Annotated in this window: 422 protein-coding genes, 11 tRNA genes, 3 rRNA genes and 3 pseudogenes (2 of these 439 running past the window's edge); 210 read left to right on the top strand and 229 right to left on the bottom strand. The window is 43.0% G+C overall.

Annotated elements, in window-relative coordinates:
* The 3 genes in view from H1R16_RS11275 to H1R16_RS11265 are tightly spaced (at most 28 nt apart) and all read left to right on the top strand, a layout consistent with a single transcriptional unit that may run on beyond the window.
* Window positions 1-184 carry the 3' end of a 1-acyl-sn-glycerol-3-phosphate acyltransferase gene (locus tag H1R16_RS11275; RefSeq protein WP_181886448.1) on the top strand. Its footprint begins 389 nt before the window's first position, so only the last 184 of its 573 coding nucleotides appear in the window; the start codon falls outside the window, past its left edge; the stop codon is at window positions 182-184.
* Window positions 185-212: 28 nt separating this feature from the next.
* Window positions 213-647: a PaaI family thioesterase gene (locus tag H1R16_RS11270; RefSeq protein WP_181886449.1), complete on the top strand. Its 435-nt coding sequence runs from the start codon at window positions 213-215 to the stop codon at window positions 645-647.
* The gene (locus H1R16_RS11265) at window positions 647-1642 is read left to right on the top strand and encodes a chorismate-binding protein (RefSeq protein WP_181886450.1); all 996 of its coding nucleotides are present in this window, start codon (window positions 647-649) and stop codon (window positions 1640-1642) included. Before H1R16_RS11270 ends, H1R16_RS11265 begins: the two co-directional genes overlap by 1 nt.
* Here H1R16_RS11265 and H1R16_RS11260 read toward each other — a convergent pair.
* From H1R16_RS11260 to H1R16_RS11220, 9 genes are all read right to left on the bottom strand, one after another.
* Window positions 1626-1820 carry a hypothetical protein gene (locus tag H1R16_RS11260; protein ID WP_181886451.1) on the bottom strand — a complete coding sequence of 65 codons (195 nt, stop codon included), beginning with the start codon at window positions 1818-1820 and terminating at the stop codon, window positions 1626-1628. The genes H1R16_RS11265 and H1R16_RS11260 overlap by 17 nt on opposite strands.
* A gap of 9 nt (window positions 1821-1829) precedes the next feature.
* A complete protein-coding gene (locus H1R16_RS11255) occupies window positions 1830-2426 on the bottom strand; it encodes a MarC family protein (RefSeq protein ID WP_181886452.1) in 597 nt (198 codons plus the stop codon).
* A 45-nt stretch (window positions 2427-2471) separates the two neighbouring features.
* Window positions 2472-4193 (bottom strand): BatD family protein, encoded by a 1722-nt coding sequence (locus H1R16_RS11250; RefSeq protein WP_181886453.1) that lies wholly within the window; start codon window positions 4191-4193, stop codon window positions 2472-2474.
* Window positions 4193-4924 carry a tetratricopeptide repeat protein gene (locus H1R16_RS11245; RefSeq protein WP_181886454.1) on the bottom strand — a complete coding sequence of 244 codons (732 nt, stop codon included), beginning with the start codon at window positions 4922-4924 and terminating at the stop codon, window positions 4193-4195. Before H1R16_RS11245 ends, H1R16_RS11250 begins: the two co-directional genes overlap by 1 nt.
* Before the next feature lie 97 nt (window positions 4925-5021).
* Complete coding sequence (locus H1R16_RS11240; protein WP_181886455.1) at window positions 5022-6038, bottom strand: VWA domain-containing protein; 1017 nt, start codon at window positions 6036-6038, stop codon at window positions 5022-5024.
* Window positions 6035-7045 carry a VWA domain-containing protein gene (locus tag H1R16_RS11235; RefSeq protein WP_181886456.1) on the bottom strand — a complete coding sequence of 337 codons (1011 nt, stop codon included), beginning with the start codon at window positions 7043-7045 and terminating at the stop codon, window positions 6035-6037. Before H1R16_RS11235 ends, H1R16_RS11240 begins: the two co-directional genes overlap by 4 nt.
* 8 nt (window positions 7046-7053) lie before the next feature.
* Window positions 7054-7956, bottom strand: coding sequence for a BatD family protein (locus H1R16_RS11230; protein WP_181886457.1), 903 nt, complete (start codon window positions 7954-7956; stop codon window positions 7054-7056).
* Window positions 7957-7974: 18 nt separating this feature from the next.
* Window positions 7975-8838: a DUF58 domain-containing protein gene (locus H1R16_RS11225; RefSeq protein ID WP_181886458.1), complete on the bottom strand. Its 864-nt coding sequence runs from the start codon at window positions 8836-8838 to the stop codon at window positions 7975-7977.
* 23 nt (window positions 8839-8861) lie between these two features.
* Window positions 8862-9866, bottom strand: coding sequence for an AAA family ATPase (locus H1R16_RS11220; protein WP_181886459.1), 1005 nt, complete (start codon window positions 9864-9866; stop codon window positions 8862-8864).
* A gap of 225 nt (window positions 9867-10091) precedes the next feature.
* On the opposite strand from H1R16_RS11220, the gene H1R16_RS11215 reads away from it, so the two are divergent.
* From H1R16_RS11215 to H1R16_RS11185, 7 genes are read left to right on the top strand one after another with little or no spacing between them, the layout of a single operon-like run.
* Entirely contained in the window at window positions 10092-10562 is a 471-nt protein-coding gene (locus H1R16_RS11215; RefSeq protein WP_181886460.1) for a DinB family protein, read from the top strand.
* A gap of 2 nt (window positions 10563-10564) precedes the next feature.
* Entirely contained in the window at window positions 10565-11317 is a 753-nt protein-coding gene (rlmB, locus tag H1R16_RS11210) for a 23S rRNA (guanosine(2251)-2'-O)-methyltransferase RlmB (RefSeq protein ID WP_181886461.1), read from the top strand.
* A gap of 37 nt (window positions 11318-11354) precedes the next feature.
* The gene (locus tag H1R16_RS11205) at window positions 11355-11942 is read left to right on the top strand and encodes a hypothetical protein (protein WP_181886462.1); all 588 of its coding nucleotides are present in this window, start codon (window positions 11355-11357) and stop codon (window positions 11940-11942) included.
* A 14-nt stretch (window positions 11943-11956) separates the two neighbouring features.
* The gene (locus H1R16_RS11200; protein ID WP_181886463.1) at window positions 11957-13012 is read left to right on the top strand and encodes a DUF6263 family protein; all 1056 of its coding nucleotides are present in this window, start codon (window positions 11957-11959) and stop codon (window positions 13010-13012) included.
* A 6-nt stretch (window positions 13013-13018) separates the two neighbouring features.
* The gene (locus H1R16_RS11195; RefSeq protein WP_181886464.1) at window positions 13019-13231 is read left to right on the top strand and encodes a hypothetical protein; all 213 of its coding nucleotides are present in this window, start codon (window positions 13019-13021) and stop codon (window positions 13229-13231) included.
* Window positions 13232-13252: 21 nt separating this feature from the next.
* The gene (locus H1R16_RS11190) at window positions 13253-15805 is read left to right on the top strand and encodes a glycosyltransferase family protein (RefSeq protein WP_187350423.1); all 2553 of its coding nucleotides are present in this window, start codon (window positions 13253-13255) and stop codon (window positions 15803-15805) included.
* 3 nt (window positions 15806-15808) lie between these two features.
* Window positions 15809-17107: a glycosyltransferase family protein gene (locus H1R16_RS11185; RefSeq protein WP_181886465.1), complete on the top strand. Its 1299-nt coding sequence runs from the start codon at window positions 15809-15811 to the stop codon at window positions 17105-17107.
* A 4-nt stretch (window positions 17108-17111) separates the two neighbouring features.
* Here H1R16_RS11185 and H1R16_RS11180 read toward each other — a convergent pair whose 3' ends face one another.
* The 3 genes from H1R16_RS11180 to H1R16_RS11170 form a co-directional block, all read right to left on the bottom strand.
* Window positions 17112-17765 carry a hypothetical protein gene (locus tag H1R16_RS11180; RefSeq protein WP_181886466.1) on the bottom strand — a complete coding sequence of 218 codons (654 nt, stop codon included), beginning with the start codon at window positions 17763-17765 and terminating at the stop codon, window positions 17112-17114.
* 28 nt (window positions 17766-17793) lie between these two features.
* Complete coding sequence (locus tag H1R16_RS11175) at window positions 17794-19824, bottom strand: TonB-dependent receptor (RefSeq protein ID WP_181886467.1); 2031 nt, start codon at window positions 19822-19824, stop codon at window positions 17794-17796.
* A 244-nt stretch (window positions 19825-20068) separates the two neighbouring features.
* Entirely contained in the window at window positions 20069-21742 is a 1674-nt protein-coding gene (locus H1R16_RS11170; RefSeq protein WP_181886468.1) for a glutamine--tRNA ligase/YqeY domain fusion protein, read from the bottom strand.
* A gap of 216 nt (window positions 21743-21958) precedes the next feature.
* Between H1R16_RS11170 and H1R16_RS11165 the strand changes: the two genes are divergently transcribed.
* From H1R16_RS11165 to H1R16_RS11115, 11 genes are all read left to right on the top strand, one after another.
* A complete protein-coding gene (locus H1R16_RS11165) occupies window positions 21959-22948 on the top strand; it encodes an NAD-dependent epimerase/dehydratase family protein (RefSeq protein ID WP_181886469.1) in 990 nt (329 codons plus the stop codon).
* A complete protein-coding gene (locus H1R16_RS11160; RefSeq protein WP_181886470.1) occupies window positions 22914-23735 on the top strand; it encodes an SDR family NAD(P)-dependent oxidoreductase in 822 nt (273 codons plus the stop codon). Before H1R16_RS11165 ends, H1R16_RS11160 begins: the two co-directional genes overlap by 35 nt.
* Before the next feature lie 71 nt (window positions 23736-23806).
* Window positions 23807-24676, top strand: coding sequence for an AraC family transcriptional regulator (locus H1R16_RS11155; protein ID WP_181886471.1), 870 nt, complete (start codon window positions 23807-23809; stop codon window positions 24674-24676).
* A 172-nt stretch (window positions 24677-24848) separates the two neighbouring features.
* On the top strand, window positions 24849-25973 hold the full coding sequence (locus H1R16_RS11150) for a muconate/chloromuconate family cycloisomerase (RefSeq protein ID WP_181886472.1): 1125 nt from the start codon (window positions 24849-24851) through the stop codon (window positions 25971-25973).
* A 2-nt stretch (window positions 25974-25975) separates the two neighbouring features.
* Window positions 25976-26266 (top strand): muconolactone Delta-isomerase, encoded by a 291-nt coding sequence (catC, locus tag H1R16_RS11145; RefSeq protein ID WP_181886473.1) that lies wholly within the window; start codon window positions 25976-25978, stop codon window positions 26264-26266.
* A gap of 26 nt (window positions 26267-26292) precedes the next feature.
* Window positions 26293-27228: a dioxygenase family protein gene (locus H1R16_RS11140; RefSeq protein WP_228451046.1), complete on the top strand. Its 936-nt coding sequence runs from the start codon at window positions 26293-26295 to the stop codon at window positions 27226-27228.
* A 73-nt stretch (window positions 27229-27301) separates the two neighbouring features.
* Window positions 27302-28084 (top strand): 3-oxoadipate enol-lactonase, encoded by a 783-nt coding sequence (gene pcaD, locus H1R16_RS11135; protein ID WP_181886474.1) that lies wholly within the window; start codon window positions 27302-27304, stop codon window positions 28082-28084.
* Window positions 28085-28103: 19 nt separating this feature from the next.
* Window positions 28104-29453, top strand: coding sequence for a 3-oxoacid CoA-transferase (locus tag H1R16_RS11130; protein WP_181886475.1), 1350 nt, complete (start codon window positions 28104-28106; stop codon window positions 29451-29453).
* Entirely contained in the window at window positions 29450-29974 is a 525-nt protein-coding gene (locus H1R16_RS11125) for an FUSC family protein (protein WP_181886476.1), read from the top strand. The genes H1R16_RS11130 and H1R16_RS11125 overlap by 4 nt, the downstream gene beginning before the upstream one ends.
* A 72-nt stretch (window positions 29975-30046) precedes the next feature.
* A complete protein-coding gene (pcaF, locus tag H1R16_RS11120) occupies window positions 30047-31264 on the top strand; it encodes a 3-oxoadipyl-CoA thiolase (protein WP_181886477.1) in 1218 nt (405 codons plus the stop codon).
* A 254-nt stretch (window positions 31265-31518) separates the two neighbouring features.
* A complete protein-coding gene (locus H1R16_RS11115) occupies window positions 31519-31845 on the top strand; it encodes a winged helix-turn-helix transcriptional regulator (protein WP_181886478.1) in 327 nt (108 codons plus the stop codon).
* A gap of 71 nt (window positions 31846-31916) precedes the next feature.
* Here the strand turns inward: H1R16_RS11115 and sucD are convergent, their stop codons facing one another.
* The 8 genes from sucD to H1R16_RS11075 form a co-directional block, all read right to left on the bottom strand.
* Complete coding sequence (gene sucD, locus H1R16_RS11110) at window positions 31917-32789, bottom strand: succinate--CoA ligase subunit alpha (protein WP_181886479.1); 873 nt, start codon at window positions 32787-32789, stop codon at window positions 31917-31919.
* Between the two features lie 123 nt (window positions 32790-32912).
* Complete coding sequence (locus H1R16_RS11105) at window positions 32913-33812, bottom strand: LpxD N-terminal domain-containing protein (RefSeq protein WP_181886480.1); 900 nt, start codon at window positions 33810-33812, stop codon at window positions 32913-32915.
* A 50-nt stretch (window positions 33813-33862) separates the two neighbouring features.
* Window positions 33863-34426, bottom strand: coding sequence for an elongation factor P (gene efp, locus H1R16_RS11100; protein WP_181886481.1), 564 nt, complete (start codon window positions 34424-34426; stop codon window positions 33863-33865).
* A gap of 49 nt (window positions 34427-34475) precedes the next feature.
* Window positions 34476-34829: a hypothetical protein gene (locus tag H1R16_RS11095; RefSeq protein ID WP_181886482.1), complete on the bottom strand. Its 354-nt coding sequence runs from the start codon at window positions 34827-34829 to the stop codon at window positions 34476-34478.
* Between the two features lie 11 nt (window positions 34830-34840).
* The gene (lpxA, locus tag H1R16_RS11090) at window positions 34841-35629 is read right to left on the bottom strand and encodes an acyl-ACP--UDP-N-acetylglucosamine O-acyltransferase (RefSeq protein ID WP_181886483.1); all 789 of its coding nucleotides are present in this window, start codon (window positions 35627-35629) and stop codon (window positions 34841-34843) included.
* The gene (locus H1R16_RS11085) at window positions 35630-37027 is read right to left on the bottom strand and encodes a bifunctional UDP-3-O-[3-hydroxymyristoyl] N-acetylglucosamine deacetylase/3-hydroxyacyl-ACP dehydratase (protein WP_181886484.1); all 1398 of its coding nucleotides are present in this window, start codon (window positions 37025-37027) and stop codon (window positions 35630-35632) included.
* Window positions 37020-38051, bottom strand: coding sequence for a UDP-3-O-(3-hydroxymyristoyl)glucosamine N-acyltransferase (gene lpxD, locus H1R16_RS11080; RefSeq protein WP_181886485.1), 1032 nt, complete (start codon window positions 38049-38051; stop codon window positions 37020-37022). The genes H1R16_RS11085 and lpxD overlap by 8 nt, the downstream gene beginning before the upstream one ends.
* A gap of 59 nt (window positions 38052-38110) precedes the next feature.
* Window positions 38111-39322, bottom strand: coding sequence for an HD domain-containing protein (locus H1R16_RS11075; RefSeq protein ID WP_181886486.1), 1212 nt, complete (start codon window positions 39320-39322; stop codon window positions 38111-38113).
* 211 nt (window positions 39323-39533) lie between these two features.
* On the opposite strand from H1R16_RS11075, the gene porX reads away from it, so the two are divergent.
* The 5 genes from porX (at window position 39534) to H1R16_RS11050 (ending at window position 43545) form a co-directional block, all read left to right on the top strand.
* Window positions 39534-41078, top strand: coding sequence for a T9SS response regulator signal transducer PorX (porX, locus tag H1R16_RS11070; protein ID WP_181886487.1), 1545 nt, complete (start codon window positions 39534-39536; stop codon window positions 41076-41078).
* Between the two features lie 217 nt (window positions 41079-41295).
* On the top strand, window positions 41296-42093 hold the full coding sequence (locus H1R16_RS11065; protein ID WP_181886488.1) for a helix-turn-helix domain-containing protein: 798 nt from the start codon (window positions 41296-41298) through the stop codon (window positions 42091-42093).
* A 295-nt stretch (window positions 42094-42388) separates the two neighbouring features.
* Entirely contained in the window at window positions 42389-42736 is a 348-nt protein-coding gene (locus H1R16_RS11060; RefSeq protein WP_181886489.1) for a type II toxin-antitoxin system RelE/ParE family toxin, read from the top strand.
* On the top strand, window positions 42723-43013 hold the full coding sequence (locus H1R16_RS11055; protein ID WP_181886490.1) for a helix-turn-helix domain-containing protein: 291 nt from the start codon (window positions 42723-42725) through the stop codon (window positions 43011-43013). Before H1R16_RS11060 ends, H1R16_RS11055 begins: the two co-directional genes overlap by 14 nt.
* A gap of 295 nt (window positions 43014-43308) precedes the next feature.
* Window positions 43309-43545: a hypothetical protein gene (locus tag H1R16_RS11050; protein WP_182035765.1), complete on the top strand. Its 237-nt coding sequence runs from the start codon at window positions 43309-43311 to the stop codon at window positions 43543-43545.
* 138 nt (window positions 43546-43683) lie between these two features.
* On the opposite strand, the gene H1R16_RS11045 is transcribed toward H1R16_RS11050, so the two are convergent.
* Complete coding sequence (locus tag H1R16_RS11045) at window positions 43684-44184, bottom strand: GreA/GreB family elongation factor (protein ID WP_181886492.1); 501 nt, start codon at window positions 44182-44184, stop codon at window positions 43684-43686.
* A 17-nt stretch (window positions 44185-44201) separates the two neighbouring features.
* Complete coding sequence (locus tag H1R16_RS11040) at window positions 44202-44486, bottom strand: hypothetical protein (RefSeq protein ID WP_181886493.1); 285 nt, start codon at window positions 44484-44486, stop codon at window positions 44202-44204.
* Between the two features lie 955 nt (window positions 44487-45441).
* On the opposite strand from H1R16_RS11040, the gene H1R16_RS11035 reads away from it, so the two are divergent.
* Window positions 45442-46104 carry an alpha/beta hydrolase gene (locus H1R16_RS11035; protein ID WP_181886494.1) on the top strand — a complete coding sequence of 221 codons (663 nt, stop codon included), beginning with the start codon at window positions 45442-45444 and terminating at the stop codon, window positions 46102-46104.
* 61 nt (window positions 46105-46165) lie between these two features.
* Here H1R16_RS11035 and H1R16_RS11030 read toward each other — a convergent pair whose 3' ends face one another.
* A complete protein-coding gene (locus H1R16_RS11030; protein ID WP_228451047.1) occupies window positions 46166-47281 on the bottom strand; it encodes a pseudouridine synthase in 1116 nt (371 codons plus the stop codon).
* Window positions 47282-48120: 839 nt separating this feature from the next.
* Between H1R16_RS11030 and aroB the strand changes: the two genes are divergently transcribed.
* Entirely contained in the window at window positions 48121-49161 is a 1041-nt protein-coding gene (gene aroB / locus H1R16_RS11025; RefSeq protein ID WP_181886495.1) for a 3-dehydroquinate synthase, read from the top strand.
* 327 nt (window positions 49162-49488) lie between these two features.
* On the top strand, window positions 49489-50112 hold the full coding sequence (locus H1R16_RS11020; RefSeq protein ID WP_181886496.1) for a porin family protein: 624 nt from the start codon (window positions 49489-49491) through the stop codon (window positions 50110-50112).
* Between the two features lie 51 nt (window positions 50113-50163).
* Here the strand turns inward: H1R16_RS11020 and purF are convergent, their stop codons facing one another.
* The 11 genes from purF to gpmI all read right to left on the bottom strand — a co-directional run bounded on the left by purF (window position 50164) and on the right by gpmI (window position 60030).
* Complete coding sequence (purF, locus tag H1R16_RS11015; RefSeq protein WP_181886497.1) at window positions 50164-51654, bottom strand: amidophosphoribosyltransferase; 1491 nt, start codon at window positions 51652-51654, stop codon at window positions 50164-50166.
* An 18-nt stretch (window positions 51655-51672) separates the two neighbouring features.
* Window positions 51673-52392 (bottom strand): phosphoribosylaminoimidazolesuccinocarboxamide synthase, encoded by a 720-nt coding sequence (gene purC / locus H1R16_RS11010; protein ID WP_181886498.1) that lies wholly within the window; start codon window positions 52390-52392, stop codon window positions 51673-51675.
* Between the two features lie 40 nt (window positions 52393-52432).
* Window positions 52433-53131, bottom strand: a complete 699-nt coding sequence (locus H1R16_RS11005) for a DUF3307 domain-containing protein (RefSeq protein WP_181886499.1) — start codon at window positions 53129-53131, stop codon at window positions 52433-52435.
* A complete protein-coding gene (locus tag H1R16_RS11000; protein ID WP_181886500.1) occupies window positions 53128-53736 on the bottom strand; it encodes a SatD family protein in 609 nt (202 codons plus the stop codon). Before H1R16_RS11000 ends, H1R16_RS11005 begins: the two co-directional genes overlap by 4 nt.
* A 106-nt stretch (window positions 53737-53842) precedes the next feature.
* Window positions 53843-54271 (bottom strand): DoxX family protein, encoded by a 429-nt coding sequence (locus H1R16_RS10995; protein WP_181886501.1) that lies wholly within the window; start codon window positions 54269-54271, stop codon window positions 53843-53845.
* A gap of 55 nt (window positions 54272-54326) precedes the next feature.
* The gene (gene era / locus H1R16_RS10990) at window positions 54327-55202 is read right to left on the bottom strand and encodes a GTPase Era (RefSeq protein WP_181886502.1); all 876 of its coding nucleotides are present in this window, start codon (window positions 55200-55202) and stop codon (window positions 54327-54329) included.
* Window positions 55203-55269: 67 nt separating this feature from the next.
* Complete coding sequence (locus H1R16_RS10985; RefSeq protein WP_181886503.1) at window positions 55270-56037, bottom strand: class I SAM-dependent methyltransferase; 768 nt, start codon at window positions 56035-56037, stop codon at window positions 55270-55272.
* Window positions 56037-56846, bottom strand: coding sequence for a type I methionyl aminopeptidase (gene map, locus H1R16_RS10980; protein WP_181886504.1), 810 nt, complete (start codon window positions 56844-56846; stop codon window positions 56037-56039). Before map ends, H1R16_RS10985 begins: the two co-directional genes overlap by 1 nt.
* Before the next feature lie 4 nt (window positions 56847-56850).
* Window positions 56851-57282, bottom strand: a complete 432-nt coding sequence (locus H1R16_RS10975; RefSeq protein WP_181886505.1) for a BT0820 family HAD-type phosphatase — start codon at window positions 57280-57282, stop codon at window positions 56851-56853.
* A gap of 81 nt (window positions 57283-57363) precedes the next feature.
* Entirely contained in the window at window positions 57364-58341 is a 978-nt protein-coding gene (locus H1R16_RS10970) for an acyl-ACP desaturase (RefSeq protein WP_181886506.1), read from the bottom strand.
* Between the two features lie 159 nt (window positions 58342-58500).
* Window positions 58501-60030 (bottom strand): 2,3-bisphosphoglycerate-independent phosphoglycerate mutase, encoded by a 1530-nt coding sequence (gpmI, locus tag H1R16_RS10965; protein ID WP_181886507.1) that lies wholly within the window; start codon window positions 60028-60030, stop codon window positions 58501-58503.
* Between the two features lie 100 nt (window positions 60031-60130).
* Between gpmI and H1R16_RS10960 the strand changes: the two genes are divergently transcribed.
* Together H1R16_RS10960 and H1R16_RS10955 are read left to right on the top strand one after the other, a co-directional pair.
* Entirely contained in the window at window positions 60131-60454 is a 324-nt protein-coding gene (locus H1R16_RS10960) for a translation initiation factor (RefSeq protein WP_181886508.1), read from the top strand.
* Between the two features lie 52 nt (window positions 60455-60506).
* Window positions 60507-61361 carry a nucleoside phosphorylase gene (locus tag H1R16_RS10955; RefSeq protein ID WP_181886509.1) on the top strand — a complete coding sequence of 285 codons (855 nt, stop codon included), beginning with the start codon at window positions 60507-60509 and terminating at the stop codon, window positions 61359-61361.
* A 34-nt stretch (window positions 61362-61395) separates the two neighbouring features.
* Here the strand turns inward: H1R16_RS10955 and H1R16_RS10950 are convergent, their stop codons facing one another.
* Both H1R16_RS10950 and H1R16_RS10945 read right to left on the bottom strand, forming a co-directional pair.
* Entirely contained in the window at window positions 61396-62205 is an 810-nt protein-coding gene (locus H1R16_RS10950; RefSeq protein ID WP_181886510.1) for a hypothetical protein, read from the bottom strand.
* A 50-nt stretch (window positions 62206-62255) separates the two neighbouring features.
* Window positions 62256-62813 carry a DNA-3-methyladenine glycosylase I gene (locus H1R16_RS10945; protein ID WP_181886511.1) on the bottom strand — a complete coding sequence of 186 codons (558 nt, stop codon included), beginning with the start codon at window positions 62811-62813 and terminating at the stop codon, window positions 62256-62258.
* 233 nt (window positions 62814-63046) lie between these two features.
* Between H1R16_RS10945 and H1R16_RS10940 the strand changes: the two genes are divergently transcribed.
* Window positions 63047-63358, top strand: coding sequence for a hypothetical protein (locus H1R16_RS10940; RefSeq protein WP_181886512.1), 312 nt, complete (start codon window positions 63047-63049; stop codon window positions 63356-63358).
* Between the two features lie 90 nt (window positions 63359-63448).
* On the top strand, window positions 63449-64270 hold the full coding sequence (locus H1R16_RS10935) for an enoyl-ACP reductase FabI (RefSeq protein WP_181886513.1): 822 nt from the start codon (window positions 63449-63451) through the stop codon (window positions 64268-64270).
* Between the two features lie 49 nt (window positions 64271-64319).
* Here the strand turns inward: H1R16_RS10935 and H1R16_RS10930 are convergent, their stop codons facing one another.
* Entirely contained in the window at window positions 64320-65501 is a 1182-nt protein-coding gene (locus H1R16_RS10930) for a M28 family metallopeptidase (RefSeq protein WP_318028038.1), read from the bottom strand.
* Window positions 65502-65851: 350 nt separating this feature from the next.
* Here H1R16_RS10930 and H1R16_RS10925 point away from each other — a divergent pair, with 350 nt between their 5' ends.
* Window positions 65852-67033 (top strand): acyl-CoA dehydrogenase family protein, encoded by a 1182-nt coding sequence (locus tag H1R16_RS10925; protein ID WP_181886515.1) that lies wholly within the window; start codon window positions 65852-65854, stop codon window positions 67031-67033.
* Window positions 67034-67182: 149 nt separating this feature from the next.
* On the opposite strand, the gene ccsA is transcribed toward H1R16_RS10925, so the two are convergent.
* Window positions 67183-70482: a cytochrome c biogenesis protein gene (gene ccsA / locus H1R16_RS10920; protein ID WP_181886516.1), complete on the bottom strand. Its 3300-nt coding sequence runs from the start codon at window positions 70480-70482 to the stop codon at window positions 67183-67185.
* 273 nt (window positions 70483-70755) lie between these two features.
* Between ccsA and H1R16_RS10915 the strand changes: the two genes are divergently transcribed.
* From H1R16_RS10915 to H1R16_RS10905, 3 genes are all read left to right on the top strand, one after another.
* Window positions 70756-73254, top strand: coding sequence for an FtsK/SpoIIIE family DNA translocase (locus tag H1R16_RS10915; protein ID WP_181886517.1), 2499 nt, complete (start codon window positions 70756-70758; stop codon window positions 73252-73254).
* Between the two features lie 85 nt (window positions 73255-73339).
* Complete coding sequence (locus H1R16_RS10910) at window positions 73340-73987, top strand: LolA family protein (RefSeq protein ID WP_181886518.1); 648 nt, start codon at window positions 73340-73342, stop codon at window positions 73985-73987.
* 67 nt (window positions 73988-74054) lie between these two features.
* A complete protein-coding gene (locus H1R16_RS10905; protein WP_181886519.1) occupies window positions 74055-75515 on the top strand; it encodes an LptF/LptG family permease in 1461 nt (486 codons plus the stop codon).
* A 61-nt stretch (window positions 75516-75576) separates the two neighbouring features.
* Here H1R16_RS10905 and frr read toward each other — a convergent pair whose 3' ends face one another.
* Together frr and pyrH are read right to left on the bottom strand one after the other, a co-directional pair.
* Entirely contained in the window at window positions 75577-76131 is a 555-nt protein-coding gene (gene frr / locus H1R16_RS10900) for a ribosome recycling factor (RefSeq protein ID WP_181886520.1), read from the bottom strand.
* 24 nt (window positions 76132-76155) lie between these two features.
* Entirely contained in the window at window positions 76156-76863 is a 708-nt protein-coding gene (gene pyrH / locus H1R16_RS10895; RefSeq protein ID WP_181886521.1) for a UMP kinase, read from the bottom strand.
* A gap of 162 nt (window positions 76864-77025) precedes the next feature.
* On the opposite strand from pyrH, the gene porQ reads away from it, so the two are divergent.
* The 5 genes from porQ (at window position 77026) to H1R16_RS10870 (ending at window position 80107) form a co-directional block, all read left to right on the top strand.
* Window positions 77026-78015: a type IX secretion system protein PorQ gene (gene porQ, locus H1R16_RS10890; RefSeq protein ID WP_181886522.1), complete on the top strand. Its 990-nt coding sequence runs from the start codon at window positions 77026-77028 to the stop codon at window positions 78013-78015.
* A 68-nt stretch (window positions 78016-78083) separates the two neighbouring features.
* A complete protein-coding gene (cmk, locus tag H1R16_RS10885; protein WP_181886523.1) occupies window positions 78084-78755 on the top strand; it encodes a (d)CMP kinase in 672 nt (223 codons plus the stop codon).
* A 93-nt stretch (window positions 78756-78848) separates the two neighbouring features.
* The gene (locus H1R16_RS10880; protein WP_181886524.1) at window positions 78849-79229 is read left to right on the top strand and encodes a YtxH domain-containing protein; all 381 of its coding nucleotides are present in this window, start codon (window positions 78849-78851) and stop codon (window positions 79227-79229) included.
* A gap of 66 nt (window positions 79230-79295) precedes the next feature.
* Entirely contained in the window at window positions 79296-79610 is a 315-nt protein-coding gene (locus H1R16_RS10875; protein WP_181886525.1) for a phage holin family protein, read from the top strand.
* The gene (locus tag H1R16_RS10870) at window positions 79610-80107 is read left to right on the top strand and encodes a phosphoribosyl-ATP pyrophosphatase (protein ID WP_181886526.1); all 498 of its coding nucleotides are present in this window, start codon (window positions 79610-79612) and stop codon (window positions 80105-80107) included. The genes H1R16_RS10875 and H1R16_RS10870 overlap by 1 nt, the downstream gene beginning before the upstream one ends.
* Before the next feature lie 60 nt (window positions 80108-80167).
* Here the strand turns inward: H1R16_RS10870 and H1R16_RS10865 are convergent, their stop codons facing one another.
* Entirely contained in the window at window positions 80168-80722 is a 555-nt protein-coding gene (locus H1R16_RS10865; protein ID WP_181886527.1) for a thioredoxin family protein, read from the bottom strand.
* An 80-nt stretch (window positions 80723-80802) separates the two neighbouring features.
* Between H1R16_RS10865 and H1R16_RS10860 the strand changes: the two genes are divergently transcribed.
* From H1R16_RS10860 to H1R16_RS10835, 6 genes are all read left to right on the top strand, one after another.
* Entirely contained in the window at window positions 80803-81705 is a 903-nt protein-coding gene (locus tag H1R16_RS10860; protein ID WP_181886528.1) for a lysophospholipid acyltransferase family protein, read from the top strand.
* Entirely contained in the window at window positions 81702-82676 is a 975-nt protein-coding gene (locus H1R16_RS10855; RefSeq protein ID WP_181886529.1) for a glycosyltransferase family 2 protein, read from the top strand. The genes H1R16_RS10860 and H1R16_RS10855 overlap by 4 nt, the downstream gene beginning before the upstream one ends.
* A 66-nt stretch (window positions 82677-82742) precedes the next feature.
* Complete coding sequence (locus tag H1R16_RS10850; protein ID WP_181886530.1) at window positions 82743-83603, top strand: alpha/beta hydrolase; 861 nt, start codon at window positions 82743-82745, stop codon at window positions 83601-83603.
* Window positions 83604-83653: 50 nt separating this feature from the next.
* Window positions 83654-84928 carry a hemolysin family protein gene (locus H1R16_RS10845; RefSeq protein WP_181886531.1) on the top strand — a complete coding sequence of 425 codons (1275 nt, stop codon included), beginning with the start codon at window positions 83654-83656 and terminating at the stop codon, window positions 84926-84928.
* Window positions 84929-84940: 12 nt separating this feature from the next.
* The gene (locus H1R16_RS10840; RefSeq protein WP_181886532.1) at window positions 84941-85717 is read left to right on the top strand and encodes an alpha/beta hydrolase; all 777 of its coding nucleotides are present in this window, start codon (window positions 84941-84943) and stop codon (window positions 85715-85717) included.
* A gap of 25 nt (window positions 85718-85742) precedes the next feature.
* Window positions 85743-86300: a 3'-5' exonuclease gene (locus H1R16_RS10835; RefSeq protein WP_187350424.1), complete on the top strand. Its 558-nt coding sequence runs from the start codon at window positions 85743-85745 to the stop codon at window positions 86298-86300.
* A 12-nt stretch (window positions 86301-86312) separates the two neighbouring features.
* Here H1R16_RS10835 and apaG read toward each other — a convergent pair whose 3' ends face one another.
* The 7 genes from apaG to glgB form a co-directional block, all read right to left on the bottom strand.
* Window positions 86313-86699 carry a Co2+/Mg2+ efflux protein ApaG gene (gene apaG, locus H1R16_RS10830; protein WP_181886533.1) on the bottom strand — a complete coding sequence of 129 codons (387 nt, stop codon included), beginning with the start codon at window positions 86697-86699 and terminating at the stop codon, window positions 86313-86315.
* An 80-nt stretch (window positions 86700-86779) separates the two neighbouring features.
* Entirely contained in the window at window positions 86780-88033 is a 1254-nt protein-coding gene (gene odhB / locus H1R16_RS10825) for a 2-oxoglutarate dehydrogenase complex dihydrolipoyllysine-residue succinyltransferase (RefSeq protein WP_181886534.1), read from the bottom strand.
* A gap of 30 nt (window positions 88034-88063) precedes the next feature.
* Window positions 88064-90865 carry a 2-oxoglutarate dehydrogenase E1 component gene (locus H1R16_RS10820; protein WP_181886535.1) on the bottom strand — a complete coding sequence of 934 codons (2802 nt, stop codon included), beginning with the start codon at window positions 90863-90865 and terminating at the stop codon, window positions 88064-88066.
* Between the two features lie 121 nt (window positions 90866-90986).
* Window positions 90987-92027, bottom strand: a complete 1041-nt coding sequence (locus H1R16_RS10815) for an SRPBCC family protein (protein ID WP_181886536.1) — start codon at window positions 92025-92027, stop codon at window positions 90987-90989.
* 133 nt (window positions 92028-92160) lie between these two features.
* A complete protein-coding gene (locus H1R16_RS10810; protein ID WP_181886537.1) occupies window positions 92161-93429 on the bottom strand; it encodes a glucose-1-phosphate adenylyltransferase in 1269 nt (422 codons plus the stop codon).
* 52 nt (window positions 93430-93481) lie between these two features.
* Window positions 93482-94891 carry a glycogen synthase gene (locus H1R16_RS10805; RefSeq protein ID WP_181886538.1) on the bottom strand — a complete coding sequence of 470 codons (1410 nt, stop codon included), beginning with the start codon at window positions 94889-94891 and terminating at the stop codon, window positions 93482-93484.
* A 67-nt stretch (window positions 94892-94958) separates the two neighbouring features.
* Window positions 94959-97289 (bottom strand): 1,4-alpha-glucan branching protein GlgB, encoded by a 2331-nt coding sequence (gene glgB, locus H1R16_RS10800; RefSeq protein ID WP_181886539.1) that lies wholly within the window; start codon window positions 97287-97289, stop codon window positions 94959-94961.
* 176 nt (window positions 97290-97465) lie between these two features.
* Between glgB and H1R16_RS10795 the strand changes: the two genes are divergently transcribed.
* The 13 genes from H1R16_RS10795 (at window position 97466) to H1R16_RS10735 (ending at window position 111225) form a co-directional block, all read left to right on the top strand.
* Entirely contained in the window at window positions 97466-98602 is a 1137-nt protein-coding gene (locus H1R16_RS10795) for an alpha/beta hydrolase-fold protein (RefSeq protein ID WP_181886540.1), read from the top strand.
* A 56-nt stretch (window positions 98603-98658) separates the two neighbouring features.
* On the top strand, window positions 98659-100077 hold the full coding sequence (locus H1R16_RS10790; RefSeq protein ID WP_181886541.1) for a leucyl aminopeptidase family protein: 1419 nt from the start codon (window positions 98659-98661) through the stop codon (window positions 100075-100077).
* 141 nt (window positions 100078-100218) lie between these two features.
* Window positions 100219-101430, top strand: a complete 1212-nt coding sequence (locus H1R16_RS10785) for an ATP-grasp domain-containing protein (protein WP_181886542.1) — start codon at window positions 100219-100221, stop codon at window positions 101428-101430.
* A gap of 80 nt (window positions 101431-101510) precedes the next feature.
* Entirely contained in the window at window positions 101511-102224 is a 714-nt protein-coding gene (locus tag H1R16_RS10780; RefSeq protein WP_181886543.1) for an alpha/beta hydrolase-fold protein, read from the top strand.
* 116 nt (window positions 102225-102340) lie between these two features.
* The gene (locus H1R16_RS10775; RefSeq protein WP_181886544.1) at window positions 102341-103300 is read left to right on the top strand and encodes an ATP-grasp domain-containing protein; all 960 of its coding nucleotides are present in this window, start codon (window positions 102341-102343) and stop codon (window positions 103298-103300) included.
* 58 nt (window positions 103301-103358) lie between these two features.
* The gene (locus H1R16_RS10770) at window positions 103359-104486 is read left to right on the top strand and encodes a carboxylate-amine ligase (RefSeq protein ID WP_181886545.1); all 1128 of its coding nucleotides are present in this window, start codon (window positions 103359-103361) and stop codon (window positions 104484-104486) included.
* A 34-nt stretch (window positions 104487-104520) separates the two neighbouring features.
* Window positions 104521-105351 carry a type 1 glutamine amidotransferase gene (locus H1R16_RS10765; protein WP_181886546.1) on the top strand — a complete coding sequence of 277 codons (831 nt, stop codon included), beginning with the start codon at window positions 104521-104523 and terminating at the stop codon, window positions 105349-105351.
* A gap of 87 nt (window positions 105352-105438) precedes the next feature.
* Window positions 105439-106623, top strand: coding sequence for an ATP-grasp domain-containing protein (locus tag H1R16_RS10760; protein ID WP_181886547.1), 1185 nt, complete (start codon window positions 105439-105441; stop codon window positions 106621-106623).
* 306 nt (window positions 106624-106929) lie between these two features.
* Complete coding sequence (locus H1R16_RS10755) at window positions 106930-107349, top strand: hypothetical protein (RefSeq protein WP_181886548.1); 420 nt, start codon at window positions 106930-106932, stop codon at window positions 107347-107349.
* 368 nt (window positions 107350-107717) lie between these two features.
* A complete protein-coding gene (locus H1R16_RS10750; RefSeq protein WP_181886549.1) occupies window positions 107718-108383 on the top strand; it encodes a hypothetical protein in 666 nt (221 codons plus the stop codon).
* Between the two features lie 563 nt (window positions 108384-108946).
* Window positions 108947-109645, top strand: coding sequence for a hypothetical protein (locus H1R16_RS10745; RefSeq protein WP_181886550.1), 699 nt, complete (start codon window positions 108947-108949; stop codon window positions 109643-109645).
* Between the two features lie 244 nt (window positions 109646-109889).
* A complete protein-coding gene (locus tag H1R16_RS10740; RefSeq protein ID WP_181886551.1) occupies window positions 109890-110750 on the top strand; it encodes an amidohydrolase family protein in 861 nt (286 codons plus the stop codon).
* 43 nt (window positions 110751-110793) lie between these two features.
* Window positions 110794-111225: a DUF1801 domain-containing protein gene (locus H1R16_RS10735; RefSeq protein WP_181886552.1), complete on the top strand. Its 432-nt coding sequence runs from the start codon at window positions 110794-110796 to the stop codon at window positions 111223-111225.
* A gap of 87 nt (window positions 111226-111312) precedes the next feature.
* Here the strand turns inward: H1R16_RS10735 and H1R16_RS10730 are convergent, their stop codons facing one another.
* Complete coding sequence (locus H1R16_RS10730; protein ID WP_181886553.1) at window positions 111313-112725, bottom strand: T9SS type A sorting domain-containing protein; 1413 nt, start codon at window positions 112723-112725, stop codon at window positions 111313-111315.
* Window positions 112726-112971: 246 nt separating this feature from the next.
* Between H1R16_RS10730 and H1R16_RS10725 the strand changes: the two genes are divergently transcribed.
* Both H1R16_RS10725 and H1R16_RS10720 read left to right on the top strand, forming a co-directional pair.
* On the top strand, window positions 112972-113568 hold the full coding sequence (locus tag H1R16_RS10725) for a Crp/Fnr family transcriptional regulator (protein ID WP_181886554.1): 597 nt from the start codon (window positions 112972-112974) through the stop codon (window positions 113566-113568).
* Window positions 113568-114782 carry a hypothetical protein gene (locus H1R16_RS10720; RefSeq protein ID WP_181886555.1) on the top strand — a complete coding sequence of 405 codons (1215 nt, stop codon included), beginning with the start codon at window positions 113568-113570 and terminating at the stop codon, window positions 114780-114782. Before H1R16_RS10725 ends, H1R16_RS10720 begins: the two co-directional genes overlap by 1 nt.
* A gap of 73 nt (window positions 114783-114855) precedes the next feature.
* On the opposite strand, the gene H1R16_RS10715 is transcribed toward H1R16_RS10720, so the two are convergent.
* The 8 genes from H1R16_RS10715 to H1R16_RS10680 all read right to left on the bottom strand — a co-directional run bounded on the left by H1R16_RS10715 (window position 114856) and on the right by H1R16_RS10680 (window position 121853).
* Entirely contained in the window at window positions 114856-115410 is a 555-nt protein-coding gene (locus H1R16_RS10715) for a fasciclin domain-containing protein (RefSeq protein WP_181886556.1), read from the bottom strand.
* Window positions 115411-115521: 111 nt separating this feature from the next.
* Window positions 115522-116289: an ABC transporter permease subunit gene (locus tag H1R16_RS10710; protein WP_181886557.1), complete on the bottom strand. Its 768-nt coding sequence runs from the start codon at window positions 116287-116289 to the stop codon at window positions 115522-115524.
* Window positions 116286-116999, bottom strand: a complete 714-nt coding sequence (locus tag H1R16_RS10705; RefSeq protein WP_181886558.1) for an ABC transporter ATP-binding protein — start codon at window positions 116997-116999, stop codon at window positions 116286-116288. Before H1R16_RS10705 ends, H1R16_RS10710 begins: the two co-directional genes overlap by 4 nt.
* A gap of 33 nt (window positions 117000-117032) precedes the next feature.
* Entirely contained in the window at window positions 117033-118259 is a 1227-nt protein-coding gene (locus tag H1R16_RS10700; protein WP_181886559.1) for a nitrous oxide reductase family maturation protein NosD, read from the bottom strand.
* 8 nt (window positions 118260-118267) lie between these two features.
* Window positions 118268-118678, bottom strand: coding sequence for a nitrous oxide reductase accessory protein NosL (locus tag H1R16_RS10695; RefSeq protein WP_181886560.1), 411 nt, complete (start codon window positions 118676-118678; stop codon window positions 118268-118270).
* Window positions 118679-118706: 28 nt separating this feature from the next.
* Window positions 118707-119297 carry a hypothetical protein gene (locus H1R16_RS10690; RefSeq protein ID WP_181886561.1) on the bottom strand — a complete coding sequence of 197 codons (591 nt, stop codon included), beginning with the start codon at window positions 119295-119297 and terminating at the stop codon, window positions 118707-118709.
* Between the two features lie 47 nt (window positions 119298-119344).
* Window positions 119345-121342, bottom strand: coding sequence for a Sec-dependent nitrous-oxide reductase (nosZ, locus tag H1R16_RS10685; protein ID WP_181886562.1), 1998 nt, complete (start codon window positions 121340-121342; stop codon window positions 119345-119347).
* Window positions 121343-121373: 31 nt separating this feature from the next.
* The gene (locus tag H1R16_RS10680) at window positions 121374-121853 is read right to left on the bottom strand and encodes a c-type cytochrome (protein ID WP_181886563.1); all 480 of its coding nucleotides are present in this window, start codon (window positions 121851-121853) and stop codon (window positions 121374-121376) included.
* 143 nt (window positions 121854-121996) lie between these two features.
* Between H1R16_RS10680 and H1R16_RS10675 the strand changes: the two genes are divergently transcribed.
* From H1R16_RS10675 to dnaK, 3 genes are all read left to right on the top strand, one after another.
* The gene (locus H1R16_RS10675) at window positions 121997-122383 is read left to right on the top strand and encodes a c-type cytochrome (RefSeq protein ID WP_181886564.1); all 387 of its coding nucleotides are present in this window, start codon (window positions 121997-121999) and stop codon (window positions 122381-122383) included.
* Between the two features lie 33 nt (window positions 122384-122416).
* A complete protein-coding gene (locus tag H1R16_RS10670; protein ID WP_181886565.1) occupies window positions 122417-122764 on the top strand; it encodes a hypothetical protein in 348 nt (115 codons plus the stop codon).
* Window positions 122765-122948: 184 nt separating this feature from the next.
* Window positions 122949-124847, top strand: coding sequence for a molecular chaperone DnaK (gene dnaK / locus H1R16_RS10665; RefSeq protein ID WP_181886566.1), 1899 nt, complete (start codon window positions 122949-122951; stop codon window positions 124845-124847).
* A 78-nt stretch (window positions 124848-124925) separates the two neighbouring features.
* Here dnaK and H1R16_RS10660 read toward each other — a convergent pair whose 3' ends face one another.
* Window positions 124926-125318, bottom strand: a complete 393-nt coding sequence (locus tag H1R16_RS10660) for an SRPBCC family protein (RefSeq protein ID WP_181886567.1) — start codon at window positions 125316-125318, stop codon at window positions 124926-124928.
* A 32-nt stretch (window positions 125319-125350) separates the two neighbouring features.
* On the opposite strand from H1R16_RS10660, the gene H1R16_RS10655 reads away from it, so the two are divergent.
* Window positions 125351-125959 carry an NUDIX hydrolase gene (locus H1R16_RS10655; protein ID WP_181886568.1) on the top strand — a complete coding sequence of 203 codons (609 nt, stop codon included), beginning with the start codon at window positions 125351-125353 and terminating at the stop codon, window positions 125957-125959.
* On the opposite strand, the gene H1R16_RS10650 is transcribed toward H1R16_RS10655, so the two are convergent.
* Entirely contained in the window at window positions 125956-127227 is a 1272-nt protein-coding gene (locus tag H1R16_RS10650; RefSeq protein ID WP_181886569.1) for a UDP-N-acetylmuramoyl-tripeptide--D-alanyl-D-alanine ligase, read from the bottom strand. The two genes, H1R16_RS10655 and H1R16_RS10650, sit on opposite strands and share 4 nt — an antisense overlap.
* A 66-nt stretch (window positions 127228-127293) precedes the next feature.
* A complete protein-coding gene (gene gldJ / locus H1R16_RS10645) occupies window positions 127294-128901 on the bottom strand; it encodes a gliding motility lipoprotein GldJ (RefSeq protein ID WP_181886570.1) in 1608 nt (535 codons plus the stop codon).
* Window positions 128902-129064: 163 nt separating this feature from the next.
* On the opposite strand from gldJ, the gene porU reads away from it, so the two are divergent.
* The 3 genes from porU (at window position 129065) to H1R16_RS10630 (ending at window position 136485) form a co-directional block, all read left to right on the top strand.
* Window positions 129065-132937: a type IX secretion system sortase PorU gene (porU, locus tag H1R16_RS10640; protein ID WP_181886571.1), complete on the top strand. Its 3873-nt coding sequence runs from the start codon at window positions 129065-129067 to the stop codon at window positions 132935-132937.
* Window positions 132938-132981: 44 nt separating this feature from the next.
* Window positions 132982-134151 (top strand): type IX secretion system outer membrane channel protein PorV, encoded by a 1170-nt coding sequence (gene porV / locus H1R16_RS10635; RefSeq protein WP_181886572.1) that lies wholly within the window; start codon window positions 132982-132984, stop codon window positions 134149-134151.
* Window positions 134152-134232: 81 nt separating this feature from the next.
* Window positions 134233-136485 (top strand): FUSC family protein, encoded by a 2253-nt coding sequence (locus H1R16_RS10630; protein ID WP_181886573.1) that lies wholly within the window; start codon window positions 134233-134235, stop codon window positions 136483-136485.
* A 19-nt stretch (window positions 136486-136504) separates the two neighbouring features.
* Here the strand turns inward: H1R16_RS10630 and H1R16_RS10625 are convergent, their stop codons facing one another.
* Window positions 136505-137164 (bottom strand): 4'-phosphopantetheinyl transferase family protein, encoded by a 660-nt coding sequence (locus tag H1R16_RS10625; protein WP_181886574.1) that lies wholly within the window; start codon window positions 137162-137164, stop codon window positions 136505-136507.
* A gap of 52 nt (window positions 137165-137216) precedes the next feature.
* On the opposite strand from H1R16_RS10625, the gene ahcY reads away from it, so the two are divergent.
* From ahcY to H1R16_RS10605, 4 genes are all read left to right on the top strand, one after another.
* Complete coding sequence (gene ahcY, locus H1R16_RS10620) at window positions 137217-138530, top strand: adenosylhomocysteinase (protein WP_181886575.1); 1314 nt, start codon at window positions 137217-137219, stop codon at window positions 138528-138530.
* A 236-nt stretch (window positions 138531-138766) separates the two neighbouring features.
* Window positions 138767-140158, top strand: coding sequence for a BspA family leucine-rich repeat surface protein (locus H1R16_RS10615; RefSeq protein WP_181886576.1), 1392 nt, complete (start codon window positions 138767-138769; stop codon window positions 140156-140158).
* 128 nt (window positions 140159-140286) lie between these two features.
* Entirely contained in the window at window positions 140287-141624 is a 1338-nt protein-coding gene (locus H1R16_RS10610) for a PDZ domain-containing protein (protein WP_181886577.1), read from the top strand.
* Complete coding sequence (locus tag H1R16_RS10605; protein WP_181886578.1) at window positions 141621-142160, top strand: hypothetical protein; 540 nt, start codon at window positions 141621-141623, stop codon at window positions 142158-142160. The genes H1R16_RS10610 and H1R16_RS10605 overlap by 4 nt, the downstream gene beginning before the upstream one ends.
* On the opposite strand, the gene H1R16_RS10600 is transcribed toward H1R16_RS10605, so the two are convergent.
* Entirely contained in the window at window positions 142144-143118 is a 975-nt protein-coding gene (locus H1R16_RS10600) for a L,D-transpeptidase (protein ID WP_181886579.1), read from the bottom strand. The genes H1R16_RS10605 and H1R16_RS10600 overlap by 17 nt on opposite strands.
* A gap of 148 nt (window positions 143119-143266) precedes the next feature.
* Between H1R16_RS10600 and H1R16_RS10595 the strand changes: the two genes are divergently transcribed.
* Window positions 143267-144295, top strand: a complete 1029-nt coding sequence (locus tag H1R16_RS10595; protein ID WP_181886580.1) for an asparaginase — start codon at window positions 143267-143269, stop codon at window positions 144293-144295.
* A 217-nt stretch (window positions 144296-144512) separates the two neighbouring features.
* Window positions 144513-145052 carry a hypothetical protein gene (locus H1R16_RS10590; RefSeq protein ID WP_181886581.1) on the top strand — a complete coding sequence of 180 codons (540 nt, stop codon included), beginning with the start codon at window positions 144513-144515 and terminating at the stop codon, window positions 145050-145052.
* 134 nt (window positions 145053-145186) lie between these two features.
* Here the strand turns inward: H1R16_RS10590 and H1R16_RS10585 are convergent.
* The 9 genes from H1R16_RS10585 to H1R16_RS10545 all read right to left on the bottom strand — a co-directional run bounded on the left by H1R16_RS10585 (window position 145187) and on the right by H1R16_RS10545 (window position 155439).
* Window positions 145187-145273 (bottom strand) — tRNA-Ser (locus H1R16_RS10585).
* Window positions 145274-145315: 42 nt separating this feature from the next.
* On the bottom strand, window positions 145316-146356 hold the full coding sequence (locus H1R16_RS10580) for an NAD(P)/FAD-dependent oxidoreductase (RefSeq protein WP_181886582.1): 1041 nt from the start codon (window positions 146354-146356) through the stop codon (window positions 145316-145318).
* Window positions 146357-146409: 53 nt separating this feature from the next.
* Complete coding sequence (gene porN / locus H1R16_RS10575) at window positions 146410-147345, bottom strand: type IX secretion system ring subunit PorN/GldN (protein WP_181886583.1); 936 nt, start codon at window positions 147343-147345, stop codon at window positions 146410-146412.
* Window positions 147346-147374: 29 nt separating this feature from the next.
* Window positions 147375-148964, bottom strand: a complete 1590-nt coding sequence (porM, locus tag H1R16_RS10570; RefSeq protein ID WP_181886584.1) for a type IX secretion system motor protein PorM/GldM — start codon at window positions 148962-148964, stop codon at window positions 147375-147377.
* A gap of 43 nt (window positions 148965-149007) precedes the next feature.
* Complete coding sequence (gene porL / locus H1R16_RS10565) at window positions 149008-149712, bottom strand: type IX secretion system motor protein PorL/GldL (RefSeq protein WP_181886585.1); 705 nt, start codon at window positions 149710-149712, stop codon at window positions 149008-149010.
* 36 nt (window positions 149713-149748) lie between these two features.
* Entirely contained in the window at window positions 149749-151173 is a 1425-nt protein-coding gene (gene porK / locus H1R16_RS10560) for a T9SS ring complex lipoprotein PorK/GldK (protein ID WP_181886586.1), read from the bottom strand.
* A 105-nt stretch (window positions 151174-151278) separates the two neighbouring features.
* Window positions 151279-153129 carry a glutamine--fructose-6-phosphate transaminase (isomerizing) gene (glmS, locus tag H1R16_RS10555; RefSeq protein ID WP_181886587.1) on the bottom strand — a complete coding sequence of 617 codons (1851 nt, stop codon included), beginning with the start codon at window positions 153127-153129 and terminating at the stop codon, window positions 151279-151281.
* A gap of 19 nt (window positions 153130-153148) precedes the next feature.
* On the bottom strand, window positions 153149-154657 hold the full coding sequence (locus H1R16_RS10550; protein ID WP_181886588.1) for a DUF4270 family protein: 1509 nt from the start codon (window positions 154655-154657) through the stop codon (window positions 153149-153151).
* Window positions 154658-154668: 11 nt separating this feature from the next.
* Window positions 154669-155439 carry a glycogen/starch synthase gene (locus H1R16_RS10545; RefSeq protein WP_181886589.1) on the bottom strand — a complete coding sequence of 257 codons (771 nt, stop codon included), beginning with the start codon at window positions 155437-155439 and terminating at the stop codon, window positions 154669-154671.
* A gap of 195 nt (window positions 155440-155634) precedes the next feature.
* On the opposite strand from H1R16_RS10545, the gene panC reads away from it, so the two are divergent.
* On the top strand, window positions 155635-156483 hold the full coding sequence (panC, locus tag H1R16_RS10540) for a pantoate--beta-alanine ligase (protein ID WP_181886590.1): 849 nt from the start codon (window positions 155635-155637) through the stop codon (window positions 156481-156483).
* A gap of 98 nt (window positions 156484-156581) precedes the next feature.
* Here the strand turns inward: panC and H1R16_RS10535 are convergent.
* The 3 genes from H1R16_RS10535 to H1R16_RS10525 form a co-directional block, all read right to left on the bottom strand.
* Window positions 156582-156654, bottom strand: a tRNA-Lys gene (locus tag H1R16_RS10535).
* Window positions 156655-156691: 37 nt separating this feature from the next.
* A tRNA-Leu gene (locus tag H1R16_RS10530) sits at window positions 156692-156774 on the bottom strand.
* 35 nt (window positions 156775-156809) lie between these two features.
* Window positions 156810-156882 (bottom strand) — tRNA-Lys (locus H1R16_RS10525).
* Between the two features lie 101 nt (window positions 156883-156983).
* Here H1R16_RS10525 and H1R16_RS10520 point away from each other — a divergent pair.
* On the top strand, window positions 156984-157496 hold the full coding sequence (locus tag H1R16_RS10520; protein ID WP_181886591.1) for a shikimate kinase: 513 nt from the start codon (window positions 156984-156986) through the stop codon (window positions 157494-157496).
* On the opposite strand, the gene H1R16_RS10515 is transcribed toward H1R16_RS10520, so the two are convergent.
* The gene (locus H1R16_RS10515) at window positions 157493-157927 is read right to left on the bottom strand and encodes an RNA-binding S4 domain-containing protein (protein WP_181886592.1); all 435 of its coding nucleotides are present in this window, start codon (window positions 157925-157927) and stop codon (window positions 157493-157495) included. The two genes, H1R16_RS10520 and H1R16_RS10515, sit on opposite strands and share 4 nt — an antisense overlap.
* A 55-nt stretch (window positions 157928-157982) precedes the next feature.
* Between H1R16_RS10515 and H1R16_RS10510 the strand changes: the two genes are divergently transcribed.
* On the top strand, window positions 157983-158714 hold the full coding sequence (locus H1R16_RS10510) for a hypothetical protein (protein ID WP_181886593.1): 732 nt from the start codon (window positions 157983-157985) through the stop codon (window positions 158712-158714).
* Window positions 158715-158770: 56 nt separating this feature from the next.
* Here the strand turns inward: H1R16_RS10510 and H1R16_RS10505 are convergent, their stop codons facing one another.
* The 3 genes from H1R16_RS10505 to H1R16_RS10495 all read right to left on the bottom strand — a co-directional run bounded on the left by H1R16_RS10505 (window position 158771) and on the right by H1R16_RS10495 (window position 162445).
* A complete protein-coding gene (locus tag H1R16_RS10505) occupies window positions 158771-160285 on the bottom strand; it encodes an FMN-binding glutamate synthase family protein (RefSeq protein ID WP_181886594.1) in 1515 nt (504 codons plus the stop codon).
* Between the two features lie 118 nt (window positions 160286-160403).
* Window positions 160404-161753: a tRNA (N(6)-L-threonylcarbamoyladenosine(37)-C(2))-methylthiotransferase MtaB gene (mtaB, locus tag H1R16_RS10500; RefSeq protein WP_396652414.1), complete on the bottom strand. Its 1350-nt coding sequence runs from the start codon at window positions 161751-161753 to the stop codon at window positions 160404-160406.
* A 101-nt stretch (window positions 161754-161854) separates the two neighbouring features.
* Entirely contained in the window at window positions 161855-162445 is a 591-nt protein-coding gene (locus H1R16_RS10495; RefSeq protein ID WP_181886596.1) for a cupin domain-containing protein, read from the bottom strand.
* 273 nt (window positions 162446-162718) lie between these two features.
* On the opposite strand from H1R16_RS10495, the gene H1R16_RS10490 reads away from it, so the two are divergent.
* The 3 genes from H1R16_RS10490 to H1R16_RS10480 all read left to right on the top strand — a co-directional run bounded on the left by H1R16_RS10490 (window position 162719) and on the right by H1R16_RS10480 (window position 166016).
* Window positions 162719-163558: a DUF3667 domain-containing protein gene (locus tag H1R16_RS10490; protein WP_181886597.1), complete on the top strand. Its 840-nt coding sequence runs from the start codon at window positions 162719-162721 to the stop codon at window positions 163556-163558.
* 51 nt (window positions 163559-163609) lie between these two features.
* Window positions 163610-165295, top strand: a complete 1686-nt coding sequence (gene glgP, locus H1R16_RS10485; RefSeq protein ID WP_228451048.1) for an alpha-glucan family phosphorylase — start codon at window positions 163610-163612, stop codon at window positions 165293-165295.
* A gap of 70 nt (window positions 165296-165365) precedes the next feature.
* Window positions 165366-166016 (top strand): HPP family protein, encoded by a 651-nt coding sequence (locus H1R16_RS10480; RefSeq protein ID WP_181886598.1) that lies wholly within the window; start codon window positions 165366-165368, stop codon window positions 166014-166016.
* Here H1R16_RS10480 and H1R16_RS10475 read toward each other — a convergent pair whose 3' ends face one another.
* Window positions 166017-166484, bottom strand: a complete 468-nt coding sequence (locus H1R16_RS10475; RefSeq protein ID WP_181886599.1) for a hypothetical protein — start codon at window positions 166482-166484, stop codon at window positions 166017-166019.
* A 122-nt stretch (window positions 166485-166606) separates the two neighbouring features.
* On the opposite strand from H1R16_RS10475, the gene H1R16_RS10470 reads away from it, so the two are divergent.
* The gene (locus H1R16_RS10470; RefSeq protein ID WP_181886600.1) at window positions 166607-168733 is read left to right on the top strand and encodes a S9 family peptidase; all 2127 of its coding nucleotides are present in this window, start codon (window positions 166607-166609) and stop codon (window positions 168731-168733) included.
* A gap of 17 nt (window positions 168734-168750) precedes the next feature.
* Window positions 168751-170415, top strand: a complete 1665-nt coding sequence (locus H1R16_RS10465; protein ID WP_181886601.1) for a peptide MFS transporter — start codon at window positions 168751-168753, stop codon at window positions 170413-170415.
* A gap of 119 nt (window positions 170416-170534) precedes the next feature.
* Here H1R16_RS10465 and H1R16_RS10460 read toward each other — a convergent pair whose 3' ends face one another.
* Window positions 170535-170825 (bottom strand): hypothetical protein, encoded by a 291-nt coding sequence (locus H1R16_RS10460; RefSeq protein WP_181886602.1) that lies wholly within the window; start codon window positions 170823-170825, stop codon window positions 170535-170537.
* Between the two features lie 169 nt (window positions 170826-170994).
* Here H1R16_RS10460 and H1R16_RS10455 point away from each other — a divergent pair, with 169 nt between their 5' ends.
* Entirely contained in the window at window positions 170995-173067 is a 2073-nt protein-coding gene (locus H1R16_RS10455) for an alpha-ketoacid dehydrogenase subunit alpha/beta (protein WP_181886603.1), read from the top strand.
* Window positions 173068-173225: 158 nt separating this feature from the next.
* Here the strand turns inward: H1R16_RS10455 and H1R16_RS10450 are convergent.
* From H1R16_RS10450 to H1R16_RS10400, 11 genes and pseudogenes are all read right to left on the bottom strand, one after another.
* Window positions 173226-173486, bottom strand: a pseudogene (locus H1R16_RS10450) (transposase); the annotation flags it as partial.
* 39 nt (window positions 173487-173525) lie between these two features.
* A complete protein-coding gene (locus H1R16_RS10445; RefSeq protein ID WP_228451049.1) occupies window positions 173526-173735 on the bottom strand; it encodes a hypothetical protein in 210 nt (69 codons plus the stop codon).
* 446 nt (window positions 173736-174181) lie between these two features.
* Window positions 174182-174517 (bottom strand): hypothetical protein, encoded by a 336-nt coding sequence (locus tag H1R16_RS10440; RefSeq protein WP_181886605.1) that lies wholly within the window; start codon window positions 174515-174517, stop codon window positions 174182-174184.
* The gene (locus tag H1R16_RS12415; RefSeq protein ID WP_396652413.1) at window positions 174507-175721 is read right to left on the bottom strand and encodes an RHS repeat-associated core domain-containing protein; all 1215 of its coding nucleotides are present in this window, start codon (window positions 175719-175721) and stop codon (window positions 174507-174509) included. Before H1R16_RS12415 ends, H1R16_RS10440 begins: the two co-directional genes overlap by 11 nt.
* A 175-nt stretch (window positions 175722-175896) precedes the next feature.
* Window positions 175897-176085, bottom strand: a complete 189-nt coding sequence (locus tag H1R16_RS10430) for a hypothetical protein (protein WP_181886606.1) — start codon at window positions 176083-176085, stop codon at window positions 175897-175899.
* Between the two features lie 53 nt (window positions 176086-176138).
* Window positions 176139-176543 carry a hypothetical protein gene (locus tag H1R16_RS10425; RefSeq protein WP_181886607.1) on the bottom strand — a complete coding sequence of 135 codons (405 nt, stop codon included), beginning with the start codon at window positions 176541-176543 and terminating at the stop codon, window positions 176139-176141.
* Between the two features lie 19 nt (window positions 176544-176562).
* Window positions 176563-180126, bottom strand: a complete 3564-nt coding sequence (locus H1R16_RS10420) for a DUF6443 domain-containing protein (RefSeq protein WP_181886608.1) — start codon at window positions 180124-180126, stop codon at window positions 176563-176565.
* Window positions 180127-180131: 5 nt separating this feature from the next.
* Window positions 180132-182723, bottom strand: a complete 2592-nt coding sequence (locus H1R16_RS10415) for a hypothetical protein (protein ID WP_181886609.1) — start codon at window positions 182721-182723, stop codon at window positions 180132-180134.
* A 229-nt stretch (window positions 182724-182952) separates the two neighbouring features.
* Window positions 182953-184716 (bottom strand): T9SS type A sorting domain-containing protein, encoded by a 1764-nt coding sequence (locus H1R16_RS10410; RefSeq protein WP_181886610.1) that lies wholly within the window; start codon window positions 184714-184716, stop codon window positions 182953-182955.
* A 393-nt stretch (window positions 184717-185109) separates the two neighbouring features.
* Window positions 185110-186120: a glycosyltransferase gene (locus H1R16_RS10405; RefSeq protein WP_181886794.1), complete on the bottom strand. Its 1011-nt coding sequence runs from the start codon at window positions 186118-186120 to the stop codon at window positions 185110-185112.
* Window positions 186121-186131: 11 nt separating this feature from the next.
* Window positions 186132-187304, bottom strand: coding sequence for a THUMP domain-containing class I SAM-dependent RNA methyltransferase (locus H1R16_RS10400; protein ID WP_181886611.1), 1173 nt, complete (start codon window positions 187302-187304; stop codon window positions 186132-186134).
* Window positions 187305-187421: 117 nt separating this feature from the next.
* On the opposite strand from H1R16_RS10400, the gene H1R16_RS10395 reads away from it, so the two are divergent.
* Together H1R16_RS10395 and H1R16_RS10390 are read left to right on the top strand one after the other, a co-directional pair.
* Entirely contained in the window at window positions 187422-188192 is a 771-nt protein-coding gene (locus tag H1R16_RS10395; protein WP_181886612.1) for an SAM-dependent methyltransferase, read from the top strand.
* A 4-nt stretch (window positions 188193-188196) separates the two neighbouring features.
* Window positions 188197-188889 (top strand): ZIP family metal transporter, encoded by a 693-nt coding sequence (locus tag H1R16_RS10390; RefSeq protein WP_187350425.1) that lies wholly within the window; start codon window positions 188197-188199, stop codon window positions 188887-188889.
* A 57-nt stretch (window positions 188890-188946) separates the two neighbouring features.
* Here H1R16_RS10390 and H1R16_RS10385 read toward each other — a convergent pair whose 3' ends face one another.
* On the bottom strand, window positions 188947-190392 hold the full coding sequence (locus tag H1R16_RS10385; protein ID WP_181886613.1) for an OmpP1/FadL family transporter: 1446 nt from the start codon (window positions 190390-190392) through the stop codon (window positions 188947-188949).
* A gap of 25 nt (window positions 190393-190417) precedes the next feature.
* Window positions 190418-191377 carry a prolyl-tRNA synthetase gene (locus H1R16_RS10380; protein ID WP_181886614.1) on the bottom strand — a complete coding sequence of 320 codons (960 nt, stop codon included), beginning with the start codon at window positions 191375-191377 and terminating at the stop codon, window positions 190418-190420.
* A gap of 141 nt (window positions 191378-191518) precedes the next feature.
* Between H1R16_RS10380 and proS the strand changes: the two genes are divergently transcribed.
* The 6 genes from proS to recG all read left to right on the top strand — a co-directional run bounded on the left by proS (window position 191519) and on the right by recG (window position 200521).
* A complete protein-coding gene (proS, locus tag H1R16_RS10375; protein ID WP_181886615.1) occupies window positions 191519-192994 on the top strand; it encodes a proline--tRNA ligase in 1476 nt (491 codons plus the stop codon).
* A 106-nt stretch (window positions 192995-193100) separates the two neighbouring features.
* Window positions 193101-194381: an OmpA family protein gene (locus H1R16_RS10370; protein ID WP_181886616.1), complete on the top strand. Its 1281-nt coding sequence runs from the start codon at window positions 193101-193103 to the stop codon at window positions 194379-194381.
* Window positions 194382-194673: 292 nt separating this feature from the next.
* Window positions 194674-196170 carry a peptide MFS transporter gene (locus H1R16_RS10365; protein ID WP_181886617.1) on the top strand — a complete coding sequence of 499 codons (1497 nt, stop codon included), beginning with the start codon at window positions 194674-194676 and terminating at the stop codon, window positions 196168-196170.
* Between the two features lie 75 nt (window positions 196171-196245).
* On the top strand, window positions 196246-197757 hold the full coding sequence (locus H1R16_RS10360) for a peptide MFS transporter (protein ID WP_181886618.1): 1512 nt from the start codon (window positions 196246-196248) through the stop codon (window positions 197755-197757).
* A gap of 39 nt (window positions 197758-197796) precedes the next feature.
* The gene (locus H1R16_RS10355; RefSeq protein ID WP_181886619.1) at window positions 197797-198330 is read left to right on the top strand and encodes a thioredoxin family protein; all 534 of its coding nucleotides are present in this window, start codon (window positions 197797-197799) and stop codon (window positions 198328-198330) included.
* A gap of 106 nt (window positions 198331-198436) precedes the next feature.
* Entirely contained in the window at window positions 198437-200521 is a 2085-nt protein-coding gene (recG, locus tag H1R16_RS10350) for an ATP-dependent DNA helicase RecG (RefSeq protein ID WP_181886796.1), read from the top strand.
* 114 nt (window positions 200522-200635) lie between these two features.
* On the opposite strand, the gene H1R16_RS10345 is transcribed toward recG, so the two are convergent.
* The 9 genes from H1R16_RS10345 to dapA form a co-directional block, all read right to left on the bottom strand.
* The gene (locus tag H1R16_RS10345) at window positions 200636-200872 is read right to left on the bottom strand and encodes a hypothetical protein (RefSeq protein ID WP_181886620.1); all 237 of its coding nucleotides are present in this window, start codon (window positions 200870-200872) and stop codon (window positions 200636-200638) included.
* A 29-nt stretch (window positions 200873-200901) separates the two neighbouring features.
* Window positions 200902-201057, bottom strand: a complete 156-nt coding sequence (locus H1R16_RS10340) for a lmo0937 family membrane protein (protein ID WP_181886621.1) — start codon at window positions 201055-201057, stop codon at window positions 200902-200904.
* 194 nt (window positions 201058-201251) lie between these two features.
* Window positions 201252-203459, bottom strand: a complete 2208-nt coding sequence (locus H1R16_RS10335) for a PAS domain-containing protein (RefSeq protein WP_181886622.1) — start codon at window positions 203457-203459, stop codon at window positions 201252-201254.
* A 2-nt stretch (window positions 203460-203461) separates the two neighbouring features.
* Complete coding sequence (locus H1R16_RS10330; protein WP_181886623.1) at window positions 203462-203908, bottom strand: response regulator; 447 nt, start codon at window positions 203906-203908, stop codon at window positions 203462-203464.
* A gap of 17 nt (window positions 203909-203925) precedes the next feature.
* The gene (locus H1R16_RS10325) at window positions 203926-204483 is read right to left on the bottom strand and encodes a helix-turn-helix domain-containing protein (RefSeq protein ID WP_181886624.1); all 558 of its coding nucleotides are present in this window, start codon (window positions 204481-204483) and stop codon (window positions 203926-203928) included.
* A 154-nt stretch (window positions 204484-204637) separates the two neighbouring features.
* Entirely contained in the window at window positions 204638-204895 is a 258-nt protein-coding gene (locus tag H1R16_RS10320) for a hypothetical protein (RefSeq protein ID WP_181886625.1), read from the bottom strand.
* Between the two features lie 86 nt (window positions 204896-204981).
* On the bottom strand, window positions 204982-205653 hold the full coding sequence (locus H1R16_RS10315) for a hypothetical protein (RefSeq protein ID WP_181886626.1): 672 nt from the start codon (window positions 205651-205653) through the stop codon (window positions 204982-204984).
* A gap of 9 nt (window positions 205654-205662) precedes the next feature.
* Window positions 205663-206154: a GNAT family N-acetyltransferase gene (locus H1R16_RS10310; protein WP_181886627.1), complete on the bottom strand. Its 492-nt coding sequence runs from the start codon at window positions 206152-206154 to the stop codon at window positions 205663-205665.
* A 44-nt stretch (window positions 206155-206198) separates the two neighbouring features.
* Window positions 206199-207071: a 4-hydroxy-tetrahydrodipicolinate synthase gene (gene dapA / locus H1R16_RS10305; RefSeq protein WP_181886628.1), complete on the bottom strand. Its 873-nt coding sequence runs from the start codon at window positions 207069-207071 to the stop codon at window positions 206199-206201.
* A 111-nt stretch (window positions 207072-207182) separates the two neighbouring features.
* Between dapA and H1R16_RS10300 the strand changes: the two genes are divergently transcribed.
* From H1R16_RS10300 to recO, 4 genes and pseudogenes are all read left to right on the top strand, one after another.
* Window positions 207183-207953 carry a 5'-nucleotidase C-terminal domain-containing protein gene (locus H1R16_RS10300; protein ID WP_181886629.1) on the top strand — a complete coding sequence of 257 codons (771 nt, stop codon included), beginning with the start codon at window positions 207183-207185 and terminating at the stop codon, window positions 207951-207953.
* A pseudogene (locus H1R16_RS10295) lies at window positions 207946-208896 on the top strand (bifunctional metallophosphatase/5'-nucleotidase). The gene H1R16_RS10300 and the pseudogene H1R16_RS10295 overlap by 8 nt, the downstream one beginning before the upstream one ends.
* Before the next feature lie 10 nt (window positions 208897-208906).
* Entirely contained in the window at window positions 208907-211180 is a 2274-nt protein-coding gene (porZ, locus tag H1R16_RS10290; protein WP_181886631.1) for a type IX secretion system anionic LPS delivery protein PorZ, read from the top strand.
* 2 nt (window positions 211181-211182) lie between these two features.
* On the top strand, window positions 211183-211884 hold the full coding sequence (gene recO, locus H1R16_RS10285; protein WP_181886632.1) for a DNA repair protein RecO: 702 nt from the start codon (window positions 211183-211185) through the stop codon (window positions 211882-211884).
* 177 nt (window positions 211885-212061) lie between these two features.
* Here recO and H1R16_RS10280 read toward each other — a convergent pair whose 3' ends face one another.
* Genes H1R16_RS10280 through H1R16_RS10265 form a run of 4 tightly spaced genes read right to left on the bottom strand, consistent with a single transcriptional unit; the run spans window position 212062 to window position 215259 of the window.
* Entirely contained in the window at window positions 212062-213099 is a 1038-nt protein-coding gene (locus H1R16_RS10280) for a glycosyltransferase family 39 protein (RefSeq protein ID WP_181886633.1), read from the bottom strand.
* Window positions 213100-213115: 16 nt separating this feature from the next.
* Window positions 213116-213733 carry a DUF1684 domain-containing protein gene (locus tag H1R16_RS10275; protein WP_181886634.1) on the bottom strand — a complete coding sequence of 206 codons (618 nt, stop codon included), beginning with the start codon at window positions 213731-213733 and terminating at the stop codon, window positions 213116-213118.
* 40 nt (window positions 213734-213773) lie between these two features.
* Window positions 213774-214178, bottom strand: coding sequence for a hypothetical protein (locus H1R16_RS10270; RefSeq protein ID WP_181886635.1), 405 nt, complete (start codon window positions 214176-214178; stop codon window positions 213774-213776).
* Window positions 214179-214212: 34 nt separating this feature from the next.
* Entirely contained in the window at window positions 214213-215259 is a 1047-nt protein-coding gene (locus H1R16_RS10265; protein ID WP_181886636.1) for an NAD(P)H-dependent glycerol-3-phosphate dehydrogenase, read from the bottom strand.
* Window positions 215260-215470: 211 nt separating this feature from the next.
* Here H1R16_RS10265 and H1R16_RS10260 point away from each other — a divergent pair, with 211 nt between their 5' ends.
* The 3 genes from H1R16_RS10260 (at window position 215471) to H1R16_RS10250 (ending at window position 218640) form a co-directional block, all read left to right on the top strand.
* Entirely contained in the window at window positions 215471-216496 is a 1026-nt protein-coding gene (locus tag H1R16_RS10260) for a M23 family metallopeptidase (RefSeq protein WP_181886637.1), read from the top strand.
* A 103-nt stretch (window positions 216497-216599) separates the two neighbouring features.
* Complete coding sequence (locus tag H1R16_RS10255) at window positions 216600-217526, top strand: DUF389 domain-containing protein (RefSeq protein ID WP_181886638.1); 927 nt, start codon at window positions 216600-216602, stop codon at window positions 217524-217526.
* A gap of 151 nt (window positions 217527-217677) precedes the next feature.
* Window positions 217678-218640 (top strand): SPFH domain-containing protein, encoded by a 963-nt coding sequence (locus tag H1R16_RS10250; RefSeq protein WP_181886639.1) that lies wholly within the window; start codon window positions 217678-217680, stop codon window positions 218638-218640.
* 72 nt (window positions 218641-218712) lie between these two features.
* On the opposite strand, the gene H1R16_RS10245 is transcribed toward H1R16_RS10250, so the two are convergent.
* A complete protein-coding gene (locus tag H1R16_RS10245; RefSeq protein ID WP_181886640.1) occupies window positions 218713-219381 on the bottom strand; it encodes a TrmH family RNA methyltransferase in 669 nt (222 codons plus the stop codon).
* A 292-nt stretch (window positions 219382-219673) separates the two neighbouring features.
* On the opposite strand from H1R16_RS10245, the gene H1R16_RS10240 reads away from it, so the two are divergent.
* From H1R16_RS10240 to H1R16_RS10225, 4 genes are all read left to right on the top strand, one after another.
* Window positions 219674-220303: a hypothetical protein gene (locus tag H1R16_RS10240; protein WP_181886641.1), complete on the top strand. Its 630-nt coding sequence runs from the start codon at window positions 219674-219676 to the stop codon at window positions 220301-220303.
* A 389-nt stretch (window positions 220304-220692) separates the two neighbouring features.
* Window positions 220693-221325, top strand: a complete 633-nt coding sequence (locus tag H1R16_RS10235) for a hypothetical protein (RefSeq protein WP_181886642.1) — start codon at window positions 220693-220695, stop codon at window positions 221323-221325.
* Window positions 221326-221762: 437 nt separating this feature from the next.
* Complete coding sequence (locus H1R16_RS10230; protein WP_181886643.1) at window positions 221763-222104, top strand: hypothetical protein; 342 nt, start codon at window positions 221763-221765, stop codon at window positions 222102-222104.
* A gap of 48 nt (window positions 222105-222152) precedes the next feature.
* Window positions 222153-222737, top strand: a complete 585-nt coding sequence (locus tag H1R16_RS10225; protein WP_181886644.1) for a DUF7010 family protein — start codon at window positions 222153-222155, stop codon at window positions 222735-222737.
* A 207-nt stretch (window positions 222738-222944) separates the two neighbouring features.
* On the opposite strand, the gene H1R16_RS10220 is transcribed toward H1R16_RS10225, so the two are convergent.
* Window positions 222945-223490: a hypothetical protein gene (locus H1R16_RS10220; protein WP_181886645.1), complete on the bottom strand. Its 546-nt coding sequence runs from the start codon at window positions 223488-223490 to the stop codon at window positions 222945-222947.
* Between the two features lie 827 nt (window positions 223491-224317).
* Here H1R16_RS10220 and H1R16_RS10215 point away from each other — a divergent pair.
* On the top strand, window positions 224318-225130 hold the full coding sequence (locus H1R16_RS10215) for a T9SS type A sorting domain-containing protein (RefSeq protein ID WP_181886646.1): 813 nt from the start codon (window positions 224318-224320) through the stop codon (window positions 225128-225130).
* A 164-nt stretch (window positions 225131-225294) separates the two neighbouring features.
* Here H1R16_RS10215 and H1R16_RS10210 read toward each other — a convergent pair whose 3' ends face one another.
* The gene (locus tag H1R16_RS10210) at window positions 225295-225615 is read right to left on the bottom strand and encodes a hypothetical protein (protein WP_158063482.1); all 321 of its coding nucleotides are present in this window, start codon (window positions 225613-225615) and stop codon (window positions 225295-225297) included.
* A 251-nt stretch (window positions 225616-225866) separates the two neighbouring features.
* Between H1R16_RS10210 and H1R16_RS10205 the strand changes: the two genes are divergently transcribed.
* The 3 genes from H1R16_RS10205 to H1R16_RS10195 all read left to right on the top strand — a co-directional run bounded on the left by H1R16_RS10205 (window position 225867) and on the right by H1R16_RS10195 (window position 230035).
* The gene (locus H1R16_RS10205) at window positions 225867-227990 is read left to right on the top strand and encodes a Tex family protein (RefSeq protein WP_181886647.1); all 2124 of its coding nucleotides are present in this window, start codon (window positions 225867-225869) and stop codon (window positions 227988-227990) included.
* Between the two features lie 161 nt (window positions 227991-228151).
* A complete protein-coding gene (locus H1R16_RS10200) occupies window positions 228152-229147 on the top strand; it encodes a T9SS type A sorting domain-containing protein (protein WP_181886648.1) in 996 nt (331 codons plus the stop codon).
* A 186-nt stretch (window positions 229148-229333) separates the two neighbouring features.
* A complete protein-coding gene (locus H1R16_RS10195; protein ID WP_181886649.1) occupies window positions 229334-230035 on the top strand; it encodes a DUF421 domain-containing protein in 702 nt (233 codons plus the stop codon).
* Window positions 230036-230065: 30 nt separating this feature from the next.
* Here the strand turns inward: H1R16_RS10195 and H1R16_RS10190 are convergent, their stop codons facing one another.
* From H1R16_RS10190 to mce, 4 genes are all read right to left on the bottom strand, one after another.
* Window positions 230066-230509 (bottom strand): SRPBCC domain-containing protein, encoded by a 444-nt coding sequence (locus H1R16_RS10190; RefSeq protein ID WP_181886650.1) that lies wholly within the window; start codon window positions 230507-230509, stop codon window positions 230066-230068.
* A 342-nt stretch (window positions 230510-230851) separates the two neighbouring features.
* On the bottom strand, window positions 230852-231055 hold the full coding sequence (locus tag H1R16_RS10185; protein ID WP_228451383.1) for a GIY-YIG nuclease family protein: 204 nt from the start codon (window positions 231053-231055) through the stop codon (window positions 230852-230854).
* Between the two features lie 42 nt (window positions 231056-231097).
* Window positions 231098-231171 (bottom strand) — tRNA-Ile (locus tag H1R16_RS10180).
* Window positions 231172-231241: 70 nt separating this feature from the next.
* Complete coding sequence (gene mce, locus H1R16_RS10175) at window positions 231242-231646, bottom strand: methylmalonyl-CoA epimerase (protein WP_181886651.1); 405 nt, start codon at window positions 231644-231646, stop codon at window positions 231242-231244.
* Window positions 231647-231838: 192 nt separating this feature from the next.
* Here mce and rbfA point away from each other — a divergent pair, with 192 nt between their 5' ends.
* From rbfA to H1R16_RS10135, 8 genes are all read left to right on the top strand, one after another.
* The gene (rbfA, locus tag H1R16_RS10170) at window positions 231839-232201 is read left to right on the top strand and encodes a 30S ribosome-binding factor RbfA (protein WP_181886652.1); all 363 of its coding nucleotides are present in this window, start codon (window positions 231839-231841) and stop codon (window positions 232199-232201) included.
* Window positions 232202-232209: 8 nt separating this feature from the next.
* Window positions 232210-233421: an ABC transporter permease gene (locus tag H1R16_RS10165; RefSeq protein ID WP_181886653.1), complete on the top strand. Its 1212-nt coding sequence runs from the start codon at window positions 232210-232212 to the stop codon at window positions 233419-233421.
* Window positions 233422-233481: 60 nt separating this feature from the next.
* Window positions 233482-235254, top strand: coding sequence for an endonuclease (locus tag H1R16_RS10160; protein WP_181886654.1), 1773 nt, complete (start codon window positions 233482-233484; stop codon window positions 235252-235254).
* A gap of 64 nt (window positions 235255-235318) precedes the next feature.
* Window positions 235319-236062: a shikimate dehydrogenase family protein gene (locus H1R16_RS10155; protein WP_181886655.1), complete on the top strand. Its 744-nt coding sequence runs from the start codon at window positions 235319-235321 to the stop codon at window positions 236060-236062.
* Window positions 236063-236197: 135 nt separating this feature from the next.
* Window positions 236198-238243 (top strand): DUF349 domain-containing protein, encoded by a 2046-nt coding sequence (locus tag H1R16_RS10150; protein WP_228451051.1) that lies wholly within the window; start codon window positions 236198-236200, stop codon window positions 238241-238243.
* A gap of 12 nt (window positions 238244-238255) precedes the next feature.
* Entirely contained in the window at window positions 238256-238606 is a 351-nt protein-coding gene (locus H1R16_RS10145) for a hypothetical protein (protein WP_182035762.1), read from the top strand.
* A 261-nt stretch (window positions 238607-238867) separates the two neighbouring features.
* Window positions 238868-239857, top strand: coding sequence for a bifunctional diaminohydroxyphosphoribosylaminopyrimidine deaminase/5-amino-6-(5-phosphoribosylamino)uracil reductase RibD (gene ribD, locus H1R16_RS10140; protein WP_182035760.1), 990 nt, complete (start codon window positions 238868-238870; stop codon window positions 239855-239857).
* The gene (locus tag H1R16_RS10135; RefSeq protein ID WP_181886658.1) at window positions 239857-240462 is read left to right on the top strand and encodes an IMPACT family protein; all 606 of its coding nucleotides are present in this window, start codon (window positions 239857-239859) and stop codon (window positions 240460-240462) included. Before ribD ends, H1R16_RS10135 begins: the two co-directional genes overlap by 1 nt.
* On the opposite strand, the gene H1R16_RS10130 is transcribed toward H1R16_RS10135, so the two are convergent.
* The gene (locus H1R16_RS10130; protein WP_181886798.1) at window positions 240459-241151 is read right to left on the bottom strand and encodes a zinc metallopeptidase; all 693 of its coding nucleotides are present in this window, start codon (window positions 241149-241151) and stop codon (window positions 240459-240461) included. The two genes, H1R16_RS10135 and H1R16_RS10130, sit on opposite strands and share 4 nt — an antisense overlap.
* A 121-nt stretch (window positions 241152-241272) precedes the next feature.
* Between H1R16_RS10130 and H1R16_RS10125 the strand changes: the two genes are divergently transcribed.
* The 19 genes from H1R16_RS10125 to H1R16_RS10035 all read left to right on the top strand — a co-directional run bounded on the left by H1R16_RS10125 (window position 241273) and on the right by H1R16_RS10035 (window position 259208).
* A complete protein-coding gene (locus tag H1R16_RS10125) occupies window positions 241273-242397 on the top strand; it encodes a GNAT family N-acetyltransferase (RefSeq protein WP_181886659.1) in 1125 nt (374 codons plus the stop codon).
* A gap of 380 nt (window positions 242398-242777) precedes the next feature.
* Window positions 242778-243149 (top strand): NADH-quinone oxidoreductase subunit A, encoded by a 372-nt coding sequence (locus H1R16_RS10120; protein ID WP_181886660.1) that lies wholly within the window; start codon window positions 242778-242780, stop codon window positions 243147-243149.
* Between the two features lie 65 nt (window positions 243150-243214).
* Window positions 243215-243772: an NADH-quinone oxidoreductase subunit B gene (locus H1R16_RS10115; protein WP_181886661.1), complete on the top strand. Its 558-nt coding sequence runs from the start codon at window positions 243215-243217 to the stop codon at window positions 243770-243772.
* Between the two features lie 38 nt (window positions 243773-243810).
* Window positions 243811-244305, top strand: a complete 495-nt coding sequence (locus H1R16_RS10110; protein WP_181886662.1) for an NADH-quinone oxidoreductase subunit C — start codon at window positions 243811-243813, stop codon at window positions 244303-244305.
* A 25-nt stretch (window positions 244306-244330) separates the two neighbouring features.
* Entirely contained in the window at window positions 244331-245554 is a 1224-nt protein-coding gene (locus H1R16_RS10105) for an NADH-quinone oxidoreductase subunit D (RefSeq protein ID WP_181886663.1), read from the top strand.
* A 94-nt stretch (window positions 245555-245648) separates the two neighbouring features.
* Window positions 245649-246158 carry an NADH-quinone oxidoreductase subunit NuoE family protein gene (locus tag H1R16_RS10100; RefSeq protein ID WP_181886664.1) on the top strand — a complete coding sequence of 170 codons (510 nt, stop codon included), beginning with the start codon at window positions 245649-245651 and terminating at the stop codon, window positions 246156-246158.
* A 72-nt stretch (window positions 246159-246230) separates the two neighbouring features.
* A complete protein-coding gene (gene nuoF / locus H1R16_RS10095) occupies window positions 246231-247589 on the top strand; it encodes an NADH-quinone oxidoreductase subunit NuoF (protein WP_181886665.1) in 1359 nt (452 codons plus the stop codon).
* Window positions 247590-247679: 90 nt separating this feature from the next.
* Window positions 247680-248690 (top strand): 2Fe-2S iron-sulfur cluster-binding protein, encoded by a 1011-nt coding sequence (locus tag H1R16_RS10090; protein WP_181886666.1) that lies wholly within the window; start codon window positions 247680-247682, stop codon window positions 248688-248690.
* 50 nt (window positions 248691-248740) lie between these two features.
* On the top strand, window positions 248741-249802 hold the full coding sequence (gene nuoH, locus H1R16_RS10085; protein WP_181886667.1) for an NADH-quinone oxidoreductase subunit NuoH: 1062 nt from the start codon (window positions 248741-248743) through the stop codon (window positions 249800-249802).
* Window positions 249803-249849: 47 nt separating this feature from the next.
* On the top strand, window positions 249850-250398 hold the full coding sequence (locus tag H1R16_RS10080) for a NuoI/complex I 23 kDa subunit family protein (RefSeq protein WP_181886668.1): 549 nt from the start codon (window positions 249850-249852) through the stop codon (window positions 250396-250398).
* 1 nt (window position 250399) lies between these two features.
* Window positions 250400-250897: an NADH-quinone oxidoreductase subunit J family protein gene (locus H1R16_RS10075; RefSeq protein ID WP_181886669.1), complete on the top strand. Its 498-nt coding sequence runs from the start codon at window positions 250400-250402 to the stop codon at window positions 250895-250897.
* A gap of 4 nt (window positions 250898-250901) precedes the next feature.
* Complete coding sequence (nuoK, locus tag H1R16_RS10070) at window positions 250902-251231, top strand: NADH-quinone oxidoreductase subunit NuoK (RefSeq protein ID WP_181886670.1); 330 nt, start codon at window positions 250902-250904, stop codon at window positions 251229-251231.
* A 6-nt stretch (window positions 251232-251237) separates the two neighbouring features.
* Window positions 251238-253151: an NADH-quinone oxidoreductase subunit L gene (nuoL, locus tag H1R16_RS10065; protein ID WP_181886799.1), complete on the top strand. Its 1914-nt coding sequence runs from the start codon at window positions 251238-251240 to the stop codon at window positions 253149-253151.
* 2 nt (window positions 253152-253153) lie between these two features.
* Window positions 253154-254647 carry a complex I subunit 4 family protein gene (locus tag H1R16_RS10060; protein WP_181886671.1) on the top strand — a complete coding sequence of 498 codons (1494 nt, stop codon included), beginning with the start codon at window positions 253154-253156 and terminating at the stop codon, window positions 254645-254647.
* A 14-nt stretch (window positions 254648-254661) separates the two neighbouring features.
* Complete coding sequence (locus H1R16_RS10055; RefSeq protein WP_181886672.1) at window positions 254662-256041, top strand: NADH-quinone oxidoreductase subunit N; 1380 nt, start codon at window positions 254662-254664, stop codon at window positions 256039-256041.
* 134 nt (window positions 256042-256175) lie between these two features.
* A complete protein-coding gene (locus tag H1R16_RS10050; RefSeq protein WP_228451053.1) occupies window positions 256176-256544 on the top strand; it encodes a hypothetical protein in 369 nt (122 codons plus the stop codon).
* The gene (locus H1R16_RS10045) at window positions 256541-257041 is read left to right on the top strand and encodes a hypothetical protein (RefSeq protein WP_181886673.1); all 501 of its coding nucleotides are present in this window, start codon (window positions 256541-256543) and stop codon (window positions 257039-257041) included. Before H1R16_RS10050 ends, H1R16_RS10045 begins: the two co-directional genes overlap by 4 nt.
* A gap of 168 nt (window positions 257042-257209) precedes the next feature.
* A complete protein-coding gene (locus H1R16_RS10040) occupies window positions 257210-258718 on the top strand; it encodes an aldehyde dehydrogenase family protein (RefSeq protein ID WP_181886674.1) in 1509 nt (502 codons plus the stop codon).
* A 70-nt stretch (window positions 258719-258788) separates the two neighbouring features.
* Window positions 258789-259208, top strand: a complete 420-nt coding sequence (locus H1R16_RS10035; protein WP_181886675.1) for a DUF779 domain-containing protein — start codon at window positions 258789-258791, stop codon at window positions 259206-259208.
* Window positions 259209-259283: 75 nt separating this feature from the next.
* Here H1R16_RS10035 and mazG read toward each other — a convergent pair whose 3' ends face one another.
* Window positions 259284-260063 (bottom strand): nucleoside triphosphate pyrophosphohydrolase, encoded by a 780-nt coding sequence (gene mazG / locus H1R16_RS10030; RefSeq protein ID WP_181886676.1) that lies wholly within the window; start codon window positions 260061-260063, stop codon window positions 259284-259286.
* Between the two features lie 13 nt (window positions 260064-260076).
* Complete coding sequence (gene ribB / locus H1R16_RS10025; RefSeq protein ID WP_181886677.1) at window positions 260077-261201, bottom strand: 3,4-dihydroxy-2-butanone-4-phosphate synthase; 1125 nt, start codon at window positions 261199-261201, stop codon at window positions 260077-260079.
* A gap of 265 nt (window positions 261202-261466) precedes the next feature.
* Here ribB and H1R16_RS10020 point away from each other — a divergent pair, with 265 nt between their 5' ends.
* The gene (locus H1R16_RS10020; protein ID WP_181886678.1) at window positions 261467-262951 is read left to right on the top strand and encodes a lipopolysaccharide biosynthesis protein; all 1485 of its coding nucleotides are present in this window, start codon (window positions 261467-261469) and stop codon (window positions 262949-262951) included.
* 3 nt (window positions 262952-262954) lie between these two features.
* Here H1R16_RS10020 and H1R16_RS10015 read toward each other — a convergent pair whose 3' ends face one another.
* From H1R16_RS10015 to H1R16_RS09990, 5 genes are all read right to left on the bottom strand, one after another.
* Window positions 262955-263992 (bottom strand): hypothetical protein, encoded by a 1038-nt coding sequence (locus H1R16_RS10015; RefSeq protein ID WP_181886679.1) that lies wholly within the window; start codon window positions 263990-263992, stop codon window positions 262955-262957.
* A gap of 101 nt (window positions 263993-264093) precedes the next feature.
* Window positions 264094-266289 (bottom strand): amidohydrolase family protein, encoded by a 2196-nt coding sequence (locus tag H1R16_RS10010; RefSeq protein WP_228451054.1) that lies wholly within the window; start codon window positions 266287-266289, stop codon window positions 264094-264096.
* Window positions 266290-266356: 67 nt separating this feature from the next.
* Complete coding sequence (locus H1R16_RS10000) at window positions 266357-267244, bottom strand: glycosyltransferase family 2 protein (protein WP_181886680.1); 888 nt, start codon at window positions 267242-267244, stop codon at window positions 266357-266359.
* A 9-nt stretch (window positions 267245-267253) separates the two neighbouring features.
* Window positions 267254-268651 (bottom strand): aspartate ammonia-lyase, encoded by a 1398-nt coding sequence (gene aspA, locus H1R16_RS09995; RefSeq protein WP_181886681.1) that lies wholly within the window; start codon window positions 268649-268651, stop codon window positions 267254-267256.
* Between the two features lie 90 nt (window positions 268652-268741).
* On the bottom strand, window positions 268742-269770 hold the full coding sequence (locus tag H1R16_RS09990; RefSeq protein WP_181886682.1) for an N-acetylmuramoyl-L-alanine amidase: 1029 nt from the start codon (window positions 269768-269770) through the stop codon (window positions 268742-268744).
* Window positions 269771-269904: 134 nt separating this feature from the next.
* On the opposite strand from H1R16_RS09990, the gene H1R16_RS09985 reads away from it, so the two are divergent.
* The 4 genes from H1R16_RS09985 (at window position 269905) to H1R16_RS09970 (ending at window position 271477) form a co-directional block, all read left to right on the top strand.
* Window positions 269905-269989 (top strand) — tRNA-Ser (locus H1R16_RS09985).
* 20 nt (window positions 269990-270009) lie between these two features.
* Window positions 270010-270084 (top strand) — tRNA-Pro (locus H1R16_RS09980).
* Window positions 270085-270131: 47 nt separating this feature from the next.
* Window positions 270132-270205: transfer RNA gene (locus H1R16_RS09975), tRNA-Arg, on the top strand.
* A 48-nt stretch (window positions 270206-270253) separates the two neighbouring features.
* Window positions 270254-271477 carry a glycosyltransferase family 4 protein gene (locus H1R16_RS09970; protein WP_181886683.1) on the top strand — a complete coding sequence of 408 codons (1224 nt, stop codon included), beginning with the start codon at window positions 270254-270256 and terminating at the stop codon, window positions 271475-271477.
* Between the two features lie 4 nt (window positions 271478-271481).
* Here the strand turns inward: H1R16_RS09970 and prmA are convergent, their stop codons facing one another.
* Entirely contained in the window at window positions 271482-272312 is an 831-nt protein-coding gene (gene prmA / locus H1R16_RS09965) for a 50S ribosomal protein L11 methyltransferase (protein WP_181886684.1), read from the bottom strand.
* A gap of 136 nt (window positions 272313-272448) precedes the next feature.
* Between prmA and ligA the strand changes: the two are divergent.
* Both ligA and H1R16_RS09955 read left to right on the top strand, forming a co-directional pair.
* Window positions 272449-274453, top strand: a pseudogene (ligA, locus tag H1R16_RS09960) (NAD-dependent DNA ligase LigA).
* 48 nt (window positions 274454-274501) lie between these two features.
* Window positions 274502-277030, top strand: coding sequence for a T9SS type A sorting domain-containing protein (locus H1R16_RS09955; protein WP_181886686.1), 2529 nt, complete (start codon window positions 274502-274504; stop codon window positions 277028-277030).
* 124 nt (window positions 277031-277154) lie between these two features.
* Here the strand turns inward: H1R16_RS09955 and H1R16_RS09950 are convergent, their stop codons facing one another.
* Window positions 277155-277613 (bottom strand): hypothetical protein, encoded by a 459-nt coding sequence (locus H1R16_RS09950; RefSeq protein ID WP_181886687.1) that lies wholly within the window; start codon window positions 277611-277613, stop codon window positions 277155-277157.
* A 39-nt stretch (window positions 277614-277652) separates the two neighbouring features.
* A complete protein-coding gene (locus H1R16_RS09945) occupies window positions 277653-278033 on the bottom strand; it encodes a hypothetical protein (protein ID WP_228451382.1) in 381 nt (126 codons plus the stop codon).
* A gap of 127 nt (window positions 278034-278160) precedes the next feature.
* Between H1R16_RS09945 and H1R16_RS09940 the strand changes: the two genes are divergently transcribed.
* The 6 genes from H1R16_RS09940 to H1R16_RS09915 all read left to right on the top strand — a co-directional run bounded on the left by H1R16_RS09940 (window position 278161) and on the right by H1R16_RS09915 (window position 284918).
* Window positions 278161-280143, top strand: a complete 1983-nt coding sequence (locus tag H1R16_RS09940; RefSeq protein WP_181886689.1) for a heavy metal translocating P-type ATPase — start codon at window positions 278161-278163, stop codon at window positions 280141-280143.
* An 8-nt stretch (window positions 280144-280151) separates the two neighbouring features.
* Window positions 280152-280478 (top strand): hypothetical protein, encoded by a 327-nt coding sequence (locus H1R16_RS09935; protein ID WP_181886690.1) that lies wholly within the window; start codon window positions 280152-280154, stop codon window positions 280476-280478.
* Between the two features lie 121 nt (window positions 280479-280599).
* Window positions 280600-282744, top strand: a complete 2145-nt coding sequence (locus H1R16_RS09930; protein WP_181886691.1) for a S46 family peptidase — start codon at window positions 280600-280602, stop codon at window positions 282742-282744.
* 65 nt (window positions 282745-282809) lie between these two features.
* Window positions 282810-283340, top strand: a complete 531-nt coding sequence (locus H1R16_RS09925) for an O-acetyl-ADP-ribose deacetylase (protein ID WP_181886692.1) — start codon at window positions 282810-282812, stop codon at window positions 283338-283340.
* A gap of 61 nt (window positions 283341-283401) precedes the next feature.
* Window positions 283402-283890, top strand: coding sequence for a hypothetical protein (locus H1R16_RS09920; protein WP_181886693.1), 489 nt, complete (start codon window positions 283402-283404; stop codon window positions 283888-283890).
* A 26-nt stretch (window positions 283891-283916) separates the two neighbouring features.
* Window positions 283917-284918 carry a polysaccharide deacetylase family protein gene (locus H1R16_RS09915; protein ID WP_181886694.1) on the top strand — a complete coding sequence of 334 codons (1002 nt, stop codon included), beginning with the start codon at window positions 283917-283919 and terminating at the stop codon, window positions 284916-284918.
* Window positions 284919-284945: 27 nt separating this feature from the next.
* Here H1R16_RS09915 and H1R16_RS09910 read toward each other — a convergent pair whose 3' ends face one another.
* The 3 genes from H1R16_RS09910 to H1R16_RS09900 all read right to left on the bottom strand — a co-directional run bounded on the left by H1R16_RS09910 (window position 284946) and on the right by H1R16_RS09900 (window position 291390).
* A complete protein-coding gene (locus H1R16_RS09910) occupies window positions 284946-287813 on the bottom strand; it encodes a M16 family metallopeptidase (RefSeq protein ID WP_228451396.1) in 2868 nt (955 codons plus the stop codon).
* A 176-nt stretch (window positions 287814-287989) separates the two neighbouring features.
* The gene (polA, locus tag H1R16_RS09905) at window positions 287990-290836 is read right to left on the bottom strand and encodes a DNA polymerase I (protein ID WP_181886696.1); all 2847 of its coding nucleotides are present in this window, start codon (window positions 290834-290836) and stop codon (window positions 287990-287992) included.
* 137 nt (window positions 290837-290973) lie between these two features.
* Window positions 290974-291390 carry a hypothetical protein gene (locus tag H1R16_RS09900; protein WP_181886697.1) on the bottom strand — a complete coding sequence of 139 codons (417 nt, stop codon included), beginning with the start codon at window positions 291388-291390 and terminating at the stop codon, window positions 290974-290976.
* A gap of 673 nt (window positions 291391-292063) precedes the next feature.
* Between H1R16_RS09900 and H1R16_RS09895 the strand changes: the two genes are divergently transcribed.
* The 3 genes from H1R16_RS09895 to H1R16_RS09885 all read left to right on the top strand — a co-directional run bounded on the left by H1R16_RS09895 (window position 292064) and on the right by H1R16_RS09885 (window position 295039).
* Window positions 292064-293725, top strand: coding sequence for an ABC1 kinase family protein (locus H1R16_RS09895; protein ID WP_181886698.1), 1662 nt, complete (start codon window positions 292064-292066; stop codon window positions 293723-293725).
* Between the two features lie 164 nt (window positions 293726-293889).
* Window positions 293890-294669 (top strand): HipA family kinase, encoded by a 780-nt coding sequence (locus H1R16_RS09890; protein ID WP_181886699.1) that lies wholly within the window; start codon window positions 293890-293892, stop codon window positions 294667-294669.
* Window positions 294656-295039: a DUF3037 domain-containing protein gene (locus tag H1R16_RS09885; protein ID WP_181886700.1), complete on the top strand. Its 384-nt coding sequence runs from the start codon at window positions 294656-294658 to the stop codon at window positions 295037-295039. Before H1R16_RS09890 ends, H1R16_RS09885 begins: the two co-directional genes overlap by 14 nt.
* Window positions 295040-295186: 147 nt before the next feature.
* Here H1R16_RS09885 and H1R16_RS09880 read toward each other — a convergent pair whose 3' ends face one another.
* The 7 genes from H1R16_RS09880 to uvrC form a co-directional block, all read right to left on the bottom strand.
* Window positions 295187-295981, bottom strand: coding sequence for a hypothetical protein (locus H1R16_RS09880; RefSeq protein WP_181886701.1), 795 nt, complete (start codon window positions 295979-295981; stop codon window positions 295187-295189).
* Window positions 295982-296306: 325 nt separating this feature from the next.
* Window positions 296307-298634: an ATP-dependent helicase gene (locus tag H1R16_RS09875; protein WP_181886702.1), complete on the bottom strand. Its 2328-nt coding sequence runs from the start codon at window positions 298632-298634 to the stop codon at window positions 296307-296309.
* Window positions 298635-298778: 144 nt separating this feature from the next.
* Window positions 298779-299366 (bottom strand): TlpA family protein disulfide reductase, encoded by a 588-nt coding sequence (locus H1R16_RS09870; protein WP_181886703.1) that lies wholly within the window; start codon window positions 299364-299366, stop codon window positions 298779-298781.
* A gap of 11 nt (window positions 299367-299377) precedes the next feature.
* On the bottom strand, window positions 299378-299959 hold the full coding sequence (locus tag H1R16_RS09865; protein WP_181886704.1) for a TlpA family protein disulfide reductase: 582 nt from the start codon (window positions 299957-299959) through the stop codon (window positions 299378-299380).
* A gap of 248 nt (window positions 299960-300207) precedes the next feature.
* Window positions 300208-300399, bottom strand: a complete 192-nt coding sequence (locus H1R16_RS09860; RefSeq protein ID WP_181886705.1) for a cold-shock protein — start codon at window positions 300397-300399, stop codon at window positions 300208-300210.
* Window positions 300400-300427: 28 nt separating this feature from the next.
* On the bottom strand, window positions 300428-300862 hold the full coding sequence (locus H1R16_RS09855; protein WP_181886706.1) for a cold shock domain-containing protein: 435 nt from the start codon (window positions 300860-300862) through the stop codon (window positions 300428-300430).
* Between the two features lie 364 nt (window positions 300863-301226).
* The gene (gene uvrC, locus H1R16_RS09850) at window positions 301227-303035 is read right to left on the bottom strand and encodes an excinuclease ABC subunit UvrC (RefSeq protein WP_181886707.1); all 1809 of its coding nucleotides are present in this window, start codon (window positions 303033-303035) and stop codon (window positions 301227-301229) included.
* Between the two features lie 79 nt (window positions 303036-303114).
* On the opposite strand from uvrC, the gene hutH reads away from it, so the two are divergent.
* The 4 genes from hutH to secG all read left to right on the top strand — a co-directional run bounded on the left by hutH (window position 303115) and on the right by secG (window position 308561).
* Window positions 303115-304602 carry a histidine ammonia-lyase gene (gene hutH / locus H1R16_RS09845; RefSeq protein ID WP_181886708.1) on the top strand — a complete coding sequence of 496 codons (1488 nt, stop codon included), beginning with the start codon at window positions 303115-303117 and terminating at the stop codon, window positions 304600-304602.
* Between the two features lie 75 nt (window positions 304603-304677).
* Window positions 304678-305991, top strand: coding sequence for a M16 family metallopeptidase (locus H1R16_RS09840; protein WP_181886709.1), 1314 nt, complete (start codon window positions 304678-304680; stop codon window positions 305989-305991).
* A gap of 44 nt (window positions 305992-306035) precedes the next feature.
* Window positions 306036-308069, top strand: coding sequence for a M16 family metallopeptidase (locus H1R16_RS09835; RefSeq protein ID WP_181886710.1), 2034 nt, complete (start codon window positions 306036-306038; stop codon window positions 308067-308069).
* A gap of 153 nt (window positions 308070-308222) precedes the next feature.
* Window positions 308223-308561, top strand: a complete 339-nt coding sequence (gene secG, locus H1R16_RS09830) for a preprotein translocase subunit SecG (protein ID WP_181886711.1) — start codon at window positions 308223-308225, stop codon at window positions 308559-308561.
* 39 nt (window positions 308562-308600) lie between these two features.
* On the opposite strand, the gene H1R16_RS09825 is transcribed toward secG, so the two are convergent.
* The 3 genes from H1R16_RS09825 to recR are packed head-to-tail and all read right to left on the bottom strand — an operon-like array spanning window position 308601 to window position 310921.
* Complete coding sequence (locus H1R16_RS09825) at window positions 308601-309446, bottom strand: glycosyltransferase family 2 protein (RefSeq protein WP_181886712.1); 846 nt, start codon at window positions 309444-309446, stop codon at window positions 308601-308603.
* A gap of 18 nt (window positions 309447-309464) precedes the next feature.
* The gene (locus tag H1R16_RS09820) at window positions 309465-310271 is read right to left on the bottom strand and encodes a glycosyltransferase family 2 protein (protein WP_181886713.1); all 807 of its coding nucleotides are present in this window, start codon (window positions 310269-310271) and stop codon (window positions 309465-309467) included.
* A 38-nt stretch (window positions 310272-310309) separates the two neighbouring features.
* Window positions 310310-310921: a recombination mediator RecR gene (gene recR / locus H1R16_RS09815; protein WP_181886714.1), complete on the bottom strand. Its 612-nt coding sequence runs from the start codon at window positions 310919-310921 to the stop codon at window positions 310310-310312.
* A 74-nt stretch (window positions 310922-310995) separates the two neighbouring features.
* On the opposite strand from recR, the gene H1R16_RS09810 reads away from it, so the two are divergent.
* Window positions 310996-311598, top strand: a complete 603-nt coding sequence (locus tag H1R16_RS09810) for an LURP-one-related/scramblase family protein (protein ID WP_181886715.1) — start codon at window positions 310996-310998, stop codon at window positions 311596-311598.
* A gap of 38 nt (window positions 311599-311636) precedes the next feature.
* Here the strand turns inward: H1R16_RS09810 and H1R16_RS09805 are convergent, their stop codons facing one another.
* Together H1R16_RS09805 and H1R16_RS09800 are read right to left on the bottom strand one after the other, a co-directional pair.
* A complete protein-coding gene (locus H1R16_RS09805) occupies window positions 311637-312797 on the bottom strand; it encodes a M20 aminoacylase family protein (RefSeq protein WP_181886716.1) in 1161 nt (386 codons plus the stop codon).
* Window positions 312794-314257, bottom strand: coding sequence for an MFS transporter (locus tag H1R16_RS09800; RefSeq protein WP_228451056.1), 1464 nt, complete (start codon window positions 314255-314257; stop codon window positions 312794-312796). Before H1R16_RS09800 ends, H1R16_RS09805 begins: the two co-directional genes overlap by 4 nt.
* A gap of 207 nt (window positions 314258-314464) precedes the next feature.
* Between H1R16_RS09800 and H1R16_RS09795 the strand changes: the two genes are divergently transcribed.
* The 3 genes from H1R16_RS09795 (at window position 314465) to H1R16_RS09785 (ending at window position 317215) form a co-directional block, all read left to right on the top strand.
* Entirely contained in the window at window positions 314465-314962 is a 498-nt protein-coding gene (locus tag H1R16_RS09795) for a hypothetical protein (RefSeq protein WP_181886718.1), read from the top strand.
* 66 nt (window positions 314963-315028) lie between these two features.
* Window positions 315029-316471, top strand: a complete 1443-nt coding sequence (locus H1R16_RS09790) for an aminoacyl-histidine dipeptidase (protein ID WP_181886719.1) — start codon at window positions 315029-315031, stop codon at window positions 316469-316471.
* Between the two features lie 207 nt (window positions 316472-316678).
* Window positions 316679-317215 (top strand): DUF4256 domain-containing protein, encoded by a 537-nt coding sequence (locus tag H1R16_RS09785; protein WP_181886720.1) that lies wholly within the window; start codon window positions 316679-316681, stop codon window positions 317213-317215.
* 54 nt (window positions 317216-317269) lie between these two features.
* On the opposite strand, the gene H1R16_RS09780 is transcribed toward H1R16_RS09785, so the two are convergent.
* From H1R16_RS09780 to H1R16_RS09770, 3 genes are all read right to left on the bottom strand, one after another.
* Window positions 317270-318508: a hypothetical protein gene (locus tag H1R16_RS09780; RefSeq protein ID WP_181886721.1), complete on the bottom strand. Its 1239-nt coding sequence runs from the start codon at window positions 318506-318508 to the stop codon at window positions 317270-317272.
* 21 nt (window positions 318509-318529) lie between these two features.
* A complete protein-coding gene (locus H1R16_RS09775; RefSeq protein ID WP_181886722.1) occupies window positions 318530-319411 on the bottom strand; it encodes a hypothetical protein in 882 nt (293 codons plus the stop codon).
* Between the two features lie 103 nt (window positions 319412-319514).
* A complete protein-coding gene (locus tag H1R16_RS09770; protein WP_318028035.1) occupies window positions 319515-320327 on the bottom strand; it encodes a helix-turn-helix domain-containing protein in 813 nt (270 codons plus the stop codon).
* Between the two features lie 142 nt (window positions 320328-320469).
* Here H1R16_RS09770 and H1R16_RS09765 point away from each other — a divergent pair, with 142 nt between their 5' ends.
* The 3 genes from H1R16_RS09765 to H1R16_RS09755 all read left to right on the top strand — a co-directional run bounded on the left by H1R16_RS09765 (window position 320470) and on the right by H1R16_RS09755 (window position 324761).
* On the top strand, window positions 320470-321171 hold the full coding sequence (locus H1R16_RS09765; RefSeq protein ID WP_181886724.1) for a DsbA family oxidoreductase: 702 nt from the start codon (window positions 320470-320472) through the stop codon (window positions 321169-321171).
* 80 nt (window positions 321172-321251) lie between these two features.
* A complete protein-coding gene (locus H1R16_RS09760; protein ID WP_181886725.1) occupies window positions 321252-321827 on the top strand; it encodes a YceI family protein in 576 nt (191 codons plus the stop codon).
* Window positions 321828-321941: 114 nt separating this feature from the next.
* Complete coding sequence (locus H1R16_RS09755; protein WP_187350426.1) at window positions 321942-324761, top strand: gluzincin family metallopeptidase; 2820 nt, start codon at window positions 321942-321944, stop codon at window positions 324759-324761.
* 181 nt (window positions 324762-324942) lie between these two features.
* Here the strand turns inward: H1R16_RS09755 and H1R16_RS09750 are convergent, their stop codons facing one another.
* Window positions 324943-325719: a T9SS type A sorting domain-containing protein gene (locus H1R16_RS09750; RefSeq protein WP_181886726.1), complete on the bottom strand. Its 777-nt coding sequence runs from the start codon at window positions 325717-325719 to the stop codon at window positions 324943-324945.
* A gap of 154 nt (window positions 325720-325873) precedes the next feature.
* Here H1R16_RS09750 and H1R16_RS09745 point away from each other — a divergent pair, with 154 nt between their 5' ends.
* From H1R16_RS09745 to dusB, 3 genes are all read left to right on the top strand, one after another.
* Window positions 325874-329107 (top strand): hypothetical protein, encoded by a 3234-nt coding sequence (locus H1R16_RS09745; RefSeq protein WP_228451057.1) that lies wholly within the window; start codon window positions 325874-325876, stop codon window positions 329105-329107.
* Between the two features lie 194 nt (window positions 329108-329301).
* Window positions 329302-329658 carry a four helix bundle protein gene (locus H1R16_RS09740; RefSeq protein ID WP_181886727.1) on the top strand — a complete coding sequence of 119 codons (357 nt, stop codon included), beginning with the start codon at window positions 329302-329304 and terminating at the stop codon, window positions 329656-329658.
* Window positions 329659-329928: 270 nt separating this feature from the next.
* Entirely contained in the window at window positions 329929-330921 is a 993-nt protein-coding gene (gene dusB, locus H1R16_RS09735; protein WP_181886728.1) for a tRNA dihydrouridine synthase DusB, read from the top strand.
* 58 nt (window positions 330922-330979) lie between these two features.
* Here the strand turns inward: dusB and deoC are convergent, their stop codons facing one another.
* The 5 genes from deoC to H1R16_RS09710 form a co-directional block, all read right to left on the bottom strand.
* On the bottom strand, window positions 330980-331720 hold the full coding sequence (deoC, locus tag H1R16_RS09730; RefSeq protein WP_181886729.1) for a deoxyribose-phosphate aldolase: 741 nt from the start codon (window positions 331718-331720) through the stop codon (window positions 330980-330982).
* Between the two features lie 27 nt (window positions 331721-331747).
* Window positions 331748-332218, bottom strand: a complete 471-nt coding sequence (locus tag H1R16_RS09725; RefSeq protein ID WP_158063402.1) for an Lrp/AsnC family transcriptional regulator — start codon at window positions 332216-332218, stop codon at window positions 331748-331750.
* Between the two features lie 21 nt (window positions 332219-332239).
* Complete coding sequence (locus H1R16_RS09720) at window positions 332240-333202, bottom strand: endonuclease/exonuclease/phosphatase family protein (protein WP_181886730.1); 963 nt, start codon at window positions 333200-333202, stop codon at window positions 332240-332242.
* A gap of 202 nt (window positions 333203-333404) precedes the next feature.
* A complete protein-coding gene (locus H1R16_RS09715) occupies window positions 333405-333737 on the bottom strand; it encodes a 2Fe-2S iron-sulfur cluster-binding family protein (protein WP_181886731.1) in 333 nt (110 codons plus the stop codon).
* Window positions 333738-333764: 27 nt separating this feature from the next.
* Window positions 333765-334820, bottom strand: coding sequence for an NAD(P)/FAD-dependent oxidoreductase (locus tag H1R16_RS09710; protein ID WP_181886732.1), 1056 nt, complete (start codon window positions 334818-334820; stop codon window positions 333765-333767).
* 162 nt (window positions 334821-334982) lie between these two features.
* Between H1R16_RS09710 and H1R16_RS09705 the strand changes: the two genes are divergently transcribed.
* On the top strand, window positions 334983-335756 hold the full coding sequence (locus tag H1R16_RS09705) for a DUF3108 domain-containing protein (RefSeq protein ID WP_181886733.1): 774 nt from the start codon (window positions 334983-334985) through the stop codon (window positions 335754-335756).
* A 31-nt stretch (window positions 335757-335787) separates the two neighbouring features.
* Here H1R16_RS09705 and pheS read toward each other — a convergent pair whose 3' ends face one another.
* The gene (gene pheS, locus H1R16_RS09700) at window positions 335788-336798 is read right to left on the bottom strand and encodes a phenylalanine--tRNA ligase subunit alpha (RefSeq protein WP_181886734.1); all 1011 of its coding nucleotides are present in this window, start codon (window positions 336796-336798) and stop codon (window positions 335788-335790) included.
* 101 nt (window positions 336799-336899) lie between these two features.
* On the bottom strand, window positions 336900-337559 hold the full coding sequence (locus H1R16_RS09695; protein WP_181886735.1) for a YceI family protein: 660 nt from the start codon (window positions 337557-337559) through the stop codon (window positions 336900-336902).
* Window positions 337560-337638: 79 nt separating this feature from the next.
* Between H1R16_RS09695 and H1R16_RS09690 the strand changes: the two genes are divergently transcribed.
* Window positions 337639-338592, top strand: coding sequence for an ABC transporter ATP-binding protein (locus tag H1R16_RS09690; RefSeq protein ID WP_181886736.1), 954 nt, complete (start codon window positions 337639-337641; stop codon window positions 338590-338592).
* A gap of 54 nt (window positions 338593-338646) precedes the next feature.
* On the opposite strand, the gene pyrF is transcribed toward H1R16_RS09690, so the two are convergent.
* Complete coding sequence (pyrF, locus tag H1R16_RS09685) at window positions 338647-340005, bottom strand: orotidine-5'-phosphate decarboxylase (protein WP_181886737.1); 1359 nt, start codon at window positions 340003-340005, stop codon at window positions 338647-338649.
* Window positions 340006-340199: 194 nt separating this feature from the next.
* Between pyrF and H1R16_RS09680 the strand changes: the two genes are divergently transcribed.
* Window positions 340200-341747 (top strand): serine hydrolase, encoded by a 1548-nt coding sequence (locus H1R16_RS09680; RefSeq protein ID WP_181886738.1) that lies wholly within the window; start codon window positions 340200-340202, stop codon window positions 341745-341747.
* A 60-nt stretch (window positions 341748-341807) separates the two neighbouring features.
* On the opposite strand, the gene murI is transcribed toward H1R16_RS09680, so the two are convergent.
* The 5 genes from murI to H1R16_RS09655 all read right to left on the bottom strand — a co-directional run bounded on the left by murI (window position 341808) and on the right by H1R16_RS09655 (window position 347062).
* Window positions 341808-342638 carry a glutamate racemase gene (gene murI / locus H1R16_RS09675; protein WP_181886739.1) on the bottom strand — a complete coding sequence of 277 codons (831 nt, stop codon included), beginning with the start codon at window positions 342636-342638 and terminating at the stop codon, window positions 341808-341810.
* 75 nt (window positions 342639-342713) lie between these two features.
* Window positions 342714-343838: a radical SAM family heme chaperone HemW gene (gene hemW, locus H1R16_RS09670; protein ID WP_181886740.1), complete on the bottom strand. Its 1125-nt coding sequence runs from the start codon at window positions 343836-343838 to the stop codon at window positions 342714-342716.
* Window positions 343839-343888: 50 nt separating this feature from the next.
* Window positions 343889-344836, bottom strand: coding sequence for a PorP/SprF family type IX secretion system membrane protein (locus H1R16_RS09665; protein WP_181886741.1), 948 nt, complete (start codon window positions 344834-344836; stop codon window positions 343889-343891).
* A 51-nt stretch (window positions 344837-344887) separates the two neighbouring features.
* Window positions 344888-345946, bottom strand: coding sequence for an RluA family pseudouridine synthase (locus tag H1R16_RS09660; RefSeq protein WP_181886742.1), 1059 nt, complete (start codon window positions 345944-345946; stop codon window positions 344888-344890).
* Between the two features lie 51 nt (window positions 345947-345997).
* Window positions 345998-347062, bottom strand: a complete 1065-nt coding sequence (locus H1R16_RS09655) for a PASTA domain-containing protein (RefSeq protein WP_181886743.1) — start codon at window positions 347060-347062, stop codon at window positions 345998-346000.
* Between the two features lie 173 nt (window positions 347063-347235).
* Here H1R16_RS09655 and H1R16_RS09650 point away from each other — a divergent pair, with 173 nt between their 5' ends.
* From H1R16_RS09650 to H1R16_RS09635, 4 genes are all read left to right on the top strand, one after another.
* Entirely contained in the window at window positions 347236-348228 is a 993-nt protein-coding gene (locus H1R16_RS09650) for a D-alanine--D-alanine ligase (protein ID WP_181886744.1), read from the top strand.
* Window positions 348229-348230: 2 nt separating this feature from the next.
* Window positions 348231-348692: a pantetheine-phosphate adenylyltransferase gene (gene coaD, locus H1R16_RS09645; protein WP_181886745.1), complete on the top strand. Its 462-nt coding sequence runs from the start codon at window positions 348231-348233 to the stop codon at window positions 348690-348692.
* A 23-nt stretch (window positions 348693-348715) separates the two neighbouring features.
* Window positions 348716-349348, top strand: a complete 633-nt coding sequence (locus H1R16_RS09640) for a trimeric intracellular cation channel family protein (protein ID WP_181886804.1) — start codon at window positions 348716-348718, stop codon at window positions 349346-349348.
* Between the two features lie 271 nt (window positions 349349-349619).
* The gene (locus H1R16_RS09635; RefSeq protein ID WP_181886746.1) at window positions 349620-351248 is read left to right on the top strand and encodes an acyl-CoA carboxylase subunit beta; all 1629 of its coding nucleotides are present in this window, start codon (window positions 349620-349622) and stop codon (window positions 351246-351248) included.
* A 458-nt stretch (window positions 351249-351706) separates the two neighbouring features.
* Here H1R16_RS09635 and rrf read toward each other — a convergent pair.
* The 10 genes from rrf to greA form a co-directional block, all read right to left on the bottom strand.
* A 5S ribosomal RNA gene (gene rrf / locus H1R16_RS09630) occupies window positions 351707-351814 on the bottom strand.
* A gap of 184 nt (window positions 351815-351998) precedes the next feature.
* A 23S ribosomal RNA gene (locus H1R16_RS09625) occupies window positions 351999-354767 on the bottom strand.
* A 208-nt stretch (window positions 354768-354975) separates the two neighbouring features.
* Window positions 354976-355049, bottom strand: a tRNA-Ala gene (locus tag H1R16_RS09620).
* 89 nt (window positions 355050-355138) lie between these two features.
* Window positions 355139-355212 (bottom strand) — tRNA-Ile (locus H1R16_RS09615).
* A gap of 232 nt (window positions 355213-355444) precedes the next feature.
* Window positions 355445-356961 (bottom strand): 16S ribosomal RNA (locus H1R16_RS09610).
* The 16S, 23S and 5S rRNA genes sit together here with 2 tRNA genes alongside, the layout of an rRNA operon.
* A 1095-nt stretch (window positions 356962-358056) precedes the next feature.
* Window positions 358057-358130 (bottom strand) — tRNA-Met (locus H1R16_RS09605).
* Window positions 358131-358174: 44 nt separating this feature from the next.
* Window positions 358175-359458 (bottom strand): TlpA family protein disulfide reductase, encoded by a 1284-nt coding sequence (locus H1R16_RS09600; protein ID WP_181886805.1) that lies wholly within the window; start codon window positions 359456-359458, stop codon window positions 358175-358177.
* A 100-nt stretch (window positions 359459-359558) separates the two neighbouring features.
* Entirely contained in the window at window positions 359559-360746 is a 1188-nt protein-coding gene (gene clpX / locus H1R16_RS09595; RefSeq protein WP_181886806.1) for an ATP-dependent Clp protease ATP-binding subunit ClpX, read from the bottom strand.
* A gap of 89 nt (window positions 360747-360835) precedes the next feature.
* Window positions 360836-361225 (bottom strand): HIT family protein, encoded by a 390-nt coding sequence (locus tag H1R16_RS09590; protein ID WP_181886807.1) that lies wholly within the window; start codon window positions 361223-361225, stop codon window positions 360836-360838.
* A gap of 39 nt (window positions 361226-361264) precedes the next feature.
* A complete protein-coding gene (gene greA / locus H1R16_RS09585; RefSeq protein ID WP_181886808.1) occupies window positions 361265-361735 on the bottom strand; it encodes a transcription elongation factor GreA in 471 nt (156 codons plus the stop codon).
* Window positions 361736-361839: 104 nt separating this feature from the next.
* Between greA and H1R16_RS09580 the strand changes: the two genes are divergently transcribed.
* Both H1R16_RS09580 and dtd read left to right on the top strand, forming a co-directional pair.
* Window positions 361840-362289: a hypothetical protein gene (locus H1R16_RS09580; RefSeq protein WP_181886809.1), complete on the top strand. Its 450-nt coding sequence runs from the start codon at window positions 361840-361842 to the stop codon at window positions 362287-362289.
* Window positions 362290-362297: 8 nt separating this feature from the next.
* On the top strand, window positions 362298-362741 hold the full coding sequence (gene dtd / locus H1R16_RS09575) for a D-aminoacyl-tRNA deacylase (RefSeq protein WP_181886810.1): 444 nt from the start codon (window positions 362298-362300) through the stop codon (window positions 362739-362741).
* Between the two features lie 63 nt (window positions 362742-362804).
* Here dtd and H1R16_RS09570 read toward each other — a convergent pair whose 3' ends face one another.
* The 5 genes from H1R16_RS09570 to H1R16_RS09550 form a co-directional block, all read right to left on the bottom strand.
* Window positions 362805-363317: a hypothetical protein gene (locus tag H1R16_RS09570; protein WP_181886811.1), complete on the bottom strand. Its 513-nt coding sequence runs from the start codon at window positions 363315-363317 to the stop codon at window positions 362805-362807.
* Between the two features lie 72 nt (window positions 363318-363389).
* Window positions 363390-363914, bottom strand: coding sequence for a hypothetical protein (locus H1R16_RS09565; RefSeq protein ID WP_181886812.1), 525 nt, complete (start codon window positions 363912-363914; stop codon window positions 363390-363392).
* Complete coding sequence (locus tag H1R16_RS09560; protein ID WP_181886813.1) at window positions 363911-365278, bottom strand: DUF4153 domain-containing protein; 1368 nt, start codon at window positions 365276-365278, stop codon at window positions 363911-363913. Before H1R16_RS09560 ends, H1R16_RS09565 begins: the two co-directional genes overlap by 4 nt.
* A gap of 372 nt (window positions 365279-365650) precedes the next feature.
* Complete coding sequence (locus tag H1R16_RS09555; protein WP_181886814.1) at window positions 365651-365935, bottom strand: winged helix-turn-helix domain-containing protein; 285 nt, start codon at window positions 365933-365935, stop codon at window positions 365651-365653.
* 315 nt (window positions 365936-366250) lie between these two features.
* A complete protein-coding gene (locus tag H1R16_RS09550) occupies window positions 366251-366868 on the bottom strand; it encodes a hypothetical protein (RefSeq protein WP_181886815.1) in 618 nt (205 codons plus the stop codon).
* Window positions 366869-367033: 165 nt separating this feature from the next.
* Here H1R16_RS09550 and H1R16_RS09545 point away from each other — a divergent pair, with 165 nt between their 5' ends.
* Window positions 367034-368635: a class I SAM-dependent methyltransferase gene (locus H1R16_RS09545; RefSeq protein ID WP_181887364.1), complete on the top strand. Its 1602-nt coding sequence runs from the start codon at window positions 367034-367036 to the stop codon at window positions 368633-368635.
* A 59-nt stretch (window positions 368636-368694) separates the two neighbouring features.
* Here H1R16_RS09545 and H1R16_RS09540 read toward each other — a convergent pair whose 3' ends face one another.
* The 19 genes from H1R16_RS09540 to H1R16_RS09475 form a co-directional block, all read right to left on the bottom strand.
* Entirely contained in the window at window positions 368695-369462 is a 768-nt protein-coding gene (locus H1R16_RS09540) for an enoyl-CoA hydratase/isomerase family protein (protein WP_181886816.1), read from the bottom strand.
* Window positions 369462-370151 carry an SMUG2 DNA glycosylase family protein gene (locus H1R16_RS09535; RefSeq protein ID WP_181886817.1) on the bottom strand — a complete coding sequence of 230 codons (690 nt, stop codon included), beginning with the start codon at window positions 370149-370151 and terminating at the stop codon, window positions 369462-369464. Before H1R16_RS09535 ends, H1R16_RS09540 begins: the two co-directional genes overlap by 1 nt.
* Before the next feature lie 88 nt (window positions 370152-370239).
* On the bottom strand, window positions 370240-370362 hold the full coding sequence (locus H1R16_RS12330) for a hypothetical protein (protein WP_259370311.1): 123 nt from the start codon (window positions 370360-370362) through the stop codon (window positions 370240-370242).
* 88 nt (window positions 370363-370450) lie between these two features.
* The gene (locus tag H1R16_RS12325) at window positions 370451-370573 is read right to left on the bottom strand and encodes a hypothetical protein (protein ID WP_259370312.1); all 123 of its coding nucleotides are present in this window, start codon (window positions 370571-370573) and stop codon (window positions 370451-370453) included.
* Between the two features lie 87 nt (window positions 370574-370660).
* Window positions 370661-370783, bottom strand: coding sequence for a hypothetical protein (locus H1R16_RS12320; RefSeq protein WP_259370313.1), 123 nt, complete (start codon window positions 370781-370783; stop codon window positions 370661-370663).
* An 88-nt stretch (window positions 370784-370871) separates the two neighbouring features.
* Complete coding sequence (locus tag H1R16_RS12315; protein WP_259370312.1) at window positions 370872-370994, bottom strand: hypothetical protein; 123 nt, start codon at window positions 370992-370994, stop codon at window positions 370872-370874.
* A gap of 88 nt (window positions 370995-371082) precedes the next feature.
* The gene (locus tag H1R16_RS12310) at window positions 371083-371205 is read right to left on the bottom strand and encodes a hypothetical protein (protein ID WP_259373842.1); all 123 of its coding nucleotides are present in this window, start codon (window positions 371203-371205) and stop codon (window positions 371083-371085) included.
* Window positions 371206-371293: 88 nt separating this feature from the next.
* Entirely contained in the window at window positions 371294-371674 is a 381-nt protein-coding gene (locus H1R16_RS09530; RefSeq protein ID WP_181886818.1) for a GxxExxY protein, read from the bottom strand.
* A gap of 70 nt (window positions 371675-371744) precedes the next feature.
* Window positions 371745-374237: a phenylacetic acid degradation bifunctional protein PaaZ gene (gene paaZ, locus H1R16_RS09525; protein ID WP_181887365.1), complete on the bottom strand. Its 2493-nt coding sequence runs from the start codon at window positions 374235-374237 to the stop codon at window positions 371745-371747.
* A 490-nt stretch (window positions 374238-374727) separates the two neighbouring features.
* A complete protein-coding gene (locus tag H1R16_RS09520; protein WP_181886819.1) occupies window positions 374728-375141 on the bottom strand; it encodes a PaaI family thioesterase in 414 nt (137 codons plus the stop codon).
* 46 nt (window positions 375142-375187) lie between these two features.
* Window positions 375188-375430: a hypothetical protein gene (locus H1R16_RS09515; protein ID WP_181886820.1), complete on the bottom strand. Its 243-nt coding sequence runs from the start codon at window positions 375428-375430 to the stop codon at window positions 375188-375190.
* Between the two features lie 4 nt (window positions 375431-375434).
* Window positions 375435-376568: a 3-hydroxyacyl-CoA dehydrogenase NAD-binding domain-containing protein gene (locus H1R16_RS09510; protein ID WP_181886821.1), complete on the bottom strand. Its 1134-nt coding sequence runs from the start codon at window positions 376566-376568 to the stop codon at window positions 375435-375437.
* Window positions 376569-376634: 66 nt separating this feature from the next.
* Entirely contained in the window at window positions 376635-377441 is an 807-nt protein-coding gene (locus tag H1R16_RS09505; RefSeq protein ID WP_181886822.1) for an enoyl-CoA hydratase/isomerase family protein, read from the bottom strand.
* Window positions 377442-377477: 36 nt separating this feature from the next.
* Window positions 377478-377942 carry a 1,2-phenylacetyl-CoA epoxidase subunit PaaD gene (gene paaD / locus H1R16_RS09500; protein ID WP_181886823.1) on the bottom strand — a complete coding sequence of 155 codons (465 nt, stop codon included), beginning with the start codon at window positions 377940-377942 and terminating at the stop codon, window positions 377478-377480.
* A 37-nt stretch (window positions 377943-377979) separates the two neighbouring features.
* Complete coding sequence (paaC, locus tag H1R16_RS09495) at window positions 377980-378729, bottom strand: 1,2-phenylacetyl-CoA epoxidase subunit PaaC (protein ID WP_181886824.1); 750 nt, start codon at window positions 378727-378729, stop codon at window positions 377980-377982.
* A gap of 100 nt (window positions 378730-378829) precedes the next feature.
* Entirely contained in the window at window positions 378830-379111 is a 282-nt protein-coding gene (paaB, locus tag H1R16_RS09490; protein ID WP_181886825.1) for a 1,2-phenylacetyl-CoA epoxidase subunit PaaB, read from the bottom strand.
* A 40-nt stretch (window positions 379112-379151) separates the two neighbouring features.
* A complete protein-coding gene (paaA, locus tag H1R16_RS09485; RefSeq protein WP_181886826.1) occupies window positions 379152-380093 on the bottom strand; it encodes a 1,2-phenylacetyl-CoA epoxidase subunit PaaA in 942 nt (313 codons plus the stop codon).
* 37 nt (window positions 380094-380130) lie between these two features.
* Window positions 380131-380388, bottom strand: a complete 258-nt coding sequence (locus H1R16_RS09480) for a hypothetical protein (RefSeq protein ID WP_181886827.1) — start codon at window positions 380386-380388, stop codon at window positions 380131-380133.
* A gap of 45 nt (window positions 380389-380433) precedes the next feature.
* On the bottom strand, window positions 380434-381522 hold the full coding sequence (locus H1R16_RS09475; protein WP_181886828.1) for an FAD-binding oxidoreductase: 1089 nt from the start codon (window positions 381520-381522) through the stop codon (window positions 380434-380436).
* Between the two features lie 321 nt (window positions 381523-381843).
* On the opposite strand from H1R16_RS09475, the gene clpB reads away from it, so the two are divergent.
* Window positions 381844-384438, top strand: coding sequence for an ATP-dependent chaperone ClpB (gene clpB / locus H1R16_RS09470; protein WP_181886829.1), 2595 nt, complete (start codon window positions 381844-381846; stop codon window positions 384436-384438).
* 151 nt (window positions 384439-384589) lie between these two features.
* On the opposite strand, the gene H1R16_RS09465 is transcribed toward clpB, so the two are convergent.
* From H1R16_RS09465 to H1R16_RS09440, 6 genes are all read right to left on the bottom strand, one after another.
* Window positions 384590-384799, bottom strand: coding sequence for a hypothetical protein (locus H1R16_RS09465; RefSeq protein WP_181886830.1), 210 nt, complete (start codon window positions 384797-384799; stop codon window positions 384590-384592).
* 4 nt (window positions 384800-384803) lie between these two features.
* Window positions 384804-386063, bottom strand: coding sequence for a S8 family serine peptidase (locus H1R16_RS09460; protein ID WP_181886831.1), 1260 nt, complete (start codon window positions 386061-386063; stop codon window positions 384804-384806).
* Between the two features lie 8 nt (window positions 386064-386071).
* Window positions 386072-386650: a hypothetical protein gene (locus H1R16_RS09455; RefSeq protein WP_181886832.1), complete on the bottom strand. Its 579-nt coding sequence runs from the start codon at window positions 386648-386650 to the stop codon at window positions 386072-386074.
* Window positions 386650-387342 carry a hypothetical protein gene (locus H1R16_RS09450; RefSeq protein WP_181886833.1) on the bottom strand — a complete coding sequence of 231 codons (693 nt, stop codon included), beginning with the start codon at window positions 387340-387342 and terminating at the stop codon, window positions 386650-386652. Before H1R16_RS09450 ends, H1R16_RS09455 begins: the two co-directional genes overlap by 1 nt.
* An 11-nt stretch (window positions 387343-387353) precedes the next feature.
* Window positions 387354-388247 (bottom strand): DUF2589 domain-containing protein, encoded by an 894-nt coding sequence (locus H1R16_RS09445; protein ID WP_181886834.1) that lies wholly within the window; start codon window positions 388245-388247, stop codon window positions 387354-387356.
* A 189-nt stretch (window positions 388248-388436) separates the two neighbouring features.
* On the bottom strand, window positions 388437-389315 hold the full coding sequence (locus tag H1R16_RS09440; RefSeq protein ID WP_181886835.1) for an SDR family oxidoreductase: 879 nt from the start codon (window positions 389313-389315) through the stop codon (window positions 388437-388439).
* Window positions 389316-389765: 450 nt separating this feature from the next.
* On the opposite strand from H1R16_RS09440, the gene H1R16_RS09435 reads away from it, so the two are divergent.
* From H1R16_RS09435 to H1R16_RS09415, 5 genes are all read left to right on the top strand, one after another.
* Window positions 389766-390530, top strand: coding sequence for a response regulator transcription factor (locus H1R16_RS09435; protein WP_181886836.1), 765 nt, complete (start codon window positions 389766-389768; stop codon window positions 390528-390530).
* A 709-nt stretch (window positions 390531-391239) separates the two neighbouring features.
* Window positions 391240-391962: a hypothetical protein gene (locus tag H1R16_RS09430; RefSeq protein ID WP_181886837.1), complete on the top strand. Its 723-nt coding sequence runs from the start codon at window positions 391240-391242 to the stop codon at window positions 391960-391962.
* 1 nt (window position 391963) lies between these two features.
* Entirely contained in the window at window positions 391964-392299 is a 336-nt protein-coding gene (locus H1R16_RS09425) for a hypothetical protein (RefSeq protein WP_181886838.1), read from the top strand.
* A 19-nt stretch (window positions 392300-392318) separates the two neighbouring features.
* Window positions 392319-392609 (top strand): hypothetical protein, encoded by a 291-nt coding sequence (locus H1R16_RS09420; RefSeq protein ID WP_181886839.1) that lies wholly within the window; start codon window positions 392319-392321, stop codon window positions 392607-392609.
* Between the two features lie 172 nt (window positions 392610-392781).
* Window positions 392782-393519: a hypothetical protein gene (locus H1R16_RS09415; RefSeq protein WP_181886840.1), complete on the top strand. Its 738-nt coding sequence runs from the start codon at window positions 392782-392784 to the stop codon at window positions 393517-393519.
* A gap of 235 nt (window positions 393520-393754) precedes the next feature.
* On the opposite strand, the gene H1R16_RS09410 is transcribed toward H1R16_RS09415, so the two are convergent.
* Together H1R16_RS09410 and H1R16_RS09405 are read right to left on the bottom strand one after the other, a co-directional pair.
* A complete protein-coding gene (locus tag H1R16_RS09410) occupies window positions 393755-396679 on the bottom strand; it encodes a M16 family metallopeptidase (RefSeq protein WP_187350445.1) in 2925 nt (974 codons plus the stop codon).
* Between the two features lie 108 nt (window positions 396680-396787).
* A complete protein-coding gene (locus tag H1R16_RS09405; protein WP_181886841.1) occupies window positions 396788-398122 on the bottom strand; it encodes a dihydroorotase in 1335 nt (444 codons plus the stop codon).
* Between the two features lie 121 nt (window positions 398123-398243).
* Here H1R16_RS09405 and H1R16_RS09400 point away from each other — a divergent pair, with 121 nt between their 5' ends.
* The 9 genes from H1R16_RS09400 to ribA all read left to right on the top strand — a co-directional run bounded on the left by H1R16_RS09400 (window position 398244) and on the right by ribA (window position 405569).
* Window positions 398244-399662: a lipopolysaccharide biosynthesis protein gene (locus H1R16_RS09400; RefSeq protein WP_181886842.1), complete on the top strand. Its 1419-nt coding sequence runs from the start codon at window positions 398244-398246 to the stop codon at window positions 399660-399662.
* Window position 399663: 1 nt separating this feature from the next.
* Window positions 399664-400098, top strand: coding sequence for a dUTP diphosphatase (dut, locus tag H1R16_RS09395; protein ID WP_181886843.1), 435 nt, complete (start codon window positions 399664-399666; stop codon window positions 400096-400098).
* 52 nt (window positions 400099-400150) lie between these two features.
* A complete protein-coding gene (locus H1R16_RS09390) occupies window positions 400151-401170 on the top strand; it encodes a sugar phosphate nucleotidyltransferase (RefSeq protein ID WP_181886844.1) in 1020 nt (339 codons plus the stop codon).
* Between the two features lie 101 nt (window positions 401171-401271).
* Window positions 401272-402108, top strand: a complete 837-nt coding sequence (locus tag H1R16_RS09385) for a DUF4292 domain-containing protein (protein WP_181886845.1) — start codon at window positions 401272-401274, stop codon at window positions 402106-402108.
* The gene (locus tag H1R16_RS09380) at window positions 402105-403655 is read left to right on the top strand and encodes a M23 family metallopeptidase (RefSeq protein WP_181886846.1); all 1551 of its coding nucleotides are present in this window, start codon (window positions 402105-402107) and stop codon (window positions 403653-403655) included. Before H1R16_RS09385 ends, H1R16_RS09380 begins: the two co-directional genes overlap by 4 nt.
* Before the next feature lie 33 nt (window positions 403656-403688).
* Window positions 403689-403880, top strand: coding sequence for a twin-arginine translocase TatA/TatE family subunit (locus H1R16_RS09375; protein WP_181886847.1), 192 nt, complete (start codon window positions 403689-403691; stop codon window positions 403878-403880).
* A gap of 11 nt (window positions 403881-403891) precedes the next feature.
* Window positions 403892-404500 carry a DUF4254 domain-containing protein gene (locus H1R16_RS09370; RefSeq protein WP_181886848.1) on the top strand — a complete coding sequence of 203 codons (609 nt, stop codon included), beginning with the start codon at window positions 403892-403894 and terminating at the stop codon, window positions 404498-404500.
* Window positions 404500-404952: a hypothetical protein gene (locus tag H1R16_RS09365; protein WP_181886849.1), complete on the top strand. Its 453-nt coding sequence runs from the start codon at window positions 404500-404502 to the stop codon at window positions 404950-404952. The genes H1R16_RS09370 and H1R16_RS09365 overlap by 1 nt, the downstream gene beginning before the upstream one ends.
* Window positions 404953-404966: 14 nt before the next feature.
* The gene (ribA, locus tag H1R16_RS09360) at window positions 404967-405569 is read left to right on the top strand and encodes a GTP cyclohydrolase II (RefSeq protein WP_181886850.1); all 603 of its coding nucleotides are present in this window, start codon (window positions 404967-404969) and stop codon (window positions 405567-405569) included.
* A gap of 1 nt (window position 405570) precedes the next feature.
* On the opposite strand, the gene deoD is transcribed toward ribA, so the two are convergent.
* Complete coding sequence (gene deoD, locus H1R16_RS09355) at window positions 405571-406278, bottom strand: purine-nucleoside phosphorylase (protein WP_181886851.1); 708 nt, start codon at window positions 406276-406278, stop codon at window positions 405571-405573.
* Between the two features lie 108 nt (window positions 406279-406386).
* Window positions 406387-406896: a hypothetical protein gene (locus tag H1R16_RS09350; RefSeq protein WP_181886852.1), complete on the bottom strand. Its 510-nt coding sequence runs from the start codon at window positions 406894-406896 to the stop codon at window positions 406387-406389.
* Between the two features lie 107 nt (window positions 406897-407003).
* Between H1R16_RS09350 and H1R16_RS09345 the strand changes: the two genes are divergently transcribed.
* The 5 genes from H1R16_RS09345 to H1R16_RS09325 all read left to right on the top strand — a co-directional run bounded on the left by H1R16_RS09345 (window position 407004) and on the right by H1R16_RS09325 (window position 412084).
* Window positions 407004-408740, top strand: coding sequence for a glycoside hydrolase family 3 protein (locus H1R16_RS09345; RefSeq protein WP_181886853.1), 1737 nt, complete (start codon window positions 407004-407006; stop codon window positions 408738-408740).
* 21 nt (window positions 408741-408761) lie between these two features.
* Window positions 408762-409913: an N-acetyl-alpha-D-glucosaminyl L-malate synthase BshA gene (bshA, locus tag H1R16_RS09340; RefSeq protein WP_181886854.1), complete on the top strand. Its 1152-nt coding sequence runs from the start codon at window positions 408762-408764 to the stop codon at window positions 409911-409913.
* A 62-nt stretch (window positions 409914-409975) separates the two neighbouring features.
* Window positions 409976-411241, top strand: coding sequence for a DUF2851 family protein (locus tag H1R16_RS09335; protein ID WP_181886855.1), 1266 nt, complete (start codon window positions 409976-409978; stop codon window positions 411239-411241).
* 9 nt (window positions 411242-411250) lie between these two features.
* A complete protein-coding gene (locus tag H1R16_RS09330) occupies window positions 411251-411487 on the top strand; it encodes a PspC family transcriptional regulator (RefSeq protein ID WP_181886856.1) in 237 nt (78 codons plus the stop codon).
* Between the two features lie 84 nt (window positions 411488-411571).
* Entirely contained in the window at window positions 411572-412084 is a 513-nt protein-coding gene (locus tag H1R16_RS09325) for a GNAT family N-acetyltransferase (protein WP_181886857.1), read from the top strand.
* A gap of 25 nt (window positions 412085-412109) precedes the next feature.
* Here the strand turns inward: H1R16_RS09325 and H1R16_RS09320 are convergent, their stop codons facing one another.
* On the bottom strand, window positions 412110-412841 hold the full coding sequence (locus H1R16_RS09320) for an SIMPL domain-containing protein (protein WP_181886858.1): 732 nt from the start codon (window positions 412839-412841) through the stop codon (window positions 412110-412112).
* A gap of 32 nt (window positions 412842-412873) precedes the next feature.
* Entirely contained in the window at window positions 412874-413629 is a 756-nt protein-coding gene (locus H1R16_RS09315; RefSeq protein ID WP_181886859.1) for a carboxypeptidase-like regulatory domain-containing protein, read from the bottom strand.
* Between the two features lie 174 nt (window positions 413630-413803).
* On the opposite strand from H1R16_RS09315, the gene H1R16_RS09310 reads away from it, so the two are divergent.
* Window positions 413804-416929, top strand: a complete 3126-nt coding sequence (locus H1R16_RS09310) for a UvrD-helicase domain-containing protein (RefSeq protein WP_181886860.1) — start codon at window positions 413804-413806, stop codon at window positions 416927-416929.
* A 51-nt stretch (window positions 416930-416980) separates the two neighbouring features.
* Here H1R16_RS09310 and H1R16_RS09305 read toward each other — a convergent pair whose 3' ends face one another.
* The 9 genes from H1R16_RS09305 to folE form a co-directional block, all read right to left on the bottom strand.
* Window positions 416981-418909 (bottom strand): DUF3857 domain-containing protein, encoded by a 1929-nt coding sequence (locus H1R16_RS09305; RefSeq protein WP_181886861.1) that lies wholly within the window; start codon window positions 418907-418909, stop codon window positions 416981-416983.
* A complete protein-coding gene (locus tag H1R16_RS09300) occupies window positions 418906-420795 on the bottom strand; it encodes a DUF3857 domain-containing protein (protein WP_181886862.1) in 1890 nt (629 codons plus the stop codon). Before H1R16_RS09300 ends, H1R16_RS09305 begins: the two co-directional genes overlap by 4 nt.
* Window positions 420796-420810: 15 nt before the next feature.
* Entirely contained in the window at window positions 420811-421320 is a 510-nt protein-coding gene (locus tag H1R16_RS09295; protein WP_181886863.1) for a ferritin, read from the bottom strand.
* 133 nt (window positions 421321-421453) lie between these two features.
* Window positions 421454-421927 (bottom strand): hypothetical protein, encoded by a 474-nt coding sequence (locus H1R16_RS09290; protein WP_181886864.1) that lies wholly within the window; start codon window positions 421925-421927, stop codon window positions 421454-421456.
* Window positions 421928-422076: 149 nt separating this feature from the next.
* Window positions 422077-423099: a hypothetical protein gene (locus H1R16_RS09285; RefSeq protein ID WP_181886865.1), complete on the bottom strand. Its 1023-nt coding sequence runs from the start codon at window positions 423097-423099 to the stop codon at window positions 422077-422079.
* Between the two features lie 199 nt (window positions 423100-423298).
* Entirely contained in the window at window positions 423299-425947 is a 2649-nt protein-coding gene (locus H1R16_RS09280) for a 4-alpha-glucanotransferase (protein WP_181886866.1), read from the bottom strand.
* Window positions 425948-426158: 211 nt separating this feature from the next.
* Window positions 426159-427319: a T9SS type A sorting domain-containing protein gene (locus H1R16_RS09275; RefSeq protein ID WP_181886867.1), complete on the bottom strand. Its 1161-nt coding sequence runs from the start codon at window positions 427317-427319 to the stop codon at window positions 426159-426161.
* Between the two features lie 192 nt (window positions 427320-427511).
* A complete protein-coding gene (gene cysS, locus H1R16_RS09270) occupies window positions 427512-428978 on the bottom strand; it encodes a cysteine--tRNA ligase (protein ID WP_181886868.1) in 1467 nt (488 codons plus the stop codon).
* A 32-nt stretch (window positions 428979-429010) separates the two neighbouring features.
* Window positions 429011-429676 carry a GTP cyclohydrolase I FolE gene (folE, locus tag H1R16_RS09265; protein ID WP_181886869.1) on the bottom strand — a complete coding sequence of 222 codons (666 nt, stop codon included), beginning with the start codon at window positions 429674-429676 and terminating at the stop codon, window positions 429011-429013.
* 96 nt (window positions 429677-429772) lie between these two features.
* On the opposite strand from folE, the gene H1R16_RS09260 reads away from it, so the two are divergent.
* The 3 genes from H1R16_RS09260 (at window position 429773) to H1R16_RS12355 (ending at window position 433629) form a co-directional block, all read left to right on the top strand.
* Entirely contained in the window at window positions 429773-430927 is a 1155-nt protein-coding gene (locus H1R16_RS09260) for a hypothetical protein (protein ID WP_181886870.1), read from the top strand.
* Window positions 430928-430997: 70 nt separating this feature from the next.
* The gene (locus H1R16_RS12360) at window positions 430998-432389 is read left to right on the top strand and encodes a hypothetical protein (protein ID WP_318028034.1); all 1392 of its coding nucleotides are present in this window, start codon (window positions 430998-431000) and stop codon (window positions 432387-432389) included.
* Complete coding sequence (locus H1R16_RS12355) at window positions 432370-433629, top strand: trehalase domain-containing protein (RefSeq protein WP_318028033.1); 1260 nt, start codon at window positions 432370-432372, stop codon at window positions 433627-433629. The genes H1R16_RS12360 and H1R16_RS12355 overlap by 20 nt, the downstream gene beginning before the upstream one ends.
* Before the next feature lie 12 nt (window positions 433630-433641).
* Here H1R16_RS12355 and H1R16_RS09250 read toward each other — a convergent pair whose 3' ends face one another.
* Genes H1R16_RS09250 through H1R16_RS09220 form a run of 7 tightly spaced genes read right to left on the bottom strand, consistent with a single transcriptional unit; the run spans window position 433642 to window position 440383 of the window.
* A complete protein-coding gene (locus H1R16_RS09250; protein WP_181886872.1) occupies window positions 433642-434061 on the bottom strand; it encodes an OsmC family protein in 420 nt (139 codons plus the stop codon).
* A gap of 14 nt (window positions 434062-434075) precedes the next feature.
* Window positions 434076-435398, bottom strand: a complete 1323-nt coding sequence (locus H1R16_RS09245) for a DUF58 domain-containing protein (protein WP_181886873.1) — start codon at window positions 435396-435398, stop codon at window positions 434076-434078.
* Between the two features lie 45 nt (window positions 435399-435443).
* Window positions 435444-436451, bottom strand: coding sequence for an AAA family ATPase (locus tag H1R16_RS09240; RefSeq protein WP_181886874.1), 1008 nt, complete (start codon window positions 436449-436451; stop codon window positions 435444-435446).
* Window positions 436452-436495: 44 nt separating this feature from the next.
* Window positions 436496-437650, bottom strand: coding sequence for a hypothetical protein (locus H1R16_RS09235; RefSeq protein WP_181886875.1), 1155 nt, complete (start codon window positions 437648-437650; stop codon window positions 436496-436498).
* A gap of 22 nt (window positions 437651-437672) precedes the next feature.
* Window positions 437673-438455, bottom strand: coding sequence for a DUF4129 domain-containing protein (locus H1R16_RS09230; RefSeq protein ID WP_181886876.1), 783 nt, complete (start codon window positions 438453-438455; stop codon window positions 437673-437675).
* On the bottom strand, window positions 438445-439416 hold the full coding sequence (locus H1R16_RS09225; protein WP_181886877.1) for a DUF4013 domain-containing protein: 972 nt from the start codon (window positions 439414-439416) through the stop codon (window positions 438445-438447). The genes H1R16_RS09230 and H1R16_RS09225 overlap by 11 nt, the downstream gene beginning before the upstream one ends.
* Entirely contained in the window at window positions 439403-440383 is a 981-nt protein-coding gene (locus H1R16_RS09220) for a stage II sporulation protein M (protein WP_181886878.1), read from the bottom strand. Before H1R16_RS09220 ends, H1R16_RS09225 begins: the two co-directional genes overlap by 14 nt.
* Window positions 440384-440406: 23 nt before the next feature.
* Between H1R16_RS09220 and H1R16_RS09215 the strand changes: the two genes are divergently transcribed.
* Window positions 440407-441159 (top strand): RDD family protein, encoded by a 753-nt coding sequence (locus H1R16_RS09215; protein WP_181886879.1) that lies wholly within the window; start codon window positions 440407-440409, stop codon window positions 441157-441159.
* Window positions 441160-441199: 40 nt separating this feature from the next.
* Entirely contained in the window at window positions 441200-441490 is a 291-nt protein-coding gene (locus H1R16_RS09210) for a GNAT family N-acetyltransferase (protein WP_181886880.1), read from the top strand.
* 58 nt (window positions 441491-441548) lie between these two features.
* Here H1R16_RS09210 and H1R16_RS09205 read toward each other — a convergent pair whose 3' ends face one another.
* From H1R16_RS09205 to smpB, 3 genes are all read right to left on the bottom strand, one after another.
* Window positions 441549-442289, bottom strand: a complete 741-nt coding sequence (locus H1R16_RS09205) for a YebC/PmpR family DNA-binding transcriptional regulator (protein WP_181886881.1) — start codon at window positions 442287-442289, stop codon at window positions 441549-441551.
* 98 nt (window positions 442290-442387) lie between these two features.
* On the bottom strand, window positions 442388-443800 hold the full coding sequence (locus tag H1R16_RS09200) for an OmpA family protein (RefSeq protein ID WP_181886882.1): 1413 nt from the start codon (window positions 443798-443800) through the stop codon (window positions 442388-442390).
* Between the two features lie 77 nt (window positions 443801-443877).
* Entirely contained in the window at window positions 443878-444336 is a 459-nt protein-coding gene (gene smpB, locus H1R16_RS09195) for an SsrA-binding protein SmpB (RefSeq protein WP_181886883.1), read from the bottom strand.
* Window positions 444337-444524: 188 nt separating this feature from the next.
* On the opposite strand from smpB, the gene H1R16_RS09190 reads away from it, so the two are divergent.
* From H1R16_RS09190 to H1R16_RS09170, 5 genes are all read left to right on the top strand, one after another.
* Complete coding sequence (locus H1R16_RS09190; protein WP_181886884.1) at window positions 444525-446147, top strand: ABC-F family ATP-binding cassette domain-containing protein; 1623 nt, start codon at window positions 444525-444527, stop codon at window positions 446145-446147.
* Window positions 446148-446263: 116 nt separating this feature from the next.
* Window positions 446264-448024 (top strand): single-stranded-DNA-specific exonuclease RecJ, encoded by a 1761-nt coding sequence (gene recJ, locus H1R16_RS09185; RefSeq protein WP_181886885.1) that lies wholly within the window; start codon window positions 446264-446266, stop codon window positions 448022-448024.
* Window positions 448021-448605 (top strand): nicotinate (nicotinamide) nucleotide adenylyltransferase, encoded by a 585-nt coding sequence (gene nadD / locus H1R16_RS09180; protein ID WP_181886886.1) that lies wholly within the window; start codon window positions 448021-448023, stop codon window positions 448603-448605. The genes recJ and nadD overlap by 4 nt, the downstream gene beginning before the upstream one ends.
* 32 nt (window positions 448606-448637) lie before the next feature.
* Window positions 448638-448976: a DUF3817 domain-containing protein gene (locus tag H1R16_RS09175; RefSeq protein ID WP_181886887.1), complete on the top strand. Its 339-nt coding sequence runs from the start codon at window positions 448638-448640 to the stop codon at window positions 448974-448976.
* A 289-nt stretch (window positions 448977-449265) separates the two neighbouring features.
* On the top strand, window positions 449266-451461 hold the full coding sequence (locus H1R16_RS09170; protein WP_181886888.1) for an outer membrane beta-barrel family protein: 2196 nt from the start codon (window positions 449266-449268) through the stop codon (window positions 451459-451461).
* Between the two features lie 68 nt (window positions 451462-451529).
* Here H1R16_RS09170 and ctlX read toward each other — a convergent pair whose 3' ends face one another.
* Window positions 451530-452453 (bottom strand): citrulline utilization hydrolase CtlX, encoded by a 924-nt coding sequence (gene ctlX, locus H1R16_RS09165; RefSeq protein ID WP_181886889.1) that lies wholly within the window; start codon window positions 452451-452453, stop codon window positions 451530-451532.
* Between the two features lie 172 nt (window positions 452454-452625).
* Between ctlX and H1R16_RS09160 the strand changes: the two genes are divergently transcribed.
* Window positions 452626-453297: a copper homeostasis protein CutC gene (locus H1R16_RS09160; protein ID WP_181886890.1), complete on the top strand. Its 672-nt coding sequence runs from the start codon at window positions 452626-452628 to the stop codon at window positions 453295-453297.
* Between the two features lie 16 nt (window positions 453298-453313).
* Here the strand turns inward: H1R16_RS09160 and H1R16_RS09155 are convergent, their stop codons facing one another.
* Complete coding sequence (locus H1R16_RS09155; RefSeq protein ID WP_181886891.1) at window positions 453314-454228, bottom strand: dimethylarginine dimethylaminohydrolase family protein; 915 nt, start codon at window positions 454226-454228, stop codon at window positions 453314-453316.
* An 86-nt stretch (window positions 454229-454314) separates the two neighbouring features.
* Here H1R16_RS09155 and H1R16_RS09150 point away from each other — a divergent pair, with 86 nt between their 5' ends.
* Together H1R16_RS09150 and H1R16_RS09145 are read left to right on the top strand one after the other, a co-directional pair.
* Window positions 454315-454767: a hypothetical protein gene (locus tag H1R16_RS09150; RefSeq protein WP_181886892.1), complete on the top strand. Its 453-nt coding sequence runs from the start codon at window positions 454315-454317 to the stop codon at window positions 454765-454767.
* Between the two features lie 26 nt (window positions 454768-454793).
* A complete protein-coding gene (locus H1R16_RS09145; RefSeq protein WP_181886893.1) occupies window positions 454794-455156 on the top strand; it encodes a DUF2200 domain-containing protein in 363 nt (120 codons plus the stop codon).
* Window positions 455157-455403: 247 nt separating this feature from the next.
* Here the strand turns inward: H1R16_RS09145 and H1R16_RS09140 are convergent, their stop codons facing one another.
* A complete protein-coding gene (locus H1R16_RS09140; RefSeq protein WP_181886894.1) occupies window positions 455404-456690 on the bottom strand; it encodes a citrate synthase in 1287 nt (428 codons plus the stop codon).
* Between the two features lie 80 nt (window positions 456691-456770).
* Window positions 456771-458063: a phosphopyruvate hydratase gene (gene eno / locus H1R16_RS09135; protein ID WP_181886895.1), complete on the bottom strand. Its 1293-nt coding sequence runs from the start codon at window positions 458061-458063 to the stop codon at window positions 456771-456773.
* A gap of 167 nt (window positions 458064-458230) precedes the next feature.
* Here eno and H1R16_RS09130 point away from each other — a divergent pair, with 167 nt between their 5' ends.
* Window positions 458231-458593 carry a hypothetical protein gene (locus H1R16_RS09130; protein WP_181886896.1) on the top strand — a complete coding sequence of 121 codons (363 nt, stop codon included), beginning with the start codon at window positions 458231-458233 and terminating at the stop codon, window positions 458591-458593.
* Window positions 458594-458631: 38 nt separating this feature from the next.
* On the opposite strand, the gene H1R16_RS09125 is transcribed toward H1R16_RS09130, so the two are convergent.
* From H1R16_RS09125 to rpsD, 4 genes are all read right to left on the bottom strand, one after another.
* Entirely contained in the window at window positions 458632-459402 is a 771-nt protein-coding gene (locus tag H1R16_RS09125) for a DUF3575 domain-containing protein (protein WP_181886897.1), read from the bottom strand.
* Between the two features lie 153 nt (window positions 459403-459555).
* Window positions 459556-460089 (bottom strand): 50S ribosomal protein L17, encoded by a 534-nt coding sequence (gene rplQ / locus H1R16_RS09120; protein WP_181886898.1) that lies wholly within the window; start codon window positions 460087-460089, stop codon window positions 459556-459558.
* A 6-nt stretch (window positions 460090-460095) separates the two neighbouring features.
* Window positions 460096-461091, bottom strand: coding sequence for a DNA-directed RNA polymerase subunit alpha (locus tag H1R16_RS09115; RefSeq protein ID WP_181886899.1), 996 nt, complete (start codon window positions 461089-461091; stop codon window positions 460096-460098).
* A 33-nt stretch (window positions 461092-461124) separates the two neighbouring features.
* Window positions 461125-461373 carry the 3' end of a 30S ribosomal protein S4 gene (gene rpsD, locus H1R16_RS09110; RefSeq protein ID WP_181886900.1) on the bottom strand. 360 nt of this gene lie beyond the right edge of the window, so 249 of the gene's 609 nt are visible here — the last part of the coding sequence; its start codon lies beyond the right edge, outside the window — the gene reads right to left on this strand; its stop codon occupies window positions 461125-461127.

Below are 461373 nucleotides of genomic sequence, written 5' to 3'. Positions count from 1 at the left end.
ATTGCCAATTGTTTTAGGAGCAGGTGATTTTAAACGCAACACGGTTTATCTGGGCCACACCATACCTTATGAACAACTCTCAAAAATGAGCTATGAGGAAGTCCTGCAACATATTTCAAACTATTACAGAGAGCATGATATTACTCCAAAAATTGCTGAAAACTGGAACCCGGACATCGTCTGATTTTGTGTGAAAACACTTCAAATTCATTATGGAAGAGAGCAAAAGAAAAGAAATCCTGGACAGGCTGAACAACTGGAGCCAGGACAACCTTGGGAAAACCCTGAATATAAAATTTACTGATGTTGATGATGAATCACTAACCGCTGAAATGCCTGTTGAGCCACGTGTTCATCAGCCTTACGGCATCCTTCACGGTGGCGCCAGCGTAGCGTTGGCAGAGACACTTGGATCCTGTCTGTCTGTACTGCATGTAGATATGGAGAAGGTGGCTCCGGTGGGTACAAACATCAACTCCAACCATTTACGGGCTATCCGTACAGGCACAGTAACGGGCAAAGCAACTTTTATAAGGAAAGGAAATACGGTGCATGTTTCCCAGATTGAAATCCGTGATGCGAAAGGCCATCTGATTAATCACACAACCATGACCAATAATATCATTCCGCACAGCAAGCTTTCGTAATGATCTTTTTCAAATTCCCTTTTAAACCTGAAATTTTCTCCGTACAGGGCCCGGCAAAAGAGATTCCTGTACGTTTTGTTTCTTTTGATGAAAAGGAAACCGTAACGTTCAGCGGCATGCTCACTGAAATCTCGGAAGATGACTTTCTAAGGATGGAATTAACAATGGCTGATGAAAAATCCAATGGATATCTTCAGTTTCGGGAAGAAAGCAAAGAGGAATATCAGGGAAAGATTGAGCAGGTCATTACCTTCGTAAAGGAGAATAATATCCCAAAACTGGTGCTTTCCAGGCAAAAATATATGCCTTACCGCAGCCTTTCGGGAAGTGGGGAAATTGATTTCACTAAAAGTTTTCTGAAGCTCTGCTCAAGTTATCCCAATGCATTCGCCTATATCTTTAAGGATGGGGGCAAGAGTTGGATGGGCGCTTTCTCCGAACTACTGGGGCGCTTTAACAAAAATACGTCAGCATTTGAGACTATGAGTCTGGCCGGAACACTGCCGCTGAATGATGAATGGACCGAAAAGGAAATCGAGGAACAAAAGCCGGTTTCGCTTTACATCGCCGATATCCTGAAAAAATACAGTAACACTATCCATATTTCGGAGACTTATGATCATCATTCCGGAAACATAAAGCACCTAAGGACCGATTATAAGGCAATTATAAAGAAAAATGACCTGGATCAGATCATCGCGGACCTTCATCCAACACCTGCAGTGTGCGGCATCCCAAAAGAGTTTTGCCAAAAAGCCATCGCAACATTCGAAAAACATCCGAGGTCCTTATATGCAGGCTATATACGGATTGAAACTGATGAGGAGATACAGTATTTTGTAAACCTGCGCTGCGCCAGTTTCACGGAAAGTGGCGCCCACCTGTATGTAGGTGGCGGAATTAACGCGAAAAGCAATGCGGAAAAAGAATGGCAGGAAACCGAACTGAAAGCCGCCGCCATCCTAAAAAATCTTATAACTACGGACGTGATTTAAGCTTGCTCCAGGTATGCAGCACAAATACCAGCAGAAGTCCTACGATACCGGCAGAAAGCGAGAATACATATTTAAGATTCTCTTCATTCATCAGACCTATTCTCCAGTCAACCGCATAGAGGTTAAAGGCGATAAAAATAGCGAACAGAATCAGGAATATCTTATAATATAGCTGCATGATTATTTATTAAAAATGAACGTAGGTTTGAAATAGCTGTGCAAAGTTAGCGGTAAATAATTTAATGGAGATCGCCAGCAGGATAATTCCGAAAACTTTTTCGACAACCTTAAGCGTTCCGGTTCCTAACTTTCGCTCTATCCAGTTTGCAGATTTCAAAACAACATAGACAAATATTGTGTTGAGTACAATGCCGAAAATAATATTTATATCATGATATTCGGCTTTCAGCGACAGTGTGGTAGTCAGTGTACCCGCTCCTGCAATAAGCGGAAAGGCTATAGGCACAATAGAAGCAGAGGTGGCCTCAGTATTTCGCTGTATCTGCACACCTAAAATCATTTCCAGGGCGATAATGAAAATAACAAAAGCACCTGCGATTGCAAACGAGTTTACATCAACCCCAATGAAATTAAGGATCTTGTTTCCTACAAACAGAAACACAATCATCAGTAAACCCGCGACAATAGCTGCCTTTTCAGCCTCTATCCGGCCAAATTTCTTCTTCAGGCTTACAATGATTGGAATCGATCCGATGATATCAATTACGGCAAAAAGAACCATCGAACAGGTTAGAATCTCTTTCCAGGAAAAATGCTCAAACATTATAAGTGCTTTTAATAATTTCGCAAAAATATGAATAATTTTTATTTATTTCTTAATTTGCGAATATAAATTAACTGCTTCGTCCAATAGTTCACTTATATACTCGTGTGTATGTACAGGCGCATACTTTTCAATCTGTATGCGTTGCCGCATACTTCGGTAGTTTTCAGCAAGTTGCCGACCCCGGGTTTTCTCGAGCATAGTCTTAAATTCTTCATTCGATGCGGCTCCGTAATCCTTACGTAAAGCGGCGTCCATTTCTTCGATGGTCTGGAAGAACCGGTCGTATTGTCCGTCCTCGTTTAGTTGACGGAGATAAGGTTCATATACACCTATATCCGTCAGTTGCCTGGCGCGTATCTCGCTTTCAGTTTCGGCTATGGTTCCCAAATCTTTCCTGCGGTTATTTTCTGAAGCAGCCGCTGCCCTGCGCATCTTTCGGAACAGCAGGAAGCCCAACACTATGGTCAGCATAAGTCCTAAATTAATCCAGACCGTATTCCAGTTCAGCGTTTTTCTTTCTTCAACCCGCAGATTTGTAGTTTTCAGAACGGGACTGTCTACCGTTTCCAAAACAGTATTTGTATAATCATTCACCTTTTCAAGCGGTGTACGGGCGGCCAAAATTTCGTTATGCGTAAGTGCCTCCAACAGCACCTCCCGACTGCCCAAATCAACATACTTTCCTGTTTGGGGATTAAAATATGAAAATGGATCGGTAAGCACCTTTATAGGACCTGCTTTCTGAGGAATTATCAGATAGTCGGCAGTTACTTCACCTGTAACTCCTGCTCGTGAGGCTTTGGTATTGGTTATGACCTTTGGCGTATAAAACCGGTAGTCTACAGATTCCTTAATCCGCGGAAAGGTCATATTATCAAAGTTGCCCTCGCCACGCACTTTAAGGGAAACTTTAACAGGCTTATCCACCTCGGCTTTTTCGCCGGGGTGCGACAGCAATACCTCAAAATTACCTACCGCATCTTTAAAACCTGCGGGCGCACTGGCAGGCAGACTTTTCACCTTGATTTTGGATTTATTGGAGAGTATCTTACTTTTTTCAGACGAGAGGTTTGCGGTCACAGGCTTGATATCCAGCCTGCCTGATTCGGAAGGATAAACCAGAAAGACAGCCAAAACCTGACTGGATATATTACCCGCAGGTTCAATTTCAGACCTTGCCGAGCTGATCTGCCGCACGGTCAGATTATCCTGGTCCGGAAATGATATATTACGGACTTTACGGAAACTGTTCAGGTTCCTGGAATACGCACGCAGTACAGCAACGGTAGGCTGATTTTTGTATACCTCATTGCCTTCAAATTCTACATTCAGATAAATATCACTGAAGGTTTTATCGGCAATCACCTTCTTTTCGGTTTCACTTACAAAAATATCGAAAGGCTCAGTGTGGTAAAGTTTATCATTAACGATCACAGAAGCCGATCCGATCTTGAGTTTTCCGGATTTCTTAGGTTTAAGGACATACTGATAAAGTGTCCGGTTTACGCGGAAACCCGTTTTGGAGTCAATTAAAGTATTCTGTTCGGACCCGCTGGCTACCACTTCGAACCTGGAGGTATCGAACATCCGCAGCGGAGTCTGCTGTATCATATCCTTACCGGCAACTTCCAGCAGAATATTCACTACTATTGGATCGTCATCGCGAAAATCCCGGTCGTTTTTATCTGTTGTAACCACCAGGTTAACCTGCGCATAGGAAAATGCGGCTGCTAAAATAAAAAGTATGGGATATAATCTACTCATTACCAATCCTTCTCGTTGCTCTCGGGCATCGAGTACGAATCCTTATTCAGAATTTTCTTCGCAGTTTCTCTTTCTTTTTCTGAAACCCGGTTAAGGATGGCATCCTGCATGCCCTTGGGCAACGCACCATTATTATTATCTTTATTCTGGTTAGGGTTGCTTCCGCTTTTGTCATTACCCTCATTGTCCGGACCGCTTCCGGAGCCCTGCTGTCCATCCTTCTTTTCATTGCCCTGGCCGGACTGATCCTGCTTTTTATTACCTTCACCACCGCCACCCTGGTTCTGCTTATTCTCCTGCTCTTTCAGTTTGGCTATTTCATAGTTTTTACGGGTCTGTTCGTTGCGCGGTTCCTGCTTCAGTGACTGTTTATAGAACTCTGCTGCCTTTTCAGGTTTATTTAACTGCATATAAGCGTTTCCGATGTTGTGAAGAGCAGCTGCCTTGTCCGGTAAGTTCTGTGAAAGTTCGCTGGCCTTAGTATATTGGGTGATAGCCTCTTCATATTTCTTACTGCGGTAAAGAGCATTACCCAAATTATAATAACCTGTATAATCCTTACTGTCAGTTTTTATAGCTTCCAGATAGGAAGATGCAGCAACTTCATACTTATTCTGTTCATACAGCCGGTTCCCTTCATGCACCAAAGCATTATAACTTTTCTGGGCAGAAACCAAGGTTCCGCAGAAAAGAAGAGTAAACATGGTGATAATGAAGGTACTGGATTGCATTCTACAAAAATATCCCTTTATCTGTTAATAAATTGCCCCGCTTGCGTTAAAGTTAGGTTAAAAGGGCTTTCAGGGCTGTTTTTAACAAAATCCGGACCTAAATATTGAGATCGCGCTTAGGGTTAAGCAGAAAAATTAAACAGAAGAAAAAAAGGCTGATTGCAAGGAAATATTGATAGTAAAGGACTGAGTTCTGTGACCGAACCATGGTGGCGGAGCTGGAACCACTTCTGCTCAGCGCATCAATAATCTGTTCTGAGGCGTCTTCCAGATTATTGCCGTCTATAAAAGTACCACCGGTGCCTGAAGCTATTTTTTCCAATGCGCGGGTCTGACGCTGCGAAAGTACGGCCTGACCGTTGCGGTCGGTCTTATACCCCATCAGCTGTCCGAAGATATACTCGGGCACAGGTGCGCCCTGCTCAGTTCCAATGCCTACTGAAATTATAGTGATACCTTCATTTTTTGCCAACCTGATAGCTCGTTCTTCATTACCCTCATTATCTTCACCATCGCTTATAAGAATTGCTTTGCGGGAGCCCTTTGGAATGTTTTTGAACTTGCGGGCCGTCTCCTGAACAGCTTTCAGAAAATCGGTACCCTGAATCTTCATCATTCCTGTTTCGATACCGCCTATATACGTTTCTGCTGCCGAATAATCCGTGGTCAGCGGCATAATTGAAGTAGCCTCACCTGCGAAAACCACGATGCCCACCCGGTCATTCGTCATTTTCTCCATACTTCGGATCATTATATTCCGGGCCAGTACAAGCCTGTTAGGCAAAACATCTTCCGCATTCATGGAATTGGAAACATCCAGGAGAAACATTACGTTGTTCAAATTCTGTTTGGTTTCTACCTCTTCACTGCCGCCGCGTACATCTATAGCCGCTAACAAAAGGAACGTCACGGCTGCAATATAAAAAGCAGGGAAAAACCGCCTGAAACCTGAAGAGGATTGAAAAAGAGTTTCATGAAAGCGCGATTCTGCAAAACGTTGCTTAGCCCGATGCCTCCATTTCATAAAGCCAAAAAGCATAAGCAGCAACACCGGCAACAGCAGCAGCCAGACTAAATACCAATAGTTCCCTATACTAAGGTCCGTTAAATTCATGCCTGATTAAACATTTTATATTGCCACCAGCGTAGCATTGCGTCCACCAGAAGTAAACCAAGGGCAAACCACAGGAAATATATGTAGAACTCCGTATAATTATACAGTTTAGCAGCCTGATTTTCAGATTTCTCCAACTGGTTGATCTCATTATATACATTTTTCAGGGATTCGGTGGATGTAGCCCTGAAATATTTGCCGCCGGTAGCTACCGCAACCTCACGAAGCATTTCTTCATCAATCCTTACCTCTGTTTCTGTAAACACCAGGTCCCCAAAAATATCGGTCCCTGTTGGCATGAGTGCAAAACCATTCGTTCCTATTCCTACGGAATACACCTTGATTCCTGCTCCTTTTGCCAACTGCGCGGCGAGCAGCGGGTTCATTGCATTTGGAATGGTATTCACGCCGTCCGTCATCAGGATGATTACTTTACTTTTAGCCCGGCTGTCCTTCAGGTGATTTACTGCAACCGACAGACCTTCACCAATTGCCGTTCCGGGTTCCAGTTCCAGCGGGTTTAGTACTGACAGTTCATCGATGACCACCTGATGATCGCTGGTAACAGGCACTTTAGTAAATGCCTCACCGGAATAGGTCACGAGGCCCAGCCGGTCATTTGGACGTTGCCCTACAAACTGGATGGCGATTTTCTGAAGCGCGGTAAGGCGGTCGGGCTCCAGGTCCCGGGCCAACATACTCAGTGACACATCTACGGAGAGCATGATATCAATTCCCTTGGTTTCATCGCGGTCCTGCGAAACCGTGAAAGTGCGTGGACGTGCAAGTGCAATAATAATCGCAGAAAGGATTAGGTATTTAAAGAACTTCAGCAGGAAAAACACAAATTTATGTCCACCGGTTTCTTGCATCCGAACAGTAGAGGGCACGGCGGTTCCCTGTTTTGGGCCCGAACGAATATCCCGGATGATCAGCGGGATAAAGATCAGAAACAGCAGGAAAAAGTAAGGGCTGTAAAATTCGAAATTAAAAAAGTTGAAGTCCATAGTAATTATCAAACTCCCGATCTTAACTGTTCTGTTTCCAGGTCCCGGGTAGACCTCTTCACAAACTCGCGGATATCATTAAAATCCTTTTCCATCACTTCTCTGTCGGGGAATGTTTTGGCAAATTTCACCAGGTCACCACGTAAAAATACATCTTCAACAACCGCCTCATTCTCCGGAGAAATGCTGTTCGTTCGTTTCATCACCTCAATAAGGTCGTCTGTAAGAAGCACATCTGCGGGAATTGAATATTGCCTGCTGATGAAGTTACGGGTAATGTCAATAAGTTCAACATAGTAAGACCTGTAATCGCCTTTCTCTATAAATTTCTTTTTCCTTAAATCATCCAGTTCGCGCATGGCCCTGTTCGTCCTTACCTGGGGTGAATTTTTCCTGGCCGCGGCATATCTCCTGAGAACGATAATCATAATAAGCAGTGCGAGAAAGACAAGTATCCCGATAATATACCATTTGTACATTGCCCAATAGTCCAGAGCATCCAGCCTGACTTCTTTATTATTTCTGATATCGTTAATTACATCCCCTTTCTGGGCTGTATTTACGACCTTAATTTCGTAGGGAACCGTTTTCTGTACACTTCCGTCAATATTGAATTCCAATGCAGGAACCGTATATGTTCCCTCCTCAAACACAGTAAACTGTATAATCCTTTCATACTGCTCCGCTGAGACGGCTATGGAATCTGAAATTTCTTCGAAATGAAAGGGCAACAGTTCATTTTTTGGAGCCGATTTCACAACTTTACCCTGCAGCCCGGATATATAAACCGTATAAGTTCCGATTTCGCCAAGAGCAAGGGTTTCCTTATCCACCTTAGAACCTAAGGTCTGCGAATGCATGGTTGCACCCAGGATAAGAAGTATAAAGAAAAAAGCTTTGTTAAAAATCATATTCAGAAAATGAATCTACTATTTATTTCGGAAATATTGGTAAAGGTGTTTGGAGTAATCTTCACCCGTATTCATGTTAATGAATCCTGCAGAGGCATTTATAAAGTCCTGCTGGACCTGCCGCTGCCATTGCTGCTGTGATTCGGCAAACTCATATCTCCACCTTTTACTGGAAGTGTTGCCCCAAACCTGGCGCCCGCTTTCAGCATCACGAAAGAGGGCGTAGCCAACATCAGGGATTTCTATATCCTTATCATCGTAAACCCGTATACCCAGCATCTGATGTTTCCGCGCCGCAATCTTAAGCGTCCTGGAATCGTAACCGTCATTGAAATCAGAAAAAAGGAAAACGAGTGATTTTCTTTTGAAAATACCCAGCATATACTGCAGGGCACTGTTCAAATCTGATGCTGCGGGTACATAATCAGCAGTAAGAATATTGGAGATTATTGCTAAAATATGCTTCCGCCCTTTCTGAGGCGGAATAACTTTATAAACCTTGTCGGCAAAGAGTATCAGCCCAACCTTGTCATTATTGCCAGCTGCCGAAAACCCCAAACTGGCCGCAATTTCGGCAACAAATTCTTTTTTTAGCTGAGTTTTAGTGCCATAATTCATTGATGCCGAAATATCCACAAGCAGCATCATAGTAAGCTCACGTTCTTCCTCCATCACCTTTACGAAAGGCTCACGAAAACGCGCTGTTTTGTTCCAGTCTATTCTTCGGATCTCATCGCCGTACTGATATGGCCTTACCTCCGAAAAAGTCATTCCCTGACCTTTAAATGCGCTGTGATACTGGCCCATAAGCGTAGCTTCAGACTTTTTCCGCGTCCGTATTTCAATCTGCTTTACCTTTCGTATGATATCTCTTATCTGCACGATTTAGAACAAATATTTCAGAATTAGGGAGCCTGAATTCTGGCTAAAATGCGGTCCACCACTTCATCCGCAGTTACCTCTTCTGCTTCAGCCTCAAAGCTGAGACCGATCCTGTGACGCAAAATATCCTTAGCCACATCCTTAACATCTTCAGGAATTACAAAGGCCCGGTTTTTCAGGAATGCCATGGCACGCGAAGCAATGGCCAGGTTAATGGAAGCACGCGGTGATGCCCCAAAACTGATAAAATTCTTTAGATCAGCCAGACCGTATTTTTCCGGATAACGTGTTGCAAAGACCATATCCAGAATATATTTTTCAATTTTTTCGTCCAGATAAATCTGGTTAATCAGGTTTTTGGCCTCAACAATAGTATTCAGTGAAATTACAGGCCGGATCACAGGCTGATGCGAAGAGGCTACCATTTTCATAATAAGCCTTTCATCTTCCAACGATGGATAGTCTATTCGGCATTTCAGCATAAAACGGTCGCTTTGTGCTTCGGGCAGGATGTAAGTACCTTCCTGGTCAATAGGATTCTGGGTGGCTAGCACTAAAAAAGGTTTTGGCAATGGCATCGTTTCGTCACCGATGGTGACCTGCTTTTCCTGCATGGCTTCCAGCAAAGCCGACTGCACCTTGGATGGTGCACGGTTAATCTCATCAGCCAGAACAAAATTAGCAAATATGGGCCCCCGTTTAATCGAGAAGTCATTTTCCTTAATATTGTAGATTTGAGTACCGATTACATCGGCCGGAAGTAGATCCGGAGTAAACTGAATCCTGGAGAATTCGCCCTGAACAGCATCGGCAAGGGTTTTAATCGCCAGGGTTTTGGCTAAACCGGGAACGCCTTCCAGCAGCACATGACCATTGCCCAGCAAGCCGATCAGCAGACGGTCTACCATATACTCCTGCCCTATAATAGCCTTATTGATTTCCTGTTTCAATAATGAGAAAAAGTAATTCTGTTCCCTTACTCGTTCAGTTAATTGCTTTATATCCTCTGCCTGATGTAATTCTGACATGTTTATTTAATATTTGACGGTAAATTTCAGATAATTCCCCACACCAATCAACACAATCAATGCCAGCTACAAGTTAAAGTTTGTTAATCTTTAGAGGCTTGCGGTCCTACTGCTTCAATTCCAAGCGGTTTGATGTTTGGAAGCCTGCAAAATAACGATTGCAAGCATCAATACAATTGTGATTTCACTTTAATACACTATTTTTGACAATTAAAGTAAACGCAGATGAACTATCACTTTCAGGCTCACCGCCAGGTACGGAACAACCTGCTTGTAATCCTGCAGGAAACCTCTGTACAGGACCTCACACTGATTCCGGATGGATTTAACAATAACATCTACTGGAATATTGCGCACACGGTGGCGACCCAGCAGTTATTATGCTACTATCTGAGTGGAAATCCATTTAGGATTGATAAATACTGGATTGAAAACTACAAAAAGGGAACCCTTCCTAATATGGATGTCCAGCAATCCGAGGTGGAAGATTTGGCATTCCTTCTCACAGAGACTTCCAGGATTATGATGAAGGACTATGATGCAGATTTTTTCTCGGATTACACACCTTATACAACGAGTTTTGGTCTGGATCTAAAAAACATTCAGGATGCCATTATCTTTAATAATATGCACGAAAGTCTCCACTACGGTTACATTATGGCCCAGAAGCGCGCCATTTTAGGAGAAAAATTTTAGTTATGACAGATAAGAAAGACGATTTTATATTTGGCCTGAGGCCCGTTATTGAGGCCATTGAAGCCGGTAAAACCATAGATAAGATATTTATGCAGAACGCGCTTCAGGGCGAAATTTACCACGAACTGAAGCAGTTGCTGGCCAAGCACAAAATCAGGCCGAACTATGTTCCTGTAGAAAAACTGAACCGTTTTACACGGAAGAACCACCAGGGCGTGGTGGCATTTATCTCTGATGTGCCCTTTGAAACAATTCAAGATGTTCTGCCACAGCTTTTTGAGGAGGGCAAGACTCCTTTCCTGCTGATCCTGGACCGACTTACAGATGTCCGTAACTTTGGAGCCATCTGCCGCACCGCAGAATGTGTAGGTATTGATGCCATCATTCTTCCTGAAAAAGGTGCGGCGCCAATTAATTCAGACGCCATAAAGACCTCTGCAGGAGCCATTTACAATATCAGGATTTGTAAGGAGAAAAACCTGGCTCATGCAGTAGATTTCCTGCAGCAATCCGGGGTAATGGTATATGCAGCAACAGAAAAAGCTGAAAAACTGGTATACGAGGCAGACTTTTCTGTGCCTTGCGCCGTTGTAATGGGTAACGAAGAAACCGGTATTTCCAAAGAAGTGCTTCATCATTCGGATGAAAAAATTAAATTGCCCATCGGGGGTAAGACGCAATCGCTGAATGTTTCTGTAGCCTGTGGTGCCATCCTGTATGAGGCAGTAAGGCAGAAACTGGTTTCAGAAATCTGATAAGCAATAACTGTCAACCCGGACTAATTAAATAACAATGAGAAACCACCTAAAATTACTCTTAACTGCAGGCTTGTTTACTGTTAGCTTTCTGTGTACGGCGCAGATGAGCACCGGGGAGGATCCAACAAAAATAAAAAGCAGAGGATATTCGAAAACGGCGAATCCCTTCACACATTATCTTTATAATAATGGTTTCCGCGATTATTCTGTTACAAAAATTGAAACCAAAACTGAGACGGAAACCAAAAGTTATAATGAGCTTCGCTTCCACAGTGTTTATTCTCAAAACTATACCAAAATACTGATGTTTAACGGTTTTGGACAGTGGGACCGTGCAATGGAGTCCACCGGTAACAATTACACTTTGGTATGGCGCGACGTGAAACTTTTGCTTGGTTCAGCAGAAAAATTTACCGTATTTACGAACGGTGTACGCAGTTTCCGGTATATGTATGCAGCAGTAAATGTTTTTGATTCCGAAAACCGCGATTGCCTGGCAGAAGGACATCCAATGCGAGAAAAACTGATAAAGCACTTTTCAGAAAAGATCTGGACGCTGGGCGACGGCAAGGCATTTGATGAGGCCTGGAGCCGCTACCTGCTTGCACAAAAAGACAATTAAATACTATCAATTATATGAAAAACATCGTAACCCTTGCGCTTATAACTGCAGCGCTGGTTGCCTGTAAAAAGGAAAGCAAAACAATCACTAAAATAGACCCCACAACAGGCGACACTGTCCGCATTGAGGTAAATGCCGAGGACTCTGCGAAAGTGGCCAAAGAGATGGCAGCCATGGCAGCGATCAAGGACTCAGCTGGTGTCTACAGTCAGACCCTGAAACTGGAGCAGGGTAAAACCTATCCCTTCATCACCCAGCAAAAAGACGTAGCTACTTCCACTATGCCTGATGGTAAATCACAAAGCATGACCCGTGAAAATACGGACGAGATAAGCTTTACGGTAAACAGCCTAAAGGACAAGGTATATGACCTGACCATCAATTTCGTTTCCAAGAAGACATCACAATCCGCGCAGGGTCAGACACAGACAGTAGATACCAAGGCTGCCGCTCCGAAAGATGAAGCGCTGAAAAACAGATGGGTTATTGATAAGGCCATGACCGGCAACAAACTCAATATGAAGATTGATGAAAGGGGTAAGATTTTATCAATTACAGGTTTCGAACCTATATACGCAAAGTTCTCGACCACGGTTAACGGACTTACTAAAGACGCCAATGAAAGAAAGGCAATCCTGGAACAGCTTAAAGCTTCCTTCAATGAAGAGGTCCTGAGAGACCAGTTCTCCAAAAACATCTTCATCATGCCTAAAAAAGGCGCAAAAATAGGAGAAAGATGGACTGTTTCAGAAAATGCTTCACCAGACGGTAAAGTTAAGATCGTTTCCAACTACACTCTGAAAAGCGTGAAAGACGGCGTGGCTGAAATTACAGTTTCCGGCGGAATACCAAAGCAGCAGCAGAAGGAAACACAGGGCGGAATCACCCAGTCTCTGAGCTCCGAGCTTTCACAAAACGGTAACTACCGGTTCGATGTGAACTCAGGCTGGATCCTTGGACAGAACATCAATGTGAAGACCGCGCAGAGCCAAACTTTCAGCGACGGTAAAAAATCGGAGACCATGAAAAACACGACCAATTCCAACGTAATTGTAAATCCGGGTAAATAAGAGTTCATGAAATTCATTCTTTTAACGATATTAAGCACCATTATCATCTTTTTTGTGTGGAACATCATGAAGAAGATTTTTTTCACCAAATTTTACGGCAACCTTCCACCACGACCTGATGCTTCTACTGCCAAAAGAGGAAAAGTGGAGCAAAAAGTGAAGTGGGATGCGGAAACTGTGGATTATGAAGAGGTGAAGGATAAGGAATCAAACAACTGATTTATTTGATAATTAGAGATAATGGCCAAGAATAAAAACATCATTTACATTGCAGCCTGTCTGGTGCTTTTCATCATATTGGGACTTCTGTATGCCAATCCTGTACTTTCGGGCAAGCAGCTTTTCCAGCATGATATCGTACAGTACAAAGGTGGCGCAAAGGAACTTCTGGACCACCGTGATCAGCATGGCGAAGAGACGTACTGGAGCGACAGTATGTTCGGCGGCATGCCTACCTATCAGATGGGATCGCAGTTCCGCGGCGATATCATCAAACAGGTGGACAATATTCTGATGTTCCTGCCCAAGCCGGTTAATTATCTCTTCCTCCTTTTTTCCGGGTTTTTCCTTCTCGGAATGGTAACTGTCCGGAACTGGAAATACGCGCTTCTTGGCTCACTGTTCTTTGGCCTTTCAACTTATTTCTACATTATCATCGCTGCCGGACACAACGGTAAGGTGCATACAATTGCTTATTTTGCGCCGTTACTGGCCGGAATCTTACTGGTTTACATCCGAAGGAAATACATAATAGGCTTTATTGTAACTGCCCTGTTTATGGGACTTCAGATGGCTGCCAACCATCCGCAGATGACGTATTACCTCTTTATCGCGCTGGGCTTCCTGTTTCTTTCTGAACTAATCCGTGCTGCGATGGGCAAAACTGACTGGAAACATTTCGGTATTTCTACCGGCGTTCTTGCACTGGCATTTGGGTTAGGTGTGGGAATGAACTCACAGCGAATCATGGCCAATGCTGAATACGTAACCGAAACCGTAAGAGGAAAGCAAATCCTTACCCACGAAACTCATTCTGCGGACAAGTCCGGAATGGATAAGGAAAGTATGCTGATGTGGAGTTACGGCAAACTGGAAACTTTCAACCTCTTCATTCCGAGGCTGATGGGCGGAGGAAGCAATGAACAGGAAGGCGAAAAAATGATGGGCGAAATCCAGCAACTCGTGCAGGACAATGCCCGCTCGCAGGCCGAGGTAGATAATATTGTTAAAGGACTAACTAGTGCCACCTATTGGGGCGAGCAGCCCGGTACTTCCGGACCGGCTTATCAGGGTGCTATCGTGATTTTTCTGGCTGTACTCGGATTTTTCTTTGCCTGGAAGAAATACCGTTACTGGATATTTGGTGCTTCGGTACTTACCATTATGCTGGCCTGGGGCAGCAATTTCATGATTCTTTCGGATCTTTTTATAGACCTGGTTCCGTTCTATAATAAATTCAGGGCGCCGTCTTCAATCCTTGTGGTAGTGGAACTTTTGTTCCCACTTATTGCTATCATTGGATTATACCGATTTTTTAAAGATGAAGAACTGGATGAAGAGTACAAAAAGAAAATCCTTACAACTGTAAGCGGCGTGGTACTGGGAAGTCTTGCTTTGCTGTTGGTGTTCGGAAAATCCGTTTTAGGTTTCCATACAGCTACTGAGAAAACATACCTTCCACCCTATCTGCTGGATTATCTGGTTGATGAAAGATTCAAAATGTTCCGTGCCGACGCTCTGAAAGCACTTTTATACGTGGGCATTTGCGCCGGCGTGCTGTTCCTTTCATTAAAGAAAAAACTCAGACAGAATATCGCGCTGATTGTTATCGGAGCCGTAAGTATGCTGGATCTGTGGAGTGTGAATACGCGCTACCTGAACAGTGAGAATTTTGTTGATGCGGCTTTCGCCGAAAATCCTTTCCAGACAGAAGTTTCTGAACTTATGGTTGAAAAAGTGGGCGATAACCGTGAGCTTCAGTCCTTGCTTATGAATGCGAACGTTAACAAAACTTTGGAAACCATCGCCGAAAGAGACAAGGGACATTACCGAATTTACAACCAGACCATCAATCCCTTTGGCGAGACCAATACTTCTTACTTCAAAGCGTCCGTGGGAGGATATCATGCCGTAAAACTCCGCCGTTATGATGATCTTATCGGTGAATATTTCAGCAAAATGGATACGGTAAGAATCCCCAGGATCCTGAATATGCTGAACACCAAGTATATGATCTTTGGCGACACCCAGAATCCGGAAGCAGTTCCAAATCCGCAGGCCAACGGGAATGCCTGGTTTGTATCTGATGTAAAATTTGTGAATACACCCAACGAGGAGATCAAGCTTATTGGTGAAGTAAATACCAAACATACCGCTGTTATTGCAGCTGCAGACCGTAAGTACTTTGACGGAAAACCTTTAGCGGCCGACAGTACCGGAATTCTTAAACTCACAGGTTACCGTGCCGATGCTCTGGAGTTCCGAACCGAGAGCAAGACGCCACAACTGGCCGTTTTCTCCGAGATCTATTATCCGAAAGGCTGGAAAATGTTTATCGATGAAAAAGAGGTTCCATACATCAAAGCCAATTACCTGCTGAGGGCGGTTTACGTTCCCGCTGGAGTTCATACAGTACGTATGGTTTTTGAACCGGAGGTTATCCAAACTGGTAAAATCGTTTCAATGATATGTTTTGGACTGTTCCTCCTGTTAAGTATTGGCGGAATATACTTTCTTTACAGAAATAAGAGCGCTGGAGAAATTGTAGATGATGAAAAAACTGTAAATCAGTAAATTTTGGACGACAAAAAAGTTCTCATAATCACCTATTACTGGCCACCCGCCGGTGGTCCGGGTGTGCAGCGCTGGCTAAAGTTCGCAAAATACTTACCTGAAAACGGCTGGACACCTACTGTTTTTACGCCTGAAAATCCCAGCTATCCGATTATTGACGACACACTGGCAGATGAAGTTTCTAAGGATCTGGAGATAATAAGAACCAAAATCTGGGAACCTTACCAGCTGGCAGAGATCTTCGGTAAGGACAATAAAAAATTTAAAGCCGGCCAGTTCGACGTGGGCAAAAACCAGAACTGGAAGTCCAAACTCTCCATCTGGGTCAGAGGAAATTTCTTTATTCCGGATGCACGTGTTTTCTGGGTAAAACCTTCGGTAAAATACCTGAAGAAATATCTGAAAGAAAATCATTTTGACGCAATAGTTACCACCGGACCACCCCACTCACTGCACCTGATTGGACTCGAGCTGAAAAAAACATTTCCGAAACTGACATGGATTGCGGATTTCCGCGACCCCTGGACCGAAATTTCCTATTATAAACATCTTAAACTTACCGAAGCAGCAGATAAAAAGCACAGCAAACTTGAAAAACAGGTTTTTGAAGGTGCTGACCTCACCTTGGCTACCAGCTATACCGATGCTGAGAATTTCAGAAAAAACGGCGCCAACGCATTCTGTATCACCAATGGTTTTGATGGGATGGCAAAGGGTAATAGAGCACGAAACCAGAATTTCACACTGAGTTATATCGGTGTTTTGGAGCAGTTGAGGAATCCTGAAATACTTTGGGATGTTTTGGAAGATCTTGTGAAATCTGATTCCGAATTCAGATCCAATTTTGAACTGAAATTTGTAGGCCGAATTGATGATAAGATACTCTCAAACATCGCCACTCTGGAACTCAATAAATATGTACGGAACTTTGGCTATATTAATCACGCTGCCTCGCAGCAGGAAATGCAGACCTCACACTTGCTGCTTATCACCAATTTTCCGAACGATCAGTCACAGGGAATTATTCCGGGAAAAATATTTGAATATCTGGCCACAGGAAACAGCATACTTTCTTTTGGACCAAAAGAAAGCGATGTAAGAAGCATACTGACTGAAACCGGCGCCGGCAGCCATTTTTCTTATGATGTTACACATGAGGAAATTAAAACTTTTGTCCTGACTGAGTTCTCAAAATGGAAGAACGGAGAAGTATCTGTTATAAACCGTGATGTATCTAAATTCTCCAGAAAAAATCTCACAACCAAGTTGGCTGAGTTACTGAAGAACGAAACTCAAAAGTAAAAAGTCAGATGGTCCATTCATCGTTAATTACGGCCACCAGATAATATCTGCCGTTGAACTCCTCGAAAACTAGCCGCAGTGCATTCCAGTCCATGCCGCCGTATTTTTGTGAACCCTCAATATAATTTTCAGTAAAATTAAGAGCCGGATAAATTTCCTTCAGGTTATTAAGTGAGTTCCCAGTTCCGCGGAATGTATTTTCGTAATACGTGCCAGTTGCGAAATCTCGTTTATAAACCCATTTATCAAGATAAGTCTTGAGCGTAGCTACATATAGGTCACCGCTCCCGTCTTTTTCGCCAAAAGTAAATTTCACTTCAGTATTGATGTACCTGCGGTAATCGGCTAAACTGAAAACTTTGTCTTTATCAGGTCTCACATAAGCATACATTGTAAACCGGACCCCTTTCTCGGGATGAATATATGAGCCGAGTTCCCAATAATCTTTCTGTTGAAGAATATTCAAGATCCTGTCATTCGCACTCTTAATGGAACTGGCTGACTGAATTTCAGCAGTTTCATTCTCGCGCAGGTTTAAGGTGTCTGATTTTGCAATCGCTGGGTCACCAACTGTTTGCACAGTTCCGGATGCTGCAGCTTCTTTTTCGCAGCTGATCAGCATGAATACGCCAATTATAGGCATTAACAGCTTTTTCATAGGGTTAGGTATGCAAAAACTGTGGCAATCAGAAACGGAAGCGGATGCCGGCTGAAATATTCCTCTTTGCAGCAGGATTATAAAAACGGCTGCCAAAAGCATTGATATCGTGCCCTAAACTGTACTCACTGTTATATAAGTTCATAACAGTAAAGTTAAGATCTGCCTTGAAAAAGGATGTACTCCACGGAAAACTAAGAGTGATATTTGATACCAGAGAGGGTTCGGAAACAACCGTATTACTGTCATTCAGTGCAATTTCAGAAGTGTAGTAGTGTGCCCAGTCGATTCCTATATAATGCCATAATTTTAATGAAACAAGGCTTTGGACAGTTTGCATGGGAACACCGGTAAGTCTGTTCCCGGAATAATCATTTTCATTCTGTTTGAAATCCTTAAATCTGAAATCATAGAAACTGCCGGACAGCCAAAACTTAACGGACTTTAAAAGTTGAGTATCCAGTTGAAACGGTTTCGTCTCCAACACCGTTTCCAGCCCCTGCTGAACGGTGGATCCCGCGTTTAGGAAATATTCCTGCCCACCGTCGGTCTGGCGGCGGACAATGGCATCTTTCAGGCGGAAATCAAAAAGACTTACTTCCAGGAAGAGACTGTTACCAAACTGCTTCCGAATTCCAAGCTCACGGTTCCAGCCGTATTCTGCTGCCAAATCCGTGTTAAACCGTTGTGTGGATGACCGTAACTCTTCTATTGTCGGTGCAGAGTTGCCTTTACTGATCTTAGCCCGAACGGACCAGCCGGGCATCAGAACGTAAGAAATTCCGAGACTTGGCAGAACTTCTGTATCCAGTTGTCTCACGGCGGAAATATGGTTTGGAAAGATTCCTTCCCAACGGTATCTGGTTATGTTGAGACTAACAGAAGCGTCCAAAAAAAGTCGGTCAGAAAATTCAGCCTTCTGACTTAGATAGATAAAACCGCTTTCGGCGGAGATATCATCAAAGTTTTGAGGAGCACCGGGAATTCCGGCATCATTATCAAAATTCCGGATTACTGATCTGTTGCTACCACCTTCTGCACCTACACGTGTCTGAAAAAAACTGTTTGAAGTGGCTGTTTCAAAATTAAAATGGGTCCGGAAGGCCAGATTACGTTCGTAACGCTGCTCATAATTGGTGATGAAAGGATTCCTGAAGTCAGTATAGCTGCCCTGAACCGATATGAAATGGCTGAAGGCTGGCGTAATTCTGTAACGGTGCGAGATGCCCCCTAAAACCATTCTATTATAGATTCCGGCCTGCTGAGACAATGCTCCGGGCATAACGGCGGTACCGGGTCTGGCCTGCCGCCGGTTTGCCTGCTTCTGTTCAAATGTAAGCCCACCTGGAGTTTCGTAATGAAGATCTGAGTTAAGGAACATGAACCCTAAATTTCCTTTGTCTGAATACTGAAACCGGTCCGTAAGATAAACTATCCTTCTTTCCAGTGCCGACTGCTCGCGGTAGGACTGAGTGCTCTGGTAGCCGGTAAAAAGCTGATACGTATGTTTCCCGGCTTCATCAGCAAGCCTCAGACTGCCTTTATAATTTTGAAATTCACCACCGGAAAAGGCCACACTTTTACCGCTTGCTCTCTGTGTACTCAACTGAACTGTGCCACCAGTGACCGAACCAAATTCACCACCTTCAGGGCCTTTATAGACTTCAATTTTGCTGATTATTTCTGGATCAAGAAGATTAAGATAGGTATTGCCGCCGGCATCTGTAAGCAGAAAATCGTCCAGATAGATCTTTACGTTGCGTACACCAAAAGGAGACCTCAAAGCGCTTCCACGGACAGCAAAACGGTAACTTCCGGGTGATCGTTCTTCCATGCGTGCTCCCGGAAGCAGATTAACCGACTCCAACAGTCTGTCCGGTGGATTTTGATTTAATAAAGCCGGTCCGGCAACTGAGACAGATTTTGTTGATGCAATAAGAGACACAGGTTTACGGTGTGCCTCAATCTTAACTTCTGATATTAATTGTGCAGAATCGCTTATCTGGGCGCATGAAAAGAGGGGTAGCAAAGTAAGCGTAAGGCGGAAAATTTTTATCATAGAAATGAGTTAAAATTCAGGATTATTCTATTAACATTATGTTATTATAAATTTAAAATAATACAATTTGCAGTATAATTAGAAATCACTATCTTTATACGACAAAAACATACAATTATGAAAACTTCACTTTACACTAAAATCCGCGTTGGCTACAGGCTGATGTTCAGAAAATTACGACAACAGCTCTTCGTGAGAGGTACCGTTTAATAAAAGAACTCCGGTTAATTCCGGAGTTCTTTTATTATGCTGGTTTATAACCGTCTTTCAGAGTAACGGTTCTGTTAAAGACCAGCTTTTCCGAAGTTGAATCTTTGTCTTTGGTGAAATATCCGATTCTCTGAAACTGGTAAGGGTGCCCTATCGCCGCGTCCTGCAGACTTGGCTCCGCAAAACCTTCTACAATTTTAAGACTGTCCGGATTTATGAATTCCATAAAATCAGTCTCTTTTTCAGCATCGGGTTGCTGAGTCGTGAAGAGACGGTCGAAGATGCGTACTTCAATGGGTAATGCGTGCTTTGCCGACACCCAGTGCAGCGTCCCTTTTACTTTTCTCAGGCTTTCCTCGGTGCCGCTTCCGGACTTGCTTTTTGCATCGTAAGTAGCGTAAATGGTAATGATTTCACCATTTTCGTCCTTATCCACGCGCTCAGCTTTAATTATATAGGCCGATTTTAGCCGAACTTCACCACCAAGTTTGAGCCTGAAGAACTTTTTATTAGCCTCTTCCTGAAAATCTTCACGCTCAATATAAAGTTCTCTGGCGAAAGGAACTTCACGGATGCCCGCGTCTTCCTGCTCAGGATTATTCTCCGTTTCCAACCACTCTTCACCATCTTCGGGATAATTCTCAATAACGAGTTTCACAGGATCTACCACTGCCATCACTCTCGTTGCTACTTTGTTAAGATCCTCGCGAACGGAGAATTCAAGTAACTGGATATCTATAAGGTTCTCTCTTTTTGCCACACCTACCCTTTCAATAAAATTCCTGATTGAAGTGGGTGTATATCCAAGCCTGCGCATGCCGGAAATGGTGGGCATACGGGCGTCATCCCAACCTGTAACCACATTTTCAGCTACCAGGCGCTGAAGTTTCCTCTTGGAAGTTATCATATAGGATACATTCATTCTGGCAAACTCGCGCTGCTTGTTACGAACCGTATTGTCCTCATAAACCTGATCCAGATACCAGTCATAGAGCGGACGGTGGTTTTCAAACTCCAGGGAGCAAAGTGAATGGGAAATCTGTTCTATATAATCAGACTCACCATGTGCCCAGTCGTACATAGGATAGATCTTCCATTTCTCACCTGTTCTGTGGTGCGGACGCTTCAGAATCCTATACATAACGGGGTCACGCATATTCATATTTGGCGATTTCATATCGATCTTTGCCCGTAAAGACATGGCGCCTTCTTCAAACTCACCGTTTTTCATCCGCTCAAAAAGATCAAGACTCTCTTCCGCAGGGCGGTTCCGGTACGGAGATTCAACACCGTCTTCAAAAGGATTTTTACGCTGTGCCGTGATATCCTCAGAAGGCTGCTCGTCAACGTACGCCTTACCGTCTTTTATCATTTGAACTGCCCAGTCGTAAAGCTTATCAAAATAATCTGAAGCGTACAGTTCCTTATCGTATTTGAATCCCAGCCAGTCTATATCAGCCTTTATAGCATCTACAAACTCCTGCTCTTCTTTTTCCGGATTGGTATCGTCGAACCTTAGGTTTACCGGGGCGCTATATTTTTCGCCAAGGCCAAAATTTATGCAAATGGCTTTGGTATGTCCAACATGCAGATAACCGTTTGGTTCCGGCGGAAAGCGGAACCTCAGCTTTTCTTTCGGCAGTCCGTTAGCAAGATCCTCTTCTATAATTTGCTCAATAAAGTTGAGTGGTTTTTTTTCTTCGTCCATGGATATTGATTGTTCCTACAAATTTAGGTAAATAAAAGAGTTTATAAAATAGCAGAACCACCTTAACTGACGCCTGAGGCTGTACGGCCTTCATGTTCCGATATCTCCTACAGGAAGAAGACCATTTGAAAACGGAACACAATAATAATGCGTTAAATCTTATGCCTAAGGCCTAATTTTTGCGTATTTTGAGCCTGCAAAAACCAAAATAAGCCAATGAAAATATTCATGACTGGTGCTACGGGCTATATCGGTTCATATGTTAAAGCCATGCTGCTGGATAAGGGCGAAACCGTGCATGCACTTTGCCGGAATCCAGATGATCTGGAAGACCACATTAATCTGGTAAAATTTAAAGGCGACATTACCGATTCAGATGCAGTTGCTGCTGCGATGCTGGGTTGCGAACAAGTTTATCATCTGGCTGCTTATGCAAAACCCTGGGCAAAAAACCCGGATACCTACTATCAGATTAATTTGCGTGCTGTGCAGAATATCCTGGATATTGCACACCGTCTTGGAATTCAGAAAACACTTTTCACATCTACCGCCGGTGTATTGGGACCTTCAGTCAGCAGACCGGTGAAGGAGGACGACGAGCGGATTGGTGAGATAATGAACGAGTATGAAGATTCCAAAACGCAGGCTGAAGAACTTTGTCTTCAGTATGTAAAAGAGAAAAACATGGATATTGTAATCGTGAATCCCCCGCGGATCTATGGTCCGGGAGTAGATCAGGAAAGCAATTCCATTACACGGATGCTTAAACTTTACGATGCTGGAAAATGGCGGGTTATTCCGGGTGACGGCAAAGGAATCGGCAGCTATGTCCATGTAGAAGATGTGGCCGCAGGTCATCTTTTGGCAATGGAGCACGGACGGCCCGGCCAGCGTTATATCCTGTCTGGAGAAAATCTTTCTTACAATGAATTCTTTGGCATCATGAAGAAAATCACCGGCAAAAACTACCGGCTTTTCCATGCTCCGCTACCAATAATGTTATTGGGGGGGCATCTTATGGTTTTAAGGGAGAAAATAACAGGAACACCACCGCCGATCACTCCCAAATGGATAAAGAAATACAGCTATAATTACGCATTGGACGCTTCAAAAGCACAGAACGAACTGGGGTACAGATACCGTAACTTTGAAGAAGGCCTAAAACAAACCTATGACAGCATTACAGACAATGAATACCGACAGTAAATTTGCACTGATTACAGCAGGAAGCTCGGGAATCGGCGCAGCCTTTGCTGAAGAGTTGGCATCACGTGGACATAACCTTTTGATCGTTGCACTGCCGGATGAAATACTGCATTCCTATTCTGAAAAAATTCAGGAACGTCATGGCGTGATCTGCCACACACTGGGTCTGGATCTTTCTGAGGAAAATGCACCCGCTGAAATTGAAAAATGGGTCACCACAAACGGATTCAGCATCAATATCCTGATCAATAATGCAGGTATAGGTTCCAAAGAAATATTTGAAAACCTGCCACCGGAATTTTACAGAAAGCAACTTATGGTCAATGTGGTAAATACTACAATTATCACCAGAGTACTGCTCGGCAATCTTAAGAAAAGCGGCCCATCCTATATTCTGAATATGGGCAGCCTGGGAGGCTTTTTCTGCATTCCGGAAAAAGTAAGTTACGTTGCCTCAAAAGCATTTATCCATTCTTTCAGCAATTCCTTACGGTGCGAATTGAAAGGATCAGGTATAAAAGTCGTTTTGGTTTGCCCTGGTGGCGTTACGAGTAATCCTAATTCAACACAAATAATTTCAGAAATGAAAGGTCTGGCCCGTAAATCTGTTCTTAATCCTGAAAAACTTGCAAGAGTAACAATAGACCGTATGTTCCGAAACGAAACAACAATAATTCCCGGATTACTGAATCAGTCCTTCTTACATGCAAGCCGCTTTGTTCCGCCATTTCTGAAATCACTTGTCATTAACCGTCAGTTTGAACGGAAAAGCCGTTACGGCGCATAAATACCTATTTTATAATTCTTACTGATTAAAAATAAGCGTAGCCATTCAACATAAATCTGTAATTTTAAATAATGAAGGTTTACTACAATGGGATTTTTGGTCAGCAGGACATAAAGCTGGTTCGCGACATCATCAATATCGTGTCACTGGACGAAATGTTCTCACTGATTGGTTATTCTATTTCATCCCACGCGCACAGAAATCTGTTTCAGATCTTCGTAATTGAGGAGGGAACAGTAAGACTCACGGCCAATAATGAACATTTTTATGTGAATAAACCTTCCATAATTACAATACCGCAATCGGTAGTTCACGGACTGGAGTTTGAAAGCGGGTCCAAAGGCCATTTGGTTTCACTTTCGGCAAATGCAGTTGAAAAAATGCTTCGCTACGATGTGGAGGTGATCTATGAACTGGACACCATAAGCATTACAGAGACAGCACAGGACATTTCTGTGGTCAATGATGCCTACGCTACCCTGCAGAAATGCATACTGGAATACCAAAGTAATCTGGCAGGCAAAGACCTGGCACTGCAATACCTTGTTGGGATGCTCTTGCTGAGACTTTACAGAATCAACCATTCCCATCAAACGGTGATTCATACGTTAAATCAGAATGAGCGCAGTATTTTCAGAAATTTCAGAAAGCTCGTGCAGGAAAACAGTTCTATAAAGAAGCGGATTGAAGATTATGCTCAGGATCTGGGCATCACGGTGGCGTTACTAAGTCAGATTTGTAAAGCCATAGCGGGCAAATCCCCAAAAGAAGTTATTCTGGACTTCTTAATCCTGAATATTAAAGCTGCGCTTAAAAATCATGACCTGAGCATTTCTGAGGTCTCTTACAGGTTTGACATCGATGATCCCAGCTATTTCTCGCGCCTGTTCAAGCAGAAAACCGGTTTAACGCCGAAGGAATACCGTTCCGGATTACGCTGAATAACACTTCAAACATTACATTATTGCCTTTTTTTGAATATAAAATTCAGCAGTTTTATAAAAAGTCCTATTAATCGCTGAATAAATCCTATTCTCCCACCGGCAAAGTTGGTAATTTCGGGTAATGAATTGTTTATCAGACTAAACGGTCTGTGCAAATTACCTTACTTATATGCTGAATTATCCTACCATAACCGCGGTCGAGACGTTTATCGTTGACCTTCCTACGATCCGTCCGCACAAACTTTCCATGGCCACCATGATGCACCAAACCATGGTCGTTATCAAAATACGCTCATCTGACGGCGTGGTTGGCTGGGGCGAATCTACAACAATTGGCGGCATGTCCTACGGACCCGAATCGCCTGAATCCATCCAGTTGACCATTGACCGTTATATAGCTCCGCTAATCATTGGAAAAGAGGCTGCCAACATTAACAGTGTTATGAAAACCATTAATAAGAATGTGCAGGGAAACACCTTTGCCAAAGCCGGGATTGAAACAGCACTCCTGGACGCACAGGGTAAAAGGCTCGGCGTGTCCGTTGCGGAACTTCTTGGAGGATCAGTTAATGAAAAACTGCCGGTTTTGTGGACGCTGGCAAGTGGTGATACCGACAAGGATATTGAAGAAGCCCAACATCTGACAACCATCAACCGGCACAATACTTTTAAACTGAAGATAGGCAGTAACGAACCGAAAAAGGATGTGGCTCATGTGGTGGCAATAAAAAAGGCCCTGGGATCGGATATACGGATCACTGTAGATATTAATCAGGCATGGAGCGAATCTACTGCCAGGACGTGGATCACGGAATTACAGGAAAACGGCATTGATCTGATAGAACAGCCGATCGTGAAGACCAACTTTGACGGTTTGGCAAGACTTACGGATTTCTTTCATGTGCCAATCATGGCAGATGAAGCGGTAGCGACTACCGGGGACGCAATGAAACTCTGCAAAATAAGAGGTGGAAGCGTGTTCGCTGTTAAAATTATGAAGAGTGGCGGCCTCTACAACGCTGGCAATATTGCTGCAATGGCAGACGCATCTGATGTCAGTCTCTACGGCGGAACCATGTTGGAGGGAACCATCGGGTCGGTAGCGGCAGCACATGTATTCAGCACATTCCCTAACCTGGAATGGGGAACTGAACTTTTCGGACCGATGCTGCTAACCGACGATATCGTGGTCAATCCTATTATTTATAAGGATTGCGCACTTGAAGTTCCTAAGGGTCCCGGCTTGGGGATCGAAATTGATGAAGATAAACTTAACCACTTTAAAAGAAAATAAAAATGATATACGTAGTTGAAATGGATGTTCGCCTTCCGGATACCTGGGACGAAGACAAAGTGAAATCCTTTATGGAAAGAGAGAGGGAAACCTCGCAAAAATGGCAAAAAACCGGCAAATGGAAATACCTCTGGCGGGTTGCAGGACGGTATTCCAACATCAGCGTACTTGACGTAGAGAGTCCGGACGAGCTGCATGAGATATTAAGTTCGCTGCCGCTTTTCCCATACATGGATATTAAAGTGACCGGCATCTGCAGACATCCCAATGCGATAAACGAAAATTTACTTTAAAATATTAACACTAAAACAAAATAATTATGATGACAAGAGAACAGATAGATGAGGTTTTGACAAAAATAATCTCCAAAGAAAAAGAAGGCGAAGGGAACCCACGCGTAAAGGAAATTACCAACAGACTGCTTAAAGATCTTTTCTATGCCATGGTAGACCTGAATATTACCTCTGAGGAAATGTGGCATGCAGCAGATTTCCTTCGGGAAATTGGTGAGACCAACCAGTGGGGACTTATTTTCGCCGGCACCGGAATTGAGCATTTCATTGATGTGATGGAAGACCATGCCGATCAGGAGGCGGGCATCCAGGGGGTCACTCCGCGCACAATTGAAGGACCGTTATATGTGGCAGGTGCGCCGGAAACAGATACCTACGCAGAGCTTGAAAATAATACTGAAGAGAACCGGCACCTGGAAAGATTTTATATGGAAGGCGAAGTGAAGGATATTGATGGTAATCCTGTGGAAGCCGCCCTGCTGGAAGTGTGGCACTGTAACGGAAACGGAATGTATTCCTACTTTGACACCAGCCAGACTGCGTTTAATCTCCGACGAGCTATTAGAATTGGCGCTGACGGAAAATACAGATTTAAAACTGTACTGCCGCCTGGGTATGCCTGCCCTCCGGGAAGCCCCTCGGAGCGTTTGATGACTATGCTGGGAAGGCATGGCGCCAGACCTGCACACATTCACTTTTTTGTAAGCCATCCGGAATACAGAAAACTGACTACACAAATAAATATTGAAGGTGACCCATTGACTTATGACGATTTCGCCTTCGCTACCCGTGAAGAATTGGTGCCGCATATTACCAGACATACTGCCGAAGAAGCAGAAGCTAAAGGCTATGAAAAGGAGCCATACGCACAGGCCACCTTTAACTTTTCGGTCATTAAAGAAAAGGTTGCACCTGATAATGGTGAAAATCACCGTAAGAGGGCAGCCTACCAAACCGCTTGATCTATGAACTGACACGTTCCAAACTCTTCATTTCAGGATGTGGAGTTTTGGCGTTTAATCCATAAATTTCATCATGCCCAAAATTACCGTCAACAACGCAGAGATTAACTACAAACTGATTAACAGTGGAAAACCCGAAACATTGGTTTTCTCCAATTCACTGGGCACACAGTTCAGCATGTGGGCCGGCCAGGAAGAAGCGCTGTCGGCACATTTTAACCTGCTTTTTTATGATACCCGCGGGCACGGACATAGTGAGGCTACTAGTGGGGATTATTCTGCAGAACTTCTCGGAAACGACATTTTGCAGCTTACGATAAAGCTGGGAATTGATAAATTTCATTTTTGCGGACTGTCCATGGGTGGACTTATCGGTCAGTGGCTGGCCATTAATGGCGGAAGCAAGGTGGAAAAGGTTATCCTGTGCAACACATCACCTAAAATCGGTGACGAAAAAAGCTGGAACGACCGTATCGACCTGGTTGGTCGCGAAGGTCTGAAACCTGTGGCAGATGGAACTGCAATCAAATGGTTTACTGATGATTTTATTCAAACTGAAAAGGAGGAAGTTTCAGAAATATTATCTCGTTTCATGGATAATTCTCCTGCCGGCTACCAATCCAACTGTGCGATGGTACGGGATACTGACTTCCGGGAGAATCTTAAAGAAATTGACCAACCTGTGTTAATCGTGGCTGGCAGTGGGGATCCGGTAACCACAACAGAGGATGCCCGAAATATGCACAGTCAAATAAAAAATTCACAGCTGGTAATCCTGAATGCACGGCATCTGTCCGCATTTGAAAGACCAAAGGAGTTTAATGAAGCAGTGCTTCGGTTCCTTGGTAGAGGCTGAATGTAAATATATAATTTTTATGAAAAATGTACCCCAAATAACGGCGCAGGAGGCTGCAGCATTTGTGAAGAACGGTGACACTTTATTACAGGGTGGTTTCGGAATGACCGGAAATCCTGTGCACCTGATGCATGCCCTGGCTGAAACTACAACAAAAGATTTGACCTTCATCGGAAACAATGTAGGTGAACCCGGACTGGGCGGAGGCAGACTGCTTCGGAACGGGCAGATCCGCAAAATGACAGGCTCCTTTTTCACCTCAAATCCTGAAGCAGTAAAAGCTGCTCAGGATGGAAAGGTAGAGTATGAACTTATCCCTCAGGGAACTCTGGCCGAGGCGGTGCGTGCCGGCGGCGCAGGTATTGGCGGCTTCTATACCGTAACTTCTGCGGGGACTGATATTGCCAAAGGCAAAGAAACCAAGGTAATTAACGGCCAGGAGATGGTCTTTGTACCCGCAATACGCGGAAACGTAGCTTTTATACGGGCCTGGCGTGCCGATACGGCCGGTAATCTGCAGTACCGCATGACAGAACAGAACTTTAACCGCGCTTTTGCAACCGCGGCCGACCTTGTAATTGCTGAGGTGGAAGAAATAGTGCCGGTAGGCGGAATAGCGGCCGAAAACATTCACACCCAGGGTTGCTATATTGACTATCTGGTAGAAGCACATACCACTTTAGAGGAACTCGGAAGCTCAGGTTCCGTAAGCAAATCCAAAGTGGTTTCAGAAAAAAGAATGAACATGGCCCGCCGCGCCTTAGCTGAACTGCAGAAAGGCGATGTTGTAAATTTAGGCATCGGTATTCCGACCTTGGTTGCCGACCTGATCTCGCCCGAACATGAAGTAATTCTGCACACGGAGAACGGAATGCTGGGCGTTGGTCCCGCACCGGCTGATGGTGGCGGTGCGATGGATTATCCTGTAAACGCAGGAAAAATACCGGTTACGGCACTGCCGGGAACATCTTACTTTGACAGTACTGATTCCTTCGCTATGATTCGTGGTGGACATGTGGATACCGCGGTGATGGGTGGCCTGCAGGTTGATACTGCCGGTAACCTGGCAAACTGGGCCGTGCCCGGCGAACCTCTGCTGGGTGTGGGAGGAGCTATGGACCTGGCTTCAGGCGCGAAGAAACTGATCATTACAATGATGCATACAGAAAAAGACGGCACCTCTAAAATCGTACAGGACTGCGATTTACCTTTAACAGCTTTAAATGCTGTTGATGTGCTGATTACCGACCTCGCTGTTTTCCGGTTTATTGAGGGGCAACTTACTTTAACTGAAATAATGCCCGGATCTACACTGGAGGAAGTCCGGCGAAAGACGGCTGCAATTTTTAAGGAAGACATATCTGGATGATTACATTTAGGAGCGTACGGAAAGCGGCATTTTCGCCGACTGTCATTTATATCCTGCGGTGCATCATCGGTTTCTCCGCAGGTTACTTTCTTATGCTTACATTTCCGCGTTTTGATCTCTTTTGGGCGCTCCTTTCTATTGTACTTGTTATTTCGCCGGAAGGTAAAGATTCCAAGAGGCTGTCAATGGAACGGGTGAAAGCCAACCTTATTGGTGCTTTCTCGGGTTTTCTTCCTATTTACCTGCCACTCGGCACATATTATAAAGTGCTGGCAGGAATTACTCTTGCGGCAATACTGTGTCGACTTTTCAATCTGCTCACCGTTGCCAGGACTGCCGTTGTTGCCATGATCATTATCCTGATTGAGAAGCCAAATGATGGCTTCATGGCACCAGTTGACCGTTTTCTCAGCGTACTTGCAGGTTGCCTGATTGGACTGCTGATCACGCTGATAACAGCCTATATCATTAAGTTTGCGTACAAACGCGTTCTTATGTTTGAATATAAACTCTTAAAATAGCGGCGGTTATATGGTTGCAGGAGAAAAATTAAAAGTTCGTATCTTTTTGACCTTAAAAAATGATCTATTAAAATGAATAAAGAAGCATATATTATTGACGGTACCCGAAGCCCAATCGGAAACTTTAAAGGGAGCCTGGCGGCGGTAAGGACCGACGATTTGATGGCCACCGTAATCAAAGGATTGATGGATAAAAATCCAGGCTTACCTCAGGACAAAATTGATGATGTAATCATAGGCTGCGCCAATCAGGCCGGCGAAGACAACCGGAATATCGCAAGGATGTCACTGCTTTTAGCAGGCCTGCCGGTAACAGTTCCCGGCGAAACTGTGAACAGACTTTGTGCTTCCGGAATGAGTGCCGTGGTACAGGCAATGAGAGCCATACGCGCCGGCGAGGGCGATGTATTTATTGCTGGCGGAGTAGAAGGTATGTCCCGTGCGCCCTTTGTGCTGTCCAAAGCGGAAGGTTCCTTTGCCACCGACCAGAAAATGTACGATTCCAGTTTTGGCTGGAGATTCATCAACCCGGAAATGGCAAAGATATTCGGAACCGAAGCAATGGGTAAGACCGCTGAAAATCTGGCAGAAATGTATGGCATCTCCAGAGAAGAGCAGGATCAGTTTGCGCTAAATTCTCAGATGAAAGCCACTAAGGCCCGCGAAAGCGGAAGATTTGCTGAGGAAATTACAGATATCGTTATTCCACAACGTAAGGGTGAACCCAAAACTGTAAACACAGACGAATTTATAAAACCCGCTACTTCCATGGAAGTTCTTGCAAAACTGAAGCCTGCCTTCGTGAAGGAAAACGGATCGGTGACTGCCGGAAATGCTTCCGGACTGAATGATGGTGCAGCTGCGGTACTCATCGCTTCCGGCGAGGCGACCAGAAATTACGGTCTAAATCCACTGGCGCGAATTGTAAGCTCCGCGGTTGTTGGTGTGGAACCCCGCATTATGGGAATCGGTCCGGTAGAAGCTAGTAAGCTGGCATTAAAACGTGCCAGACTTACACTGGAAGATATTGACCTTATTGAACTTAACGAAGCCTTTGCTGCACAGAGCATTGCCTGCCTGAAGGAACTGGGAATTGCCAGCGATGATGCGCGGGTGAACGTGAACGGAGGCGCCATCGCCCTGGGCCATCCGCTCGGCATGAGCGGAGCCAGGATTACCTATTCCGCGGCACTGGAATTAAACAAGACCCGTAAGAAATATGCACTGGCTACCATGTGCGTGGGCGTGGGACAGGGCTATGCCGTGATCCTGGAAAATGTGAACGTGTAGAAACACTTGGTTTTCAAGCAAAGATCTGGGTGCGGAATTTATTTCTGCACCTTTTTTTTGGAAGAAGTTTATGGCGCATTAATAAAATGAAAACAAAAATTTCAGATTTAAAGCTCCAAATCCTAAAACAGGATTATTGAAACGATTAATGTTCTGATTTCAGTTATTGAATCCACACACATCCGTCATAATTAGTATGCATATTTAGTTATTCAGGGCAAATTTTCATAACTTTACTATACAATCAGTTTACTATGCAGAATTACCGCTCGTTTTGCCCCCTGGCCCGGGGTCTTGATGTTTTTGGAGATAAATGGACACTGCTCATCCTGCGCGACATTGCATTTTACGGTAAGACGACTTTTGGTGAACTCTCCAAAATGGAGGAAGGAATTGCGACCAACACGCTGGCACAAAGACTGGAGAAACTGGTGAACCAGAAACTGCTGACAAAAACGAACAGCGAAACAAATAAACTGATTTACCATTACCGAATTACAGACAAGGGCCGCGACCTTATACCGGTGCTTCAGAATATCCTTCAGTGGAGTGAAAAGCATCTTTTCGAAAAAGTGAATTAACCCTGCCTGATTTTTTAACAAAAAAAGACTGCTCCCAAAGGAACAGTCTTTATATTTATAAGTAAGGTTTCTTAACCTAACACCTTAGCTACTGTAACACCGATATCTGCAGGAGAATCTACTACGTTAATACCGTTCTCACGCATAATGGCCATTTTTGCCTGCGCAGTATCTTCGTCGCCACCAACAATCGCACCTGCGTGACCCATTGTTCTACCTTTAGGAGCAGTTTGACCTGCGATGAAACCAACAACCGGCTTAGTAGAACCGCTGGCTTTGTACCATCTTGCAGCTTCAGCTTCAAGGTTACCGCCAATTTCACCGATCATTACAACCGCTTCAGTTTCCGGGTCGTTAATGAAAAGTTCCAAAGCTTCTCTTGTAGTTGTACCAATGATTGGGTCACCTCCGATACCAATCGCAGTAGAAACACCGTAACCGGCTTTCACCACCTGGTCAGCAGCCTCGTAAGTAAGGGTTCCTGACTTGGAAACGATTCCTACTTTTCCTTTCTTGAAAACGAAACCTGGCATAATTCCGATCTTAGCTTCATCTGAAGTGATGATTCCAGGACAGTTAGGCCCGATCAAACGGCAGTCCTTATCAGCAAGGTAAGATTTCACTTTCACCATATCAGCAACAGGAATACCTTCAGTAATACAAACGATCACCTTGATACCTGCTTCAGCAGCTTCCATAATCGCATCAGCAGCAAACGCCGGCGGTACAAAGATAATGGATACATCAGCACCTGCTTTCTCTACAGTTTCGGCAACGGTATTAAAAACCGGTTTTCCCAAATGCTCAGAACCACCTTTACCTGGAGTTACACCGCCAACCACGTTGGTTCCGTACTCAATCATCTGTTGTGCATGGAAAGTCCCTTCATTCCCTGTAAAACCCTGTACGATTACTTTAGAATCTTTGTTTACTAATACTGACATGTTATATTGTTTAATTAATTACTTATTTTTTTGGACACACAAAATTAGTCAATAATATTGGATTTTTTGTCGTCTTCTGTACTATTTTGCCTGAGGAAAAATTAGTTGATCACCAATAGGCTTTTATAAATTCTTAATCTTAACCTCCTTTCTTAAATACTGCCTGAACTCTTCGGCCAGCGGTCCGAAGTAAGTTCCTTTCGGCAGGTCGCGGTTCACACCGGATTTCGCAAGCAGAACTGTTCCGGAGGCTACACGTACGCCGGAAGCCATACCTACCTGACCCCAAACAGTTACATCGTCCTCAATGATACAGCAACCGGCGATTCCGGTTTGTGAGGCAATAAGAACTCTCTTTCCAATCACCGTATCATGCCCGATTTGGATCTGATTGTCCAGCATCGAACCTTCACCTATGATGGTTGAATCTGTAACACCGCGGTCAATGCTGCAGTTATTGCCGATTTCAACGCGGTCTTCTATTACCACATTACCAACTGAAATCAGCCTGTCATAGTTACTGTTCAGTTTTCTGTAATAAAAAGCATCACCACCCAAAACCGTATTGGCCTGGATGATCACATTGTCGCCGATCACAGTTCTGTCGCCAATGACCACATTGGGATAAATAATGCAGTTTTTACCGATCCTGATCTCATTTCCGAGGACTGCCGATGGATGAATACGACTACCCTCTCCTACCTCTATATCATGAAGTTCCTCCTGAAAGTTAGAGATTTTCGTGAAGTGAGTGTTGATAAGGTTGAAATCCCGGAAAGGATCATCTGAAATCAAAAGAACCTTCCCAGCCGGACAATCCACTTCTTTATCAATCAGGATGACTGTTGCGGGCGAGTTAAGTGCAGCATCATAATATTTGGGATGGTTCACGAATACGATCTCGCCGTTTTTCACGCGGTGGATCTCGTTCGTTCCGTACACAGCAAAGTCTGCATCGCCAACCATAGTGGCGCCTGTTAACTGAGCAATATCTCCGAGAGTCTGAGGTTTGTTAAATGTCATTGATCAATTTTGGATTGGAATACGGTAGTTATTACACCTCCGAAGCTGAATTACTTAACGCGCTCCAGGTAGCTGCCGTCTTCGGTATTCACTTTAATCTTGTCACCAGCTTCAATGAAAAGCGGAACCATAATACGAGCGCCGGTTTCAACTATGGCATTTTTCAAGGCGTTTGTTGCTGTATTACCTTTTACACCAGGATCAGCTTCAACCACATCAAGAAACACAGTTGGTGGAATCTCTGCAGAAAGTGGAGTTTCATCAGAATCTTTAAGGATGATGGTTACCTCCTCTCCTGCTTTCATGAACTGAGCATTCTCGATCATCTCCTTGTCCAGATAAATCTGGGCAAAATCGTCGTTGTTCATAAAGTGGAAACCGTTATCGTCTTCGTACAGATACTGGAATTTACGGGTGATCACTTTTACTTCGTCGATCTTATGACCTGCAGAAAAAGTATTTTCAAGAACTTTACCGTTGGTTACGGACTTCATTTTAGTCCTTACGAAAGCGGGTCCTTTTCCTGGTTTAACGTGCAGAAATTCAATGATCTTGAAAATATCATTACTGAACTCAATACACATTCCTTTTTTAATATCGTTGCTTGTTGCCATTAATTATTTAGTTTGTAAATTATTGTACATTTTGTGTGTGGTGGACTGACTATTTGTCCAAAATCTGTATTTGGAGGAGCTGTCGTGCGGCTGGCACGTGTTCAACCGTTGCTCTGTTAGGGAAAGCCGGCATAAAGTTTTCGATATGCTCGCCAACAAACAGACTGCGGTTCAGGGTGTTAAAGTTGTAGGTATTTCGGTTAAGTTCTGAAACATTTAAAGCGGTTTCGGACACATAATATGAACTGAAACTGCTTTCTATAAAGTTTTTTTTTGCGAAGTGTAAAACAGTATTGACATTTTTTTTCGCCAGTGAATCGTTTGCCGCTTGCGTCATTAAAGATAACTGCTGCGAAAAAGCGAAAACCGGTAAAAAGAATAAAATGAATGCTGTTTTTTTCATTGGTATACCACTTATTCTTTTCCCGTTCCGTAACCCTTTACGATTCCGCGGGGCGAATTTTTAATGAACTCCAGGATTTCGTCACGCTCCACGGTGGGCAACATTTCCTTCTCAATAAGACTTACGGCCTGTGACACGTTCATCTTCATCTGGTAGAGGTAGCGGTAAATCCTCTGAATTTCAAAAATCTTCTCATTGGTGAATCCCCGTCTTCTGAGGCCAACAGAGTTGATACCGGCGTAGGACATGGGCTCGCGCGCCACTTTGATATACGAAGGGATATCCTTACGCACCAAAGTACCACCCGAAATCATGACATGCTTCCCTACTTTTCCGAACTGGTGAATGGCTGAAAGTCCGCCAACTACCGTATGATCACCAATTTCCACATGGCCGGCAATACCGCAGCCATTAACAATGATAACGTTATTGCCTATTATGCAGTCGTGCGCAATATGGGAAGTTGCCATAATCAGACAGTCTTTTCCCAGCTTAGTATAGCCGAGTGCTTTAGTACCTCGGTTGATGGTCACCGATTCGCGGATGGTAGTACCGTCGCCAATGATTACCTGAGTATCTTCGCCATCAAACTTAAGATCCTGCGGAACAGCAGAAATTACAGTTCCGGGAAAAATGCGGCAGTTCTTTCCAATGCGTGCGCCATCCATGATGGTCACGTTGGGTCCGATCCAGGTACCTTCACCAATTTCTACGTCACCCGCGATTGTTGTGAAAGGTTCAACAATCACATTTTTCTTTATTCTTGCCCGCTTATCTACGGCTGCTAACTGGTGAATCATCTATGTGGGTGTATTTTTAGCTACCTGAGCCATTAACTCTGCTTCCACCACAATACTGTCGCCCACATAACCGAAGCCCTGCATATGCACGATGCCGCGTCTTATCGGCGAGATCAGGTCAATCTTGAAGATAATAGTATCTCCGGGAATAACTTTCTTCTTGAATTTCACCTTATCTATCTTGATGAAGTAGGTGGAATAGTTTTCCGGATCGGGTACGCTGGCCAGGACCAGGATACCACCGGTCTGGGCCAGAGCCTCTACCTGAAGTACACCCGGCATCACCGGTTCCTTGGGGAAATGTCCTACAAAAAAATGTTCGTTAAAGGTTACATTCTTTAATCCTACAACATGCGTATCCGAAAGCTCCAGAACCTTGTCGATCAGCAGGAATGGGTAACGGTGTGGCATCAGCTTCATGATACCGTTAATATCAAAAACAGGTGGTTTATGGATGTCGAAATCCGGCACGTTTTTCTTGCGCTGCAGTTTCCACTGACGGTTCAGTTTCTTGGCAAACTGCGTATTTACAAAATGTCCGGGCTTATTGGCAATAACTTTTCCCTTAAGTTTTACACCAACCAGAGCCAAATCACCGATCACGTCCAGCAGTTTATGTCTGGCCGCCTCATTGGGATGATTCAGGGTCAGGTTATCCAGAATGCCGTTTGGCCTTATGGCAATATCGTCTTTATTGAATGCTTTCTTAAGTTTTTCGGCAGTATCTGAGGTAAGCTCTTTATCAACATACACTATGGCATTGGAAATATCGCCGCCTTTAATAAGTCCGGCATCCAAAAGCATTTCCAGCTCATGGAGGAAACTAAAGGTACGGCTTGAAGCTATTTCTTCCTTGAAATCGGAAATATCCTTCAGGGTAGCATTTTGTGTTCCCAAAACTTTGGTACCGAAATCCACCATAGTGGTGACTTCGTAATTATCCGACGGGATCATCGTAATTTCGGAGCCTGTAGCAGAATCTACATAGGAGATCACTTCTTTAATCACCAGATATTCGCGGGCAGTTCCCTGCTCCTCGATACCTGCATTTTCAATAGCTTCTACAAAAAATTTAGAAGAACCATCCATAATAGGCGGTTCGGCACTGTTCATTTCCAGGACAGCATTATCTATATCGCAACCTACCAATGCTGCCAGAACATGCTCGCAGGTATGGATACGCACTCCCAGTTTCTCCAGCGTGGTACCGCGGTCGGTAGTAGTCACATGATTCACATCTGCCTCTACGTGCGGGTGGCCTTCCAGGTCTGTACGTACAAAAACAAAACCGGTATTTTCCTTTGCCGGTTTAATGGTTAGTGTAACTTCCTTGCCTGTATGTAATCCCTTGCCGGACAGAGAAACCTCCTCTTTCAGGGTTTTTTGCATATCACTCATTGGATTGTTCTTTTGAGTTATTTTCAAGATTATTAATTCGTTTTATGATATCGGTGAAGTTGCGGAAGTGCACGTAATTGCGACGGTAATCCCCGGCGTTGATAGCTGGCGAGCCATAAAGGACTTCACCGTCCTTCGCATTGGAGTTCACACCGCTCTGTGCCTGCACTCTCACTTTATTTCCGATATTGATATGGCCTACAATTCCCACCTGGCCACCAATCATATTCCAGTCACCAATAGTTGTAGAGCCTGCAATTCCGGCCTGCGCCGCAATCACATTATTTTTTCCGATGTTCACATTATGAGCAATCTGGATCAGGTTATCGATCTTCGTACCGCGTCCGATGATGGTAGAACCGATGGTACCACGGTCTATGGAGCAGTTGGAGCCAATTTCAACATCGTCTTCAATAACCACATTACCCAATTGGGGAATCTTGGAATAACCGTCAGCAGAAGGCTGGAAACCAAAACCGTCGCTTCCGACCACTGTATTTGCATGAATGGTGCAGTTATCGCCCACCACTGAATAATCGTAAATACGGACACCACTGTCTATGCGGCAGTTTTCGCCGATCTTCACATTTTTACCGATATAGACCTGCGGATGAATCTGAGAACCCTTCCCGATCCGGGCTTTTTCTGAGATATAGGTAAAGGAACCGATGTAGACATCCTCGCCGATGACAGCTGTTTCATGGATATTGGAGCCCTGCTCAATGCCGGACTTCCTACCGCGCATCTGCTCATAAATATTCATCAGCACCTGAAAGGACAGGTAAGCATCCTCCACCGCAATGATTGTAGGAGCATAGTTTTTGTCTGAAAGAAGCCGTTCTGTAACGACAAGGACCGAACAGGCGGTAGTTTCCAGATAGGGTGCAAACCTTTCCTGCGCTACAAAGGACAAATGGCCTTTTTCACCGCGTTCTATGGGAGAAACACCGGAAATCAGCGCATTCTCGTCGCCGATTATTTTTCCGTCAATAAAACCCGCAATCTGGGAGGCTGTAAATTCCATATCGTGCAAAGATAATAAAATCCCGAAAAGGCTACTGTTCCGGAACTAATTTATTTACCTTATAAGCCCCGCGGGAAGGAGAGGATATAGCGCGTGGTAGGTTCTGCTATGAATGAGGAAAGAATCTGGCCCTCAAATTCATTCAGCAGCATTCTGCCACCGGTTTTACCAAGTAAGAAGATAGGCTGCTTTACCGGATTGTAGGGCAAAAGACTGCGTGAGATCTGATGGACCAACTTATCGCCGCAATCGATACCCAGACTGTAGTTTGCGGCCTGAACTTTTTCATCAATAAATTCCTGCGAAAAGGGTGTGGAAGATATTATAGTCTTTGGAAACTTACGCTTCATAAGCGCGGTACAGTAATACGACAGTACAAAATCATCGGCATCCTGCCAGAGTTTCATGGCAGCAACGAGATCGGTATCATCCAGTTCGGTGAAACGGCTGATATCTTCCTCAGTCGCACTCTCGAACTGGTTTTTATAGAGGAAATAAGCAAGATTTCCGGACGCAGGCAGCTTCACCCCTTCCAGCACCAGCTGTTTTGCACGCTGCATGATTTTCACCAGAAGGAATTCGGCCAGCGCCGCGGTTTTATGGTAATACACCTGCCAGTACATAAACATGCGGGCGGTAAGATAGTTCTCAACCGAATAAATACCCTTATCATCAATCACCAGTTCATCACCAGACACGTTCATCATGGAGATGATTCGCTGCGTGTTCACATTACCTTCAGACACGCCCGTATAAAAACTATCGCGTTTCAGATAGTCCAGCCTGTCCACATCCAGCTGCGAGGAGATCAACTGATTAAAGAACCGGCGGTGGTAATTGCCTTTAAACATTTCAATTGCTGTATCCAGCTGCCCGCCAAGTTCAGTATTCAGTTTTTCCATCAGCAGCAGCGAGAGTTTCTCGTGATGCCAGTTATCCATCAGCATACTTTCCAGGGCGTGCGAAAAAGGTCCATGCCCAATGTCGTGCATCAGAATTGCGGCCATAGCCGACTGCTCCTCCTCCTTTGAAATTTGTACTCCTTTTAATTTCAGGGTTTCCAGGGCTGTAAACATCAGATGCATAGCACCAATGGCGTGGTGAAAACGCGTGTGGGTAGCTCCTGGAAATATCAGGTTCAGGAGTCCGGTTTGCGAAATCCGCCGCAGGCGCTGCAGGTAAGGATGTTCAATGATATCGAACAGGAGTTCGTAGGGAATTTTTATAAATCCGTGTACCGGATCGTTGATGATTTTAAGTTTGTTCTGCATGAAGCCTGAAATGTAAAGCCCAAAGTTAGGGATTTGTACTGAGAGCTGCCGGAACTGGAATATCCGCTTAATCACCATAAGTTACATTAACTGAACTTTAACGTTCCAGCCAAAAAATTTGGGCAAAACTTATGAAGCTTTGGTCGTATTTTTGAAGCTTGTAAACAATACTAATGCCGGCATCCGGCTATAAATAAATCTACCCAATTTTATGTCAGGAAAAATACTATGGATTGATGATGAAGTGGACTTACTGAAACCTCATATTGTCTTTTTAGAGAATAAAGGTTACAGCGTTACTCCTGTAAACAACGTGAATGATGCCCTGGAGCTCATTGACAATGAAAATTTTGCACTTACTTTTTTAGATGAAAATATGCCGGGAATTTCCGGTTTGGAGGCTATACCCATGATCAAACAGCGGGATAACGCGATTAAGATCGTTATGGTAACCAAAAGTGAGGAAGAGCATATTATGGAAGAAGCCATTGGCTCGCAGATCGCAGATTACATCCTGAAACCTGTGAACCCCAGTCAGATCCTGCTTTCACTGAAGAAAAACCTGCAGGAAGACGAATTGGTAGAGCAGCGCACGATCCAAAGCTATCAGCAGGATTTCCGCCAGCTGTCGATGGAACTTTCCTACGTAAGGACCTATGAAGAATGGGCCGAATATTACAAGAAAATCCTGAACTGGGAAATCCGGTTCGACAAGGTGGCCGATAATGAATTTGCCGACCTGCTGCAGAGCCAGAAAGAGGAAGCCAATATCCAGTTCGGCAAGTTTATCGAGAACAATTATGAAGAATGGCTGCACGGTGCCGACAAGCCCATGATGAGCCACACCGTTTTCAAGGAAAAAGTAAAGGCAGAGGTGGAAAAGGACAAAGTCCTGCTGCTGATGATCGATAACCTGCGCTACGACCAGTGGAAAATGATCGAGCCGCTCTTCACCAAGTTCTATAACAAAACCTCCGAGGATTACTATTACAGCATCTTGCCCACCGCTACCCAATACGCGCGGAATTCATTTTTTGCGGGTCAGCTTCCTTCGGAAATTGAAAAACGCTTCCCGGACAAGTGGTTTAACGATAATGAAGACGGCAACAAGAACGAGCATGAACGCGAATTCCTGGAAGACCAGATGAAACGTCTGGGCCTTTCATCAAAATCAATGAAATACCTGAAGATCCTGAACTCGGATTTTGAGAAAAAGGTTCTGGAGGAATTCAATCAGCATAAGAACAACGACCTTTTGGTGATCGTTTACAACTTCATCGATATCCTGAGCCATGCCAAAACCGACAACCACATCATCAACCAGCTGATACGTGACGATAAGACTTTCCGTTCGCTTACCTATAACTGGTTTGAGAACTCATCCTTACTGAAGATTGTTAAACTGGCGGCAGAAAGCGGATTTAAACTGGTGATCACGACCGACCACGGAACCATTTATGTGAAGAAACCCAGCAAGGTGGTGGGTGACAGGGAAACATCAACCAATATCCGATACAAGACCGGGAAAAGCCTGACGTATGAAGACAATGACGTTTGGGCCATAAGCAATCCGGAGAAACTGTTCCTGCCTAAGGGAAACCTGAGCTCCAAGTATATTTTCGCAAAGAACAATATGTTCCTGGCTTATCCGAAGAACTACAACCATTATGTAAACTATTATAAAGATACGTACCAGCACGGCGGCATTTCACTGGAAGAGTGTATCGTACCGTTCAGCATATTGGAGCCCAAATAATTTTTTTTTCATAGTTTATTTGATTTTTGGGCTCTTGGGCGGAGGAAGTTTTTACTTCTTCCGCCTTTTTTTGTTTTCAACAGGAAATGCAGCGCGGTGAAGTAATTATATTATATTTGGTAAAATAAAGTATAATGATGCAACATTAACCGGTTGGATTTGTATGCTTTTGGTGTGCCTATAAGTAAGTGATGAGCGATTTTAAAGTAAGAACAATATGAACAAAAAAGTATTTATGGTAATGCCTTTTTCAAACAAAGTTGCAAAAGATGCTTACGACTACTCAGTTAAGAAAATATGTGACAAACATAATTTAGAGATAAGAAGAGCGGATGATATCTTCTCAACTAAGCCAATTTATGACGACATTGTTAAAGAAATAAAGGATGCATCAATAATCATCGTTGATATTTCAGACAATAATCCAAATGTGTACTATGAATTAGGGATGGCGCATACATTAAAACAAAATCAAACAATCATAATTACACAAGGAGAATATAATAAGACACCATTTGATATTGCACACTTTAGAATTATTAAATATGAAAACTCAATTGAAGGAAAAGAAAGTTTAGAAAGACAACTTGATCTTACATTAAAAACATTATTGACTGATTACAAAGCCATAAATAGAAAAACGTATGAATTAATTTTCAGTGTTTTAGTGGCAGGTAAACGACAAGACCATTTAGCGACAATTTTGGGGATTAGAGATTTCAAAGGAGTTGTAAAGTCAACTGACCGTTTAGATATGGAATATGGCGATGCTGAAAAATTGAGTACACAAAGGACATCGGTACAAAACAATATAAGCACACTGCATAAATTAGGTTATTTATCAGTTGATAATGAAATTGTAAATTTAACAGAAGAAGGTAAAGCATTTGCTGAGATAGTAGAAGTAAATGGAATTAAATGCTATAGTTTTAACGGACAAACATTTGAAGAAAACTATATTTCATTTGCTGAAAAATGGAAAAAACAAGATGCTGATAAGGAAAACCGCTTATAATAAGCAAGCTTTCGTTAGGCTTGAAAAGCCAACAATGAAAGCCCGTTAGATCCTTCGCTGCGCTCTGGACAGGCTCACCTTCGGAAGCTTTTCAGCGGAATTTCAGCAGTCTATGGAGTATTTGTTTTTACATTTTGGAAACCATCGTTGCATTCACACGATGTTTTTCCAACTGCCGCCTTTGACACATTCCGTTTCGGAGCAAAATAATATCGGCCCAATATACACTTCGTCAGAACTTAAAAAGCCTCATAAATATTTGGAATAAAGTAAACTAATTAGTTAACTTTGTTATGTGGCAAGAGAAATTATTTTCTTCGGGGACAATGTAATTGACTTTTATAAATCTCAGGATTCAAAAGTTCAGTTAAAAATTGAATATGTTTTGGATCTGGTTCGCTTTGAAAGGCAGATTCCAATCAAGTTCTTTAAGAAACTGGAAAGTACGGATGGAATTTATGAAGTTAGAATAATTACATCACAGAAAAGCATTCGAATCCTATGCGTCCAGGATGAAGGAACATTGGTGATTTTGACAAATGCTTTCGTTAAGAAAACCCAAAAAACTCCTAAAAATGAGATCAATCTTGCAGAGAATTTGAAAACGGAATATTTAAAACAGAAAAAAGATGAAAGACGTTAAAACTTTTGATGAACTCCTTGACGAGAAATACGGTAAAAAAGGAAATAATGAAAGAGATCAGTTTGATGCGGATTCTCTTGCATTCAGATTAGGCGTTATGTTGAAAGAAGCGCGGATTGAAGCGAACTTAACTCAGGAAGAACTTGCCGAAAAAACAGGGACGAAAAAAAGTTATATTTCCAGAATAGAACGTGGACTAAGTGATATCCAAATTTCTACCTATTATAAATTGATTGAACTTGGATTAGGGAAACATCTTAATATTTCAATTGGATAAAAGGCATAAACCGATGGAAGCGCCAGTTCAGGATCTATTTCGAGAAGCGGGGGGGAAAGCTGGGCGGTCATTATGAGCAATTAACATGAAAATAGGTGACGTTTTTAAAATAAAGACTAACATAGGTTTCGGATACTTACAGTATGTGGAAACAGATAAATTAGGAATTGATCTTGTACGGGTTCTGGAACCGATATCAGCAAATGGAGAAATAACCTAAGCTGGCGTGGATCAAACTGAAAGATGGAATATTGGATTCCCTTTGAAGACAGCCGTAAGGAGAAAAATTGTGGAAATGGTTGATAATTTTGAAATTCCTAAAACATTTATCAACTCTGAATTTGCTCGCAGTGAATACAATATCCGAGGAGAATTTCTTGGATGGCATATTGTACATAAATCAACTCTTAAGAGAGAACTAAAGTCAGACCTGGATGAGAAGAACTTAAAACTATCACCACACGGAATAATGAATGACAGGTTGATGGTCGAACGACTGGAACAGAACTGGAGATTAGAAAACTGGAAATAACTGCTCCTAATAATACTTAAGCTTCACTCCATTCCGCTCCCCCTGGGCCCGTTTTGTCTGAAACACACGAATCCGAAGGTGAGGCAAACCGAAGATTTCACAGAGATTCACAGTTTGAACTTACGGTAACTTTCTACGTTAATACGTCACCTCCACAATCTTAAACTCCTTCTCCCCTTTTTCAAGTTTCAGTTTTGCAGTTTCGCCCACTTTTCGGTCCATAAATATCTTCGCAATGGGCGAGGTAAATGCAATTTTTCCTTTGGCAATATTGGCCTCGTCTACACCTACGATCTGATAGTGCTGAATTTTTGGATCTGAATCTTTCGTAAAGAACACCTCCGCGCCGAAACGTACTTTGTTTTTTGGCTGCTTTGAAAGGTCTACCACTTTCGCGCTGGAGATGCGGTCATTGAGCAAGTCTAATTTGGCATTGATGAAATTAACGGTGATGCGCTTTTCGTTTTCATCTGAAACTGCAAGTGTGTCGCGCTCATGAATTAGCTGATCGCGTTCTGCAAGTAACTCTGCGTAACCTACCTCAGTAACGTAATTCACCATGCCGGCGGGTAAGTCGGCACGCGGCGGAACCATTGGCAAATCTTCCTGATCGCTTTCCTTTACAAAACCTCTGCTCATAATACATTCTTTTAAATTCAAATTGATTTCCATCTTCGCACTAAAATATAAAGTGCGGCAACGGCCCAAACCATGGTGAGCGTCACAATGAAAACCGTGTAGATATTGCTTAAGGAATAGTCGTCAACAAAAAATATACCTGTTACAAATAGGATCAGTCCTGAGATTAACATACGTGCAATAAACTTCTTCTCTGTAGTTCCGACCGCTCGTTGAAGCTGGTTTTTTGACTTTAACAGATACGACAGGGTGAAGATTCCAAGAATTAGTTGAATCCAGTAGAAGTATTGTGGCAGTTCCATGGTGACTGATTACAGTTATGTTACCTGCTAAGTTAAAAATATATGTCTAAGATCCTAACTTTTTCGTAATATCGCTCAGGACTCTGCCCTAAAAAAAGAAAAATAGTAACGGAAAATTTAATATCTACGAGTACCCGGGCAGCAATGAAATGGCTGCAGAATATCTTCAGGCCGTTTTGGACGGGTGAATGAGAAGCGAGTTACCGCAGCCAATGGGAATCCTAGATTGAAAATAGGACATAAATAAACAGATGAAAGAAATATATTCAAACAGGATTTTCAACTATATAGTCTTGTTAATATCTGTCTTAGGTATTATTGATACCTATATTAGCTCAAAAAGTGAAGTTGACTCCTTAAACATCGCTTTACTCAATATTGTTCTGATAGTTTTGCCGGGCTTGTCTGCTTTATCATTTTTTGTAAAAAGACTGAATACTGAGATTTACTCAAGGCTATTTATAGTCGGCAGCATAATTATGTTACCACTTTCAATTTATTACACTTTCCTTTCTGATTTAATTTTATATTCTTTTAGCAGAACATATCTAATATCAAACCCCATAATTCTAGCGAACTTACTAATTGGCATCATACTCTTCTATTATTCACTAAAGTTTTCTAAGCTTGCTAAAGTGCAAAGGGAAAGTGAATATGGAGCAATAATAATGATTTTAGGAATTTTTCTGTTGTTACTAATCATATCAAAATCTTTAGATCAAGAGCCGATCCAGGTAGTACAGTATATTATCGGATTACTACTGAGTGCAGGAATTACTTTTATAGGAAACAGATTGAGGCTCAAAAAGCTTAGATTGAAAACTGCAGTCATCACCACAATTTTAATAACTTTAATAATTGTCGAAGTGACTTGATATGCAAATGCAGTTAAATATCCTAAACTTCACAATCTATTTTAAAAAATAATTCTGTTAAACTTAAATCTAAAGGAATTTTGACAAAAGAAATATATCTGTTCAGCGGATTGGGTGCAGATGAAAGAGTTTTCCAAAAGCTGGACTTTTCGGGTTTCCACATAACGCATATAAAATGGATCGATCCACAAGGGCCGGAAACAATTGAAAGCTATGCATCCAGGATTATTCTGCAAATAAAAACAGTTAAACCAATTCTGATCGGACTGTCCTTCGGGGGAATGATGGCTGTGGAAGTGGCAAAACAAATCGACACCGAAAAAGTTATCTTAATCGCATCTGCAAAAACAGGAACGGAAATACCATTTTACTTCCGCATAGCCGGACAACTCAGGCTGCATAAACTCCTATCTGAAAAACTTTTAAAAAGGCCTAGCTTTTTCATAAACTGGATGTTCGGAGCAAATTCGGAGTCTGAAAAAAGACTTTTAAAACAAATCCTTGCAGACACCGACGGGACTTTTCTAAAATGGGCAATTGACAGTATCACCCGATGGAAAAATTATACATCCACAAAAAATGTGTTTCATATTCATGGAACACACGATAAAATATTACCTGATTGGTTTGTTAAATGTGACGCAAGAGTGAAAGATGGTGGGCACCTGATGACGCTTAATAAAGCTGAAGAAATAAACAGCATACTACATCAGCAACTGAAAAATTTCAGGGGAGCGCCATAATTCCTTCAACCAAAAAAAATCCGCCTAAAAGACGGATTTTATTATTTCTACAAAAAGTGTTTTACAGCATTTTAAGGTTATTCACCTCCAGGTCTGTAAGGATGCGCCAGTGACCACGTTTGATGTTTTTCTTGGTCAAGCCTGCAAACATGACACGGTCCAGCAACTCTACTTCGTATCCGAGTTTATGGAAAATACGTCTTACAACGCGGTTCCAGCCAATGTGCAGCTCGATGCCAATCTCATTCTTCGGCTTACCTTCAATATAGGAAATGCTGTCTATTTCGGCTATGCCTTCTTCCAGACGGATTCCTTCAGCAATGGCGTTAAGGTCCGCACGGTCCAGTTTTCTGTCCAGCGTAACGTGGTAGATTTTCTTGGCATTGAATGAAGGGTGCGTAAGTTTCTTCGTCATGTGCCCATCGTTAGTAAGGAGGATTACCCCTGTTGTTGAACGGTCCAGTCGGCCCACTGGATGTACTTTGTAGGGCGAAGCATTGGCCACGAGGTCCATTACGGTTTTCCTGGCCTTCTCGTCCTTGGTGGTGGAGATGTATCCTTTAGGCTTGTTCAGCAGTACATAAACCGGTTTTTCCGGCGTAATACCCTGGCCGTCAAAGACTACTTTATCGGTTTTCTGCACCTGGTAGCCCATTTCGGTCACTACCTGGCCGTTCACCTGCACAAGTCCCTGCTCAATCAGTTCGTCGGCTTCCCTGCGGCTGCAGATTCCACTGTTGGCGATATATTTATTAAGGCGGATGCTCTCTTTCGGAACTTCCTTGGATATCTTTTCAAGTCTTCTTTTCTGTACAAAGGTGCGGGTTCTTTCGGCATCGTCATTTCTGTTGATGATCTTACGGCCCAACTCTTTACCGGCAGTATTTCCACCTCTTTTGGCGGCCGGCATACGTTCAAAATTGCGGACTTCACCCTGAGTGAAAAGTCGGGGTTCGCGCGGCTGCTCCAGTTTGGAAGTTCTGGATTTACCGGCACGCGGCTGGGATTTGGCTCCCAATGTATCTGCTTTCGGCGTACGGGGTTTGTCGGCGCCTGAAGAAGGTTTTGATGCTCTTGGTTTATCGGACTGGGGCGCGCGAGATTTACCTGCACCGGATGATGATTTGGAACCTCCCGGTCTTTGGGATTTTCCTGAATTGCTGTTATCGCGGCTCATATTACTAAAAAATTTACGCAAAGATACGGTTTTTTGGGTTGAGGTGGTGAGTGGTGAGTGGTGAGTGGTGATTGGTGATTGGTGGATGGTGATTAGTGATTAGTTAATGCGGAGACAGGTGTTACGGGAGCGGGTATAGGTTTGGGTTGAATGTGACAAGCTTTGGTATTCTAAAACTCACTTTTTCCTTTTTCCTTTGTTCTGTCGGTGCGTACTATGCTTTAAGCTTTATGTCTTCTAACTGGGACAAAACCCAGAAAACCCACTTTTTACTTTTTACTTTTGCCTTGAATCTTGGCTCCTGGCTCTCTGCATTCAGCTCTGTGCTCTCAGCTTTCATCTAACCACAAAGTTCACAAAGTCTTTCTCAAGGAACACAAAGAAAGCCGCAAAAAATCTCCACGGCCCTATCTTTTTTCTTTCCTCGTTCTTCTTTCCTCTTTCTTCCAAACTTTTTACTTTTAACTTTTGCCTTGGCTCTTGATTCTTGATTCCTGGCTCTAACCTCCTAACCACTTTTGCCCTTTTTCTTTTTCCTTGGTTCGGGCTGTACGCACCATGCTTAAGCTTTATGTATTCTAACTAGAGAAAACTCATAAAACTCACTTTTTACTTTTGCCTTGGCTCTTGGGCAGGCTATAACCAATACGCTTTAAGCTATACGCCCTGCTGTCAAAGAGCAAACGCCTTAAAGCTCACTTTTTACTTTTGCCTTTTTACTTTTTACTTTTTCCTTGGCTCTTGGCTCTTGGTTCTTGATTCTGAAATCTGACATCTGACATCTGACATCTGAAATCTCCCATCTAAACTCTAATCCCTAAATTTGCCAAAAAAAAACAATGCTCACCTTCGCTGATACCGATTTCTCACAACTTAACTCTACTCTGGAAAAGCTGAAGCCTTCCAAAATCTTTATTTTGGTCGATGAAAATACGCATGAGTATTGCCTGCCTACCCTCCTTGGAAACATGGAAACCACTGTACCTTACGAGATTCTGGAGATAGAACCCGGCGAAGAGATGAAAACGCTGAACACGGCTGCGCAGCTTTGGGAAGTCCTGGCCGAATTTGAAGCCGACCGTAACGCGGTACTCATTAATCTGGGCGGCGGAGTAATCACCGACTTGGGCGGTTTCATAGCTTCAACTTACAAACGCGGCATCCGTTTCATCAACATACCTACTACTCTATTAGGCATGTGCGACGCTTCAATTGGCGGCAAAACAGGTATAGACCACGGCTTTATCAAGAATATCATCGGGACCTTCGCGGAACCTGAGTTGACTTTGATTTTCCCCGACTTTCTAAGGACATTACCTTTCGAGCAATTAAGAAGTGGTTTCGCCGAGATGCTGAAGCACGGACTAATTGCGGACAAACAGCATTGGGAACACTTAATAACTCTGCCAGAATTGAAAGCGGAGCAACTCTATCCGTATATCCGCCGTTCCTGCGAAATAAAATTGGATGTGGTGAAGGCTGATTTTCATGAAAAAAACATCCGAAAAACCCTGAACTTCGGACATACAATAGGCCATGCAGTAGAAAGTCTCTTTCTGGAAACGGGAAAGCCAATTCTACACGGCGAAGCGGTGGCCTTGGGAATGATCTGCGAGACACGGCTTTCACTTTTGCAGGGATTGATCAGCGAAGAAGACGGTGAGGCCATTATCCGGAATATCTGTAAATTTTTCCCACAAATATCTCTTGAAAACATCAGCCACGAGCAGTTGTTAACCCTGATGAAGTCTGATAAAAAGAACTCTCACGGCCAAACCAACTTTTCATTGGTAACTGCTCCCGGCACTTGCAGCTACAACGTATCCGTTAAGGAAGATAACATTTGTAATGCTTTGCATTATTATCAAAATTTGTCCTGATTTTTACGCATTTTGGCAGGCAGTCCATCATTTTAAAGGTGTTAAAATAAAGACTGCCAAAGCAATATATCATTCTGATTTCCAATACTTTATATTTTCTTTTTTTTAAACTATTGTTTAATTTAACACCTCTCCATCTTTATTTGGCACAGCGTTTGTGTACTTGGTATCCGTGAACAACAAATAGGAACTCCAGTAATAGTGCAGGTTTATGAAAATTGTATAAGTTATTTCAGCAATTGTATAACAAACCAGCTTACATAAATTACAAGCATTATAAAATTGGCAAAAATTTAAGAAAAATTAAGACAATTAAAATTAAAAGTTATGAAAAAGTTATTTTTAAGTGCAGCCGTGGTAATGAGTACATTAACATTTGCACAGCAGTTTGGTGTTAAAGCGGGTATGAACGTTTCTTCATTATCTGAGGATTCAAACCTAAGTGACCAGGGATCTAAAATTGGATTCAACGCAGGTGTGTTTGCTAACATTCCAATCGCAGCGAGCTTTTCCGTTCAGCCAGAGTTGATCTATACGCAGTATGGTGAAAAATATGACTACACTGTTCCTTCAACAATTATTACTGACGAAACAAGATATTCCGGCGCAACGCACCTGGACTATGTAGCTCTTCCTGTTATGCTGCAGTACAATGTTACTCCATCTTTCTACCTTGAAGCAGGTCCAGAATTCGGACTGTTGGTTTCAGCTAAAGACAAAGCTAAGAACGAAACTACTGGTGAAACATTAGCAGAGTCAGATAACTACAAAGACAGCCTTAACGGTTTTAACTTTGGAGCTGGTATCGGAGCTGGTTACTTCTTCACACCTAACATCGGTATTACAGCAAGATATGTTGCTGGATTTACAGACATCTATAAAGATGGTCAAAACTCCGGTGATGCAGTTAAGAACAACGTCTTCCAGGCTGGTTTGGCTTACAAATTCTAAGCATACCACTTAAGCAAATAAAGAAAGGTTGAGAAAATTCTCAACCTTTTTTTATTCGTCTGTGTAATCGGAACTCGGTCCGGGCGGTACAGGATATACTTCAGTAAAGCAGCCAAAGCAGTGGTTGCTGCTTCCAAGCAATACTTTAAGGTTATCCATGCTCAGGAATTCAAGTGAATCTACACCTAAATAATCTCGTAATTCGTCCTTAGTCATATTGGCAGAGATCAGATCATCCTTAGACGGCGTATCTATCCCCAGATAGCATGGAGCAATAATTGGCGGCGAAACACTTCTGAAATGGATTTCTTTCACCCCGGCATCTTTCATTATCTTCACCAGTCGCTTGGAAGTGGTCCCACGAACGATGGAGTCGTCAATGATCACTACCCTCTTCCCTTTTATTTCGGAGATGATTGGATTCAGTTTCAGGTTAACGATCCTTTCGCGCATTTCCTGAGTGGGAACAATGAAACTGCGGCCAATATATCGGTTTTTAATCAAAACAGGACGGAAAGGTATTCCGGATGCCTTGGAAAAACCAATTGCCGCCGGTACACCGGAATCCGGCACTCCAATTACGATGTCTGCCTCAACCGGCGCCTGCTCCCAGATTTTCTCACCGGAGCGTTCACGGATCTCATGAACATTGATGTTCTCCAGCAGGGAGTCGGGTCTGGCAAAATAAATATATTCGAAGGCACAGATCCTGTTTTCACAGTTTTCCTTAACAAGGAAAGATTTCAAACCGGTCTCATTCTCACTTGTATATACAATTTCACCCGGCAGGATGTCGCGTAAATACTGTGCACCTACGGCATCAAGTGCCACAGATTCGGAAGCGGCCACGAACGTTTTTTCGTCTATCGCACCCAGAACCAATGGGCGGATTCCGTTAAAGTCGCGGAAAGCGAAGAATTTATTACGTGTCATTCCTACCACGGAGTAGGCACCTTCAATCTTCTCCATGGTTGCCTTTATGGCACCTCGCAGACCCAGATCCAGATTTTTCTGGATAAGCCTCAGGATTACTTCTGAATCCGAAGTAGCACGGAAAACCACCCCTTCGGCCTCCAGTTCCTTCTTAAGAATTGTGGCATTAGTCAGGTTTCCGTTATGTGCGATTGAGAGCACAATCTGGTCATATTCATTTTTGGCGAAGAAAGGTTGGTAATTGTATTTTTTCTTGTCGCCGGCAGTTGTATAGCGGTTATGGCCGATGGCCGAGTTGCCCATAAACATTTCAGGATCGCGGATTTCCTTGTACACATCCAGTACAAGACCTTCGTCCTTAATGTTTACAATCTTGCCATTTTTCATTACGGAGATACCGCAAGCCTCCTGACCTCTGTGCTGCAGGGCAAAAAGCCCAAACTGCGAAAGTGAAAAGGTATCCAGATCGGTATCTGAGTAAATGCCGAAAATTCCACACTCCTCCGATGGGGCATCAAAAGGGTCTTCAGCCTTCAGCAGGTTCCTGCCATAGGTCCTTTCTTTAAACTGCGCTAGGTAATCTTCCTTAAACTGTTGTAATTCTGTCATTTTTATAAGCTGAAATCTCTATTTATCCAGCACTTTTTTCAGTCGTTCATAAATTTCTACGTACGCCTCGGTCACCTCGCCCAAATCACGGCGGAAACGGTCCTTGTCCAGCTTCTTCATTGTATCCTTATCCCACAGTCTGCAGGTATCCGGTGAAATTTCATCAGCCAAGATAATGGTTCCGTCGGCAGTTTTCCCAAGTTCGATCTTAAAATCAACAAGTATGATATTCATTTTGTCAAAAAGTTCAATCAGTATTTCATTGATGCGCGCCGTAAGCGTGTACATATCCTTAAGTTCCTCATAAGTTGCTGCACCCAGAAACACTGCGTGGTGGTCGTTGATAAGCGGATCTCCCAACTCATCTTTCTTGTAGCATATATCGAAGATGGTCACAGGAGACTTAATGCCTTCCTCCACACCTAAGCGCTGCGCCATGCTGCCTGCCGAGTAGTTACGGACCACCATTTCCAGCGGAATGATATCAACCTTCACCACAAGCTGCTCGCGCTCGTCCAGTTTCTTTATGAAATGGGTTTGGATTCCTCTTTCATTCAGATATTCAAAGATCAGCGTGGTAATGGCATTATTCATCTCGCCTTTCAGATCCACATTACCGCGTTTTTGGGCATTGAATGCCGTGGCATCGTCCTTAAAGCGTACAACTACCTGCTCCGGATTGTCGGTAGCAAAAACCTGCTTGGCTTTGCCTTCGTATAACATTGCTCCTTTTGTCATCTTTCTTTTACTCTTTATAATTGAACTTAACTTTTCTTATTTACATTTTAACCAGCACACCGGTCAGTACCGCAATCCCAAAACTCAGTAAGGTTCCTACCAATACATATTCTGTAAGCTTACGCTGTTTGGCTTCTGCCAGATCACTGAACCTGAAAACCGATTTTGCGGCAATCATAAAACCAACGCCTTCCCAATGATTTACTACAATGAAGGTGAAAACTAACAAACGTTCCAGGATACCTATATATTTCCCGGCATTGACCAGGCTGTCCGTCTGCACTTTACCATGTTCCATGGCTACTGGTGTCCAGGCGGAAAGCAGGGTCCTGATCAGGATAGAAACAGGTGTGGTAAGAAATACCGCACCGGTAAGGAATATCAGTGTTTGAGGACTCATGAGAAGCTTCATATCCAACTGGTCCGTAGCTGCACCCACTCCCAGGATGACCATCACATGCAGTGCCTGATCTGTGATGAACCAGCTTTTTTTGGTAGTAGCTTTCTGCAGATGGAGTTTCAGTGCATCTATAATAAAATGGCTTCCTCCCACAAGCACCGCGATCCACCAGAGATCCAGGTCCCAAAGGAAAAGCATACAGAGTCCGGTATGGATCAGCGTATGAAGATAGAGGTATGGACTTGCGGTTTTTTTTGCTTCTTTATGAGCAACCCATTTGGTAGGCTGTAAGATAAAATCTCCGATAAGGTGAGCCAATATGAGTTTAGTGAGTATCATGCCTTTAGTTCCGAAATTCGTTTGCGAAAAATCCTGTCTGTCTGCATAATCAGGTCATAGTTTGCGCGCTTCAGCCGCTGACTGACTGATGACTGGGAAACATTAAGCTGCTGAGCCACTTCTTCCTGATTCAGGTTATTGTCTTTGATGAAGATCTGAACAATCGCGGCCGATACTACAGACCAGCTGTCCAGGCTTGAATTCATCCATTTGAAGGTAATGTTCATCACCTCATCAAAATCCGGAAAGTCTGAGGCAATACTTAGTGTAATTTTCTCGGCTTTAATCTTCTCGAAAGTACGTCCGGAATGTACGAATGCACTACCGGTGGACTGCGTTACTTTTGGCGCCTGGAAATCCTGGTTACCTATCCCTATGGAAAGACGTACATCCAGTCCAGGTATACTTTTGATACGTGATTTTATTTCGATGGCTTTGCTGAAAGAATCTGCAGCATTGTGCAATAGTAATTGAAATTCATCGCCACGGTAGATTTCCCAATTTTCGCTGTTTTCCTGCCCGAAGACGCCGCGCAGCGCATGGTGCCAGGTTTCGGACGGGATACTTTGAGATTTGATGATGTCTCCGGTGATAACCGCTTTCATGATTGCAAAGATACCACAATTAAATCAGCAGGCAAATATAAATTCATTTGCTTATAAACAGGATTATTAGTGATATAGCTTATATCAAGAACAAAAAATATTTTTCTTACCAGGCAGTTTCACGCCGGCGTTCCAGCATACTGTCAATGGAATAGCGGCCGGGTCCGAAAGCAAAAAGCATCAGATATACAGACAGGTAAATAAGACTTGCCTCGCGCTTGGGAAAAGGATCAGCACTGTGTACAATAAGCCCTGCTATCGCCATTGTAATTATAAGCAGAAAAACAGCTGGACGGCTGAAAAGGCCGAGGATAATGAAAATGGAACCTACAAATTCTGCAATCACAGCCAGTATCAGGGAAAAACGTTCGCCAAGACCCAGAAAATTGAAGAACTGAATTTCCTCTCCGGACGTAAGCTGCATCAGTTTGGGGAAACCATGCGAAATCATGGCAAAACCAATAAATATCCGCACCACTAAAAGTACTATATCTGCAATAAGTGGGTTTACTTTAACTGAACTGAAATAATTCATACAAATTAATTTACGTCCAAATGTAACGAAAAAAACCCGTTAAACCTTAGCGCAGTTAGCGGTACCCGAAGTTCTTCAGGTCGCGGTCATTCTTACGCCAGTCCTTTTTCACTTTTACGAAAAGATTAAGATGAATTTTCTTTGAAAAGAATTTTTCCAGATCCAGTCTGGCCTCAGTACCTACTTTCTTGATGGCATCACCCTTATGACCTATAATGATTCCCTTCTGTGTATCGCGTTCCACATAAATAATGGAATCGATGAAAATAATACCTTCCTTTTCCTTGAACATTTCAGTTACAACTTCCACGGAGTAAGGGATTTCCTTTTCATAGTTCAGGAGGATTTTCTCACGAATGGTCTCATTTACAAAGAACCGCTCAGACTTGTCAGTATACTGGTCTTTGTCATAGTAAGGTGGATTTTCCGGAAGCAGGGATTTTAGTTTTGGCAGAATGACATCTGTGTTGAAAGCCTTCAGTGCAGAAATCGGGAGGATTTCAGCCTTTGGGATCCGCTCATGCCACTGCTGCATGATTCTTTCCAGGTCTTCCTGGTTGGACTGGTCTATCTTGTTAATGAGAATAAGTACCGGAACGGGAATTTTGTTGAGTTTCTCTACCAGAAATTCAAACGGCTCCGTTTTATCAAGGATATCTACGATGAAAAGGAAAACGTCGGCGTCCTGAAGGGAATCCTTCACAAAATCCATCATCTTTTCCTGCAGACCGTACTTGGGATCCAACACGCCGGGTGTATCTGAAAATACAATCTGAAGATCCTCTTCATTATAAATTCCAAATATCCTGTGACGCGTAGTTTGCGCTTTCTGAGTAACAATAGAGAGTTTTTCGCCCATCAGCTGGTTAAGCAGCGTGGACTTTCCGGCGTTTGGTTTGCCTACAATATTTACAAATCCTGCTTTATGCATTCAAATAAAATTAAAAAGTTTAACCGGAACAGAACGTCCCGACCACAAAGGTAATGATAACAATTGACTACTTTTTATAAACCACCGGCAGAATTTCATTCTCCATCAGCCCATATTTTTTCCGGTCAGCTTCTGAAAATGTCCTGGAGTAAAAATTGACCTCTACTTCAAATCCTACACTTTCCAACCTTTGGAAATAATCCATTCCGTACCAGCGTACATGGTCATACTGCCCGAAAAGCCGCTGCCTCTCCTTAGGATCCGTAACAGAAAAATCTTCATAGGTTTCCTGCAGCGAGGTCTTCATAGGTACCTGCAGAATTCCCCATCCGCCTTTCCTCATTACGCGGTATAGCTCACTCATTGCTTTGCGGTCATCCTGAATATGTTCCAGAACGTGGTTGCAGAAAACGATATCATACGATTCATCTTCAAAAGGTAAATCCAGAATGTCGGCTTTTACATCTACAATCGGGGAAAACAGATCTGCGGAGGTGTAGTTCAGATTCTTCATCTTTTTAAACCTTCTCAGAAAGTCCTGTTCGGGAGCAATATGAAGAACTTTATAATTTTTACTGAAAAAATCGGTCTCATTCTGCAGGTACAGCCACATCTGACGGTGCCTCTCCAGACTCAGCGTGCCCGGCGAAAGTGCATTTTCACGCTGCCTGCCATAACCGTAGGGCAGGAATTTGCGGTACGACCTTCCGTCGATAGGATCAGTAAAACGGGACCCTTTGAAAAAAAGATAGATGAACGGCCTGAAAAAGACACTCAGATTTATGAGCACCGGCCGCGGAATGCGGTTCAGAAGAATTTTAAAGATTTTCTTCATTAAAAATCCAAAGTAAAACGGTCCTCCTCATCACTTACAATACCAAGCGCTTCGTAAATGTATTTATAGGTCGATAGTAAAACAGGCTTTCCTGCAATAACACACACATCATGCTCAAAATGTGCAGATGGTGACATATCCAGTGAAGTTACCGTCCAGCCGTCATCGTGAAATTTCACTTTCTCCGTACCCATGTTTACCATTGGTTCAATGGCGATTGCAATGCCGTCTTTAATGACTTTTCCGCTGCCTTTGCGTCCGTAGTTGGGAACCTGAGGATCCTCATGCATTTTTCTGCCAAGTCCATGGCCTACAAGTTCGCGCACAACTCCGTAACCGTGCTTTTCGCAGTGCTGCTGTATGGCGTAGGAAATATCGCCGATACGCTTACCGCGAACACACTGTTCAATGCCTTTGTACAGTGATTCTTTGGTCACTTGAAGAAGTTTTTGTACTTCGGGCGCTACCTCGCCTACCTCAAAAGAATAGGCGTGGTCACCATAGAAGCCGTTCATAAACACGCCACAGTCTACAGACAGGATGTCGCCTTCCTTAAGCGGCGTATCATTTGGGATACCGTGTACTACCTCGGCATTAGGAGATATACAGAGGTTCTTGGGGAAACCGTACATTCCAAGGAACGCGGGTTCGCCACCATTGTCGCGGATATATTCGCCGGCAAGTTTATCCAGGTGATTGGTTGTAGCGCCGGGTTTTATTTCTTTTGCCAACAAACCAAGGGTCTTAGAAACCAACTGAGCACTCTCGCGCATCAGCCTCAGTTCGGGAAGGGTTTTCAGATGAATCATAGTATTACCAGAAAAGGCCTTTTTTCTTGTCTTTTTTAATTTTTGAATATGCCAGCACTTCTCCACCATCCACACGGAACTCAATCCGCTGATTGATGATGTTGTAGATTTCGCCCCAACCCGGGAATCCGCCCAGGTTCCTATCATCTATAAACAGGTCTGCATCAATTTTCCGGGAAGCATTTTCACTGTCGAATATCTCACCTTCAAAACTGGAATTAACAGCGTAAAACTCCACGCCGTTCTTTCTGCAGAACTCTACAGCTTCCTCCAGGGATTTACCGTGTCTGTAGGTCCAGAGTATGAGGCGATAACCCTCTGACTGTAGTTTCTTAAGGGTTTCAAAAGCGAAAGTCTTTGGCTTACCGATGCCGGGATAGGCATCATCAACCACGGTACCGTCAAAATCTATCGCAAGTTTTTTATTGTTAAGCATTATAAATCTTAGTTATTTAAGAGTGCAAAGATATAAAAAGAGCCGGGAAAAATCCGGCTCGTATGTCTGTTGCGTTGTAAACTAGCTTTTAACCCACTTGAACTGATACTCCTGATCCGGAGTGGCAAGTCTGTCGGTGATTCTCTGAAGTCTGCCCGGAAGTTTCATAAGATATTCCTGCGCTTTCTGAGCCTGCTCATTAAGGCCGTCTACATGTTCAATTTTCCAGTCGTCCAGCAGTTCGCTGAGGATGTTTATATAATCCTGCCCGGTGTAAACCATCGCTCTTTGTGCAGCATCTGAAAAATGGCCCCAAAGCTCGCCTGCTTTCTGCCCGGACTCACGCATGAGGTGTGCCGGCATCACGATTTTCTTGCGCATCATATCTTCAAAGGCAAGCATCATCTCCGATGGATCCAGTTCAAAGATTCTGGTAACAAAATGCTTATAAGCCTTTGCGTGCCTGGCCTCATCTGCAGCAATCACGCCGCACATTCTGGATAGTTTGGTATTACCGGTCTGCTTGGCCAGAGACCCTACCCTGCGGTGAGAAATATTGGTTGCTGTCTCCTGGAAGCTTGTATAAATGAAGTTTCTATAAGGGTCCATAGATGTTCCCAAATCAAAACCATCCTGTATGAGATAATGAGTGGTAATTTCCATTTCACGCATGTTTACACGACCACAAAGATAAAGGTACTTATTCAGCAGGTCGCCATGACGGTTCTCTTCGGCCGTCCAGCTTCTCACCCACTGCGACCAGCCACTCCGTTCTTCCTGGTCTACACCGTCAATACCCATAATCCATGACTCGTAACTTGGGAGTGCCTCTTCCGTAATACAGTCACCAATCAGTGTAACGAAAAGGTCATAGCCCATCTCACGTGCATAGGTTTGCAGTTCTTCCACATCATATTTGAAACTTTCGGCAGAGGGATCCGGCAAAAAGTCGGTAGGCTGCCAAATTTTTTCAACGGGAGTAAGGTATGAGGCGATAAAATCGTTTACCTCCGTACCCAGATTCTTCATTACTTCCAGTCTAACCAGTTTGTTGTACATTTTTACTATTTTATAGGGTGCAAATATAGGTCAAAATACTGCTATTTATCACATAAGTCCTTTCATTTAAGCGCTGTTTGACGCAAAATACAGTGGAGCATGGATGATGTTAACAGTAAGATATTTAATCCGGATGACCGGACTTATCTTTAGCAATTACTATTCCACCAGGATTTCACCGGTCATGGCTGCGGGTGGCTCAATGCCCATGACCTTCAGTATAGAAGGTGCCACATCACCAAGTTTTCCGGGGGAAAGTTTCCACGTTTTTTCCGGATCCATCACAATAAGCGGTACCAGATTAGTCGAATGCTGGGTATTAGGCGATCCGTCCGGATTGATCATAAAATCTGAATTACCGTGGTCTGCCATGATAAAAACCGCATAACCATTTTCGTAAGCCGCCACAGCTACTTTTTCAATGCATTGATCCACGGTTTCTGCAGCTTTAACCGCTGCTTCGAAGACGCCTGTATGACCCACCATATCTGCATTGGCGAAATTCAGACAGATAAAATCGGCAGTTGCAGCTTCTATTTCAGGTAGTATATTTTCAACAATATCATAAGCCGACATTTCCGGCTTGAAGTCATAGGTCGGCACATCCTTCGGGCTTGGACAGAGAATACGCTTCTCATTTTCAAACGGTTCTTCGCGACCGCCGGAAAAGAAGAAAGTTACGTGAGGATATTTTTCAGTCTCGGCTACACGGATCTGTGATTTTCCGTGTCTTTCCAGAACCTCACCCATCGTTTCCTGAAGTACCTCTTCGTTAAAGACCACCCTGACGCCTTTGAAGTCTTTATCATAGTTGGTCAGCGTTACATAATACAAATCCTGCCTGTGCATCCCAAAATCCGGAAAGTCCTTCTGACAAAGCGCCTCAGTGATCTCCCGTCCGCGGTCGGTACGGAAGTTAAAGCAGATAACCACGTCGCCATTCTCGATCTTAGTCATCGGAAGATGACTTTCTTTAAGGCAAATAAGCGGTTTCAGGAATTCATCCGTTATTCCTGCCTGATACGATTCCCTCATGGTTTGCAGGACGTCGCGGGTACGGATACCAACGCCTTTCACCATAGCATCATAAGCCTGCTTTACCCGTTCCCACCTTTTGTCGCGGTCCATAGCGTAATACCTGCCTGTTACAGAGGCCAGATGGCCACCGGTTACTTTCATATGGTTCAGCAACTCCTCTATGAAACCTACACCCGAATGAGGATCGCAGTCCCGTCCGTCTGTAAACGCATGTACAAAGGTCTTGTCGGCAATGCCGTTTTCAAAGGCTGCGGTAAGCAGACCTTTCAGATGGTTGATATGGGAATGGACGCCTCCGTCTGAGCAAAGTCCTATAAAATGTACGTTTTTGTTATATTCGTTGGCATACTGGAATGCTTCGGTAATTACGTTTTCCTTGCCAAGGGTGGCATTTTCAACTGCCATATTCAGTCTCACCAGATTCTGGTAAACCACCCGGCCGGCGCCAAGATTCATGTGGCCCACTTCTGAATTGCCCATCTGTCCGAAAGGTAATCCTACAGCGATACCGCTGGCTTCCAATGTTGTATTGGGGAAATCACGCAGGCAGCGGTCAATGAAAGGAGTATTTGCCTGAGCCAGTGCCGAAACCGCCGGATCTGTACCTAAACCCCAGCCGTCAAGTATGGCTAACAATGCTTTTTTTGACATTTTTTGATTTTTAATATCTTACAAATCTACTTATTTTATGTAGATTTGACAGTGAAAAAGCAGCGAATTATTGCTTCTGCACCTAAAAAGAGAACCAAAGATGGATATACGGGATCAACTGAAAAATCTCTTCCCAGATCACGATGAGCAGGATTTTACAATGCCTGAGGAAAAGTTTGTACAGCGCGAACCACTCATCTGCAAATTTGAAAAAAAAGGCCGGAACGGAAAACCGGTGACGGTTATTGAAGGTTTTGAAGGTTCAGATTCGGACCTTAAGGTCATTTCAAAAAAAATAAAGACCACATTTGGGATCGGTGGCTCTGAAAAAGACGGAACCATAGTTATACAGGGTGATAACCGTGACAAGATAATGAAAATGCTTCACGATATGGGTTACAAAACAAAACGCGTTGGCGGCTGATCTAGTAAGCGTTCTTCATGCCTAAATCTTATTCAACTTAAATCACAGTATCATGATCAATAAACTAGCGGCTTCGGAACTGGTTCTTAATGCAGACGGAAGTGTATACCACCTGAACCTTTTGCCGGAAGACCTGGCACCAAAAGTGATCCTGGTTGGGGACCCGGACCGGGTACCAAAGGTTTCAAAGTATTTCGATACCATTGAGATTAAAAAAAACAAAAGGGAATTTTACACACATACCGGAACGCTTCGCGGTGAACGGATTACTGTTATGTCCACAGGGATTGGAACAGAGAACATCGATATCGTGATGAACGAGCTTGATGCGCTGGTAAACATTGACCTGAAAGCAAAGGAATTCCGCAGCGAGCATCAGTCGCTGGAGCTTTTCCGTTTGGGAACCTGCGGCAGCGTGAACCCGGACATTGAAGTAGATAATATGCTTGTAACGCAGAATGTGGTAGGTCTGGACGGACTGCTGCATTTTTATCAGGACTACTCCTTTGAAAATGAATTTTCGCGGAACTTCATGGCCAAATTCCCATATGATAAAATAAAACCCATGCTCTACTTCTCTGATTGGGCAGAGGATATTTCTGCATATTATGCAGATGCCAAATACCATGGCAATACGGCTACCTTCCCGGGTTTCTACGCGCCACAGGGCAGGCAGCTGCGTCTGAAAGCACTGGATGACCAGTTCCTGGAAACACTGAATGAACTTGGCGTAAGTAATTTTGAGATGGAAACATCAGCAATCTACGGTCTTTCAAAACTGTTGGGGCATAAGGCAATCACCGTTAACTGCGTTATCGCCAACAGGCGTCGCGGTGAATTCTCTGCAGATCACCAGAAATCGGAAGCCAATATGATAGAATGGGTACTGGAACGGATCATTAAATAAAAAAGAGGATTTCAAAATTGAAATCAATTTTTTATTATGGGCAGGATTTCTCATACTCGTTCAGTATACCGAGAAAAATTTCCATCTGGTGAGCCTGCACGCGGCCGGCAACTTCATCAAAAAGATAACGGGTTTGCTTCATAGCTGCCAGTTCTTTCATGGTTTCCTTAAATATTGACTGATAGTCTTTCTGCAGTTTTTTATCCAGCTGCTGCTCTTTAATCACTGTCTTATCAAAGAAATCCAGGTAGTCATTGAAGGCAGCACACTTGCCTCCTACCATTCTGAATGCATCCACCGTATTTTCAATGGACGAACCTAATTTGAAACTGATCTGACTTTTAGGTTTTACAGCGAGCACAGCATAGGGATCGGCGCTTTTTTTAAGGTAAAAGTTACTGTGCGTATAGTAGCATGACATATCTTCGCACCGGAACACATTGGAACCGTAAAGCTGAATCTTGCCGTCACGAAGCAGGAACTCAAACTCTTCATCGGTTTCAGCGCTTAGTTTAAAGTTATTGGTAACCTGCTTCACCTGAATTTTTTCCTGAACTTTAGCTACATCCCCGCCGTTATAGTAAACGATTCTCTTAACATCACGGGAGTTCAGCCTTTTTCTTTTTTTAGTTTCCATGTCGGCGTACTGAAAGGCAGCAATTCTGTTGCTCAAAATAAAACCTCCCATTGATGTTGAGCGGGTTACTTCTCCTATATAATGACCTCTGAATGTGCTTCCGTCCTCCATGGCGAACTCGGCAATATAGTCCTTCCTGTCAGCATATTGCGAGAAGAGATTTGAGGATAAAAGCAGCATCGAGCTAAGTAGTAAAATTTTCTTCATTCGGTTTTTGTTATTCAGACAAAACTAACAATAAAAAGAAACGGGGCAACCTATTTCTTACAATGGCAGGAAATTAAATGATCGTCCACCATTCCCGTGGCCTGCATGTGTGCGTACATCACTGTAGAACCTAAGAATTTAAATCCACGTTTCTTTAAATCTTTGGCAAGAGCATCCGAAACTGCACTCGTAGCAGGCACATCAGCAAGGGTAATGGGTCTGTTTATGACCGGTGTTCCGTCTACAAATGCCCATATATAATCCGAGAAGCTTCCGGATTCCTGCTGTACTTCCAGAAAACGCTGGGCATTATGTACAGTGGCCAGAATCTTTAGCCTGTTGCGCACAATACCCTGATCCTGCAGCAGTTCAGCAGTTTTAAGTTCATTATATAGAGCAATTTTCCGGTAATCAAAACCATCGAAAGCCTTTCTGAAATTTTCGCGCTTTTTAAGAATTGTGTACCATGAAAGGCCGGCCTGAAAACTTTCGAGCACCAGGAATTCAAAAATTACCGAGTCATCAAAAACCGGCCTTCCCCATTCCTCATCATGATATTTTCGGTAAAGGTCATCCTTCTCACACCATGGGCACCTTATAATTTCCATCTTAATTAATTTATCGGTTAAACACCAGGTTCAAGCTATTACAATTTTTCTTGCTGGATAAAACTATTGATTTTTGTAATGAGTGGCACTGTAGATGAACACTTTTGACAAAAGGAAGCACTAAAGCAAGGTTAAATGAGTTTAACATAACATTAACGAAATTCGGAATATTAATTGTTACCTATGTAATCACAAACACCAAATCACAATTATTAATTTAAAAAATCAAAAAAATGGACAATCAAGATTACAACAAAGCAGAACACGCAGTAAACAATGCAAAGTGGACGGTAAATGATTATGCAGACAGAGCAAAGGATTACATCCGTGAGCAGAAGCGTAATAACAGAGAGGCTACTGCAGAAGGATGGATGGAAAGAGCTAAAGATAATGTAGCAGATGCCTGGGAAGATACAAAAGATGCAGTTTCCAGCGCCTGGGAAAAAACAAAAGACTGGACAGAAGAGGCCTGGGAAGACACAAAAGATGCAGCCGATGACGCTGCAGATACTACCAGAGATACCTGGAATGACACAACAAGATAATAAGTAACCAAAGGGAGCCGAAGTAATTCGGCTCTCTTTTTTATGTCCCGAACAATTAATTTCTTACTTTTGTTAATCAAAAAATAAATTATGTCATACGGATTATTAAAAGGAAAAAAGGGGATTATTTTCGGTGCTCTGAACAACCAGTCGATAGCCTGGAAAGTTGCTGAAAAATGCCATGAGGAAGGTGCTGAATTTATTCTTTCCAATGCTCCAATTGCGCTGCGGATGGGCGAACTTAATGAACTTGCCGAAAAGACCGGTTCTGAAGTCATTGGTGCAGATGCGACTTCAGTAGAGGACCTTGGAAAACTCTTTGATGCAGCCGTTGAAAAATTCGGTAAAATCGACTTTATCCTACATTCCATCGGAATGTCCGTAAATGTAAGAAAAGGCAAGCACTACACGGAAATGAATTATGACTGGCTGGAAAAAGGCTGGGACATTTCTGCCGTTTCCTTCCATAAAGTGATGCGTGTGGCGTGGGAGAAAGACTGTATGAACGATTGGGGAAGCATTTTGGCACTTAGCTATATCGCAGCACAAAGAACCTTCCCGGATTATAATGACATGTCCGATAACAAAGCCTATCTGGAGAGTATTGCCAGAACGTTCGGTTATTATTGGGGCGAAAAATCAAAAGTTCGTGTGAACACCATTTCGCAGTCGCCAACAATGACCACAGCGGGCAGCGGTGTGAAAGGCTTTGGCGGTTTCTTTGGATATGCAGATGATATGTCTCCGCTTGGCAACGCATCTGCTGAGGACTGCGCCAACTATTGTGTATCCATGTTCAGTGACCTAACCAAAATGGTAACGATGCAGAATCTCTTCCACGACGGCGGTTTCAGCAATACGGGAGTTTCGCAGAAAGTAGTAAACAAGTACGATATGAACGCTCCTGAATAGTACATTCAGAACTACTATATAAATCCGTTCCTCACCGAACGGATTTTTTTTATCTGGATACTTTTGGAATTACCGGCAGGCTTACATTTCCTGATTCCGATACGCTTTGAACGGCGAACAGAAAATTGTCCTTCGAAAATAGAAGGGTTGCCGATGTTTCCTTTATAAAAATCTTCTGCGTCCAAACCGGACTGTCGGTTTCCCGTATAAGTACATAATAGCCTTTCACTTTTCCGGATGCAGGCCTTTGCCAGGTGAGTTTTGTGGTATTTGTCAACTCCTTTACATCCATAAAGACATTTTCAGGTTTTGAAGGCGCTTTAGCCAAATTAGCCAGTACCGCAATATTTACTGCAGTATTGGTTTGAAGGTAGCCAAAATCCATAAATTCGATAAGGTCGCCGAACTTCTTTCCTCCCTCCGACCTTACATCCTGATGCTGATGGTCGTAATTTTCATAATAATCTGTTAATCGAACGGCAGTAATACCATGATTTACAAATGGAGTATGATCACCGCCACGCAGAAAGCGGTCGTTACGGTAAATCAGTTTAATGTCTATATCATTCACATACTTCTCTCCGGTTTCTTTAATATACCGTGCGAGCTGTCTTGCATCACCATCATTTTCCAGGCCCAGACCTCTGATGCCGGCGGCACTTTTATCCGTTTCGTAAGCGGATAACCCCTCGCTGAACACACGCAGTTTGGGAACGCCGGAATTTTCAGGGGCATCAAAACTGTTATTGCCAATCATATCATTATTCAGGAGCGCTTCTATCTGCCACTTTTCTGCTACGGCTTTATCTGCCATCATCTGTGCGCCCAAAAGTCCCTGTTCCTCACCGCTGAAAGCCACAAAAAGTACTGAAGTGGGAAATCGGGAAATGCTTAATATTCTGGCGCTTTCAATTACCGCTGCTACTCCACTGCCGTCATCATTGGCACCCGGAGCTGCAATTTTCGCATCCATAACATCTGAGGCTCTTGAATCAAGATGTGCGGAAATAATGAAGATTCTTTTGTCAAGTGGATCTGTACCTTTCAACAAAGCCACCGGATTGCCGAGATTGGTTATTCTCTTGATGCGCTTCCCGTCGGGTTGTAGCTCCCGGTTCTGAAGAAATACTTCCATACGTCCACCGGAATTAGCGGCATAAGTCCTGAACTTGGAGAGCACCCAGTTTCGCGCAGCGCCAATGCCTTTCACCGGATCGGTGATAGAACTCATAGTGTGCCGTGTTTCGAAACTTACCAGTTTAACCACATGAGACTTAAGTGAATCACTACTGACCATTTTTACCAGGCCAGAAATTTCGGGGTCAAGATCGGTGTTCTGTGCGTCAAGGCAAGTTGACAAAAGAAAAAGAAGGAGAACTGCAGTGCGTATCATTTGACGTGATTTTAAAATTTTACTGTTGGAACAGGTATATAAAAGTATGTAAAAATAAAATGCTGGGATTAAACAAGGTCCGGCTATCTACCTGAAGTAGTGTGCCGGCACCTTTAGATCTTTTTTAACCCTTAAATATTTCCTCACGTATGCGAAAAATCTTAATTTTATCAAAATCAAAAAAAACTATGTCATACTACCCGCTTACCACTATTCCGGACTATTTTTTAATGGACAACATGCTCACGGATGAGCATAAGTTAATAAGACAGTCAGTACGTGATTGGGTGGAGAGTTTCATAATGCCTAAGATTGATGATGCGGCACAAAATCATACAGACATCCCCAACCTGATGAAGGAGTTGGGTGCAATAGGCGCTCTGGGGCCTTATATTCCTGAAGAGTACGGAGGCTCCGGTCTGGACCAGATTTCCTATGGCATTATTATGCAGGAACTGGAACGCGGCGATTCGGCAGTCCGTTCCGCCGCATCTGTACAGAGTTCTTTAGTAATGTTTCCTATTAATGAATTCGGTTCTGAGGAACAAAAGAAGAAATTCCTGCCGGGCTTGGCTAAAGGAGATTTAATTGGAGCCTTTGGACTTACAGAACCCAACCACGGTTCCGACCCGGGCTCTATGGAAACGTATTTCAAGGATAACGGTGACCATTATCTGCTGAACGGTGCTAAAATGTGGATTACCAATGCGCCACTTTGTGACCTGGCAGTAGTTTGGGCTAAAAATGAAGAAGGAAAAGTTCAGGGGCTAATCGTTGAAAGAGGCTTTGAAGGATTTACAACACCTGAGACACACAATAAATGGAGTCTGCGGGCCTCTAAAACAGGTGAGCTTGTATTCAATAATGTTAAGGTTCCGAAGGAAAACCTGCTGCCCAAGGTTACAGGTTTAAAAGGACCGCTTTCCTGTCTGAATTCTGCACGTTACGGTATCTCCTGGGGTGTGATTGGTGCCGCAATCGACTGCTACTGTACGGCGCTTCAGTATTCCAAGGAAAGAAAACAGTTCGGAAAACCAATCGGTGGTTTCCAGCTTCAACAAAAGAAATTGGCTGAGTTCCTGACCGAAATTACAAAAGCACAGCTTCTTTGCCTTCAGTTAGGCAATCTGAAAAACGAACATAAAGCGACGCCTGCACAGATATCGATGGCCAAAAGGAATAATGTAAAAATGGCAATTGATATTGCCAGGGAAAGCCGCCAGATTTTGGGAGGTATAGGAATTATGGGTGAGTTCCCGATGATGCGTCACGCGGCAAATCTGGAGTCAGTAATTACGTACGAAGGCACACACGACGTACACCTGCTCATTACCGGGATGGATGTGACGGGGATTAATGCTTTTTCATAACAATTACAGTAAAATATAAAAGCTGTCTCACGCAAGTGATGACAGCTTTTTTTCGTCAAATATCCAACCTGTTTGCTCAATGTCTGAATACTTCGTAATGAAAAAAAGGACCCCAATTTGGAGTCCTTCTGCTAAATAAATTGCTTTAATTATATCTTAGTTTTCTTGCTGAATGTTCTGAATTTCAAATAAGAAACCAATGCCAGTAAGATCATTCCGCCGGAACCTATATATACCCAGGCCGGAACAGGAATCGGATCGCCCGCTGCGTAAGAGTGCAGACCGCTCAGGTAATAATTCACCCCAAAGTACGTCATAACAATACTGGATATAGCCAGCATGGTTGCCACGTGATAGGCCCAACGGCTTCTTAGACCCGGTACCAGACGCATGTGCAGTACAAAGGCGTACACCATTACGGAGATAAATGCCCATGTTTCCTTAGGGTCCCAGCTCCAGTAACGTCCCCAACTTTCATTGGCCCAGATTCCACCCATGAAGGTCCCGATGGTTAGTGCGTACAACCCTATTGTTAATGACATCTCGGAAACGATGGTAAGTTCCTTCAGACTGCGGTCGTTATGAGCTTTAAAATCTTTCTTACGTGCCAGGATATAAAATACCAGACAAATCAACGCTATTACAAATGACAAACCGAAGAAACCGTAGCTGGAGGTGATAATCGCAACGTGAATAATCAGCCAGTAGGATTTAAGAACAGGTACAAGGGGTGTAATTTGAGGATCCAACGCCGATCCACCATGAGCAAAGCCCATCATAATTACAGCAACCGTGAATCCTGCCGCCGGAATGAGCGCATTGGAATTCCTGTACAGCACAAGTCCCGACGTAATACCTACCCATGAAATAAATACGATTGCTTCGTAACCGTTACTCCACGGTGCGTGGCCGGAAATATACCATCTGCCCATAAGTCCGAGTAACTGCAGTACCCAACCGATAAGACCTGTAATAAGTACTATTTTTATAATCTTATCCAGCATGCGGCCTGGGCGGAACAAATGTACAAACCCGAGCACTACAAGGAAAAGCGCAATAAACGTATAGAATATTAGCAGGCGGAAGTTGATATCCACCTTGGTCATGAACACCTCCAGGTCTACCTTTGATTTGGCAGGCACCACGTTTTTACCCCAGTTTTGCTGATAGTCGCTTAGCTTCGTAAGTTCAGCGTCGGCCTGAGACCAGTTCCCGCTTTGCTGTGCAGCAACTACCGCCGCAAAGTAAGGACCCATCACTTTCTGGCTTTCCATATCCGGTTCGAAGTTCTGGTCCAGCCAGGAATGCCATGTGGAGTTGGGATCATTCTTTACCGGAACCATTCTCATAAACTGACCACTGAAGAATTCATTGAAAATCTGTACGCGTTCGTTTACAGAAATTACTTCTTTATCATAATTACTTTGCTCAGCCGGTTTCTTACGAAAGGCGAGGTTATAATCTTCTTCCAGTACATATTTTAGATTCCCGCTTGCATCAGACGGGAACAGGCTCATCAGGCTTGCATAACCCTCATCGTTGGCTTTGGTTTTTCTCTTAAGCTCTTCGCCACCTTTTGTTCCGATTTTAATAAGCGGAACCATGGTCCAGCTTGGAGTGTCTGTATTTACAGAAAGGAACCACTGCTCTGCAGTCAGGTAGTTGTCGCCGGTACCTTTAAACTTATCTTTTTTATAAAGTTTCCGGAGGACGTCGGTAGCCTGTGTGCTCATAGGAACAATACGTCCGTCGTAATTCTGTACCAGCAGATAAGCAAATTTTTCGGCATGTTCCCTGGAAATTCGTGTTTTGGCAATTGCCTCATCAGCGCTAATCATCTTCATTGTGCTGAAGGAGCGCGCTACTGAGTTCTGCGACTGCTGTTCCTGTGCGGGTGCGGGTGTAATCTGTGCATGACCTTCGCCCGGTGCATGATTATGTCCGTCGTCCGCAGAATGCTTTACCTGTACCCTCTCCCGACTACCGTCTGTGGTGCTGTGGGTTTCTATTTTCTGCGCATTTAAACCCAACATCAGAAACAGAGCGATGGCACTTGCTGAACGGGTCTTGTTGATGTTCTTCAGCATCTTATTCAGTTTCCAGAAATGAGTACCCTTCCAGAAGAAAATGACAAACATCGCTGTAAAAAGGAAGAAGTAACCGATATAAGTGATAAGGGTACCCCAGAAATCATGATTTACAGAAAGTACCGTACCCTGTCTGTCCTCATCAAAACTCGCCTGGAAGAAACGGTAACCTTTGTGGTTCAGTACATTATTCATATAAATTTTATAGGGAGTTTCCTTGCCCTCGTCTATAATTGAAACGTGGCTTTCATAAGCACTTGGCGAAGAGCTGCCGGGATAGGTCTCCATAACGAAATCCTCCAGACGCAGGGCGAATGGTGTGGTATAAACCTTTGGCCCAAAGCCAAGCATAATATTCAGACCGTCTATAGAAATCTGCTTAAATAGGTTAGGATTGCCACGTTCTACCACCAGTTCTACCGTTTGTTTGGTCCTGGGACCCTGTACCTCCATTGTAAGCGCGTCCGGCAGAGCCTGGTCCTTCTTCTTATCTCCTTCAAATGCTGTCAGCTTACCTTTTTTAAGACCTTCCGGAACTACGATTCTGATGTCATTAATGGTATAAAGGCTCCTCAGCGCCAGCGGTTCGTAAACATTCTGCTTTACACTGCCGCTGTCCTGTGTTGCCATCACCATATAATCAGCGTCTACCGGCGTCTTGATAAACAGTTTACCGTTTTCGCTTTTAAATTCTATGGCGCCGTCAATAGGGCGGTTATAACTTACCAGTGTACCCCCTAATGATTTGCTTTCACCCGGTTTCAGATAATAGTTTACTCTACCCTTTTCGCCGGCAGAAACGAAATGAAGATATTCCACACCGTTTGCATCGGCAACCAGACTGTCTTTCTTGCGCTGGATAAAATCAACAGTCTTTACAGAAATTTTACTGTCGTGAAAATTATAGGAAGCTTTAAGGTTCTTATTCAGGGGGGACATTAAATAAGAAATATCCTGATAACGAAGTACGTCCCCTTTATCTTCAATCTGAATCTTGAGGAAATGTTTATCCGTTACAATTTCGTTGGAAGTTTCACCCTCACGGATATGCATAATACCCTCGTAGCTTATATAACGGGTAATGGCACCGCCAATGAACAGCAGCACAAATGAAAGGTGGAAGATAAGTACCGGCCATTTTTCACGTCTCCACAACCGGTAGCGGGATATATTCCCGATGAAGTTCAGAATGAGAAGGAACATTACAAGTTCAAACCATTTGGCTTCATATATCAATGCCTTTGCAGTGGGCGTACCATAATCATTCTCAAGAAAGGTAGCGTACCCCATCGCTGCGGCATAGACAATCATAAGGACTGCCATTGTTCGGGTATTGATAAGGATGTTCTGGATCTTTTTCATTGTTATGCAGTTAAATATCAATGCAGAAAAATTCTGAATTGAAAATCTTCAGTGTATCAATCCGCAAAAATACACGCAATATATTAGAAAAGCCAATCCGATAGCTGATATTTATCAAGACCGCTAGTTGTTAACAATAAATTAATGCAGAAGTTAATTATTCAACTGAAAATATCAGTAAAAACGATTCTAATTCATGAACAATGGCATTATTTCGATTCCAGCACCTAAAGAAATACATCCTTTTTTTACTAAATTTGCCGGCACTGACCTATGGAAAAGAACACAAAAAATCCGCCGGCTGCTACGCCAGAAGCGGGCAAAACACTCTCAAAACCGCGTATATTCTTTGGAATAATATTACTGGTACTTTCGCTCGTAATGGCTGGCTCCTTTGCCTCCTATCTTATGAACTGGAAGGCAGACCAGAGTCAGGCAGGCACCATGCTTGACCGCAGTGTTAAGTCTTCCAATCTCTTTGGAAAGGTGGGAGACTGGTTTGGCAAAATATTTATTTTCGACAGCATTGGGGTTGCAGCATTTATAGTGGCTTTTCTATTTTTTGTTGTTGGAATGCTCATTTTAAAGAAAAGATACTTTAAGCCGTGGAAAACTATAGGACACTCACTTTTCTTTATTTGTTGGCTTCCAATCTTTTTTGGTGCAGTTACCCAGGGTGTAGGTACACTAAGTGGCGTTTACGGATATCAAATCGTAGACTTCCTGACTTCCGTAATTGGGCTCGTAGGTCTTTGGGCAGTGATTGCGGTAAGCATAGGTATGTATTTTATCCTTGAGTTTAATATGCGTCCCAGCGCAATTAAGAACCGCCTGAATGATATCAATGATAAAACCGTTGGCAAAATTAAGGGCATGATGCCAAGCTCGGCCGAGGACTTTGAGGCAGATACCGAACTGGAGGAACTTGCCGGAAACGGAAATGAAATCAGCAATGTAACAGTAACCGAAGATGTTCCACGAGCCGCAAGCACCATCACTGAAGTACCAAAAGGTTTTCCTGAAGTGGAGGTGAACAATGATCTCGAAACGATTACCACACCGAACAGAACTTCCTTTGAGGAGATGGACGAAGCAGCTTCCACCACTGTAACATTAACGCCTTCGGCTCCGATACCAAATTTACCTGCCTCATTTCAGTCAGAGGCAGACAGTTTCGAATTTAAAGTTGAAGTAGCTCAGGAAATTGACGAACCGCAAGATGAGGCAGACATAAAATCTGCAGATTTGGTGAAGCAGCATGGTTTTTATGATCATACCCTGGATTTGGCAAAATTCCAGATGCCGCACATTAACCTTCTTAAAGATTACGGATCCGAGGAGATTTCCATCAACAAAGAAGAACTAGAGGAGAATAAAAATAAGATTGTAGGTCTGCTCAAGAATTTTAACGTTGGTATTGCGGAAATTAAAGCCACTATTGGCCCAACAGTTACGCTTTACGAAATAGTTCCGGAAGCCGGGATTCGTGTGGCAGCTATCAAGAAACTACAGGACGACATTGCCCTTAACCTGTCGGCGATGGGCATTAGGATCATTGCACCTATGCCTGGTAAAGGTACCATCGGGATTGAGGTTCCCAGAAAAAACCCCACTATGGTATCGATGCGAAGTGTACTGGCTTCGCATAAATTCCAGAATAGTGATATGGACCTGCCGGTAGTCTTCGGAAAAACAATTTCCAACGAGATATTTATGGCGGATTTGGCCAAAATGCCTCACCTGCTAATGGCCGGAGCTACCGGCCAGGGTAAATCTGTAGGTATAAATGCCATACTTACCTCCCTTCTCTATAAAAAGCACCCAAGCGAGCTTAAGTTTGTTATGGTGGATCCTAAGAAGGTTGAACTTACACTGTATTCTAAAATAGAAAGACATTATCTGGCTAAATTGCCGGATTCCGATGATGCCATTATAACGGATACCCATAAGGTGATTAACACCCTTAATTCTCTTTGCATCGAGATGGATAGCCGGTACGAACTGCTGAAAAATGCATTCTGCCGGACGATTAAAGAGTATAACGGTAAGTTTAAGGAGCGAAAACTGAACCCTGAGAACGGACACCGCTACCTTCCCTATATCGTTTTGGTTGTAGATGAATTTGCCGACCTAATCATGACTGCCGGTAAAGAAGTGGAGCATCCTATCGCCCGCCTCGCGCAACTGGCAAGAGCTGTCGGAATCCACCTGATTGTAGCCACACAACGTCCTTCCGTTAATGTAATTACGGGGATGATCAAGGCTAATTTCCCGGCCAGGGCAGCTTTCAGGGTAATTTCCAGTGTCGATTCGCGCACCATTCTGGATGCGACCGGTGCAGACCAGCTTATTGGCAAAGGAGATATGCTCTATTTTAACGGAAATGAGATTCTGAGGCTGCAGTGTGCTTTTGTAGATACTCCCGAGGTTGAGAAAATTGTTGATTATATTGGTGCACAAAAAGGATATGCGTCTGCTTTCTTACTTCCTGAAGTTCCAAATGAGGAAGGACAAAGCGGCTCTGCGGCATTCGATCCGAATGAAAAAGATGCACTTTTTGAAGATGCGGCCAGAATTGTGGTCTCTACTCAACAGGGATCTACCTCCATGCTTCAGCGCCAACTTAAACTGGGTTACAACAGGGCCGGCAGGATTATGGATCAGCTTGAAGCGGCCGGTGTGGTAGGTGGTTTTAACGGTGCCAAAGCACGTGAAGTACAGATTACCGACCTCAATTCCCTGGAACAGTTCCTGCAGGACCTCAGAAGATAAGAAATAATTAGCTGCAATAATGGAATGCTTTTTGAGTTTATAGAGAAGATTCAAACAAAAGTTTAATTTTTTAAACAGACAAAACATGAAAAATATATTTGCGAAGGCGGCAGCGGGTGCCATGGTACTGTGCGCAGCAGCTATGATGCAGGCACAGAAAATAGACACAAAATCCAGACAGATTCTGGACGCCGTAACAACAAACTATAAGGCAAAGAAGAACTCCTATTTTAAATTCACATTTGGTTCTGGTGTTAACGGACAGGTAAATAAAACCGAAACCGGTATTTATTATGCTGAAGGACCTAAGTATAAACTGAAGATCATGGGTACCGAGCAAATATTCGACGGTAACAAGATCTATAATGTAAATGATGATGAGAAGGAGGTAACCATTGCAAAACCTAACGGCAGTGATATCATGTTCTCGCCAACCAGCTACCTGACTTCTTATAAGAAGGATTTCAATGCGACATACTCAGGTAAGAGAATGGTAAACGGCGTTAACACGGATTTCATCAAACTTACACCGGTTAAATCCAATGGTCTGAAACAGGTTAATCTGTATGTAGATTCAGCAAACAAACAGCTTGTAAAGCTTGAGCAGCACGGCACCAATAAAGATGTAGCGGTGATCGCCATACAGGAATATAAAGTTAACCAAAATCTAGCCTCCGATATGTTCACATTTAACAAACAGAAGTTCCAGAATTACGTAATTACTGAACTTTAGACTATTAATAATAAGAAATCTGAAAGTCACAAAGCAATTCTTTGTGGCTTTTTATTAATTTTGGAGGATGTTTAAATTATTAGACCGTTATATTATAAAGACATTTTTCGGTCCGTTCTTTTTTATTTTCAGCGTCCTTTTTTTCATATTCATCGTTAACATCGTGTGGATACAGCTTGGGCAGTTTATGGGAAAAGGCCTCAGCTACTGGGAAATTATAAAACTGCTTTTCTACTACGGTGTAGGTGTTATTAATCTGGTATTGCCTCTAACTATCCTACTGTCCTCCATCATGACTTTTGGTGAAATTGGCGAAAGGTATGAGCTCGCCGCTATGAAGGCTGCAGGAATCTCACTTACCAGGGTGATGACTCCCCTGTTTTTTGTCTCAGTACTGCTCTCATTCACCTTATTTCTCTTTCAGAATAATATTACACCGGACTTTCAGCGTAAGGCCAAGAATATGCTCTATAATATTGTGCAGTCGCGGCCAGCCTTAAATTTTACACCCGGACAGTTTATAGATCAAATTCCGGGGTACCTGGTAAAATTCGACAAAATCACTGGAGAAAACGGTGAAAACCTGGAGGGAATTTACATTCATAAAAAAGCCAATTCCTATGAGAACCAACAGTCCATCCGTGCACACAGGGGCAAACTGGTACCGTCTACCGAAAATCAGAATTACCTAAAACTAATACTTTTTAACGGTTATGTTTTTGAAGACCAGATTGCCAACCAAAATTTCGCAGCACGTAACAAGCAGCCGGACCAGGCCATTAAATTTGATACTCTTACCTCCCATTTCGATATCAGTGAGATTATCAACAAGGCCATCGAGGAGGAAAAGATAACCGACGATTACCGCTTTCAGACCTACACCCAGCTCACTAAAACAATAGCTAAGTCGCAGGTTGAAAATACAAAGACCTTTAACAATATAAATGTTGACCTTGTGAGCCAGGTGAATCCCTATATCACCTATATTGACAGAAATAAAGTACCGGTAAACAAACTGGAGCAGCAGGTTAAAATGGATACAGTTAAACAGGATCAGCAATTACGGGCACTGACCGGTGCCTACAATAAAATTGAAATTCTGAAGGTAACAGTACAAAACCGCGAACAACAAATGCTGCCTACTATAAAGAGTTTCAGCCGCGTAGTTCTCTATCAGCAGCGGATCATTGCTTATTCTGTTACATGCATTATTTTTTTCCTTATTGGCGCCAGTCTGGGGTCCATTATACGTAAAGGAGGGATGGGACTGCCGGTAGTTATTGCCATTGTGATATTCATTGTCTTTTATGTAATGAACATTTCGGTGGAAAATCTGGCCTGGAACGGCACATTAAACCCTTTTGCAGCAGCCTGGATTCCCAATATGATTCTTTTACCTTTCAGCATCTGGCTTACCTATAAAGCGCTTACGGATTCCCAGCTTTTTGATGCGGAGAAATACAAATCATTGTTTAAGCCGCTTACCAAACTGTTCAGTAAAGAAAAGGAGCACCAGCGCTACCAGTAAATACAACGGAGCTGCACAATAATGTGCAGCTCCGTTATATTTACATCCGTAACAGCAGTCCTTAGACCTTCATTATATCCGCTTCTTTCACCTTCAGGTGCTCATCGCAAAGTTTAACATAGTTATCTGTCATGTCCTGGATCTGGCTTTCCATATCTTTTACAAGATCCTCGGATACGCCGTCCAGCTTTTTCAGTTCCTTCATACCGTCCTGACGGGCATTTCTAACCGTAATCTTTGTCTGATCTGATTCGCTCTTTGCCTGTTTGGCCAGGTCACGGCGCCTTTCTTCAGTAAGTGGGGGTACATTAAGGATTATCGTATCTCCGTTGTTGCTGGGTGCAAATCCCAGGTTAGAGTTTACGATTGCTTTTTCAATGGCACCTACAGCACTCCGGTCCCACGGTTGTATGGAAATGGTCATCGCATCCGGTACGGAAACGTTTGCAACCTGATTTAGCGGAGTCAGGGCACCGTAATATTCTACCATTACATCCTGCACCATAGATGTGGAGGCACGTCCGGCACGTATTTTCTGGAAAGCGTGGTCCAGGTGCTTAATCGCTGCATCCATTTCCTGCTTCACCATATCCTTAATCATATCCAATTCTTCCATAATAAAATATTTTAGTTTATAGGTCTACAAATCAACCAGAGTTCCTACCCTTTCGCCTTCAACAATTCTAAGCAGATTACCGGCACGGTTCATATCAAAGACAACAATAGGCAATTTATTTTCGTGACTCAAGGTAAAGGCGGTCATATCCATTACCTTCAGATTTTTATCGAATACTTCATCAAAAGTAAGGGAGTTGAAACGTTTTGCATCAGCATTTTTTTCGGGGTCACTGTCATAAATACCGTCCACACGGGTTCCCTTCAGAATTACATCAGCACCAATCTCGATAGCCCGTAATGTGGCAGCCGTATCGGTAGTGAAGTACGGATTACCCGTACCGGCCCCAAATATTACCACACGACCTTTTTCCAAATGTCTTACGGCTCTTCTTTTAATGAAAGGTTCGGCTACCTTGTCCATTTCAATAGCACTCTGAAGCCTGGTTTTTACACCTGCATCTTCCAGCGCACCCTGCAGTGCCATACCATTAATCACGGTGGCCAGCATTCCCATATAATCACCCTGCACGCGGTCCATACCTTTGGCTGCCCCAGCAACACCACGAAATATATTGCCTCCGCCTATTACAACCGCTACTTCACAGCCTACATCCACAGCCTGTTTGATTTCCTGTGCGTAGTCCTTCAGTCTTTCATTATCAATTCCGTACGGAAGGTTGCCCATTAGAGCTTCACCGCTCAGTTTCAGCAAGATTCTTTTATATTTCATTTTCAATTTGGTCTCGGGATGGATTATTGTCAATTTTAGTGGTGCAAATATAACGAAATGAGTATAAATTATTTCGTAAAAATCCTTAGTTTAGACCAAATAATTTGCTAAAAATTTTGATAAGTATATAAAAGAATTATTTTTGCATTACATAACAGCATTTTGAAGAAGATATTTATTTCTGCTTTGCTCCTGGCGGGCGTCATTGCAACAGCACAAACTGGTGAGAACGTGTATCCTTTTCTCAATTTACCGGTCTCCGCCCGGCAGGCTGCATTGGGTGGTGATGCCGTTTCGGTGCGCGATCATGATGTCAATTTTGCTGCTGTGAACCCAGCGCTTCTGAATGTGGATATGCACAAACAGATTTCGGTTAATGCCGCAACCTATCTTGCAGGTTCGAAATATGGGACAATAAACTATGGACATGCCTTCGAAAACGGACATCTGATTACTGCGAACGCCCGATTTATGGATTATGGCCGGATGCCAAGAACCGACGAAGCGGGTTTCGAGAACGGCGAATTCGGTGCCTATGATGCCGCTATCGGTGCAGGCTACGCCTATCAGTTTGAGGACGAATGGACGATTGGCGCCAGTGTAAACCTTATAAACGCAAAAATAGACAGCTATACATCCATGGCTGTGGCGGGAAATTTTGGTGTTTCATATCACTTCAAAAAAACGAACGAGACGATCGGTGTGGTGGCAAGAAATTTCGGTTACCAATTCAAGTCTTTTAATGGTGAAAGAGAAAATTTACCTTTTCGCGTAGACCTTGGCTATACACGTATCCTGAAGAAATTCCCGGCTGCGATAACTGTTACGGCACATGACCTTCAACAGTTCGATATCTCTTCGGAATATGACAGTAATGGCCAGGAAGTAGGATTCGGCAGAAAAATTCTCGATCATATTTCGATAGGCGCTGAAATCTTTCCGGAAAGTTCATTCAATATACGCTTAGGCTATAATGTGAAGCGCGGCAACGAATTATCAGTGGTGGACCAGCGCAGCTTCGCAGGCCTGTCTGCAGGTTTTGGAGTAAAGTTCAATAATTTCCGTGTAGACTACTCTCATGTCCGTTACCATTCTGCAGGCAATATGAATATGCTTGGCATCTCTCTGGACATGAGCGGAAACAGATATTAATATTTTCCTGCGACTCCAGGGTTGCTATAGCATTTCTATAATTTAAAATTTTGGCCGATTTTTGCAAAATGAGAAAACCTGTAATCGCGATAGACGGTTTTTCCTCTACGGGAAAAAGTTCCATCTCCAAAGCCATTGCTGCCAGGCTTGGGCTAGTGCATATGGATACCGGCGCATTATACAGAGCTGTTACCTATTACGCTTTGAATCATTGTGTTAAAAACCACGAAATTGATCTGACCTGTTTATTTAAAGCACTTCCTTCCATTAATCTGGAATTCCGCAATATTGAAGGCACACTTGTATTATTTCTGAATAATAAAAATATCACTGCAGAAATCCGGGAACCTGAAATATCGGGTTTTGTCAGTATTATAGCCAAACAACCTGAAGTGCGCAGTTACCTGTTGGACCTTCAGCGAAAAGGTGCGGCGGCGGGCGGAATGATTATGGATGGCCGTGACATAGGCACCGTAGTGCTTCCGGACGCCGATTATAAATTTTTCCTGACTGCCAGTGTAGAAGAACGTACAAAAAGACGGCACCTGGAATTGACAAATCAGGGTGTTACCATCGACAGAATGGCAGTGATGGATAATCTGGTCACCCGCGACAAAATTGACAGCGAGCGTGAAACCGCCCCGCTGAAGAAAGCCCCCGATGCTGTGCTTATAGACAATACCCACCTGAACAAAGAGGAAACAATTTCGCTTATAACGTCCTACATAAAGGAGTTTTAACGTTTTTTTATGAGTGACATAACATCCTTTGGTATATATATTGTTGAAATAGATATGTTCAATTAATATTCTAACAATTTAAAATTAAATAAGATGTCGAAAAAAGGTAACAATGCAGCAGCGGTATTAGCAGGATTGCTCGCAGGTGCTGCAGCAGGTGTGGTATTGGGTATGCTTTATGCTCCGGAAGAAGGAAAGGAAACCAGAAAGAAAATAAAGGAAAAAGCAAATGACCTGAAAGACCAGGCCGTGGACCAGTACGGAAAAGTTACAGAAAAAGCGAAAGAGAAATATACTGAAGTATCAGGAATCGTGAGAGACCAATACGGTAATATTTCCTCCACCTTTAAAGAAACAGTTGATAATGTAGCTCATACTGTTCGCGACGGGTACGACAAATACAAAGATCAGGCAGTAGCACAGGCTACAGATGTAGTGAAAGATGTTGAAACTGAACTAGACGGTCTGAAATAACTGCTTTGCACTCCAATATAAAAGGAACAGTAATGTTCCTTTTTTTTTAACTGAAACCCATTTACTATGCTGGACCTCTTAAAAGATTACGCACTTAAACGTGTAGACCTGCTTAAAATGGAAGCAACCGAAAAAGGTGTGCTCACGGTATCAACTATCATCTTATCCGTAGTGATGGCCGTTTTTGCGCTTTTTTTTCTTATACTACTTAATATTGGAATCGCCCTCCTGATTGGCTCTGCGCTGGACAGTAACGCTTACGGTTTCCTGATTGTTGCAGGATTTTATTTGCTGATTATGCTGATCCTTGTTTTTGCGGGCAAATCAATCAAGGATATGATTTCCAATAAACTGATAAAAATGTTTAATACACCGGACTAATGGGCACGAAATACAGTAATCTGGAAGAACTTAGACGAAAAAAAGCACTCCTGAAGAAAGAGGTTTCCGAAATGGAAGACCTTCTGACCTTTGATAATACGAAGGAGAGCCTGAGTGCATTTACAAACGGTTTTACCGATCAGTTCCTCAAAGAGGAAACAGATGAAAACGGTGAGAAAACCCTTGCGGTAAAAAAGGAAGAGATAATGCGCCGGATCAGTTCTGGGGTGAAGGAACAGCTTCTAAGCAGAAATGCGGTATTGGGTTTTGCAGACAGCGCAGTAAAAGCTGGGGCTGTAGAAAATGCGCTAAAACTAGGCGTGGTTGCATTGGTCGGGAATTACGCAAGAAAAAATCTCCGAAGCACCAGTTGGAAAAACAAACTTATTGGAGCAGCGCTGATTTATTTAGCACCTTTCGCCTTGAGATTTATACGCCGAAAACTCGTAGAATACCAAAAGAACAGGAGTGTTTCCAGTATGGAACAGCTGATTTGATCTGCAGACAGTAAAATCACAGAATATAGCCGCCATTCTTTTAAAATGACGGCTTTATTATTATCTCCACTTCTCCAGAAAAGCGATAACCTTTTCTTTACTGTATCCCTTTTCCTCTTCCAGCACCGCACTGTCCTGGGTATGGATGAGCTTTCCTGAGCTGTCCAATACTATAAAGACCGGATAACCATATTTTTCACCAGGATTGCCATACCTGCTGAAAACCTCTTCATTTTTATTCTCCGGCGAATAATTCAAATGATAATACAGATAGTTTTGGTCCACAATGGACTTTAGTTCCGGTGTGGTCTGAATAAAATTATTAAAGCGAAGACACCAGATGCACCAGTTACCGCCGGCCTGCAATATGATTTTCTTGTCTTCCTTCCGTGCCTGCGCTATTAGCATTTCAATACGTGCTGAAGCATCTTCATCCGCATTATAAGGTTTCGGAAGCTTCCCCTTTTCAGCGTCCGCCATCTTTTTGTCTGCCACAGCTTTACTACTGTCCACCACCGCTGTGGTTTCCGCTGCTTTGTCAGATTCATTATTTTTGGAACACGCCGTCGCAAATAGTGCCGCTAAACAGACTGCGCTGATATTTTTGTAGTTCATGATCTATAATTTTGCTGAAGCTTATCGCTCTGCAAATTTCTGTCCATTTCCTTAATATGTAGTACATTTGCAGGCAACACATGAATCTAATATTTAAAATTGCACTTCTGTTCTCGCGACTCCCAATGAGGGTTCTCTACCTTTTTTCGGATGTCATCTTCTTTATCATTTTCTACCTGATAAGATACAGGACAAAAGTTGTACTTCAAAACCTCAAAAACTCGTTCCCTGAAAAAAGTAACACGGAACTTAAAAAGATCAGGAGAAAATTCTACCGCAATTTTGCCGATTACCTTGTGGAAACTCTTAAAGCATTCACTGTATCCACAAACGAACTAAAGGTGCGTGTGCAGCACATTAACAGGGATGTTTTCCGGAACGCACATGCCGAAGGCAGGAATATTATCATGCTTACAGGACATATTTTTAACTGGGAATGGTTTACCGCACTCGCTACAATGGTTCCGCAATCCAGTTGCCGTCCGGTGTACCGGCGGATGCAGAATTCTTTTTGGGATAAGAAGATAAAATCCATACGCAATGCTCACGGTAATTTTGCCCTGGAAGCAGGCGATGTAATTCGTGATGTACTGAAAACGCCTAATAACGGGGACACCATCTACATGTTTGTGGCCGACCAAACTCCCAATCATCACCAGGTTGACATTGGAATCGGATTCTTAAACCAACCCACTCCTGTCTTCCGCGGATATGACAAGTTGGCTACACGTCTGAACCTCCAGTTTGTATACTGTGAAATGAAAAAGGTGAAGCGAGGATTCTATCAGGTAAACTATCATACGATAGAACCGGACGGCGATAAATTCATTGAAAATGAAGTTGTTCTGAAGTTCCATAAAATGCTGGAAAATACAATCAACAAAAACCCCGATAATTATCTTTGGTCACACCGTAAATGGAAATACTCGGGACTGATTAAAAGTCTTCTGAGCACGGAATCATTAAAGAAATCGACCGCGTGAGCCAGTTAGCAATTGTAATCCTGAACTGGAACGGCCAGAACTGGCTTCAGAAATTCCTGCCGGATGTTGTAAAATATTCTCCCGGTGCAGATATCTTTGTAATAGACAACGCATCTACAGATAATTCCGTGTCATTCCTTAACGAAAGTTTTCCCATGGTTAAAGTTGTTCAGAACGAAAAGAACTTTGGTTTCGCGGGTGGCTATAATGAAGGTTTGAAAAATATCAGCGCTGATATTTACTGCCTGCTTAATTCTGATGTAGAAGTTACTGAGAACTGGTTGCAACCCGTTTTGGATCTGTTTAACCGAGATGCGAAAATTGCTGCCATCCAGCCTAAGATCCTGGACTATAACAGGCGTAGCTATTTTGAGTATGCAGGTGCTGCCGGCGGAATGATTGACAATTTGGGTTACCCGTACTGCAGAGGGCGCAAGTTTGAAAATATTGAAACCGACAACGGACAGTACAATGATGAAACCCAAATATTCTGGGCTTCGGGATGTTGCCTGTTTGTAAGGTCTGAGGTGTTTTGGGCAGCAAATGGTTTTGACGAAAGGTTCTTTGCGCATCAGGAAGAAATAGACCTTTGCTGGAGGTTGCAAAATAATGGCCATAAGATTTTTTATACGGAAAATTCCACGGTATACCATGTTGGTGGCGGCACACTGAATAAACAAAGTCCGCAGAAAACATTTCTGAACATGCGTAACAACCTGACCATGCTTCTTAAAAACCTTCCTGTGGCTCAGTTACTGTGGATCATTCCGGCCCGAATGATCCTGGACGGTTTTGCAGCTTTCTATTTTCTGATTAATCAGGGGCCCTCTCACTTCTTGGCAGTTTTGAGGGCACATTTTTCTTTTTACGCTCAAATACCCGGAACACTGAAACTTCGGGGAGAAAAACAGATCAGCAGGTTCTTTCAGACTAAATGGTTGATATTTAAGCATTTTACAGGTAAACATTAAGCCACAAACTACCTTCAGTCCTTCTGACATCGCTAAAAGAAAATTTTAGCTACATTTATATTGATTATGAATGTGGATGTTTACTTTATTTTAACTGTAGTTACGGTGGCTATCCTTGCCATCGGTATATTCATCTACCTCTTTCAGCACAGATTTTTCTTTCAGCCTGAGAAACTGCCACCCGACTTCAAATTTGCCTATGAACATCTGAACGCAGAAGAAATGTCTGTATCGCCTGAATCGGGAGCTACAATCAGTTACCTGCACTTTCATGTGGATGAACCTAAAGGGGTGGTTTTATATCTGAAAGGAAATACCAAGAGCATAAAAGGTTGGGGCAAATTTGCTATAGATTTTACACGACTAAACTACGAAGTAATTATGATGGATTACCGCGGCTTTGGCAAAAGTACCGGCCGCAGAACTTCAGACGCGATGAAGCGGGACTCTCAGTTTATCTACAATATTGCTAAAAAACTTTTCACGGAAGACAAGATCATCGTCTACGGCCGATCTCTGGGAAGTGGTTTCGCAGCGCGTTTGGCATCCAAAAACAATCCGAGGCTTCTAATTCTCACCTCGCCGCTTTACTCTCTGCAGCGAACCATACAGCGCTATCTGCCTTTCATGCCGGCCAAACCTTTTCTGCGGTATAATCTTCCAACCTTTCATTATCTTAAAAATGTACGCTGCCCTATAAAGATCATCCATGGCAGTGATGACAGGTTGGTACCGATTAATACTGCGGTAGATCTTTCCGAAATCAATCCGCAACTTACGCGTCTGTATGTAATCCTGCGTGCCGGCCATATTGATGTGCATCAGTTTGAGGAATACCACCGTGTGATGGAAGAGATCTTTGAAGAAAGAAAGGTCTTCATTGATGCAGAAAAAACCAGTCTTTCCTACTCACACCGAAAAGATTAAAAGCTGAATGCGGATGCAATAAATTATATTTGCAAAAATAAAATTTCTGAATGGAGCTCCTCATCATAGTCTTACTTGTTCTGCTTAACGGCATATTTTCAATGTCCGAGATGTCATTGGTCTCTTCACGAAAGTTTAAACTCGAAAATGCCGGTAAAAAAGGAAGCAGTGGCGCAAAAAAAGCACTGCAGCTATCCGAAAATCCGACCAGGTTTCTGTCAACCGTGCAAATTGGTATTACGCTTATAGGAATTCTTCTCGGGGTCTATTCGGGCGAGAACCTGACCACGGATTTCCAGAACTTTCTTGCAAAAATCCCAGCCCTGGAAGCTTATTCCAAGCCGCTCGCTACAACCGGTATCGTAGTTTTCATTACTTACCTGTCTATCCTTCTCGGTGAACTGTTACCTAAGCGGATTGCAATGACTTTCCCGGAGCGCATAATTACGATGGTAGCCAAACCAATGGACCTTCTGTCTAAGATTACCTCGCCGTTTGTATGGCTGCTGAGCACATCAAACAATCTTATATTGAAGCTTTTAGGGATAAAGAGTAATTCCGACAGTATCATCACCGAAGAGGAAATTAAATCTATCGTAAGAGAAAGTGCGCAGGAAGGAGAAATAGAGCAGATAGAGCATAATATTGTAGAGCGGGTGTTCGAACTCGGCGACCGAAAGATCAACACCCTCCTTACTCACAGAACCGCGATGACCTTTTTCAGCGTCGAAGACAGTCTGGAAGAGATCATGGCCGCCATCCGTAATGATAAACATGCGGCCTATCCTGTAACCCGGGGAAATAACCTTGATGACATCCTCGGAATTGTATTGCTGAAGGACCTTTTCCCAATAGACAATCCTGAAACATTCAGTCTGGAAAAATACCTGAAGCAGCCGGTTTACCTTAATGAAAACTATTACGCCTATAAAGTGCTGGAGCTTTTCAGGAAACAGAAAAATCATTACGGCATTGTAATAGATGAGTATGGAAATACAGTGGGTATCGTTACGTTGGATGATGTTCTTGATGCGCTGGTTGGCGATACGGTAACTGAAGATTATTTTGACTACCGCATAACTGAAAGAGACCAAAACTCCTGGCTGGCCGACGGGCAGTTTCCGATTGTTGAGTTCCTGAAATACTTTGACCTTGACTATGAATTTGACAACCGTGACCACTATACTACAATGGTTGGTCTGTTCCTTAGCGAAAACGGCGGCACCGCCAACGTGGGCGACAAAATCCGTATTGAGGACCTGGAACTGGAGATCATAGATAAGGACGGACAGCGGGTCGATAAAATCCTGATCACGAGAGACTAACGTAAATCCAGTATGACCAAATTGCTCCAGTATTTCCAGGAAAAGGTGGTTTTTCTGCCTACACCTTTGGCAAAAGAATATCAATTTGATTTTGATGTTCCTTTTGACGAGCACTTTTGGGAAACCCCGTATGAGGGCCTGATTAACGCACTTCATTTCCGGGTGCAGCAGCCGCACGGCATTATTGTTTACTACCATGGCAACGCAGACAATCTGAGCCGCTGGGGAAATATCGCCAAAGAGTTAACCTCCTACGGATATGATGTTTTGTTAATGGATTACCGCGGATACGGCAAAAGTACCGGTCCCCGCAGTGAGAAGGTCCTGTATGCTGATGCACAGTTTGTATATGATTATGCCAGAGAAATGTATGGCGAAGACAGGACTGTGGTCTACGGCCGTAGCCTGGGTGGAGCTTTCGCTGTAAAAACAGGTGCCGACAATAATCCCAAAGCTGTGATTCTGGAAGCTGCCTTTTACAATTTGCAGGATGTGGTGAACCAATGGCTTCCCGGTAAAGTTACGGACAGGGTTTCGCCGAAGATGACTTATCATTTTCTTTCAAACAGAATAATAAAGCAAGTGTCTTCGCCCCTTTATCAATTTCACGGGACAAAGGACCGAACAGTGCCGCTGCGTTCCGGTAAAAAGCTATTTGAACTTTTCGAATCTGCGCATCCTCACCTTCCCAAGAAATTTATTGAAATAGGCGATGGACATCATGACGACCTGTCAAAATCTGAATTATATCAGCAGGAACTCCAGACTATACTTCAGGAAAAGCCATAACGGTAAGTGAATACATTTTAACTATATGATTGATTTTTGCGCGATAGATTTTGAAACCGCTACACATGAAAGAAATTCTGCCTGTGAAATGGGCATCAGTGTGGTAGAAAACGGCGAAATTATTAAAACGCAGACCTGGCTGATAAAGCCTCCCAGTTTTCCCTATTTTCATCCGCGGAATATTGATGTGCACGGCATCACGCCTGAGGATGTACAGGACTCCCCTACTTTTGAGGATATCTGGCATGAGGCAGAAAATCTGATGTACGGAAATCTTATGATTGCGCACAACGCGTCTTTTGATGCCGGTGTATTACGCAGCTGCCTCGATTACTATGGATTCTTCAAGCCAAAACTGAACTACCTGTGCAGCATATCGCTGGCCAAGAAATCATGGAAAAACCTGCCGAAATACGGTTTGAAAAGTCTGGCGGAACAGCACCAACTTTCATTCAACCACCACCGTGCCGGAGATGATGCGGAGGTATGTGCGAAACTGTCACTGCTGGCCTTTAACAATCTGATGGTCACGCGAAACGACGAAATTCATGAGGTAATGAAGAAAAGTATAAAAATTCTGTAAAATTTACGAATCCTAATTACTCAGGACCTGCGCCATCAGGTTAAATTTGGGGATTTCAATTTCAATGGGCTCGCCGGTTTCAGTATTTATACAGTAATACTTGCCGGTCATATTCCCAACACCTGACCGAATCATCACATTAGAGAAATATTTGAACTCCTCACCTATCGCAATCTCCGGCGTCAGGCCTATGACGCCATCACCGTTAACCTCGGTAAAGCCAAATCCGACATCATAAATAAGCCATTGTCTTTTCAGGATTTGTACCGGATGGGTACTCAAATTTTCAATGGTAATATTGTAGCGGAAAACAAAACGGTTATCCGAGGGGAAACTGTTTTTCGCATCATATTCAGGTAATACGGTTACCTTAATTTCAGAAGTAATTTTTGAATACATAATTATTACTTTCAACATATATTACAAAAATCCCGCCTTTATCTGGCGGGATTTAATATTTAATGGTTTTCACTGATACCCTAAAGTTCAAGAGCCTTTCTTTCGTCTCCGTTCATAAGGTGTTCTACAGGATTGTCAATACCTTCTTTCACTGCAACAAGGAAACCTACTGATTCTCTGCCGTCAATGATTCTGTGGTCGTAAGACATGGCAAGATACATCATCGGACGGATAACCACCTGCCCGTCTACAGCTACAGGACGCTGGATAATGTTGTGCATTCCCAGGATTGCAGACTGTGGTGGGTTAATAATAGGTGTGGAAAGCATGGAACCGAATACACCGCCATTGGTAATTGTGAAGGTACCGCCGGTCATTTCGTCTACACTGATGCCTCCTTCTCTAACCTTATCAGCTAAAGATTTAATATTGGCCTCAACACCTCTGAAAGTCATATTTTCAGCATTCCTCAATACGGGAACCATAAGTCCTTTTGGACCTGAAACAGCAATCGAGATATCGCAGAATTCATAATTTGTCTTGAAATCACCGTCAATTGATGCATTAACATCCGGATACATCTGAAGTGCACGGGTAACTGCTTTGGTAAAGAAAGACATAAAGCCTAAACCAACACCGTGCTTCTGGCTGAATTCATCTTTGTACTGCTTTCTGATTCTGAAGATTTCAGACATGTCCACCTCGTTGAAGGTAGTAAGCATTGCTGTTTCATTCTTTACAGAAACAAGTCTTACTGCCAGTTTCCTTCTCAACATGGAAAGTTTGGTCCTGCTGGCCGCGCGGCTTCCACCAGCTGATGCTGACCCCATTGCAGGGACTGCAGCAGTTTCTGCATCCTGTTTTGTAATCCTGCCATCTTTGCCGGTACCGGATACCTGCGTGGACGTCATACCTTTTTCATCCAGAATTTTCTTGGCGGCAGGAGACGGAGTTCCCGCGGCATAAGATGCAGCAGCAGGTTTCTCTTCTTTCTTAGCTTCCTGTACAATTTCCGGTTTTTCAACGGTTTTCTGTTCTGCCTGTGGTGCCTGTGCGTTTTCCGCAGCAACCGGCGCATCAGATGCAGGCTTAGCCGCATCTACATCAATAAGGCAAACAACCTGTCCAACCTGAACAACTTCCCCCTCCTCAGCTTTCAGTGTAATAATACCGCTCTGCTCTGCAGGGAGTTCCAATGTTGCTTTATCGGAATCTACTTCTGCAATAGGCTGGTCTTTTTCTACATAATCGCCGTCCTGAACCAACCAGGTTGCAATTTCAACTTCGGTGATGGATTCTCCCGGGGAGGGAACTTTCATTTCTAATATTGACATCGTTGATATTTTTGTTAATTTTTTAATCGATTAGGCAGTTACCGGTCTTTTTGAAGGTTCATCCTGGCGGTCAAAAACCCTGTTTATGATAGTTGCCTGGTTTCTTTCGAACATTTTGTGGCTTCCCGGTGCAGGTGTTCCGCTTTGTACCGGTGCTATAACCTCAATACCATGAGAACGGAAATTCCTGAGTATATAAGACCATGCGCCCATATTTTCCGGTTCTTCCTGAACCCAGATAACCTGTTTGCGGTTGCTGTATTTCTCAAGGACCTCATCTACTTTATCCTGCTGAAGCGGATAAAGCTGTTCAAGTCTTACGAGGGCTATATTTTCGCAGGCCAATTCTTCTTTTTTGGTCAGCAGCTCATAATAAAGTTTACCGGAACAAAGTACAAGTTTTTCCACTTTTGACGCATCAGCCTGTGTATCATCCAGAATTGGCTGGAAGCTTCCCTGAGCCAGATCTTCCAATGGAGATACTACGCGCGGATGTCTTAGCAGAGACTTTGGAGTCATCACCACCAGAGGCTTGCGGAAGTTAAACTTCAGCTGTCTCCTGAGCAGGTGGAAATAGTTTGCCGGAGTGGTACAGTTGGCAACGATCATATTTTCGTTTGCACAAAGGGTAAGGAAACGTTCGAGACGTGCAGAAGAGTGTTCGGCACCCTGACCTTCGGACCCGTGAGGCAGCAGCATCACCAGACCGTTCTGTATTTTCCATTTTTCTTCAGCTGCAGCCAGATACTGGTCTACTATGATCTGCGCACCATTGACAAAGTCACCAAACTGAGCTTCCCAGACCGTAAGTGTATTTGGAGATGCCATTGCATATCCGTAATCGTAACCTAAAACGGCATATTCAGACAGATGCGAGTTATACACATCGAACCTGCTGTCAGAGATATGTCTCAGCGGAATGAATTCCTCTTCTGTATCCTCGGTTTTAACCACTGCGTGACGGTGGGAGAAGGTTCCTCTTTCCACATCTTCGCCGGATATACGTACATTATTGCCTTCGGTTAGCAGTGTGGCATACGCCAACCATTCGCCAAGAGCCCAGTCCAGGGAATTGGCTTCAATCATCTTCTTACGGGTTTCGTAAAGACGTGTAATTTTGTTGATGAACTTCTTGTCTGAAGGAAGTGTGGACATCTTAATGGCAAGTTCTTTCAGCTGACCCAGATCATAGGTAGTATCTACAGAATTCTGCATAGCCCCTCTTGGACATATAGGAAAAGCTTTCCAGTCATCCTCCATGAAGATGTCCATCGTGTTTCTTTCAATTTCCTTCGAAGCATCAAAATCCTCATCAAGGAGTGCCTTGAACTCGGTTTCCATTTTCTTCAGAACTTCATCAGAAACTATATTCTCTTTAATAAGTTCTGCTTTGTAAATTTCCCTTGGATTAGGGTGCTTGGAAATGGATTTATACAGATTAGGCTGGGTGAAACGTGGCTCATCGCCTTCGTTATGACCGTATTTTCTGTATCCTAGAAGATCTATGTAAACATCTTTTCCAAACTGAGCACGGAAATCGGCCGCGAAACGCATGGCATGAACAACAGCCTCCACATCATCAGCATTAATGTGCATTACAGGAGACTCGGTCACTTTTGCGATATCTGTACAGTAGGTGGATGAACGTGCATCCAGGTAGTTAGTTGTAAAGGAAACCTGATTGTTTACTACGATATGAACAGTTCCGCCGGTTTTGTATCCTTCCAGCGTCATCATCTGAGCAATTTCATATACGATACCCTGACCTGCAATCGCTCCATCGCCATGAATTACGATTGGCAGGACTTTTTTGTAGTCTTTGTATTTGTCATCTACCTTGGCGCGGCAGATCCCTTCAACCAAAGCGGCAACTGTTTCCAGGTGCGATGGGTTTGGCGTAAGGTTTATAGAAACTTCCTCACCGGAAGCTGTTTTTACTTTTTTGGATGAGCCTAAGTGGTATTTCACATCACCGGAGAATACATCTTCCTCAAATTCTTTACCCTCAAATTCAGAAAAAATCTGCTTATAAGACTTCCCGAAGATATTGGTAAGTACGTTCAGACGGCCACGGTGTGCCATACCCAGTACAACTTCGTCCACGCCCAATTGTGAGGAGCGGCTGATAAGCTGGTCAAGAGCAGGGATCAAAGATTCGCCACCTTCCAGTGAAAACCTTTTCTGACCTACAAACTTGGTGTGAAGATAATTTTCGAATGCAACAGCCTGGTTAAGCTTATGCAGGATTTCAGTTTTCTCTTCGGCGGATAGTTTCGCATGATTTTCGTTAACCTGCAGCCATTCGCGGATAAATTTTTTCTCGTCCACGTTGTTGATGTGCATATATTCCACACCGATGGATTCGCAGTAGATTTTCCGGAGGTGATCGATGATCTGCTGAAGAGTAGCCGCACCGCTAAGTCCGGTTTCCGCTGCCGAATTGAACTTTACATTGAGGTCAGCCTGGGTAAGTCCGAAATTCTCGATATCAAGAGTCGGTTCATAATGTCTTCTTTCGCGTACAGGATTGGTATTTGTAAACAGATGTCCGCGGTGTCTGTAAGCTTCAATCAGATTGAGAACCTTGAACTCTTTTTTAATGTCTTCCGGAATTTCTGTACCTGCGGCTGCATTGGAAACTGCCGCCGAATTTGCGGACATTGCCGGAGCAGCTGAAGAATCATCATCAGCATAGTTTTCCAGCGCAAAATCAAAGCCCTGAAAAAATGATTTCCAGGAGGGTTCTACAGAATCGGGATATTTTAGATATTGTTGGTACAGGTCTTCAATTAACTGCGAATGAGCAGCGTTCAGGAATGAAAATTTATCCATTATGACAGTAAATCTGTGTTAGTGTTTATAATAAAATATAAACGTCAAATTTAATAAAAAAAAGCGACTTGTAAACCGCTTTCAATCAAATTTATCTATCGCACCGGTATAGCGCAGTCCGTTACCTGAAAACCGGCAAAATCAGTTTGATACGGACACTGTTTTCGCTTTCAGGAACCTCCAAAAATACCTGCTGAATGTCTCCGTACCGTACATTTTCCTTTTTGGCATTCTGAAGCAGTTTTTGAATTGAACCGACCCTGCCACTGTACGAACCTTGATAATAAATCACGTACGACTGAGTTTCATTTATGGTTCTGAATGAAAAACTGTTGTCCGAAACTCCCACTCTTTTTGAAAGGGGAATACCTAAAAAATAGGAAACATCCTTGTCCTTATAATTGTCTGCACCCGTTACTAATACTGCATAGCCAAATTCATCCTCACGCTTGTCCAGATCATTCAGTACAAAGTTATACACCTTGTTGTGGTTCATCACAATATTGCGGAACAGCGCTTCCCTGGTATTGGTAGCCGAGACATTGATACCCAGGAGCAGTTGCCCCTCCTGCTTCTCCACCATCAGGCTGTCATATTTAATACTGCTGATCAGATACTCTTTTTCCACTTTATTTCCCAGTAAAGCATTGAGGTTAGCCATGCTTCGGTTCAGGTTTTCAGTGAATTCGTCCTCTGTCCACAGATTTGTAATTCTTGACAGCAGTTTGCGTTTCGGCGTATGTATATTCCAGATAATGCGGGTCTGTTCGGGACCGGCTTTTACAAATTTAACATCCACGAGTGTTGGATTGCTTTCTTCACCTTCAAACACCTGCATCCTAAGTGTGCGGTCGGGATTATGGTAGCGGATGAAAAGCTCGCCGGATTTTTCATTTTTCGGATCATCAAAACTGATGGCCGCTCCCTTTCCTTCGTAAGGTTTGTAGTATTCAATCCGCATTGTACGTGAGGAAGAAAAATAATCATTCCAGCGCGTGAAATTCTGCAGCTGGTTAAACTGTGGATACACTTTCTCCACTGGATAATTAATTTCCTTTTCTATTGTGAAACTGTTACTTTCATCTACGAGGCTGTACATCACAGCAGCATAGATTGCGAGCACCAATATGGTGATGAGTAAACCGAACTTAATAAAACGCATGCGCAAAAATAGGTATTTTTTTAAGGCATCTGATAACTCAGAATTCAGCCTCTAATGCGATCCCACATAAAACGCACTAAAAGCGGTACAGAGGCACCGTGTCGCACTTTCAGGTTGAAAGGTTTAAGTAAGGTTACGGGATATGCGTGCCGGCGGGAATCACTGCGCCTTTCTTCAGAACCACAATACCTTCTTTGATGGAATGGGTTTCAAAATCACCGTCAGGGATGTGATGACCGCCGATAATCCTCACATTATCACCGATAGCACAGTTTTTATCAATAATTGTCCTGTCTATATAACAGTATTTTCCGATACCTAAATTAGGCCTGCCCTCCTGGTCATTTTTAACTATTTCATCTGTAGGCTGGTAATAGTCGGATCCCATAATATAAGAGTTCACCACGGTACTTCCTTTATCGATCCTGGTACGGTTCCCCACAATTGAATTTTCAATCTTATCAGCCATTACGATACAGCCGTCACCGAAGACCGCTTTGCTCACATATGAGCCCATAATCTTTGACGGTGGCAGCATACGTGCCCGAGTAAAAATGGGTGATGTACTGAAGAGATTAAACTTTGGGAAGTCCTGACAAAGGTCAATATTGGCCTCGTAAAAACTTTCAGTAGTCCCGATATCCGTCCAGTAACCTTCGTACTGATAGCTTAGGGTCTTCAGTTTGCCAATCGAAGCCGGGATGATGTCCTTTCCGAAATCATCGCCTGAATTTTCCTCGAATAAAGTGCGTAGAACGTTCTTGCTGAAAACATAGATGCCCATTGAGGCCAGATAGTCCTTACCTTCACTGTGGCTTTTCTCGGAAACCTCGGATTTCCAGTCCGCCAGCATTTCCGGCGACGGTTTTTCAATAAATGAGGTAATGTCTCCGTTCTCATCTGATTTCAGGATGCCAAATCCCGGCGCATCCTTCGCATTTACCGGAATGGTTGCAATAGTTATATCCGCCTCATTTTCACAGTGAAAATCAATCATCTGGCGGAAGTTCATCTGGTAAAGCTGGTCGCCCGAAAGTACCAGAATATAGTCGTAGTCGTACTTGCTAAGATGTTTCATGGACTGACGCACCGCATCTGCGGTGCCCTGATACCAGTTTTCATTTCCCACGTTCTGCTCGGCGGCAAGAATATCAACAAAGCCTTTGCTGAAAATATCAAAATGATAGGAGTTCTTGATATGTGAATTCAGCGAAGCTGAATTAAACTGTGTAAGTACCAGAATTTTATTGTAGCCGGAATTGAGGCAGTTAGAGATTGGAATATCAACCAGCCGGTACTTACCTGCAATCGGCACTGCAGGTTTTGAACGGGAATCCGTTAAAGGAAAGAGACGGGTACCGCGACCACCTCCCAAAACGATCGATATTACATTTGCTTTCATATTTATATTTTTTTTGATGCTGAATCTTATTCAGCCTGTAGTTCCTGCGAACCTATTTTCTGTATAAATCTACATAATTTCCCGCAGATTTGTCCCATGAGAAATCGAAATTCATGTTAGTACTGATCAGATGCTGCATAAGTTCATGGTCATGATAAATATGAACAGCCCTTTTCATTGCATGTACCGCAGCATCGGCAGTAGCCTCACCGAAATTAAGACCGGCTCCGCCCGTAGAAATATCCTGTACTGTATCACGCAAACCACCGGTGTACCTTACAATTGGAACAGTACCGTAGCGCATGGCGTACATCTGGTTCAGTCCGCAGGGCTCTACGCGCGAGGGCATAAGAAGGAAGTCGGCAGAGGCATATATCTTATGAGACAGGTACTCCTTGTAACCAAGATCCAGAGCAAAATTGGAAAAAATCATGGCCAGTTCGCTCAGCCTGTTTTCAGTATGACTTTCACCTGAACCTAAAATGATGATGTTTAAGGCCCCGTTTGTTTGCTGAATACTCTGGACAACAATATCAGGCAGCAGATCTGCTCCCTTTTCGGCGGCAAAACGGCCAATGAATCCAAACAGCGGTAAATCCGGATTCAGACCGTATTCTGCACAGAGTTTCTTTTTATTTTCCCATTTGCCCTGACCCGCATTAGCTGCGCTGAAGTTATCATCAAGATACATATCTGTGACCGGATCCCAAACCTCAGTATCAATACCGTTGATGATGCCAAACGCTTTCTGATGTTCCTGCTGTACAAGATTTTCCAAACCTCTGAAATTCTGATAAAGTTCAGCAAGGTAACCTCCTGAAACTGCATTGAAGGCATGGCAGCATTTGATCATGGTAGCCAGTGGATTGATATAACCATCCCAGTCCAGAATGCGCAAATCGGTGCTGCCGTCAATCCACGGAAAATAATCAAGCATTTCCCACCTCATCTGGCCCTGGTACTCGCCGTTATGGATGGTACCAATGGTTTTAACACCTTTCAAAAAATAGAATTCCGGACAGTTTTCTATCATAAACGGCACAAGTCCGGTATGATAATCGTGACAGTGCAGAACGTCCGGACGTATTTTGGCCGTAGCTAACCAGTGAAGCACCGCGTGCTGAAAGGCCAGGAACTGATAGCTTTCATCGTGATAACCGTACGGATTGTCGCGGTCCAGCAGACCTGGTACCTGCACAAGGTACAGTTCGAAGCCGAGCGTATCATTCTCTTCTTTCAGAACGTGAACCCGCAGTTGGTTAGGTGCCTGGTAAATGTATCCGTCAAAGACTGTTTCAAAGTTCCCATTTTGAACGTAGGGCTTATTATACCACGGGATCACCACCCTGGCGGTAACTCCCTGAAGTTTATTCTGATATTTGGGCAGCGCTCCAACCACATCAGCCAGTCCGCCCACTTTGGCTACCGGGAAACATTCCATGGAAAGATGATAAACATCCATATATACTTTTTCGTTTTATTATAACAGTTCAAGCTAAAAGAGCTTTTGCGGCAACACGCGGGAATCTCTACTTTTTCCTACCGGTTTTCGCAGACTTTACAGGTTTTATCACTTCTCCTTCCGCAGAGGTTTCCGCGCCGTTGCCCGAATCCCGGTTTGCCTCAAGTGTTTTGGCGTCAATTTTCTGTTCAGTATTACTGCCCAGCACCGAACTCGAGGAAATAAACGCCGAGTCAGACTTTTTATCTACACTCTTTTTTGTTGTTTCTTTTTTTGATTTCCCCGCTTTTGGTTCGGCGGGCTGACGTGCAGGTTTTTTGGACTGCTGAAAATCTATGGTTTTAGCATCAATTTTCTTTTCTGTATCTGCAGTACTTTCTGAGCCTGCAAAAAGACCTGGTCTTTTCTCTTTTTTTGGTAAGGACATCTTTTCCGAAGGATTTAGGGTTTTATCAGATTTGTTAATTGTGCGCCGCCGATTGGGAGGAGAAACTTTTTGCTGCTGCCGCAATACCACTGCCGCAAGCGGAGGCAAACTTAACACGATTGCGTTAGGCCGGTACATCCATTCATCATCTTCCTCATCTGTTACCAGTGCCGGCGCCCCGCTGCCGCCATATTTTTGGTCATCGGTGTTCAATACGGTTGCCCAGGAGGTGCCTTCGTTAACGCCGATTTTATAGTCCAGCACATTGGGAGTGAGATTTAAAACAATCATCAATACCTCTTCATCCTTCCTTCCTTTACGCAAGTATACGAAAACAGAGTTCGCATCGTCATTTGCTTCCACCCATTCAAACCCGGAAGGGTCAAACTGACTGCTGTAAAGTGCAGGTTCATTACGGTAAAGGCGGTTCAGATCTTTAACCAGCTGCTGCATCCCTTTATGATAGTTGTGCTCCAGCAAATGCCAGTCCAGTGACGCAGCAAATTTCCATTCTGCGGTTTGCGCAAACTCATTTCCCATGAAAAGAAGCTTGGCTGCGGGATGCGTGAACATATAAGCGTAAAGTGCCCGGAGATTGGCAAACTTCTGCCATTCGTCGCCGGGCATCTTATAAACCATACTCGCCTTGCCATGCACCACTTCATCATGAGACAGAGGCATCATATAGTTTGCATTGAAAACATAGGCCGACGAAAATGTAATTTTATTGTGTTCGTATTTCCGGTTAACCGGGTCCTCTTTAAAATACTTCAGCGTATCATGCATCCAACCCATCATCCACTTCATCCCGAAACCGATTCCGCCGTCATGTACAGGCGTGGTAAGCAGGGGAAAGTCCGAACTTTCCTCAGCAATGGTAAGGATTTCCGGAAACTCGCGGTAAACGGCAATATTGAATTCCTGCAGAAATTCCTTGGCTTCAAGATTTACATTACCTCCGAACAAATTGGGTATCCACTCGCCCACTTCACGTGCATAATCAAGGTAGAGCATGGACGTAACGGCATCTACCCTCAGGCCGTCGGCGTGATAGCGGTCCAGCCAAAACATAGCGTTGGAAATCAGAAAAGATTTTACTTCGGGACGGCCGTAATTGAACAGATACGAGCTCCATTGCGGATGAAAGCCCTGGCGTGGATCTTCATGTTCATAGAGGTAAGTACCGTCAAAAACATGAAGCCCGTTGGCATCGCCCGGGAAGTGCGACGGCACCCAGTCCAGTATGACACCTATATTATTTCTGTGCAGTTCATCAATCAGGAACATAAGGTCCTGCGGCGCTCCGAAACGGGAATTCGCAGCAAAAAAGCCTGTGATCTGGTAACCCCAGCTTGGCTCGTAAGGGTGCTCCATCACGGGCATAAATTCCACATGAGTAAAACCCATTTCTTTAATATAGGGTACCAGTCGCTCAGCAATTTCGCGGTAGCTCAGGAAACGTTCGGGGTCTTCAGTACCGCGCATCCACGAACCCAAATGCATTTCATATACAGAAATCGGCGCCTGCAGACTGTTGTTTTTATGTCTGCCCGACATCCATTCAGAGTCATTCCACTCGTACCAGGTGGTAGAGACAAGTGATGCTGCCTGTACATTCTGCTCGAAACTCAGGGCATAAGGATCGCTTTTTTCCAGCAGCGCACCGGTTTTTGTCCGGATTCCATATTTGTAAGGCGCACCCCATTTTACATCAGCAATAAAACCCTCCCAAATACCGGAGCCGTCCCACCTGGGCAAAAGTCTATGCCTTTCAGAATCCCATCCGTTAAAATCAGCTATTACCGAAACCTCCTCGGCATGTGGAGCCCAGAGTGAAAAACAGGTCCCGGCCTTACCATCAAGTTCAGCTTCGTGTGAGCCGAATTTATCGTACAGCCTGTAATGTTTCCCTTCGCGGAAAAGGTAGATATCATGCTCGGTGAACCGTGAGTAAGGATGAACATTCTGCATAATAAAAAGGGAGTATAATGTGTGTAAAGGTGCCTGAATACAAATTAAAGCATATTCTCTCAAAATTACACATTAAATTTCTAAGTACAGCCACAAAACAGAAGCGGAACTGTATGAGAAACGCTTTGTTAATTTACGGCGAATTATATTTACTTTTGATACCGTAACTGATGCTGATGAAATTCAATCTGATTTCTGCCGAAAATGATGAGCGGCCCGTATACATAACCGGAAACTTCAATAACTGGGATTCCCGGGACGGGGATTTCATGCTGGAGAAACTGGAAGCAGACACCTATTCCATTGATATTCCTGCGCATTTACTTCCTGACAACATAGAGTATAAGTTTACAAAAGGAGGCTGGGAAAATGTGGAAATTGACCGTTACGGCAACATCACCCGAAACCGCAAGGCCTTAAAAGGCGATGAAACCAATGACATGGTGGAGAAGTGGCGCACAAACTGGGGACCGTTCAAGGATGAGTTTTTTCCGATTATTGAACTCATCAGTGAAGAGTTCGCGATACCGCAGCTGGACAAAACACGCAAAATATGGGCGCTGCTGCCGCACAATTACTATAAAACAGACCGCAGCTACCCCGTACTTTATCTGCAGGATGCTCAGAACCTTTTTCATGAAGGTTCGCCGTTCGGCAACTGGGAGATTGATCGGAAAATGTCTATTTTGGCTGAATACGGACGGGGCGACCTCATCATCATTGCTATTGAAAACGGTCATCAGGACCGCATCAGCGAGTACATTCTGGACTCCGACTCCATAGCACAGAATGCCGAAGGTAAAAAATACGTCCGTTTCCTGGCAGACACTCTGAAACCCTTTGTTGATACAACCTACCGAACACTGTCGGAGCGCGAATTTACAGGCATAGGTGGCAGTTCACTCGGAGGGCTTATCAGTATTTACGGTGGATTTCTATATCCTGAAGTATATTCCAAACTGATGATTTTTTCACCCTCGCTGTGGGTGAACCCCGATTATGATTTTCCAATGATGAATTTCAAATCGCCATACAGCACAAAAGTATATATGTACGGCGGCCTGCAGGAAGGCGCCGATATGGCAGAACGGATGCGCGAATTCGAAAAACGGATGGAAGGGTCAGAAAACCAATATTCCGTACAGTTTGATTTTAAACTGAGCTTCAATCCCGAAGGCCGGCATCAGGAATTTTACTGGTCTCAGGAATTCCCGCGTGCGGTGGAATGGCTTTTCTTCGACTCCCATGAAGATCCAAAAGAGCTCTCCGAAAGAGCAGTGGCAGACAAAACGAAGGATATCAGCCAGTCCTAAATCTTAATCATTCATTTCGGCCGGCACTAATCCGGTTTAAAAACAAAATACAGCATATGCGCATCAATATTAAATCTTTTGCAGAACAGAAAAATATAAGCCAACACTTTATCTTCACTACTGAAAAGGACTGGAAAGAGCTGGGCGCAACGTACAGAAAATCAACCGGTGATCAGTTTACAGGAAAGAAAGGCGAAACCTTCATCACCGTTAATGAGGACGATGTAAAATTTTTTATCGGTCTTGGCGATGATCCAAAAGACTTCGATATTCAGGAAACAGCAGCGAAATTTTCGTGGAATTTCCGCAAAAAGATAAAGCCACAGACTACGAATCTGATCTGCATGAACAGTATGGGTGAAAATCTAAAACCGATACTGACAGGCCTGTATCTTGGAACGTACGAGTATCCGTTTGAAAGTAAACATCCCTTTTTTACTGAAGGTTTCGAGCTTATCGCAGAAACAGTTGCCGATGCCCTGGAAACCGCCGCCTTTGAGGCAAAAGCTTTATGCGAAGGTGAATTTGCCTGCCGTGAATGGCTGAACAAGCCTCAGAATCACAAGAAAGTACATCACCTTTTGCAATATCTTTCTGAGATCTCCGAGAAGTATGGTTTTAAGAAAATTTCATTTAACCGCGAGCAATGCGAAAAGTTAGGATTAGGCGCGTTTCTGTCCGTAAACCAGGGAAGTGTGCAGGACTGTGCTTTTACAATCCTGGAATATAACTGTGGAACTGCGGAGGCTAAGACTCTGGGATTAGTGGGTAAATGCGTACTTTTCGACACAGGCGGAATTTCCATTAAATCTTCGGACAATCTCCACTATATGAAATCGGATATGGGCGGTGCTACTGCGGTGATCGGAGCAATGATTACGGCAGCGGAACGGAAACTTCCTGTAAACATCATCGCTGTTCTACCCATCACAGACAATGCAGTTTCAGCCAGCGCCTATGTTCCGAGTGATGTAGTGCGTGCCTATAACGGCAAGACCATTGAGGTAATCAACACAGATGCGGAAGGCCGCATGACGCTGGCAGACGGGCTTTCTTACCTGGCCGACAATTACAAAACCGATATCATGATAGACCTGGCTACACTTACAGGAAGTTCAGTAAGGATGTTCGGCGGAACCTGCGGTGCTCTCTTCACTAATGATCAGGCACTGGGCAACCAACTACAGGTCGTTGGCGACCGTACTAACCAGCGCCTGTGGAATATGCCGATGTGGGACATCTGGAAGGAAGACTTCAAATCCGATGTAGCGGATTTTAAGAATATTTCACTGAAACCTGTAGGCGACTGTATAGTGGCTGCAAAATTTCTGGAGCAGTTTATAGGCGGTCATCCAAGATGGGCGCATCTCGATATTGCGGGTGTGGCATTCGGTCCTGTTCCTTATGCAAAAGAAAAAGCCGCAACGGGTTACGGTGTACAGCTGCTCATCAACTTTATGGAAAATATGAGCTAATATATTCCGCAGTATAAAAAAAAGCAGTATTATTGATATGTATTTCTGAATCAGCGCCAAATACCGAAAACAGGTACGATTTTTAAATACAGAAGGAAGTATTATTTTAAATAATTCAACCTTTTCAATAAAACACTGCACATGGAGAAAAAAACGATTGTCTGCATTTCCTGCTATTTCAAGGGAGCCGATTTTATGGATGAACTCCATTTACTGGGCAACGAAATCATCCTGATTACTTCGGAAAATCTCAAAGACCGGGCCTGGCCCTGGCATGCCATAGCAAAATCGTATTATATGCAGGAGGTCAGCTACTCGGTGTGGAACCTGGATCATCTGGTGCAGGGGTTCTCCCATCTGATGCGGACTACAAAAATAGATGCAGTGGTGGCTTTGGATGATTATGATGTGGAAAAAGCGGCGCTTATACGCGAAAATTTCAGAATCCCCGGCATGGGTCAGACTACGCACCGGTATTTCCGTGATAAGCTGGCGATGAGACAGCGCGCTTTGGACAAGAGCATCAGTGTTCCGGAATTTACTGCGATTTTCAATGATAGCGAAATAGATAATTTCGCAGCCAAAGTACCCGGGCCGTGGGTGCTGAAACCCCGTTCCGAAGCTTCCGCGACCGGGATCAGGAAAATAAGTGACCGCGAACAGCTGTGGGAAACCGTAAACAGTCTGGGCGAAGAAAGATATCTTTTCCTTCTGGAAAGTTTCAAACCCGGCGATGTCTATCATGTAGACAGCTTAACCTATCAGGGAAAAGTAATATTTACCTCCGCGTCCAAATACCTTTCGCCACCCATGCAGGTGGCACATGACGGCGGCGTGTTCCGTTCGCAGACGCTGAACCGAACCTCAAAAGAATTTAAAGAGCTTGAGGCCCTTAACAAGAAACTGCTTCAGGGTTTTGGCCTCATGAACGGCGCGACCCACAGTGAATTTATAAAAGGTAAAGACGATGGCAAATGGTACTTCCTGGAAACTTCGTCACGGGTGGGCGGCGCTCATATTCCGGACCTCGTAGAAGCCTCCACCGGAATCAATATCTGGCGCGAATGGGCACGGATGGAGGATCATCTGCTGAAAAACATCCCTTATAAACTTCAGAAACCCACGTCCTTTGCCGCGGGACTTCTGGTTGCCCTTACCAGCCGTAAAAATCCGGAGTACACAGAATTTATGTGCGACGAAGTATACAGATTCCTGTCCATTGAAAACCACATTGGAATCGTATACCGGTCACAGGATGAACGGCAGGTCTTGAAACGGCTGGATGAAACCGCCGAAAAAGTGACAGAGCAATATCTATCGGTAATTCCGCCGAAGGATAAGCCTTCCTCATAAAATCATACTTTTAATCATGATGGAAATGCGGCCATCAATCCTTTAAAACCGGCTCCATTCGCTTAAATACAGAAAAACCTATGACTACAGCTGAACATACCGATTATTACTCTCACATCTTGGGTATGAGCCTGAAAGTGGAGGTTACAGGACATTACGGGTTTCCCGTTATTATGTTTCCCACCTCCCGCGGATCATATACCCAGAATCATGATTTTAAGCTGAATGAAAGTATAGAGGCACTTGTAAGCAGCGGCAAAGTAAAACTCTACAATATTCAGACGCTGGATTCGGAAAGCCTGTATGACAAGACCATCAGTCCGCAGGAAAGAATCAGGATATATGAATTATGGGTTCAGTTTATGAGTCAGGAATTCATTCCCTTTATCCAGAAATCACATCAGACTGCACGTGTAGCACTGGCCGGCGCAAGTTTCGGCGGTTATCATGCTGCCAATCTGGCATTTCGCTTTCCGGACCTTGTTTCTCATCTTTTCTGCCTGAGCGGCGCTTTCACAATCAGGAATTTCATGGACGGATACAACAGCGACCTCGTATATTTTAACTGTCCGCGTGAGTTTGTACTTAACGATGAAGGCTGGAAATACAGGCATATGCATATTGTTTTAAGCACTTCGGATCAGGACATCTGTCTGGATCAGACAAAGGAAATGTCTGCCATATTAAACCAAAAAGGCATTAACCACTGGTACGACGAGCAAAAGTGGATCTCGCACGACTGGCCGCTTTGGCGCATGGTTTTTCCCACGTTTGCGGGAAGGTTTTTTGGATGAAAGCAGACAGGAGGCAGTTTGATAGTCTGATAAAATCTCACAGTCAAACAGTTTAGCAGTTTAGCAGTTTAGCAGTTTTACATAAATCAACATTCAAATAGTAAAGACACAATATTATGGCAAAAAAAGTAGGAATATTATTCGGGATGGAAGATACCTTTCCATGGGAATTCATCAATAAAGTAAATGAACTGGGCAAAGGTGAAGTTATCGCCGAACCCGTTATGATAGACAAGCTGGAGCAGGGCGCCGATTACGGTTATGCCGTCATAATCGACCGTATTTCTCAGGATGTCCCGTTCTACCGGGCATATTTGAAGAACGCCGCGGTTTGCGGCACGTACGTCATTAATAATCCGTTCTGGTGGAGTGCCGATGAGAAGTTCTTTAACAATGCACTTATGTCCAAGATTGGCGTACCGCTTCCTAAAACAGTACTCCTGCCGTCCAGCGACAGGCCGTCCGAAACCACAGAGACTTCTTTCCGGAATATGAAATTCCCGCTGGACTGGGAATACATATTTGACTATGTAGGTTTTCCATGCTATATGAAACCGCATGACGGTGGCGGCTGGAAAAACGTTTACCGCTGCACGGACAAGGAGGATCTTTGGCAAAAGCTAAGCGAAACCGGTGAACTTGTAATGATGGTACAGGAAGAGATCGTTTTTGATGATTATTACCGTGTGTACTGTCTGGGGCAGAAATACGTGCACATCATGCCTTATGAACCCCGCAATCCGCACCATTTGCGCTATGCTACCGAACATCAGACCCAGGGCGCGCAGCGCAAGAAACTTCTTAAGACCATAACCGATCTTACGCTGAAAATGAACAAAGCCCTGGGCTATGATTTCAACACGGTGGAGTTTGCAGTGCGCGACGGTATCCCTTACGCAATCGACTTCTGTAATCCAGCTCCCGATGCAGACCGCAATTCGGTGGGAGAAGAAAACTTCGCGTGGATCGTGGAGCATGCCGCAAAACTGGCCATTGAAAAGGCAAATGAATATGTGCCGGGCAAGACCAATATTGCCTGGGGCAATTTTGTTAAAGATGGGCTTGGTAAAAAATAATCCGGCTGATCCCGACTTTCGGTGAAATCAGTCTAAAGCATCACAAAAAACACAAATCATGCATAAATTTACGATTGGCGTCGAAGAGGAATACCAGATCATTGACGCCGAAACCCGCGACCTGGTCTCACACGTATCCAAAATAATCGAGGGCGGAAAAGCCACACTCGAGGAGCATCTGAAACACGAGATGCACGAAAGCGTGGTGGAAATGGAAACCGGCATCTGCAATAATATTCAGGAAGTGAAGGCCGAACTTACCGATCTCCGCAAACGGCTTATAAAGGTGGCCCACGAAAATAACCTGCGCGTTGCGGGTGGCGGCACCCATCCCTTTTCCAGGTGGGAAGACAACCCGATCACCAAAGCCGAACGGTATGACAAAATAGTGAGCGACCTCGGAGATGTTGCGCGCTCCAACCTTATCTTCGGACTTCACGTTCATATAGGCATTCCGGACCGGGAAGAGGGCATACGGATCCAGAACATCATGCGGTATTTCCTGCCTCACGTGTATGCGCTTTCTACCAACTCGCCCTTCTGGGTGGGCAGCAAGACAGGGTTCAAGTCCTACCGCCAGCATGTTTTTGTTAAATTCCCGCGCACCGGAATACCCAGTTATTTCAGCTGCGTTGCCGAATTTGACGCTTACATAAACCTGATGATCAAGACCGGCACCATAGACAATGCCAAGAAAATATGGTGGGATCTGCGCGTTCATCCGTTCTACCCTACCATTGAATTCAGGATTTGCGATATGCCGATGCGAATTGAGGAAACCGTTTGCCTGGCCGCCATTATGCAGTGCCTGGTGGCCAAGATCTACAAACTTCACCAACAGAACATGAGTTTCCGCAGCTACCGCCGACTGCTTCTTACCGAAAATAAATGGCGTGCATCCAAGGAAGGCATCCATGCGCACCTGATTGATTTCGGCAAAGAAACAAGCGTACCATATGTAGATTTGCTTAAGGAATTATTGGAATTCATTGACGATGTGGTAGATGAACTTGGCTGCCGCGCGGAAGTGGAATATGCCTGGGAAATTATGAAGAACGGCACCGGCGCCGACCGCCAGCTGCAGGTTTATGAAGAAACCGGATGCCTGAAAGCCGTGGTGGATTATATGATTGCCGAAACCGAATATGGAATTACGCATCACAATGACCCTCAATTAATTATATAAGCGTAATTTTGCAGGTTCTAATAATTGCACCCCTATGAAAAAGATAAGACTGGCCCTGCTAGACATGAATAACAACCACGCAAACCAGGGAATGCGGAATATTAAAGAGATTGCCGACACTTTCAAACAGAACTCAGATGAAGATGTAGAAATTGAGGTTTTTGATGTCCGCTATAACAATGAGATGCCGCGGGTACAGGATTTCGACATCTTTATCTCCTCCGGTGGGCCGGGCGATCCGTACAGGCAAGGACATGCCTGGGAACAGCCTTATGCAGATTTTCTGAACGAAGTTTGGGACCACAATAAAAACAATACAGAGCGCAAATTCCTTTTTCTGATCTGCCACTCTTTCCAGTTGGCCAGTATTCACTGGAAGCTTGGTAATATCTGTAAGCGAAAATCCTATTCTTTCGGGGTGATGCCAATTCATAAAAATTATCAGGGTGAAGAGGATTTCCTGCTGAAAGGACTCCCGGAACCTTTCTATGGAGTGGACAGCCGCGCTTATCAGTTTATAGAACCCAACCTCCGCAAAATGGAAGAGTTAGGAATGAGGATTGTGGCCCTGGAGAAAGTGCGGCCGCACATCCATCTGGAACGTGCCGTAATGGCCATCCGCTTTTCTGATGAGATTTTCGGAACGCAGTTTCATCCCGAAGCAGATCCTGAAGGAATGATTAAAAGTCTGGAAATAGCCCAGAACCGCGAGGCCATGATTGAAAGTTACGGTATGGAAAAGTACCTGGAAACTGTGGACCGCATGAACGATCCCGATAAAATCCTGCTCACCCAGGCCCAGATTTTGCCGCGGTTTCTGCAGCATGCTGCCAGGGAAATCGTTCGCGACCTCACTCCTGCGTAAACCCACTGAAAATGACCGGCTTTTAAGCCGGTTTTTTTTATTCGGAAAGCTAAAAATCCATATATTTAAGTACCAAAAACACAAAGGATGATCGCAAAATACAGAGAACAGTTCAACAGGGAATTCAATGCGGAAAAATACAATCAGGTTATAGAAAGTCTTGCAGAAAAAGGCGGCATAAAACCTCCGTTCCGGGTTTCCGAGAGTCCCGTTTTCCTGACGGAAGAATTCCGGTCTAAACTGCAGTTGGCGTGCGACAGTATTATCACGCAGATTAAAAATATGTCTGAAGCCGAACTAGGCAAAGCTGTTCCTGAACAGTATCACGTACCTAGCGATACCGCTCAGCCGCATTTTTTCACCATTGACTTTGGTATCTGCCAAAATAGTCAGGGCGACGTGGAGCCACAGCTTATCGAACTTCAGGCCTTCCCTACCCTTTATGGTTTCCAGCGCGAACTGCAGAACACGCTTTGTGAAGTCTATCCATTCCTGAATGAATTAAAACCCGAAATGACTGATGAGGAGTATTACAGCGAACTCAGTAAACTGTTAATTGGAGGTGAAAATCCTGAGAACGTGGTCCTGCTGGAAATCCACCCGCATGAGCAGAAAACCAATATCGATTTTTACATCACCGAAAAAAAGCTGGGCATCAGGCCCGTGTGCCTTACTGAAGTAAAGAAAAAAGGCCGCGAACTGTTTTACGAAAAAGACGGGCGGCTTGTTCAGATTAAGCGGATTTATAACCGTGTAATCTTCGACGAACTGGACCGTATGGAAAATTTGGTTACTGAATTTGACTTCCGTGATGATGTTGATGTAAAATGGATTACCCACCCCAACTGGTTCTTTAAGATTTCTAAGTTCCTGCTGCCAAAACTCAACCACGAATACGCACCCAAAAGCTACTTCCTGAATGATTACCCGGGAACCGAAAACCTTTCAGACTTTGTACTGAAGCCGCTCTTTTCATTTGCCGGCGCCGGAGTTAACCTGAACCCCACACCGGAAATCCTTACTGAAATCACCGACCCGGAGAATTACATACTACAGCGAAAGGTAAATTATGCACCCCTTTTCAAAGACATCAACGGCGATTTTGCCAAAGCCGAAATCCGCCTGCTTTACATCTGGCACGAAGGCGAAGACCGCCCCCAACTTATGGAGCACCTGGTGCGCATGACCAAAGCCGATATGGTAAACGTAGATTTCAATAAAAAAGACGCTATCTGGATTGGCGCGAGCACGGCGTTTTTTGGAGAAGCATAAACTTACTTAAAGCAAAAAAGTGCAACCTGAAAACACCAGATAATATGGACGATTTAAAACGGTCTAACTTTAAACCGGGAAGGTTGTGGTTGAACGGACAGTACTCTCATTTAAGCACCAAAAGTTTGCAACAGATTACATGTCCATTTGATGACTTAAAAACAAAATTAAATTATATTTGAATTAGCAGATAAGTATCAAATTTGTGATATGCCTTCAAGATCGGATTGATAAGTATCACGTTAAGATACATATATACAAAATAGCAGAGATTTAAAACAATATATATTAAAACCACTTTTGATTATGAAACAAATAATTACAAGTTTATTGGTCTTTTCGAGTATCACACTGTTTAGTCAGCGTGTAAATTTCAAAAAAAATAAAGTTTTCTTTGACAAAAAGGAAATCTTAGATTATGAAATAGGAGGTACTTTTGGCGCAACAAATTATGATTTATATGAAATAGAACCTCATAAAAGAATAATAGTGCTTATCGATAATAATGGCGGTACCCCTAGGGAACATTTAGATGATTATGTTCAAATCAAGTTTATTACTTCAGGCACCAATGCTGATGTAAGAGGTAATATTATAGACGCGATTAAGTTATTAGTAAAAAATGAAGTAATAACTGAAAATGGAAAGCTTGATGAAAGTAAAATTGAATTATTCGTAAAAAACTATGATGAAAATATTTCTAACAGAACAATAATTTCAAGATAAACTTCTGCTAATAACTAAGCTTTCGTTGGGCTTGAAAAGCCAACAATGAAAGCCCGTTAGATCCTTCGCTGCGCTCTGGACAGGCTCACCTTCGGAAGCTTTTTTCAGCGGAATTTCAGCAGTCTAAGGTGTTTTCGTTTTAGGAATTTAGATACAAAGCAGTTTTTTAGAAGGACTGCTTTTTTGTGGTATCTTTAACTGACCCGCTTTTGCCCGCCTGCTAAAGCTGTGTCCGGAAAAAAAAATGAAAAATGGCCGCAGCGAAAAGAATACAGAAACAAATCACTAAATTTGGTCTGACTGACAAAGATACTGAAATTACATCTATCTGATTATCAACATACTAATTTAATGTTAGTCAGAATAATATGACAAACATAGAACTACAAGACCGAATCACGACATTAATAGAATTTGGAAATTCACTTTATGACAATTTAACATATGATGAACCTTATTCAATAGGATTTATTAAGGATGGTAGTTTTGTTGGATTTAAAACTTTGTCCTTATCTTTTATAAAAAATTTATATGGTGAAAATCATCTTTATTTTAAAGAATTTGAGGAAGCTGCAAATGGAACATATAAATTTAATGTTGATGAATCATTGAGTATATTAAGCTCAATAAAATTCGAAATTGAAAACGGATGGCTTTATAATTTAAAACAATTAGTAACAGCAGAATTATTTTCTGATTTTCTTGAAATGAGTAAATATTTACTAGAAGAGGGTTACAAAGATGCTGCGGCTGTAATGATAGGATCCACACTTGAAGAACAATTAAGACAATTATCCATTAATAATTCAATAGAAATATCATCAATTAGAGATGGAAAAGAGATACCTAAAAAAGCAAATCTATTAAATGCAGAACTCTATAAAGCAAACATTTATAATTCATTAACAAATAAAAGTATTACAAGTTGGCTTGACTTAAGAAATAATGCCGCTCATGGTCATTATAATGTATATAGCAGAGATGAAGTCAATTTGATGTATCAAGGAGTAGTGAATTTTATTTCAACAATTTAATATTTAAATATAACTTCTGCTAATAACTAAGCTTTCGTTGGGCTTGAAAAGCCAACAATGAAAGCCTGTTAGATCCTTCGCTGCGCTCTGGACAAGCTCACCTTCGGAAGCTTTTCAGCTGAATTTAAGCAGTCTATTGAGCAGTCGTTTTAGGAATTTAGATACACAATTTAGAAGGACTACTTTTTTTGTTGGTGGCTTGCACCCTGAATTAGTTTTTTGACATTCGTAATAAAGCTTTGCAGCAATTCACCAAAACAACTAACTTCGCTACTGGCGCGCTTCAGAAATTTGTTTACCCCTAACTCCTGCGGAGACTTTTTTTTGTAGGCTTTTAAAGATTTTATTGCTGTTTTGCCAAATTAATAAAACAGAGAGGAGTAAAGCTACCGCAGGTTTAGTTCAACAAGGAATTTCTACTAGCGTGGTTGACGTTTACATCATAAGGATTTCGCGAGTTGTTCTTTTTGTTATATTAACAAAGACCAGTAATAATAAGCCCCGACAAGAGAAACACCCAACTGTTACCTGCCACTGTAATGGAATGTCAGGATATCATTAGAATGAAATATAATATTACTCAGACCTCGCAATTTTTATATACAGTAACATTTTTAATCACATTGTTATCTGGAATTTTTACTTTAGTTCTTTTGGTTCCTAAAGGAGTATCATTTTTGATTTTTTTGGCACTTTTTGCACCAATTTTTATTCTGGCTTTTTATTTACCAAGATTTACTTCTACTGCTGAGATTGAGATTATTATGGATGAGAAGGGTATGGAAAGAAAATGGATAAAGCAATTTCTTTTTCAAACGAGAGAAGATGACTATATACATTGGATGGATATAGAAAGTTATATTTTTCAACCAAATTCGCAATTTGATAAGTTTAAATTGAACCTCAAAAATGGAAGTAATTTTGCCTTTTTTCACAATAATGAGTCTAGCAATACAGATGACTTTAACCACTTTCTACGTGATTTCATAACTAAAGTTGAGGAAATCAACACTAAACCGGGAGATAAAAAACAACCAATTCGCATTGGAAAAACCTTTTACGAAACAACTTTGGGTTTAGTGATTGCTATTTTTTTTGTGATAATCATTATTGCTGTACCAACTGTACTTATTGTTGTGCCTGGAAAAGATAAAGCCAGTTCATCAACAATCTTGGGGATTATTTCATCATCGGCACCTATTATCTTTTTTATTTTTCAGGTTTACACTCATCGAAGAAAGAGGAGACAAATTAAAAAATAAAACAAGTAATTCAGCGGCAGGTAATAACTAATCTTTCGTTGGGGTTGAAAAGCCAGCAATGAAAGCCCGTTAGATCCTTCGCTGCGCTCTGGACAGGCTCACCTCCGGTAGTTTTTTGGCAGTCTATGGAGTTGTCGTCATAAAGCAGTTTTTACAAGGACTGCTTATTGCAAATGCCACCCTGCGATTATCAGTTATTGTGTTTGCATAACTCATTTCGTAACTTTACGTAAATATTAAGGTTATGAAAATCACCTGTTTAAGTGCTTTCCTACTGCTTAATATGGTGCAAATGAAGGCCCAGAAAGTTTTTGACACCCATATTCATGGCGACAGAGACATTAAGATTCAGACCTCAAAGTTAAGGAAGGCGGGAGTTTATAAGGCGGCAGTCAGCACGTCGTGGGCCGCGCAGGAAAATTATAAAAACAACGACAGCATCCAGATCTTAAAAGGTTTGATGCTTCCCTGCCCAAACGGCAAAGTGCCCTACAGCCTCCAGAAATGCTATGAAAGCGGTCAGGATTTTCCGGATCCCGGTTGGGTGGAGCAGCAGATCAGGGAAAACAGGATTCACTTTATAGGTGAGGTATTAAGTCAGTATTACGGAATTGCGCCATCAGACAAAACGCTCTACCCCTACTATGCCCTGGCACAGAAATACGGCCTTCCCGTTGGGATCCATTCCGGTCTGGCCGGTCCCAATCATGGAAGTCCGCACTTCAAAGTAAGCCTTGGTAATCCTATGCTGCTGGAACCTATGCTGCAGGATTTCCCCAACCTGAACGTCTGGATCATGCACGCCGGCGCCCCTTTTATGGATGATACCATTGCCATCATGACTTATTACCGCAACCTTTATGCGGACCTTTCGGCTGTTTCAAATCCGGATCTGTTTCCAACTGAAGACTTCCGTTATATAATGAAAAGACTGATCAATGCGGGACTTGGAGACCGCCTGATGTTCGGGTCGGATAATGGTGACATTGAGAAATGTCTGGCCAGTATTAAAGCCCTGGATTTTCTTTCCCAGGAACAGAAAGATGCTGTTCTTTACAAAAACGCCGAAAGATTTTTTCAAAATCCCGGACAGAATAAACGATAAAAGATGTAATTCCCTGCAACAAGAAATCTAAAAATTATTTCCGATGGACCTGAACACGCAGATTAAGGATTTCATAGAAAGTCAGCCACAATCGAAACGCCGTGACGTGGAAATTCTGCACACAGAAATACAGAAGTTGTTATCTGGAGCGAAACTCTGGTTTTTTGACGGCAAGGATGAAAACGCCAAAATAGTGGCTAATCCACAGATTGGATACGGCACACAAACTATGACGTATGCAGACGGGAAACAGAAAGAATTTTACCAAATAGGCCTCAGCACCAATACCACCGGAATTTCGGTTTATATAATGGGCTTAGAAGATAAAAATTACCTCCCCAATGTTTATGGCAACCTAATAGGAAAAGCAAAGGTCACCGGCTACTGCATCAAATTTAAAACGCTTAAAGACATCAATAAAGATGTGCTGATGAAGGCCATAAGCTTGGGCATGACCGGAACTGATTCCAGATAAATACCACCAGCGCTGAAATTCAGCAAAAAACCTCTTTCGATGAAGAGGTTTTAGCTTTTTTATTCAGTGCGGTGAAACAGAGCAATTTTACTTCTTGATGAATTTTTTAATGATCTCCTGACCTTCATACAGCACTTTAATATGGTAAACGCCTTTTTGGAAATAAGAGACATCAACCTTTCCTTCTAGCGTATTTCCTTTGAGAATAAGTCTTCCCGCCGAATCCCAGATGGTATAATCAACGTTAGTCCGCTCGGAGTTGAAGTACAGATAATCAACCGTTGGAATTGGATAAATCCCAAAGTGAAATTCGGCCGGAGTCGTGGGTGGATTGGCAGGTCCGGTTCCGGGCTGGCCGGGTGTACCTGGACCTCCCGGCGTGCCGGGATTACCGGGTGTTCCGGGCGAGGTAGGAAGGCCTCCACCAAGTTTTACGATCCGCCAGTAATCATCATTGCCGCCGGTACCGTCCCACCCGTGCGCTATAGTCATATTTAAACCAGCTGATCTCGGGAAAGCCCTGCCTACATTACTAATGAGGTGCCAGGTTACACCACCATCTGTACTGTATTTGGAACCTCGCGAACTGGTGGGTCCGTAGGAAGCGCCGGTAGCCAGCAGTATGTCTGTATTCGGTATTTTCTCAAGATAAGTCTGCTGCCCAAAGCCTGGATTTCCAACGTATTGTTCTGTGGCAAAGCCATCCGTAGTTTTGTACAGTTTGCCGTCGTTATAATTGGTATATAATGCAGAATTTGCTCCAGTAATCTGAAAATGACCTAAACTTTTGGTTCCGAATTCATAATGGGAGGAATCGTACAGAGTCTGCGTAACTGTCCAGGTCACGCCCCTGTCATTGGTCCTGATCATCTCACCCTCACTGCTTCCAAACCAAAACGAATCTCCCAGGTCATCGTGGATATAGCGGGGAATTTGGTTAGGTTTAGATGAAGTAAGAAGCGCACCGCCTTTGGCAACCCATGTTACACCACCATCCGCTGTGCGGAAAATTTCTATCTTCTTAGAACTGTTGGGACTGTTGTCCGGATAGCAGACCACAATTCCCGTATTCGCATCCCAAAAATGAACGTAGGTCAGAATCGTTTGAAATTCCTTAATCACAGTCCACGACTGTCCGCCGTTCTGGGTTTTGTACAGACGGCCCTTGCCGGTATTCAACTGATATCTGGTTCCCATATAAGCCAAATTTTCAGACACGGCATGTAAATCTGAGACGGCAAAAAACTGGTCACTATAATTCTGCAGATTTGGAACTGCCTGCCATGTAGCGCCACCATCTGTAGTTTTGGTAAAAGCCACTTTACCCTGATCGTTCCAGTGACAGGCCCATACCACCTGCTGATCCGCAATGCTGTAATTGATCGTGGCATTAGCCGCCGTGGCAGGATACACCGTATTCATATGCAGCCAGTGAAACTGTGCGTAGCTGCTGGATGTCATTACGGAAAAAAGGAATAGAGAAAGTAGTTTTTTAATCATATAAAAATATTTGAGTTAGTATCAAATATATAAAATATATTGTCTGTATACTTTATGTTCCTAATTAATTATCATTTTTAATGCGGAATACACAATGTAATTAAGGCAAACCGTTCATTAATTGCTGTATTTGCGGAGATTTCACGTCTTCCTTACCTTCAGCAACGAAACAAGGAAGATTAATATCAGACAATTTCATCCTTTTTAGTCACATATTTTTTGTAGATTTGGTTAAAACCTTAGCCTATGTTCACCAAAGAAATCCTGCAGAAAAACAAGATTCCGAAGCATACCTATAAAAAGAAGGATGTGCTTTTCCGGGAAAATGAAAGGGCTTCATCGCTTTACTATCTGCTAGAAGGTGAGGTTAAGATTTATAATACCGACTGCGAAGGCAAGGAGTTCCTGATTACCAAAGTGACAGACCACCAGTTTATGGGCGAGCCGCCATTTCTGCTGAATGAGAGGTATCCCGCTACGGCCAACATTGCCAGCGATACGGCTCTGATCTATATTTTCAGCCAGGAACTTTTCCGCAAATTTCTTGATGATAATCCTGAATTTCATTTTGAATTTCTAAAAGAAATTGCACAGAAAGCCTATGACAAGACCATCAAGCTGAAATCAATCGTGCACCAGAATCCCTGCGAACGCATTACTGCCTTCCTTAAAACTCATAAGAAAAGCTCAGGCATTGAAGAGCATGAGAAAACAATCATCGATGTCACGCGCAAGGAACTGGCAAATTCCACCGGTCTGGCCATAGAAACGGTTATACGCACTGTAAAAAGGATGGAAAGGGAGCAGAAGATTGAACTCATTAACCATAAAATCTACTTCTGATGCCGCGTACGCTCTGGCTGAAATTTTCAGTCTTCAACTTTGTGCTGGTCGCACTTTTGGGTGTAATCATGAGGTATAAAATCCTGTACTCGCTGCCCTTTCTGGAGCAGAAACATTTGCAGGAAGCTCATTCACACTTCGCTTTTTACGGCTGGATCACCAACGTACTTTATATTCTTATGGTTATCTACCTGTCCAAAGTGCGGCCGGAGATCTCAGTTCGTAAATATAATATCCTGATTATCCTAAACCTGATGGCCTCCTTTGCCATGATTGGCACCTTCATTTACGGCGGCTATTTCTGGGGGTCCATTGCAGCGTCTGCAGTGGCACTGCTCGTATCGTTTGTATTTGCTTTCTTCTTTGTTAAAGATTTAAAATACCTGCGGGAGACATCAAAAATATGGTTTCTGGGCGGACTTTTCTTTGCTGTAATTTCGTCGGCAGGTGTTTTCAATCTGGCATATATGAAGAGTTCGGGCAATATAACCCAGGACCTCTATCTGGCCTCGGAGTACTACTTCCTCCACTTTCAGTACAACGGATTTTTCATTTTCGCATGCATAGGTCTGCTGCTGTATTCTCTGAAAGAGGCAGGAACATTAATTATTGAAAAAGAGAACAAACTGATGTTCTGGCTGATGTTTTTTGGCTGCCTCATAGGCTTCGGGCTTTCAGTGCTGTGGCTCAAACTTTCCATGCCCGTATTTGCACTTATCATATTGGCTTCACTGGCGCAGACGTATGGCGCATTTCTGCTTTACAGGATTGTGAGACGCAGCTGGACCAACCTCATCCTTAAATGGTCAGTCGTGCAGCGTTTTGTCGTGATTTTTGTCGGTTCTGCGTTTGCTGCCAAGATTCTGCTTCAACTGGCGTCTAATGTGCCGGCCGTAAGCCAGTTTGCGTTTGGTTTCCGCAATGTGGTTATTGCTTATCTTCATTTGGTCCTGCTCATGTGCATCGCAACGTACCTGCTCAGCCTGGTACTGGCCACTAATTATTTCAACATCTCTAAAAGTCTGATTACAGGCCTTAAACTTTTTCTGGCGGGTATATTCCTGAATGAATTTATGCTGGGACTGATGGGCGTTTTTTCAATAAGGTACATCGCTGTTCCGTATGCAAATCATTTTCTGCTGGCTTTCTCGGTGCTTATTCTCGTAGCCCTGCTTATGATCTTCGTATCCCTTAGGAGAAGGAAGGAAATTTAGCATCTGTATTTGAAAACAGCTTTCAGAAAAATATGAAAGCTGCAATCAACATTAAATATACACTATGAAAAATCTATTCAGGCAGTAAAACCTCATCAATGGCATATACAATACCGTTGGAGGCAGGCACCGTAGCCACAATTCTGGCTTTGCCGTTAATCATTGGTTTACCGTCTACCATTGTAATCTTTATATTTTTTCCGTTTACCATTCCTAATGTCTGTCCGTCACTCATATACTCTTCCTTTATTACGCCTACATAAGTGTGGTAACCAAGGACATCAGAAAGTGCATCGGCCTGGTCAGGCTTCAGCAGTCCATCCACGGTGCCGGCAGGAAGTTTCTCAAAGGCTGAATTCAGCGGAGCAAACACGGTGAAAGGTCCTGCATTACTGAGGGAGGTCGTAAGGCCGGCAGCTTTTACGGCTGTTACCAGCGTAGACAGGTCCGCATTTCCGGCAGCCAGCTGCACAATATTTGGGTTGGAAACATCGTCCTTTACGGCTTCCTGTCCTACAACAGTCATTTCACTTCCGGAAACTTTACTTTCCGCTGCCGCCGGTTCGTTTTTGACGCAGGAAACTACAGCGAATGCCAAAAGCCCTAATACAAAATTGTTTTTTTTCATCACCTTTAATTTTACATAAATCTACGGCGAATTGTATTGCCCTGCACATGACTTCAGTCATAATTACTCTGCTGAAAACGTGACCTTTATCATGCATTTCACCTGCTGAATTTAGAGATCTTTTTTGTTAAACCTGATCAGTGATAAAACAAAAGGTATGGTGGCCCAAATAAGGAGTACAAGCATTGAAATTCCCATGCCGCCGCCTGAGCCGAACACCTGTTGGAAAACTGCGCCGGAATAACCCAGCATGGCTGAAATATTTAGTTGAAGTAGAACGAAAATCCGTGATAAACCCACAGGATTAAGACCAGCCAACGTGGCCATGATTCCCTCGATTGGGTAATCGGCGAACTGAAACATCATTACAAGCAGGATGCCGTCGTAAATAATGCTGAAGAACATCCAGATAAAGATGGATATTCCGATACCCTTGGCGCGGTCGCGGCTTGCAATGGCTGCAAGCATCGCAAAGGAGGTAAAGATTATTGAAAGTAATATACCTATAAGGATTAGTGAAAAGCCGGTTTCAATGGAAGAATAAAGCAATATCGGAATCCCGCAACCCAGCAGGAAAGCCAGCACAAGCGCCGCGGAAAGCCCCAGGAAGATGTTGGACCAGACCTTCACACGCGAAACCGGCTGACTCAGAAGCAGTTCAATAAACTGACTGCTGTTGTACACGTAAATTGTTGAAAATATAATGCTTACAAGGGGGACTACCAGCAGAACAACGTTCAACAGGCTCAGGGTAGCTTTTGTATAATTATTTTCCAATCCCAACACTGACCAGGAAATGATGAACAGCAGCACCGTGTAAAATATCACAATCTTGTTCTTCAGAATATCAAAAAGGATGAAGCGTGCTATCTTGTTCATTTTTTCATTTCTTTTAGGATGCTTATAATGGATTCTGATATCCGTTCCGATTTATGCTCAGTCATCAAATCTTCCACGGATTGCTGTACAATTACCCTACCCTCATTCATAAATACAATGTCGCTCACGATATCGTCCAGTTCGCTAAGCAGGTGGGATGTGATGATGATTAGTTTGCCTCTGTTTCTTTCTTTAATGATCTTGTTTTTCAGGATTTCAGATGCCAGTGGGTCCAGTCCCGCAGTAGGCTCGTCCAGAATAATTATTTTAGGGTCGAACATAAAGGCCAGCACAGCACTCACTTTCTGGGTTGTTCCGCCGGACAGGTTGCCCATCTTCTTGCCGAATATCTTTGTAAGCTCAAATGCGTCCAGAAGTTCGGTGTCCAAATCAGCATCCTTAACATTACGGGTTTCACGGATCATATTGACAGTTTGCTCAATGGTCATATTCTCGGGGTACCGCCCGATTTGCGGCATATAACCGATGTCTTTTCGGTAGCGGAAATCTTCTTTTACACTCCTGCCACCCACCATTATGTCACCGGTTTCAATTACATTCAGACCCAAGATGCACTTTATTAAAGTAGTTTTGCCGCAGCCATTGGGCCCAATCAGGGCAATTGATTTACCGTTGGTAAACGATAAATTCAGATTTTCGAGTGCGGTAAATTTGCTGAATTTTTTAGTGAGGTCTTTTATCTCTATCATATCTTTCAGTTATAGCCAAAAGGAGCAGCTGCATCAGTTTTCCACTTTTCGCATCAAAGGCTGTTCATCAACAAAGTTCTCGGGAGTCAGGCTGGGAATAACCTTCTCGGTCCTGTCCAGCAAATCCACAAAAAAAGTTTTGAAAAGCAGCATAATGGACGGATTGTTTTCCACCAGCACTGAGTAAAGGCTAAGCGGATGGAAGGGTACGTCCCCAATTTTATCTTTATCCAGATCATACCCCTCGTATTTGTCCCAGTAGTTTCTGCGGAAGTCGTTCATCGTCATGGATCCGCTCGTACTCACATCAAAGGTATTGTTGATGAAATTATTGTTGATGATCCGGTTTTCCATACAGTTCGAATTGATCTTCATACCCCAGCCATTGTCTGTAAAATTGTTCCTGAAAAGGTCGATTTTGGTAGCACCGTCCAGGAAGATAGCCGTAGTATTGTTTTGAAAGCGGTTGTTCCTGATCTTACTGAAGCTGATGTCCTTCAGCAGCAAGCCATAATTGGAATCACCCCAGTTATTGACGAACTTATTGCCCACCATGCCCACATTATTACTGTACATCACGGCAACGCCGGCGTTATTGTTGTCAAAGGTATTTCCAACGTAATCGCAGTCATTAGACGACATAAAATGGAGGCCGTATCTTAAATTCCGCACAGAATTATTCCGGTAGATATAGGAATCAATCACTTTTTCCAGATAAATACCGTCCTTATGACCTTCGATGTAATTGTTTTTGATCCAGATTTCTTCACTGACCCAGGCATGAATCCCGTCGCCGCTGCGTTCCTCCGAAGTGGCACGTTTGGACGTGATCCTGTTGTTCCGGATCAGACATCTGTAACCACGCTGAATATAAATCCCGAAATAATTATTTTCAAAAACATTATTCTCAATGGTGGAATATTTACTGTCATACAGCCGCACGGCACCAATGTTTTTAATTTCGTCTTCGCCGGAATTGATGATCTTAAAACCCTTCAGCAAAATATTATTTGCCCGGAACGAAAGGATCTCGTATTTCATCTCACCATCCAGGACCGGCCTGCCCTGCCCAATAAGCGACAGCGGATGTGTAATGCTGATATTTCCCTCGCGATAGGTGCCCGGGCCTACGAGAATGCTGTCTCCGCTTTGTGATGCGGCCACAGCCTGCCTGACAGTCGTGTACTGCTCTCCTTTCCCTACCCTCAGGGTCTTTGAAAAGATGAAAACAGGGATGAGAAGAAATAGCAGCCTAAGCATTGAGAAATTTATTTGGTTAAAGTTGCACCTGTTGCTGCCGCTGCCTTTTGGGCTGCCGCTTTATCACGGAAGGCCTGAGTATTGCCGCCCATTGGTGATTTTATGCTGCCGCCTTTTATGAATGTAGCGCGGGATTTCTCCAGAAACTGTCCGCTGGCGAAATCCACCACATACGTTTTGGCATTGGTAGCTTTTTCCGGATTGGAACTCTCGTACATCGTCATGCAGCTCAGGTCGTCAAACTTATAGGTGCGGCCTTTGTCGGTAATCAGCTGGGTAGCATATTTCACGTCGGTGATTGTCATGCGGCAGTTATCGCACTGGTCTTTGCCAACTGCGATGTCTTTGGGACCGCTTTTTTGGCAGGACATAATTGCAAGAACTGAAGCTGATATAAATAATATTTTGCTGATTTTCATTTTTGAGGATTTTAAGAGTTTAATGACTTTATAATTCAGATTGCTTAGGTTTTCTGTACTCAATAAAGGCTAAGATAGCCAAAATAAGTGCAACCCCAAACATGATTCCGCCTCCGATATTCGGGTAGGAATAAGCCCCAAAATTCAGGAGCTGCTTAAATCCGATCAAAGGTGGCTGGTAGGACATGCCGGGAACAATAATTGGCGCCGTAGGATCCAAGTTATGTCCGTAATCGTATTCCCACAACCAGAAATCTACCATAAAAGCCACACCAAAAATAAGAAACAGAACCAATGTTAGGTAAAGCCATATTTTCCGGTTAAGGAATGCGGTGAGAAAACACAGAAATGCAAAGAAACCAAGTGCATAAGGCAGGACCTTAAACTCCCAGAAATCGTCCGGATGTATGGTCTTCATGCCGATGTAATGGTTAAGGCCGTTTATGATCTCGTATTCGCCGGTAATTTTATTGGGCCACAGATACATTGCCAGGCCTTCGGGATACTGTGGAGCTGTAAGATAAATAGACCACAGCGGCACGAAGAGAGAGACTACCAGTGCACAGCCGCAAAAGACCAGTGCAATCCTCGTTATCTTTTTCAATGAATTGTTTTTCATTTCAGGTAAATTAAAAAGGGCAGAAACCTCTGCCCTCTTATTTAACATTATTTGGTTTCTCCGGCTTTCACGGGGCTTTGTGCATTGTCTTTCTTATTGTTCAGGGAGTAAATGAGAGGTGTATTACTGCCTGCCGGCGACACCCGTACATATCCCTGCATTTCCTGATGCAGCGCACTGCAGAAGTCGGTACAGTACATTGGGTACATTCCCGGTTTCTTCGGAATCCATTTCAGCGTGCAGGTTTCCCCGGGCATTATGAGCAGTTCAGCATTTTCGGCGCCTTTAATGGCGAATCCATGCGGAATGTCCCAGTCCTGTTCCAGGTTTGTGACATGAAATAAGACTTCATCACCCACTCTTATTCCTTCTATATTGTCCGGTGCAAAGTGCGAGCGGATAGACGTCATATATACATGCACTTTATTTCCTTCCCGAACTACTTTACTTTCGGCCTCACCTTTGGTGGCATACGGATGCTTATTGTCCTCGATGCGGAAGAATTTCACCTGATCTTTCAACATTTCAGCGGGTAAAGCCTGCGCGTAATGGGGTTCACCAAATGTTGGGTAATCCAGCAGGAGTTTCATCTTGTCACCACTAATGTCATAAAGCTGCGCGGACTGAGCTAACTCCGGACCTGTGGGCAGGTAACGGTCTTTCGTAATCTTGTTGTAAGCTACCAGATATTTTCCGAACGGTTTGGCAGAATCGCCGCCAGGGATCATTAAGTGTCCAACAGAATAGAAAGTTGGCTGTCTGTCCAGTACTTTAAGGTCTTTTATGTTCCATTTCACCACCTCAGAGGAAACGAACATGGAAGTGTAAGCATTTCCTTTGCCGTCAAACTCGGTATGCAATGGTCCAAGACCCGGTTTCTGAACTTCGCCGTGCAGTGCCGCTTCGTACTTGATCACCTTGACACCGTCAAACTCACCTGCAAAATTCTTGTCAGCAATAGCTTTAATCATCTTGTCGAAGCTGAATACCGGAATCAGTGCTGCCAGTTTTCCGGAACCTACGATATACTCCCCTGTAGGATCAATATCGCAGCCGTGTGGCGATTTTGGACATGGAATCATAAACATGGCGTCCTTCATATCTTCCACAGACAGTACAATTACTTCCTTTTTCATTGTAGATGTTGCTGTATGTGTGCTTTCATCAAATTTATTGTGGGCATACTCTGTTACCACCTTGCGTCCTTTTCCGGCTTTCACCAGTTCAGCGGCTTTTTTCCAGTTTACAGCCATAATGAAATCCTTATCATTCTGCGATGCATTAACCTCAAGAAGCGTGTTTGCTTTTTCAGAATTATAGCAGGAGAAGAAGAACCAGTCGCCCGATTTTTTCTTACCGGCATGAGAAAGGTCAAAGTTAATCCCCGGTGCCTCAATCTGAAAGGAAAGATCCATATCGCCACTTTGCTTGTCGATGCCGATAAAGGAAAGCACCCCCTTAAAGTTTGATTTAAATGACTCAATAGGAACATCGCCGTTTTCATCGTCCATCGGAACAGCGAAACGGGTTCCGGCAACTACATATTCCGTATTCTCTGTTAGAAAGGGTGAGGAGTGATTACCGGCCGAATTCGGGATTTCGAGAATTTCTACCGTCTTAAACGTTTTCAGATCCAGCCTTGCCACACGCGGTGTATTGTTGGCATTGGCAAAAAGCCAGCGTCCGTCCACCTCACCGTTAGTTTGCGACAGCGACAGGTGGTGCTGGTCATCCCATGGAATAAAGCCGTGAGAAGTCTGCAGCATCGGTTTTGTTTCTTCACTGTAGCCGTAACCGTTTTCAGGATTAACCGAGAATACGGGGAGCACTTTCAGGAGTCTCCCGCTCGGCAGGCCATACACATTAACCTGTCCGTTGAAGCCGCCGCTCACAAAATTGTAGAACTCGTCATATTTGCCCGGTGCTACATATACTCTCTCGGCTGCATCGCCTGTTACAGCGGTTTCCGTGCCTTTTGGTTTACATCCTGAAAGGAGAAGTAAAGCCATTACGGATCCGAGTCCAAAAAATTTAAGACTTTTCATTATTGATAATTGAAGGGGTTTCCTTATAAAATTATTTCGCGCCGTCGATTTCGCGCATGTACTCCAGAATCTGTCTGGCTTCATTGTCTGCCAATCCCTGGTTAGGCATTCTTACCAGACAAAGCTCCAACTGTTTTTGAAGTTCAGGATCTACATCGATCATAGGATCCGGGTTGGATATGAAGTTCATGATCCATTCAGGAGTTTGTCTTTGCGTAACCCCTTTCCAGCCAGGACCTACAAGTTTTTCCTCGGTGGGCTTATGGCAGGAGGTGCATTTCACTTCCGCCAGTTTGCGGCCTTCTGCAGCCATTGCCGGGTCGAAAGTGCTAACATCAACATTCTCATGTTTACCAATACCCCTTTTGGGATCATAGGCATTTGCGGTGGAAGTCTCGGAGGTTGCAGTTTCCGTGGACGCCGCAGGTACGGAATCTGTTTTCTTGTCGCCGCCGCAGGATAGTAAGCTTAAAGTCAGACAGGCCGCAGCGATTGAGTGAATAGTTTTCATGTTTGAATTATTTATACCCAAATGTAGCCACATCTGCCCGATTAAGAATATGATTACAGTCATATGGTTTGTATGACATTTATCGCCAAATTTGACCTCTCAAACCCAGAGTTATTGAATAATTTTGATAAAAAATTTGCATAATGAAAAAGTATATCATCGTATTTGCAGCGCTTGCATTAGCGGCCTGTTCCAAGAAACCCATAAACACCGAGGCAGAAAGCAACGTGATGCTGGATGAGCCGGTAATTAAGACTGTAGATTCTGCTTCTGCCGGCAAACACCCTGGTCTGGCCCTGATCGAGGGCGCGGACTGCCTTACATGTCACAAAGAAGACGCCCGCCTGGTGGGACCTTCCTATCAGGAAGTAGCCGACAAATATACCGATGGTGATCTGGATATGCTGGCCACTAAAATAATTGAGGGCGGAAAAGGCAACTGGGGCGAAATACCAATGACACCACACGCCGGTATGAGCCGTGAAAACGCTAAGAAAATGGTGGAATATATTTTGACGCTAAAAAAATAGTTCTAAACCCCTTTATTTTCCTAAACAGTCAAAATGAATAAAACCTTCCTTATCCTGGCGCTTTCGGCCACAATAACCGCCTCATGTTCCAAGACAGAAAAGCAAAATGCTGCAGATTCTGAAACTTCACTTGTGCAGGAAGCCCAGATCCTTAAATGCGAAAATGGGAGTACTCTTACAGCCATTTATTTTGCTGAAGGCGACATGGTGGCGGTAAGAATAAAAAAAGATCAGGAAGCTGAGCAAAAGCTTTCAGCCAAAGGAACCAATCCGAACGGCGATCCGTATTTCAGAAACAGTACTTATACATGGGAACTGCTGGAAGACGGCAAGGCCGGCCGCCTAACCCATAAAGGTGGTTCCAACTGCATCTACAGATAATACATAACTGTTATCTTATACGGGCACTTCCAACGGGAGGTGCTTTTTTGCAGGGGTTTCATCAGACAAACAGAAAGCCCAAATTAGGTAGACGCAAGCTTATGATGTCAATTTGTCACTATTTTTCTCTTGGTACAGATTTAGAGAAATTGACCACAAATTGTAAAAAATAAAAATAGATACTATGAGTAAAATAATTGGAATCGATTTAGGTACTACCAATTCCTGCGTAGCCGTAATGGAAGGAAAGGACGCGGTAGTAATCCCAAATGCTGAAGGTAAGAGAACTACACCTTCAATTGTTGCCTTCACAGAAGATGGCGAAAGAAAAGTAGGTGATCCTGCAAAAAGACAGGCCGTAACCAATCCGGAAAAAACTGTTTACTCCATAAAAAGATTTATCGGAACACATTTCAAGGACGATGCAAGCGAGATTAACAGAGTTCCTTATAAAGTTGTATCCGGTCCTAATGATACTGTAAAGGTAAAGATTGACGACAGAGAATATACGCCTCAGGAAATTTCAGCGATGACACTTCAGAAAATGAAGAAAACTGCTGAAGACTATTTGGGTCAGGAAGTGACCCGTGCGGTAATTACTGTACCTGCTTACTTTAACGATGCCCAGAGACAGGCTACAAAAGAGGCCGGTGAAATCGCAGGTCTTACTGTTGAAAGAATCATCAACGAGCCTACCGCTGCTGCTCTTGCCTACGGTATGGACAAAGCGCATAAGGACCAGAAAATCGCAGTTTACGATTTAGGTGGTGGTACGTTTGACGTTTCTATCCTTGACCTTGGCGACGGTGTATTTGAAGTGCTTTCTACAAACGGTGACACGCACTTAGGTGGTGATGATTTTGATGATGTGATCATCAACTGGATGGCAGATGAGTTTAAAGCAGAAGAAGGTGTAGACCTAAAATCTGACGCAATCGCTTTGCAGAGGCTGAAAGAAGCGGCTGAAAAGGCGAAGATTGAACTTTCATCTTCCACACAGACTGAAATCAACCTTCCATATATCACTGCTACAGCTACAGGTCCAAAGCACATGGTAAAAACACTTACCAAGGCTAAATTTGAGCAACTTTCCGCTGATTTGGTAAGACGTTCCATGGAGCCTTGTAAAAAAGCTTTATCTGATGCAGGACTTTCAATCTCCGATATCGACGAGGTAATACTGGTTGGAGGTTCTACAAGAATCCCGATCATTCAGGAAGAAGTTGAGAAGTTCTTCGGTAAGAAGCCTTCTAAGGGTGTAAACCCGGATGAGGTTGTTGCCATTGGAGCAGCTATTCAGGGTGGTGTACTTACAGGTGATGTGAAAGACGTACTTCTTCTGGATGTAACCCCGCTTTCACTAGGGATTGAAACTATGGGTTCTGTGTTCACCAAGCTTATTGATGCCAACACAACCATTCCTACCAAGAAATCTGAGACTTTCTCTACAGCAAGCGATAACCAGCCTGCAGTATCCATCAGAGTTGGTCAGGGTGAAAGACCGATGTTCAACGACAATAAAGAGATCGGAAGATTCGACCTTACCGATATTCCACCGGCACCAAGAGGTGTACCACAGATCGAAGTAACATTTGACATTGATGCCAACGGTATTCTACATGTATCTGCAAAAGATAAAGGAACCGGAAAAGAGCAGTCTATCAAGATTCAGGCAAGTTCAGGTCTTTCCGAAGAGGAAATTGCAAGAATGAAGCGTGAAGCTGAAGAAAATGCTTCTTCTGACGCGAAGAAAAAAGAAGAGGTAGAAGTACTGAACAAAGCTGACGGACTGATCTTCCAGACTGAGAAGCAACTGAAGGATTTTGGTGATAAACTTTCTGCTGATAAGAAAGCAGCCATAGAATCTGCAGCAGCAGAGCTAAAAACAGCTTTCGACGCTAAAGACATGGAAAGCATCAAAACTAAAACTGAAGCTTTGGATGCAGCCTGGATGGCCGCTTCAGAGGAAATGTACGCTGCAGGACAGCAGGGACAGCCAGGTGCCGAGCAGGCTCAGAATAACGCTGCCGGAAACGGAGGTGCTGACGATGTTCAGGATGCCGATTTCGAAGAGGTGAAGTAATCATTCCACATCATTATACAACTGTCCCCGGGCTTGCGCCCGGGGACAGTTTTTTTTTATTCAGAAAAATAATTATTATTAAGCGTACATCGTCTCTATCTTGTCTGTAAGTGCATTCATAAAGTTCTGAAGCGGCTTTTCCACCATCATCTTGATGAACGGATTAAACTTCCCCTCAAAAAACATCTGAACCTCAGTCTGATTTTCGGATACCGCATTCATATTCGTAGTTAGTTCAAAATCCATACTGGAACTTGCAGAACGCAAAACTGCTTTCTGCTCGGTAACCTCACCAAGTTTTAGGGCGATCTCAGGCATTCCTTTCAGTGAGAATTTAAACCCGTCGGCAATCGCATCAAACTTCTGAAGACCTTCCGGCATCAGCTGTTTGTAATTTTCAGGATCCTTAAGCAAATCCATTATTTCAGATACCGGTTTATTAAGCAATATTTTTCGTCCTTCTAAATTCATTTTTCTATTTTTGTAAGATTAAAGTCTTGCAAATGTATAAAGTTTTTGTTAACGAAAAAAAATTAACAATAAGTAAGTATCCTGAGGATATTGAAAAAAACCTGCGCTACGAAGGCTTTGCAACTCTTGAGATCGCAGTGGACCTGCTGCAGAACACCTCCTGTCCGGAACTTAATGTGTACGGTGACAATATAGAGGAACTCTGGGAAGATTTCACCCATATGTTTCACGTAATTGAAGCGGCTGGCGGAATAGTAACCAATCCCAACAAAGAAATCCTGTTCATTAAAAGACTCAGTAAATGGGACCTCCCCAAAGGTAAGGTGGAGAAAGGCGAATCCCTGGAACAGGCCGCCTTGCGTGAAGTGGAAGAAGAGACAGGTTTAAGGGAACTGATCCTGGAAAATTTTATCAATAATACATTCCATATCTATACCGAAAGAAATGGCGACCGCGTACTGAAGACCACTTACTGGTTCAAGATGAGCTACGTAGGCAGCGGTACAGCCACACCTCAACTGGAGGAAGGCATTACGGAAGTAGACTGGAAAAGCGATTCCCGCATACGGCAGGAAGTTTTTCCGGCCACCTTCCACAATATCAGGATGATCCTGAACGAAGTTTGGGAGAAAAACCTCTAGAGATATTCCAGCACCTTTTCAAGTCCGATTCCCCGGGACGCCTTTAGTAATATATTTTTGGATGTAACCGGATTTTCTTTTAGATAATCAGTAAGCTCCGCTGTAGTGGTAAAGGACAGAGAAGATCTTCCCGCAGCTTCAAACTGATCACCTACTGTAATGGTTTGGTCAAAATCCATATCTAAGGCCATTTTTAGGATTGCTGTATGCTCAGCCAGACTCTCGGGACCAAGTTCCCGCATATCACCGATGATAACCGTTTTGGAGCCTTTAAATGTATTAAAATTCTGAAGTGAGCCCGCCATGGAACTGGGATTTGCATTATAAGTGTCCAAAACCAGCGTTATACCGTTTTTTACCATTACCTGGGAACGCATATTGGTGGGCTGATAACCTTCAATTGCCTCCTTAATTTCCTGTGGCTGTAGACCAAAATGTAAACCTAAGGTGGTTGCTGCACTTAGATTGGAGAAGTTGAAGGCCCCGGTCAGCTGGCTGATTACTTCAGTGTTGCCGAAACTGAGCCCCACGAAATTACCTTTATTAATACTGGCAAAATGATAATCAGCGTCCTCTGTTCCAAATGAAACAACAGGTTCGTATCCGGTGGTCTTTTGCACCTGTAACGGATCTTCCCCGTTTACAATAATGGTCCGCTTGTTTTCCTTCAGGTAGGTATATAATTCGGATTTACCGGCAATCACGCCTTCGAAACCACCAAACCCTTCCAGATGGGCTTTACCGAAATTGGTTATATAACCGTAATCAGGCTGAGCAATTGAGCAGAGAAATTCTATCTCCTTCTGATGATTTGCGCCCATTTCAATGACCGCAATTTCGTGTTCGGGCTTCACGGACATTATTGTTAACGGCACACCGATATGATTATTCAGATTTCCGTGGGTATACAGTACATTAAACCTTTTTGAAAGTACAGCTGCTATAAGTTCCTTGGTCGTAGTTTTACCGTTACTTCCCGTGAGTCCTATTACGGGTATTTTCAGGTTGTCCCTGTGCAGACGCGCGAGGTCCTGCATGAACTGCAGAGTAGAGGGTACGTAAAAAATGTTTTTTGTAGAATCTTCAAATTCCTTCCGTTCCACTATCACGGCTAAAGCTCCTTTGTCCGTCGCATCCCCAGCCAACTCGGCAGCATTGAAATTTTCTCCGGAGAAAGCAAAGAAAATGTCACCTGGTGCTATGGTCCGGGAGTCTATTGAAACTTTAGTGCACTGCTGCAGATAGGGATAGAAAAGTTCTGGATTCATGGGGTCAAAAATAAATAAATCCTCCCGTTAAACGGAAGGATTTATTAGTATTTATTAAATCTGTTGTTATCTTCTGGATCTGTTGTTCATTGAACCTCTGGCATCCTGAGCTACACGGAAACCAATCCAACCGTAACCGCCGCTTTGGCTCTTGAACCTTCTCTGACCCGGATCCAGCCAATAAGCTGTATCCTGCCATGAACCTCCTTTTACCACTCTGATCTCGTTAGTAATCGCTGATGTTCTGGCTTGAGAATCCTTCTGCACAACCACTCTACCGCTTCCATCTACGAAGAAATTTTTACGTGGTGCGTTGTACATGTTGAAATTCGCATTACCTGCACTGTCAGTATCACCGGCTCTGAAGTTCAGTGAGGACTGTCTGTCGCCATCTCTGAAGTTGCTGTAGTTAGCAATCTCTTCTCTCTGGAACTGACCTGGCAGATTTTTATAAAGAAGTCTTCCATCAGCCAGCGTATCGTACTGGATGCTTCCATCGTCTACACGGGCGTAAGTGCCGTCTCCATTTCTAAGAATCCTTTGAGGCGCATTACCTCTATAGTAATTAAAGTCATTATACTCGGAATCAATAACAGGACGGTATACATCGGCAGTCCATTCAGCTACGTTACCGAACATACCATACAGTCCGAGGTCGTTAGCCGGGTATTTCTTAACGTCAGCCGTTCTTGCAGAACCGTCATTTTCCCATCCCGGTACACCGGAGTAATCACCGGCACCGTATTTGAAGTTTTCCAGGAACATACCTTCAGTGCGGCCTTTCTGTCCTCTCAAACGTTCAATTTCAGGAGTTTTTCCAAGTACATTGTTATACTCTCTGTTTTTCATCGTACCCAACGCTGCAAATTCCCACTCAACTTCTGTTGGAAGTCTGAATTTCTGAACCATTGCTGCGCCAGGAGACCTGTTAGCAGCCAGAATCCGTTGGTTTGTAGTTCTCATACCGGATTTCTGAGCCAGTCTCTGCTCGTTGATGTATGCTTCCATATCCGGATCGTTCGCCTTGAACTTATCCATATTGAAGGCAGATCCACCCACGTTATTCGATTCGTTAATATAAAGATCCTTAGCTATGATACCGGCATCCATCAAGGCCTTTTCATTTGCCCTGTCGGTAAGCCATTCGGTATATTTGTTAGCTTGGCTCCAGCTTACGCCTACTACAGGATAGTAGTCATATTCCGGAGATCTAAAATAGGTTTCAGAATAATCATTCCTTGAAAGTTCGTTGTCCCAAAGAAGAGTATCCGGTAAAGCTCCGGTATAGATTTCTCTGAAGCTTGGGTCAGACGGAGGGAAAACGTACTTCAACCATGTTAAATATTCACGGTATTCATAGTTTGTGATTTCAGTTTCACCAAGAAAGAATGAACTTACCTGCATTCTGCGAGGTGTGTTATTCCAGTCATGCATTACATCATCTTTCACTAATCCCATTGTAAAAGTTCCGCCCTCCACATATACCATTCCTGGCCATCCTTTCAGTTTTTGCTGCTTGCCTGCGTAGAACCAACCTTTGTTATCGTTGGGTTTCCAACCGGTTTTAGAAACGAAACTCTTGGTTCCGCCACCTTTACCGGATCCCCCTCCACAACTGGTCAGGACGAAAGCTGAACTTAATGCAATTAATGAAAACAACTTTAGTTTTTTCATAGTCGGTATAAATATTTTCAAAGTACAAAGAAATAATAATTTTATTAATTAATCAAGTAATGTTTTGATTTTTTTGAAACGAAAGCAATTTTATTTTATTGTATCGCAGGATTTTTTTAAAAATTTCGTTTAATTTGTATTCTTGAAAATTAATTCAAAAATAATGAAACGCAACCTCTCCTTTCTGTTTATCTTCCTCTTCACGGCCTGCTTTTTTTCGCAGAAAATCTCCATCAATTGGGAAGGATCCAAAATCCGCGATTTCGGTGAGGTAAAACTGAATTTACCTTCCTTCAGCAACCCCGGCTTTTCATTTGACCAAAATAATATTTTTATCAATATAAAACACAGTGCGGGCGAAAAAGATTTAAAAATCTCCGGACTGCAGTGGGAAACCATCACTGCCCGGGACCTGTACGACCTTCAGAAAGACCAAATCATCCCCTTCGAAATTAAAGATGTGGCTTACACTACACAAAAAGGTATAAGAACAGCTCATATTAATGTTTCACTTTTTAAATCTGAAAACGGACGCATCCTTCGACTTTCCTCATTTAATATCGAAGAAACAGCAAAGCAGAATTTCAGCACCCAAAAAGTGGGTACTACCAACAATCCTTTAAATACCGGCAATTTCTATAAGATAAAGGTGGATAAGTCCGGCATATTTAAAATTACCAAAGAATTTCTGCAGGCCAATGGTCTTAATCCGGCAAACATTAATCCGAAAAATTTCAGAATTTACGGTAACGGCGGAATAATGCTGTCAGAATTTAATCAGGATACCAAATACGATGCACTGCAGGAAAATGCAATACAGGTGGTAGGCGAAGAAGATGGTGTATGGAACGACGGAGATTACGCGCTTTTCTATGCGCAGGGACCGAACGGTTACAATCTTTATGACCCGGCAAACGGCAACGGTTATAAACGGACAGATACCCGCACAGACAGAAGTAACAACCTTAAAAATTTATATGATGACTTCTCCTATTACTTTATCAATTTTGACAAAGGGCCGGGTAAACGTGTGCAAAATGCGGACGCCGCACTAACCGCAAACCCGATTACACGGTATGATGACTACCAGGTGATAAATGATGATGAGAAAAACCTGCTTAAGCTCGGTAAAATATGGGTGGATGAACAAAGTTTCACCTCGCCTCAAACCTATACAATTACCACTAAATCTCCTGCACAGCCCGGGGACATCATAACCTACCGCACCCAGGTGGTGGCTTACAAATCCCAGGGCAACACCCTGGCTTTCAACATCAATAACCAGAACAGTTCCGTACAGAGTGCCGCACCCGGAGGCCTGGACTTTGTACAGATGAGATTTCAGGGTACGCTGAACAATATTTCCGGAAACACATTTAACTTTAACTTCACCCCCAATATATCTGCAAATCCTAACGGAAGTTTTTATTTTGACTATCTGGAAATACAGTATAAGGAAAACCTGACCTTTAACGGCGGGCAAATGAATTTCCGCGATTTTTCACTTCAAAGCGGATCGGGCCAGGCTTACAGTTTTGCCATTAGCAATGCTTCAGGCGCAGAACAGGTTTGGGACGTTACCGATATCACTAATGCCTCCCGCCGCATCAACAAAAATGCAAACAGCAGTACATTCAGTTTTGGCTACATTGCCAACGACCCCAATTTCAACAATGAGTTTGTAGCGTTCCGCGCAGATGCTGCCTATTCCCCAACTTATGTAGGTAAGACAGATAACCAGAACCTGAGCGGCATGCAGAACATCGATTATCTGGTTTTAACCTCACCGGAAATGATGGCCCACGCCCAGCGTATGGCCAGCCACCACCAAACCCGAAATAATTTCACCACAGCGGTTGTCGATATTAATAAGATATACAATGAATTCAGCAGCGGAAGGAAAGACCTTACGGCAATCCGCGACTTCGTGTCCCACCTTAACAGTCCTGCAGGAGCATTAAAGTATGTACTTCTTCTGGGAGATGCGACTTACGATTTCAAGAACAGGATCCCGAACAATTTCAACATCGTTCCGGCCTATCAAAGTGAGGAAAGCGGAAATTACGTAAGTTCCTTCGTGACTGACGACTATATAGGCATGACGGCGCCGCAAACGGCCACACACCTGCCAAGTATGCTGGCAGATGTACCTGTGGGAAGACTTCCTGCTGCAACCATTCAGGAAGCCAAGCTTTTGGTAGATAAAACCCTGGCCTATTACAATAACCTTCCCGGACAGTCTACTCCGTTTGGAATCTGGAGAATGAAGCTGGACTTTGTGGCAGATGATGATAAGGATGGAGGAACGCCCTTCCACACCATTATGGACGAAACATTAGTAGATATTTTTGAGGCAGCTACGGACAAACCGGAGTACAATGTCCGAAAACTGTATATGGATGCTTTCCCTGCTGTTAATACGGCGGGCGGACAGCGGTATCCGCAGGTGAATCAGGCCATAGCAAATGATGTGGGTAACAGCCTGTATATGTTCTATCTGGGTCATGGTGGGATAAATGGTTGGGCCCAGGAAAGAATCCTGACTTCCGATGAGATTGAAGACTTCAATAATTACTCAAACATTTACAGCCGTTTTCCGCTGGTCTCCACAATCACCTGCGAATTTACACTTTGGGACGAGCCCGGAACTTTTTCGGCCGGTGAACAATTCATGAAACTGCCAACCGGTGGCGCTGCAACTATGATTACTTCCAGCCGTGCCATCGATGTAAATTATGGTGTTCTGTTTACGGATACTTTTACAAAAAACATATTCGAACTTAACGGAGAAGGCTTTGACACTCTTGGCAACTCATTCCTGCAGGCAAAATTTGAGTTTGGAGGAAATCCAAATCACCTGAAGGTTAATTTCCTCGGTGATCCCGCCATGAAACTCAGCCGACCAAGAAAATTGCTGGCTATAGATAATGTAGAAACTCCTGTACCGGGGCAGATCCGTGCACTGGATTTTGTGAAGATTACAGGCCACATCAACAATCCTAACGGCACCCTCAATACCAACTTTAACGGAAGGGTTGTCATTAACATCTACGACAAGCGGCTTAACAAGACCACCTTGAATAATGACGGAAGCCTTACGCCGATACTTACCTATAGCGAAGAAGGCAGCCCGATTGTAAAAGCATCAGGAACAGCAGTGAACGGCCTCTTTACTGTGGAGTTTTACGTTCCTAATGACATTAACTACACAATGGGAACCGGACGTATCCTGGCCTATGCTGATAATAAAGTAGAAGATGTATTCATCAACCAGCCGGTCCAGATTGGCGGCATTAATCCAAACGGAATAAACGACAGTGAGCCACCAAAGGTGAAACTCTATATGAACAACACCAATTTTGCGGATGGAGGCATTACTGACCAAAACCCTATGCTGCTGGCCTGTATAACCGATGATACAGGAATCAATTCCACCGGTGCAGGCGTAGGTCACGACATCGTAACCTATCTGGACGGCCAAATTATAAATACGGTAGTTCTGAATGATTTCTTCTCCAGTGGTGATGGTAACGGCTGCGTAAACCCCGGTCTGGCAGATTATCAGAAAGGTAATGTCACTTACCCTTTCAGAAACCTGACTCCAGGCGAACACACGCTTACGTTCAAGGTTTGGGACATCAACAATAATTCAACAACCGAAACGTTACGCTTTATAGTAAAGGATGAGACCAACCAAAATCTGGTCATCAACAGACCACTGAACTGGCCGAATCCCTTCACCAATAAAACATATATTCATTTCGAGCATAACTGCGACGATATTTTGGACGTAAATGTGCAGATATACACCATTACCGGAAAACTGGTCCGCACGCTTAGCCAACCTGTTGTTGCTGAGCCGTTCCTGCAGGGATTCCGGACTCCAAGACAGGCAATTGAATGGGACGGACTTGATGATTATGGTGATGCTGTAGGTAAGGGCACCTACATATTTAAGATCTTCGCGCGCAGCCAAAATCAGGAAAAATGCAAAGGAGGAGCTACAGCGGTAGAAAAAATGGTATTATTGAGATAAAAACATCAAAATAATTTATATATTTGGAAATTAAATATAACTATATGGATTTTACAAAAAGACTTCTTTTAGGTTTAGGTTTAGGTGCAAGCATCACTGCTTTTGCACAGGATTTAAGTAAAATCAGGCCGGTTCTTACCGGTGCGCCTTTCCTGAGAGTTGCTCCAGATGCACGTTCCGGAGGTATGGGTGACCAAGGTGTTGCCACCTCTCCTGATGTCTATTCTCAGTTCTGGAACGCGGCAAAATATCCTTTCTCAAGAAATTTATCGGGAGTGGGTGTTAATTACACACCTTATATGGGAAAACTGACCAATGATGTTTTCCTGCTCTACGGTTCTTATTACCGTTTTGTTGGTGAAGAGGAAAGATCCACCATTGGTGCAAGTATCTATTATTTCAATATGGGTGAGGTAAACCTTACTAGGCTGGTAGATAACAACGCTGTTGCCGACGAAGGAACAGCTAAACCAAATGAATTTGCCATTGACGTATCCTACGCCCTGAGACTTGCAGATTCGTTCTCCGCGGCTGTTACCGGTAGATTTATTCGTTCCGACCTCTCCGGCGGATTCAACACAGACACGACACTGAAGCCTGCAAACTCGTTTGCGGTAGATATTTCTGGCTATTACACTACACCTCGTTTCTCCGGTCTTGGAGGAATGGATAATAAAGTCAATGCAGGTTTTGCCATCCAGAATTTAGGCCCTAAACTTGATTATACAGGTGACGAGGATTCCAGGACTTATCTTCCTACTATCGCAAGATTTGGTGCGGGTTACGATGTATACATTGATGATGTAAACCGGGTTGGAATCAGCGCGGAAGCTTCTAAACTTTTAGTGCCGGGTGCAGAGATTACAAGAATAGATCCACTTACCCAGCAACCCGTATATGAGGTTCCTAACGTAGGTGTGATGGAAGGCATTGGAAAATCTTTTAACAACCCAAAAAGCTTAATGTTGTCGGGGGCGCTGGAATATGCCTATGATAATGCATTCTTTGTTCGAGGTGGGTATTTCCACGAGAGCGAAGAGCAGGGAGCAAGACAGTTTGCAACCGCGGGTATCGGTCTTAAATATAACGCCTTTGCGCTGGATGTTTCCTATCTGATTAATATGTCCAAGCTCAATTCGGCGCTGGACAATACACTAAGGTTTGGTCTTACCTGGAATATTGGTGATGAAACAATGAATGCAACGGATTATTAATCCAGTACATATCACTCTATAAAGACCTCCCAGTGAGGTCTTTTTTTTGATCAAACTGCCAGCCCGGCACCTACCCAATTCATGAGTTACGCATCCGATCTCCGAAAATTTATTAGCAGTCAATATCTTTACTCCGCAGTAAGGATCGCCCTTGCTATTGTAATACCCAGCATTGTACTGGCTTATTTCGGTTTACTTAAGGAGTACTTCCTCTTTCCGCTGGGCACCAGTTTCGTAGGACTTACAGATATGGCCGGGCCATTTACCCGCCGGCGCAACGCGCTCGTACTGGCCATTTTCACCTTTATTCTTGTGGCTGTTCTGGGAAGCGCTGTTCACGGAATACTGCCATTAGCTTATCTGGGACTCATCCTTGTCGGAATGTTCTTCTCAATGGTCGGCGTTTACGGACAAAGACTTGCCGCTGTGGGTGGACTCACCATGGTGGTGTTCTCCATTTTTATAGACGGTAACCTTTCCGGCGGGCATGCACTGCGGGATTTACTTATTTTCACGGGTGGCTGTGTTTGGTTCCTGGTTGTTTTCCTGGTGGTATCAACCCTTCAACCTTATAAACTGGCGAGCCAGATGATAGGTGAGAATTACCTGCAGTTGGGCGTATACCTGAAAATCAAATCAAGATTCTACGGAAAGGGAGCAAGGGTGGATGATCTGTACCGTGAAGTCATTGCAAGGCAGGTCATTATAAAAAACCTGCAGGAAGAAACCCGCGAGGTAGTCTTCAAGACACGGATCATTGTAAATGAAAGTACGACAACAAGCCGCCTGCTGATGCTGATGTTTCTGAACTCTGTGGACCTGTTTGACAAATTATTCACGTCCGATCAGGACTACAGGAAAATCCATGAGGGCTTCGGTAATGCCGAAATCCTTCAGGAAATCCAGTCCTATCTGCTTTTGTTATCCGAAGAAATATCCAACATCGGAATTTCGCTGCAAAGCGGTGTGAAGAGCAAGCCCATACATCCGTTTAAAGATAAACTTGCTGATCTTCATGAGAACTATTTTGACCTCAGAAACAGGAATCTGAACGCCACCACACTGGAGAATTTCATGGCATTACGGCTTATCCTGGCTCGGGTAAAGGATATCACCGATGATATTTCAATTATCTACAAAGTATTTACCCAGGACCTTAGAAATGCCAAAAGTCTTTCCACCGGGTTGGATTTTGACAAGTTTGTGCCACAACAGGAGCGCCTGAATATCGGAGTTCTCCTGAACAATCTTTCCTTTAAATCTGCTCATTTCAGACATGCAGTACGTATTACATGTGCACTTTTAGCAGGTTATACAATCGCGAAGCTCAGTTTTCTGGATATTGGGCATTCCTACTGGATCCTGATTACCATCATTGCCATTATGAGGCCCGCGTACAGTACAACAAAGTACCGGAACCTACTGCGTCTGTACGGCACGGTGGCAGGAGCCGTGGTGGCTTATATAACTCTTATTTGGATAACGGATGAGGTTGTACTTCTAAGCCTGCTTTTCACCTCAATGATCCTGTGCTTTGCCCTTTTAAAAGAGAAATATGCCTGGGCCGTGTTCTTCATGACCCTCTACATTTTCATCACCTTTAATTTCCTGAATCCGGGAAATGTAAACTTACTGTTTAAGGACCGGATTCTTGATACACTCATAGCGGGACTCATCGCTTTTTTGGTCTCCTACTTCGTTCTGCCTGTTTGGGAACATACCCAGAATGTGGACCTGATGAAGAAATCCACAGCAGCAAATATCCGCTACTTCCAGACGGTCATCAACAAAATCCGGCAAGTGGGTGAGGTAAATGAGGAAAACTACCGCCTGCAGCGCAAGGAAGCCATCATCAGCCTGGCTAATCTTTCCGATAATTTTCAGCGTATGCTTTCGGATCCAAAAAACCGTCAAAAGCAGCTGGAAAGCCTTCATCAGTTTGTTACCACCACCCACCTGCTTACAGCCTATACAGCATCATTGGCACAATACAACAGTACCGAAGACGGTTTTCCGGAGATCGATACTGAAAGCTGGAACCTGAAGATTACCGGCGAACTTACACGTATAATTTCATTGCTGAATAATGAAACACCGGATAATGAAAGTATCATCAACAGCCGAATGAAGCCTGAAGGCATTGTGGATGAGCTAATTGAAAAAAGAAAATCAGAGATTTCTGAAAACGAATTTTTTGACAACCGAGATCCTAACCGGCTGACACGCCTCACGGTACTGAGCAGCATTACTGAAATTCTGGAACTTATTTTCGATGTAGTGCTTGAACAGCGCAAGGTTACTGAGGAATACTGTAAACTTCAGGCGGAAAATTGATCCTGAGAACCAAGATCATTCAGAACGGGCTTGTATCCGGAATCCTGAAGTTAAGAGAATGATCCTCCTCCACCACTGCAAAATAATAATCTTCCATTTTGGTTACGCGTGCGGTGTAGGCATCTTCAAAATCCATATCAAATACCCGGCAGCATATCTCGGACAGAGCATTTAAGGAAAATTTTTCAACTTCGTAATGCTTCTTCAGTGACCAAAGTTTAGAAGGATGAAGTTTGTACAGTGCTTCCTTCACTGCCCAAATTACGGTCAGCAACTCCACTTCATTTTCAGTTTCCGTCCAGGAAAGCTCAGCTTCATTCAGGAATTTATGCTTTACCCTAACGATCTTGGGCTGGATGCGCTCCATATCTATCCCAACTCTTTTCTGCGAAATGGCAAGTGCAGCAAAAGGATATGAATGACTGATAGAGATAAAGGCATCCTTCGGAAAAAGATAGGGCTGGCCGATGGTTTTGTAAAGGATCTTATGGTCCGGTTTCAGCATTTTCAGCATCTGGCGGATCATCAGATATTCAATAAGTTTCTTTGGATGATAGTGCTCTACTTTGGCAAAATCTTCCGGATTAATCAGATCTGTGTGATCAAATACATCGTCTTCATTATATTTCCAAAATTGAATAGCGGCATTTTCGTCGGTAAGGTCCTGATAAAAAGGCATGTTTTGCGGTAAAGGAATTAGTTCGTAAATTTGCACAAATATTTTCAATAAGATGGAAACTACCACACAATACGTCCCTTATAAAGTTAAGGATATCTCATTAGCTGAATGGGGCAGAAAAGAAATAATGCTTGCCGAGGCTGAAATGCCGGGTCTTATGGCCATCCGCGAGGAGTATGGTCCAAGCCAGCCACTGAAAGGTGCAAGAATCGCGGGTTGTCTGCACATGACCATCCAGACTGCGGTTTTAATTGAAACTCTTGTTGCCCTGGGTGCCGATGTAACCTGGTCTTCATGTAATATATTCTCTACTCAGGATCACGCTGCTGCTGCAATCGCTGCCGCAGGAATCCCTGTTTATGCCTGGAAAGGAATGAACGAAGAGGAATTCGACTGGTGTATTGAGCAGACTTTATTCTTTGGCGAAGACAGAAAGCCTCTGAACATGATCCTTGATGACGGCGGCGACCTCACCAATATGGTTTTCGACCGTTATCCGGAACTGACGAAAGAGATCAAAGGTCTTTCTGAAGAAACCACCACAGGTGTACACCGTCTGTACGAAAGAATGGCCAACGGAACTCTTGTAATGCCGGCCATCAACGTAAATGACTCCGTTACAAAATCGAAATTCGACAATAAATACGGTTGCCGGGAATCTGCTGTAGATGCGGTAAGAAGAGCTACCGACGTGATGCTTGCAGGTAAAAGAGTAATCGTTTGCGGTTACGGTGATGTAGGTAAAGGTACAGCTGCCTCATTCAGAGGTGCAGGTTCTATTGTTACTGTAACTGAAATTGACCCGATCTGCGCGCTTCAGGCTGCGATGGAAGGTTATGAAGTGAAAAAACTGGACACCGTTATTGAAACGGCTGACATCATCATTACCACAACAGGTAACTTCAACATTGTACGAGGTGAACACTTCGCTAAAATGAAGGACAAGACCATCGTTTGTAATATCGGTCACTTCGACAATGAAATCGATATGGCCTGGCTGAACGAAAATTATGGTGATACCAAAAATGAGATCAAACCTCAGGTAGATCTTTACAATATTGACGGTAAAGACATCATTATCCTGGCAGAAGGCCGTTTGGTAAACCTTGGTTGCGCCACAGGACACCCAAGTTTTGTAATGTCCAACTCATTCTCCAACCAGACTTTGGCGCAGATCGAACTCTGGACCAATGCGTCCGCATACAAAAATGAAGTTTACACACTTCCAAAGCAACTGGATGAGAAAGTAGCTATGCTTCACCTGAAAAAAATTGGTGTTGAACTGGAAACTCTTTCCGAAGAGCAGGCAAAATACATCGGTGTAGAGGTCGCAGGACCATATAAGCCCGAGTATTACAGATACTAATCTGAATTTAAAATACATATCAAAAAAACTCCGGAATTCCGGAGTTTTTTTTATTACCGGGTCCCGCCCAATCCATCCCGTAGCGAATCAACAATTCTGCGCCATAAAACACCTTTGTGGGAAAAAGCATTTTCTGCGGGTAAGTCAAACGAAAATTTCACCCCGGTTTGCTTTCTTAAAAAATGCTGTCTAAACACTATATATTACTACATTTGAGATACAAATTGCGAAATACGATGAATTTTAGAAAATTACTTTTTACCCTCTGTCTGCTGGCATTTGGTTTTGTCATGGGACAGAATGAGTTTATAACGGTGTGGAAACCGGCTAATGCAAGCACCCAGAATATTGCCGGGAATATAGTGTCCACCAATACTCAAATTTGGTTTCCGGGAAAGGGAACAAATTTTAATGTGTACTGGGAGGAAATTGGTTTTCCGGCTCATAACGGAACCCTTAACGGCATCACATCCACGGCTCATTTCCAGATTGACTTTGGCACTCCGCTAAATCCCAATTCCGCTGCTGCAACTTACGAGGTTAAAGTATCCAACGGAAACGGCAGTTTTGATGCAGTAAAATTTTATGATCATACTTTCGTATCACCCAATATAGGCATACCTGTACTTATGTCTCCTTTAGGAGACTTCGAAAAAATACTTACGGTGACTCAATGGGGAAATATTAACTGGACGAGTATGGAGGCTGCATTTACCGATTGTTTCAATCTGAACGTCACCGCAACAGACATTCCCGATCTGACAGGCGTTGCCAGCACATCCCTCATGTTTCACAACTGTTTATCTTTACTGGCAAATCCGACAGTCAATCTTTGGAATACCTCCTCAGTAACAAACATGAGCTATATGTTTTCCCAGGCCGGAAATTTTAACCAGCCACTAAACAACTGGAATACTGCGATCGTTACCAATATGGACTGGATGTTTCATTATCTGACTCAGTTTAATCAGCCGCTTTCTAACTGGAATGTTTCTAACGTTACCTCAATGCTTCATATGTTCCATTTATGCACGGCATTTAATCAGGATTTGAGTAACTGGAATGTTACTGATGTACAGAATATGACCGATTTGTTTGCCGGTGCAACCTCCTTCAATCAGGATCTGGGAGACTGGAATCTGCAAAATTTAACAACTGCTAACAACATGTTGCTTAATACTGGTCTTTCATGTGCAAACTACGACCGAACCCTGTATGGCTGGAGTAACAACCCGAACACTGTAAATAACCTGTCTATTGGAAATGTTGCCCCGTTACAGTACAAAGATCCCCTCGCCATAGCCGCAAGGTCCCACTTAACAGGGGTGAAAGGATGGACAATCATGGGTGATCAGCCTGGTGGAGAATGCGAGTCCTTCCTGCGTACAAATGAAACACGGAATCCGGCATCTGTCCAGATCTACCCGGTTCCTGCGCAGGAGTACCTACATATCGTAACAGCGCATCGGATAGAAAAGATTAGCATTTTGGATACTTCAGGCCGTCTTGTATACAGTGCAGATCAAGATATCAGAAAAATTCCGGTTTCACACCTTTCTCCCGGCACCTATGTCATTATCATTGAGACTATATCCTCTAAAGTCACTAATAAATTTATAAAAAAATAAAGTATTGTTTGTGAACTCTGCATAATCGTAAACTGACGCACAGCAGATCATTTCTTCAGTAATTGATGATTGATTTTTCATTGTAACGAGCAATGTAACCGATTCAAAAGATTTTGTAACTTCATAAAGTGAAAACTGTCCTGCTGCTCGTTTTACTTATTACTTCCCACGCCAGCGCGCAGGATGGTTTTAGCTTAGCAGATGAAACAAGGCATGAAACGTTTGCCTTTCAGTTAATTAATAACCTTATCTTCATCCCGATCACAGTAAACGGAGTAGAGTTGACATTTCTGGTAGACACAGGGGTTGCGGAGACCCTGCTTTTCAGTCTGGAAGATAAAGAGCTTAAGCTGGCGGATTCTGAGAGAGTAAAATTTTCAGGATGGGGCGGAAACCTGGAAATCGAGGGATTAAAATCTGTGAATAACAGGGTGCAGATTGGTAAATCCTTACTGGATCCGGGTCATACGATCTTTGTTATACTTAATGAAGAATTCAACTTTTCCTCACATGTGGGAATTCCGGTAAACGGAATAATTGGATATCATTTCTTTCGGAATCATCAGATAAAAATAGACTATTCAACAAAAAAAATTACAGTATTTGGTAGCGGCAAAGGTAAAAAAGCCCGGGGAAAATCCTTTACAGAAATCCCCATAAGTCTGGAACTGAACAAGCCTTACGTAATTGCTGGAGTTGAGTTGTTATCCACCAGGTCCGAATCTAAACTGCTGGTGGATTTGGGTAACAGTGATCCCCTCTGGCTGTTTGCAGCTACCATTGATGGTTTTCAATACCCCGCGCCCAATATTGATGATTTTCTGGGTCGCGGTTTTAACGGCGATATATTTGGTAAAAGAAGCCGGATACACCGGCTGTATCTTAATAAATTTACATTCGAAAAGCCGCTCGCTGCACTGCCAGATGCAGAATCAGCTCAACACCTTACTTTGGTTCCGGACCGAAAAGGCAGTCTGGGCGGGGAAATTTTGAGACGATTCACGATAATATTGGATTATCCGGGCAGCAGGATGTATCTTAAGAGGAACCGTAGTTTCAATGATGCTTTTCATCTGAATATGAGCGGGCTGGAAATAAAACATGACGGCATGTCATGGGGCCGGGAATTTGTGAAAGTAGAAAACCCATCTCCGCGACATTCAGCAGCTGCCACAGGATATGCTGCGACCACCAATGAATTTCGGTATAAGTTCACCTTAAAGCCTGATTACTCAGTTTCAGGAATCCGCGTTTACTCGCCGGCTTACCGTGCAGGTTTACTAAAAGGGGACAAACTGCTGAAAATTAACAATAGAAGTGCTGGGGAAATGAATCTGGAACAAATAATGCAATTAATGAGATCCGAACCGGGAAAAAAAATCACAGTCGAAATCCTTCGACAAGAACAGAAACTTAAAATGTCATTCTACCTGGAAGATCCCGTACCTTATACCGAACAAGAATGAATACTGAAGAAACTACTCTGGACAGAATGAGATCCAGACCCCGATTTAAGATGTATACTTCACTGACACCTGAGGAGTACTCACACAATTTAAAATCCTATCTGAAAAAACATAATAAGTATTTTGTGGGTAATATTAATCCGCAAACTGCGGTTATTACTGTCATCACGGAGTACGACAATTACTGGAAACCCAATCTGGCGCTGCGGACGGAACTTGAGGAGGGTAAAACTGCGGTTCGCGGCATCTTCGGTCCCAGCGCAGCGGTGTGGACATTCTTTATGTTCCTTTATTTTCTGTTTGGCATTCTCTGGATGGTTTTTATTACCCTATGGTTTGTGGGAGAGCAAATAAAGATTGACGATTATAAATGGGCACTTCCGGTATCATTTGTGACGCTGGGATTAATACTGCTTACCTATGCCGCCTCCTTATGGGGGCAGAAAAAGGCAAAGCATGAAATGAAAATGTTAAGAAAGTTTGCCATCAGTTCCACACTCCTGCATGAAGCTGATAGACTTATGCCTGAGGAATAGATTCTTTGGTCATCCGATTGGAAAGTGATGTATTGCGTATAGCCTTAGCCTGCTGCTGCGCCTTAATAATTTCGGAAAGATGAGGAACGAACACCTTATTCATGTCGCCTGCCGACAAATCATTGGCTGCCGGATCTGACTGCAGCTTAATCCAGGGACGGCTTTTAAAGTCTGATTCGCCAAAAACAATAACCGGTGTACCCTTTGCCGCTACGGTCTGGCCCTGATCCTTCAGAACCCACGTATCCGCCCAGGAGTACATCCATTTCGCATCTTCTTCCAGCAGTCTAAGACATGAGTGTGAGGCGTGGTACCCCGGCAGATCATATTGGTGCCAGCCTATACCCGCAGTATTATGAATATTAAAATTCCAGCGTAAAATCCATTCTGAATTTGAAGTTGAAATCGCTTCCTCCTTTTTCCAGTTGGCAAACATAAGTCCCGTTTTTGTTGGTGTGGCTTTTTTTCCCATACTGCTGGGACCCCATTTTATAAGAGTCCCATTCTCATAAAGCGCATAAGCGTGTATCGCATAAGAAAAGAAAACCATTTTGTCCACGTGCTGAAGAGAATCAAGAGATTTTGGAAATGGTGAATACTGCAGGAAATCTACAGCAAGTTTGTCCGGTACGATAAGAGAATCTGCCCTCCAGCTGTTTTTTTTGTCCAGACGGTTTAGTGCTAATATCGTATACTGTTCCTTATCGGTGAATTTCTCCCTGAAAGCCGCCATGGCAGAATCCTTCTTGTTTTTTGGAAAAATAAAAAAACTATATTTCACTTTCTCTGCTTCATGGCGAAGCGAATCTTCTGTTTGCTGTTTTTTCTGCTCTTCCAGTACCTGATCCATACCGGCTCTACTTTCGGCAGTAGGTTCATTCTTCGTACAGTGTATTAGATTTATCATTAAGAAACCCGCTAATGCGGTATATCCATGCTTCCGCAACATTCCCTTCATATCTATAATCTTTGCGGACTGCTGGTCAAGAATGGTACCAAAAGAAGGAATAATCCACTTTTACCCTGAACCTAAAGTAAAAATGCTGATGTTATGAACAGCTAGCTCAATAATTTTCAATTATGCTGATTTACCGTAAATTTACAGTATGAAACGCAGAGTACTCCTTATATATACCGGTGGCACCATCGGAATGGAAAAAAATTACGAAACCGGTGCATTGGTTCCCTTTAACTTCTCCAATATATTCAGCAAAATTCCAGAAATGAGCCTCATCGAATGCGAGGTATCAGTTAAGGCTTTTGAAACACCGATTGACTCCTCCGATGTTGGACCCGAAGAATGGAAAGAAGTTGCGCATTATATTGAGGAAAATTATGAGTTTTATGACGGATTCCTAATTCTGCATGGAACCGATACAATGTCCTATACCGCTTCGGCATTAAGTTTTATGCTCAAAGGACTGCGGAAACCGGTTATCCTTACGGGCTCGCAACTTCCGATTGGTGACCTGCGAACTGATGCAAAGGAAAATCTGTTAACAGGCCTTTACTATGCCAGCCTGTATGAGAACGAAGAAGCAGTAATCCAGGAAGTTGCCATTTACTTTGAATACAAACTGTTGCGCGGTAACAGGACGCTTAAATATTCAGCTGAGTATTTTGATGCCTACCAGAGTCCTAACTACCCTACGTTAGGTCAGTCGGGAGTACATCTAAAAGTTGAGAAAGATTTTTTATACCGCAGCCCGGCAGACATACCGTTTACTGCGGACATGCATATATCGCGACAGGTTTTGTTTTGGAGAATATTCCCCGGGATGACCCTGGACTACTTCACTGAAATACCAAAAATGAAAGTTTTAATATTGCAGGTGTTTGGGAGCGGAACTATTTTCAGCAGTGCCAAAACGGAACGTACACTACGTAAAATCCGCGATAACGGGACTGAAATTGTGGTGGTAACCCAATGCATTTCCGGAGGAATCAGTTTTGGCAAATACGAAAACAGTAATATCTTTAAAAGAATCGGTGCCATCAGCGGACATGATATGACAGCAGAAAGCGCAATTACGAAAGCCATGCATCTGCTGGATAATCCAAACTACTCCGGGACCTTTGCTGAAAACTTCGCCCTTAATCTTAGAGGAGAATTCAGCAATATGATTAACAGATAAGTCCCGAAATATATAGCATTGACAACCTGATGTTTGGATAATATTTCCAGGCAATATTAAAATTAAAATACAGGCGGTATTTTCTGCAAATCCCCCATTAAAAGGTCCTCAACAGCAATTTCCGTAGTGTTAAACAATGTTAATGACATTATTTGTGGCATCGTAATTGAATTTTAGGAAGCACAAAACAAATATTAACATTTAAAATTTTACTATTATGGAAAATCAACCTTTCAGACCAGAATTCAGAAACGATTATGTATCCAGAGTATTCAGAACAAGAGAAGAAGCCGACAGAGCATATGAGGATCTTCATGGAAGAGGATACAGCAAAGATGATGTAAATGTGCTGATGTCTGATAAAACGCGTGATACATACTTTACCAACTCTGACCATGATACGGCACTTGGCGACAAAGTTGCGGACAACGCAGGAACAGGCTCACTGATTGGTGGCGGAATTGGTGCGGTAGTTGGCGCAGTTGCTGCAATCGGTTCTAATGTCCTCCTTCCCGGTCTGGGACTGGTAGTAGCAGGTCCGTTGGCTGCAGGTCTTGCAGGCGCAGGTGCTGGTGCAGCAACCGGTGGTCTTGTAGGAGCTCTAACAGGCGCTGGTGTTCCTGAGGATGAAGCCGCACGTTATGAATCTGATATTAAGGATGGCGGTATCTATATGGGTTATAAGCCTAGAAATGAAGAGGATGCGCGCACCACTTACGACCGTTGGTATAACGACGACACGGAAGCCAGACTGTAATACCGATATTTATATTTTCAAAAATCTGCTGCCGGCACCTTTGGTGCCGGCAGTTTTAGTATTCTCTACGCAAAGCAGAGATGACCTATAAATGAACAGCCTGCTGGAATAAACCGGCAGGCTGTTTGAAATTGCAGAGAGGAAGGGATTCGAACCCTCGATACAGTTACCCGTATACTAGCTTTCCAGGCTAGCTCCTTCAACCACTCGGACACCTCTCTTAATGGTGGGCAAAAATAGGATTATTTTGGTTATAAACAAAATTATCTCACGGTAAATCTTTTTAAATCCACTTCAGCAGGTAATGGACTCCCGGATTCTGTATGCTGGAAGAGGACTTTGGCAAAATAACTTCCGTTAAGGATACCGCGGGCTCCCAATCCATTGAAGACGTACATATTTTTATATGTTTCATGCGCGCCTAGAATCGGACGTCTGTCGCCCACTGTTGGCCGGAAACCGTAATTGATTTCTGTCGTTAAGTATTCATGAGGATACATTTGCTTCAACCCTGATTCCAACTCCTCAACCGCTGATGGGTTAATACCCTCATCCAGCTGGTGCCTGTCATAGGTTCCACCATAATAATAGTTCCCGTCACGAAGAGAAAAAAGGAAGTGTTTCTTCTTTAAGGTTGCCGAAATATTAAGTTCAGAACTGAGTTTCACCTTTAAATGATGTCCTTTATTAGCCTGAACCGGTAGTTGACAGAAGAATGGATTTTTAAGGACACCCATTCCTTCGCAAAAAATAATCTTACTGTACTCTAAGTTCATGTAAACTGATGAACCTGCATCCAGTAATTTATAATCAAATATTTCATGCTTAAGGTTACCGTTCTCATTCAGGAATTCGGACAGCGAACTGAAGAATGACTGTACGTCCAACCTACCCGACTGCAGTACAGTCCCAATACCATACTCATTATTTACGACGTCCAGTTTTGTGAATTCCAGTGATAAAAACGGACTGAGCGCATCGGTCGCCTGTTTTTTCTCCCACAGCTTCTTTTCATTGTCATCATGGAATATCCGGCACACAGGTTCGTCAATATGAAACTGCTTGCCTGTATAACTCTCCATTTCTGTGATCGTCATCTTTAAACAGTTAATCTGTTCCTGAGCGAGCCAAAATGTAGTAAACTTCTTAAGTACAACAGGATTTACTACACCCGCCGAAACATGTGAAGCTCCCTGAGCACCTCCAGCAAATAATTTGAAACTCTTTCCGGCTGTAAGCAACTGGTGAGCAAAGAAAATTCCTGCATAGCCACCTCCTACAATAATATAATCAACTTTCTGCATAAAAAAAACCTGAGTAAAGATACTCAGGTTTATATAGATTTGAAAGTTCTATTTTAATAATGCCACATTTCGTTCTCCATGGCAAGGATCTGACCTTTAATACGGTTACTTTCTTCAATTTGCTCTTCAGCATTTCTCGGAATATAATCCTTAATGGTACCTTCACCCAGACCACTTGATGACTTGTAAATAACTGCCGAAAATCTTCTTGCATTCATCAGGTCATCAAAACTCAGGTCTGCAGCGGTATTTTTCTTATTGTACACCATATTGTTGGCCAGCACTTTTCTTGCATCAGGATAGTAAATCCAGAACAGGTCTATATAAGCATCATCACCACCAATTGGCTGTCCGTCTGGACCTAATTGTCCGGCAGTCGCAGGATCGGGACCCATGGCTGCAATTCCCAATGGTCTGTACTTCATTTGGCTGTCTCTTTTGTCAATGAACCACATGCCCATCACCTTCAGAAGCTGTACTTTATCAGATGTAGTACGGATCCTGTCGGTATATCTCTCGATTTCTTCCTGAGTAGGAGTTCTGCCTGAGTTATAGATGTCAATAAGCGCGTCATCTACCCTGGTAGATTCCAGTCTTTTCAGGATTCCTTCCGGAGAAAGTTTAGTCAGAAAATCTTCTTCTTCGTAAACTTCTGAAATCTGACCGGACAAAGCTGCATCTAGCAACACCTGATACATAGACTTAGTCTGGTTGCTGAATCCAATTTCTGTATTATAGTAAAATGGCTGATTGACTTTGTCGTTTAGGTCTATAATTTCCCACACATATACACTTTTCAAAATATCCTTTTCATCTACATAACCGTAGGATAGCGGGGTTATTTCAGCGGAAACAATACTGTCTCCTACTATGCGCATATTATCGTCCCGGAGTTTTCTGAACTCCTCCGGCGATTTAGCATTAAGAATAGTCTGGGCAAATGCAAACCCTGAAACTACTACTAATAAACTGCTAATATATTTTTTCATGTTAATGAATTTAATACAATTTAAAAATTTTACTGAACATTGATTACTACAGGTGTGATATTCTTCAACCTTTGGTTACCCAATCCGCTGGCCGTAGCTTCGATATCGAATATCCAGGCCGCATCTCCGGAGCGCAGTGACTTAACCATACCGTCTACAGACTGAAGACTGTTTCCTGTAATATACGTTGCGGCACGTCCGGCAATCTTGAACTTAAATCCTGTTACAGTAAATGTAACCGGGAAATCAAAGTCTGGAATTGTAGCTGTAACCAACTGCTTGCTGATTGAAGTTGCAGGCATACTTACTACATTCTTGTCTCTGATCTGTCCCTGAGCATTTGGAACGCCTTTCACACGGAAGTCAAAACTCTTGGACTGTGTACCTCTTGGACCCGTGCCTGATACAGTAAGTTTGATTGTAGTTCCCGAAGTAGGGGTTACGATCCACTTTCCTGCTCCTGCACTTTTCACATTAGCACCAGGTGCAGAAAGTGAAAGTCTGGAATTGTCCACACCCAGGATAGCTCCTGAAATCGGATTCTCAAGTCCGCGGTAAAGTACATTCATCTTATCCGCAGAAACTGTAGCCCCTGTTTCAAACTGAACTTCTTTCTGACCTGCGATTACATTATAGGTGTGGGTATAAGGTATTGATACCGGTTCACCGTTCGCCATCTGTACTGTAATTGTTCCGCCAATTTTTCTTTCACCAAGACCACCGGTGTTAAGACCAACGATTCCTTTTCCGTTTTCAGTTCTGCTAACTCCGGAAATACGGATTTTATCACTGTTGGAATAAGATGCCAAATAAACCGTAGCTTCTGCTTTAGTACCCTGAACAACATCAGTAGGCGCTTTAACAATTGCATCGTACTGATTAAACTTAATACTTGCATCTACCTTCTCCTGAAGCATCAGTGCTAAAGCGTCCGACTGAACGTTACGTGCGTCATTCTGAATAATTTCCAGGTTGGAGATAGCAGCGATAAGCGGCTGGTTATAAAACTTAGACTGCAACCAGTTTTTATCATCAAGCTTATTTTCTTTTGGATACTCCGTTCTTAACGATTTGTCAGCACGGTCTACTAATGATTTCATATTAGCGTTATTCCCGAATGTCTGAGTAATATAATTACGGACATCAGTCATCTTCTGCTTCAGAATTTCAGCGTTCTTGGACGGTACGGTTTCGTCACCGTCATTAAAGAAATACTGAGTTGTAGCTGTATTATTATTTAAAGCAGTAAAGTTCTCACTGATATCAACCGGCTGGTTCGTTTCAGGATTGATTTCGAAAAACTCGGAGTCCTTCTTTACTTTATCTTTCACCTGGTCTACATGAGCTACCAGATCATCAATCTTACCTTTCAGCACCTTGTACTGTTCCCAGGGCTGTGCATAAGTATCCGGAACGGTAGCAGCTTTGGCCGCCAGAGTAACTTCGAATATTTCAGTATTCTTATTTTCTGTAAGCATTCGCGTATCCTTCAGCGACTGTGTGGACTCATAATAAGATCTGATGATTTCCGCATCAATATTTAACGCCATCATCGCGATGAACACTAAATACATCAGGTTAATCATTTTCTGACGTGGAGTCTGTTTTCCTTGTGCCATTTTCTCTTTCTTTTTTTATATATAAGTTAAAATGTACCGGAAATTAGGACTTCATCGCAGTAAGCATACCTCCGTAAACTCTATTAAGGTTGTTCAGATTAGAAGTTAGACCGTGTAGTTCTTCGTTAAACTTAGCAGAATGCTCAGCTGATTTTTCAAGGTCAGCTACATATCTTCTGTTGAATTCAGACTGCTTCTGTCCCTGCTCTAACTGCATAGCGTAAAGCTGGTTCATACTTTCCATATGCGAAGCTGCTCTGTTAAGCTGCTCGTTATACTTGTGCGTAGATGCAGAAACGTCAACCGTTTGGTTAATCTGGTCTACAGAGTTTGAAAATTTATCGATACCTGTTCTCAGCCTTTCAAAAAGTCCAACATCCAGTCTCGCATCTTCCAGCATCTTATCCAGTTTGCTGCTCAGAGAGTTCTCCATATCCAGCATCATCTGCTGCTTGCTTCCTGAAGAAACATTAGCGTGCAGTGGGTTTGGCTTCGCATGCTTATCCAATAACTCCGGATATACATTTTCCCAGGCATAGCTTTCCTCAGACTTAGGAGGGTCGAAGGCGAAAATTACGAAGATGATAGCTTCTGTTACAAGACCGATGGTCAATGCAACGTTTCCTGTAATAGGTCCGAAGCTAAGGTGTGTAATCTTAAGCCACGCTCCTAAAATTACGATAGCAGCACCAAATGAATAGACAAAGTTATATATACCGTCCTTTGTTCCGAAAACTCTTCCGATCATTATTTTACTTTTTTAATATTAGAAATCAATTAGTTATTAGTTTGTTCTTCTTTTTGGCTTTACAGCAGATTCCGGAATATCCTGAACAGTTCTGAAACCGATATAGCTTCTTGCTGAATCTTTTCTTTCCCAATCTCTGGCTCCAACCATAAGCATTGCGCCTATATCTTTCCAGGATCCACCACGTACTGACTTTCTTGTATCTGCAGTACCTTTGGTTGTTGGGTTAAGTGTATTTGAGAATCCGTAAGATGAATTGTTAAAGTCTGATACTGTCCATTCGGAAACGTTTCCAGACATATCAAACAGACCGTAACCGTTCTTTCTGAATTTCTTTACCGGTGCTGTGTAAGTGTATGTTCCTAATTTCTCATCTTCAATATAGCTACCTCTTTTTGGCTTGAAGTTTGCCAAATAACAGGCTCTGTCGTCCATCAGATAAGGTCCGCCCCATGGGAATGGCGCATTTTCCAGTCCACCTCTTGCAGCATATTCCCATTCCTGCTCAGTTGGCAAACGGAATTTCATTGGTCTCTGCTTTTTTCTCTTCAGGCTTTCATTATAATCAGTCTTCAGTTTGGAACGGAAATCGCAGTATGCTCTTGCCTGATCCCAGGTAACGCCTACGATTGGGTAATCTTTATAGGAGTTGTGCCAGAAATACTGTTCAAATAATGGTTCGTTATAAGAGTAGTGAAAATCTCTAACCCATACCGTTGTATCAGGGTAAATTGCAAGACTTTCTCTCTTAAGGAAATTTGCTCCTCTTGCATTCTCGGCAATTGCGGTATTGTGATCTTCCCATACATAAGAATATCTTAATTTGGAAGCATCAATCACTCTCTGGTTACCAACTCTTTGAGAAGCAGGCAAATACATTGATTCCAACACTTCTGCGTATTCTACATCAGGATATTTTGCTGTGCTCCAGTGCAAAGGAATACTCCAGTCCAGCTTTTTATTGGCATCGTAGCCGGATTCATCCCTGCCACCCTGAGATTCCTGCCATTCCTGGTAAGGCGTCATTTCTTCATCTTCCTGGTAAGCCTGATATGCATAATCGCCGATGCTTTCCCCTCTTCCGCTTCCATCACCGCCTTCACCCGCAGCTTCCGCCAAAAGGGATCTCGCTATGGAATCACGTACATAATTAATGAATACGCGGTATTCCGCATTGGTTGTCTCGGCTTCATCCATAAAGAATGAAGAAACTGTAACTGTTCTTAATTGTGCTTTTTCAGGTTGATTGGTCATATCCTGATCTGCAAGACCTACAACAAATGAACCTGAAGGAATGGATACCATTCCGTATGGTCTTTGTGCAACAAAACTTCTTGATCTTTCCTTTGGTATCAATTCTCCTTTTGTTCCTGGTTTACCCGCAGAGCTTCCTCCGCCTGAACAAGATACCGTTGCAGATACTGCTGACGCTGATAATAATAAAAGAAATATCCTTTTCATGTTAATTTTTATAATTAAGCCGTAAATATATAATTTTTTTAAGAAACTTTTAAGATTTTTTTTGAAAAACGAAAAAAATCTTAGAATATTTTGTTTGCCCTGTTTTTATTCAACTGTTACTGATTTCGCCAGGTTTCTGGGCTGATCCACATTAGCTCCCCTGTAAACTGCGATATAATATGCCAGCAACTGTAACGGGATTGCTGCTATGATTGGAGAGAAACATTCAGATGTTTCAGGAATTTCGATCACGTAATCGGCCATCGCACTTACCTGCTGGTCTCCTTTATTAACAACAGCAATTACTTTTCCTTTACGTGCCTTAATTTCCTGCACATTACTCACAAGTTTGTCATAATGACCCTTCTTGGGAGCGATGATTACGATTGGCATATTCTCGTCAATAAGAGCAATTGGTCCGTGCTTCATTTCTGCTGCCGGATAACCTTCTGCATGAATATAGGAGATCTCCTTCAGTTTAAGAGCACCTTCCAATGCGGATGGGAAATTATATCCACGACCAAGATAAAGGAAGTTTTGAGTTTCTACAAAATCTTTTGCAATTTCTTTAGTGATATCGTGAGTGCTTTGAAGGGCTTCCTCAATTTTCTTAGGCAGCAGGTCCAGTTCCGTAATAAGGCTCATGAACTCGGAGTTGCTCAGTGCACCGTTGTGTTTGCCCAGTTTCAGAGCAATTAGGGATAACACTGTAAGCTGTGCTGTAAATGCCTTGGTAGATGCTACCCCGATCTCTGGTCCCGCGTGTGTATAGGAACCGGCATCTGTTATACGGGCGATAGAAGAATCCACTACGTTACAGATTCCATAGATAAAAGCTCCTTTCTCTTTCGCAAGTTTAAGTGCTGCCATTGTATCAGCAGTTTCGCCGGACTGCGAGATGGCTATCACGACATCCTTCTCAGTGATGATAGGATTTCGGTATCTGAACTCAGAAGCGTATTCAACTTCCACATTCACTCTGGCAAACTCTTCAATAAGATACTCACCTATAAGACCTGCATGCCACGAGGTACCACATGCTATAATGATGATCCTGCCCGCGTTGTTGAACCTTTCAAGATGATCAAAAATACCGGCCATTTTTATAATGCCTTCTTCCACCAAAAGCCTGCCCCGCATTGTATCGTGTACAGACTTCGGCTGCTCAAAAATTTCCTTCAGCATAAAATGCTCATAACCGCCCTTTTCAATCTGTTCAAGACTTAACTTCAACTCCTGGATTGCAGGTACAACTTTAACATTATCAGTTATTGATCTGATATCTACACCATTCTCCAAAGATATGATGGCCATATGACCCTCCTCCAGATAAATGGCGTCTTTAGTAAACTCCACAAAAGGTGATGCATCAGAGGCAATAAAGTATTCCTTGTCGCCAAGACCGATGGCAAGTGGAGAACCGAGACGGCCTACAACAAGCACTCCGGGGAAATCATCGTGCATAACTGTAATAGCGTAGGCTCCATATACCTCATTCAGGGCATAACGCACTGCAGTAGGGAAATCTATAGCGGCATCCACATCCATAAAATACTGGATAAGGTTTACAAGCACTTCAGTATCGGTTTCCGAATGAAAAACAAAGCCTTTTTCGGTAAGCATGGTCTTAATGGTATCATAGTTTTCTATGATTCCGTTATGAACAAGTGCAATTTTTCCGTTATTGGACAAATGGGGATGACTGTTCCGGTCACTGGGCACACCATGTGTAGCCCAACGGGTATGCCCCATGCCGATCGTTGCTGTACCTTTCAGGTTTTCAGAGACAGCCACCAGATCATCTACCTTACCTTTGGTCTTGGCCAATTTAAAAGATGAATCTCCGTCCAGTACGATTCCAGCGCTGTCGTATCCTCTGTATTCGAGTCTACGCAAACCGTTGATCACTACAGAATAAGCATCCTGAAATCCTGTATATCCTACAATTCCACACATAGTTATTAGTTTTTTTTTATTATTTGGTTCCGTAAATTACTTTGAGCTGGATTCTGTTGGCACGGCTTGCATCTGTACCTACCAATACTACTCTGTTCGGTACAAAAGACCTGGTATCGGCTTTGTAACCCATCAGTTGGTTAGCTTCATTGGATTTAAATGCTCCTGCATTAACAACAAAATCTTTATTTGCAGCTTCAGCTTCTACGATATCCTTCAGTGATTTGGTTACAGTGAATTCGTAATAAGCGGGATTCTTTTTCAGGTCAAATGCATTTACCAGACTGAAATTTGGTGCTGCAGTAAGTGCACTGACTTCCGGCAGGAAGCCTGTAGCGTCTTTTTGCAGGAACACAAATGCTGTAGGTTTCTCGTAATTATTGTTCCAAACGGTTTCGTCTGTGTACACACGGATTTTGGCGCCCATAATTCCAATTTTGTCCTGGCTGAATTTTTCTTTTAGAGCAGCAATTTCAGCATCAGGAATTCTGAACCCAAAACCGGGACCGCCCATACCCTGAACAAACAGTCTGGCGTCTCCTGAAACAGGATTTGTGGTTGCAAGAGCAGCACTTATCGGCGCATCGGTTCTGTTGTAGGTATACTGACCGAAACGTACATTTGGATCTCCCAATGTAAATTTCTTCATCAACTGCGGACGCGTAGTTGTTCCGTTTTCAACTTTGTCATATTTATAATAAAGTATGATTTCAGCATTAGTAGGTGTAAACCTGAAGATGTAGCCATCATTTTCATCAACTGAAATTCTTACGCCGCGAAAATGTCTGATAAAACTTGCCGCATCTTTCAGTTCTGCCGAACCTTCCATATCCACAATTTTCTGCTGGAAAAAGGAAGCACTCATAGGAATCCTGAGGCTTATATCATTTGTCCACAGGTTAGTATTGTCGGAATCTTTGGTAATTACAGACGAGCTGACATTACCTTTAAACACCCTTGAGCCAAGTTCGGTTCCGTAGGCAACCGTACGGTCAGAAAAACTGATCTGGCCGGCACCGCCTAGGAAATCAGTAACTTCATGAACACGAAGCGTTAAATCTCGGTTATGTTTCCCATATTTCACTACAGGGTAGGACGTGACCACTTTCTTTGCCGGTATGTTCTGTTCTGAATAAAGGAAATTATCATCCGTAGTCACAGTAGCTGAATCCGGGACATAAAGTGGTTTGATAACAAGTACCGCAGAATCTACCACAGCATTATCGCCAAAAACCGGATCATACTCCATTGGTCTTACCTGCGAGACATATGCGGCCTTCTGCATACCAAATGCCGATTCCGAAAAAGCACCGAGCGGAGCCAGGCTAAGCTCTGAAGCATCCGTGCGGATGGTGTCGTTGTTATTTAGGTTATAGGCAATAATATCAAAGCTCTCCTCATTAAGCTGAGCTCCGGAAAAGAGTTGCTCGCCCAGGTTATCAGCTTCGGGTTCACAGCTATATAAAAAAACACTTCCGAATGCAATTACAGAAGCGATTTTTGTAATGTTCTTAATAGTACTTATCATCAAATTCAGGTTTAATATATATTTTCAATAGACTGCGAATCCAGATATTCAGATTTTTGTGTTTTTGTATCAGTAAAGGCCTGGTTTAGGTCGGCGTCCAGAAACTCATCTCCTTTTATAACCACGTCCACATACTTGAGGCTTTCCACTACCACATCTCTGAAAGCAGGCGATTCAGCTTTATCAAAGTCTGTAATACTGTCGAATTTCAGTTTTTCAGCAAAATCCTTTTCAAGAGGTAAATTCTCCTCATTATAAAGGGACATTACCATTTTGGTATCTTTAAAATAGTTGTCGTTCCTGTAGTAGGTTTTCAGATAGATTGGAATCATGGAAGACATCCATCCGTTCAGGTGGATCACATCCGGAACCCAGTTAAGCTTTTTGATGGTCTCAATTACTCCCCGTGCAAAGAAGATCGCTCTTTCACCGTTATCTTCGTAATTCTGTCCTTCATCATCTTTATAGAATGTCTTTCTTTTAAAGTATTCTTCATTGTCAATGAAATACACCTGCAGTCTTTCGCCTGGCAGAGAGGCTACTTTAATGATGAGTGGCTGGTCCAAATCATTTATAATGATGTTCATACCGGACAGCCGGATAACTTCATGAAGCTGAAACTTTCTTTCGCTGATGATTCCAAATCTGGGCATAAATACCCGTACATCGTTTCCGGCACCATGCATCTTAAGCGCCATTTTGCTGGCCATAGCCGCTATACTGCTATCTTCCTGATATGGAGACATTTCGGTAGTAATGTACAAAATTTTCTGATTGGGCATAATTTCTTTTCGTATGAGCTTTGAGTAATTTCAAAACACGTTATTCTGCAAATTTACAAATTTCTGAGTTAAAACATTTTTATTAACACATATTAATACAGTTCTGGCCTTATATTTAAGGCAGATTCAAATTAGCAGGGCAGACTTCCGAAATTTTCCAATTATTTTATAAATTTACCTCCACACTAAAATACTATGGAGATATTCAGGAATAAAGCAGCACTTGTAGCTTTTGTAGAGCGTAACAGAGAGATGGGAAAAGTGATAGGATTTGCGCCTACAATGGGGGCGCTGCATGAAGGACATATTGCGCTTTATGAATCAGCTTCAGCAGAAAATGACCTGATAATATCCTCTATATTTGTAAATCCCACCCAGTTTAATAACCCTGAGGATCTTACTAAGTACCCACGCACTATTGAAGCAGATCTTGAAAAACTTCAGGACTCAGGAGTCGTTCATGCAGTTTACCTGCCGGAAGCAGTGGATATCTACCCTGAGGGAATTAAAAGTAAACATTATTCTTTTGACGGTTTGGAAGACCAGATGGAAGGAGCCTCCCGTCCCGGACATTTCGACGGCGTGGGCACTGTAGTGGAAGAACTGTTGCGGCAGGTGCAGCCGGACAATGCTTATTTTGGCGAGAAGGATTATCAGCAGCTGGCAATAGTGAAAAACCTGGTTAAGCAGAAAAATTTGCCGGTTACTGTAAAGGGAATACCAACCCAGAGACTGGAAAATGGACTTGCCAGGAGTTCCCGCAACTCCAGACTGACACCGGAACAGCGTGAGGCAGCTACAGTTCTGTACGAAACCCTGCTGAAAGTGAATGACTGGTTCCGCGTGGTCAGCGTTCCGGAAATTAACAACCGCGTCACTGAAATCTTCAACAGCACGCCGGGAATGGTTATGGAATATTTTATAATTGCCGATGAAGAGACGCTGAAGGAAACGGATTTCTTTTATAAAGACCGGTCCTACCGGGCATTCCTGGTGGTATTTGTAGGAAACGTACGTCTTATAGATAACCTGCATCTGGATTAGAAACATCCTGAAATATCAAAAGCCTCCCGTAAGGAAGGCTTTTGAACACCAAATCACAAAATATTAATATGAAAAAAATTTACTTTGCAGCAAATCTGTGACCTGGCTGGGGCTCGAACCCAGGACCCATACATTAAAAGTGTATTGCTCTACCAGCTGAGCTACCAGGTCGGTCTGTGATTGAAACGGTTTACCGTCATTTCTTGTGTGCCTGCGACTGGACTCGAACCAGCACATCCATAGGAAACCACCCCCTCAAGATGGCGTGTCTACCAATTTCACCACACAGGCAAAAAATCCGTCATTGCTGCAGGAATTCTTGTTTGTGACTTGGCTGGGGTTCGAACCCAGGACCCATACATTAAAAGTGTATTGCTCTACCAGCTGAGCTACCAAGTCGGTCATTTTCATCCCAGATATCCTGTTCTAAAAAGTGGTGCAAAGATATGATTTTTTTTAAACTCTCAAAATAAATTTACAACTTTGTACAAATTAAAACTATGATCATCAGTCTGCTTGGATACATGGGTTGCGGTAAAACTCACGTATCCAAATTATTAAGTGAAAAACTGGATTTTGAGTATGTGGATCTCGATGGCGAGATTTCTAAAAAAAACAGGATGCCCGTCAGTGATATCTTTGAAAAAAAAGGTGAAATCTACTTCCGCAAACAGGAAAGAGAAGTACTGGAGGAATTGCTTGCGGCTAAAAACAATGCCATTTTGAGCCTGGGGGGTGGTACACCATGCTACTACAACAATATGGAAGCTCTGAATCACCGGTCACTCACTTTTTTCCTGATGACGCCCGTACCGGTTCTTACAGACAGACTGCGCAGGCACAAGATAAAAAGACCGCTTATTGCGAAAGTTCCCGATGAGGAACTTCAGGAGTTTATAGCTAAACATTTGTTCGAACGCAATCCCTGTTACAGCCAGGCACGGTATACTATAAACTGTGCGGGCAAGTCTCCGGACCAGATTGCTGAAGAAATTACCTCGCTGGTTTTCTAGTCCTCTTCTTCCTCCTCCAGACCGCTGAAGAAATCACCCCATTCTGTATCTTCAGTCACATCATTATCATCATCGGTAAACTCATCTATACTCCGGCGGTCTTTCTTTGTAGGCCTACCCTCTCCCTTCAAACGGTAGTAATTCTGCTCGTCACGGCGCAGTTTCAGCAGTTCATATTCCTGTTTGTCTGTCTGATCAACGATATGCAGGGGAACAAGCTTGGCACCTAAACGGCTTTTGGGTACCTGCAGAATCTTGATTTTATAGTTGATCTGGTTTTTACGGATCTTGATTACATCTCCCTCCTTCACCTCTTTAGAAGATTTTACAGTGTTTTCTCCAATGAAAACCCTGTTCTTCTTTATTTCGTCTGCCGCAATGCTGCGGGTCTTATAAAACCGCACACTCCACAAAAACTTATCAATTCTCATAATTTTTTATACTTTTGTGTCAAATAATTTTCAGCAATTTAACCAATAATTTAAAATGAAAAAAATTCTGCTATATAGCACTGTCGCCCTTTTTGCCCTTACTTCGTGCAGGAAGGAAGAAGACGATCCAACGGATACTTACACAGAACCGGAAACAGTGCAGGTTCAGAACTCTTATGACGATCAGGCCATTCAGAAATTTTTGACCGCACACTATCTTGATGCGCTGGGCAGTATCCGGGCCTTTAGTGAAACTGATCCTGCGGACGACAATTATACCAAACTGAGTGAGATGAGTCCTGTAACTCTTCCTTCCGGTGTCATCTACATCGTGCGTCAGGGCGCACAACCGGATCCGGGAACGGCAATCGGTTCTACAGATATCATAAGACTGATGTCACGCGCTAACTCATATGTAGCTGCGAATACAGACGGCAATGTAGCGTTCATCGCACCGTTTGCCTTCAAAAGCTCGATAGACGGCGCAGGTGTTCCTGAAGTAGATCCTTCCTATTACTATGTAAAACAATCCGTGCTGGATGCAGCTACGGCTGATGTGGCCAAACAGAGAAGTTTTTATGAGATTGAAGGATTCCGTGAAGCGCTGCAGAATTTCAGAGCTTTCGACCTTAGTGATGACAGCGGTTATAACCTACAGGGCGTGATCATTGTTCCGTCCCGCGCGGCATTTGCGAGAGATCCTCACTACAGCCATGCAGGTTATTCTATGCGAAACAGAAGCGTAATATTCAATTTTCAGGTGTATAAAACAACGCCCCGCCCATAAGCATCGGGTTAATAAAGATAAAAAGAAGGAGGTTCAAATTGAACCTCCTTCTTCTTTTAGTTACGTCTGTTTTTCACATTTCCCAGGATATCCGGGAAGTAAACATCGGACAGATGTTCAAACTCATCTCCACGCATAAACATGCTGGCATCCACTTCCTCGTAAGTCTCGCGCCCTGCAGCTGCAATAAGCTCATTACAGGTTCTTAAGGTGTTCTTATGGAAGTGATAGACACGTTCAGATTTATCTGTAACATCAAGACCCTTAATCAGCATTTTATCCTGCGTGGCCACACCGGTAGGACATGCATTGGTATTACATCTTAAGGCTTGAATGCAACCAAGTGCAAACATAAATCCACGGGCATTGTTACAGATATCGGCACCCATAGCCACCGCACGCAGAATATCGAGGCTGGTGAGCACTTTACCACTGGCAATAACTCTCAGTTTGTCTCTAAGGTTGTAATTGGTAAGTGTTGAATTTACGAAAATCAATGCAGGTTCCAAAGGCATCCCTACACCATCCGAAAACTCTGGCGGTGCAGCACCGGTTCCACCTTCGGCTCCGTCAACGGTAATAAAATCGGGATATATTTTCAAAACGTTCATTTGTACACAGATATCTTCAAACTCCTTCGTATCACCGATACAGAGTTTGAAACCCACAGGTTTTCCTCCCGAGAGTTCCCGCAGCTGATGTACAAATCTTAACAATCCTGCAGCATCTGAAAATGAAGAATGCCCTGGTGGCGAAATAATAGTCATACCAGGCATGACGTGTCTGATTTTTGCAATCTCAGGTGTATTTTTAACTCCAGGCAAGACACCACCATGTCCTGGTTTGGCGCCCTGTGAAAGTTTAATTTCAATCATCTTCACATTTTCGATACTGGCCTTCTGAGCGAAGAGTTCCGGTGAGAATTTGCCGTGCTCGTCGCGACATCCAAAATATCCGGTACCGATTTGCCAGCAAAGATCGCCACCTTCCAGGTGATAAGTTGATATTCCACCCTCGCCGGTATTGTGGTAAAAATTACCCTTTTTTGCTCCTTTATTCAGTGATAGCTGCGCACGGTCACTAAGGGAGCCAAAACTCATTGCAGAGATATTGAAAAGTGAAGCACTGTAAGGTTTTGCACATTGTTCATTGCCCACCAGGACACGCGGAAGTTCCTCTTTAGGCGACTTTGCGTAGATGGAATGTTTAATACCTTCATATTTCCTGTGGTTAATGTCCAACTGTGTACCGAAGGCTACCGTATCGCCTAGATTCTTGGCCCTTCTGTAGGCAGCGGAACGCTCATTTCGGGGAAAAGGCTTGCCGTCGGTTTCCCTTTCGATAAAATACTGCTGCATTTCCGGTGAAATACCTTCGAAGAAATAACGGAAATATCCCAAAACCGGGAAGTTTCGTAAGATGGCATGCTTAGATTGGGTAATGTTATACAGTCCCAGTAAATAAAAACACAGCAGCAGGATGGGAATCCAGTAATGTGCACGGATCAGCAGCGACACGACCAGTGTTCCTACTACAAGTATTGCGCCCCAGACTAAAAACTTATCTCTCATGGTAAAAAATATAATGGTATTGGTTAGTAAACTGATTAATTATTAATTATTATTGATTTATGCATATAACAAAAGTCCGCTGGTATAGTCCAGCGGAATAAAAGTAAATAATTTAATTTTAAACGCTGACCAGAAAATTTTCGAATGTCGGAATGACTGTAACTGTTCCATCCTGTTCGGTTCTGAACAGTTTTACAGTCTCAATTTGGTTCACAGAACTTTCGTCAAACGGTTTTTTTACACGGATATAATTTTCGGTAAAGCCGAACATCATCCCAGCTTTTACATCATGCTCCCACAGCACAGGAAATGAATTCCCAAGCTGGTTTTCATAAAAGGCCATTTTCTTTTTCTCCGAAAGTATTCTGAGCATTTTATTCCTCCTTTTACGCTCTGCAACCGGCACTATGCCTTCCATGGCCGCAGCTTCGGTATTCTCTCTTTCGGAGTACGTAAAGACATGGAGATAACTCACAGGTAATCTGCTAATAAACTGATAGGTTTCCATAAAATGCGCTTCAGTTTCCCCGGGGAAACCAACAATCACATCAACACCTATCGCGGCATGAGGCATCAAAGTACGTATGCTGTTTATACGGTCTTCATAAAGACCGGTAAGGTAGCGGCGCTTCATCTTCTTCAGAACTTCATCACTGCCCGACTGCAGCGGGATATGAAAATGGGGAACAAAACTGCGGCTGGCAGCTACAAGTGCAATACTTTCGTCCTTCAGAAGGTTTGGCTCAATAGAAGAGATTCGTATCCTTTCGATTCCGTTTACGCGGTCCAGTTCGGAAATAAGATCCAGGAAGGTATGTTCATGTTTTTTGTTGCCGAACTCCCCTTTACCGTAATCGCCGATATTAACACCGGTAAGAACAATCTCTTTAATTCCTCTGCGCGAGATATCTTCAGCATGACGCACTACATTTTCAATGGTATCAGAACGGGATATTCCGCGGGCCAGCGGGATTGTACAGTAGGTACATTTATAATCGCAGCCATCCTGCACTTTAAGGAAAGCACGGGTACGGTCTCCAATAGAATAGCTTCCAGTAAAAAAATCTGCCTCTTCAATCTCACAGGAGTGTACAGTAGCATGCTGCCCGGATTTCTGCAGATCATCCAGATAACTCAGGATGTTGAACTTTTCCCGGGCACCCAATACAAGGTCTACACCTTCAATACATGAAATTTCTTCAGGTTTAAGCTGAGCATAACACCCCACCACGACCACAAGTCCTTCCGGATTGGCCTTCATGGCACGTTTTACATGAAGTTTACATTCGCGGTCAGCGTTTTCGGTAACGGAGCAGGTATTGATCACATACACCTGTGCCGCATCGTCAAAGTCCACCTTAGAATAGCCGGCCTCCGTAAGCTGCCTGGCAATGGTGGAAGTTTCAGCAAAATTGAGCTTGCAGCCCAAGGTATGATATGCTGCTGTTTTGGTATTCATGGACCTCATACTTTGTGGGTGCAAATTTACTAATTATTCCCGATATGCGCCCCCTATATATCACAAAAACAGAACAATCATTCCGGCAATTTATCTTTTACATCTGCAATCTACTCTAGTTCTGTCTTAACAACCTCAGCAGTCAAAGAATCAGCCTGATACCATGTATAGGAATCTGAATTTCCGGACATTTTAAAGACCTTTCTTAGTGCCGTATCAAACAATCTAAAATCACTAACGACGAAATCTGTGGTATTATACAGATGCAGGCTGACCGAGCTTCCGCCTGAACCGTTTATCATTGAGTGTATTCCATATTCCTTTTGCGGAAAAACATGACCTGGCAGTGAAGTAAAGACCCCGTCATATTCGATGAAATTTTCGTTCTCACGATACAGTACTTCAGTTAACAGCCCTTTAAGAACCTTTATCCTCATATCAAATTTATGGTGATCATATATGGGAGTGCAGGTATCAGGACCCCATAGCAGCAGTTCAGCGATGAACTTACCACGGAATACAGGAACCGACATGAATTCTTTCTGTTTCACGATAATGCCTGACAAACGAAAGTGATTATCAAAATCAATAAAATTAAAACCCAAAAACATAGTACAGAACTCCTCGAAACTCTGTGGCGCATGGATTTTCAGTTGCCCAAGGGTTTCTGCTAGATCCACATACTTCTCTGAACTTTCCATAGCAACAGTTTATTGCAGTAAATTTACGCAGCACACATTCATAAACACCTAGTTTTAAGTGATTTAAATCAGCATTGATAATTATCACAAATTCCACGACTTCACAGTAGAAGTCTGTGACCGTTTTATTAAAACTACTTGCAAGTAACCGTTTTCGTTCTGTTAAACGTGTTCGGAAATTCTAATGTTTAAATTAGTCATCAGAATACGATATTTCGTAAAGCTTTCACAACTCTTTGCATCTCTTTTTATAAATTTGATAAAAACAAACTGATGATCCAGCCTGACAAAAGATGCAAGAACTGTGGGCAACATCTGCTTCTGCATCAGAAATTCTGCCACCACTGTGGCCAAAAGACTGCTACACACCGCATTGATTTTCATTTTCTCATTCACGAAATTCAGCATGGAATATTTCATGTAGACGGCGGAATCCTATATACCTTGCGACAACTGTTTACGCGACCAGGTCATATGCTCCGCGACTACCTGGACGGAAAAAGGCAACCGCATTTTAAACCTCTTTTGCTGGTGGTGATTCTTGGATCTCTGTGCTCGCTTATTCAGTATATGTTGAAACCCCGGACGGAGAACCAGGAAGAAGGTGAAAGAATCACCACCCAAATCACTGACACAGCAGCATCCAAGTATGTTGACTTTCAAGGCCTTATTGAGTATTTCCGGGAGATATTTAACTGGCTGGGAGGCCATTTTGCCATAACAGTATTGCTTATGCTGCCCGCTGCTGCACTTGGTTTTTATCTGGGTTTCAGAAAATACAGATATAATTACGCGGAATGGCTTGTAATCCTGCTTTTTCTTACCGCGCAGTCTTTAGCGGTATATGCTTTTTTTATTCCGTTTAATCAATTAGCCGGTATAAGCATAGGTTGGTTCTATTTAATCTCGTGGCTCCTAATCACGATTTCGTTAATTCAGTTTTGCGACTGTGTACGCAAGCGGTTCGTCATTATTCGCTCCTTTTGGTCCATGTTCCTAACTTACTTCATCTCCCTGTTTTATATAATTACAGCTGTTTTCATGCTGGCATTTATTGGTCTTGTGCGTTACGGTTATACCGGCCTGCTGCCAAAATTAATAGAGAGCTGGTAATACAATAATACCACCCTGATAGGCATAATAATTATTTATATTTGCAGGACTATGATGAAAAACCAACTTATGGATTTTAAGAACTACGTAATGCCGTATCCTATTAACAGTGAATACGCTAAAAAGACTGCCTATTTCTCCATGGAATTTGCAATTGACCAGGCGCTTAAAATCTATTCGGGAGGATTAGGATTTCTAGCGGGCTCGCATATGCGTAGTGTTTACAACCTAAAACAGGACGTTGTAGGAATAGGAATTCTTTGGAAATTTGGCTATTATGATCAGGCACGCAATCACGACCAGACGCTTCAACCTACCTGGACCAGAAAAATGTATACTTATCTTACAGATACAGAACTGAAGTTCCAGATTGAAATTCATTCAGCAAAGGTTTGGGTAAAAGTTTTTTACCTGGATCCTGAAATATTTAATACGGCACCCATGTTCTTTCTGTCCACAGACGTACCGGAAAACGATCATCTTTCCAAAACCATCTGTCACCGTCTGTACGATGCCAACGAATCCACAAAAATCGCGCAGTATATTTTACTTGGTAAAGGTGGTGCAAGACTGCTGGAGGAACTGAATCTTGAAAGAGAGGTATACCACCTTAATGAAGCTCACGGCCTACCCGCAGCATTTCATTTACTTGAGAAATATAACGGTGACCTTCAAAAGGTCAGGGAAAAACTGGTCTTCACCACCCACACACCGGAAGAAGCTGGAAATGAGAAGCACAACTTCCAGATGTGTTATGACATGTCCTACTTTTCCAATCTGTCTAAGGAGGAAGTAAAAAAGCTTGAGGGCGGAACAGATCCTGAACTTTTTAATCATTCCTTATGCGCCCTGCGTATCGCAAGGATTGCCAATGGCGTGTCCGAGCTTCATGGTCACGTTTCCAGGGCTATGTGGGGGAAATATGAGGGTGTCTGCGAAATTACGTCCATTACCAACGCTCAGGAATTTAAATACTGGTGCGACAAACCTCTGTATGATGCCAGGAAAAATGATGATCATGGGCTTTTTGACCTGCGAAAAAGACATCTGAAGAAAAGACTCTTCAAGACCGTTGCAGACCAGTGCGGAAAATTGTTTGACCCTAAAGTCTTCACCATAGTCTGGGCACGCAGATTTGCCGGATATAAACGTGCCGACCTGCTGCTTCATGACCGGGAAAGATTTGAAAAACTGCTTAACAATGCGGATTATCCGGTTCAGATTATCTGGGCAGGCAAGCCCTACCCGATGGATTATTCTGCTATTTCGATGTTCAATACACTGGTGGAAGAAAGTAAGTATTTCAAAAACATGGCGGTCCTTACAGGCTACGAACTGGCTCTAAGCAAACTGATGAAACAGGGTTCTGATCTTTGGCTTAATAATCCACGTGTTCCGCGGGAAGCTTCCGGGACCAGCGGCATGACTGCTGCTATGAACGGATCCGTCAACCTTTCCACAGATGACGGCTGGATTCCCGAATTCGCAAAACATGGCGAAAATTGTTTTGTAGTTCCCAAGGCAGATTATGCTGCGATGAGCGTATACGAACAGGACAGATATGATATGGACAAACTGTACGAACTTCTGGAAAACCAAATCATTCCCACTTACTACGAACACCCGGAAAAATGGCAGGAGATCCAGTGGCAGGCTATGGAAGATGTGAAAGATGCATTCAACAGTGACCGAATGGCCCACCAATATTATAAAATGATCTACGAGCCGGCACCTTGATTTATAACCTTAATGGTTCCACGGAAGCATTGACTGTTTATCAGCGTGAGCACCAGGAAGATACCATGTCGTGAGAAAGCAACTTAAACGTTCATACCGCATCAGCAAATACGTTGTTTACAAGGAGACCCTGATAGACTATAAGGAGAAGTTGTGGTCGTTTTTGGGTTCTTTTCTGGGAATTGGTATCATTGCCATAATTCAGAGTTTTATCCTGGAAGATCAGGACAATATTTTTCTGATAGGCTCATTCGGGGCCAGCAGTGTGCTTATTTATGGAGTGATCCAAAGTCCGCTGGCGCAGCCGCGCAATCTGATCGGCGGTCATGTTGTGAGCGCAGTTGTTGGAGTTACAGTCGCACAGCTGGTGCCTGACCTTATCTGGATTACCGCACCGCTGGCAGTTTCGCTGTCAATTCTGGGCATGCAGTTCACAAAAACCCTGCATCCACCAGGCGGAGCTACTGCGCTTATCGCCGTCAGCGGTTCAGAGCAAATAAAATCAATGGGTTACCTGTATGTAGTATATCCAGTTATGGCAGGAGTAATTATACTGCTGTTAGTTGCTTTGCTGGTAAACAATATGACTTCACAACGTGTTTACCCCAACGACGGTCGTTTCTCGCGTACCTTCAACTGGTTTCTGAACCCCGTACGTAAGCAGTCCATCCAAATCAAGAGAGGACGCAGGCTCCGAAGGCTGAAGCGGTCCAAAAGGTAATTATAGCTTTCGCGCCACTCCTATTTCATACACTTTGGTATGTTTCAGATATTTGGAACGTTCGCGCGACGTCACAGATTCAAACCGGTTATCGCGAAGGACGATAATGGGATCCTCAGATATTTCAAGCTCTGCATTGGTAATATACTTCTCCTCCAGACTCATTCGGTCAGATGATGACTTCAGTCGCTGTAAATCGTCAGCATAGTGTCTGAAACCGGGATCGGAAGAGTGTATAAATCTATATTCGGGGCCTGCATCAGCATAATAGTGAAGTTTTTTTTCTAAAAGACCTGCTTCATTTGTAATCTCGGGATTATCATTGCCGTCCAGGAAACCCACTTCTACAACTTCTCCGCCTTGCAAAGCTGCATAACTTTCCGCATCCCTGTACCTGGGAAAACCAACTGTGATCTCGAGACCAGCCAGCCGGTATTTAATGAGTTTTTTTTGATTGTAAGTATCCATAATACATTAACTGTTAGATTACTAAAGTAAATTTACAATTAAATTAAAGTTAATCATTGAAAACTCTTCAGTTAAATACGTAATTTGAGAATTTTGTTATCTTTGAAATCTTATCAAAATTCATGAGAAAACTTTTTATATCACTCTGTCTGTTCGGTACACTAACAGTTTCCGGACAGGAAATCACTCTGGATAAAATCTATTCCGGGTATTACCGCAGTAATGGAATTGCCGGAATAGCCTCGCTTAAAAATGGTGAGAATTATGTGGTCATCGAACCATCGGGTATTGCAAAATACTCCTATAAAACCAGTGAAAAAGTAGGAAACATTGTTGACGGCAGTTTCGAATCTTATATTTTCAGTGATGATGAAAGTAAGATATTACTGTTAAAAGAGAGTGAGCCAATTTACAGGCACTCCTTCCTTGGTAAATTTGACGTAAAAGACCTTAAATCAGGAATAGTGATCAGCCTTAATAACGGGAATTTCATTCAGGAACCCACTTTCTCCCCGGACGGCAGCAAGGTGGCTTTTATTGCCGACAATAACCTTTATTATCAGGATCTTAATTCACAGAAAATCACAAAAATAACATCAGACGGGCAGAAAAATGCCATCCTGAACGGTCTGGCCGACTGGGTATACGAGGAGGAATTTGGTCATGCCAGGCAGTACGAATGGACCAAAAACTCGGATGCCATTGTTTTTATCAAATCAGATGAAAGCGCGGTTCCGGAGATGTATATTCCGATTTACAACAAGCAGCTGTATCCTTCTGAAATGAGGTTTAAATACCCGAAAGCCGGTGAAACCAACTCCACCGTTTCGGCACAGCTCTACAGACTGGATAACGGGAAAGTAATTGCGCTGGATCTGTCGGGATTCAAAAATTATTACCTGCCCAATGTTTTCCGTACAGCCAAAGCTGATGAAATTTTTCTCATAAGTTCGGAACGCACCCAAAACGCTTCCGATGTACTTAAAGTGAACACAAAAACCGGAAAGGTAACCAGACTTTTCACTGAGACAGACGAAAAATGGGTAGATACAGATAATGTGACCCTTGAATTCCTGGAAGATAACTCTTTTATTTGGGGTTCAGAACGCGATGGTTACCGCCATCTGTACTGGTATTCGGCGGACGGAAAACTGAAAAGGCAGGTTACGAAGGGAAACTGGGAAGTAACTGATTACTACGGTTATAATCCCAAGACCAAGGAAGTCTTGGTACAAACCACTGAAAAAGGAAGCATTAACAAAGTTGTGTCCAGAATAAATATCCAGAACGGCAAATCTGTCATTATCTCTAATCCCGAAGGAAATAACCGCGCAAACTTCAGCGGAAATTATCAGTATTTCATCGAAACTTCATCAACTGCTGCCCGCCCTTTCACCTATGTGCTGAAAGACGGTAACGGTAAGAAGGTTAAGGAACTTCAGAATAATGACCAACTGCTGCAGAAACTAAAGGCCGATAATATGGTGACGCGTGAATTCTTCACGATTCCGAATGAAGCCGGCGACCAGATGAACGCGTGGGTGATGAAGCCTAAAAACTTTGACCCAAATAAGAAATATCCGCTCTTTATGTTCCAGTATTCAGGACCGGGCTCCCAAAGCGTGAGTAATTCATGGGACGGCGGAAACGGACTTTGGTTTAATCATCTTGTGCAGCAGGGATATATCGTAGCCTGTGTGGACGGCCGAGGAACGGGATATAAAGGCACCAAATACAAAAAAACCACCTACCTGAATCTGGGCAAATACGAAACAGAAGACCAGATAACCGCTGCTAAATGGTTTGGTAAGCAATCTTACATTGACGCAGACCGAATCGGCATCTTCGGGTGGAGTTTCGGCGGCTATATGGCCAGTCTCGCTTTAACTAAAGGAGCAGACGTGTTTAAGGTTGGTATTGCGGTAGCACCTGTTACGAACTGGCGCTATTACGATACCGTATACACCGAAAGATTTTTAAGGACACCACAGGAAAATCCTAAGGGTTATGATGAAAACAGTCCTACTGAATTTGCAAAACTGATGAAAGGAAAATTTCTTTTGATTCACGGTACAGCAGATGATAATGTTCATTTTCAGAACTCGCTGGAACTTTCTGAGGCATTGATTCAGAACAAAAAACAGTTTGAATTTATGGCCTACCCCGACAAAAACCACGGGATATTTGGTGGCAGCACAAGGCCCCAGCTTTACCAGAAAATGACCGATTTCATTCTGGAGAATTTATAAATAACTAAAAATTAAATATGGCGACAAGCAACAACAAACACCCTAAGGGGCTTCCTTACCTCTTCTTCACTGAAATGTGGGAACGGTTCGGATACTATCTGATTCTTGGAATCTTTGTTCTGTATATGATTGACCCGGTGGACACGGGTGGTCTGGCTTTTAATGACAAGAATGCGGACGACATCTTCGGGACATTCATTGCACTGACGTATCTGACCCCGTTTTTAGGTGGTTTCCTTGCCGACCGGCTTTTAGGCTATATCAATGCCATTTATATTGGTGGCGCACTAATGGGCCTGGGCTATATTGGTCTGGGTGTATTCACCGATATTCCAATGTTCTACACTTCCATGGGACTTATTATCCTTGGAAACGGCTTTTTCAAACCGAGTATTTCTACCCTTCTGGGAAACCTTTACGAGGAGGAACCCTATAAACAAAACAAAGATGCCGGATATAATATTTTCTATATGGGAATTAATATCGGTGCATTTGCATGTAATATCATTGCTGCTTTCATGCGTAATAAATTCGGCTGGGGCGAGGCATTTATTACTGCCGGTGTAGGTATGTTCCTGGGGCTGATTATATTTTCAATTGGCCGAAAGTATATTTTAAAAGCCAATATTATGAAACCTGTTCAGGAGGGCGATACAAAAATATCAGATGTTTTGGTAAAGGTTTTCCTTCCGGCTATTATTGCAGGAGTGATCGGATGGGTAATTCCAGGAAATGTTTTTGGAAGTGACTCTACAGACGCCTTTATCTTTGCCTGTCTGCCCGTTGTATATTTTTATGTGATGCTCTATGTAAAAGCGAATGCAGAAGACAAACGACCGATTGGCGCGTTACTGGCTATTTTTGCTGTCAGTCTGATGTTCTGGGCGGTATTTAAGCAGAATGGTACTGCACTTACACGCTGGGCAAACTATTATACAGACCGCAGCGTTCCCGCCGCAGCTGAAAAACCGCTGGAAGCAATTTATCTTGTAGAAGCTCAAGATTATAAAAGCAAAGAAGTAAGCGTTTATAATGATCAGTATGTTGCTCAGAAGGACGAGGATGGAAACCCATTAAAAGAAGTAGGCAAGGATATCTATTTCCGTAATGAACTACCGGAAAAGAAAGCCGTTATGGAGGCTAATCCGGAACAGAGTGTCTACCTTTATAATACAGAATTATTCCAGTCCGTCAATCCATTCTGGGTAATTGTACTTACGCCAGTAGTGGTAGGATTCTTTATGTTTCTGCGGCGACGGGGCAAAGAACCTACAACTCCGGCAAAAATTGTGCTGGGTCTCTTTATTTCAGCGCTCTCTTGTCTCGTAATGGTAGGAGCGGTTTATGCAGGCGAAAATGGTGCATTTAAGGTATCTGCGCTCTGGCTGATAGCTGCCTATGGAGTAATCACAATTGGTGAACTTTGCCTGTCGCCAATGGGCCTTTCTCTGGTTTCCAAGCTTTCGCCGCCCAGGATTACCGCACTTATGATGGGAGGATTCTTCCTTTCAACATCAATCGGCAACAAGCTGTCAGGAGTACTGGCCAGCTTTTGGTACGATTATGAAAACAAGGCAAATTTCTTCATCGTAAATTTCGGCTTATTACTTCTGGCTACCCTTCTGGGATTATCTATCCTAAAGAGATTGAACAAGGTAATGCGTGAGAAAGGAGTGAATTAACCTCCAACCTGTAAATGACAAACAATCCGTTTCAGCAAGCTGAAACGGATTGTTTTTTTTACTTGAGTTAACTTTACATTCTTGCGCTTGTTGTACCGGTTTTTATGTGGTAGAAAATACTAGTTGCAGGTAACTCTGAACTCATATTCGTCCTTTTTCGTATTTCCGTTCGGAAGTACTGTTGAAGTTTCTACACCGGATGAAGCTATAGTCCCATCCATGGTACAGTCATCGCTGCCAATCGCAACTTCAGTTCCCTGTCCGGTCCAGGGAGTAGCAGCGTAGACCGTTGATGTTGTGCCCTGATATTCTACTGTTCGCTCCCAGCGCTGCTGGGTACAGTCACATTTATCATTAGAACTGGAGCAGGATGCTAAAAACAGGGCAGTGAAAGGAAGGATGTATTTCATATTTCTTATTTTTTAATGTTGAATGGCTATATCAAACTGCTAACCATATATCTAAAATCAGAACCAGCGCGCCATAACATATAAATCAAAAAGAAAATTATGCAATAATTATAAACCTGATAATTCCTCAAATAGAATCATTTTAACAAAATTCCTATCTTTGCTAGCTATGGAGATTACGACTAAAGAGAAAATTTCGCAGGACATTCTGCTTAAAGCCTATAACCATATGATGCTTGCCAAAGCAATGGCAGACATTTACGAGGAAAACCGCACCATAACCAAATACGTACACAGCACCTCCAGGGGTCACGAAGCCATACAGCTGGCCACGGCCTATCAGTTAACTAAAGACGACTGGGTGTCGCCTTATTACCGCGACGAAAGTATACTGATGGGAATAGGTTTCGAGCCTTACCGTCTTATGCTTCAGTTATTGGCCAAAGCTAATGATCCTTTTTCCGGCGGACGTTCATACTACTCTCACCCTTCCAGTCTGGAAGAAGACAAACCAAAAATAATCCACCAGAGTTCGGCCACCGGCATGCAGGCAATCCCAACCACAGGCGTCGCTCAGGGAATAAAGTATATTGAGGAATTCAACCTTAAAACATTTGAAAACAATCCGGTAGTTGTGTGCAGTTTTGGCGACAACTCCGTTACGGAAGGCGAAGTTTCCGAGGCTTTCCAGTTCGCAGCACTACATCAGCTTCCTGTTATTTTCCTGGTGCAGGATAATGAATGGGGAATTTCTGTAACGATGGAAGAAGCCCGAACGTCCGATGCTTATGATTTTGCGGCCGGTTTTGTAGGTCTGAACAGAATGCGTGTAGATGGAACCGACTTCGTAGCCAGCTATGAAGCGATGAAAGAAGCGGTGGATTTCGTACGTACAGAACGTAAACCGATGCTGGTGTGCGCAAAAACTGTGCTTATAGGACATCACACTTCCGGTGTACGACGTGAATTCTACCGCGATGAAGCCGACCTTGTGAAGCACCGCGCCAAAGATCCGGGTGACATCCTCAGAAGTTACCTGTTGGAGGAAGGCGTTACGGAGGAAGTGCTTAAGCAGATCACTAAAAAAGCGCGGATTGAGGCTGAAGAAGCATTCCAGAAAGCCATCGCTGCCGAAGATCCAAAACCCGAAACGGTAGCAGACCATGTTTTTGCTCCCACACCTATTACCGAAGAAAGCGGCATACGCGAACCGAAAGGTGGCGAGAAAATCGTAATGGTTGATGCTGCTATTCATGCCATCCAGGAATTGATGTGGAAACATCCTGAAGCTCTTCTTTACGGCCAGGATGTGGGCGAAAGAATCGGTGGCGTATTCCGCGAAACGGTGACACTGGGTCAGAAATTTGGAAAGAAACGTGTTTTCAACACCCCGATCCAGGAAGCATACATCATCGGTTCCACCGCGGGAATGAGTGCAGTTGGACTGAAGCCGATCGTAGAAGTTCAGTTTGCCGATTATATTTACCCCGGCATTAATCAGCTCATTACCGAAATATCAAAATCCTGCTATCTTTCGCAGGGCAAGTTCCCCGTAAGCAATATCATAAGAGTACCTATCGGTGCCTATGGTGGAGGTGGCCCTTACCACAGCGGAAGTGTGGAGAGCATTTTGGCAAACATTAAAGGAATCAAGATTGCCTATCCAAGTAATGCCGCCGACTTTAAAGGCTTGCTGAAAGCTGCATACTACGACCCGAACCCTGTAATTATGCTGGAACATAAAGGACTGTACTGGAGCAAAGTTCCCGGAACGGAGGATGCAAAGACAGTAGAACCGGATGAGGACTATATCCTGCCGTTAGGTAAAGCGAACATTCTTCTTGAAGCCGATCCTTCGGAAACTGAAAAGGGCCGAACAATGGTTGTTGTAACGTACGGGATGGGCGTTTTCTGGGCGAAGGAAGCAGCTAAGAAATTTGCCGGCCGTGTGGAGATCATCGACCTTAGAACTCTGATTCCGCTGGATGAAAACCTGGTATTCGAAAGGGTAAAACTCCACGGAAAATGTATCGTCCTTACCGAAGAGCAGATCCAGAACTCCTTTGCTGAAGCTTTTGCGCACAGGATTACGAACAACTGTTTCAAACATCTGGATGCCGCCGTGGAGGCGGTAGGCTCACTGAATCTCCCGGCTGTACCTATCAACCTGGTGCTTGAGAAGGAAATGCTGCCAAATGCCGATAAATTATCGCAGAAAATTGAAAGACTGCTGAATGACTAAATAGAGGGCACCGCGAGGTGTCCTTTTATTGTTAAAAAAAATTTTCGCAGAAAAATATTGCGCTAACTTTAAACGTTAGCCTTTTCTATTATTAACCGCTCAAAGTCAGGAAATGGGAGATTCGACGAAGTCAGACTTTGCGCAGCGGGGCTTTAAAGCTTTTTTTCGATAATATATCTAGCCACGTCAAGTTCCATTGCCAAGTTTGCGTACATGCGCTTGAGCCTGGCGTTTTCTTCTTCCAGTTCCTTCACACGCTTAAGTTCACTGGCTTCCATGCCGTTGTACTTCTGGCGCCACTTGTACAAAGTGGCTGTGCTGATGCCGTTTTCCCGAGCCAGTTCCTCGGCACTGCGCCCACCGGCAAACTCCTTTAAAACACCTGCAATCTTTGCAGGACTGAATGTGCTCTTTTTCATTGTCTTAATTACGATTTAAAGTTAATTAATTTTATACTTTTAAACCGTACTGTTTTCGGGGGAGCTTACACAATTGCTCATAATTACGTAGCCATACAGTATCATGCCTTTGTTTTCATTGCAGAAACGGAAACAGTTAATGATGATGTCGCGATTGTTTTTACGTGTAAAGATATCAATCCAGTCAACAACAGTGATTGTTATGAAATGTGGGCTTTCCTGATCTCTGATGACGTAACCAGCTTTCATGGCTGTGCTTTAATCAAAGATATGGTTTTTATAAAATATTAGGTGGAAAAATTTGCTCAAAGTCGGGAGACTTTGCGCAGCGGGTGATGGTTATAAAATGTGGCTTTTCCTGATCTCTGATAACGTAACCGGCTTTCATGGGGTGGGTTTTATCAAAGATAATGGTTTTTTATATGTGTGAGAGTCAGATGGATTAGCTCAAAGTCAGGAGACTTTGCACAGCTGGGGGAAGGTGAGATTTCTTCTTATGATAAAGAAGTCATTAAACGTATTGAAGATATTGACAAGCTGGATTCTGCAACCAAAGAACATTTGTTCTTTCTCGTTGACAACATTATCCAAAATTTTTAAACAAAACAGGCGTTTGCTAAATAACACAAGAGCCAACTCAATTGAGTTGGCTCTTGTTATCTAATTTTTGTATATAAATTAAATCTATCGATATTTTAATATTTGTAAGATTTTACTTCTCCATCTCTATAGATATACATACTATCTTCACCCTTACGCTTAACTACACTATCATTTTTTTGAAAACGACTATACTCATACATATTAAAATTCAATTTCTTTTTATTCTTTAGAATTAAAATAGTCACTCCGTGATTAGAATAATCTCTATAAATACTATCAATGTTGCCAGAAAAGGCTACATATAAATTCTTCTGCTTTATTCTTTCAGGCTCTGTTTTTCTATTTTCTTTATAAAAAAAATATGCAATAACAATCAAACAGAAAACTATTGCTCCTAGAATTTTAAAACCTAAATCTCTATTTACCACTTTCTCTGATTTTTTTACTTGGATTAATATACGTTGTTCCCGCTTGTGCACTACCTCCTATAGATAATTTAGGTCTTTTGATAAAATTCATAATACCAGAAGAAACACTTGCTCCCCCCATTGATACATTTCCATTTCCTTCTTTTCTAGTCTCTCCATAGTTTCCAGAAATAGCACCGACTCCACCAGAAATATTCCAGTAATTACCTCCCAAATTTCCAGTGGTTAAAGGTCCATATCCATCTTGAGATGTATATTCATTATAAGCTCCACCAAATCCTATATTTGCTCCTGCAGATTTATAAAGATTCATATATATTCCACTATCATAATTTCCACTAAAGTACCCTATTTCAAATCCTGCACCAGCTCCAACAGTCGCCTCGCCACCTATACCAACCGTGAAAGGTTTATCTAATATTTCAACACCCCAATTTCTACTAGAATCAATACTTGTAAAAAATTGGCTCCTTGTTCTATCAGCATCTCCTGATCCGTGATGCTCCCAATTATTTTGATTTGAATCAGACATATTAGTCCAAGAACCATCAGATTGCAGACTTACCTTACCAATAGTCTCATCACCCAAAACGACATTGAAATTGCCGTTTTTACCTAGATATTCTCCCTGTACTAAACCTTGATCCTTAAGTGTATTAAATTGCTCTGCAGAAGTAAGTGAAGCGTCATAAGTAAATGTTTTATTCTTGCTGTCCCAGAACCAATCTGTTCCTTGCCTTCCATCAGGGTCAATGAATCTAATGGGATTATTAAACGCATAATTATAAGGACTATGACGAGTCATCTTCTCCGCCAGCGGATCCACCACCCCCCATCTTCCCAGTTCGGGCATGTAGAACCTCGCGCCATAATCATACATACCACTATCAGTCTGCAATTCTTTGCCATTATATTTGTACAGATATGGATGGAGCGAAAAGCTATGTTCATGACTTAATCCAAACGGATAATAATTATCTACCTCCAAAACTACTGCGCTTCCATTTTGGTTGCTGTAACTTACCCGTAGATTTCCCAGATGGTCTTTATACTGGTAAATATAGGTATTATTTACAAAGTTGAAATATCCTTCCGATGTGGGCACAAACTGCAGAGCCTGTATAGTGGTATTTGTTTCGTACTGGAATCCGTCGATATATTCTGTCGTGGTTGTTCTTTCAGTACCTCCCTTGTATCCGTACACATAAGTCTTTTTGAGTTTAGTTCCATCCGCACGATAAAAGTAACTGGAGGTCACATTCTTCAGCTCGCCCTCGTCTCCCGGGTTTTCGCTGTCCTATATTGATACCCATAAATTTGCAACTTAAATTTTAACGCTTTTTATTTGTTTTTTGTCATAGAATGCGCAGCGGGGAAGATTACACTTTTCCTTTCAGCTTCGTGTTTGTTAGGAAAAATATATTTCCATTACTGTCTACGATCCATAATTTATTGTAAAACTTTTCTCCTCCTTTTGATACGATACCAATATGGTCGGAAAATACATATACATTAGAGTCTCCTTCTTTCAATCCTAAAACAGGAAATGTTATTTCTATATTTGTCATAATTTATTTGAAATAGACACACCGATAAAACGATATGTCTATTTAGAAAAAAATTAGTTAAAAATTCTGATTAATTCTTCATAATTTTTTGTGGAATATATGGTTTCTTTAAGATTTTGAATGTCATCTAAGTGTTTCAATTTTTTCGGATTTGCTGATACATAATTAACTATCTTATTTTGTAATTCAATTAAATTAATCTGTGTAACATCTTCCTCCAAAATAGGTTTCAAGCGAACCATTAAGCCAACTTTTTTTATGCTTTCTATTAAATTAATCCCACTATCCTTGATAACGTTTTTGATTTTGTAGAGATTTCCTAATGAGTCTACAACTTCTACATTACGAAAAGCCTGATTAATGAGCCTTACATCTCCCATTAAAAATTTATAATCTAAAACTATTAAATCAATTCCTCTGTCGAATACTAATATTGGAAATTTCATATTTTTTTTCATTTGTAAATTAATTACCAAATTAATAAGAACCAAACTGAACTCCGTGTCCTATTGTAGAAAACGCTCCAGCCTTAAACCAAGTTGGCGTAGAAGATACAGGGTAAAATAATTGCCAGCCAGGGATAGATCCTAAACCAACACTTGGATAAGCTTTTCCGTGCGCCCACCTCATATGAGAAACTTGATTAGGGAATTTTGTTAAATTCCAAGGTTGATTTGCAATAGATTGGTAACCATATTTTTTTGCTGTAGCCTGTGTAATTGCCCAATGATGCAAAGGTTCTCCTGCTCCTGCATATCCTTTTTTCATCATCCATTTTCTTGTCGCACTCCAAGAATGTGAGCCTAATTTCCAAGCTCCTCTTCCGAGTCCGGTTGCAATAGATTTCACCATAAATACATCGCTAATTGCTAATGCCGTATAACCTGCACCTCGCCAATAATTTCCATTTTGGAAATGATCTACAGCAGCTCTTCCGCTTCCCCAAACCGGTATTAAACTTTCCCATTCTCCTGGTTGTCCTATACTACCATCATCGCTTTTTAACTTCAGCATATTCGCTGTTCCTGCTGGATATGTCGTCGTTGGATTTGTCCACCACCATAGAACGTTGTCCTTGATGTCGTACCCGCCACCGCTGCCTGCACCTCCGGGGTTGTAGTCGCCACCCACTCCCGCGAGGAGGCTCTGCGTATAGCTCTGGCTCCAATTAATGGAGTTCCCGTCGTAGTCCATGGAGCTGCCCCAGTTGTTGGTGAAGCCCTGCCCCGTGTTATACCACGTCGTTCCGTGCGGCGAGCTATTAATTGCATCCATGAATCCCTGAGACAATCTTCCATCAGGATCCACAAACATCACTGGGTTGTTATTACCGTACACATACGGCGAGAACCTCCTGTTAACTTCCGCCAGCGGATCCACAACTCCCCATCTTCCCAGTTCCGGCATGTAGAATCTTGCACCGTAGTCGTACATACCACTATCGGTTTGAAGTTCTTTTCCATTGTATTTATAGTGATATGCACTAATCGAAAGAGTGTTTACATGCCTTAAACCATAAGGATAATAGCTTTCTTCCTCCAAAATTACTGCGCTGCCATTTTGGTTGCTGTAACTTACCCGCACATTGCCCAAATGGTCTTTATACTGGTAAATATAATTATTATCTGTAAAACTAAAATATCCTTCTGAAGTAGGCACGAACTTCAGAGCCTGTATAGTGGTATTTGTTTCGTACTGGAAGCCGTCGATATATTCTGTTTCAGTGACCGTTTCCGTACTTTTTCTGCCATATGTATAAATTTTCTTCAGCTTCACACCGTCGGCACGATAGTGATAATCTGTCTGTACATTTCGTTCTTCCAGAGGACCGCCAACATATAAGCGGATGTAGTATTGCTGATTGTAGGTGATGTTACGGGGCAGATCAAGAATATTATAATCAATATTCAAAATGCCTTTATCCTTCTGGTCCTTCATGCTGCCGTTAGCATCATAGGCGATTGGGTTGCCGGAGACGTCGGGATAACCCTGATAATTGCCGGACAGTTCATTTACAGATGTAAGCCTATTGCCCTCATAGTTATAGACCAAATTATCAATCTGTTCCGCATAGCTGCCGGCCATGGACTTTGCATTACGCTGCAGCGTCGTAATATTACCGTTGCGGTCATAAGACAGCTGCTCATTGAAGTAATTATTCTGAGGTACCGTGGTCTCCGGTTCTTGGTAATTGCCCTTTAACAAACGGTTGTACCCGTCGTACTGGTAGATGTACCGTTTTGAAACATTATCTCCGGCACTCTTCCAGGATACCTCCGTAATATTGCCATTGAAATTGCCAGTACTAACCAGTGGGTCCGAACTCCCGCTGAAATCCATCTCGTAACCGAAAAGGTCTGTATTCAGCTGATGCGGATTATTAATTTTAGTTAACCAACCCCGGATGTTATAGGTATAATCTACCTGCTGAAGGTTATTACCGACCTTTTTGTTGGTCACCTGCCCCAATTCGTTATAGGCATATTCTGCCATCAGAATTTCAGGGTTTGAATTGACCTGGTGATATTGTTTAAGCAGCCGGAACTGGCTGTCGTACTCGAACCGTTCGCGCAGCGCTACCTGAGGGTCGCTGCTTAAGCGCTGATGAAAGGTATTGGCTGCGAGCACCGCACCCGAAAAATGAAGCTGCTTTTCGGTAACTGTAAAGCCGCCCAGATGATTTTGGGTAAAAGAACCGATGGGCCGGGCTTTGCCATCATACCAAATGTGTGTGGACGTCCAGTTATCGTCTTCCAGATTTTTAACCGACGAGGCTGTGGGCAGGCTTTTGGTACTCCGCACATCGCCCGACATCACAGGCTGCCCTAATATACTTTCAGGGACAGGAACTAAATTCCATCTGTTGGTTCCGGGATAAGTATCATAGTAGTTTAAAGACAATGCAGTAAAGGTTCCCGACGGATATGCCGTATTTGTGTATAAGATTTCTTTGGTATTTGCGGTAAAAGGTACAGTGCTGCGGCTTTCGTTGTTCAGCAACTTCGCATTGGCATTATTCTGTGCCTGCAGACGGGTGGTGCCGTCGGCAAACTGACCTGTATATACTACGCGGCCAAATTTATCATAGCGTGAAAACAGCCAGGTGCCGCTGGTTCGCATATTGCCGTCCTGCGAGGCCACCAGACGGTTCTGCTGATCGTATACAAAGTATTCCCAACCTTTACCGGGAAGTTTTTTTTCTACCTGCCGTCCACGGTTGTCGTTACGGTACTGATAACAAAGTTTATCCAGAATGTTCTGCGTCACCACATTACCACCAGCGGAAATCTGCTCTTCGGCCTTTGGCGAAATGACGTATACTAAATGTCCATAGATATTATAGACATAATAGGTATCCAGTCTTTCTGTGCCACTTTCCTGGCGCACCAACACTGTATTTCCATCACTGGTCTTAAACTCTACTTTCACCTTTCCGTCTTCATCTGTTACCACAGACTTTAACAGTTGGTTTTCGGCAAAAAAGCTGGCAGTGGGCAGACCTGAAACTGCAGTACTTTCGGTCCAGGTGCTGTTCACTGTATATCTTTTGACTTGGTCGGAAGACTTATTAACTGTTTGAGTAAATTTTTGAGTTTTGCCACCGCTCATTGCCCAGGGGCTTCCCGGATGTGCAACTTCCTGAAGTGTTGCCAAAGGTGAGGCTTCCGTTCTTTTTTCGGTGAATGCATTGGCAGTTCCCGGGAACAAATTGCCATAGTAGGAATTTACAGTGCCATCAGTTACCTGCTGGATTCCAGCATTGGCCGTAGGTACGGGGACCGGCAAATACTCGCGGGACTGGCGACCCAGATCGTCATAGAGATACGGAACCACCAAATCCTTTCCGGTGGGTGTTGCTTTTACAGATACCATCTGTTTGGGACGACCGAGCCCGTCAAAATACTGTACAGTCTCTGCCTTGTTGGCACCATCCGCACTTAAGAATGTTTTGGTATATATGTAGTTCTCTGAGGCAGTTGGCGACTGTGCCTGAAAAAAGGTACACAGAATAAGGAAAAAAGGTATAATCAGTTTCTTCATGGCTATTATTGCTTGTAATTATACTGGTACTCCTTAAGTGCCACTCCATTAACATCGAGTACTCTGTGCAGTCGGTTATAAGTATCATATTGGTAGGTCTCCATCAACCCTGTGGGTGGGATCATTTTGGTTACACCGACAAGAGGATCATAGGTGTAACATGAAATCATAAAGTCCTTCATTGCGGTGTTGGTACGGAAAAGATTCAAAGCTTCCACCAACGCCCACTCGGTGGCTGCCTCCTGTGCCGAGGTGGCATTTGCGTCCGAATTGGAAGCCGAAACGATGGATGAAATAAGCGCCGCAGGGATCTCTGAAAACTTAGCACCCTCTACTTTTGCAATCGGCACCGTTTTGTTGTATCCCCAAATTACGGTCGTAGACTTACCTGTTCCGACATCCGGGAATTCTGTAAACTGAACCAGATTACCCTTATCATCATATATATCATAAGAAATGTTTTTCACCCCCTGGGCCGGATTATCCGGCAAGTAACTTACCTGGGAGGTAGGAAAAAAATGAGAGGTATTTTCATACTTAGTCTCCTGCTTTGAAATCAATGTTCCGTTGCGCTTTGTCTCGGTAATAAGCGGAAAGGAACGGATATTTGCATTCCATAGGCGGGGATCGGTAAGAACAAGTGACCAAGGATATGTAGTGGTCTGCATTGTGACTATACCGTCTGCACCGGTTGTTTTTTGTGAAATTACGTTTAAGTCTCTAGTATCCCGCACGCTTTCAGTGACTTCTGTTCTGCTTCCGTCCGAATAAAATGCAGTTGAACTTGTGATCTGTTTGGTAATCAACGCATTCCGACCGATTGTTTCCAATTCATAACCAGTAGTATACGTTGCAGCTTCAGTTTCAGAAAATTCAAACTCACTATATTCTTCCGCTTTTTTAACGTTATCATTATTAAAAATTTGTGTTTTATAGTGGAGTCCTTTATCCAAAATATTAACATATTTCAATGAGCCATACCTTAAATTACTGTTGGTGACCGCAGCGCTGTCCGTATTTATATTTTCGGGATAGTCGTTCATGGCCTTAAAAAAATATTTTGTATACCCTGCCTGATTTCCAGTGACTTCCTTTACATTTTTATACACGACAGAATTCTGATTGCCAAAATCGTTAAGAAAGCCACTCGGCATTTGGTTATCAGAAAAATTCTGATAACTGTATTGTTTAGTCTGGTCCGGAATAATCGTATTGTTGTCGTAATACTCAATTTTCTTTATTCTAACTCCTTTGCCGGTGGAATAATTGGGCAGCGGTAATGACTTATACCTGATTCTTTTGATGACCACGTATCCGGTCCCTCCTGTTCCATTTATTTGGAACGATTGGTTACCGGGCAGAAATTTTACACCCTGAGGGGTCTGAATTCCACCAACTAAACTGAAATTGACTGAACCCTGCTGACCCTCCGGAAGAATTGGATTGTCATAATAACTGTGAACATCAAAGGTATATGCTAAATAACTGGCGCCTTCACTATTATCGGGATTGTGCGGTAAGTTAAACAAACCTAAAACTGTTCCTCCTGTAAAATTAAAAGGAAACTCACCTACATCTTCATAGTACTGCGCTTCCCTATCCAGCACCGCATTTGGCGGAGCATTGTTAGTAAAATAATAAGAACTGTTTTTATTAACATAGTACTGATGCGGTTCATACTGATATTTAATTTCAGCTCCTGTAGGAAGTTTGATTCTTTTCAACAACCCCTGTCCGAGATATGCGGGATTTTCCTCCTCATTACTGAAACACAACCCGAGTGGAAGTGTCCAATTGCCTGTAATTGCCTGTCCGTAAAAAAATTCTGTTTGCTGAAACGTGTTAGTTTTGGAATACTTTAGCAGCTTACTAAGCACCCGTTTGTTCTGTACGTGTGAATGGCCGCATGGATCCGGCGGAACCGGCATATATCCTAAGGGATAAACAAATGGACTGGAACTGCTTTCAAAACCGAATTTTTGAATTACTTTACCGCTGGTTGTCTTAAGCTCTAATACATTGAGTTTGAACTGGTCGCTGTCCTTCTTCCTAAGTGAAGAGTCAATTGTATACTGGAAACTGATTGTACCGAAAGCTGACGATATACTGCTTATTTTCAAACTTTTAACAGGAATCACCGTTGCATACTTGCCAGGCTGGGTATAGATATCTTCAACATATACCAGTGTAAAAAGCTGCTGCATGCCGGTATCCAGTACCTCCGTTAGATAATAAGCACCTGCATAATTAAATTCCATAGCTCCAACGTATGCATATGCCTTATCCCGTGTATCAAAAATGTAAGATACACCATCTACATCCGTAACGGTAAACTTAAAGTCATTTGCACTCGGTGCAAATGAAATCATAAGCTTATCATTTGTTAATTTAGTAAGATGCCTAACCCCACTACTATCCTGAGAAAAAGTGAACTTTCCGCTTTTACCAAAAAAGTTGTAGTAGTACAGATCGGTAGGAATACCACTATACTTATTAATTTCTCTGTAGATAAGGCCACCCGTTCCGTACAAACTCCATCCCAGACCCACTTCAGAGGCTTTGCTGAATCTCTCTGAATTGGCGGGGTGGTAGCTCATTCCACAATTGACCGAAAAGTTTTTATTGTGTGTCGGCAATGAGAAAAACGGGAAATTTATATCAGGAATACCAGTGGCAAGGGATACGGGACTATTCACATAGGCAGGAATTGAAGCCGCTGAGGGGGCAGAATAAAAAATATCACTTGTTGAACTTGATTGAGCCTGTACATTCACAAACTGGAAACAGGTTAGTAAGGCAATTGTAATAGCAAATATCTTTCTCATCTTACTTTTTAATAATTTTAGCATTCACAATTTTAGTTTCAGTTTTCACCACGGCCAGGAATACTCCCTGGATGAGCGGTTGGGTAATGATCTTAGTCACCCTGTTCTTTGTTTTTACGGTATCCACCAGTCTGCCGCCCATATCGTAGAGTTCTATGGTAGCCTCCTTAAAGTCGAAGCCTATCTCCACATAGCAGTAGTCTGAAACAGGGTTCGGGTAGATCCTTATTTCCTGCTTTTCGATAAGCTCCTTCACCTGACTGTCGCCCAGCTTCACCACCTTCCAATTCTCTTTTCCGAGCTCCTTTGCGCTGGTGCCGGCAAGAACAAAGGATCCGTCGAACAGCATGGCAGCTGAGACAAGGCGCTCCACTTTCTCCCTGGATTTTCCTTCGATGTATTTTCGCCAGACTTCATCCCCTTTTTCATCCAAATGAAGCATCCAGAAGGTTTCGTCGTCTTTTTCTTTTCTTCCTTCGGACTGGGTGTAACCGCCCACGAGGTAACCACGGGACGCAGTACCTTTTTTATCCCAGATCGTATTGAGACTCATCAGAACATCCCTGTTTCCAAAACTGTAGGACTTCTGGAACTGTTCGTTGCCGCTATGGTCCAGCGCGATGATCCAAAGGTCCGTTCCCTCCTCCACACCAGAGGTTTTATTGCCTGAATTGTCACTTCGCGATTCGCCGCCCACAACAAAGCCGCTGCCGGTTAAGGCCATAGCCCGGATATGATCGTCTCCTTTGCCGCCAACATTCTTTTGCCACTCTACATTTCCTTCTTTATCGAGTTTTATTATCCAGAAATCACCTTCCCCATAGTTCTCTGAATCCTTGGCAAAGGAAGTTCTGGGTACCCCGGAGTTTTTTGAAACAGGTGATTTTGCCGGCGCAGTACCGGCCGGACCGGAAGTACTGCGTTGCGGCTCAGGACCGTCTTTTTCATCTGTAAAAAAAGCCACTGAACGACTGAGTGTGCGGTCTATGGTTTCGGATTTTTCTGTCGGAGAGGAATTTTTGGAAGTAGTGGACGCGGCGCCTGATTTTTTTTCGGTGAATTTACCGCTGCGGGAGTAAATGCCAATCAGTGCACCGCCGTCTGCTGTCGGGATCATCTTCTCCACTTCATCAAGACCACTACCCCCGAGAACTATTTCCTTTGTGGGTTTACCGTTCTTATCCAGCTTCAGCAGCCAGACATCTTTGGAACCGTAACCGGTTTCTTTATCCTGTATGCTTCCTGCCACAAAATAGCCCAAGTCGGTGCTTTGAACTACTGCCCGGGCCTCGTCATTACCCGCAGTTCCGATGGTGCGCTGCCATTCTTCGGTACCGTTTTCAGCAATCTTGATCAGCCAGATATCTGACCCCCCGAAGGCTCTGCCTTTTTTATCCAACCCCTCAGGTGACAGTGTAGTGCCGGCTAAAAGAAATCCACCTTCCTGCGTAGCTACAGTAGCCGTAAGGAAATCGTGGTTTTGCCCCTGAAAGAATTTCTCCCATACTTCCCTGCCGTCCTGATCCAGTTTGACCAGGTGGAAATCGTAACCGTTATTCTGCCTGGCTCCTCCGGATGAGGATACCGAAGTCATTTTTGGAGGCTGGATGGAACTGCCGGAAACCAGAAACTGACCGTCGACAGTTACGGAAAGCGTACTTAAGAAATCCTGTGTCGAGGATTTAATGTCCTTTTGCCACTGAACCTCCTGCGCGGAGGCAGTGAGACAGATTGCAGAAAAAAGAACGGAGTAGATTTTAACCATAAAAACAGGATATTAAAATAACTTAACGAAGTTAACATTTTTTATGACGTGTAGCCTAGGTTTTGCTAAGAATATTTAGTGAATTTTCACTTTAAATAAACAAGCATTATCACAACTTTACTTATTGTGTATGTTAGGATCTTTCGCGTAAACTGGGTAAATTGATGGATTTGAATCCGTTAATAACAGTTTTTACAGCCAGGATTAAACGCGCCAGAAATAATTATTAATGGGCCGTATTTTAATGTCTGAATTATCCTTTGCGCAATGTCTAACATCGTCGAATCTTCTATTTCCTGACTTTAACCCATGCCGCTTCAACAGTTTCCTGAATATGCCAAAAATCCAACCAAAAGTACATCTAAAATGGAAATTATTAGACGGCTTTAACTTTTATGAAAAATGCTTAGGGAAAGCTTCATCCGGCTTCATCCTTAAAATATTTAGCAGGAACCACGACTTTAGGAATCCATAGCCGTAGGAAAACATCTGGATATAGGTGGAAATAATGGCCATAGAGGCTACACTGAGGTTGCGGGTCTTGTATAAAGCATGGAAAAACACGAGAAAGGTATACAAACCGTACATGGTGAGTAAAAAACCTTTGCCCAGAATAAAATATTCAATAAAACCCAGAATATAACCCAGCAGGAATAAAGTCGGAAATGCGAATGATATTTTCACATACTCCGGATGCCTCTGATTGAGAATCGGTCTGGCACATCCAAACTGATAAACCTGTTTGGAGAATTTCCCGAAGTCAACACGCCGCTTGTGATACACACCAATGTCATCAAAAAAAGCAGTTTTGAATCCGTTTTCCCAAAGCGTCATGGAAAGGTCCGGATCCTCCCCGATGCGCATCTCAGAAAAACCTCCTACTCTATCAAAGGCCGACTTCCTCACACCCATATTGAAACTGCGTGGCTGGAAGCGGCTTACCGCCTTCTTACTACCGCGGATTCCGCCCGTCGTAAAGACCGACGTCATGGAATAGGAAATGGCTTTCTGCATCAGATTAAAGCCCTTATGCGCCTTATCTGCACCGCCAAACGCGTCACAAACGGAAGTAATAATATTGATTTTAATATTTCCAATATAATCCTTCTCTACAATGACGTCCGAATCTACAAAAACCAGCCAGTGATTATCATCGTCCGCAGAAGTTACACGCCGGGCACCGTAATTCCGGGAAAGTCCGGGACCCGAATTATCTTTCCTGAAGAATTTAATATCCAGTTTTTCAGCGAACAGGTTAACCGTGGGCCGAAGGTCCAGCAGCGAACCATCGTCCACAATCACGACCTCAAAATTGGGATCCGTTTGCAGGGACAGGGATTTCAGCAACTCGTAAAGTTCTTCCTTTCGGTTGTAAATAGCGATGATGACGGAGACATTTACCAATGCTGCCAATATTAGTCCGGCTGGTTGCCGGCCAGTTTATGAATCTTCTTGGTACCTTCGTACATCTCAAACTGCAGGAAACGGCATTCCAGTTTTCCATTGAAGAGTTTTATTTTTCTTGAAGGCCTCAGACCCACTTTCTTGGCCGCATCCAAATCTGATGAGATGAACCAGGCCAGGGTATTCGGGTAGCTCTTCTTGAAGGTATCCCCTATCTTTCTGTAGAAATCGTCTTCGGTGATTTCAATTCGCTCGTCGTAAGGCGGATTAAAGACCATGAGCAGCGGGAAAAGGTCTTTCTTCGATTCAAAGAAGTCCTGTCTTTTCACTTCAATAACGTCTTCCATTTCGGCGGCCTCAATATTAAGATGCGCCGCATTCAGCATGTCCGGATCAAGGTCGTAACCTACAATCTTTCCGGTGAACTCCTTTACACGCTCTATACGGACCTCCTTAATCTTCTGGAATAATTCGTCATCATAATTCTTCCAGTTCTGGAAGGAGAATTTCTTACGGAAAATCTGCGCCGGCAGATCCATGGCTATCATAGCGGCCTCTATAAGCAGTGTCCCCGAACCACACATCGGGTCCAGAAAATTCCCTTTACCGTCCCAGCCTGCCAGTTGAAGCATTCCGGCTGCCAGCACTTCATTAATCGGAGCTTCACCCTGTTCCTTGCGGTATCCACGCTTAAAAAGTGCATCTCCCGCAGAGTCTATTGATACCGTAACCAATTCCCTGTCTATATGAAGATGAAATTTAATATCAGGGTCGCGGGCATCTACATCCGGTCTTTTTCTGTATTTGAATTTGAAACTGTCTACAATCGCGTCTTTCATCTTCTGCGCCATAAACTGTGAGTGGCGGAAACGGTCGGAATAGATCGTAGTATCAATGGCAAAAGTTTGGTCTACACGCATAAAGTCGTCCCACGGAAATTCATAGAGTTTATCGTAGAAACGGTTTTCGTCCCAGGCTTTGAAAGTAAGCAGTGGGATCATGATTTTAAGTGCCGTACGTGCAGAGTAATTTATTTTATACAGAAATCCCAGGTCGCCTTCGCAGTTTACTGCACGGTTTTTTATTTCGACATTTCTGCCGCCTAGTTTCCTCACCTCTTCAGCAAGAACCTGTTCCAGACCGAAAAACGTTTTGATCTGTATCTGTAAATTTTCTGTATCCATAATAGTGTAGCGGTATAACCTGGTTGCAGGCCCTTTTTGCATGCTTAATCATGATGACTTTCCTAAAAAACCGGGCCTTTGTGGTTTACCGAGTGCAAATTTAGTTATTTTTGCAGAATGGCATGGTTCGAAACATGGTTTGATACCCCTTATTATCATATACTCTACAAAGACCGCGATTTTGAAGAAGCGGAACATTTCATTTCATTACTCCTCGGTGAGCTACAGCTGCCTTCAAAATCAAAAATTATAGATCTTGGATGTGGCAAGGGAAGACATTCGGTTTTTCTGAATAAGGCCGGCTACGATGTATTAGGCCTGGACCTGTCGCGCGAAAGCATTACGCATAATAAACAGTTCGAAATTGATCCTGTAGACGATGACGGACAAACAAAGCTAAAATTTGCCGTGCATGATATGAGGGACGAGATTTACCCCTCCGTTTCATCAGCAAAAGTGGATGCGGTATTGAACCTTTTCACGAGCTTCGGCTATTTTGAGGACGAAAATGATGACCGCAGGGTTTTCCGCTCGGTGCGAAACGTCCTTAACGACGGTGGATTTTTTGTGCTTGATTTTTTAAATGAAACCTGGGTAAAGAATACGCTTGTACCGCATGAAATGCAGACCAAAGGACATATTGATTTTAATATAAAGAAGCGGATTGTGGATCAGCATGTCATTAAAGACATCAACTTTACAGATAAGGGAGAAAAGCATCATTTCTTTGAAAAAGTGAAACTGCACGAACCTGCGGAAATAGAAGAATATGGTAAGGAGTTTGGGTTTGAACTTGTAAAGGTTTACGGTAATTATCACCTTGAACCTTTTGACGCTGATACATCTCCGCGCTGTATTAATGTTTTCAGAAAAAAATCTGACATCTAAAAATATGGTGATTATATTACTGCTGATACTCAGTGTAGTGACTGGGGTTTTGCTTGGAAAATTCTTCGGCACAAAAGAAAAATTTGCAAAAAACCTGCTTATCTTAAGTGCGGGTTTTCTGATTACGATATGCGTTAATGAAGTTTTTCCGTCCATTTATGAGTCCGATGTAGAAAATATCGGGATTTGGGTCATCGCGGGCGTACTGCTACAAATGGTTTTGGAACATCTAACCAAAGGTTTTGAGCACGGTCACTTTCATCATCATTCAGAGCACGGGATACTCCCAATGGCGCTAATCCTGGGAATGTTTGTACATGCTTTTATTGAAGGATTTCCACTTGCGTATGAAACTGATGTATTTTCACCTTATCTGCAGGGTATTATCTTTCATAATTTACCTATCTCATTTATCCTTGGCGCCTTTCTTTTCAAAAGCAAAAAATTCTCGCGCAACTCCTGGCTTATCATTTCGATGTTTGCCCTGGCTTCCCCGCTTGGGATGATATTTGGTGCTTATTTCGATCCGGAACTGCAACCGTACTTCATGGCCGTGGTAGGGGGTATCTTCTTACATATCTCTTCTGTAATTATTTTTGAAAGCAACAGGAATCACAACGTAAACTGGTCCAAGATTGGGCTGGTGGTCCTGGGTGTTGCCCTCGCCATGCTGGGTCACAACTTCCATCACCATTAAAAAAAAATACTCCGGCATAAACCGGAGTATCTTATATATATGCGCATTGTCGGCATCTTAAAACTTCCAGCCTAAAGTGAGGAAGAGATTATTTTGTGTATTCTTTACAGTGGACACTGCAGACACTTCTTCTGAAATATCGAAGTTACCGGAGTGGTAACCCGTTGTATACCGTGGAGAATCATTTGCAACACTGCCAAAAAGAAATGGATTGGTATACTCCGAATTCATGTTCTGATAAGCCAGATCTATATAGAATGATTTGAAATCATAACCTGCACCAAGTCCTACAGTATTCCTGCTTCCAAGGATCAGATTATCGAAGGTCTGGTTTCCTACACTGCCGTTTGTATTATTATAGGCAGAAATGCTTACTGCATCAAAAGGATTACTTGCGTGGGCAAAACCACCTCTCAGCCTTAAAGCTTTAATACGGTATTCTGCACCCACCTTAATTTCTGAACTGGCGGTACTGTGATCTGCAAGGAAACTGTTCAATTCAGTTTCGGCAGGTCCCTGTACTTTATACCTGGGTTTGGTAAGCCCCAGACCATAGTCCACATTCAGGGAGAAATTTTTATTGGGTACGAAAGCTGCACTCAATGTAGCTTTAAGCGGTGACGAAAAAGTTCTGTCTTCCGCCAGTGTTTCGTAAGATATATAGCCGTCCACATCTGTATAATAATCGGTGTACACACGCTCAATCTGCCACCAGGTAGGAGTTTCCAGAGCGGCACCTAGACGGAACTGATTGTTTAACTTTCCGATCACACCTACGCTCGCTGAAAATCCGCTTCCCAGTTCACTGAAGGGAGTGTACTGTTTATCAAATTCGGTAACAGAATTATCGAGATCCAGTCCGAATCTTGCTGTATCAAACTGCTCCAGATTGCTGGAATGGAAATTAAGACCCGCACCTACAAAGAATGCATTGTCATAATTGGCACCGATACCTACACTCATTTTAGTCTGAAGTCCGGTACGGTAATAGCCATGGCCCAGAAAATTTAGGTTACCGGTAACCGGAGTACCCATGCTGTCTTCAAGTTCTTTTGGAATGATAATATTTGTATTTCCCGGAGTTTCGGCATAACTGTCCAGATTACGGCTGCTGATGTTGACACCCAGGTTTACAAATTTCCAGGGTGTTTCTGTAAGAAGTTGAAACGAGGCTACCCCATTCGCATTCGTCAAATCCGCCATTGTATTACTGAACGACGTAGACTGGTTTCCGGAACTGCTGACATTTTTATAATTGGTTACACCAAGAGTTCCGCCTATATTGCTGGAAATAGCTACTCCAAGCCCCGCTGGGTTATTCATAAGCGCGGTAGCATCGCCGCCAAGCGCTCCCGCCGAGCCAGCCATTGCATTCCACTTGGCTGAACTTCCGAGTGAGCTGTTTGAGTACACATCAACTGTGTTCTTAAGAATTGAGACATCCTGCGCCTGCGCAAAGAAAACTGCAGTTACAGTGAGTACTGCTAAAGATTTTTTTATCATTGTTATTCTCAGTTAATTTTTAAGACTATCTGCCACCTGAACGCATACCTCCACCGGTAGAACCTCCAGATCTGAAACCACCACCTGAGGAAGAGCTTCCGCTGTTGAAACCGCCTGAGCGGAAACCGCCACTGTCATTAGATCTTGTGCGCGGTTCTACAGTTCTTGGAGCACTTTGCTGTTGGTTGTTAAAGTCAGGGCGGTTTCTCGGAACTGCTCTCGGCTGACTTTGCTGCTGCATATTAGGCCTTTGCGCCGGAATCCTGAACCGAGGTGCGGAATCCGCAGGCAACTGATTTGTTACGCGGGCACCCGAAGCGCCCTGATTCCGGAATCCATTATTTGCTCCCTGCTTCAGCAAGCCCTGCGATCCCTGGTAAGAGTTATATAACCTTCCGTTTGCACCACTGCGCTGATAACGGTAAGCGGGTCCGTAATAATAAGGACTGTAATAACCATAATATGACGAGCCCCATCCGTATGGGTAATAGCCATTATACCAACCCCAGTTTGAGTAAGGACTGTAGCCCCAGAACGGGTCGTACCATCCCCATGGAGATCCCCATCCCCAGGACATTCCTACACGGATACCATAAGAGTGATACGGGCTGTAATAACCGTACGGCATTCCCCAGCCCCAGTTATCCTGGTAAAAATTGGTTTCGGATCCCGCATACAGACCCCAGTCAGAAGCAGAAGCATTATCGTCCCAATATTTACTGTTTTCCTGCCAGCTGCGTTCACGTACATCTTCAATGATTTGGGAGTCATTATAATCATAATATTCCCCCACCTGGTTTCCCCGGTTATCCAGAACTACGCCCTCCGGTAGAGTGTCGCGGTTAGGATCATAATACACTCCGTCTGTCTCACTGTAGCCACCCATCTGAGTGCCGCAGGACATCAGTATAAATCCCCCCGCTACAGCCAGCATTAAATTGGAGCGCAGCTTCCCGGACAGATTTTCAATTATATATTTTTTCATAGTATATAAAAATTTTTATTTTAAATATCTTTGCACCGCTTATGCGGCTCCAAACGTAATTAACATCGTAAATATACGTGTTTAATTTAGATTCGGAAAAAGGCAAAAGTTAAATAGGGTTACATAAAAATTTAAGTAAAAATGGCAAAATTAACTTCAAGAGGACAGGATTACAGCAAATGGTATAATGAATTGGTGGTAAAAGCTGATCTGGCGGAGAATTCGCAGGTTCGTGGATGCATGGTAATCAAGCCTTACGGTTATGCGATTTGGGAAAAAATGCGTGACGAACTGGACCGTATGTTTAAGGAAACCGGTCACCAAAATGCCTATTTTCCGCTGTTTGTACCTAAAAGTCTTTTTGAAGCAGAAGAGCAAAATGCCGAGGGCTTCGCAAAGGAATGCGCCGTGGTTACCCATTACCGACTTAAGACGGATCCTAATAACCCGCAAAAACTCATCGTAGACCCAGATGCTAAACTGGAAGAAGAACTGATCGTTCGTCCCACTTCCGAAGCAATTATCTGGAGCACCTATAAAAACTGGATCCAGAGCTACCGTGACCTGCCAATCCTCATTAACCAATGGGCCAATGTGGTACGCTGGGAAATGAGGACACGCCTGTTTCTCCGTACTACTGAATTCCTGTGGCAGGAAGGGCATACAGCGCATGCAACACGCGAAGAAGCATTGGAGGAAACCGAGAAAATGCTTGAAGTATACGCTACATTTGCCGAAAATCATATGGCGATGCCTGTAATCCGCGGAATTAAGACACCAACGGAACGCTTTGCGGGTGCCGAAGAAACCTACTGTATTGAGGCACTGATGCAGGATGGAAAAGCGCTGCAGGCAGGAACCTCCCACTTTTTAGGTCAGAACTTCTCCAAGGCTTTTGATGTTAAATTTACCAGCCGCGAAGGAAAAATTGAGTATCCATGGGCCACGTCGTGGGGCGTTAGTACACGTTTGATGGGCGCGCTCATCATGGCACATTCTGATGATTTTGGTTTGGTATTGCCTCCTACCCTCGCACCCATTCAGGTTGTTATTGTACCTATATTTAAAGGTGAGGAGCAGCTGGAAAACATCCGAACCGTAGCCACCGAAATTCAGCAGAAACTGAAAGCCAAAAACATCAGTGTTAAGTTTGACGATGATGATCAGAACAAACCAGGCTGGAAGTTCGCGGAATACGAACTGAAAGGTGTACCTGTAAGAATTGCCATGGGTGCCAGGGATCTGGAAAACCGCACCGTAGAAGTTGCGCGCCGCGACACACTGACTAAGGAAGTACAACCCCTCGAAAACCTTGATATATATATTGAAGAACTGTTAAAAACCATTCAGAAAGACATCTATAACAGAGCGCTGGAGTTTAAAAACAATAACATCACTAAAGTGGAAACCTTCGAAGAGTTCCAAAAAGTCCTGGAAGAAAAGGGCGGCTTTATTTCCGCTCACTGGGACGGCTCCGCAGAGGAGGAGGAAGAGATCAAAAACCTTACTAAAGCTACCATCCGCTGCATTCCTTTAGATGCTGAAGAAGAAGCTGGTGTATCACTTATCTCAGGCAAGCCTTCTGCACGCCGTGTAATATTCGCTAAAGCTTATTAAAAGATTTCGTTACAGAATACTCAGCAAATCATATACTTTATAATGAGGTAGTCAAATTGGATTAATTATTGCATAAATATGCGGATAACATTAAAATTTAACTACTATGTCATTAAACATTCTTGACCTTATCAGAGGACAGTTAGGTCCTGCGCTTGTTACCCAGGCTGCTACACAGTTAGGAGAAAGTGAATCCGCAATTTCAAAAGCGATCAGCGGGCTTTTGCCGGCAGTCGTAGGCGGTTTTGCCAACCATTCGAATAATCCCACTGTACTTGACTCCATTACAGGGTCTGCGAACAGTGGCCTGCTGGGAAACCTGCTGGGAGGTTCAGCAAACAATACTTATATCTCGAATGTACTTTCAAGTATTTTTGGAGACAAGGTTTCAGGTATTATCAGCGCAGTTTCAAGCTATGCAGGGATTGGCACCGGCTCCACCTCTACCTTGCTGAATATGGTGACAGGGGCTACGCTTGGATCTGTGGGAAAGTACGCGGCGGACAATAATCTTGACCGTTCCGCTGTATCGGGACTACTGTCTGATCAGAAAGGAATCATTTCTACGCTGCTGCCTGCAGGCCTGTCTATGGCATCACTTGGTATTGGTGATTGGTTTGGAAACAGCACGTCTGAAAGAGTTTCAACAACTGCAGCAACAGACCCCAAGGTTGAAGTGACCAGGGCAGGCGCAACACATTTAAATGTGGACAGGGACGAAGTTAAAACAGAGGGGAGCTCCATCTGGAAATGGCTGCTTCCACTTCTGCTCCTTTTATTGGTAGGTTGGTTCCTGATGAAACAATGTAACGACAAAGAAACTGTAACGACAACTGAGAACGACTCCACAGTTATTGTAGAAGATTCGGCGAATGTAATTGCTGATACTTCAATGACTACTGATAATCGCGGTGAAATGACAGCTATCGACCTTAACGGTACTCCTTTGCAGGGTTATGCAAACGGGATGGAGTCCAGAATGATTGAATTCCTTCGTTCCGGCGGTTACACTAATGCAGCAAATGATGAAGCACTGAAAAATACCTGGTATGATTTCGACAATGTGAACTTCCAAATGGCTTCTGCAACAGCTTTGGAGCCTGGTTCTGAAGGTCAGATTCAGAATCTTGCTGAAATTTTGAAAGCATATCCTGACGCTAAAATCAAGATTGGCGGATATACCGATAAAACCGGTGACGCAGCAACTAATAAAAAACTGTCGCAGGACAGAGCAGATTTCATAAAGTCTGAACTTACAAGGATGGGTGTAGGTGCTCAGGTAACCGATGCAGAAGGTTATGGTAGTGAACAGGCGAAAGTTGATGCTTCAGCATCTGATGCAGAAAGAGCTTCAGACAGAAAGATGTCTGTAAGATTTACAAAATAGGAGATTTCATACAAACATTTGATTTCCAGTTTAATCGGGGCAACGAACAATTGCCCCGTTTTGTATGGCCAATTGCCAACTTAATTCAGGAAGATCCTGACACTTAAGTGAGTTGTCTCCAATCTTCAATCCAATTTAAGAATGTCCCGACGGAAGATTTATAGACAATTGTTGGATTTTGATTGGACATTATTCAACATTCTAAATTCTTTCTCAAAAAGCAGCAAACTGTAACGTCAGAAGCGAAAAAAAACTATATTTGCTCCTGTTACAAATAATTTTCAATTAAACTATGGATACAACACAACCAACGCAGGGGCACCCTAAGGGACTCTACTCCCTGTTTTTTACAGAAATGTGGGAACGTTTCTCCTATTACGGAATGCGTGCCCTGCTTACCATCTTTCTAACTGCTGAACTCGCTACCGGAGGTTTCGGGCTGGACCGCGCCGAATCTCTGTCCGTGTACGGTATTTTTACCGCTCTGGTTTACCTGACTCCGATCTTGGGAGGTTGGTTTGCAGATAAGATTCTTGGCCAGAGAAAGTCGATCCTGATCGGTGGTCTTGTAATGGCTATAGGACAGTTTATGCTTGCAGCAGGCGCAGCCGGCGATCTGATGGGAGACCTTGAAACCAGAAAAAACTTTTTCTATCTTGGATTAGGTGTACTGATTCTGGGTAATGGATTCTTTAAACCGAATATTTCTACAATTGTTGGAGACCTTTATGATAACGATGATCCACGTAAAGACGGTGCGTTCACCATCTTCTATATGGGTATTAATATTGGCGCATTTCTTTCGCCATTTGTAGCAGGTACATTAGGTGAGAAAGTAGGTTGGCCTTACGGTTATCTGGCTGCCGGTATTGGTATGATGGTTGGTGTTTTGTGGTTTTATGCGCGCCGTAATACACTTGAGGATAAAGGTTTGCCGCCGGGATATAAGGAAAAGGGCATCACACAACTTGTAGGGAAGGACTGGAGAGATATTATCCTTTACACCATTGGAAATGTAGCTTTCGTTTTTGCTGTAATGTTTATCTGGAACAATACATCCGACCTTATCCATACTATTATGGTTTGGATACTGGGTATTGCCGGAACCGGTTTCATAGCACTATCAATTTTTAAGGGAACAAATGGTTCTACGGAATGGACCAGGGTCTTTGTAATCCTCATCCTGGCATTCTTCAACATTGTATTCTGGGCCGGATTCGAGCAGGCAGGTGGTACATTTAACCTCTTTGCACAGGAAAATACAGACCGTGTTGTAGGAGGATTTGAAATCCCAACGACGTGGTTCCAGAACATTAATCCTATTGCCATCGTTACACTTGCACCTCTATTCTCCATTTTGTGGATTAAACTGGCAGCACGTAAAATGAATCCGAGAACTCCTGTGAAGTTTGCACTTTCAATGTTTATCGGTGCGTTTGCGTTTTTCATTATGACCCAGGCTCAGAACAGTGCCGATGCCGGTAACATTGTAAGCCCAATGTGGCTTGTGGTTGTTTATGTACTGCTTACCATCGGTGAACTTATGCTTTCACCAATCGGTCTTTCTATGGTAACCAAGCTGTCTCCCGGAAACATTACCTCTATTATGATGGGTGTGTGGATGGCCAGTTTTGCGCTTGGTAACTACCTGGCAGCAACCCTGGAGCAGATCCTGGAGACCTATGACTTCTCTCTATACCCGTTCATCACAGTACTTATGCTGATTTCAGGTGTCGCCTTGTTATTGCTTTCACCTATCCTGAACAAGTTCATGAAAGGTATTCATTAACATACTGAACATACAATTACTGAAACCACCGAAATATCGGTGGTTTTTTTTTACATTCGTGCCAAATATTTCACAATGAACCTAACTCTGGAACAAATACAGGATTTTAAAGGGAGATACCCAAAACAAATCTGGTCCCTCTTCTTCTCCGAAATGTGGGAGCGCTTCTGCTTTTATGGAATGCGCGGCATGCTGGTATTCTTTATGATTTCACAGCTGAAATTTGGAGATGAGCAGGCCAACCTGCAGTACGGTGCCACACAGGCTTTTGTATACGCCTTCACTTTTGTGGGAGGTCTTTTTGCTGATAAGATTCTGGGATTCAGGAAATCACTGTTTTGGGGCGGACTGCTTATGATCACAGGCAGCCTGATTTTAGCGGCCAATCCTCATGATTTCTTTTTCCTGGGCATTTCATTCACGGTTGTTGGTACTGGCTTCTTCAAACCCAATATTTCCACAATGGTGGGCAAGTTGTACAGGGCCGGAGATTCGCGGACAGATGCGGGATTTTCACTGTTTTACGCCGGCATCAACCTTGGAGCACTGTTGGGCGGCTATATCTGTATTGCTATTGGAAAAGGTGAAATGTTCTCCAAACTGATTCCGGAAACACTTCGCTGGAATATTGCCTTCGGACTTGCAGCGGTTGTAATGGTCATCAGCCTTGTAAACTTCATCTTCACACAGCGTAGACTGGGTCCTATCGGTCTCATGCCCCAGCAGGTAAGTGCCGACGGATCTGTTCAGGTTCAGCCGAAATGGAAAGTATACGGTACTTACCTCCTTACCTTACTCTTTGTGCCACTTATAATGGTGATGGTATCGGTACCTCAATATACCGATTACTTTATGTACACTGTAGGTCCGTTAACGCTTATTTACCTGTTTTATGAAATGTCTAAAGTGAATGCTTCAGAACGCAAGAAACTCTGGGCCGCGCTGGTATTTATCATGTTCTCCATCATCTTCTGGGGAATATACGAACAGTCCGGTGGCTCACTGAGTATTTTCGCAGCAAAGAACCTGAACAAAGACCTGCTGGGACTGGATCCTAACGGCGTCAATAATTCCGGCGGTGCATTCTTCATTATTTTTCTGGCCCCTATTATTGGTCTGCTGTGGATCTGGCTTAGCAAAAGGAGACTTGAACCCAATACACTCATTAAATTCGGATTGGGCTTTATCTTTCTGGGCGCCGGTTACTACGTTCTTTTTGCCACCCGATTTTTTGCAGATCTTCAGGGAATCACGTCGCTTAATATTTTTACCATTGCTCTGCTTGTCATCACCTTCGGCGAACTTTGCCTGTCGCCAATTGGTCTGAGTATCATGACTAAACTGTCCACCGAAAAACTGCAGGGAATGATGATGGGACTCTGGTTCCTGGCTTCCGCCTACGGACAGTATGTAGCAGGAATAATTGGCGCCGGTATGGCCACCGCCCAGGAGGGTTCTACAAATATGGATGCCATGCTTACTTACACCGAAGGTTACCGACAGTTGGGAATATATGCCGTTATTGCAGGTCTTGTTCTAATTGCGATTTCGCCACTCGTAAAAAAGCTGATGCAGGACGTGAGATAATTGATTTAACATTTACCACAATTACAAATCCAACTACTTATGAAGAAATTTACCGCTATACTACTGCTCCTGATATTCACCACTGCTTCTGCCCAGCTCAAGTGGATGACTTTGGATGAAGCAAGGGCCGCTCAGAAGGTCACACCTAAGAAAATCCTGATTGATTTTTATGCTGACTGGTGCGGCCCGTGTAAAGTAATGGAGAAGAAGACCTATAATCATCCCCAGATTGCGGAATACCTGAACCAGAATTATTACCCGGTAAAATTTGATGCAGAAGGAAATCAGAAAATCGAAATATACGGACGGGTATTCAGTAATCCTGATTTTCAGAATAAAAAACGCCGCAACGCGATGCATGAGCTTACTCAGTACATGAACGTGAACGCCGTTCCGAGTATCGTTTTCCTGGATGAACAAAGTAATCCGATTACAATGCTTCAGGGTGCGCTTACCGCCCGCGAACTGGAACCTTATATTTATTTTTTCGCCAATGATGAACATCTGAAGATAAAGACCCGCGAAGAGTGGGAAAACTATCAGAAAAAATTTAAATCGAAAATCAAGGACTAATACCTTTGCCGCCAAAAGGATAAACCGCTTAACAAGAAAGACTTTCCATTTTTTTGGAAGTCTTTTCTTTTTTTCGGAAATTGTCCTGTCAATCACCATGAATCAGCTGTCCTTAGATACTCCTGTTGAATTTCTGAAAAGCATCGGTCCGGAACGTGCAAAACTTATACGAAATGTATTGGATATTGTGACTGTGGAAGACTTTCTGAATTTCTACCCTATCCGGTATCTGGACAAAAGTCAGGTTTACGATATAAAGAATCTGTCCGATACCCTACCCGAAGTTCAGCTCAAAGGACGCATCATAGATCTGAAGGAACTTGGCGAAGGCCGCAGCAAAAGGCTGGCAGCGAAGTTTCAGGATGAAACAGGAATCATTGACCTTGTATGGTTTAAATACTCAAAATGGCTGAAGGAACAGTTACCGGTTAATAAAACAGTTTATATTTTCGGAAAAGTCACCCTGTTTAACAGTCAGTTTTCAATGGCCCACCCTGAAATTGAGGTTGAAGAACTGAAGGAAAAGCCCACGGGGCTGCTGCCCATTTACCCCGGTTCAGAAAAACTAAGCAAACGCGGACTAAACCACAAGTTCTTTCAGAATGTTCTCCGGAGCATCTGCACGCAAATACCTGCGCTGCTGACAGAAAATATACCCGATGCTGTCCGTCAGAAGCTGAAACTCATGCCCCGTGGTGAGGCATACTTAAATATTCATTTTCCCGGCGACCTGCGTAAATATGAGCAGGCAAACCGGAGAATAAAATTTGAAGAAGCCTTTTTTTTCCAACTGAGCTACGCACTAAAAAAGCAGCACCATCAAGCAAACGCGATCGGTAATCCATTTACGCTTGTCGGAGATTATTTTACCACTTTTTACCGGGACCACCTGCCTTTTCCGCTCACGAATGCACAAAAAAGAGTCATCAGGGAAATCAGGACGGATATGCGGCGCCCGGTGCAGATGAACCGGCTACTTCAGGGTGATGTAGGTTCTGGCAAAACCATTGTTGCATTATTGGCAATGCTTATCGCGATGGATAATGGCTTCCAGAGTGTGATGATGGCTCCCACCGAAATCCTCGCTCAGCAGCATTATAACTCGCTGAAAGAACTGACGGAGATTGCAGGAATCCAAATCCGTCTGCTTACCGGTTCAACAAAAAAATCAGAGCGAAAGAGTATCCACGACTCCCTGCTGAGCGGCGACCTTTCCATTTTAGTTGGCACACATGCAGTGCTGGAGGATATTGTGCAGTTCAAAAACCTCGGACTCGCCATTATAGACGAACAGCACCGCTTTGGTGTGGCCCAGCGTGCAAGACTGTGGGCAAAGAACCGGATCCCGCCTCATATCCTTGTAATGACGGCTACACCTATACCGCGAACTCTGGCGATGAGTTTCTACAGCGACCTGGACGTCTCCGTAATTGACGAAATGCCCCTGGGCAGGAAACCAATTATTACCGCTCACCGCCGCGAAAAAGACCGGCTGAGTGTTTTCCGCTTTGCTCAGGAGGAAATTGAAAAGGGGCGTCAGGTCTATTTTGTATATCCGCTTATTGAAGAATCCGAAACCCTGGATTACAAAAACCTCATGGAGAATTTCGACCATATTGTCCAGTTTTTTGAAGGCTGCAACGTAACGATGCTTCACGGGCGGATGAAGCCCAACGAGAAGGAGGATGCGATGCAGTACTTTGCTTCCGGCAAAGCGCAGATCATGGTTGCCACTACGGTAATTGAGGTTGGAGTTAATGTGCCGAATGCCTCGGTGATGATTATTGAAAGCGCCGAACGCTTCGGCCTGTCCCAGCTGCACCAACTTCGCGGACGTGTGGGACGCGGGGCAGAGCAGAGTTACTGTATACTTATGACCTCGGATAAACTAACGAAAGAAAGCCGGATCCGTATTAAAACAATGACGGAAACAAATGATGGTTTCAAGATTTCTGAAGTGGATATGCAGCTGCGCGGCCCGGGCGATTTATTAGGCACACAGCAGAGTGGCATTCTTGACTTTAAAAAACTGGATCTTACCACTGATGCCAAAATTATTGAGGCATCCAAAGATACTGTTGCAACAATCCTGCAGAAAGATCCGTTTCTGGCCCTACCCGATCATCAGAATCTTAAAAATCATTACCTAACGCATTATCGGGGAAAAACCAGCTGGGGCAAAATATCTTAACAATATAATTTTTTGGAGAAAACAAACGAAAAGCGTTGCGGGCCGACCGATAATAAACAGAAAGGCTGTCTACCAAGAGGTAAACAGCCAGTTTTTTATCAGGTACTTTTATAACTACGCTCTGTTGTTATTTCCTCTTGCAACCAATGCGATAATAACGATGAGCACGAGTGCACCGATAACCCACACCAGCGGGTTGGACATCCAGTCACCGCCCATTGCATCCCCGGGTTTACTAACGTCCACATCTACATCCAGGTCCGGGCTGGAATTTTGTGCAAACGCAATTGCAGAAAGGAACAATGAGTAAACGAATAACTGTACTCTTGTAAAAAAAGGGAACTTTGTCATAATAGTTTATTTTAAGGTTATAATTGAGATTAACGTGAATAGTCTTTTACCAGTTTCAACAGTACGGCCAATACTGAAAAGAGAAACATGAAATGGAAAACACCCCCAATATCAAACAGCATGTAACCAATCATCCAGCTGAAAAATAAGACCGCCGCCATCATATACAGAATATTATCTTTCATTTTTATATAAATTGTCCAGTGCAAATATCCCCGTAAGTTCTAAAACTGATATTATAAGATTAGATTGTATGTTTATACTTTACCGAAAAAATACAACCCCGAAGAAGGAGAGCTACATCTGAGCGACAAATATCGCCAAGGGAAATTTGGATCGTATTACATCATGAAGGGCAAAGCTTTCAGAATATAAAGAATTACTGCGCGGGCAGACAGACTGTGAACACGGAACCTTTACCGGGAGTTCCAACAGCATTGATGTATCCGGAATGATTCTCAACAATCTTCTTACAGATTGCCAGCCCGATACCAGTACCCTCATACTCGAGTTTACCATGTAAACGGCTAAAAAGAGTAAAGATCTTTTCGGCATACTGCTGTTCAAATCCAATTCCGTTATCTGTAAAGACAATCCGGTAGAAATAACTGCCTGGTTTCACCGGAAGACCCTGTTCTTCAGACAGAACATGATCCACTGTAATACTTATTTCCGGGGTAACATTCTCACGCGAGTATTTAAGTGAATTACTGATGAGATTTATAAAAAGCTGCTGAATCTGAAACGGCACCACATTGAGCACCGGAAGGGTTTGTGTTTTTACCAGGGCTTTTCTTTCCTCAATGGGATGATGCAGTTCCTCCAGCGCATTGTACATTAGCTGGTTCAGATCTGCAGTAACAAAAACCTGCTCGGCACTTGTGGTCCGGGAGAACTGCAGCAGGTCTTTAATGAGCAGACGCATACGGTCCGAAGAGGATTGGATACGCTCCAGATACTGCTTACCTGTATCGGATAATTTATCGTATTCCTTATCCTTCAGTCGGCTTATAAATGTCTGTATTTTACGTAAAGGCTCCTGTAGATCATGACTGGCAAAATAGTTAAAGGCCTGCAATTCCGTATTTTTGGCTTCCAGAATCCGGTTCTTTTCTTCAATGTCGTTTTTATCCAGTACTTCCTCTGTTGCATCCTGAAGAATAAACAGGAAGTAATCGCCCAGTTCGGAATCGCGGATAATCTTACAGGTTACATCAATATAAATCAGCTTTTGATCTGTATTCCGTAAAATCCGGAAGGTAAAAGCTGAGATATCCTGTAATTCGGTAATAGCTGCAATACGGTCTTCCAGCATTTTTGCGTCCTGTGGATGGACCGTCTTAAAAAACGACCTGGGATGGTGGTCAAAATCCTCAGCTTCAAAGCCGAAAAGGCGCACAAGGTTATCGGAAAAAACAAAACGGTCATCCCCCAGAATCCACTGCAAAGTTCCGAACCTTCCAATTTTCTCTGCTTCTTCGAAAGTCTTATTGGCCACATTAAGATGAATATTCCTGTCCGTTAGGATGGCATTCACATTTTCCAGTTGCAGCTGATTCTCAATTTCGCTTGTTACATCCATCGTTATTCCCAGCAGAATCCTGTCGTCATTGGGGGAAATTACCGATTTTCCCACGACGTGAAGAAATTTCACAACACCGTCTTCACGTACAATGCGGTACCGGAACGGAGCCATTTTGCCATTCTGCACCATGTCCGCATATTTAGCCCGCACATAGTGCAGGTCATCACGGTGTACATTATTCATAAAACTGCCGTAATCTGCTTTAAAAGACTGAGGTTCATAGCCCAGCAGACTGTATTGATTATCTGAGTAGTGATAAGTCCCGGTATTATAATCCAAAATCCAGATTCCATAGCCTCCCACCTTTTCTGCGAGTTGGGCTGTATCCAGGCTCACCTGAAGATCATAATTCAGTTTGCGCTGGTTTTTAATATCAGCATTAACTTTATAGAAGATGAAAATAAGGAGCCCCAGGGCAAAGAGGGAGATTAGGTAAAGGTAAAACGGTGTTGATTTCTGGCTGAAAATAAAGGCGGCTTTACGGTCTTCCAGCAGCAGTTTTTCTTCCTGCAGCATTTGGTCTATCCTGTCGTGTATACTGGCCATTACGCGCTGGCCGGTCATCAGGGATTCCTTCAGGGCATCCATGTCGTCGTAGGACAGGTTTGAAACGAAACTTGCCGTTACAATTTCATATTTGTACCGGATCATCAGCTTAAGACTTTCCAGACTCTCCCTTTGGCCGGGATGTGCCTGGAAAAGAGTATCCAACTCGGAAAGTAACGCGTTAATTTCCTGCTTTTTTATGGAAATGGTCTGGCGTGAAGTTGGATCTTCCGTCAGGATAAAATTACGCCGTTCGGTTTCAATATCCTTCAGGTTGGAATATATCCTTTCCAGTTTAACGGACACCTCATAGCTATCTGTCATCCAGTCCGAATTTTTAGACTGGCGCTCAAGATGCTTGTAGGTTACCGCCATCAGAAAAAACATAAGAGCAGTAGATACAATAAAGATTACTGTAAGAAGAAAGGACGACCGGGTCCGGAAGAACTTGTTCATCTTCACATTCTGAGCAGAAAATTATCCTTGTTGAGTCCGGAAGTCTGATACTGCCAGTTAATGGTTACAACGTCGGACAGCACTTTTTTAAGCGCTCCAAAATCGCTTGGTTTCTTTATATATATATTGGCACCTTTCACAAAGGTTTCCTCAATATGTTCCTCCGATGATGATGTAGAATAGATCGCAACGGCAATATTGGACAGTTTGGGATTATTCTTGATTTCATCCAGACACTCTATACCGTTCTTTTTGGGCATATTGAGGTCCAGAAACAGTATTTCGGGAAGTAACGCATCTTCGCTGTTCAGATAATCCATCAATGCGGCACCATCGTTATAGGTGCGTACTTTAGTGTTGATCTTGAGCTCTTCAAAGGCATCAGTGAAAAACAGTCTGTCATCTTCATCATCATCAGCAAGGATGATATGCATATATTCTTTTACCATTTTCTGTTCTGTATATTTTATTTCATATTGGCCAGTTCCCTTCTCTTTGCAATAATTTTCTGAAACTGGGACGGCGTGATACCGGTGGTGTTTTTAAACTGGGTACTCAGGTGCGCAACGCTGGAATAATTAAGACGGTAAGCAATTTCTGTAAGAGTAAGCTTATCATTCACGATCAGCTGCTTTGCATAATCGATTTTCTGCATGATAATGAAGTTCTCAATGGATGTATAAGTAACCTCCGAGAACAGGTTGGACAGGTAGCCATAACTGTGATTCAGCTTCTCGGCCAGGTAAACTGAGGCCTTCACATGCACATCTTTCTCCGAAAAAACCATGTCATAAATTACATCCTTGATCTTCTGCACCAATGCAGACTTCTGGTTTTCGATGATTTCAATCCCATATTCATTTAATGATTCGGTAAGCTCTTTCATCTGTTCCTTAGGTATCTGTTCCAGGAACTCTACTTCGCCAAAACTTACGATACGGTACTTCCATCCTTTCTCCCCGAGTTTTTGATCCAGTACGGATTTGCAGATGGTGTTAAAATCAAATTTGAGATAGATTTTCATTATAATAAAGGACTATTTATGGGTAAAGATAACAAATTTAAGATTATGCATGTGAGATTATCGGCAGGTATCACATAGCTTCAGAATGAGGTTTCCCGCAGAAACATCTGCGGGAAACCTACGATAGATAAAAAAGAAAAGTATTTTTAAGTTTTTAGTCAACAGTTACGTAATAATTATCTCCGAAATCTTTTCGGACCGTAATATGATAACGGCGTTTCAGCAGTTTATATACTTTTTTACAGTGGGACTGAAGGCGGTTGTAATCTCTGTTGAAATCGTCTGACGAAAAAACCATCTTGTGGATGTCTTTATCATCCAGAAGAAGTTCGCGGTCATAATCCAATCTCGCGATACCGAATTTCTTGTACAGTGAAACAAAATAATCTTCAAAAGCCTCTAACCTGTTCATTTATTCTTCTGTTAAACATTAACAGAACAAAAGTGCAGAATTACAACAGAATTTTTTTTACAGAATTATGCGTGGCTTTTACAATATTAGTGTTGCGGCGGTGGCATAGGCGGTGGAGGCGACTGGTACTTCACTTCCGTAAAACCATTGAGAAAGTTTTCTATTTCAGCAAAATTTTTATCGAAATCCTTCTGCATCGTATAGGCTACAACCATTGCAAAACCCGAATCGTTTATAAAATAATATCCCGCATATTCAAAATCTAACCCTTTCAGATTGGCAATGTACCGAAGGTAAAGCAACTTTTTCCCGTTTATAGTACGGTATTCTGATTCCTTGAGCCGAAAATAGTCCACGGCCTGTCTTACGTTGGAAAGTACAACATCCTTTACAATCCTGAGATTGGGAATCCTGGATTTATCTGCCGTAAGCGTAGAAAAGATGTGGTTAGGACCCACAAACATATATTCAGTATTCTGGAGACGGTTAGGAACTGCACTCCACTTCTTTGGATCGTGGTATACTGCCACATTCAGGTTGGAGCTGTTTACAGCCCGGGTAGCCTTTGGATCACGGTTGTAAAGCGTGGCGTTGGTTAAAATGGTTTCGAGCGCCGCGCTGTCTGACTCATGAACAAAACGCCATGTTTTATCGTCAAAAAGAACCACTTCCTTTCCGGAATCGGTAATGGCCTTCTGCACCTGTGCGTTAATCGGCAGAAAGGAAAGGTAACAGAACAGGGCGGCATATCTTTTCATCTTTTAAATTTATAGAAATTTTTCCATCAGCACGTCATCCATAACGAAGCCGTTTCCAATATCAAACACACCCTCATCATAAACCAGATAGCCCTGCGAACTATAAAATTCCCGTGCAGGATTGCCTTTGTTCACGTTCAGTATAATACGTCTGTTACCATAGTTGCGGACGGTTTCTTCCAAGAATTTTAAAGCAAAGCTGCCAAGTCCGCGGCCTTTACATTCCTGCAGAAGGTAGATACGGTGAAGTTTGGTTGTTTGGGGTTCGTAATCCTGTTCAAAACCGATGAAGCCAACCGCCATTTCACCATCCCAAATGAGATGATAACAATATTTAGCCTGGTCAAAATGTTTCTGAAGTTCATCCCGGGAATACATCATGCGCAGCATGTAATCAATCTGCTCAGCACACAGGATATCACGGTAGTTGGCGCGCCATGATTCCTCAGCCAGTTTCTGAAGAAGTGGAATATCGGTGGCGATGGCCAGTGTTATTTTCATATAAATGGTCTTCAATAAAAAATGGGCCGCAGCCCATTACCAATTTAAATGTTTTTCATTTCAGCCTTAATCTTCACGTGCAGTTCATCTGATGCCGGGATGAGCGGCAAACGGAGATAGTTTTTAAGTATTCCCATTTCTGCGAGCACCGCCTTGATCCCACATGGATTGCCTTCAGCAAAAATAAGTCTGGTAATATTCACAAGCCTGTTATGGATCTCATAGGCCTCTTTAACCTTACCTTCAAAAGCCAGTTGTATCATTGTCGAGAATTCCTTTGGATAAGCCTGTCCGATAACGGAAATAACGCCAGCACCACCGGCCAGGGTAACTGGAAGCGTAAACTCATCATCTCCTGAAAGCAAATTGAAACCCTCAGGTTTCTGCCGAAGGATATCAAAATACTGCAGGATATTTGGTGCTGCTTCTTTAATCATAAACAGGTTCGGAAACTCATTGGCCAGGCGAAGTGTAGTAGAAGCCTCAATATTTTGCCCTGTGCGTGACGGGACGTTATAGATGATGATTTGTTTACCGGTTTCAGCCAGCATCTTAAAATGCTGATAAAGACCTTCCTGGCTGGGTTTGTTATAATAAGGTGACACAGAAAGTACGGCTTCAAACTCAGACAGGTCCGCCTCTTCAATCTGTTGCTTCACCTCCCTGGTATTGTTGCCACCAATGCCCAGCACCAACGGCACCCTCTTGTTATTGGCTTTAATTACATGATCTATCACCTGCTGTTTTTCCTCCGCGCTCAGGGTTGCAGCTTCAGCGGTAGTGCCCAGAACCACCAGAAAGGAAGTCCCGTTTTCAATATTGAAATCAACAAGCTTTGTAAGCGAATTAAAATCTACCGACAAATCCTCATTAAACGGCGTTACCAAAGCCACACCAACTCCTTTTAGTTTGCTCATGTTTTAAAATTTTAATGTCTCAAATTTACACCTTTCGGCCAATTATTTTCGTTAAAAAAAGTGAAAATTTGCTTTCAAATCATATATTTGTAGGTGATATCCAAAATAATAATGAATTACAAATACTGGAGCGCAGCCGTAGTACTGTTTGCCTTCACTGCCTGCCGGGCGCCACTTGCAGTAAGCGGGGTACAGACGCAGAAAAACATTTCCATTGCCGAGACCCTGACTGAGGATCCTGAATTTGTGCAGGTGATCGCACCTTATAAGAAAGATCTGGACAGCAAGATGAACACACGGCTGTCTTATACATCTGTGGACTTAAATAAGCAGGGCGACAACAGTAATTTGGGGAACCTTCTCGCAGATTTCACACTGCAGGGCGCAGCTGAGTGGGCAAAAGCGAATGACCGGCCTGCAGTAGATGCAGCTGTCATCAACATCGGTGGAATCAGGACTTCCATAGGAAAAGGTGATATCCTGACCCGCCATATTTACGAAGTGATGCCTTTTGAAAATGAAGTAGTGATTATGAAACTGGACGGCACCCGAATGGAACAACTCTTTGAATTCTACCGTAAGTTCCAGAAAAACAATCCCGTTTCGGGTCTGGTGATTGAAACAGATGGAACTGTACTCGTCACCAATAAGATTAATGGCGACGCTTTCGATAAAAGCAAAACTTATTACATTGCCACTTCTGACTATCTTGCCGGGGGCGGAGACAATATGCAGTTTTTTGTGGGTGCTGAACTAATTAAGACCGGCATCAGGATGCGCGACCTGTTCATTGAAAAATTTAAAGCCATGCCTGAAGTTAAGGAACCGACTGACCTTCGTCTGCAATTTAAAAACAAACCGAACCGGACAGATAATGAATAGAAAAAAATTTATACAGACCCTGGGCGGTGGAACACTGGCACTTACACTGGCACCCCAACTCCTGCTGGCAGGCGGTTCTGGGATGGCAGTTCCGGAAGGCGGAACACGTCTTACCATACTCCATACCAACGACCAGCACAGCCGCATTGAACCTTTTGATGCTTCCTATGCAAGGAACCCCAACCAGGGCGGTTTTGCCAGAAGAGCTACACTGATCCAGAAAATCCGTGCGGAGGAACAGAATGTATTATTGCTGGGATGCAGGCGATGTTTTTCAGGGTACACCATACTTCAACTTTTTTGGTGGTGAACTTGAATTTAAGCTGATGTCCATGATGGGTTACGATGCCTCTACAATGGGTAATCATGAGTTCGACAACAGGCTTGACGGATTTAAAAAAGCGCTTCCAAACGCCAAATTTCCTTTCATCTGTTCCAACTACGATTTCAGCAATACTATATTGGACGGACTGACTGAAAAATACAGGATTTTCCGCAAAGGCGGTATTAAAATAGGAATATTTGGTGTTGGTATTGAACTGGCAGGACTGGTTGGTAAAACTCATTATGGAGAAACAGTACACCTGAATGCCATCGAAACTGCACAGGAATACACACGGATCCTAAGGGAAGACAAGAAGTGTGACCTGGTTATCTGTCTTTCGCATATCGGTTATGATTACCGCGACAACCCAAATAAGGTTTCGGACCCGGATCCTGGCCGCAAATGGACGGAATTGACCTCATCTTAGGAGGACATACCCACACTTTTCTGAAAGAACCGCAGCAACTGACCAACAAAGCGGGTAAAACTGTACTTGTAAACCAGGTAGGCTGGGCTGGCCTGTTACTTGGCAGAATAGATTTTGAATTTGACCGCCTGCGAAAAGTTCAGAATATCACATGGCAAAACCAAGCCATCAACGCAAATATCATTGCATAAAAACTAACGAATGAAAAAAGCAATACTGTTTTCCGTACTTCTCTCCGCCGGCAGCATGGTAAGCGGGCAAAACATTTCTTCCAAAAAGTGGAGCGACCTGTTTTCCTATAACAATGTACTGGCCATTAAAGAGGACAACGGCAGACTGATGGCTGCCACAGAGAACGGTATATTTTATTATAACCTTTCCTCCGGCGAAATAACGAAGCTGTCCAAAGCCAATGGTTTACATGAGGTGAAAATCTCCGCATTCGACTATAATCCTGATACCAAAATCGGGCTTATAGGTTACAGAAACGGTTCCATGGATGTAGTAACTCCTAACGGGATTACCTATGTAGTTGATATTCCCATCGCTACAGGTTATAACGGAGACAAACGCATCAATCACATCTCCATCAGCGGGGACAGGGCGGTGATTTCCGTAGGTTACGGAGTTTCAATATTCGACCTTAAGAAGAAGGAATTCGCACAGTCGGCTTTCTTTACCACCGGAACTGGTTTTGAAGCAGCAAATGAGGCTACAATTAAAGACAATACCGTTTATGCGGCCACTGCAACAGGACTTAAAAGACACGATATCGATGTTACTTTCCCGGTTTACTCCACCTGGACTACACAAACTGCAGGCAGTTTTATACATGCAGATTCAGAAAACACTACGGTTTTCGCTACTGCCAATACCGTGTATTACGGTAACGGGACCGCCTTTTCTCCACTAACTCAAACCTTCGGAAATGTTTCTGATGTGGTTGTTACTGATCAGCATATTACTGTTACCGATAATGAGAGGATTTATGTATTCAGTACCAGCGGCTCACCGGTAAACAGTGCGGGATTTGGACAACCGTGTAACACGGGGACTTATATCGGCGGGCAGGTTTTTGCGGGCACCCAGCGTTCCGGCATTATGAATGCTGCTAAAACTTCAATAAAACCGGACGGCCCTTACAATAACAGGTCCTACAAAATTGAAATTAACAATAACAGACTTTGGGTATCTTCCGGCGCCCGTAAAGACCGATACAACGGATCCCAACCTGATCCTGCAAACCTAGGTTTCTACCATTTTGACGGTATGCAGTGGGTATATTCCACCATGTTCATTGAAAATACAGATACTGTCTTTAATGTTCTGGATGTGGTATCCAACCCATCAGATACTGATGAGATATTCTTCGCTAACCACACCGAAAAACCCGGTCAGGGCATCTATAAGATGAAATATGATGTTACAGCTAAAGATTTCACCTTACAGAAATTTTACCCTACATCTACCAACCATTCTTATAACCGCCCTACAGGGCTGGCCTTTGACAGGAACAATAATCTAATGGGTACGATAGGCTTTCTGTTCAACAATGCGACGAACTCTTTATCAGCCGGCATTATGGCCTACGACCGGGCTGCCGACACTTTTCTGACCAGAAATCTTCCTGTAAGTTTCACAACTCAAAAACCTGTTTTTTATAAGGACATGATGTGGATACCTCTGCCACGTACTACGGACATGGTGGCTTATGATTACAAAAATTCACCGCTTAATTTTTCGGATGATGTAGTATACACCATTACTGACCAAAATGGTCTGCCGACGAATTCTGAAGGTACGGTTTCTGTTGCCTTTGACAAGAATGATGATGCCTGGATCGGAACCGATACCGGCTTAAGGATTCTGCCCTCTGCATCCACAGATGTGAAAAACAGTCCACAGCTGGAACCGGTGATCATTGAGCAGAACGGTATTCCGGAAGAACTTTTCCGCGACGGTGCCATACTGCAGGTAGAAGTGGACTCCGGTAACTTCAAATGGGTTTCTGTAGACGGTGGCGGCGCGTATCTCCTGAGTGCAAACGGCGAGAGAACTTTACTGCACCTTACCCGTGAAAATTCACCCATTCCCACCAACAGCATTACAGACATCAAAGTAGATAATAAGACCGGTAAAGTTTATTTTGTCACCTTTGACGGTATTGTAGTTTATCAAAGCGATGTGGTAGATGTTACTTCAAACTTCGGAAATGTACTGGTTTATCCCAATCCGGTTGTAACTGCTAATTTTAAAGGCTTTGTAACCATTCGCGGACTGGCCGAGAAAACAAATATAAGGATTGTAGATGCGGCCGGAAATCTGGTTCATCAGGCTGTGGCACGTGGCGGATTCCACCAATGGGACCTAAACAATCAGCGCGGCCGGCGTGTAGCTTCCGGCGTTTATTTTGTACTTATGACAAACGCTGACGGCACCGACAAAGCCACCGCCAAAATCGCGGTTGTAAATTAGAAATGCTGTATCTGAACGGTTTCCTTCTCTCCTACCTCAAATATGGGGACAATGACTGCGTAATGCATTGCTTTACAAAAGAAAAAGGATATCAAAGTCTTTTTGTAAAAGGGGTATATGGAAAAAAAAGCAAGCAGAAGGCATATCTGCAGCCACTGGCCGAACTTTGTTTTACTTTATACAAGAAGGCGGCGGCAGGCAGTATGCTGCCCGTATCCAAACTGGAACTTGCAGCAGGCTCACACCTTCCGCAAAACATAAAGGCAAACGCGGTGGTATTCTTCATTGCCGATTTCCTGAATCAGGTACTGCGGAACGAAGAGATAAATCCACGGATTTATGCAGAAGTTGCTCATTTTCTGGAAGAACTGGACCGTAACAATTACCGAGCGCACCTCATTTTTCTGCTGAGGTTTCTGGAGATTTCCGGCGTGCATCCGCTGATTGGCAGCGGCAGGTTTCTTGATCCGGAAAGCGGCAATTTTATTGATATTAAAGTACATGATCTTTTTGATGATGAACTCTCCTCAATCTGGAAAGAAGTATTAACAAGTGCAGCGCCATACACTGTGGCCATAAGCACATCCCATCGTAAACGTTTTCTGGAAAGCATCCTGGTGTACTACCACTACCATTTCAGCGATTTCAGGATACCGTCTTCCCTGGAGATTGTTCAGCAACTATTTCAGACGGATGGTCATTGAGCCGGAAGAAGCTGAAACGTTCATAAAGAAAGAGAGCAATCAGTGTATACTGGTACCATTCGAAATCAAGTTTGAACCTCATGTTGGCAGCGTGACCGATCATATAGGGTGCGGTAAAGGCTGCAAAAAGCAACAGGGACACACAGAAAAGAAGCCGGTATTTTCTGAAAAAGTAAATCAGGGAAAAAGCGTCAGTATATTCAGCAGAATTACAAAAATCTTCCGGCCAAACATTGCCGTTGGTTTATCATAAAAATATCTGGCAGGCACATACCAAAGTATTCCTGCATTCTGAATGGCTTTCAAGACGAATATCTCTTCCTTCCCCCGGAGCACCTCCACCACCTTGGATTTGTATATCTTTTCCATTTCAAACTCATTAACCGATTTTTTCAGCTGGAAAGTATAATGGTCATGTTTGGAGGAGATCAGTTTAATGTTGTCGCACACATTCACTGGTGGGATAAAGCTCAGATAGATATTTTGCCAAAAAGGCGTTTTGGTAAGGATCACTTTATCAAAAACAACATAATTTCGAATGATCCACGGGGAGTACAGCACGGAGGCCAGTCCAAACAGAAGCACAAATCCTGAGAACCTTAGCTTTTTTTGATAAACCAGTGCAAAAATCAGCACCAATACCAACGGTACCACAATGACCTGGGTAAGAAAAAGCACACCGGTTATGATTCCCAAAAGTATGATGTTCTTGCGGGAAGCCTCGGTTGAACGGTATATTATGACAAACTGCCGGATCCACAACAGGAAAAGTGGTATAAAAATATTGGTGATCTCCAGGACATTGGAATAGTAAAAGTAAACCGGTGAAAAAATAAAGAAATAGCCAGCCAATATTCCTGCATTGGTCTTGTTGAAGATCCTGAAAATGTTGATGATCTGCAGCGGTACCATGAAGAACAGGATATGCTGAGCAATGACCGCAGCTTCTTTACCAAATTCTCCGAAAATATAAATGTAGACGGACAGAAAAAAGGAATAGGCTGGCAACTTATAGGCGGTAGGACCTACTTCAGTAAATTCAGCATAGGCCCCGTGTTCTGCAAGATTCTTTGCGATATTCCAATCCTCAAAGGTGCCGCCGGGGAAGCCCATGATCAGGCTGTAGCCTATTTTAGCAACTAAGACTATGGAACTGAAAAACAGAAATGTTTTCATATTCAGGATTCCAAATCTGGAAATAAACATCTTTTTCATAAATTTTCAGGATCGTTTAATGAATAAAATAAACGTCCTCATACCTTACTCCTGCCTTAACCGCCACCGGCAAAGTGTTTTCTGCGGGAACGATGGGGCAACTGTAGTCATAAGCGTTGTAAGCACAATAAGGCTGATATGCCTTGTTGAAATCCAGGATCACCGTATCACCGGAAAGTATCTCCAGATCAAGATATCTGCCGCCGCCGTAGGTTTCCTTTCCGTTGGTAGCATCGTGAAACGGCAGAAAGAGATGGTTCTTATATTCCGGCTTCTGAACAAGATGCACACTTTGGTAAATCTTCAGCGTAAAATTCTTACCATCAACAGCAAAAGTTGCCGTACCAAATTCAATGTATGGTTTGGTATGCCCGGACGAGGTAGAAATCTCCAACGGCAGCGCATTTTCGGTCCTTTTAAATTTTGCTGCAATCCTGTAATTCAAATCAACAGCAAAGAAAGGATGTTCTTTAAAATTTTTGAAATTGACCCCACGCAAAGGGGTCTCCCGCACATCACGGTATTCACGGTTAAGTTCGGCCTGGAATTTCAGGATTTCAACTGCATGCTCTTCCACCGATTGTGAAAATACAAACTGTGAAAAAAGGAGCAGGAGTAAATTTAATTTTTTCATTCAAAACAAAAAGCCGGTAAAGGGACAATCTGGCAAAAATCTATTCAATTTTAACACGGTACACATCAGTAGCATTTCTCCTGATATTAGGAACACAGAAACCACCTTCTTCCGCAATAAGCTCTTTCAAATCAAACTGAGTGCAACCCTTCGGCAGGCCGGCAAAGATAAGCGTGAACCAAAAATCCTTCATTGGCGGGACTTCTGTCCAGTAAGGCGCAATCGATATATTTTCCGAGTGCACAAGCTGGCTCCGACAGCCACTGGCATCATCCACGAGGAAAGTTGTAGGCCAGATCCTAATCAGGCTGCCAAAATAAGGCGTGGCCGGAAAACAGCAGTGTACAATGACCTGTTTTTCAACCTCGGTAAGGCTCTGCAGCTGCTCCAGCATTTCCGGCGCAACTATGGGCTTAGGTACAGTGATGGTTGCAGAATTTTTCATCTGAGGCGGATTATTTCTTAATCTGACAGGGTTCTTAATTCAGTTTTGCTGTGAGTTCAGCAAAAACAGTCTCAGCGTTTTCCTCACCGTACAGAATACGGTAAACTGCATCAATAATCGGGGTATTTACGTTGTTTTCCTTGGCTGTGGTATAAATCGAATCAGCGGCGTAATAGCCTTCTGCCACCATATTCATGGACTGGATTGCTGACTTCACCGTATAACCTTTCCCGATCAGGTTACCCAGGTTTCGGTTTCGCGAGAACAGTGAATAGGCCGTCACCAAAAGGTCACCCAAATAAGCGCTGTCATTCACGTCACGCGGGGCCTCATAAATCGCTTCCAGAAACGTTTCCATTTCGCGCACTGCATTGGAGACAAATACCGCAGTGAAGTTATCGCCGTAACCTAATCCACTGGCAATACCCGCGCCTACCGCGTATATATTCTTCAGGATAGCGCTGTATTCGTTACCCAGCACATCCTTACTTGCGTTCACTTTAATAAATGACGATGCAAAAATACTGTTCAGTTTCTCCGATACCTCATCTTCCACAGTGGCAATGGTAAGGTAAGACAGCCTTTCCATACCTACTTCCTCCGCATGACATGGTCCAGCCAAAACCGCCTGGTTGCGGAAACCTATATTGAATTCCTGCCTCAGGTAATGAGCCACAACATCATTAACCTTCGGCACAATTCCTTTAATAGCAGAAACAAATATCTTATCTGTATACTCTACATTAAGTCTGTCCATAGCATCAGAAAGATAAATGGAAGGAGTGGCCAGCACGATAATATCACAGGCGCTCACCAGCTCGTTAATGTCCGTAGTGATTTTCAGTTTATTAACGTCAAAGCTGACCGACGTGAGGTAGGTGGGATTATGGCCGCGCAGCTCAATAGCTCCCTTTACAAACTCGTTACGTACACACCAGTGCACCACATTACAGTTCTCCACCAGCATCTTTACTATTGCAGTGGCAAAACTGCCGCTTCCCACAACACCTACGGGGATCAAAGCTGACTCTTTTCCTGCAGCCGAAGCTGCGTTTTCCGCTGCTGTATTCTTATTTACCATAACACAAATCGAGGGTGCAAAGATAGACAAAAGACACGAGTGATTCCTTTATGATTAATGTAACAAAACTGCCATCGCTGTACAATTAAATCAGTTTTTCAGCGTTAAAATTACTCCGAATCCAAAGTTCTGTTAAAAAATGGCAGGCATGTTCATTTTTTTTTAATTTTGCCGACTGTTATTAAGAACATACAGCAAGGAATTTCTTACAATGAAAAAGTTATTTACGAAAAAGAGAAAAATGAGGATACTGCTGGGTGGATTTCTGGCAGTTATCTTTGCGCAGGCACTCATCATCGCAAAATTATGGACTGCTAAAGACAACCGGAATTACGAGGTTAATCTGGTTAAAATAAATACCCAGAAAGACAGTGTAGACTATGCCAAAATGAAAAATGACCTCCTGCAGGTAGACAATACCGTGCGGGACTTAAACTCCTTTCTGGCATCCAGAAACGTTTCAAATTCAAAAATCGATCATCTGGACCAGGACAGTCTTGCAAGTTCGGTATATCTGGCCAAACAGTCTAACCGGTACAGCCAGTACCTGATGGACCTTCAGAACAAGTTGATGCAGGTGCCGCTGGGAATGCCCAGTGGTGGTTATATATCTTCTAATTTCGGCAAAAGGAAAAATCCTATTCCTTTCCGTACGGTTCTGGCTTCAGTAAAATCTCCTGCGGCCACTCCAAGTGCACCTGTCGCTGCCTCACCGGCCACTACTACCGAACGCCGTGTGGTTTCGGTAAAGATAGTTGAGGAGAAAGACAGCCTGGGCAACATCAGCAAGAAAACAGTTCCGGTATATGCGAATGTAACCGTACCCGCGACGTCAGGGTCATCTGCCGCAAATATAAGCGCACCTGCATCTGCAAAGAAAGCCACCGTTCGCGAAGTAAATAATGCTCCGGTGGAAGCAGATCAGATCCAGTTTCATAAAGGAATGGACATCGCCGTTGCCTATGGCAGCGATGTAAGATGTACTGCAGCCGGCACCGTGATCTTCGCGGGACAGAAAGGCGGCTACGGCAACTGTGTCATCGTTTCACACGGTAACGGTCTGGCCACGCTCTACGCTCACCTTGCAGAAGTTCTGGTGCGCACCAACGACAAAGTAAAGGTAAACCATGTAATTGCCAAGTCCGGAAACAGTGGCCGGTCCACCGGTCCGCACCTTCATTACGAGGTTCACAAAAACAACACTCCGGTGAATCCCAAACTGTTCATGAACTTCTAATAGTTTCCTAGAGAAATCTGCGCTCCGTTTTTCGGAGCGTTTTTTGTTGTTTTGAAATATCCCTTTTCAGGGTTCAATTTCACTAACCATCAAATTTCAGCGTATGCACAGAACCATTGAAGCCTCCATCCCATCCGAAACCACTGCGGCCATAAGCAGGGCTTTGGTGGAAAATCCCAATGTGATCCATCTTTCTGTACATACCAATACCTCCCTGAAGCCCGTAGGCGATACACTCACGGTTCATGTTCTGAACCGCGGCGCCGACGATGTATTAAAAATGATTGCGGAGCATACCGAAGGCCGCGAATTTTCCATCGCTACTTCAGAAGTAGCCAGCCTGAGCCATCATTCAAAACAGAAGGAAATAAACCACGATGTGGACGAAGCCATCTGGGAGGAAATGGAAACCGGTCTAAGACATAACGGCCGCACAACTACCAATTACCTCATCCTGATGTTTGTGGGCGGCATCATAGCCTCCATCGGATTTATTTCGGAAATCCATGACCTTGTGATGGCATTTGTCGCTGCGTCCATTATTGCGCCCGGGATGGAACCTCTGGCAAAAATTCCGCTGGGAATCGCACTGAAGAAAGCAGATGTGCTGTGGACAGGCCTTAAAGCCACTGTACTCGGATACCTGGCGCTCACTGCCGGATCGGCGCTCACCTTTATGGCGCTTGTGAACTTCGGGATGGCTACAGAATCAGATTTCATCCATAATAAAGCCACCGAGGGTATGCTGCATTTAAGACTGAAGGATGTTATACTCTCCGTAGCCGCTGCCACCGCCAGCATCATTATGTACCTCTCTTACCGAACAAACGTCATTGCGGGACCGCTCATCGTACTCATCATCATTCCCGCCGCCGCGGCAATGGGAATTTCGGTGTACCTGCAGAACTGGGATTTCGTAGGCAGTTTCAGCAAGCGCTTCCTGTTGGATGTAGCCGCAATCATCGTCGTGGGAATTATCTGCATTTTACTGAAGCAGAAATTCGTACACAAAAGAGAACCGATCCGGTAGAAGCCTATAAGTTTGATTATAAACTGTATAAGTCCATATCAACTTATCCAATAATGACAAATTAACAGTTTTTAATAGTTTTTTAATACGTTTTCTTGCATTTTTAAAGAAAATTCCCTATTATTAATCAAAACCATTAAAAACAAACTATATGTCATTAACATTTTTACTTTTGATGCTTATTGCACTAGCTGTCATTATCGGAATCTTCACGCGCAAGCTGGATCTCCTCACCTATTCCGAGCCGGACAAAAACGGGAAGCGACAACCGAACGGCATGAAGTGGCAACCGGCCACCTTTATTTTTGTAGCTATTGTAGCAGCACTTCTGCAGCCTATGAACTACGACGTCATCAGCGTAGGCCACAAAGGTTTACTTATTAACCTCCTGGGCGACAAACGTGGCGTTTCGTACACCGAAGAAGTTTCCGGAGTCGTATTCTACAACAAATATACTCAGGAAATCCAGGAAATACCGCTGGACCAGCGCCATATTGAGTATCCGGAATCCATTATCGTTGCCAAAGGCGGTTTCCCCTGCCCCATCAAACCTTCCTTTAATTACTCGGTGAAGGAAAGTACCGCGGCGGATATGTTTACGAATCTGCGTTCCACCTACACCAAAGGGGGACTGGAGGCTATCCAGGAAGGCTGGCTGAACAACGCCATCATCGGTGCGATCAATGATGTGGCCAACAGACACTCGATCGATTACCTCTTCAACAACAGAGAAACTTACGAAGCCGAGATTTTATCGGAGGTGAACAAAAGAATCGGGAAATGGTTTTTGGTATCGCAGCTGAAGACCAATATCCAGCCGCCAAAAGCCATCCGTCAGTCCATTGAAGACAAGGCCACTGCCGATGCCGATGCAATTAAAGCCGAAGCTCAGGCGCGCGTAGCTCAGGCTGATGCCCAAAGGAAAATCCAACTGGCAAAAGGGGATTCAGCGTCCATCGTAATCCGCGCTCAGGCCGATGCCAAGGCCATCAGCCTGAAGCAGCAGGAAATTACCTCCACCTACGTAGAATATCAGCGAGTGCTGAAATGGGACGGGGTAATGCCAACCACCGTTTTGGGCAGCGGCAGCAATACGCTTTACCAAATGAAATAACAGAGCTATTCCCCACAAAAATGCTCCGGAGTTCAGACTTCGGAGCATTTGTTATTTTGATGAAAGCTAATGTCAGGACTGGCTTTTCAGGGATTTCAGGTAACTGTTCAGGACTTCCTCGCCGCGCGGGATTGAATTTTTAGCCCAGCGGACTTTAAGTTCCCAGAGTTTTTCGCCGGTGAGTTTATAATCCATATCTGATTTGATGAGTTTCTGCCTGAGTTCGTAGAAGCAGATGGCGGCCGCCACCGAAACATTGAAGCTTTTTGTAAAACCATACATGGGAATCGCGAGCGTTTCATCTGCAAAATCGAGGATCTCGTCGGTGACACCTTCTTTTTCGGTGCCGAAAACCAGCGCTACGGGTTCGGTGAGGTCGTAATCCGGTAACATGGTAGCGTTCTTCTCCGGTGAGACCGCCAAAATCTTATACCCGCGGTTTTTAATTTCCTGCAGCGATTCCAGCGTGTGTGGCATCTTCTGCACCTCCACCCAGGTTTCGGCACCTTTGGTGACCTTCAGATAAGGGTTGAATTCGTTTTCACTTTCCATGGCCACAATTTTATGGAAACCGCAGGCCTCCACGGAACGCACAATAGCCGCAGCATTGCGGAACTGAAAGATGTCTTCCATCACGGGCAGCACAAAATCCGAACTTTCGGGGGCATAACTTTCAATTTTCGCCAACCTTTCATCGGTCAGGAAGCGTTTTAAGTAATTAAAGGTGGTCTGGTGATCCATGCGGCAAAAGTAGGGAAAATGCGGGATTTGGGTCCGGTTTCATACTCAGCACTTTCGGGGTCAAAAGTATTTGTGTAGTTTAGCTAAATGCAGGATGTTTTAATTTAAAATCCTGCTTTCCATGAAGAGAATGGTCAAATATTCTGCATAAGCATCTCCATACAAGGTCTATAAGTTTATTGTCTCGTATGTGGAAATATATTGATCTGTCGAATCCGTAAAATTCTCACTTAGGAGCTCAATCATTAGAACTATAGTGAAATATTACAAAACTTTTAAAATCGTGAATAAAATGATGGAAAAATTCTTTTTCGCTTTCACATTCTTTTGTTTTAATATGTTAGCCGCGCAGATTTCTATTACAATCAGAATTACAGATACTACAGGTATGCACAAGAAGATGAATATTGAATTAATAAATAATTCAAACGAATCTTACGCAATACCTATCGACAGATCCGATGTTCGGGGGAACGGTCCTGGAATTTGCAGTGAAACAGTTGAGACCGCATTATTGCCTACCGTTAATCTTAAGAATCTGGGCAATTACAAATATTTAGAGTACGATTATCAATTTGCGAGTGGAAACAGTGAAACGTTTAACCAGATTGACGCAGCGAGTTCCCGTGTTAAGCGAATGAATGATATCTTTATAGGGTTAAAACCAAAAGAAAGAATAACATATGAACTTCATTTCAATCCGATCAATTTTAATAATAAAATACTATATCATGAATTATTCTATATAACCCCTTATATTCTTTACGATTTAGATTTATCTATATGTATCAGCAAGAAAGCTGTGGCTAAGTTTGGCAAAAGGATTAAGTTAAATGGTGAATTTTACACCCCATTCTATGGTAAAATCCAGAGCAACAAGGTAATGGTGCAATGGACTCCGGAAATGTTTATTTATAAATAATACAAAAAACATTATCTTAATAGCCACACGAAAGGATTCGTGCGACAGTAGGGTAATTCGAATCAGATAATTTTAAAGAAAGATTTGGTACTAATTCAATAATACCCATTTGGTACTCCGACAATAATTCTGGATTATTTGATGAAACTCAAAAGTTAGGACGTTTAAGCTTTGATCCTACAAAGGACCTATATCAACAAGCTAACGAAATTGTTAACTTAATAGTTGAAAAACTTTCCGATCATCGGAATAAACAAAAGGAATGAGTTTAATATTAAATATAGCTAGTCTATGTTTAAATTCAACTTTTTAAAAGTTTAATAACTCTTAGCTGCGTTAAGTCTATCGATCGTTAGAACACTTTTAATCAACAAAACAGAAGAATAACCATGAAAAAATTTTTATTCGAACAGCAATCAAATCACGAAGAACCAAAGAAAAGAAAAAAGAATGGCTGTTTAATAGCTGTTCTAACACTGTTTGGATTATTTTTTATCTATTTTTTAGGCTTAATTTGGTGGTCAGAAAATACCGAATCCGGGCGAAAACATCAAGCAGATTTAAGCGAACAAAAAAGAGTGAAATCAAGTGACTTTCTACATTCTAATGAGCCGAAAACACAAGAACAAAAAATAGACTCAGCGAAGCTAGTAAGACAAAAAGAACTTGAAAACCCAGAATTACATCTAAGCAATCTTCAAAAAGAACTGGATAATAAAAATCTTACTAATGTTCAAAAAGAAGAAATCGAAATCGAAATTAAGAAAATCCGTTCGCAAAAATGGGCAAAGAAAAATATAAATGCTCTGGACAATTCCAACCCTAAACTTGAAAGAGCAGTTAAGAAAGTAATGAATGATGATAAGTCGTTTGAACACGTGAGCACAAAATATTCTTTCACGAAAAATGAAGTTATTGCAACGATGACTTACAGGGGAAGCAATGCATTCGGTGCAAAGGTAATTGAGCAAATTACCGGAACTTTTGATTATGATGGGAACTTAGTGTCAGTCCAAGATTAAAAGTACATTGAAAATCTTTTATACTTAGGAAAGCATAACATCGTAATTGTAACCATTACAACCTCAAAATTAGGAAATGAGATTCGTAAAACAAATATCTAATGGCTTAAAGTTTCAACACTCCCACGCCGCAATGTCTCATGACTTTGAGCGCTTTTATTTCACGCTCACGTAATGCCAAACCGACCGGCAGTGAACGTATTCTACTTTTTCGCACTCATTGTGAAAGTGAACCTTGTTTCCTTTTCATCAGACGTAAAAGCTAAGGTGCCGCCGTGGGCCAGCGCGATTTGATTTGCAATGTAAAGCCCTAAGCCTATTTCTGGACACTTCGCCAATACAAGCCCAATTTTCTTTTTCAGCCTAAATTATTTATCATTGGCGCACGCTACGCAAAACCCAAACCACTTTTAACAAAGCTACTTATATTATTGTAAATGAAAAGTATATACCCACATACACCTAATCACATTTCACCGGAAGAACGAGTAAAATGTATTTTGTTTGCAGCTGCACTGCTTGCATACGGAACCTTCGGCTGGTACAGTGACGATATTTTCATTCCGGGTAAGCGGGGTCGCGGTGTGCACTTCAGCGGCGCGGCATGCACCCTGATTTATGCCGCATTTATTTTCGGGGCCGCAAATTTTATTTCTGTTGTAGTAGACCATTACGATAAAAGAAATAATGAAACCCAGTATCAGCGTTTTGCCAAAATCACCAGAATAGGTGGAATAATTTTCCTTATTTTGGGCACGCTGGTGTCAATATTTGAGTAGTTTAGCTTGACCTGACTTCAATATCTGTATTTTTTTAATCACAATGCAATGACAACCCCCCTCCAAATCGCCCAACAGGATATGCGTACCGGCCACGGTTACGGTTCAACCGGAGTATTGAGCTCCGGTCTCGTTTGGCTTTGCGCCGCCTTGGCCGTGATGATGTATGGAGTGACTACCGGTATCTGGACCTTAATTATCGGTGGCATGATAATCTTTCCGCTTTCCATGCTGATCGGGAAACTGACCGGGATTCCAGGCAAGCACGACCCCAATAATCCGCTGGGAAAATCGGCGATGGAAGGTACAGTGTGGATGCTGATGTGCATCCCAATGGCCTATGGCCTTTCGCTGGTTAGACCGGAATGGTTTTTTCAGGGAATGCTGCTTATCATTGGCGGACGGTACCTGACTTTTGCCACGCTTTACGGCATGAAGGTGTACTGGCTGCTCGGAGCAGTACTTGGAGCTGCAGCTTTTATACTTTTTGCTATGCAGGCCGTCGCGTTCTACTCTGCTTTGGCCGGTGCTTTAATTGAAATTTTAATGGGAACGGTTCTTTATATCCTGTTCCGGAAACAACGGGGCAAAAATGAAGCAGCAATTCCAGATTCCCACACTTCGGGTTTATAACATCTGAACAGACGACAGAAGTCTTGTTTTGTAATCAGTCTGAGGAAACGGAATGGACGCATCATAAGGAAAAAATCGCTCGAAATGCTTTCACCGGCCTGATTTAAAATAAGAAAAGGTATGCTGAAGCAAGGCTGACAGCCTGCAGATCCGCGGACTTTGCCTTGAAAGTAATATGTATTAGGTTAGCCGGGATATCGTACGGAATTAACCCGGGGATGAGGTTCGCGACGATTTGTAATAATTTAATCCTTCGCAGACTCCCAGTTTTAAAATTTTATCGAGTAAATGTTTATCTGTGATGATATTTTCCGATATATCCTTGTGGCGGTTTACTTTCTGGCTTAAACTTTTAGGGTCACCATGTGCTGCACGTCTTAACTTCAGGATTTCTTTTTCCAGGACCGAATCTATTGCGATCATTTCCGACAGTTTATATTTGGCCTCGCAGATAATGTTTAAATATTCAACCATTTTGGAAAGCTCTTCACTGTCGCAACTGTTTAAATTTTCCCGGAGAACATCTTCTTCATTCATCACTTCATCTATTTCCTTCCTGATTTTATCTATCACCTGGGAGCGTTCTTCATCAAGGGTGCTGTCCGTACTTTTTAAATCATATTTCTGAATGCAGGTTAAACATATATTTCTTCCCTGTACACAACCAAACTGAACCGCTTCTAATCCGTTGCCATTGCAAATCTCACATACTAAAGACCAACTGTTTGCTGATTCTAAATGACTGTTTTTCATTATAATGATTTAATTGTGTGCTGAAAAGGTCCCTGATACTCTTACTGAATTCTTACTGAAATTTTACAAAAAGACGGATCTCGCCTAAAAGGATTACCGCTTTTAAGAATCCTGCTGCTATTATTGCTTCCGCAGGTAATACTGCCGGATAATGAAACATTTTTAGTCCGTGCTCAAGTCTTTTATGACTCATGCAATTATGCACCCAATGTATGCAACAGGAAAACATATTTTCGCAAATCTTTTTTTAAGCACGGCACACGGATATAGCCTGTGCCAAATGTGAAGCTTTGGCGTTCTGCTGCGTATGCAAAGATTCCTTCGGAATGACAACCCGACGTCTTATTATTTTGGTGCATTAAACTGCACAGTTCTTTCTTTAATTCTCTCCAATAGTACCTCATCCGTATCGTAGTAGATATCCCGGATTTCATGAGAGTTTGGTTTAAACTTGTATAATATCTAAGTTTAACAGGACCTGCGCAAAACGCTGTGCAGGATTTTGGTTCAAATATCCTGAAATTTGTTCCAGGATTTGCTTTTGAGTTTCAGTCATAGGGTAAATGTAAAGGCTAAGAGAGTCAACCCATGACGCCAATTCCCAAATACCTTTAACTTTCTTTTCTGAACTAAGTTTTCTTTTTTACTTCTTTAATGGCAAATGGTTGTTTAGAATTTATTCAACATATATTGAAATATATTAAATACATCCAAAAAAAGATGCTTTTACCGTAATATATATTTATTATTTCAGTAGATATGTTATATACTCTCACATCAGCACAGTGAAATTGCTATCTGAATACTTAACCTCAAAATATTTAACTATGAAAAAAATCAACTTCCTTTTTTTAGTCGCGGCAATGTCTGTACAGGGTTTTGCCCAGCAGTATATGTATACCGGGGCAACTGAAATCGCCAACACCATTCCCTTTGCGAGCACAGCAAGTAACTTCAGGCAGTCCATATACTACCCAAGTGATTTCCCGACCGCACCGGCAGGGAATATTGTCGCGATCTATCTGAAAGCCTCAACGGCAGCGTCGCCCAATATTACTAACCTGAAAGTTAAGATGGGCACGACCACAATGACCATTTTTCCGAATTCCACTTTTATTACAGGCCTGCAGACGGTGTACTCCGGCAATTATAACACGCCGGTCGTGAGCGGCAATTATATCAAAATACCACTTCAGACGCCTTTCCCGTATGATCCTACACAGAACCTGATGGTAGAGCTTTCACAGGAAAGTTATTCGCCTGGATTTCAGATCATGCAGGGATCAATCAATGTGAATTCCCGAACAGTATTCGGCAATATGAATAATGCCACCGGCACAGTTCAGCACAGGTTAGCCACTATGGGCTTCGATATGGACAATGCCATGGCCACCACGGAAGTAGGTGCAGAAAATGGCTTGAAAATTTATCCGAATCCTGTAACCGACGTTCTCCACATTACCAAAGTTTCTGCGGATGCAGCATATTCACTTTACGACCCTGCCGGGCGTTTGATAAAAAAAGGAGAAGTTTCCAAAAGAGGAACTGTAGATGTGTCTGAGCTTTCAGCCGGTGTTTACTTCATTACCGTTGAGGATAAAAATGAGACGGTACTGAGCAGCAGATTCATCAAAAAATAATATATCCAGAAACCTGATAATAGCCGTTCGAACAGAAGTGAGAACGGTTTTTTTGGATTAAGTAGTAAAGATTTTTAATAAAAGCCGCAGCAGATAAGCAATTTGGGCGCATCTTTCACTTTATGCTCTGCGACAAAACGGGCTTCACGATTAGTTGCTGCAAACTATTTCAGCATATTTTTTAGAACCGAAATCAGCTCATTAATATTTTTTACTATTCCCTGTGTGGTATATTTCTTTTCAGTTTTCAGGTTGGTCATTTGTGGCTCAATAACTCTAACTGAAATTTTAACAGAATCATTCTCCTTTTTATCAGCGAAAAAATCCTTAATGGACTTCCAGTCGATGTTATCAACTTCAGCCGATTTAACAGAAACAGAATAATCGGCTTTGCGTTCATTCTTGGTTTTAGACGGAGTATAATTCTGCGCAAAAGCAGAGATCAATCCGCAGAATATTGAAACAGTGGTAAATATCTTTTTCATTGTGTATTGGCTTTGTATTTGGAAACAAATGTGATAACCTTATAATCCATATTCGACAATGCAGATGTGGAGCATTAGATTATCAGTTAATCCAAATGTAGTGATTTTTTTTTGACATTTTCAGCTGATCCATATTTCATTGTCCCCGCACTATTCTTCTCGGAATAAAAGTAAAATCAATACGCAGGCGCACCTCACACGGATGATTTACATCACTAAAATCCCTATTTTAGCACTTCCAAAAATCGCTAATGACACCCACCGGTTTTATCCAACAATCCCTTCAAATTTCTGATAAAAACATTAATGCAACACTAAAACTGCTTGCCGAAGACTGCACCATTCCCTTTATTTCCCGCTACCGAAAGGATGCCACCGGCAACCTGGACGAAGTGCAGATTGAGCAGATCGAGAAATTGAATACGCAGTTTGAAGAACTCATTAAAAGAAAGGAAAGCATCCTGAAATCCATTGCTGAACAGGACGCGCTGACACCTGAACTCAAGCAAAGGATTGAAAACAGTTTTGACCTTCAGGAACTGGAAGACCTTTACCTTCCTTATAAAAAACGCCGCAAAACCAAAGGCGACACCGCAAAAGAGAAAGGACTGGAACCTTTAGCCAAAATCATAATGAGTCAGAAGGCAAATGACCTGAAGTCGCTGGCTTTGAAATACCTGAATGCCGACGTCAATACAGAAGATGAAGCACTGCAGGGCGCCCGCGATATTATGGCCGAATGGATCAATGAAAACGGTTATGTGAGAAAAAACCTGCGCCGGCTTTTCCAGCGGAAAGCTGTTATCACCTCAAAACAAGTAAAAGCTAAAAAAGACGAAGAAGGCGCCCAAAAGTACAGTCAGTATTTCGAGTGGGAAGAAAGCCTGAACCGCATTCCCTCGCACCGGCTTTTGGCCATGCTGCGGTCGGAAACTGAAGGTTTTGTGAAAACCAAAGTTGAGACCGATAAGGATGAAGCCATTGACCTTATTGAACAGGCCATCATTAAATCACATAACGAATGTACGGAACAGATCAAGCTGGCCATAAAGGACAGTTACAAAAGGCTGCTGGAACCCGCGCTTGCCAATGAAACGCTGCAGGAGGCAAAAGAAAAAGCCGATGAAAAAGCAATTTCCATTTTTTCGGAGAACTTAAGACAGTTACTTTTAGCGCCCCCTTTAGGCGAAAAACGAATTCTGGCTATTGATCCCGGATACCGAAGCGGCTGCAAAGTGGTTTGTCTGGATGAGAAAGGCGATTTACTGCACAACGAAACCATCTATCCGCATGCGCCGCAGAACGAAACGGGCATGGCTATGAAGAAAATCCGCTCCATGGTCAACGCCTATAATATTCAGGCCATATCCATCGGCAACGGTACGGCCAGCCGCGAAACGGAATTCTTCATCAAGAAAATAGCCTTCGATAAGCCGCCGCAGGTCTTTGTGGTGTCGGAAGCCGGTGCTTCCGTTTACTCGGCGAGCAAGATTGCGCGGGATGAATTCCCGTCCTTCGACGTTACCGTGCGTGGTGCCATTTCGATAGGCAGAAGACTTTCGGACCCGTTGGCAGAACTTGTAAAGATTGACGCCAAATCCATTGGCGTGGGCCAGTATCAGCATGATGTAGACCAGACTCAACTGAAGAATGAACTCGATTCCACCGTAATGAGTTGCGTGAACGCGGTGGGCATTAACCTGAACACGGCCAGTAAATCTTTGCTGAGTTACGTTTCGGGCATCGGCGAAAAGATGGCCGAGAACATTGTGAACTTCCGTGCGGAAAACGGAGCTTTTGAAGACCGGAAACAACTGAAGAAGGTGCCGCGTCTGGGGGAAAAAGCCTTTCAGCAGGCGGCAGCTTTTGTAAGAATTGCCAACGGGAAAAATCCGCTGGATAATTCAGCTGTGCACCCGGAGGCCTATCCTATCATAGAAATGATGGCGAAAGACCTTGGTTTGAAGACCACGGACCTCATCGCGAATAAGGAAAAGATCGCTTTAATCAGCCCTGAAAAGTATGTAACCGAAACCATCGGCATTCTGGGAATTAAAGATATCCTGAAAGAACTTGAAAAGCCAGGCCTGGACCCAAGGAAAGCCGCTAAGGTTTTTGAGTTCGACCCAAGTGTGAAAAGCATTAAGGATTTAAAACCAGGCATGATTTTGCCCGGAATCGTGAACAATATTACGGCTTTCGGCTGTTTTGTGGACCTGGGAATTAAGGAAAGCGGACTTGTGCACATATCTCAGCTAAAGGAGGAATTTGTTTCAGATGTAAATGAGGTGGTAAAACTGCACCAGCATGTTCAGGTAAAAGTAACGGAAGTGGATGAAGCGCGGAAAAGGGTGCAGCTGAGTATGATTTTGTAACCGTGCAGCAGTTTATCAAGGCAGCAATTTACCAATGAAAAAAGTTGAAACAGATAACTTATGTTTCACTGTTAAGCAATAATGTTTGAATTATATAAAGATATTTCTAAAAGTCATTGAATGTTTTTCTCATTTCACCCTATATTTGAAAAAACAATCCGATGAATAAATTAGCTCTTATTTTTACAGCTTGCTGTGGTTTTATGTATGCGCAAACCACCATTACGAAAGCATTTCACGATCCGCTCATTGGTGAAACTGCAAATTATGTAACCGTGAACGGAACGGTGGATAACACGGCCACAGGTTCGGGAGTCACATTTCAGAACGGAAGTCTCACTCAGGGCAGTGCTACCTTAACCACGTACACAGCGCCCAGCGGCACTGAGCTGACCACTTTTCCGGGATCTACCATAAAAATGAATGGACTTGGGAATACGGTGCTTTATAAACAAACTGCGACAAAACTGGAAATTACAGGTTTGATTACTCCTGATGCAACGCTTAACTTTTCAGCTAACAACGGAACATTAATCACTTATCCTGCAGCTTTCGGTTACAACGAAGTGGACCAGGCTCAGGGAACCTTCAGTTCCTCTGTGGCTTCCGGACTTTTTAAAGGAACGATTACAAATACGGCCGATGCTCAGGGCACCCTTGTACTGGGTTCGCAAATCTATCCCAATGTGGTACGGCTCAAATCTGTGCAGAATTTAAACCTGCATCAAAGTAATGACGTTTTCTTTCTGTTGCCCATCGGAACCGTAACCAATACTACATACTCTTATTATGACAATGTTCGCAAATTTCCACTTCTTACTTATACAAATGCCAATATAAGCGTTCCACTACTTGGAATAAACCAGACGACCACCGGTGCACAGGCATTAAATGAAGCCTTTTTGAGTGTGGCAAGTACGGAAACTGCCTCCGCTTTGCAGGTTTTCCCTAATCCCGTGACGGATATGCTCCATTTTAAAGGTGATTTTTCTGAATATTCAGAGGTGCACATCTACAGTACTGATGGCAGACTTGTAAAAGTTTCTGCAATAAAAAGCGGAATGACAGACGTGTCCGAACTTCCTTCAGGAACATTTATTCTTGAGATTAAAGGAAAAAATACAGCACCAAAAACTTTTAAATTCATCAAAAAATAACTTCACTTTTCATATCATACACACTACAACCTCTCCTGAATAATAAAATTCGGGAGATTTTTTACGGAAAGATATTGCCGATTTTCAGGGTGCATTTCTGTGTTTAAATATCGGCTCAACAATGTTTCTAAACTACCGGCGGTCTGCAGGCACTCTTTTGGCTATAGGTGCTGAAAACCTGTAATAATGAACAAAACCTTAACGATTGACTGGCGTGATGTCTTTCTGGGAACCGAAGATATGTCTTTCCTGCCGGAAGTGGCCATACGTACCGTGATCATGTTTTTAATCATCATTGCTGGTCTGCGGTTTCTGGGCAAGAGAGGCGTGAAGCAGCTTTCGGTATTTGAGCTCGTGGTGATTATCGGTTTGGGATCGGCAGCCGGTGACCCGATGTTCTACAGAGATGTGGGCATCTTATTCTCACTTCTTGTTTTTGTCCTCATTATCGCACTTTACGCTTTGCTCACCTATTTTCTGGGGAAATCCAAAAAATTTGAAGATATGGTGGAAGGCAAACCGGCCTGCCTGATAGAAGAGGGTGTTTTCGTGCTGGATAATTTTAAAAAGGAAAATTTGGGCAACGACGAGTTCTTTGCCGAACTACGACTTCGCGGAGTATCACATTTGGGTCAGGTAGAGACCGCTATTGAAGAGACCTCAGGTGGAATCAGTGTATTTTTCTATACTAATGAGGAAATAAGATATGGACTGCCAATTATGCTGCATTCTTTAAAGGACCCTTTAAAAACTATTAAAACCACAGGCTACTATTCGTGCATTTTCTGTGCGTATACCGAGAAAAAAACAGTTGGTCCGGCCGGTGAATGTCCAACTTGCGGTCATGGTGACTGGGTGCCATCCAGTAAAAAACAGAGGGTGACGTAGGCTATGACTTTCCGGATTGCAGCAAGCGATCTAACTGTTACTTTTCATAAAATCAAAAGCTCCTGTTCTAAGCTGCACGCCATACTCCAGATAAGCTTTCAAGCAGGCAAGGAAGTTGGCCCAGCCTTCGGTATTGCCAATAGTCCATTTCAGGTTCTCATCATTCAGGACTTTCTCACCTTCAGTAATCCTGACCACGGTACTGTTATCTGCCTGCGCTTCCAGCCAAATTCGAACCACAGTATCCTGGTCCCAGACAAATGAAACAGAATCGTGAGAAGAAACATTTACCTGTGTAACAGGATACTTATCATTAAATTCAGGGAACTTCCATACTATATCCTTTCCGGTTTCCATCCGGCCGCTGCACTCTGAAATAAAATATTGAGTCATGTGTTCAGGATTGACTATGGCTTCGAAAACCTCTTCATGCTGTTTTTGGATCTGTAGTGTCGCCCTGGCTGTAAGTTTCATCAGATAAATTTTTTATATCAACCAATTTACAGATTTTTCATTTTTACCATAAAAAAATAATAAGGGAATGGCAAGGGTGAATCGCTGCGCTGTTAGCCTTATGTATTTCAAGCAATGTTTCAGTCATGTTTCAGTCAAAAAACAAACAACCACCTACAATTCTGTAAGTGGTTGATTATTAAGTGGCCCTCGCGATAAATATCGGGATGGGCTCTTGACCGGTACACCATTAGCTACGCTGCCAGAATATCGATGGTTATATCGTGTATTTTAACAAAAGCTTTTGTAATATCTCCGGATGTATTTTCAAATTATAAATATACGTTCTGCTCTTCATCCTTTTTATATGCTTCTCAATCTTCTGGCATCCGAAATGTCTCGACATTCGATTATGTAAAAGAGTTCCCAATCCACTGCAATTTTTGTAAATGAGCAGTCATAAAAATGTTGATTATGTTTTGTCAACCGGTTTTCTATATCTGAAGTCTCACCAATATAAAATTTGTCCGCTATCTCTGAATATAATATACAGACATACTGTTTCACTCTATAAAAATAAAAAATTCCGCAACAATGTGCGGAATCAAGTGGCCCAGCTTGGGCTCGAACCAAGGACTTGCTGATTATGAGTCAGCTACTCTAACCAGCTGAGTTACAAGGCCAAATTTTTATTGTAAAAATAAGAATTTCAGTTGGGTGTGCAAAAATAACAATTTTTAGCGGTTTGCAAAATTATTTTAAAGGTTTTTCCTGACATAATTCTACCAGCACTCCGTTTGTAGATTTGGGATGAAGAAAAACAACAAGTTTATTATCGGCTCCTTCTTTAGGCTCCTCGGAAATAAAGATGAAACCTTCTTTTTTTAAACGTTCTACTTCGTAGCTGATATCCTCTACACCAAAGGCAATATGATGGATTCCCTCGCCCTTCTTATCCAGGAACTTAGCGATGGGGCTTTCGGCATTGGTGGCTTCAAGAAGTTCGATTTTACTGTCGCCCACCTGATAAAACGAAGTTGTAACTCCTTCCCTTTGTACGGCTTCCTGTTTGTAATTTTCCTTTCCCAAAAGACGGGCGAATAAGTTATCGGATGTTTCCAGCGATTTTACGGCGATTCCTAAATGTTCTATTTTCATTGTAAATTTGTTTTGATGTCTAGCCTGCGTGAGGGCGGAGTGCATTGTTGGAGCTCTTTTCCTGGGCGGCGGCTCCGCCGCCGCCCAGGAAAAAGCGACTGCACGCAGACCGGTCTTTTTGTGGCGCGGCCGCAGGCCGCGCCACAAAAAGACACGCCCAAATAATTGAAACAAAAATAGTAAATTTGCGCCATGAACGAAAGTAACAGACAGCGAAAGGTAGCCCAGATCATACAGGAAGATTTTGCAGAGCTTTTCCGCAAACAGTCTTCAGACAGCAAAGAGACCTTCATGGTCAGTGTTTCTGATGTGAAAGTAACGCCAGACCTGAGCATTGCCAAAATATATCTAAGTATTTTCCCTCAGGAATTCCGTAAGCCTATCATGCACGAAATTGAGGTGAATAAATCCCAGTACCGTAATTTCATCGGCCAGAAAATGGGTAAACAGGTCCGTGTGATCCCTCAACTCAATTTTTACCTGGATACTTCCCTGGACGATGTTGAAAAGATAGAAAAGGAACTTCGGGGCGACGGCGACAATCCCACACTCTAATACTAACTGTGTCCGGTACTGCTTTTCACATAGCCAAACGTTACCTTATTGCCAAAAAAGGCAGTACGGCGGTAACTTTTATTACCTGGCTGGCCGCACTGGCCATGATGGTGGCCGTAGCGGCAATGTTCATCATCATCTCCGTATTTTCGGGGCTTGAAGACCTGAATAGGGAAATGATTTCAGACCTTCATGCCGACCTGACTGTCAAAAGCCGCCAAGGCAAGGTTTTGAAGGACGTGGCGAAACTTCAGCAGATAATCTCCGGGAGAAATGATGTTGCAGGACTTTCCAGAGCAATTGAAGAAAAAGTTTACATCGATTACGGCGGAAAAGGGGACATTGCCTACCTGAGAGGTGTAGATTCGGCCTATATTTCCGTAAATCCCGTCAATAAAAATATATTTTACGGTTCCTATCCCACTTTTGAGTTTCCGAATGAAGTTGTAATGGAAAACCAGCTGGGCAACCGCCTGTCCATCCCTGTAGGCAGTCAGGCAGATTTCGCTACAGTCTTCATGCCGAAGGCGGGCACCGGCCTGATCAACAAAGAGGAGGATATATTTAACAAGAAAGAAATCTATGTAACGGGGGTTTTTTCCGGGAATGACCAGCTTAACAATTATATCATAGCTCCTATTGCACTGACCCAACAGCTCCTGAATCTGCCCGACGGCGCAGCATATCAACTCCTTGTTAAGCTCCGGGACGGTAACCAGGCCGATGGGGTACGCGACGAACTTATGAAGAAGGTAGGTAAAGATTATATAATCACGACCAAGAAAGAAGAGAATGCTGCTTTCTGGAAAATGATCAATATTGAAAAGCTATTTATCTACTTTATTTTTGTACTGGTTATATTTATCACCACTTTTAACCTGGCCGGCGCCATCATTATTCTGCAACTTGACAAAAAGGAGCAGGCACGATCCCTGCTGTCGCTGGGATTGCCATTGAGAGAACTGCGCAGAACTTATTTCTATACAGGCATGCTGATCGTAATAACCGGAATCATTTCCGGATTGATAATTGGAACTATAGTGTGCTTTATTCAGCTACAGACCGGTTTCTTTAAGGCGAATGCAGCAATTGACCTGGCTTTCCCGGTGCGTATCCTCCCGGTGAACTACCTCATTGTTGCCTCTACAGCAGCTGTTTTTGGACTGCTGATCTCGTGGATGTTTTCCAAAATCAACAGACAGCATATTACTAAAGGTTAACACAACCCTGTTTATTTTTTTAGTAATTTTGCCTTCCAATTTTTTACAGTTCAATACATTATGAAAAAGTCTTCAGTTATATTTATTCTGAGCCTGTTTTTCGGCCTGCTTTCCGCACAGCCACCTGCCGGCTATTACAGCAGCGCTACCGGTACCGGGGCACAGTTAAAAACTCAGCTAAGTACCATTATTACAAACGGTCATTCGGATATGGGATATAGCGGTCTCTGGACTGGCTATCTGACCACCGACCGTGATTATTTTTACGAAAACGACGGTACAATCCTGGACATATATTCAGAGAACGTTACCGGCCCGGATCCCTACACCTTTACTCCGATAACTGAACAGTGTGGTAATTACTCCAATGAAGGCGACTGCTACAACCGCGAACATATTGTTCCACAAAGCCTGTTTAACGAGGACAGCCCGATGAAGAACGACATTCATTTTGTGAGAGCAACGGACGGTAAGGTTAATGGGATGAGGAACAACTTTCCTTTTGGACTGGTGGGTGCCGCCAGCTTTACATCCTTAAACGGCTCTAAACTGGGCGTATCCGTTTCCCCGGGATATGGCGGAACTGTTTTTGAGCCAATAGATGCTTTCAAAGGCGATGTGGCGCGGATGATCTTTTATTTCGTAACTAGATATGAAAACCAGCTTAGTAACTTCGCCACCGGTAATATGCTTGGCGGATCTGCATATCCGGGTCTGCAAACGTGGCAACTGCAACAATTGCTGATTTGGCACGCACAGGATCCTGTTTCACCAATAGAAGTCGCAAGGAATAATGCCTCCTACGCGTTCCAGGGAAACAGAAATCCTTTTATTGACAATCCTCAATGGGTGAACACGATTTGGGGAGTTTCAGACAATATAGCCCCTACTGCGCCTACAGGACTGACTGCAGGTACTGCCACAAGTTCCTCTGTTCTTTTAAACTGGACTGCTGCTACAGATAATATTGCAGTTGCAGGATATGACATTTATGTAAATGGCGTTTATCACTCCACCGTTTCAGGGACCTCAGCAACGGTTTCCGGACTTGCACCAACTACAACTTATACATTTTATGTAGTAGCAAAGGATCTGGCAGGTAATGTTTCGCCAGCGAGCAACTCTGTTACAGCTACGACCCCCGCAGGAACACCGGGCGGAAGCTGTGGCACCGAAACATTTGATGCGATGCCGGCCAACAGCAGCGGCTACGCAGTACGTACGTGGACATCTAATAATACGACCTGGACAGCCACGGACGCGAGAACAGACCAGACCATTAACGGCCGCGCCATTACAATCCGGAACGGTAATCTTACTTCTTCATCCGTTACTGGTGGTATTAAAAGTATTACCGTTACTACGCAGTTAAAGTTTGGTGGTTCCGCAGGGACTTTCAACCTTCGTATAAATGGAAATATAGTTGGTACTATTCCTTACAGCGGTACACCCGATACTTCCGTCACTACAACAGTGGATAATCTGAACATTACAGGAAATGCTGTAATAAGCATTACCGATAACAGTGCTGCTGGAAACCGTGTAGCCTTTGACGATCTTAGCTGGACGTGTTATACGCTGGGCACAAGTGAGACTACAACCGCCCCAACTCTGATCATTTATCCTAATCCTGTAATTAATGATGTATTGTTTGTAAGTGGTCCGGAATTGAAAAAAGTATTGAAAGCAGATATCTACAGTTTAGACGGCAGGTTAATTCAAACTATAGCAAGGCCGTTTTTATCTTCAGACAGAATTAAACTTAACAACCTGAAATCAGGTGTTTATGTTCTGAGTCTGGACAGTATATCTTTCAAATTCATCGTGAAATAACATTTGCAATTGCACAGTAAGTACTAAGGCCGGAGTTTTCCGGCCTTTTTTGTATTTTTGATAAATGAGCGCTGAAAAAAAATATGGTCTCATCGGCCGCAATATATCTTATTCTTTTTCCAAAAAATACTTTACAGAAAAATTCAGACTGCTTCAACTGGATAACCACTCTTATGATATTTATGAGCTGGGTGAGATTTCAGAAATCGAAGAACTTTGCAGGGCGAATGGCCTGTCTGGCTTCAACGTAACTATACCTTATAAAGAGGAAATCATTCCTTATCTGAACAGTTTAAGCGAAGAGGCGGTGCAGATAGGTGCCGTAAATACGGTTGTCGTTTGCGGTGGAAAAACGAAAGGGTACAATACAGATGCAGCGGGTTTTGAGAAAACATTGCTGAAACTGAAACAGGAAAATCACCAGTCAGCACTTATTTTGGGAAATGGCGGCGCAGCTAAAGCTGTAAAGTATGTATTACGTTCGCACGGCATTCCGTATGAGACTGTATACAGAAAAGGCAACCTGAATTTCGATACCCTTACTGCAGAAAACGTTTCCAAACACAGCATCATCATTCAAACTACCCCTGTTGGCACGTTCCCAAATGTAAATGACAGCGTTGCTTTTCCTTTTGAAGCACTGTCGCCTGAACATCTGGTAATTGACCTTATTTATAATCCACCACAAACGGCTTTTCTAAGCGAGGCGGCAGCCAGGGGTTCCGTTATATCCAACGGGCAGCTTATGCTTGAGCAGCAGGCAGAAAAAGCCTGGGAAATCTGGAGCAGTACATCAGATGAACTGTAAACGACTTACAGAAATTACCTCTTTTTCAAAGCCCATTCCGGAGAGTTATAATTTTTGTTTATATTTATTGCACAAAACAGGTGCTGCAAGCACTTGAATTACCATTTAACAAAATTCATCTAAAAAAGACTGGCTATGACACCGGAACCATCCCACTCCGAGAACGAAGAAATTAAATCTGCTACCGAAGGACAGCCGGAAACAGTGTCCGAATCATCAACTGAGCAAAACGGCGGTGCCGGGCAGGAAGCTACGGCTGCAAATACATCAGTTAGTCCGGATACAGCTGAGATTGCAACCGATGAAAGCAACTCAGATCAGGACGACAGTTCTATTCCGAACCAATCCGAAATTCCTTTAGAAGCTCCTGCCACAGACACCCAGCCTGCGCCTGTGGAAGAACCGGAAGTGGCTGCAGCGCCTGCATCTTCACCTTCAGATGAAATGGAGAGTGCTGATCAGACGAACGCTTTATCTGAAAATCCTGCCGGGAGAGCTCACATTATTGAAGATGATTTATCGGGTTTAAGTCTGACACAAATCTTTGACCGCATGGAGAAACTCATCAACAGTAAAGACGGTGGTGCGGATTTTAAGCAGTTTGCTAAATTACGTGAGGAAGCCTCCAGGATTATCCATGATGAAACTGAAGATAAGAAGCAGGAAATGGCAGCATCGGGAACTGGTGAAGAAGATTTCGCGTATGAACATCCCGCTAAAGCTAAGCTCTCCGGCCTGTCTAATATTTACCGAGAAAAGCAGGATGAATTTCATAAGCAGCAGGACCAGGAGCAGGCAAAGAACCTGGAAACGCGCCAGTCCGTCATTGAACGTTTGAAAAACCTCTATACTCAGTCTGAGGTAGGTACTAATTTTTTCCGCGAAATACGCGAAATAAAAGAAGCCTGGAGTAATGCCGGCCAGGTACCAAAATCCGAATTTAAACTGCTTAACAATAATTACTTCCATCATCTTAACCAGTTCTATCAGATGCTGGATATGAACAAGGAGTATCTGGAGCAGGAATATGCTCATAATCTTGAAAAACGCGAGCATATTATTGCACGGGCCCGGGAACTGGAAAACGAACCTTCCGTGCAGAAAGCACTGAATGAGCTTCAGTACCTCCATAAACTTTGGAAAGAAGAAGCAGAACCTGTAGCTGAAGAGTTTCGCGAAAAGACCTGGCAGGTCTTCAAGGAAATATCCAACAAAGTACATGAGCGCCGCACCGAGCTGAGCAGTCAGATTGAAGGGGAACAAAATGCAAATCTGGAGAAAAAGAACAGTATTATTGATCAGATAAAGAAACTTGTTAATCCCGAAAAAGATCCCAACCACAACTACTGGCAGAATGCTATAAAACAGGTAGAGGAACTTCGCACTGAGTTTTTGAAAACAGGAAGTGTTCCGCGTAAGATTTCCAACCAGAACTGGAATGATTTCAAGCAGGTCCTGCGCACCTTTAACAATAAGAAAAATGACTTCTACAAGGGACTTAAGAACAGTCAGCAGCATAATCTGGACGAAAAGCTGAAGCTTATAGAGACTGCCAGGCAGCACATGAACACTGAGGATTGGGAAACGGCTATCCCACTCTTCAAGAAACTCCAGGAAGACTGGAAGAAAATCGGTCACGTTCCACGCAGTATGACCAACAAAGTTTGGGACGAGTTCCGCAATTCCTGCAATGTTTTCTTTGAAAATTACAGAGCCAAAAATGACGCCGGCGGCGATAACTGGAAAGAAAACTATAAAAAGAAGAAAGCACTTCTGGACGACCTCTCCGAAGTGACTGATGCTGAAGGCAGCGTGGAAAAAATTGAACAGATCAAAAACTCCTGGAACAGTATCGGCAAGGTACCACGGGAGAAGTTATCCATTAATACAGATTTTAACAGGATACTAAGGGAAAAAATGAAACTGAACAAAATCCATGACTACGAACTTAAGGAGGAAGGATTATCCGAGAATCAGGTTACTGATAAAGCGAGAAAAATAAAGAATCAGATTGCCGATCTGGAGGCTGAAATTGTTAAACTGGAAAATAATCTTGGCTTCTTCCACAATCCTTCACCCGATAATCCGTTATTAAAAGATACCTTCAAAAAAATTGAGGAAAAGAAATCCCAGCTTGAATCCATGAAGCAAAGTCTGCATCATATGATAACCGGCGAATAAATCCAAACAGATATGTTAAAGAAAACCTTACAAACCCTTTTCATCTTCGTCGCAATAAGCGCATTTGCACAGCAGAAGGACAGGCTGGGGATGCCCGGTCCGCTTAAGTTTGAAACTTCAGCCTCGGTGGTTGAATTTAACCTTACTAAAAGCAGCATGAATGATAAAACGCGTGTTATTACCCAGGAATATGAGCCAAAAACGAAATCAGGTGAGCGGTTAATAGTGACTTTTCAGCCCGGCGCAGAAGCGATAGAGGTTTGGGAAAAGAAGGCTGAGGAAATTAAAGCCAATAAAGGGGGTTTAGCATTTGACGTTGAAATGAATAATTTGGACGATCAGTTGCACTCTATAAAAATATAGTATAAAAGGAGATAAAGCTGCGGAGCGCAGAGAAATCCTTATAGGGTCCGTGATGGCAGATACGAAAGCAGGAAAGGGCAGTTATATTGCAGAATATTTCGGTGGAAGCTCAGAAATCTATCTTAGCATAGAAAGACTACCCGAAATGATTCAGATTAAACCGGAATACTAACGACTTTTCATCCGCAACAGCAATAACGCTCAATGTAAGTTGAGTGTTTTTTATGACCATGAAGCACGAATTCTATATACGCAGATGCATTGAGCTGGCAAAAAAAAGCGACCGGTGAAACCTACCCAAATCCTTTGGTGGGAAGTGTGATTGTTTCAGGCAACCGTATCATTGGCGAAGGTTATCATCACAAGGCAGGCGAAGCTCATGCCGAAATCAATGCTATAAATTCCGTTAGCGAGCCTGAACTTTTGAAAAAGTCAACCATTTATGTTTCACTGGAACCTTGCGCACATTATGGCCGCACACCACCCTGCGCGGAGGCGATCGTGAAATCAGGAATCAGAAAAGTGGTTATAGGTGCGCGAGATGTTCACCACAAAGTGGACGGTAAAGGAATTAAAATCCTGCAGGATGCGGGCATTGAAGTCATCTCAGGTATTCTGGAAAAAGAATGCCGCGAACTTAATAAACGTTTCTTTACCTTTCATGAAAAAAAACGCCCCTACATCATACTGAAATGGGCAGAATCTGGCGATGGTTTCCTGGACCGCGGGTTTACACCGGCACAAATCTCCAATAACCTGGTGAATCAGTTTACACACCAACTCCGAGCCGATGAACACGCTATACTGATTGGTTCTACCACTGCACTTCGCGATAATCCCGGCTTAACGGTACGGAATGTTCCCGGCAAGAACCCTCTTAGAATACTGGTGGATCCAAACCTTAAGGTCCCACATCATTTAAACATATTTAACGCTGAAGCACCTACCATTGTCTTCAACCTGCTGGAACATAAAAATGATGAAAATATAAGGCTGATTAAAATCAGCTCCGAAAATCTGTTGGAGCAAATCCTGGAAACTCTGTACGGCCTGGAAATACAGTCTGTAATTATAGAGGGTGGACGTTATACATTACAGCAATTCATCGATGCCGGATTATGGGACGAAGCTTTCCGTATCCGTAACCCAAACCTGAAATTCGGCCAGGGAACAGGCGCACCCATACTGCATGGCGAACCGTTGAGCACAAAGATCTACAGAGATAATATGATCGAATTTTATAAGAATTGATGTCAAACAGTTACAACACAATTGAAAAGCCTGTGCTAAATATTATCCTGAAGGAAAAAGGCAGCCGTTTCATTGGCTTTGCATGGCAGGTAAACAGTGAAGAAGAGATTAGAAAAAGGCTGGAAGAACTGAAAGCGGAACATCCGAAGGCAACGCACCACTGCTATGCATACAGACTGGGTATAAATGGCGAAAAATACCGCGCAAACGATGACGGCGAACCTTCGGGAAGCGCTGGTCTTCCCATCTACAATCAGTTGCTCGCGCACGGTGTTACTAATATTCTGCTGGTGGCAGTACGATACTACGGCGGAACCAAACTGGGCGTTTCTGGTTTGGTAAGGGCGTATAAAGACTGTGCGAAGATGACGCTGGCAGAAAGCACAATAACTGTCCGCGAACTTGAATTCACAATAGAGATTGAATTTAACTTCAGTCAGCAGAATACCGTATTTACCGTACTGAACAGATACGGCACCAAAATCCTGGATTTCCAATCCGGAGACTCCTGTACTATTACTGCCTCCCTTAAACTTGGGCATAAAAAAAGCATCTCCGAGCAGTTGTCGGAGATGCAGCATATTCAGTTTACTTTTCGTGATTAATCATTACTGCGCCCGCCTGCAAGCATTGAGGCAAAATAGATAAGCTGTGCCAGCGAGCCCAGCGCAGCTACAACATAAGTACGTGCGGCCCATTTTAAACTGTCCTCGGCGCCGGCATACTCAGCATTATTGGCCAGAGTGCCCGAACTTTTCAGCCATACTAATGCTCTTTTACTTGCATCATACTCCACAGGAAGTGTAACAAACGCAAATGCTGTAGTTACGGCAAACAATATTACTCCAATAAGCAGAACTGTCTTTGAACCGCTCATCGCCATAAGTACGATACCGGCCATCAGTACAAACTGCAGTAATCTGGAAGATATGTTCACCATAGGTACCATTTTAGAACGTAACTGCAGCATAGAATAACCAACTGCATGCTGTACTGCGTGACCTGTTTCGTGCGCGGCAACCGCTGCTGCCGCTGCATTACGCTGCATATAAACACCTTCCGAAAGGTTTATGGTTTTGTTCATCGGATTATAGTGATCGGTAAGCTGGCCCGGAACTGAAATAACCTGCACATCGTGAATATTGCTGTCCCGGAGCATTTTCTCGGCTATCTCTTTACCGGACATCCCGTTTTGAAGATGGACCTTGGAATAATGTGCAAATTTGGACCTTAAGCGGTTTTGCACAATCATACTGATGATAAAAACAACACCAATAATTAAATAATACGTCATCATAACTTTATCTTTTTTTCTATCTCTTAAATACCCCTTATCCCTAAAAACTATGCCAAATGACTATATTTTTCCCACGCTTTCCGCTATATTTGTTCATCACAAAAAAAGAGCGAATTAAATGTCTGAAATCGGTGTGGTTGAAGTAAAATCCGGGAAGGAATTAATGGAGTTTATCCGTTTTCCAATGGAACTTTACAAAAATAATAAAAATTATGTACCCTCCCTTATTAAGGGTGAAAAGGAAAACTGGGATTCCCGGGAAAATCCAGCTCTAAACTACTCCAGTACCAAAAAGTTTCTGGCAAAAAAGGACGGCAAAACTGTTGGACGCATTGCGCTTATCATAAACAACAAGGAGAAAACCGAACTTGGCATCAGTAAAGTAAGGTTCGGCTGGATTGATTTTATTGATGATCTGAACGTATCCAAATCATTGATTGGTGAAGCTGAAAAATTTGCACGGGAAAATTCAATTTCGAAAATTGAGGGCCCGATGGGTTTTACAAATCTGGACAAGGCTGGCACACTGACCATGGGTTTTGACAAAATGGCAACAATGATCGGTATTTATAACCATGATTATTATTCGTCTCATTTTGAGAAACTGGGACTGACTAAGGAAAAGGAATGGGTGGAGTACGAAATCGTATTTCCGGAAATTTTGCCTGAAAAGGTGGTTAAGTTCAACGAACTCATCAAAGAGAAATACCAGCTTAGGGTAATGAGATTCAAATCCAAAAAAGAATTTCTGCCCCTTGTAGACCCCATGTTTAAACTGCTGGACCAAACCTATAGCAGCCTTTCTACCTATACCCCGCTTACGCCGGAACAGATACAGAGCTATAAGGACAAATATTTCTCGCTTCTTGATAAAGATTTTATCATCTGTGTAGCGGATAAAGACGATAATCTTGTCGCATTCGCTGTAACGATGCCGTCCTACTCCGAAGCGCTTCAGAAAGCCAACGGACACCTGTTTCCGTTCGGATGGTGGCATCTGCTGCAGGCCGGAAAGAAAAACGAAAGAGCAAATTTTTACCTGATTGGCATTCATCCGGATTATCAGAAGCGGGGTGTGACCTCAATTATTTTCAAGGAAATCTATGAGATTTTCAAGAAAAAAGGTGTTAAATACCTCGAAACCAACCCCGAGCTGGCCGATAATAAAGCGATACAGCTTCTTTGGCAGGATTATAACCCCGTAAACCATAAACGAAGAGCTACCTTCAGCAAAACAGTATAACAGATGAAAAAGCAACTCATTATTTACGCGGCTCTAATTTCGGCGTTTATTATCTATAATCAGTTTTTTCAGGTGCCGGATGGCAGACTAAATGATATAATCAATATTATTTTTTCCAGCATTCTGTTTCTTTACATTGCCTATTTAGGATTTTTAGCTCTTAAAAAGATTCGGAACATCTCCAAAAAGTAATTATTTGGAATTATTCTAAATTAAACAATGCACTTTTCCATGCCGGTTTATTTAGTTGGGTTATATTTCGCCTGTTGCCTATAATTGCCTAAATTTGCATCTTATATTTACCAGGACTAGGTTAAAACAGCAGAGCTTAGTGATGAAAGCTTATTTCCGCTGTTTGTTAAATTTAATAGATAATTTACATGAGTTTACCTGAATCTTATATTCCTATTTTAATACAGGCCGCAGTTGGCCTGGGCTTCGTGCTTCTGTCACTGGCCGGAACCCATTTTTTAGGCCCTAAACAGCAGAAAGGCAACAGCCGTAAAAACGAAAGTTTTGAGTGTGGTATTGAGGTAGAGGGAAATGCAAGGACTCCATTTTCGGTAAAGTATTTCCTTACCGCTATTCTCTTTGTACTTTTCGACATTGAAATTGTCTTTTTCTACCCTTACGCAGTAAATTTCCGGGAGTTTGGAATGGAAGGATTCCTGGCAGTACTGATGTTTGTAGCCGTCTTCTTTATGGCATTTGTATATGTCTGGAAACGGGGCGCCCTGGACTGGGACAAATAAATTTTTTCGCAGGTTTGTCGTACTATTAAGCCTGCGGATACGTTTAATTTAAAAAAGAAATAATTATGTCTGATAATAAACCAGTAATACGCATGGATGCCGAGCCGCCCGCAGGCTTAGAAGGCGAAGGTTTTTTTGCCACGCAGCTCAGCAGTGTGGTTGGTTTGGCCAGAAAGCACTCGCTGTGGCCTTTGCCGTTTGCAACCTCATGCTGTGGCATTGAATATATGGCATTTCTGAATCCTACATACGACGGATCGCGCTTTGGAATGGAGAGAAACTCCTTTTCACCGCGACATGCAGATATGCTTATGGTTTGCGGAACCATTTCCAAAAAACTGGGACCTGTACTTCAGCAGGTGTACACACAAATGGCAGAACCCCGTTGGGTTGTAGCTGTTGGAGCCTGCGCCAGCAGTGGCGGAATTTTCGACACTTACTCCGTGCTGCAGGGTATTGACAAGATAATTCCTGTAGATGTTTATGTACCCGGATGCCCGCCAAGACCCGAGCAAATCATTGAAGGTGTTATGCAGGTGCAGGCACTTGCTCAGGCCGAGAGCGTTAGAAGAAGAGATATGCCTGAGTACCAAAATCTTCTGGAATCCTACGGAATTAAATAACTTATCCCGAAAGAAGTAATACTTCTGAAGCCAACTACATGAATAACGATTTTGTATTAGATGCTATAAAAAGAGAGTTTCCGGACAGCGTAATTTCGGCCACTGAACCTTACGGAATGCTGACCCTGGAAATTAAGAAGGAAGATATTAAGAAGGTCATCCATCATCTCAGGGACTCTTCACTGGATTTTAACTTCCTTACAGACATCTGCGGGATTCATTATCCGGAAGATCATGAGAAGGAGGTTGGAATCATTTACCATATGCATAATATGCGTCAGGGAATACGCGTAAGGCTTAAGGCCTTCACCCAAAGAGAAGGTGCCGAATTCGACTCGGTGACGGATCTTTTCGCCGGAGCAAACTGGATGGAGAGGGAAACATATGATTTCTATGGATTTAAGTTTAAAGGTCATCCTGATTTGCGCGTCATTCTGAATATGGAAGATATGGGTTATCACCCAATGTACAAGGAATACCGCCTGGAAGACGGAACCAGAACGGATAAGGAGGATAAAATGTTTGGCAGATAAAATTTTATGACTTAAAGTCAAAATAATGAAAGACAACGCACTATCAAATATAATCACCCAGTACGACTCTTCTGAGCATATAGACGGGCAGCTGTATACGCTGAACCTGGGACCCACCCACCCCGCTACACACGGAATCTTTGAGAACGTACTTACGATGGACGGCGAACGTATCCTACACTCCGAACAGACGGTAGGTTATATTCACCGTGCTTTCGAGAAAATATCCGAAAGACGGAATTTTGCTCAAATCACTACCCTAACCGACCGTATGAACTACTGTTCGGCTCCTATTAATAATATGGGCTGGCACATGACGGTTGAAAAACTAATTGGCTGCGAAGTTCCAAAACGTGTAGATTACATGCGCGTTATCATGATGGAACTTGCACGTATTGCCGACCACATGGTTTGCAACGGCGTTACTGCCATGGATGCCGGTGCAATTACTGGACTTACCTACCTCTTCAGGGAAAGGGAGGCCATTTATGAAATGTACGAGCAGATCTGCGGCGCCAGAATGACTACCAATATGGGACGTATCGGTGGTTTTGAAAGAGATTTCAATCCTAAGTTTCACGAGCTACTGCAAAACTGGCTGAAGAAATTCCCTAAAATCTGGGGCGAATTCTGTGCTCTGAACGAAAGAAACAGGATTTTCATGGACCGTACCATTAAAGTGGGCGGCATTTCAGCGGAAAGGGCCTTAAGTTATGGTTTTACAGGTCCTAACCTTCGCGCTGCGGGTGTAGATTACGATGTGAGAGTGGCCAATCCTTATTCGTCTTATCAGGATTTTGATTTCATCATTCCGGTAGGAAGTGCAGGAGATACCTACGACAGATTTATGGTTCGCCAGCAGGAAGTTTGGGAAAGTCTTAAAATTATAGAGCAGGCCTACAAAAACCTGCCGGAAGGGCCTTTCCACGCCGATGTTCCTGAATTTTATCTGCCCGAGAAAGCAGAAGTATATAATAATATGGAAGCACTTATCTATCACTTCAAAATTGTGATGGGCGAAACAGATGTTCCAAGAGGTGAAGTGTACCACGCGGTTGAAGGAGGGAATGGTGAACTTGGATTTTACCTGGTCAGCGACGGCGGCAGAACTCCATACAGACTTCACTTCCGCAGACCTTGCTTCATCTATTATCAGGCTTATCCGGAAATGATCAAAGGATCAATGATCTCTGACGCCATCGTGACGATGTGTTCTATGAACGTAATCGCCGGCGAACTTGACGCATAAAAAATAAATGTAGTAATTGGATATAATCCAATGAGATATAAAAATTGAAATTGTTTAGATTCAGATCTGGAATTCAAAATTTAAAACAAAAAAAGTGAGCGATACTATAGCTTTCAAGCCTGAAACATTAGAACAGGTTATAAAAATAACCAAAAGATATCCGGAAGGAAAACAAAAATCTGCACTTATCCCTGTCCTGCATATTGCACAGAAGGAATTCGGTGGCTGGCTGGACGTTCCCGTTATGGATTATGTAGCGCAGGTCCTTCAGCTTAAGCCCATTGAGGTCTATGAAGTTGCTACTTTCTACACCATGTTCAATATGAAACCTGTTGGGAAATATGTCCTGGAGGTTTGCAGAACCGGTCCCTGCATGGTACGGGGCAGTGAGAAGATCCTTAATCATATCCGCACAAAACTTAACATCAGCGACGGCGGAACTTCCGCTGACGGGCTTTTCACACTAAAACCGGCTGAGTGTCTGGGTGCATGCGGTTATGCTCCAATGATGCAGTTGGGAAAATTCTATCACGAAAATCTGACCATAGAAAAAGTAGATGAAATTATTGAACTGTGCAGGCAGGGCGCCATTGCCCTGGACTAGCCGTCAGTTTTTCATCACTGTTGTTTTTAACACTAATCAATGCAGGCTTCATACCCTGCCAACAAAAATAAAATGAGTAAAAAGCTTTTACTTAAAGATGCACATGTAGAAGGGATACGCTACTTCGATACCTACCGCAAGCAGGGAGGTTATGATGGTTTAGAAAAGGCCCTGAAAATGACTTCTGAAGAAATTGTGGAAGAAGTGAAGGCCTCCGGTCTGCGTGGCCGTGGTGGTGCAGGTTTCCCTACCGGACTAAAGTGGAGCTTCCTGGCCAAGCCGGAAGGTGTACCAAGATATTTGGTTGTTAATGCTGATGAATCGGAGCCGGGAACCTTCAAGGACAGGTACCTTATGGAGTTCCTTCCACATATCCTGATCGAGGGGATGATTATCTCATCCTTTGCCTTAGGTGCCAACACAGCTTATATCTACATCCGCGGCGAATATTCATGGATTCCGGACATTCTGGAAGAAGCCATCGAGGAAGCACGTAATAACGGATTCCTGGGAAAAAACATACTGGGTACCGGTTTCGACTGTGAAATATATGTACAGCGCGGCGCCGGAGCTTATATCTGCGGTGAAGAAACTGCCCTGCTTGAGTCACTGGAAGGTAAAAGAGGAAATCCACGTCTGAAACCACCTTTTCCTGCTGTTAAAGGTCTTTGGGAAAGCCCGACTGTTGTAAATAATGTGGAAACAATTGCAGCAGTTGTTCCTATCATCAACATCGGTGCGGCTGAATATGCCAAAATAGGGGTTGGTAAATCTACTGGTACGAAACTGATTTCAGCGTGCGGAAACATCAACAAACCTGGCGTGTACGAAATTGACATGACCATCACTGTTGAGGAATTTATTTATTCTGATGAATACTGCGGCGGCATACCTAACGGCAAGAAACTCAAGGCCTGTATTCCCGGTGGAAGCTCCGTGCCTATCCTGCCTGCCAATCTTATGCTGAAAACTATCAATGGTGAACCAAGACTGATGAACTACGAATCACTGGCCGACGGTGGATTCGCCACAGGAACTATGATGGGTTCCGGCGGATTTGAAGTGTTGGATGAAGACCAGTGTATCGTAGAGCACACGATGACGTTAGCACGCTTCTATGCTCACGAAAGCTGTGGCCAGTGTACACCATGCCGCGAAGGAACACCATGGATGTATAAAATCCTGAAAAAAATAAACAGCGGTGAAGGAAGAATGGATGATATCGATCTTCTTTGGGACGTTCAGAGAAAAATTGAAGGAAACACCATCTGCCCGCTGGGTGATGCTGCCGCCTGGCCTGTAGCCGCGGCAATCCGTCATTTCCGGGATGAGTTTGAGTGGCACATCAATAATCCTGAACTTGCACAGACTCAGAATTACGGTCTGGCCAGATACGCAGACCCAATACCGGTTCCCGCTGCCAATGTTTAATTAAGGATTTCCGCCACGGAAATTTCAAATAGCAAAAACCCCTTAACAGGGATAATATATAGCCACGAGTAAGGCTTAAAGCTGATAAATATGAGCACAGAAATTAAAAAATTCAAGATAACCATAGACGGACAGACTACTGAAGTTATGCCCGGCACTTCTATACTAGAGGCCGCCAGACAGATCGGTGGTAAATCTGTTCCCCCTGCCATGTGCTATTACAAACCGCTGGAAAGCAGTGGTGGCAGATGCCGTACCTGCCTGGTGGAAGTTTCCAAAGGTTCCGAAGCAGATCCGCGTCCGATGCCTAAACTGGTAGCAAGCTGCCGTACAGGTGTGATGGACGGTATGGAAGTGAAAAACCTTACTTCAGAAAAAACTCAGGAGGGCAGAAAAGCTGTAACTGAATTTTTGCTTGTAAACCACCCGTTGGACTGCCCTGTTTGCGACCAGGCCGGCGAGTGTCACCTTCAGGATCTTGGTTACGAGCACGGAGTGCAGGCTACACGTACTGACTTTGAGAGAAGAACATTTGAACCGGAAGATATCGGTCCTTATATAAAACTTCACATGAACCGCTGCATCCTTTGCGCAAGATGTGTACTGGCTGCCAATCAGCTTACCGAAGAAAGGGAGCACGGTATCCTTTTCCGTGGCGACCATGCTGAGATTTCCACCTACCTGAACAAGGCACTGGACAATGATTTCATCGGTAACGTAATAGATGTTTGCCCTGTAGGCGCGCTTACCGACAGGACTGCACGTTTTGCAAGCAGGGTTTGGTTCACAAAACCCATGAATGCTAGCTGCAGTTGTGGTAAATGCTCAGGCAAAGCTGTTCTTTGGATGAAGGGCGATGAGATCGTACGTGTTACAGCCAGAAAAGATCAGTATGACGAGGTAGAAGAATGGATCTGTAACGAATGCCGTTTCGACCGTAAAGAACTTTCGCAATGGACAATTGAAGGTCCGCGTCATATTTCACGCCACTCGGTAATTTCACTGAACCATTATCAGAAGCCTGCTGATGAGCACACGCTGCTTAGCAATTCGCATGCGAAGGAGATAAGTACAGCCGACGGTCAAAAAACAGAAAACTAATAAATTGTGAGAAAGGGATTCACAGGAGTCCTGAACTTTGAACATTATTTATGGAATTAATCACATTTAAAATTATACTTGTTATCGCATTATTCGCGGTGTCATTGGGAATAGCAGCCTATTCAACCTGGGGCGAGCGTAAACTTGCGGCAGCCCTTCAGGACCGTATCGGACCAAACAGAGCAGGACCTTTCGGTTTGCTGCAGCCACTTGCAGATGGTGGTAAGCTTTTTTTTAAGGAAGGATTTATCCCGGCAGGTGCCGAGAAGTTTCTTTTCATCCTGGGACCGTCTATCACCATGTTCATTGCATTGGTTACGGGTGCGGTAATCCCATGGGGCAATACACTTAATATTGGCGGAGAATCCTTCAGCCTTCAGATTGCAAACATTGACGTAGGTGTACTCTTCCTGATAGGAATGGTTTCCATCGGTGTTTATGGAATGATGATCGGTGGATGGGCTTCCAACAATAAATATTCGCTTATCGGAGCCATACGCGCGTCGTCGCAGATGATTTCCTATGAACTGGCCATGGGTCTTTCCCTTCTGTCCATCATTATGATGAGCGGTAGCCTGGACCTGAACAAAATTGTAATGGATCAGGGTTCGGGTAAACTTTGGGGACTTTTCGCAGTTGACGGTTTCAATTGGAACATCCTATACCAGCCTTTAGCATTCATCATCTTTTTTGTAGCTGCAATGGCAGAAACGAACCGTCATCCATTCGATTTACCGGAATGTGAATCGGAGCTTGTAAACGGTTATATGACGGAATACTCATCCATGAACTTTGGAATGTACATGTTTGGTGAATATGTGAATATGTTTATCTCCAACGCGCTTATCGCAACACTGTTCTTTGGTGGATTCAATTACCCGGGAATGGGATGGGTGGCAGAAAACTGGGGCGAAAACGTCGCTGGGATCTTTAGTATCCTGTCTATTCTGTCTAAAGCAATCATTGGTATCATGATATTTATGTGGATTCGATGGACCATCCCGAGATTCCGGTATGACCAGCTGATGCATTTAGGTTGGAAAACTTTAATTCCACTTGCATTGCTTAACCTTGTGATTACAGGAGCCGTGATCCTTCTTTTTGGAAATTAGTGAATTTGAAAATTTGATTTTCAAATATTAATAAGAAATTTAGTTAAATGAAACTTACAAACAGGTCAAAAGTTGTTTCGAATAAGAAAATGACCTTTATGGAAAAGCTATACCTTCCTGAGATCGCGAAGGGCATGTTCATCACTTTGAGACATGCAATAGAAGGTCCTAAAGGCAAGGTATTTTCCTATCCGGAGGTAGAAAAACCCAGAGCTAAGGTATGGCGCGGACTTCATGTGCTGAAACGTGATGAGGAAGGACGCGAAAGATGTACCGCCTGCGGACTGTGTGCCGTAGCATGCCCGGCAGAGGCCATAACCATGACGGCGGCCGAAAGGACCAGAGAGGAAAAAGATCTCTACCGCGAGGAAAAATATGCGGCTGTGTACGAAATAAATATGCTGCGCTGCATTTTCTGCGGAATGTGCGAGGAGGCTTGCCCGAAATCGGCCATCTATCTTACCGACCGTTTGGTAGATGTGGAAACCAACCGCGGTTCCTTCATCTACGGAAAGGACAAACTTGTAGAGGATGTGAACAACCGGATAGTCATCACCGACAGACAGTCTGAACTTCAAAAAAAGGCAGTGAAATAATATGGAACAGATTTTATTTTTCACAGTTGCTTCTATAGCCGTAATCAGTGCCGGTTATTTTGTTTTTGCCCGTAATCCTATGTATGCGCTTCTTTCACTGATTGTAACAATGTTCTCGATTGCAGGAATGTATGTGTTGCTGAACGCACAGTTTCTGGGGATTGTTCAGGTAATCGTATACGCGGGAGCCATCATGGTTCTTTTTCTTTACATCCTGATGATGCTGAACCTGAATAAAGAAGACGAAAGCCGCAAACAGAATACACTTAAATTCATAGGTGTCTTTAGTGCCGGTATACTTCTCGTAGGTATGTTGGGCGCTTTCCGCGGTATCAAGGAGGATATCCTGGCTCCAGAAGGAATAGACCATTCCGTAGGTCTTACCAAAAACCTGGGAAAACTGTTGTTTAACGAATATGTAGTGCCTTTTGAACTGGCCTCAATCCTTATCCTGGCAGGTATTGTAGGTGCTGTTCTCATTGGCAAGAAAGATTTATAATATTATGGGAGAAGTGAATACTTTTATACAGACGGTACCGCTCAATTACTTCGTAATTCTGTGTACCCTCCTGTTCAGCCTGGGAGTTATGGGCGTCCTGCTCCGCAAAAATGCCATCATCATCCTCGGATGTGTGGAACTTATGCTGAATTCGGTGAATCTTTTGCTGGCGGCATTCTCCAGTTATATGGGCGACGGGCATGGACAGATCCTCGTATTCTTCATAATGGTGGTTGCCGCTGCCGAAGTTGCAGTAGGATTGGCCATCATTGCCATGATGTACCGGAATACGAAATCTGTGGATGTCAGTATTTTTAACAAATTAAGAGGATAAACGATGATGGAAAACTTGATTTTTGCAATTATACTCTTACCCTTTGCCGGATTCCTGATTAACGGTCTTTTCGGAAAACAGCTGCCAAAGAATGTAGTTGGAGGAATAGCCTCACTTGCGGTCTTTGCATCTTTCTGCATTGGCCTTTATCTGTTCCTGAACTTCGATAAAGATTCACAGCCAATGATCGTACGGGCCTTCGAATGGTTCCGCATCAACGGCATTCAGATCAACTTCAGCTTCCAGATAGACCAGCTGTCACTGATGATGATTATGATCATCACCGGTATCGGTTCGCTGATACACCTGTACTCGATCGGTTATATGCACACTGATAAGGGCTTCCACAGATTTTTTGCCTATCTGAACCTGTTCGTGTTTATGATGCTGCTCCTTGTTATGGGAAGCAATTATGTGATCCTGTTTATCGGCTGGGAAGGTGTAGGACTTTGCTCTTACCTTCTGATCGGTTTCTGGTATAACAACAAGGAATACGGCAAAGCAGCCAGAAAAGCATTCATCATGAACCGTATTGGCGACCTTGGTCTGCTGATGGGAATTTTTATGATTGCTTTCCATACCAATGCTCTGGATTATCTTTCCGTGGCGCAGAACGCCTCGAAATTTGAAGCAGACGGATCTGTGATCATCTTCATTTGTGCCGCGCTTTTCATTGGTGCCGTTGGAAAGTCGGCTCAGTTTCCGCTTTATACCTGGTTGCCTGATGCGATGGCCGGACCAACACCGGTTTCCGCGTTAATACACGCAGCCACCATGGTAACTGCCGGTGTTTATCTGGTATTCCGTTCGAACTTCCTTTATGTGCTGGCACCTACTGTTATGGATGGTATTCTGTTCATCGGTTTGCTCACAGCCTTTTTAGCTGCATTCTATGCAATGAGGCAGAATGACATTAAGAAAGTACTTGCCTACTCCACTGTTTCACAACTTGGGTTTATGTTTGTTGCTTTGGGTGTGGGTGCTTATACAGCGGCTATGTTCCACCTGATGACTCATGCTTTCTTCAAAGCTCTTCTCTTCCTGGGCTCCGGTTCTGTAATACACGCCATGAGCGGTGAGCAGGATATGCGCTTCATGGGAGGCCTCAAGGATAAGATTAAGATTACACATATTACATTCCTTATCGGAACATTTGCCATTGCGGGAATGCCTTTCTTCTCGGGTATGATTTCAAAGGATGAAATTCTTGTTGCCGCCTGGGCCAAAGGACCGGTTTTCTGGGTAATTCTTTTCGCGATAGCCGCAATGACAGCTACCTATATGTTCAGACTTTACTATCTGACCTTCCACGGGGAGTTCCGCGGAAGTGAAGAGCAGAAACACCATCTGCACGAAAGCCCGCTGAACATGACCTTACCCCTTATGATACTTGCTGTACTTTCTGTACTCGGTGGATTAATTAACCTGCCGCACATTATCGCACACGGAAACTATTCAAAACTGCAGCAGTGGCTAAGCCCGCTTCTTTCAGAGGATATAAAAAGCCAGCTTGAGGCTAACCTGCAGGGCATTTCACTTACAACTGAACTTATACTGCTGGGTCTTACGGTTGCTATGTTCTTTGTTATTTGGTTCGTAGTGAGAAACAGGTACGTGGTGAAAAAACACAGACCTGTACCGGAGGAGAAATACACGGGTTGGGAAAGACTGTCTGCCAGAAAGCTTTATGTTGATGAACTTTACAACGCCATTATTGTCAGAACTGTGGAAGGTTTCGGCCGCGCAGGCAAAATGTTCGACAAGAATGTACTGGACAGGATCGTGGATTTTGTTGGCGAAGGCGCTGAAGACAGCGGTAAAGCCATGAAGAGGCTCCAAAACGGAAATGTAGAGAATTATGTACTGGTCATGTCCCTGGCTGTAGGAATAATTTTGATTGTTAACTTTTTTATCCAATAATAATGTCGTACCATTTATTAGCATTATTACTTATACCACTTATCGGTTCAGGACTGCTGTTTGCCTTCAAAGGTAAAGCCGGTAAATACATCGCATTCGGCACCGCACTCATTCAAATGCTGCTTACCTTTATCGTGCTTTACTCTTTCGACAGTAAACCTACGGTGGACAGTGTGCTGCAGCATGAGATTAATGAGGCCTGGTTCCTGTCTATCAAAAGCAAACTTCATTTCGGTATAGACGGAATGGGTATGCTGATGCTGATGCTTACCAATATCCTGACACCTCTGATTATCCTGTCATCTTTTAATGAAAAAAACTCCTACAGAAACTCGTTCTACGCGCTGATCCTGCTTATGCAGTTTGGTCTTGTAGGTGTTTTCACTGCACTGGACGGACTTCTTTTCTATATCTTCTGGGAAGTTACACTAATTCCAATCTGGCTAATAGCGGGACTATGGGGCCAGGAGAATAAAAGATTTGAGTTTACAACAAAGTTCTTCGTATATACTTTTGTTGGGTCTCTGTTTATGCTGGCTGGTTTCATCTACGTTTATAATTATTCGGCGTCGTTTGCTCTTACGGACATGTATAACGCCGATCTGAATCTTACGCAGCAAACTGTAGTATTCTGGTTTATTTTCTTTGCATTTGCAGTTAAACTACCAGTTTTCCCTTTCCACACCTGGCAGCCGGACACCTATACTTTCTCACCAACGCAGGGAACCATGCTTCTGGCGGGTATTATGCTGAAGATGGCGGTTTACGGAATCCTCAGATATCTGCTTCCTGTTACACCGGATGCCATTGCAGGTATCTCAGGCGCTATTGTCATAATGCTGGCTATAATTGGGGTACTTCACGGAGCTCTAATTGCACTTATTCAAAATGATTCGAAAAGGATTCTCGCTTACTCCTCATTTTCCCACGTAGGGCTTATGCTGGCGGGGATATTTGCATCAGCTATGCTGGTAACCAAAGGTACTTTTACTACTGAAGGCGGAACGGGCGCATTGGTTCAGGCTTTTGCCCACGGTATCAACGTTGTTGCGCTTTTCTACTGTGCAGACATCCTTTATAAAAGATTCAAGACACGGGACATCCGCCAAATGGGTGGTCTGGCCCGCGTAGCACCTAAATTCGCTGTGCTTTTCCTTATTGTGGTTCTGGGTTCCGTAGGTTTACCCTTGACCAACGGTTTTATCGGGGAGTTCATCCTGCTTAAGTCGATATTCGATTTCAGCGTCATGGCCGCAATTATTTCCGGTATCACTATTATTCTTGCCGCAGCTTACCTGTTCAGATTTTATGGCAAAGCTATGTTTACGACCGGCGACGAGGCGGTACTTGCCAGCGTAAAGGACCTGAGCGACGTTGAATTTGCAGTATTGACAAGTTTAGCCGGTATGGTTATCCTGTTCGGTGTTTATCCACAACCAATTATAGAAATGGTGAGTAGTTCGTTGAAGTTTATCTACCAATCCATGGTAAATTAAATTTGATATAAGAGATGAGTGTTTTAGTTATTATATTTCTCACAGCGGTTGCGGCCCTGTTTTCGGGAGTCTTCAATCAGGGGAAGTTTGCCAGATATATTGGGATTGCCGGACTTCTGGCCGCTCTATATGTAAGTTATCTGCCGGAAGTTCAGTTCTTCAGTCAGTACCGCGCTATGTATGAGTTCGGTACAAACAGCGCATTATTCACAAAAATATCAGTGGTAATTACCCTGTTACTGTTCTTTTTGGGTGGCTTTTCATTCAGCAATCACCGCAGTCACCAGTCGGAACTTTATGCACTGATGCTATTTGCCCTTTGTGGTGCTGTGGTACTCTTTGGCTACCAAAACCTTGTTACACTTTTCCTGGGTATTGAAATCCTGTCTATTCCGCTATATGTAATGGCTGGCGCCAGTAAAAGTAACCTTCGTTCTAATGAGGCATCGCTGAAATACTTCCTGATGGGGTGCTTCGCCACCGGATTCCTTCTTTTCGGCATCACACTGATTTACGGTACTTCCGGAAGTTTTGACCTGTATACCATTCATGCTTATGCGTTGGAATTTCCGAAAGATACAATGCTGATCATGGGTATGATCCTGATGCTTTGTGCAATGGCCTTTAAAGTAGCCCTTGCACCTTTCCACATGTGGAGCCCCGACGTTTATCAGGGATCGCCGTCACTGATAACTACATTCATGATGAGTGTAGTGAAAATTGCCGGTTTCTACGCGCTGTTCAGACTGATGACTATCGCATTCGTAGGTGTTTATGACGAATGGGTAAACATACTTGGAGTATTCCTAATTATTACTCTGTTCCTGGCAAATGTTATGGGTCTGGCACAAAGCAATGCGAAACGTATGCTGGCCTACTCTTCCGTATCGCATGCCGGTTATATCGCGCTTATTTTCTTCGGCATGAACAACATGTCTACCTACTATCTGGCCTTCTACCTGTTTGCTTACGCACTGGCTTCTGTAGGTGTGATGATGAGTCTTATCTGGGTTGAGAAACTGAAACGTGAAACTTCCTATGCAGCCTTTAAAGGTTTGGCCAAATCTGAACCGCTGTTGGCTACAGTTGCAGCAATTTCAATGCTTTCCATGGCAGGAATTCCGCTTACGGCTGGTTTCATGGGTAAGTTATCACTGTTTACTCAGGCTATGAACGGCGCCGCCTTTTTGGTACTTATTGCAGTGCTTGGATCTGCCATCTCTATCGCGTACTACCTGCGTTTGATCATCGCTATGTTTTTCTTTACCGAAAGCAGTTTCAAAACAACTGAAAAGGTAACACTAACTTATAATATTCTTGCGGTGTTCATCATCGTGGCTATCGTAGCGCTGGGCGTATATCCTGACCTGTTTGCCATGCAGTTTGGCCTTTAGTCAGATAAAAATATAATCAATACAGCGCAGCTCCCTGGAGTTGCGCTTTTTGTTTAAAGACGATTTAAATCATACTGTTCTTTGCCGGCTGATCGTAAAGTTACCCTAACTTTATTGGGATATTACAGTTGAATATGAAAATCTTTCTGTCCGCAACCCTTTTGATCTTCGGTGCTGTAACTGTTTTTATGAGCAGTGCGGTTCTCTTTGACTTCTGTGGAATCATAGCCCGCGAGGAGAACTTTGTCCCCTATATCGTCTGGACAAACTGGTTGTGCGGATTTTTGTATCTGGCTACAGCGTATGGTATCTACAGAGAAAAAAAATGGACTCTGTACTGTTTGGTTACAGCCCTGGTATTACTGGTCACTGCAACGACGGTTTTAATCATACATATCAAAAACGGCGGTCTGTATGAGATGAAAACCCTGGGAGCCATAGCTTTTAGAACTGCACTTACAGCATTATTTACAGTATTAACACCTAAATTTATTAAGCGATGAAAAAACTAATTGTATGCGCCTGTTTGAGTGTAGCGCTTATCGTGTCCTGTGATAAGAAGCAGGATGAACATGCTGAGCATACCGCCACAGAACAAAATGTTTCGAATAATCATGAGCACGCTGAGGAAGCCCAATCGGACGGCCATGCAAACACTGTTGCCGGTCTTGAACTGAATAACGGTAAGAAATGGAAAACAAACACCGAAATGCTTCCATTTATTCAGGAACAGGAAAAGCTTATTAATGCCTTTGATTCTGATACGGGCGATTATAGGAAACTGGCCGAAGATCTCAGTTCTGCAAATGACAGACTTATTAAGAGCTGCACGATGACCGGTAAATCACACGACGTTTTGCATGTATGGCTTAGCAGTCATATGAAAAACATAGATCTGCTTGGAAAAGCGGCTAACCGCGAAGAGGCTGACCAAATAACAGACGCCCTGGAGGAATCAATGGAAACCTACCATCACTATTTTAACCAGCACGGAAAATAATAAATAGAGAACCTTCAGAAATTTTCTGAAGGTTTTTTGCTTCCAAAGGTTTCCGATTGAAAATATCAATTGTAACCAATTGCCGGAATTACTAAAATAAGCACAAATAACCTTTCAAATAAATAAAATAAATGGTAAATTTAAAAATAATCCTTAAACAATATTATAATGAGTTCAAAAATTTATGACAGAGTAGAACTGAAACAAAAGTACGACAACTACATTAACGGAACATGGACACCCCCGGCAAGCGGGAAATATTTTGACGTGATTACACCTTTGGACGGTACTGTAATGAGTCAGGCCGCTCATTCCAATGAGGAGGATCTGGATTTGGCAGTTGATGCTGCCGAAGCTGCCTTTAAGAGCTGGGGCAAAACATCTGTTACTGAGCGAAGCATTATCCTGAATAAAATAGCCGACCGTATGGAAGCCAACCTGGAAAAGATTGCGGTGGTGGAAACCATGGACAATGGAAAACCGGTACGGGAGACATTAAATGCAGATATTCCCCTCGCAATTGACCATTTCAGATATTTTGCAGGTGTAATCCGTGCCGAAGAAGGCTCGCTGATGGAACTCGATAGTGACACCGTATCACTGATCGTTAATGAGCCTTTAGGTGTCATCGCACAGATCATCCCATGGAACTTCCCAATCCTGATGGCGGTGTGGAAAATCGCTCCGGCCTTAGCAGCTGGAAACTGTGTAGTTCTGAAACCTGCCGAAAACACACCGATTTCAATCCTGGTGCTTATGGAGATCATTGGCGACCTGCTTCCGCCGGGAGTACTGAATATTGTAAACGGTTTCGGCGGCGAACTGGGACATGCACTCGTTACCAATAAAAAAGTAGCAAAGGCAGCATTTACAGGCTCCACAGCGACCGGAAGGATGGTCATGCAGTACGCAACAGAGAACATTATTCCGGTAACCCTGGAACTGGGCGGAAAATCACCAAACGTTTTCTTCGAATCGGTAATGGATGAAGATGATGCCTTCTTCGACAAAGCACTGGAAGGTGCGGCACTTTTTGCTCTGAATCAGGGTGAAATCTGTACATGTCCGTCCAGATTGCTTATTCAGGAAAGTATTTACGATAAGTTTATTGAAAGGCTTGTTGAAAGGGTGAAAGCAATTAAAGCCGGCAACCCGCTGGATACTTCCACGATGATTGGTGCGCAGGCCTCAAAAATACAGTATGACAAAATCCTGAATTATATTAAACTCGGTCAGGAAGAAGGTTGCGAGGTACTTTCCGGCGGAGATGCCAACAAACTTGAGGGAGATCTGGAGAACGGTTATTACGTGCAGCCAACGCTGCTGAAGGGTCATAACAGGATGAGAGTCTTCCAGGAGGAGATTTTCGGACCTGTTCTGGCGGTAACCACTTTCAAAGACGAAGCCGAAGCTATTGAGATCGCCAACGATACGATTTACGGTTTGGGTGCAGGCGTGTGGACGCGCGATGCACATCAGCTGTACCAGGTACCGAGAGCCATCCAGGCGGGTAGAGTTTGGGTAAACCAATACCACTCTTACCCTGCGGGAGCACCATTTGGAGGTTACAAGCAGTCGGGAATTGGAAGGGAGAACCATAAAATGATGCTCGACCATTACCGTCAAACCAAAAATATGCTTATTTCATACAGCAAAGAAAAGTTAGGATTCTTCTAATTGAAAATGGCGGATTTGCATGATAAATCCGCCTTTTTTTGCTTAAATACTCATCGTTAACAGATTCCAAATGAAAAAGATATCAAGATTTTCAGCTACTCCCGAAGCACTGGAGCTGGTCAGTCAACTTTCCGAAGAATTTGGCGAGCTGATGTTTTACCAGGCCGGGGGATGTTGCGAAGGTACACAGCCACAATGTTTCCGTAAAGGTCATTTTTATCCACGAACCAAAGATGTCAGCATTGGGAAAGTTTCAGGCTTTCATTTTTGGGTAGATCATGATCTTTTTGAATACTGGAAGTACAGCCATTTCGAACTTGATGTGCTGGACGGATTCGGCGCAGGGGGTTTTTCTCTGGAAACAGCGAAAAGCAAAACCTTCAAAATCAATTACCGGCTTTTCAGTCAGCAGGAACTCGATAATTTGGAAGATACGCTGCTGTACCACGAGTATATGATTCAGGAAAAAGAAAAGCAATCCGAAATTTAAGTCAAAAAAAAGCACCTTGAGATAGGTGCTTTTTCATTCTGACCGGTTTTCATTCAGCTTGCAAACGTATTGCGTTTACTGCTCCGATTTCTCAAATGTTTTCGCTTCGTCCCAAAGCAAATCCATATCTTCAAGAGAAATATCACACAGTACCAGCTTTCTTTGGGACGCGATCGTCTCCATTTTCTGAAAGCGTGAAATAAATTTGTTGTTAGTGCGCTCCAGTGCAGTATCAGGGTTAAGACCGGAGATCCGTGCATAATTAATCAGTGAAAAGAATACATCACCGAGTTCGGTTTCTTTCTTAACAGGATCCGTCTCTGCATGGAATTCGGCAAGCTCTTCATCTACCTTTTTCCAGGCATCTTTAGCATCGGCAAATTCAAAACCTATACCCTTTACCTTTTCCTGGATTCGGTAGGCTTTTACAATACTCGGTGTTCCTTTGGAGACACCCGAAAGCACGGACTTATTACCTTCTTTAAGTTTAAGTTTCTCCCAGTTCTGCTTTACTTCCTCTTCATCAGCCACCTCTACATCACCATAAATATGCGGATGGCGGAAAATAAGTTTTTCGTTCAGTGAGTTGATGACATCTGCAATATCAAAACTTCCTTTTTCGGAGCCTATTTTCGCGTAGAACACCAAGTGCAGCAGCACATCGCCAAGTTCTTTTTTGATTTCAGGTAAATCTTCGTCCAGCAAAGCATCCGAAAGTTCATAGACTTCCTCCAGCGTAAGATGGCGCAGCGACTGAAGGGTCTGCTTTTTGTCCCACGGACATTTCTCCCGCAGATCGTCCATGATATCCAGGAGCCGGGAGAAAGCTTCTAACTTTTCTGCTTTAGAGTTCATCAAATCACCTTATTTACTTCAGTTCCACCATTTCGGAAACCTCAACATCGTAACCGCCTACAAGAGGTTTAAGATCCGGACTTTGGGTGATGACGCGGAATTTGTTGATGCCTAAATTCTTCAGGATCTGTGTTCCGATACCGTAATCCCGGAAATTGGAAGCAAGTGTCGGACGCTGTTCGGCGCCGTCCTGATAATCCAGGAACTGCTGAAGCTTGCGCATTGTATTTTCTGAATTGGATACGTTGTTGATGAAGATCAGAGCACCTTTGCCTTCTTCATTGATCATTGAAGTTACTTTTTCCAGTAAAGGCTTTTCACCTGTGATCAGCCTGCTTAAGACATCGAAATATGAATTGGAAGCCTGAACACGTACAAGAACCGGTTCATCTACAGTCCATGTACCTTTTGTAAATGCGAAGTGCAGCTGTTCGGTGCTTGATTCCTTAAACGCATAAAAATCGAACTCGCCGTACATTGTCTTTATCTTGCGTTCTTCAATCCTTTCAATAAGGTCGCCTTTTTTAAGCTGGTAATGGATAAGGTCTTCAATGGATACTATTTTAAGATCCAGCTTGTTAGCAAGTTCCATCAGTTCCGGCAGGCGGGCCATGGAACCGTCCTCATTCATGATCTCGCATATAACGCCTCCTTCTTTCAGGCCGGCAAGTTTTGTAAGGTCGATGGCTGCTTCCGTATGTCCGGCACGTTTCAGTACACCCCCTTTTTTGGCACGCAGCGGGAAAATATGTCCCGGACGCATAAAGTCGGCAGGTTTGGTCTTTTCGTCCATAAGCGCAAGAATGGTCTTGGAACGGTCGCTGGCAGAGATTCCTGTAGAAACACCTTCGCCCAACAGATCTACAGAGACGGTGAAAGCAGTTTCCTTAGGATCGCTGCTTCGTGTAACCATGATGTCCAAGCCTAACTCATCACAACGTTTTTCCGGCAGTGGCGTACAGATGAGCCCGCGACCGTGAATAGTCATAAAGTTGATGATTTCGGGTGTTGTAAGTTCCGCGGCTGAAAGAAAATCACCTTCATTCTCGCGGTTTTCATCATCAACAACAATGATAATCTTACCGTTTTTCAGGTCTTCTATGGCTTCCGGAATGGTATTGAGTTTAATATCGGACATCTTTACTTTTATTTCGCGCAAAGATAATGATTTAAAAGGGGTATGACAATTTTTGAAGTGTGGGCAACAGTTGGATAGCTCACCCAACTCCCGAAATATTCCTAATCACATCATTCTACTAAATAGTCATATGTTAACAATTATTAACATATTTTTCTATCTTTGCCTCTTGTTTGTGCTGATGCTGCGGTCCGGTCTGGATTACTATATTTATTGTTCCCGTATGACTTCGCAGCCTTTGACAATGATCCTATAATTCCGGTAGATGAGTGTAGTAGCAAGACAGGGTTTTAAATATACAGTTATAGGCTATCTGGGATTTATCCTGGGCGCACTTTCAACCTATTTCGTTTTTCCATACGATTTCGCTTTTTACGGTAAGCTGAGCTACATCCTTACAACAGCCGAAATTATGGTTCCGGTTGTCGTTTTCGGACTTTCTTATGCCAATGTAAAATTCTTCCATCAGACTCAAAAAGAAGGTAAGCATCAAAATGTACTGTCGCTTTCCCTTGCCGGCATTCTGTTCAATTTCGGGGTTTTCACAGCGCTTTTCCTGCTGTTTCATTACCTTTTTCCCGAATATAAACAGGAGGCGTGGTGGAAACTGAAGTATATTATCCTGGCCCTCGTGCTGGTGCTTGCTATATCACACGTCCTGAACAGGTATGTCTCCAACTACAAAAGAATTGTAGTCCCCAATATTTTTGAGAATATATTTCCAAAACTGGCCAATCTGGGTGCTTTCTGCCTCTTTATTTTCCTGGGGATGAGCCAGCCCACGGCCTTCGGATTTTTCTTTGCGATGTTTACAATGTCAACTATTGGCTACTTTGTATATGCCAACTCGCTGGAAAACCTAAAACCGGACCTCAGTACAGCTTATGTAAAAAAAGACGGTCTTTGGAAGGATATACTGAACTACAGTTTCTTTGGGTTTTTGGGAAACATCGGAAACTATATCGCGATTAAGATCGATAAATTCATGATTGGAAACGCGCTCGGAATGGAAGAACTGGGAATTTACTCTACCCTTTTCGCCATGATTTCGCTTATATCAATACCGCAGCTCGGACTCTTCAATATCTCCGCGCCTATCATCAACAAAAGTATCGCTGAAAATGACATGGAGGAGCTGGACCGTTTCCATAAGAAGACGTCGCTGAGCCTCTTCTTTCTTGGTGCTGTACTGTTTTCATGTCTGCTCGTTGGCTTCCCTTATTTAGTGAGCTTTATAAAAAACGGAACCATGCTGCGCGAATCTGAACCCGTGATCTGGATTTTAGGCTCGGCAATACTTTTCGATCTGGCAACAGGTTTCAACGGGAACATTATTTCAATGTCCAAATACTACCGCTACAATATCGTCTTCATGATTTTCCTGGCGGTTCTTACGATTGGACTGAATTACTATTTCCTGCAGCATACGGGACTTGGAATTGCCGGGGTGGCTCTGGCTACAGCCATTTCGCTTACACTGTACAATATCGTGAAGATCAGTTTCAACTATTATAAATTTAAGGTACATCCCCTGACAATTGAAATGATATTTGTGTCCATCATTACAACGATGGCGATTACTGTAGCCATCATTCTGCCGGATTTCAGCAATAACTTCCTGAACCTGATCTACAAGCCCTTCATTGTTCTGGTGATGATCTATATTGGTAACCATTTCCTGAAAATTTTCCCAATTCACGATTATGTGAATAAAAAATTTATTCGGAGTATATTTAAACCAGGAAAATAACGGTTAGACCAGTGACCGTAATGCGCTGTGCAACGAATCTGCTACTGCCTGTTTTGAAAATTCCTTCTGAAAATCAAATCTAAATTCCGAAGCAAGAATTAACTGCTCTTCAATATTTTCTTTTTCGGTAAAGATAAATCGATGGTCGTGCGCAGGGTAATCTTTGGGGAAGACTGCACATTTACCAAACCGGACAGCATCACCTAAATTACCGGTCATCTTTGAATATCCATACGTTTCTTTTTGGCTGAAAAAAGTAGATTTAGGTTGTAGCGGGCACCAAAGCACGGAGGCTTTCTGCATCCATAACTCAAACGCTTTTGGCTCTACCTTTTCAGTAAAATAATAGAGCTTCACGTTTTCTGGTTTTACCTCTACAAATTCAATAATCCTTTTAAGTTCCGGTCCGGCAGCTTTCCCCAGGAAAACCACTTCAACTTCAGTTCTGAAATGTCTGAGTTTTTGCAATACTCCCGCATAATCGCGGCGTTGCTGTGAAACCGAGCCCGGAATTACAATGGTAAGGGTTTCTGAATTATTTGTATTGTTAAATTCATTGAACAGAACAGGCAGCGGTTTGAAAGCCTCTTTTCCAGCACTTGATTCCAGCAGCAGCAGGTGACTGGCTTGATGGTGAAGATGTGTTGCAGCCAGCAAGCCTTCTTTCAGAAGCAATTTTAAACGGTACGCCAAATCTTCCTGAAAAATTTTAACAAACAACTGCAGTTTTTTTAATCGCCCAAAATTCTGATTGTGGACAATTATAGCTGTATTGTAACGTTGCGAAATCTTTTTAAACACATTGAAATAACGGTGCGCGGTGCCGATAATCACCAAATCATATTTTCGGACTTTCAGCATTCCCAGAAGCTCATCAGGTATTGTAATAATACTGTTTATGGACGGTTTCTCAATCTGCTTAAAAACTTTTTCTGATAAATAATAATCAACTTCAAACTCTGCAGAATCCTGCATAAGCTGCATAAAATTACCAGCAATCTCGGCATGGGTATCTATTTCTATGTAGGCGATTTTTTTCAAGGCTAAGGTTGAGGTTAAGGTTAAGGTTATCTTGACTATTAGCGACGCAGTTTTTACTAAGTTCCAGATACACAGCTTTGTTGTCCGATGGACTCAATAAATTATGGATTTGAATTTCCGTACTCAGTCCAACCACTTAAAGCCTGCCGCCATTTCTCTCCATCATATACCCTAATTCCGTTCGAGTAAGTTTCCAAAACCCATGTTTGTAATATTCTATCTTCAGGAACTTCTATAATATCATAAGTTAAAACCACAAAATCCGCCGACTTTCCTACTTCCAGACTTCCCAACTCCTTTTCCTGGAAGGCTGCCTTCGCTGCCCAAATGGTCATTCCGCGCAGGGCCTGTTCTCTGGTGAGTGCATTTTCCTTCTGAAAACCGTTTGCAGGAAAATTCTTAGCATCTTTCCGGGCCACAGCCGCATAAAATGTCTTTATAGGATTGATTTCCTCTACCGGAAAATCAGTACCAAGTGGCAACCAACCATTTTGCTGCAGTAAATCCTGGTAGGCATAGGAATGCGTTAATCTTTCCTTCCCAATTCGGGATTCTGCCCAGTACATATCCGATGTAGCGTGTGTAGGCTGTACGGAAGGAATCACACTGTACTTACCGAACAGCCCGAGATCACTTTTATCAACGATCTGGGCATGCTCAATGCGCCAGCGTCTGTCGTTTTTTCCGGCCAACACATCGCCGTAAATCTGCAGGATCGTACGGTTCGCCGAGTCACCGATTGCGTGCGTACACATTTGCAGATTACTTTTGCTGAGTTTTTCTGCCAGGTTTTTAAAATGTTTCTTATCGCTGAGTAGGAATCCTTTCCAGTCTTTTTTGTCGGAATAATCGTGCAGCAGGCAAGCGCCTCTGGAACCCAGCGCGCCGTCTGAATAAACTTTGTAACCTCCAAAAGTGATGTTGCCCTTTGTAAAACGTCCTTTTCCGATCCACGTATCATAAGTAGCTTTATTATCCTCAAGTAAAGCGAAGATTTTCATCTTGAGAATTTCCTGCTCCTGAGCTTTTTCTAAAAGACCAAAAGTTTTGGCCGATATTCCGCAGTCATGCAGCGAAGTCAGACCGTAGGAAAAACATTCTGTCTGAAGCTCACCAAAATACCGGATTGCAAGTTCGTCCGAAATTTCAGGAATATGTTTTTCCACTAAAAGCATGGCGTTATCAATCAGGATGCCGGTGAGTTTACCGTTCACCTTTTCTATTTCGCCGCCTTTCACCTTTGTTTTTGCTGTAATTCCGGCGATGTCCAGCGCCTTCTGGTTGGCAATTGCGGCGTGCCCGTCTACCCTCTTCAGATACACGGGGCGGTTCGGAAACAGTTGGTCAAGTTTTCTTTTATCCGGAAATTCCTTTACTGCCCAGTTATTCTGGTCCCAGCTGCGGCCGTAAAGCCATTCCATGGGTGCTGTTTTGGAATACGCCATCATTCTGTCAATGATCTCTTCCCAGGACTTGGTTCCCCAAAGTTCGCACTTCCACTTGTCGGTAGCGTAACCGGTGAAATGACAGTGAGCATCGATAAATCCTGGATAAACCGCTTGTCCCTGCAGGTTCCGAATGTTTTTTGAGCTGTAGGTTTGAAGTATTTCGCTGTTCTTTCCAACTGCTACAATTTTTCCCTTTGAAACAGCCATTGCTTCTGCCACCTCAAAATTTTGATTGACAGTATAGATTTTAGCGTTGTGAATAATAAGATCGGTCGGTTTTTGAGCGGTAAGCAATATTGAAAACAGTAGTAGGATTACTGTAGGGACAACTCCCGACTTGCCCGTACGGGTGAAAATTATATTCATTTTATTCTTCATCTCTAAATTTGTCTTTTTCCCAGTTCTCAGGATTGTTTGAAATATATTGGAAAATTTTCTCATATGCTTCCTTGCTGCGCACAATATGGTCGTGAAAAGATCGCTGCCACGCAAAGCAGTATTTCCAATAAGGTGAATTCCCTTAGAACTGGTAGTTTTATAGGCACCCATTAATGACGAAACGGTCTTAATTTTTAATTCTTCGCTTTCAACCTTGGATCTGTCAATTTGAAACAGAAGATGTACATGATTTGGCATAACTACAAAACTATGAAGTTCGATGTAAGGATATTGCTCCGCAAGCCAAATAATCTGTCTTTTAGCAACCAGTCCGGAATCATTTAAATAAACTTTAGCATAATGTACTTTCCCAAGGTAATGGCGGCGGTCTTTTGTACATACCGTAATGAAGTAGATTCCATCCTGACTGTAATCATAATTCAGCATTCTGTTCCTTTTCCTGCTGTGCATTTGTGTGGTTTTTGATTTAGACACACGGCCGTGCAATCTGCGCTTACATTTGACAGGTCATGACCTGTCACTTCTGGCGTGATTTCCGCCACATTTCCTTCCACCGCAAATTCCGGATGTACCTGATTTCTTCCTGGGTCAGTTCCCGGTTACCGTTTTGCCCGATATAAGAATTCATCGTAATGAAAAATTCTGACAGAGATTTGTTCTTCAGGGACGATTTCGCAGAAGATACAGCCGCCAAAGGCAAACTGAGCCCTATATTGTAAAAATACTCACCCAGTTTTTTCGCTTTCTGACTTTTATACTTGTACGCTGTGGGACGAAGGTGCTTCACCCACAAATCTTTGACGGTATGTACTTCCCAACCGTTCTTTTTAGCCAGCATCACATCAATATTATCCCAACCTAAAACGGGCCTTAGATCGCCTATATCCAGAAAACACTGCTTACGATAAGCTTTTACCGGACCTCGTACATGGTTTTTAGACGATAAATTCTCAAAAATCCACTGCCGCTTTTGGTCTTTGAAATCGTAAGCCAGCTGCTTTTCGAACACGGATTTCTTTATTCTCACCAGTCCCGAAACCATACCCGCTTTCGGACTTTCACTGAACACATTATGAACTTTCTGGAGGTAATGTGCCGGGAAAATAATATCCGCATCGAATTTACAGATGACATCAAACAAATCAAGATCTGCAGTGGCAAGTCCGTGGTTAAAGGTCCGCACCACTTTGGCACCGGGCTCGTGTACCGACTTATCGAGATTCTTCAGGCCGAATCTGGAATCCCTGGCTATGAAATCCTGAACAATTTTTTCAGTACTGTCGGTAGATCCGTCATTGACAACCACAACACAAAAATCCGTAAAACTTTGGTGCCGCAGCGATTCCAGGCAGAATGCAATATTCTGTTCCTCGTTATGTGCGGGAATAACTATAAGAAATTTCACTTAACGTGATTATTTATGCGGTTGAAGCATGTTTTTCGGATCCAGGATGTCATCCAGTTTTTCTCTGGTAAGCAGACCGTGCTCCAGCACCAGGTCATACACACTTCTGCCCGATTCCAGCGCTTCTTTGGCGATCACAGTTGAGTTTTTATAGCCAATATAGGGATTCAGAGCTGTAACAATTCCAATGCTGTTTCTAACCATATTCAGGCAAACCTCTTTGTTGGCCGTAATTCCGATAATACATTTTTCACGGAGTGTATCCAGTGCGTTGCACAGAAAGTGAATATTTTCCATAATAGCATGCGAAAGAACCGGCTCCATAACGTTTAACTGCAACTGTCCGGCTTCAGCAGCGAAGGTAACTGTAAGGTCATTACCAATCACTTTATAGCAAACCTGGTTTACCACCTCGGGAATAACAGGATTCACCTTACCGGGCATTATGGACGACCCCGGCTGCATAGGCGGCAGGTTGATTTCAAAAAAACCCGCGCGTGGCCCGGAGGAAAGCAAACGTAAATCATTACAGATCTTGGAAAGTTTTACTGCGAGACGCTTGGTGGCAGATGAATAAATAACATAAGAGCCTGTATCCGGAGTAGCTTCTACTAAATTGGGAGCGGAAACAATTGGGAAACCGGTAATCTGAGCCAGATTCTTTGCACAGAGGTTAGCATAGCCCAATGGTGCATTGAGGCCAGTTCCAATGGCGGTAGCACCCATGTTTACCTCAACAAAAAGTTTGGCGTTGTTGTTAAGTTTCTCAATGTCTTCCTGCAGATTTGCCGCGAAAGCTTCAAACTCCTGACCCAGAGTCATGGGAACAGCATCCTGCAACTGAGTCCGGCCCATCTTCAGTACGTCCTGAAATTCAGTGCCCTTAGCCCGGAAGGCAGCCACGGTGGTTTTTACTTTTTCCACAAGTTTTTGGTTCATCTGTATCAGGGCCAGTTTAATGGCAGTAGGATAGGCATCGTTGGTAGACTGTGAAAGATTGATATGGTCGTTGGGAGAACAGTACTGATAATCGCCCCGGGGTTTGCCCAGTTTTTCCAAAACACGGTTGGCTATAACTTCATTTGCATTCATATTCACAGAGGTACCCGCGCCACCCTGAATCATATCTATGGGAAACTGGTCGTGCAGTTGTCCCTCCAGAAGTTCATCACAAACCTCTGCAATTTTATTGTAAAGCTGCTCATCCAGCAAGCCGAGTTCATAGTTGGTTTTGGCCGCCGCCTTTTTAACAAAAGCAAGACCCCGGATAAACTCCGGATAGGAAGAGAGAAGTTGACCTGATATTTTGAAGTTTTCAATAGCACGCTGGGTTTGCACACCGTAGTAGGCATTGGCTGGAACGCTGAGTTCTCCCAGTAAATCACTCTCTTTTCTATAGTTTTCCATTTGTTTTTATTTGCCGAAAAGTTAAGCCTTTTTCAGAAAATAAAAAACGCATTCCCTTACGAAAATGCGCTTTAAATAATTTCCTTCATTTTATTTTTGTGGATACTTCTGCAGCAATGCCTGCAGGATAGCCCACGTTTCCATATCAACAATACCGTCTGATTTCTGTGGGCGGAAATGATACTGGAAAGCCTCTACAACCTTTCGGTTCTCGCTGTTCCAGGTGCCCGTAGGTATAATGTCATACCCAAACTGCTGCAGCATTGCCTGAACTTTCATAATGAATGTTGAACTGTTCTGTTCCGTTATGAAAGATTCCGGTGTTGTAATGGTCATGAAATTCATCATAGCAGCATCATCATACCACATTCCGATCTGATATTCGTCATAGAGCCTTTTCCACGGAAACAGCGGCCCCGGATCCTGCTTTCTGGTAGGTGCCACATCCGAATGTCCCAATACATTTGTAGGCGGAATCTGATACCTGTTTACAATATCCTTGGCAAGGGCAGCCACTTTTTTAAGTTGTAACTCATCGTAAGGAACAAAAATCCTGGCACCGGAAGCATCTGTAGTAAAGCCAGTGTTCACAATCTCAATTCCTATTGAGGTGTCGTTCAGATTTTTGTCCTTTCTCCAGGCACTTATGCCGGCATGATAAGCACGCTTGTTTTCATCAACCAGCTGGTAAATTTCATTATCACCTGTGGCATTCACCAAATAATGAGAACTTACAGCCTGTTGAGTGAGTACGGTTTTGGATTTATCCTCATCCAGTGCAGTGTAGTGCAGGATAACATATTTCTGGCGGAAGTTCTGGGCTACGGCCGGGAAATGGGTTTTAACAACATTATATCCTGCCGGTCTGGCACTTACAATAGAGCCGTGACTCATCGTGTTGTCGTTCTTGGTGATATCCCCAATGTTCTGTGTATAAAACTCGACTCCATGAGAAACGGTAAGGCCTGGTTTAGCCGGTGTGGCAGTCACAGGATTTTTAGTCTGGGTCTTTGGTACGGAGGAAGTTTTGGGCGGAGCCTTTCTTACTGTACTTCTTTTCTGAGATGTGCACGAGACGATTAAAGTGCTTAATCCAATGATATATAATGCCTTAGTCATGTTTCCCTGGTTTTATAATTTTATTTTATCAAAAATACGAAAATATTTAAGTAATTTTTTTTGGTTCGTAGCTAAAACAATTCTATATTTGCACTCGCAATTACAGAACAGAAGATCATCAAAATATTGCAATTGGAGGGTTGCCGGAGTGGTTAACGGAGCAGTTTGCTAAACTGTCGACCTGCAAGGGTCGCGTGGGTTCGAATCCCACACCCTCCGCAACCTTTGGAAAGTATACTCGGGGCGTAGCGTAGTCCGGTCATCGCGCCTGGTTTGGGACCAGGAGGTCGCAGGTTCGAATCCTGCCGCCCCGACTTTTTTTTATGAAATTCCTTCGGGAATTTTTTTTATTGGCACTCAAGGGTGCGTAGCTCAGCTGGATAGAGCATCTGCCTTCTAAGCAGACGGTCCCAGGTTCGAATCCTGGCGCGCTCACTTTAAAAGAGAAATCAGAAATGGTTTCTCTTTTTTTATTTTTGCCCCATGAAGCATCTTGTAATTATAGGCACTGTTTTTCCCGAACCCAATTCTACCGCCGCAGGCAGCAGGATGCTCCAGCTAATCTCTTTCTTCCGATCCAAAGATTATAGAGTTACATTTCTGTGCGCTGCTTCTCCTACTGAACACAGCGCAGACCTCAAATCCATGCATGTTGATACCATAGCGGTAAAACTGAATGACAGTTCGTTTGAGATGCTGCTAAGGCAACTGAATCCGGACACCGTCTTATTCGACCGGTTTACTACTGAGGAGCAGTTTGGCTGGAAGGTCGCTGAAGTAGCGCCGCAGGCCGTCAGAATCCTGGATACAGAAGACTTGCACTTCCTCCGCAAAGGAAGAGAAGAAGCCTTTAAACAGGATATTGAATGCGGCCTGAGCCTCCTGACGGGTGATATTTTCAAAAGAGAGATGGCCTCAATACTAAGGTGTGACCTGAGTCTCATCATTTCGGAATTTGAGATGGAACTGCTCACCAAAACTTTTAAAACAGATTCGCAACTGCTTCATTACCTGCCGTTATTCGCCGAAAATTCAAAAATAAGTCCTGATTATGGTGTCCGATGTAACTTCATAAGTATCGGCAATTTTCTGCACGAACCTAACTGGCAGACTGTTTTAAGAATCAAAAAAATCTGGAACGAAATCAGACGACAAATTCCGGCGGCTGAAGTTCATATTTACGGTGCCTATGTCCCGCAAAAAGCAATGCAGCTGCATAATGAAAGAGAAGGTTTTCTGGTTAAAGGCCGTGCAACAGAGGTAAAGGAAGTATTCAGTAAGGCCCGGGTACTGCTCGCTCCCATCCCATTCGGCGCCGGCATAAAAGGTAAGTTACTGGATGCCATGTCGCTTGGATTACCCAATGTAACTACAACAGTTGGGGCCGAAGCAATGCACCGATCTATGCCTTGGGGTGGTTATATTGCAGATAGTGACGCGGAGCTTATCGAAAAATCAGTTTTCATATACCAAAATGCGTCAGCATGGAATGCCGCACGAGATAACGGCTACAGAATTATCGGCGAAATGTTTAACAAAGATCTTTTCCTTTCGGATTTTTCGGCCAGATTAATTCAGATTTCCGAAAACTTAAGTGACCTGAGGGCTAAGAATTATATGGGGCAGATACTAAAGCACCATCAGTTTCAAAGCACAAAATATATGGGCAAATGGATTGAAGAAAAAAACCGCGGAACGCTTAATTAACTTCTTAATTTTTTTCCAGCAGCAGAGACATCCATTCCTCCCGCTGCTGCCTGTTTTTCAGTACCAAATTCGCTTTGGTGCAAACCTCCAGAATATCATCTACATCAAAAAAGCAAAGTCCGGACAGAAGGAGCTGTCCACCGCTGTTCAATACACCTTCGTAAGTTGGAATATCAGAAATAAGGATATTGCGGTTAATATTAGCCAGAATGATATCGAATTTTTCGCTTCCCAAATTATCTGCAGTACCTAATGATATATTGAGCTCCACATTATTCCTTACCGCATTTTCCTTTGAGTTCTCAACCGACCATTCGTCAATATCAATGGCCACAGTCCTGCCGGCACCTCTCTGTTTAGCGAAAATAGCCAGTACAGAAGTACCGCAACCCATATCCAAAACCGTTTTGCCGGTGAAATCCATTTCCAGCATTTGCTGGATCATCAGGTGAGTCGTAGGGTGATGTCCGGTTCCGAATGACATTTTTGGCTGGATTACAATTTCGTGAAGTTCCGGATTCGGCTCGTGGAACTCAGCACGGATAAGCACTTTATCGGCCACATAAATAGGTTCAAAATTCTTCTCCCATTCTTCATTCCAGTTAATGTTGGGCATTTCGCGATAGGTATAGGAAATCTTAATCTCCTCATTATTCATTAGTGCAATGTTGGAAAGTTCTTTTTCGTCAAAGATATCTTTAGGAACATAAGCCAGGATTCCCTCGTGTTCCTCGGTGAAACTGTCGAAACCCACTTCAATCAGTTCCGCCATAAGAATTTCGTTCCAGGGCTGTAAAGGGCTAATCTTAAAGTCGAATTCCAGATAGTTTTGCATTGCAGTAATTTTTTACAAAAATAGGTTTAATCATGCATCCTGCCAAGCACCAAACCCCCTGTACCTACAAAACCTCACCATCATTTTGCCGTGTCTAAATCTCAAGTTTGCTTATTTTTGCTGAAACGACCCTGCGATGACCGAAAATATTCAAAAAAAAATAGAAGACCTGCGAGCAGAACTTCATCAGCATAACTTTAACTACTATACTTTAGATGGGCCCACTATTTCTGATTTTGAATTTGATACGCTGCTGAAGGAACTTCAGGAGCTGGAAGCGAAGCATCCGGAGTTTTATGATGCCAATTCACCTACCCTGCGCGTGGGCGGTGCTGTGACCAAGAATTTCCCTACCGTAACGCATCAGTTCAGAATGTACTCTCTGGACAACTCCTATGATTTTGATGATTTGGAAGAATGGGAAAAACGTGTGCAGAAAACTTTGGATGAACCGGTGGAATTTGTAGCAGAACTGAAATATGACGGCGCTTCAATTTCGATCCTATACGAACACGGACTCCTGAAAGAAGCGGTTACCCGTGGCGACGGCTTCCGCGGCGATGAGATTACTCCAAACGTGAAAACCATTTCCGACATTCCACTGCAGATAAAAGGTGATTTTCCTGATAAATTCTATGTTCGGGGCGAAATTTACCTGACCCGAAAAAACTTTGACAAGATCAACAAAAGACGGGAGGAAGAAGGTTTTGACCCATTTATGAATCCCAGGAATACCGCGAGCGGAAGTCTGAAAATTCAGGATTCGGCCGAAGTAAGGAAACGCGGACTTTCATCAGTTATTTACCAGTTTATATCAACCGAAAACACAGCTACAACGCATTGGGAACTGTTACAGCAGGCAAAATCGTGGGGTTTCCGCATTTCGGAACAGATGAAACTTTGCAAAAATCTGGACGAAGTGAAAGAATTTATAACATTTTGGGATATAGAGCGGCATAGACTGGGATTTGATATTGACGGAATCGTAGTGAAAGTAAATAGCCTGAGTCAGCAGAAGCAGCTGGGATTTACAGCAAAATCACCACGATGGGCCACAGCGCACAAGTTCAAGGCAGAGAAAGTGGAGACTGAACTCCAGAAGGTTACCTACCAGGTGGGACGGACCGGCGCCATAACACCGGTGGCCAACCTGAAGCCTGTTTTGCTCGCTGGTACGGTAGTGAAAAGGGCCAGCCTGCACAATGAGGATATTATTGCAAAACTTGACCTTCACGAACATGATTTTGTATTTGTAGAAAAAGGCGGAGAGATCATTCCCAAGATTGTGGGCGTCAATCATGACAAAAGAGAAGCCGGCAGTTTGCCCATCCAATACATAAAAAATTGCCCCCGAATGCGGTACTGAACTGGTTAAGGTGGAAGATCAGGCCATCCATTTTTGCCCGAATGACCTGCACTGTCCGCCACAGGTGGTGGGTCGGATGATCCATTATGTCTCGCGAAAAGCCCTGAATATTGACAACCTGGGCAGCGAGACCATTGAACAGCTTTACCGTGCGAAACTCGTGGAAAACCCTGCCGATTTTTATGCCTTAACAAAAGAGCAGCTTTTACCACTGGAAAGGATGGCCGAAAGATCGGCCCAAAATATCATAGAAGGAATAGAAAAATCAAAGGAAATACCTTTCGAAAAAGTACTGTACGGAATTGGCATTAAGCATGTGGGCGAGACTGTAGCTAAGAAACTGGCCAAGAATTTCCAAAGTATTGAAGAACTGAAAAACGCTACGGCCGATGAGCTGGTTCAGGTGGAGGATATTGGAGGAAAGATTGCGATAAGCATCACTGCGTTCCTTCAGAATCCTGAAAACCTGCTGATGCTGGAGCGCCTAAAGGCGTATGGTGTACAGTTGGAAGCAGGCGAAAACACGAATGAAGTTCTGAGTAATACTTTTGAAGGCAAGACCTTTCTTTTTACCGGTAAACTCTCACTTTTCACGCGCGACGAAGCTGAAGAAATGGTAGAAAAACATGGCGGAAAAAATATTTCAGCGGTCTCTAAAAACCTTAACTATCTGGTGGTTGGTGAGAAAGCGGGCAGCAAACTTAAAAAAGCACAGGAAATAGGCACGATAGAAGTGTTGGATGAGCAGCAGTTTTTGGATTTGATAAATAAATAATATCTGGTATTGAAATATAATTATCTTTATCGGTGATAAAACTCACTGATGAAAAAAATCTACCTGTTCTTTCTAATCCTGCTTTTTGCAGGATCTAACGCACAAATCGTCAATATTCCGGATGCGAATTTTAAGGCAAAGCTCGTATCTGCAAATACTTCTACCAATCCTATTGCCTTCAACAGTGCCAATCAACCCATGGTTATTGACGCTAATGCGGATGGAGAAATACAAATATCTGAAGCTATTGCAGTTAGTAGAATTTCTTTTAATGGTAACTCCATGCCCATTAACAGTGTTGAGGGAATCCGGAGTTTTACCAACCTTACCCACTTATCTCTATATACCCTTAACATTACTACACTGGATGTAAGCGACTTACCATTACTTTCAAGTCTGCATCTTTCTGGATTGTCACAACTCACCAGTTTCAACATTGACAATTGCACCTCTCTTTTATCCTTCAATGTACAATACTGCGATGCGTTAAGCGATATCAATCTCATTTCTCCCACAATCACTCACCTCACTTTAATCTCCAATAATAATCTTTCAGGGATCAGCCTTATTATGTCCAATCTTGAGTGGTTCATTTTAAGAAATTCGGGTGTAGGCAACCTGAACCTATCCAACCTGAACGCGTTGACAAATGTTGAAATAAAGTCGAATCCTTTAATGACCGGAATTAATTTTCAGAATTCCAACGCAATTCAAGTGGCGAAGTTGGAAAATAATAACAATTTAGCTTCTCTAGATTTTTCCGGGCACACAAATCTGGGCTTATTGGACGTTCTGAACCATGCAAATTTATCGCAAGTAAACATTGCGGGATGTAGCGGTTTGGGTACCCTCAAAATAAAAAATAGCCCAAATCTTCTCAGCCTGCCTCTGGCTGCGCATCCGCAGCTGAATGTGATTGATATACAGACAACCGGTATAACTTCCTTAGATTTAATGGCGTTACCTTCTTTAGGTAATTTTAAAATCTACAATAGCCCTATAACCCTACTTGATTTAAGCCAAAATCCTAACTTGTGGCAGGTAGTGTGTGAAAATACTGCCGTACAGAATATAATTATTAAGAACGGTGCTTCTAATTTTCCGACTTTTTATTACAGTAATAATTCACAACTCCATTATATCTGTGCTGATCCTGAAGATGTAAATGCGGTCATTAACTCATCTGGTTACAATTCAAGCATCGCAGTAAATTCTTATTGTAGTTTTGTTCCCGGAGGTACTTATTACACCACCCAAGGAGCAACGAAATACGATCATGATACTAACGGATGCACCGGCAGCGACCCGTTTACCCCCCTTCAAAAATTTAATTTTACCAGTGGAACTGTAAGCGGCTCCATAACGGCAAACAATTCCGGAAATTACACGATCTCTGTACAAGCCGGTACGCACACAATCACTCCCGTGCTGGAAAACCCAACCTATTTTACCATTTCTCCGGCAAGTATCTCGGCAAATTTCCCAACTCAAATCAGCCCGCTTACCCAGAATTTCTGTATCACTGCAAACGGCAACCACAACGACCTGGAGAGCGTGATTATTCCAATAACCGATGCTGTTCCCGGTTTTACTTCAAAATATAGAATAATTTATAAAAACAAAGGTACCGCTGCCCAGTCCGGTAGCTTGGTTTTCAGTTATGATGATAATCTGATGAACTTTACCACTGCAACAGTTGCCCCAGCATCCCAGAGCACAGGTACACTGAACTGGAATTTCACCAATCTGCTGCCGTTTGAAGCAAGAGAGGTTACGGTAACGTTCACTTTAAATACGCCAACTGCTACGCCACCATTAACCGGCGGACATATCCTGAACTACACAGCCCAGGTAACCGGCGCAACCGATGAAACCCCGGCGGACAACAACTTTACACTGAACCAAACGGTGGTGAACTCCTTCGACCCGAACGACAAGACCTGTCTGCAGGGAACGGCCATTGCCCAGGCACAGGTCGGGGATTATGTACACTACCTGATCCGGTTTGAGAATACCGGAACCGCAAATGCACAGAACGTGGTGGTGAAAGATATCATTGATACCTCTAAATTCAACCTCAGTTCACTCGTAGCCGTGGGCGGAAGCCACAGTTTTGTTACCCGGATTACCGGTCCCAATACGGTTGAATTCATCTTTGAGAACATACAGCTGCCCTTTGCTGATGCCACCAACGACGGATATGTGGTATTCAAAATAAAAACGCTCGCCACCCTAACGGTAGGAAATGCCTTCAGCAATACCGCGAATATCTACTTTGATTACAATGCACCGATCGTAACCAATACCTACACGACTACCGTACAGTCAAACCTTTCCACAGCTGAAACGGTGACTGAAGAGTTCAGCATTTACCCCAACCCGGTGAAGGATGTGCTGCACTTTAAAACCAAAGAGCGAATCGTGAAGGCCGAAGTGTATGACCTGTCCGGCAGAATTGTCCGTTCTTCTGGCATCACCCAAAACGCAATAAACCTTTCTGAACTTCCAAAAGGTAATTACCTGATCAGGATTTACACGAAAGACCAGGTTATTATTAAGAAACTGATTAAAGATTAATCTCTTGATTACATAAAAAAGGCTGCTCAAAATTAGAGCAGCCTTCTTTAAAACATAAATTTAAACTTCTTTCAGCGGCGGCTTCGCCGCCGCCCCCGAAACCTTAGTCCAGGGAGGCTAATGACTAATGATTTACCTTAACAGCAATTTCATATAAATTACCGCGCATAAGGAATTTTATTCTCTCACGGGTGGTCACAGTATTAATCTCACCGTCCTTTACAATAATAATGCGGTCACCGGTGGCAATGTTTTGGTCAGCCATCCAGTCCTCGGGTAGTACATCGTCTTCCATGCGCTTCATATCTTCCAGAATATCCTGTGCCATGTCCTGGAAACCTTCATCGTGGCCATAATACACTTTATATTCGGGATCAAGCCCTACACGGAAAACACGTCTGTCCTGCATAAGTTTGCCTTCCTCATTTGGTGTCGGATTATCAGAACCGTCTGTAAAACCGACCTCAATAAGTTCACCTTGCTTTTCAGCGGCAAACTGTTCGGCTTCCTCATAAGTCTCAAAGTTTGTAACTACAGTATATCCTTCAAAAGTATATCTCTGTAATCTGTCTTCATCTTCCATAATAATATCTTTTTAATGTTTTATTTCAGGATTTGGGGATCAACCCTCTTTTTTCTCTTCTATTTCTTCCTTCACCTCATGCCACTCATTGTCTTTCAGTTTGGCCTCAATTTTCTCTACTTTCAGGCTTTGTCTCAGGTAGGCAAACAGGCTCATATATACATTGGCTATAAAGACAAGCGCGAAAAAGGAAATCAGATAGCCGCGCCAATCATCAAACAGCAGTTTATATTTTGTGACTATCAGGAACAGGGCCGAAACATAATGACTGAAACAGTATTCACAGGTGAACAGATAAAAGAATTTCCGGCTCAGCAGCTTTTTTTCTTCCTGTGACTTTTTCACGCAGTATTCCCGGGGTTCCCGGAAGATTTCCTCATGAGTCACTGTCCAGGCGACACATGCGATGGGTACAGCCAAAATTAAAAGCCACAACAGTTGTACGGAAAGAACCTCCATGATTAAGTTTCAGACTTAAATTCAAAAGTGATGCCATGAGAAATAGTGGTGCCGGTTTTGTATATTGCTTTAAACAAGCCAAATTACTATGTCAAAAGAATGCTGCAGTACAGAAGAAAATCCTCCGGAAGTTTCAGAGGCATCAGGAGCAACGCAGAGGCATACCGAAGATCATGATCACAGCCACGACCATGGCGATAAAAGTATCTTCCAGCTGTTTGTACCGGCATTACTGTCATTTGCGCTGCTGTGCCTGGGTCTGGTGCTTCAGTACTGGCTTAAGCCTGACTGGTTCAGCGAAGCATTCAGATTAGCATTGTATCTGGCGGCCTATATCCCCGTAGGTTTTCCCGTTGTTAAGGAAGCATTTATCGGCATAGAGCATGGTGATTTCTTTTCGGAATTCTTCCTGATGACCATCGCGACCGCGGGTGCATTTGCCATTGGCGAGTACCCCGAAGGCGTTGCAGTGATGCTTTTCTATTGTGTAGGCGAGGTTTTCCAGACAATGGCTGTCCAAAAGGCAAAACTCAACATAAAGTCTCTCCTGGACCAAAGACCGGACGAGGTTACCATTATGGAAAACAACATCCCGAAAAGGATTAAGGCGCAAAATGCTGCTGTGGGTCAGATCATCCAGCTCAAACCCGGCGAAAAACTGGCTTTGGACGGCGAACTGCTTTCGGAAACAGCCTCATTCAACACCTCGGCACTCACGGGTGAAAGCAAACCCAATACAAAGAGAAAAGGCGATATGGTCCTCGCAGGAATGATTAATCTGAACACCTTGGCGCTGGTCAAGATCAGTACGCCTTACGAAGATTCCAAACTGTCGCGGATCCTGGAAATGGTTCAGAACGCCACCTCACAAAAAGCTAAAACCGAACTCTTCATCCGCAAATTCGCAAAAATATATACCCCAATCGTGGTGTTTTTAGCCATCGCAATCTGTCTGCTGCCCTATTTCTTTGTAGCTGAATATGAGTTCCGGGACTGGCTCTATCGGGCGCTGGTGTTTCTTGTAATTTCCTGTCCGTGTGCCCTGGTAATCTCCATACCGCTTGGGTATTTTGGCGGAATCGGCGCCGGCAGCCGCAACGGAATACTGTTTAAAGGAAGTAACTTTTTAGATACGCTGTCCGGTGTGAAGCATGTAGTGATGGACAAAACGGGAACCATGACAGAAGGTGTTTTTAAAGTTCACGAAGTAATACTGCAGAAAGGTTTCGACAAAAAAGAAGTTTTACAGCATTTAAATACGCTGGAAAGTAAATCTAGCCATCCGATCGCGACTGCAATCCGTGAATTTGCCGGGCCTGTAATCCATACACAAGTAGAGGATTTTGAAGAAATTGCCGGACACGGATTAAGAGGGACACTGGAAGGAAAGGAATATCTCGCAGGCAATTTTAAACTGATGGAGAAATTCAACATTGCACATCAAATTGAACATTCAACCATTTCAGACACACTTGTTGCCATTGCCGTGGATGGGAAGTTCGCGGGTTACCTTACGATCGCCGACCAGATTAAAGATGATGCGGATTATGCGGTCAATGAACTCAAAAAACTGGGTGTAAGTATCACCATGCTAAGCGGCGACAAAACTGCAGTTGTAAAAGAGGTGGCAGCTAAAATCGGAATTATGAATGCCTTTGGTGATCTTTTGCCGGAAGACAAAGTAAATAAAGTTAAAGATCTTAAATCTGGCAAGGAAACTGTGGCCTTTGTGGGTGACGGCGTGAACGATGCACCGGTTGTGGCATTAAGTGATGTGGGTATGGCGATGGGCGGACTGGGCAGCGATGCTACTATTGAAACAGCCGATGTGGTCATACAGGACGACAGGCCTTCGAAGATTCCAATGGCGATAATAATTGGAAGGGAAACAAAAAAGATTGTCTGGCAGAATATCCTTCTGGCGTTTGGGGTAAAAGCCGTGGTCCTGATTCTTGGCGCCGGCGGTGTGGCAACGATGTGGGAGGCGGTTTTTGCGGATGTAGGCGTTGCTCTTTTAGCTATACTTAATGCCGTAAGGATACAGCATATGAACTTTACGAAAATCAAATAAATACGACGATGACAGAGGCAGAACTCTATTTCAATGAGCTGACTGAACAGATTTCAGATGCTATCCCGGGAAAAATGTTTGGAGCCCTGTGTGTAAAAATGCCCAACGGGAAAGCCGGAGCCATGTTTTGGCGGGATTTTCTGGTTGTTAAAATATCAGGAGAAACCCTGGGAAAGGCACAGAAACTTTCGGGAGTTGACGTTTTTACTCCGGCAGAAGGCAGGCCCATGAGCGGATGGTACACCATTCCCTACGAACATAAAAGGCATTGGAAGGAACTGATGGAATTTTCCTGTGCCACCGCAGAAAAACTTCCGAAAAAATCAAAGAAATAGCAGAAACGGGCCTGCTCTTTAATCAGTCCTTTCGCCAAGTCCTTAAAATTCCTTACTTTTAAGGCAATTTTGTGTGAGCCTAAGGCTCGTAATTTTCCAACTAAAAAACAATTCAGGATATATGATTAATACAAGAAAAGTGCTGATAGCCGCGCTGTTACTTCCGGCAGCGTTTGCTTTCGCACAGCAGTACGGCGGCATGTGGATTCCCACCGAGCTCAATGAAAAGGAAATGAAGCAACTGGGAATGAAGATTTCCGCAAAACAGATTTTCGACACCTCCAAACCCAGCATTAAGGACGCGGTAGTTCAGTTCAACGGTGGCTGTACAGCAGAAATAATTTCACCTCAGGGTCTTCTTCTAACCAATCATCACTGTGGTTACGGACAGATCCAAAGTCACAGCTCAGTTCAGAATGATTATCTTACGGATGGTTTTTGGGCAAAAAACATGACCGGTGAACTTCCTAATCCTGGGGTTACCGTTGATTTCATTGCGGACATTAAGGAAGTAACCGCGACAGTACTCGCCGGCACACAAAACCTTGATGCTAAAGCTGCTGAGGCAGTCATCAACAAAAATATCGAGACCGCTAAGGCCGGATTTAAACTGGAACCGTGGCAAAAAGTCGTTGTAAGACCCATGTACTACGGCAACAAATATTACGCGTACGTAATTGAAACGTACAAAGATGTTCGTTTGGTGGGTGCCCCGCCGTCCAGCATCGGTAAATTCGGTTCTGATACAGATAACTGGGTATGGCCACGTCATACCGGCGATTTTGCCATGTTCAGAATTTATGCCGATAAGAACAACAAACCTGCGGAATATTCTAAAGATAATGTTCCCTACAAACCCAAACATTTCCTGCCGGTATCAATAAAGGACAAGCAGGAGAATGATTTCACCTTCGTATTCGGCTTTCCGGGGAGAACTACGGAATACCTTCCGGCTATCGCGGTGGAAAAAGTAATGAATGAAACGGATCCGGCAATGATTTCGGTTCGTGAAGTGGCCCTGAAAACTCTGGATGCCAAAATGCGCGCCGATGCGGCTACCAGAATTAAATACGCCTCCAAATATGCCTCCATAGCCAACTACTGGAAAAAATGGATTGGCGAAGTGGAAGGTCTGAAAAAATCGGATGCCGTAGGCAAGAAACAGCGCTATGAGCAATCGCTAATTAACAAAAATGCTCAGATCAAACCTACGATTGATGGTCTGAACCGCCTGTATACAGAACAGGCGCCTTATGCCCTGAACCGTGCATATTATACAGAAGTGGTTAGAAATGCAGAGACTCTTACCCTGGCCAATCAGTATCTGAGTTTTATGCAGAATTATGAAGCCGGGAAAATAGACAGCAAAACAATGACGGCCTTTACAGACCGTCTCGCCGGATTCTACAAAAATTATAGCGGTGAACTGGATGCCATCGTAACTGCTGAACTTCTGGCTCTTTATGCCAACAAAACTCCGGAGAAATATCTGCCGGCCAACTTCAGTCAGTATAAAGACGATAAGAAGAACCTTGCCGTAATTGAAGAATGGTCTAAAAACTCCATTATCACCGGCAGAAAAGCCTTTAACGGAGCTACTGTAGATGCCGATATCAATAAAGTTTTTGCAAATCCAACGGAGCTGATCAAAACCCTGAAAAATGATCCGATCCTGAAACTGGCAGCGTCCATGAGGGAAGCCTATCTTTCTTCTACAGACGCCAAAGTTTCGTCACTGCAGGCAGAAATTGATGTGCTTCAGAAAAAATACATGGCGCAGCAGATGGAAACCGACAAAGACCGTCAGTTTTTCCCGGACGCCAACTCTACCCTGCGTGTAACTTATGGTCAGGTGAAGGGATCCAATCCAAGAGATGCTGTGACATATGGCTATCAGACCCATGTGGCCGGAATTATGGAGAAATATGTCCCCGGCGATTATGAATTTGATGTTCCAAAAAAACTAATCGACCTTTATAATGCCAGGGATTATGGCATTTACAAGGATAAAACAGGTGATGTTCCTGTAAACTTTACCGCGACCAATCATACAACAGGCGGAAACTCCGGAAGTCCTGCCCTTGATGCAAACGGTAACTTAATCGGTCTTAATTTCGACAGGCAGTGGGAAGGAACCATGAGTGATATCAACTTTGATCCGCGTTTCAGCCGTAACATTATGGTAGATACCAAATACATCCTCTTCATCATTGATAAATATGCCGATGCAAAATGGCTTATTAATGAGATGAAAATCGTAAAATAAGTTTTTCATAAATCATATCACAAATCCCGTGGCTTTTGTCGCGGGATTTTTTTTTAGCTTTGAGTATGATTGAATTAATTAAAGGAGATATAACCAAAATCACCTGCGATGCTGTTGTTAATGCCGCCAACAGTTCACTTCTGGGCGGCGGCGGAGTGGACGGCGCCATACACCGTGCGGGCGGCCCGGAAATCCTGGAAGAGTGCCGGAAGATTGTCGCAAGACAAGGCAGCTGCAAAACGGGCGAAGCTGTAATAACGACAGCGGGTAAGTTGCCGGCAAAATACGTGATCCATACTGTAGGACCGGTATGGAACGGTGGCAATAGTGGTGAAGACGAAAAGTTGCGAAGCTGTTATATTAATTCTCTGAACTTAGCCATCGAAAACGGCTGTAAAACAGTTGCCTTTCCAAACATCAGCACAGGGGTCTACGGATTTCCGAAAGACCGTGCCGCTAAAATTGCAGTTGCAGCGGTAAAGGAAGCTCTGAATAAATCAGAAATTAAAAAGGTGCTTTTTGTTTGCTTTGATGATGAAAACGTTAAGCAATACAGAGAATTACTGACCTCGCCAACCTGGAAATTTAATAGCTAAAAGTTGGCAGTTAGAGTCAAATACTTGTAAAGCCACCTCTTTTTGACTATTTTTAGGCAGAATGAATCCTGTTTATATAAAAGCTTCCCTAAAGGTTTTGCTTAAGCATTATCTGAAAGCTTACCTTCTCTTTACGCCGCTGCTTCTGATCTTTCTTTTCACAGAATCTCCGCGTGTGTTCATCACCTTTCTGGGAATTGCGTATTATGTGCCCCTTACAGTACTGCTGATCATTGAAATGATCCGTAACCGCGACAGGACTCTGATCGAAATGACAGAGAAAGGAATTACACTGAATAAACAAGATTTTTATGAATGGGATCATATTTATGAATTCCGCATCATTCACAAGACTGTTAAAACACGTACCCAAAGGCGCGGAACTACGGTTAGGAAGAAAAACCTCATCAGGATTAATGAGGAAAACTATAACTTCCACAACCGGTACCTTGAATTTACACCTGAGGAACTTTTTGAAGTCATCAGTATTTACCGCGACCGCATTGGAATACTTCAGATTGAAGACAGAACGTCAGCCGGGAAGTTTTGAGAGCGCATTTTAGCTTATATTTGAATATGCCCTTTAAAGACACAATCATAAATCTGGTATCCAAATTTTCGGGTGGAATGAGCACTCAGAACTATCCGCTGGATTACTGCATTCCACTTTATCATACCGTTTCTGATGAAACTCTTCCCCATCTTAAGCATCTGTATCCTTATAAGTCGGAGAAAGAGTTTGAAAAAGACCTGGATTATCTGCTGAAATATTTCAATTTTGTCGACTGGGACGGCTTCAGAAGATTTCAGGAATCAGGAAATCGGGGAGGTAAAAAAGTGGCTCTGCTTACTTTTGATGACGGCTTTTCCGAATTTCTGCATGTCGTGGCTCCAATCTTGGAGCGCAGGGGAATTTATGCTGTCAACTTCATCAATCCGGCTTTCGTGGATCAGCAGGACATGCTGTTTCGCTGCAAGGCAAGTCTGCTGATTGAAAAAATAAAAAGTGAAAAAGTTGATATAAGTCTTTTGCAAAATATAAGCGGATTACGGTATGGCGCAACAGACGAAATTTGCAGTCATATTCTAAAGACAGGTTATAAAAAGCGCGTGCTGCTGGACCTTTATGCAGAAGCCATCGACCTTGATTTCAAAGATTATCTCAGAAAAAATAAACCCTATCTGGACCTTGCGCAACTTCAGGAACTCAAAACGCGTGGTTTTGGCATTGGTGCGCACAGCTGGAACCATCCCTATTACTCAGAACTTACTCTTGACGAGCAGTTAGAGACCACGTTCAGCAGTCTGGATTTCGTAAAAACTCACGCTTTTCTGGCCGATGCATTCGCCTTCCCTTTTACTGATTTTGGTGTAAGCAAATCTTTTTTTGAGCAGTTGTACCGCAGATGTCCGGATCTGTATAGTTTTGGCACAGCGGGCATAAAAACAGATGCCTTTGCCCATAATCTTCAGCGTATTCCTATGGAGCATGATTCTGCTGCCAATATTCTGCCTAAAGAAACGGCCTACTTCCTTCTGAAAAAACCATTTAAAAAAAACCTCATCATAAGGAAATAATGAGGTTTTTAGATATTTTAAATTTTCTCAGTAGCCGAAAACTTCTTCCAGACTGACCTCCGTTACAGTGCCCAGTCTTTCCAGGACATCCTGTCTCAGGTTCTCACGCTTACCTATTACAGCTACGTTATATTTAACAGGCTGTATTTTTTCTTCGTAGAATTGCTCCAGGCCTTCCAGGGTAAGTTTTTCCACCTCAGCGTACATACCTTTCCTTAAATCGTAATCAATACCCAGTTTCAGAAGTCTGAGATGGTTGAAGAATATATTGGTCCTCGTAACCCGGCCGGAAGCAAGCTGTTTCAGAGTGGCCTGCTTTGCACTTTCGAACTGGGCTTCGTATGTGGGCAATTTCTCCATAAGTTCCTGCATTGCCTTCACCGCAATCTCCAGTTTATCCGGTTGTGTACCTATATAGGTTGTGATATAATCTGGATAAAGCAACTCAGGGCTGGATTGGTACACCGCATAAGCAGAATAAGCAAGGCTTCTGCTTTCACGCAGTTCCTGGAATATAATGGATGAAAGGCCACTGCCGAAATATTCGTTAAATACATTGATCCGGCCAAATGTTGACGGATCCACATTTCCGGCACGGCCCAGCAGACTTAGTTCCGTTTGCACCATATCATAATCAACAAAATAGACCTTTCCTCCTGTTTCGGGCTGCGGATACATCTTTCTTTCGGGTACAGCGCCGGTAATCTGTTTTACAAACGGCAGACAGGTTTCTGTTAAAACCTCCATATTGCCTCCATACAGAAACACTTCATAAGCATAGGAAAAGAGACCCTTTAACTTATCCGTCAGTTCTCCGCAGGTTATTTCTCGCAATCTCTGCTCAGGAACCACATCCCGTGACCGCGAATCTGCTCCGAATTTTGCATAATTCTGCAAAGCGCGCATAATCCTGCCCTTGTCCCTTTTGGCGGCATTGCGGCTCTCCAATATAGTTTCTACGTATTCATCATAAACAGCCTGGTCGGGTAACGCCTCCTGAATCCAGTGATGCAGAAGACCAATACCTTTGGCAATATTCTCTTCCAGGCCCGTTAAACTGATGGTTAACTGATCGGGTGCCGTTTTGAATTCGTGCGTTATGCCAATCTTATAAAATTCCTGCTTCAGCTCATCCGGCGATATATTGTTTGTACCAAGGTACTGCAGGACCTGTGTTGCCAGAGAAAGTTCCCGGTCGTGATCGCTTCCAAACGGAAAAATATAATGAACCTGCGCCAAACTGTTATACCGGTTTGGTACAAAACTGAACTTAACGCCATTCTGTACCTTAACTTCAATCTCTTTTTTATAATCGATGAATTCCGGTTCAATCTCCGATGTCTTTTCAGCCAGAATGGATTTCAGGAAATCCGACTCTGCATCACGGTTGATAGTAACAGGTGTAATTCCGGGGTTATCTACCCGCAGCAGGTCTTCGTTTGTCCCCTTCTCCTTGTATACAACAGCGTAATTATCTTTAAAGAAGCGGTTTGCAAATTCCACAATATTTTCTTTGGTAACGGCTTCATATCTGTCCATTTCCTCAAGTTCTTCCTGCCAGGTCTGTTTGCGGATGTAAGTCTGATACAGGTTAGCAGCCAGACCATCAGCAGTTTCAAGACCTTTCAGTCGCTGGACTTTGAAGTCATTGATTATTGCCGGCAGCAGCCAGTCGGGGAAGTCGCCCTTTTTAATCCGTTCTATTTCTGCATGGACAAGTTTTTCAGCCTGCTCAAAAGTCTGGTCTTCCTTAGGCACCACCACCATTGAGATATAACCGTACTCGTTGTGGGCTGTTGCATATGCAGTGGCATAAAGAGCCTCCTGTGCATTATTTATATGAAGGTCCAGAAGCCCGGCCTCACCGCTGTTGCTCAGGATGTGAGCCGCCAGATCTGCCATCAGAGCTTCATCCGTACCGTAGCTGTCGGTTCTCCAGGCAAGCTGCAGTCTGGGAACCGTGGGACTTTTTACGGTCCGGCTCACAATTTCGCTCATCGGTTGCTCCAGCACTGATGTTTTTATCGGCAACTCGCTGTAATTGAACTGACCGAAATATTCATCTACCAGTTGAATGGTCTCGTCAAACTCAAGATCACCAACCAACACCATGGCATAGTTATTCGGCACGTAATATTCATCAAAATAGCGGTGGATGGCCTTCATCGAAGGATTCTTCAGATGCTCAGCCTTTCCGAGAGTGGTTTGCTGGCCGTTCTGATGGGTGGGGAAAAGCACTGCCATAAGTGCGTCATTCACCAGCCTTCCGTCATGGTCCTGGGCGCGGTTAAATTCTTCGTATACCGATTCCAGTTCTGTATGGAAAAGACGCAAAACGATCTCGCCGAATCTTTCCTTTTCAATTTTCAGCCATCTTTCCAGTTCGTTTTTCGGAATATTGTTCTTATAAACAGTTTCATTCAGCCAGGTGTGGGCATTCGTTCCGGAAGCACCCAGCGCCGAAATACATTTGTCGTATTCATTGGCCAAAGCAAATTTGCTGGCGCGCTGCGAGACCTCGTCGATTTTTTTATAGATTTTTCTTTTACGGTCAGGATCATTTTCGGCCTTATGCTGTTCGTACAGTTCGGCAATCTCATTAAGTAATGCACTTTCTTTATCCCAATCCAGTGTGCCTATTTTTGATGTTCCCTTAAACATCATATGTTCCAGATAGTGCGCAAGTCCTGTATTGTCTGCAGGGTCATTATTGCTTCCCGTGCGAACCGGAATATATGTCTGGATGCGCGGTGCATCGAAGTTTTGAGCCAAATAGACCTGCAGGCCGTTTTTAAGTGTGTAAATTCTTACGTTGTTATCATCACTTTCAACCGTGATGTAACTGTAGCCGTTTGCATCGGTATGTGAAATTTCTTTGTATTTTAAATTCAAGATATCTTCTTTGTTTACGTTGATTAATATGCTTCTGCAGAATGCTTGAGGAAATAAGTCCGCAACTGAAGCGCTGTCTTTTTTACACAAAAAGCATTCCGTTGAGGAATGCTTTATCATTATCAGTAATATGACCTGAGTGTCACGTTCATCTCCTTAAATACCGGTCAAAATTTCTTCTAATGTGCCTCCAGCCAGTTATCGCCGGCTCCAACTTCCACGAGCAGCGGAACCTTAGTTTCAAGTGCCGATTCCATTTCAGCACGGATCAGCTGTGTCACTTCTTCAACCTCCTCAATCGGTGCTTCAAAAAGAAGTTCATCATGAACCTGAAGAAGCATTTTGGTCTGAAGATTTTGCTCTGTCAGTTTTTTGTCAATTTTAATCATCGCCAGCTTTATAACATCAGCAGCGCTGCCCTGTATTGGCGCGTTCACCGCGTTTCTCTCCGCATGCGCTTTTACTACGAAATTTGCGGAATTAATATCCTTCAGATGTCTTTTGCGTTTCAGCACTGTTTCCACATAACCAAGTTCCTGCGCCTTCACCACCTGTTCGCCCATATATTTCTTCAGCCTTGGATAGGTTTCAAAATAAGCTTCGATCATCTGCTTGGCTTCACTTCTGGAAAGACCGGTTTGTTCTGCCAATGCAAAAGCACCCTGACCGTAAATAATCCCGAAGTTTACCGTCTTGGCCTGGCTACGCTGGGTCTTGCTGACTTCCTCCAAAGGAATATTGAACAGTTTTGAGGCTGTGGATGCGTGAATATCTTCACCGTCCTGGAAAGCCTGGATCATATTTTCCTCGTTGGAAATCTCAGCAATAAGCCTGAGTTCGATCTGCGAGTAATCGGCTGAAATGATTTTCTTCCCCTCACCGGCCACAAATGCCCCTCTGATCTGCTGTCCGCGTAACGTACGGATCGGAATATTCTGAAGGTTAGGGTTCACGCTTGCAAGACGCCCTGTTGCAGCTGTGGTTTGGGAGAAAGTGGTGTGCACGCGGTTATCATCTTTGTCAATCTGTAGCGGCAAAGCATCTACGTATGTGGATTTAAGTTTCTGATAGGTCCTGTATTCCAAAATATGCTGGATGATTTCATGTTTGGACGAAAGTTTCTGCAGAATATCTTCGGACGTGGCGTATTGTCCTGTTTTGGTCTTTTTGGCTTTAGGATCCAGCTGAAGTTTGTCAAATAATATTTCACCGAGCTGGCGTGGCGAATTCATGTTGAATTCTTCACCTGAAAGTTCGAAAATAGTCTTTTCCAGAGCGCGAAGATCATTTTCAAGATCTCTGCTTTCCTGTTCCAGCCATGCTTTGTCGAGTGAAACACCTTCCAGTTCCATCTTGGCCAAAACTTCCATCAACGGCATTTCAACTTTATAGAAAAGATCTTCCAGATCTTCCTTTTTAAGCTGAGGCGCAAACAGTTCGTACAGCTGCCAGGTAATATCTGCATCTTCGGCCACATAAGCAGTCTGTTCTTCCACCGACAGGTCACGAAGCGTTCCCTGTTTTTTGCCTTTCTTGCCAATGAGTGTCTCTATAGCGACAGGTTTGTACTGCAGAAATACTTCTGAAAGATAGTCCAGTCCGTGGCGTCCGTCCGGATTGAGCAGGTAGTGAGCAATCATGGTATCGAACATGGCTCCCCTCACCTGAATACCATACTGCTGGAGGATTTTGAAATCTACCTTCAGATTATGGGCTATCTTAATAACATCATCCTTCTCAAAAAACGGGCGGAATATTTCCAGCGTTTGCAAAGCTTCCTCGCGGTTTTCGGAAAGCGGTACGTAATAAGCCAGTCCTTTCCGGTAGCAGAAACTGATGCCAACTATGTCGGCCTCCATTTCATTAAGTGAATTGAGTTCAGTATCGAAACTCACCGCACGCTGCTTCATGAGATTTTTCACCAAGAGCCGCTGGGCTTCAGCAGTATCAGCAAACTGATAGAGATGATCATTGCTTTCAATTGTTGTTTTGGTTTCCGTGGCCCTGTCCAGTTCTTCATAGTTGGCAAAAAGATCAAGCTGCATTGTTGTGGCAGTCCGGGATTCATCACCGTTATTGACATTTACCTGCTCAAAACCGGCGAGATTTTTTACATCTGAACTGTCGGTAGACGAGGGTGCGAAAGCCCGGTACAGGTTTTCGTAAAGCCTGCGGAATTCAAGTTCATCAAAAACCGTTTTCACCTGCTCAAAATCGGGGATCTCCAGATCGTATTGCTCCTGATGAAACTCAATGGGTGCGTCGCAGATAATTGTAGCCAGTTTTTTTGAAAGGATTCCTCTCTCTGCGCTGGCTTCCACTTTTTCGCGTAGCTTTCCTTTTATTTGATCCGTATTGGCCAGCAGATTTTCAATATTGCCGTATTCCTTCAGGAATTTCTTGGCGGTCTTCTCACCCACGCCGTCAAGTCCGGGGATATTATCTACGGAATCGCCCATCATTGCCAGGAAATCAATGACCTGTTTTGGGTCTTCTATTTCATATTTGGCTTTCACCTCCTCTACACCCAGGATTTCAAATTCAGCACCTTTGATGCCGGGTTTATAAATTTTTATCTTATCTGTAACCAGCTGGGCAAAATCTTTGTCGGGTGTCACCATATAAGTCGTGTAACCTTCTTTTTCCGCCTTGCAGGCTATTGTTCCGATGACATCATCGGCCTCATAACCTTCCACGCCCAAATTCGGTACGTGCATCGCTTCCAGAATGCTGTGAATATAGGGGATAGCGATTTTAATGGCTTCCGGAGTCTCGCTGCGGTTGGCCTTATATTCCGCAAAATCCACAGTTCTTACACTTGCCACACCAACATCAAAAACCACAGCTAAATGCGAAGGTCTCTCGCGGCGGATCAGTTCAATAAGCGAGTTGGTAAATCCAAATATCGCGGAAGTATCCTTGCCGTCACTCGTCATCCGCGGACTGCGTATAAGTGCGTAATAACCACGGAAAATCATGGCGTAGGCATCAATGAGAAAAAGTCTTTTATCGTTGTTGTGTGACATGAAGCAAAGATAGGAAATTGCGGGAAGGTACGCAGGGTGGATATCCGCATGCTGGACGTGTATCTACTTGTAAAAAAGCTGCGCATTACACCCGATGAAGATAATTAGATAAAATATTTTACGTTGCGTGGGCCAAGTTACATGCTGGAAACACTTTTATTTAATTCTTTTCTGTAGACAATAAAGCCCAAAAGTGGAAGTAAGATTGCAGGAAACAGAGACAAGAAGATATATACTTTTGGCATTAGGTGCCCTTCATGGAATACCACATCTTTTTCCTGATCGTAGAAAAGTTTAGGCGCGACGGTATTCTCCCTTATCTCCTCACAGAGCCCATCCGACAGCATCACCGTATACGACTGTCCATCAAAGAAAATTTGCATGGAACTCGCATCTCTAATGTGGGTAGCACAATGGATATCCAATTGTTGATAGTTCATGATTGGAGCAGTCGTTGATTCTATTTTAAGGCCTTTCATATACCGTCTACCAGTGTAAACAGTTAATGCAACCCCAATAATGAAAACCAACAGAAGAAGGTGTATAATTTTCATTTTTCAATTCTTTTTTCTTTCAGCATTCTTCTGTAATACAATATTTTTCCTTGAGTTATACATTTTGTCTTGTTGGAGGAATTCGGTTCAAAATATAAAAGTATCGCCAACAAATAAATATAGGACCATATTATAATATTCATCCAATAAGAATCTGTTACAAAGAACCACTCAACAGGAATCTTGAAAGCGATGAAAACACCAGTCAGCAGATATATGATCGAAAACAGCTTGGTTTTCTTATGAAATTTAGAAATCAAAAGAAAAATAATGGTTATAAATATTTGGGCAAACTTGTAAATAATTACATGATTTCGCAATTCCGTACTCGATATTTCATCATTATACTGAAAAATATTAAGTAATAAAGAAAAAGTGATTTCACTTTGCTGGATTAACGCAATTACAACCGTGAAATTAAGCAGTATCTGTATAAGTTTCATAAATTTTGCAGAGTTATCCGGCTCAAAATCATCTTATGCAAAACTGGGGAACCGGCGCATAAAGCAAATATAGGAAATAGCACCATGGCAGGAGGCCCAACTTGGAATACAGACGTGAATGAACGTGGGTAAAATATAATTCGGACCTACCCTGTCGATTATATTTTTTTTAGTATTCAGGATTAAAGGTTAGTGGTACATTTTTTTCTGTACAGAGCAAAAATATCCTTATGGCCCTGGAGCAGCTCAGCAACTACACCAAATTTTTCAGTTTCATCCTGAAATATTACGACAGCGACGTCGTAAAATCCACCGCAAATACCGCGCTGAAAGAAGAAGTCGAAACAGATCTGGAATTTAACCAGAAGCCTGAGGAATTGGTGGAGGACCTTAAAAAAATGGGACCCACGTACGTGAAACTGGGACAGCTGCTTTCCACACGACCGGATTTATTGCCAGACCATTATCTGAAAGCACTTGCTGACCTTCAGGACGATGTGGAAACTATTTCCTACGAAGAAGTGGAAAGGATTTTTGAAGAGGAAATTGGCGTCCGGATCAAGAAGGCTTTTGTTGAGTTTGATCCTGTACCGCTGGCCAGCGCATCTATAGGTCAGGTGCATAAGGCACTTTTGCACTCGGGGCGGATAGTTGCGGTAAAAATCCAGCGGCCGGGTGTTCGTAAGAGTTTTTTGGAAGACCTGGACACCCTGAAACAGGTAGCGGACCTGGCCGTTTCGCATTCCAAAGCAGCCCGAAAATATGCGCTGAATGATATAATTGAGGAACTTCGGTATATCCTTCTTAATGAACTTGATTATAACAAGGAGGCGCAGAATCTTATTATCCTTAAGGAAAATCTTAAGAAATTTGACTACCTCATCATCCCTTCTCCTGTGGCCGAATACTCGTCATCGAAAGTCCTTACAATGGATTTTCTGGAGGGTAAAAAAATCACATCTCTAGGGAAATTAAAAAAAACTGAGGTGGACTTCAATCCGCTTATTGATGACCTGGTGGAAGCTTACCTGAAACAGATTATTGTAGACGGTTTTGCTCATGCCGATCCGCATCCGGGTAATATCCATCTTACCTCTGACAATAAAGTAGCGCTTATGGATCTGGGTATGGTGGCCAAATTCAGCCCGAAACTTCAGGAAAAAATCATGATGCTGCTGGTAGGAATGAGCAAAAAGGACGGCGACGCCATTACGGAAGCACTTCTTGAAATGAGCGAATATGACCTAGCAACAGCCCATGTAGATTCATTCAGAAAAAACATAAACAGGTTGGTGATGGACAGCACGAGTACCAATGCTGAAGACATGGAAACAGGCCGCGTGCTGCTTCAGATGAATCGCATGGCTGCGGATGAAGGAATTAAACTCGCAGTAGAACTCAACATTCTCGGTAAGATTTTGCTTAACCTGGACCAGATCATAGCCGTGCTGACTCCCAAATATGATCTGCAGCAGGCCATACGCAGGTTTATGGAGAAAATGGTGAACCAAAAAATGAAACAGGAGCTGCGGCCCGAAAATTTCTATGGTTTCCTGCTGGACAATAAAAAGCTGGCTGAAAATCTACCCGGACGCCTCAACAAGATTACCGAGCGGATGGCCGCTAATGAATTTGAACTGAAGATCAACGCGCTGGACGAAGACAGACTGACCGACGGCTTCCAGAAGGTCGCTAACCGCATTACTTCAGGATTAATTATTGCCGCAATGATAATTGGGGCAGCGTTGCTGATGCGTATTCCATCCAGCTATTCCATTATGGGCTACGGCATCCTGCCTTTCATATTTTTTATTATTGCCATCAGTCTGGGCTTATATCTGGTTTATAATATTATGTTTCGGGATGAACATTTTAGGAAGAGGAAGGAGTAGTTGATGATTGGTGATTGGTGATTGGAGGGTGAAATTAAGAATCAAGAGCCGGGAGTTGAGATCTAAAATCTGAAAAATTAAGAGGAAAGAAGAAATAATGCTGTTAGGGTTGCTCTTTTTGGACAACTTTTTTATTTCGTGGTTTTGACGTTAATTTGTAATCTATGCGGGATTTATCTTTACGGACGGTTACGGTGATGCGTTACATCCTTCCGCTTCGCGAAGGCGGCTCACTGCCGGCCCTGGCGGAAGCCGATGACGATTTTAAATATGTACTGAAGTTCCGCGGCGGCGGACACGGTGTAAAAATGCTGATTTCCGAACTTTTGGGCGGCAAGATTGCCGAAGTTCTGGGTCTGAAGATTCCTGAACTGGTATTTGCAAATCTGGATGTGGACTTTGGCCGTACCGAAGCCGACGAAGAAATCCAGGACCTGCTGAAATTTTCGGAAGGCCTGAATCTGGCCCTGCATTTCCTGTCGGGAGCCATCGCTTATGACGCTTCTGTAAAAGTGGATCCGCTACTGGCTTCAAAAATCGTCTGGCTCGATGCCTTCATCACAAATATAGACCGCACCCATAAAAACACCAATCTTTTGATGTGGAATAAAGAACTGTGGGTCATTGACAACGGTGCTTCCTTTTACTTCCACCATTCGTGGATGAATTTTGAAAAGCTCGCCTTAAGTCCTTTTGCGTATGTGAAGGACCATGTTCTCCTGTCACAGGCTACCCTGCTGGACGAAGCTGATGCTTTTGCCAAAGCTGTACTCAACAGCGAAATACTGCGCGGAATTGTAGAACTGATTCCTGATGACTGGCTGCGGTGGAATGATACTGACGAAACACCTGAACAGATTCGGGAGGTTTACTTCACTTTCATGAAGACAAGGCTGGAGAACTCTGCTAATTTTGTAAAAGAAGCCCAAAATGCAAGAGGTTAAAATTTACGAGTACGCCGTAATCCGTTTGGTACCAAAGGTAGAACGCGAAGAATTCTTCAATATCGGACTTGTGATGTTTTCGAAAAGAGAAAAGTACATCCGTGTGGACTTTCATCTCTGTCCGATAAAATTTGACCTGATGAAGTGTGAAATGGACAAGGAGGCCATACTTCAAAACCTTGAAAATTTCCGCCATGTAGCAAACGGAAACAAAGCCGGTGGTGAAATCGCAGCCTTCGACATCCCAGAGCGCTTCCGCTGGCTTACAGCAGTGCGCAGCTCCGTCATCCAGACCTCACGCCCGCACCCGGGGAAAACAAAGGATTTGGATGCTACTTTTGAGAGGTTGTTTAATGAATTAGTGCAGTAAAGTCATTCCGATATGGCGGTGCGGCGTAGAAGCAATCTCAGAATAGTTTCATAAGAAACTCACTAAAAAATTGCTCCCCCGCCAGATTCCCTTTTTTAAGAATGCAACCAGCCAAATGACGAGCTATAAGTTAGCTCACCTGCAAAATCAATCTTTGCCCGCTTCTTTATTAGAGGTGTAATCATCAAACTCCAATACGTATTCACCCTTTCCTGACGGAGCGGCGCTTTTATGAGAACTGGCATCCAATGCTCCGAATTCATTGCTGTGAAATATGGTTTTCCGCTGAATTTTACCGAGGCCAATCAGAGGAATCAGCCCTTCTTCTGCATTTACTTTATATCCACTGGAATTCTGGAATTTAAGGTTCAGGTCAAGTGAGGCACTGGCTAAGTTTATTGCGGGTATTTCAGCCTTGGCTTCAAAACCGATGGCGAAATCACTGGAAGTGGAGACTAAAATCAATGCACGTTTGGCGTGAACTAGAGCTGTGACCAGAACGAAATCCCTGTTCCACACCGTATCGTCATCCCTGAAGATTTCGAGAATTTTCTGTCCGAGCTGGTGCTTGTTTTCAATCATCTCGAAAACACAGCCGGCGGCATTAAAAAAAACAGCATTCTCTTCAGAAAATTTAAATTCTATGGAGGCATTTACCGGAACACCCTGAACCGAAGCGCTGGCTTTGGGTATCAGCTTATACTCTACACCTTTCTGGGATGTAAATGTTTTCTCGTCCTGCGTAGGGTCCAGACGGGTTGTTATTTTGAAATCTTTCAAAGCCTCAATTTCCCTGATATTACCAAGTGGCTCAAAGATATTCCCCTTCATCGTTCCGTAGTCACCAAGTTCCACCGGCAAACCGGGCTCCCAAACGGCATACAAAACTTTTTGATTCTTTCTCACGGTGTTGGCATACGCCTTTGCTACTGATGTGGACATAATTTGTGTTTTTTAATGGTTAAATTCTTTACTTCAATCTGAAATAAAATTAATGAAAAATACATTCAAATTTACATCTGGATATTATTTAACCAAAAAAAATGAAAATATTAACCCCAAACAGCATTCAGATGGAACTAAAAGAGTAAACCGGAGAAAAAAAAACTAAGCAAGAATAATTGCGATGAAGAAGCACGGCGAAGAAGCATTCCCTTAATAAGTTCATCTCCTGAGGTGCCGTGTCATTCCGCCTGCGTTCCGTTCCCGCAATACAAACTCAGAATAAAACTTCTTTAAACCTCCATCATCCAGCTTCCTTCTTCTCTTAGATCTTCGTCAGCTTCGCGAATTTCAGGATAAGGTTCTTTTCACCTTCGTGCTGGAATTTCACTTTTGCCTTGATGTTTTGCGGATCTGTGCCGTCCAGGAAAAGAACTTCGCCCACACCGAAACGGTCATGACGCACCTGGTCGCCCACCTCAATATCCTCAGATGAGGCACCGCTCGGATTGATGATCCTGGCTGTAGCAACGGGTTTCAGGTTCTGCGCAGTTGGTAAAGGCTCATTACGCTGGATGGTCTTTTTCTCCTCTTTTTTCTTAAAGAATCTTGGCGATGCAGGTTCATCATCAAAAATACTCGACTTAAGTCCGGAATGATTTACAAATCGGCTTTCAATAGCCGGATTGATGAATTCCAGATGCGCCGTATCCATCTCACTTAAGAACCGTGAAGGTTCGGCATCCGTAATCTTGCCCCACTGAAACCTGGAAACCGCGTAACTGAAAAAAGCCTGTTTTTCCGCACGCGTAAGTGCTACATAAAACAGCCGGCGCTCTTCTTCCAGCTCCTCGCGGGTGGATGAACTCATGAAACTTGGGAAAAGGTTTTCCTCAAGGCCCACCAAATGGACTACCGGAAACTCAAGTCCTTTGGAAAGGTGAATGGTCATCAGTGAAACCTGGTCACCTTCCTCCTTCTTATCATTTTGGGTATCTGCCGAAAGCGCGATATTCTCCAGGAAATTGGAAAGTGAAGGATCACCGTCTTCCAGCTGCTGCTGTTCCTCTATAAAACCCTGCATGGAGTTCATGAGTTCCTGAACGTTCTCCAGACGTGAAATACCTTCCGGTGTCTGGTCATCTTTCAGGAATTTAATCAGGCCGGTACGCTTGGCCACTTCCATGGCCACGGTGTAGGCATTCTCGGTTTTCAGCATTACCTGAAAGGCTTTAATCATCGCCCAAAAATCTGCCAGTTTGGTCAGAATACCGTTGTTAAGTCCCAGCAATGGTGCATACATGCCGAGATTTCCCAGAACAGTTGTGATGGAGACGTTCTGTGAATCGGCAAAAACAATAAGCTTATTCTGGGTTGTTTCACCGATTCCACGTGCGGGATAATTGATGATACGCGAAAGAGCCTCACCGTCGTTTTCGTTGATGAGCAAACGCAGGTAAGCCACCAGGTCCTTCACCTCTTTACGCTGGTAGAAGGACAGTCCGCCATAGACACGGTATGGAATATTTTTCCTTCTTAAAGAATCTTCAAATGCACGGGTTTGCGAGTTGGTACGGTACAGAATGGCAAAATCCGTAAACTTACGCTGCTGCGTATTGTGCAGCTCCCAGATATTGGAGGCTACAAAGTTGGCTTCATCGGCATCGGAAAGCGAGCGGTACACCTTGATCTTGTCGCCTTCTTCATTGTCGCTGAATACATTTTTCTTAAACTGCTGTACGTTCTTTGAGATCACCACATTGGCCGCGTTCACAATATTCTGCGTGGATCGGTAATTCTGTTCCAGGGAAACCGTTACCGCATCGGGGTAATCTTTCTTGAAGTTCAGGATGTTGTGGATGTTGGCTCCACGGAAGGAGTAGATGGACTGCGCATCATCTCCCACTACACAGATATTCTCAAATTTGGAAGCCAAAGCCTTCACAATAAGGTACTGTGAGTGGTTGGTATCCTGATACTCATCAACCAAAATATAGCGGAAGCGGTCCTGGTATTTGGCCAGTACTTCCGGAAACCGGGTTAATAATTCATTCGTCCTTAACAAAAGGTCGTCAAAATCCATGGCACCGTTGCGGTAGCAGGCATCCACATATTTCTGGTAAATAAGGCCCATGTGCTTCATATTGGCGCGCTCATCATTTTCAATGAGTTCGGGATTCGCCAGATAAGCCTTAACCGTAATCAGGTTGTTCTTATAATTGGAAATCCGGGCCATCACCTTTTTGGGTTTGTAAAGGTCGGCGTCTATATTGGAATCTTTGAGCACCTTTTTCAGCACATTCAGCGAGTCCTGAGAATCGTAAATGGTGAAATTGGAAGGATAGCCCAGATAATGCGCTTCGCTGCGCAGGATTCTGGCAAATACGGAGTGAAAAGTCCCCATCCAGAGCGAACGCGCTTCACTCTGCCCCACCACTTTTGCAATCCTTTCCTTCATTTCCTTGGCGGCTTTGTTGGTAAAGGTAAGCGCGAGGATATGAAAGGGATCCACCAGGTTGGTGATCAGGTGGGCAATACGCATAGTAAGCACACGCGTTTTACCGGACCCCGCGCCGGCAAGGACCATAAGCGGACCTTCCAGGGTGGTAACGGCTTCATACTGTGCTTCATTCAGTCCTTTCAAATAATCCATTGGAGCAATACTTTTTTTGGGGGACACAAATTTACGGAAAATTTTATGCCTGCTGCTTCATACAAAAAATCCCTGAAGTTTTGCTTCAGGGGTCTTTGCTGTTAAACTTTATTGTTTTAATTGTGCTAAATAAAGATTGTACATTTACAAGCTTTCCATTTTTTTCTGTAATAAGGGCAAAACCAGTCTCTTTACCATTGGCCGATCATCCTTCCAGTCCGGATCGCCTTTACTGTCTTTCCAACTCGTTACCAGAACAACATCACCCTCATTGTCTAATACAAAATATTTAGACATATCATCTATTTTCTCAAAGCGAGGTGGAGTAATTGAATTTATGAAATCTTTGTATTTTTTTCCTTTTCCTCTTTTGGGAAAGTCTTTCAGAACTACTATTTTGGCGCTAGGATAGCGTTCCCAGACATAGTCTTTCGCCAATTCGGTCATTTGGCTGTTCTCAAGATCTATGAGTATTACATAAAGATTGACATCATATTCTTTTTCGATGCTCATAAAAGTAGGTAAGTGCCACATGCAGGGTTCACACCATCTGGCAAAAACAAAAAATAACGTATTGGGTTTTTCCGAATTTTTAGCTAAGCACTTTACAGCATCTGCATCAACACGCTTTAAGTCTTCAAAATAAGTAGATTCCAAATTACACTTTTCAACCTGTGAAAAACAAGGTGTAAAACAGAACCCAAAGAGTACTAAAAGAATTTTATATAACATTTAGCTTTAATTTAATTCAACAAAGGAAAAACCTCACGTTCAAGCATACGCTCTTCACTTTCATAACTTCCGTTTGCCAATTTTCGGTAATCAGTAAAGTTGTCGGTCACCTTCAGTACTTTTCCCGCAGAATCAGCGACGATAAACACGCCATAACCAGGATTAAACATCTTTTTTTTGGATGAGATATCTGCAATAAAACTGCTGTTCCGCTTTCGGGTTCCACCGGTGTAGGCTTCATCTTTCAGGATCAGGATCTTTGCTTCCGGCGCGTGTTTCCTTATAAAATCAATTCCACCCGGCATCATTTTATCCTGTTCCGATTCCATTATCAAAACAAAAACAGCGGCGTTGAACCGTTTCTCCAGATCGAGAACCATGGGCATCTTTTGCCTGCAGGGTGCACACCAACTAGTAAATGTATAAAAAACAGTACTAGGCCTGTCCGCATTTTTAGCGATGCAGGACAAATCTTTAATATCCACTTTAAGAATGTTGACACTTTTCAAAGTTTGAAGCTCGCAGCCACTGGTAACTTGTGAAATCAGTAGGGAGAACTGAGCTATAAAAGCGAATATCAGTAATTTTTTCATCAATTAATATTCAATAATAAGAAAGGTATATGTAATCCAAATGTATATCTATTTTATTAAATAACAATTACAGTGATATTAAACGTCATAAATGCCAAAAATAAAGAAATGCGGTGGGAGCTTCGACTTTGGTCTCAATAAAAAAAACTTACTGGTAAACGCAATATCTAATGCTTATCCTCGAAATAAAGCCAAAAAAAATAAAGCCCCTTTCGGAGCTTTATTTAGAGTATGATGATAAAAACAGCTTATGCCAATTTAACATTTACTGCGTTCATTCCTTTGTTTCCTTGTTTAACTTCAAAAGTTACTTTGTCATTCTCACGGATTCTGTCGATAAGTCCGGTTGTGTGTACAAAGATGTCTTCTCCGCCGTTTGATGGAGTGATGAATCCGAAACCTTTAGTTTCGTTGAAAAATTTTACTGTGCCTTCTTGCATGGTATTGATATTAAAAAATTATTGTATTCTATTTTATGATCTGAATGTTTACTGCCGAAAAACCTTTTGGAGATCTTTCTTTTTCGAAGGAAACTTTATTTCCTTTCTTTACCTGGTGCGCACAGTTATTCTCGTGAAAGAAGATGTTGTCCTTGGTACTGTTTTCTGTAATGAAGCCGTATCCTTTATCACTAAGGAAGGTTACGATTCCGGTCTTTACAAGCTCTTCAGCTTCAATCGGAGCGGCCCCTAACTGGATATCCTCTGCATTAATCTCTATTTTTTCCTGGTCTTCCGGTCTTGTTTCTGTAAGCTGCCCATTGGCATCCACATACAGCAACATATCGTCTAAACCTTTTCCTTTGTTGTTGTTGGTTTTACGCTCTTCACGCTTCTGCGCTTTTTCTTTTGCTTTCTGAAGTTTTTTCTTGAAATTTTCTTTTTTTGAGAAAGAATCTGCCATAAATGATAATCGTATATTATTGTTTTAAAATTGTCCTTTTTCCGTTACACTGTCTTACGGATCGCGTTTTCAAATATAAATTAAAACGGATTTTTTTAACTGATTACGGAGACTGAACAAAATCAATCAATGGAAATATGGCTAAAAAACGGCGGCTGTTGGTGCGAAAACTGAGAGAAAAAAATGGTAATTCTAAACTGCAACAGAAGAAGCAAAGGCTATGACCCGTTCTAATTGTGGTGCAAATATACGATTTATTTTATTACAAATATTATTTTCAAAACTTTCTTCAAAAAATCCATAAAAAAGAGTGGCAAATTTTGCGAAAATGAAAAAAATATTGGCTTCAGGATTATTTCTTTCGTCAACTTAAATTATTTCCGTCAGGATTGAAATACCTCCATACAAAGCCACCCTTGGACTTTCCGAGTATCTCTTCAAGCGTTTCCAGAGGAGCTTCCTTAATGCGCTTTACCGATTTCAGTTTCGAGAAAAGTAATTCAATGGCCTTATCGCCAATTCCGGGAATTTCTTCCAGTTCGCTCTTTATTGTGGAATTCTTACGCCTGGTACGGTGATGTTTCAGCCCGAAACGGTGAGCTTCGTCCCGAACACGCTGCAGAATCTTGAGAGTTTCCGATTTCTTATCCAGATACAGCGGAATGGAATCCTCCGGAAAGAAAATTTCCTCCAGACGTTTTGCGATTCCAATAACGGTAATCTGACCATAAAGTCCCAACAGCTTGAGGCTTTTTACCGCAGATGAAAGCTGGCCTTTGCCACCGTCAATTAATATAAGTTGCGGCAATGGCTCGTTTTCCTCCAGCAAACGGCGGTAACGGCGATAGATCACCTCCTCCATACTTGCAAAATCATTGGGCCCCTCCACAGTCTTTACGTGGAATATGCGGTAATCCGCTTTGCTGGGCTTGCCGTTCTTAAACACCACACATGACGATACCGGATTGGTTCCCTGAATATTTGAATTGTCAAACCCTTCGATATGGCGGGGTTCTTCCGGCATTCGCAGGAGCTTCTGCATCTCGGCCATAATGCGGTTCGTATGCCTTTCGGGATCTACAATCTGTACCTGCTTCAGTTTTTCGATTCGGTATTCCTTTGCATTTTTCTCGGAAAGCTCCACAATACGTTTTTTGTCACCCACCTTGGGAACAATCAACTTTACGCCCGGGATCTCAAAATTAAGATGGAACGGCAGCAGGATCTCCACACTGTCTGAGTTGAACTTCTGACGGATTTCCACCAATGCCTGCTCCAGGATATCCTCATCCGATTCTTCAATTACTTTCTTAATTTCAATGGTGTAACTCTGGATAATGCTTCCGTTCTGGATCTTGAAGTAATTAACATAAGCAGCAGTTTCGTCACTGGTCATTCCGAAAACATCCACATCATTGATATTGGGGTTTACCACCGTGTGTTTAGACTGATAGCTCTCCAGGAGGTCCAGCCTTTCCTTCACCATCTGGGCATTTTCGAACTCCAGATTTTCGGCGTAGGCCTGCATTTCATCCACAAGATAATTACGTGCCTGGCGGAAATCTCCCTTTATAATACCCCGGATGGCATCGATCTTCTTATCATAAGTCTCCTTGGATTCCAGCATTTCGCAGGGACCCTTGCAGTTTTTGATATGATATTCCAGACAGACTCTGTATTTACCTTCAGCAATCTTGGGCGGCGCCAGGTTCAGGTTGCAGCTTCGGAGTTTGTAAATGCTTCGCACCGTATCCAGCAGAACCCGCGCAGGCCTAACCTTTGCGAAAGGCCCATAATACTCAGAGCCGTCCTTGATCATTGTACGCGTCATGAAAATCCTTGGAAAATCTTCGTTCTTGATACAGATCCATGGATAGGTTTTATCGTCCTTCATCATGACGTTGTAAAACGGCTGATGTTCCTTTATAAGATTGTTTTCCAGCAGCAGTGCATCATACTCACTGGGAACGATCGTCGTTTCCAGGCGGAAGATCTTTGCTACCATTATACGTGTACGGTAACCGGACAGATTTTTATTGAAGTAGCTGAGTACGCGGTTCTTCAGATTCTTGGCCTTGCCCACATAAAGCAGCTGGCCGTTCTTGTCATAATAACGGTAAACGCCTGGGTCTGAAGAGAGGGTTTTTAACTGAAGTTCGAGCTGTGGATTCACAGGTTCAAAAATAGGGAAAACTTTAGAGAACTTCTCTTGTCGTCAAAAAACCGTACTTTTAGAACCAAATTAATTAAACATGATTTACGGAATAGATACATTTACTTTCCATAATATTTTAGAAATAGCAAAGAATCCGGCTTTAGCTCAACTTAGCGACCAATCCCGGCAGCAAATACTTCAATCCCAGCGCAATGTGCGCGAAATCGTGGAATCCAACCGTACCGTTTACGGCATCAATACAGGTTTTGGGCCGCTTTGCGACGTTAAGATTTCCGAAGAAGAAACCGCACAGCTTCAGCACAACCTGATCATCTCCCATGCGGTAGGTGTGGGCAAACCGATTGACAGGGAACTTTCCAAGATTATGATGATTGCCAAGGTTCATGCACTTTCCCGTGGATTTTCGGGAGTTACCCTGGAGGTAATTGAAAGGATGATCCTGATGCTTGAAAAAGACATCATTCCATGTGTTCCGGAACAGGGTTCTGTGGGCGCGTCCGGCGACCTGGCACCGCTTGCGCATATGGTACTGCCACTTTTAGGGCTGGGCCAGGTTTGGGAAAACGGAGTTCCCGTTCCGACTGCCGATGCTCTGAACAGACATGGCTTGCAACCCCTAAAACTGGGACCCAAGGAAGGGCTTGGACTTATAAACGGTACCCAATTCATTTTGGCACACGCTATAAAAGGACTGGAGAAAATGGAATATCTGCTGGATCTGGCTGATGTTACGGCCGCGATGTCACTGGAGACCTACCGGGGCTCGGCCAGCCCGTTCCGCAAGGAGCTGCACGAGATCCGTCCGTTTGCCGGCAGCCAGAAAGTGGCCGCAAGGATGATCAGACTGCTTGAAAACTCAGACAACCTGAAATCACATGAATTCTGCGACAGGGTGCAGGACCCCTACTCTTTCCGGTGTATACCGCAGGTGCATGGCGCAAGCCGTAATGCTTTTGAACACCTGAAAGACCTGGCCGAGACTGAATTGAATTCGGTAACAGATAATCCTATAGTTTTAAGTGCCGAAGAAACCATTTCCGGCGGAAACTTCCACGGACAGCTCCTGGCACTTCCTCTGGATTATGCCACTCTGGCTGCCGCTGAACTTGGCAATATATCAGACCGCCGAAGCTATCTTCTGCTTGAAGGTAAATTCGGGTTGCCAAGACTGCTTACCGAGAGTTCGGGCCTGAATTCGGGCTTTATGATTCCGCAATACACAACCGCAGCATTAGTTACAGAAAATAAAACGCTTTGCTTCCCGGCGTCTGCCGACAGTATCCCGACCAGCCTGGGCCAGGAGGACCATGTTTCCATGGGCAGCATTTCGGGGCGTAAATTCAACCAAGTACTGGACAATCTTGTAAATATACTTGCTGTGGAGCTTATGTTTGCGGCTCAGGGTCTGGAATTCAGACGTCCCGCGGTTTGCTCACCGATAGTGGAAGAAAACCACAGCATTCTCCGTTCAAAAGTACCGATGCTGGAAGATGACCGACTGATCGGCGAGGATATGCTTCAGATTGCGCAGCTGATCCGTGACCGTAAATTTATTGTTAATTAGACACTTCAAAAATTTGCACGGGGTGTAACAATTCAACAATCATAATTACTAATTTTATATAAATAAATTAATTTCATGAAAAGAAGAATACTATCTGCTGCTGCAGTTGCTTTTGTAAGCATGATGCTTAATGCACAGCAAATCAAGTTCGAAGAGTATAAGCTGCCTAACGGAATGCATGTGATCCTGCATCAGGATAACACTGCTCCGGTAGTAACAACAGGTGTTATGTACCACGTAGGTGCAAAAGATGAGGATCCGGGAAGATCCGGCTTTGCACACTTTTTTGAGCACCTTCTTTTTGAAGGAACCGCAAACATCAAGCGTGGAGACTGGTTTAAAGTAGTATCCTCCAACGGTGGAACGAACAATGCCAACACCAGCAACGACCGTACTTACTATTATGAAACTTTCCCGTCCAACAATGAACAGCTGGGACTTTGGATGGAAGCTGAAAGACTTAGAAGCGGTGTAATCAACCAGATTGGTGTAGACACCCAGCGTGAAGTTGTAAAAGAAGAGAAGCGTTTGCGTATGGATAACCAGCCTTACGGTAACATCATGACGGCACTTCAGACCAACCTTTTCTCCAAGCACCCGTACCGCTGGACTACCATCGGATCCATGGAAGACCTGAATGCTGCAAAACTGGAAGAATTCCAGAATTTCTACAAGAAATATTACGTACCTAACAACGCTGTGCTTGTGGTAGCCGGCGATATTAATCCTGAGCAGACAAAGAAATGGATCCAGGAGTACTACGGCAGCATCCCAAAAGGAACTGTATATCCTAAAAACTACGCGAAGGAGGATCCTATTACAACTCAAAAAGAAGTAACGGTAACAGACAAAAACATACAGCTTCCTGCTTATGTTTTTGCTTACAGAACTCCGGGAGCCAAAGAACGTGATGCTTATATTCTGAATATGGTTTCAGCTTATCTGAGTGCAGGTAAATCTTCTGTACTTTACAAAAAACTTGTAGACGAGGAGAAAAAAGCACTGCAGGTTCAGGCTTTCAGCCAGGGACTGGAAGATTACGGAATCTTCGGTTTCTTCGCGATTCCTATGGGTGCAACTTCAAAAGAAGTTCTTCAGAAAGATATCGATGCCGAAATCAAGAAAATGCAGACAAGCATGATTTCCGAAGAAGATTACCAGAAACTTCAGAATCAGTTTGAAAACAACTTTGTAAATTCCAACTCTTCCATTCAGGGAATTGCGCACTCGCTGGTACACAATTATATGCTGATGGGCGATACCAACCTCATCAACAAGGAAATTGATATCTACCGCGGGATTACACGTCAGGACATTATGAATGCTGCTAAGAAATATCTTAGCCCAAACCAAAGAGTAGTACTGAACTACGTTCCTGAAGCTAAATAATTGCTGAATTTACACGGTAAATCAAACAAAAAATTAAAATTCTTATGAAATTCAACTTTAAATATATCGCTGTCGCATTTCTTATTTCAGGAATGGTGAGCGCTCAAAAAATTGACATCAACAAAATGCCGGTGGCAGGACCAACCCCGGTCATCAACATTGCCCAACCCAAGACTTTCACATTGAAGAACGGTCTTACGGTAATGGTAGTTGAAAATAATAAACTGCCGCGAGTAAGTGCAACCATATCCATGGACAGACCACCATATTATGAAGGTAATATAGTGGGTGTAAGCCAGATTATGGCCGATCAGATTGGTGAGGGTACTGCTAAAATGAGTAAGGATGCCTTTAACAAGAGAGTAGACTATCTTGGTGCAAGCCTTAACTTCTCTTCCGGAGGTGCTTTTGCAAATTCACTCTCCAAATATTTCCCTGAGGTTCTGGGGATGATGTCTGATGCCATCATCAATCCTAAATTTTCTGCTGAAGAAGTAGAGAAATCCAAGGAAAGGATGATTGAAGGTCTGAAGACAGAAGAGAAAAGCGCTGATGCTATTGCGTCCAGAGTTTCCAATGCTGTAATCTACGGAAAGAATACTTCCAGGGGTGAGTTTGAAACTGAAGCTTCTATAAAAGCCGTAACGCTGGCCGATGTTCAAAACACCTTCAAGAAGCATTACGCACCGGACAATGCTTACCTTGTAATCGTTGGAGATGTAAAATTTGACGATGTAAAAAAACTTGTTGAGAAAAACTTCAGTGGCTGGAAAAAATCCAACACGAAATATGCAGCCCTTGAGCCTGCATCCAACGTTGCAACTACTCAGATTGACATTGTAGATGTGCCTACAGCCGTTCAGTCGGTTATAAGCGTGAACAACCTTCATGACCTGAAAATGAATGATTCCAGATACTTTGCGGGAGCTATCGCAAACTACATCTTGGGTGGCGGCGGTGAAGCAAGACTTTTCATGAATCTTCGTGAGAAAAACGCATTTACATACGGAGCTTATTCTTCGCTTTCTACAAGCAAATATTCACCAATGTTTTCCGCATCTTCCAGCGTACGTAACGAAGTTACAGATAAGGCAGTGAAGGAATTCATGAACGAACTGAACGGTATTTCCAAAGTGACTCCTGAGGAACTTGCCAATGCCAAAGCTAAACTTAAAGGTGATTTTATCCGTTCGCTCGAAAGACCAGAGACCATCGCAAGATTTGCTGTAAGTACCAGAACTCAGAATCTCCCGGCAGATTTTTATACCAATTATCTGAAATCTATTGACAAAGTGACAGCTGCAGATGTATCAAACGCTGTAAAAGCTACAATTTTGCCAAACAGATCAAGAATTTTCATCGCAGGTAAAGCTGCTGATATCTCGGAAGGACTGGAAAAACTGGGCTACCCTGTGAAATACTATGACAACCAGGCTAATCCGGTTGCAAAACCGGTTGCAAAAGCTGTAGACGCAAGCATTACGCCTGCTGCTGTTGCAGACAAATATATCGCCGCAATTGGAGGTTTGGCTAACGTGCAGAAGGTAAACTTCATTACCACCAATGCTACTGCAAAAGTGCAGGGTATGGACCTGGCGCTGAAACTGATTCAGGGCAAAGGTGCCAAGACCTTTATGGATGTACAGATGATGGGCAATACCGTACAGAAAATCGTTTTTGACGGAAAGAGTGGCTATATGGAAGCTCAGGGGCAGAAAATGCCTCTTCCCGCTGAAACTGCAGCAGAAATGGCTATGGATACCGAACTTTTCCCGGAACTTACATTCGCAAAGTCATCAGACTTCGCAGTAGCAGGTATCGAGAAGAACAATGGCGAAGATGCTTATGTTGTAAAAGGCAAGAATGCAACTTACTATTACAGTACCAAAACTGGACTTAAGACCGGCGAGGTAAAAACACAGAGCGGACAAACCATCCCAATTACCTGGGGAGATTATAAGGAGGTAGCAGGCGTTAAGATGCCCTACGCTTTCACCCAGAACATTGGTGGTATGGATGTAGAATTCAAGGTAAACTCTTATCAGATAAACCAGGCAACCGCTGCTGATTTTAAATAATCAACATATTTACTTATACTGGAACGGTGGCATTTGCTGCCGTTTTTTTATGGAATACCTTTTAAGGAGCAAATACTTCAAGATATCGCACAGTTATTTTGCAGTTCACTAAAAATAAGTTAAATTTGCCAACTCTAAAACTGTTATAATTCAATGGATACGATATTTACTTTGTTCATGGTATTAATCATGATAGCCTGTGTACTTCTGGTGATCATCATCATGGCGCAAAATCCGAAAGGTGGTGGCCTTTCATCTACCTTTGGCGGTGCATCTTCGGCACAGTTCGGAGTACAGCGTACCAACGACTTTATGGAAAAAGCGACCTGGTCACTGGGAATTACGATTGTTGTTATCTCTATGCTGAGTGTAATCCTTACAGCCAAGCCGAAAGTAAATACTACAGCTGTACCTGCGAGAACGGAAGCACCTGCACAGTCAGCACCGGCTCAAAACACCCCTGCACCGGTTCAGACTCCGGCGGGCAACTAAGCAATTTTCTTTTAAAATATTTAAAGCGGTCAGATTCATCTAGACCGCTTTTATTTTTAACCTTATTTTCTCCAGCATAAACCTTATGGTCAGGCCCAGCTGAAGAATACGGTATTGAAAGGGCTTCTGATTCCGGTAATATTTTTCAATAAAGAGCTGCATGGCACCGTAGAACCGTTGCAGATATTTATCGTCTTTAACTGTACTCTGTCCCTTGTGGTGCAGGATTGAATATTTGCCGTAATACCAGTTACGGTATCCCTGCCGCAGCACACTGTAGCAAAGGTCAATATCTTCGCCGTACATAAAGTATCTTTCATCCAGGCCGCCAACCTGGAGGTACACCTCCTTTTTCATCAGCAAAAACGCACCGGTAAGAACTTGCACTTCAGCGATCGCGTCCTCTGCAATATCATTCCGGTAATATGACCTGGAATTTTTGTTACCGGAAAGCACATAAAGTTTTCTGAACGAATTAACCATATTGGGCACATCACGTTTACTCTCAGGCAGGAAATTACCGCCCGCATCATGCATACGTACACCCAGACAGCCAAAGTCAGGCTGCGCACGTGCAAACGTCAGAATTTCCTTCATATAAACACCATCCAGCTCGGTATCAGGATTCAAAATGAGTATGAAATTTCCGTGGGCTTGCTGCACTACCAAATTATTGGCTCTGGAAAACCCCAAATTGGTATCGGACGCGATAAAACGAACGTCCGGAAACCTTTCCTGAAGTTCCTTCCATGAAGAATCAGGCGAAGCATTGTCGATGACGATGACCTCATGCGAAACATCCGGAAGGAACCGCTGCAGCGACAGCAGGCACTTCTCCAGCAAACGGGTGACGTTATAGTTGACTATGATTACTGAAAGTTCCATCTGATCTCAAATAAACGATTACCTACCTTTCGATTTATAAAATACATTACGGCACATGCGAAAGCCATATTTCAGCCTGTAAAACAAAGAATAATTGATGAACTCCGGAAAACTGATTCTGCCTGAACAATACATGTCACGAAGATTTTTATGGAAGCCTTTCTCCATTTCCTTTAAATTCGCCGAGAGGCCAGAAACTCCGAAAGTCCTTTTGCCGTTGCCTGCAATCACTAAATTTTCAGCCAAAATATACATTTTATTTTTTTGCGAAATTTTTAACCAATAATTATGGTCCTCAGCAAACATCTGATCACAATCAAAATAACCTGTATTTGCTATAATTTCTTTTTTAAAAATTACTGTTGGACTGGCAATGCCATTCCGAAACAATAATTTTCTGAATGTTACTTTTGCTAATTTATTATTTGAAAAATAGGGAAAGAGGAGTTTATCCTTATTTATAAGACAGGAAATAAAATCAATTTGCAAACCTTTATCATGCACCTGCATCATTTGCTTCTCCGTTTTCTGCGGCAACCACTCATCATCTGCATCCAAAAGGGCAATAAAATCGCCCTTCGATCTTTCCATTGCCACATTCCTGGCTTTTGAGACGCCCTGATTTTGCTGATGAATAAGTGTAATATCCAATCCCGGATTTCGAGCCATGTATTCCTGAACAGCCTCGGCACTTTGGTCCGTAGAACCGTCATTTACAATAAGGATCTCAAATTTCCCCGTCCAGCTTTGGGCCTTCACCGAGTCCAGGCATTTTACGATGCTCTGTTCCGAGTTGTACATGGGAATAATTACCGAAATCATCATGTTAATGTACGAATATCCTGCTTAAATATGGGGTTGCGCTAATCCTTTTCGTCATAAGGAACACGGTTCTGTATGGACCGCCCAAGCGAAATCTCATCCGCATACTCCAATTCATCGCCGACAGATATTCCGCGGGCTATGGTAGAGAAATTAACTTTGAGATGTTTGAACTTTTTGTAGATATAATAAGTGGTGGTATCTCCCTCCATTGTCGCGCTCAAAGCGAAGATAAGTTCTTTTACAGATCCGGTCTCCAGTTTGCGCTCAATAGCCGGAATGTTCAGCTGGTTAGGACCGATCCCTTCCATAGGCGAAATCTTACCGCCGAGAACGAGATATCTTCCACGGTACTTCCCTGTGTTTTCTATCGCCATTACATCGCGTACATCTTCCACAATGCAGAGCACCTCGTCGTTTCTCTTAGGATTGGAGCAGATTTCACATATTTCCGCATCCGAAAAATTATGGCAGTCGCGGCAGTACTTAATGTCGGTAACCAACTTTTGCAGGGACTCACCAAGTACCATAGCCTGGCTTTCCGGCTGCCTGAGCAGATGAAGTGCAAGCCTGAGGGCTGACTTCTTACCGATACCGGGAAGCCCGGAAATCTCCTCTACGGCCTTTGCCAATACTTTACTTGGGTACTCCATTCAACAAAAATAAAATTTCTAAGCACAAGGTGCAAATCTGGCCTGTTTTAATATCTTTACCCAAAACAGTCCGCATGCTCAAAAACCTGAATTACCCTCTTGATTTTAAATTTAAGATCACCACCCTATCCAGCGATTTCAATATAACAGACAGAAACGGAAATTATGTAGCATACGTCCGTCAGAAGATGTTCAAACTGAAGGAAGATGTGATTGTCTTTAATGATGAAAGCAGGACCGGAGAACTTTTCAGGATTAAAGCAAATCAATGGATCGATTTTAATGCATCATATGCTATTACTGATCAAAAAACCGGTCAACGCTTCGGAAACCTTTCCCGCAGAGGAATGCGTTCCCTATGGAAATCACAATACGATATAGCTGACGGAAACGGCCAGACAAAATACCAGATCAATGAAGACAATGGCTGGATAAAAGTAATGGACGGCATTGTGGGTGAAATTCCACTTGTCGGAATGCTTTCCGGTTATTTTCTGAACCCTTCTTATACTGTAAAGGACAATGGCGGCAGAGAGTACTTCCGCCTCAAGAAAATGCCCTCACTTTTCGGGCGTAAATTCCAGCTGGACCGCCTGATTGACATTGCCGATGAGGACGAAGCTTTGGTTATACTAAGTTTCCTGATGATGGTACTTCTGGAAAGAGAGCGCGGTTAATTACAAGCCACTTAAAAAGTGCATTTATTAATGAAATATTATTTCAAATATTCTTCTACCAGATGCACCCAGTAAGCAGCTCCTGTTGGCAGAATTTCCTGATTAAAAACGTACTGTGGATGGTGAACCATTAGGGTGTCGCCATTACCTACCATGCAATAATTACCTTTTTGCTTTTGCAGCATAAAAGCGAAATCTTCACTTCCCATATAAGGTTTAGCTGGGTACACCACTCTGTCTTCACCGAAGTATTTGCGTGCGACATCCCGTGCAAAGGCAGTTTCCTGCTCGCTGTTGACCAGAACCGCGCCCGGAACACCTTCCTTTATTTGCGCAGTAACGCCAAAACTCTCAGCCTGCGTTTTCGTGATGCTGCGTACTTTATCCAGAACAAGGATTCTGTCTTCAGCCGTCATAGTCCGGATGCATATCTTAAGTGAAGCTGTTTGCGGGATCACATTGCCCACTGTTCCGGAATTGAAAGCTCCGATTGTCACTACAGCCTGATTCCAGGGATTTACATTCCGGGAAACAATTGTTTGGAGAGCCATTACCAGTGCTGAACCTGCTACGACGGGATCAATGGCTTTTTCCGGCATGGAGCCATGACCACCCTTCCCTTCCAGTATGATTTCCCAGTTGTCTACTGCAGCCATAAATTCACCTTCGGCAAAATGAAAAGTACCTGTTTCCAAACCCGGCATATTGTGCATTCCAAAAACTGCATCAACCGGATATTTTTCAAAAAGACCGTCGGCGATCATTGCCGGTCCACCTTCCATTGTTTCTTCGCCCGGCTGAAAGATCAGGCGTACGGTCCCGTTGAAATTTTTGGTCTCTGAGAGGTACTTTCCGGCGGCCAGCAACATTGTGGTATGACCGTCATGTCCGCAAAGATGTGCCCGCCCAGGCACCTGGCTTTTATAGGGCAGACTATTGTGCTCTTCAATAGGCAGCGCGTCAAAATCCGCGCGAAGACCAATGGATTTACTGCTGTCGCCTACCTTCAGTGACGCCACGATACCATATTTACCTACATTTTCGGAAATCTCAAAGCCGTCAAATGTTTTCAGGACATCCAGAATGTATCTGGAGGTATTTTCCTCGGCCATAGAAAGTTCCGGCTGCATATGCATGGTGTCCATCCAATCTTTCATCTGAGTCAGATTGGCGGACAGCTGTTGTTCTAAAGTATTCATTTTGATTCGGTTTTTTGTTTAGGAACGGTAAGGACAATAGACAGTATTGCAGCAATAACCATAAGCAGGTTTAGTGCAAGCGCCACCATTGCTGCCTGTCTTACGGCAAGGTTATCCTGGCGGCCCGTAAAGGTGAAAAGGCCGTTCAGCCATTCTGCATTATCACCGTCACCGCTCATCGCGGTAAAAATGCCCGAAGAGACGGCTACTCCAATGGCTGCTCCCAGGGAGGATGCCATTTTGTAAATTCCTGAGCCGGCACCTGACTGGTTATCAGGAAGGTTGGATAATGCCGCATCTGTGGACGGTGTAGCATAAAAGGCAAGTCCAAGTCCGAAAAGTGAAAAGGCTGCAACGGCAAGTATTTTATAAGCTCCAACATCCAGATTGGTAGCCATAAGAAGTAAAATGGCCAGACCAACAATAGCGGAGCCCCAAACCATGGGTTTTCGCGCCCCAAAACGCTGCAGTAGCTTCTCGCCCACGCGGATAAATAAAACTATCGTGAGCGCATAACCCAGGGTCAGGAGCCCTGCCTGCTGGGAAGTAAGTCCCGCACCTAACTGTACCAGAGAAAGGGAAACAATCAGAATGCCAGATGTTGCATTGAGCAGAAAGTTAGAAATTGTGGCACCCGTATAGGTAAGGTTACGGAACAGTTTGAAATCGACAAAAGCATTTACGTTTGAATTTTCAATCCTGTAAAAAATATAACCAAAAATCAGAAATACAGCTAAAATCCCAAGGGATGTAAGGCTGGTCCAACCAAAATCACTCCCCTTAAGCAGCAGCAGCTGAATAGCAATAATGGCTATCATAAAAGTAAAGACACCTGCGAGATCAAATTTATAGTCTGTCTTTACCTCACCTTTGCTTTCCGGCGTTCCCTTCACCATAAAGAAACCAATAACTGAAACCACTACCGTTGCCCAGAAGATATACCGCCATCCCAAATTGGAAGCAACCAGCCCTCCAAAAAGCGCGCAAAAGCCTGCGCCACCCCAGGAGCCAATGGACCAAAGGCTGATTGCCCTTTGACGGGCCGGACCGTCCCAATAAGCTTTCACCAGGGCCAGACTGGCGGGCATGATACAGGCACCTGAAAGCCCCTGAAAAATCCGACCCGTCAGTAAAACTGGATTCGCCAGCGAGCCGGCTGGAGTGATGGCCACCAGAAGCGCTCCCACAATGCTGAAAACAAAGCCTATCAGAACCATTTTCACCCGTCCGATGCGATCCGCAAGACCACCGAAAACAACAATGAAAATACCCGAGAACAGAGAAGTTATAGATACGGCAATATTCATTGCACTCTGTTGTATCCCTAAGTCGGCCGCCATCTCCACATTAATATTAAGGGTAGTTTGTGCGAAAAGCCAAAAGGCCAGCACCCCCAGGATTATTCCGTAAAGAAGACGGTCCGTGCCCTTATAAGTCATTGAGGTATCAGTTATTTTCATATAATCCGTCATTAAAGGTTAATATGCAAAACAGAATTCTAAAATAAAGTTACAACTGTATATTGAGAAACTGACAAAAAAATTGCGGCTCATTGAAATTAATTACTTTCCAAAACATTAGGTCTGCTAATGGCGACAATAACCCGATACCATCCTTCAATATTTATTATCTTTGTGCGTACCGCTCCTATTCAATAAAAAAGATAAATGAACAGCAAACATTTTCTATTAGGTTTACTTACCCTTGCAATTATACAATCCTGTAAGAAAGAATTCCAAGACCTTTCGTCCACCCAGTCAGCCGATACTACGACAACAGTTTCCACGCAGTCTAGACAGCCTGAAGTTGCCACATCTGCGCTGCAAACCTTTGCTATGCCAGTTGAGGTGGAAGGCTGTTCCTGCTATTTTGCCAAAAGTCAGGAGGATTACGATAATGAGCAGTTTGTTTATGTAGATGACTACGGTAACAGCGCGTACATCAAGCTGGAAGGCAAAATGATAAAAATCCCAATGGAGGAGGGAGATTTTGACCCGTCTAACTTCAACAAAGTTATCGAAGACTTGGATTATAAGATAAGTATGACCGGTAGAAAAACCAGCGAGCAGGACGAAACTATGATGTTCCAGGGAGAGCTAAGTGTATATATCAAGAAAGAAGACCGCACCATCACTACGCCTGTGTACGGCGAATGCGGCTGTTAAACCAATTAGCGTATCAGCTAATCTTCTTTTGGCGCCGAATAAATATTATCAAAAAAACAATTAAATATGGACATTACTCAAATAGAACCGCAATCCGTCTGGAAAAACTTTGCCGCACTCAACGCTGTGCCCAGACCTTCCAAAAAGGAGGAGCGTGTTATCGAATTCATGAAGAACTTCGGCGAAAAGCTGGGGCTTGAAACTATGGTGGACGAAGTAGGCAATGTGATCATTAAAAAGCCCGCGACTGCCGGAATGGAAGACCGCAAGACAGTCGTTTTACAGTCCCACCTGGATATGGTACATCAGAAGAACTCCGATGTTAACTTTGATTTTAACAGTCAGGGTATTGAAATGGAGGTAGACGGTGACTGGCTGAAGGCCAAAGGAACTACCCTTGGTGCAGACAACGGCCTGGGGGTTGCCGCCATAATGTCCGTACTGGAAAGTACAGATATCGCACACCCGGCAATTGAAGCCCTTTTCACAATTGATGAGGAAACCGGAATGACCGGAGCCATGGGTCTGAAGCCCGGCACACTGCAGGGTGAAATCCTGCTGAACCTGGACACCGAGGAAGATGATGAAATAGACATAGGCTGCGCCGGCGGAATAGACGTAACTGCATCACAAACCTACGCACTTGAAAGCGCAAATGGTCAGATTGTTAAGATTGAAATCAAAGGACTTCAGGGCGGTCATTCCGGTATGGACATCCATAAAGGATTCGGTAACGCGAATGTGATTCTGGGCAGACTTTTGTACACAGGTATTGCCAACGAGAACATCCAGCTTATCAGTATAGACGGCGGCGGGCTCCGTAATGCGATCCCGCGTGAGGCGATGGCCATACTATCCGTACGTAACTCTGTAGAGTTCATAGAGCAGGCTACAGAACTTAAAGAAGCCATTCTGGAAGAGTTTACCAGCGTAGAAAAAGACCTTCATATCAATATCGAAACATTTTCCAGCACCGAAAAAGCAATTTCTGAAGCTGATTCACGGAAGATTATTCTGGCACTTAAATCGGCTCACAATGGTGTATACCGCATGAGTCCGGACGTTGCGGATTTAGTAGAAACTTCCAACAACGTGGCACGGGTGGAACTGAAAAATGGCGAACTTAAAATTTTAAACCTGTCCCGCTCTTCTGTAGAATCCTCAAAATATGCCGTGGCCGAGCAGTTGAAATCTGTCTTTGAACTTGCGGGAATGGAAGTTGAGTTCAGTGGCTCTTACCCGGGCTGGAAACCAAAACCGGGTTCCGACATTGTAAAACTGATGGAAAACATTTATGAAAGAGATTTCGGCAGCAAGCCACATGTTATAGCCTGTCACGCAGGTTTGGAATGTGGAATCATCGGCGCTAATTACCCTAAGATGGAAATGGTAAGTTTTGGACCCACCATCCGCGGGGCACACTCGCCGGACGAAAGAGCCAACATTCCTTCGGCTCAGAAATTCTGGAGCTTTCTGAAAGAAATACTGAAGGAGATCCCGAAGAAATAAAAGCAACAAAATAAAAATGAATATCCAAAATGCGCAAGTGTTTTGGATATATTTATTGAATGTATTTAAAGATTCTGCCACGCAAAATAATGTGAATGCGAAGAAGTTCTCTCGAAGCGACATATCAAAAAAGCATCTTTGATGACCTTTTTCAGAAAAATGATTTATAATTTTACATTGAAAACTATTCACAGAAATCCACCTAATATGTTACCTGACAATCTTTTAACTATCCTCCAAACCCGCTTCCAGGAAAATCCTGAGCGTCATAAAAATTTGGAATGGTCCGAAATTCAGAAAAAACTGGAAGCCAAGCCGGAGAAGCTTGAAATCCTCCAGAAAATGGAAGACACCGGCGGTGAGCCTGATGTAGTTGGTTTTGATGAAAAATCAGGAGAGTATCTGTTTATGGATTGCGCGACCGAAAGCCCAAAAGGCAGACGGAGCTTCTGCTATGATAAAGTGGCGCTCGACAAAAGGAAGGAAAACAAACCCAAAAACAACGCAATGGATGCCGCAGCTGAAATAGGCATTGAAATGCTGGATGAAGATCAGTATCGCTATCTGCAGTCCCTTGGCACGTTTGACGCAAAGACCTCAAGCTGGCTGGTAACACCAGAAAATATACGTAAGCTAGGTGGTGCTATTTTTGGAGATTACCGCTATGGAACGGTATTTATCTATCACAACGGCGCTGACTCCTATTATGCGGCACGCGGTTTCAGAGGTTTACTCAGGTTGTAATTCTCTAATTCGATTAAAGTATTTGAACATCTTTATACAGGCGCATCAGGTGGATTAGCTGCAAGGGTTTTTCTTCATAGCCTCGGGAATCTTCATAAATATCGGTCTAAGTTCCTCATTTAGCCTGGTGGTGTTATTGCGGTTCCTTGCTTTGGTCGCATCAACTTCCAGTTCGATGGCTTTAAACTCTTCCACTTTGTTCTGAAGGCAGCTGCGGCGTTTGGATGCCCGGCTCAGTTCTTCACCTTTGTATTTGTTTCTGGCCAGTCCCTCTTCTATCTGGCATATCTTATATTCGTCCTGCAAACGCATCAACTTAAAGCTTTCGAAGTGGTCATATTTGGAAAAGGCTTTTTCCATGTCCGAATGTTTACTGTAATCTATACGGGTGTCCTTCAGATAATTCAACTGTTCCTTTTTGCCTTCGTTCTGTTTTTTCTGCTCTGCCAGCACCTTCATTTTAAGCGCAGCACATGGATCTTTTGAGTCGGACATTTTTACTAGTTTTTCCTCTACCTTCGCGCCATCTTCCTCTGCATGGGCTAGTGCCTCCACTACGCGTGTGTCTTCTTCACGCCGAAACGCAGACGGATGGAAGCAATCGCTACCGTCCACTTTTTTGAAGCTCAAGGTCTCAGACCGGCTTTCGCCCTGTTCGTAACCCAAGACAAGGAAGTTTCCTTTTGAAGTTTCCAGGAAACCAATACCGTAGGCACCCAGAAACTTAAGACCTTCAAAAGCTTCGGGGAAGTTGCTGTCTGTAAGTATAAACACACTTATCTCACCATCCAGGCTTACATATTTTCGGCCCTTAAATTCGTTACCGGCAAATTCGCGAAACTCATTTTTGTAGGTGAATTTCTTCATGGTAAACATATTTTCTGGAGCCGAATCATCGGTGTTCCCGGTCCTTACATAATGTTTCAGTATAGTATTACGTGTTCCCTGCTCCCGCTGTGCCGAATTATAATAGGTATAGGTATTCCCTTTCAGGGTTTGAATGTATGCATAGAAATCAAGATGGTTCATATCGTAACTGCAGCCGGCCTGCTTTGTACTGTCGAAACCAAAACTGAGCACCGCTCCGGTTTCTCCATTAATGTAGAAACATCCCGCGACCTCCCGCCCGCCAAAGACACCTTTGTAGTTTACCTTATAATCAAAACACAACTTATCATTGTACCGAAAGGGCCGTGCATTTGATGGATTTTCGAACACCTTCGCCTTTTTTTCTTCCTGCCCTTGTAGACAGGATATTAGGAGCGAAAAAAGCAAGGTATAGATCGATTTCATGATTTCAGTTTATTTGGATCCCTATTTAACCTCTGCAATCCGAAGATTGCTAATGTAGAAACCATCGGTGGGTTTCGGCATTAGAGGTGCTGCCCGGAAATGAAAATTATTTCGGTACGCACTTTTATCGAAACCTTTGGGCAAATCAATTATTTTCTGATTTCCCATATACAGCCGGATCCGGGTACCGTTCACGCTTATGCTGGCGCGTATGTTCTTGTTTGCCATGCGGTCTACCGGCCATTCGGTGGTGTTTTCCCGACCGGAATACAGACTTGTGGAATAACCTATAAACTGTTTTACGGAAGGTGGAATCAGGAAATAAAAAATACTTTTATGCTGAAGTGAGTTCTTGGCCGGATTCTGCACTTCGGAAAACCCAAAAGTAACTGGCGGCCGCAGACCGGAATCCGGGTATACAAGGTCAAACTCAACAGTGAAATTCTGAGGCAACGCACCTTTGATTTCCGGAAAAACTGCTGTATTATCAGGTACTTTAAGCCATTTGCCACCCTGACCCCTCAGCGTAACAATCTCACCACTGCCATTCGTATTCCAGCCGGAGGGAAAATCGCCTGCCGGATATCTAAGGAAATCGTCCGTAAATATTGTCCGGCTTCCGGCTTCAAAATCAAATGCGGAACTCGCCTCGGTCTTAATCCCGGTATTTGTTTGTACAGTAGATTTTTGATTCCCGGCTGCAGTTGACACCTTCTTAGACGTATCTTTCACGGTACCCTCCACTTCATTCAACCCTCTGTCAATGGCACGGTCTGTATGACGGTCAATACGCTGGTTCACCTTCTGTTCCACTTTCCGCTCCAGCTTTTTGAGGAATTGGGCAGGAGCAAGCATGGTTCCCGCCAGCAGAACTATTAATGCAAGTGTTGATTTTGTTTTCATAATACTATCTTTTAGTTGAGTGATAATTGCCGATAGAATTGACACTACCACACAAAGTTGGCAGATTAAAGTTTTTTATGATAGTAAAAAATCCCGAAAAAGGTTATAAAGTGATCAGCTTGGACATGTTCCATTCACTGGACTGCATAAGAGACGGTGTATAACCATAAAATCTCTTAAACTCACGAATGAAATGGTTTTGGTCAAAATAGCCAAACTCCTGCGCAATATCGCACCATGACATTTCCGGACGGGTTTGAATAAACCGCAGACATTGATTAAACCTTTCAATGCGGCTGTACATCTTTGGGGTAAGACCTATTTTCTCCTTAAAATGGTCTTCGAGGCTGGTAATAGACATAGCCACATCCGAACAGAGATTCCGGACACTCGCCGTACCACTGCCCTGCCTGATTCTTGAAATTGCATATTCCATTGTCCCACAGGAAGTGCTGGTCACAGAACGTGCTTTCTGTAGCAACCATGATTGTAAAACTCTTAAAATGACATCTGCATTGCTCCCCAGGTCTTCCAGCAGCGTACAAAACGCTTTAAGTTTGGGAAAGATGTCTTCCATCTCTATTTTCGAATTCCTGAACTCATCCTGAGGCAAACCCAGTAGAAAATAAGCCCCGTAAGGTGTAAAGTTGATAAAAACAAAATGAGCCGTACGACAACGGTAAGTCCTGTGTGAATCAAACTGCCCGCTGAAGCGGAAAAAGGTTTTCAGTTCACAGTCCTGTACAGCATCGTAAATCATCCTGTCGGGTGCAAGGTTTAGGATAAGTCCCGAAAAGCCATGCGGAAAGAAATCAAAATTGGCATCACCATCCAGACCGGGCGCCAGATTGATATACCCCAGGTTCTGGACATAGGGCCGCATTGCTGGATGTGGTTTGTAAAACCGGACGGACATCTAACAAATTTAGTTAAATTTATACTTAAAAATCAGCGCTTTAAATAATAAATACAGTTGCGGCTATCAGCACAGTTAACCTACATCAACGGGAATGACGCTGGATAACCGTAAATTTGTAATTATTTATAACAACAATATCATGAAAATAAATATCTGGAGTGACGTACGCTGTCCGTTCTGTTATGTAGGTAAAAAGAAATTCGAAAAGGCACTGTCCCAGTTTCCGGAAGCTGCCGGTGTGCAGGTGGAATGGCATAGCTTCCAGCTGGATCCAAATTTGGAAACCCAGGCCGACCGTGATCCATTTGATTTCTTTGCGGAAAAGAAAGGCATTTCCAGACAACAGGCCGAAGCCATGCACAACCACGCTTCCGCAGTCGGCAAAGAGGCCGGAATTGACTTTAACTTTAAAGATCAGAAAGTCGCCAATTCCTACAACGCGCATCTGCTGATTCAGTTGGCGAAGACCAAAGATTTGGGAAATGAGGTGGAAGAGGCTCTTTTCCGTGCACAGTTTCTGGAGGCAAAGAATATTGATGAAGAGGCGGCACTTGTTGCCATTGGAAAAGAGATAGGTCTGTCAGAAGAGGAAGTAAAAAATGCGCTCTCGTCTGATGAGCTGGCGTACGCTGTTGCTCAGGATATGCAGATGGCCTCCAAATTGGGCATCAGTTCGGTTCCTTTCTTTGTTTTCAACGATAAGTACGGAGTGTCGGGTGCACAGCAACCCGAACTTTTTTTGGAAATTCTGCAAAAATCCTGGAAGGAATTTTCCGAAGGCGACAAGGGCCTACAGATCATAAACGGCGATAGTTGCGATACTGGGGGAAACTGCAACTGATTTCTTATCATACATCAACCCCCGCCCAATGGCGCTTGTCTATCTTTGCATTAGTAATTAACCAATTAAAAATATCAGTTATGAAAAAATTTATGTCTTTATTTTTGCTGACCATGCTTACTGTTAGTGTGTATGCACAGAAAGTACTGGTGAGCGACCCCGCACACTCCAGAATCCAGTTTTCGGTAATTCACCTTACGATAAATGATATCGTCGGTAATTTTGAGACCGCAAATCTTACAATCAACGCGGATGAGAAAAATTTCCTGAATTCAAAAATGAGCTTTGATGTAGATGTAAATTCAATCAATACTCATATTGAAGCCCGTGATAATCACCTCAGAAGCGCTGATTTCTTTGATGTAGCCAACCATCCGACAATGACGTTCACTTCGACTTCCATTACCAAAGGAAAACAGAAAAACTATTATAATGTGAACGGTAACCTTACTATGCACGGAGTTACAAAACCTGTTTCAGTTGTACTTGTATACCGTGGTTCTGTTGTAAACCAGATGAACAAAAAGGATACCCACGGTTATCAGGTAATGGCTACAATTAAAAGATCTGATTTTAATGTAGGTCCAGGTTTCCCGGAAGCCGTAATAAGCGATCAGGTTAGGATAAAAGGTGACTTTGAATTAACGCAGAAGTAATCATAGTATATTTAATTTAATTGAAAGCAGACCCGGAGCGATTCGGGTCTGCTTTTTGATAGCGATAATCCTGCTGATTAAAAAGCATTACTTTATATTTGGCCTTTAGGAATTTTGAAAAGGATATTTGCAGGTTTATTGTTTGGGGGATTTTTTGTGCTGGCATCTGCACAAAGAGACAGCATCTATATACAGGCCACACTTGCTGGGGACCTAAGGACGCTGAATGTATCCCAGGAAATGCGATATTACAACAAATCCGATTCGGCCCAAACAGAAGTACAGCTGCTAAACTGGATTGCGGCCTATAAAAACCGTGGAACTGCACTTTACGACAGGAAAATAGAAGACCGGAATAAGGAACTTCACTTCGCACAACCCCAGGAATTAGGCAGACTGAAATCATTGAATATCCAAACTGATTTATCCAGTGCTTTAACTTTATCAGATCTTAATTCCGAAAACCTCTACATTCCTCTACCGCAAAAACTTGAGCCGGGTGAGAGTTTAAAATTGCAGCTCAACTATCAGCTTCAGCTTCCATTGGCAAAATTTACCGGTTATGGAACCTCCGAACAGAATATCGCACTGAAATATTTTTTCCTGGTTCCGGACAGTTTCGCTGAAGCCAACGGAAAAGAACGAAAGTTTCTGGATATCGAAGAAACAGCCAACCACAGCACCCACTGGACTGTTAATCTGGATTTACCTACCGATTACCATTCGAAAAGCAACCTTGCGGAAATACATCCCAATTATTATTCAGGCTTGCTGAAAGGTGATCCTGAATTTCTTATCTCATTTAACATTTATCCAACCCTGACTTTTCAAACAGGAGAGACACAGACAAAAATTGATTTTGGCTACCGCCTGGATGCCGAAGAGCAGCAGCATCTTAAAAATAAAATTCCGCAGCAGCTGCAATACCTGCAAAGCAAAACGGGACTTGTACCCCCAAAAATTTTCATTTCAGAAAAATTCAGGAAGAAGGAAGATTTTTTCGGTAATGATGATATAGCGTTCTGGAAGTTCCGCTTTCCGCTGTTTACCAAGGAAGAGAATGCAGACCTCGATTATTTCAGCATCATATCCAAAAATATCCTGGAACAGGAACTGATCACAAATAAAGATGACGACCACTGGTTTAAAAACGGTATCAAAACCTACCTTGAACTTCAGTACCTCAAAAAGTATTACGGAGACCATAAATTGCTGGGGCAGCTTACAGAGGCCTCCATTTTAAGAATCAAACCGCTGAAACTCTTTCATGCTTCCCGTCTTAAACTGATTGAGCGCTACGGCATAGCCTACCAGTACATGATGACGCAAAATCTTGATCAGAAAATTGATGAAGACTTCAAAGGCCTCAGCAATTTCAATGAAATGACGGTGAGCAACTTTGAAACCGGCAGTCTGCTGAACTTTGTGGCCGAGAAAATGGGCACATCTGATTTTGAAGACTTTCTAAGTGAATATCTTCAGTCCAATGCTGCACAGCAGATTGACACCGGTCATTTCCTGGACAGACTGGCTATGCGCTCCCATTACTCCTCTGTATTTTTGGAGAACCTCATGTCGCGCAAGCACAGGGTTAACTTTAACCTGAAAAAATTTAAAAGGGCCGAAGGCAATCTGGAGGTTACAGTTCGCAAGAATACCTACGATCCGGTACCTTTTAAACTGGAGACAATTTCAGAAGAGGGAGGTACTAAAACACATTGGTTCGGTACACCGGAACATCCATCGCAGGACGTGTATATCGTTCCCGAGATGGATACAGATAAAATCGTAATAAACAGCGGACATTTTTTTCCGGAGAAGAATTTCCGTGACAATTACCTGTATACGAAAGGTTTATTCAGCAACATGAAAAAGATTAAGCTGAAGCTTATCAAGGACATTCCAAACCCTGAATACAATGAGATTTATCTGAATCCGCGACTTACCTTCAATGCGTATGACAAAGTTTTGCTCGGCCTGAATTTCCGGAATGAGTCTCTCTTCAACCATAAATTTGCTTACTCACTGACCCCTTATTACAGTACGGGAACCGGGCAGATGACGGGTTCGGGAAGTGTGACCTACAGCATAATGCCGCCCGAAAGCTTTTTCCAAAGTCTGAATATGGGAGTTTCTGGCTCATATTTCCACTATGATTATGACCTGAGCTACCGCAAGTTTACGGCAAGTGCTTCAATTAATTTTGCAAAGAATCCGCGCAGCGCAATCTCGCGGAGTTTAGGTGTTTCATTCAATCATTATGAAAAGGACCTTACTCCGGAAATGGTATTCGAAAATGAATATGAGCAGTATAACCTTTGGAATGTGAACTATGGGTTTGCAGATAACCGACTGATCCATGAAAAGTTTTTTGGGGCCTATGTACAGGGAATGCAGGATTTCAACAAAGTGGCAGCTGAAGCCACCTACAGATATGAATACGCAGCAAACAAAAAAATCGCGTTCCGGTTGTTTGCAGGTTATTTTCTGAACAACAAAACACGTAATGACATTTTCGATTTTGGAATCTCGCGTGTTTCCAATTACTCATTCTCCTATGGCCTGTTGGGTCAGAGTGCGACATCAGGTTTGCTGTCCCAGCAATTTGTACTGGCCGACGGCGGATTCAAATCTTTGATAGATTCTACAGCCAATCAGTGGATTACTTCCTTTAATGTCGATTCTCACATCTGGAAGATGTTCAATATTTATGCTGATGCGGGTATGTATAAAAACAGATCGTCAGATCCGAAATTCATCTGGGATTCCGGGGTGAAGGTGCGTATCATTCCGGATTTCCTGGAGGTTTACCTTCCGGTCTACTCCACCCTGGGTTTTGAACCTTCGTTTAAGGACTATGCGCAGCGAATAAGGTTTACCCTTGTACTAAACCTGAGCGCTGTGGTGAATACAGCCAGAAGAGGTTGGTATTGAGAAATCGTTTCCACTGTAGTTAAGCACATGTTTCTGGAGTTGAGGGCATCCTCCGGCGTAGATGAAGTCCTGAAGTGGATTTTTGACCATGTCATTTTGAATACTTACGCCTAATTTTTATTGGATAAACCAAAAAAGGCTGCCCATTTCTGAGCAGCCTTCATAATATCTTAAAAGAAAATTACTTCTTAAGGATTTTCTGTGATACCGGCTGTCCTTCTACAGAACCTGTAACGATATACATACCTGGCTGAAGGTCTGAAGCATCAAGTGCACGTGTATTTGAAACAGATGCAGTTTTAACAACCTGACCGTTCATGTTGTAGATTTGTACGTCAGCTTTTGCCCCGAAGTGAATAGCATCAGTAACCTGAGTGTTCTGTACGAATGCATTTTTCGCGTTAATTACATCGGTTACAGCTAAAGTGGACCCATTTGCTGACCAAGCGACGTTATCTACTGTTACTTGCTTGTTTCCTGCAGCAGTACCTGTGGGATATGAAATTCTAACAGTCACAGGGCCTGCCTGATTTATGGTGGTTACAAAATAATTAATGGTAGCATCTGCTCCGGCAGCACCAAAAGTAGGGGTAGTTGCCTGTTGTACACCATTTACAAAAACCGCAAGAACTCTGTTATTTGTTCCCCCAGTAAATGCTTTTCTATAATTAAAGGAGAATTGTCCTACTCCAGTAGGGATAATAAATTCTACATAACTAGGCTCATCTGATCTCCTAAGCATAATTCCTTTGCCATTAATTGCGTAATCATCGACTGTGCCGAGGCCCTCGTCACGACTATGCTGAAAATTTACAACAACACCTGGAGTTTCGCTGGTGAATGTCCCATCCGCATATGATGATGTTAAAGCGGTTTGTGTAGTGAAAGTTTCAGTTCCCTGTGCACTTGCATAAATTGCCATTGTAGCAATTCCTAAAATAGTAAAGAATTTTTTCATTTTAATAAAATTTTAAGTTTAAATTATTGATACTGCAAAATTACTCTTTAATAATGAAAAGAGAAAATCCTACGCTTTAATTTTATGTTAAGTAATCCACCACAATTCAGCAGCATATTTTTCGTTACTTTTACACCGCTTTTGATTAATCGTTTTGGCTAAAAATCTCCTGCTGTTCATCTTGTTCCTCTCCTGCTTTATTACGCTTAAAGCACAGATTTTCAGTTGGAAAAACCCTAACCTTCCAAAAGACAGCATCAAAAAAGATTCCATTCTTGCAGCAAAACTGCAACAGGATGTTTTTGCCCGCGATACACTGGACTTTATCCGTACCCAAAACCGCATCATTGTTGATGAAGCGGTTCTTGTAAAAAATGACAGGCAGAAGTTTTTGGGCGACCTTAATTCAAAAGGATCAATAATTCGCGGCGTCACATTTGGCAACAACCAGGGCTCTTCCGTACAAAGCTCGATGGACCTGCAGATTACGGGAAAACTTTCTCAGGATGTCTCCATCCTGGCATCAATTTCAGATCATAACCTGCCCATACAGGCCGACGGTTATACGCAGACTCTGGAAGAGTTCGACAAGATTTATATGCAGCTCAATATAAAAGACCGCTCCATACTGCGGGCAGGACATCTGGACCTGGAGGATAACCGGACCTACTTTGGGCGCTACCAGCGCCGGAGCATGGGACTGCAGTACCAGACCAACTTCGGCAAAGCAAACAAAACTTTCCTGGACGTAGCCGGCGGCGTGGCGCGAAGTGAATTTCACAGGATACGTTTCCAGGGAATTGAAGGTAACCAGGGCCCATACCGGCTCACCGGGAAAAACGGCGAAAATTTTATCACCGTAATCTCCGGTTCCGAGCAGGTTTACATTGACGGCATTCTGATGAAAAGAGGTGAGAATCTTGATTATGTAGTAAACTACAATACCGGCGAGATTACCTTTACAAGCTTCCGGCCCATTTTCAGACAGAATTTTATCACCATTTCCTATAACTATACGAACAGGAACTATTCGCGATACCTTTTCACAGGTGAGATTAGGCACGAACGTGAACGTTTCCGCACGGGCTTCAGCTGGTTTCTGGAACAGGATAACAAAAATGCGCCCCTGGCACTAAACCTCAGCGAGGCAGATCAGCAGGTGCTTGTGAACGCCGGAAACAACCCCAACCTGATGTTTGCACCGTCCGGCACGGTGGCAGAATATGATGTGAACAAAATCCTTTACAGGCTGGTAAATGACCCGAACGGTGATTATTATGAATTCTCGGCGGACCAATCGCTGACACTTTATCAGGTGGCTTTTACTTATTTCGGAAATCAACTTGGTGATTATACGCTTGCACAAACTACCAATAACGGACGGGTTTTCCAATATGTGGGTCCTAACCAAGGCGAATACAGGGCAGTCCGTAAACTGGCTTCGCCTCAAAAAGCACAGGTATTTTCCTACAACGCCGAATATCTGCTGAATGACGGGAAAATTGGTACTGACGTCTCCTTCAGCAATTATGACATAAACCTTTTCTCATCCAAAGACGCGAAGCAAAATCTTGGCTATGCCGCGCGGATCTTCGGCCACAAAACATTTACGCATCAGAACTGGAAGGGAACCCCTACTTTCGAATATCAGCATATCAATTCACAGTTCCACATTTTGGACCGCATTAACGATGTTGAATTTTCCCGTGACTTTAACCTTGCGAATGAATTTAACAACCGTACCCAAAACCGGTTTATCTTCAGTTTTCTGAACCAGTGGAAAAACCTGTCGTACCTGAATTACCGGATGAACTTTCTGGACGAGCAGGATTTCTACAAAGGCTTTAAAAATGACCTGGATTTTGGCTGGATCAGCGGAAAGTTCAACACAAAAGGTAATTTTTCCTATCTGGATACGAAAGCGACCTTTCAGGACACGAAGTTCATCCGCAGTGCTGTCATTTCGGAACGTCAGGGTGAAAAAGGAAGTTGGGGACTGGGCGGAAGTCTGGAACATAACGTAAAGAAATTTAATGACACCGGTCTGTTTGATGTGACCAGCTTCAGCTGGAAGGAGGTTTTTGCTCAGAAACGCATCGGAGATTCGGCGCGTACAAAACTTTTGGCGAAGGTCTATTTCCGCGACAACGATTCCATCCGCAACAATCAGTTAGAAGACCAAAATCATATTCTTGGCCTTATGGTCGAGAGCCAGATTATTAAAACGGAAAGGACTACCCTTAACGCTTTGGTTCATTACCGGAAGTTTTATTATCAGAATGATGATCTTTTGACTAAGCTGAATAATGACTTTGTGGTAGGAAACATTCTGTACAATCAGCAGCTGTTCAATAACGGGATGCGTCTGCAGGCTTTTTACGAACTGGGGAACGGTCAGGAAGCCCAGCGTGAATTCCAGTATATAAAAGTTACCGACGGCCAAGGTGTTTATAAATGGACCGATTACAACGGCGACGGTGTGCAGCAACTTGATGAATTTGATATTGCAGAATATGCGGATCTGGCCCAGTATATCAGGATCTACACCAATTCGGTAAATTATATCCCTTCAAATAAAAATAAACTTCAGCTGGCGCTTTTTGTGAATCCGGCGGTGATCCTTAACTCTGAAAATGCATTCCTGAAAAGATGGAATTTCAACATCTCACTGAACTCGCAGAATTCATTTTACAAACAGGACCGTGTCCTGGTGCTGAACCCTTTCGAGAAAAATGAAAGCCAGATACTGAAAAACCAGAATATCCTGGCCTCGGCACAGTTTAACCCAACTGATCAATCGGGCTGGAACGGAAACTACCGTTTTATTGCGAATGATAATCTTGTGAATGCCAATTTCAGTAATGAAGAGCGAAACCAGAAGTCTCATTTCCTGAATGCGGGTTACTGGATCACGAAAAGCCTTCGATTTGACTGGGAAAACTCACTTCACAGGATCGAAAATGCGTCGCAGATATTTGACACCCGCGATTTCCTGCTGAATAATTTTGAAACCAAACCAAAAGCCACCTATAAGTTTTCTGAAAGCATGCAGGCGGAACTTTCCACCGCCCTGAGGCAGAAAAAAAGGATGGATGGCGAGGAGTTCCTGAAAACTTTCGATCTTACGGGTGCCTTGCAGTGGGAAAGGAAGAAGACTTCCATCCGGGCAAATTTTTCCTTTATCAACAATAATTTTATGGGAAACAACTTTTCCATTGTCGGAAACCAGATGCTGGACGGGCTAAAGCCGGGTAAAAACCAGCTGTGGAGCCTCTTTCTGCAGCAGGCCATCAATTCCTTTATCACGCTGAATGTGAATTATGAAGGCCGTAACTCCGGCGAGCGCACCATCCACATTGGGAGTATGCAGCTGAAGGCGAGTTTTTAAGGAAGCTTAATCGCGAAGTCGCTGGGCGTAAAGTCGTTTATTAGTTAAGTTGTTTATCCGATAATTTTGTAAAAGAAGAATTGCGTACTTTAGTGGGGTTCAATTAAGTAAATGTCAACCTGGCAGCTTTACAACTTTGCAATTCTACGATTTTACGGCTACATTGTTTCACACTAAATCCAATACCTTGGATCATGTACACTTTCTACTTTGAAAAACTTGAAGTTTGGCAGAATGCACGCAATCTGGTAAAGGATATATATCTGGTATCCCGTAAATTTCCAGATGAGGAAAGGTTTGGCATTACTAACCAACTCAGGAGGGCAGCGACGGGCATTATGGCAAACATTGCCGAGGGCACGGGAAAAAGCACGAATAAGGATAAATCCAGATTCATAAATATTGCTTACAGTACAGGTTTAGAGGTTATCAGTTTTCTAGTCCTGGCGCGTGATCTGGAATTAATTTCTGAAGAAGAATACATTGAACTTCGGCATCAAACTGAAAAAATCACCAATCAACTTAATGCGTTCAATAACTCACTGAAATAAGGTTGTAAAGTTGGGCGTAAAGTCGCGTACTGGAAAGCGTAAAGTGGCAATGATGTTTAATCGCTCTCCAAGACCAGTTCACGACCAGCAGTTTGCCCCTAGCGCTAATCAACTTAACAACAACTTTTACGCCCAATGCTTCACGATTTCACAACTTTACAACTGAACATCTTTTTAACGTTCTGATTTTGCAACTTTACAACTTTACGATTTCACCCACAACGCCATTACACCTTTACCTCTAACAATCCAATTCCTTATCTTTGCAGAATGGTTAAAATTGGCAATATAGAACTCCCGGATTTCCCACTTCTTTTGGCTCCTATGGAAGATGTTTCGGATCCACCGTTCCGCAGGCTCTGCAAAATGCATGGCGCGGATATGATGTATTCTGAATTTATCTCTTCCGAAGGCCTGATCCGTGATGCCATGAAAAGCCGTAAAAAGCTGGATATATTTGATTATGAAAGGCCGGTAGGCATCCAGATTTTTGGAGGTGATGAAGAAGCGATGGCACTTTCGGCTAAGATTGTGGAAACCGTAAATCCGGATTTGGTAGATATCAACTTCGGCTGCCCTGTGAAGAAAGTGGTTTGCAAAGGTGCCGGCGCAGGCGTACTGAAAGACATTGACCTGATGATCCGCCTGACCAAAGCGGTGGTGAATTCCACACATTTACCGGTAACCGTGAAAACCCGTTTGGGCTGGGACACTGAGACCATCAATATTATGGAGGTGGCGGAAAGACTGCAGGACACAGGAATCAAGGCACTGACTATCCATGCCAGAACACGCGCACAGATGTATAAGGGCCAGGCCGACTGGGATTATATTTCCAAAGTAAAGAACAACCCCAATATTGAAATCCCGATCTTTGGCAACGGTGATGTCGATTCGGCGGAAAAAGCACTGGAATACAGAACAAAATACGACTGCGACGGTATTATGATTGGCCGTGGTGCCATTGGTTATCCCTGGATTTTCAACGAAATAAAACATTTCTTTGCCACCGGCGAACATTTACCGGAACCCACCATTGAAGACCGGCTGCTGGCCGTTCGTCAGCATGCGGAATGGAGCGCTGAGTGGAAAGGCGAACGTCTGGGACTTATAGAAATGAGGCAGCACTATAGCAATTACTTCCGCGGCATCCCCCATTTTAAGGATTTCAGAAGGAAATTTTTAGAGGTTTTCACTTTGGAAGAAATGGATGGTGTAATTGAGGAAGCCAGCAATTTTTACAGAGAGCATCAGTTTTCATAAAATATTAAACCCGCAGATTTTTCTGTGGGTTCATTTTTTTTATTCTCACTGATATTATTTAATAATCTGCAGAGCTTTCGGAGTTTTTAAGCAAAGCCAAAGCTGAAGAAGTTCCAATACGTTTAACGCCCAGATTAATCATCTTTTCGGCATCTTCGGGAGAGCGTACACCGCCGGCGGCTTTTACAGGAAGTTTACCCGCATTGTCCAGCATGATTTTTATGCCTTCAAAAGTAGCACCGTTTGGCTTACCACCTTCTGTAACATAGAATCCTGTGGAGGATTTCACAAAGACCTGGACTTCTTTCCCAGGAAAACGGTTTGCGACCCATCCCGAAATAAGGCCTGTGATCTCTGCAATCTGTTGATCTGTAAGCGCGGCAATTTCAATAATCCATTTAGCTACCTTATTATGATCGAGGCAGAGTCGTGTGCATAGAACTACCTCATCTTCCACAAGATCAAGTTGACCTTTTTTGTAAGCTTCATAGTTGATAACGAAATCCAGTTCATCGGCACCGTCTTCAATCGCTTTACGGGCTTCAGCCAGTTTTGCTTCTGTGGAGTTGGTACCTTCGTGAAATCCGATCACCGTACCCACCTTTACGTCCGTCGTTTTATCAGAAATATACTCTTTGACTTGTTTCACATAATCCGGGCGGATCATGACTGCGAAAATAGTATTTGCAATTGTCTCATCCACCAGAGAAAGGACGGTTTCAAGTGTTTCCTTTTCAGAAAGCCCCGACTGCTCCGGAGTCTTCAGATAAGTTGAGTCCAGATACTTATTGATTTCCATTTATCTTCAGCTAAAATTCATTAAATATCACACTTTGAGCTGTCGGCCAATGCTCTGTTCCAGCGAAATGAAAGTCTCCGTTCTTGTAACGCCTTTCAGTTTTTGAAGTTTGTTCAGGATTTCCATCAGGTGATCATTGTCTTTACACAAAACTTTCAGGAAAACGGTATAGTTTCCGGTGGTATAATGAGCTTCCACCACCTCATTAACTTCTTTCAGCGCTTTTACCACATCCGGATATTGGTTGGGTTGCTCCAGGAAAACACCAATATAGGCGACTACTTTATATCCGATTTTACGGGCATTGAGGAATGAAATTGAATTTTCAATTACGCCCGCCTGCTCCAGCTTTTTTATACGCTGATGAACAGCCGTAGTTGAAATGCCTACATTTTTTGCGATGTGTGCAAGTGATGTTTTGGCATTATCCATAAGCATATGAATTATTTTCTTGTCGATAGCATCCAGCAGGTAGCCGATATTGGTTGCGTTTTTCATACTATTTTTTTCAATTTTTGTTTAATTTTTGCGGAATTTAAGCAGCACCGGAAAATGATCACTGTAACCGCCGAGGTACCTTGAACCTACAAAAGTGCGGAAGGGCCTTCCTTCAAATTTCCTGTCCCAGCTTTTTAATTTCGGATGATCAAATACCTCTGCGTTTTCGTACAGCAATGATGCACTTTGTTTAAAAAAATCATCAGAAATAAGCATTTGGTCAAAAAGCAAGCCAAATTGACGGTGAAATGTGGAAAATTTACCCTTCAGAAAAAGATCTTCAAACGGATTGGAAAGTATCTTTTCATTATTGCTGCCAAAGGTAATATTCTTAATATTCTCCTCATCCGGATTTTCATTGAAGTCACCCATGAGTAAAACAGATTCACCCAGGTCATTCATTTGCATAATCCTTTCCCTGATATCAGTGAGGATGACATCACGCCGGGGTCTGTTTATGTCCTTTTCCCTTTTGGAAGGCAAATGGAACACAAATACATTCACCGTGGCACTCCCATACTTTAGTTTTACGTGAAGGACATCTCTGGTAGTATCATATTTTTCCGGATCGGTGCCTTCAATTTCAAAGAAATAGCTGATCGGTTCACTTGAAATGACCTCTACTTTAGATTTATCATAAATCAGTGCTACATCTACACCACGTTCATCCATGGATTCATAGTGAATGACGTTAAACCGACCTTCAAAAACAGGCTGCGAAACCAAATGCTGAAGTACACCTTCCCCCTGAACCTCCGCCAGACCTATAAGCATTGGCATAACTCCATGCTTTTCATTGATCAGCTGAAATACCTGTGCAATTTTCTGCAGTTTATTCTGAAAACGGAACTGGTCCCAGTTACGCAAACCGGAAAACTCAATATTTGGAAGCTGTGAAGTCCTGGCCTCTGCACTGTAGAAATTCTCAGTATTGTAAAAAACGGCCAGTTCGTGAATAGTACTGCCAAAGTATCCGTTACTCATATATAAATGTAAATGTAAAGATATTATTTTACTATTCCGAATATCCTTATGCCTAACAGCCGCACAAATCCGGAAAACATGGGATATTTATGTGTTTTTTTTTAATATAGGAAGCCTCAATACACGAACTGCTCATGCTTATACTAGGGAATAAAGAAGCGCCCGGATACATCCGGGCGCTGTTGTGTCTATTTAAGTCATATTAAGGATAAGGTGCTATTTCTACTTCCAAACCTTCTATTTCCTCGCTGATATGGATCTGGCAACCCAATCGCGAGTTGTCCTGCACATGGAAAGCTTCGCCCAGCATGGCATCTTCTTCATCACCCATTTCCGGCAGCTTATCCGCGTTATTCAGTACATATACCTGACAGGAGGCACACATGGCCATCCCACCGCAAACACCGATAGTGCCTTCTTCGGCAAGTTCGTATGCGCGGATAACCTCCATCAGATTCATGGACATATCCGTGGGCGCAGCAATATCGTGCGTAATGCCTTCGCGGTCGGTAATTTTTATGTTGATATCAGACATGCTGGATTCCTGTTAATTTTAAAGACTTTAATCGATCTTTTTCACTACGGCCTTTTCCGCTTCCTTGCGGCTGCCGTCAAAACCGTCTACCCCACTCACCGTTGTGTATTTCAGGACGAATTTCTTACCCGGATTCATACGGTTGTACACACTCTGGCACATCAGTGTGGCTTCGTGGAAACCGCAAAGGATAAGTTTAAGTTTACCCGGATAGGTATTGATGTCCCCTATGGCGTACACCCCTTCAATATTGGTCTGATAGTCCAGTGCGTTATTTACTTTAATGGCGTTTTTCTCAATCTCCAGTCCCCAGTTGGCCAGGTCGCCCAGCTTTGGTGTAAGTCCGAAAAGTGGAATAAAGAAATCGGTCTCAATCTCACGGATTTCTCCGCCGGCATCAACTGTAATGGATTCCAGATGTGTATCGCCATGTAATGAGGTAACTTCCGCAGGAGTGATCAGTTTCAGTTTGCCGGCATCTTTCAGTGCCTGTACCTTCTCTACAGAGTCCAAAGCGCCGCGGAATTCGTTACGTCTGTGAATGAGCGTCACTTCACTGGCCACATTGCTCAGGAAGATACTCCAGTCCAGCGCAGAGTCACCACCACCGGCAATGACCACCTTCTTATTCCGGAAATGCTCAGGCTCTTTAACAAAATACTCCACACCGTTTTCTTCAAATTTGGCAAGATTTTCAAGATGTTCCGGCTTACGCGGCGAAAAAGTTCCCAACCCACCGGCTATAGCCACGGCTCTTGCTCTGTGTACTGTGCCTTTGTTGGTCACCACTTCAAACCAGTCGTCATCTATTTTCGTTAGTGTTTCTGCTGTTTCAGCAAGCGTAAAACCGGGCTGGAACTGCTTGATCTGTTCCATAAGGTTATCTACGAGCTCACCAGCATTGATGGTGGGATAACCAGGGATATCGAATATAGGTTTTTTTGGATACAACTCCTGAAGCTGACCTCCAGCCTGGGGTAAAGCATCAATTATGTGGCACTTTATCTTTAGCAATCCAGCTTCGAACACAGTGAACAGTCCTGTGGGTCCGGCTCCGATAATCAGCAAATCTGTTGTAACCATTGATTATATCTTTTTAAATTTTTTGAACTAAAACTTTGCAAAAATACTAAAAAAATTATGAAGGGCTCTGGTGCAGCAGAGCTTATTGAGGCACATAAAGACTGACAAAAGTCAATTACAAAGCCCTTATCTTTGTGGCAAAGATTTTGTAAAAACCTACATATGAAAAAATTATTCAGCGTATTTGCTGCCTTGATGTATCTGTATATTTTCCCACAAAAACTTGACAATATTAACTCCGGCGAAATGCTGAGCTACCGTATTCATTACGGTTTGCTTACTGCAGGTACCGCTACCCTCTCCACCCAGAAAACAACTTTCCGGGGTCAGCCGCATATGTACGTGAAAGGTGTAGGCCGTACCACTGGTGCGGTAAGAGCAGTTTTCAAAGTGGAAGACCTTTATGAAAGCTATATCAACTATAATACAGGTTTGCCAAGTTTTTATGTAAGGAATGTGAAAGAGGGCGGTTACAGCCAGCATTTACAAACTGTTTTCAATCACGCTAACCAGACATTAGTGCTTACGGACAAAAAAACTCCTGCGAACGGTTCAAAAACCATTAAATCAGTGAGTGGTGTACAGGATATGCTGTCGGCTTTCTATCATCTGCGCACACTGGACGCCTCTGAATTGCGGGTGGGCACCGTAAAGAATATGAATATCTGGATTGATGATGAGATGTTTCCGTTTCAGATCCGTGTAACCGGCACAGAGTATGTGAACACAAAATATGGTCGGATTAACTGCCTTAAAATCATTCCGCTGGTAAAAAGCGGGCGGGTTTTCAAAGCAAAGGAAGGCGTAACACTTTGGGTGAGTAATGATGCTAACCATATTCCCATCTCTATTAAGGCAGAATTGGCCGTTGGATCGCTGAAGGCTGATCTGGACGGTTACCGTAACGTAAAATATCCGATGAAATTCATCAAATAAAAAAAGTGGCTACATACGGCCACTTTTCTGTTTATATCGATTTGAACTGATCCAGCATACGTTTGTCATTCTCAAAGAAGAGGCGGATGTCGCCAATCTGATAAAGAAGCATCACGATTCTTTCTATACCCATACCGAAAGCATAACCGGAATATTTCTCCGGGTCAATGTTTACATTGGAAAGCACGGCAGGATCCACCATACCGCAACCCATAATTTCCAGCCAGCCGGTACCTTTAGTAATCCGGTAATCGGTCTCACTGTTCAGTCCCCAGTATACGTCAACCTCGGCACTTGGTTCAGTGAAGGGAAAATAAGACGGTCTCATGCGGATTTTGGATTTTCCGAAAAGTTCTGTGGTAAAATACTGAATGGTCTGTTTCATATCGGCAAAACTTACGTTTTCGTCAATATACAAACCTTCAACCTGGTGAAAAATACAGTGTGACCTTGCAGACACAGCTTCGTTCCGGAACACACGGCCCGGTGCCAGTATTCTGATTGGAGGCTCGTTGTTTTCCATATAGCGGATCTGTACGGAAGAGGTATGTGTACGCAAAAGTACATCGGGATTCTGTTCAATGAAAAACGTATCCTGCATATCCCTGGCCGGGTGGTATTCAGGCATATTAAGTGCTGAGAAATTATGCCAGTCGTCTTCAATCTCAGGTCCCTCGGCAATGGCGAAACCTATGGAACGGAAGATGTCATTGATCCTGTGTTTTACAATGCTGATAGGGTGTCTAGTACCCATTTCCAGCGGAAAACCGGGACGCGTAAGATCTTCTTTATCCGCTGCAGTTACAGTTTCTCCTTCATTTTTCAGTTCATCCAGCTTGGCGGCTACCGCCTGCTTCAGCGAATTAATCCGCTGGCCGTATTCCTTCTTCCGGTCACTGGGTACCTCCTTAAACTTCTCGAACAGATCGTTCAGGATTCCCTTCTTCCCGTTAAAGCGAAGGCGAAACTGTTCAGTTTCCTCCTTTCCGGATGAGGTGAATGAGCTTACCTCTTGCAGCAGCTGGTCAATGTCATCAAACATTATCGTCGTTTTTCTTAATGGTGCAAATTTACAACATTCAGGACAAAGTAAAAAAGCAGGGCACGAATATCGCGCCCTGCCTGTAAACAATCATGTGGATACTATTTCTGCTCCATTGCCTTGATGCGGATCTGGACGTTTACTTCATTTTTAATAAGACCATTTTGTACCGGCATTTGAAACTTCACACCATAATCTTCGCGCATAATGTCCGTAGGTTCGGTAGCTATTGAAACTTCACCCTGGCTCACTGCAACATTTGCATTGAATTTCACCGGTTTAGTTATACCTTTGATGGTGAGATTCCCTTCAAGCAGCGTATTGTAATCACCTTCAGCCAATGGTGATACTTTAGTAATTTCGTAGGAAGCAGTGGGGAATTTTTCAACCTCGAAGAAGTCACCGGATTTCAAATGACCTTCAAGCTTAGCTTTCTGTTCGGCATCACTTTGGAGATCAACATTATCCAGAGAGGTCATATCTGCAACAAATTTTCCGCTTTCAAGCTGTCCGTCTTTCACAGTTACATCGCCAGTCTCAAATTTTATAGTTCCAAAATGACTGGTATTTTCAGATTTTAACACCTTGAAGCCTTTCCATTCAATACGGCTGTTCATGGTGTCAATAACATAAACCTGTCCGTCACGTGTGGTAGCCACTTCAGAGGTTTCACTGGTCACAGGTTTATCCTTTCCGCAGGAAACAGCTGCTGTACCCAATATCAGGGCTGCAAAGAAAGGCGATAGAAATTTAGATGTCATAGGCTAGTCTTTAATTAATTACATTTACGCTAAACTAAGAAAATATAATTTAACCGCGAAAAAACCTAATTTTGCTGCCATGCTCCTGCAAGTAAAGAACCTCCACTTTTCATATACTCCAAATAAGAAATTATTCAACAATCTCAGCATCAGCATTGATGAAGGCCAAATCATTGCGCTGGCTGGCGAAAGTGGCTGTGGCAAATCCACACTCCTAAACCTTATTTATGGTCTGCTGGATTGGGAAGATGGGCAAATCCTTTTGAACGGAACCCGCCTGATGGGCCCAAAGGGAAACCTGGTGCCCGGCGAAAAAGACATGAAGTTCGTGGCACAAACCTACGACCTGATGCCCTACTCCACGGTATCAGAAAATGTGGGGAAGTTTATTTCGAACATAAACCTTCACGAAAAAAAAATGAGAGTACATGAGTTGCTGAAAGTGGTAGGCATGGAAGATTTTGCTGATATAAAACCACAGTTCCTGAGCGGCGGACAGCAGCAGCGCGTTGCTATTGCCCGGGCACTGTCGGTACTTCCAAAACTCCTTTTACTGGATGAACCCTTCAGCAACCTGGATTTTTCCCGGAAGATTGAATTACGGGAGCGACTTTTCAACTTCGTAAAACAAAATAATCTGTCGCTCATCATCTCTACCCATGAGATACAGGAAGTAATGCCGTGGCTGGACCGCATTACCGTGTTGCAGGACGGAAGGCTGATACAGAATGACAGTCCGAAGGAAACTTACTTGAATCCGTACAATTCTTATGTAGCAAAGCTCTTTGGCGAAGTGAATGTGCTGACAGATGCGGAGAAAGATTCGCTGAAGTTAGGCCGTCATCTTTGGTATCCTCATCAGATCAAGGTCGCTGCACAGGGCGAACCCGCAAAGGTGCTTGAAAGCCGGTTTGCGGGCAGCTCTTACTGGAACCGCGTCATGATTGACAGCATACCTCTTGTTATTTACACTGATCATGCGCTGAGTGGCACAGTTAATCTTCACTTTATTGAGCAGTCAGAGCGGTTATAAAAAAAGCTGCGGAATCCAATTTCGCAGCCTTATACTTTTTGTTAAAAAACCTTTTTACAAACTTGCGGTATAAGCATTCCAGCCGGCAATTTTATAGTTCAGTGCCGCAGCTTCGGGATGATCGGCTTTGTAAATACCGCGTCCAACGATAATAAAATCCGTTTGCAGGTCGGCAAACACCTTCTCCGGTGTGTTATACTGCTGACCTTTTCCATCACCTGTCTCAGCAATACTTACGCCGGGTGTAAAGAGAAGAAGTTCTTCCGGTATCTGTTTTTGGGAAACACCACCAATCACGTTTGGATGCGACTGTGCTACTTTCAGGGCCTCTGCCTGATAAGCCGCGTCGGTAAGTGTACCTTTTGATGACATTCCAAGGATGGCCACTACTCCAACGTTTCGGAAGCAGTTCAGTGAGTCGTAACCACCGATCACCTGTGAAGTCACAAAATCGGCCCAGTTGGAAATCTTGTAAATCCCATAAGAGAACTGCAGTTCCTGAGTATTTCCGATATCCGCAAACTTACGGTCTTCCATCAGCATGAAATTGTGTTTGGCAGCAAGATCCTTCAGCGGAAGTATGGTGGAATCAGGGTCGAAATCGGTGATGATATCGATATGGGTTTTAAGTGCTACAATATGCGGCCCTACTTTATCAGCCAGATCTAAAAGCTCTGCGGTGGTCATTACATCAGCGGACGCGATAAGGTTAGTCTGCTTTGCAATGGCGGTTTCGAGGAGTCTTCTGGCCACGGAATGCTCGGCAACATCCAGTTTCTGAGCGTATGACAGTCTTTTTTTGTCTTCAAATTTCACTTCATTACCTTGCAGGAAGTCACTTATTCTCAGGACTTCGTCGTTGCTCAGGTGGCCTTCTTCCTTCAGCATCCCACAGACTTCGGAAATGGTAAACAGTGTGTGAACGCGGTATCCTTTAGATTCCAGAAGTTCCTTACCGCCCTGCTGCCTGTCCAGAACCACAACAATGTCTGACACCGAAATACCCTCGTTCTCAATTTCGGGGATGGTCTCAAGCAAAGATTTTCCGCTGGTAATTACATCTTCAACCAAAAGGCAGTTCTGACCTTGGGTAAAGATGCCCTCAATCATCTTCTTGGTGCCGTAATCCTTGGCTTCCTTACGTTTGATGATCAGTGGAATATAACTTTCCAGGGACATAGCCGTAGCCATTGGAAGCGCGGCATAAGGAACGCCGCAAATAAGGTCGAAATTATCAAGCGGAAGCATATCCAGAAGATAGTTCGCCAGGTGTTTTAAGATCTTCGGGTCGGAAGCCAATGGTCTTAAATCCACGTAAAAAGGACTTTCGATGCCACTTTTAAGGGTGAACCTTCCAAATTTAATGATGCCGAGCTTATAACATTCCAGAAAAAATTCTTTCTTACTTTCCATTGATAATTTACTTTCTTACAAAGTTAAGGTTTTCGGTCAAAACCTGCCGAATGCAGAAAGGTTAAAAAATGCTAATAGTGCCAGGTTGCTGTTGAAATAATAACATAACCCTGGACATACCTATTGGCTGTAACATTAATTTTGGTTGATTTGAATGTTCAAGAATTCCTTTATCTTTGAGAAAATTATTATCAATGAAGAAGAACTTTTCCTTTCTGCTTATCCTACTTTCCCTACTCTCCTTTGGGCAGGTGGAAGAAAAAAAACTGGATGAACTCATTCAAAATACTCTAAAGACTTTCGATGTACCCGGAATGTCTGTCGGAATCATAAAAGATGGTAAAATAGTTTACGCCAAAGGTTTCGGTGTTAGCTCACTTGCTACCGGCAAGTCAATGGACCAGAATACGCTGGTGGGCATTGCCTCCAATTCCAAGGGATTTACCGGCACGGCACTCGCCATCCTGGCAGATGAGGGCAAACTGAACTGGGATGATAAAGTAACCAAATACATCCCGGAATTCCAGATGTACGATCCCTATCTTACCCAGGAGGTTACAATAAAAGACCTTGTTACCCACCGCACCGGACTGGGGCTTGGCCAGGGCGACCTTATGTTCTTCCCGGAAGGTGGAAACCTTACAGTAAAGGATATAGTGCATAACGTAAGGTATCTGAAACCAGAAAACCGTTTCCGATCCACGCTGGACTATAATAATATAATGTTCATTGTTGCCGGAGAGGTAATCACCCGTATTTCGGGCCTGACGTGGGCAGAATTCATTGAACAGAGAATCCTGAAGCCAGTGGGGATGAATGCCAGCTACGGATCCTATAGCCGCGCTAAAAAGGCAGGTGTATCAAATATTATTGATGCCCACGCACCGGTGGACGGTAAAGCAGTTATGGTTCCGCATGACTGGAACGAGACCGCTAATGCTGCCGGCGGTATCATCAGCAACATAACAGATATGATGACGTGGGCCGATTTCCTAATGAACGGCTTCACCACCAAAGACGGTAAAAAACTGGTTTCGGATAAGCAGATACAGCAACTGTGGAATCTTCAGATCTCAACACCTGTAGCGCTTAAGAACACCTATAATTCCAATTTTGCAGGATATGGCTTGGGATGGTTCCTTACAGATGTAAAGGGTCATAAGCAGGTGTATCATACCGGTGGACTGATAGGTACAGTAACTCAGTTTACGCTGATTCCCGATTTGAAACTGGGTATTGTGGTACTAACCAACCAACAGAGCGGCGCCGCCTTCAGTACCATTACGAATACCGTGAAGGATTCTTACCTGGGAATGCCCGACCAGAACTGGCTGAAAATGCATGGAGACCGTATGGCGAAATACAATGCGGACATAGAAAAAGGTAAGAAAGAGGTATTTGCAAAATCAGAAGCCTTTGCAAAGCAGAAAAACCAGCAAATCAAACCCGAACAGATTACAGGCACCTATAATGACAAATGGTTTGGTGATGTAAACCTCAGTCACGACGGAAAGACATTCAGAATTGTTTGTCAGAACTCGCCACGCCTTAAAGGTGAACTGATCCCTTATACTCCGAATGTGATGATCGTGAAGTGGGACGACCGAAGTTATGACGCCGACGCCTTTATGAACTTCAACCTGGACGAAAACGGCAAAGCACAGAGTGCAACACTGAAACCAATTTCCGACATTACAGACTTCAGTTTCGACTTTGAAGACCTGGACTTGAAAAAGAAATAATAACTTTTAAACCGGAAAAAAATAAGCGGGGAGATGTGTAAACATTTCCCCGCTTATCATTTAAAGCACTTTTAGTTCAAGCTTAATTGAATTACCAAAGATTTTTTTGGAGATCTTCTCAAAATTCTTAGTCAGATCAGATACGAAAAACTCGTAGACGGGAGTACCGTTATTACTGTTCAGCAACTCGTGTTTATCCAGAATATGCTTCAGTTGTGTGGCTACAATACTTGGTGAATCAATGACCCGAACGCGGTTGCCATAAAACTGCTTTATTTCGGCCATTAGGAGCGGATAATGCGTGCAGCCCAGGATTAGGGTCTCTATGTTTTTAAGTTTACTGTTGCTTAGATAGTTATAAATAATGGCATTGGTAATAGGATGGTTCCTGAATCCCTCTTCAATAGCAGGAACCAGCAGCGGAGTTGCCAGTTCATCCACTTTAATATATTTATTATGCTTGCGGATACTTTTACGGTAAAGACCGGAACTTACAGTAGCTTTGGTGGCTATAACGCCCACGTTATTATGTATTTCATAAGCAACTTTCTCGGCAACAGGATGGATGACATCGATCACCGGAATCTTTCCGTCCACCCGTTCCAAAACCTGGTTCAGAGCATTGGCTGTGGCCGTATTGCAGGCCACCACAATGGCTTTGCAGTTATTCTGAAGCAGGAAGTCTGTGATTTTTGTTGAATATCCAATGATGGCCTCGCGGGATTTATCGCCATACGGCAGATGCTTGGTATCACCAAAATAAATGAGGTTTTCATGCGGAAGCATGCGCTTTATTTCACGTGCAACCGTAAGCCCTCCAACGCCTGAATCAAAAATTCCAATTGGCTGACCGGCCTCAAGATGGGAGTAGTCCTCTTTCTGCTTTTTCAAGGTTGATGGGTATTTTGATGCAAAAATAGCGATTTTTTGAACGTATAAAGAGACTGCCAGACCAACAGTTTAACATTATATAATAAAAAGATCAGAGGCGATGCCGTCGGCCATAAACCAGTGTTCTTCCGGAATAACGAGACGGTTATCTTTAACCCGCAAAATTCCTTCGTTGATTTTACTTTCAACGTCGAGACTAAATCGGTGTACTATTTCCGGATTGAAACTATCATTAAGTTTCTTCATGTCTACTCCCCACACAGTGCGGAGTCCGATCATGAGCAACTCATTGAAGCGGTCCTTTTCCTTTAGTATCTCAGATTCCGCCGGCAAACGAGCTGCCTCAAGATTCTTTACATAAAGCGCATTGTTTGCAATGTTCCAGCTCCTCCGACTGCCGCCATCATAGGAATGCGCAGAAGGACCTATACCTAAATAAGGTTCGTATTGCCAGTAAGCGGCATTATGTCGTGAATGAAATCCGGGTTTGGCAAAATTGGAAATCTCATAATGTTCAAATCCATTATTTTTCAGGAAATCACACATATAGTAGAACTCCTCGTTCTGCTCCTCTTCTGCAGGTGCAGTGATTTTTTGAGTTCTGACCCAATTTTCCAGCGCGGTCTTAGGCTCCACAGTTAACGCATAAGACGAGATATGCGGAACTTCAAGCGCCACCGCACGATTCAGATTTTCCTTCCACATCACAAGGCTGGAAGTGGGCGATCCGTAAATCAGATCAATACTAATATTTTCAAAACCAAAATCCTGGGCGCGTTTTATGGAAGCATCTGCTTCAGATGCATTATGCGCTCTGTTCATGAGCTTCAGGTCCTCATCAAAGAAACTTTGGGTACCGACAGACAGTCTGTTAACCGGTGTTGAGGCCAGTTCTTTAACAAAAGCAGCGTCAAGGTCATCCGGATTAGTTTCAAGGGTAATCTCAATATCATCCGCAAAGGAATAATATTTCAGGATTTCATCAAATAATCCTTTAATCTCATCCCCGGTAAGGACGGAGGGTGTGCCGCCACCAAAATAGAGTGATTTAAGCGTTTTGTTCTCCAGTTCATCTTTCCGGAGGCGCAGTTCTTTTTTGAGGGCTTGCAGCATATCATCTTTGCCACGAAAAGAGGTGGAAAAGTGAAAATTACAGTAACTGCACTTTTGTTTGCAGAATGGTATATGGAGGTATATCATAAAAAAAAGCTCCGTTTACCGGAGCTCCAAAATATTGTAATCGTAGTTTATTAATATCTGTAACCTCTTACGTTAATGAAGTTATCGAAGTTATAGCCCAAGCCGATCATGAAACTGTTTCCACCGTACTCTGCGATATCCGAAAGTCCGATGTTATAGGTAGCCCCAATCATAATTTTATTCAGGTTCACTTTTACAACCGGCGCAATACTTAAAGTCTGGTTATCAAATCTGTTCTGTACATATCTGAAACTTGCTCCGGCAGAGAATCTGTTGAAATCTGTAGCTACGGTACCCATTAGGTTACCGTCCAGCATAAGAGAGGAATTGGTATCCAGCTTCATAAGCGCGGAAGGAGTAATGATAATTCCGTCCGTAATTTCCCAATCGTAACCCAAATTCAAAAATATCTTAATTGGAGAAGGCTCGTAATTGTTTACGATAGCTTCATCATTGCTTAGTGCAATATCATTAACGGATGCACCTGCAAAAATATTTTTATACGTTGCGGCAAGACCGAAATTGGCATACATCATAAAGATGCTGTTTTCTCCGGAAAGCAATGGATCGTTAGGGCTGTCTGTATTAAGCTTCGTATAATCGAAATTCATATTATACGCTGTAACACTTGTACCGAAGGAAAATTGGTCTTTCCTGGTACCTTCGTCACTGATTGGAATAAAATAGGACGCACCCAAAGTAATACCGCCTGCGCTGATAGGACCATTCTGATCTCTGAAAACAGAAAGACCGGCACCCACCCTGTCGAAAATATTGGCATGCAGACCTACAGACTGCACATTAGGTGACTCGCTGAAAGAGGAATACTGTTTTTGATAGTTCGCGTTTACGTGCACATCGTCCGTTTTACCGTATTGGGCCGGATTAAAAAGAAAATCACCGTCTAACAGATATTGCTGATAATAAGGTAATGTTTCCTGTGCCTGGTACGCGCCGGAAAATAAGGCGAAACAAACAACAGCATATAGTTTTCTCATAACAAATCAAGATTTCAGTTGAACAAATATAGAAAATTTATTGGGATATTTTTATTTTTCTAAATAATTTCTCCATTTTTTTACAGCGGCGTCCATATCGGCAGGCATAGGACTTTCAAAGTACATTTCCTTTTTTGTTACAGGATGAACAAAGCCAAGAGTATGCGCATGCAGGGCATGTCTGGGAAGAATTTCGAACATATTATTAATGAACTGCTTATATTTAGGAAGATTCTGACCACGTAAAGGAATATGTCCTTCGTAGCGCTCATCATTAAAGAGCGTATGGCCAATGTGCTTAAAGTGGGCGCGGATCTGGTGCGTGCGTCCCGTTTCCAGCTTGCACTCAATCCAGGTCATATAGCGAAACCTTTCCAGCACCTTATAATGTGATACTGCATGTTTACCCTGGCTGCCATCCTCATAAACAGTCATCTGCATCCTGTTTTTTGGATGCCTGCCTATATGCCCGGTAATAGTACCCTGATCTTCTTCTACATTACCCCAGACAAAAGCCCAATACAGCCTTTTGGTCTTGCGGTCGAAAAACTGTTTGGCCAGAAAACTCAGTGCATATTCGTTTTTTGCGACAACCAGCAAGCCGGAGGTATCTTTATCAATTCTGTGAACAAGACCCACCCGATCCAAATCCGACTTAATGCCGTTCTTTTCAAAATGAAAGGCTAATGCATTAATCAATGTACCGTCCCAGTTACCGTGACCGGGATGCACAACCATTCCTGGTGCTTTGTCTATAACCACTAAATCATCATCCTCATAGATGATATTGAGAGGAATGTCCTGCGGAGTTAGGATGTTCTGGCGCGGCGGACGCGCCAAAAGAACCGATATTTCATCTCCGGGTCTTACCTTGTAGTTTTGTTTAACTACAGTCCCGTTTACAACTACATTTCCTGCGCGGCAGGTTTGGGAAATTTTATTTCTGGAGGAATTCTGACGGAAATTGAGGAGGTACTTGTCAATACGCAATGGCTCTTGTCCGCGGTCTACTTTTAAGCTGAGATGCTCAAAAAGTCCCGTGTTTTCGCCGTTATCAACCTCGGATTCCGGTAAGTCATCTACAAATAATTCTTCGTTATCCTCTAACATACATGTTTATTACAGGCTTCATAAGAAAGATGAGACCTAAGTAATTCAGCACTATTCCACCACTTTTTTTGCTTTCGGTTTCTCTGCGGATTTCGCAGGCACACTTGCGGCAGGTTTCTCACCGGTAGGATTGGTTTTTGGTGTTGCAGTTCCTGAACTGTTTACAGATTTCTTTACGGGATTTCCTGAAGTAGTATTAGCAGTTGCAGCTGGTGCTACTGGCTTCTGGTCCACCGGATCTTTGTCTGGTGTTTCAAATTTAGGTTCCTGATAAACGGGGACTTCTTCATAACGTACAGGTGGCAAGGTAGTATCTATCTTCACCCTGTACATGGAATTGAGTTGAGAAATCTTTGCGGTCATTTCTGCCGGGGTTTTCTTGCTTGCCCATAGGTCTACCTGCATTCCCTGATCACGCAGGTCGCCCCCTGCCGGATCCTGATAATATACGATATCAGTATCATCACCTTTACCATCGTCATACTCAACGAGACCAATCTCAAAAAGATTATTTGCTACAATGGCCTTGGCCTGAGCTACTGTAAGACCTACAAGATTTGGTATAGCTATATTTCTTTTTGGTCCTGCACCTATCACAAGATCAATTGTAGAAAAACGCGGTAACTGGCTGCCAGGTTTGATTGCAATACCGTTATGAAGCATCCGGATTACCGCATCCCTTTGGATACTTGGTTCAAATATGGTATCGCCGACTTTAAGACCAACCTGCTCCAGACGCCGGAACGCCAGACCTTTGTAACGGTCCAGAATGTCTGGGATAGTCACCTTACCCCAGGTACGTGGATTCACGCGCACTTCAATGATACGGCCATTCTTGACGCGGGATCCAGGCTTAGGAAACATATTAAGCACCTGAAAAGGTTTGTATTTCGGATCAAATGTTCCACTGTCAACTTTATACTCAAGACCTTGGTCGTCCAGCGTTTTTATAGCCTCATGCACGGATTTATTCATTACATTAGGCACAGGAATTTCTTTACCGTGATTAGTATGCAGTTCCAACCAGCGAAAGGTTAGCCATACCAGGCCGATAAAAATTACTGCGGCCAGCACAAGATTTACCAGTACCTTCCAATGGAAAAGTGATTTCAGCATGGTTTATTTAACTTTAAATGTAGCGGCAAATATAAATAATAATTTTAGAATGCTTCCGGGTATCGGCCTGTATATTCCTTTGGTTCACGCAGTTTATATTACTTATTTTGCGGCTCTCTGCCTACAAATAAACTATTTCAGTAAATTTGCGTCTTTACTTTGTGAATTTAGTTATGAATAAGAAAAATGTGGCCGTTGTAATGGGCGGTTATTCCGATGAATACATAGTTTCCCTGAAAAGCGGACAGCTGATTTATGAATCTCTGGACCGTGAACTGTATAATGTGTACAAAGTGATAATCTTAAAGGATCAGTGGTACTTTTTAGATGACCACGATGCAAAGGTAGAAATCAATAAGTCGGATTTCAGCGTAGATTTGGACAGTGGTTACAAAGTAAAATTTGATGTCTGTTTCAATATTATCCATGGCAGGCCGGGCGAAAACGGTGAGCTGCAGGCATACTGGGATATCATTGGACAGCGTTATACAGGTTGCAGTTTCTATCAGAGTGCGCTTACATTCAACAAGAAAGATACGCTGGCCGTTCTGGGTAAGTACGGAATACCTTCAGCAAAAAGCATTTACCTGAGGAAAGGAGAAAAAACCGACAACACCTCAATTGTGGAGCAACTTGGTTTGCCCTGCTTTGTGAAACCTAACCAAAGTGGTTCCTCTCTGGGAATTTCCAAAGTGAAAGATATTTCAGAATTTGATAAGGCTTTTGAACTCGCTTTCGAACAGGACGAAGAAATCCTGATCGAAACAGCGCTGGACGGCATGGAAGTATCTGTAGGCGTCGTAGATTTTGAAGGTCACACCATCGTTTTGGGAATTACAGAAATAGTTCCGCAGAAGGAATTCTTTGATTATGAGGCAAAATACGAAGGAGCCTCTGAAGAAATAACTCCTGCCAGGCTGGATGACACTACACGGGTCAAAGTTGAGGAAATCGCTGTGAAAGCATATGAGTCTTTAGGTATGAGCGGTTTTTCCCGCAGTGAATTCATTATTATGGATGGTGTACCTTATATGTTGGAAATGAATACCAACCCTGGTTTCTCTCCGGCATCCATCCTCCCACAACAGGCAAAAATATACGGAATCTCCATTCAGCAGCTCTGCGGCAATGAAGTGGAAAAAGCCCTTAATAAAAAAAGCAGTTAAATATGAGAACAGCAGTATTCCCGGGTTCATTTGATCCTATAACTTTAGGTCATTTTGATATTGTAGAACGTGCAGCGCCACTATTCGACAAAATAATCATTGCCATAGGACAAAATTCCCAAAAAAAATATATGTTTTCTCTGGAACAGAGGATGGATTTTATTAAAAGAACATTCAGCGACTTTCCAAATGTGGAGGTTGACCATTTTGAAGGGCTTACTGTTGATTACTGCAAAAGTAAAAATGTAAGCTTTATTCTGCGTGGACTTAGGAATCCAGCCGATTTTGAATTTGAAAAAGCCATAGCACAGACCAACCGTGAACTTACAAAAGACCGTAAGATTGAAACAATTTTCCTTCTTACATCCTCCGGAAAATCTTTTATCAGCAGCAGTATCGTGAGGGAGATTATTACCTTCAGGGGAGACTACAAACTTCTGGTTCCTCCCGCAGTCCGAATATAAGCATCATATACAGCCTCTTGGATATCACTCATAACTTCAATTTTGCTATCGAGATCATTGGAACAATGGCTTTCGCGATGTCTGGTGCCTTTGCCGCTATGCAAAAGAGGTTCGATCCTTTTGGCGTACTCATCATCGCCTTCGTAACTTCAGTTGGAGGCGGAACAGTGCGCGACCTTCTTTTAGGCATTCCGGTTTTCTGGATGCATGACATTTTTATATGTGGAGTAATTTTCCTGGCAGCGGTACTGGCATTCATTGTTAAATATTTTGACAAGAAATTTAAAGTAACACTATTCCTATTTGATAGCCTGGGACTGGGACTTTTTACCACTATCGGAATCCAGAAAGGCCTGGATGCGCAGCTGCATCCTGTAATCTGTGTAACACTGGGCACAATAACCGGCTGTTTCGGTGGTATAATCCGGGATACCCTGCTTAACAGAATCCCCCTTATCTTCAGAAAAGAAATATATGCTACGGCATGTATTTTGGGTGGAGGAATGTTTCTGCTGATGCTAACGTTCACATCTCTTTCATTCACCTATATCCAGATTTTTACAATACTACTTATTGTATGCATCAGAACTTTGGCTGTGAAATACCATTGGCAAATGCCTAAATTCTACACGAACAGCAACGATGGCGAAATGTAAGTAATAATTGAAAATCCCGGAAATAATTAAACTTCCGGGATCCTCAATTAATAAACTATTAAAAAAATAAACTAGGGATTGTAACTGTAACCTTCGCAGGCCTCCAGTTAAAAACTTAAACGCAAAAACTGTGCTATTATTGTCACTATTTCAAAAGGATTATGTTAAATATTTTTAACATATTACCCTCAACATCAGACATTTATTACGTTAAGCCCCCGTAAAGCATTTTTGCGTGAAAATGGCTACCTTTAAAGACCGAAAAATTTATATGGATTTAGAATTTAATAAACGCGAAGATCAAAACAAACTAAAACTTTCTGAAATAAACCGTCTGTTTTCCGAAATTAAAAAAGGTGGCGGGGATAAGCGTCTTGATAAAATGCGGCAGGAGGGTAAAATGACCGCACGTGAGCGAATTGATTATCTGCTTGATAAAGATAAGGACTCCATAGAGATCGGAGGATTTGCCGGTTATGAGATGTATGAAGAGCACGGAGGATGCCCGAGCGGAGGAGTTATTGTGGTAATGGGTTATGTATCAGGAAAACAGTGTCTTGTTGTAGCAAATGATGCCACTGTAAAGGCTGGTGCATGGTTTCCCATTACAGCGAAGAAAAATCTGCGTGCACAGGAAATATCCATTGAAAACCGATTGCCTATCATCTATCTGGTCGATTCTGCAGGAGTGTATCTCCCGATGCAGGATGAAATTTTCCCGGATAAAGAACATTTCGGTCGGATTTTCCGCAATAATGCGAAGATGAGTGCCATGGGAATCATCCAGATTTCGGCTGTTATGGGAAGTTGTGTAGCGGGTGGCGCCTATTTGCCAATTATGAGTGATGAAGCCATGATCGTGGATAAAAGCGGTTCTATATTTTTGGCGGGAAGTTATCTTGTTAAAGCCGCTATAGGCGAAAACATAGACAATGAAACACTTGGCGGCGCTACAACGCACTGTGAAATATCTGGAGTGACGGATTACAAGGCTAAGGATGATGCCGATGCTCTGAACCGTATTAAGAATATCATGAAATCGGTTGGTTCATACGAAAAAGCGGGGTTCAACCGAATCGAAAGTGCTTATCCTAAAGAGAAGATTGAGAATATTTTCGGAATCATGCCTTCGTCAAGGACAGAGCAGTATGATACAGCCGATATCATAAAATGCCTGGTAGATAATTCCGAATTCGAGGAATATAAACCCGATTATGGGAAGACCATTATCTGCGCTACTGCCAGGGTAAACGGCTGGAGTGTTGGTATTGTGGCCAATCAGCGTAAACTGGTAAAAAGCGGCAAGGGTGAAATGCAGTTCGGTGGGGTAATATATTCTGATTCTGCAGATAAGGCTACCCGTTTTATTGCTAACTGCAACCAGCGTAAAATTCCGCTGATTTTCCTGCAGGATGTCACAGGATTTATGGTAGGCTCCAAATCTGAACATGGTGGAATCATAAAAGACGGAGCTAAAATGGTTAATGCTGTTGCCAACTCAGTGGTTCCCAAATTCACAATAATCACCGGAAACTCTTACGGCGCAGGAAACTATGCGATGTGCGGAAAAGCTTATGACCCACGACTTATTGTTGCATGGCCTTGGGCAGATTTGGCAGTAATGGGCGGTTCACAGGCTGCAAAAGTTCTGGCACAGATACAGGAATCTACTTTAAAAAAACAGGGTAAAGAAATCACTGAAGAAGAACATCAGGAAATACTTGATACAATATCAAAACGCTACAAAAAGCAAACTGAACCCACTTATGCAGCGGCAAGACTGTGGACTGATGCGATAATAGATCCAACAGATACCCGTAAATGGATTTCAATGGGAATTGAGGCCGCAGATCATGCACCAATAACGGAGAAATTCAATCTGGGCGTTATTCAGGTATAATGGTAAGCCCGTTTAAATTAAAGCCACTCTCTACCAGAGTGGTTTTTTTGTGCAGACTTGATTAGTTTTTGGTGATTGGCGACTGGTGATTGGTTGAGCATTCAGCGGTTAGCGATCCGTGGATAGCTTTTGGCTTCAAGCTATAAGCTTCAAGCTGTATGCACACCTGACAGGCTGTTGGCAAACTTGTGAGCAATAGCTGCAGTTTCTAAGTTCTCGCATCAAATAGCTGATGTCTGCAGCCTTTGTTGCTGGTGAATGGTGATTGGTGACTGGTGATGGGTGATTGGTGACTGGTTAGTTTGACCTATAGCTGCAGTTTCTAATTTCTAACTTCTAACTTCTAACTTCTAACATCTAACCTCTCATATCTGAAGTCTAGGTTCATGGTTCTGGCTCTTTCTTCTCTCCAAAACAAAAAAAATCCTTCACTCTTACGAATGAAGGATTTAAAAAAAAACTGGCGGCGACCTACTCTCCCGCGTTAGCAGTACCATCGGCGCTAGAGGGCTTAACTTCTGTGTTCGGAATGGGAACAGGTGAGCCCCTCTGCTAAAACCACCCTAAAGGTTGTTTTGTACAAAAGGTTGTACAGTATATGTATTTTAAATAAGATTGGAGATGGATAGATTTGAGACACGAGACATTAGTCTCTTATCTCTTGTCTTTAAACCTTCTGTCTGATTTAAAAAATCGATAAAAACGTTCACAAAGAGATAACCGTGCTGCACCTACGGTTGCGCCTAATTAGGCTATAAATCTACGGGTAATTAGTACTACTCGGCTATGCCATTACTGACTTTACACCTATAGCCTATCAACGTGGTCATCTCCCACGACCCTTAAAAGATGTCTCATCTTGAGGCAGGTTTCGCACTTATATGCTTTCAGTGCTTATCCTTTCCAAACGTAGCTACTCTGCGGTGCGCCTGGCGGCACAACAGATACACCAGAGGTTTGTTCAAGTCGGTCCTCTCGTACTAAACTCAAGCCCTCTCAAACATCTAACGCCCGCAATAGATAGAGACCGAACTGTCTCACGACGTTCTGAACCCAGCTCGCGTGCCACTTTAATGGGCGAACAGCCCAACCCTTGGGACCTTCTCCAGCCCCAGGATGTGACGAGCCGACATCGAGGTGCCGAACCTCCCCGTCGATGTGAGCTCTTGGGGGAGACTAGCCTGTTATCCCCGGAGTACCTTTTATCCTATGAGCGATGGCCCTTCCATACGGAACCACCGGATCACTATGTCCTGCTTTCGCACCTGATCGACTTGTAGGTCTCACAGTCAAGCACCCTTATGCCATTACACTCTACGCACGGTTACCAAGCGTGCTGAGGGTACCTTTGAAAGCCTCCGTTACTCTTTTGGAGGCGACCACCCCAGTCAAACTACCCACCACGCAGTGTCCTCGATTGCTCGAGTTAGGCTCCAAATAAACAAAGGGTGGTATTTCAACGTTGACTCCACCAACACTGGCGTGCCGGCTTCAAAGTCTCCCACCTATCCTACACATTGTTTATTCAAAGTCAATACGAAGTTATAGTAAAGGTTCACAGGGTCTTTTCGTCCCATTGCGGGTAATCGGCATCTTCACCGATACTACAATTTCACAGAGCTCATGGTTGAGACAGTGCCCAGATCGTTACACCATTCGTGCAGGTCGGAACTTACCCGACAAGGAATTTCGCTACCTTAGGACCGTTATAGTTACGGCCGCCGTTTACTGGGGCTTCAGTCAATGCCTTCGGTTTAACCCTAAGCACCTTCCTTAACCTTCCAGCACCGGGCAGGTGTCAGACCCTATACAGCATCTTTCGATTTAGCAGAGTCCTGTGTTTTTGATAAACAGTCGCCTGGGCCTCTTCACTGCGGCCAGCATTGCTGCTGGCGTCTCTTCTTCCGAAGTTACGAGACTATTTTGCCTAGTTCCTTAACCATGATTCACTCTAGCACCTTAGGATTCTCTCCTCGACTACCTGTGTCGGTTTTGGTACGGGTTGCTTCACTTCGGCTTTTCTTGGAATCTATTTCCCTGCAGCAGCTTCGCCCGAAGGCTAGGCCTTGACTATTCCGTCAGTCTCCAGCAAGTACGTAAATCCGTCCCCTTTTTAATGTGAGCAAGTTAGGGAATATTAACCCTATGTCCATCCACTACCCCTTTCGGGTTCGCGTTAGGTCCCGACTAACCCTCAGCTGATTAGCATGGCTGAGGAAACCTTAGTCTTTCGGTGAGCGGGTTTCTCGCCCGCTTTATCGTTACTTATGCCTACATTTTCTTTTCTATCCGCTCCACAATACCTCACAGTACTGCTTCAGCGCAAATAGAATGCTCTCCTACCAGATGTATCCCTAGGATACAAATCCATAGCTTCGGTAATATGCTTATGCCCGATTATTATCCATGCCGGACCGCTCGACTAGTGAGCTGTTACGCACTCTTTAAATGAATGGCTGCTTCCAAGCCAACATCCTAGCTGTCAATGCAGTCCAACCGCGTTATTTCAACTTAGCATATATTTTGGGACCTTAGCTGTTGGTCTGGGTTCTTTCCCTCTCGGACATGGACCTTAGCACCCATGCCCTCACTGCCGACGAACATTTATTAGCATTCGGAGTTTGTCAGGAATTGGTAGGATTTGACTCCCCCGCATCCAATCAGTAGCTCTACCTCTAATAAACTTAACATCGACGCTGCACCTAAATGCATTTCGGAGAGTACGAGCTATCTCCCAGTTTGATTGGCCTTTCACCCCTACCCACAAGTCATCCGAAGACTTTTCAACGTCAACCGGTTCGGTCCTCCACTTTGTGTTACCAAAGCTTCAACCTGCCCATGGGTAGATCACAAGGTTTCGCGTCTAATCCTACTAACTATGCGCCCTATTCAGACTCGCTTTCGCTCCGGCTCCGGACCTGAAGTCCTTAACCTCGCTAGTAAAATTAACTCGTAGGCTCATTATGCAAAAGGCACGCCGTCACCCAACTTGTGGGCTCCGACCGCTTGTAGGCGTACGGTTTCAGGTTCTCTTTCACCCTTCTATTCGAAGTGCTTTTCACCTTTCCTTCACAGTACTTGTTCACTATCGGTCTTTCAGGAGTATTTAGCCTTGGAGGATGGTCCCCCCATATTCAGACAGGATTTCACGTGTCCCGCCCTACTCATTTATCATCAAAATATGCCTTTCATATACCGGGCTGTCACCGTCTATGGCCGTTCTTTCCAAAACGTTCTATTAAACATATAAAGACTTTTGGGCTAATCCGCTTTCGCTCGCCACTACTTACGGAATCTCTTCGATTTCTTTTCCTCCGGGTACTTAGATGTTTCAGTTCTCCGGGTTTGCTTCTCGTTGTAAACAACGAGATGACTGGTCTTCTACCAGCCGGGTTGCCCCATTCGGACATCTCGGGATCAATTCGTGTGTGCCAATCCCCCGAGCTTTTCGCAGCTTACCACGTCCTTCTTCGCCTCTGAAAGCCTAGGCATCCGCCATACGCCCTTAACGATTTCTTTCCTAATATTTTTATTAGTTCAGTATTTTTAATAACAGCACAACCGTGCTGCCTTTTATTTTGTAAACTTTCACACCCGCAGGTGCTCGGTTTTCTCTTTGTGATGTTCTTACCGTTAATGTCAATGATCAATTTTCTTATTACTTCTTTAATGAACAGAAATTGTTTTTGGCTCTTTCCGTCACTTTTAAATTAAAGTGGTAATACTGTGGAGAATAAGGGAGTCGAACCCTTGACCTCCTGCGTGCAAGGCAGGCGCTCTAGCCAACTGAGCTAATTCCCCTCTAGTTCAGACTTGAGATTTCTAGTTTTCAGACCTGAGACTTTTTTGTCTCCTATCTTGTGTCTTTTAATCTCCCGTCTTGTAATTAGTAGTCTCGGGCAGGCTCGAACTGCCGACCTCTACATTATCAGTGTAGCGCTCTAACCAGCTGAGCTACGAGACTCTGTTTAGACATTAGATGTTAGACTTCAGATATCAGATTTTATTCTAACTTCTTTCTTCTAACTTCCAACTTCTTTCTTAATCTCTTCCCTATTACTAATTCCTAGTGGGTATATTTTAAATAAGCAACCAAAAAGTAAAAAACCAAAGCATCACTTAAAGTGAGTGCGTGTGGTACGACAAAGCGTACCGTGTTGTTTGTTTATTCTCTTCCCTAACGGGACGAGACTCAAAAATGAGATGTTCCAGCCGCACCTTCCGGTACGGCTACCTTGTTACGACTTAGCCCTAGTTACTTGTTTTACCCTAGGCAGCTCCTATTACGGTCACCGACTTCAGGTACCCCAAACTTCCATGGCTTGACGGGCGGTGTGTACAAGGCCCGGGAACGTATTCACCGCGCCATGGCTGATGCGCGATTACTAGCGATTCCAGCTTCATAGAGTCGAGTTGCAGACTCCAATCCGAACTGAGACCGGCTTTCGAGATTTGCATCACATCGCTGTGTAGCTGCCCTCTGTACCGGCCATTGTATTACGTGTGTGGCCCAAGACGTAAGGGCCGTGATGATTTGACGTCATCCCCACCTTCCTCTCTACTTGCGTAGGCAGTCTCACTAGAGTCCTCAACTGAATGTTAGCAACTAGTGACAGGGGTTGCGCTCGTTGCAGGACTTAACCTAACACCTCACGGCACGAGCTGACGACAACCATGCAGCACCTTGAAAATTGCCCGAAGGAGAATCTGTTTCCAGATCTGTCAATTCCCATTTAAGTCTTGGTAAGGTTCCTCGCGTATCATCGAATTAAACCACATAATCCACCGCTTGTGCGGGCCCCCGTCAATTCCTTTGAGTTTCAATCTTGCGATCGTACTCCCCAGGTGGCTAACTTATCACTTTCGCTTGGTCTCTGAATCCGAAAATCCAAAAACGAGTTAGCATCGTTTACGGCGTGGACTACCAGGGTATCTAATCCTGTTCGCTCCCCACGCTTTCGTCCATCAGCGTCAGTTAAATCTTAGTGACCTGCCTTCGCAATTGGTGTTCTAAGTAATATCTATGCATTTCACCGCTACACTACTTATTCCAGCCACTTCAAATTTACTCAAGACCCGCAGTATCAATGGCAGTTTCACAGTTAAGCTGCGAGATTTCACCACTGACTTACGGGCCCGCCTACGGACCCTTTAAACCCAATAAATCCGGATAACGCTTGCACCCTCCGTATTACCGCGGCTGCTGGCACGGAGTTAGCCGGTGCTTATTCGTACAGTACCTTCAGCCAGATACACGTATCTGGGTTTATCCCTGTACAAAAGAAGTTTACAACCCATAGGGCCGTCGTCCTTCACGCGGGATGGCTGGATCAGGCTCTCACCCATTGTCCAATATTCCTCACTGCTGCCTCCCGTAGGAGTCTGGTCCGTGTCTCAGTACCAGTGTGGGGGATCACCCTCTCAGGCCCCCTAAAGATCACAGACTTGGTGAGCCGTTACCTCACCAACTATCTAATCTTGCGCGTGCCCATCTCTATCCACCGGAGTTTTCAATAGTAACTGATGCCAGTCACTATATTATGGGGTATTAATCTTCCTTTCGAAAGGCTATCCCCCAGATAAAGGCAGGTTGCACACGTGTTACGCACCCGTACGCCGCTCTCAAAGTCCCGAAGGACTTCTACCGCTCGGCTTGCATGTGTTAGGCCTCCCGCTAGCGTTCATCCTGAGCCAGGATCAAACTCTCCATTGTATGTTTGTTCACTCGCTCACTCAAAGTTATTGACGCTTTGGTTTTTCCTTACTTTTTTTTTGGTTGTTATTTGTATGTCAATGATCTCTCTTCTTTTCGCTTTATTTCCAGTCACCTCTTCTGTCGTTGGGCGTCTGAATTGCGAGTGCAAAAGTATAAACTATTTTTTAAATGACCAAATATTTTTGAAGAAAATTTTACGTCCAGATATTCACTGTGTTATTCAGCAAACCCCTTCCTTAACTTACCTCTCCTTTCAAATCTGACCCCTAAGTCTCTCCTGCGCTTCCCCATCTCTCGTTACCTCGAATTGGGACTGCAAAAGTACAACTTATTTTTAAACTGCCAAATGTTTTTTGATAAAATTTTAAACCGGTTAAATACCGCTCTATTCTCTTACTTCCTAAACCCTGACTTGCCTTCTACTTCGCTCCCTGGTCTCTCGATTTGGGATTGCAAAGATACCCATTTATCTACTCCCTCCAAATATATTGATGTAAATATTTACTAAAATTATATAAACTACTGAGGGTGAAGGGGGAAAATATTAAATGCAATTATTACAGTCTCTGCCAGCATCTATTTACGGCATAGAGTAACACGCATGGCTAAACCATCCACAGATTGCATATTAATTAGCGATGAAGATTTTAATATTTACAAAACATTAAAATCCCAGCAGCGGCGCAGAGGATATATGCACATATATAGAGTAGTAACTGACCCCACTTAAGCCGGCATTCAGTGTTGCGAGTTTTATAAGCTTCGTACGAGATACACAAAACTTTAAAAATATCTAAATTACCGCCACCGGCACCGGCAGCCTATAGTTCATGATTGCAAATAAAATATGTTAGAAGATTGTAGCAAATCAATATAAACCAAGTTATGTCTTGTGCAATATAATATGTACACTACAAATTCGCTCATCAATGAAATTCCACTCACGTTAGTAAGAAACTGGAAAACGGTCGGAGCCGACGGATATGAATACTTAGAGGTCTTTTCAAGTTCGCCGATACGACTAATCAGGTAGATCAGTTACAAATTCATTTGATCAACAAAAAAATCCCACCTGATATAGATGGGATTGTGTAGCGAAGACGGGAATTGAACCCGTGACCTCAGGGTTATGAATCCTGCGCTCTAACCAACTGAGCTACCTCGCCGTTAAAGTGGTGCAAATATATAAAGTTTTTAAAATCTGGCAAAATTATTTTAGCTTTAAAAACTGTAAAACATCACTTACATGATCGGGCTTCGCAATAATGCGGTTTTGAGCATCGACGATGAAGTATGTAGGCGTAGCATGGATATTATAGGTTTCAGTATAGGTGCTGTTCCACCCACGCAGTTCACTGTCATTAATCCAAGGCAGTGCCGTAACCTTGCTTTCGTAAACACTGCGGTCTGTATCCAGAGAAAATCCAACAACCTCAATATTCTGAGCCTTCATTGCATTATACTTTTCCAGCAGTTTAGGAAGCTCAGCTTCACAATGTGAGCATGTACTGGACCAGAATACGATTACTTTTTTGTCAGCCTTCACGCTGTGAAGATTTTTGGATGCTGTGTTGGAAACACGTGCAAATTTATAATCGGGGAAAATGGCTCCCATTTCCACATTGTTATTCGCCTTAATTGTAGAAGCCAACCTGTCGTTGATCGTACATTTAAGATTTTTTGCCTGAGTAAGGTATTTGTCCTTTAAGGCAGTCATTCCATACACATCGAAAATATCAATGAGTTCAGACATAACCGTCTGCCCGCGGGGGGTCTCTACATTCAGTCTTTTCAGCAAAGCATCAACGGAGGCATCAACATTTGCACTTCCCGCGGAGTTCAGGAAATTAACCAACAGAGGACGTAATAGTGACGACGACTCCAGCATCTCGCCGGAATTAGAGATAAAATCTGCAATTTCGGCCTGTGCAGGAGTATTTTCGGGTGACTTTTCGACCAGAAATTTATTGTAATTGGTATTGTAAAAGCTCACAAATGGATTACTGGAGGCATCTACCGTATAGGAGCGGCCAATTTCCTGGATTTCTTTGTCCAAAGCCTTTCCAAAATCTGAGCTGGGCCTGTAATAGTCTTTAATCTGTACAAGAGCAGGATAAATCAAATCTTTTTTCTTCTGCTGGTCCTGTACTTTTTCCATCAGCATGTTCACGGGATCTTTGTATATCACATTAACTTTATTGCCGTCGGATTCGAGTTTAAGACTGATATCTTTATTTTCGGAAATCATACTGAATGACGCATTGTTTTCCGGGAAATAAATTTTCATCATCCCCACATATCGCTGCGGCACTTTGAAAGACCAAGCCATATTCTTTTTAAGTTCTCTGGAAACAATGATGTCTTTTGAGCCGTTAAGCGTATAAAGAACTGCCTCTTTTGCATTGAATGAAGCGGGCGCCTCAACGGTAACTGAGAACTGGGCCTGCATAAATGATCCCGCGAGAATGGCTATAAGAAGTGCGTGTTTACTCATGTACGTATAATTCCACCTTATAAAGGTTGGTTTTGTTGCATTTATTGATTGTAATTTCCTGGAATGGTTAAAAAGCCCGATGCTGATGGATGGTAACTAATTAACTGCCTATTTTGATATCATCTGCATTAAGGATGATTTCCTCATGCTCGCCAATTGAAAACATATGATCCTCCAGCACTTTTTCGGTAGTACCTCTAAGACCACGAGCTCCGAGACCTTTCTCAATGGTTTCCTCCACAATTCTTTCAATTGCACCTTCTGTAAATTCAAGCTTGATTCCGTCCATTTTGAAGAGTTCCACAAACTGATTAACTATAGAGTTCTTAGGCTCCGTCATAATACGGATCATTGTTTCTTTAGTAAGCGCATCCAGATGTGTTACGATTGGAAAACGCCCCAAAAGTTCAGGAATAAGTCCGAATTTCCTTAAGTCAATCGCATTTATCTGGCTCAGGATATAACTTTCTTCAGCAGTATTGTTCAGTTTTTCTGCACTGAAACCGATAGCCTGTTTGTTCAGTCTTCTTTCAATGATTTCCTTAATACCGTCGAAAGCCCCACCGGCTATAAACAAAATGTTCTGAGTATTAACCTGAATATATTTCTGATCCGGGTGCTTGCGGCCACCCTGCGGCGGAACATTTACAATACTTCCTTCCAGAAGTTTCAATAAGCCCTGCTGCACACCTTCACCGGAAACGTCGCGGGTGATGCTGGGATTATCCGATTTTCTGGCAATCTTATCAATTTCATCGATGAATACGATTCCGCGCTCGGCTTTTTCCACATCATAATCCGCCACCATAAGAAGTCTGGACAGAATACTTTCCACATCTTCGCCTACATAACCTGCCTCCGTAAGAATAGTAGCATCAACAATACAGAAAGGGACATTAAGTTCCCGGGCAATTGTTTTTGCCAAAAGGGTCTTACCCGTACCGGTTTCGCCAATCATTATGATATTGGATTTCTCGATCTCTACTTCCCTGTTTTCAACTTTGGAATGAAGCAACCTTTTGTAATGATTATATACAGCAATAGAGAGCTGTTTTTTAGCCTGATCCTGTCCGATTACATATTCATCCAGATAGGTTTTGATCACTTTTGGCTTCTTCAGATCCTCCAGCTTTTGCGCAGGTGAAGAACCATCCTTCTTCGCACCTTCCTTCACGATACCGTGCGCCTGCTCGATACAGGTTTCGCAAATAAAACCTTCCTGGCCCGCGACAAGCATCTCTACTTCGTTTCTTTTCCTGCCACAAAATGAACACTGATTTTTATTCATGTTTTTTCTTAAATATAATTTGTAAGGTTGGTGCTGTTCACCGGATGAAAAAGTCGTAAAAAAACAAATTTTACGACTTTAATTTACAGTCAGGCCTGGATAATAGCTTCCTGAATATCCCTGAATTCTGTTTCGCTTAGTTTAAGCCTCTCATTAGCAAAATTGAGATCACCTATGGAATTTAACGGGACTAGATGAATGTGCGCATGGGGAACCTCAAGCCCCACTACAGCTACTCCAACCCGGACGCAGGGAATGGCTTTGCCAACCTTGGCAGCCACCTTTTGTGCAAATGCCCAAAGATCTTTATACTCTTCTGTTTCTATGTTGAAGATAAGATCTGTTTCTTTTTTCGGGATAACCAGCGTGTGTCCTTTTGCCAGTGGCATTACATCCAGGAATGCCAGAAAACGGTCGTCTTCCGCAATCTTATATGCAGGGATTTCGCCATTAATAATTTTAGTGAATACTGTGCTCATGTTTCAATTCTAAGGGTAGAACTTCGTTAGTTACCAATATTACAGAGAGATTTCCAGAACCTCAAAAGAAAGCTTGTTTCCGTTTGGAAGCTCGATTTCAGCCTGGTCGCCCACAGCTTTACCCAACAATCCTTTTGCAATAGGCGTATTAACAGAAATCTTACCGCTTTTCAGATCACTTTCATTATCGGGAACCAGAGTAAACTTCTGCTCTTGCTTGGTTCCGTTATTTTTCAGTCTTACAGTGGTTAGTATGGAGACTTTAGAAGTATCCAGTAAATTTTCATTAATCACTTTGGCATTAGAAACCAGGTCTTTGAGTTTGGAAATTTTCATTTCCAGCATTCCCTGCGCTTCCTTTGCAGCATCATACTCGGCATTTTCGGACAAATCACCCTTATCGCGTGCCTCGGCAATCTGCTGGGTAATCTTCGGTCTTTCGATACTTTCAAGTTTGTCCAGTTCGGATTTCATCTTATCCAAACCCTCCTGGGTTACGTATGTTGCCATGATCTCTTTTTTGAATTAAGTAAAAAAAAATTATCCGACCATTACAGCCCGGACAATGATTATATTTGTATTTCGTTGTACAAATATATAAAATTAAATTTAATATGAAACAAGCAGGAAGCCTGATAGCAACCGTGTTTATTCTGGTATTCAGCGCATTAAACCTAAACTCCTGCGGACGGAGTGCCGAAACAGTGAGTTGCTTTCCCGATACTCAGATTAATGTGCTTTTAAACCTGAATTTACCTGCCTACCAAAGCCTGCAGAATGTGGGCGGATGGATATATGTAAATGAACAGAGCCCGGGCACGCGCGGACTGATTGTTGTCCGTACTACTACAGGTTTCAAAGTTTACGACCGAAATGCACCCCATCTTTGTCCGGATTCCAACACCACGCTCACTGTGACGGACAATATTAAAATTACGTGTGCAAAGGACGGTGCCGAGTGGATTCTGTACACAGGCGAACCCACACAAATCGCACAGGTGCCACCTAAGACCTATCAGTCTAATTATAATGCGGGCAGTAACGTACTTACTATATATAATTAGCTTTTAGAATGAGGATAGTAGTACAGAGGGTTTCGGAGGCCAGCGTAAAGGTAGAGGGAAAAAGTGCAGGTGAAATTGGTGGTGGACTTCTAGTGCTTGTTGGCATTGAAGATAGCGATGAGGAAAAGGATGCGGAATGGCTGGCTTCAAAGATCCTGAATTTGCGGATATTCAGTGATGAAGATGGTAAAATGAACCGATCCGTGCTCGATGTAAACGGGGAAATACTTTGTATCAGCCAGTTTACACTCCTCGCCGATTACCGAAAAGGCAACCGTCCTTCATTTATCAGAGCTGCAAGGCCGGACAAAGCTGTTCCTTTATTTGAATTTTTCAAATCTGAACTTTCAAAATCCTCAGTAAAGGTCGAAAGCGGAATTTTTGGAGCAGATATGAAGGTTTCACTGCTGAACGACGGACCTGTAACCATAGTGATGGACAGCAAAGCATAACAAAAAAGCCTCCATTTAAAAAATGAAGGCTTCAACTGAAATATATAAATGAGAAATTGGTGCTTAGTTGGATGTAACCGGCAGGCTGCTGAAATTCATTGAAGTCCTGATTCCTAAATCGGTAGCCGGCGTACTCTTCAGTACATATACAATTCTTTGCTGAACAGCGTTACCGGATTTCATTACATTATCCAAAACCTGATTGGAATTGACATCCAGTGATAGGGTGTTACCAATGTTATCAGCGATATTGTCACGGGAAGCTATCAGAACTTCGCTACCTCCTGCAGACAGATATACTTTTACGCTTTGGAACACACCCATACTCTGTGCGCCAGCAGTGACAGTCATATTGGCGCTTGCCACCCGAATTTCTTTCACATTTGCCGTTGCCCCTACTAACTGATTAATACTGGTACCCGCTCCCACGGCTGTGAGTGTTGTATTGGCCGGAGATCCCTGTGTAACAACCATATTAGTGGTATAGGGAAATGTATTCTGCATAATTGACGAAACGGTAGAACAACTGGCTACAGCAGCTGTAGCAACAATTGCGGAAAGAAATAAATTTTTCATAGGATTGATTTTCTGCGAACCCTACTTCAGATATTGTACCATAGTAATTTTCGTTAACAGTAATTAACACTGCTATCTTATTTCAACTGAGAATTTACCCGTAGCTGGGCCTGAAGCCATATTACTCTTACCCACCATGAGCCAGAAGTCACCCTCCTCCTTTATCTCAAAAGTCGACTCGCGGCTGAAAGGACCGTCGTACTCGCCATTCGCGAGACGTATCTGATTGATACGGATATTCATCTGCGGATCTGAAGGAATAATTTTAACCACAATTTTGGAAGGTTTCAGGTTCTTAATCTTCAGAATAAACTGCTGATCTGCATTTTTAAATTCATCCTGAACAACGAGCGGAATCATATCTCCCTTGATTGTCTTTATGATTTTATTGCCTTCCACTATTCTGAAATTTGGCGATACAGCCTCTGCGTTTTTATTTTCATCTGCAGTAACAACCCCGTTTTCCTTAGAGCTTCTTCCAATATCAAACTTGTTTTCTTTAGTGAATGAAGAATCGTTCGCTGGAGTGTCGCCCACAGCTTCTTTCTTACTGCAGGAGGTCATTAACAAGGCAAGTGCAATTACAGTTATTCTCATTTGTCAAAATTTAATGTCTTGTAATACAGGATACTCGACAGAAATGTTTTGTCCTGTTCCCATCTAATTTCATGCGGAATAATTGATTTCCGGACTTCTTCGGGATACTTTTCAAAAAGAAGATCTTCATTATAATTCATACTTTGATGAAAATTGAAATTACCCTTATTGTTATTGATGTTGTAAGACGTTGCCAAATATCCCCAGTTGATGAATGCCGCAATTAATACTGTTCCATAGAAATACCAGGCCATATGATTAAACAGGAATGCATTGGTTTTCTGTTTCCGGATTTTTATAAAAGTAAGTGAAAGGCCTATGATGCACAAAACTAAAAAGGCATATACACCCAGTCGCTTATATGTGAGTCCGAGATTAAGAATGTACTCTGAATTCTTGATTATAGCGGAAATCACTAAAATCATATTAAGTGTGAGCCAGATTTGCGCAAGAAGTTTTAATGGTCTGGCTTTCTGGTCAAAATTAAAACTTCCCTTGAAATAGAACATGATTACCACGACTGCCATTACTATTGACAGGATTACAGCGTTCACCCGGTCGTGTGTTTCGCTGGACAGTTCACTGGCGGAAGTGGATGTTTCAAAAAACTGTTCAAAATTAAAGGTTACGATGAAAATCAGTAGCAGTAGATTGAGGGCGGCAAAAGAGATTACCCCACTGGTCCTTTCGGAATCAATACCAAGAAATGACGAGGTGGGCTTTTGGGCTTGTTGGTCGGCATCAAAATCGTTCTTCAGATAGTTATTCCATGCAGGAAAGAAATTATCAATCTTATAATTCCAGAAGTTAAAGGCTACAAAAAATCCCAACACGCTGAGAGCTATAAACTGCCAGACATCAAAATCCCATTGCCAATTATCAAAAATTCCCGCAAAGTGCGTACTGCCTAAAGAGTAGATGCCGAAGAAAGCCAGGACGAAAAATACCGGGATCAGAATAACTGCAATCAGTCTTTTAAATGCTGAAGAGGTATTTACGGTCGGTAGCCATTCGCCAAACTGAAAGACGCGGTATATAAAGGTGATAAAATTTACAGCGAAAACGGGAATAACAAACAGGGATTTTAACCTGTGGTCCCGTGAACTGAATGTAAGCAGAGCCAGTGAGGTAAATACGGCCAGAAAAGAAGCAAAATCCCCGTACCATGCAAATGCCACACTGGACAGGATGCTCAGTACAAAAAGGATGAGAAACGGGCGTGAACGGATGCTTTCCGGTGTTCGGAAAAGCGTAAGTAAGGCATAGGAAATTCCTAAAATTCCAAAGTTTAGTCCCATATCTTCGCCATAAAACAGCGTGACGAACAGTACAGTGGTGAGAAGGATCAATTGATGTGTTTTCATAATATTACAGATTTTGTGATTAGTATGTTAAGATTAAAATGCACCAAAAAGTCAGTACAAAAGGAAAGTTGAAAAGCAGAAGGATCAACGAATGCAAAAACTGAATCCTGTTTTCGGAGAATGTAATCAGCATTGCAACCAGGAAGATTTAAACAATAACACTTATAAAAAAATTCATTACTGTTGTAAAAATTAACAGTTCCAGTCCCTCAGTCCAGCCCATCTTATTGGCTAGCAATAGCATGAGGCCAATACTCCAGCTCATTGTAAAGTAGATTTTTACATTAGAATTGATATTTATTTCATTTATTCTCAGTTTGTCTTTATTCAAAGTACTTTGTTATTCAAAGCTAAAAAGCAAAAAAATATAGGTTACCTTCCCAGTAGCTTTTCCAGTGCAGATAGATGTTCACCAAAAGCCTTCTTTCCCGTTTCAGTTGCGCGATAGGAAGTCTTCGGTTTCTTGCCTACAAATTCCTTTTTCACTTCAATATATTCTGATTTTTCCAAAGCCGTGCTGTGACTCGCCAGGTTACCGTCGGTAATTTCAAGCAAATTTTTCATTTCCGTAAAATCAACCCAGTCGTTTACCATCAAAACGGACATAATACCCAGTCTGACGCGGCTTTCAAATTCTTTGTTGAGTTTACTTATCATTATTAGAGGTTAGAAGTTAGAGGTTAAAATTAGGTACAGGGTTGGGGACTTTGCTTGAATTTTTGGATTTTTGATTTTTGATTATTTGCTGTTCTTCCAGTTTCCTGATCCTGGCTCTTGGCTCTGGCTCCTGATTCCTGCACCTTCTAAACCACAGAGATCACGGAGGCTTTACTAACGAAACAGAATTTATACTATTCCGATGTAAAATGTGAATGTTAAAGTGCTTCCTTTTTAACTAATCCAACCGTACATTACAACATTCTTACCTTTTACTTTTGCCTTTTTACTTTTGTCTTAATCCTGGTTCTTTTCTCACATATACTTCTTATGCATCACCAAACCGTAAACAATATGCAGAACTCCGAATCCAAATGCCCAGAACACAAGACCCCAGCCCAGGAAAAAGAAAGATAAAAGTCCCAGGACGATTTGGCACAAACCTAAATACTGAATATCTGTAAATGTGTATTTTGAAGCATTAACCAAAGCAAGTCCGTAAAAGATCAGGGTCGTGGGTGCCACAAAGACAAAGATTTCATGGTAGAGCAACCCAAGACAGAATAGCCCGCCAGTAATCAAAGGAACGGCAAAATTAAAAAGTAGTCTTTTTGTCGTCTGGTCCCATATCTGAAGGTTTTTCTCCCTACTCTTCCGGGCCGTAAAAATATATCCTGATAAAACAGCAAGAACAAGTATCGCTGCGCCAATCATTGCTAATTCGCGGACCAGATCTTCACTGAAAACGTTTCTTTTCCCATCGAAGTAATCGATTCCCTCCCGCTGGAATACAAAATAGACATAAACAGCTCCCAATAATGCCACCAATCCGGCAAAAACTCCGGACAGCCCGCTTAACGAAATAAACCGGGAGCTGCGCTCCATCATGCTGCGGATGTGAGCCAGGTCTTCGTGATAATTCTTTGATTCCATAAAAAGCACTTTGAATTACAAAGTTAAAAATTAATTTGAGTCAGTAATCTATTTATTTTTAAATTTTACCTTAAACATAAGATGAATTTAAAAGTAATCATGGTGGGACTATCTGCCGACATTCAAAATATGCATATATTTAACAGCATCATTCAACAAAATAATATGGATAAAAGAGAACTCCGAAGTTCCATTTTCAGACACCTTGACGGAATTGTTACTGCTCCGGTGGTGGCCGCGCTTCAGAAAAGACGGATCCTGAACCTGATCTATGAGACAAATACAATAACACTGCAGCAACTTACGGCCAAAACAGGCGGACATGAAGGCTATCTGAACGTGGCATTACGGGTTTTGGCATCACAGGGATTTCTGGATTACCGACTGAACAGTGAAGATGAAACGGTAACCATTTCTGCAAATGCCCATACTAACCAGCTGCTTCCTCTCGTTCATCTATATGAAAAAGTAATTCCATTTCAGCGTGAATCCACAAGCTTCAACTTTCAGCAGCTGGAACCGCAGTCCTTCAACAATCTTGTGCAGCTGTTTGATGAATTCCGGGAGAATTCTGGACTTCAACTTTCCGAAAACGAAAAAGCAAAGCAACTTCAGCAACAGGTTTTGAAGCATATCGAAGGTTGTCTGGTAGGTCCAATCATTGTTCAGCTCGGAATGAACGGTATGTTCCATAAATATTTCATGGAAACCTCATTCCAGGCCGTCGAATTTCATAAAAACCCGGAGAACTTCGAAAAAATTCTTGATTTCCTGACTGACTTGGGATGGTTTACCAAAAATAACAAGAACTATAAATTTACTGAAAGCGGACTTTATTTCGCTCGCCGTGCTGCCTCATACGGTGTTACTGTGTCTTATCTCCCATTATTTAACCGACTGGAAGATCTGCTTTTCGGGGATCCAAAAAAGTTGCGCGAAACTGCTGAAGGCGAGGACGAAATCCACGTAGACAGAAAAATGAATGTTTGGGGAAGCGGCGGCGCACATTCCACTTATTTTAAAGTAGTGACAGATTTTATTGTTTCGATCTTTAATCAGCCTATCCATCTTCAGCCGAAAGGCATCCTGGATATGGGTTGTGGCAACGGTGCCTTTATCCAGCACATTTTCGAAACTATTGAGAGGCATACTTTACGTGGCAGAATGCTGGAGGATTACCCACTTTTCCTTGTTGGCGCCGATTATAACCAGGCGGCACTTAATGTAACCCGGGCAAATCTCATCAACAATGATATCTGGGCAAAGGTAATCTGGGGCGATATCGGTGATCCTGACCGGTTGGCCCGGGACCTGAAAGACAATTACGAGATAGACCTGTCGGACCTTGTGAACATCCGCACCTTTCTGGATCACAACAGAATTTGGAAAAATCCCACGGATTTGAATCCGGATCGAGTTTCTACTTCAAGCGGAGCTTTTGCTTTCCGCGGGAAAAGGATTCCGAATAAGCTTGTAGAAGAAAATCTGAAAGAGCACCTGAACCTTTGGCTGCCCTACATTAAAAAGAACGGTTTACTGGTGATTGAACTTCATACGCTAAATCCCGAACTGACAAGTCAACATCTTGGTGAAACAGCTTCTACAGCCTACGATGCTACCCATGGATTCTCCGATCAGTATATTGTGGAAGTAGATGTTTTCCACAAAATCTGCAATGAAGTCGGACTGACCGTGGATAAAGATCTGTTCAAAAAATATCCGGATTCTGATTTGGCGACTGTTTCAATAAATCTGCTGAAGGCATAAACGGAAAAAGCAAAGACCGAAATCTTTGCTTTCTTTGTATTATATGGTAATGCGTTGTCTTATTTTGCCCGCAACCTTTCTTTAATTTTTTCAATATTCTGTTTGGCTGAATCTTCCAGAATCAGACTTGCACTCATGTGTATTCTTTCCGGCATCAGGCTTTCGAAATGTTCGGTGCCTTCCCATGATACTTTCTTGATTAACGCCAAAGCATCTGTACTTCTAGCCGAAAGCGCAGCCAAAAATTCATCAAGTTTTGCATCCATTTCAGCAATCGTTGGAGAAACTGAATGGTAAACATCATGCTTTTCGCACCAGTTTGCGCTGCGGAAATCAGCATCAATTGACATTGCTGCGTATGCAGATTTTCCGATTTTTCTCTCCACATATGGCCCGATAACAAAAGGTCCGATTCCCAGATTCAGTTCTGTAAGAGCCATCGCCGCATTCTCAACAGCAAAACAGTAATCTGCCGCGGAGGCAATTCCTACTCCACCACCGGTTGTTTTTCCCTGAACCCGAACGATTACCAGTTTGCCACAATTGCGCATTGCGTTCAGCACTTTCGCAAAACCGCCAAAGAATTTCGTAGAAGCTTCAAGCTCTTCAATGGACAGAAGTTCGTCGAAGCTGGCACCGGCGCAGAAGGCTTTCTCTCCGTCAGATTTAAGTAGGATGGCCTTTACAGCTGCATCTTTTCCGGTTTGCAGAATAGTTTGGGCCAGTTTTTCCAGGATTTCACCCGGAAGAGAGTTACTTTTTGGATGTCCGAAAGTGATTTCGGCAATATTGTTCTTGATTTCGTGGTTTACAAATCCGTTGTTCATTATTCTTTATTTAGCGCAATTAAATATTTATCAATGTATAACTGTTTCTCCCTGCTTTTGTACTGTTGAATGTATCTTGGATGTTCCAACACTGTCAACTTATCGAAAAAATGGTTTTCACTGTTGAGTTTCTCAATGAACGCAGCATTTTTCTTTCCCAAAACAAACACTTCCGAAGTATCCAGGCCTAAACTGATATGATTCCTGATGCTTTCAACCATGAATTTCTTTACAGCCTCAAACAGTGACTTGTCGTCGTAATAATTCGCATTCAGCCAACTTCCATTTTTTTGCTTCCTGATGATAGCCAGAGGAAACGGCGAATTTATATAAAAATCCGCATAAAACCGCTCCGCACCACCATACTGTTCAATAACATCATAGAGATAAACCGATGAAATCTCATGCGTATGCGCGGACTTCATTTCTATCCCACATACCGACTGCAACCTTTTCGTATCCGTAAACGGAACTCCGGTAACGCCGGCGCCATGCCGGCTGGGATTGATACCAATGATAAATTTCCTCGAACAATGATCGCTGTAAAACTTATGGTAAAAGGAAGTCATAACCTCCAGCGTTTCAGGATTATCGAAAAAAGGGTTCAGCACATCAAAACCTTCCGGAAGTGTGCCGGTATATTTTAATTTTTTGTTGAATTCTACGACTTTCTCACCGAAGGTTTGCATGGAGTTTTAATGATTTAGATTCTGTGAAAATCTGTGAAATCTGTGTGCATAAAAAGCGCACAGATTTCACAGATCACACAGATAATTATTAACATACCATAGTCTCATACGTATTGATAAAGACTCCAGTCAAATGCAAACCTATAGCCACCAAACCACGGTAGTTGCAGATTTTGTTAATGATGACACTGTTTTCGCCGAACGTTTGCATGGAGTTTTAATGATTTTGATTCTGTGAAAATTTATGAAACCTGTGTGCATAAAAAGCGCACAGATTTCACAGATCACACAGATAATTATTAACATACCATAGTCTCATACGTATTGATAAAGACTCCAGTCACATGCAAACCTATAGCCAGCAAACCACGGTAGTTGCGGATTTTGTTAATGATCACACTGTTTTCGCCGAACGTTTGCATGGAGTTTTAATGATTTAGATTCTGTGAAAATCTGTGAAATCTGTGTGCATAAAGCCGCACAGATTTCACAGATCACACAGATAATTATTAACATACCATAGTCTCATACGTTTTGATAAAGACTCCAGTCACATGTATACCTGTAGCCAGCAAACCACGGTAGTTGCGGATTTTGTTAATGATGACACTGTTTTCGCCGAACGTTTGCATGGAGTTTTAATGATTTTGATTCTGTGAAAATCTGTGAAATCTGTGTGCATAAAAAGCGCACAGATTTCACAGATCACACAGATAATTATTAACATACCATAGTCTCATACGTATTGATAAAGACTCCAGTCACATGCAAACCTATAGCCAGCAAACCACGGTAGTTGCGGATTTTGTTAATGATCACACTGTTTTCGCCGAACGTTTGCATGGAGTTTTAATGATTTTGATTCTGTGAAAATCTGTGAAATCTGTGTGCATAAAAAGCGCACAGATTTCACAGATCACACAGATAATTATTAACATACCATAGTCTCATACGTATTGATAAAGACTCCAGTCACATGCAAACCTAGAGCCAGCAAACCACGGTAGTTGCGGATTTTGTTAATGATCACACTGTTTTCGCCGAACGTTTGCATGGAGTTTTAATGATTTAGATTCTGTGAAAATCTGTGAAATCTGTGTGCATAAAAGGCGCACAGATTTCACCGATCACACAGATAATTATTACACATAACCGTTTATGATTCTGACAATATCCGCATTCAGATTATCAGTGTTGAAATTAACCAAAATACCTAGATGCAGATTAGTTAGTTTAAGATAATTTAATAATTGTTTATGATGAACCGGCGCTAATTCTACCACTGATTTAACCTCGATTATGATTTTCTCCTCTACCAAAATGTCTGCCCGAAATCCGAGGCCTAACGAAATTCCTTTATAATCTACCGAAATGGGAAACTGCGGCACCTGTGCTAAACCGTTATTTTCAAGCTCAATCTCTAACGCCTTTTCATAAACACTTTCCAATAATCCAGGACCGAGCACATTATAGACCTCAAAAATTGACTTTCTAATCAGATATGTCATCTCATTTTCTGTCATACATTTCGATTTGAATTAATACTATGCAAAAAATTATATCTGTGCAAATCTGTGAAATCTGTGCGCCCCTTTACAATCCGAACTGTTCGAAATGATGCGTGAAGTGCTTCCTGTGGAATAACTCCATCATTTCTTTGTTCAGTGTTCCGAAACGCGGATGGAAATGTTCCGCGTCCGGATTCTCACGGTAGTAAATAAGATATTCCTTAAGGGTTTGCATAAGGTTTTCTTTGGCCTGAGCAAGATTTTTGAATCTGAGGGTCGGCATTTCACCTTCCGCAAGCATTGGATACTTTGCACCGGGTCTGATCTTTTGGTCAGTATAAATCCAGTCCTGCAGCAATTCCATTTTTTCCGCCGGAATTTCCGGGAAGTCTGAGGGATCCAGTTTACTGAAACCGTTGCGCATCACTTCTTCCAGATGCTCCACCATCATTTGCGGAGTCATTTCTCCGAACTTTCTTTCGGTGCAATCAGCTAATCCGTTCAAACGCTTCTGAATTTCCTTCGCATTCAACTCCAAAAACGGCGACTGTTTCGCTACCAGTGTAAGGATGGTGGCAACACATACTATCTCATCACGCTGATTCACAACTTCAACAAGCCACTTTACTACGCCGCTCGGGATATTGCGCCCTTTTACACCTTTGTTTATTTTCTCTTTTGCGGTAAGATAAACAGTAATGGTATCTCCTGCGTATACAGGTTTGAAGAAACTTGCATTTTCCAGTCCGTAATTGGCGATTACCGGCCCTTTTTTGCCGGAAACAAACAGACCTGCTGCCGCTGAAAGGATAAAATATCCATGTGCAACGGTTTTGTCGAAGATGGTTCCGTTCAAACTGGTGGAATCAGTGTGCGCGTAGAAGTGGTCCCACGAAACATTGGAAAAATTAACAATATCGGCTTCAGTAACCGTTCTGCCGGCAGTTTCCAGCGAATCACCGATTTCTACTTCTTCAAAGAACTTTCTGAAAGGATGTCTGTCAGAGAAATTCTGCGTGGCACCCTGCTGGTACACCTTTGTAATGGCAGAAAGCATATCCGGTGAACCCTGAACCGCCGTTTTTTGAAGGAAAAAGTGCAGACCGTTAAGCCCGCCCATTTCTTCGCCACCACCCGCTCTTCCCGGTCCGCCGTGCATAAGTGTAGGCAACGGTGAGCCGTGACCGGTACTTTCCTTGGCACTGTCGCGATTCAGGACGAAAATACGTCCGTGCTGCGAAGCCATTTTCCAGGAAGTTTCTGCAACAAATTTTTCGTCATTGGAAACGATGGAACCCACCAAACTTCCTTTTCCGCGTTTTGCTAATGCAGCGGCTTCTTCGGCATCGCGGTACGGCATAAGCGTAGAAACAGGTCCGAACGCTTCCACATCGTGAGAGATATTCTTTTCGAAAGGCTTATCGTTATAAAAGATTTTCGGACTCATGAAAGATCCTGACTCGTAACTGGCATCCAGAAGTTCATGCTGCCCGTCATAGATAAGTTCTGTTTCGGCCTTAAGAAGATTAACATTTTTAAGAACTTCTTCGTACTGCTGTTTGCCAACTAAAGAACCCATACGGGTCTCACGGTTCAGCGGATTACCTATTTTGGTCTGGTCCAAAGCTTTACCTAGGGCATTCTGAACTTCATCAACCAAATTCTCCGGCACCATAATACGGCGGATTGCTGTACATTTCTGACCCGCCTTGGTTGTAATCTCATTGCGGACTTCCTTTATGAAGAGATCAAATTCCGGTGTGCCGGGTTTCGCATCCAAACCTAAAATGGAGCAGTTCAGTGAATCGGCTTCCATATTGAAGCGCACAGCATTGGTTGATACAGAAGGCAGGGATTTCAATTTTTTACCCGTTCTGGCCGAACCTGTAAAAAGTACAGAGTCGCCGTCCTGAACATAATCAAGCATATTTCCAGGCTCACCGCAAACCAGCTGTATGGCACCTTCAGGCAGAATTCTGCTTTCAATCATATCGGTGAAAACCGCGTTGGTAAGGTAAGATCCCGGTGTGGCGGGCTTTACAATACTTGGAACACCAGCCAGAAGTGAAGTCGAAAGTTTTTCCATCATTCCCCATACCGGAAAATTATAGGCATTGATCTGAACCGAAACACCTTCACTTGGCGTCAGGATATGAGTTCCGATGAACGTTCCGTTTGCTGAAATCTTCTGCGTATCGCCATCCAACCAGAACGGCGTGTTAGGCAACATCCGTTTTGCCAGACCGGAATAGGTGAAGAACGTACCGAAACCACCTTCGATGTCCACCCACGAATCAGCATGTGTTGCACCCGTCTTATAAGAAAGCTCATAATACTTCTTCTTTCTCTCCAGAAGATAAAGAGCGACCTTCTTCAGCATTTCGCCACGGTCGTAAAAGGTCATGGACGAAAGGTTTTTATAACCAACGGTGCGTCCGTAGTCCAGCGCCTGCTGGTAATCAATACCGCCGGTATCGGAAATAGCAACCAATTCACCGTTTACTGCGTTGTATAATGGAATTTCTTCGCCGGAACCTTCGCTCCACTGGCCGTATATATAATTTTTTAGTTTCATGATTGATATTTTATTGTAGCTGATTGGTGGACTTATAACTGCCACTTACAGTTTGATATATTTTCAGTTTTGAATAATAATTTTATTGGAATCTAAAAAGTTGATCAACTTTTCCTTTTCATCCGGAAATGAATACGTCTTCCTTTTACTCCCATCCTTTAGCGAAAGATAAGCCCACTCATAACGGAAAATGTCCTTTTTAAAGTACACTGACTTTATTTCATCTTTTGAAAACCTGCTTTTCACGTTCAATCCTAAACTGGTCAACAGGAAGGCAGTTCCACAAAATAAAAAGAAATAATAATAAAGATTACTGATGCTCAAAGACAGGCCGCCGATCATTAAATGCGTCAGTGCAAACAGCACAAGAGCTGTCCCGGCAACGATTGAGAATATCTTCTGATATTTCAGCCGGTCATTAATTATTATTTCATTTTCCTCTGCACAAATTGTAGAGTACATTAATTTAAGATCGCGCATTTTTCTGTTAATGTTAAAGGTCCGTCACTTTCTTCTCGATTTTATACACCGTGCCACGGAAAGAGGCTACCAAAACCTGATCCTGATTCTTTATGGATATATCATAAATACCGGTTTTACGTGTATCCGAAATAAGGATGCTTTCAGCGGTAAGAATATCGCCCATCCGCACGGCTTTTGTAAAATTAATCACGCAGTTCAATGCCACAGACGCTTCGTTGGTGTTGTTGCTGGAAAATGCGAGTGCCGAATCGGCCAGGGAAAAAGTAATCCCGCCGTGTACGGTTTTCAGGCCGTTAATCATTTCGGCTTTCACGGGCATTTCCAGAAGACAGTATTTTTCGCGTACTTCCACCAGTTTTATACCCATCCATTTTGAGAATTCGTCCTGATTAAGCATGTACTGTGCGGTTTCTAAGGGAGTCATTTTAGTTAATTTATCTGTGTAAAAGTTTAACAATGTAACAAGTTGTCTAGCGGTTAACCTTTTTCCGCAAATCACTTTGTAGTTTAACCTTTCTTTGCTGTCTGATGATATTCTGCAGTATTAAAGTAATAAAAATAAAGAGCAGCATGAACAGATGCCGCGGAGCGTCTTCCAATACCGAATTCAGCGTTTCCATACTGAAGCCGTCCCAAATAAACTGAAGCAAAAAAAACAGCAAGCCGAAAGTGATGGTTCCGCGCAGGCTTTTAAGAAGTATGTTCGTTATCATAGCTTTATAGTTTGGTAAGCAATGGGCTTTGCCTGTACCTTTCTTCCTGATAGGTTTCATACAGCCTCTGCAATGTAGCGCCCACATAGCGGTAGCCAATCTCGCTGCCCCACGCCAGCAGACCTTTCGGGTAGTTTACGCCCTTCTGCATGGCCAGTTCCAGATCGGCATCGCTGGCAATTCCTAAACGTTTGGCTTCAACAGCTTCGTTAATAAGCATTGAGATAATTCTCATAAAGATCTCAGCATACAGGTTATCCTCTTTTACAGGTTCCGGTTTTACCGCATTTTCACTGTAATCATAAAATCCACGGCCCGTTTTGCGTCCGTGCAGTTTGGCTTCGCTCATTCGCTGCTGCAGCAGGCTGGGTTTATATTTTGGATCGAAGAAATAATCGGCATAGACGGTTTTAGTTACTGAGAAATTAACATCAATTCCAATCAGGTCCATCAGTTCAAACGGTCCCATTCGGAAATTACCTAAGGTTCTCATGGCATCATCCACCTGTTCCGGCGTCGCAATATTTTCTTCAACGATGCGCAGCGCTTCGCCGTAAAAAGGCCTGGCAATACGGTTTACGATGAATCCGGGGACATCTTTGGCGATTATAGGTTCTTTTCCCCACGATTTCATCAGGTCATACATCTGCTGTGGAAGGTTTTCTTCTGTCAGGAGACCCGGAATCACTTCAACCAAAGGCATTAAAGGCGCAGGATTAAAGAAATGAATGCCGATAAACCTGGACGGCTTCTGAAGCTCCGCTGAAAGTGATGTTATTGAAATAGATGATGTATTACTTGCTATAACGCAGTTTTCGGAAACTGTTTCCTCCACCTTACGGAAAACTCCGGTTTTTATCTCCTTATTTTCGATGATCGCTTCAATGACCAGGTCACAACCTTTAAATTCAGCAATATCCCGGCAGAAATTTATCCTCCCGAAAATGTTTTCGGAATCCTTCGCTGAAATTTTGTTCTTTTCAACTAGTCTTGCCAGTGTTTTTTGCAGACCACCAAGTGATTTTTCAGTTTGAGCAGCATTTGCATCAAAAAGAAAAACGGTGCAGCCGGCAGCAGAGGCGACCTGTGCAATACCAATTCCCATGGTGCCGGAACCTATTATTCCTATTTGTTTCATAAGACCTTAATGTAAAAAGATAGCTTTGAATAACCAAAACTATCTTGAAATGTTTTAAATTTTAAACTATTTGCCTTTGTAAACAGGCTTCCTTTTTTCCGAAAACGCCAGTATGCCTTCACGGAAGTCCTCTGTAGCCGATGCTGCAGACTGGTATCTGCTTTCAATATCCAGCTGCTCCTTCAAACTGTTATCATAGGATTTACGCAAAGCTCTTTTTGTTAATGAAAGTGCAGTGGTTGGCTGGTTAGTGATGGTTTCAAGCATCTCCATAGCTTTTACCTCAAATTCTGCTTCCGGCCATACTTCGGCTACCATTCCAAGTCTGTGTGCCTCTTCAGCACTCAGTTTTTTTCCTGTATACGCCATATAATGTGCCATCTGTCTGCCCAGAACTTTCTGCAGGAAATAAGTTCCGCCCGTGTCCGGGATAAGTCCAATGTTCGAAAATGCCTGTGAAAAATAAGCCCTGTCTGAAACCACTGAGAAGTCACAAATTAGAGCCAGCATGGCTCCCGCCCCTACGGCAGGACCGTTTACGAGCGAAATAACCGGCTTGCGTGCATAAGCGATGGACATAACCAGAGGATTGTAATAATCCAGAACTATGCGTTCCACTTCACGCGGTACATTTACCTCAGGATTCATAAAATCGATGGCGGCCAGATTCTGACCTGATGAAAAAGCTTTCCCGCGGCCCGCAATTGCGATGCAGCGTGTATCTTCATCCTTATTATAAAACTCTACAAAATCGCGCAGTTCTGCCAATAGGGGTTTGGTAAGTGCGTTCATGGTTTCAGGCTGGTTCAGGTAGGCGATCTTTAACCGGCCTCCAAAATGCGATTCCACATCAAATTGTGAATAGGTATACATAGTCAGTTTTTTTTATTTCCCTAAAGATACTAAGATTTAGTGACATTTAAAATAGTCAAACGGCTCCAGACAGTCGTTACACTGGTAACTGGCCTTGCACAGCGTAGACCCAAACCTGCTAATCTGAGTACTGTTAGCAGATCCGCATCGCGGGCATTTCTTTGGAACGTTCAGATGATCTTTATCAGCTCCTTTTTCAGGTGGGGTAATACCGTATACCCTTAGTTTTTCCCGTGCCTCGTCGGTCATCCAGTCCGTGGTCCAGATGGGAGAAATCTTCGTAATAACTTTTGCGCTTAATCCTTTTTCACGGAACAGCTTAATAATATCCTCTTCAATATTAAACATAGCCGGACAAGCTGAATAAGTGGGCGTTATTACAACTTCCACCTCATCTTCAGCAATCATCCTTGCCTCCCGCACAATGCCGAGCTCCACGATATTGATTACCGGGATTTCAGGATCCGGGATTTCAGCTAATATTTCAAGTAAATTGTCCATAATTAAATAGGTCCGCAGAATATCTCACAGATCACTGTTACCAGGTACAGTTCGGATAGGTGCGCTGCATATACTGAAGTTCGCAGAGGATAAACCCGAAATACTCGGTATGGTATCCGGTGCGCGAGCCTTTCTGCATAAAAGTGCTTTCAGGAAGCTGAATTCCGAAGTTTTCAAAGTCTGTGATAACTGCTCCTGTCCAGATTTCATGCAGGATTTTTGAGTCGGGAACAATATTGTTGGCAAGAAGCTGGTCTTCACCCAGTGTTTCCGCAAACATTCCCTGGGTATATTCCCAAAGATTTCCCACCGCTTCTGCCAAACGCATTTTGCTTTCCTCAGTTCCACCGGCAAACATCTTTACCCACGTTGAAGAATGGGTGTAGTGGTATTTTACTTCTTTCAAAGATTTTTCGGCAATTGCTGCCAATTGAGCGTCCGGACTTTTCATCAGTTCCGTATAAAGTAACTTCTGATATAAGGAGAAGAAATACACTTTCAGGATGGTATTGGCATAATCGCCGTTTGGAAGTTCGGAGAGCTGACAGTTCAGATAATCCTTTTCCAGCCTCAGGAAAGCCAGGTCATCTTCGGTGCTGTTTTCACCCTGTACCTGTGCCGCATATTTGAAAAAATTGCTGCTTTGTCCCAGGTAGTCCAGTGCGATATTTGTAAGTGCAATATCTTCTTCCAGATAAGGTCCCTGACCGCAAAGTTCGCCCAGCCGCTGCCCAAAAATCAGGGTATCATCGGCCAGTTTTATGGTATAATTGTAAAGTGGATTCATTGGTATAGATTTCAGAGGGCAGATTTCAGATTTCAGACATCAGAATATAAAACAAGTGGTCTATAATCTGATATCTGGTGTCTGATATCTCATCTCTGTTTTACATATTTTTCACATCGTTTGGAATAGCGTAGAAGGTTGGATGACGGTAAAGTTTGTCATCTGCCGGATCAAAGAAGGCTTCTTTGTCCACGCCTTCGGATGTTACCAGATATTTGCTCGGCACCACCCAGATGGAAGTTCCCTCCATTCTGCGGGTATAAACATCCCTCGCATTCTGAAGTGCCATCTCAGCAGTAGGTGCTTGTACGGTACCTGCGTGTTTGTGTGAAAGTCCCGGTTTGGTCTGGATAAATACCTCCCACATTTCTAAATTGCTCATTATTCAATCGTAGTTTTTAATATTCCTGCTGACTTTAACCTCAGCTTACTTTTCTCTTATCTTCATTTGCAGCAAATGCCATAGCCGCTTCCTTCACCCAGGCATGATCGCGCTGCGCTTTTCTTTTGGTTTCCAGGCGTTTTTTATTGCACGGTCCGTTGCCTTTCAGCACTTCCATAAATTCATCCCACGGAAGCTCGCCGAAATCATAATGTTGTGTTTCTTCATTCCACTTCAGATTTTCGTCCGGAATCTTAAGACCCAGGAACTCCGCCTGACCTACGGTTACATCCACAAAACGCTGTCTCAAAGCATCGTTACTTTCGCGCTTTACGCGGTAGTTCATGGATTTCTGAGAGTTTGGCGAAGCTTCGTCATTCGGTCCGAACATCATCAAGGCCGGCCACCAGAAACGGTTCAGTGCTTCCTGCGCCAGATCTTTCTGCTCTTTGGTTCCACGGCAAAGCGTCATCAGGATCTCGTAACCCTGTCTCTGGTGGAAGGATTCTTCCTTACAGATCCTTACCATGGCTCTGGAATAAGGCCCGTAGGAATTACCCATCAGCATCACCTGGTTCATGATCGCTGCACCGTCTACCAGCCAGCCAATCGCGCCAATATCGGCCCATGAAAGAGCCGGATAGTTAAAGATGCTTGAATATTTTGCTTTCCCCGAAAGCATGTCATTATAAGTACTGTCGCGGTCTGCGGCGATTTCACCGTTATTTAATGTTTCTGTAGCAGCATAAAGGTACAGGCCATGTCCGGCCTCATCCTGAATCTTAGCCAAAAGAGCCATCTTCCTGCGTAAAGAAGGAGCTCTTGTAATCCAGTTAGCTTCCGGCAGCATACCTACAATCTCGGAATGAGCGTGCTGGGAGATCTGCCTTACGAGAAGTTTTCTGTAATCTTCCGGCATCACATCCTTAGGCTCCACCTTGTTTTCTGCCTGAACGTATTCTAAAAATTTTTCCTGATTCATTTTCTTATAATAATAGGTAAGCGCTGTAATTGGTATTCTACAATTTGCCGTCGTGCAAATCGTCTTTCAGATAGATCCCGACTTTAGAGTCGATGAACTCTCCTGCGACAAAATTGACTGTTTTGCCGTTCCCCTCAATCTGGTATTCCTTGAAGAAGTATACATTACCGCTGTCCGGCCCTTTTACTTCCACCTTTTTGTCTACACAGTGCCAGTAATGATTCCATATATTGAGGCCTTCGACCTTGTATTCCTCGTTTTCATTGATGGCCTTAGAAAATTTCCAGTGAGTCATAATAATAAATATATCGTTAATACAGGAACATAAAGTCCCAACTAATTAAACATCATAGTTCAGCATCACCACGTTGGTAGTTGGGTGACACTGGCAGGTAAGCACAAACCCACGCTCCACCTCATCATCAGTAAGGGCAAAATTCTTCTCCATAAAAACCTCACCTTCCATCACCTGTGCCTTGCACGTACAGCATACACCACCTTTACAGGCAAAGGGCACAGGCAGATTATCATGCAGGGCCTGATCCAGAATATTTCTTTTCTTCGAATTCAGGTGGAAGGAGTATTCATCATCATCAATGATTAAAGTTACCATACTCTCCAGGTTCGGTATTGCCTTGAACTCGTCACTCATTTCCGCATTCTCGTCATCATCCGGAGCAGCGTAATATTCATACATTATCTGTAGCGACGGCACTTTACATGAATTTTTCAGGTAACCTGAAATATCCTTGATCATTTCCGAAGGACCACATATAAAATAGGTGGCTTCCTGAACTGGGATCTCGGTATACCGGCTGAAAATCTGCTCCAGTTTATCGGCACAGATTCTACCCTCAAAAAGTTCGTCTTCAAAATGCTTCTCACGGGAGAGCAGATAAATAACCTGAAGCCTTCCCTGAAATTTCTCAACAAGATTATCCAATTCCCGGCGGAAAATAATATCATTTACACTTCTGTTACTGAAGAAAAGATACGCTTTACTTTTCGGTTCCTGATAAAGAGCTTCTTTCAGATTAGAGAGTACGGGCGAAATTCCGCTGCCGGCCGCCAGTCCCACGTAAGTTTTCTCGTTAGATGCGTGATAATGGGTATAAAAATGTCCCATTGGAGCCTGAACTTCGACCTCGTCACCTAACTTAAGTTCATTATTCAGGAAGGTAGAAACCTTTCCGTCAGTAAGGTGCTTTACTAATATTTCAATTTGAGAATTCCCCTCAGTAGGTGCATTTACAATGGAATAAGACCTCCTCAGGTCGTCATCACCAAAAATAAAGCGGACATTTATATATTGCCCCTGTTTAAATGAAAATTCGTGACGCAGGTGCGGTGGAACCTCAAAAGCGATATGTATGGAATCATTGGTTTCCTTTTTTACAAGGACCGTTTTTAACAGATGAAAATGATGCATATTTTTATAAAAACTCTATATATGTGAGTTCTACAAATATACTTATTTTTTACAAGGCGTAAAAACGGTAACAATCACCAGCTCCACAACTGCCGTAACTCGTTCTGATGATATACAAATCGGAAAAAATGACCTAAATAACACAGTCTCACAATGTTAAATCCGGAAATTATGACTGATTATTTCAGTAGTTTGAAGCATAAGTACGGTTTTTGACTTACTCGATGTGATTATAATACTTGATAATGGATACCGGGAATTCACATCAACCTGAATTCCTGATATCTTTAATAATTAAAAAAAACTGAAAATCACACCAATATGAATCTAAATCAATATACAGTAAAATCACAGGAAGCCATTCAGAAAGCGCAACAAATTGCGATGGAGTTTGGCAATCAGAGCATTGAACCTCAGCATCTGCTGGAGGGAATTTTTCAGGTGGATGAGAACATCTCCGATTTCCTGATGAAGAAATCAGAAGCAGAACTATCACTCGTGAGGGAAAGGAACCGCGTCGCCCTTGAGAAACTCCCAAAGGTGGAGGGCGGTAACATCTACCTTTCACAGTCCGCGAACAAAGTTCTGCTGGACGCACCCAACATTGCCAAAAAAATGGGTGATGAGTTTGTGACAATTGAACATCTTTGGTTATCGCTGCTGGAAAGCGGGTCCGAGGTAGCGAAGATGCTGAAAGATATGGGCGTAACCAAGAAAGGTCTGGAGTCCGCAATCAACGAGTTAAGAAAAGGATCAAAAGCCACTTCGGCAAGTTCTGAGGAAACATACCAAAGCCTGAACAAGTATGCGAAAAACTTCAATGAACTCGCTGCAGAGGGCAAACTTGATCCGGTAATCGGACGTGATGAAGAAATCAGGAGGGTCCTGCAAATCCTATCCAGACGTACAAAAAACAACCCTATCCTTATCGGAGAGCCGGGTGTAGGTAAAACCGCAATCGCGGAAGGCATCGCACACAGGATTATTTCCGGTGATATTCCGGAAAACCTTGCAGATAAAACCCTTTACTCCCTTGATATGGGTGCCCTGATCGCAGGGGCGAAATACAAAGGAGAGTTTGAGGAAAGACTGAAATCCGTTGTAAATGAAGTCATCAAGTCGGACGGACAAATCATTTTGTTCATAGACGAAATTCATACTCTTGTAGGTGCCGGTGGAGGTGAAGGTGCCATGGATGCCGCGAATATCCTGAAACCGGCTCTTGCCAGAGGTGAACTGCGCGCAGTGGGAGCCACTACACTTAATGAGTATCAAAAATATTTCGAAAAAGATAAAGCACTGGAAAGGCGTTTCCAAAAGGTAATGGTTGAAGAACCGGATACCGAATCTGCCATTTCCATACTTCGTGGCATCAAAGACAAATACGAGGCACATCACAAAGTAAGAATCAAAGACGAAGCGATAATTGCCGCCGTGGAACAGTCTCAGCGCTATATCTCCGACCGCTTTCTGCCGGATAAAGCTATTGACCTGATTGATGAGGCATCTGCCAAGCTCAGGATGGAAATCAATTCCAAACCGGAGGAGCTGGACGTACTTGACCGAAAACTAATGCAGATGGAAATTGAACTGGCTGCTATTACGAGAGAAGGTAATGAGATCAAGATTAACCATCTGAAAGAGGATATATCCAGAATTTCGGAAGAGCGCAACGAGATCAATGCGAAGTGGCTGAAGGAAAAACAGAAGTCTGAAGATCTTACCACTATAAAAAAAGACATTGAAGCACTAAAACTTGAAGCCGAGCGAGCCAGCCGTGCGGGCGACTATGCTAAGGTAGCCGAGATACAGTACGGAAAAATCAAGGAAAAGGAAAGTGACCTGGAGAAGCTGGAACTTGAAATGCAGAATAACCAGAACGAGCTTATTACTGAGGAGGTTACCGCCGAGAATATTTCTGAAGTGATTTCCAAGTGGACCGGAATCCCGGTGACCAAACTGCTCCAAAGCGAAAGGGAAAAACTTCTGCATCTGGAAGATGAACTCCATAAAAGGGTTGTTGGCCAGAACGAAGCGATAGAATCCGTAGCTGATGCTATACGCAGGAACCGTGCCGGGCTGAATGACGAGAAAAAGCCTATTGGATCATTTCTCTTCCTGGGTACCACCGGTGTGGGTAAAACTGAACTTGCGAAAGCGCTGGCAGAATATCTTTTTGACGACGAAAACAATATGACCCGTATCGACATGAGTGAATACCAGGAAAGACATTCTGTGTCACGACTTGTGGGCGCGCCACCGGGATATGTTGGTTACGATGAAGGCGGACAGCTTACCGAAGCAGTGCGCAGACGTCCTTACTCAGTTGTCCTGCTGGATGAGATTGAAAAAGCACACCCCGACGTGTTCAACACCCTGCTTCAGGTATTGGATGACGGTAGACTAACTGATAACAAAGGGCGTGTGGTAAACTTTAAGAACTCAATCATCATAATGACTTCCAATCTGGGATCTCATCTGATTCAGGAGAATTTTGAGAATATCACGGATGATAATGTTGATGAGATTGTGGCAAAGACCAAAGATGAAGTATTTACGCTTCTGAAACAGACTTTAAGACCTGAATTCCTGAACCGAATAGACGAGACCGTATTATTCCAGCCACTTACACGGAAGGAGATTGGCAAAATTGTACAGTATCAGTTACGTGGATTCAACCATATGTTGGAAAGAAAGGGTATTATCATGACTGCCACCGAAGATGCGGTTAATTACCTGATGAATAAAGGTTATGATCCAAGCTTTGGTGCACGGCCACTCAAGAGGGTCTTGCAGCAGGAAGTATTAAACAAACTGTCTAAATCCCTGCTTGCCGGCGAAGTGAATGACGGAGACCGCATCACTCTGGATTACTTTGAAGAAAGCGGATTGGTATTCCGGCCCACAGAGATTTAAACTTTAACTTCTGTTAACATACTTTGAAGCAATTCCCTGCGTTCTTAAGTGGAAATTTTTTTTCATCATTTGTGTTTTTGGGGTCCGCTGATTTTTCAGCGGACTCTTTTTATATGCGTAAAGCACCACTATTTTGCCACAAATCTTTTACCTACGGGTTCCCGGCAGAGAAGTCATCCTTCTCCTTTTCCACATAGTCGAAGATATCACTGCAGGATTTCGTAGGGTTTGCGTCACTTTTAATTTTAACCATTTTTAGTTTAGGATAGAACTTCACGAATTCCATACCTTCCTCAATGAGCTTTTTTTTCACATCCGGAAGGTCGAAATTTGATTTGAGTATGGCAAGATAGGTTTTCATTGATTTAAGGTACAAACTGAACTAAGCCGCTGCCGATATCGCGGTATTTAAGATTCTGGATTGCCTTCGCAGTACTTTCAAGTAACTCCCATATTTTGTCAGCTCTTAAATCGGGGAATTTTTCCATATAAAGAGCGGCAAGGCCAGCAACATGCGGAGCAGCCATACTTGTACCTTTCATCAGAGTATATAAGGAATTAGCTCCTTCCTTTACAGGCCGCGCGCTCAAAATATCGACACCAGGTGCACAGACATTGATATTACCACCATGGGCAGAATTTATTCCGCCATTGGAAAAGTTGGCAATGTGCATTTGACTGTCGATTGCCGCTACAGACATTATAGACCCGCAGTTAGCAGGTGACGCCACGGGTGCCGGAACCGCAGGTCTTTTACTGTCATTCCCCGCCGCGGCAATTAGGAGGCAGTTATTTTCCATTGCTTTGCGGCCAACCGCCTCAAAAATTGCTGACGGTTTTTCATTAAGCTTGACAGGTGAGGCCAATGACATGGAAATAATCCTGAATTTATGTTCAAGTGCCCAATCTATAGCGTCAATGATGCCGGAAGTTGTACCCTTTCCCTTATTGCTTAGCACCTTGCCGATCTTCAAATTACAATCTTTGGCAATTCCATATCGCTTTCCGGTATCACTTCGTACATTTCCCGCAGCCGTTCCCGCACAGTGTGTGCCATGACCATAGGGATCCTTTTCCCAAACCTCATCCGGCACAAATGATTTCCCTACAATATCGCGGTCTGCAAAGTCCGGGTGAGACAGGGCAAATCCTGTATCCAGAATACAAAGGTCAATTCCCTTGCCGGTAAACTGAGCACGGTCTATACCGATTGCCTTAAGTCCCCATTCCATTTCCGTTAGGGCTTCCTGAACAAGTGGCTTTTTGATTAGAAAGTTCTCAAGTTCCGCGACCATAGAACTCAGTTCAGCTGCTTTAACCTTCAGATCATTTATAAGGTTCATTTCATTTACCGCGAAAAAATCCCTCTCTTCTTCGAAATATACCACCGGACTCCGGTCATTGTTCACCGCAGATTTCAATTGGTCCATATCCACTTCATCCATTACTGCCACACCAAGATTCTTGTACACTACACCGTTATTGGCATTTATGATATTATAAGATTTGTTGGTAGATGACAACTCTTCCGACGAGGTCAAACTGACCTTGAATTCACGTTCCACCTTTTTGAGTGCGGAAGCGTTTTGGTCCTGAAGCAGCACAAGAAACTTTTTATTTTCCATGTGAGTTATTAAATTATCTTCAGAAGAATTTTTTCTGTAAGCAGGTAAATATCTTCTGAAATAAGGGTTAACCGAAGTTTTTTGTAAATGCTGGAAACGGATTCATTCTGATTTACCATACTGTTCCAGAATGCTTCAATTTTGGCAACCGAGTTTAGATTCTTTATTTTTTTATCAGTCAGTATTCCATTTTGATGCATACTCAGGATGAGGTTGGAGATAAGTTCCGCAGCATCATCCAGTTTTTTCATTTGAAGAGTGAACTCCTCGGTAAGCAACGCATGTATACTTTCCATGGCAGAAAATGTGAAACCAAAGTAATACTCACGCCTTCCCGATGTGATTTTCTCCATCTTCAGCGGGTTAAAACCTTTTTTCACCAGTGATACAGAGTTGGAAAGGCGCAGAATCTCTGATTCGGATGTGGTATCACCACTTTGAGTATAATGCAGCAGCAGCACTTTCATGAAATCATCAAAATTTTGGTCAAATTCATAAGCCCGCTGGGCATACAGACGCTGAACCTGATTGAACTGGACCAGCATTTCTTCCGCAAGCTTTACTTTATTATGGATAAAATCCTGCATCACTCAAAGGTTATCTCCTCAATTTCCTGTCCCTCTTTATTCGTAAACTTTACAATTCGCAACCCTTCCTCTTCCATTTCCACATGGAGGTTAATGAACATCCTGTCCTTGTCCTCCGCTTTTGTGGTATCAGGATCTATATACAGGTTATTCAGCCGTGAAGCTACAAGCGTGTATTTGCTTGCAATGGTTTCTGAAAGAATGCGCGCCAGCTCATTATTCTCATCTTCGTCGGCCTGCGGACGAAAGATTTCGAGGTTTAAAGATTTAATCTGCGGCGCCAAATCAAGTTTCTTGATTACAGTGCTCAGGTTCTTAATATACCGCTGGTCTTTGTTCTCCAGTGTTTTAAAGAGCAATTTGAAATCATCATTCTTAGTTTGAGTCTCTGTAATGGGTGAGATGCTGAGGTTTTTCTCCTTATTCACCAAAGCAATTTTTTCATTGACCTCTACCATGAACAGTTTTGGATCGATCTTGAAATTAAATTTGGAATCGGCATCAATGTCCGCAACTTTAATCGGTATATCCATTTTTATAACCGGTATGGAGTAACGCGGAACCTTAAAAAACTTAAGATAAGGGTGCTGTGCATATTGCTTCGCTACCAGGACAGCATTTTCATCAGCCTTTTTTCGAGCCTGAATAATTTCCTGATTCAAATAATCCAGATAATCTGATAATTTAATCATTCCGGAATCATCTAGTTAGACAGCAATCCAAGTACTTTTTCCAGTCCAGCCGGCATTTCATCATTAGTTGCCCGTACTTTTATGCCGAGTGAATATTCTTTCTCAATCTTCACTCCTGTACTGGAGGTCCTTTTCATGGAAACGTTGACTTTAAATTTTACTTTGGCAAAAAGATTCGCCAGACCCGAAGATTCCGAACTGAAACCGGTATTTATTCCAAATTCCGTCTGTGTATTTTGTGTAAAAGTTGAATTAAGTTTTACGTTAAAGTCAATATCACAGCTTTCTATTCTAAAAGAAGGTACATTAAGCAGTGCAATGAATGGAACTGTGATTTCAACATCCTGCTCTATTGTTTTCGGATTGGAATCACTTTCAGCCTCCTCTTCATCAAAATCAGGATTGGCCACATTTTTCTTGTATTTAAATTCGGCCATCCGTAACTTCTTACCTTCAGCAGTAGTTTCAAACCCTACCTCATTTATAAAACTTACCGTACTTACTGAGGCGTTAGTCTGTGCGGAAACGCAGGCGTCCAACGGACCGCCGATTATCTTGGCAAAATCAATACTTCCCAGTTCCGCTGCAAAATTACCGTCCGAAACTGCAGCCGCGGCAAAGGCATTGTCATCTGCCCTTAACTGGCCGAATACGGCACTCATAACACTGGATGACACATTAGCAACAGCATTTTCCCATTTGGCATCATAGCCATCTTTAAAATTGTTAAGGATCTCCAGAATATCTCTTTTCGGTAAATCCTGAAGTTCGCTGGGACTTAAGCCACTGATCTTTTCATAAACTGCCGGTGACACAATACTTTCTATGCCTGTGAGCAACTGAATTAACTCTGATTTCGTTTTTTTGGACTGGTCTTTTTCCAGAATTGATTTTAAAGTTTCCATGATGATATTTTTAAGGATTGAATATCAAAATTAGAAACAATTAAAGAATGCAATTAAGGGAAAACACCTTTTTATTGAATTTTATTTAGGGAGCCAAAAAATTCATTTAAATATTTATGGATTCAGATCAAAATTACGCAAAAAAAACCGGACTATCAGGCCCGGGAATTTATTCAGTAACAACTGATTTTAGGATGACTTTTTAGCTTTAATCATTGCTTCCAGCATATCCCACATTTCCTGTGGAATTTCTTCCAGCATATTGAATTCACCGGCACCCTGCAGCCACTCTCCGCCATCTATGGTAACTACTTCGCCGTTCATGTAGGCGGAATAATCCGAAACAAGGTATGCCGCCAGATTGGCCAGTTCCTGATGCTCTCCCACTCTTCTGAGCGGTACCTTTTTGCGCATATCGAATTTCTCCTGAAGATCACCCGGCAACAGCCTGTCCCAGGCACCTTTTGTCGGAAAAGGTCCGGGTGCGATGGCGTTGAAACGGATATTGTACTTGGCCCACTCCACCGCAAGGCTGCGGGTCATTGCCAGCACTCCCGCTTTTGCGCAGGCCGACGGAACTACATAGGCAGAGCCCGTCCAGGCATAGGTCGTAACGATGTTCAGCACGGTGCCGGGTATCTTATTTTCTATCCAGTATTTCCCGACCGACAGCGTACAGTTTTTGGTTCCTTTCAAAACAATATCCAGAATGGAATCAAAGGCGGAATGGGTAAGCCGCTCAGTTGGTGAAATAAAATTTCCGGCCGCGTTGTTCAGCAAAATATCGATTTGGCCGAATTCTTTTACGGCGGCTTCCTTCATGGCTTCCACCTCATCCCAGTTCCGCACATCGCAGGCTACGCAGAGGACTTTCCCGCCCGTCTGATCTTCGAGTTCTTTAGCTGTGGCCTGAAGCTTCTCCAGATTGCGCGAGGTGATCACCACTTTGGCGCCGAGTTCCAGGAAATATTTGGTCATGGCCTTGCCAAGTCCGCTGCCGCCACCGGTTACGATGGCTACTTTATCTTTCAGGGCGCCTTCGCGCAGCATGGGTTCTGTGTATTTCATAGGGTAAGGTTGAGGTTAAGGTTGAGGTTGAGTTTAAGCCTTAAAGTTAATGAAAATTTGAGCGCGGGGTTTTAAGACTGCTATTTGGCAAATAGCGAAAAGGTGGATTCCTGCTGCAGAATCCCGGCGTACGGTCTGATCTGATGTTTTCAGCTACAAGCAACACTCACAGACGTCCAGGCATAAAAAAATTTACAGGATGTCTTGGCTATCCTGTAAACTTTTGGTACACCCAGGTGGGTAATATATAGAAATGTGTTTTTAGTGTCCGTCAGTAATCCCGGGACCGGAGTACGCTATGCAAGCGCACCCAAAATACCGGCAATGAATAAGAGCAGTTCCAGAAAAAAAACCATCATTTTACACGGTATTAATAACTCAGCAAAAATATGTAGATTTGGCCGCCCTGAAACTACCCGCGCGGGTAGTTCTTTTAATTAACCCTGATTTATGAAATTTCCTGCCGCGGACGATTTTTTCCTCACCCAAAACATAGTAAACGAACTTACAGATGCCGAAGCTGCACAGTCTACGGATTTCCTGCAGGTAGTGAAAGCTTTTGAGAATACAACCTATCAAAGCATGTATGTCATAGACTATCTGAAGCAGGGTTTTGACTATGTATCCGACAACCGTTTGTTCTTGTGCGGACGGACTCCGGAGGAAATTGTAGCGATGGGATATGAATTCTATATCCATCACGCTCCCACCCAAGATCAGGAACTGCTGCTGAAGATCAATGAAGTTGGTTTTAAATTCTACGATGATATCCCGGTAGCTGACAGAAAACAATACTCAATCACTTACGATTTTCATCTTATCACCGCGGAGAAGCGTAAGATCCTCGTTAACCATAAGTACACCCCAATATTTTTAACGGATGAAGGAAAGATCTGGAAGGCGCTCTGCATCTTTTCACTCTCCAACAATACCGAGGCAGGGAATATTCAGATCCAGCGCCAGGGCAGCAATATCATCCATGGGTATGATGAAGTGAGCGAAGTTTGGAAAACGAGGGAAAAGGTAAACCTGAGTTCCCGCGAAACCGAAATCCTGATGTACGCATCCCAGGGTCTTTCTATCAATGAGATCGGCGACAAAATGTGCATAGCTCCGGATACTGTAAAATTTCACAGAAAGAAACTCTTCGAAAAGCTGGAGGTGCCCAATATTTCGCAGGCCATCGCGGTGGCCACGAGTTACAAATTAATTTAGGGCTTGGTGATTAGTGGTTAGTGGTTAGTGATTAGTGACTGGTGGTTAGATTCAGGATTTTTGATTTTGGATTATTGATGCACTGTTCTTTCTGGTTCTTCATTCTTGAATCCTGATTCTTGGCTCTTGGCTCTTGGTTCTTGGCTCTTGACTCCTGGCTCTTGGCTCTTGGTTCCTGGCTCTTGGCTCTATCTAACCACAAAGAACACAAAGGCTTCACAAAGCGCGCAAAGGGTAATCGAAAATGCATAGCTGTTGGCTCCTGGCTTTTGGCTTTTGGCTCACAGCACAAAGTCATTGCGAGCGGAACGGAGTGCAGCGCGGCAATCCCACGTTTCAAAACTCGCTTATACTTTGGGCTTGTTCCGTAATGCAGGAAGTTTTCCGCAAGACCGGAAAACCAGCAACCGCGCCCCCTCTGTGTGCTGAAAACAACCTGAATAGCGTGCGCATCTACGCTTTCGGGCTCTATCAAAATTAAAGAAATATTGCTGAATTGGTAAAGTTTTAATTGAATATTTTAAGTGTAATTAATGATATTTTGCAGATATGATAGATTCCGTAAAAACATTTGGCGGGAAGTGTTTGCGTGGGTGGGTTTTTTGAGTAGATTAGCGGGTGAAAGTATGACGCTTATTATACAAAGCCAACGGGAGTTTGTGGGATATGGATGAGTTTGTTGTACAAATATAAGAGCTAGCAGCCATTTATGAGACAGATACAATTTATTATAGCAATACTAACTCTTCTATATTGCGTAAATATATATGGGCAAGAAGACTCTGTTGTCAAACATCAGAACAACGCTACGATAGAAAGTCACATACATTCAAAAGACACTATTTACTTTAAACAAATACCGACAATAAATGCACCAGACAATAATCTTGACTTGAAAATGTGGTTACCCACTTTTACAGCTTTAATAGTCTTGTTCATTTCAAATTTGGTAACCCTATACAAAATCCGAAGAGACACAACTGAAGCAATCAAAAAAGACATAATTACGACTAAAATCAAGATAGAAAGAGAGCGGTTAGAAAAGTTCTATGATCCAATATACACGACATTAAAAAGCAATTCATCAATATTCAATTCATACGGACCACATACATTCCCTCAAGATAGTGGGATATTGGAAACAGAGGCAGCCCAGGTTTGGAGAAAACTTGTAGAGAATGTCATAATACCCAATAATCAAAAAATAGAAAATGTAATACAGCAGTTTTCACATCTAAAAGAGAATGAAGATAATTTAGAGTTATATCTGCAATATTTAGTTCACTCTGAATCTTATCGACACTTTATTATAAACCCAAACACTTTGCATAAAGCATTTAAATATCCTTCAAGTTTCGTTGGAAATGTTGAGCATTTTAGAAATGTAATAAATGAAAGGCTGAAAACAACTGAATTAAAACTTACATCTTAATATGGGCGCAAAATTTATGGCCGGCACAATAAAAGGAGCCAAAGGAATAAATAATCTGACTTTTAAAGACGACACAGAGTTTAGTTTCGACTATACATCGTCTGATAATAAAACGAAGCATTACAAAGCGTATGCACCGACAAGAGATGACTATGAAGTATCTATGGCAGTGATAGACAAAGCTATTAAAAGAGGTTGTAACATAATTGTGTTTGACTTTTGGATTTTCGCAACTAGTTCTGGCAAAGATTATTCTTCAATGGAGAAAATTCCGATATATTCCGTTCCAGACTTTATAAAAGCCATTAAAACAAGAGAAAGACTAGATAATGATTAGTTCAACGATACTCAAATTCTTGGCAAATAGACTTCAAGGTAAATCTGAAGTAATTATAAGTTTCATTTTCGGTTCAATAGCAAAAGGCTCAAAGACACCAAATGACTGTGATTTATTTATTGTAACAATTCTAACACCCATGATGAATAACTGGGATAACTTCATTGATGAAATTAACCAATTGAAGACAGACTTTGAAAATGAATTTAACCTAAAATTAAATGCTACTATTTACACAAAAAAGGAGTTTTTAGAATATTCAGCATTCAAAGAAAGAGTGTTAAACAGACCAATGATAGAAATAATTTAAACGGCTGCTAACACGGGTTTTGCGTCAGGCGGGCTGACGTACAAACTTGGAGCTTTGTGCATCTATTCAAGTTCAGTGCCGGTTGACAATGAAGTGCTCCGAAACCGGCCCGAACGCAAAGCCGAAACCGTTAGCAGAAATGCTACAAAAGAATTCCGTACAAATTTTAGAAATGGATCATCTTATAAATTTAAAAGAATCAATTCATAATAAGTTAACTGAAACTGTTTCTGATATAGAACAATCTGTAGGTTTAATTAAAAGATATGAAGTTATAAATGAGAAATTTATTGAATTTAAATTTCATTCAGAATATTTACCTTCGCTAATTGAAACCTTAAAATATAGATTGTTTTTAGGGTTTTTGCTTTCAGATATTTGCTCAAGCCTAAATGTCTATAATAATGCAAAAACCTTATATGAAGAGAAATTTGCAATTAGAAACCTGATTGTAATTGTAAATGAGGGATTTAAAAAAATATATAATTTTACAAAAGCTAATGAAAAAGGAGACGTAATCTTAAAACATCGAAATAACTCATTTTGGATAAAGAACATTAAACCAATAGTTTACAATGATATTATTATACTGAAAGAAAACTATGATGAAATAACCAAACAACTTAATGATTTTCTTGATTTTAATTTTGAAGATATAAAAACAACAAGAGATTTATCAATCCATTATGACAAGAATCCAATCGTAATACATAAAATGATGTTGAACTTAGATTTGGAACGTGAAAAAGAGATGGTTTTAAAATTTATGGACATAATAAATCTTATGTATTATTTTACTGAAAAATTATGTGCTGAATTTTTAGAGGAAATTGACAAATCTGAAATTGAGCTTCAAAAAAAGAATAAAGAGCTAACTGATGAAATACAAAGCTTAATAAACCAAAAATAGCACTCCTGCTAATAACTAAGCTTTCGTTGGGCTTGAAAAGCCAACAATGAAAGCCCGTTGAATGGAACCTGTGGTAGCTTTTTCAGCAGTCTTTGGAGTTGTCTTTTAGAATTTAACCTGAGGATTACTTCGTCGTCGTACCTCCTCCCCGCAATGACAACTTTACGTTTCCCGCAATCACACAAAAAAACTGCTCCAATCCGGAGCAGTTTCTATAAGCAATATTCTATAAGGTTTAGTACCCGAAAAGTTCTTCCAGGGTAATTTTCTTCACCTCGCCAATCTTTTTAAGATCGTCCATTTTCAAGTTCTTTTCAGAAGCTACCAACGCATACGTGTAAGGTTTGCCTGAAATATTGGTCGCATGGAATTTCTGAAGGTCGTTCATCGTGATCCTGTCCACATTGGTGTAAAGCTGCTTGCGGATATCGTCTTTCAAACCGAGCTGCTGTGCGGCCAGATAGCGGAAGATGATATCGTCCTGCACTACTCTTTCAGTCTGGATGTCCTTTTTCACCGAATTCTTGGCCAGATCCAGGTTTACCGGAAGCTGAGGCATGGTGGTCAGAAGTTCGTTCATCGCTCCTACCGCATCACCAAACTTATCGGCCTGGCTGCCCACATAACTCATCATATAATACTGGTCGTCTTTCTTGGAAGGCTGCACATAATACCCGTAAGTACTGTAGGCCAAAGCCTTGCTCTCACGAATGGTCTGGAAAACCACAGAACCCATACCGCCACCGAAATAGTTATTGAAAACCATTACCATAGGTGTTTTTGCCGCATCGTAGGTGTCTGTATTGCGAATCCAACGGGTTTCGGCCTGCACCATATCATAATCGGTGAACAGCACCTGAGTCTTGGTCTGCGGAAGCTGTTTGAAAGTCTTCAGCGGGCCTGCCGAGGCAAAGGTTGCCGGCACTTTGTGCATGGTTCCCAGTTTGGCTGTCAGATTTTTAATCGGTTCCGGACCATAATAGATTACAGTCTGCTCGTAGTTGTTCAGGTTCTTCATCCTGTCCACCAATTCCTGCGCAGTAACCGCGTTGATTTCCGCATCGGAAAGGGTGTTGTTGAATTTATTCTTCGGGCCGTACATCGCGTAGCTGGTAAGTCCCTGCAGGATGGCGCCTTTGTTGGCTTTCGCATCTTTTCTGGACTTCGCGATACGTGCTTTTAGCGCCGCAAGAGCGGTTTCGTCCGGTTTCGCGTTCATTACAAGATCTTCATAAAGCTTAACGGCTTTATCAAAATTCTCCTGCAGGCCTTCGATGGTTACCATTGTATATTCTTCACCTGTAGATACATTGAAGCTTGAAGCGATTTTGTAGAACTCCTTGAAAATTTCTTCTGAAGATTTCTTATCCGTCCCAAGGAACTGAAGGTACTGAGAAGCCAGTGACTGTTTAGGATCATTAAGTGTTCCTACTTTGTAACGGTATCTCAGTCTGAAAAGCTGGTTTTCAGTATTCGGTACGTAAAGAACTTCCGCCTTACCAAGTTTAGATTTCTGGATGTCCTTATTAAAATCTAAAAATACCGGTTCAGAAGGTGTAGACGGCATTTCATTCACCATTTTTACAAACGCAGACTGTTTGTCCGGGTTTGTTTCAACAGGCGTAATGGATGGCTTTTCAATTTTCTGAGGGTTCTTGTTCTCCCCTTTTTTCTTTAAGATGGCCACATAATTATTTCCGAAATATTTATTGGCGAAGGCTACAACATCTTCTTTTTTTATTTTGGAGATATCATCTACATACGCTACCTGATCTTTCCAGTCCAGTTCTGCGTTGAAGGCGCTTTGCAGCATAGACGCGCGGTCGCCATAACGTTCCAGACTCTGGATTTTCTCTTTCTTGATGTTATTTACAATAGAAGGAATCAGATCAGCATCGAAATTTCCTTTTTTCAGATTTTCGATTTCGCTGAGAACTAAAGTCTGAACTTCTTCCAAAGTCTGACCGGTAGTTGGCGCGGCTGAAAGATAAAGGATTCCGTGATCCTGCAGTGTGTAAGTAAATGCACTTGCACGAAGAAGTTTCTGCTTCTTAACCAGGTTAAGATCCAAAAGTCCGGCTTTTCCGTTGGTCAGGATAGATCCCACCAAATCTGCAAGCAAAACATCTTTATCCTTGTTCCCTGGCAAACGGTATCCTATTGTAAGGTTTTCGGCATCAGGACCTACAATTTCCTTAATGATAGGAGCCGTCATGGCCTGTTCCGGCTGGAAGGTATATTTCGGAACCGGCTTGTTCTTCATGTAAGAGAAAGCCCGGTCTATTTTCGCAATGGCATCATCAGGATTAAAATCACCTGAAAGGATAACTCCCATGTTATTAGGAACATAGTAATTGTTGAAGTATTTGCGGATCTCCACAAGAGATGGGTTCTTTAAATGCTCAACGGTTCCGATTGTGGTTTGCTTACCGTAGTTGTGGTTTTTGAACAATGTGGCGAACAGAGTTTCGAAAACCTTTCTGCTGTCGGTATCCAAAGTTCTGTTTTTCTCTTCATACACGGCTTCCAGTTCTGTATGGAAAATCCTAAGCACCGGATTTCTGAACCTTTCTGCCTGAACAGCAAGGTAACGGTCCAGCGAGCTGGACGGAACATCGTCTGTATAAACGGTTTCCTCAAAATTCGTCCACGCATTGGTGCCTTGGGCGCCCATTGCGGTCATCATCTTGTCGTACTCATTGGCAATGGCATACTTTGCCGCCACACCTGAAACAGAGTCAATTTTCTTGTAGATGGCTTTACGTTTAACTTCGTCCTTAGTAGTGTTGTACTGCTCATAAAGCGCGTCAATTTTGTCGAGTTCAGCCTTTTCCTTAGCCCAGTCCAGGGAACCGTACTTATCGGTTCCTTTGAAAAGCATATGCTCCAGGTAGTGTGCAAGACCTGTGTTGGTCGCAGGATCTGTTTTACTTCCCGCTTTTGTGGCAATGTATGCCTGGATTCGGGGGTCTTTCTTAGTCGGGCTCAGAATTACGGTGAGTCCGTTCTGCAGGGTATAGAATCTGGCCTGCGTAGGATCGTTGGTCACATATTTATACGTGTAACCACCACTCTTAGCTTCCTTCCACTGGTAATCCTGCGCCTGAGCGGTGAAGAGAATCCCAACAGCAAAAAGCATTAAAAACTTTTTTCTGATCATAATATATTGTTGTTAATACTGTATTAGACGATTGGTTTATCATTTTGTTGCAGAATACTGAAGATTTTGCTGAAAATATTTTTTAAACCATTCCGGCGATCAAAACGCTTATCTATTGAAAAGCAGTCTTTCGCCAAACTTTTCTTCGTTTACCTTCCCGTTTTCATAGGCCAATTTCCCGTTGATGAATGTATGCGTTACTTTAGAATGTAACGTCATCCCTTCCAGCGGACTCCAGCCACATTTGTAAAGGATGTTGTCTTTTGAAACTGTCCATTCGGAATTATCATCAACCAAAACCAGATCGGCTTTGTAACCCTCACGGATAAAGCCGCGCTTCTCGATCTGGAAAATAATGGCCGGGTTGTGGCACATTTTCTCAACAATCTTTTCAATAGAAATCTTTCCGCTGCGGAAATTCTCAAGCATTACGGGCAGAGAATGCTGCACCAGCGGACCTCCGGAAGGCGCGTTGGTATATACATTTTGCTTCTCCTCCATTGTATGAGGCGCGTGATCTGTGGCAATAACGTCAATCCTGTCATCCAGAAGAGCATCCCACAAACCCTGACGGTCGGCTTTGGTTTTAACGGCGGGATTCCACTTAATCAGTGTTCCTTTGGATTCGTAATCTCTATTGGTGAAAGTCAGGTGATGAACGCAGACCTCCGCAGTGATCTTTTTTTCGCTTAAAGGGATATCATTTCTGAAAAGTGAGGTTTCTTTCGCTGTAGACACATGGAAGACATGAAGTCTGGCGCCTGTCTTTTCGGCCAGTTCCACCGCTTTTGATGACGAAATAAAGCAGGCCGCTTCGCTTCTGATCAGGTGATGATATTCCATAGGTATATCGTCGCCGTACTGTTCACGGTACATTTCTGTATTTGCCCGGATCGTAGCCTCGTCTTCGCAGTGTACTGCGATCAGCATTTTGGTCTTGCTGAAGATATTTTCCAGGGTCTCCGGATTATCAACGAGCATATTTCCGGTTGAAGAACCGAGAAAAAGTTTGATACCGGCAACATTGCGCGGATTGGTTTTAAGCACTTCATCCAGATTATCGTTGGTACCACCCATCATAAAGGAATAGTTGGCAAATGATTTTTGGGCTGCAATCTGATATTTGTCCTCCAATAAATCCTGAGTTACCGCATTAGGCACCGTGTTGGGCTGTTCGATAAAACTGGTTACGCCACCTGCAACAGCCGCGCGGGACTCACTTTCAATATCGCCTTTATGCGTAAGTCCGGGTTCGCGGAAATGCACCTGATCATCGATCACACCGGGCAGAAGATATTTACCGGCAGCGTCTAGTATCGTATCAATATTTTCAGTTGGGATATTTTTGTCAATGGAAAGGATGAGGTCATCTTCTATGAGCAGGTCACTTTCCAATATTTGGTTCTCATTAACAATACGGGCGTTCTTTATAAGGATTCTCATGCTTTCAGTTGAATTTATTTGAATTGTAAAATTAGCTTTTTAATACAACCTGAGTGGTCATTTGCCTGCGGAATCTATGAACTGTAAACTATTTATTTACATTTGCATAAAATAATAATTCTTGAAGAAACTGCTTGGCGAAACTATCATTTACGGTATTGGGGCTATTTTGCCCCGTGTCATCATTTTTGCATTAAATCCGCTTTACATCGCCCTTATAGATAAGGATGAATTTGCGCAGTTCACAAGTCTTTACGCGATGATTTCTTTTGTGAACATCGTGCTTACCTTTGGATTTGAAACCGCTTTTTTCAGATTCTCGTCGGAAGCCGAGAATAAAAACAAGACTTTCAATACATCTTTCTGGTTTCTTGCAGGAACCTCTACACTTTTCCTCACTTGTTGTCTGCTGTTCAGTCAGCCTATTGCCAATGGTCTGGGCTTTGCGAAAAATCCTGAATACATACGGTGGTTCGCATGGATTGCCTTCTTCGATACGCTCTGTGTGATACCTTTCGCCTGGCTCCGATATCACAACAAGCCTGTTAAATACTCACTTGTTCGTGTAGTGCAGTCTTTAATACAAACGGTGGCTGTTATTGCACTTTTCCTGTATATCCCATCTGAGTTATCGCGCAGTTTTGGTCTGAAAGAAAAAGTTTCCTATCCGTTTTACAGCAATGTTATAGGAAGCCTTGTCGGTTGCCTGTTGCTTCTGCCCGTGATGCTGAAAGTGCGTTTCGAATTTGTAAAGGAGCTTTTTCTTCGGATGATAAAATACTCATGGCCCATCATGCTGGCAGGATTTGCCTTTATGGTGAACGAGAATTTTGACAAGGTAATGCAGTTCTTCCTGATAGACGAAGGTGATGCCGGTGCCTATGGTGGATGCTATAAACTGGCTGTTATAATGACGCTTTTTGTAACTGCTTACCGGATGGGAATAGAACCGTTCTTCTTCAAGCAGATGCAAAATGAGAATGCAAAGATCACCTACGCGAAGGTAACTGAGTATTTTACTGTCTTTGCTTCGGTGGTTGCCATGGGAATCATTGCCAATATTTCCTGGCTGAAAACTATTCTGATTCCGAACAGTTCCTACTGGACAGCCATTGACATTGTTCCCATCATTATAATCGCCAATCTGTTCTTCGGTATCTATTACAACCTGTCCACATGGTATAAGGTTACAGACCGCACGAAAGTTGGTACCGCAATTTCCTGGGCGGGTGCAGCTGTTACCATTCTTTTCAATTTCCTTCTTTTGAAATCGTTTGGCTTTATGGTTTCTGCGTGGACTACATTGGGCGCGTATTTTGTGATGATGGTACTTTCCTATTATTTAGGACAGAAATATTATCCGATTCCTTACAGGACAGGCAAAATCACGGGCTACCTTGTGATGGTGACTCTTTTCAGCTTTGTTTCCTATTGGGTTTTCAATGCTGACTTCTGGATCGGGAACCTTATATTCGTCCTGTTTACAGGAATCGTGCTGTATCAAAACAAAGAGTTTATTTTAAAATTGAAACGTAAATAGAATGAAGATAAAAGTCATTAACAAATCAGGCCTGGAGCTTCCAAAATATCAGACACCGTGTGCCGCCGGAATGGATATATATGCTGATATTCCCGAATCTGTGACATTTAAATCCCTGGAAAGAAAACTCGTTCCTACCGGACTTTTCATAGAATTGCCGCAGGGCTATGAGGCTCAGATCCGTCCGCGGAGCGGCCTTGCAATTAAAAACGGAATTACAGTACTTAACACTCCCGGAACCATAGATGCAGATTACAGGGGGGAGATAGGTGTAATTTTAGTAAATTTGTCTGACCGTGAATTTACAATTGAACGTGGTGACCGTATTGCACAGATGGTTATTGCAAAACATGAATGTGCCGAATGGGAAGAGGTTAATGAGCTTGCCGACACCGAGCGCGGGAACGGAGGCTTTGGAAGCACATCAGTGAAATAAAAAACATAAGAGCGATTTCGCCTTAAATGATGATAAAAAACTAATAACAAACATGAAAATAATCGTTCCAATGGCGGGCCGGGGTTCCCGATTAAGACCTCACACACTTACAGTACCGAAACCTTTAATTCCAATTGGGGGAAAACCAATCGTGCAGCGTCTCGTAGAAGATATTGCCAAAGTTGCCGGTGAAGAGATTGATGAGATTGCCTTCATTATAGGAGATTTTGGACCTGCAGTAGAAGCTTCACTTCTAAAGATTGCGGAGAAGCTTGGTGCAAAAGGAAGTATATATACGCAGGACCAGCCCTTAGGAACCGCCCATGCCATTAAATGTGCTGAGGCATCCATGCAGGGCGACGTTGTGGTGGCATTTGCAGATACACTTTTCCGTGCAGATTTTAACCTGGACAAAAATTCCGATGGCGTGATCTGGGTGAAGAGCGTTGAAGATCCATCCGCTTTTGGTGTGGTAAAACTTGATGATCAGGGATACATCACTGACTTTGTGGAAAAACCTAAAGAGTTCGTCTCCGATCTTGCCATAATCGGCATTTATTATTTCAAATCTGCCGAGAAGCTGATGGACGAAATAAACTATATCATGTCCAATGATATTATGCAGGGTGGTGAATATCAACTTACAACAGCACTGGAAAACCTGAGACAGAAAGGCGCAAAGTTCTCTCTGGGTAAAGTGGACGACTGGATGGACTGCGGAAACAAAAATGCTACTGTAGAAACTAACGGCAAGATCCTGAACTACGAACAGGAGGAGTTTAAGATCTATCCACAATCAGCAAAAATAGAGACCAGCCTTATCATCCAGCCATGTTTCATTGGTGAGAATGTAACTATTGCCAATTCAAAGATTGGCCCTAATGTGAGTATTGGCAATAATACCAAAATTGTTAATTCCAATATTGACAACTCCCTTATACAGGAAAATACGATAATAAATCACGGTAACCTTAGTAATTCAATGATCGGCAATTCAGCAGAGTATCACGGGGTATCACGTGAAATCTCGTTAGGCGATTTCTCGGTCCTGGATTTCCTTTCCAAGGACTGATAAAACATCAGCAATATACTACGCCAAACCACACAAATATTTTGTGTGGTTTGGCGTTAATATTGTAACTTATTCACGCTATGCCACTTAATTTTTCAATTATGAAGAGATTTCTTCTTCTTGTAGTTACCGGAATCGTGCTTTTTTCCTGTAAAGCCAGAAAAGCAATTGACGACACATCAGGATCCGACAGTACAGCAATAACCAAAAAACCTGTTGACGTTAATAAAAGCATCGATGCTGATGTCAAATTCTTTCAGAAAGTTCTGGTTCCGCCAAAATTTGATCAGCTCAAAATCAGCACTAAGGTAAATGTGGAAACGCAGTCCAGCTACCTGCCAACTCTGGATGCTACCATCTATATTGAAAATAATAAAAAGGTATGGATGAACTTATCCGCATTCTTTATAAGTATGGCCCGCGGCGTCGCGACTCCGGAAGGCATCAAAGCCTACAATAAAACCGATAAAACATTTATCGATTCTGATTTCGACTACCTTAACGGTTTACTGAACACTAATTTCATCAATTACAATTCTTTACAGCGGCTTTTGCTTGGACGCACCTTTGTGAAGATCAACGACCGCGAATTCAGACTCTCCAAGAATGCGCAGGGTTTTAAAATGGCATCTACGGTAAACCAAGTCATTGAGGCTGAGGATGGTAAAACCAGCGAATACAAAATTGAGCTTCAGTACGCACAGAATTACGATTTGATGAATGTTTATCTGAAGGATGTAAACAATTCAGACGAACTTCAGGTAAGCTATAGCGACTGGCTCTCTTATAAAGATTTCAGACTGCCAAAAAACGTTAAAATACTTATAAAAGGTTCTAAAGAAGGTCAGATATTGCTTGAAAACACGAAATTTGACGATAGTAAAATGCAAACTCCGTTTTCCGTTCCCGGAACCTATACCAAAATCGAAATTAAATGATAAAGAAAATCAGTTTTTTTACCGCAATTCTTCTTTTTGCACTGTCATTTGGCCAAAATAAGGAACAGCTTCAGAAGCAAAATGCTGAATTAAAAAAACAGATTGCCCAAATCAATACTCAGCTTGCAAAAAGCCGAAATGAGTCTAAGTTATCCCTTGCCTATCTGGAAGGAGTGAATAAAAAAATAGAACTCAGGGAGAAGGTATTTCAAAATACACAGAAGGAAAAACGTTTCATTGAGGACGACATCTACTTGCGTCAACTGGAAATTAACCGTCAAAACCGTGAACTGGCAGTTCTGCGCCGCAACTACGCCAATGTACTGGTTAACGCCTATAAAAACAGGGATCTTAAAAATAAGGTGACCTTCATACTTTCATCAAAGAATTTGGGTGAGGCTATCCGCAGGGTGCAGTATCTTCGTTTCTACTCGGATTACCAGGATAAGCAGGCAGCCAAAATTGCTAAAGCATCAAAAGATTTGGAACGCACTATTACCGAAAAAGCCAAATCGGCAAAGCAGAAAGAAATTCTTCTTTCCAATCAAAAAAAAGAGATTATAACTATCTCTGCGGAAAAGCAGCAGAAAGAGAAGCTTGTTCAGGACTTCAAGAAAAATGAAGTAAACCTCAGTGCGGAACTTAAACAGAAACAAACCCAAAGTAAAAATCTGGAAGGTCAAATCAGGGCAATTATTGCAGAAGAAATAAGAATTGCCAAAGCTAATGAAGAAGCAATAAAAAAAGCAGAAGCCGAAAAAATACGTCTGGCTAAAGAAGCGGCCGCACGCGAAAGAGCCAGAATTGATGCTGACAATAAGGCCAGAGCCGATGCACTGGAAAAGGAAAGACGTATCGCAGAAGCAGAGGCAAAGAAAGCTGCAGATCTGGCGGCTAAAAAACTTGCCGACGAACGTAAACGGACAGAAGAAGCCGCGAAGGCAGAGGCCAGCGCCAAAGACGAAGCCCGGAAAATAGCGGCAGAAAAAGAATCCCGCGAGGCCGCAATCAAATCCCGTGAGGCCAATGAGAAGCTTGCAGCAGCACGCGCTGCAGAGGCTGAACTTACCAGAAAAACGGATGTAGAGAAAAAAGCCGCCGAAAGCAAGGCACTTACCAACTACGGTGTATCCTCCAATGCAGCCAGTAACTTTGCCGAAAACCGCGGGCGAATGAACATGCCGGCTTACGGTACGATAACTCACCGCTTCGGAAGACAGCCTCACCCTGTATTCAAAAACATCGTAGAGGAAAACAACGGGATAAAAATCGCAGTTTCAAAGGGAACCGGAGCGAAAGCCATATTTCCGGGAACTGTATCAAAAGTGATGGCTTCCGGAGATGGTACGAGAACCGTGATCGTTAAACATGGCAATTACTTTACCATTTATTCCAACCTGAGCACGGTCTCTGTATCCCAGAACCAACAGGTTTCTGCCGGCACATCTATAGGACTGATCGCAGAGGATTTTGATGGGTCCTACACACTGGATTTCCAGATCTGGAACGGCACCACTCCAGTGGATCCCTCAGGTTGGGTAAACTAAAAAATAATGTAACTTTGCAAAAATATATATGTCATGGGAGGACTAGGATTTAGAGAGATATTGATCATTGCACTGATTATTATAGTGTTGTTCGGGGCAAAAAAAATACCGGAACTGATGCGTGGTATGGGCTCGGGAATCAAAGAATTCAAAGATGCTGTGAAGGAGGATGACAAAAAGCCTACCACAGAGCAAACTACACAGAATACAGACCGTACCGTTTAAGCACCACAACTATGGATTTCGCATTAAATGCGTGGCACATCTTCAATCAGTCGATTGGAGACTATCACCTAACGGACCATGTAGATGAACCACAGAAGCAACCTTTTCCAGCAGGAAGTTTGGAACAACTATTGTATTCAAAGAACTGGATTGACACCGTTCAATGGCATTTAGAAGATATTATCCGGGACGAAAGCATTACTCCGGATCAAGCGTTGCTTATAAAGAGGAGAATTGACGCATCTAACCAGAAGCGGACAGACCTGGTAGAATATCTGGACAGCTGGTTTTTAAATCATTTTATAGATATTGTACCTGCAAAGGAAGCTACTATTAATACAGAAACACCGGCATGGGCGCTGGATCGGCTTTCTATTTTGGCTCTTAAGATTTACCACATGAATCTGGAAGCTGAACGACAGTCGGCAACACCGGAGCACCGCGCAAAGTGTACAACTAAATTAGATGTTCTGCTGGAGCAGAAAACAGACCTGATGACGTCTATAAATCAATTATTAGCGGACATTGAGAACGGTAAGGTAAAGATGAAAACATATAAGCAGATGAAAATGTATAATGATGAAAGTCTTAACCCTGTCCTTTATCAAAAGGCCAAATAATGATTAAACCTTCTATAGTTCTTCTTTTTACGATATCACTGTTATCTTCCTGCGCTACAGATAAGTTTACGCCTTCACCGGTAAGTGGTTCACCATTTTCGGGGAATAGTGCCGGATCACTTGAGGAAAGATTCGGCGCAAATCTAAAGCAGAATATTCACGCTGCAGAAATCACAAATCTTATTGCTACCTTTCCCAGATTTACAAATGATGCCGTAAACCGGGAAGTATCTGTTTTGAAAGCGTACCTTCAGGAATATATTTATGCTTATGATGACTATAACCTGACCGCTAAAAAAAAAGCACACCGGAATGTCGAGAAGTGTTACAGAAAAATTCAGAACCTAAGAAAATATCTGAATAAAGATGAGGATGTTGTTCTGAACCGTTATCTAACCAGAATCAAAACCAATATTACGATTTTGGAAACTCCCACATTACTTCAGCCTTAATAAATAATTTACACATGTTGAAATTGCAGGCAGAAGCCAATGTCCCAACCGAATACGGTCAATACAGGATGATGGCTTTTTCCGACAACGATCAGGACTGGATGCCACATATGGCCATCATAGCCGAGAACACCGATTTTTCCCTACCGGTAAATGTCCGTTTTCACTCAGAATGCATTACCGGCGAAGTATTTCATTCCCGAAAATGCGAGTGTGGCCAGCAACTGGACGCCGCTATGCAGTATATCCAAATTAACGGAGGCATCATAATATATCTCCGCCAGGAAGGCAGAAATATAGGCATAATCAATAAACTGAAGGCATACGCGCTGCAGGAAAAGGGCATGGACACAGTGCAGGCTAACCTGGAATTGGGACTGCCGGCAGACGACCGCGATTTTGGGGTAGCGATTGAAATTCTTAAGCTGCTTTCTGTAAAAGAAATTAATCTCCTGACTAACAACCCGATCAAGGTACGCTTTGTAGAAGAAAGTGATATCCGCCTGAACAGCCGGATACCACTTCAAATTCTTGCACACGACATGAGCCGTTCCTATCTTAAAACCAAAAAAGATTTCTTCGGTCATTTGCTGGATGACCTTGAACCGGACATTTAGCTTATGCTTTTACCGCAGATTCAAGTGCCAGCTCAATCATAACCCTTAAAGCTTTTTCACGCTCATCGGAACTGATTTGCTCCCTTGTTGGGATGATATCTGAAACTGTAAGAAGGGTCGCCGCACTTTTCCCAAGATATTTCGCATTGGCAAAAAGGGCGAAAGCTTCCATTTCCACAGCCAGACATTTATGTTTTTGCGCGATCGCCGGCACAGCTGCGTCCTTCCTGTAGAAAATGTCACTGGTATGGATGTTTGACTCAATAACAGTCTTTCCAAGTCCGGCAGCGGTTTGGTTAATTGATTCAAATATATTTCCCTGGTGCGGAATCAGTTCTTCCTCTATTCCCCATGCGTATTTAGCGTAAGTAGACTCACTCGCTGCATTTTCCACATTGATTACATCAAACAGATTAAGGTCCGTGGAATAAGCACCACAGGTCCCAATCCTTATGATTGTATCTACCCCGTATTCGGTATATAGCTCGTAAGAATAAATACCTATGCTGGGAATCCCCATACCGCTGGCCCCAATGGTAATTTCATTTCCTTTATAAGTTCCTGTATAATAGAAAATATTACGGGTTTGGCTTACAAGTTTTACAGAATCCAGATAATTATCTGCAATGAATTTTGCTCTCAGCGGATCTCCCGGCTGCAATACGGTCTTTGCGATTTGCCCTTTGGCAGCTGCAATATGTACACTCATTATTTTTTTTTCAAAGATACAAAGATTGGAACAGAGGCGAAATCAGTTGAACATGAAAACAAAAATCCCGCAACACTGTTACGGGATTAGCAATAGTTAGGGAAATTACTATTTTAATTCAATTGTTTTAGAATCGTCGATATTGTAATGCTTGATAACCGAATTATAGTCACTGAAATCAACATTTGCGTTTTTACCGGCACTGGCAGGAACCTGCACAATTCTGAAGGTCTGATTATTAAGGTATGAGGGCGTTGTAGAAATATCATAATTTCCGCCGGCATATATCATTACATCATTTGAGGTAAAATCAAAATCATAGTCCAGTTCCTGAGTGGCATTGATATAAAGCGTTCGTGGAATTTGCTGCCAAACTGGCGAACCGTTGCTGGTACTGCCGCTCTTTCTATACACTAAAACGACATCGCTATTGAAAAGCGGCGTTGCAAATGTTCGCGAAATATAGTAGCCATCAGTCGCATTATAAGCAAAATTGGCATTGTTTATATCATACGTAACAGAGTAGGTGTCATAATCGGGCTCGTCATTTCTATTGTCGCAGCTTACTACAACTAAACCGAAAATCGCAATCAGAAGGAGAGAAAAATATTTTTTCATTTTAAATTATTTATTGTTGGTATGGCACAATCAAATCATATACCATTTAGTTTCATAGTCCCGCCATTAGCCAATTTGTTGTATTTTTGTTGAAAGCAAATCTATAAATGAGCAGGATTTACCTTAGCATTATCATCTTTCTAACTGTATTCAGTTCCTCACTTTCGGCACAATATATTCCCGGGAATATTACGGTTGCTGAAGAGGAAAAAGCCATGGAATGGGTTAATGTCACTTACAACTCCCTTACACAGGATGAGAAACTGGGACAACTTTTCATTGTAGCTTTATATAACAATAAAGGCGAAGAGCATATTAATGGTGTCAGGAATTTGGTTATCAATGAAAAACTGGGCGGTCTCATACTTATGCAGGATGATGCTGAAAAGCATATCAATTTGGTGAATGAGTTTCAATCTCGCTCCAAAATACCAATGATGATTGGAATGGATGCGGAATGGGGGCTGTACCAGCGTATTGCCGCAGCACATAAATTTCCATGGGCTATGACTTTGGGTGCCATTCAGGACAAAAAACTGATAACCGAAATGGCAGCCCAGATTGCTTCCGATGCAAAAAGAATGGGCGTAAACTGGGATTTTGCTCCGGTGGTGGATGTGAATACAAATCCAAACAATCCTATTATTGGAAACAGGAGTTTTGGATCCGAAGTGCAGAATGTAGTGCTTTCTGCTGAAGCTTATGCAAAAGGACTGCAGGACAATAATGTACTTGCCGCTATAAAACATTTTCCGGGCCATGGGGATACCAACACGGATTCTCACCTGGACCTGCCTGTAGTTTCTCATAATCTGCAGCGGCTTAACGACGTTGAACTGGCACCTTTTAAAGCGCTTATGGACAGAGGAATCGGCGGTGTAATGGTGGCACATCTTTTTGTGCCGGCTCTTGAAAAAGAGAAAGGTGTTCCTGCATCAGTTTCCCACAGCATTATTACCGGTATATTAAAGGAAAAATATGGCTACAAAGGTTTAATAATAACCGATGCACTTAATATGGGAGCCGTGGCTAAAAAATATAAACCCGGCGAACTGGACGCGCTGGCCTTTAAAGCCGGTAACGACATTATGCTTTTTTCGGAAGGAGTAAAAGAAGGCAAAAGGCGTATTCAGGCGGCGATAGACAAAAATGCGATTGCACAGAACCGCGTTGAGGAAAGCGTTAAGAAAATTCTGCTTACTAAATATTATCTCGGCCTCCACAAATACGAAGCGCGAAATCCCGCAAACATCAATAATGATCTGAACAACAGCAAACACACACAAATTGTTCAAAATATGTATGCGAACGCCATTACCCTGCTGAAGGACGAAAAAAAACTGCTTCCGCTGGACTGTAATGCAACCTACTATTATGTAGCTCTGGAAGAAGCACCATTTCAAACTGTTGTGGACCAGCTGAATCTTTATACTACCGTTATTGTAAAAAAACCGTCAGAAACTTCAACTATCCCTGCCAATTCAAAAGTGATTATAGGATTGCACAAGGATAATTCAACAGCATATAAACCCTATAAAATCTCCGCGGAAAGTAAAAAGCTGCTAAGTGAGATAAATAAAAACCATCAGGTAATCCTAAGCGTTTTCGGATCCGCTTATTCACTGCAGGATGTTGACATTTCGAAGGTGCCAACTGTACTGGTTGCCTACGAAAACAATGAAGATTCCATGAAAGCAACTGCAAAGGCAGTAATGGGAAAAACAAAGGTCTCCGGAAGACTTCCTGTTTTGGTAAACCAAAAACTAAAGGCAGGAATGGGTATAGATTTGCCTGCAAAAACTGTTAAAACTCACAGTGCAAACAAAAAAACTGTAATTGAGTAATACCGCTTAGATAAGAAAATTATGAAAATAGGAATTCTCTGCTACCCCACCTATGGTGGAAGCGGCATAGTGGCTACCGAACTTGGTATGTCTCTGGCACATAAAGGCTATGAAGTGCACTTTATCAGTTCTGCTCTGCCTGCACGGCTGGACATTACCAATCCAAATATATTTTTCCATAAAGTAAACGTTGAGACCTACCCTCTTTTTGAATATCAGCCTTATGACATTGCCCTCTCATCTATGATTTATAGGGTTGTGAACCTGTATAAACTTGATTTGCTGCATGCCCATTACGCAATTCCCTATGCCTACGCGGCATTTACAGCAAAGCAAATGCTGAAGGAGGAAAGCAGGGACATCCCGTTAGTTACTACGCTTCACGGTACAGACATCACACTGGTTGGTCAGCACCCAAGTTATAAACACGCTGTTGAGTTTTCTATAAACCAGTCGGATGCTGTAACTTCGGTATCAGCAAGCCTGAAAGCAGATACCCTTAAGTTCTTCAACATAAAAAAGGAAATCCAGGTCATCACCAATTTCATAGATAATTCCGATTTTGGTGGAGGCGTACAAACCTGCCAGAGAAAACAGTTTGCAAAGGACGAGGAGAAAATCCTCATTCATGTTTCTAACCTTCGCCCGGTAAAAAGGATTATGGAAGTACTGCAGATTTTTAAAAATGTACATGCGCGCATTAAATCCAAACTCATCATCATTGGTGAAGGTCCGGAGATGGAGAAGATAAATCAGTTCCTTGAAGAGCACCCGGAACTTATCGGAGAAATCCGGCTGCTGGGAAAAGTGAACGACCTGTACAGAATCCTGCAGCTGTCTGATGTGTTCCTGCTTCCCTCGGAACAGGAAAGTTTCGGACTGGCGGCACTGGAAGCAATGGCCGCTTCTACCCCTGTCATCAGTTCCAATGCCGGTGGCATTCCGGAAGTTAACATTCAGGGCGAGACCGGGTTTATGGCCGAAATTGGAAATGTAGAGGCAATGAGCAATTATACAATTAAACTGCTGTCGGACGAAAACCTGCTGGCCACAATGAAGGATAATGCCAAACAGCAGGCAATCAGATTTGACCTTAAAAATATCTTACCTGTGTACGAAGACATGTATGCTGAAACGCTGAAAAAATTTAATACGCAAAAGGTCCTGCAATAGCGAAGCTTTAACTTCCGGACTTGCAGCGTTTTTGGCGAGTGTCCTCATCAAACCTTAATCTGATGAATGAAAAGTTGCTGCAATACCTTTGGAACTTCAAGATTTTTAAAAATTTTGACTTTAAAGATACGTCCGGAAATTCTATCGAAATCTTTGATTTTGGCAGATGGAACAATGACTCTGGACCCGATTTTCTGCACGCAGGCATAAAATTCAAAGGTCTTGAACTTCATGGCCATATTGAACTTCATCTTAAATCATCAGATTGGATCTTCCACCGACATTCCGGCAATCCCGAGTTTGATAATATTATTTTGCATGCTGTACTGGTGCACGATATTGAAATACAGGAACTTAATGACCGAAATGTACCTACTCTGGAACTTCAGGCGCATGTAGACTCTACTTTACTTTGGAAATATGAATCACTGCTGAAGGAAAACCGATTTATACCTTGCGAAGATATTTTTGACCCCGGCAGGATCCCGGTAGGTTTTACCGATGAAACGCTGCTGAAGAAACTGGATATAAAGTCTCATGAGATTGAAAAAGCACTCAAAATCAGCAAAAACAATTACGAGGCAGTTCTTTTTCAATATCTGGCATATGCTTTTGGCCTTAAAGTCAATGCTCTTCATTTCAGACAAATGGCAGAAAGTATTGACTTCAAGCTGATTAATAAACTAAGTCAGAATCCCTTACATCTGGAAGCGCTTTTCTTTGGTCTGTGTGGATGGCTGGTCAAACCAGCGGACGAACAGATGAGTTTATGGCGTCGTGAGTTTGACTTTATTAAAGTTAAATACAACCTGCCTCCACTTCGTTTTTATCCTAAATTTTCCAAGCTCAGACCGCCTAATTTCCCCACTGTACGACTGTCGCAGTTGGCTTCGCTATATCACCTGAACCAAAACCTCTTTTCCCGACTGATTTCCGCGGCCGGAACAGCGGAACTTTATCATATTTTCAGCAGGGTAAAAGCAAGCGAGTACTGGGACATCCGCTTTAACTTCGGGAAAGAAAGTACGGTTACGGGCGAAAAATACCTTTCCCGCGATTTTACTGACCTTGTTCTTCTGAACGCTGTATTACCAATGAAATATGTCTACACAAAAAACTCTGATGAGGATGCTGCGGAGGCCGTAATCAGTCTGTACCGGAATCTTGCACCTGAGAAAAACAGTATAACGGACGGATGGAAGACCCTGGGTGTTGTCATTGAAGATGCCGCAGACAGTCAGGCCTATATTTACCAACATAAATATTTCTGCGAAACCAAAAATTGCCTAAATTGCAGTATCGGCCTTCAGCTGTTGAAAAAGGAATAGAATTACAGAATGCACGAACCGGGATTTATAACTAAAATACGTCATAATGTAGAACGCGAATGGTTTGGGGTCCTTACGCGTATGGGTTCTAAACTTGGAATTCCGGTCGCCAAGTTACGCGTATTCTTCATCTATTCCACGTTCGCTACTGTTGGGATTTTTTTCCTGATTTATCTTATACTGGCGTTCTCTCTTTGGGTAAAGGACATCTTCATTACGCGCCGGCCCAACGTATTTGATCTCTAAAGCACAAGCTGTAAATTTTGAAAGAGTAAATGTAATGGAAAGTGAAATCCACTGCATTACTTTTGCCTAAATCATATATTTTTTATGGAATACCTTCAGGTCTCTGCAGCAGACGATTTTCGTGCTGAACATATCTACAAATCCTACTGCAGTACTTTCCCCGAGGACGAGCGCCGCAGCGAAGATCAGTTCAGGCAACTCTTCAAAAATCCTAAAGTGAAGGTGCTCGCTATCCTGAACGAACTGGACAATATTGGTTATCTGGTATTATGGGAGCTTACCGATTTCGTGTTTATTGAACATTTTGAGATATTTTCTGAATTCAGAAGTTTAAAATATGGAAGCGAAATGCTGGCGCACCTTTTCCGCACCTATTCTCATATAGTGCTGGAAGCGGAACCGGAACATTTGAATGATGATGCTGTGAGAAGAGTTGCTTTCTACAGCAAAAACGGGTTCAGTGTCATAGATGAAAATTATGTACAGCCCTGTTATGAAGAAGGTAAAAACTCACTTCAGCTATTGCTGCTTGCCAACTGGCAGCCGGAAAAGACAGACTGGATCAAAGAGGAGATATATGATGTCGTCTATTGCTGATCGGGTCGCATCTTACTCTTTAAATTCAGTCTACTTCGTATTCCAGTTTGATTGTAATACTGGCCTCCTTTTCCCGGGATGTCGTATTAAACGTGCCGCCATACGAGTATTCCTCGGTTGAATTGGGCTCGGTAATCTGAGTTACGCCCATAGTCGCTTTCTTAAGATTGCCTAAGGAACTTCCGGCGTTTTCAGCAATTTTTTCCGCCCTGGCCTTTGCATCTTTAGTGGCATCAGCAATCATCTGTTGCTTCACATCTGCAAGTTTTGTATAAAAATAGTTGGGTGGGGAGGAGGTAAATTCAATTCCAAGGTTGATGATTTCGGTAATATTTCGCGAGAGATTCTCGATTTGAGCTACGTTTTTACTGTCAATTGAAATCCGCTGTGAGAGCTGATAACCACCGAAAGTTTGCGTACTTCGCCCATTGGCATCCGTACCATAGCTGTACTGTTTCTGAATATCCACAGCAGAAAAAACCATCTCCTCTTTCCTGATTCCTTTGGAAACAAGATAATTTTCAATCACACGCTTATCATTGGCAAGTTCGTCATAGGCAGCCTTCAGTTCAAAACTGTTTCGGGAAAAATTACCGCTCCAGGTTATAAGATCTGAAGTGAATTTCTTGGTTCCCAAACCGGTTACTGAGATTGTATTCTCGGCCTTGTTTCGGTTTTTGATGGCACTGCCTAAAAACCACAGGCCCAGCACGAATCCAAGTGCTGCAATTGCTACGGAAAGTACTCCTTTATTCATCTGATGTTAATTAAATTATTCATAAGTCTGCGCTACGGAATATTGTGCGAGGGCGCGGTACGGTTATGATATGAGTCTATCCGCTTATGGGCAGCATCAACAAACCGCGCAACCACGGCACCGTCTGCTGCACCGTATTTTAGCGCCTGCTTCCTATCAAAGTTAGCAAAAACGTAATAAATAAACGGCTGTATTTCGGTACGTGATATTTTAAGTTCTTCAGTAAAATAATCCTCACCCAAGCTTTCAATTAGATAAATCATAAGGTCCACATCGTCCCAGCGGTCTTTTACCTTTCCTATAGGGATTCCCGGACCTACAGGCTGCACAAATTCACCATGGCGCGGAGCCAGAACTTCCCGTGAAGACTTACGCGAAATATAATCTGAGACCTCTTCCTTCAGTTGCTTTACTTTTCCTCGGTCGCCGAAATGCCTGACATCTTCCCTGAGATTACCTGTAGCCTGATATCGGAGATTTACGGCCTCAATCTCCTGCGTAATGCTCTGCAAAACTATTGAGACCGGTTTCTCCAAATTTGCGGCAGCAACTGTTAATGTAACCCGTTCATAACCAGCCCGGCTGAAACGCAACTCATCACCTCTTTCTCCCCGAATCATAAACTGGCCGTCAGTGTCCGTTTCGGACCTTTCATCAGTTCTCATATTTATAACTGAAACCTGGGCCAGCTGTATACCGTCTTCCGACGTTACCTTACCAAAGACATAGCTTTGGGCATCCAGCATCACAACGCTGATCAGGCAAAAAAAGAGTAGTTTTATCTTCACGGTTTTTCTTTCAAATGTAAACGGAAAAACCCTTGATGTTTTAAGTTTAACAATGCTTAACAGCTTTTGGCAATTTTGCCAAATATGACAGTAAAGTTTTTGTTAAATCAAGCTGAAAAGCGTTAAAATCTACACTGAAATTTTCATTAAATTGCAGGAAATAATCCACAGATAATGCAGAATTCTTACAGTGTAATCAGTGCATCAGCAGGTTCGGGAAAAACCTACACACTGGTGCAGCGCCTCCTGATGATTTGTCTGGGACAGCCCAAACAGCACAGGACCATAAGAAATATACTGGCGCTGACTTTCACCAATAAGGCCGCAAACGAAATGAAGGAAAGAATCCTTTCGTGGCTTGGAAATTTTGCAGCTGCCGACTATCAGGACTGTCGCGAACTTAAGGCGCTGCAGCAGGCATTGGTCCACGAAGGAAAGCAGGTCACACTGGATGAACTTCACGCGAGGTCGCGCAAAATGCTCGATTATGTACTTCATAACTACTCTACCCTCAACATAGGCACCATTGATAAATTTAATTCCAGACTGGTGCGCAGTTTTTCCTACGAACTGGGACTTGCCAAAAATTTCAACCTGGAGATTCAAGCGGAACCATTTCTTATAGAAGCTGTGGATCAACTGCTTAATCAGGTGGGTGAGGATAAGGAAATGTCCGAATCCCTGATTGATTATGTGAACTACGGGCTGGATAATGAGAAACGCATCAACCTGAATAGTACCCTTTATAATTCGGCCAAAGAGTTTGTAAAAGACATCCATTACGACAATCTGAAACAGAACAGTCAGTTCAATAACGAGAGTTACCGGGCGGCTACCAAGAAACTGAGAAAGGAAATTTCCGAACTGAAAGCAGAGAACAGAAGGCTTGCAAACAGCGCAATGCAGCTCATAAAAGAAAAGGGACTTGATAATTCGGATTTCGCCGGCGGCGGAAACCAGAGCATTCAGTATTTCTTTGACTCCTATCTTGCCAATGATGCGCCCAAACTGTATGAATCTCCGGAAGCGGAAGAGAAGAAAATTAACAAATACCTTTCCGGAGCGTCCGGTAAGGGAAAAGCTAAGGAACATCTGATTGAGGAAATCATTGATTTTCTGATTGAGACGCGAAACCAGATAATCCGGAATTACATCATCATCCAAAAAAAAGAAAAAGTACTTGCTGCCCTCCTCCCTCTAAAGGTAAACAGGGATATCCAAACCGAACTGGAAAAGATTGAAACCGAAAATGACGTGGTTTTGCTTTCGAAATTCAACATACTGATCAACGAAAACCTGAAGAACGAACCGTCGCCATTTATTTATGAGAAAATTGGGACTCAGTTTCAGCACTATTTTTTTGATGAGTTTCAGGATACCTCGGAACTGCAGTGGCAAAACTTCCTGCCGCTTCGGGACCACAGCGTGTCCGAAAACGGAACTTCATTCACCGTGGTGGGAGACCCAAAGCAAAGTATTTACAGATTTCGGGGTGGCGAAAGTAAACTGATGCTGGGCATCATCAACCAAAGCGAAGTCACACCCAAAAAGGCCGAAGTACGCATTCTGGAGCAAAACTGGCGCAGCGCGAAAAACATCGTGATCTTCAATAATGCCCTGTATGATTATATATCCTGCGGACTGGCAGAGGAACATAAAGACATCTTCGGCGCATCTGCTCAGCAGCAATATCAGGAAGGCGTGGAGGGCCGGGTAAAGGTCAGCCTTATAGAGAACGGCCGTAAAGAGGAATTTTATACAGATACCGCCGAACGCATGCGAAAGGATATTCAGGAACTGGCAGATAACGGCTTCCATTTTTCAGACATCACCATCCTATGCCGCGGCAACAGGGATATATTCAGCTTTTCAGAAAGATTAGGTGCACTTAAGGTCAATTATCAAGGCGCGGAAATCAACATAAAAACAATTTCGGAGAGTGGACTTACGCTTGAACTTTCAGATACGTTGGCCGCGCTGATGGAATACCTGAGTTGGGAAGAAAATCCACGAAACCTGCAGAATCCTGTGAGGATGATGTTTTATCTTCAAAGGCTGGGTCGCATCCAAATGCACGATTTCACTCAGGAGATGGCAGAGATACTCAAACTGAAGGAAAAGGAACTCATTGAACCCTATTTAGAGGATAAATACGGACTAAAGCTCAATAATACAGATTTCCCGAGGCTTAACATGTATAATTTTGTTGAATACTATCTGCATGAATTCGCCATTGCCAACAGGGAAACGGATTACCTGCTGAACTTCCTGGAAGTACTGTACGGTTTCACCCAGAACTCCGGTGCCAGCCTGAAAGACTTCATAAAATTCTGGAATGAAGAAGCGCGCAATATGAGCATACAGGCATCGGACAATGTAGATGCAATACAGCTTATGACCATCCACAAAGCAAAAGGTCTGGAGTTTCCGGTGGTGTTTTATCCGATGGTGAACAGCCAGCGTGACTATAAGTTCAATGACTGGTTCGAGACAGACAAGGAATTTGGACTGCATTCGGTGAACACGAGCCATTTCAGCAAAGAACTGGAAGTTTATGATCCTGATATCAGGAAATTTAACGAAGAAAATATTTATAAAAACCGCATAGACAGAACCTGTCTTCAGTACGTGGCTACAACGCGTCCGGTGGAGCAGCTTTATCTATATATCCAAAAAGCAGGGAAAACCAACAGTCTGGAGATCCTGGATTTTGTTCAGCAAAAAAATGCGGAAGATAAAGATGAGTTTGACTGTTTCCCCGGCAGCGATTTCACTAAAAAAGGAAAAGCTAAAGCCAGGGCCTATAAAACAGAATCGGTACAGGGCCTAACCCGTAAAACGACTTCACCGTCTGCCATCAGGATTGCCACACCATCAAAAAGCTACCAGAACAGAGATGAAAAGGTGAGAACAGGGATATTTACCCATGAGATTCTGGCCAAAATAAACTCGGAATTTGATATCGATTCCGTACTGGAAACTTACGTTCTGGAAGGCATTATAACCCTTGCAGAACAGGAACACATCAGGAACTCCGTTCTGTATATCATTAAAAAATATCCTGACTATTTCGGGCGGGACCTGCGTATCATTAACGAGCAGGATATTATGCTTACCGTGAACGGAGATTCAAAGGTGTACCGGCCCGACCGTCTGATACAAACCGAAAAAGGGTATGTTATCGTTGATTTCAAAACAGGTGTTGAGAGAAAAAAACATCAGGACCAGATAGACACTTACCGCAAAGTCCTGGAAACACTGAATTTGCAGGTAGTGGAAACTGCAGTAGTATATTTATAAAAAAAGCCGGTGAGCGTTTATGCTTCACCGGCTTTTTTCTATTATCAGTATTTACTTTTTTACCACGGTCACTACCTGTGCTTCCTGTTTGGTGATATTGTTAAATATCTGAACAAAAGCCGGATAGTATTCTTTTGGGTACACGGAATCGTCTATACTTACTGTAGTTTCAACCGTGAGCTTGTTGCCGTTCTGAGTTACCACATAGGAATATTGAAGCGCGTTGTCGTCGGTTCTGAACTTCTTGGATTTCGGCACATTCTGAAATTCAAAGTTATCAGGAATCGTTATGGTTACCTTTTTGGTTCGGTCGTAAGCGGAATAGAACTCCAGTGGAGCTTTGCGCGGTTCTTTCTGATCGAAATTATGATTCTGGGAATACAGGAAAAGCAGTGGATTGAAAACCAGTTTACTTCCGATAGCATCTACGAAACTGTCTGAAGTGAAATCGAAACTGGTTTCAAAATCATTATTGCCCTGAACACCCTGCTTAAGATTGGTAATGGGAAACTTGTAAGTATCTTTGTAAGAAGAGGCAAAACCAGCTTTATCGCTATTGTATCTGCTGTTCACCATCATGGCATACAGCTTAGTATCCCTGTCCTTAAAGTTACCGCCGAATGTTCCGTCCGGATTCATTATAGCATCTACAGAAAGAATAGTTTTACTCCTGTACGGATATCGCATATTGATTTCAACAGCTTCTTTTGGCGTCATTATAAAGCCGGAATAATTTAATGCGTCGGGAGAAATCATGTCTATTTCGCTTTGCTTTTGGGTTGCATCGAGCAAATGGTTTTTACCATTTACATAAACTGCAGCTATAACATAATTTAACTTTGAAATAGATGGCGCGTAGGATAAAAGAGTTCCTTGATCTACAGTAGCTAACACTACCGGCTCGGCCTTTAAACCTGCATCCTGTAGCAATTGGGTAAGCAACAGATTAATCTCCGCGGAATTGCCCACTTTTGCACTTAGCAAATTCTTAATTCCTCTATCTGTAAAAACAGACCTCTCCCCGTTCCATGTGAAATCTTTCTGGACGAATTTAAGAATTGCATCCGCACGTTCCAATGCGACAGGTATTGTTTTTATTTCGGAAGGAAGGACGTCCTTAACTGAATTAAGTTTCTTTAATTCTAACCCGAAATTAGAATGCTCATAAAGTCTCTTTCTTATATCAGACCATGAAATTGCATAGGAGGTAAACTTATTATCTATCATCGAAGAATTAAGTTCTGCCATAAGGCCAGTCCGGTAGTTTGTATTGTTGAGAACATATTTCTCATTTTGGAAGGGTGCAATATTTTCAAAAGCAAAACGGTAGGTCTGATATGGCTTTCCAAACATGGGTTTTTCCTCCACAATTCTCTGACTGGGCGACAGAGTACCACTATAATTAATTGTATACGCAAGAATTGTAGGAGTGTCCAGTACGAATTCGCTATATCGCACGGGAATAGCCTCCTCAATCAAAATTTTGGGAGTAGAACCAAGGAATGGAGTCTTAATGATGTAAGAATATTCCACAACCGATCCGTTTTTGACATTTGGAAATGTAAATTTTGTTACTGTGTAGTTCTTGTCCTCCTTAGATTTATACCTCTCATCCCTTGGTATTTTAGTAGGAACAATATCCCCATTTTCGTAGTTGTAAGTAAATGCTTTCAGCTCTGATAAAGTTTCTGGAGGATCTCTCTTGTTATCATACAGTGCAATTTCATGACTAAGATATTCGGCTGCATTATCTTTATTATAAACTTTAACTCTCCTAGAAACTTTCTGATACATATGCCCATTATAATCAATCAGGAAATGGGAAGATTTGAAAAGTACTTCAGCAGGTGCATCGGTAAATTTGCTGGATCTTTCACTCTTCAAATCTTCGGTTGTGAGCTTGGGAGTCTCACGAAATTTGTTCTGTGCATTGGCGAAAACGAACATAAAAAGGGTAAGAACAAATAAATTTTTCTTCATAATTTTGATAATAGTATTTTAGTATTGTCAATGCTCGCTGTTTTTTTTCTGAAGGCAATATAATCTGCAAACTTTTCCTTTGGATACTGACCTTTATTTACAGTGATCACTCTATTCACTTTCAAATGTTCACCCTCAGGAGTGAAGGTCAGGGAGTAAGAACCGAATTCCGTGCTGAAGGATTTGGACTCCGGTATATCTGAAAATTTATAACCGGCCGGTGCCTTATATCTAATCTCATAATCGTCCTGATAAGGAAATGAGGTTTCAAAAGGCAGGGTTCTTTCTTCATTGGCAGAATAAACCACATCCTGATAATAAGGCATAACGGGAAAAAACAGGTCTTCTCCCAATTTTTTCGCAAATCTATTAGCTTCCAGATTCATATCGTAGATCACCTTACCGGACTCGCGGTCATTTTTCAGGTTTTGTACCGCTAATTTAACCGTATTGATATTGTGATGCCTGCTTTTCAGTGCCTGCTCCAGTTCACTGCTGCTTAATGAAAAAAGGCCCAGGTTATTGTCATACTGCCCACCGGTAAATTCGAACGTAGATCTGGAAACCATGCTGCCGTTTTCTGTAAGTTGCACCTCCGACCTTAAAATCTCCTTGCTTTGCTCCGGTTTGTAGCGCGGTGTATCTACAATCTTAATTCCGTCTTCATTTACTGCAAGTACGTTACGGTGATGTGAGGTGAAGCTCAGATGATTGAAAGCGTGTTTCTGAGACGTATTTTCCAGCCATATTGTTCCGGTTTCAGCAGGCACCATCAGGATTGCATGATTACCGGACAGTTTAGGAAAATCTTTGTCGAAACTTATCTCCGAGCGGTCATCATAGATCACCGAGAAATAAGACGGAATACCTGCAGCCTCCAGCAGCGTCCTCATATAATTGGTGAGTGCCTTACAGTCGCCATACCCTTTCTTGCTGACCTCCGCAGCCGGCATAGGCTGCCAACCACCAATTCCCATTGCAATAAGTACATACCTTGTCTTGTTCTGCATATACTGGTAAATGGTTTTCACCTTCTGGGAAGTCGTTCCGCTTAAATTAAGAGCCGCTACTTCTGCACGTATTTCCGGTGTAATCTCTGATACAGGGTTTATAAGTTGGGAGTAATACCATTTACCAAAGGCATTCCAGTCACTCATATCACCCTGACGGCCTGCAAGCGTAAATTTTTCCGGAGAAAATTCTACATAAGGAACAAGATTGTTTATACTCGGCGCCAGATCTTCGGCACGTACAGCAGGAATATTCTTATAACTGTACTGCCAGCGGTTTCCGGTTTTGTTTTCGGCAACCTTCGCAAGAGGACGGTCCGTAACTTTTGTCCGTACATTAATACCTGAAGTGTTTATCACCGTAAACGTTGCATTCTGCACAGCAATACCGTAGCTGCTTACAGGTCGGAAAGAACTTAGATAGACTGTATTGGATGTATTTGTAGTGTAGGTAGTGCGGACTGTAAAAGGATATTTCGGTGCAGTTGGACGCAGGATCATAATCCTGTCATCCACGTAAAGCGCCGCACTCGGGTTGTGGGTATAATCGGAAAAATCTTTCTTGCTGAATGTTCCGGTAAGCTTTCCTGCCGCGTCGTAAAGTTCAACCTTTATATTGCTTATTTTAGTGGTAGGATTGTACGGAATGTAGACATTCGCAAATTCGTCACCGGCATTACTCAGTATTGTAACCGCCTGATCCCTTTCAATTACAAGATCGTTTACGGATTTCAGCGTATACGCTTCGCTACTTTCACGAAGTATGGCATTCGAATTCTTCAGCAACTGCTCCGGGATAGCGGCTATGCCGTAAGTTTGGGAAAGCGCTAAGACAGACCATGCCGAAAGACAAAGGCCTAAAATATTTTTCATCATTTTGTGTGTCTGTATTTAGTTAGCCGGATCTGCCGTAAATACCCGCTGACTGAGTTCCTGATCGAACAGATACAGAGCGGAAGGATTAGTATGTACCATCTTTATTTTTGTTACCAGCTGTGAAGCGTTTGCCTCTTCTTCAACCTGTTCATTGATAAACCACTGCAGAAAAGAAACCGTAGCAAAATCGCCCTCGTCGTTTGCGTTTTTCACAATATTGAATATACTTCGGGTCACCGTTTTCTCGTGCTCCAGTGCCTTCTCGAAGACTTCAATATGGCTCATAAACTCATGTGGTGGTTTCGCAATCTCGCCAATTACTATCTCTGCGCCCACATCATTCAGAAAATCGAACATCTTATCTGCATGCATCAGTTCCTCCTTACTCTGTACACGGAAATAGTTGGCAATACCGTCCAAATCCTGCGCAAAAAACCATGCAGACATGGAAAGATAATACTGAGCTGCATACTGTTCCTTGGTTATTTGCTCATTTAAAAGCTGGGCTATTTTATCGCTAATCATTTTGAATCTTAATTTTATGTTAATTCCAAAAGTAGCAATTTATTTGGGATTTGGAAAGTGTGGCCATAAAAAAAGGGCAGAAGCTATAAATAACCTCTGCCCTCTTCACATTAAAAATCAAAACTATGAACTACTATGGTTTTTTCTGAAGATCCATTTTTCTATGCATCCCGTTTCTTTTCATTTTCATCCCGTCTGCCGTTTGCATTTTAGCTTTTCTTTCGGCCATCATCTTCTGTCTGGATTCCTGCCACTTAGCAAACTGTTCCGGTGTAAGTATAGCTTTCATCTCAGCTTCCTTCTGCTGTTGCTTAAGCTTCATAGCCTGCATACGGTCTTTCTGAACTTCCCGGCTTTTTTGCATCTGATTCTGATGCTCTGCAAAACTGCGCTCCTGCATTGCACGGATTTTTTCCATCTGCTCCACATTAAGATTTAGGTTTTTCTGCATTTCCGCAAGATGCTGCTGTTGTTTCTGTGCGCGGATTTTTTGCATATCTGCACGTTTCTGTTCCATCTGCGCTTTGCTCTCCGGCATTGCGGGTGTTTGCTGCGCCATTGCGAAGGTTCCTAAACTAAGGAAGGTTGCTATTACTATTTTTTTCATATCAATTAATTATCTTCTGTTATATCTTTAGGATACCTAACAATACAGTAAGTTAAAAAGTATCTGTATTAAATTTTGTTAAAATAAATTAGGGTCGCATGTGTTTTTGATAAAATAAAGACTCTGTGCCTGACATTTACTTTAATCCACTATCTGGAGCCACCTCTAACAGATGAGTTTTGCCCGCGACTCCCCGAACTTGCGGAAGGACTCGGACTGGCACCCCTCTGTCCATTACCGGAACTGTTGCGCACAGATGGCGATGCCTGAGCCGGTATATTACGGCTGCCACCGGAGGTACCCTCAGTTACTGGTGACATAGCACGTGTAGGCGTTCTTTGTCCCTGGATGCTCCCGTTTGCAGCACCGCGCGGAGCTGCTGCCGGCTGTGCAGAAGTATTTCTAACGCCTGTTGCGGGCGAGGCGGTTCGAGGCGCGACACTTGATTCTGCTCTTTGACTTCCATTTCTCAATGCAGGGTTATTACGGACAGGTTGAGACTGTATACCCGTACCGTCCCTGCGACCTGTAGTCTGGCGCACACCTGCCGAGTTATGGGGATTACGGGTTTCACTCCAGCCATATTTATTTCCATGCTTTTCTACAAAACGGTTACGGTCTAACCTGTAAATATTAATGTTTACATTCCTGTAGCGGGGCGTCACTCTATATCTGGGCACATAATATTCCTGTCTGTAATTCTGGAAATAAGATATAGGATGGTAGCCATTGTAGTAATTGTTTTGGTACACTATGAAAATCTGCGGTCCCATAATCTGCTGCAGTGAGTAGAATCTGTCAAAATACCATCTGTCCGGATTATATCTGTAATAAGAATTCCAGCTGGCGTATGACGAATACATGTCATTAAGCATCATAATCTGCTGCACCTGCCAGGAGGACAGTCTGTGCCTCCGGAAGAAATCGTTCCAGTTAATCATCACAATGCTGTTCCTGTAGTCATTGTAATAACTTTGATAATAATTTTCGGCATAATAATCCTTTGGAAAATCATAATAATACTCGTCCGGGAAGTAATAGTTATCATTGTTATATGAGTTATTATATCCGTCATAGTTTCCGTATCCACCGTTTCCGAAGCTGGTGCTTTGATATTGCGCGAAAGACAATGTCCCAACAGTCATTGCCAATCCTAAAAGTAATTTTTTCATCTTAAAATTATATATTAATTGTTCGGTTAAATGTGATTAAAAAACATGCCACATTTTACAGCTAAACCTTCGCTAACCCCTTTCATCAGGGGATTCATGCACTTTGAACCTGTAGTTGGATGGGAAATAAAAAAGGAAGTTAAATCATATGATAAAACTTCCACTTTAATTATTGTAACATACTGGTAAACAGATACCGTTATATTCTGTTTGAAGCTGCAATCCAGTCTGAAATTTTTTTGTTAAATTTTTCGGACTCCTGTAATTTATTTATCTCAAGATGCATTCGGTAGTTCCAGAAGTGGGGAAAAACCGACGGATCGTTAATTCTTTCGGAATCAGGATCAGGATTTTTAAGCTCCTGATCAGTACCCAGAAATTCCTGTAGAGGAAAAATGGCCAGCATAGCATCATTAAAGAGATGCTGTTTCATTATAATTTCAGCCAATGGCGGCATCAGTTCCGAAGGTGCGGTTCCACGCTGGATAAGCTGTTCCCTGAAATATTTTTCGGTCACCGAACGGTCTTCCTGCCACCATTGACGCAGTGTAGAACTGTCGTGGGAACTGGCAGTAACCACATTCATATAACCTGCATTTTTCGGATTGTAAAACGGAATATCATCGGCGGGCATTCGCTGCACCTTTAGAGCGGTAATTCCCAGCTGCTGCAATACTACCGGCACACAGTCGGGCACAAGTCCAAGATCTTCGCCGCAGATAAGCATTTCTGTGGAGTTAAGGATCTGGGGCAGTTTTTCCATGGCACTTTTATGCCAAAGATCTTCCTGACGGCTGTAGAAGTAATCCAGATACAGTTCATAAACTGCGGTTTGCTCCTTTTCAGCTAAATATTTAAAACTGTCGGTTTTATCCGTATTAAATCTTGGATGATAGACGGTCTCATCATCCTTCTCCTCTTTGAGAAACAGAACATTGGCGCATAAACCGTACAGCTTATCGCGCAAGGCATCGTCGGGATACACATCAAAATACTCCTTAATTTTCCGCTGGGTATTATATTCGGTCTTAAAAATGTAGTGGCCTCCGCCCGCCTCAGTAATAAATTTTGACTGAATGTATCCAAGACCTTCACCAAAGATCTCTTCAAGAATCTCCAGATTGATATACGGCTGACAGTACCGAACCTCATCAAACGGGATATTTCTGGCCCCGAATTCTTCTTCAGTAACAGGTACAGCGGGATAAAAATAACCCAGAATTCCCTGAACAGCGGAAGAAGGCATACGCCAAATCCTGAAAAAACCCAGAATATGATCAATCCGCATGGCGTCGAAGTAATTCTCCAGAGCTTTAAACCTGTCTTTCCACCAACGGTACCCGTCTAACTTCATCTGTTCCCAATTGTAGGTAGGGAACTCCCAATTCTGGCCCAGATCCGAGAACTGATCCGGCGGTGCCCCCGCCTGGTAATCCATTCCGAAAAGATGCGGTTCTGTCCAGGCCTCTACAGAATATCTGTAAATCCCAATGGGAAGATCACCTTTTATGGAAATCCTAAGACTGTGCAGATAATCTACCGCCTCAGTAAGCTGTCTGTGCAGTTCATACTGTATCCATTGGTGCAGTAGGAAGGAACCGTAGTCTTTGCTTTTTGGAGTAAAACTCAGTTCAATTTTTCCAGGAATATACTTCCTGTGGGTTTTCCAGAGATTGAAATTCGGAGTTCCATATTTATCACGAAGTACACAGAACGCAGCGTAGGGCACCAACCACTCTTCATTATTTCTGATAAATCTTCTAAAGCTTCGGTCTTTTGCAATCTGCTCTTTATTTTCGGTGAATAACTCCTTCAGATAAAACCACTTTCCCTGCATTACACGCTCATAATCTACCGAAGGTAACTCGTTTAGCTTCGCCCGTTCTTCCCCGTACTTTTCCAATAAGGGTGCGGATAATCCATAGGGCAACCGGTCAATAGAGAGATATAGAGGATGTAGGGCGTAAACGGATACAGCCGCATAAGGATAACTGTCCGTCCATGTATGGGTCGCAGTGGTATCATTTATAGGCAGGACCTGAATAACCGAAAGATTTACAGCACTTGACCAATTTCCAAACTCAATTAAATCAGCAAACTCACCTACTCCATATCCACGGGAACTGCGGAGGGAAAACACAGGAATTGCCACCCCGGCAGCATGGTACATTTGATGACTTTTAAACCTGAAATTGTGATCAGATAATGTGTAGAGTACATCTTCTTCCTCATTAGAAACAGCAAAACGGTTTGCTCCCCATTCCAACTCCGTATTTCCGGTTCGGATATCGCGGATACCATATTTATACTGTATATCTGTATGATCTTCAATAAGCACTGAAGCTTCCCATAATCCGGATTTTGTCTGCCGCATTGGTAAAGCTTTACCATAATCCCAATTACCGAGTTCTTCCGGAGCGCCACAAATAACCACTTGCCACAAATCACTGTAAAGCGGAGCCTCCAGGCGGAAGTAGTGGGTATGGCTTCTGAGGATAGTAACTTTTTCAGCTTTAAAGTCGCCGAGTCTGTTTTTGAGTACCTTATTGGTAAGGTAGTTCTCAGGGAAATTCTTCAGGTTCCAGAAATCAAAGATCCGGTACTCCTTGATTGTATGTGGAAATGATAAACAGTGATTCACCAACTCTTCATCTGTAATCTTTCCGTCACACGTAACCTGATAACAGTAAGATATCTTTCTGGAAAAATAATCCAGGTCCACAGTCCAGTTTCCACCTTCGGAATACGTTAACGGATAAATTTGATCAGCATGACCCTCTTGGAAAATCCGAATCCGCAGACTCTCACCAAATTTTGTATTGTAGTGTAGGTTAAAGGTCAGTTTCATATCCAAACTCATTTTACAGACAGCAAGTTAGGAAACTGCTGTTAAATCAGCGATTCCCAGCCAAACAGACATTAAAAAAAACTTCCCACACTCACCGAAACTGTTGGTTATCGAAAGAATGAGGGAAGAATCGGGAAGGCAAAATACACCTGGCAACTCCAAAGATAATTTGCCTTTTTAAAGTAAGCTTCTTTTAAAAAAATGTTACCAGTTACTCGATTAGTATTTTGACACTGTGAAGCTGTTCCCCTTTTTCACCGCCTACAGTAACAATATACAGGCCTTGTTTCAGTTTCCCAACGTTTAGCAGATGACTGTTAGCACGTGGTGCATTTTTTACAGTTTTTGACATCACCAGTGTTCCGAAACTGTCGTATAAACCGATAACCGCCGTGGTCACCGATGGATCGGTGATTCGTACATTCAGTTCTCCGGCAATAATTCTTGTAGGATAAACTTCTATTCCTGCTGAAGTCGCTTCGGGCACTGATTTACCGCTTTGCTTAAGGAAATGCGCGCTGGCAAGATCGTATACAGGATATTTCACCTCATTTTTACCAGCAGTGGCTGTAAGATCATCAATATTGATTCTGTAAAAACCTTCAGATTTTGCGCTACCCACAATTACATTACCGTCAGCACTTACTGCTGCACCATTCAGCGAGTAACCTTGTGGCAAACCGGCTATTTTACCGATATACTCAGAGGATAAGGACTTTACTGAGATTTTAAAAACATTTCCGGAGGCAGACAAAACATAGAGATTACCCTGCGCATCTGCGATCATATCCCCTCCGAAACCGGTCTGAACGGTTCTCAAAGACTCTTCCGGACGGGTGGATGCATCCTTCACCAGACCAAGGTCGGTCACGGAATACATTCCGTTTTCCTTTGATATCCTGACTAGCTGGGTACCCGCATTATTAAGCGCATAAATATGCCCGTCAATTCCTGCGGTCATTCTGGTAATATGCGACGTCAGGTCACAGGCAGAGGTTTTTACAGCCGTATTTTCCACCAGTGTGATTTTTCCGCTCTTCTCATTCATAACGTAAACATTAGATGAGTACATGGGCGAAAAGATCAGCTCGCCACCACTGTAAGCAAGGGCTGCCATGGCCGGAGTCTGTACATGATGCTGAGTTTGACGGCTTTCTTTAACCACTGATTTAATATTCTGCGAAAAAACACTGACGTCTGCCTCCGCAGACAATAAAACGTTACCGGCGTTATCCGATGCTACACTCAGCGACCGTAAATCGTTAAAATGGATTTGTTGCGGCGATTTGCCTGTAAGGGCATAGATGTCATTCTGCGCTAACGCGAATGTGCCTGTGAAAAGGGCTGCAAAAGTTAGGATAGATTTTTTCATAGCAATAAAATTTATATTATACCTGCATGTTAATCCACACTAAATTAGCTATTTATTTAATATTCTGATACGTTTTTACGTAAAGTTTTATACTGACCGCATTTGTTATGATCAACTTATACATCCTTATATCAAAAAACACCGCTGCACGCGGTGTTTTTTGGTATTGAGACTACTTATGCAGATATTAATTCAGATGATAGAATAGGTGGTTCCTTCCCGTCCATCTTTTAACTGAATCCCTTTTTGGAGAAGACGGTCACGGATCTGGTCTGACAGTTCAAAGTTTCTGGCTTTCTTCGCCTGTGTTCTTAGGTCGATCAATACCTGCAGCGTTTCGTCCAGTTTACTGTTCCCGCTCTCTTCAATTGTCTGAAGGCCCAGCACATCAAAAACAATTTCATTCATAAAGGTTCGCAAATCTTCTAAATGACCAGCAGTTAATGTTTCTTTGCCGTCTTTCAGTTTAAAAATAAAATTCACAGCTTCAAACAAATGAGCAATTAGTATAGGCGAGTTAAAATCATCGGCTAACGCTTCCAAACATTTCTCCTTCCACAGAGCAAGATCAAATGACGATATTTCCGCAGTAGTGGTGACATTTTCAAGAATTGACAACGCATCCATAAGGCGGTTATACCCCTTCTCGCTGGCAATCATTGCATCATTAGAGATATCCAGAACGCTTCTGTAATGTGCCTGCATAAAATTGAACCGGACAATACTTGGATGAAAAGCTTTTTCAAAAAAATCGTTGTCTCCGTTTACCAATTCCATAGGCAGGATGTAGTTTCCCGTGGATTTACTCATCCTTTGCGCATTCATTGTGAGCATATTGGCGTGCATCCAGTAATTAACCGGCGCAACCCCGTTACAGGCTTTTCCCTGAGCGATTTCACATTCATGATGTGGAAATTTCAGATCCATGCCCCCACCGTGAATATCGAACTGATCACCTAAATACTTAGTTGACATTGCTGTACACTCCAGGTGCCAACCAGGAAACCCCGCACCCCACGGCGAATTCCAGCGCATAATATGTGCAGGTGAAGCTGCTTTCCAAAGCGCAAAGTCCTGTGGATTCTTCTTCTCCCCCTGGCCGTCAAGATCACGTGTATTGGCAAAAAGCTCTTCAATATTCCGTTTGGAAAGTTCGCCATAGTTCAAACCCCGGCTGTTGTACTCCTGAACATCAAAATAAACCGAACCGTTGCTTTCGTAAGCGAAACCTTTTAATATAAGATCCTGCGTAAGTTGAATCTGCTCCAGGATGTGACCCGTTGCCGTAGGTTCAATGGTTGGCGGTAAAAGATTGAATGTTTCCAGGACCTTGTGAAAGTCGACGGTATATTTCTGTACGATCTCCATAGGCTCAAGCTTTTCAAGCCTGGACTGTTTAACAAAACGGTCATTATTCACATCACCGTCATCGGTAAGGTGACCTGCATCGGTTATGTTGCGCACATAACGCACCTTATATCCGAAGTAGGTAAGTGATCTGTAGATAAAATCGAAGGACATAAAGGTACGGACGTTACCCAAATGAACATTACTGTAAACGGTAGGACCGCAAACATACATACCGACATTGCCTTGATGAATTGGTTTAAAAACTTCCTTTGCTCCGGTAATAGAGTTATAGACTTTAAGTTCTCTCATTTAAATTTGTGTCTGAATTTCAGTAAATGCAATTAGTCGAATTTAGCGTGCGTTCCTACGTAATGCAGGAATTCCTGTCTTGTGATTGGATTAGTACGGAAAATTCCGCTCAGTTCCGCCGTAATCGTTGAACTTGCGGTATCCTTAATACCGCGGCAGTTCACGCACAGGTGTTTCGCATCAATAATACATGCCACATCCTTTGTACCCAACCCTTCCTTGAGAGCTGATACAATCTGCATCGTCAGACGTTCCTGAACCTGCGGGCGCTTGGCATAATAATCCACTATCCTGTTTATTTTGGATAGGCCAATTACTTCACCGTTAGAGATATAAGCCACATGAGCCTTACCAATGATTGGCAAAAAATGGTGTTCGCAAAATGAATACACGGTGATATCCTTTTCCACCAGCATCTGGCGGTATTTGTATTTATTGGAGAAAGTGGAGATTCCGGGTCTGTTTTCCGGCAAAAGGCCACCAAAGATTTCATTTACATACATCTTTGCCACACGGCCAGGCGAATCCTTCAGCGAATCATCAGTCATATCCATCCCCAAAGTTTCCATAATCTGATGAAAATGGTGCTTGATTATCTCCACCTTTTCTTCCGGAGATTTTTCAAAAGCATCGTCCCGCAGCGGTGTATGCTCGCGTCCCGAAAAAATATCATCATCATTATCACTCAAATCGTTCATAGTCCAGTTATATAAGGCAAAATTAAGGATTTAAATTTTCTTACTATTTTAAAATCAACTCAAAAAATATTACATTCGCTTAACTAAAAAGATTTTATGCTGAAAGTTGTACCCGTCACGGGCGCAAAGGAGAAAAGGGAGTTTCTTGATTTCCCTGCACATCTTTACAAAGACGATCCCCAATACATCCGACCTCTGGACAAAGATGTGGAAGAGGTTTTTGACCCCCTTACAAACAAACTGTTTGCTTCTGGCAAATGTGAGCGTTTTCTCTTCCGCAACAGTAATGATGAAACGGTAGGCCGTGTGGCAGTATTCGTAAATCCAAAATATGAAAATGAACAGCCAACTGGTGGCTTAGGATTCTTCGACTCTATAAATAGTCAGGAGACCGCTGACTTTATTTTTGATCATTGCCGAAAGTGGCTGACCGAACGTGGAATGGAAGCTATGGACGGTTCAATAAATTTCGGCGAAAGGGATAAATTCTGGGGAGTGCTTACAGACGGCTTTACAGAACCACTGTACGGCATGAATTATAATGCACCTTATTATTCCACACTTTTTGAAAATTACGGCTTCAAAATCTACTATAACCAGCTCTGTTACAGCAGGCCTGTACATGGCGAAGTTTCCCGCGTATTCCGTATATTGCACAGCAAACATTCCAGAAATCCAGCCATTACCGCCCGGCCGCTTAAAAAGAATACGCTGGAAAAATTTGCCGCAGATTTCACAGAAGTCTATAACCGTGCGTGGGCCAGCCATGGGGACGGCAAAGTTTTGGAGTATAAGAAAACCCTGGAGATGTTTAAAAGCATGAAGCCAGTTATAAACGAACATATTTCCTGGTTTGTGTATGAGAATGAAAAACCGATCGCTGTTTGGATGAATATTCCTGATATGAACCAATGGTTTAAATACCTGAACGGAAAATTCGGTTTATTTGAAAAAATAAAATTTCTTTGGTTCAAGCGGTTCAGAAAAAACACAAAAATGGTAGGAATCGTTTTCGGGGTCGTGCCGGAATGGCAAAGAACAGGAATAGATGGCTATATGATATGGGAGGGCACCCAGCACCTGCGAACGCATACCGATTTTGAAACTACGGAACTTCAGTGGATTGGCGACTTTAATCCAAAAATGATTAAAATAGCTGAGGCACTGGATACAGTAGTAACAAGAAAACTTGCTACTTACAGGTTTCTGTTTGATTCTGAAAAGCAATTTAAAACCCATCCTATCCTGTAACAAAATCCGCATCCTGCACGGAATGGTCTTTTATAAAAAAAATTATCTTCGTTAGGTAAAATGTTGACTAATGAATGCTGAAAAGGAGAGATTACAAAATCCGGAATGGAAAAAGTGGGGACCTTATGTTAGTAACAGACAGTGGGGTACTGTACGCGAAGATTACAGTGCCACCGGCAATGCGTGGGGCTACACAACCTACATGGATGCCCTAAGCCGCACCTATCGCTGGAGCGAAGACGGTATTGCAGGAATCTGTGATCATAAACAAAGGCTCTGCTTTGCTTTCTCATTCTGGAACACAAAGGATAAAGTCATAAAAGAACGGTTCTTTGGTCTCAGCAATCATGAAGGCAATCATGGGGAGGATGTAAAGGAAATCTACTTTTACCTTGATAATACTCCCACGCATTCCTATATGAAGATGCTTTACAAGTATCCCATAAATGCGTTTCCTTATGAGCATCTCATTGCTGAAAACGCCCGTAGAAGCAAAAATGAACCTGAATTTGAACTGACAGAAACAGGTATTTTTGATAACGACGCCTATTTTGATCTGTTTATAGAATATGCAAAGACAGATAAGAATGACTTCCTTATCCGGCTTACGGCCATAAACCGCAGCAATTCAAAGGCCGCACTTGTAATCCTTCCAACAGTATGGTACCGGAATAATTGGGCCTGGGGCAACGGTACTTATGAACCGGAGTTAAGGGCAGGCGCACCGGGAAGTATAGAAATCAACCATGACAGCATAAGTATTAAAAGACTGTATGCCCGCGATCCAAATTGGAATATCCTGTTCTGCGGTAATGAAACCAACGGCAGTAAAATTCCGGGAACGAATTCAGAGGCGAAATATTTTAAAGACGGCATCAACGACTTTCTGGTTCATGGAAAGGAAGATGCTGTAAATCCTGACAAAACCGGAACGAAAGCCTGTTTCCTTGTAAATACTGAATTGGAAGCGGGTGAAAGTAGGACCTTTGATTTCCGGCTTAGTCCGCATGAAATGGAAGATGCGTTTTACGGTTTTGATGAGTTAATGCAGCAGCGTAAACTTGAGGCCGATGAGTATTACAGCATATTTCAGTGCGAAATTCCCGACGAAGACGAAAAAAACATACAGCGGCAGGCTTTTGCAGGACTTCTGTGGAACAAACAGTTCTACCATTATAATGTTTCCAAATGGCTGAAAGGAGATCCTAAGCTTGAAGCAAACCGCGATTTTAAAGCTCATGTGAGGAACCGCGAATGGGAACACATGCAGAACAAGGACATTATCTCCATGCCGGACAAATGGGAATACCCGTGGTTCGCAACCTGGGATCTTGCATTTCACTGTGTGCCCTTTGCGCTTATTGATCCGCAGTTCGCAAAAGACCAGCTTCGCCTGCTCACCAAGGAATGGTATATCCATCCTAACGGCCAACTGCCTGCCTATGAGTGGGATTTTCAGTGATGTAAATCCGCCCGTACACGCATGGTCTACTTTCCGCGTTTATAAGATCGATGAAAAAATAAACGGCCGTCCCGACGTCCCGTTTCTTGAAAGTGTGTTTCAGAAATTGCTGCTCAATTTTACGTGGTGGGTAAACAGGAAGGATAAAAACGGCAATAATGTATTTGGGGGAGGATTTCTGGGTCTTGATAATATTGGAGCCTTCGACAGAAACATGGTCTTTAAGAACGGTGACCATCTGGAACAGGCCGACGGTACCAGCTGGATGGCAATGTTTGCGCTCAATATGATGCGGATCTCAATGGAACTTTCGCTGCATAATCCGGTGTATGAGGATATGGCCATAAAGTTTTTTGAGCATTACCTCTACATCGCCGAAGCTATGGAGAATATAGGCGATGCCAAAGGCGGCCTCTGGAATGAGGAGGACGGCTTCTTCTACGACGTACTGCAACTCAATGACGGCGACTCCATTTCTCTGCAGTTAAGAAGTATTGTAGGTTTAATACCAATGTTCGCCGTAGAGATAATAGATCATGAGATTCTGGAGAAACTGCCCAACTTCACAAAAAGAATGGACTGGATCCTGAAAAACAAACCTCAGCTTGCAAACCTCGTGTCCCATTGGGAGGTAGAGGGACAGGGCGGCAAACACCTAATGAGCATCCTGCGTAAGACCAGACTTACACGAATCCTGAAAAGGATGGCTGATGAAAATGAATTCCTTTCCGATTTCGGAATCCGTTCTATGTCTAAGGTTTATGCTGAAGAGCCATTTAAATTTACTGTAGACGGTCAGGATTTCACAGTGCGTTACACGCCCGCTGAAAGTGACAGCCGCATGTTTGGCGGCAACAGCAACTGGCGGGGACCGATTTGGTTTCCTATAAATTTCCTCATTGTGGAAAGCCTGCAGCGCTTCTTTTACTATTATGGTGAGAGTCTGCAGATTGAATATCCCGCAAATAGTGGCGAGATGCGCAATCTGGACTTTGTGACCACGGACCTCAGCCGCCGCCTCTGCTCCATCTTCAAAAGGGATGAGAGAGGTGAACGCCCCTTCAATGGTGGCGACCCTCTAATGAACCACAACGAGCATTTCCGGGATTATATGCTTTTCCACGAATATTTTAACGGTGATACCGGTAAAGGCATCGGTGCATCACATCAAACCGGCTGGACCGCTACAGTAGCAAAGCTCCTGCAGCCTACGCGCACACCAAAAGGAAAATTTTCCTGAGGCCAGTAATTTCTAAACCGCTTCTCCGTTTACGGTGACTTCGTAGGTCACAGTCACATTAGGCTCCAGGGTTTTGGAAACCGAGCAGTATTTCTGAAAGGAGAGTTCTGCTGCCCGCAATGCTTTGGCCGGATCTATAATACCTTCCAGCATAAATTTCACCTTGATGTCTTTGAAGGGCTTAGCCTCATCAACCTGAATTCGTTCACCTTCTACCTCAGCAGAGAAGTCCGTGATTTCCTGCCTTTGCTTTTTCAGAATGCTTACCATGTCTATTCCGCTGCAGGCCGCTACGGCCATAAGCAAACTCTCCATGGGTGAAACACCTTTCGCATCGGGTTGCGAAGTATTGTCCAAAAGAATCGTGTTTCCTGCTGCATTGGTACATTCAAATAGATAATCTTCGTTAATTCTGTTTAATCTTATCTTCATTATAATTTCTATTGCTAAAGAAGTCCTCTGGCCTTTATCTCCAGATATTTATTAATTACCTCTATATTAAGATTTTCAGGAAGAGTATAAACGGAATATATACCATATTTTCTCAGTTCCTGCATAATCAGTTTCTTTTCGAATTCCAGTTTTTCTGCAATGATCTGGTCATAAACATCCTTCATATTTTCAGGATTTGTCTGGATAAGGTCATGCAGTTCGGAGTTCCGGAAAAAAACCACTACAAGTAAATGATTTTTGGCGATCCCCCGCAGGTATTTCATTTGCCGGTTAACTGCATCCAACGTTTCAAAATTGGTAAAAAGCAGGATCAGACTACGCTGCCCTACGGTAAACTTTACATCCTGATACAATCTGCTGAAATCACTTTCAAAGAAGTCAGTCTCGATTTGATACAGTGCTTCCGATATTTTACGCAACTGCCCGGATTTATTGTCGGCTGCTACTTTGTTTTCCGTTTTACGGCTGAAAGTCATAAGCCCTGCCCGGTCATTTTTTTTCAGAATGATATGACTGAGCGCCATGACAGCATTTACGGAATAATCCAGCGGACTAAGCCCGTTAAAAGGCATCTGCATTGTTCTTCCCTTATCAATCATCAAAAATATCCGCTGTGATTTTTCGTCCTGATACTGATTTACCATCAGCTGGTTTCGCTTTCCGGTAGCCTTCCAGTTAATGGTCCGGATATCATCACCCGGAACATAATCCTTAATCTGCTCAAATTCCATAGTATGGCCAAGCTTACGGATTTTTTTAAGCCCTCCCATCATGAACTCATTCTGGAGAGCCATCAGTTCATATTTCCGCAAATGGATAAATGAAGGGTAACATGGAAGCGAGTCTCCGTCCTGAAACTTAAACCTTCTGGAAACAAGTCCCAGTACCGATTTTACATACACATTAAGTTTGCCGAAATGGTAGGAACCACGGACTTTGGGAACTAGTGGATACTGAAAGGTCACATCTTCGCCCGCTTTCATACTTTTAGTTAGCAGGAAATCCCGTTTCTGAAACTGAAAAGGGATTTCGTCAATGATATTCACACTCACAGCAACGGGATAATTATTCTTTACACTAACTCTTATCTCATTCCGGTCGCCATTGGAAAGTTTTTCAGGAAGGGTTCGGTGACCAACCACCGCATTTTCTTTTGCAAAAAGCAAAAAGATATCGCTGGCCAGTGCCAATATACAAGCTATAAGCAAGGCATGAGCGAACCAGAGCAGTAGAGGCAAAAAAAACGCCAGTACATAAAGTGATCCCACAGCCAGGAGTGCCATATAAAAACGGGTATTGATATAAAGGTTCTTCATTTCTCCTGACAGGCTAGATATAGTTTATAATTATATTCAACGGGTTTATCTGGGGATCTCAATGGATTCCAGTATCTGCCTCACAATCTCATCTGCTGTCAGACCCTCCATTTCACGCTCAGGCGATACCATCACTCTGTGACGGAGCACTCCAAAACTTGCTTCTTTTATATCCTCAGGCGTTACAAAGTCCCTTCCGCGGATAGCTGCGAATGACTTGGATGCGGCCAGCAACGCTAATCCCGCCCTTGGCGAAGCACCAAGGTACAGGAATGGGTTCTCACGTGTATTTACGATTATATTGGCGATGTATTCCAGCAGGTGAGCTTCCACAACGATATTCCGTACCAGTTCCTGAAAACTTTTCAGCTCGGCAGCACTCACTACCTGTTCCACAGCGTCTGTTTTGTCGGCCAGTCTGTTGGAATGCTCATTTGTAATGATTGCTATCTCCTGCTGCAAATCCGGATAGCCCACATTCACCTTAAAAAGGAAGCGGTCCAGCTGAGCTTCCGGCAAACGGTAAGTACCTTCGTGTTCGATTGGGTTTTGCGTAGCTATAACCAAAAAAGGCTGCTCCATCTCATAACGGATACCGTCCATCGTAATCTGCCTTTCCTCCATCACCTCAAACAGAGCCGACTGTGTCTTGGCCGGTGAGCGGTTAATCTCATCTATCAGAATGAAACTGGAGAAAATGGGCCCTTTCCTGAACTCAAACTCGGTGGTTTTTGCGTTGAAGACAGACGAGCCCAAAATATCAGAAGGCATGAGATCCGGTGTAAACTGTATCCGGCTGAAATCTACATCAATTGTTTTGGACAGCAGCTTGGCAGTAATTGTCTTGGCAACTCCAGGCACACCTTCAATCAGTACATGACCATTGGCAAGAAGTGCGGCTATAAGATGCTCAATCATACTTTCCTGACCGACAATTACTTTTCCAATTTCATCTTTAACCAAATTCACACTATGGTGCAAATGCTGAAGGTCTATCCTCGGACGGAATTCTGCCGGGGACTCAGGCGTATTATTCATATCTGTATTTTGCATGTAGGTAAATATATCTAGTTTGTTTTTGTAAAAAAGTTTTCCGCTTATCTCAACAAGTTATCCAGTAAGGAATTCATTCGTATAAGTTCCTCCTTTGTAACATTTGCGGAAGGATCCTGGGCTTTACTGATTAGCACCACAGCCTCCTCCACTTCTGTGAGGTCATTGCCCGTTTTAAGAGAGAGTTTTTTGGTAAAATGCTCATCTAAAACCTTTGTATCAAGCAGAAGGTCAGTTCGTACTTTGTTCAGGAAATACTGGGCTTTCTTGGCCATCATATCGTGAAAATCGCCTTCCTGCAGGTACAGATTACCTATGCTTTTTACAAACTCAACAGATTTGTTCTGTAGCGGATGTATAACAGGTATGACACGCTGCCGCCGCTTCACATTGAAAATGACAAACATTGCCAGCGAGCCAAGAAACAGCCACCAGGCATACTTAAGTGTCGGTTGCGAAAGTATAAAGCGAAGCGGCGACGATGATGATTCGGAAGTGGCCTTTGTAAACCACAGCGTTTCCCTGTCCGGAAGATAAGAGAAAACATGCTGAACATATGCTTCGGAGCCGGGTTTAAGCAGATAATAATTGGTGAAAGCCAGCGGTTCCGAATGAAGATAGAAATGACCCCGGCCCCATTTCACTTTTATAAAATTGGCGGAAGGCATCATTTCATCAGATTCTACAAATCCTAATATTTCACTTTTTTTATCGGGACTGTCAAAGACCAGATTGGAAGGACGTTTGTCCAACAGAAGTGAATCGCTGTTAAATTTCCGGTCGGTAAGTTTAAGTCTGTCCAGCAGTTCCACATACTCGCCGGTTCTAAATTTCAGGGTATCAGCCAAAAGCTCTGGAAATACAGTACTTACAATCATTGCATCGGAACCATTATACACCTGATTCATTATTTTCTTTGCCGATTCCTGATCAATACGCTTCTGGAAGACAAAAATGTTATGAACACCATGGATACTGTCTCCGTAATACTTATAGGGCGAATTTTGCACCCTAACCAGTTTCTTACTAAACAGTGCATCAGCTTCGTTATTGAAAACATACATCCCAAAGGGAGATTTCTGCTGAACGTCATAATTCTTACGCCAGTCCGTGACCTCCCGTTTATTAAGTTGAAGGAGTGCCAGCAACACAAGAGTGATGATGAAAATAATACCGTAAAGCCGAAAAGTTTTATTCATAGTTGCGAACTGAGGTACAATTTTAATGAATTACCAGGTCAAACTTCGCCCTGAACTGCTTATAGTTGCTTTCATCAATGCTGAATTCGCCATACCAGACATTATCAAAAATATAAACCAGGTCCGTAAAATGCTGCCTAAGCCCAGGATCAGAAATTTCTGAAACATAGTCGCGGTTGGTTTTTTCCGGATTCCAGTGGATTGCATTTCTGTCAGTCAACATTTTAAGTACTTTTAAAAATCTGTACCGTACAGCCGACCGAAAATCGCCCTGTAGCTCATAACTGCGAATGGTTTCCTCAAAATTGATTTCATGAATATTCTCCTGCAGTTCAGTGCCGTAAATGATCACCTTCTGATTTTTCTCCTTATAAAAAATGCCATACCTTGAAATCAGGAAACGCAATAAAAAATAGAGCAAAAATGCGATCAGGCCAATGGCCAGGATGCGTATAATGACCCCTGTAATTCCCATGGCCTTGCCGGGATTCATTTCTCCAAAAAGATAATCTAAAATTTCGTCTATTTTCTTCAGGAATTGCTGCCATACAGACTCACGCGGGTTTACTGAAGAATAATCAAATTCCGGATCTGAATATTTCTTTCTGTAATCTTTCGGAAACTCTTTTGGAAAAACTACATTATCGGTGACCGACTGACCACGCAACAGAGAATCTGCCGTAGGAATACCTGCGCGGCGGTCAATAATTATCGAGTCAATTTCCGTACTACCGGTGACCGGTTCCTGCGCAGACAGCGCAGAGAAGGTAAAAAAGACATAAAAGAATATGAAACTAACCTTCATCGCGTCCTATTGCATCAATTTCAGATAGGTCTACCGTGCGGTGCAGATCGGTCCTGCTGTCATAATACATCAATCCCCCATTAACCAGGATCAGATTCATCAGTATAAACGATACCAGGATTGAAACTCCGTAGGTTATGAAGAGGATAATTCCCATGCTTCCTCCAAAAGGATTTTGAGGATCTACCCCACTGCCGGCATCTGCTGCTGCCAAAATACGGAACATCATAATTAGCATTGGTATCATCGTAAATACGGTAGTTACCACGTTTATGATCAGATACATTATAAAAGTGGAGCCCCAGTATTTCCATAATGGTGATTTATTTCTGTTATTGGCATAGCTGAACTGGGAGCGAAAAGCATAGCTCAGTGACTCAAAGAAACCCTGTCCTGTATTAAAATAGTGGAACAGCAGGAAATTGATCACATTCATTGCCAGCGGCATCAGAAACAGTAACATAAAGAAACCGATGATGATAATCATCAGCGCATAAGAAATACCAAAAACCACTAAAAAAATCGGCGCAATGACGAACAGCATGCCCAGGAAAAACAGGGCGAACCTGGAGACGTTATTTCTTAGGTCAGACAGGATTTCATCTGCTTTGATATCTGTGGTTCCCGTCTCACTTAGTCTTTTCATATAGAGAACCGGAAAGGTGTAGCTAATGATGCTGGCAGCAAGAAAAATTATAAATACCGCTACCAAAGAAAGACTGAGCACAAGCTGGTTTTCCAGAAAATACTCTTGCAGCAGGAAACTGTTACCATCTCCCGTGGCACCGGCAATTTGAGAAAACAGCTCTCTGTAACCAATAATAAATAACACCACCAGGAGGATAAGCAGCGGTCCGTTCAGCAGAAGCCAGTTTCGGAAGTAGTTTCTGCCATGCTCTTTAAAAAAGCCAAAGGTATCTGTAATGAGTGCACTGAAGTCTCTTGTTTTATAAAATTGCATTGGCAGGTATTTTCAATTTTCGGTGAACGATGTACGGATACACCAGGTAATAGAAGGATATGATGGAAAAGGAAAGCAATATAAATATCAGATTGAGAACAACAGGCATTTCCAGCGCATATCTGGTCACATACCCCTCAATAACACCGGCCATGACGGTAAACGGCACTGTACTCAAAAAGATCTTGAATGAATTTTTAAAACCTATTTTAAAAGAGTTAAAGCGTGAGTACGTACCCGGAAAAAGTACAGATGCCCCCAAAACAAGGCCTGCCATTGCCTCAACCACCATGCTGAATATTTCGAATATGCCATGCAGCCAAATACCGCGGGCACTTTCCTGCAGCGCTCCCTGCTGATGAAAGAAATACTGAAATGTACCCACCATAATGGAATTCTGCATAAGTACGTACACTGTGCCCAAACCTCCAAATATACCGTAAACAAAGAGTTTGGCACCAACAGCGAGATTATTGACAATTATATACACCATCATCCCCCAGTTGGAACCCTGCTGATACACACCCACTGCATTTTCCTGCTTAATATTTTCAAGAGTACGGTTCACATAATCTTCACCGAGAATGAGTTTTGAAAAATCTTTGTCATAATAGGTGGATATCATGCCGATAAGGGTAAATAGAAAAAAGAACAGAAATGCATAACCCAGAAATCTACGGTACTGGTGCACCAGCAGCGGCACTTCAGTGAGGAAGAAATAGGTGAGCCGGTTTTTCTCGGTTCGTCTCGTTTTGTAGATTCTCTGAAAGATCCTCGTGGAAAGATGATTAAGATAAACGGTAGTTTTACTTTTCGGGTAGTAGGTTTGAGCAAATGAGAGGTCATTCAGAAGATTAATGTACAGCGAAGAAAGGTCGTCTGGATTTTTTTTAATCTTTCCATCCACAACCTGTTCAATTCCCAGCCATTTTTCTTTATTTTGTTTAATAAAAGCCACTTCCCTCATACGAAGCTAAAATAGTAAAATTTATGTCTCAAATTGACATCACAACCTCACAAAATATCAATATTCAATACCAGGTGGCAGGTATTGGCGAAAGAATAGCCGCATTCCTGACCGACATGATCATCAAGATTGCCTATCTCGTTGTACTCTATACCGTTTTAGGCAAGTTTTTCAACATTGAAACCTATTTCAATTCATTGGACCGCGCGTCAATAATTGCTATAATTACAATGATCACGCTGCCTATGCATCTGTATACTCTTGTTTTTGAAAGTCTGATGGAAGGTCAGACACCCGGAAAACGGCTGTTAAAAATCAGGGTAGTGAAGATTGACGGTTACCAGGCTTCCTTCGGCGATTATCTGATACGGTGGGTATTCCGGTTAGTGGACATAATGAGCAATTCCGGTATTGTTGGGTTACTGTCTATGATCATCAGCAAAAATAACCAGCGGCTTGGAGGGATTGCCTCGGGAACAGCTGTCATTTCGCTTAAAAATAAGATTGGAATTTCGCATACAATTCTGGAGCATCTGGACGAAGGATATGCGGGTACTTATCCGCAGGTGCTTGCGCTTAACGATAATGATGTCCGCATTATTAAGGAAACTTTTCAACGCGCTATGAAAACCCATGACCGGCAGATTATATCGGCCATAGCAGACAAAATACGTGAAACAGTAAAACTGGAGCCTGACCAGATAAAGCAAACAGAACAGCAGTTTATCCGAACAGTGATCCGCGACTACAGTCACTATACCGGAAAAGAAGTCTGACCCCGGTACGGTTTGGTATATTTATTTCATCACAGAATGCATGAATTATACAAACAATAAATCCGGCAATGGTGGCGTGATTACGCTTGCCAATGATGATGCTGAAATTGGCAGAGCAACCTACACTGTCTTTCCTGAAGACCAAAAATTAGTCATTTCGTTTGTACTTGTACATCCGCGGTTTGAAGGTCGGGGTATGGGTAAGTATCTTGTGGAGGCCACTGTGGCCTATGCCAGGGAGAACAACTGGAAAGTATACCCGCACTGTTCCTATGCACGTGCTGTAATGAACAGAATGAATGATGTAGATGATATTTTGCTGCACAGATAAAAAAAGGACTGTCTCACACGGGTGAAACAGTCTTCATTTTTTATATTACTTGTAACGTTTAAAGGGTTGCCATCAACTCATCTGTGATTTCCATATTGTGGTAAACGTTCTGCACATCATCATCTTCCTCAAACCGCTCGAGCATCTTCATATTTGCCTTGAACTGCTCCGCATTTACCTCCTTGGTCAGATTTGGGATTCTTTGCAGCTCGGAACTTTTAGCTTCAATCGAAAGTTCGTGAAGTTTGTGCGAAAGTGATCCAAAATCCTCAAATTTGGTGGTAACATATACCTCTGCCTCATCCTGGTCAATCTCTTCGGCACCACCGTCAATCATTTCCATCTCAAAATCGTCCCAGTCCATCGTAATAGCTGATCTGTCTATTGTGAACACTCCTTGTCTATCAAAGAGAAAAGTAAGTTCGCCATTCTTTCCTAAGTTCCCGTCGAACTTGTTAAAGATCGCACGAACATTTGCCACGGTACGGGTCGTATTGTTGGTAGTACATTCCACAAAAAATGCAACGCCACCCTGTCCGTACCCTTCGTAGGTTACTTCTTCATAGTTTTCGGCATCTGCACCACTGGCTTTCTTAATTGCACGTTCTACATTGTCCTTGGGCATATTGGCACCTTTGGCATTCAGTATACACCTGCGTAACGCGGGATTGGAATCCTGGTCCGGACCGCCGGCCTTAACAGCCAGAGCGATATCCTTTCCAATTTTGGAAAATGTTTTAGCCATCTTGTCCCAGCGGGCCATCTTTGATGCTTTTCTGTATTCGAACGCGCGTCCCATAGTTCAATTTAAGATTAAGTTGCAAAAATAGATAAAAAGTTAACAAAAAAAAACACCTCCGAATATCGGAGGTGCATTTTATATAGGGATTTTACTTCTTAGTAATCTCTCTTTTTCATAGCATCCCAAGTAGCTGCATCAGCTGGCTTAACGATAACTTTTCTGTCTTTTTCTCTTTCAGCGTTAGAAGCGGATTCCGGTACTGTAGCGTCCTGCTCACCAACACCCATTGACTTAAGAGCGCTGTCGTTAACACCTCTAGCTTCAAGAGCCTGTACAACTGCTGCTGCTCTTTGTCTTGATAGTTTCAGGTTATAAGCTTCAGATCCTTTCTTATCAGTATGACCGATAATCATAAATCTTCCTTGAGAATCTTTAATAATTTTTGCTGCGTTATCAAGTTTCTCGTTAGATTCTGGTCTAAGAGTCGCTTTATCAAAGTTGAACAGAATGTTCTCCAATGCTACTGTAGCTTCCTCCCCCCAAACTTCAATTGGCTTAGGACATCCGTTATACTGAGCAAGACCTGGAACTGTAGGACAAGCGTCATCTTTATCTAAGATACCGTCACCGTCTGTATCTGGCCATGGGCATCCTGCGTTTTCAGCTGGTCCAGGAACGTTAGGACAGTTATCATCTCTGTCGATGATTCCGTCACCATCTGTATCTGGCCAAGGACAACCGTTGTTTTCAACCGGTCCTGCAACCTCTGGACATTCATCATCTTTATCTGGGATTCCGTCACCGTCAGTATCTGGGCATCCCTGGAATTCAGGTAAACCTGGAGTATCTGGGCAAAGATCATCTTTGTCTAAGATACCATCCTTATCTCTGTCTCTCTGTCCAAATCTGAATAACAGGGAAGCAGAAGCCTGCCAGAAGTTAGGAACATTGGAACCGTCGTTGAATGGAGTAGCTACATAGTCTCCCTGAACACCTAAACCGAAGTTCTTGGTGATCCAGAAGTTAGATCCAAGACCTACTGGAGTAGCAAAGTGATTTGCTTTTCCTACAGTAGTACCGTTTTTGTCATAAGCAATTACGTCGTTGTTGTTAGCCGCATCTACTGCAGGGAAACTTACACCTGAGTAATCATGTCTTAGGTAGCTGGCACCAACTCTTAAATATGGGTCAAACCAGGACTCTTCATTCCATAGGGTATTTGCTTTAAGTTGAAGACCTAAACCAGTCATCAGCATAAATTCCTTGCCCATGTTGAATCTTGCATTTGGAACGTTACCAACAGAAGTCTGCCAGTCTAACACCAAAGGACCTGCAAGGTGTCTTGCAACGGTTAATTTAGAAAGTGGTGGAGTGATATGGTAGTCACCGATATTAAACAGTTTATCGAATGCACCAAATTTGTCACCAATCCCGCCGTTCTGTACGGCCATGTGATTCACTCCATGAGCACCAACCCCGATTAACCACGGATTGTTGCTGGTTTGAGCGAAAACAGTAGTGGCAACCGTAAGTGCCAATGCTGAAATTCCTAATTTTAGATTTTTCATAGAATTAAATGATTAAATAATTGATATTGCAAAATAAATATAATTTTTCCTTATAAACAAAGTTTAACAGACATTATTTAACTTTTCTTAAGAATTCTGTCAAGGGTTCTTTTATTTTCTCTGTCTTTTATGGATTCCCTTTTATCAAAGAGTTTTTTGCCTTTTCCTAAAGCGATAAGCACCTTTGCTTTTCCACGGTTGTTAATATAAAGTTTGAGCGGAACAATTGTGTTCCCAACATCCTTCATTTTCTTTTCCAGTTTCTGCAGCTCTCTTTTATGAAGCAGGAGTTTTCGCTCTCTTTTTGTTTTATGGTTATAATAGGTCCCGAGTTTATATTCGTCAATGGACATATTAATAATGTACAGTTCGCCATCTATAAACTGACAGAAAGACTCAGTAATACTTGCCTTTGAAGACCTGAGTGCTTTAATTTCGGTCCCCGTAAGCACCATACCCGCTTCAAGCTCTTCCAGAATCTCATATTCGAACCGTGCGCGCTTGTTTAAAATTGTAACAGATTTCTCGATCTTCATCTTACATTGCAAATTTCTCCAAATTAGTGGCGCTCAGCTTTATATAATTTTTATAAAAGATTTTAACATTCATCATTTTATTAACATAATATTAGAACAAGCCCGGATCTGCTTAACTGCTATACTCCTGTTTATGGCCTTAATACTCAAAATCTTTTCGTATTTTTGCATCAAATTTACAAAACTATATGTTAACAGTATCTAACCTATCCTTACAATTCGGGAAAAGAGTTCTTTTTGATGATGTGAATATCATGTTTACAAAAGGTAACTGCTATGGTATTATTGGCGCAAACGGCGCCGGAAAATCAACTTTTCTGAAAATCCTGACCGGACAGCAGGATCCTACTACCGGTAATGTATCCCTGGAGCCTGGTAAGAGAATGTCGGTTTTGGAGCAGGATCACTTTGCATATGACAACTATACAGTACTTGAAACCATATTGAGAGGAAATAAAAAACTTTTTGAGATAAAAGAGGAAATGGATGCTCTTTATGCCAAGGAAGATTTTTCTGATGAAGACGGTATCAAAGCCGGTGAACTCGGTGTAATTTATGACGAAATGGGTGGCTGGAATTCGGAATCAGATGCCATGACCATGCTTTCCAATGTTGGCATTAAAGAAGATATGCACTATCAACTTATGGGCGAGCTGGAAAACCAGAATAAGGTAAAGGTTTTGCTCGCCCAGGCACTTTTCGGCAATCCGGATGTACTGATTCTGGATGAACCTACCAATGACCTGGATATCGAAACAATTGCCTGGCTGGAAGATTTCCTTGCCGATTATGAAAATACCGTAATCGTAGTATCTCACGACCGTCACTTCCTGGACACTGTTTGTACGCATATTGCCGACTTGGATTATTCTAAACTTAATCTTTATACAGGTAACTATTCCTTCTGGTACCAAGCGTCACAGCTTGCTACCCGCCAGCGCCAGCAGGCCAACAAAAAAGCAGAAGAGAAAAAGAAGGAACTTCAGGACTTTATTGCTCGTTTCTCATCCAACGTTGCGAAAGCCAAGCAGGCTACTGCGCGTAAGAAGATGATCGACAAGCTGAACATTGATGATATCAAGCCTTCATCCAGAAGATATCCTGCAATTATCTTCGATACAGAACGTGAAGCAGGAGACCAGATTCTTGAAGTAAAAGGACTTGAAAAAACGAAAGACGGCGAGCTTTTATTCTCAGATATTAACCTCAACCTTAAAAAAGGCGATAAAGTTGCGGTACTGTCCAAGAACAGCCTCGCAATCACAGAATTTTTCGAAATACTGGGCGGTAACGCTGAAGGTGACAAAGGTACCTTCAACTGGGGAATCACTACCAACCAATCTTATATGCCACTGGATAACACCTCATTCTTCCAGGAAAATATCAATCTGGTAGACTGGCTCCGTCAGTTCACGAAGAATGATGAAGAAAGACATGAAGAATATATGCGCGGTTTCCTGGGTAAAATGCTTTTCTCCGGCGACGAGGCACTTAAATCATGTACGGTCCTTTCGGGAGGCGAGAAAATGCGCTGTATGTTTTCCAGAATGATGCTTCAGCGTGCGAATGTCCTGCTTCTGGACGAACCTACCAACCACCTGGACCTGGAAAGTATCACCACACTTAACAACTCACTGACCAATTTCAAGGGTACGCTCCTGCTGGCGTCCCATGACCACGAAATGCTTCAGACGGTTTGTAACCGTATTATTGAACTTACACCTAAAGGCATCATTGACCGCGAAATGAGCTACGACGAATATCTGGCTGATAAGAAAGTTAAGGAGCTGCAGCAGCAGATGTATTCATAAGAACTATGTTTCCCTTTATTTAAAATAAACCGCTCACCGTATTGAGCGGTTTTTTAGTTTTACGGTAAATATATGCCCGACCTCTTCCCACATTTTTTTCGTATTTTTGTTGAACTATGAGTCAAAAATGGATTTACAAACCCGAACCGGATGAAGATATCGTAGACGGCATCAGTTCGTCGCTGGGTTTTGGAACTTTTGAATCCAAAATACTGGTTCTCAGAGGAATTGACAACTACCAAAAGGCACGGGAATTCTTCAAACCCAACCTTAACGATATCCATAATCCCTTCCTGATGAAGGACATGCAGCTAGCCGTGGACCGGATAGCAACTGCAATTGAAAATGGCGAAAAAATACTTGTTTACGGTGATTATGATGTGGACGGCACCACCGCGGTGGCTCTCATGTACCTTTACCTGAGCAAGATCGTAGACAAGAAATATCTGGAATTTTACATCCCGGACCGTAATTCCGAGGGATACGGCGTTTCCAAAGAAGGAATTGATTTCGCCAAAGAAAACGGTTACTCCCTCATCATCGCTTTAGACTGCGGAATAAAGGCTGTGGACAAAATTGATTATGCTAAAGGATTAGGTGTAGATTTTATTATCTGCGACCACCACCTTCCTGGAGAGCAGATTCCTGAAGCAGTTGCGGTCCTGGATCCAAAGAGAGCGGACTGCCGCTATCCCTTCAAGGAACTTTCCGGCTGCGGGGTAGGTTTTAAACTCTGCCAGGGCCTGAACAGTATCTATAAAATCCCTGAAGCCGAACTGTTTGAGCTTACTGACCTGCTGGCCATCTCAATTGCCGCTGATATCGTATCAATGTCAGGTGAAAACAGAGTGCTGGCAAAACAGGGCCTGAAAGTACTTAGAAAAACCCGAAATCTGGGATTAAGGATGCTCATCCCATCCGATAAACTTGCCACGTTTGAAATTTCGAATATCGTATTTGAGATTGCTCCGAAAATAAATGCCGCCGGGCGTATTTCACACGGAAAGGCCGCGGTTGAACTTATGGTATCAGACAATCTTAAGCAGGCACATCAAATTGTAAATGACATCATCACCCTTAACGACAGCCGTCGCGAAATGGATATGAGCAGTACCACCGAGGCTTTGCTTCAGGTGGAGGAATCCGGACAGGTGCAGAATTATACGACAATTGTGTACGGAGCTGGCTGGAATAAAGGGGTTATTGGAATTGTAGCCTCCCGGCTTACAGAAACCTATTATAAGCCTACCCTGGTTTTTACCGATGGTAATAACGGAGAAATGGTAGCCTCAGCAAGGACCGTAGCTGATTTCGATGTGCACGACGCATTGGAAAATTGTTCTGACCTTTTCCTGAAATTCGGAGGTCATCCTGCTGCTGCAGGACTTTCAATGGAGAAAGACAAATTTGAGCTGTTCCGCGAGAAATTCGAGAGGATTGTTTCAGAAAAAATAAAGGACCATCAGAAGGAACCCAGCATCACCATTGATTCAATAGTTGATATTGACGACCTTAATAAAGACTTCTTCAATTTTCACAGGAAACTAGCCCCGTTTGGACCTAACAATATGAAACCGGTACTGGTGCTGAAAAACCAGAAAATATCCGGCTTTGTAAAAACCATGGGCAAGGACGAATGCCACCTCAAATTTTATATAAGACAGGAATCCACAGGCCGGAATATTGAATGTGTAGGCTTTAAACTGGGTAAGTATGCTGATGATTTCCGAAGCAAAAATTTCGACATTGCTTTTACTGCTGAAGAAAATCACTGGAAAGGCAATGTGACCTATTTTCTGAATATTCGTGATGTTAAGTTTATAGAATCCCAGGAAGTTCCTGAAATTATGGCTGCACCTGCAGCAGAAGGATTATGAAGAAGGTAGGTTTGTTTTTCGGAAGTTTCAATCCGATTCACATCGGTCACCTGATCCTGGCCAATTATATACTGGAAAATTCGGATATGGAAGAATTGTGGTTTGTGGTGAGTCCTCAAAACCCCTTCAAAGAGAAAAAGTCCCTTCTCAAGGATCACAACCGGCTGGATATGGTTCAGCTTGCCATTAAAAACTATCCTAAGATGCGGGCATCCAATGTAGAGTTCTCTATGCCGCAGCCCAGCTATACCATTGATACATTAACGTATCTGCACGAGAAGTACCCAGAATATGCTTTCGCACTGATTATGGGCGAAGACAATCTGGACGGTCTCGCAAAATGGAAAAATTCTGAAATGCTGATCAAAAATCATCAGATCATTGTGTATCCGCGTACTTTTGAGGGCGAAAAGAAAGATCACGAATACCTTCAGCATGAGAATATAGCACTTGTGAACGCACCGGTAATTGAACTCTCCGCTACGGAGATCCGCCAGATGATAAAATCAGGAAAAAATGTGAGGCCAATGCTGCCGCCGGAAGTTTTTGAATATCTGGATGGGAGTGCTTTTTACAAATAATTATACTGGATGATTCCAGCAGACAGAACATTATGGACTTCATTGAAAAGCTATTTGCAAAATATAATGACGATAAAATAATCCTATGGTTTAAAAAGGTCTGTCTCCTTGAGGCAATATCCTGGATTTTCCTGTTTTCGGCGATGATCTGGATTCGTTATGACCGGGAGGGGCTTTTACCCACCATCTACATTATTATTATCGGTAATATACACGGCCTCTTCTTTACCCTTTATCTTTTACTTTTGGTCCCGGCACGCAGGATCTTTAAATGGGATGACGAGGATACCGTCTTCGCACTGCTTTCGGCATTCTTCCCTTTTGCCACCATCTGGATCGATAAGAAGCTGGCACGGTTGGACAGGCAATAATCATTTCAAATGAATAGAGAATATGGAGAGCAGATCAAATCTGGCTCTCTTTTTTGTTCAAAAAAATTTTCCTCTTTAAGATAAAGTATAATTTTAAATACCTGTAAACAACTGGTTTAAAAATATTTACAATCTATTCCATTACTTTGCATTGCATATTACTACAATTATTTCACATCTTTGTATGGGAAATTAGTAACAAATCAGAAGTAGTATATACTTATCATAAACATTAAGAAAACAGTATCAAAATCCTGCAGGTTTTTAGAATACACAAAATGAAATCACCATGAAAAAACAATTAACTATCGCTGCTCTTCTTTCCCTGACTTTTTCATATTCACAGGATACATATCAGCAGGATACTTCTGCTGTGAAAGAAATAAAGGAAGTGTCAATAACCAAAAAAACTTTTAAAAAAGAATCTGACCGATTCGTTTACGATGTATCAAGATCGCCTGTTGCTAAAGGTAATACTGCATTCGGGATACTAAAGGCTACTCCGCTTGTTTCTTCCACCGACGATAAGACTTTAAAGGTATTGGGAAAATCCAATGCTGTAATCTTTATGAACGGACGCAGAACCAATATGAATGCTGAGGCTGTAGTTGAACTTCTGAAGAACACCCCCGCCGAAAACATCAGCAAAATTGAAGTAATAACTGTTCCCGGAAGCGAGTTTAATGTAGAGTCATCTGAGGCGGTAATCAATATCGTACTTAAGAAAAAACTGGATGACGGCCTGAACGGTAATTTCCGGCTTACCAACCATCAGGACTATTACAACCAACAGTCCGGCGCAGTATCTTTGAATTTCAGGAAGAATAAGTTAGGAATTTCCACCCACATCAACGGTTCCAACTGGCAAAGACGACAGTACTACAGCCTGCAGAACGGTACGGTCGAATATCAGAATACTTCGGAAGGGCCGATTGCAGATCCTAACCTGAACCTGGGCGGATATCTGAATATGGATTATGCACTTACAGAACGACAAAACATTGCCTTAAGCTGGAATTCCTGGGCCAACAGGAGCTACGGTTCCAAAGGAGAACTCTTTAACACAATTATCACTCCGGCCGGAACCACATTCACTAAAACAATAAATGATGAAGACGCACGCTCCTATAACAATTCGCTGAATCTGAATTACGAAATTAAAACCGACTCATCTGGCAGCAAACTGAACATGAACGTTGCCTATCTTAATTATAAGAGATTTCAGCACAATATAAATTCCACCTTTAACTCCAACACACAGAGGGAAACGCTGGATCTGACAAACAGGTTTAAGCAGCGCGCTCCGCAGGTAATTGACAATTACGCAGTTACCGCAGATTATCTGCACAAGTTTAAAAATGATCTGACCGTCTCAGTGGGCGGAAATTTCAGCAAAACCGAAACAGACAATGACACCTACTTTGAAAAACTGAATCAGGCATCAGGAATTTATATAAAAGATGACAACCAGTCCAATCACTTTATTTATCAGGAACAGATCAGCGGGGCTTATGCTTCGGCAGAAAAGAAAATAGGCGGGAAATTTTCAGGAAAACTTGGATTACGACTGGAAAACACACATTCCTTCGGGGAGATTCTGAACTCGGATCTTAGTATAAAACGGGACTACAGTAATCTGCTGCCATTTGCCAGCATCAGTTACGACATTAATGAGCAGAATAACATTTCCTACTCCTTCTCCAGCCGGATCCGCAGACCCTCCTTCTGGGAACTGAATCCGGTACGCACTTATCTGACGCCCACCAATTATATTCAGAACAATCCGTTTGTGAAAGCTTCTGAAGTGTACAATAACAATTTCACCTATATGTTTAAGCAATCCTACTTCTTTGTTGTAAGTCATAGTTTAACAAAAGACGATTTTTCCCAAATCCCGCTTCAGAATGGTGATGAACTGCGGTACATTCGTACTAATTATGGAGATAAGGTTGAATTCTCGGCCACGGTGGGAACTCAGAAATCTTTTTTTAACAGTATACTGACCACCAATACGAATTTGGGACTTCAGATCAACCGTGTAGATGCCTTTCTGGATCAGGACCCAATTACCGGGGATCAGTTCTCACCGTTTATCATTGATACCCATACCAATTCGCTGCTTATCCAGACCTACAATACCCTACGTCTTTCATCAAAAAAAGACTGGTTCCTGGGCGTTAACTATTGGTACGTAGGTGCGCATATCCTGAATATCGGCACGCTTAAGCCGCTCTCTTCTCTGGATATAAGTATCAAAAAAATCTGGAATGACTGGACTTTCAATCTGGAAGCAACCGACCTGCTGCGGACAAATATTGTAAAGGTTGATGATACCCAGGGCAACGGAAATTACAATTTTGTAACCAACGACCAGTTTAACCGTGGCGTACAGCTTTCTGTAACCTACAGTTTTGGAAACAAAAAGATAAAGGGTGTCCGCCAAATTGATGACGCGAGCAAGGATGCAAAATCCCGAACCAGGTAAACAAACATTATATGCAGCAAAAATCCACCGCGGCGGCGGTGGATTTTTACTTTTTACATAAATGAAGATTAGGCTTTAGGAAGAAAAACTTCAGCCAGCATACAGCGGGCACTGCCACCACCGTTTACTTCAATGGTATTCAGGTCTGCATAAATTATTTCTGAGTATTTCTCTATCCTGCTGATCTGTTCAGCAGTTAAGGAATTATATGCCGTTTGGCTCATAACCAGGAATGTTTTTCCGTCCGAGTTATGTACCTGAAGCATATTTCCGGCAAAGTTCTGCAACTGCTCTTCAGAGATCTCGATAAGTTCCTTACCTGATGATTTAATGACCTCCTGTACTTTTTCGCGCTCAATTTCATTATCAATACAGTCCAGGCAAATTACCACGAAGCGGTCGGCCACACACATCATTACGTTCGTGTGATATATAGGCAGCCTTTCTTCACCTGCATTCTGATAACTGTGAAATACAACAGGCTCGTAACCGTTTTCTGCGCAGAATTTTCGGAACAAACCTTCGTCCAACCTAAGCGATACCGAACCGTAAGCAATCTTATTGGTATGGTCGAAGATCATGCTGCCAGTTCCTTCCAGATACTTACCTTCGTTTTCGAAATGACTGACGTCCACAACTCGGTTTATTTTAAATCCGTGATCCTGCACAGCATTCAGCACATCTTCCCGGCGCTCGACTCTGCGGTTAGGTGCAAACATAGGATACATAATAACTTTACCGTTGCGGTGAAAGCTTACCCAGTTATTCGGGAAAATAGAATCCGGTGTATGGGGATCCAGTGTATCCTGAACCTTTATTACGTTCACTCCTTTCTCTGCCAGCTTAGCTGCAAAAGCACTGAATTCTGCCAGAGCTTTCTTCTGCGTTTCCTCATTCTGCACATTAACCTGGAAATAATTGTTCTCTGCAGTTTGGGCATTATAACCAAAGGCCACCGGTTCAATCATCAGCACCGTATCAGTCGTTTGCATCTTAATTAAATTTTGTGCAAAAGTAGTCAATATATTTGTTAAATTTAGAAGTTGCGCGGTTCCTGGAATCATTGCCCTACCAAAGACTGAACCTGCACCCGATGAATCATTTTTTTCCACACTGGAAATCAATTTCAATATATCCATTTTAGAAATACAAAAATATTGCAGTATGCTTGAGATCGCCTGTTTTGAAATAACCTCTGCCGAGACGGCACTGCTGTCGGTGGCTGACCGTATTGAATTCTGCTCAGAGCAGCATCTGGGCGGGCTCACCCCCGATATTGAAGAATTCCGTTATTTAAAATCTATTTACAGTAAACCGATTTACGTGATGATCCGTCCGGTTGGTGGCGGCTTTATGTATTCTGAAACGGAATTTCGCGAAATGCGCAGGAACCTGCTTGAATTTAAAAGTGCAGGAGCAAATGGATTCGTATTTGGAATTCTGGGAAACGGTAATTCAGTTGATTTGCAAAGAAACAGTGAACTCGTAGAACTTGCGGGTGCAGTGCCATGCACTTTTCACCGGGCTATAGACCGCACACCAAACCTGGAAACCGGTGTGCAGAATTTAATAAAGTTAGGATTTCGGGCCGTGCTTACCTCAGGCGGCAAAGAAACGGCATGGGAAGGCAGGGAACAGCTAAAGGATATGATTGCTTCTTATGCGCACCGTATTGATATACTGGTGGGTGGAGGTGTCCGTGCAGGTAATATTTCAGAACTGAAAAAAATTACGGAAGGACGGCATTTTCACTCTTCGGCAATCCCCCAATATGAAAGTTTCGCCAATGAAGAAGAAATCCGCAGGATGCAAATGGTAGTCAGGCCGGATTACTAAGTTTAGCCCAGCACTTTTATTCCCGCACCAGCGGCAGAGTAGAGCAACGGAGCAAACCACCCATTTTAGAAATTTCACGGTAAGGTACTTCTTCCACAGTCATACCCCACTCGTTACGGAGATGATTGTTAAGCCTGGTAAAGGAAGAATCTGAAACTGCGATTTCCGGTGATATAGAAAATATATTTGGGTTCATCTCAAACATTTCCTGTTTGGTTACGTGGAAGCAGTTTTCTTCACCAAAAATATCAAGCAATAACCTGTAATCACTTTCATCAACAAAACCTTCCTTATAAATAATACATTTGTCCGTTCCAACCGGATTAAACGTACAGTCCAGGTGCAGAACGCCGGTAAAAGGATCAGTATCATTTTTTATGAGCTCCAGGTCAATTACTCGTTTCTTCGGAAAATAATCCTTCAGCACCTCAATAGCATATTCATTGGTCCTGGCGGTTTTGAAGTTCCGGTAATCCTGCGAAAAACAGGTTCCCACAAAAAGGAAGTCATTCCAAACGATCACATCGCCACCCTCAATATGTGCGGTATCCGGAAGATTGATAATCTTTTTCCAGCCTACACGTGCAAAAATCTTACGGTAAGCATCCTGTTCATTGTACCTTTCGGGTATGATGTTGGAAATAATCATTTTATCCTCTATTACAAATGCAACATCACGTGCAAAAACCTGGTTATAATCTTCAATAATGTGAGGACGGAAAACTTCTACATCATATTTTTTCAGAATTTTTTCAAATTCCGTCATTTCATGAACTATAGCCTCCTCCCCGGGATAGATATTATTGTAAATGCTGTGGTAGGATTTGGCATCATAACTTTCCTCCAGAGTATGTGCGTTACCCATAGAATGCGGCATGCCCAATACCACCGATTTCAGCATTCCTGTTTCGTTGTTGATGTTTAACTTCATAAAATGTAGCTTGATACAAATATAGGCAATCGGTCTTCAATCCAAAAATATTGTTTAATTTTAAGGAGTACTTTAACTTCAAAGCCATGGTATTCAAAGCAAAACTGCATGACGACATTGTTTCACACGGTGGCATTACCCTTAAAGCAGAACGGGATTTCGGTTGGTTCGGAAATTGCGGGATTAAAATTTATATGAAGGACCAGCCTGCCTTCAGCTTTTATATAAGTGGTTGGACAAACCGAATATCTAAGGTTGAAAACAATCTAGACTTCCCATTCGAGCTTATTAACAGCAATGAAGCCGTTTCAGGAGATGACAGATTCCGGCTGAATATTAACCGCAGTTATCTTTTCACCGGTAATTATGGTGAACTTGAGGTAAACGGACATACTGTGGCAAAGTTGCGACTGAAACAGCGGTTGTTTGGGATAGAGCTCACCATGCAACCGGCAAATGATCAGTTGAATGATGAAACCAAACTGAAATCAGCGATATTGATACTGGCTAATATTGTACACCTCGATGGCTCTATCTGAATACCTGCTCATATTAATTTAAGTAAATGAAAAGTACGGCACATCATGACGAACGCATAGCACAAATTACTTTCGCTTCGGTATATCCACATTATATAACCAAGGTGGAAAAGAAAGGACGAAGCATTAGCGAGCTGCATCAGGTTATCCAATGGCTTACGGGCTATGACGAAGTCGCGTTACAGCAGCACATCAGCAATAAAAGCACTTTCAATGAATTCTTTGCAGCTGCTGATCTTAACCCCAAGGCTGAATTGATTACTGGCAGCATTTGCGGTTACAAAATCCAGGATATTGAAAATCCTTTAACTAAAAAGGTCCGTTTTCTTGACAAACTGGTGGATGAACTTGCAAAGGGAAAAGCTATGGAAAAAATATTTAGAAATTAAAATTATGAACAGAAAATATGTGCCCCTGCTGATCGCATTAATTCTACTAATTGGATTCAGCGCCACCTTTTTTATCTTCAAAAGCAATGACCATATGGAGTGCGGCACGGATGTCCGGTACAGTATAACGGCAGACGGCAACCCCGAGCAGGTTAGATCGCATGTCTGTAAGGAAAGGTTTTCCTTTTAACAAAAAATTCCTCCCGGGACCGGGAGGAATCATTATTTTAAAATAATCCTGTGAAGATTATCTTGCATTCATATCTACGTAGTCACGTTTTTGAGCGCCCTGGTATACCTGTCTTGGTCTTCCAATTGGGTCGTTATGCAAACGCATCTCTTTCCACTGAGAAATCCAGCCCGGAAGTCTGCCTAATGCAAACATTACAGTAAACATTTCGGTTGGAATTCCTAAAGCCCTGTAGATGATTCCGGAATAGAAATCTACGTTCGGATACAGTTTACGGCTCACGAAGTATTCATCTTCCAGTGCTACTCTTTCAAGCTGCATAGCGATGTCCAAAGCTTTGTCTTCAATACCCAGGGAGTTCAGGATATCGTCTGCGGCTTTTTTGATAATTGTTGCACGCGGATCGAAACTTTTGTAAACTCTGTGTCCGAAGCCCATAAGACGGAAATTATCGTCCTTGTTTTTCGCTTTTTCCACATATTTAGCTACATCCCCACCATCCTGCTCAATCATTTCAAGCATTTCAATAACTGCCTGGTTAGCACCACCGTGAAGTGGGCCCCAAAGTGCAGAAATACCTGCTGAAACTGAAGCGAAAAGACCTGTATGAGCAGACCCTACCATTCTTACCGTAGAAGTGGAACAGTTTTGCTCATGGTCTGCGTGAAGGATAAGAAGCTTATCCAAAGCTCCCACAACAACCGGATCCAATTCGAAATCCATGTTCGGACGACGGAAACACATTTTGTAGAAGTTCTCCACATAGTTAAGGTTGTTATCGCCGTGGTTGATTGAAAGACCTAATTTTTTGCGGTAAGTCCACGCACAAAGGTGAGAGAATTTAGCCAAAAGCATATTTGCCGCTTCATCCATCTCTTCTTTGGAATTTACGTTCACAGCTTTCGGGTTGAAGGCTGTAAGTGCAGATGTTAACGAAGAAAGTACTCCCATAGGGTGCGCTGAACGTGGAAATACATCCAGAATTTTCTTCATTTCGTCAGCTACGAAATTATATTTCTTAATTCCACTTTCAAACCCCTGGTACTGAGTGCCTGTAGGCAGTTCTCCGTGAAGAAGCAGGTACATAACTTCCGTAAAGTTGGATTTATCTGCAATCTGCTCAATAGGGTAACCTCTGTAATAAAGTTCACCTTTGTCACCATCCAGATAGGTGATGTCACTTAAAGTGGCACCGGTATTTTTATACCCCAAATCCAGCGTAATCAAACCGGTTTCGTCTCTCAGTTTAGAAATATCAATTCCTCTGTCACCTACGGTGCTCTCTACAATCGGATATTCAAATGATTTCCCATCATAGTTCAGTACAACTTTGTTATCTGACATTATTTATAATTTTTTACTAATTTATGAATATTGGAAGTAAACGGCAAATCGTTATAGCCATTCTTAATTAATTTTGTCTATTACTTTTTTACTTTGAAAGCATCAAGACCAGGGAATACTGCAGTCTCGCCTAAAGCTTCTTCAATTCTTAAAAGTTGGTTGTATTTTGCCATCCGGTCTGAACGGGATGCAGAACCCGTTTTTATCTGACCGCAATTCATCGCTACCGCAAGATCTGCGATGGTGGAATCCTCAGTTTCGCCGGAACGGTGTGACATCACGGAAGTATAGCGGTTGTGCTGGGCCATCTGAACGGCAGCCATGGTTTCGGATAAGGTTCCGATCTGGTTTACTTTCACCAGAATTGAATTTGCAATTCCTTCATTGATACCGCGGGAAAGTCTTTCTACATTTGTTACGAATAAATCGTCGCCCACAAGCTGTACACGGTCACCAATTTTATCGGTAAGCATTTTCCATCCTTCCCAGTCATCCTCATGCATACCGTCTTCAATAGAGATAATCGGATATTTGGAGGCAAGTTCAGCAAGGTAAGAAACCTGCTCGCTGCGGTTGTACTGCGCAGATTCGGGAGTCTGGAATTTCCTGTAGTCGTAAGTTCCGTCCTTGTAAAATTCGGATGCGGCACAGTCCAGAGCGATCATCACATCGTCTCCAGGCTTGTAACCGGCCTTTTCGATAGCCTGCATCAGTGTATCCAAAGCATCTTCAGTTCCTGTAAATGTAGGCGCAAAACCGCCCTCGTCGCCCACCGCAGTGGAAAGACCTCTGGAGTGCAAAATGGATTTCAGGCTGTGGAATATTTCTGTTCCTTTTCTTAATGCATGTGAGAATGAATCTGCCTTCACCGGCATCACCATAAACTCCTGGAATGCGATTGGAGCATCAGAGTGTGAACCACCGTTAATTACGTTCATCATAGGTACCGGAAGTGTATTGGCATTAACACCACCCACATAACGGTAAAGAGGAAGACGCAGTTCGGTTGCAGCAGCTTTCGCCGTTGCCAGAGAAACCCCCAGAATGGCGTTTGCACCCAGGCTTCCCTTGTTACTGGTACCGTCCAGATCAATCATTATCTGGTCGATAAGATTTTGGTCGTACACAGGCATACCAACAAGCTCTGGCGCAATTACTTCACGCACATTTTCTACAGCTTTCAAAACACCTTTTCCAAGATAATCTGAGCCACCGTCACGAAGTTCAACAGCCTCATGTTCTCCTGTGGAGGCGCCTGAAGGTACCGCTGCGCGGCCCATGGCTCCGCTTTCTGTGAAAACATCTACTTCAATTGTCGGATTACCGCGGGAATCAAGGATCTGCCTTGCTTCAATGTACGAAATGTAACTCATTTTTATCTGTTTTATGGATTTTAGTATTGACCTGCTTAAGGTTCACAAATTTAAATAATTTGAGTGGTTTGCAGGTGATATTTCTGTAATTAATCGCTACGTCTGGAGGCATTGATAAATTTTAAGTAAATTTGATAAGGTAATATCCAACCAACAAGCAAATAGCTATGAAGAAACTGATCATAATCCTTACAACGGCCGTACTGACAGCATGCGGCAAGGAAAGCGGAAATACAGGAGTAATGAAAGAGGACACAGCAACTGTAAGTGCAGACACGCCGAAAGAAACCACTTACCGCTATGTTGCGGAGGATGGCAGCAGTGCGCATGTTGCCTTCGGTGAAGCCACTGAAGGCAAATATATCAGCATCAGGAGTAATAATAAAACCATCAGGGTTAAGCATGACTCGCAGACTGATACCGGAGATGTTTACCGCGAACATGACATCACAGTCACTTCTAATGATTCTCTGGTGGTTATTGACCAGGGCGGAACATTGATTGAACTGAAGAAAGCCCGCGGACAGTAGCATTTCCTGCTGACAGCAGCACCTGTTTTCAACAGTATTTAGAAGCGATATCCCAAAGCAAGTCCAAAGCGCAGTCCAGCCCAAGGTCCGCTAACTTTTGCGGTCGCACCAGTTTCAGTTGCGGTAGCTTCTATTTTTACAAGAGGAACATCAAGATTATCCAGTTCCTCCTGCAGCTCACGCTGCCTTTCTGGGGTGAGCCTAGTGCTGCTGGAAGCAATGAGCTCACCTTTTGATATACCATAGTGTCCGCCCAAAATATTGAAATCCAGCACCCAGTTTTGCTCCTGCCCCAGGAACCATTGCTTGCCAATCATTACTCCTATACTGTTACCGTTCACATTTCCTTCCAGCTGAACGTAATGTTTCTCTGTTACTCCCTGCTCAATGGTTTCGAACTCATACCGGTAGTCTGAAAATTCAGCATGCGAGTACCGGTAGTACGGTGCCAGATAGAAGCCCTGCCCGTATCCGCCTTTACCTAAATAAAACCGCGGCTCCAGAGTAATTGAATTATAATTCATCACCATACCTTCTACATCTCCAATATCATCTCCCTGAAGGAAAAGTTTCACATATGGAACTTTTCCTGAAGGAATAACAGAAACTGTTGCAGCTAATGATGTAGTTTTACTTATGACGCGCTCGTAGGACAGATTGAGATTCCGGAATGCGAAGGCTGTTACATTGGTTTTGATGATGTTGGGTATATCCGGGCGAAGTTTCGTAACGGATACGGAATCCGCATTTTGCGAAAAGGCAAAACTACAGCACAGCACAGCCATAAAAGAAAAGGTATTCAATTTCATAACAGATGATTTTAGGAGTGGTGATTAAAATTGATAAGCGTTTACTCAAATCTAGTGAATAACATACTTATGTGCAACATATATTTTTTACGATATATTACAGCAAAAAGCCGCTCAGTTTCCTGAGCGGCTTTCAATTTATCTACAGACTGATTAGTCCGTTTTGTTATCTTCAGACTTTACTCCACCTTCGGTTACACCGTCGGTTTTTGCTTCTTCAGCAGGAGTTTCAGCAGCAGGAACAGATGCTACAGCTTCTTTCTTGGCTGTACCGGCTCTTCTGCTTCTTCTAGTAGTCTTTTTCTCTTCCTCGTTAGGATTGTAAAGCTCGTTGAAATCTACAAGTTCGATCATAGCCATATCAGCAGCATCACCCTGGCGGAAACCAGTTTTGATGATTCTTGTATAACCACCGTTTCTTTCGGCGATTTTTGGGGCTACCGTTCTGAAAAGTTCAGCAACAGCTTCCTTACTTTGAAGGTAGGAGAAAACTGTTCTTCTGTTATGTGTAGTATCTTCTTTTGCTTTTGTTAAAAGTGGCTCAACATATACTCTTAAAGCTTTCGCTTTAGCAACAGTAGTGTTGATTCTTTTATGCTCGATAAGAGAACAAGCCATATTAGAAAGCATTGCTTTTCTGTGTGGAGCGGTTCTTCCTAAGTGATTGAATTTTTTACCGTGTCTCATTATTATTTATTTATCAGCGTCTAACTTATATTTGGCAACGTCGAAACCGAAGTTAAGACCTTTTGCATGTACTAATTCTTCTAATTCAGTTAAAGATTTTTTACCAAAATTCCTGAACTTCATCAGATCAGACTTACTGTAAGAAACCAGTTCACCCAGTGTTTCCACTTCAGCAGCTTTCAGACAATTCAATGCTCTTACGGAAAGATCCATATCGGCTAGCTTGGATTTAAGGAGCTGTCTTGTATGTAAAGTTTCTTCGTCATACTGAATTGAGGCTTTTACGGCTTCCGTTTCCAGGGTAATCCTTTCATCGGAGAACAGCATAAAGTGATAGATCAAAATCTTGGAAGCTTCTGTTAAAGCATTCTGTGGAGTAATAGATCCGTCTGTTTCAATATCCAGTATTAACTTTTCGTAGTCTGTTTTTTGCTCAACACGATAGTTTTCAATTGCATACTTCACTTTCTTGATGGGAGTAAAGATAGAATCGATAGCGATAGTTCCCAAAGGAGCTGTGCCGGATTTGTTCTGTTCGGAAGGAACATAACCTCTACCCTTTTCAATGTTGAAAGTAATCTCGAAGTTCACGTCTTTGTTCATGTTGCAGATAACCAGGTCCGGATTCAGTACCTCAAATCCGTTCATGGATTTACCCAGATCTGCACCTGTAACTACTGTCTGTCCGGAAACTTTAGCAACTACCTGCTCAGCGGTCTGATTTTCTCCAAGTGCCTTCAGGCGAAGTTGCTTCAGATTCAGAATAATTTCTGTAACATCTTCAATTACGCCGGGAATCGTTGAAAACTCGTGCTCTACCCCTTCTATTTTGATAGAAGAAATAGCATATCCTTCCAGAGAAGAAAGCAAAACTCTTCTCAAAGCATTACCGATTGTAAGTCCGAAACCCGACTCAAGAGGTCTGAATTCAAACTGACCTTTGAAATCGTCGGAGCTTAATAGAATTACTTTATCGGGTTTTATGAATTGTAAAATTGCCATATTATTGGTTGAGCAAAGATTGGATTATAATTATTATTTGTTGTATAGCTCGACGATAAGCTGCTCTTTGATGTCTTCAGGAATCTGAATTCTCTCCGGAGCTGAAAGGAAAGTACTTTCCTTCTTCTCATCGTTAAACTGCAACCATTCGTAGTTTGCTTTAGATGCCAAAGCATCTGCAATAATTTCCAGAGATTTGGATTTTTCTCTGATTGCAATAACATCACCTGCCTTAAGGATATAAGAAGGAATGTTTACCAGTTCGCCGTTCACGGTTACGTG

Source organism: Marnyiella aurantia (assembly GCF_014041915.1).
In the GTDB taxonomy this organism is placed as follows: domain Bacteria; phylum Bacteroidota; class Bacteroidia; order Flavobacteriales; family Weeksellaceae; genus Marnyiella; species Marnyiella aurantia.
The sequence above is the reverse complement of the archived record's forward strand: the minus strand, read 5'-3'. Positions and strand labels throughout refer to the sequence as shown.

What these genes read in the sequence shown, in the direction of transcription:
- H1R16_RS11270 (WP_181886449.1), top strand. Translation starts at nt 213, where the DNA reads ATGGAAGAGAGCAAAAGAAAAGAAATCCTGGACAGGCTGAACAACTGG.
- H1R16_RS11265 (WP_181886450.1), top strand. Translation starts at nt 647, where the DNA reads ATGATCTTTTTCAAATTCCCTTTTAAACCTGAAATTTTCTCCGTACAG.
- H1R16_RS11260 (WP_181886451.1), bottom strand. Translation starts at nt 1,820, where the DNA reads ATGCAGCTATATTATAAGATATTCCTGATTCTGTTCGCTATTTTTATC.
- H1R16_RS11255 (WP_181886452.1), bottom strand. Translation starts at nt 2,426, where the DNA reads ATGTTTGAGCATTTTTCCTGGAAAGAGATTCTAACCTGTTCGATGGTT.
- H1R16_RS11250 (WP_181886453.1), bottom strand. Translation starts at nt 4,193, where the DNA reads ATGAGTAGATTATATCCCATACTTTTTATTTTAGCAGCCGCATTTTCC.
- H1R16_RS11245 (WP_181886454.1), bottom strand. Translation starts at nt 4,924, where the DNA reads ATGCAATCCAGTACCTTCATTATCACCATGTTTACTCTTCTTTTCTGC.
- H1R16_RS11240 (WP_181886455.1), bottom strand. Translation starts at nt 6,038, where the DNA reads ATGAATTTAACGGACCTTAGTATAGGGAACTATTGGTATTTAGTCTGG.
- H1R16_RS11235 (WP_181886456.1), bottom strand. Translation starts at nt 7,045, where the DNA reads ATGGACTTCAACTTTTTTAATTTCGAATTTTACAGCCCTTACTTTTTC.
- H1R16_RS11230 (WP_181886457.1), bottom strand. Translation starts at nt 7,956, where the DNA reads ATGATTTTTAACAAAGCTTTTTTCTTTATACTTCTTATCCTGGGTGCA.
- H1R16_RS11220 (WP_181886459.1), bottom strand. Translation starts at nt 9,866, where the DNA reads ATGTCAGAATTACATCAGGCAGAGGATATAAAGCAATTAACTGAACGA.
- H1R16_RS11215 (WP_181886460.1), top strand. Translation starts at nt 10,092, where the DNA reads ATGAACTATCACTTTCAGGCTCACCGCCAGGTACGGAACAACCTGCTT.
- rlmB (WP_181886461.1), top strand. Translation starts at nt 10,565, where the DNA reads ATGACAGATAAGAAAGACGATTTTATATTTGGCCTGAGGCCCGTTATT.
- H1R16_RS11205 (WP_181886462.1), top strand. Translation starts at nt 11,355, where the DNA reads ATGAGAAACCACCTAAAATTACTCTTAACTGCAGGCTTGTTTACTGTT.
- H1R16_RS11200 (WP_181886463.1), top strand. Translation starts at nt 11,957, where the DNA reads ATGAAAAACATCGTAACCCTTGCGCTTATAACTGCAGCGCTGGTTGCC.
- H1R16_RS11195 (WP_181886464.1), top strand. Translation starts at nt 13,019, where the DNA reads ATGAAATTCATTCTTTTAACGATATTAAGCACCATTATCATCTTTTTT.
- H1R16_RS11190 (WP_187350423.1), top strand. Translation starts at nt 13,253, where the DNA reads ATGGCCAAGAATAAAAACATCATTTACATTGCAGCCTGTCTGGTGCTT.
- H1R16_RS11180 (WP_181886466.1), bottom strand. Translation starts at nt 17,765, where the DNA reads ATGAAAAAGCTGTTAATGCCTATAATTGGCGTATTCATGCTGATCAGC.
- H1R16_RS11175 (WP_181886467.1), bottom strand. Translation starts at nt 19,824, where the DNA reads ATGATAAAAATTTTCCGCCTTACGCTTACTTTGCTACCCCTCTTTTCA.
- H1R16_RS11170 (WP_181886468.1), bottom strand. Translation starts at nt 21,742, where the DNA reads ATGGACGAAGAAAAAAAACCACTCAACTTTATTGAGCAAATTATAGAA.
- H1R16_RS11165 (WP_181886469.1), top strand. Translation starts at nt 21,959, where the DNA reads ATGAAAATATTCATGACTGGTGCTACGGGCTATATCGGTTCATATGTT.
- H1R16_RS11160 (WP_181886470.1), top strand. Translation starts at nt 22,914, where the DNA reads ATGACAGCATTACAGACAATGAATACCGACAGTAAATTTGCACTGATT.
- H1R16_RS11155 (WP_181886471.1), top strand. Translation starts at nt 23,807, where the DNA reads ATGAAGGTTTACTACAATGGGATTTTTGGTCAGCAGGACATAAAGCTG.
- H1R16_RS11150 (WP_181886472.1), top strand. Translation starts at nt 24,849, where the DNA reads ATGCTGAATTATCCTACCATAACCGCGGTCGAGACGTTTATCGTTGAC.
- catC (WP_181886473.1), top strand. Translation starts at nt 25,976, where the DNA reads ATGATATACGTAGTTGAAATGGATGTTCGCCTTCCGGATACCTGGGAC.
- H1R16_RS11140 (WP_228451046.1), top strand. Translation starts at nt 26,293, where the DNA reads ATGATGACAAGAGAACAGATAGATGAGGTTTTGACAAAAATAATCTCC.
- pcaD (WP_181886474.1), top strand. Translation starts at nt 27,302, where the DNA reads ATGCCCAAAATTACCGTCAACAACGCAGAGATTAACTACAAACTGATT.
- H1R16_RS11130 (WP_181886475.1), top strand. Translation starts at nt 28,104, where the DNA reads ATGAAAAATGTACCCCAAATAACGGCGCAGGAGGCTGCAGCATTTGTG.
- H1R16_RS11125 (WP_181886476.1), top strand. Translation starts at nt 29,450, where the DNA reads ATGATTACATTTAGGAGCGTACGGAAAGCGGCATTTTCGCCGACTGTC.
- pcaF (WP_181886477.1), top strand. Translation starts at nt 30,047, where the DNA reads ATGAATAAAGAAGCATATATTATTGACGGTACCCGAAGCCCAATCGGA.
- H1R16_RS11115 (WP_181886478.1), top strand. Translation starts at nt 31,519, where the DNA reads ATGCAGAATTACCGCTCGTTTTGCCCCCTGGCCCGGGGTCTTGATGTT.
- sucD (WP_181886479.1), bottom strand. Translation starts at nt 32,789, where the DNA reads ATGTCAGTATTAGTAAACAAAGATTCTAAAGTAATCGTACAGGGTTTT.
- H1R16_RS11105 (WP_181886480.1), bottom strand. Translation starts at nt 33,812, where the DNA reads ATGACATTTAACAAACCTCAGACTCTCGGAGATATTGCTCAGTTAACA.
- efp (WP_181886481.1), bottom strand. Translation starts at nt 34,426, where the DNA reads ATGGCAACAAGCAACGATATTAAAAAAGGAATGTGTATTGAGTTCAGT.
- H1R16_RS11095 (WP_181886482.1), bottom strand. Translation starts at nt 34,829, where the DNA reads ATGAAAAAAACAGCATTCATTTTATTCTTTTTACCGGTTTTCGCTTTT.
- lpxA (WP_181886483.1), bottom strand. Translation starts at nt 35,629, where the DNA reads ATGATTCACCAGTTAGCAGCCGTAGATAAGCGGGCAAGAATAAAGAAA.
- H1R16_RS11085 (WP_181886484.1), bottom strand. Translation starts at nt 37,027, where the DNA reads ATGAGTGATATGCAAAAAACCCTGAAAGAGGAGGTTTCTCTGTCCGGC.
- lpxD (WP_181886485.1), bottom strand. Translation starts at nt 38,051, where the DNA reads ATGGAATTTACAGCCTCCCAGATTGCGGGTTTTATTGACGGAAAAATA.
- H1R16_RS11075 (WP_181886486.1), bottom strand. Translation starts at nt 39,322, where the DNA reads ATGCAGAACAAACTTAAAATCATCAACGATCCGGTACACGGATTTATA.
- porX (WP_181886487.1), top strand. Translation starts at nt 39,534, where the DNA reads ATGTCAGGAAAAATACTATGGATTGATGATGAAGTGGACTTACTGAAA.
- H1R16_RS11065 (WP_181886488.1), top strand. Translation starts at nt 41,296, where the DNA reads ATGAACAAAAAAGTATTTATGGTAATGCCTTTTTCAAACAAAGTTGCA.
- H1R16_RS11055 (WP_181886490.1), top strand. Translation starts at nt 42,723, where the DNA reads ATGAAAGACGTTAAAACTTTTGATGAACTCCTTGACGAGAAATACGGT.
- H1R16_RS11050 (WP_182035765.1), top strand. Translation starts at nt 43,309, where the DNA reads ATGGTTGATAATTTTGAAATTCCTAAAACATTTATCAACTCTGAATTT.
- H1R16_RS11045 (WP_181886492.1), bottom strand. Translation starts at nt 44,184, where the DNA reads ATGAGCAGAGGTTTTGTAAAGGAAAGCGATCAGGAAGATTTGCCAATG.
- H1R16_RS11040 (WP_181886493.1), bottom strand. Translation starts at nt 44,486, where the DNA reads ATGGAACTGCCACAATACTTCTACTGGATTCAACTAATTCTTGGAATC.
- H1R16_RS11030 (WP_228451047.1), bottom strand. Translation starts at nt 47,281, where the DNA reads ATGAGCCGCGATAACAGCAATTCAGGAAAATCCCAAAGACCGGGAGGT.
- aroB (WP_181886495.1), top strand. Translation starts at nt 48,121, where the DNA reads ATGCTCACCTTCGCTGATACCGATTTCTCACAACTTAACTCTACTCTG.
- H1R16_RS11020 (WP_181886496.1), top strand. Translation starts at nt 49,489, where the DNA reads ATGAAAAAGTTATTTTTAAGTGCAGCCGTGGTAATGAGTACATTAACA.
- purF (WP_181886497.1), bottom strand. Translation starts at nt 51,654, where the DNA reads ATGACAGAATTACAACAGTTTAAGGAAGATTACCTAGCGCAGTTTAAA.
- purC (WP_181886498.1), bottom strand. Translation starts at nt 52,392, where the DNA reads ATGACAAAAGGAGCAATGTTATACGAAGGCAAAGCCAAGCAGGTTTTT.
- H1R16_RS11005 (WP_181886499.1), bottom strand. Translation starts at nt 53,131, where the DNA reads ATGATACTCACTAAACTCATATTGGCTCACCTTATCGGAGATTTTATC.
- H1R16_RS11000 (WP_181886500.1), bottom strand. Translation starts at nt 53,736, where the DNA reads ATGAAAGCGGTTATCACCGGAGACATCATCAAATCTCAAAGTATCCCG.
- H1R16_RS10995 (WP_181886501.1), bottom strand. Translation starts at nt 54,271, where the DNA reads ATGAATTATTTCAGTTCAGTTAAAGTAAACCCACTTATTGCAGATATA.
- era (WP_181886502.1), bottom strand. Translation starts at nt 55,202, where the DNA reads ATGCATAAAGCAGGATTTGTAAATATTGTAGGCAAACCAAACGCCGGA.
- H1R16_RS10985 (WP_181886503.1), bottom strand. Translation starts at nt 56,037, where the DNA reads ATGAAGAAAATCTTTAAAATTCTTCTGAACCGCATTCCGCGGCCGGTG.
- map (WP_181886504.1), bottom strand. Translation starts at nt 56,846, where the DNA reads ATGATTCATCTGAAAACCCTTCCCGAACTGAGGCTGATGCGCGAGAGT.
- H1R16_RS10975 (WP_181886505.1), bottom strand. Translation starts at nt 57,282, where the DNA reads ATGCTTAACAATAAAAAACTTGCGATAGATTTTGACGGTACCGTGGTT.
- H1R16_RS10970 (WP_181886506.1), bottom strand. Translation starts at nt 58,341, where the DNA reads ATGTACAACAAACTGGTTAGACTGGAAGTAATGAAGAATCTGGGTACG.
- gpmI (WP_181886507.1), bottom strand. Translation starts at nt 60,030, where the DNA reads ATGTCAAAAAAAGCATTGTTAGCCATACTTGACGGCTGGGGTTTAGGT.
- H1R16_RS10960 (WP_181886508.1), top strand. Translation starts at nt 60,131, where the DNA reads ATGGATATACGGGATCAACTGAAAAATCTCTTCCCAGATCACGATGAG.
- H1R16_RS10955 (WP_181886509.1), top strand. Translation starts at nt 60,507, where the DNA reads ATGATCAATAAACTAGCGGCTTCGGAACTGGTTCTTAATGCAGACGGA.
- H1R16_RS10950 (WP_181886510.1), bottom strand. Translation starts at nt 62,205, where the DNA reads ATGAAGAAAATTTTACTACTTAGCTCGATGCTGCTTTTATCCTCAAAT.
- H1R16_RS10945 (WP_181886511.1), bottom strand. Translation starts at nt 62,813, where the DNA reads ATGGAAATTATAAGGTGCCCATGGTGTGAGAAGGATGACCTTTACCGA.
- H1R16_RS10940 (WP_181886512.1), top strand. Translation starts at nt 63,047, where the DNA reads ATGGACAATCAAGATTACAACAAAGCAGAACACGCAGTAAACAATGCA.
- H1R16_RS10935 (WP_181886513.1), top strand. Translation starts at nt 63,449, where the DNA reads ATGTCATACGGATTATTAAAAGGAAAAAAGGGGATTATTTTCGGTGCT.
- H1R16_RS10930 (WP_318028038.1), bottom strand. Translation starts at nt 65,501, where the DNA reads ATGAGTTCTATCACCGATCCGGTGAAAGGCATTGGCGCTGCGCGAAAC.
- H1R16_RS10925 (WP_181886515.1), top strand. Translation starts at nt 65,852, where the DNA reads ATGTCATACTACCCGCTTACCACTATTCCGGACTATTTTTTAATGGAC.
- ccsA (WP_181886516.1), bottom strand. Translation starts at nt 70,482, where the DNA reads ATGAAAAAGATCCAGAACATCCTTATCAATACCCGAACAATGGCAGTC.
- H1R16_RS10915 (WP_181886517.1), top strand. Translation starts at nt 70,756, where the DNA reads ATGGAAAAGAACACAAAAAATCCGCCGGCTGCTACGCCAGAAGCGGGC.
- H1R16_RS10910 (WP_181886518.1), top strand. Translation starts at nt 73,340, where the DNA reads ATGAAAAATATATTTGCGAAGGCGGCAGCGGGTGCCATGGTACTGTGC.
- H1R16_RS10905 (WP_181886519.1), top strand. Translation starts at nt 74,055, where the DNA reads ATGTTTAAATTATTAGACCGTTATATTATAAAGACATTTTTCGGTCCG.
- frr (WP_181886520.1), bottom strand. Translation starts at nt 76,131, where the DNA reads ATGGAAGAATTGGATATGATTAAGGATATGGTGAAGCAGGAAATGGAT.
- pyrH (WP_181886521.1), bottom strand. Translation starts at nt 76,863, where the DNA reads ATGAAATATAAAAGAATCTTGCTGAAACTGAGCGGTGAAGCTCTAATG.
- cmk (WP_181886523.1), top strand. Translation starts at nt 78,084, where the DNA reads ATGAGAAAACCTGTAATCGCGATAGACGGTTTTTCCTCTACGGGAAAA.
- H1R16_RS10880 (WP_181886524.1), top strand. Translation starts at nt 78,849, where the DNA reads ATGTCGAAAAAAGGTAACAATGCAGCAGCGGTATTAGCAGGATTGCTC.
- H1R16_RS10875 (WP_181886525.1), top strand. Translation starts at nt 79,296, where the DNA reads ATGCTGGACCTCTTAAAAGATTACGCACTTAAACGTGTAGACCTGCTT.
- H1R16_RS10870 (WP_181886526.1), top strand. Translation starts at nt 79,610, where the DNA reads ATGGGCACGAAATACAGTAATCTGGAAGAACTTAGACGAAAAAAAGCA.
- H1R16_RS10865 (WP_181886527.1), bottom strand. Translation starts at nt 80,722, where the DNA reads ATGAACTACAAAAATATCAGCGCAGTCTGTTTAGCGGCACTATTTGCG.
- H1R16_RS10860 (WP_181886528.1), top strand. Translation starts at nt 80,803, where the DNA reads ATGAATCTAATATTTAAAATTGCACTTCTGTTCTCGCGACTCCCAATG.
- H1R16_RS10850 (WP_181886530.1), top strand. Translation starts at nt 82,743, where the DNA reads ATGAATGTGGATGTTTACTTTATTTTAACTGTAGTTACGGTGGCTATC.
- H1R16_RS10845 (WP_181886531.1), top strand. Translation starts at nt 83,654, where the DNA reads ATGGAGCTCCTCATCATAGTCTTACTTGTTCTGCTTAACGGCATATTT.
- H1R16_RS10840 (WP_181886532.1), top strand. Translation starts at nt 84,941, where the DNA reads ATGACCAAATTGCTCCAGTATTTCCAGGAAAAGGTGGTTTTTCTGCCT.
- H1R16_RS10835 (WP_187350424.1), top strand. Translation starts at nt 85,743, where the DNA reads ATGATTGATTTTTGCGCGATAGATTTTGAAACCGCTACACATGAAAGA.
- apaG (WP_181886533.1), bottom strand. Translation starts at nt 86,699, where the DNA reads ATGTATTCAAAAATTACTTCTGAAATTAAGGTAACCGTATTACCTGAA.
- odhB (WP_181886534.1), bottom strand. Translation starts at nt 88,033, where the DNA reads ATGTCAATATTAGAAATGAAAGTTCCCTCCCCGGGAGAATCCATCACC.
- H1R16_RS10820 (WP_181886535.1), bottom strand. Translation starts at nt 90,865, where the DNA reads ATGGATAAATTTTCATTCCTGAACGCTGCTCATTCGCAGTTAATTGAA.
- H1R16_RS10815 (WP_181886536.1), bottom strand. Translation starts at nt 92,027, where the DNA reads ATGCGTTTTATTAAGTTCGGTTTACTCATCACCATATTGGTGCTCGCA.
- H1R16_RS10810 (WP_181886537.1), bottom strand. Translation starts at nt 93,429, where the DNA reads ATGAAAGCAAATGTAATATCGATCGTTTTGGGAGGTGGTCGCGGTACC.
- H1R16_RS10805 (WP_181886538.1), bottom strand. Translation starts at nt 94,891, where the DNA reads ATGGATGTTTATCATCTTTCCATGGAATGTTTCCCGGTAGCCAAAGTG.
- glgB (WP_181886539.1), bottom strand. Translation starts at nt 97,289, where the DNA reads ATGCAGAATGTTCATCCTTACTCACGGTTCACCGAGCATGATATCTAC.
- H1R16_RS10795 (WP_181886540.1), top strand. Translation starts at nt 97,466, where the DNA reads ATGAAATTCAATCTGATTTCTGCCGAAAATGATGAGCGGCCCGTATAC.
- H1R16_RS10790 (WP_181886541.1), top strand. Translation starts at nt 98,659, where the DNA reads ATGCGCATCAATATTAAATCTTTTGCAGAACAGAAAAATATAAGCCAA.
- H1R16_RS10785 (WP_181886542.1), top strand. Translation starts at nt 100,219, where the DNA reads ATGGAGAAAAAAACGATTGTCTGCATTTCCTGCTATTTCAAGGGAGCC.
- H1R16_RS10780 (WP_181886543.1), top strand. Translation starts at nt 101,511, where the DNA reads ATGACTACAGCTGAACATACCGATTATTACTCTCACATCTTGGGTATG.
- H1R16_RS10775 (WP_181886544.1), top strand. Translation starts at nt 102,341, where the DNA reads ATGGCAAAAAAAGTAGGAATATTATTCGGGATGGAAGATACCTTTCCA.
- H1R16_RS10770 (WP_181886545.1), top strand. Translation starts at nt 103,359, where the DNA reads ATGCATAAATTTACGATTGGCGTCGAAGAGGAATACCAGATCATTGAC.
- H1R16_RS10765 (WP_181886546.1), top strand. Translation starts at nt 104,521, where the DNA reads ATGAAAAAGATAAGACTGGCCCTGCTAGACATGAATAACAACCACGCA.
- H1R16_RS10760 (WP_181886547.1), top strand. Translation starts at nt 105,439, where the DNA reads ATGATCGCAAAATACAGAGAACAGTTCAACAGGGAATTCAATGCGGAA.
- H1R16_RS10755 (WP_181886548.1), top strand. Translation starts at nt 106,930, where the DNA reads ATGAAACAAATAATTACAAGTTTATTGGTCTTTTCGAGTATCACACTG.
- H1R16_RS10750 (WP_181886549.1), top strand. Translation starts at nt 107,718, where the DNA reads ATGACAAACATAGAACTACAAGACCGAATCACGACATTAATAGAATTT.
- H1R16_RS10745 (WP_181886550.1), top strand. Translation starts at nt 108,947, where the DNA reads ATGAAATATAATATTACTCAGACCTCGCAATTTTTATATACAGTAACA.
- H1R16_RS10740 (WP_181886551.1), top strand. Translation starts at nt 109,890, where the DNA reads ATGAAAATCACCTGTTTAAGTGCTTTCCTACTGCTTAATATGGTGCAA.
- H1R16_RS10735 (WP_181886552.1), top strand. Translation starts at nt 110,794, where the DNA reads ATGGACCTGAACACGCAGATTAAGGATTTCATAGAAAGTCAGCCACAA.
- H1R16_RS10730 (WP_181886553.1), bottom strand. Translation starts at nt 112,725, where the DNA reads ATGATTAAAAAACTACTTTCTCTATTCCTTTTTTCCGTAATGACATCC.
- H1R16_RS10725 (WP_181886554.1), top strand. Translation starts at nt 112,972, where the DNA reads ATGTTCACCAAAGAAATCCTGCAGAAAAACAAGATTCCGAAGCATACC.
- H1R16_RS10720 (WP_181886555.1), top strand. Translation starts at nt 113,568, where the DNA reads ATGCCGCGTACGCTCTGGCTGAAATTTTCAGTCTTCAACTTTGTGCTG.
- H1R16_RS10715 (WP_181886556.1), bottom strand. Translation starts at nt 115,410, where the DNA reads ATGAAAAAAAACAATTTTGTATTAGGGCTTTTGGCATTCGCTGTAGTT.
- H1R16_RS10710 (WP_181886557.1), bottom strand. Translation starts at nt 116,289, where the DNA reads ATGAACAAGATAGCACGCTTCATCCTTTTTGATATTCTGAAGAACAAG.
- H1R16_RS10705 (WP_181886558.1), bottom strand. Translation starts at nt 116,999, where the DNA reads ATGATAGAGATAAAAGACCTCACTAAAAAATTCAGCAAATTTACCGCA.
- H1R16_RS10700 (WP_181886559.1), bottom strand. Translation starts at nt 118,259, where the DNA reads ATGCTTAGGCTGCTATTTCTTCTCATCCCTGTTTTCATCTTTTCAAAG.
- H1R16_RS10695 (WP_181886560.1), bottom strand. Translation starts at nt 118,678, where the DNA reads ATGAAAATCAGCAAAATATTATTTATATCAGCTTCAGTTCTTGCAATT.
- H1R16_RS10690 (WP_181886561.1), bottom strand. Translation starts at nt 119,297, where the DNA reads ATGAAAAACAATTCATTGAAAAAGATAACGAGGATTGCACTGGTCTTT.
- nosZ (WP_181886562.1), bottom strand. Translation starts at nt 121,342, where the DNA reads ATGAAAAGTCTTAAATTTTTTGGACTCGGATCCGTAATGGCTTTACTT.
- H1R16_RS10680 (WP_181886563.1), bottom strand. Translation starts at nt 121,853, where the DNA reads ATGAAAACTATTCACTCAATCGCTGCGGCCTGTCTGACTTTAAGCTTA.
- H1R16_RS10675 (WP_181886564.1), top strand. Translation starts at nt 121,997, where the DNA reads ATGAAAAAGTATATCATCGTATTTGCAGCGCTTGCATTAGCGGCCTGT.
- H1R16_RS10670 (WP_181886565.1), top strand. Translation starts at nt 122,417, where the DNA reads ATGAATAAAACCTTCCTTATCCTGGCGCTTTCGGCCACAATAACCGCC.
- dnaK (WP_181886566.1), top strand. Translation starts at nt 122,949, where the DNA reads ATGAGTAAAATAATTGGAATCGATTTAGGTACTACCAATTCCTGCGTA.
- H1R16_RS10660 (WP_181886567.1), bottom strand. Translation starts at nt 125,318, where the DNA reads ATGAATTTAGAAGGACGAAAAATATTGCTTAATAAACCGGTATCTGAA.
- H1R16_RS10655 (WP_181886568.1), top strand. Translation starts at nt 125,351, where the DNA reads ATGTATAAAGTTTTTGTTAACGAAAAAAAATTAACAATAAGTAAGTAT.
- H1R16_RS10650 (WP_181886569.1), bottom strand. Translation starts at nt 127,227, where the DNA reads ATGAATCCAGAACTTTTCTATCCCTATCTGCAGCAGTGCACTAAAGTT.
- gldJ (WP_181886570.1), bottom strand. Translation starts at nt 128,901, where the DNA reads ATGAAAAAACTAAAGTTGTTTTCATTAATTGCATTAAGTTCAGCTTTC.
- porU (WP_181886571.1), top strand. Translation starts at nt 129,065, where the DNA reads ATGAAACGCAACCTCTCCTTTCTGTTTATCTTCCTCTTCACGGCCTGC.
- porV (WP_181886572.1), top strand. Translation starts at nt 132,982, where the DNA reads ATGGATTTTACAAAAAGACTTCTTTTAGGTTTAGGTTTAGGTGCAAGC.
- H1R16_RS10630 (WP_181886573.1), top strand. Translation starts at nt 134,233, where the DNA reads ATGAGTTACGCATCCGATCTCCGAAAATTTATTAGCAGTCAATATCTT.
- H1R16_RS10625 (WP_181886574.1), bottom strand. Translation starts at nt 137,164, where the DNA reads ATGCCTTTTTATCAGGACCTTACCGACGAAAATGCCGCTATTCAATTT.
- ahcY (WP_181886575.1), top strand. Translation starts at nt 137,217, where the DNA reads ATGGAAACTACCACACAATACGTCCCTTATAAAGTTAAGGATATCTCA.
- H1R16_RS10615 (WP_181886576.1), top strand. Translation starts at nt 138,767, where the DNA reads ATGAATTTTAGAAAATTACTTTTTACCCTCTGTCTGCTGGCATTTGGT.
- H1R16_RS10605 (WP_181886578.1), top strand. Translation starts at nt 141,621, where the DNA reads ATGAATACTGAAGAAACTACTCTGGACAGAATGAGATCCAGACCCCGA.
- H1R16_RS10600 (WP_181886579.1), bottom strand. Translation starts at nt 143,118, where the DNA reads ATGAAGGGAATGTTGCGGAAGCATGGATATACCGCATTAGCGGGTTTC.
- H1R16_RS10595 (WP_181886580.1), top strand. Translation starts at nt 143,267, where the DNA reads ATGAAACGCAGAGTACTCCTTATATATACCGGTGGCACCATCGGAATG.
- H1R16_RS10590 (WP_181886581.1), top strand. Translation starts at nt 144,513, where the DNA reads ATGGAAAATCAACCTTTCAGACCAGAATTCAGAAACGATTATGTATCC.
- H1R16_RS10580 (WP_181886582.1), bottom strand. Translation starts at nt 146,356, where the DNA reads ATGCAGAAAGTTGATTATATTATTGTAGGAGGTGGCTATGCAGGAATT.
- porN (WP_181886583.1), bottom strand. Translation starts at nt 147,345, where the DNA reads ATGAAAAAATATATTAGCAGTTTATTAGTAGTAGTTTCAGGGTTTGCA.
- porM (WP_181886584.1), bottom strand. Translation starts at nt 148,964, where the DNA reads ATGGCACAAGGAAAACAGACTCCACGTCAGAAAATGATTAACCTGATG.
- porL (WP_181886585.1), bottom strand. Translation starts at nt 149,712, where the DNA reads ATGATCGGAAGAGTTTTCGGAACAAAGGACGGTATATATAACTTTGTC.
- porK (WP_181886586.1), bottom strand. Translation starts at nt 151,173, where the DNA reads ATGAAAAGGATATTTCTTTTATTATTATCAGCGTCAGCAGTATCTGCA.
- glmS (WP_181886587.1), bottom strand. Translation starts at nt 153,129, where the DNA reads ATGTGTGGAATTGTAGGATATACAGGATTTCAGGATGCTTATTCTGTA.
- H1R16_RS10550 (WP_181886588.1), bottom strand. Translation starts at nt 154,657, where the DNA reads ATGATAAGTACTATTAAGAACATTACAAAAATCGCTTCTGTAATTGCA.
- H1R16_RS10545 (WP_181886589.1), bottom strand. Translation starts at nt 155,439, where the DNA reads ATGCCCAATCAGAAAATTTTGTACATTACTACCGAAATGTCTCCATAT.
- panC (WP_181886590.1), top strand. Translation starts at nt 155,635, where the DNA reads ATGGAGATATTCAGGAATAAAGCAGCACTTGTAGCTTTTGTAGAGCGT.
- H1R16_RS10520 (WP_181886591.1), top strand. Translation starts at nt 156,984, where the DNA reads ATGATCATCAGTCTGCTTGGATACATGGGTTGCGGTAAAACTCACGTA.
- H1R16_RS10515 (WP_181886592.1), bottom strand. Translation starts at nt 157,927, where the DNA reads ATGAGAATTGATAAGTTTTTGTGGAGTGTGCGGTTTTATAAGACCCGC.
- H1R16_RS10510 (WP_181886593.1), top strand. Translation starts at nt 157,983, where the DNA reads ATGAAAAAAATTCTGCTATATAGCACTGTCGCCCTTTTTGCCCTTACT.
- H1R16_RS10505 (WP_181886594.1), bottom strand. Translation starts at nt 160,285, where the DNA reads ATGAGAGATAAGTTTTTAGTCTGGGGCGCAATACTTGTAGTAGGAACA.
- mtaB (WP_396652414.1), bottom strand. Translation starts at nt 161,753, where the DNA reads ATGAGGTCCATGAATACCAAAACAGCAGCATATCATACCTTGGGCTGC.
- H1R16_RS10495 (WP_181886596.1), bottom strand. Translation starts at nt 162,445, where the DNA reads ATGGAAAGTTCAGAGAAGTATGTGGATCTAGCAGAAACCCTTGGGCAA.
- H1R16_RS10490 (WP_181886597.1), top strand. Translation starts at nt 162,719, where the DNA reads ATGATCCAGCCTGACAAAAGATGCAAGAACTGTGGGCAACATCTGCTT.
- glgP (WP_228451048.1), top strand. Translation starts at nt 163,610, where the DNA reads ATGATGAAAAACCAACTTATGGATTTTAAGAACTACGTAATGCCGTAT.
- H1R16_RS10475 (WP_181886599.1), bottom strand. Translation starts at nt 166,484, where the DNA reads ATGGATACTTACAATCAAAAAAAACTCATTAAATACCGGCTGGCTGGT.
- H1R16_RS10470 (WP_181886600.1), top strand. Translation starts at nt 166,607, where the DNA reads ATGAGAAAACTTTTTATATCACTCTGTCTGTTCGGTACACTAACAGTT.
- H1R16_RS10465 (WP_181886601.1), top strand. Translation starts at nt 168,751, where the DNA reads ATGGCGACAAGCAACAACAAACACCCTAAGGGGCTTCCTTACCTCTTC.
- H1R16_RS10460 (WP_181886602.1), bottom strand. Translation starts at nt 170,825, where the DNA reads ATGAAATACATCCTTCCTTTCACTGCCCTGTTTTTAGCATCCTGCTCC.
- H1R16_RS10455 (WP_181886603.1), top strand. Translation starts at nt 170,995, where the DNA reads ATGGAGATTACGACTAAAGAGAAAATTTCGCAGGACATTCTGCTTAAA.
- H1R16_RS10445 (WP_228451049.1), bottom strand. Translation starts at nt 173,735, where the DNA reads ATGAAAGCTGGTTACGTCATCAGAGATCAGGAAAGCCCACATTTCATA.
- H1R16_RS10430 (WP_181886606.1), bottom strand. Translation starts at nt 176,085, where the DNA reads ATGACAAATATAGAAATAACATTTCCTGTTTTAGGATTGAAAGAAGGA.
- H1R16_RS10425 (WP_181886607.1), bottom strand. Translation starts at nt 176,543, where the DNA reads ATGAAAAAAAATATGAAATTTCCAATATTAGTATTCGACAGAGGAATT.
- H1R16_RS10420 (WP_181886608.1), bottom strand. Translation starts at nt 180,126, where the DNA reads ATGAAGAAACTGATTATACCTTTTTTCCTTATTCTGTGTACCTTTTTT.
- H1R16_RS10415 (WP_181886609.1), bottom strand. Translation starts at nt 182,723, where the DNA reads ATGAGCTACCACCCCGCCAATTCAGAGAGATTCAGCAAAGCCTCTGAA.
- H1R16_RS10410 (WP_181886610.1), bottom strand. Translation starts at nt 184,716, where the DNA reads ATGGTTAAAATCTACTCCGTTCTTTTTTCTGCAATCTGTCTCACTGCC.
- H1R16_RS10400 (WP_181886611.1), bottom strand. Translation starts at nt 187,304, where the DNA reads ATGGATACAGAAAATTTACAGATACAGATCAAAACGTTTTTCGGTCTG.
- H1R16_RS10395 (WP_181886612.1), top strand. Translation starts at nt 187,422, where the DNA reads ATGGCATGGTTCGAAACATGGTTTGATACCCCTTATTATCATATACTC.
- H1R16_RS10390 (WP_187350425.1), top strand. Translation starts at nt 188,197, where the DNA reads ATGGTGATTATATTACTGCTGATACTCAGTGTAGTGACTGGGGTTTTG.
- H1R16_RS10385 (WP_181886613.1), bottom strand. Translation starts at nt 190,392, where the DNA reads ATGATAAAAAAATCTTTAGCAGTACTCACTGTAACTGCAGTTTTCTTT.
- H1R16_RS10380 (WP_181886614.1), bottom strand. Translation starts at nt 191,377, where the DNA reads ATGAAAAAATATATAATTGAAAATCTGTCCGGGAAGCTGCGCTCCAAT.
- proS (WP_181886615.1), top strand. Translation starts at nt 191,519, where the DNA reads ATGGCAAAATTAACTTCAAGAGGACAGGATTACAGCAAATGGTATAAT.
- H1R16_RS10370 (WP_181886616.1), top strand. Translation starts at nt 193,101, where the DNA reads ATGTCATTAAACATTCTTGACCTTATCAGAGGACAGTTAGGTCCTGCG.
- H1R16_RS10365 (WP_181886617.1), top strand. Translation starts at nt 194,674, where the DNA reads ATGGATACAACACAACCAACGCAGGGGCACCCTAAGGGACTCTACTCC.
- H1R16_RS10360 (WP_181886618.1), top strand. Translation starts at nt 196,246, where the DNA reads ATGAACCTAACTCTGGAACAAATACAGGATTTTAAAGGGAGATACCCA.
- H1R16_RS10355 (WP_181886619.1), top strand. Translation starts at nt 197,797, where the DNA reads ATGAAGAAATTTACCGCTATACTACTGCTCCTGATATTCACCACTGCT.
- H1R16_RS10345 (WP_181886620.1), bottom strand. Translation starts at nt 200,872, where the DNA reads ATGACAAAGTTCCCTTTTTTTACAAGAGTACAGTTATTCGTTTACTCA.
- H1R16_RS10340 (WP_181886621.1), bottom strand. Translation starts at nt 201,057, where the DNA reads ATGAAAGATAATATTCTGTATATGATGGCGGCGGTCTTATTTTTCAGC.
- H1R16_RS10335 (WP_181886622.1), bottom strand. Translation starts at nt 203,459, where the DNA reads ATGAACAAGTTCTTCCGGACCCGGTCGTCCTTTCTTCTTACAGTAATC.
- H1R16_RS10330 (WP_181886623.1), bottom strand. Translation starts at nt 203,908, where the DNA reads ATGGTAAAAGAATATATGCATATCATCCTTGCTGATGATGATGAAGAT.
- H1R16_RS10325 (WP_181886624.1), bottom strand. Translation starts at nt 204,483, where the DNA reads ATGAAAATCTATCTCAAATTTGATTTTAACACCATCTGCAAATCCGTA.
- H1R16_RS10320 (WP_181886625.1), bottom strand. Translation starts at nt 204,895, where the DNA reads ATGAACAGGTTAGAGGCTTTTGAAGATTATTTTGTTTCACTGTACAAG.
- H1R16_RS10315 (WP_181886626.1), bottom strand. Translation starts at nt 205,653, where the DNA reads ATGAAAAGATATGCCGCCCTGTTCTGTTACCTTTCCTTTCTGCCGATT.
- H1R16_RS10310 (WP_181886627.1), bottom strand. Translation starts at nt 206,154, where the DNA reads ATGAAAATAACACTGGCCATCGCCACCGATATTCCACTTCTTCAGAAA.
- dapA (WP_181886628.1), bottom strand. Translation starts at nt 207,071, where the DNA reads ATGAGCAAACTAAAAGGAGTTGGTGTGGCTTTGGTAACGCCGTTTAAT.
- H1R16_RS10300 (WP_181886629.1), top strand. Translation starts at nt 207,183, where the DNA reads ATGAATTACAAATACTGGAGCGCAGCCGTAGTACTGTTTGCCTTCACT.
- porZ (WP_181886631.1), top strand. Translation starts at nt 208,907, where the DNA reads ATGAAAAAAGCAATACTGTTTTCCGTACTTCTCTCCGCCGGCAGCATG.
- recO (WP_181886632.1), top strand. Translation starts at nt 211,183, where the DNA reads ATGCTGTATCTGAACGGTTTCCTTCTCTCCTACCTCAAATATGGGGAC.
- H1R16_RS10280 (WP_181886633.1), bottom strand. Translation starts at nt 213,099, where the DNA reads ATGAAAAAGATGTTTATTTCCAGATTTGGAATCCTGAATATGAAAACA.
- H1R16_RS10275 (WP_181886634.1), bottom strand. Translation starts at nt 213,733, where the DNA reads ATGAAAAAATTAAATTTACTCCTGCTCCTTTTTTCACAGTTTGTATTT.
- H1R16_RS10270 (WP_181886635.1), bottom strand. Translation starts at nt 214,178, where the DNA reads ATGAAAAATTCTGCAACCATCACTGTACCTAAGCCCATAGTTGCGCCG.
- H1R16_RS10265 (WP_181886636.1), bottom strand. Translation starts at nt 215,259, where the DNA reads ATGGTAAATAAGAATACAGCAGCGGAAAACGCAGCTTCGGCTGCAGGA.
- H1R16_RS10260 (WP_181886637.1), top strand. Translation starts at nt 215,471, where the DNA reads ATGAAAAAGTTATTTACGAAAAAGAGAAAAATGAGGATACTGCTGGGT.
- H1R16_RS10255 (WP_181886638.1), top strand. Translation starts at nt 216,600, where the DNA reads ATGCACAGAACCATTGAAGCCTCCATCCCATCCGAAACCACTGCGGCC.
- H1R16_RS10250 (WP_181886639.1), top strand. Translation starts at nt 217,678, where the DNA reads ATGTCATTAACATTTTTACTTTTGATGCTTATTGCACTAGCTGTCATT.
- H1R16_RS10245 (WP_181886640.1), bottom strand. Translation starts at nt 219,381, where the DNA reads ATGGATCACCAGACCACCTTTAATTACTTAAAACGCTTCCTGACCGAT.
- H1R16_RS10240 (WP_181886641.1), top strand. Translation starts at nt 219,674, where the DNA reads ATGATGGAAAAATTCTTTTTCGCTTTCACATTCTTTTGTTTTAATATG.
- H1R16_RS10235 (WP_181886642.1), top strand. Translation starts at nt 220,693, where the DNA reads ATGAAAAAATTTTTATTCGAACAGCAATCAAATCACGAAGAACCAAAG.
- H1R16_RS10230 (WP_181886643.1), top strand. Translation starts at nt 221,763, where the DNA reads ATGAAAAGTATATACCCACATACACCTAATCACATTTCACCGGAAGAA.
- H1R16_RS10225 (WP_181886644.1), top strand. Translation starts at nt 222,153, where the DNA reads ATGACAACCCCCCTCCAAATCGCCCAACAGGATATGCGTACCGGCCAC.
- H1R16_RS10220 (WP_181886645.1), bottom strand. Translation starts at nt 223,490, where the DNA reads ATGAAAAACAGTCATTTAGAATCAGCAAACAGTTGGTCTTTAGTATGT.
- H1R16_RS10215 (WP_181886646.1), top strand. Translation starts at nt 224,318, where the DNA reads ATGAAAAAAATCAACTTCCTTTTTTTAGTCGCGGCAATGTCTGTACAG.
- H1R16_RS10210 (WP_158063482.1), bottom strand. Translation starts at nt 225,615, where the DNA reads ATGAAAAAGATATTTACCACTGTTTCAATATTCTGCGGATTGATCTCT.
- H1R16_RS10205 (WP_181886647.1), top strand. Translation starts at nt 225,867, where the DNA reads ATGACACCCACCGGTTTTATCCAACAATCCCTTCAAATTTCTGATAAA.
- H1R16_RS10200 (WP_181886648.1), top strand. Translation starts at nt 228,152, where the DNA reads ATGAATAAATTAGCTCTTATTTTTACAGCTTGCTGTGGTTTTATGTAT.
- H1R16_RS10195 (WP_181886649.1), top strand. Translation starts at nt 229,334, where the DNA reads ATGAACAAAACCTTAACGATTGACTGGCGTGATGTCTTTCTGGGAACC.
- H1R16_RS10190 (WP_181886650.1), bottom strand. Translation starts at nt 230,509, where the DNA reads ATGAAACTTACAGCCAGGGCGACACTACAGATCCAAAAACAGCATGAA.
- mce (WP_181886651.1), bottom strand. Translation starts at nt 231,646, where the DNA reads ATGAAAATAGAACATTTAGGAATCGCCGTAAAATCGCTGGAAACATCC.
- rbfA (WP_181886652.1), top strand. Translation starts at nt 231,839, where the DNA reads ATGAACGAAAGTAACAGACAGCGAAAGGTAGCCCAGATCATACAGGAA.
- H1R16_RS10160 (WP_181886654.1), top strand. Translation starts at nt 233,482, where the DNA reads ATGAAAAAGTCTTCAGTTATATTTATTCTGAGCCTGTTTTTCGGCCTG.
- H1R16_RS10155 (WP_181886655.1), top strand. Translation starts at nt 235,319, where the DNA reads ATGAGCGCTGAAAAAAAATATGGTCTCATCGGCCGCAATATATCTTAT.
- H1R16_RS10150 (WP_228451051.1), top strand. Translation starts at nt 236,198, where the DNA reads ATGACACCGGAACCATCCCACTCCGAGAACGAAGAAATTAAATCTGCT.
- H1R16_RS10145 (WP_182035762.1), top strand. Translation starts at nt 238,256, where the DNA reads ATGTTAAAGAAAACCTTACAAACCCTTTTCATCTTCGTCGCAATAAGC.
- H1R16_RS10135 (WP_181886658.1), top strand. Translation starts at nt 239,857, where the DNA reads ATGTCAAACAGTTACAACACAATTGAAAAGCCTGTGCTAAATATTATC.
- H1R16_RS10130 (WP_181886798.1), bottom strand. Translation starts at nt 241,151, where the DNA reads ATGACGTATTATTTAATTATTGGTGTTGTTTTTATCATCAGTATGATT.
- H1R16_RS10125 (WP_181886659.1), top strand. Translation starts at nt 241,273, where the DNA reads ATGTCTGAAATCGGTGTGGTTGAAGTAAAATCCGGGAAGGAATTAATG.
- H1R16_RS10120 (WP_181886660.1), top strand. Translation starts at nt 242,778, where the DNA reads ATGAGTTTACCTGAATCTTATATTCCTATTTTAATACAGGCCGCAGTT.
- H1R16_RS10115 (WP_181886661.1), top strand. Translation starts at nt 243,215, where the DNA reads ATGTCTGATAATAAACCAGTAATACGCATGGATGCCGAGCCGCCCGCA.
- H1R16_RS10110 (WP_181886662.1), top strand. Translation starts at nt 243,811, where the DNA reads ATGAATAACGATTTTGTATTAGATGCTATAAAAAGAGAGTTTCCGGAC.
- H1R16_RS10105 (WP_181886663.1), top strand. Translation starts at nt 244,331, where the DNA reads ATGAAAGACAACGCACTATCAAATATAATCACCCAGTACGACTCTTCT.
- nuoF (WP_181886665.1), top strand. Translation starts at nt 246,231, where the DNA reads ATGAGTAAAAAGCTTTTACTTAAAGATGCACATGTAGAAGGGATACGC.
- H1R16_RS10090 (WP_181886666.1), top strand. Translation starts at nt 247,680, where the DNA reads ATGAGCACAGAAATTAAAAAATTCAAGATAACCATAGACGGACAGACT.
- nuoH (WP_181886667.1), top strand. Translation starts at nt 248,741, where the DNA reads ATGGAATTAATCACATTTAAAATTATACTTGTTATCGCATTATTCGCG.
- H1R16_RS10080 (WP_181886668.1), top strand. Translation starts at nt 249,850, where the DNA reads ATGAAACTTACAAACAGGTCAAAAGTTGTTTCGAATAAGAAAATGACC.
- H1R16_RS10075 (WP_181886669.1), top strand. Translation starts at nt 250,400, where the DNA reads ATGGAACAGATTTTATTTTTCACAGTTGCTTCTATAGCCGTAATCAGT.
- nuoK (WP_181886670.1), top strand. Translation starts at nt 250,902, where the DNA reads ATGGGAGAAGTGAATACTTTTATACAGACGGTACCGCTCAATTACTTC.
- nuoL (WP_181886799.1), top strand. Translation starts at nt 251,238, where the DNA reads ATGGAAAACTTGATTTTTGCAATTATACTCTTACCCTTTGCCGGATTC.
- H1R16_RS10060 (WP_181886671.1), top strand. Translation starts at nt 253,154, where the DNA reads ATGTCGTACCATTTATTAGCATTATTACTTATACCACTTATCGGTTCA.
- H1R16_RS10055 (WP_181886672.1), top strand. Translation starts at nt 254,662, where the DNA reads ATGAGTGTTTTAGTTATTATATTTCTCACAGCGGTTGCGGCCCTGTTT.
- H1R16_RS10050 (WP_228451053.1), top strand. Translation starts at nt 256,176, where the DNA reads ATGAAAATCTTTCTGTCCGCAACCCTTTTGATCTTCGGTGCTGTAACT.
- H1R16_RS10045 (WP_181886673.1), top strand. Translation starts at nt 256,541, where the DNA reads ATGAAAAAACTAATTGTATGCGCCTGTTTGAGTGTAGCGCTTATCGTG.
- H1R16_RS10040 (WP_181886674.1), top strand. Translation starts at nt 257,210, where the DNA reads ATGAGTTCAAAAATTTATGACAGAGTAGAACTGAAACAAAAGTACGAC.
- H1R16_RS10035 (WP_181886675.1), top strand. Translation starts at nt 258,789, where the DNA reads ATGAAAAAGATATCAAGATTTTCAGCTACTCCCGAAGCACTGGAGCTG.
- mazG (WP_181886676.1), bottom strand. Translation starts at nt 260,063, where the DNA reads ATGAACTCTAAAGCAGAAAAGTTAGAAGCTTTCTCCCGGCTCCTGGAT.
- ribB (WP_181886677.1), bottom strand. Translation starts at nt 261,201, where the DNA reads ATGTCCGATATTAAACTCAATACCATTCCGGAAGCCATAGAAGACCTG.
- H1R16_RS10020 (WP_181886678.1), top strand. Translation starts at nt 261,467, where the DNA reads ATGAGTGTAGTAGCAAGACAGGGTTTTAAATATACAGTTATAGGCTAT.
- H1R16_RS10010 (WP_228451054.1), bottom strand. Translation starts at nt 266,289, where the DNA reads ATGCACAGCAGGAAAAGGAACAGAATGCTGAATTATGATTACAGTCAG.
- aspA (WP_181886681.1), bottom strand. Translation starts at nt 268,651, where the DNA reads ATGGAAAACTATAGAAAAGAGAGTGATTTACTGGGAGAACTCAGCGTT.
- H1R16_RS09990 (WP_181886682.1), bottom strand. Translation starts at nt 269,770, where the DNA reads ATGACTAAGGCATTATATATCATTGGATTAAGCACTTTAATCGTCTCG.
- H1R16_RS09970 (WP_181886683.1), top strand. Translation starts at nt 270,254, where the DNA reads ATGAAGCATCTTGTAATTATAGGCACTGTTTTTCCCGAACCCAATTCT.
- prmA (WP_181886684.1), bottom strand. Translation starts at nt 272,312, where the DNA reads ATGCAAAACTATCTGGAATTCGACTTTAAGATTAGCCCTTTACAGCCC.
- H1R16_RS09955 (WP_181886686.1), top strand. Translation starts at nt 274,502, where the DNA reads ATGAAAAAAATCTACCTGTTCTTTCTAATCCTGCTTTTTGCAGGATCT.
- H1R16_RS09950 (WP_181886687.1), bottom strand. Translation starts at nt 277,613, where the DNA reads ATGGAAGATGAAGACAGATTACAGAGATATACTTTTGAAGGATATACT.
- H1R16_RS09940 (WP_181886689.1), top strand. Translation starts at nt 278,161, where the DNA reads ATGTCAAAAGAATGCTGCAGTACAGAAGAAAATCCTCCGGAAGTTTCA.
- H1R16_RS09935 (WP_181886690.1), top strand. Translation starts at nt 280,152, where the DNA reads ATGACAGAGGCAGAACTCTATTTCAATGAGCTGACTGAACAGATTTCA.
- H1R16_RS09930 (WP_181886691.1), top strand. Translation starts at nt 280,600, where the DNA reads ATGATTAATACAAGAAAAGTGCTGATAGCCGCGCTGTTACTTCCGGCA.
- H1R16_RS09925 (WP_181886692.1), top strand. Translation starts at nt 282,810, where the DNA reads ATGATTGAATTAATTAAAGGAGATATAACCAAAATCACCTGCGATGCT.
- H1R16_RS09920 (WP_181886693.1), top strand. Translation starts at nt 283,402, where the DNA reads ATGAATCCTGTTTATATAAAAGCTTCCCTAAAGGTTTTGCTTAAGCAT.
- H1R16_RS09915 (WP_181886694.1), top strand. Translation starts at nt 283,917, where the DNA reads ATGCCCTTTAAAGACACAATCATAAATCTGGTATCCAAATTTTCGGGT.
- polA (WP_181886696.1), bottom strand. Translation starts at nt 290,836, where the DNA reads ATGTCACACAACAACGATAAAAGACTTTTTCTCATTGATGCCTACGCC.
- H1R16_RS09900 (WP_181886697.1), bottom strand. Translation starts at nt 291,390, where the DNA reads ATGAAAATTATACACCTTCTTCTGTTGGTTTTCATTATTGGGGTTGCA.
- H1R16_RS09895 (WP_181886698.1), top strand. Translation starts at nt 292,064, where the DNA reads ATGGCCCTGGAGCAGCTCAGCAACTACACCAAATTTTTCAGTTTCATC.
- H1R16_RS09890 (WP_181886699.1), top strand. Translation starts at nt 293,890, where the DNA reads ATGCGGGATTTATCTTTACGGACGGTTACGGTGATGCGTTACATCCTT.
- H1R16_RS09885 (WP_181886700.1), top strand. Translation starts at nt 294,656, where the DNA reads ATGCAAGAGGTTAAAATTTACGAGTACGCCGTAATCCGTTTGGTACCA.
- H1R16_RS09880 (WP_181886701.1), bottom strand. Translation starts at nt 295,981, where the DNA reads ATGTCCACATCAGTAGCAAAGGCGTATGCCAACACCGTGAGAAAGAAT.
- H1R16_RS09875 (WP_181886702.1), bottom strand. Translation starts at nt 298,634, where the DNA reads ATGGATTATTTGAAAGGACTGAATGAAGCACAGTATGAAGCCGTTACC.
- H1R16_RS09870 (WP_181886703.1), bottom strand. Translation starts at nt 299,366, where the DNA reads ATGTTATATAAAATTCTTTTAGTACTCTTTGGGTTCTGTTTTACACCT.
- H1R16_RS09865 (WP_181886704.1), bottom strand. Translation starts at nt 299,959, where the DNA reads ATGAAAAAATTACTGATATTCGCTTTTATAGCTCAGTTCTCCCTACTG.
- H1R16_RS09860 (WP_181886705.1), bottom strand. Translation starts at nt 300,399, where the DNA reads ATGCAAGAAGGCACAGTAAAATTTTTCAACGAAACTAAAGGTTTCGGA.
- H1R16_RS09855 (WP_181886706.1), bottom strand. Translation starts at nt 300,862, where the DNA reads ATGGCAGATTCTTTCTCAAAAAAAGAAAATTTCAAGAAAAAACTTCAG.
- hutH (WP_181886708.1), top strand. Translation starts at nt 303,115, where the DNA reads ATGATTTACGGAATAGATACATTTACTTTCCATAATATTTTAGAAATA.
- H1R16_RS09840 (WP_181886709.1), top strand. Translation starts at nt 304,678, where the DNA reads ATGAAAAGAAGAATACTATCTGCTGCTGCAGTTGCTTTTGTAAGCATG.
- H1R16_RS09835 (WP_181886710.1), top strand. Translation starts at nt 306,036, where the DNA reads ATGAAATTCAACTTTAAATATATCGCTGTCGCATTTCTTATTTCAGGA.
- secG (WP_181886711.1), top strand. Translation starts at nt 308,223, where the DNA reads ATGGATACGATATTTACTTTGTTCATGGTATTAATCATGATAGCCTGT.
- H1R16_RS09825 (WP_181886712.1), bottom strand. Translation starts at nt 309,446, where the DNA reads ATGGAACTTTCAGTAATCATAGTCAACTATAACGTCACCCGTTTGCTG.
- H1R16_RS09820 (WP_181886713.1), bottom strand. Translation starts at nt 310,271, where the DNA reads ATGATGATTTCGGTAATTATTCCCATGTACAACTCGGAACAGAGCATC.
- recR (WP_181886714.1), bottom strand. Translation starts at nt 310,921, where the DNA reads ATGGAGTACCCAAGTAAAGTATTGGCAAAGGCCGTAGAGGAGATTTCC.
- H1R16_RS09810 (WP_181886715.1), top strand. Translation starts at nt 310,996, where the DNA reads ATGCTCAAAAACCTGAATTACCCTCTTGATTTTAAATTTAAGATCACC.
- H1R16_RS09805 (WP_181886716.1), bottom strand. Translation starts at nt 312,797, where the DNA reads ATGAATACTTTAGAACAACAGCTGTCCGCCAATCTGACTCAGATGAAA.
- H1R16_RS09800 (WP_228451056.1), bottom strand. Translation starts at nt 314,257, where the DNA reads ATGAAAATAACTGATACCTCAATGACTTATAAGGGCACGGACCGTCTT.
- H1R16_RS09795 (WP_181886718.1), top strand. Translation starts at nt 314,465, where the DNA reads ATGAACAGCAAACATTTTCTATTAGGTTTACTTACCCTTGCAATTATA.
- H1R16_RS09790 (WP_181886719.1), top strand. Translation starts at nt 315,029, where the DNA reads ATGGACATTACTCAAATAGAACCGCAATCCGTCTGGAAAAACTTTGCC.
- H1R16_RS09785 (WP_181886720.1), top strand. Translation starts at nt 316,679, where the DNA reads ATGTTACCTGACAATCTTTTAACTATCCTCCAAACCCGCTTCCAGGAA.
- H1R16_RS09780 (WP_181886721.1), bottom strand. Translation starts at nt 318,508, where the DNA reads ATGAAATCGATCTATACCTTGCTTTTTTCGCTCCTAATATCCTGTCTA.
- H1R16_RS09775 (WP_181886722.1), bottom strand. Translation starts at nt 319,411, where the DNA reads ATGAAAACAAAATCAACACTTGCATTAATAGTTCTGCTGGCGGGAACC.
- H1R16_RS09770 (WP_318028035.1), bottom strand. Translation starts at nt 320,327, where the DNA reads ATGTCCGTCCGGTTTTACAAACCACATCCAGCAATGCGGCCCTATGTC.
- H1R16_RS09765 (WP_181886724.1), top strand. Translation starts at nt 320,470, where the DNA reads ATGAAAATAAATATCTGGAGTGACGTACGCTGTCCGTTCTGTTATGTA.
- H1R16_RS09760 (WP_181886725.1), top strand. Translation starts at nt 321,252, where the DNA reads ATGAAAAAATTTATGTCTTTATTTTTGCTGACCATGCTTACTGTTAGT.
- H1R16_RS09750 (WP_181886726.1), bottom strand. Translation starts at nt 325,719, where the DNA reads ATGAAAAAATTCTTTACTATTTTAGGAATTGCTACAATGGCAATTTAT.
- H1R16_RS09740 (WP_181886727.1), top strand. Translation starts at nt 329,302, where the DNA reads ATGTACACTTTCTACTTTGAAAAACTTGAAGTTTGGCAGAATGCACGC.
- dusB (WP_181886728.1), top strand. Translation starts at nt 329,929, where the DNA reads ATGGTTAAAATTGGCAATATAGAACTCCCGGATTTCCCACTTCTTTTG.
- deoC (WP_181886729.1), bottom strand. Translation starts at nt 331,720, where the DNA reads ATGGAAATCAATAAGTATCTGGACTCAACTTATCTGAAGACTCCGGAG.
- H1R16_RS09725 (WP_158063402.1), bottom strand. Translation starts at nt 332,218, where the DNA reads ATGAAAAACGCAACCAATATCGGCTACCTGCTGGATGCTATCGACAAG.
- H1R16_RS09720 (WP_181886730.1), bottom strand. Translation starts at nt 333,202, where the DNA reads ATGAGTAACGGATACTTTGGCAGTACTATTCACGAACTGGCCGTTTTT.
- H1R16_RS09715 (WP_181886731.1), bottom strand. Translation starts at nt 333,737, where the DNA reads ATGTCTGATATCAACATAAAAATTACCGACCGCGAAGGCATTACGCAC.
- H1R16_RS09710 (WP_181886732.1), bottom strand. Translation starts at nt 334,820, where the DNA reads ATGGTTACAACAGATTTGCTGATTATCGGAGCCGGACCCACAGGACTG.
- H1R16_RS09705 (WP_181886733.1), top strand. Translation starts at nt 334,983, where the DNA reads ATGAAAAAATTATTCAGCGTATTTGCTGCCTTGATGTATCTGTATATT.
- pheS (WP_181886734.1), bottom strand. Translation starts at nt 336,798, where the DNA reads ATGTTTGATGACATTGACCAGCTGCTGCAAGAGGTAAGCTCATTCACC.
- H1R16_RS09695 (WP_181886735.1), bottom strand. Translation starts at nt 337,559, where the DNA reads ATGACATCTAAATTTCTATCGCCTTTCTTTGCAGCCCTGATATTGGGT.
- H1R16_RS09690 (WP_181886736.1), top strand. Translation starts at nt 337,639, where the DNA reads ATGCTCCTGCAAGTAAAGAACCTCCACTTTTCATATACTCCAAATAAG.
- pyrF (WP_181886737.1), bottom strand. Translation starts at nt 340,005, where the DNA reads ATGGAAAGTAAGAAAGAATTTTTTCTGGAATGTTATAAGCTCGGCATC.
- H1R16_RS09680 (WP_181886738.1), top strand. Translation starts at nt 340,200, where the DNA reads ATGAAGAAGAACTTTTCCTTTCTGCTTATCCTACTTTCCCTACTCTCC.
- hemW (WP_181886740.1), bottom strand. Translation starts at nt 343,838, where the DNA reads ATGATATACCTCCATATACCATTCTGCAAACAAAAGTGCAGTTACTGT.
- H1R16_RS09665 (WP_181886741.1), bottom strand. Translation starts at nt 344,836, where the DNA reads ATGAGAAAACTATATGCTGTTGTTTGTTTCGCCTTATTTTCCGGCGCG.
- H1R16_RS09660 (WP_181886742.1), bottom strand. Translation starts at nt 345,946, where the DNA reads ATGTTAGAGGATAACGAAGAATTATTTGTAGATGACTTACCGGAATCC.
- H1R16_RS09655 (WP_181886743.1), bottom strand. Translation starts at nt 347,062, where the DNA reads ATGCTGAAATCACTTTTCCATTGGAAGGTACTGGTAAATCTTGTGCTG.
- H1R16_RS09650 (WP_181886744.1), top strand. Translation starts at nt 347,236, where the DNA reads ATGAATAAGAAAAATGTGGCCGTTGTAATGGGCGGTTATTCCGATGAA.
- coaD (WP_181886745.1), top strand. Translation starts at nt 348,231, where the DNA reads ATGAGAACAGCAGTATTCCCGGGTTCATTTGATCCTATAACTTTAGGT.
- H1R16_RS09635 (WP_181886746.1), top strand. Translation starts at nt 349,620, where the DNA reads ATGGATTTAGAATTTAATAAACGCGAAGATCAAAACAAACTAAAACTT.
- H1R16_RS09600 (WP_181886805.1), bottom strand. Translation starts at nt 359,458, where the DNA reads ATGAGTAAACACGCACTTCTTATAGCCATTCTCGCGGGATCATTTATG.
- clpX (WP_181886806.1), bottom strand. Translation starts at nt 360,746, where the DNA reads ATGAATAAAAATCAGTGTTCATTTTGTGGCAGGAAAAGAAACGAAGTA.
- H1R16_RS09590 (WP_181886807.1), bottom strand. Translation starts at nt 361,225, where the DNA reads ATGAGCACAGTATTCACTAAAATTATTAATGGCGAAATCCCTGCATAT.
- greA (WP_181886808.1), bottom strand. Translation starts at nt 361,735, where the DNA reads ATGGCAACATACGTAACCCAGGAGGGTTTGGATAAGATGAAATCCGAA.
- H1R16_RS09580 (WP_181886809.1), top strand. Translation starts at nt 361,840, where the DNA reads ATGAAACAAGCAGGAAGCCTGATAGCAACCGTGTTTATTCTGGTATTC.
- dtd (WP_181886810.1), top strand. Translation starts at nt 362,298, where the DNA reads ATGAGGATAGTAGTACAGAGGGTTTCGGAGGCCAGCGTAAAGGTAGAG.
- H1R16_RS09570 (WP_181886811.1), bottom strand. Translation starts at nt 363,317, where the DNA reads ATGAAAAATTTATTTCTTTCCGCAATTGTTGCTACAGCTGCTGTAGCC.
- H1R16_RS09565 (WP_181886812.1), bottom strand. Translation starts at nt 363,914, where the DNA reads ATGAGAATAACTGTAATTGCACTTGCCTTGTTAATGACCTCCTGCAGT.
- H1R16_RS09560 (WP_181886813.1), bottom strand. Translation starts at nt 365,278, where the DNA reads ATGAAAACACATCAATTGATCCTTCTCACCACTGTACTGTTCGTCACG.
- H1R16_RS09555 (WP_181886814.1), bottom strand. Translation starts at nt 365,935, where the DNA reads ATGATAAGTAAACTCAACAAAGAATTTGAAAGCCGCGTCAGACTGGGT.
- H1R16_RS09550 (WP_181886815.1), bottom strand. Translation starts at nt 366,868, where the DNA reads ATGGAATCAAAGAATTATCACGAAGACCTGGCTCACATCCGCAGCATG.
- H1R16_RS09545 (WP_181887364.1), top strand. Translation starts at nt 367,034, where the DNA reads ATGGATAAAAGAGAACTCCGAAGTTCCATTTTCAGACACCTTGACGGA.
- H1R16_RS09540 (WP_181886816.1), bottom strand. Translation starts at nt 369,462, where the DNA reads ATGAACAACGGATTTGTAAACCACGAAATCAAGAACAATATTGCCGAA.
- H1R16_RS09535 (WP_181886817.1), bottom strand. Translation starts at nt 370,151, where the DNA reads ATGCAAACCTTCGGTGAGAAAGTCGTAGAATTCAACAAAAAATTAAAA.
- H1R16_RS12330 (WP_259370311.1), bottom strand. Translation starts at nt 370,362, where the DNA reads ATGCAAACGTTCGGCGAAAACAGTGTCATCATTAACAAAATCTGCAAC.
- H1R16_RS12325 (WP_259370312.1), bottom strand. Translation starts at nt 370,573, where the DNA reads ATGCAAACGTTCGGCGAAAACAGTGTGATCATTAACAAAATCCGCAAC.
- H1R16_RS12320 (WP_259370313.1), bottom strand. Translation starts at nt 370,783, where the DNA reads ATGCAAACGTTCGGCGAAAACAGTGTCATCATTAACAAAATCCGCAAC.
- H1R16_RS12315 (WP_259370312.1), bottom strand. Translation starts at nt 370,994, where the DNA reads ATGCAAACGTTCGGCGAAAACAGTGTGATCATTAACAAAATCCGCAAC.
- H1R16_RS12310 (WP_259373842.1), bottom strand. Translation starts at nt 371,205, where the DNA reads ATGCAAACGTTCGGCGAAAACAGTGTGATCATTAACAAAATCCGCAAC.
- H1R16_RS09530 (WP_181886818.1), bottom strand. Translation starts at nt 371,674, where the DNA reads ATGACAGAAAATGAGATGACATATCTGATTAGAAAGTCAATTTTTGAG.
- H1R16_RS09520 (WP_181886819.1), bottom strand. Translation starts at nt 375,141, where the DNA reads ATGACTCCCTTAGAAACCGCACAGTACATGCTTAATCAGGACGAATTC.
- H1R16_RS09515 (WP_181886820.1), bottom strand. Translation starts at nt 375,430, where the DNA reads ATGATAACGAACATACTTCTTAAAAGCCTGCGCGGAACCATCACTTTC.
- H1R16_RS09510 (WP_181886821.1), bottom strand. Translation starts at nt 376,568, where the DNA reads ATGAAACAAATAGGAATAATAGGTTCCGGCACCATGGGAATTGGTATT.
- H1R16_RS09505 (WP_181886822.1), bottom strand. Translation starts at nt 377,441, where the DNA reads ATGTATACCTATTCACAATTTGATGTGGAATCGCATTTTGGAGGCCGG.
- paaD (WP_181886823.1), bottom strand. Translation starts at nt 377,942, where the DNA reads ATGGACAATTTACTTGAAATATTAGCTGAAATCCCGGATCCTGAAATC.
- paaC (WP_181886824.1), bottom strand. Translation starts at nt 378,729, where the DNA reads ATGAATCCACTTTACAATTATACCATAAAACTGGCCGATGATACCCTG.
- paaB (WP_181886825.1), bottom strand. Translation starts at nt 379,111, where the DNA reads ATGAGCAATTTAGAAATGTGGGAGGTATTTATCCAGACCAAACCGGGA.
- paaA (WP_181886826.1), bottom strand. Translation starts at nt 380,093, where the DNA reads ATGAATCAGGAAAAATTTTTAGAATACGTTCAGGCAGAAAACAAGGTG.
- H1R16_RS09480 (WP_181886827.1), bottom strand. Translation starts at nt 380,388, where the DNA reads ATGACTCACTGGAAATTTTCTAAGGCCATCAATGAAAACGAGGAATAC.
- H1R16_RS09475 (WP_181886828.1), bottom strand. Translation starts at nt 381,522, where the DNA reads ATGCATCATTTTCATCTGTTAAAAACGGTCCTTGTAAAAAAGGAAACC.
- clpB (WP_181886829.1), top strand. Translation starts at nt 381,844, where the DNA reads ATGAATCTAAATCAATATACAGTAAAATCACAGGAAGCCATTCAGAAA.
- H1R16_RS09465 (WP_181886830.1), bottom strand. Translation starts at nt 384,799, where the DNA reads ATGAAAACCTATCTTGCCATACTCAAATCAAATTTCGACCTTCCGGAT.
- H1R16_RS09460 (WP_181886831.1), bottom strand. Translation starts at nt 386,063, where the DNA reads ATGGAAAATAAAAAGTTTCTTGTGCTGCTTCAGGACCAAAACGCTTCC.
- H1R16_RS09455 (WP_181886832.1), bottom strand. Translation starts at nt 386,650, where the DNA reads ATGCAGGATTTTATCCATAATAAAGTAAAGCTTGCGGAAGAAATGCTG.
- H1R16_RS09450 (WP_181886833.1), bottom strand. Translation starts at nt 387,342, where the DNA reads ATGATTAAATTATCAGATTATCTGGATTATTTGAATCAGGAAATTATT.
- H1R16_RS09445 (WP_181886834.1), bottom strand. Translation starts at nt 388,247, where the DNA reads ATGGAAACTTTAAAATCAATTCTGGAAAAAGACCAGTCCAAAAAAACG.
- H1R16_RS09440 (WP_181886835.1), bottom strand. Translation starts at nt 389,315, where the DNA reads ATGAAATACACAGAACCCATGCTGCGCGAAGGCGCCCTGAAAGATAAA.
- H1R16_RS09435 (WP_181886836.1), top strand. Translation starts at nt 389,766, where the DNA reads ATGAAATTTCCTGCCGCGGACGATTTTTTCCTCACCCAAAACATAGTA.
- H1R16_RS09430 (WP_181886837.1), top strand. Translation starts at nt 391,240, where the DNA reads ATGAGACAGATACAATTTATTATAGCAATACTAACTCTTCTATATTGC.
- H1R16_RS09425 (WP_181886838.1), top strand. Translation starts at nt 391,964, where the DNA reads ATGGGCGCAAAATTTATGGCCGGCACAATAAAAGGAGCCAAAGGAATA.
- H1R16_RS09415 (WP_181886840.1), top strand. Translation starts at nt 392,782, where the DNA reads ATGGATCATCTTATAAATTTAAAAGAATCAATTCATAATAAGTTAACT.
- H1R16_RS09410 (WP_187350445.1), bottom strand. Translation starts at nt 396,679, where the DNA reads ATGATCAGAAAAAAGTTTTTAATGCTTTTTGCTGTTGGGATTCTCTTC.
- H1R16_RS09405 (WP_181886841.1), bottom strand. Translation starts at nt 398,122, where the DNA reads ATGAGAATCCTTATAAAGAACGCCCGTATTGTTAATGAGAACCAAATA.
- dut (WP_181886843.1), top strand. Translation starts at nt 399,664, where the DNA reads ATGAAGATAAAAGTCATTAACAAATCAGGCCTGGAGCTTCCAAAATAT.
- H1R16_RS09390 (WP_181886844.1), top strand. Translation starts at nt 400,151, where the DNA reads ATGAAAATAATCGTTCCAATGGCGGGCCGGGGTTCCCGATTAAGACCT.
- H1R16_RS09385 (WP_181886845.1), top strand. Translation starts at nt 401,272, where the DNA reads ATGAAGAGATTTCTTCTTCTTGTAGTTACCGGAATCGTGCTTTTTTCC.
- H1R16_RS09380 (WP_181886846.1), top strand. Translation starts at nt 402,105, where the DNA reads ATGATAAAGAAAATCAGTTTTTTTACCGCAATTCTTCTTTTTGCACTG.
- H1R16_RS09375 (WP_181886847.1), top strand. Translation starts at nt 403,689, where the DNA reads ATGGGAGGACTAGGATTTAGAGAGATATTGATCATTGCACTGATTATT.
- H1R16_RS09370 (WP_181886848.1), top strand. Translation starts at nt 403,892, where the DNA reads ATGGATTTCGCATTAAATGCGTGGCACATCTTCAATCAGTCGATTGGA.
- H1R16_RS09365 (WP_181886849.1), top strand. Translation starts at nt 404,500, where the DNA reads ATGATTAAACCTTCTATAGTTCTTCTTTTTACGATATCACTGTTATCT.
- ribA (WP_181886850.1), top strand. Translation starts at nt 404,967, where the DNA reads ATGTTGAAATTGCAGGCAGAAGCCAATGTCCCAACCGAATACGGTCAA.
- deoD (WP_181886851.1), bottom strand. Translation starts at nt 406,278, where the DNA reads ATGAGTGTACATATTGCAGCTGCCAAAGGGCAAATCGCAAAGACCGTA.
- H1R16_RS09350 (WP_181886852.1), bottom strand. Translation starts at nt 406,896, where the DNA reads ATGAAAAAATATTTTTCTCTCCTTCTGATTGCGATTTTCGGTTTAGTT.
- H1R16_RS09345 (WP_181886853.1), top strand. Translation starts at nt 407,004, where the DNA reads ATGAGCAGGATTTACCTTAGCATTATCATCTTTCTAACTGTATTCAGT.
- bshA (WP_181886854.1), top strand. Translation starts at nt 408,762, where the DNA reads ATGAAAATAGGAATTCTCTGCTACCCCACCTATGGTGGAAGCGGCATA.
- H1R16_RS09335 (WP_181886855.1), top strand. Translation starts at nt 409,976, where the DNA reads ATGAATGAAAAGTTGCTGCAATACCTTTGGAACTTCAAGATTTTTAAA.
- H1R16_RS09330 (WP_181886856.1), top strand. Translation starts at nt 411,251, where the DNA reads ATGCACGAACCGGGATTTATAACTAAAATACGTCATAATGTAGAACGC.
- H1R16_RS09325 (WP_181886857.1), top strand. Translation starts at nt 411,572, where the DNA reads ATGGAATACCTTCAGGTCTCTGCAGCAGACGATTTTCGTGCTGAACAT.
- H1R16_RS09320 (WP_181886858.1), bottom strand. Translation starts at nt 412,841, where the DNA reads ATGAATAAAGGAGTACTTTCCGTAGCAATTGCAGCACTTGGATTCGTG.
- H1R16_RS09310 (WP_181886860.1), top strand. Translation starts at nt 413,804, where the DNA reads ATGCAGAATTCTTACAGTGTAATCAGTGCATCAGCAGGTTCGGGAAAA.
- H1R16_RS09305 (WP_181886861.1), bottom strand. Translation starts at nt 418,909, where the DNA reads ATGAAGAAAAATTTATTTGTTCTTACCCTTTTTATGTTCGTTTTCGCC.
- H1R16_RS09300 (WP_181886862.1), bottom strand. Translation starts at nt 420,795, where the DNA reads ATGATGAAAAATATTTTAGGCCTTTGTCTTTCGGCATGGTCTGTCTTA.
- H1R16_RS09295 (WP_181886863.1), bottom strand. Translation starts at nt 421,320, where the DNA reads ATGATTAGCGATAAAATAGCCCAGCTTTTAAATGAGCAAATAACCAAG.
- H1R16_RS09290 (WP_181886864.1), bottom strand. Translation starts at nt 421,927, where the DNA reads ATGAAAAAAATAGTAATAGCAACCTTCCTTAGTTTAGGAACCTTCGCA.
- H1R16_RS09285 (WP_181886865.1), bottom strand. Translation starts at nt 423,099, where the DNA reads ATGAAAAAATTACTTTTAGGATTGGCAATGACTGTTGGGACATTGTCT.
- H1R16_RS09280 (WP_181886866.1), bottom strand. Translation starts at nt 425,947, where the DNA reads ATGAAACTGACCTTTAACCTACACTACAATACAAAATTTGGTGAGAGT.
- H1R16_RS09275 (WP_181886867.1), bottom strand. Translation starts at nt 427,319, where the DNA reads ATGAAAAAATCTATCCTAACTTTTGCAGCCCTTTTCACAGGCACATTC.
- cysS (WP_181886868.1), bottom strand. Translation starts at nt 428,978, where the DNA reads ATGAGAGAACTTAAAGTCTATAACTCTATTACCGGAGCAAAGGAAGTT.
- folE (WP_181886869.1), bottom strand. Translation starts at nt 429,676, where the DNA reads ATGAACGATTTGAGTGATAATGATGATGATATTTTTTCGGGACGCGAG.
- H1R16_RS09260 (WP_181886870.1), top strand. Translation starts at nt 429,773, where the DNA reads ATGCTGAAAGTTGTACCCGTCACGGGCGCAAAGGAGAAAAGGGAGTTT.
- H1R16_RS12360 (WP_318028034.1), top strand. Translation starts at nt 430,998, where the DNA reads ATGAATGCTGAAAAGGAGAGATTACAAAATCCGGAATGGAAAAAGTGG.
- H1R16_RS12355 (WP_318028033.1), top strand. Translation starts at nt 432,370, where the DNA reads ATGAGTGGGATTTTCAGTGATGTAAATCCGCCCGTACACGCATGGTCT.
- H1R16_RS09250 (WP_181886872.1), bottom strand. Translation starts at nt 434,061, where the DNA reads ATGAAGATAAGATTAAACAGAATTAACGAAGATTATCTATTTGAATGT.
- H1R16_RS09245 (WP_181886873.1), bottom strand. Translation starts at nt 435,398, where the DNA reads ATGAAGAACCTTTATATCAATACCCGTTTTTATATGGCACTCCTGGCT.
- H1R16_RS09240 (WP_181886874.1), bottom strand. Translation starts at nt 436,451, where the DNA reads ATGCAAAATACAGATATGAATAATACGCCTGAGTCCCCGGCAGAATTC.
- H1R16_RS09235 (WP_181886875.1), bottom strand. Translation starts at nt 437,650, where the DNA reads ATGAATAAAACTTTTCGGCTTTACGGTATTATTTTCATCATCACTCTT.
- H1R16_RS09230 (WP_181886876.1), bottom strand. Translation starts at nt 438,455, where the DNA reads ATGAAGGTTAGTTTCATATTCTTTTATGTCTTTTTTACCTTCTCTGCG.
- H1R16_RS09225 (WP_181886877.1), bottom strand. Translation starts at nt 439,416, where the DNA reads ATGCAATTTTATAAAACAAGAGACTTCAGTGCACTCATTACAGATACC.
- H1R16_RS09220 (WP_181886878.1), bottom strand. Translation starts at nt 440,383, where the DNA reads ATGAGGGAAGTGGCTTTTATTAAACAAAATAAAGAAAAATGGCTGGGA.
- H1R16_RS09215 (WP_181886879.1), top strand. Translation starts at nt 440,407, where the DNA reads ATGTCTCAAATTGACATCACAACCTCACAAAATATCAATATTCAATAC.
- H1R16_RS09210 (WP_181886880.1), top strand. Translation starts at nt 441,200, where the DNA reads ATGAATTATACAAACAATAAATCCGGCAATGGTGGCGTGATTACGCTT.
- H1R16_RS09205 (WP_181886881.1), bottom strand. Translation starts at nt 442,289, where the DNA reads ATGGGACGCGCGTTCGAATACAGAAAAGCATCAAAGATGGCCCGCTGG.
- H1R16_RS09200 (WP_181886882.1), bottom strand. Translation starts at nt 443,800, where the DNA reads ATGAAAAATCTAAAATTAGGAATTTCAGCATTGGCACTTACGGTTGCC.
- smpB (WP_181886883.1), bottom strand. Translation starts at nt 444,336, where the DNA reads ATGAAGATCGAGAAATCTGTTACAATTTTAAACAAGCGCGCACGGTTC.
- H1R16_RS09190 (WP_181886884.1), top strand. Translation starts at nt 444,525, where the DNA reads ATGTTAACAGTATCTAACCTATCCTTACAATTCGGGAAAAGAGTTCTT.
- recJ (WP_181886885.1), top strand. Translation starts at nt 446,264, where the DNA reads ATGAGTCAAAAATGGATTTACAAACCCGAACCGGATGAAGATATCGTA.
- nadD (WP_181886886.1), top strand. Translation starts at nt 448,021, where the DNA reads ATGAAGAAGGTAGGTTTGTTTTTCGGAAGTTTCAATCCGATTCACATC.
- H1R16_RS09175 (WP_181886887.1), top strand. Translation starts at nt 448,638, where the DNA reads ATGGACTTCATTGAAAAGCTATTTGCAAAATATAATGACGATAAAATA.
- H1R16_RS09170 (WP_181886888.1), top strand. Translation starts at nt 449,266, where the DNA reads ATGAAAAAACAATTAACTATCGCTGCTCTTCTTTCCCTGACTTTTTCA.
- ctlX (WP_181886889.1), bottom strand. Translation starts at nt 452,453, where the DNA reads ATGCAAACGACTGATACGGTGCTGATGATTGAACCGGTGGCCTTTGGT.
- H1R16_RS09160 (WP_181886890.1), top strand. Translation starts at nt 452,626, where the DNA reads ATGCTTGAGATCGCCTGTTTTGAAATAACCTCTGCCGAGACGGCACTG.
- H1R16_RS09155 (WP_181886891.1), bottom strand. Translation starts at nt 454,228, where the DNA reads ATGAAGTTAAACATCAACAACGAAACAGGAATGCTGAAATCGGTGGTA.
- H1R16_RS09150 (WP_181886892.1), top strand. Translation starts at nt 454,315, where the DNA reads ATGGTATTCAAAGCAAAACTGCATGACGACATTGTTTCACACGGTGGC.
- H1R16_RS09145 (WP_181886893.1), top strand. Translation starts at nt 454,794, where the DNA reads ATGAAAAGTACGGCACATCATGACGAACGCATAGCACAAATTACTTTC.
- H1R16_RS09140 (WP_181886894.1), bottom strand. Translation starts at nt 456,690, where the DNA reads ATGTCAGATAACAAAGTTGTACTGAACTATGATGGGAAATCATTTGAA.
- eno (WP_181886895.1), bottom strand. Translation starts at nt 458,063, where the DNA reads ATGAGTTACATTTCGTACATTGAAGCAAGGCAGATCCTTGATTCCCGC.
- H1R16_RS09130 (WP_181886896.1), top strand. Translation starts at nt 458,231, where the DNA reads ATGAAGAAACTGATCATAATCCTTACAACGGCCGTACTGACAGCATGC.
- H1R16_RS09125 (WP_181886897.1), bottom strand. Translation starts at nt 459,402, where the DNA reads ATGAAATTGAATACCTTTTCTTTTATGGCTGTGCTGTGCTGTAGTTTT.
- rplQ (WP_181886898.1), bottom strand. Translation starts at nt 460,089, where the DNA reads ATGAGACACGGTAAAAAATTCAATCACTTAGGAAGAACCGCTCCACAC.
- H1R16_RS09115 (WP_181886899.1), bottom strand. Translation starts at nt 461,091, where the DNA reads ATGGCAATTTTACAATTCATAAAACCCGATAAAGTAATTCTATTAAGC.